At 45.2% G+C, this 366,787-nt stretch carries 297 protein-coding genes, 3 tRNA genes, 1 pseudogene and 1 riboswitch (1 of these 302 running past the window's edge); of the genes and pseudogenes, 169 read left to right on the forward strand and 132 right to left on the reverse strand.

Annotated features, from left to right (window positions below):
* A protein-coding gene (gene menE / locus Q0852_RS02720; RefSeq protein ID WP_299013528.1) for an o-succinylbenzoate--CoA ligase crosses the window boundary here: on the forward strand, positions 1 to 695 show its 3' end. It extends 715 nt beyond the left edge of the window; only the last 695 of its 1,410 coding nucleotides appear in the window; the start codon falls outside the window, past its left edge; its stop codon occupies positions 693 to 695.
* A 113-nt stretch (positions 696 to 808) separates the two neighbouring features.
* Here the strand turns inward: menE and Q0852_RS02725 are convergent, their stop codons facing one another.
* The 3 genes from Q0852_RS02725 to Q0852_RS02735 all read right to left on the reverse strand — a co-directional run bounded on the left by Q0852_RS02725 (position 809) and on the right by Q0852_RS02735 (position 3,987).
* Entirely contained in the window at positions 809 to 2,683 is a 1,875-nt protein-coding gene (locus Q0852_RS02725; protein WP_299013530.1) for an MFS transporter, read from the reverse strand.
* Positions 2,684 to 2,695: 12 nt separating this feature from the next.
* Positions 2,696 to 3,292, reverse strand: a complete 597-nt coding sequence (locus Q0852_RS02730) for a TetR/AcrR family transcriptional regulator (RefSeq protein WP_299013532.1) — start codon at positions 3,290 to 3,292, stop codon at positions 2,696 to 2,698.
* Positions 3,293 to 3,591: 299 nt separating this feature from the next.
* On the reverse strand, positions 3,592 to 3,987 hold the full coding sequence (locus tag Q0852_RS02735; RefSeq protein ID WP_299013533.1) for a TM2 domain-containing protein: 396 nt from the start codon (positions 3,985 to 3,987) through the stop codon (positions 3,592 to 3,594).
* 249 nt (positions 3,988 to 4,236) lie between these two features.
* Here Q0852_RS02735 and Q0852_RS02740 point away from each other — a divergent pair, with 249 nt between their 5' ends.
* A complete protein-coding gene (locus Q0852_RS02740) occupies positions 4,237 to 5,121 on the forward strand; it encodes a TIM44-like domain-containing protein (RefSeq protein WP_299013535.1) in 885 nt (294 codons plus the stop codon).
* A gap of 184 nt (positions 5,122 to 5,305) precedes the next feature.
* A complete protein-coding gene (locus Q0852_RS02745; RefSeq protein ID WP_299013537.1) occupies positions 5,306 to 5,551 on the forward strand; it encodes a TIGR02647 family protein in 246 nt (81 codons plus the stop codon).
* Positions 5,552 to 5,597: 46 nt separating this feature from the next.
* On the opposite strand, the gene Q0852_RS02750 is transcribed toward Q0852_RS02745, so the two are convergent.
* Positions 5,598 to 5,846, reverse strand: coding sequence for a YkgJ family cysteine cluster protein (locus tag Q0852_RS02750; protein ID WP_299013539.1), 249 nt, complete (start codon positions 5,844 to 5,846; stop codon positions 5,598 to 5,600).
* 223 nt (positions 5,847 to 6,069) lie between these two features.
* Here Q0852_RS02750 and Q0852_RS02755 point away from each other — a divergent pair, with 223 nt between their 5' ends.
* A complete protein-coding gene (locus Q0852_RS02755; RefSeq protein ID WP_299014287.1) occupies positions 6,070 to 6,504 on the forward strand; it encodes a YcgN family cysteine cluster protein in 435 nt (144 codons plus the stop codon).
* Between the two features lie 87 nt (positions 6,505 to 6,591).
* Here Q0852_RS02755 and dusC read toward each other — a convergent pair whose 3' ends face one another.
* Entirely contained in the window at positions 6,592 to 7,542 is a 951-nt protein-coding gene (dusC, locus tag Q0852_RS02760) for a tRNA dihydrouridine(16) synthase DusC (RefSeq protein WP_299013541.1), read from the reverse strand.
* Between the two features lie 71 nt (positions 7,543 to 7,613).
* A complete protein-coding gene (locus tag Q0852_RS02765; protein WP_299013543.1) occupies positions 7,614 to 8,312 on the reverse strand; it encodes an NAD(P)H-binding protein in 699 nt (232 codons plus the stop codon).
* Between the two features lie 239 nt (positions 8,313 to 8,551).
* Between Q0852_RS02765 and Q0852_RS02770 the strand changes: the two genes are divergently transcribed.
* Entirely contained in the window at positions 8,552 to 9,199 is a 648-nt protein-coding gene (locus tag Q0852_RS02770; protein ID WP_299013545.1) for an SEC-C metal-binding domain-containing protein, read from the forward strand.
* Positions 9,199 to 9,609: a (deoxy)nucleoside triphosphate pyrophosphohydrolase gene (locus Q0852_RS02775; protein ID WP_299013547.1), complete on the forward strand. Its 411-nt coding sequence runs from the start codon at positions 9,199 to 9,201 to the stop codon at positions 9,607 to 9,609. Before Q0852_RS02770 ends, Q0852_RS02775 begins: the two co-directional genes overlap by 1 nt.
* 80 nt (positions 9,610 to 9,689) lie before the next feature.
* Here the strand turns inward: Q0852_RS02775 and dsbB are convergent, their stop codons facing one another.
* Positions 9,690 to 10,211: a disulfide bond formation protein DsbB gene (gene dsbB / locus Q0852_RS02780; RefSeq protein ID WP_299013549.1), complete on the reverse strand. Its 522-nt coding sequence runs from the start codon at positions 10,209 to 10,211 to the stop codon at positions 9,690 to 9,692.
* Between the two features lie 122 nt (positions 10,212 to 10,333).
* Positions 10,334 to 11,926, reverse strand: a complete 1,593-nt coding sequence (nhaB, locus tag Q0852_RS02785) for a Na(+)/H(+) antiporter NhaB (RefSeq protein ID WP_299013551.1) — start codon at positions 11,924 to 11,926, stop codon at positions 10,334 to 10,336.
* A 466-nt stretch (positions 11,927 to 12,392) separates the two neighbouring features.
* On the opposite strand from nhaB, the gene fadR reads away from it, so the two are divergent.
* Entirely contained in the window at positions 12,393 to 13,244 is an 852-nt protein-coding gene (fadR, locus tag Q0852_RS02790; RefSeq protein ID WP_299013553.1) for a fatty acid metabolism transcriptional regulator FadR, read from the forward strand.
* 172 nt (positions 13,245 to 13,416) lie between these two features.
* On the opposite strand, the gene Q0852_RS02795 is transcribed toward fadR, so the two are convergent.
* The 3 genes from Q0852_RS02795 to Q0852_RS02805 are packed head-to-tail and all read right to left on the reverse strand — an operon-like array spanning position 13,417 to position 18,219.
* Positions 13,417 to 14,946 (reverse strand): SpoVR family protein, encoded by a 1,530-nt coding sequence (locus Q0852_RS02795; protein ID WP_299014289.1) that lies wholly within the window; start codon positions 14,944 to 14,946, stop codon positions 13,417 to 13,419.
* A gap of 30 nt (positions 14,947 to 14,976) precedes the next feature.
* Positions 14,977 to 16,245 carry a YeaH/YhbH family protein gene (locus tag Q0852_RS02800; protein WP_299013555.1) on the reverse strand — a complete coding sequence of 423 codons (1,269 nt, stop codon included), beginning with the start codon at positions 16,243 to 16,245 and terminating at the stop codon, positions 14,977 to 14,979.
* A 39-nt stretch (positions 16,246 to 16,284) separates the two neighbouring features.
* Positions 16,285 to 18,219: a PrkA family serine protein kinase gene (locus Q0852_RS02805; RefSeq protein WP_299013557.1), complete on the reverse strand. Its 1,935-nt coding sequence runs from the start codon at positions 18,217 to 18,219 to the stop codon at positions 16,285 to 16,287.
* Between the two features lie 550 nt (positions 18,220 to 18,769).
* Here Q0852_RS02805 and Q0852_RS02810 point away from each other — a divergent pair.
* Positions 18,770 to 19,150 (forward strand): VOC family protein, encoded by a 381-nt coding sequence (locus tag Q0852_RS02810; protein WP_299013558.1) that lies wholly within the window; start codon positions 18,770 to 18,772, stop codon positions 19,148 to 19,150.
* 110 nt (positions 19,151 to 19,260) lie between these two features.
* On the opposite strand, the gene Q0852_RS02815 is transcribed toward Q0852_RS02810, so the two are convergent.
* Entirely contained in the window at positions 19,261 to 20,136 is an 876-nt protein-coding gene (locus tag Q0852_RS02815; protein WP_299013560.1) for a D-hexose-6-phosphate mutarotase, read from the reverse strand.
* 330 nt (positions 20,137 to 20,466) lie between these two features.
* Positions 20,467 to 21,462, reverse strand: a complete 996-nt coding sequence (gene gap, locus Q0852_RS02820; RefSeq protein ID WP_299013562.1) for a type I glyceraldehyde-3-phosphate dehydrogenase — start codon at positions 21,460 to 21,462, stop codon at positions 20,467 to 20,469.
* Positions 21,463 to 21,811: 349 nt separating this feature from the next.
* Here gap and msrB point away from each other — a divergent pair, with 349 nt between their 5' ends.
* Positions 21,812 to 22,228: a peptide-methionine (R)-S-oxide reductase MsrB gene (msrB, locus tag Q0852_RS02825; protein ID WP_299013563.1), complete on the forward strand. Its 417-nt coding sequence runs from the start codon at positions 21,812 to 21,814 to the stop codon at positions 22,226 to 22,228.
* 66 nt (positions 22,229 to 22,294) lie between these two features.
* Here the strand turns inward: msrB and Q0852_RS02830 are convergent, their stop codons facing one another.
* Positions 22,295 to 23,116, reverse strand: a complete 822-nt coding sequence (locus Q0852_RS02830; protein WP_299013565.1) for a DUF2989 domain-containing protein — start codon at positions 23,114 to 23,116, stop codon at positions 22,295 to 22,297.
* Between the two features lie 253 nt (positions 23,117 to 23,369).
* Between Q0852_RS02830 and Q0852_RS02835 the strand changes: the two genes are divergently transcribed.
* Positions 23,370 to 23,663: a DUF1315 family protein gene (locus tag Q0852_RS02835; RefSeq protein WP_299013567.1), complete on the forward strand. Its 294-nt coding sequence runs from the start codon at positions 23,370 to 23,372 to the stop codon at positions 23,661 to 23,663.
* 65 nt (positions 23,664 to 23,728) lie between these two features.
* Here the strand turns inward: Q0852_RS02835 and Q0852_RS02840 are convergent, their stop codons facing one another.
* The 3 genes from Q0852_RS02840 to sppA form a co-directional block, all read right to left on the reverse strand.
* On the reverse strand, positions 23,729 to 24,412 hold the full coding sequence (locus tag Q0852_RS02840; protein ID WP_299013569.1) for a glutathione S-transferase family protein: 684 nt from the start codon (positions 24,410 to 24,412) through the stop codon (positions 23,729 to 23,731).
* A 151-nt stretch (positions 24,413 to 24,563) separates the two neighbouring features.
* Positions 24,564 to 25,574, reverse strand: a complete 1,011-nt coding sequence (gene ansA / locus Q0852_RS02845; protein ID WP_299013571.1) for an asparaginase — start codon at positions 25,572 to 25,574, stop codon at positions 24,564 to 24,566.
* 83 nt (positions 25,575 to 25,657) lie between these two features.
* Positions 25,658 to 27,511 carry a signal peptide peptidase SppA gene (gene sppA / locus Q0852_RS02850; protein WP_299013573.1) on the reverse strand — a complete coding sequence of 618 codons (1,854 nt, stop codon included), beginning with the start codon at positions 27,509 to 27,511 and terminating at the stop codon, positions 25,658 to 25,660.
* Between the two features lie 261 nt (positions 27,512 to 27,772).
* On the opposite strand from sppA, the gene Q0852_RS02855 reads away from it, so the two are divergent.
* From Q0852_RS02855 to Q0852_RS02875, 5 genes are all read left to right on the forward strand, one after another.
* Positions 27,773 to 29,785: an NADPH-dependent 2,4-dienoyl-CoA reductase gene (locus Q0852_RS02855; protein WP_299013575.1), complete on the forward strand. Its 2,013-nt coding sequence runs from the start codon at positions 27,773 to 27,775 to the stop codon at positions 29,783 to 29,785.
* Between the two features lie 78 nt (positions 29,786 to 29,863).
* Positions 29,864 to 30,412 carry an NAD(P)H nitroreductase gene (locus Q0852_RS02860; RefSeq protein ID WP_299013577.1) on the forward strand — a complete coding sequence of 183 codons (549 nt, stop codon included), beginning with the start codon at positions 29,864 to 29,866 and terminating at the stop codon, positions 30,410 to 30,412.
* A gap of 135 nt (positions 30,413 to 30,547) precedes the next feature.
* Positions 30,548 to 31,585, forward strand: coding sequence for a selenide, water dikinase SelD (gene selD / locus Q0852_RS02865; protein WP_299013579.1), 1,038 nt, complete (start codon positions 30,548 to 30,550; stop codon positions 31,583 to 31,585).
* The gene (gene mnmH / locus Q0852_RS02870) at positions 31,585 to 32,679 is read left to right on the forward strand and encodes a tRNA 2-selenouridine(34) synthase MnmH (protein WP_299013581.1); all 1,095 of its coding nucleotides are present in this window, start codon (positions 31,585 to 31,587) and stop codon (positions 32,677 to 32,679) included. Before selD ends, mnmH begins: the two co-directional genes overlap by 1 nt.
* A gap of 225 nt (positions 32,680 to 32,904) precedes the next feature.
* A complete protein-coding gene (locus Q0852_RS02875; RefSeq protein ID WP_299013583.1) occupies positions 32,905 to 34,890 on the forward strand; it encodes a DNA topoisomerase III in 1,986 nt (661 codons plus the stop codon).
* Here the strand turns inward: Q0852_RS02875 and Q0852_RS02880 are convergent.
* From Q0852_RS02880 to Q0852_RS02890, 3 genes are all read right to left on the reverse strand, one after another.
* Positions 34,887 to 36,503, reverse strand: a complete 1,617-nt coding sequence (locus Q0852_RS02880; RefSeq protein ID WP_299013585.1) for a sensor domain-containing diguanylate cyclase — start codon at positions 36,501 to 36,503, stop codon at positions 34,887 to 34,889. The genes Q0852_RS02875 and Q0852_RS02880 overlap by 4 nt on opposite strands.
* A gap of 614 nt (positions 36,504 to 37,117) precedes the next feature.
* A complete protein-coding gene (locus Q0852_RS02885; protein WP_299013587.1) occupies positions 37,118 to 37,885 on the reverse strand; it encodes a hypothetical protein in 768 nt (255 codons plus the stop codon).
* A 692-nt stretch (positions 37,886 to 38,577) separates the two neighbouring features.
* On the reverse strand, positions 38,578 to 39,273 hold the full coding sequence (locus tag Q0852_RS02890; RefSeq protein ID WP_299014292.1) for an SDR family oxidoreductase: 696 nt from the start codon (positions 39,271 to 39,273) through the stop codon (positions 38,578 to 38,580).
* Between the two features lie 167 nt (positions 39,274 to 39,440).
* Between Q0852_RS02890 and Q0852_RS02895 the strand changes: the two genes are divergently transcribed.
* Positions 39,441 to 39,707 (forward strand): hypothetical protein, encoded by a 267-nt coding sequence (locus tag Q0852_RS02895; RefSeq protein WP_299013589.1) that lies wholly within the window; start codon positions 39,441 to 39,443, stop codon positions 39,705 to 39,707.
* Between the two features lie 67 nt (positions 39,708 to 39,774).
* Here the strand turns inward: Q0852_RS02895 and Q0852_RS02900 are convergent, their stop codons facing one another.
* Together Q0852_RS02900 and Q0852_RS02905 are read right to left on the reverse strand one after the other, a co-directional pair.
* Positions 39,775 to 41,634 (reverse strand): DUF3413 domain-containing protein, encoded by a 1,860-nt coding sequence (locus Q0852_RS02900; RefSeq protein WP_299013591.1) that lies wholly within the window; start codon positions 41,632 to 41,634, stop codon positions 39,775 to 39,777.
* Positions 41,635 to 41,680: 46 nt separating this feature from the next.
* Positions 41,681 to 41,899: a YejL family protein gene (locus tag Q0852_RS02905; protein WP_299013593.1), complete on the reverse strand. Its 219-nt coding sequence runs from the start codon at positions 41,897 to 41,899 to the stop codon at positions 41,681 to 41,683.
* A 74-nt stretch (positions 41,900 to 41,973) separates the two neighbouring features.
* On the opposite strand from Q0852_RS02905, the gene yejK reads away from it, so the two are divergent.
* The 3 genes from yejK (at position 41,974) to Q0852_RS02920 (ending at position 44,977) form a co-directional block, all read left to right on the forward strand.
* The gene (gene yejK / locus Q0852_RS02910) at positions 41,974 to 42,987 is read left to right on the forward strand and encodes a nucleoid-associated protein YejK (protein ID WP_299013595.1); all 1,014 of its coding nucleotides are present in this window, start codon (positions 41,974 to 41,976) and stop codon (positions 42,985 to 42,987) included.
* Between the two features lie 200 nt (positions 42,988 to 43,187).
* Positions 43,188 to 44,465: an Hpt domain-containing protein gene (locus Q0852_RS02915; RefSeq protein WP_299013597.1), complete on the forward strand. Its 1,278-nt coding sequence runs from the start codon at positions 43,188 to 43,190 to the stop codon at positions 44,463 to 44,465.
* A gap of 143 nt (positions 44,466 to 44,608) precedes the next feature.
* Positions 44,609 to 44,977, forward strand: a complete 369-nt coding sequence (locus Q0852_RS02920; protein ID WP_299013600.1) for a nitrous oxide-stimulated promoter family protein — start codon at positions 44,609 to 44,611, stop codon at positions 44,975 to 44,977.
* Between the two features lie 118 nt (positions 44,978 to 45,095).
* Here Q0852_RS02920 and fldA read toward each other — a convergent pair whose 3' ends face one another.
* From fldA to Q0852_RS02960, 8 genes are all read right to left on the reverse strand, one after another.
* Positions 45,096 to 45,590: a flavodoxin FldA gene (fldA, locus tag Q0852_RS02925; RefSeq protein WP_299013602.1), complete on the reverse strand. Its 495-nt coding sequence runs from the start codon at positions 45,588 to 45,590 to the stop codon at positions 45,096 to 45,098.
* Between the two features lie 92 nt (positions 45,591 to 45,682).
* Complete coding sequence (nifJ, locus tag Q0852_RS02930) at positions 45,683 to 49,252, reverse strand: pyruvate:ferredoxin (flavodoxin) oxidoreductase (protein ID WP_299013603.1); 3,570 nt, start codon at positions 49,250 to 49,252, stop codon at positions 45,683 to 45,685.
* 159 nt (positions 49,253 to 49,411) lie between these two features.
* Positions 49,412 to 50,761, reverse strand: a complete 1,350-nt coding sequence (gene hcp / locus Q0852_RS02935) for a hydroxylamine reductase (protein WP_299013605.1) — start codon at positions 50,759 to 50,761, stop codon at positions 49,412 to 49,414.
* 585 nt (positions 50,762 to 51,346) lie between these two features.
* Positions 51,347 to 52,483: a M20 family metallopeptidase gene (locus Q0852_RS02940; protein ID WP_299013607.1), complete on the reverse strand. Its 1,137-nt coding sequence runs from the start codon at positions 52,481 to 52,483 to the stop codon at positions 51,347 to 51,349.
* A gap of 97 nt (positions 52,484 to 52,580) precedes the next feature.
* Entirely contained in the window at positions 52,581 to 53,042 is a 462-nt protein-coding gene (locus Q0852_RS02945; RefSeq protein WP_299013609.1) for a YjiG family protein, read from the reverse strand.
* Positions 53,042 to 53,773 (reverse strand): nucleoside recognition domain-containing protein, encoded by a 732-nt coding sequence (locus Q0852_RS02950; RefSeq protein ID WP_299013611.1) that lies wholly within the window; start codon positions 53,771 to 53,773, stop codon positions 53,042 to 53,044. The genes Q0852_RS02945 and Q0852_RS02950 overlap by 1 nt, the downstream gene beginning before the upstream one ends.
* Before the next feature lie 509 nt (positions 53,774 to 54,282).
* Entirely contained in the window at positions 54,283 to 55,719 is a 1,437-nt protein-coding gene (gene nhaC, locus Q0852_RS02955; protein WP_299013612.1) for a Na+/H+ antiporter NhaC, read from the reverse strand.
* 490 nt (positions 55,720 to 56,209) lie between these two features.
* On the reverse strand, positions 56,210 to 56,488 hold the full coding sequence (locus tag Q0852_RS02960) for a hypothetical protein (RefSeq protein WP_299013613.1): 279 nt from the start codon (positions 56,486 to 56,488) through the stop codon (positions 56,210 to 56,212).
* Positions 56,489 to 56,509: 21 nt separating this feature from the next.
* Here Q0852_RS02960 and asd point away from each other — a divergent pair, with 21 nt between their 5' ends.
* On the forward strand, positions 56,510 to 57,625 hold the full coding sequence (asd, locus tag Q0852_RS02965) for an aspartate-semialdehyde dehydrogenase (protein ID WP_299014293.1): 1,116 nt from the start codon (positions 56,510 to 56,512) through the stop codon (positions 57,623 to 57,625).
* 93 nt (positions 57,626 to 57,718) lie between these two features.
* Here the strand turns inward: asd and sodB are convergent, their stop codons facing one another.
* Complete coding sequence (gene sodB, locus Q0852_RS02970; RefSeq protein WP_299013614.1) at positions 57,719 to 58,303, reverse strand: superoxide dismutase [Fe]; 585 nt, start codon at positions 58,301 to 58,303, stop codon at positions 57,719 to 57,721.
* 325 nt (positions 58,304 to 58,628) lie between these two features.
* Here sodB and Q0852_RS02975 point away from each other — a divergent pair, with 325 nt between their 5' ends.
* Entirely contained in the window at positions 58,629 to 58,970 is a 342-nt protein-coding gene (locus Q0852_RS02975; RefSeq protein ID WP_299013615.1) for a Grx4 family monothiol glutaredoxin, read from the forward strand.
* A gap of 89 nt (positions 58,971 to 59,059) precedes the next feature.
* Here the strand turns inward: Q0852_RS02975 and Q0852_RS02980 are convergent, their stop codons facing one another.
* A complete protein-coding gene (locus Q0852_RS02980; protein WP_299013616.1) occupies positions 59,060 to 60,382 on the reverse strand; it encodes a Na+/H+ antiporter family protein in 1,323 nt (440 codons plus the stop codon).
* 367 nt (positions 60,383 to 60,749) lie between these two features.
* Between Q0852_RS02980 and Q0852_RS02985 the strand changes: the two genes are divergently transcribed.
* Positions 60,750 to 61,355 carry a peroxiredoxin C gene (locus Q0852_RS02985; RefSeq protein ID WP_299013617.1) on the forward strand — a complete coding sequence of 202 codons (606 nt, stop codon included), beginning with the start codon at positions 60,750 to 60,752 and terminating at the stop codon, positions 61,353 to 61,355.
* 76 nt (positions 61,356 to 61,431) lie between these two features.
* Here Q0852_RS02985 and Q0852_RS02990 read toward each other — a convergent pair whose 3' ends face one another.
* From Q0852_RS02990 to rnt, 3 genes are all read right to left on the reverse strand, one after another.
* Positions 61,432 to 63,834, reverse strand: a complete 2,403-nt coding sequence (locus Q0852_RS02990) for a lipase (RefSeq protein ID WP_299013618.1) — start codon at positions 63,832 to 63,834, stop codon at positions 61,432 to 61,434.
* A gap of 55 nt (positions 63,835 to 63,889) precedes the next feature.
* Complete coding sequence (locus Q0852_RS02995) at positions 63,890 to 65,119, reverse strand: porin (protein WP_299013619.1); 1,230 nt, start codon at positions 65,117 to 65,119, stop codon at positions 63,890 to 63,892.
* 424 nt (positions 65,120 to 65,543) lie between these two features.
* Positions 65,544 to 66,209, reverse strand: coding sequence for a ribonuclease T (rnt, locus tag Q0852_RS03000; RefSeq protein WP_299013620.1), 666 nt, complete (start codon positions 66,207 to 66,209; stop codon positions 65,544 to 65,546).
* A gap of 263 nt (positions 66,210 to 66,472) precedes the next feature.
* Between rnt and Q0852_RS03005 the strand changes: the two genes are divergently transcribed.
* Positions 66,473 to 67,318, forward strand: a complete 846-nt coding sequence (locus Q0852_RS03005; RefSeq protein ID WP_299014295.1) for an OmpA family protein — start codon at positions 66,473 to 66,475, stop codon at positions 67,316 to 67,318.
* Between the two features lie 81 nt (positions 67,319 to 67,399).
* Positions 67,400 to 67,711 carry a hypothetical protein gene (locus tag Q0852_RS03010; RefSeq protein WP_299013622.1) on the forward strand — a complete coding sequence of 104 codons (312 nt, stop codon included), beginning with the start codon at positions 67,400 to 67,402 and terminating at the stop codon, positions 67,709 to 67,711.
* A 40-nt stretch (positions 67,712 to 67,751) separates the two neighbouring features.
* Here Q0852_RS03010 and Q0852_RS03015 read toward each other — a convergent pair whose 3' ends face one another.
* Together Q0852_RS03015 and Q0852_RS03020 are read right to left on the reverse strand one after the other, a co-directional pair.
* Positions 67,752 to 68,195, reverse strand: coding sequence for a DUF2753 family protein (locus Q0852_RS03015; RefSeq protein ID WP_299013625.1), 444 nt, complete (start codon positions 68,193 to 68,195; stop codon positions 67,752 to 67,754).
* Between the two features lie 22 nt (positions 68,196 to 68,217).
* A complete protein-coding gene (locus Q0852_RS03020; RefSeq protein ID WP_299013627.1) occupies positions 68,218 to 68,829 on the reverse strand; it encodes a superoxide dismutase in 612 nt (203 codons plus the stop codon).
* 166 nt (positions 68,830 to 68,995) lie between these two features.
* Here Q0852_RS03020 and Q0852_RS03025 point away from each other — a divergent pair, with 166 nt between their 5' ends.
* Entirely contained in the window at positions 68,996 to 69,328 is a 333-nt protein-coding gene (locus Q0852_RS03025; protein WP_299013630.1) for a hypothetical protein, read from the forward strand.
* 75 nt (positions 69,329 to 69,403) lie between these two features.
* On the opposite strand, the pseudogene Q0852_RS03030 reads toward Q0852_RS03025, so the two are convergent.
* The 10 genes and pseudogenes from Q0852_RS03030 to Q0852_RS03075 form a co-directional block, all read right to left on the reverse strand.
* A pseudogene (locus Q0852_RS03030) lies at positions 69,404 to 69,517 on the reverse strand (lactoylglutathione lyase); the annotation flags it as partial.
* 480 nt (positions 69,518 to 69,997) lie between these two features.
* A complete protein-coding gene (locus Q0852_RS03035) occupies positions 69,998 to 72,442 on the reverse strand; it encodes a C25 family cysteine peptidase (protein WP_299013632.1) in 2,445 nt (814 codons plus the stop codon).
* Positions 72,443 to 73,126: 684 nt separating this feature from the next.
* Positions 73,127 to 73,768: an endonuclease III gene (gene nth / locus Q0852_RS03040; RefSeq protein ID WP_299013633.1), complete on the reverse strand. Its 642-nt coding sequence runs from the start codon at positions 73,766 to 73,768 to the stop codon at positions 73,127 to 73,129.
* 278 nt (positions 73,769 to 74,046) lie between these two features.
* A complete protein-coding gene (locus Q0852_RS03045; RefSeq protein ID WP_299013634.1) occupies positions 74,047 to 74,745 on the reverse strand; it encodes an electron transport complex subunit E in 699 nt (232 codons plus the stop codon).
* Positions 74,742 to 75,377, reverse strand: a complete 636-nt coding sequence (gene rsxG / locus Q0852_RS03050; protein WP_299013635.1) for an electron transport complex subunit RsxG — start codon at positions 75,375 to 75,377, stop codon at positions 74,742 to 74,744. The genes Q0852_RS03045 and rsxG overlap by 4 nt, the downstream gene beginning before the upstream one ends.
* Before the next feature lie 11 nt (positions 75,378 to 75,388).
* A complete protein-coding gene (gene rsxD / locus Q0852_RS03055) occupies positions 75,389 to 76,435 on the reverse strand; it encodes an electron transport complex subunit RsxD (RefSeq protein WP_299013636.1) in 1,047 nt (348 codons plus the stop codon).
* Between the two features lie 2 nt (positions 76,436 to 76,437).
* Positions 76,438 to 79,077 carry an electron transport complex subunit RsxC gene (gene rsxC, locus Q0852_RS03060; protein WP_299013637.1) on the reverse strand — a complete coding sequence of 880 codons (2,640 nt, stop codon included), beginning with the start codon at positions 79,075 to 79,077 and terminating at the stop codon, positions 76,438 to 76,440.
* Between the two features lie 2 nt (positions 79,078 to 79,079).
* The gene (gene rsxB, locus Q0852_RS03065) at positions 79,080 to 79,661 is read right to left on the reverse strand and encodes an electron transport complex subunit RsxB (protein ID WP_299013638.1); all 582 of its coding nucleotides are present in this window, start codon (positions 79,659 to 79,661) and stop codon (positions 79,080 to 79,082) included.
* Position 79,662: 1 nt separating this feature from the next.
* Positions 79,663 to 80,244: an electron transport complex subunit RsxA gene (rsxA, locus tag Q0852_RS03070; RefSeq protein ID WP_299013639.1), complete on the reverse strand. Its 582-nt coding sequence runs from the start codon at positions 80,242 to 80,244 to the stop codon at positions 79,663 to 79,665.
* 290 nt (positions 80,245 to 80,534) lie between these two features.
* Positions 80,535 to 80,610, reverse strand: a tRNA-Asn gene (locus Q0852_RS03075).
* Between the two features lie 839 nt (positions 80,611 to 81,449).
* On the opposite strand from Q0852_RS03075, the gene uvrB reads away from it, so the two are divergent.
* The 3 genes from uvrB to Q0852_RS03090 all read left to right on the forward strand — a co-directional run bounded on the left by uvrB (position 81,450) and on the right by Q0852_RS03090 (position 85,736).
* Positions 81,450 to 83,468: an excinuclease ABC subunit UvrB gene (gene uvrB, locus Q0852_RS03080; protein WP_299013640.1), complete on the forward strand. Its 2,019-nt coding sequence runs from the start codon at positions 81,450 to 81,452 to the stop codon at positions 83,466 to 83,468.
* A gap of 444 nt (positions 83,469 to 83,912) precedes the next feature.
* On the forward strand, positions 83,913 to 85,376 hold the full coding sequence (luxO, locus tag Q0852_RS03085; RefSeq protein ID WP_299013642.1) for a quorum-sensing sigma-54 dependent transcriptional regulator LuxO: 1,464 nt from the start codon (positions 83,913 to 83,915) through the stop codon (positions 85,374 to 85,376).
* On the forward strand, positions 85,377 to 85,736 hold the full coding sequence (locus tag Q0852_RS03090; protein ID WP_299013644.1) for an Hpt domain-containing protein: 360 nt from the start codon (positions 85,377 to 85,379) through the stop codon (positions 85,734 to 85,736). It abuts the gene before it with no gap.
* Here the strand turns inward: Q0852_RS03090 and yvcK are convergent.
* The 3 genes from yvcK to Q0852_RS03105 all read right to left on the reverse strand — a co-directional run bounded on the left by yvcK (position 85,698) and on the right by Q0852_RS03105 (position 87,757).
* Positions 85,698 to 86,597, reverse strand: a complete 900-nt coding sequence (gene yvcK / locus Q0852_RS03095) for a uridine diphosphate-N-acetylglucosamine-binding protein YvcK (protein ID WP_299013646.1) — start codon at positions 86,595 to 86,597, stop codon at positions 85,698 to 85,700. The genes Q0852_RS03090 and yvcK overlap by 39 nt on opposite strands.
* A gap of 184 nt (positions 86,598 to 86,781) precedes the next feature.
* Positions 86,782 to 87,357: an LON peptidase substrate-binding domain-containing protein gene (locus Q0852_RS03100; RefSeq protein ID WP_299013648.1), complete on the reverse strand. Its 576-nt coding sequence runs from the start codon at positions 87,355 to 87,357 to the stop codon at positions 86,782 to 86,784.
* 172 nt (positions 87,358 to 87,529) lie between these two features.
* Positions 87,530 to 87,757: a hypothetical protein gene (locus Q0852_RS03105; protein ID WP_299013650.1), complete on the reverse strand. Its 228-nt coding sequence runs from the start codon at positions 87,755 to 87,757 to the stop codon at positions 87,530 to 87,532.
* Between the two features lie 181 nt (positions 87,758 to 87,938).
* Positions 87,939 to 88,091, forward strand: a riboswitch (molybdenum cofactor riboswitch).
* Here Q0852_RS03105 and moaA point away from each other — a divergent pair.
* The 6 genes from moaA (at position 88,080) to Q0852_RS03135 (ending at position 92,303) form a co-directional block, all read left to right on the forward strand.
* Positions 88,080 to 89,069: a GTP 3',8-cyclase MoaA gene (gene moaA, locus Q0852_RS03110; protein WP_299013652.1), complete on the forward strand. Its 990-nt coding sequence runs from the start codon at positions 88,080 to 88,082 to the stop codon at positions 89,067 to 89,069. Its footprint overlaps the riboswitch before it by 12 nt.
* Positions 89,070 to 89,197: 128 nt before the next feature.
* Complete coding sequence (gene moaC, locus Q0852_RS03115) at positions 89,198 to 89,677, forward strand: cyclic pyranopterin monophosphate synthase MoaC (protein ID WP_299013654.1); 480 nt, start codon at positions 89,198 to 89,200, stop codon at positions 89,675 to 89,677.
* Complete coding sequence (gene moaD / locus Q0852_RS03120) at positions 89,674 to 89,919, forward strand: molybdopterin synthase sulfur carrier subunit (protein WP_299013655.1); 246 nt, start codon at positions 89,674 to 89,676, stop codon at positions 89,917 to 89,919. The genes moaC and moaD overlap by 4 nt, the downstream gene beginning before the upstream one ends.
* A gap of 3 nt (positions 89,920 to 89,922) precedes the next feature.
* Positions 89,923 to 90,372 (forward strand): molybdopterin synthase catalytic subunit MoaE, encoded by a 450-nt coding sequence (moaE, locus tag Q0852_RS03125; protein WP_299013657.1) that lies wholly within the window; start codon positions 89,923 to 89,925, stop codon positions 90,370 to 90,372.
* 549 nt (positions 90,373 to 90,921) lie between these two features.
* Complete coding sequence (locus Q0852_RS03130) at positions 90,922 to 91,458, forward strand: hypothetical protein (protein ID WP_299013659.1); 537 nt, start codon at positions 90,922 to 90,924, stop codon at positions 91,456 to 91,458.
* Positions 91,459 to 92,126: 668 nt separating this feature from the next.
* A complete protein-coding gene (locus Q0852_RS03135; protein ID WP_299013661.1) occupies positions 92,127 to 92,303 on the forward strand; it encodes a hypothetical protein in 177 nt (58 codons plus the stop codon).
* A gap of 213 nt (positions 92,304 to 92,516) precedes the next feature.
* On the opposite strand, the gene Q0852_RS03140 is transcribed toward Q0852_RS03135, so the two are convergent.
* The gene (locus Q0852_RS03140) at positions 92,517 to 92,705 is read right to left on the reverse strand and encodes a hypothetical protein (protein WP_299013663.1); all 189 of its coding nucleotides are present in this window, start codon (positions 92,703 to 92,705) and stop codon (positions 92,517 to 92,519) included.
* A 57-nt stretch (positions 92,706 to 92,762) separates the two neighbouring features.
* On the opposite strand from Q0852_RS03140, the gene Q0852_RS03145 reads away from it, so the two are divergent.
* The 5 genes from Q0852_RS03145 to oppF all read left to right on the forward strand — a co-directional run bounded on the left by Q0852_RS03145 (position 92,763) and on the right by oppF (position 98,387).
* Positions 92,763 to 94,394, forward strand: coding sequence for an ABC transporter substrate-binding protein (locus Q0852_RS03145; protein WP_299013665.1), 1,632 nt, complete (start codon positions 92,763 to 92,765; stop codon positions 94,392 to 94,394).
* A 115-nt stretch (positions 94,395 to 94,509) separates the two neighbouring features.
* Entirely contained in the window at positions 94,510 to 95,430 is a 921-nt protein-coding gene (gene oppB, locus Q0852_RS03150) for an oligopeptide ABC transporter permease OppB (protein ID WP_299013667.1), read from the forward strand.
* A 14-nt stretch (positions 95,431 to 95,444) separates the two neighbouring features.
* Complete coding sequence (gene oppC, locus Q0852_RS03155; RefSeq protein ID WP_299014297.1) at positions 95,445 to 96,356, forward strand: oligopeptide ABC transporter permease OppC; 912 nt, start codon at positions 95,445 to 95,447, stop codon at positions 96,354 to 96,356.
* Positions 96,357 to 96,432: 76 nt separating this feature from the next.
* Positions 96,433 to 97,398, forward strand: coding sequence for an ABC transporter ATP-binding protein (locus tag Q0852_RS03160; protein ID WP_299013669.1), 966 nt, complete (start codon positions 96,433 to 96,435; stop codon positions 97,396 to 97,398).
* The gene (gene oppF, locus Q0852_RS03165; protein ID WP_299013671.1) at positions 97,398 to 98,387 is read left to right on the forward strand and encodes a murein tripeptide/oligopeptide ABC transporter ATP binding protein OppF; all 990 of its coding nucleotides are present in this window, start codon (positions 97,398 to 97,400) and stop codon (positions 98,385 to 98,387) included. The genes Q0852_RS03160 and oppF overlap by 1 nt, the downstream gene beginning before the upstream one ends.
* An 83-nt stretch (positions 98,388 to 98,470) precedes the next feature.
* Here the strand turns inward: oppF and Q0852_RS03170 are convergent, their stop codons facing one another.
* From Q0852_RS03170 to rluE, 7 genes are all read right to left on the reverse strand, one after another.
* Positions 98,471 to 99,604 (reverse strand): cupin domain-containing protein, encoded by a 1,134-nt coding sequence (locus tag Q0852_RS03170; protein WP_299013673.1) that lies wholly within the window; start codon positions 99,602 to 99,604, stop codon positions 98,471 to 98,473.
* A gap of 77 nt (positions 99,605 to 99,681) precedes the next feature.
* Positions 99,682 to 100,827, reverse strand: coding sequence for an NADH:flavorubredoxin reductase NorW (gene norW / locus Q0852_RS03175; RefSeq protein WP_299013675.1), 1,146 nt, complete (start codon positions 100,825 to 100,827; stop codon positions 99,682 to 99,684).
* Between the two features lie 10 nt (positions 100,828 to 100,837).
* Positions 100,838 to 102,325 carry an anaerobic nitric oxide reductase flavorubredoxin gene (norV, locus tag Q0852_RS03180; protein ID WP_299013677.1) on the reverse strand — a complete coding sequence of 496 codons (1,488 nt, stop codon included), beginning with the start codon at positions 102,323 to 102,325 and terminating at the stop codon, positions 100,838 to 100,840.
* A gap of 219 nt (positions 102,326 to 102,544) precedes the next feature.
* Positions 102,545 to 103,915, reverse strand: coding sequence for an adenylosuccinate lyase (purB, locus tag Q0852_RS03185; protein ID WP_299013679.1), 1,371 nt, complete (start codon positions 103,913 to 103,915; stop codon positions 102,545 to 102,547).
* A gap of 146 nt (positions 103,916 to 104,061) precedes the next feature.
* Positions 104,062 to 104,679: a high frequency lysogenization protein HflD gene (gene hflD, locus Q0852_RS03190; RefSeq protein WP_299013681.1), complete on the reverse strand. Its 618-nt coding sequence runs from the start codon at positions 104,677 to 104,679 to the stop codon at positions 104,062 to 104,064.
* 14 nt (positions 104,680 to 104,693) lie between these two features.
* Positions 104,694 to 105,809, reverse strand: a complete 1,116-nt coding sequence (gene mnmA / locus Q0852_RS03195; RefSeq protein ID WP_299013683.1) for a tRNA 2-thiouridine(34) synthase MnmA — start codon at positions 105,807 to 105,809, stop codon at positions 104,694 to 104,696.
* 328 nt (positions 105,810 to 106,137) lie between these two features.
* Complete coding sequence (rluE, locus tag Q0852_RS03200; RefSeq protein WP_299013685.1) at positions 106,138 to 106,785, reverse strand: 23S rRNA pseudouridine(2457) synthase RluE; 648 nt, start codon at positions 106,783 to 106,785, stop codon at positions 106,138 to 106,140.
* Positions 106,786 to 106,926: 141 nt separating this feature from the next.
* Between rluE and icd the strand changes: the two genes are divergently transcribed.
* On the forward strand, positions 106,927 to 108,180 hold the full coding sequence (gene icd / locus Q0852_RS03205) for an NADP-dependent isocitrate dehydrogenase (RefSeq protein WP_299013687.1): 1,254 nt from the start codon (positions 106,927 to 106,929) through the stop codon (positions 108,178 to 108,180).
* A gap of 390 nt (positions 108,181 to 108,570) precedes the next feature.
* On the opposite strand, the gene cspD is transcribed toward icd, so the two are convergent.
* The gene (gene cspD / locus Q0852_RS03210; RefSeq protein ID WP_299013689.1) at positions 108,571 to 108,792 is read right to left on the reverse strand and encodes a cold shock domain-containing protein CspD; all 222 of its coding nucleotides are present in this window, start codon (positions 108,790 to 108,792) and stop codon (positions 108,571 to 108,573) included.
* A 227-nt stretch (positions 108,793 to 109,019) separates the two neighbouring features.
* On the opposite strand from cspD, the gene clpS reads away from it, so the two are divergent.
* Complete coding sequence (gene clpS, locus Q0852_RS03215; RefSeq protein ID WP_299013691.1) at positions 109,020 to 109,340, forward strand: ATP-dependent Clp protease adapter ClpS; 321 nt, start codon at positions 109,020 to 109,022, stop codon at positions 109,338 to 109,340.
* Positions 109,341 to 109,387: 47 nt separating this feature from the next.
* Positions 109,388 to 111,655: an ATP-dependent Clp protease ATP-binding subunit ClpA gene (gene clpA / locus Q0852_RS03220; protein WP_299013693.1), complete on the forward strand. Its 2,268-nt coding sequence runs from the start codon at positions 109,388 to 109,390 to the stop codon at positions 111,653 to 111,655.
* A 123-nt stretch (positions 111,656 to 111,778) separates the two neighbouring features.
* Here the strand turns inward: clpA and infA are convergent, their stop codons facing one another.
* From infA to aat, 3 genes are all read right to left on the reverse strand, one after another.
* Positions 111,779 to 111,997 carry a translation initiation factor IF-1 gene (gene infA / locus Q0852_RS03225; protein ID WP_005298441.1) on the reverse strand — a complete coding sequence of 73 codons (219 nt, stop codon included), beginning with the start codon at positions 111,995 to 111,997 and terminating at the stop codon, positions 111,779 to 111,781.
* Positions 111,998 to 112,192: 195 nt separating this feature from the next.
* A complete protein-coding gene (locus tag Q0852_RS03230) occupies positions 112,193 to 112,891 on the reverse strand; it encodes an arginyltransferase (RefSeq protein WP_299013756.1) in 699 nt (232 codons plus the stop codon).
* On the reverse strand, positions 112,888 to 113,601 hold the full coding sequence (aat, locus tag Q0852_RS03235; protein ID WP_299013760.1) for a leucyl/phenylalanyl-tRNA--protein transferase: 714 nt from the start codon (positions 113,599 to 113,601) through the stop codon (positions 112,888 to 112,890). Before aat ends, Q0852_RS03230 begins: the two co-directional genes overlap by 4 nt.
* Before the next feature lie 146 nt (positions 113,602 to 113,747).
* Between aat and Q0852_RS03240 the strand changes: the two genes are divergently transcribed.
* Positions 113,748 to 114,206, forward strand: coding sequence for a glycine zipper 2TM domain-containing protein (locus Q0852_RS03240; protein ID WP_299014300.1), 459 nt, complete (start codon positions 113,748 to 113,750; stop codon positions 114,204 to 114,206).
* Positions 114,207 to 114,270: 64 nt separating this feature from the next.
* Here the strand turns inward: Q0852_RS03240 and cydC are convergent, their stop codons facing one another.
* The 4 genes from cydC to ald all read right to left on the reverse strand — a co-directional run bounded on the left by cydC (position 114,271) and on the right by ald (position 120,139).
* Entirely contained in the window at positions 114,271 to 115,992 is a 1,722-nt protein-coding gene (cydC, locus tag Q0852_RS03245; protein ID WP_299013762.1) for a cysteine/glutathione ABC transporter ATP-binding protein/permease CydC, read from the reverse strand.
* The gene (gene cydD / locus Q0852_RS03250) at positions 115,985 to 117,757 is read right to left on the reverse strand and encodes a cysteine/glutathione ABC transporter permease/ATP-binding protein CydD (protein WP_299013765.1); all 1,773 of its coding nucleotides are present in this window, start codon (positions 117,755 to 117,757) and stop codon (positions 115,985 to 115,987) included. The genes cydC and cydD overlap by 8 nt, the downstream gene beginning before the upstream one ends.
* 86 nt (positions 117,758 to 117,843) lie before the next feature.
* Positions 117,844 to 118,806 carry a thioredoxin-disulfide reductase gene (gene trxB / locus Q0852_RS03255; RefSeq protein WP_299013768.1) on the reverse strand — a complete coding sequence of 321 codons (963 nt, stop codon included), beginning with the start codon at positions 118,804 to 118,806 and terminating at the stop codon, positions 117,844 to 117,846.
* A gap of 211 nt (positions 118,807 to 119,017) precedes the next feature.
* The gene (gene ald / locus Q0852_RS03260) at positions 119,018 to 120,139 is read right to left on the reverse strand and encodes an alanine dehydrogenase (protein WP_299013769.1); all 1,122 of its coding nucleotides are present in this window, start codon (positions 120,137 to 120,139) and stop codon (positions 119,018 to 119,020) included.
* Between the two features lie 157 nt (positions 120,140 to 120,296).
* On the opposite strand from ald, the gene lrp reads away from it, so the two are divergent.
* From lrp to serS, 5 genes are all read left to right on the forward strand, one after another.
* On the forward strand, positions 120,297 to 120,791 hold the full coding sequence (gene lrp, locus Q0852_RS03265) for a leucine-responsive transcriptional regulator Lrp (RefSeq protein WP_007467256.1): 495 nt from the start codon (positions 120,297 to 120,299) through the stop codon (positions 120,789 to 120,791).
* Positions 120,792 to 121,141: 350 nt separating this feature from the next.
* Positions 121,142 to 124,243, forward strand: a complete 3,102-nt coding sequence (locus Q0852_RS03270) for a DNA translocase FtsK (RefSeq protein ID WP_367278105.1) — start codon at positions 121,142 to 121,144, stop codon at positions 124,241 to 124,243.
* A gap of 128 nt (positions 124,244 to 124,371) precedes the next feature.
* Entirely contained in the window at positions 124,372 to 124,989 is a 618-nt protein-coding gene (gene lolA, locus Q0852_RS03275) for an outer membrane lipoprotein chaperone LolA (RefSeq protein ID WP_299013778.1), read from the forward strand.
* A 99-nt stretch (positions 124,990 to 125,088) separates the two neighbouring features.
* Positions 125,089 to 126,429 (forward strand): replication-associated recombination protein A, encoded by a 1,341-nt coding sequence (locus Q0852_RS03280; RefSeq protein WP_299013781.1) that lies wholly within the window; start codon positions 125,089 to 125,091, stop codon positions 126,427 to 126,429.
* A gap of 127 nt (positions 126,430 to 126,556) precedes the next feature.
* The gene (gene serS / locus Q0852_RS03285; protein ID WP_299013784.1) at positions 126,557 to 127,849 is read left to right on the forward strand and encodes a serine--tRNA ligase; all 1,293 of its coding nucleotides are present in this window, start codon (positions 126,557 to 126,559) and stop codon (positions 127,847 to 127,849) included.
* 121 nt (positions 127,850 to 127,970) lie between these two features.
* Here serS and Q0852_RS03290 read toward each other — a convergent pair whose 3' ends face one another.
* The 4 genes from Q0852_RS03290 to metG all read right to left on the reverse strand — a co-directional run bounded on the left by Q0852_RS03290 (position 127,971) and on the right by metG (position 134,249).
* Entirely contained in the window at positions 127,971 to 129,113 is a 1,143-nt protein-coding gene (locus Q0852_RS03290; RefSeq protein WP_299013787.1) for a DUF3103 family protein, read from the reverse strand.
* Positions 129,114 to 129,176: 63 nt separating this feature from the next.
* Complete coding sequence (locus Q0852_RS03295) at positions 129,177 to 130,037, reverse strand: hypothetical protein (protein ID WP_299013789.1); 861 nt, start codon at positions 130,035 to 130,037, stop codon at positions 129,177 to 129,179.
* 223 nt (positions 130,038 to 130,260) lie between these two features.
* Positions 130,261 to 131,583 (reverse strand): dicarboxylate/amino acid:cation symporter, encoded by a 1,323-nt coding sequence (locus tag Q0852_RS03300; RefSeq protein WP_299013792.1) that lies wholly within the window; start codon positions 131,581 to 131,583, stop codon positions 130,261 to 130,263.
* A 620-nt stretch (positions 131,584 to 132,203) separates the two neighbouring features.
* A complete protein-coding gene (gene metG, locus Q0852_RS03305; RefSeq protein WP_299013795.1) occupies positions 132,204 to 134,249 on the reverse strand; it encodes a methionine--tRNA ligase in 2,046 nt (681 codons plus the stop codon).
* A 344-nt stretch (positions 134,250 to 134,593) separates the two neighbouring features.
* Here metG and apbC point away from each other — a divergent pair, with 344 nt between their 5' ends.
* From apbC to Q0852_RS03320, 3 genes are all read left to right on the forward strand, one after another.
* Positions 134,594 to 135,685 (forward strand): iron-sulfur cluster carrier protein ApbC, encoded by a 1,092-nt coding sequence (gene apbC, locus Q0852_RS03310; RefSeq protein WP_299014303.1) that lies wholly within the window; start codon positions 134,594 to 134,596, stop codon positions 135,683 to 135,685.
* A 205-nt stretch (positions 135,686 to 135,890) separates the two neighbouring features.
* Positions 135,891 to 136,535, forward strand: coding sequence for a uridine kinase (gene udk, locus Q0852_RS03315; RefSeq protein WP_299013798.1), 645 nt, complete (start codon positions 135,891 to 135,893; stop codon positions 136,533 to 136,535).
* A gap of 217 nt (positions 136,536 to 136,752) precedes the next feature.
* Positions 136,753 to 138,891: an AsmA family protein gene (locus Q0852_RS03320; protein ID WP_299013800.1), complete on the forward strand. Its 2,139-nt coding sequence runs from the start codon at positions 136,753 to 136,755 to the stop codon at positions 138,889 to 138,891.
* Positions 138,892 to 138,983: 92 nt separating this feature from the next.
* Here the strand turns inward: Q0852_RS03320 and Q0852_RS03325 are convergent, their stop codons facing one another.
* Positions 138,984 to 139,436, reverse strand: coding sequence for a CBS domain-containing protein (locus Q0852_RS03325; protein WP_299013802.1), 453 nt, complete (start codon positions 139,434 to 139,436; stop codon positions 138,984 to 138,986).
* Between the two features lie 214 nt (positions 139,437 to 139,650).
* On the opposite strand from Q0852_RS03325, the gene Q0852_RS03330 reads away from it, so the two are divergent.
* Together Q0852_RS03330 and Q0852_RS03335 are read left to right on the forward strand one after the other, a co-directional pair.
* Positions 139,651 to 140,691: a metal-dependent hydrolase gene (locus tag Q0852_RS03330; protein WP_299013805.1), complete on the forward strand. Its 1,041-nt coding sequence runs from the start codon at positions 139,651 to 139,653 to the stop codon at positions 140,689 to 140,691.
* 262 nt (positions 140,692 to 140,953) lie between these two features.
* The gene (locus Q0852_RS03335; RefSeq protein WP_299013808.1) at positions 140,954 to 142,276 is read left to right on the forward strand and encodes an anaerobic C4-dicarboxylate transporter; all 1,323 of its coding nucleotides are present in this window, start codon (positions 140,954 to 140,956) and stop codon (positions 142,274 to 142,276) included.
* A 379-nt stretch (positions 142,277 to 142,655) separates the two neighbouring features.
* On the opposite strand, the gene Q0852_RS03340 is transcribed toward Q0852_RS03335, so the two are convergent.
* Positions 142,656 to 143,090, reverse strand: coding sequence for a phosphate-starvation-inducible PsiE family protein (locus Q0852_RS03340; RefSeq protein ID WP_299013811.1), 435 nt, complete (start codon positions 143,088 to 143,090; stop codon positions 142,656 to 142,658).
* Between the two features lie 587 nt (positions 143,091 to 143,677).
* Here Q0852_RS03340 and Q0852_RS03345 point away from each other — a divergent pair.
* The 7 genes from Q0852_RS03345 (at position 143,678) to Q0852_RS03375 (ending at position 153,607) form a co-directional block, all read left to right on the forward strand.
* The gene (locus Q0852_RS03345; RefSeq protein WP_299013815.1) at positions 143,678 to 145,699 is read left to right on the forward strand and encodes a hypothetical protein; all 2,022 of its coding nucleotides are present in this window, start codon (positions 143,678 to 143,680) and stop codon (positions 145,697 to 145,699) included.
* Positions 145,700 to 145,807: 108 nt separating this feature from the next.
* Positions 145,808 to 146,290 carry a hypothetical protein gene (locus tag Q0852_RS03350; RefSeq protein ID WP_299013818.1) on the forward strand — a complete coding sequence of 161 codons (483 nt, stop codon included), beginning with the start codon at positions 145,808 to 145,810 and terminating at the stop codon, positions 146,288 to 146,290.
* Between the two features lie 52 nt (positions 146,291 to 146,342).
* Positions 146,343 to 147,161 (forward strand): FTR1 family protein, encoded by an 819-nt coding sequence (locus tag Q0852_RS03355; RefSeq protein WP_299013821.1) that lies wholly within the window; start codon positions 146,343 to 146,345, stop codon positions 147,159 to 147,161.
* Entirely contained in the window at positions 147,158 to 148,579 is a 1,422-nt protein-coding gene (locus Q0852_RS03360; RefSeq protein WP_299013823.1) for an FAD-dependent oxidoreductase, read from the forward strand. Before Q0852_RS03355 ends, Q0852_RS03360 begins: the two co-directional genes overlap by 4 nt.
* A gap of 24 nt (positions 148,580 to 148,603) precedes the next feature.
* Positions 148,604 to 149,191 (forward strand): hypothetical protein, encoded by a 588-nt coding sequence (locus Q0852_RS03365; RefSeq protein WP_299013825.1) that lies wholly within the window; start codon positions 148,604 to 148,606, stop codon positions 149,189 to 149,191.
* A 6-nt stretch (positions 149,192 to 149,197) separates the two neighbouring features.
* Positions 149,198 to 150,658 carry a hypothetical protein gene (locus tag Q0852_RS03370; RefSeq protein ID WP_299013828.1) on the forward strand — a complete coding sequence of 487 codons (1,461 nt, stop codon included), beginning with the start codon at positions 149,198 to 149,200 and terminating at the stop codon, positions 150,656 to 150,658.
* Positions 150,659 to 150,679: 21 nt separating this feature from the next.
* A complete protein-coding gene (locus tag Q0852_RS03375; RefSeq protein ID WP_299013830.1) occupies positions 150,680 to 153,607 on the forward strand; it encodes a cytochrome D1 domain-containing protein in 2,928 nt (975 codons plus the stop codon).
* A 188-nt stretch (positions 153,608 to 153,795) separates the two neighbouring features.
* Here Q0852_RS03375 and cobO read toward each other — a convergent pair whose 3' ends face one another.
* From cobO to cobT, 3 genes are all read right to left on the reverse strand, one after another.
* Positions 153,796 to 154,401 carry a cob(I)yrinic acid a,c-diamide adenosyltransferase gene (gene cobO, locus Q0852_RS03380; RefSeq protein WP_299013832.1) on the reverse strand — a complete coding sequence of 202 codons (606 nt, stop codon included), beginning with the start codon at positions 154,399 to 154,401 and terminating at the stop codon, positions 153,796 to 153,798.
* A gap of 65 nt (positions 154,402 to 154,466) precedes the next feature.
* Entirely contained in the window at positions 154,467 to 155,279 is an 813-nt protein-coding gene (locus Q0852_RS03385) for an adenosylcobinamide-GDP ribazoletransferase (protein ID WP_299014306.1), read from the reverse strand.
* 14 nt (positions 155,280 to 155,293) lie between these two features.
* The gene (cobT, locus tag Q0852_RS03390; RefSeq protein ID WP_299013833.1) at positions 155,294 to 156,322 is read right to left on the reverse strand and encodes a nicotinate-nucleotide--dimethylbenzimidazole phosphoribosyltransferase; all 1,029 of its coding nucleotides are present in this window, start codon (positions 156,320 to 156,322) and stop codon (positions 155,294 to 155,296) included.
* Between the two features lie 235 nt (positions 156,323 to 156,557).
* Between cobT and Q0852_RS03395 the strand changes: the two genes are divergently transcribed.
* A complete protein-coding gene (locus Q0852_RS03395; protein ID WP_299013836.1) occupies positions 156,558 to 157,256 on the forward strand; it encodes a DUF3313 domain-containing protein in 699 nt (232 codons plus the stop codon).
* Positions 157,257 to 157,294: 38 nt separating this feature from the next.
* On the opposite strand, the gene Q0852_RS03400 is transcribed toward Q0852_RS03395, so the two are convergent.
* On the reverse strand, positions 157,295 to 158,206 hold the full coding sequence (locus Q0852_RS03400) for a D-alanine--D-alanine ligase (protein ID WP_299013839.1): 912 nt from the start codon (positions 158,204 to 158,206) through the stop codon (positions 157,295 to 157,297).
* Between the two features lie 121 nt (positions 158,207 to 158,327).
* Between Q0852_RS03400 and Q0852_RS03405 the strand changes: the two genes are divergently transcribed.
* Positions 158,328 to 158,795, forward strand: a complete 468-nt coding sequence (locus tag Q0852_RS03405; protein WP_299013841.1) for a low molecular weight protein-tyrosine-phosphatase — start codon at positions 158,328 to 158,330, stop codon at positions 158,793 to 158,795.
* A 57-nt stretch (positions 158,796 to 158,852) separates the two neighbouring features.
* Here Q0852_RS03405 and Q0852_RS03410 read toward each other — a convergent pair whose 3' ends face one another.
* Entirely contained in the window at positions 158,853 to 160,409 is a 1,557-nt protein-coding gene (locus Q0852_RS03410; RefSeq protein ID WP_299013843.1) for a SulP family inorganic anion transporter, read from the reverse strand.
* Between the two features lie 246 nt (positions 160,410 to 160,655).
* Positions 160,656 to 163,811, reverse strand: coding sequence for a ribonuclease E (rne, locus tag Q0852_RS03415; RefSeq protein WP_299014309.1), 3,156 nt, complete (start codon positions 163,809 to 163,811; stop codon positions 160,656 to 160,658).
* A gap of 446 nt (positions 163,812 to 164,257) precedes the next feature.
* On the opposite strand from rne, the gene rluC reads away from it, so the two are divergent.
* On the forward strand, positions 164,258 to 165,205 hold the full coding sequence (rluC, locus tag Q0852_RS03420) for a 23S rRNA pseudouridine(955/2504/2580) synthase RluC (protein ID WP_299013845.1): 948 nt from the start codon (positions 164,258 to 164,260) through the stop codon (positions 165,203 to 165,205).
* 92 nt (positions 165,206 to 165,297) lie between these two features.
* Here the strand turns inward: rluC and Q0852_RS03425 are convergent, their stop codons facing one another.
* Positions 165,298 to 165,879, reverse strand: coding sequence for a nucleoside triphosphate pyrophosphatase (locus Q0852_RS03425; protein WP_299013847.1), 582 nt, complete (start codon positions 165,877 to 165,879; stop codon positions 165,298 to 165,300).
* Between the two features lie 375 nt (positions 165,880 to 166,254).
* Between Q0852_RS03425 and yceD the strand changes: the two genes are divergently transcribed.
* From yceD to ptsG, 14 genes are all read left to right on the forward strand, one after another.
* Positions 166,255 to 166,770, forward strand: a complete 516-nt coding sequence (yceD, locus tag Q0852_RS03430; RefSeq protein WP_299013849.1) for a 23S rRNA accumulation protein YceD — start codon at positions 166,255 to 166,257, stop codon at positions 166,768 to 166,770.
* 19 nt (positions 166,771 to 166,789) lie between these two features.
* Entirely contained in the window at positions 166,790 to 166,960 is a 171-nt protein-coding gene (gene rpmF, locus Q0852_RS03435; RefSeq protein WP_006231206.1) for a 50S ribosomal protein L32, read from the forward strand.
* A gap of 9 nt (positions 166,961 to 166,969) precedes the next feature.
* Positions 166,970 to 167,995 carry a phosphate acyltransferase PlsX gene (plsX, locus tag Q0852_RS03440; protein WP_299013870.1) on the forward strand — a complete coding sequence of 342 codons (1,026 nt, stop codon included), beginning with the start codon at positions 166,970 to 166,972 and terminating at the stop codon, positions 167,993 to 167,995.
* A 5-nt stretch (positions 167,996 to 168,000) separates the two neighbouring features.
* Positions 168,001 to 168,957 (forward strand): beta-ketoacyl-ACP synthase III, encoded by a 957-nt coding sequence (locus Q0852_RS03445; RefSeq protein ID WP_299013873.1) that lies wholly within the window; start codon positions 168,001 to 168,003, stop codon positions 168,955 to 168,957.
* Between the two features lie 186 nt (positions 168,958 to 169,143).
* Complete coding sequence (fabD, locus tag Q0852_RS03450) at positions 169,144 to 170,067, forward strand: ACP S-malonyltransferase (protein WP_299013876.1); 924 nt, start codon at positions 169,144 to 169,146, stop codon at positions 170,065 to 170,067.
* An 85-nt stretch (positions 170,068 to 170,152) separates the two neighbouring features.
* Entirely contained in the window at positions 170,153 to 170,887 is a 735-nt protein-coding gene (gene fabG / locus Q0852_RS03455; protein ID WP_299013878.1) for a 3-oxoacyl-ACP reductase FabG, read from the forward strand.
* Positions 170,888 to 171,046: 159 nt separating this feature from the next.
* Positions 171,047 to 171,283, forward strand: a complete 237-nt coding sequence (acpP, locus tag Q0852_RS03460; protein ID WP_299013880.1) for an acyl carrier protein — start codon at positions 171,047 to 171,049, stop codon at positions 171,281 to 171,283.
* An 85-nt stretch (positions 171,284 to 171,368) separates the two neighbouring features.
* A complete protein-coding gene (gene fabF / locus Q0852_RS03465; protein WP_299013882.1) occupies positions 171,369 to 172,607 on the forward strand; it encodes a beta-ketoacyl-ACP synthase II in 1,239 nt (412 codons plus the stop codon).
* Positions 172,608 to 172,682: 75 nt separating this feature from the next.
* A complete protein-coding gene (gene pabC, locus Q0852_RS03470) occupies positions 172,683 to 173,492 on the forward strand; it encodes an aminodeoxychorismate lyase (protein WP_299013884.1) in 810 nt (269 codons plus the stop codon).
* The gene (gene mltG / locus Q0852_RS03475; RefSeq protein ID WP_299013886.1) at positions 173,486 to 174,499 is read left to right on the forward strand and encodes an endolytic transglycosylase MltG; all 1,014 of its coding nucleotides are present in this window, start codon (positions 173,486 to 173,488) and stop codon (positions 174,497 to 174,499) included. Before pabC ends, mltG begins: the two co-directional genes overlap by 7 nt.
* A complete protein-coding gene (gene tmk, locus Q0852_RS03480; RefSeq protein ID WP_299013889.1) occupies positions 174,499 to 175,128 on the forward strand; it encodes a dTMP kinase in 630 nt (209 codons plus the stop codon). The genes mltG and tmk overlap by 1 nt, the downstream gene beginning before the upstream one ends.
* 1 nt (position 175,129) lies before the next feature.
* Positions 175,130 to 176,095 carry a DNA polymerase III subunit delta' gene (gene holB, locus Q0852_RS03485; RefSeq protein ID WP_299013891.1) on the forward strand — a complete coding sequence of 322 codons (966 nt, stop codon included), beginning with the start codon at positions 175,130 to 175,132 and terminating at the stop codon, positions 176,093 to 176,095.
* A gap of 26 nt (positions 176,096 to 176,121) precedes the next feature.
* A complete protein-coding gene (locus tag Q0852_RS03490; protein ID WP_299013894.1) occupies positions 176,122 to 176,898 on the forward strand; it encodes a TatD family hydrolase in 777 nt (258 codons plus the stop codon).
* Between the two features lie 451 nt (positions 176,899 to 177,349).
* The gene (ptsG, locus tag Q0852_RS03495; RefSeq protein ID WP_299013897.1) at positions 177,350 to 178,780 is read left to right on the forward strand and encodes a PTS glucose transporter subunit IIBC; all 1,431 of its coding nucleotides are present in this window, start codon (positions 177,350 to 177,352) and stop codon (positions 178,778 to 178,780) included.
* A 62-nt stretch (positions 178,781 to 178,842) separates the two neighbouring features.
* Here the strand turns inward: ptsG and Q0852_RS03500 are convergent, their stop codons facing one another.
* The 3 genes from Q0852_RS03500 to Q0852_RS03510 all read right to left on the reverse strand — a co-directional run bounded on the left by Q0852_RS03500 (position 178,843) and on the right by Q0852_RS03510 (position 181,542).
* The gene (locus Q0852_RS03500) at positions 178,843 to 179,742 is read right to left on the reverse strand and encodes a lysine exporter LysO family protein (protein WP_299013900.1); all 900 of its coding nucleotides are present in this window, start codon (positions 179,740 to 179,742) and stop codon (positions 178,843 to 178,845) included.
* 179 nt (positions 179,743 to 179,921) lie between these two features.
* Entirely contained in the window at positions 179,922 to 180,842 is a 921-nt protein-coding gene (locus Q0852_RS03505; protein WP_299013903.1) for an HDOD domain-containing protein, read from the reverse strand.
* A gap of 100 nt (positions 180,843 to 180,942) precedes the next feature.
* On the reverse strand, positions 180,943 to 181,542 hold the full coding sequence (locus tag Q0852_RS03510; protein WP_299013906.1) for an LON peptidase substrate-binding domain-containing protein: 600 nt from the start codon (positions 181,540 to 181,542) through the stop codon (positions 180,943 to 180,945).
* Positions 181,543 to 181,838: 296 nt separating this feature from the next.
* On the opposite strand from Q0852_RS03510, the gene Q0852_RS03515 reads away from it, so the two are divergent.
* Both Q0852_RS03515 and dsdC read left to right on the forward strand, forming a co-directional pair.
* The gene (locus Q0852_RS03515) at positions 181,839 to 182,429 is read left to right on the forward strand and encodes a TfoX/Sxy family DNA transformation protein (RefSeq protein WP_299013909.1); all 591 of its coding nucleotides are present in this window, start codon (positions 181,839 to 181,841) and stop codon (positions 182,427 to 182,429) included.
* Between the two features lie 170 nt (positions 182,430 to 182,599).
* Complete coding sequence (gene dsdC / locus Q0852_RS03520; protein WP_299013912.1) at positions 182,600 to 183,514, forward strand: DNA-binding transcriptional regulator DsdC; 915 nt, start codon at positions 182,600 to 182,602, stop codon at positions 183,512 to 183,514.
* Positions 183,515 to 183,589: 75 nt separating this feature from the next.
* Here dsdC and Q0852_RS03525 read toward each other — a convergent pair whose 3' ends face one another.
* The 3 genes from Q0852_RS03525 to Q0852_RS03535 all read right to left on the reverse strand — a co-directional run bounded on the left by Q0852_RS03525 (position 183,590) and on the right by Q0852_RS03535 (position 186,998).
* Complete coding sequence (locus tag Q0852_RS03525) at positions 183,590 to 184,135, reverse strand: hypothetical protein (protein ID WP_299013915.1); 546 nt, start codon at positions 184,133 to 184,135, stop codon at positions 183,590 to 183,592.
* Between the two features lie 429 nt (positions 184,136 to 184,564).
* Positions 184,565 to 185,065, reverse strand: a complete 501-nt coding sequence (locus Q0852_RS03530; protein ID WP_299013918.1) for a response regulator — start codon at positions 185,063 to 185,065, stop codon at positions 184,565 to 184,567.
* A gap of 10 nt (positions 185,066 to 185,075) precedes the next feature.
* Entirely contained in the window at positions 185,076 to 186,998 is a 1,923-nt protein-coding gene (locus Q0852_RS03535) for an ATP-binding protein (protein ID WP_299013921.1), read from the reverse strand.
* Between the two features lie 168 nt (positions 186,999 to 187,166).
* On the opposite strand from Q0852_RS03535, the gene Q0852_RS03540 reads away from it, so the two are divergent.
* The 14 genes from Q0852_RS03540 to Q0852_RS03605 all read left to right on the forward strand — a co-directional run bounded on the left by Q0852_RS03540 (position 187,167) and on the right by Q0852_RS03605 (position 206,463).
* The gene (locus tag Q0852_RS03540) at positions 187,167 to 188,477 is read left to right on the forward strand and encodes a DUF945 family protein (protein WP_299013924.1); all 1,311 of its coding nucleotides are present in this window, start codon (positions 187,167 to 187,169) and stop codon (positions 188,475 to 188,477) included.
* A 221-nt stretch (positions 188,478 to 188,698) separates the two neighbouring features.
* Positions 188,699 to 189,115, forward strand: a complete 417-nt coding sequence (locus Q0852_RS03545) for a CBS domain-containing protein (RefSeq protein ID WP_299013926.1) — start codon at positions 188,699 to 188,701, stop codon at positions 189,113 to 189,115.
* Positions 189,116 to 189,535: 420 nt separating this feature from the next.
* Positions 189,536 to 190,951, forward strand: a complete 1,416-nt coding sequence (locus Q0852_RS03550; RefSeq protein ID WP_299013929.1) for an SLC13 family permease — start codon at positions 189,536 to 189,538, stop codon at positions 190,949 to 190,951.
* Between the two features lie 42 nt (positions 190,952 to 190,993).
* Positions 190,994 to 192,319: an ATP-binding protein gene (locus Q0852_RS03555; RefSeq protein ID WP_299013932.1), complete on the forward strand. Its 1,326-nt coding sequence runs from the start codon at positions 190,994 to 190,996 to the stop codon at positions 192,317 to 192,319.
* Between the two features lie 9 nt (positions 192,320 to 192,328).
* Positions 192,329 to 192,802 carry a response regulator gene (locus Q0852_RS03560; RefSeq protein WP_299013935.1) on the forward strand — a complete coding sequence of 158 codons (474 nt, stop codon included), beginning with the start codon at positions 192,329 to 192,331 and terminating at the stop codon, positions 192,800 to 192,802.
* A 232-nt stretch (positions 192,803 to 193,034) separates the two neighbouring features.
* The gene (locus Q0852_RS03565) at positions 193,035 to 193,949 is read left to right on the forward strand and encodes a pseudouridine-5'-phosphate glycosidase (RefSeq protein ID WP_299013937.1); all 915 of its coding nucleotides are present in this window, start codon (positions 193,035 to 193,037) and stop codon (positions 193,947 to 193,949) included.
* Between the two features lie 111 nt (positions 193,950 to 194,060).
* Positions 194,061 to 196,535, forward strand: a complete 2,475-nt coding sequence (locus Q0852_RS03570; RefSeq protein ID WP_299013939.1) for a zinc/cadmium/mercury/lead-transporting ATPase — start codon at positions 194,061 to 194,063, stop codon at positions 196,533 to 196,535.
* A gap of 317 nt (positions 196,536 to 196,852) precedes the next feature.
* Positions 196,853 to 197,620, forward strand: coding sequence for a uridine phosphorylase (gene udp / locus Q0852_RS03575; RefSeq protein WP_299013941.1), 768 nt, complete (start codon positions 196,853 to 196,855; stop codon positions 197,618 to 197,620).
* 955 nt (positions 197,621 to 198,575) lie between these two features.
* Positions 198,576 to 201,146: an alpha-glucosidase gene (gene ygjK / locus Q0852_RS03580; RefSeq protein ID WP_299013943.1), complete on the forward strand. Its 2,571-nt coding sequence runs from the start codon at positions 198,576 to 198,578 to the stop codon at positions 201,144 to 201,146.
* Positions 201,147 to 201,411: 265 nt separating this feature from the next.
* Positions 201,412 to 202,164 (forward strand): outer membrane lipoprotein-sorting protein, encoded by a 753-nt coding sequence (locus tag Q0852_RS03585; RefSeq protein ID WP_299013946.1) that lies wholly within the window; start codon positions 201,412 to 201,414, stop codon positions 202,162 to 202,164.
* Positions 202,165 to 202,180: 16 nt separating this feature from the next.
* Positions 202,181 to 203,410 (forward strand): FtsX-like permease family protein, encoded by a 1,230-nt coding sequence (locus tag Q0852_RS03590; RefSeq protein ID WP_299013949.1) that lies wholly within the window; start codon positions 202,181 to 202,183, stop codon positions 203,408 to 203,410.
* A complete protein-coding gene (locus Q0852_RS03595; protein ID WP_299013952.1) occupies positions 203,400 to 204,617 on the forward strand; it encodes an FtsX-like permease family protein in 1,218 nt (405 codons plus the stop codon). The genes Q0852_RS03590 and Q0852_RS03595 overlap by 11 nt, the downstream gene beginning before the upstream one ends.
* Positions 204,617 to 205,300, forward strand: a complete 684-nt coding sequence (locus Q0852_RS03600; protein WP_299013955.1) for an ABC transporter ATP-binding protein — start codon at positions 204,617 to 204,619, stop codon at positions 205,298 to 205,300. The genes Q0852_RS03595 and Q0852_RS03600 overlap by 1 nt, the downstream gene beginning before the upstream one ends.
* Positions 205,297 to 206,463, forward strand: coding sequence for a hypothetical protein (locus tag Q0852_RS03605; RefSeq protein ID WP_299013958.1), 1,167 nt, complete (start codon positions 205,297 to 205,299; stop codon positions 206,461 to 206,463). Before Q0852_RS03600 ends, Q0852_RS03605 begins: the two co-directional genes overlap by 4 nt.
* Before the next feature lie 62 nt (positions 206,464 to 206,525).
* On the opposite strand, the gene Q0852_RS03610 is transcribed toward Q0852_RS03605, so the two are convergent.
* Positions 206,526 to 207,692, reverse strand: coding sequence for a DUF1887 family CARF protein (locus Q0852_RS03610; RefSeq protein WP_299013961.1), 1,167 nt, complete (start codon positions 207,690 to 207,692; stop codon positions 206,526 to 206,528).
* 392 nt (positions 207,693 to 208,084) lie between these two features.
* Between Q0852_RS03610 and treR the strand changes: the two genes are divergently transcribed.
* The 3 genes from treR to treC all read left to right on the forward strand — a co-directional run bounded on the left by treR (position 208,085) and on the right by treC (position 212,409).
* The gene (gene treR, locus Q0852_RS03615; RefSeq protein WP_299013964.1) at positions 208,085 to 209,029 is read left to right on the forward strand and encodes a trehalose operon repressor TreR; all 945 of its coding nucleotides are present in this window, start codon (positions 208,085 to 208,087) and stop codon (positions 209,027 to 209,029) included.
* Between the two features lie 197 nt (positions 209,030 to 209,226).
* On the forward strand, positions 209,227 to 210,657 hold the full coding sequence (treB, locus tag Q0852_RS03620; protein ID WP_299013966.1) for a PTS trehalose transporter subunit IIBC: 1,431 nt from the start codon (positions 209,227 to 209,229) through the stop codon (positions 210,655 to 210,657).
* Positions 210,658 to 210,729: 72 nt separating this feature from the next.
* Complete coding sequence (treC, locus tag Q0852_RS03625; RefSeq protein WP_299014311.1) at positions 210,730 to 212,409, forward strand: alpha,alpha-phosphotrehalase; 1,680 nt, start codon at positions 210,730 to 210,732, stop codon at positions 212,407 to 212,409.
* A gap of 98 nt (positions 212,410 to 212,507) precedes the next feature.
* Here treC and Q0852_RS03630 read toward each other — a convergent pair whose 3' ends face one another.
* A complete protein-coding gene (locus Q0852_RS03630; RefSeq protein ID WP_299013967.1) occupies positions 212,508 to 213,146 on the reverse strand; it encodes a LysE family translocator in 639 nt (212 codons plus the stop codon).
* A 191-nt stretch (positions 213,147 to 213,337) separates the two neighbouring features.
* On the opposite strand from Q0852_RS03630, the gene Q0852_RS03635 reads away from it, so the two are divergent.
* The 7 genes from Q0852_RS03635 (at position 213,338) to Q0852_RS03665 (ending at position 227,914) form a co-directional block, all read left to right on the forward strand.
* Complete coding sequence (locus Q0852_RS03635; RefSeq protein ID WP_299013970.1) at positions 213,338 to 214,057, forward strand: DUF1449 domain-containing protein; 720 nt, start codon at positions 213,338 to 213,340, stop codon at positions 214,055 to 214,057.
* A 91-nt stretch (positions 214,058 to 214,148) separates the two neighbouring features.
* Entirely contained in the window at positions 214,149 to 216,242 is a 2,094-nt protein-coding gene (locus tag Q0852_RS03640; protein ID WP_299013974.1) for a peptidase, read from the forward strand.
* A gap of 62 nt (positions 216,243 to 216,304) precedes the next feature.
* Complete coding sequence (locus Q0852_RS03645) at positions 216,305 to 221,236, forward strand: DNA repair ATPase (protein ID WP_299013976.1); 4,932 nt, start codon at positions 216,305 to 216,307, stop codon at positions 221,234 to 221,236.
* The gene (locus Q0852_RS03650; protein ID WP_299013979.1) at positions 221,223 to 221,936 is read left to right on the forward strand and encodes a phospholipase D-like domain-containing protein; all 714 of its coding nucleotides are present in this window, start codon (positions 221,223 to 221,225) and stop codon (positions 221,934 to 221,936) included. Before Q0852_RS03645 ends, Q0852_RS03650 begins: the two co-directional genes overlap by 14 nt.
* Positions 221,933 to 223,009: a toxic anion resistance protein gene (locus tag Q0852_RS03655; protein ID WP_299013982.1), complete on the forward strand. Its 1,077-nt coding sequence runs from the start codon at positions 221,933 to 221,935 to the stop codon at positions 223,007 to 223,009. The genes Q0852_RS03650 and Q0852_RS03655 overlap by 4 nt, the downstream gene beginning before the upstream one ends.
* A 217-nt stretch (positions 223,010 to 223,226) precedes the next feature.
* A complete protein-coding gene (locus Q0852_RS03660) occupies positions 223,227 to 225,092 on the forward strand; it encodes an MFS transporter (protein ID WP_299013985.1) in 1,866 nt (621 codons plus the stop codon).
* A 566-nt stretch (positions 225,093 to 225,658) separates the two neighbouring features.
* Positions 225,659 to 227,914 (forward strand): M9 family metallopeptidase, encoded by a 2,256-nt coding sequence (locus tag Q0852_RS03665; RefSeq protein ID WP_299013988.1) that lies wholly within the window; start codon positions 225,659 to 225,661, stop codon positions 227,912 to 227,914.
* A 97-nt stretch (positions 227,915 to 228,011) separates the two neighbouring features.
* Here Q0852_RS03665 and Q0852_RS03670 read toward each other — a convergent pair whose 3' ends face one another.
* Both Q0852_RS03670 and yccS read right to left on the reverse strand, forming a co-directional pair.
* Positions 228,012 to 228,524 (reverse strand): GNAT family N-acetyltransferase, encoded by a 513-nt coding sequence (locus Q0852_RS03670; protein WP_299013991.1) that lies wholly within the window; start codon positions 228,522 to 228,524, stop codon positions 228,012 to 228,014.
* The gene (yccS, locus tag Q0852_RS03675) at positions 228,525 to 230,693 is read right to left on the reverse strand and encodes a YccS family putative transporter (RefSeq protein WP_299013992.1); all 2,169 of its coding nucleotides are present in this window, start codon (positions 230,691 to 230,693) and stop codon (positions 228,525 to 228,527) included.
* A gap of 237 nt (positions 230,694 to 230,930) precedes the next feature.
* On the opposite strand from yccS, the gene helD reads away from it, so the two are divergent.
* Positions 230,931 to 233,015, forward strand: coding sequence for a DNA helicase IV (gene helD / locus Q0852_RS03680; RefSeq protein WP_299013995.1), 2,085 nt, complete (start codon positions 230,931 to 230,933; stop codon positions 233,013 to 233,015).
* 32 nt (positions 233,016 to 233,047) lie between these two features.
* On the opposite strand, the gene Q0852_RS03685 is transcribed toward helD, so the two are convergent.
* The 3 genes from Q0852_RS03685 to torT all read right to left on the reverse strand — a co-directional run bounded on the left by Q0852_RS03685 (position 233,048) and on the right by torT (position 235,896).
* On the reverse strand, positions 233,048 to 234,034 hold the full coding sequence (locus tag Q0852_RS03685) for a zinc-binding dehydrogenase (protein ID WP_299013997.1): 987 nt from the start codon (positions 234,032 to 234,034) through the stop codon (positions 233,048 to 233,050).
* Between the two features lie 152 nt (positions 234,035 to 234,186).
* On the reverse strand, positions 234,187 to 234,645 hold the full coding sequence (locus Q0852_RS03690) for a methylglyoxal synthase (RefSeq protein WP_299014000.1): 459 nt from the start codon (positions 234,643 to 234,645) through the stop codon (positions 234,187 to 234,189).
* 168 nt (positions 234,646 to 234,813) lie between these two features.
* Positions 234,814 to 235,896 (reverse strand): TMAO reductase system periplasmic protein TorT, encoded by a 1,083-nt coding sequence (torT, locus tag Q0852_RS03695; RefSeq protein ID WP_299014003.1) that lies wholly within the window; start codon positions 235,894 to 235,896, stop codon positions 234,814 to 234,816.
* A gap of 93 nt (positions 235,897 to 235,989) precedes the next feature.
* Between torT and torS the strand changes: the two genes are divergently transcribed.
* Positions 235,990 to 238,935 carry a TMAO reductase system sensor histidine kinase/response regulator TorS gene (gene torS / locus Q0852_RS03700; RefSeq protein ID WP_299014005.1) on the forward strand — a complete coding sequence of 982 codons (2,946 nt, stop codon included), beginning with the start codon at positions 235,990 to 235,992 and terminating at the stop codon, positions 238,933 to 238,935.
* A 304-nt stretch (positions 238,936 to 239,239) separates the two neighbouring features.
* Here the strand turns inward: torS and Q0852_RS03705 are convergent, their stop codons facing one another.
* Positions 239,240 to 239,674, reverse strand: a complete 435-nt coding sequence (locus tag Q0852_RS03705) for a phasin family protein (protein WP_299014008.1) — start codon at positions 239,672 to 239,674, stop codon at positions 239,240 to 239,242.
* Positions 239,675 to 239,934: 260 nt separating this feature from the next.
* On the opposite strand from Q0852_RS03705, the gene Q0852_RS03710 reads away from it, so the two are divergent.
* On the forward strand, positions 239,935 to 240,690 hold the full coding sequence (locus Q0852_RS03710; RefSeq protein WP_299014011.1) for a glutathione S-transferase N-terminal domain-containing protein: 756 nt from the start codon (positions 239,935 to 239,937) through the stop codon (positions 240,688 to 240,690).
* A gap of 113 nt (positions 240,691 to 240,803) precedes the next feature.
* Here Q0852_RS03710 and Q0852_RS03715 read toward each other — a convergent pair whose 3' ends face one another.
* The 5 genes from Q0852_RS03715 to Q0852_RS03735 form a co-directional block, all read right to left on the reverse strand.
* Entirely contained in the window at positions 240,804 to 242,096 is a 1,293-nt protein-coding gene (locus tag Q0852_RS03715) for a sulfurtransferase (protein WP_299014013.1), read from the reverse strand.
* 98 nt (positions 242,097 to 242,194) lie between these two features.
* Positions 242,195 to 243,646: a DEAD/DEAH box helicase gene (locus tag Q0852_RS03720; RefSeq protein ID WP_299014014.1), complete on the reverse strand. Its 1,452-nt coding sequence runs from the start codon at positions 243,644 to 243,646 to the stop codon at positions 242,195 to 242,197.
* 292 nt (positions 243,647 to 243,938) lie between these two features.
* Positions 243,939 to 244,781 (reverse strand): tetratricopeptide repeat protein, encoded by an 843-nt coding sequence (locus Q0852_RS03725; RefSeq protein WP_299014016.1) that lies wholly within the window; start codon positions 244,779 to 244,781, stop codon positions 243,939 to 243,941.
* A 244-nt stretch (positions 244,782 to 245,025) separates the two neighbouring features.
* A complete protein-coding gene (locus Q0852_RS03730; RefSeq protein ID WP_299014018.1) occupies positions 245,026 to 245,199 on the reverse strand; it encodes a hypothetical protein in 174 nt (57 codons plus the stop codon).
* A gap of 138 nt (positions 245,200 to 245,337) precedes the next feature.
* The gene (locus Q0852_RS03735) at positions 245,338 to 245,829 is read right to left on the reverse strand and encodes an NUDIX domain-containing protein (protein ID WP_299014021.1); all 492 of its coding nucleotides are present in this window, start codon (positions 245,827 to 245,829) and stop codon (positions 245,338 to 245,340) included.
* A gap of 135 nt (positions 245,830 to 245,964) precedes the next feature.
* Between Q0852_RS03735 and Q0852_RS03740 the strand changes: the two genes are divergently transcribed.
* A complete protein-coding gene (locus Q0852_RS03740) occupies positions 245,965 to 246,375 on the forward strand; it encodes an RNA-binding S4 domain-containing protein (protein WP_299014023.1) in 411 nt (136 codons plus the stop codon).
* A gap of 100 nt (positions 246,376 to 246,475) precedes the next feature.
* Here Q0852_RS03740 and Q0852_RS03745 read toward each other — a convergent pair whose 3' ends face one another.
* The gene (locus Q0852_RS03745; protein WP_299014026.1) at positions 246,476 to 248,230 is read right to left on the reverse strand and encodes a sigma 54-interacting transcriptional regulator; all 1,755 of its coding nucleotides are present in this window, start codon (positions 248,228 to 248,230) and stop codon (positions 246,476 to 246,478) included.
* A 407-nt stretch (positions 248,231 to 248,637) separates the two neighbouring features.
* Here Q0852_RS03745 and ygeW point away from each other — a divergent pair, with 407 nt between their 5' ends.
* From ygeW to nifJ (Q0852_RS03780), 7 genes are all read left to right on the forward strand, one after another.
* The gene (gene ygeW, locus Q0852_RS03750; protein ID WP_299014029.1) at positions 248,638 to 249,825 is read left to right on the forward strand and encodes a knotted carbamoyltransferase YgeW; all 1,188 of its coding nucleotides are present in this window, start codon (positions 248,638 to 248,640) and stop codon (positions 249,823 to 249,825) included.
* Between the two features lie 128 nt (positions 249,826 to 249,953).
* The gene (dpaL, locus tag Q0852_RS03755) at positions 249,954 to 251,156 is read left to right on the forward strand and encodes a diaminopropionate ammonia-lyase (RefSeq protein ID WP_299014032.1); all 1,203 of its coding nucleotides are present in this window, start codon (positions 249,954 to 249,956) and stop codon (positions 251,154 to 251,156) included.
* 233 nt (positions 251,157 to 251,389) lie between these two features.
* Complete coding sequence (locus tag Q0852_RS03760) at positions 251,390 to 252,607, forward strand: YgeY family selenium metabolism-linked hydrolase (RefSeq protein ID WP_299014035.1); 1,218 nt, start codon at positions 251,390 to 251,392, stop codon at positions 252,605 to 252,607.
* 213 nt (positions 252,608 to 252,820) lie between these two features.
* Positions 252,821 to 254,296, forward strand: coding sequence for a dihydropyrimidinase (hydA, locus tag Q0852_RS03765; RefSeq protein WP_299014038.1), 1,476 nt, complete (start codon positions 252,821 to 252,823; stop codon positions 254,294 to 254,296).
* A 14-nt stretch (positions 254,297 to 254,310) separates the two neighbouring features.
* Entirely contained in the window at positions 254,311 to 255,213 is a 903-nt protein-coding gene (arcC, locus tag Q0852_RS03770) for a carbamate kinase (RefSeq protein ID WP_299014041.1), read from the forward strand.
* 245 nt (positions 255,214 to 255,458) lie between these two features.
* Positions 255,459 to 257,090, forward strand: a complete 1,632-nt coding sequence (locus Q0852_RS03775; protein ID WP_299014044.1) for an NAD(P)-binding protein — start codon at positions 255,459 to 255,461, stop codon at positions 257,088 to 257,090.
* A 9-nt stretch (positions 257,091 to 257,099) separates the two neighbouring features.
* A complete protein-coding gene (gene nifJ / locus Q0852_RS03780; protein WP_299014047.1) occupies positions 257,100 to 260,726 on the forward strand; it encodes a pyruvate:ferredoxin (flavodoxin) oxidoreductase in 3,627 nt (1,208 codons plus the stop codon).
* Between the two features lie 109 nt (positions 260,727 to 260,835).
* Here the strand turns inward: nifJ (Q0852_RS03780) and Q0852_RS03785 are convergent, their stop codons facing one another.
* Positions 260,836 to 262,311 (reverse strand): FG-GAP repeat protein, encoded by a 1,476-nt coding sequence (locus tag Q0852_RS03785; RefSeq protein ID WP_299014049.1) that lies wholly within the window; start codon positions 262,309 to 262,311, stop codon positions 260,836 to 260,838.
* Between the two features lie 667 nt (positions 262,312 to 262,978).
* On the opposite strand from Q0852_RS03785, the gene Q0852_RS03790 reads away from it, so the two are divergent.
* A complete protein-coding gene (locus Q0852_RS03790; protein ID WP_299014052.1) occupies positions 262,979 to 263,632 on the forward strand; it encodes a DUF3157 family protein in 654 nt (217 codons plus the stop codon).
* Between the two features lie 107 nt (positions 263,633 to 263,739).
* On the opposite strand, the gene Q0852_RS03795 is transcribed toward Q0852_RS03790, so the two are convergent.
* From Q0852_RS03795 to Q0852_RS03805, 3 genes are all read right to left on the reverse strand, one after another.
* On the reverse strand, positions 263,740 to 263,862 hold the full coding sequence (locus Q0852_RS03795; RefSeq protein WP_299014055.1) for a hypothetical protein: 123 nt from the start codon (positions 263,860 to 263,862) through the stop codon (positions 263,740 to 263,742).
* A 343-nt stretch (positions 263,863 to 264,205) separates the two neighbouring features.
* Positions 264,206 to 264,421, reverse strand: coding sequence for a helix-turn-helix transcriptional regulator (locus Q0852_RS03800; protein WP_299014058.1), 216 nt, complete (start codon positions 264,419 to 264,421; stop codon positions 264,206 to 264,208).
* Positions 264,422 to 264,430: 9 nt separating this feature from the next.
* Positions 264,431 to 264,964 carry a DUF2975 domain-containing protein gene (locus tag Q0852_RS03805; RefSeq protein WP_299014061.1) on the reverse strand — a complete coding sequence of 178 codons (534 nt, stop codon included), beginning with the start codon at positions 264,962 to 264,964 and terminating at the stop codon, positions 264,431 to 264,433.
* Between the two features lie 110 nt (positions 264,965 to 265,074).
* Here Q0852_RS03805 and Q0852_RS03810 point away from each other — a divergent pair, with 110 nt between their 5' ends.
* Positions 265,075 to 265,602: a DUF2799 domain-containing protein gene (locus tag Q0852_RS03810; RefSeq protein ID WP_299014064.1), complete on the forward strand. Its 528-nt coding sequence runs from the start codon at positions 265,075 to 265,077 to the stop codon at positions 265,600 to 265,602.
* A 180-nt stretch (positions 265,603 to 265,782) separates the two neighbouring features.
* Positions 265,783 to 266,328: an Ail/Lom family outer membrane beta-barrel protein gene (locus Q0852_RS03815; RefSeq protein WP_299014067.1), complete on the forward strand. Its 546-nt coding sequence runs from the start codon at positions 265,783 to 265,785 to the stop codon at positions 266,326 to 266,328.
* Positions 266,329 to 266,420: 92 nt separating this feature from the next.
* Here Q0852_RS03815 and Q0852_RS03820 read toward each other — a convergent pair whose 3' ends face one another.
* The 3 genes from Q0852_RS03820 to Q0852_RS03830 all read right to left on the reverse strand — a co-directional run bounded on the left by Q0852_RS03820 (position 266,421) and on the right by Q0852_RS03830 (position 271,665).
* Positions 266,421 to 267,824: a nucleobase:cation symporter-2 family protein gene (locus tag Q0852_RS03820; protein ID WP_299014070.1), complete on the reverse strand. Its 1,404-nt coding sequence runs from the start codon at positions 267,822 to 267,824 to the stop codon at positions 266,421 to 266,423.
* A gap of 119 nt (positions 267,825 to 267,943) precedes the next feature.
* Positions 267,944 to 268,444: a (2Fe-2S)-binding protein gene (locus Q0852_RS03825; protein ID WP_299014073.1), complete on the reverse strand. Its 501-nt coding sequence runs from the start codon at positions 268,442 to 268,444 to the stop codon at positions 267,944 to 267,946.
* Positions 268,441 to 271,665 (reverse strand): molybdopterin cofactor-binding domain-containing protein, encoded by a 3,225-nt coding sequence (locus Q0852_RS03830; RefSeq protein WP_299014076.1) that lies wholly within the window; start codon positions 271,663 to 271,665, stop codon positions 268,441 to 268,443. Before Q0852_RS03830 ends, Q0852_RS03825 begins: the two co-directional genes overlap by 4 nt.
* Before the next feature lie 548 nt (positions 271,666 to 272,213).
* On the opposite strand from Q0852_RS03830, the gene Q0852_RS03835 reads away from it, so the two are divergent.
* Entirely contained in the window at positions 272,214 to 273,032 is an 819-nt protein-coding gene (locus tag Q0852_RS03835; protein ID WP_299014079.1) for a DUF4037 domain-containing protein, read from the forward strand.
* 854 nt (positions 273,033 to 273,886) lie between these two features.
* The gene (locus tag Q0852_RS03840) at positions 273,887 to 274,336 is read left to right on the forward strand and encodes a hypothetical protein (protein WP_299014082.1); all 450 of its coding nucleotides are present in this window, start codon (positions 273,887 to 273,889) and stop codon (positions 274,334 to 274,336) included.
* A 143-nt stretch (positions 274,337 to 274,479) separates the two neighbouring features.
* Here the strand turns inward: Q0852_RS03840 and Q0852_RS03845 are convergent, their stop codons facing one another.
* The 4 genes from Q0852_RS03845 to yqeC form a co-directional block, all read right to left on the reverse strand.
* Complete coding sequence (locus tag Q0852_RS03845; RefSeq protein ID WP_299014085.1) at positions 274,480 to 275,040, reverse strand: rhodanese-like domain-containing protein; 561 nt, start codon at positions 275,038 to 275,040, stop codon at positions 274,480 to 274,482.
* A gap of 71 nt (positions 275,041 to 275,111) precedes the next feature.
* The gene (locus tag Q0852_RS03850; protein WP_299014088.1) at positions 275,112 to 275,558 is read right to left on the reverse strand and encodes a MauE/DoxX family redox-associated membrane protein; all 447 of its coding nucleotides are present in this window, start codon (positions 275,556 to 275,558) and stop codon (positions 275,112 to 275,114) included.
* Between the two features lie 121 nt (positions 275,559 to 275,679).
* Positions 275,680 to 277,278 (reverse strand): selenium-dependent molybdenum cofactor biosynthesis protein YqeB, encoded by a 1,599-nt coding sequence (gene yqeB / locus Q0852_RS03855; RefSeq protein WP_299014091.1) that lies wholly within the window; start codon positions 277,276 to 277,278, stop codon positions 275,680 to 275,682.
* Positions 277,279 to 277,308: 30 nt separating this feature from the next.
* The gene (gene yqeC, locus Q0852_RS03860; protein ID WP_299014094.1) at positions 277,309 to 278,136 is read right to left on the reverse strand and encodes a selenium cofactor biosynthesis protein YqeC; all 828 of its coding nucleotides are present in this window, start codon (positions 278,134 to 278,136) and stop codon (positions 277,309 to 277,311) included.
* Between the two features lie 94 nt (positions 278,137 to 278,230).
* Here yqeC and mocA point away from each other — a divergent pair, with 94 nt between their 5' ends.
* The 6 genes from mocA to Q0852_RS03890 all read left to right on the forward strand — a co-directional run bounded on the left by mocA (position 278,231) and on the right by Q0852_RS03890 (position 287,394).
* Positions 278,231 to 278,812 carry a molybdenum cofactor cytidylyltransferase gene (mocA, locus tag Q0852_RS03865; protein WP_299014098.1) on the forward strand — a complete coding sequence of 194 codons (582 nt, stop codon included), beginning with the start codon at positions 278,231 to 278,233 and terminating at the stop codon, positions 278,810 to 278,812.
* A 523-nt stretch (positions 278,813 to 279,335) separates the two neighbouring features.
* Positions 279,336 to 282,473, forward strand: coding sequence for a putative selenate reductase subunit YgfK (ygfK, locus tag Q0852_RS03870; protein WP_299014101.1), 3,138 nt, complete (start codon positions 279,336 to 279,338; stop codon positions 282,471 to 282,473).
* Positions 282,474 to 282,487: 14 nt separating this feature from the next.
* Complete coding sequence (gene ssnA, locus Q0852_RS03875) at positions 282,488 to 283,816, forward strand: putative aminohydrolase SsnA (RefSeq protein ID WP_299014104.1); 1,329 nt, start codon at positions 282,488 to 282,490, stop codon at positions 283,814 to 283,816.
* A 16-nt stretch (positions 283,817 to 283,832) separates the two neighbouring features.
* The gene (locus tag Q0852_RS03880; RefSeq protein ID WP_299014107.1) at positions 283,833 to 286,034 is read left to right on the forward strand and encodes a xanthine dehydrogenase family protein molybdopterin-binding subunit; all 2,202 of its coding nucleotides are present in this window, start codon (positions 283,833 to 283,835) and stop codon (positions 286,032 to 286,034) included.
* Positions 286,031 to 286,501 (forward strand): (2Fe-2S)-binding protein, encoded by a 471-nt coding sequence (locus Q0852_RS03885; RefSeq protein WP_299014109.1) that lies wholly within the window; start codon positions 286,031 to 286,033, stop codon positions 286,499 to 286,501. Before Q0852_RS03880 ends, Q0852_RS03885 begins: the two co-directional genes overlap by 4 nt.
* Positions 286,495 to 287,394, forward strand: a complete 900-nt coding sequence (locus tag Q0852_RS03890; protein ID WP_299014112.1) for an FAD binding domain-containing protein — start codon at positions 286,495 to 286,497, stop codon at positions 287,392 to 287,394. The genes Q0852_RS03885 and Q0852_RS03890 overlap by 7 nt, the downstream gene beginning before the upstream one ends.
* An 85-nt stretch (positions 287,395 to 287,479) precedes the next feature.
* Here the strand turns inward: Q0852_RS03890 and Q0852_RS03895 are convergent, their stop codons facing one another.
* The 6 genes from Q0852_RS03895 to Q0852_RS03920 form a co-directional block, all read right to left on the reverse strand.
* Positions 287,480 to 288,664, reverse strand: a complete 1,185-nt coding sequence (locus Q0852_RS03895; RefSeq protein ID WP_299014114.1) for a DEAD/DEAH box helicase — start codon at positions 288,662 to 288,664, stop codon at positions 287,480 to 287,482.
* A gap of 184 nt (positions 288,665 to 288,848) precedes the next feature.
* The gene (locus Q0852_RS03900; protein WP_299014116.1) at positions 288,849 to 290,933 is read right to left on the reverse strand and encodes an Ig-like domain-containing protein; all 2,085 of its coding nucleotides are present in this window, start codon (positions 290,931 to 290,933) and stop codon (positions 288,849 to 288,851) included.
* 97 nt (positions 290,934 to 291,030) lie between these two features.
* Positions 291,031 to 292,929, reverse strand: coding sequence for an Ig-like domain-containing protein (locus Q0852_RS03905; protein WP_299014118.1), 1,899 nt, complete (start codon positions 292,927 to 292,929; stop codon positions 291,031 to 291,033).
* 204 nt (positions 292,930 to 293,133) lie between these two features.
* Positions 293,134 to 295,026: an Ig-like domain-containing protein gene (locus Q0852_RS03910; protein ID WP_299014120.1), complete on the reverse strand. Its 1,893-nt coding sequence runs from the start codon at positions 295,024 to 295,026 to the stop codon at positions 293,134 to 293,136.
* Between the two features lie 142 nt (positions 295,027 to 295,168).
* Entirely contained in the window at positions 295,169 to 296,587 is a 1,419-nt protein-coding gene (locus Q0852_RS03915) for a hypothetical protein (RefSeq protein ID WP_299014123.1), read from the reverse strand.
* A gap of 742 nt (positions 296,588 to 297,329) precedes the next feature.
* Positions 297,330 to 298,517 (reverse strand): dicarboxylate/amino acid:cation symporter, encoded by a 1,188-nt coding sequence (locus Q0852_RS03920; RefSeq protein ID WP_299014125.1) that lies wholly within the window; start codon positions 298,515 to 298,517, stop codon positions 297,330 to 297,332.
* 943 nt (positions 298,518 to 299,460) lie between these two features.
* Between Q0852_RS03920 and Q0852_RS03925 the strand changes: the two genes are divergently transcribed.
* Complete coding sequence (locus Q0852_RS03925) at positions 299,461 to 300,882, forward strand: sodium:alanine symporter family protein (RefSeq protein ID WP_299014127.1); 1,422 nt, start codon at positions 299,461 to 299,463, stop codon at positions 300,880 to 300,882.
* Positions 300,883 to 301,338: 456 nt separating this feature from the next.
* On the opposite strand, the gene Q0852_RS03930 is transcribed toward Q0852_RS03925, so the two are convergent.
* Positions 301,339 to 303,588 carry a M9 family metallopeptidase gene (locus Q0852_RS03930; RefSeq protein ID WP_299014129.1) on the reverse strand — a complete coding sequence of 750 codons (2,250 nt, stop codon included), beginning with the start codon at positions 303,586 to 303,588 and terminating at the stop codon, positions 301,339 to 301,341.
* A gap of 184 nt (positions 303,589 to 303,772) precedes the next feature.
* Entirely contained in the window at positions 303,773 to 306,205 is a 2,433-nt protein-coding gene (locus Q0852_RS03935) for a C25 family cysteine peptidase (protein ID WP_299014131.1), read from the reverse strand.
* Between the two features lie 438 nt (positions 306,206 to 306,643).
* Here Q0852_RS03935 and Q0852_RS03940 point away from each other — a divergent pair, with 438 nt between their 5' ends.
* Complete coding sequence (locus Q0852_RS03940; protein ID WP_299014134.1) at positions 306,644 to 307,006, forward strand: hypothetical protein; 363 nt, start codon at positions 306,644 to 306,646, stop codon at positions 307,004 to 307,006.
* A 292-nt stretch (positions 307,007 to 307,298) separates the two neighbouring features.
* Here the strand turns inward: Q0852_RS03940 and Q0852_RS03945 are convergent, their stop codons facing one another.
* A complete protein-coding gene (locus tag Q0852_RS03945; RefSeq protein ID WP_299014137.1) occupies positions 307,299 to 308,594 on the reverse strand; it encodes a hypothetical protein in 1,296 nt (431 codons plus the stop codon).
* 419 nt (positions 308,595 to 309,013) lie between these two features.
* Here Q0852_RS03945 and ygfM point away from each other — a divergent pair, with 419 nt between their 5' ends.
* The 5 genes from ygfM to Q0852_RS03970 all read left to right on the forward strand — a co-directional run bounded on the left by ygfM (position 309,014) and on the right by Q0852_RS03970 (position 317,492).
* Positions 309,014 to 309,808, forward strand: coding sequence for a molybdopterin-dependent oxidoreductase FAD-binding subunit (ygfM, locus tag Q0852_RS03950; protein WP_299014140.1), 795 nt, complete (start codon positions 309,014 to 309,016; stop codon positions 309,806 to 309,808).
* Positions 309,809 to 309,810: 2 nt separating this feature from the next.
* Complete coding sequence (locus Q0852_RS03955) at positions 309,811 to 312,681, forward strand: molybdopterin-dependent oxidoreductase Mo/Fe-S-binding subunit (protein WP_299014143.1); 2,871 nt, start codon at positions 309,811 to 309,813, stop codon at positions 312,679 to 312,681.
* A 367-nt stretch (positions 312,682 to 313,048) separates the two neighbouring features.
* Positions 313,049 to 314,464, forward strand: a complete 1,416-nt coding sequence (locus tag Q0852_RS03960) for a solute carrier family 23 protein (RefSeq protein WP_299014148.1) — start codon at positions 313,049 to 313,051, stop codon at positions 314,462 to 314,464.
* Between the two features lie 145 nt (positions 314,465 to 314,609).
* Positions 314,610 to 315,926: a guanine deaminase gene (gene guaD / locus Q0852_RS03965; RefSeq protein WP_299014151.1), complete on the forward strand. Its 1,317-nt coding sequence runs from the start codon at positions 314,610 to 314,612 to the stop codon at positions 315,924 to 315,926.
* A 183-nt stretch (positions 315,927 to 316,109) separates the two neighbouring features.
* Entirely contained in the window at positions 316,110 to 317,492 is a 1,383-nt protein-coding gene (locus tag Q0852_RS03970) for an NCS2 family permease (protein ID WP_299014154.1), read from the forward strand.
* 104 nt (positions 317,493 to 317,596) lie between these two features.
* Here Q0852_RS03970 and mobB read toward each other — a convergent pair whose 3' ends face one another.
* Positions 317,597 to 318,112 (reverse strand): molybdopterin-guanine dinucleotide biosynthesis protein B, encoded by a 516-nt coding sequence (mobB, locus tag Q0852_RS03975; RefSeq protein WP_299014157.1) that lies wholly within the window; start codon positions 318,110 to 318,112, stop codon positions 317,597 to 317,599.
* Positions 318,113 to 318,615: 503 nt separating this feature from the next.
* On the opposite strand from mobB, the gene Q0852_RS03980 reads away from it, so the two are divergent.
* From Q0852_RS03980 to Q0852_RS04050, 15 genes are all read left to right on the forward strand, one after another.
* Positions 318,616 to 318,849: a Flp family type IVb pilin gene (locus Q0852_RS03980; protein WP_299014159.1), complete on the forward strand. Its 234-nt coding sequence runs from the start codon at positions 318,616 to 318,618 to the stop codon at positions 318,847 to 318,849.
* A 145-nt stretch (positions 318,850 to 318,994) separates the two neighbouring features.
* Positions 318,995 to 319,756, forward strand: coding sequence for a pilus assembly protein CpaB (locus tag Q0852_RS03985; RefSeq protein WP_299014161.1), 762 nt, complete (start codon positions 318,995 to 318,997; stop codon positions 319,754 to 319,756).
* 47 nt (positions 319,757 to 319,803) lie between these two features.
* On the forward strand, positions 319,804 to 321,069 hold the full coding sequence (locus Q0852_RS03990; protein ID WP_299014314.1) for a pilus assembly protein N-terminal domain-containing protein: 1,266 nt from the start codon (positions 319,804 to 319,806) through the stop codon (positions 321,067 to 321,069).
* Positions 321,069 to 321,533 carry a hypothetical protein gene (locus tag Q0852_RS03995; RefSeq protein ID WP_299014164.1) on the forward strand — a complete coding sequence of 155 codons (465 nt, stop codon included), beginning with the start codon at positions 321,069 to 321,071 and terminating at the stop codon, positions 321,531 to 321,533. The genes Q0852_RS03990 and Q0852_RS03995 overlap by 1 nt, the downstream gene beginning before the upstream one ends.
* Positions 321,534 to 321,537: 4 nt before the next feature.
* Positions 321,538 to 322,737 (forward strand): type II secretion protein, encoded by a 1,200-nt coding sequence (locus Q0852_RS04000; RefSeq protein WP_299014169.1) that lies wholly within the window; start codon positions 321,538 to 321,540, stop codon positions 322,735 to 322,737.
* The gene (locus tag Q0852_RS04005; RefSeq protein WP_299014172.1) at positions 322,734 to 323,999 is read left to right on the forward strand and encodes a CpaF family protein; all 1,266 of its coding nucleotides are present in this window, start codon (positions 322,734 to 322,736) and stop codon (positions 323,997 to 323,999) included. The genes Q0852_RS04000 and Q0852_RS04005 overlap by 4 nt, the downstream gene beginning before the upstream one ends.
* A complete protein-coding gene (locus Q0852_RS04010) occupies positions 323,996 to 324,910 on the forward strand; it encodes a type II secretion system F family protein (protein ID WP_299014175.1) in 915 nt (304 codons plus the stop codon). Before Q0852_RS04005 ends, Q0852_RS04010 begins: the two co-directional genes overlap by 4 nt.
* Positions 324,911 to 324,912: 2 nt before the next feature.
* Positions 324,913 to 325,785, forward strand: coding sequence for a type II secretion system F family protein (locus Q0852_RS04015; protein WP_299014178.1), 873 nt, complete (start codon positions 324,913 to 324,915; stop codon positions 325,783 to 325,785).
* Positions 325,778 to 326,962 (forward strand): pilus assembly protein TadD, encoded by a 1,185-nt coding sequence (locus tag Q0852_RS04020; RefSeq protein WP_299014181.1) that lies wholly within the window; start codon positions 325,778 to 325,780, stop codon positions 326,960 to 326,962. The genes Q0852_RS04015 and Q0852_RS04020 overlap by 8 nt, the downstream gene beginning before the upstream one ends.
* Complete coding sequence (locus Q0852_RS04025; protein WP_299014183.1) at positions 326,959 to 327,483, forward strand: TadE family protein; 525 nt, start codon at positions 326,959 to 326,961, stop codon at positions 327,481 to 327,483. The genes Q0852_RS04020 and Q0852_RS04025 overlap by 4 nt, the downstream gene beginning before the upstream one ends.
* Positions 327,473 to 328,021, forward strand: coding sequence for a tight adherence pilus pseudopilin TadF (gene tadF / locus Q0852_RS04030; protein ID WP_299014186.1), 549 nt, complete (start codon positions 327,473 to 327,475; stop codon positions 328,019 to 328,021). Before Q0852_RS04025 ends, tadF begins: the two co-directional genes overlap by 11 nt.
* Position 328,022: 1 nt before the next feature.
* Entirely contained in the window at positions 328,023 to 329,273 is a 1,251-nt protein-coding gene (locus tag Q0852_RS04035; protein ID WP_299014188.1) for a pilus assembly protein, read from the forward strand.
* Entirely contained in the window at positions 329,270 to 329,854 is a 585-nt protein-coding gene (locus tag Q0852_RS04040; protein WP_299014191.1) for an OmpA family protein, read from the forward strand. Before Q0852_RS04035 ends, Q0852_RS04040 begins: the two co-directional genes overlap by 4 nt.
* 258 nt (positions 329,855 to 330,112) lie before the next feature.
* Entirely contained in the window at positions 330,113 to 330,730 is a 618-nt protein-coding gene (locus tag Q0852_RS04045; protein WP_299014194.1) for a chromosome partitioning protein ParA, read from the forward strand.
* Entirely contained in the window at positions 330,730 to 332,433 is a 1,704-nt protein-coding gene (locus Q0852_RS04050) for a hypothetical protein (protein WP_299014196.1), read from the forward strand. Before Q0852_RS04045 ends, Q0852_RS04050 begins: the two co-directional genes overlap by 1 nt.
* A 578-nt stretch (positions 332,434 to 333,011) precedes the next feature.
* Here the strand turns inward: Q0852_RS04050 and Q0852_RS04055 are convergent.
* Positions 333,012 to 333,992: a LysR family transcriptional regulator gene (locus Q0852_RS04055; protein ID WP_299014198.1), complete on the reverse strand. Its 981-nt coding sequence runs from the start codon at positions 333,990 to 333,992 to the stop codon at positions 333,012 to 333,014.
* 659 nt (positions 333,993 to 334,651) lie between these two features.
* Positions 334,652 to 335,104, reverse strand: coding sequence for a prepilin peptidase (locus tag Q0852_RS04060; RefSeq protein WP_299014201.1), 453 nt, complete (start codon positions 335,102 to 335,104; stop codon positions 334,652 to 334,654).
* Between the two features lie 357 nt (positions 335,105 to 335,461).
* On the opposite strand from Q0852_RS04060, the gene Q0852_RS04065 reads away from it, so the two are divergent.
* The 6 genes from Q0852_RS04065 to Q0852_RS04090 all read left to right on the forward strand — a co-directional run bounded on the left by Q0852_RS04065 (position 335,462) and on the right by Q0852_RS04090 (position 341,070).
* Complete coding sequence (locus Q0852_RS04065; RefSeq protein WP_299014204.1) at positions 335,462 to 335,965, forward strand: O-acetyl-ADP-ribose deacetylase; 504 nt, start codon at positions 335,462 to 335,464, stop codon at positions 335,963 to 335,965.
* 226 nt (positions 335,966 to 336,191) lie between these two features.
* Positions 336,192 to 336,677, forward strand: a complete 486-nt coding sequence (locus tag Q0852_RS04070; RefSeq protein WP_299014317.1) for a hypothetical protein — start codon at positions 336,192 to 336,194, stop codon at positions 336,675 to 336,677.
* 230 nt (positions 336,678 to 336,907) lie between these two features.
* The gene (locus tag Q0852_RS04075; protein WP_299014320.1) at positions 336,908 to 337,972 is read left to right on the forward strand and encodes an endonuclease/exonuclease/phosphatase family protein; all 1,065 of its coding nucleotides are present in this window, start codon (positions 336,908 to 336,910) and stop codon (positions 337,970 to 337,972) included.
* A gap of 110 nt (positions 337,973 to 338,082) precedes the next feature.
* Positions 338,083 to 339,216, forward strand: a complete 1,134-nt coding sequence (gene prpC, locus Q0852_RS04080; RefSeq protein ID WP_299014207.1) for a 2-methylcitrate synthase — start codon at positions 338,083 to 338,085, stop codon at positions 339,214 to 339,216.
* Positions 339,217 to 339,828 (forward strand): alpha-ketoglutarate-dependent dioxygenase AlkB, encoded by a 612-nt coding sequence (locus Q0852_RS04085; protein ID WP_299014210.1) that lies wholly within the window; start codon positions 339,217 to 339,219, stop codon positions 339,826 to 339,828.
* Between the two features lie 141 nt (positions 339,829 to 339,969).
* A complete protein-coding gene (locus Q0852_RS04090) occupies positions 339,970 to 341,070 on the forward strand; it encodes a DUF3541 domain-containing protein (RefSeq protein WP_299014213.1) in 1,101 nt (366 codons plus the stop codon).
* Positions 341,071 to 341,206: 136 nt separating this feature from the next.
* Here Q0852_RS04090 and amrA read toward each other — a convergent pair whose 3' ends face one another.
* Both amrA and amrB read right to left on the reverse strand, forming a co-directional pair.
* Entirely contained in the window at positions 341,207 to 341,803 is a 597-nt protein-coding gene (gene amrA / locus Q0852_RS04095) for an AmmeMemoRadiSam system protein A (protein WP_299014323.1), read from the reverse strand.
* Positions 341,772 to 342,560: an AmmeMemoRadiSam system protein B gene (gene amrB / locus Q0852_RS04100; protein ID WP_299014218.1), complete on the reverse strand. Its 789-nt coding sequence runs from the start codon at positions 342,558 to 342,560 to the stop codon at positions 341,772 to 341,774. Before amrB ends, amrA begins: the two co-directional genes overlap by 32 nt.
* A 70-nt stretch (positions 342,561 to 342,630) precedes the next feature.
* Here amrB and amrS point away from each other — a divergent pair, with 70 nt between their 5' ends.
* From amrS to Q0852_RS04115, 3 genes are all read left to right on the forward strand, one after another.
* Positions 342,631 to 343,710, forward strand: coding sequence for an AmmeMemoRadiSam system radical SAM enzyme (gene amrS, locus Q0852_RS04105; RefSeq protein WP_299014220.1), 1,080 nt, complete (start codon positions 342,631 to 342,633; stop codon positions 343,708 to 343,710).
* A 101-nt stretch (positions 343,711 to 343,811) separates the two neighbouring features.
* On the forward strand, positions 343,812 to 344,120 hold the full coding sequence (locus Q0852_RS04110) for a glutaredoxin domain-containing protein (RefSeq protein WP_299014223.1): 309 nt from the start codon (positions 343,812 to 343,814) through the stop codon (positions 344,118 to 344,120).
* A 321-nt stretch (positions 344,121 to 344,441) separates the two neighbouring features.
* Positions 344,442 to 346,103, forward strand: a complete 1,662-nt coding sequence (locus Q0852_RS04115; RefSeq protein WP_299014225.1) for a response regulator — start codon at positions 344,442 to 344,444, stop codon at positions 346,101 to 346,103.
* A 158-nt stretch (positions 346,104 to 346,261) separates the two neighbouring features.
* Here the strand turns inward: Q0852_RS04115 and brnQ are convergent, their stop codons facing one another.
* On the reverse strand, positions 346,262 to 347,563 hold the full coding sequence (gene brnQ / locus Q0852_RS04120; RefSeq protein WP_299014227.1) for a branched-chain amino acid transport system II carrier protein: 1,302 nt from the start codon (positions 347,561 to 347,563) through the stop codon (positions 346,262 to 346,264).
* Between the two features lie 492 nt (positions 347,564 to 348,055).
* Between brnQ and Q0852_RS04125 the strand changes: the two genes are divergently transcribed.
* The 5 genes from Q0852_RS04125 to Q0852_RS04145 all read left to right on the forward strand — a co-directional run bounded on the left by Q0852_RS04125 (position 348,056) and on the right by Q0852_RS04145 (position 352,680).
* Entirely contained in the window at positions 348,056 to 350,158 is a 2,103-nt protein-coding gene (locus Q0852_RS04125; protein WP_299014229.1) for an alkyl sulfatase dimerization domain-containing protein, read from the forward strand.
* A 325-nt stretch (positions 350,159 to 350,483) separates the two neighbouring features.
* The gene (locus Q0852_RS04130) at positions 350,484 to 351,404 is read left to right on the forward strand and encodes a sugar kinase (RefSeq protein ID WP_299014231.1); all 921 of its coding nucleotides are present in this window, start codon (positions 350,484 to 350,486) and stop codon (positions 351,402 to 351,404) included.
* 18 nt (positions 351,405 to 351,422) lie between these two features.
* Positions 351,423 to 352,055, forward strand: a complete 633-nt coding sequence (locus Q0852_RS04135; RefSeq protein ID WP_299014234.1) for a bifunctional 4-hydroxy-2-oxoglutarate aldolase/2-dehydro-3-deoxy-phosphogluconate aldolase — start codon at positions 351,423 to 351,425, stop codon at positions 352,053 to 352,055.
* Between the two features lie 380 nt (positions 352,056 to 352,435).
* Positions 352,436 to 352,509 (forward strand) — tRNA-Cys (locus Q0852_RS04140).
* Positions 352,510 to 352,593: 84 nt separating this feature from the next.
* Positions 352,594 to 352,680 (forward strand) — tRNA-Leu (locus Q0852_RS04145).
* Positions 352,681 to 352,816: 136 nt separating this feature from the next.
* Here the strand turns inward: Q0852_RS04145 and Q0852_RS04150 are convergent.
* Positions 352,817 to 353,401, reverse strand: coding sequence for a porin family protein (locus Q0852_RS04150; RefSeq protein WP_299014236.1), 585 nt, complete (start codon positions 353,399 to 353,401; stop codon positions 352,817 to 352,819).
* 288 nt (positions 353,402 to 353,689) lie between these two features.
* Here Q0852_RS04150 and Q0852_RS04155 point away from each other — a divergent pair, with 288 nt between their 5' ends.
* The 5 genes from Q0852_RS04155 to Q0852_RS04175 are packed head-to-tail and all read left to right on the forward strand — an operon-like array spanning position 353,690 to position 356,901.
* Entirely contained in the window at positions 353,690 to 354,430 is a 741-nt protein-coding gene (locus Q0852_RS04155) for a 5-oxoprolinase subunit PxpA (protein WP_299014238.1), read from the forward strand.
* Positions 354,427 to 355,137 carry a 5-oxoprolinase subunit PxpB gene (pxpB, locus tag Q0852_RS04160; RefSeq protein WP_299014240.1) on the forward strand — a complete coding sequence of 237 codons (711 nt, stop codon included), beginning with the start codon at positions 354,427 to 354,429 and terminating at the stop codon, positions 355,135 to 355,137. The genes Q0852_RS04155 and pxpB overlap by 4 nt, the downstream gene beginning before the upstream one ends.
* On the forward strand, positions 355,119 to 356,063 hold the full coding sequence (locus Q0852_RS04165; RefSeq protein ID WP_299014243.1) for a biotin-dependent carboxyltransferase family protein: 945 nt from the start codon (positions 355,119 to 355,121) through the stop codon (positions 356,061 to 356,063). Before pxpB ends, Q0852_RS04165 begins: the two co-directional genes overlap by 19 nt.
* A gap of 14 nt (positions 356,064 to 356,077) precedes the next feature.
* Positions 356,078 to 356,638 (forward strand): gamma-glutamylcyclotransferase family protein, encoded by a 561-nt coding sequence (locus tag Q0852_RS04170; protein ID WP_299014326.1) that lies wholly within the window; start codon positions 356,078 to 356,080, stop codon positions 356,636 to 356,638.
* An 11-nt stretch (positions 356,639 to 356,649) separates the two neighbouring features.
* Positions 356,650 to 356,901 (forward strand): hypothetical protein, encoded by a 252-nt coding sequence (locus Q0852_RS04175; protein ID WP_299014246.1) that lies wholly within the window; start codon positions 356,650 to 356,652, stop codon positions 356,899 to 356,901.
* Positions 356,902 to 356,942: 41 nt separating this feature from the next.
* Here Q0852_RS04175 and Q0852_RS04180 read toward each other — a convergent pair whose 3' ends face one another.
* Both Q0852_RS04180 and Q0852_RS04185 read right to left on the reverse strand, forming a co-directional pair.
* Positions 356,943 to 357,689, reverse strand: coding sequence for a DUF3108 domain-containing protein (locus tag Q0852_RS04180; RefSeq protein ID WP_299014249.1), 747 nt, complete (start codon positions 357,687 to 357,689; stop codon positions 356,943 to 356,945).
* A 149-nt stretch (positions 357,690 to 357,838) separates the two neighbouring features.
* A complete protein-coding gene (locus tag Q0852_RS04185; protein ID WP_299014252.1) occupies positions 357,839 to 359,386 on the reverse strand; it encodes a long-chain fatty acid--CoA ligase in 1,548 nt (515 codons plus the stop codon).
* Between the two features lie 314 nt (positions 359,387 to 359,700).
* Here Q0852_RS04185 and Q0852_RS04190 point away from each other — a divergent pair, with 314 nt between their 5' ends.
* Positions 359,701 to 359,916, forward strand: coding sequence for a hypothetical protein (locus Q0852_RS04190; RefSeq protein ID WP_299014255.1), 216 nt, complete (start codon positions 359,701 to 359,703; stop codon positions 359,914 to 359,916).
* A gap of 242 nt (positions 359,917 to 360,158) precedes the next feature.
* Positions 360,159 to 360,635 carry a DUF2947 domain-containing protein gene (locus tag Q0852_RS04195; RefSeq protein ID WP_299014258.1) on the forward strand — a complete coding sequence of 159 codons (477 nt, stop codon included), beginning with the start codon at positions 360,159 to 360,161 and terminating at the stop codon, positions 360,633 to 360,635.
* 65 nt (positions 360,636 to 360,700) lie between these two features.
* Here Q0852_RS04195 and Q0852_RS04200 read toward each other — a convergent pair whose 3' ends face one another.
* The 4 genes from Q0852_RS04200 to Q0852_RS04215 all read right to left on the reverse strand — a co-directional run bounded on the left by Q0852_RS04200 (position 360,701) and on the right by Q0852_RS04215 (position 366,127).
* Positions 360,701 to 362,179, reverse strand: coding sequence for a diguanylate cyclase (locus Q0852_RS04200; protein ID WP_299014261.1), 1,479 nt, complete (start codon positions 362,177 to 362,179; stop codon positions 360,701 to 360,703).
* Positions 362,172 to 362,819 (reverse strand): YfiR family protein, encoded by a 648-nt coding sequence (locus Q0852_RS04205; RefSeq protein ID WP_299014264.1) that lies wholly within the window; start codon positions 362,817 to 362,819, stop codon positions 362,172 to 362,174. The genes Q0852_RS04200 and Q0852_RS04205 overlap by 8 nt, the downstream gene beginning before the upstream one ends.
* The gene (locus Q0852_RS04210) at positions 362,816 to 364,828 is read right to left on the reverse strand and encodes a TonB-dependent siderophore receptor (protein WP_299014267.1); all 2,013 of its coding nucleotides are present in this window, start codon (positions 364,826 to 364,828) and stop codon (positions 362,816 to 362,818) included. The genes Q0852_RS04205 and Q0852_RS04210 overlap by 4 nt, the downstream gene beginning before the upstream one ends.
* A gap of 468 nt (positions 364,829 to 365,296) precedes the next feature.
* On the reverse strand, positions 365,297 to 366,127 hold the full coding sequence (locus tag Q0852_RS04215; protein ID WP_299014270.1) for a pirin family protein: 831 nt from the start codon (positions 366,125 to 366,127) through the stop codon (positions 365,297 to 365,299).
* Positions 366,128 to 366,409: 282 nt separating this feature from the next.
* Between Q0852_RS04215 and Q0852_RS04220 the strand changes: the two genes are divergently transcribed.
* Positions 366,410 to 366,787: ISAs1 family transposase (locus Q0852_RS04220; protein WP_299014273.1), on the forward strand; the 378-nt coding region annotated here is incomplete at its 3' end.

Genomic DNA, 366,787 nt, shown 5'->3' on the forward strand with positions numbered 1-366,787 from the left:
TGCTGGCTAGCCAGACTGAAGAAAAGCAGTCACTGATGTTGAAAGAGGTATTGCTTGGTGGCGCGCTGATCCCAGTTAGTTTGACCCGACAGGCTGAGGAAGCTGGAATTCATTGCTGGTGTGGCTATGGGATGACAGAGATGGGATCAACCGTTACAGCTAAACGCGCTGATGCCAGTGCCGGCGTTGGTAGTATCCTACCCAATCGCGAGCTGACTTTACGGGATGGTGAAATCCTGGTGCGGGGAAAAACCTTGTGTATCGGTTATTACCGGAATAAGACGATTTTCCCGGTTGGTGAAGATGAGTGGTTTGCCACCAAAGATCTGGGTAGCTGGCAGGGTGAAGAGCTGTATATTCAAGGACGTGCCGATAACATGTTTATCTCCGGTGGTGAAAACATTCAGCCTGAGATGATTGAAAAAGCACTGTTGGGTCATTCAGCGGTTAAACAGGCGTTTGTCCTGCCTGTAGAGGATAGTGAATTTGGTCAGCGTCCAGTTGCTATTGTTGATACGAATCAAGTACTTGATATTAGACTACGAGAATCGCTTCAGGCTTATATGACAGAGCAGGTTAACGGTTTGTGCCGACCTGTTGATTACTTAGTTTTGCCTGACTCATTGGGTAATACAGGGATCAAAGTATCTCGCAGGGAATTAGCAACGTGGTTGCAATCAGGAATGAGCTCTTAGCTTTTCAGTTTGGTATTCGTTTCGTTCTTAAAAAGAAAAGCGAGAGCAACGGCTCTCGCTTTTTATGTTCATCATTTTTTATTAGATAGCGGGAAATTGCAGCTCACAATTTCTTACCTATTATCTCCGCGCAGTGCGCAGACTTCTTCCCGAAGTAAGGTGCTGCTGGTGTTTTTCGCATTTACTGGGCTGCCAACAACAATGTTGACCCTAGACCAGAAGCGTTTCGGACATTTTAGTAAGGCCCGGCCACCTTCTCGGCTAAAGTAGCTTCCCCATAACCCCTGAAGTGCGATTGGGATGACTGGCACTGGACTGCGTTTGATGATCAGGTCGATACCGCGCATGAAGGGGCCGATTTCACCATCATAGGTCAGTTGGCCTTCGGGGAAGACACAGACGATATCTCCCTGCTCAAGGTAGCCGTTGACCTTGACGAAAGCCTTTAAGATTGATTTGCGATCGGTTGCGTCAATCGGGATCACTTTGCAAGCTTTGCAGAAATTTTTGATAAAAGGAATGTTGTAGATATCCCTGTCCATCAGGAAGCGGATTGGTCGCGGACAAGCGCCCGCCAGCAGTAGGGCATCCATGTAGCTGACATGGTTACAGACGATTAACGCGCCGCCTTCTGCCGGGATATTGGAGATATCTTTGTGTTTAACCCGGTACATGGTATGGCTGACGAGCCATACCATAAAGCGCCAGAAAAAGTCTGGTACTTGGGTATAGATATAGATCACTACACACAGGTTCAGCAGTGAAAGGAACATGAATAACTGAGGAATTGTTCCACCGACAACCGACAAAAAGATTATTGCGGTAACAGCACTGAATACCATAAAGAAGGCATTCCAGATATTATTGGCAGCAATGATCTGCGCCCGTTCTTCTTCCCTAGCTCGGCTTTGCATTACGGCATAGAGGGGAATAATGAAGATCCCGCCGGAGACACCAAGCATCGTCAATGAGACGAAAACACGGAATAGTTCAGGGCGGGTAATGAACTCGATAATCGATAAGGTGGTCGGTACGATATCCGGGGTGGCAAACATCAGGTCGGCACCGAATACGGTGATCCCCAGACTGCCCAGCGGCACTATACCCGGTTCAATGCGGTGGCCGGACAGGCGGTCACATAACAGGGAACCGATAGCGATACCAATTGAGAACAGGGTTAGCAGGAAGGAAACCGATGCGGCATCGCCGCCCAAGTGCAATTTGGCAAAGTTCGGGAATTGGGTCAGGTAACAAGCTCCAAGGAACCAGAACCAGCTGATCCCCAGAACACACTGAAAAATGGTTTTATCACGGCGTGCAATTGACAGGGTATGGCGCGTTTGGCGGTAGGGGTGCCAACTGAATATTCTGTCAGGATCACTCGGTTTAGCTTCTGGGATCCAGCGTGAACTTAAGTAACCGATAATAGCAAAGCTGACAACACTGATTGCAGCAATCATAGGCGCATTCGGTTGGTTGGCTATGAAACCGGCAAGCAGGGTGCCGATCAAAATGGCCAGAAACGTGCCGGTTCCAACCAGGGCGTTACCAGAGACTAGCTCTGATTTTTTCAGGTGCTGTGGGAGCAGGGCATACTTGGCTGGGCCAAAAAATGCAGACTGGGTGCCCATCAGAAACAGTAGCACCAGTAGAGCCATATAGCTTTCCGTGACAAAGGCAACGGCAGCTAAAGACATAATGATTATCTCGGCGATTTTGACGATACGCATGATCAGTGCCTTGTCGTATTTGTCGGCAAGGACGCCGGCTGAAGCTGAAAACAGGAAAAACGGCAGGATGAACAGGCCAGCGGCCAGGTTGATGACCAGATCTGAACTGACAGGAAGGCTGCTTGGAGCGGCAAAGGCAATAAGAATGAGTAAGACATTCTTATAGACATTGTCATTAAAAGCCCCAAACGCCTGGGTAAGAAAATAAGGTAAAAAACGTCGTTTTGTTAGCAGGCGTGACTGGGGCTGTTCGCTCATTCTACTCTCCGCTTAAGCTTGCCAAGCGTTGAGGTAGGTATCAATAAGGTTGTCAATCAGTGCCTTGCCATCCACAGGAGTGGAAGTAAATAGCTTGTCATCTACGGTCAGTAGGGTGATCCCGTGAACACCAGCCCACAATACTCGGCTTGCTTCCAGGATATCGGCTTCGCTTTTTTCTGGAGTGATCTGGCTGATCAGTGATTCAAGCATTCCTGTCATATTGTTGATACGTTCAGATTGCCATTCAGGAAGTTCTTCACCTTGCATCGTATGTTGGAAAATCAGCTGCCAGCGGTATGGGTGTTTGGTTGCAAACCCTAGGTAGCAATATGCAAGTTTGCGCAGCGCATCTTCCGGTGAAGAGATATCTTTCATTTGCTCTTCAGCTTCGGCGAACAGTTCGTCAAGCGTTTGGGCGACAGCGTGAAGTAGCAGCAGGTTGTAGTTACCAAATACGTTAACAAGAGTGCTTGGTACATAGCCGATCATACCGGCAACTTTACGCAAGCTAAGCTCATGGTGAGGGTGTTCATCGAGAAAGTTTTTGACCTGCTCCAGTGTCATAGTTACCAACTCTTCACGAGTATGGTCATTTCGTCTTGCCATTGAATTTTACTCTCAATCGAAGAAAATTTTACTTTGCTAATTGTAATATGGATATATGCCGCGTGGTGGCTGCAAAGTAATTATGTAAACCGACAGTCTGTACTGAACGGAATATTATAGAACGTTGTTCGATATTTTAGTTGCTATCTGTCTACATGGTCAAGTAGAAAGAACGTCACTTGACTGTTAGCCAAGGTACTTGTGACTAAAATCAAACGCTATGAATGTATTTCTAGCAATATATCGACCTGTTCAATGCAAAGTAGTGTTATTTAGTGATGAAACAGAAGATTGTGCTCCTAGCTTTTTCCCTCCGCGTTACGTATCGAAACTTGATCATTCAACGTCCAGAAATCGACCAAAATACCGATGAGGAAAAAACCAAATGTGCAGAGGTAAAGGATCCCGGTAAGCCATTTACCCATGTACATACGGTGTACACCGAAAATGCCGAGGAACGTTAAGAGCAGCCAGGCAACAGTATAGTCGACGTCGCCGCTTTGGAAGCGAAGATCGGCTTCGCGATCCATTGAGGGGATAAGAAATAAGTCAATCAGCCATCCGATACCGCAAAGACCTAAGGTTAAAAACCAGATGGTGCCGGTAACAGGTTTACCATAGTAGAAACGGTGTGCCCCTGTGAAACCGAAAATCCAGAGAAGGTAGCCAATAAACTTGCTATGGGTGTCTTGCATTCGGAATACGTCCTGTTGTTATAAGTTGAATCCTTGATACATATATTATCAATTTGTGCAGCAATACCAATCAGATAATTATTATTTTGATAATTTCTAACAATTGAAGGGGATCAGATTAGTTCTTATTTGCCGCAGTCATGGATGACTAATAAATATTAGTAACAATTTGCTCATGTTGTTTTGTTGACATTCAGTAGTAGCCCGCTAGGATGCAAAGGCATAAATTTGGCAAAGGTATTCATATCAATGAAACGCTTCTTCACAATATTTGCTTTGATTTTGACGGTGTCATTTATGGCAACGCCACATGCAGAAGCAAAGAAATTTGGTGGTGGTAAGTCATTCGGCAAAAGTTTTAAAACTGCGCCGGTAAAACAGCAGAAACCACAACAGACAGATACACTGAAACAGCAGAATCCGACAGCTAACCAGGCCGGAAAATCGAGCAAGAAAGGGCTAATGGGCGGCTTATTGGGAGGCTTGCTGGCTGGTGGTTTGCTGGCTGCTTTCTTTGGCGGTGCTTTTGAAGGTATTCAGTTTATGGATATCTTGATCTTTGGTTTGATTGCGTTTGTCATCTTCAAGCTGTTTAAGACCATGCGAGGTGCGAAAACTACGCCGATGGGGCACCGTGAAGCCTATGCAGGTAACTCACAGCATAAGCAATCCCATCAGCAGTTCCGTCAGGCTGCAGCTCCAGAGATGAATACGGCGTCAGCATCGGAGGATTTTGCTTCAACAGATAGCGATGTACCTTTTAACCTGACTCCGGGCTTTAACATGAATGCGTTTCTTAATGGTGCCCGTGAGCATTACCGCATTTTGCAAGGAGCCTGGAATCACAATGAGCTGGAGACTATCCGTGAGTATGTCAGCCCGGCGCTACTTGAAGACCTGATGGCTGAGCGAGCGAAACTAGAAGGTGAACAGCATACCGAAGTAATGTATGTGGATGCCGAGCTGGTTCGTGCTGACTATGATGCCAATATCGCGCAGTTGAGTGTTCAGTTCACCGGTCGTTATAAAGACCGACATGAAGGTGTTGAAGAAGAGATCACCGACATCTGGCATCTGGAGCGCGACTTGCGTTCCTCGAATGCGCCTTGGTTGATTGTTGGTATTCAAGCTTAATTATTGAACAATAAGTGGAAATATAGAAAGCCGCTCGATTGAGCGGCTTTTTTATTAATGTGTATTTTTTTGAAGCACGTCGCTTTTTCCGCAAGGAGATTGCTATGAGACATGATCTCATCACCTACTTTTCTCCAGCTGAGCCGCTAGTATTAAGTCAGACCAAAGAAATAAAGAGGTGACTATGCCATATACAGCGGATCTGGTTGAAGAGATGAATTTGCTGGTGAAATTCCCAATGCACAGCAATATGGAAGGGATTAAGGTGCATAGCGATGCGGGACCACAGATGGTGGCTGCTGCAAAACGTTTGTATGCTAAAGGCCTGGTGACCAATGAAGACGGTGGTTACTTGACTTATTCGGGACATCAGGCGGTAGAACACGCCAAATCGGTATTACGCATTCTTACCGGAAAAGTCACGGAGTAATACGGAATAAAATAATACTCAAATACCAATTTAAGAAAGCATGGCCTTAGGTCATGCTTTCTAGTTCAGCAATATTGTTTATTGCCTGTTGTGAGGTTTTTCCGCAAAGATCCGGACAGGCCTTGAAGTGGTGACAAACGGCCGGGCGCTCAGGTTTGCCGAATAGCTTGCACAGGTTGTCGTCATTGAGCTGGATACAACGGACACCGGCAGGTTTGCCATCAGGCATTCCAGGGATTGCAGAGGTAATACTCGGGGCAATACAGCAGGCTCCACAACCCAATCGACATTCCATAACTCACCTATACTTATTCAGACACTCAAACGGGTGCGAAACTTACCATTCAAACGTTATCGAATCAAAATTAATTGGCTGCCAGCTGTCTAAATAATAATGACTATTATTACGGTGTGTTTCTGCTCCCAATCAGGCTTAAGTGCTTGCACTTTACCGTTTAGAGGGCTATAAACCGCTTTCTTACAGAGGGTAAGATGTGTCACAGAAAAGGCTGGGTAGTATGGTACATTTTTGGCAAGAGAAAGACTTAAAGGCAATGACAGATCAGGAGTGGGAATCACTCTGTGATGGCTGTGGTAAGTGCTGCCTGCATAAATTGATCGATGATGATACCGACGAAATTTACTACACCAATGTCGCTTGCAGTTTGCTGGATGACAAAACCTGTTCGTGCAAAGATTACCTGAATCGCTTTGAGTCTGGTGAAGAGTGTCTGAAGCTTACTCGTGATCGAATTGATGAGTTTGTCTGGCTACCTGAAACTTGTGCTTACCGTATGCTGGCAGAAGGGAAGGACTTGCCGGAATGGCACCCGCTGCTAGCTGGCTCTAAAGAAGCAATGCATGCTGCTGATGAATCGGTACGCGATAAAGTGGTTTATGAAATTGATGTTATCGATTGGGAAGACCATATATTAAACCATCCGAATCGTTGATAATGCCAGGTGCAATTCGTACCAGCTGAAAATAAACATATAGGAAACCCCAGTCAGAGGCTGGGGTTTTTTGCGTATAGGGGCGAATTAAGCTGCTTGGCTTTGTTGTGCGTTTTGCAGAACTTCAATGATTGGCGCGGCTTTATTTAGGCGACGGATATCGGTAAACAGTTCTTTGGCTTCAGGGTATTCGTGGCGCAGGTAGGCGAACCATTGCTTTACCCTATTTGGGTAATACAGGCCCTTGTCTCCTTTGATTTCGAACTGAGAATAGCGTAGCAGTAACTGAAGCACGCTACTCCAGCTCATGTGAGGATCATTGTGTTTAACGACATTACCAAGGTTTGGTAAATTCAGGGCTCCACGACATACCATCAGCGAATCTACCTGAGTTGCTTTCAGGCAATCCTGACCATTTTGGTAGTTCCACACTTCACCGTTAGCGATGATTGGAATGGCGGTTTTCTCCTTGATTTCACGGATGTAGTCCCATTTGATGGTTTCGGCTTTATAGCCGTCTACTTTTGTTCGGGCATGGATCGTAATTTCATCACCGCCAGCCTGGGCGACAGCATCGGTGATCTCAAGTCCGTGAGACGGGTCATCCCAGCCAAGGCGGATTTTGGCCGTGACTGGCTTTCTTGGATCTGAGGCTTCGCGAACGGCTTTGACAATGCGGTAAATTAGCTCAGGTTCTTGAAGTAGAACGGCACCCCCTCGGCTTTTGTTCACAGCCTTTGCCGGGCAGCCAAAGTTGATATCGATACCGGATGAGCCGAGCTGGATTGCCCGGCGGGCATTTTCTGCCAGCCAGTGCGGATCCTGTCCCAAAAGCTGGATGCGAACCGGAGTACCAGATGTGGTTTTACCGCCGTTTTTCAGCTCAGGGCACAGGCGGTAGAAGACGCTATTAGGCAATAGCTGATCAATCACGCGCACAAATTCAGTCACGCAAAGGTCATAATCGTTAATTTCGGTCAGCATTTCTCGCATCAGATGATCGAGGACACCTTCCATCGGGCCTAAAATTACTCTCATAGCCTTTCTCGAACTGTACCGTTATCTTGTTTAAGGTGCGAGATTTTAGTTCGGAATAGCGAGCTTGTCACCTAATCCTGCATTAGCTTTTCTTGATTGGCAAATAAAGCTCTTCCCGAGACTGTGGTTATTTTGTTTAAGGCATCACTTTCAGCAAGCAAAGCAAGTTCAAGCATTGAACTTGCTACATTCTCGGCCGGGATGGGGGTGAGGTGTGCTAACGGGCCAATCACTAAAGGTTGAAGTAGCCTGAAAATGTTCTGGACAATTTTCTCATCCTGACGGGGCTGGGATCGTTCTCCTTTCAGCGGCCCCGGACGGATGAATACACAGTGGTCAAACCCCATTTTTTTCAGAGCTCGTTCCATTTTTCCTTTACAGCGTAAATAGTGGGAGGGCGAGAAAGGGCTGGCGAAGAGGCTGGAAATAACCACGATATGCTTAACGCCAAGTAAATGCATGGTGTTGGCCACTTTCTCGACTAGCTGGAAGTCGACGGCTTCCAGAGCCTGGTTGCTTCCTGCCTGCTTTTTGGTGGTGCCGAGACAGATAAAGCCGATGGTCGGGATCCGGTCTGTATCTTCCCAGGATGTAACTCTCAGTTCCGGGTGGATAATTTGGACCAGCTTGCTGCTGTGAAATGGCAACTCGCGGCGAGACAGCGAGTAGACGGTTTGGATGAGTGGATGGCCAAGTAGCTGGTGGAGGAGTTCATCGCCAACGAGGCCGCTGGCTCCAGCAATGATTGCACTTACTTTTCCATGGGACATCAACATCTTCCTGAACTTTGTCGTTACGAGGGGCATTTTTGCCAGTATCTGTGGAAAAATTCAACAAAAATGATCAGGTTATGTCGGCTGGATAGTCAAATGAAGATGAATCTGGATATAACGATGTCGTGTTACACGCTTTCAAGTAGGAAGGGAAAGTCCAGAGCCTAACAACTTTGTGTTGTTTGGGTATATAATCTGCGACTTATTCAGATTTGCTCTATAAACCGGAACATACGATGACAGAATTAATGACACTACCTGCGGGTTGGGATGGTATGCCAGCTTCCTTTATTGAAGGAGCGTTACTTGCGGCGAATGCCAACCCGAAGCCTCTGGAACCTGAAGCATGGTTACCTGTATTGGTGACAGGTGGCGTCGCGGAAGATGAGCAATTGGCATTGGCAGACGATCATAAAATGGCCATTTTGAATCACTTCGAGCTGCAGTACCGCTACATCAAGGCGGGTGAGTACGTTCTGCCGGCGCAGGTAAGCTGGCAGGAAGCGACAGGTGTCACTGAGGATATGAGTCATTTTGCCGAAGGTTTTCTCGCAGTTTGGCCGTTCATTGAGTCTAACTGGGGTGAACAGCAGATTTCTGATGGCACGATGCGTATGCTGTCTGCGTTACTGACGACCTGTATGCTGCTGGTTGATGAAAGCTCGACTCTGGCACAGATGGAAGAAGCCGGAGTGGTTGGCATGCCTCAGCCGCAAGAGTTGTATGTTCAGTTGTCACTGATGCTGACAGAAGTGGTGATGGCCGCTGACGAGCTTCAGCAGGGAGCCGGTGCACAGGCGGTTAATCCGTATAAGGAAACGGGCCGCAATGATGCATGCCTGTGTGGTAGTGGCAAAAAATTCAAACAGTGCTGTGGTAAGTAATGGTTGAAGCAAGCTCCGTTTGTGCTGAAAAGTCGGTGATACTGGTTGTCGCCGGTGTGATTGAAAAAGACGGGAAGTACCTGTTGGCCCAACGTTTTGATCATGCGAGCCAGGGCGGACTGTGGGAGTTTCCTGGTGGTAAGGTGGAAACCGATGAAACACCGGAGCAGGCGCTGGAACGTGAGTTGCTTGAAGAGCTGGCTATCGTTACCGAAACGGGGAGTTGGCTGGCAGATAGTGTTTTTGACTATGGTGATAAGGTGATCCGCCTTAAGGGTTATTTGACCCAATGGCGTTCTGGGGCTTTGGAGCTTCATAGCCATCAGAATGCGGTGTGGGTCGATTATGCCGAGATTGCTAATTATCAGCTTTGTCCTGCTGATTACCCGATAGTTGAAGCTTTGATATAAATCATTATTCAAATAAAAAAGCGAGAGGTGAAAGCCTCTCGCTTTTTTATTCGGGTCATTTTTTGAACCGGAAATAACCTTCAGGCGTTTTGCTCTTTTTTACCAAAAAACTGAGCAATAACAATTACCGCCAGAGCAACAAGGTTAGCGGCAAAGATCACAACTAGCCATTGTGGCATTGATTGACCAAGGAACGACCATACCACTTTGCTGCAATCACCGCTTGCTTCAAACATCCATGGTACCCATTGGTTTAATGGAGCCCATTCAGGGAATTGTACAAACAGGTCACAGGTTGCAAATGGTGACGGGTTGAACTGGTAGCCGACATGTTCTCTGGTCAGTTCCAAACCTCGGTACGCGCCGTAACCCCAGGCTGCGAGAGCGGTCCAGCGGATAATGGTGTTTTGAGGAGCTATCAGGCCGAACAGAGCCGCAAAAGCAATGCCCATCATTGCGACGCGTTCATAGATACACATAACGCAAGGATCCAGCTTCATTACGTGCTGGAAAAATAATGCGCAGAGTTCAAAGAAAACGATGAAGCCAAACAGCAGTAGCCATGATAGCCGGCTTTTGGAAAAGGTATTCAGAAATTGCATGAATTGATCTCACTTAAAGTTATACCAAACTGAATAGCTATGGCTTGGTATTATAATAAAGCCCTGATGAATCAGGGCTTTAATTTTATAATTTCTGACACTTATCTTTACGAAAGATTCAATTAATGTCCAGTTGCAGGTGCTATATGTGATACAGCTTCCGCAACATGGTGGCTTAGCCAGCCCATATCATGGAACCATTCCGTCATTGGTACCAGCATAAACTCAATGCCTGCCAGGCCAACGAATGCTAGGACGATAGTGTAAGGCAGCGCCATGTACACCATGCGGCCATATGACAAACGGATTAGCGGAGCCAGTGCTGAAGTCAATGCGAATAGGAAGGCTGCCTGACCGTTCGGTGTTGCCACTGATGGTAGGTTGGTACCTGTGTTGATCGCAACTGCCAGCATGTCGAACTGATCGCGGGTGATTACACCGTTCATCAGTGCAGATTTTACTTCGTTGATGTATACGGTACCCACGAAGACGTTATCTGACACCATAGATAGCAGGCCGTTGGCGATGTAGAACATCGTCATCTGCGCACTACCTTCCAGGCTCAATACCATATTGATAATTGGCGCAAATAGGTGCTGGTCGATAATTACTGCCACGATTGAGAAGAAAACAGCAAGCAGGGCGGTGAATGGTAGTGCTTCTTCAAACGCTTTGCCCAGCGCGTGTTCTTCGGTTACACCGGTGAAAGAGGTGGCCAGAATGATAACTGTCAGACCGATAATACCTACGGCTGCTAGGTGAAGGGCCAAACCAAGGATTAGCCAGATAGCAATAACAACCTGTACGCAAAGTTTGGCGTAATCCAGGTTGGTACGTCTTTTACGTTCTTCGGTATCAAAATCAACCAGTATTTTGCGAACGTTTTCCGGTAGGTTAGTACCGTAACCACAGATCTGGAATTTCTCGACCAGGATACAAGTTAAGATACCGCAGATAAATACAGGTACTGTTACAGGTGCCATGCGAAGAATGAACTCGCCGAACATCCAACCTGCCTGGTCGGCAATGATCAGGTTTTGAGGTTCACCGACCATGGTCATAACTCCACCGAGTGCTGTACCAATACCAGCATGCATTAGCAGGCTGCGCAGGAATGCTCGGTAGTTTTCCAGGTCATCACGGCTGACTTCGCGGATGTGTTTGTCGGTAGTATGGTCGTGGGATGCATGGGGCTCCTGGCCTGATGCAACTTTGTGGTAGATGCTGTAAAAGCCGATGGTAACGCTGATCACAACCGCGATAACGGTCAGGGCATCAAGGAATGCAGACAAAAAAGCCGCAGAAACCACGAATGACAGCGATAGCAAAATCTTTGAGCGGATTCCAATTAGTATCTTGGTGAAAATAAACAGCAGGAGCTGTTTCATGAAGTAGATACCGGCAACCATGAAGATCAATAGTAGGAGTACTTCAATATTGGCAACCAGTTCGTGTTTTACTTGTTCCGGGCTTGTCATCCCGATTGCAACAGCTTCGATAGCCAATAGGCCACCAGGCTGAAGCGGGTAACATTTCAGGGCCATGGCTAGTGTGAAGATGAATTCAACAACTAGTAGCCAGCCGGCAACGAAAGGGTCAATAAGAAAAAATACAATTGGGTTGATTACAAGGAAAGCAATGATAGCCACCTTGTACCAATCAGGCGCCTTGCCTAAAAAATTTTTTATAAAGGCGTTCCCTAGCGAAATAGCCATGTTCTTGGATCTCTTATAATACGCGAATAATTTTTTGAGCTGTTCGCTATCTTGCCTTTGTCACGAAAAGCCGAATAACCAGGCCTGGTTATATGCTCTTTGAGACTCTTTAAGCTAAAAATCATGTCCCTAATGGTTTTTAACTTAAAGCAGGCAGCAGCATCCATTCAGCTCCCGATTTTTTATCGTGCTAACTCTACCGTGCGATCTTTAACCGTCAAGCAATGAGATGTGTATTTACTCAATTAGATTGTTTTTTGCATCAAAACGGGGGATCGAGTGCGTTAGATTACCATGCTCTGAAATATTTTCTTACAATTCTCATGAAACGTTGAGCATCGTCAAATTTAACGATACAAACTAAAACATTTCTTTTACATATTCAGCAAAGTTTCTCCGAACGCATAACTGGTGGTATGATGAGTCCAATAACATATAAGCAAGAAGCGATTGGAAAACTTATCTGATGGTTATAAAGGCTGATAGCCCAGCAACTTTTGCTGAGAAATATATTATTGAGAGCATCTGGAATAATCATTTTCCACAGGGCTCTATTCTTCCGGCGGAACGAGAGTTATCCGAATTAATTGGGGTAACCCGTACGACATTGCGCGAAGTGTTGCAGCGTTTGGCCCGTGATGGCTGGCTGACGATTCAACATGGTAAACCGACCCGTGTAAATAACTACATGGATACATCTGGTCTGAGTATTCTTGATACTTTGATTACGCTGGATGGGCAGGATGTTCAGGGTGTACTTGAAGATTTGCTATCTGCGCGCACTGATATTAGTAGCGTGTACATGCGTTATGCGATCAAGGGTAACAGAGAAGAATCCAGTGAGCTGCTACAGAGCGTTATCCGCTCTTGTGAAACTCTTCTGAAAGCAGAGAGCTTTGAAAGCTTTGTCGAGGACAGCGAAGAAAAAGCTGTGCTGATGCAGGAAGTGAAGAAAATCACTGACAAATACGGCAAAGACCAGCCTGAGCTGTGTGAAGCAATTTGCCGTGCTCGTGCATTTAATTATTACGATTACCGTATGTTCCAAGGTATGGCTGCTAAATCCGGCAATACCTTATATGTACTGACAATTAACGGTTTGCGTAAAATTTATACCCGTGTTGGTGGCTACTACTTTATGTCGAAGGAAGCGTGCGAGCTGGCACTGAACTTCTACCGTGATATGAAGATGCTTTGTGATAACAATCAGCCAGAACTGGTTGCTGATCGTATCAAGAAGTATGGCCGTGAGAGCGGAGCGATTTGGTACAGTAACCGTATTGAAATAGCACGCTACCTGTACGAAGAAGAGCAATAAAAATTATTTGGTAATTGTAGTGAGGTGAGGGTGCTTCATTAACAATTTGCCGGAATAAATAAAAGGAGATGCCATTGGCATCTCCTTCTTTTTTTTACGTTATTCCCTATCTGACTGATCTCGATTGGTTTTACTTTCTCCATTCGAACCGGATTTCGGGACCTTTGAGTGTCTAAATCTCCGAGTTATATTGGTTGCGAACCGGGCAGGTCCCAACAATCTGAGTTCTGCCATCCGGTAACTCTTCTTCTAGAGTTACATCGAATCCCCATAAGCGATAAAGGTGCTTGAGTACTTCCTGGTAGCCTTCTGCTAATGGAATACGGTTGTGTGGTACATACCTTAGCGTCAATGAACGGTCGCCTTTGAGGGCAACATTCCAGACCTGGATATTTGGTTCGTTGTTACTTAAGTTGTATTGTGAAGACAGTTTTTCGCGGATTGCACGGTAGCCTTCTTCGTTGTGGATTGCACTGACTTCGACGTAGTTATGTCGGTCGTCGTCATCGACAGCAAAGAGTTTGAAGTCACGCATCACTTTTGGTGACAGGTATTGGCTGATGAAGCTTTCATCTTTAAAGTTTTCCATTGCGAAATGGACGGTTTCCAGCCAATCTTTGCCTGCAATATCCGGGAACCAGTACTTGTCTTCTTCTGTCGGGTTTTCGCAGATCCGCCGGATGTCCTGGAACATCGCAAAGCCTAAAGCATACGGGTTGATACCGCTGTAATAAGGACTGTTGTAATCAGGCTGAGCTACGACATTGGTATGGCTATGCAAGAACTCGATAATAAACCGATCTGTAACCAGGCCTTCATCATAAAGGTGGTTGAGGATGGTGTAGTGCCAGAATGTGGCCCAGCCTTCATTCATCACCTGTGTTTGTTTTTGCGGGTAGAAATATTGGCTGACCTTACGAACTATACGCACAATCTCTCGTTGCCAAGGTTCCAACAGCGGTGCATGTTTTTCAATAAAATAGAGAATGTTTTCCTGTGGCTCCTGAGGGTAGCGGATCTCCTCGGTTTTTTGCTCCTTTTCTGCCTGATTCGGTATGGTGCGCCATAGCGAGTTAACCTGTGTTTGCAGGTAATCTTCCCGGGCTTTTTGCCGCGCTTTTTCTTCAACCATGGAAATTTTTTGCGGACGCTTATAGCGGTCTACACCATAATTCATCAGTGCATGGCAGGAGTCGAGAAGTCTTTCGACATCATCGACGCCATATTTTTCTTCGCATTCAGTGATGTATTTACGGGCAAAAAGCAGGTAATCAATGATTGAACTGGCATCGGTCCAGGTCTTAAACAGGTAGTTGTTTTTGAAAAAAGAATTATGGCCATAACAGGCGTGGGCCATTACCAGCGCCTGCATAGTAATGGTGTTCTCTTCCATGAGATAGGCAATACAGGGATCGGAGTTGATGACGATCTCATAAGCCAACCCCATTTGGCCATGCTTGTAGCCACGCTCGGTTTCGATAAAGCGTTTACCGAATGACCAATGGTGGTAATTGATGGGCATGCCGATACTTGAATAGGCATCCATCATTTGTTCTGCAGTGATGATCTCAATCTGGTTCGGGTAGGCGTTTAGCCGATAATGATCGGCTACACGCTTGATTTCTTTGTGATACTGATCCAGAAGATCAAATGTCCAGTCCGGACCATCACTGAGTGTTTTTGATTTAGTGGCTGTTACCATAACACGCTCCCCTAAAGCGATAGCAGACATCTAGTTAACTTGCTTTTTGAAAAGCTCCCTGAATACCGGGAAGATGTCTTCCACACTCCTTATGTTCTGCATCGCGAAGTTGCTGTGGTTTGCTAGTGCCTCATACTCCCGCCATAAGGTCTGGTGTGCACGACGGGTGATTTCGATATAAGAATAATAACGGCTGACAGGCAAGATATGCTTATCCAGCAGTTCTCGGCAGCCGGGTGAATCATCAGCCCAGTTATCACCATCTGAGGCCTGGGCGGCATAAATATTCCATTCAGCAGGTGAGTAACGTTTTTTGATGATGTCGTCCATCATTCGCAGTGCACTTGAGACAATGGTGCCCCCGGTTTCCTGCGAGTAGAAGAACTCGTGCTCATCTACCTCTTTTGCCTGGGTATGATGGCGAATAAAAACGACATCGACATTTTTGTATGTTCTGTTAAGGAACAAGTACAGCAGGATATAAAACCGTTTTGCCATATCCTTGGTGGCCTGGTCCATCGAACCAGAAACATCCATCAGACAGAACATTACAGCCTGGCTGGTGGGCTGAGGTCGGCGCTCATAGTTTTTGTAGCGTAAGTCAAATGTATCAATGAAAGGCACGCTGCTGATTTTCTCGCGCAGGTTTTTTATTTCCTGCTTCACGCGATCTTCTTCAAGCGGTTGTGCCGGTTCTGTACTCATTAGCTGATCGAGTGTCTGTTCCAGTTCCCGTAGCTGGCGTCGCTTAGCGGCAGTCATTGCCGTACGGCGGGCCAGGGAATTCTGCAATGATTTTACAATTGCAATATTGGCCGGAACACCGGATGACTTGTAACCGGAACGGAAAGTCTTCCACTCGACAATTTTGTTAAGCTGGTTTTTCTCCAGGTTCGGTAGTTCCAAATCTTCAAACAGGAGATCAAGATATTCATCCTTGGAAATCTGGAATACGAACTCGTCCTGTCCTTCACCATCAGGGCTGGCCTGTCCTTCGCCGGCACCACCTTGTCCCGCCCCACCTTGGGGGCGTTCAATGCGATCGCCGGGACTGAACTGGTCGTTACCCGGATGGACAACTTCACGTTGTCCACCTCGGCCTTGGTGAAAGCTTGGCTCGCGGATATCACGGGAAGGAATTGTGATATCCTCCCCGCTTTCCACATCAGTAATCGAGCGTTTGTTCACCGCATCAGCAATCGATTCTTTGATCTGTTGCTTGTGGCGGCGCAGAAAACGCTGGCGGTTTACTGTGCTTTTGTTTTTACCGTTGAGCCTGCGGTCTATAAAGTGCGCCATAAGCTCTCCCCTTATTCATCCCATTATCACATGGCCGGCTTACGAAGACTTACGTACGCGTAGATACCATTCAGATAGCAGACGTACTTGCTTGCGTGTGTAGCCTTTTTCCATCATGCGAGCGACGAAGTCATCGTGTTTCTTCTGCTCTTCGGTGGAGGTTTTGGCATTAAATGAAATAACAGGAAGCAGCTCTTCGGTGTTTGAGAACATTTTCTTCTCGATAACCGTACGTAGCTTCTCGTAGCTGGTCCAGTTCGGGTTTTTGCCGGCATTGCTGGCTCGAGCTCGAAGCACAAAGTTGACGATTTCGTTACGGAAGTCTTTAGGGTTACTGATACCTGCCGGTTTTTCGATTTTTTCCAGCTCGTTGTTCAGAGCTGAGCGGTCGAATAGCTGGCCGGTTTCCGGATCTCGGTATTCCTGATCCTGAATCCAGAAGTCTGCGTAACTCACATAACGGTCAAAAATGTTCTGGCCATATTCAGAGTAAGACTCCAGATAGGCTGTCTGAATTTCTTTACCAATGAACTCGACGTATTTCGGAGTCAGGTAACCTTTCAGGTGCTCCAGGTATTTTTCGGCAAGCTCTTGCGGGAACTGCTCACGCTCGATTTGCTGTTCCAGTACATAGAACAGGTGAACCGGGTTGGCTGCAACTTCAGAATGATCGAAGTTGAAGACGCGCGACAGGATCTTGAAGGCGAAACGGGTCGACAGACCTGCCATACCTTCGTCAACACCGGCGTAATCACGGTATTCCTGATATGACTTGGCTTTTGGATCGGTATCTTTCAGTGTCTCACCATCGTAAACACGCATTTTTGAGTACATGCTGGAATTTTCTGGCTCTTTCAGGCGTGAAAGTACCGAGAAGCGGGCTAGGATTTCCAATGTGCTTGGTGAACATGGTGCCGCAGACAGTTCACTGTTCTGTAACAGTTTTTCGTAAATTTTAATCTCTTCCGATACACGCAGACAATATGGCACTTTGACGATGAAGACACGGTCAAGGAACGCTTCGTTGTTTTTGTTGTTACGGAAGGTCTGCCATTCCGATTCGTTGGAGTGGGCCAGGATAATACCGTCAAATGGTAGGGCCGAGAGGCCTTCTGTACCGTTGTAGTTACCTTCCTGGGTGGCAGTCAATAGTGGGTGCAGCACCTTGAGTGGCGCCTTGAACATCTCAACGAATTCCATCAGACCCTGGTTAGCCTTACAAAGGGCACCAGAGTAGCTGTAGGCATCTGGGTCATCTTGTGAGAAGTGCTCTAACTGACGAATGTCAACTTTACCAACCAGAGATGAAATGTCCTGGTTATTCTCATCACCGGGCTCGGTCTTGGCGATACCGACCTGATCGAGGATTGAAGGACGTACTTTTACAACCTTGAATTTGGTAATATCACCGCCAAACTCATGCAGTCGTTTCGCCGCCCATGGTGACATAATGGTGCTCAGGTAGCGCTCCGGAATACCATATTCTTTCTGGAGGATTCCTCCGTCTTCTGTTTTATCAAACAAGCAGAATGGGTGGTCATTAACAGGGCTGCGCTCGCCGTTAGCAGTCAGTACATAGACAGGTACTTTTTGCATTAGGCTTTTTAGTTTTTCAGCCAGTGATGACTTACCGCCACCGACTGGGCCTAGCAAGTAAAGGATCTGTTTGCGTTCTTCCAGGCCTTGCGCTGCATGCTTAAGGTAAGAAACAATTTGTTCAATGGCATCTTCCATGCCATAGAAGTCTTCAAATGTTTTGTAACGGGAAATGACGCGGTTAGAGAAAAGACGGCTCAAGCGCGGATCTTGAGCGGTATCTACCATTTCTGGCTCGCCGATTGCCATTAGTAATCGCTCCGCGGCATTAACGTAAGCACTGCGGTCGTTACGACAGATCTCAAGGAATTCTTGCACTGAAAGCTCTTCATCCTTGGCTTCTTCATAGCGTTGACGATAGTGGTCAAAAATACTCATGGTATGCCCCCTGAATCGTTCTTCAATCAATTAGAAAGGACGAAAATAAAAATCTTTCACATCCCTCATATCTTAAGACTAGACCTAACTGATCAAATTGCTCCACTGAGTTGTTGGTTTATAAACTAAATTTCCTTTTTGTTACTGCCTTATGAGCTGGTTACTTCTCAAACATATTTCTACTATCCTCCTATAAATTGTTATGTGCAAGGGTATTTATTTAAAAAAAAGAGCGTGACATTGTTGCAAGAATGTGACCGTGAATAATTAAAGGATAAAAAGGAATAAATGGGGGATTTTGTTTCACCACTAGTTTTTTTGACTGATTTTCGGTGTTTTCGCTGACTAAAAAGAGAAAATTTGTTCGGAGCATATGGTTCAACATCGCATTTTGCGAAAAGTATCAAATTGAGGAGATTTGCCCCTTTTGTGATTGAGAAAGCTGCGTATAGCGGTAAGTTGGGATAGACCATTGCTTATTTTGTGAGCGAAATCAAAGTCTCTGACTTAAGCTAGATAAAGTGGATGTTTATTGAGGGGAGTTCGATTGATGGGTATTTCTCGCGTTGATACGGTTTCGATTCCAGTTTCCGATCAAAGCCAGGCTTTGCTGTTTTATCGTGATGCATTAGGATTTGAGTTGATTCGTGACCATCATGCGGATAATCAAAAACGATGGATCCAGCTGGCACCAAGAGGGGCTGAGACAACGATTAGTCTTGTGGTTCCGTTTGGTGGAATGGAAGCGGGATCTGTGCAGGGGCTGGTGGTGCAGACGGATGATATTCATTCAACTCACAGTGAGTTGTGTGAGCGGGGAGTGCCTTTATCTGAGATTGTCACAATAATCGGCGGTCGTTTTGCTACATTTGCTGACCCGGACGGCAATGGCTGGGTATTAATAGAAACGAATTCCCATATGTTGGCTTAATGCTGTGCTGTAATTCGAAACGTAATGTAATACAGAAGTGTTATATAAAAGCATGCCGTATAGCCGATGCTAGCGTGACATCAGTTAATACGGCATGTAATGGCTGGAAGTTACTGTTTTACTGCAATCTGTGTACTCAGAGTATGAGATTCCCCCGGTTCTAGCGTGATACCTTCACCATGAATGGTTGACTCAACACAGACCATAGTTTCAAAGCTGTTGTCAGCCATATCACCCATGCTGATTGACAGTTCTTGCCAAGGATTCCAGATAACTGCTGCATTGTGGCCTTGGTTAGTGACCTGAATCTGGCGAGAAAGTGTATTGTCGGTGATAGTGACTGTATCTTTTGGCTGGGTGTAGACACGGTCAACCTCTTGGTCGAACATCAGTTGTTCGCCGCCCTGACATGGCAAGCCACCTTGCGTGCTATCTAGGTAAGAACACCCCATTTCGCTAATAGTGATATTTTTGATATCTGCTACCTGGAAGTAAGAGTGCAGGGCACCAGAAAATGACCAGGCTTGTTCGTCCGTATTGGTCGATGTCAGGCTAACCTTCAGTTGAGGGCCAATTTCAAAAGTCAGCTGATTTTTGAATTTATGTGGCCAAATTTCACGTGTGACTTCGTTGTCTTCTAGTTCCAGAGCAACAATAACGCCTTGCTCGCTTTCCCTATGCTGCTTTAACGTCCATTCACTATTACGGGCAAAACCATGTGATGGAGTACCTGCTTTACCAAACCATGGCCAGCAGACAGGAATGCCGCCACGGATCGCTTTGGTAGTGTCGAATTCAGCTTTTTCGCTTAGCCATATTACATCTTCTTCACCGGCTGGTTTGTACCAGATCAGATGTCCACCATGGAGAGAAATGCCAGCCTCTGCCATGTCGTGGATCACTCGAATAATTTTGATGTCCTGAAACTCGCATACAGTTACAGCATCAGATAGAACCGCAATTGCTGGAAGGTTACGTAAGCTCATCAGATTATATTCCTCAAGAGTATTGAATTTTCATTTGGTTGGTTTCTGACCAATTTGAAAAGAAAAACCATCCTAATGAAAACTTAATTTTATATAAAAAATATCTGCAAAAATTAAAATTTATTTGTTAAATTTGTGATTTTAGTTGAGTGTTTTCCACCCCAAGAATGTCTTTGATATGGGGGATACTGCTGCTCTCTGGGTGTAAGAGAGGCATTTTGTTGCTTTGGTAATCAAGAGGGTGAAGCGAAAAGAATCGTGTTGAAAATGCTAGATATAAAAAAGGCGACACCGTAGCGCCGCCTTTTGAATTCTAGCTAAAAGCTTACATTACTTAGAGATGTGAGCGATTAGATCTAGAACTTTGTTTGAATAACCGATTTCGTTGTCGTACCAAGATACAACTTTAACGAAGTTATCAGTTAGAGCGATACCAGCTTTAGCATCGAATACAGAAGTCTGTACTTCACCGATGAAGTCCTGAGAAACTACTGCGTCTTCAGTGTAACCTAGAACACCTTTCAGCTCGCCTTCAGAAGCTTCTTTCATTGCTGCACAGATAGCTTCGTAAGATGCACCAGTCTTCAGGTTAACTGTTAGGTCAACAACAGAAACGTTAGCAGTTGGTACGCGGAAAGCCATACCAGTTAGTTTGCCGTTTAGTTCTGGAAGAACAACGCCTACAGCTTTAGCTGCACCAGTTGAAGATGGGATGATGTTCTGAGAAGCACCACGACCGCCACGCCAGTCTTTAGCAGAAGGACCGTCAACAGTCTTCTGAGTAGCTGTAGTAGCGTGAACTGTAGTCATAAGACCAGATTCGATACCGAACTTGTCGTTAAGAACTTTAGCGATTGGCGCTAGGCAGTTAGTAGTACAAGACGCGTTAGAAACGATATCCTGACCCGCGTAAGTGTCTTGGTTAACACCCATTACGATCATTGGAGTAGCGTCTTTAGAAGGACCAGTTAGAACTACTTTCTTCGCACCAGCAGTGATGTGCTGACGAGCAGTTTCGTCAGTCAGGAAGATACCTGTTGCTTCTGCAACAACGTCAACACCGATTTCGTCCCACTTAAGGTCAGCTGGGTTGCGTTCTGCAGTTACGCGAACTGTTTTACCGTTAACGATTAGGTTACCGTCTTTAACTTCTACAGTACCGTTGAAACGACCGTGAGTTGAGTCGTACTTCAGCATGTAAGCCATGTATTCAACGTCGATTAGGTCGTTGATACCAACAACTTCGATGTCGTTACGCTCTACAGAAGCACGGAAAACAAAACGTCCAATACGGCCAAAACCGTTAATACCTACTTTGATAGTCATTACAGTTGCTCCACAACTTAATTTCTAATGAAAGATAACTGGTAGTAAAATTACAGAATCTAACGTGACGCTGCAAGTCAAAAACGAACTTAAATTGCGTGAGGTCAAAAAAAAGTTCGGATTTTTTTTACATTCCTACTACAACGATGCAAATTTAAACAGAACTTGTATGAATATCCATCGTTGCTGTTGTTAACTTTTAATATCCACTCTCAGCTTAATTAAATTATGCTTAAATGAGTCGGATTGATGTAAAAACCTTTCGAGCAGAAAGTATGTGCCACAGTACGGTAAATTGGCAACATTAATTCTCGGCCTGAAAAGGAAATTTATAATAATAGGATCAGTAATGTCAGATAAATCAGATTCTTATTGGCGTGAGGCTTTAACGTCAGAGCAGTATCATATTTGCCGGGAGCGGGGAACCGAGCCACCGTTTACCGGGACGCTCCTGCATAACAGGGACACCGGGGTTTACCATTGCACTTGCTGTAAGGAGCCATTGTTCAAATCTGAGAACAAATATGACTCGGGCTGCGGGTGGCCAAGCTTTGATGCGCCGATCTATTCAGATGCAATTCGTTACCTTGATGATAACAGCCATGGTATGCAGAGGATTGAGATACGCTGTGCTCGTTGCGATAGCCATCTTGGCCATGTTTTTCCTGATGGGCCGAAGACGACAGGTGAACGTTACTGTGTTAATTCCGTTTCACTTATCTTTGAGTCTGGGAGGAGAGAGTCATCTGGAGAAAAAAGTGAATAAGAGAGAAGGGCCTTTGTGGCCCTTCTTCACTTTTGATTGGAGTGCGATCTTATATGCTTGATATGGTTACTTGGCCATCCGGGCTTTGAAGTTTCCTTTTTGGATCGCTTTGGAAATTTTCTCGGCTTTATCATTGAGCAGGGAACGTTTTTCTTCCGGCATCGGATAGTAGGTAACCAGCTTTTCCTGACTGGCTACAGGTATGCCGAACTCGCTTCCGACACGAGCCCAAAGGTAAGCGCTGTCGATAGACTTCGTTTGATGAGATAAAGTTGCTAATGATTGAATTATTTCTGGTTTGATGCCCTGCCCCTTTTCATATAGTTCCAGGGCGTGCTTAAGTAGCTGAATGGTTTTTTCTTTGTCTTTATCGGTATAGAAGGTAGCTAGCGCCAGCTGTAGCTCGGGAGTTTCCAGAGCCGGTTTGCCTTCAAGTTGTAAAAATTGTCGTAACGCGCTTTTATCGCCTTGGGTTAAGCGATAGTAGATGATTTCCGGATCTGTCGAATGCGCCAGTTCTTTATTCAGCCGATCGATTGATCTGTAGCTTGCAATCAAAGCTTTCGCTCGGTTGTTTTTGCGTTCTTTCAGGTTAGTTGGCTCAATTCGCGCTGCGTAGTCAAGGCACTTTTGGTATTCGTAAGTAAATTTGAGTTCTTTATACTTCTCTATATCGGCAGGATTTTTAAGAACATCATATCGTTGCCAAATAAGTTTGGTTCGCTGGAGGCGGCATTGCCCGTCATTGAGGTTGGTTTCGGCGCAAATTTGTGGGTAGCTTTCACATAGGCTCTCTGTTGAGCTGTGTTGTTCGTAACAGCCGTTGAGTAACGTCAGGCAGATCGCCGGAAGTAAGATTTTGAAGCGTATCAAAGTTGGTCTGGCCATGATCATAGTGTGTAGTTGGCAACTTGGGCTGGTTTCAAGATTATCTGTAATGTAGATACTTTTCGAACAAGGTTATTTTAACCTATATCTCGTTTAAAACGTCCATTTGAGATGTTTTTTAAGCATTGTGAGCGAAAGAACAAAAAAAACTTTCGATTGGGCTGTGAGATAGGAAACTGTTAGGGCTATTGGCATAGTGTTTTTATTAAAAAAGATTCAAGATGAAACAAAGGATAAGATAGGAAGCCAGAAAATGGAACTAGAACACTTATTGAATGCAATGACCCCAGAAGTGTATCAGCGGATCGCAACAGCGGTTGAAACAGGTAAGTGGCCTGATGGAACACCGTTATCTCAGGGGCAACGCGATTCGGCGATGCAGGCTGTGATGTTGTATCAGTCCCGGCATAATACGGATGCTGAGCATATGTCGGTTGCCGTGGGAGGGGAGCTGAAATTTAAGTCCAAGGCGGAGTTAAAGCGCGACTTTGGGGTAGATGAGCCATCGCACAATGATATTGCCCGTTTCGATCGTAACCAGATTTAGCCAGTTTCGGGTGCAACAGAATATAACAAGCATCTGAGGCTCGTTTTTTCAGTAGGCGAGCCGAGTTATCTGGCATGATTGCCATGATGATTATCGAAAATCATGGGCTCACAGTAAAAGCCGCTAAGTTCATGATCTTCTCGGCTGATCATGTTTGCAATCCAGGGCTCTTTTTCGATATTTGCCAAATAGTCATGCAGTTTAGGGTAGTTAGTTAGCCTGAGCCCGGCCATCCAACCACTGCGGAAAATGCTCCAGAGGCTAATTTCGGCCATTGAGAAATGTTCTGCTACGTACCCTTGTTCTGGTATTTGTTCCTCAATATATTGCAATACCTGTGGTAAATGGTGTTCCAGACATTGCTGGATTGCATCTTGATCGACTTCCTTATTTAGCATTTTACCCCGCATGATTTTTTGATAGAACAGCACGCCGCCAATAAGAGAGGTCAGTCGGGTATCGGCATATTCTTCCAACCAGCGTACTTGGGCTCGGGAAGATGCTGAGCCAGGATAGAGTGGAGGAACTGGGCAGATATCATCGAGGTAGTGTGCAATAACGGTTGAGTCGATGATGTTGCTGCCATCATGTTCCAGCACCGGTATTTTACCCATTGGGTGGCGTTTTTGGGCGAGTTCCTTTTCAAGGTAGGGGCTAAGTGGCTGTAGGTCGTAGGCAATCCCTTTATAAGAGAGCGCGAGCATAATTTTCCTGACAAATGGAGAAATAGCGGCACCGTGTAAAACCATAACGTAGTCTCGGGCTAGTCGATCTGTTGTATCTCTAAGAGCCAACAGAAGAATTTGATTAATTTGTATAAAGTGTAGCCGAGATAAATAAAGAAGAAGCGAGAACGATTGCTGGCTCTCGCTTCTTAAATTGATGGGCTTGCTATCGCTTTTAGTGTGTTAGCTCGCCGCGCAGATTCTGTTGCATCATGCTGCGGACTGCTTCGATCGGCAGATCCTGGCTTAGCAGGAAGTGTAATTTGGCCAGTGTTGCTTCTGGTGTCATATCGTAGCCGCTCAGGACTCCAGCATCAGCAAGGGCACAGCCAGTAGCATAGCCACCCATATTGACTTTACCTGACAGACATTGAGTCAGGTTCATGACAATAACCCCGCGGTCTGTTGCTTCTTTTAGCTGGGCAAGTAATTCAGGGTTCTGAGGTGCGTTACCAACACCGAAGGTCAGCAGGATCATTGCGTTTACTGGCTGGCGCAGTGTGTTGCGGATCACTTCTGGCGAAATACCCGGGTACATGGTAATTACGCCAATTGGTTGGGGCGTAATGTTGTGTACCTTGAATTCACCTTCCGGCTTTTTGTCGAGCTCAACATTGTTTAGTTGAATGTTGATACCGGCTTCGAGCAGTGCTGGCAGGTTTGGTGATATGAATGCGCCAAAGCCATCTGCGTGGGCTTTTGTACTACGGTTGCCACGGATCAGTTGGTTGTTGAAGAATACGGTCACTTCATTGATCGGGTAGTTAGCCGCAATGTGTAGTGAGTTCAACAAATTGCTCTGGCCGTCAGAACGCAGTTCTGCCAGAGGAATTTGAGAGCCTGTGACGATAATTGGCTTATCCAGGTTTTCAAACATAAACGACAATGCAGAAGCGGTATAAGCCATGGTGTCCGTACCATGTAGAATGACAAAACCGTCATACTTGTCGTAGTTTTCTTTGATATCGTCTGCGATGCGCTGCCAATCCGCTGGCGTCATATCCGATGAGTCGATAAGAGGAGCGTACTCATGGATGGTAAATTCCGGCATCTCAGGACGTTGGAATTCTGGCATGCTTTCCAGCTGCTTTTGCATAAAGCCCGAAACAGGCACGTAGCCATGGTCAGACTTCTGCATCCCAATGGTGCCGCCGGTGTAAGCAATGTAAATGTGTTTTCTTTCCATAATCTGGTACAGACATTCGATTCGGTGGCCGCATTATACGGCGAACGCGCAGTAAAAAAAGCCCGGCATGTGCCGGGCTGATCTCACTTTTCAATATTGCTGCAGTTTAAGCAGAAGGCATATTGGCCTTTTGGATCGTTAAAGTTACTGAGTGTCGTCAGGTCTGTTACAACTTGTTGCGTAACCGGCTGAATTGCTGCTGGTAACTCACCAAAGACCATTGCAACCAGCTGGCTGCGAGCTTCAGAGGCAAATTCCTGTAGCAGTATTTCTGCCGGGCTCAGCGGCTCTTCCATCCAGCGTAATTCATAGCTTTCCAGTTTGGCCAGCTCAACGGCGACAGCAATGGCATCATCAAAGTCACCAAGTTGATCAACAAGGCCCAGATCCAGGGCATCCTGGCCTGTCCAGACTCGCCCTTGGGCAATTTTATCGGCCTGTTCCAGTGACATATTGCGGTACTGGCTAACCAGGCCGATAAAGCGCTGGTATCCATGTTCAATACCAAGCTGAAATACCTCGGCTACGCCATCAGGTAGTTTGCGCGTTACGCCGACACCGGAAAATGGTGTAGTACCAACACCGTCGTTATAGATCCCCATGTTTTCCAATCCTTTCTCGAAAGTGGTCAGGATGGCAAAGATACCGATGGAGCCGGTGATGGTTGTTGGCTGGGCCAGGATCCGATCTGCACTTGATGAAATCCAGTAACCGCCGGATGCTGCCAGGCTAGACATGGATACCACGACAGGTTTACCGGCTAATTTCAGGGCGTCAACTTCGTTACGGATCACTTCTGAGGCAAAGGCACTGCCGCCGGGGCTGTCGACACGCAAGATGACGGCTTTTACTGCATCATCAAGGCGTGCTTCACGTAGAAGAGCCGCAGTTGAATCGCCGCCGATAGTGCCCTGACGTTGGGCGCCGTCAACAATTGCACCACTGGCAATTACAACGGCCACCTGATTTGGGCTCGGCAGATCGGTACTGAATACCGTTGGCTGGTAATCGTAGTAGCTGATTTGGCTGAAGCTGTTTTCACCGTCGCTGCCGAACTCTTCAATGAGTTTCTGGCGCAGGGCCGGGCGAGTGATCAGTTCGTCAACCAGTCCCATTTTCTCGCTTAGTTTGGCGAAATCACCATTAACAGATTTGAGCTGCTCGACAAAGGTCTGGAGATTTGGAGTCAGTGAATGAGTTTCGATATGGCGATTTTTGGCTACATCAGAGGTATAGGCACCCCAAAGCTGATTCAGCCATGCTGTATTGGCCTCGCGGGCTTCATCCGACATGTCGTTGCGGGTGTACGGTTCGACAAACGACTTGTAGGTACCGACACGGAAAACATGGGTGTTAATGTCCAGTTTGTCCAACAGGTTTTTGTAGTACAAGGTGTAGCTGCCATAACCAGTTAGTAAAACACCGCCGTCAGGAGACATGAAGACTTTATCTGCATAGCTCGACAGGTAGTATTGGCTTTGCTTGTAGTTATCGCCTAAAGCATAAACCGGCTTGCCAGCTTGCTTAAACTCTTCTACAGCCTTAGCAATATAACGTAATTTGGTCAGGTTGGTTTCCGCCATCCCTTTCAGGTTAAGAACCAGGCCGGTAATACGGTTATCTGTTGATGCAGCACGAATGGTATCGACAATATCGAACAGGACATTTTCCTGGACTGGAGGTTGGCCAAGAGCATTACTTGCCAGCTGATCGATTGGATTGATGTACGTGCGTTGCTCAACAATCGGACCGGAGAGATCCAGTACCAGCGCAGCTTCTTCTGGCAGGCTAGGCTCATCTCCGCTTTTGCTGAGGGCCAAGAAAATAAGGCCGATGAAGAATAAAAAAAACAGATTAATAATCAGTTGTCGAGTGAAACTGATTAGTTTCCAGATAGCTCGGAATAGTTTTCCAATTCCTTTGAGTATCACTTTCATTAACATTCCTGATGATGCGAACGGTATTACTTCTATCCTAACTTAGTAAACAAGGAATTACAGTAATAATCCGTTTGTAGGGCTTTTCCCTTGTTTTAAGTATTGCGGCAGTTCCGTGTTGCCGAAAGGAAATATCATTCTGGTTCAGTATTTTCATGAACTGACACGGAAAATCTTGTTGCAGGTATGTAAACAAGTGTTTGAAAAAAGTTTGGTTGATTTGTATACTGGTCAGACCATAACGACAAAAGATTGGAAGCCATGGACGATAAATCTTACCCTCATCTGTTAGCGCCCCTAGATCTTGGTTTCACTCAGTTACGTAACCGTGTGTTAATGGGATCTATGCACACTGGTCTTGAAGAGTCTCGCGACGGTTTCAAGAAACTTTCAGCTTTTTATGCAGCCCGAGCCCGTGGAGGTGTTGGCCTGATTGTCACTGGAGGCTTTTCGCCGAATTTTCGAGGTCGCCTACATCCGTTCAGTGCTGAGTTCAGCTCCGCCCGAGCTGCAAGGACCCACCGGGTGATCACTGATGCCGTGCATGATGAAGGCGGTAAGATTGCATTGCAGTTGCTGCATGCCGGACGTTATGCAATGCATCCTTTTGCCGTGAGTGCGTCTGCAATTCGCGCTCCGATTTCGAAATTTACCCCGAGTAAGATGAGCCCGCGCCAGATCAATAAGACAATCGAGGCTTTTGCCCGCAGTTCTGAGCTGGCTCGAGAGGCCGGATATGATGGTGTGGAGCTGATGGGATCAGAGGGCTATCTGATCAACCAGTTTATTTGTAAGCGTTCAAACCATCGTTATGACGAATGGGGAGGCAGCTATGAGAACCGTATTCGTTTTCCGATTGAACTGGTTAAAGCCGTGCGTGCACGGGTGGGGCGGGACTTTATTATTATTTTCCGTCTATCGATGCTGGATTTGGTCGAACAAGGCAGTACCCACGAGGAAGTGGTTCAGTTGGCAAAAGAGTTGGAAGCGGCCGGTGTTACCATCCTTAATACAGGGATTGGGTGGCATGAGGCACGAGTACCGACAATTGCGACCCAGGTTCCACGCGCAGCATTTACCTGGGTGACTGAAAAGCTAAAAAATGAAGTGAATATTCCGCTGGTAACCTGTAATCGGATAAATACTCCTCAGGTCGCAGAAGATATTCTGTCATCTGAGCAGGCAGATATGGTTTCGATGGCGCGACCTTTCTTGGCTGATCCTGATTTTGTCCTTAAGGCGGAGCAAAATCGAGCTGACGATATCAACACTTGTATCGGTTGTAATCAAGCTTGCCTGGACCATGTGTTTGTCGGTAAGCGAGCCAGCTGCCTGGTAAACCCTCAAGCTTGTTATGAGACTGAGCTGGTGCTGACTCCTACTGCGACTAAACGGCGTATTGCTATTGTAGGCGCCGGGCCAGCTGGAATGGCAAGTGCTGTTGCAGCCGCTGATCGTGGTTTTGACGTCGATTTGTTTGAAAAAAATGATTATGTCGGCGGTCAGTTCAATTTGGCAATGCAGATCCCGGGCAAGGAAGAGTTCAAAGAGACTATTCGCTACTTTACTCGTCGTCTGGAGCAGACCAAGGTGAATGTTAAGTTGGGGCATGCCGTGCAGGTTGATGAGCTGAAAGGTTACGATGAAGTAATTGTTGCTACTGGCGTTCAGCCTCGTAAACCGCCTATTCCGGGAGTAGATCATAAAAAGGTTATCGATTATCAAACTTTAATCCGCGATAAAGTTCAACTTGGCCAAAAGGTTGCTGTTATTGGGGCTGGGGGGATCGGAGTTGATGTTTCTACCATGCTGACAGAGCCGGAAAACCAGGACTTGGACAGCTGGCTTAAGGATTGGGGGGTCGACAAAACAATCGAGCATGCGGGCGGTTTATATCCGTTTGAGGAGTATGTCAGTCAGCGTCAGGTATGGCTGATGCAGCGTCGGCCTGGCAAGATGGGTAAAGGTCCGGGACGAACGACGGGATGGATCCATCGTAAGGTACTGGAAAAACGTGGTGTAGAGATGCTTAGCGGTGTCGGCTACGACAAGATTGATGACAAGGGGCTGCATATTACGGTTGAAGGCCAGCCGCGCTTGCTTGATGTCGATAATATTGTTCTGTGTGCAGGCCAGACATCGGTTGAAGAGCTTGCAGGCAAGCTACGTGCATTGAATGTTAAGGTGCATGTTATCGGCGGCGCTGATGTAGCCGGAGAGGTAGATGCAAAACGGGTGATCCGTCAGGGGGTTGAGCTGGTTGCAAAGATGTAACCTTATAAATCCAATGGTTTTACTAGCGGCGTTTTATGATACTGTAAGAACAATAATCATTTTCATCATGGGGTTGTTATGGAAGCACTCTCGTTATTGTTGAATCGCCGCTCGTTACCGAAACTAATGGAACCCGCACCGCAGGGGGAAGTACTCGATAATATTTTCCGTGCCGGACTTCGAGCCCCTGATCATGCGGCGTTGACGCCATGGCGTTTTATTGTCTCTCAGGGAGAAGGACTGCAGAAGCTGGCTGGTATTCTGGTTGAAGCAGCCAAGGCTGACGGTGCAGATGAATTAGCGATAGAGAAAGCGGGAAGGGCACCGTTTCGGGCTCCGATGGTGATTACTGTGGTTGCGAAAGTTACCGCGCATGAAAAGGTGCCGGTGATCGAGCAGCACTTATCTGCTGGTTGCGCTGTGCAGGCGATGCAGATGGCTGCCGTTGCTCAGGGATTTTCCGGGTACTGGCGTACTGGAAAGTGGGCGTATCACCCGGTTGTGCGCGAAGCCCTCGGCGTGCAGGGCGATGACTTAATTGCCGGTTTTTTGTATATCGGTACATCGGGCTGCCGTGAGGCAAGGGTGCAGGAGCGTGATTTAAACCAGTTTGTCGAGTATCTCTAGACTCGAATTGGTTTGAATATGCACAGGTTAGGAGCTGCTGAAGGCATTCAGTAGCTCCTTTTTGATCCAGAATGGTGACAGGGTATAGCCGCAGGAGTAGAATTCCCCGCTCTTGTCATTACTCCGGAGCGTGTCATGGAAAATGTTCGCCTAACCCAATATAGCCACGGTGCAGGATGTGGCTGTAAAATTTCTCCCCAAGTTCTTGATACTATTCTCCGAACTCAACTTGCCCCATTTGCAGATCCAAACCTGCTGGTGGGTAACGAAAGTAAAGACGATGCTGCTGTTTATGATTTAGGTAACGGTAGCTCTGTTATTAGTACGACTGACTTCTTTATGCCAATCGTCGACGACCCGTTCGATTTTGGCCGTATTGCTGCAACAAATGCGATCAGTGATGTTTATGCCATGGGTGGTAAGCCAATTATGGCGATTGCGATCTTGGGTTGGCCAGTCAATGTCCTTCCACCGGAAATCGCTCAGCAGGTTATTGAAGGCGGTCGCTCAGTATGCCGCGAAGCAGGTATTTCTTTGGCTGGTGGGCACTCAATTGATGCGCCTGAGCCTATTTTTGGTTTGGCGGTAACCGGGATTGTCGATACCGATCGTGTTAAGCGAAACAATAATGCGGAAGCAGGCTGTAAACTGTATTTGACTAAACCGCTTGGCATCGGTGTTTTGACAACAGCTGAGAAAAAATCAAAGCTGGCCGATGAACATAAAGGTTTGGCGCGTGACTGGATGTGCAAACTGAATAAGCCTGGTGCTGATTTTGCCGATATCGCTGGTGTGAAGGCGATGACAGATGTGACTGGTTTTGGTTTGATGGGTCACTTGAACGAAATTTGCGAAGGTAGTGAGCTAAAAGCAAATGTCTGGTTTGATCAGGTTCCGCATCTGCCAGGTGTGTTTGACTATATCGAACAAGGTTGTGTTCCTGGCGGTACAGGTCGTAACTTCGAAAGCTATGGTCACCGTCTTGGTGAGATGAGTGAGCTGCAGAAATCCCTGCTTTGCGATCCGCAGACATCAGGCGGTCTGTTGCTGGCAGTAACACCGGATGCGGAGCATGAAGTACAGGCTGTGGCTGAACGCCATGGCATTGAGCTGAATGCAATTGGTGAGCTGATGCCTGCGAATGGCGATAATACCCTGATTGAGATTTGCTAATGTCACGCCCAAATTGTGAAGATTTCCGACAGTTATTTGTCAATGATACGCCGCTTATGGATATGCGAGCTCCGGTTGAGTTTGCTCAAGGCGCTTTTCCGACATCGGTAAACCGTCCTTTAATGCTGGATGCGGAACGTGAAGCTGTCGGTACCTGTTTTAAGCAAGAAGGGCAGGAAGCCGCGATCGCTTTGGGTCACGAGTTAGTTAACGGCGATATCAAAGCTGAACGTGTTGCTCAGTGGAAGGCATTTTGCGAAGCTAATCCTAATGGTTATCTGTATTGTTTTCGTGGTGGTTTGCGCTCGGCTATTACTCAGCAGTGGCTGAAAGAAGCAGGCATTGATTATCCGAAGGTTGTTGGTGGTTATAAGGCATTGCGCCGCTTCCTGATCGATACTATCGAGCAGGTTGCCGAGCAGCCGATGACACTGATTGGTGGTAATACCGGTTGCGGTAAAACCATCATGGTAAACGAGCTGGAAAACGGTATTGATCTTGAGGGTGCAGCCAATCACCGAGGTTCATCTTTTGGCCGTTATGTAACAGAGCAGCGTACTCAGATTGACTTTGAGAATGTGTTGGCGATTGAAATGCTGAAAAAGCAGGATCATGGCCATCGTCATTTTGTTTATGAGGATGAGGGACGGATCATTGGTTCAGCGAGTGTGCCATTGCCGATCAATGCTGCAATGCAACTTGCGCCGATTGCGATTGTTGATGATCCGCTGGATATTCGCCTTGGTCGTCTGATGGATGATTACGTGGTGCGAATGCAACGTGATTTTGTTGCACGAGATGGGGAAGAGCAGGGTTGGCTTAACTTTGCTGAATATCTGGCGCGTGGCATGTTTGGTATTCGCAAGCGTCTGGGTTTAGAACGCTATGGAGAACTGCTTCAGGTTCAGCAGAATGCGATTAAGCTGATGCAGAGCAATGGTTCACTGGATGGCCATGTGGATTGGCTGAAGCCGTTGCTGGAGCAGTATTACGATCCAATGTATACCTATCAGTTAAGCAAAAAAGCCGATCGGGTCGTGTTCCGAGGTGAATATGATGAAGTCAAAGCCTGGCTGAAGGAAAATACTCGCTAGAATCGACTTCTGAAAAGTTAGATAGAGGAACGAGTTCAGAAGCAGTTGTCTTCTTATCTCGTTTCTCTTGCTTTGTTTTTCATATTCCTTCCGGTCTATTCCTCGTACCTCGTCTGCTATATCGCTTTGAGTACGTTTATTCACTGTATTTATATCCAGTATTTTCTTGTCCTAACCTTCCTTTTTCCTTATAGTTTTGCTCAAAAGAATGAGTGAACAACTTCCATGACCTGTCTATATATTGCTGAGAAACCAAGCTTAGGCCGAGCGATCGCCGCTGTGATGCCACGTCCCCATAAAAATCATAATGGTTATATTGAAGTGGGTAATGGCGACATCGTGACCTGGTGTATCGGGCATTTGCTCGAACAGATCGAGCCAGATGCTTATGATGATAAGTACAAAAAATGGAATATGGCGGATTTGCCAATTATTCCTCAGCAATGGCAGTTGGCACCACGGAAATCAGCCAGGCAGCAGTTGTCGGTGGTGAGAAAACTGGCGAAGCAGGCAACGGAAGTTGTTCATGCCGGTGACCCGGATCGGGAAGGGCAGTTGCTGGTCGATGAAGTGATTGACCATATAAAGCTAGCCAAAAGTAAAAAAGCCAGCATGCAACGGTTACTTATTTCTGATTTGAACCCAGCGGCAGTAAAGCGTGCCTTGGCTAAAATGCGCAGTAACCGGGAGTTTATTCCGTTATCGGTATCGGCGCTGGCTCGCTCGCGGGCCGATTGGCTCTATGGCATGAATATGACTCGTGCCTACACTTTGCTGGGACAGAAAGGGGGCTACCGGGGAGTACTCTCTGTTGGAAGGGTGCAGACGCCGGTGTTGGGACTGGTGACTCGCCGTGATGATGAAATTGCGAATTTCGTACCGAAACCATTTTACGAGCTATTTGCCCTGATACCTTACCAGGACATGGTGATCCGTGCCCGCTGGAAGCCGAGCGAGGCTTGCCATCCGTGGATGGATGAAGATGGTCGCATCCTTAACCGGAAACTGTGTGAAAACGTTGTGAGCCGGATTAAAGGGCAGCCGGCTGAAGTGACCGAATCAGAACGCAAGGAAACCCGTCAGGCCGCGCCTTTGCCTTATTCGCTTTCAGCGCTACAGATAGATGCGGCAAAACGTTACGGCATGAGTGCGGCTGATGTACTGGCAAACTGCCAGTCGTTGTATGAAAAGCACAAAGTGATCACTTACCCTCGTTCTGACAGTCGTTATTTGCCGATGGATCATTTTAAACAGGCGAATGATGTGTGTCAGGCCATTGCCAATAATGCTGGCGAGCTGGGAGCGGCGGTGAGTGGTGCTGATGTGTCACTAAAATCCAAGGCGTGGAATGATAAGAAAGTCGATGCTCACCACGCAATCATTCCGACCCCTAAGGCTGTTAACAGTAATGCGTTGAGTAGCAGTGAGAATAAAATCTATCAGTTAATCGCCCGTCAGTATTTGATGCAATTTTATCCGGCGGCTGTTTATAGCGAGGCGAAACTGGTCTTTTTGATTGCTGGTGGGGTGTTTATAGCCAAAGGACGACAGCTGATGTCGGCTGGCTGGCGGCAGCTGCTGGGGCGGGATGATTCAGCGAATGAGCAGGATTTGGCCGATAAGGTTCCACCGTTGGAAAAAGGCACTGTGATGACATGCCATGACGGGGAAATCAAAGACAAGATGACCGAACCGCCCAAGGCGTTTACTGAAGCGACTTTGCTACAGGCAATGACGGGGATAGCCCGTTTTGTATCTGATGCTTCATTGAAGAAAATCCTGCGTGAAACTGATGGGTTGGGAACAGAGGCTACCCGGGCCGGGATCCTAGATACTTTGTTCAAACGGCAGTTATTGGTGCGACAGGGAAAAAGTATTCATGCCTCTGAAGCGGGACGGGGACTAGTTTATGCGTTACCGGATGAGGCGACATACCCGGATATGACGGCACACTGGGAGCACCAGCTGCAAGATATGGCCGATAAGAAATGTGCTTATCAGCCTTTTATGGATGCTTTACAGACTCAGGTCCAGCAGATGATGGATAACGTCAGGCAGAGCGAGGTTCCACCAAGCCTGCGTGAGCTAAAGTCGCCAGAGCCGTTTAAGGGGGGGAAGAAGCGTCGTTCCCGCAAGACGACAGCTAAGTCCGGAGCAAAAGCGACCTGTGGAACCGGGGCTAAACGTGCTTCAAGGAAGAAAAGCAGTTAGTGACTGACGCAAAATTGGTTTCTGCCGTTATTTTTTGCCAGATAAAGTGCTTTGTCTGTCTCTTTGAAGAATTGATCTGGTGAGCATTGACCTAATGGAACAATGGTATTTACGCCGATACTGATAGACACGCATGTCGGCGCACTTTCAGCCCCGTTTATCCTTGGGATTTCCAGCATCTGTATGGCATGTAACGCTCGTTTGGCAGCATAACTGGCAGTATATTTATCCTGGTTTGGCAGCAACAGGACAAACTCTTCGCCGCCGTAACGGGCAAAGAGAGAGCCGGAACGTCGTTCTAGTGTTTCCAGTGTGCTGGCGAGCATTTTCAGGCACCGATCTCCAGCGGCATGACCATAAGTGTCATTGTAAGACTTGAAATGATCAACATCGATAATCAGAAGTGATAGTGGCTGCTGGTGGCGCTCTGCATGTTGCCATTCTTCCTGGAATCGTTGATCAAAGACTCTGCGGTTAGAAACCGATGTCAGGGGGTCAAGCCGGGATATTTTTTCTAACTGACCGTTTACTCGTTCCAGTTCTGCTGTCCGATCCAGCACTCTTTGTTCAAGCTCTTTGTTCAGTTTTAGCAGATTTTCTTCGGCCTGACGGCGAACCAGATGTTGGGAAACGATAAAGCCAAATTGTTTGAGCAGCTGGCGGTGATAGTTAAGAAACGGCATACCTGTCAATAGGTTGTCACAGGCTATCCAGCCGACAGGTGTGTCTTCATCCCACAGTGATACATAGGCGTTCCAGCCAAACCCCACCTGCTTGAAGTCATGATAGAGCGGGGTATTTTCATTAACAGAAAGATATTCTTTTTGCACCAGCTTATTCGCGGTGTACCAGTAATCATCAGGAATTTCTGATTCAAAATATTGTTCGCTAATTGTATTGCCATAGAGGTCGGTGCCGTAAGTCCCTTGCATCCGGTCATTCCCTTTGAGTAAAAAAATAGCCATCCGATCGATATGTAATTTTTTTTTAGCTTCATCGACAGCGATAAACAACATATCGTCAATGGAATGTGCCCGCCATAGCTTGAAGGAGATATCATGCAGCGCTTGGAGCTGCTCCTGCAGAGCCTGCTGTTCATGCTGAGATATTTGCAGTTCACGTTCGGCAGTGCGGCGACCATGGTGCTCATGCTGGATACTCTCGCTTAGCAGACCTGCATCTAGCTCGGAAGCGAGCAATGTTGCCAGAAACATGAAGTCATTATGTTTGGGCTGCTGCTTTGGAACATCGATGATAAGACAGCCGATGATGTTGGAGCGTCGTTCGAGAGGGAGCCATAAGCGGTGGCCGTTTTTAAGCGGGCTAAAATAAGATGCTTGGTTGCGAATGGTTTTAGTGATCTGGAAAAAAGGGACTCGGTTATTTCCCGGGATATCTCGTGGTGGAAACTGATAATGAATACCCGTTTCATCCATATCTAATAAAATACTCCACCGTGCCTTATAGGCAACGATTAGCTGAATCTGGCTGACTGCAAAGCTTTCGGACAAGTGCCTGCAAGCCAACTCGCAAGTTGTACGCAGTCCGTGAGTTTTTCCCCATTGGTTTAATACATGCTGGTAAAACCCGTTTAATTTTTCATATTCCGCCAACGTCAGCTGTCCAAATTAATTTAACTACTTGTTGATGCGTGTATTTTTATCGATTGCAGAGGAAAATGTCTGATTAGAAGCCACAGTATGATATGAAAATGATTGTATCCTTATGAGTTTGCGAGTGAAAACACAACTTTGTTGGCGGTTATCGGAGCGGCGTAAGTGAAGCTAATAGAATAGATGGATTATCGGCCGTTTAAACCGCTAACCCATCATGAATTGTTATTACCAGGCAATAGACTGCCCTTGATAATCAAGAAAGGCTCCTGAGTTTTCTTTCTTTAGCCCGTTGATGACCAGCATCATTCCCTCGGCCGAGGTTTGGGTATCTATCAGTGCGTTTGGCCCGCCCAATTTGATATGAACTTCAGTATAGTTACAGTTAATCAAGTGCTTGCGGCTGCAGTTAGTTTTAAAATGGAACTCCCCATGCTGGAGACTGGGCGGTGCAGAGGATATAAATAGCCTCAAGTTGTTCAGTTTGAGGTTATTTTCTTATGTCGATAAGGCTTTACTGAAGGGAGTGCAAATCACAATTTTGAAATTCGCACCCGACTGATCCACTACAAGTACTATGAGCAATAGTTATCTTTAGAACTTGGGGCGAGTGGCTAGTTGTTTTTTTTAATGACCTCAAGTGTATAGTTCACACCTGAGTCGGGAATGCCATCAGTATCGAAATCTGCACTGAAACTGAGGGTGTGAGTTCCTTTTGGCAGCGGTTTTAAGAGTATCCAGTAGCCATCGGCTACGGCCGGATGCCGATCACCAGGGGTAAACCCAAACTCTTCGAACAAAGCTCCTAACTGGAAAGTGAAGCCGCCAGGCTGACTTTGAGCTTTATATGCAAAGAGGTCGGTAACAGGCTCGCCATTGAGCAGAAACTCAAGACCGACATTAGGTGCGATGGCGGTGTCGTCGTTAACATCGCAGCGAATTTGATCTGTTTCTTCCTCTAATGAATCACATGGCACCTGATTTAAGAACTCAGGACCGAAAGAAATATTCGCAAAAATTGGGAAGAAGACCCCTTTTCCTTCAGGTACTTTGCAGAAGCGCTCTGCTATACCTCCAAATGTCCCTGCGAGAAACCAGATTTTACCTTCCTGATTTAGATAGCAATAACTACCATTGGGATCGAACGCTGGACTTGTAGCTATCGGTTCCTTTTGTAGCCAATTTGACCACTCTCCAATCAGCTCGTTGTAGGATTTCTTAAATAAAGTCTTACCCGGCTCTACGATCACAATTGAGTTCTGATTGTTACCTGTTCCGGCAGCTTGCAAGCCGCCAACAACCATCAACAGCGGAGCCGCTTTACATAACGAACCTAATAACCAAGTCGCTTTGCTGCGTGTCTGCTTCTTCAGCATTTTCATACAACTTATCCTCTATTATTTATGTCTATATGGTTAAAACAGCTATTACTTAGCTACAGTAAAGCCCCTCATGGATGAGGGGTTAAGACGTATAGGTCGGTAAACTGATGCTAGAGCTCCCCTTGATGGTGCAACACCATTGAAAACTGCCCCACTATGTCTTACTTTCCATGTAGGAGCATCGTGGACTGGGGGGGCGTTGCACACAACCTTGGTCTCTTAAGCGATAGCCTGCTTAAGAATATACGAGAACTTGGATATTGCTGGGTGGTATGTAAGGCAGTCGTAACAATAAGACAGCCGCGGCACATAAGAACAGTTTGTTCCAGTTATGCTCCTTACCGGCTAACTTGATAATGACACGCTGGTTGGGGGAAAGTACTTGGCAAACCATGTCTTTAACATGTCGAGAGCACCAGTTTGCCAGATAAACAATCGCACACGGGGAGCTACGTATATCAATAGCTCCTAGAAAATAAAGGCTATAATCGTGGAGAACGTGAAGAAGCCGCTGATGCGATTTTGAAATTCACAAGGCAGACTGAGCTGATCTTGAGTCAATCCTGACGCCGGAAAGCAGCTCGATGCTTATTGTGTGTGGTTGAGCGCAGGTGTAATGGCCGCACAACAATAAGCTACAAAAAACTGATGAATTTAAAATTTTCCGCTGATGCTGATAGGGTTAACTAAAATCACCACAGGATCACCGAACCATCATAGTTGTAAAAACCACCACTTTGCTCAGTGGTAAGGTTATCAATAACAGTCTTAACTCCTTGAGCAGACTTAGGTGCAGATATTTTGGCATTTGGCCCGCCCATTTCGGTCTGAACCCACCCAGGATGGAGCGCGACTGAGATAATGCCTTCAGCAAGCAGGTCGTTGGAAAGGCTTTTTACCACAGAATTAAGCGCAGCTTTCGAAGAGCGATAGATATAACCGCCACCGCTGGTGTTTTCTGTCATGCTGCCAACTTTTGATGAGATACAGGCAATGATGCCGGGATTCTCAGCTTTTAATTGTGGGTAGAATGCCTCTGCCAGCTTGAGTGGCGCAATGGTGTTAATTTCAAAAACTTTGCGCCATTCATCAGCATCGGTATTACCGAAGCCATAGCCTTTCGGGCCGTAATAGCCTGCATTGTTTATGAGTAAATCCAGAGTAATTCCAGCCATTTGTTTGCTTAGCGCTGCAATGGCCTGGTGATTGGTTACATCCAGCTCAAGCAGGGTCAGTGTTTCCGTTTCGTTTTGGCGTTGTTGCAGCTCTAGAGCTTTTTCAGGATGGCGGCAGCAGGTGTAGACATTCCAACCAGCATCAAGGTATGCATTGACCAGTGCCAGACCGACGCCTCGGTTTGCGCCGGTGATAAGTACATTTTTCTTCATCATGAATTCTCTGTATTCCCTTTTAATCTTATGGGTGTTAGCTCAGTTCACTGTGAGATGCTGGAGTAAAAGTAGCAGAAGTGTCGAAACTAAGACAACCCGTAAGCTCAGGGTCTTTTATTATGATATGTATTGCCTATTTATTCAGGGAGTATCGCATGTTTTTCATGTCGAGGAGAAGCTGGGTTGTCGGTATTGCATTGCTGCTTGCCAGTTGTGCCGATACCCGCCATGAGCAATTGGTAGATCTTGGCTTTACCCGTAATTATCTGGATGGCTATCAGGATGGTTGTAGTAGCAGGAAAGAAGAAGCGCTGACATTTCAGGATGGTTTCCGTCGTGATCCCGAACGGGTGGTAACGGACAGGAAATACGCCAATGGATGGAATGACGGTTATGAACAATGCTATGCCGATAATACCGATTTTTACTGAGAATATTTGATTCTTAGATAGCTATAACATGAAAAAGATAAGGCAGCCCGGAGGCTGCCTTAGAGAGTTATTGAGGTTGATAGAACCGTTTCAGTTCATGCATGACCTGCATCAGGGTAGAAAGCTTTGGTTTGCCTTCATCTTTTAGCTTATAGTTTTGGTCATAGACGCGGTAGTTACCATATTTGTCGACTACGGTAGTCGTATTTTTCTGTAATACCACAATATCCCGACTGTCACCGGCAAGTACCCAGCGGCGTTTCGGGTTTTGCTCAAAAAGACTGATACCACTGCTATAGGCTGTGATCGGTGTCGTCGTATTGAGTAGAGATTCCATTAACGTCGGCACAATATCCAGGTGGCTTGTCGCCCGCTCGGTGACGGCAGGTACGGTTCCTGGCCAGCTGATGACCAACGGAACTTTGAGCTGATATTGGCTGTAGTTGCTGTTTGCCCCCCAGCTGTTAGTACCTGTTTCATTGAATTCCGTACCATGGTTGGCTGTGACAATAACTACGGTATTTTTTAATGAGTCGGATGCAACCAGCTGTTCGAAAATATCAATCAGCAATTCATCAGTATGATAGGCGGCATTTCGATAGCTGTTTTTCAGTAGCTGGTTGGTATCAACACTATTTGTGTTGATACTGGTGTTACCCAGCGAAGGTGTAAATTGCGGGATATACTCGCCACCTTCTTCAAAGTTTTCTACCGTGGCCAGTTCAATGTAGCTGAACCAAGGGGTATCGCTAGTTTGTTCGCTTAACCAGGCTTTCCAGTCCGCAATCGCGAGCTTATCACTGGAACCTTTAGTACTATTTTCATTGCTTTTCGGTAGTTTTTTACCATGGAAAATAGCCTCTTCGTATAGCGGTGTTGCAAATGCATTACCACTGAACAGGCCGAACTCATAGCCGCGCTTGCTCAGGGTGTCGAGCATTACCGGTGTGTTGCCGGTAGAACGGATACTGTTGATGTACCCACCAGGTAGCCCGTAGAACAGGCCGAACAGGCTACCAGAATTTTCATTGCTGGCGCTGTAGTGATTGCTAAAGTTCAGGTTTTGCTGCGCAAAAGCGGTCAGGTACGGCATGGTTTCAGCGTTTACCATATCGCCGCGTAAGCCATCAACAACGATCAGCAGGACATTTTGTCCGGTTCCCTGATCATTGAATGTCAGCTTTTCCATAGGGTAGCGGATCTGCTCGCTTTCCTCGACGCCCTGGGCATCAAGGCGCTTGGTATATTCCTGACGGTCAAGCAAGCCGTGCTTTTCCATGAACGTTTTGGCTGTCATCGGGTAGGACAGCGGGAAATTTGACCGCTGCACCGTAACCGGTCGGTAAAGGTGAGCATCCGCCCAGATGTAAATCAGGTGACTACTCAGGAAGCAGAAACCGAAGACGGTCGCAATCGGCACCCCGACATGTTTTCGGGTTAGCTTCCTGAGTTTGCGCCACAACCATTCCGACAGGATTAACTGCATCAGGAAAATTACCGGTACGGTAATAAACAGGTATTGCCAGCGGGCATTAAGATCCGTTTTCTCTCCGCTTAGCAGCAAGTCCCAAACCAGAGGACTCAGGTGCAAGTCCAGTGACTCATAGGCATGGGTATCGAGCAGCAGTGCTGTTAGCCCAATAGTGCCGACCAATACCGCAAACAAGCGCATCAGGCGCTGTGACGGGATCAGGAAACTGGCAGGGAAGAGAATGAGGATATAAAAGCCAAAGACAAGAAAACCAAAATGTCCGACCCAACTTAACCCAAGGTAAAGTTGGCCCAGTATGGTTTCAGGCCATTCAGAATACACAATATATCGTGTACCCAAGAGCATGGCCGCGATGATATTGAAAAAGCTGAACCAGTGCCCCCAGCTGATAAGCTGGGAGACTTTGTCTTTGTAATTGTTACCGCTGGTGACCATAGATGTCAGAAATTCCAAGTCTTATATGCGACGCTTATAAACAAGCTTAATCTTCTTTAATAGAGTTTTGCAGAGCCTGAGAGAACTTCTCTGCGATAGCTTTCCTTTGCGATGCAGGAACATCGGCATTAATGATATTGGTCGCAATATTACCAACGATCATTAGTGCTAGTTCTGCAGAAGCATCATGCTTCTCTAGTACATCGAACACATCATCAATGATTTGTTCAACTTTTTTATTTGGGTATTTTGAAATAATTGGCATAGGAAGTCTTGTTTAATGTTAAAGAAAGCGACTTATAATAACCTACACTTTAGATTAACTGAAACTTTTCCATTATGAGCCTTACTCTTTCTAACGTTATTCTTCATCAGCTGACAAAAAATGAGCAAGATGAACTTGAAGTTCATCTTAGAAAACAGACGCTTGAAAATGATCAATCTACCGAAGACTTGGTAGCTGAGCTTCATCGAGTTTACAGCAGCAAGGGCGCGAAAGGCTTTGCCCATTTTGCGGAAGATAGCGAATTCAGTCATTGGCTGAAGCAGGTTCGTTCAGGTGAACTGGATTTCCTGACATTTTCTAACCAGTCGGCACAAAGACTGCAGGCAGAGCTGGCTAAATATCCTTTCGCTGAGGCTGGAACCTTGGTATTGGCTGAATATCAGTCTCTGGCAACGGATTACCTGTTCATTGGCTTGCTGCCGACTTGTCATAGTATGAAGGTAACAGAACAGCTGGATATTAGTGCGACCGACTACCTTGATGTCAGTAAAATGGACATCGTTGCCCGTATGGACCTCTCTTCATGGGAGACTGATTCCGAGTCAAATCGCTATCTGACATTCATCAAAGGGCGCGTAGGCCGCAAGATTGCGGATTTCTTCCTGGACTTTCTTCAGGCTGAAGTCGGGCTTGATGTCAAAGAGCAGAATCAGGTGCTGATGCAGGCAGTTGAAGACTTTTGTGCCGATTCACGCATGGATAAAGAGGAAAAGCAGCAGTACCGCAAGCAAGTTTATGATTACTGTAATGGTCAGCTACAGTCTGGCGATGAGGTAACCGTTAAAGAGCTGGCACAAGAGTTGCCGGAATCGGATGACGGAACGGATTTTTATCAGTTTACGTCAAACCAAGGTTATGAATTGGAAGATAGCTTCCCGGCAGACCGCACTACCATGCGTAAACTGACGAAGTTTGTTGGCTCTGGTGGCGGTATGACGATTAACTTTGACAGTATGTTGCTGGGTGAGCGTATTTTCTATGATGCAGAGACAGATACCCTGACGATTAAAGGGACTCCACCAAATTTAAAAGACCAGCTACAGCGCCGCTTGAATACTGATAATTAAGCAATTAGTGATTGACCACCTTGTCCATTGGAGAAGGTGGTTTTTTTATATTTGTGTGACACTGTGCTCTTGCTTGCATAATAATGGTGGAACGGACTGCTTTTGTTAACTAAGGTTGATTTTACAGGACGTCTCCTGGGATAGATTGCGATTAATTTTTGTTGATTCAACGGCTTTCCAAAGTGATTACAGGGGCTGATATGGATGATAAACGTACAAGGGAAGTTAAAAAGCACCTTCCTGAGGCCAAGTTTAGTAATAAACAATTCAGCACTTCTTCTAAACGTTTCCTTTTGTCTTTCTGGTTGCTGATAACGATGTTTTTCGTGGGATGCATTCTTCTTGTTGCCTGCTTTGCTGCGTTGACGCTTTATTTGCCTGATTCTTCACAATTAAAATTATTTTGGTTTGACACAAACGTGCTTTCGCTCCCTGTGTTATTAGGCGCAATGATGGTAATAACCGCATTGCTGGCATTTAGTTACGGCTTACTTAAGCAAAGGTTAAAGCTGGAGAATGATGTGAATGTGCATTTGTTGCCTCTGTATTATTTCAGTCATTCCGATAACACCGGAAGTGAAAGCGTAGAAGGCCTTGCTCTTGTTGAGGATACGGGCGTCAAGGAAACCAATGTGGTTCTGGATTATGAATTGCTGCTTGAAAATATGGACGGTGATTTTGATGCGGTGCGAATGTTGCTTGAGATTTTCCTTGATGAGCATAATGACGATGCCAGTTTATTATCTGAGTTTATGTTAAAAGGACAGGGAGAGGATGCTTGTCGTGTAGTTCATAGCTTAAAAGGTGTTGCGAGCAGTCTTGAAGCAAAGCAATTACGAGATGTAGCAGAAAAAATAGAACGTGAGATTAAGCAAGGAAAGCCAGCAAATACAGAAGATATTGGTGTGCTTAATGAGGCGATAACAGCCTTAAACGCTGAGATTGTACGTCTCTTGCAATCAGAGCCACTAGCTGAGCAGGATTATGCTGGAGCCATTGAAATAGAAAAGCCTGTAAGCGTGGCCTTTAATAAGAAGACGCCGGTTGAGGATGCAATCGTGGTTGGTGCTGATTTACCCGTTGCACGAAGCAGTTCTATACCGGAGATAACGTTACCCATATTGAATGTCGACTATTTGTTAGACTCAATGGACGATGATCAGGAGGCCGCCAGGATATTATTGGAGATATTTATAGCAGAGCATGCTGATGATGCCCGTAAATTGACATTATTGGTTGGCGATAATCCCCCTGAATCTCTTTGTGAAAAGGCCTTACGGTTAGTGCATAGCCTGAAGGGAGTCGCTGGAAATATCGGTGCCGAAGCTTTAAAACAGCAAGCTGTGACCATTGAAGCTAAATATAAACAGCAACAGGTGGTTGAACAACATGAATACCGGCGGTTTGAGATATTGCTGGAAAATACGGTATCAGAAGCGAATCATTATCTGGCGGAGCTGCCGACAGAGATGGTTTGATATCGGATGTATATTGTTTATCGGCCAATGAGTAGTGGTTTATTCTATAAGATTTGTTGAATTGTAGTAGAAAAATTTGATTATGAGGCAAAATTGATCTTCGTCAAAGGTTGTTCGGAGTGGCTCTGGATAATACCGCCTCTATGATAGTTCAAACTAAACATTCAGTTCGTCAGCAGCGTGAACTGGACACAGCAAAAGCGTTAATTCGCCTATATTGTAAAACGCTGCACCGTGGGGCAATTACTTGCCCTGAATGTGAAGGGCTTATCGAATATGTTGAAACGCGGGTGGCAGCTTGTCGCTTGGGTGAAGGTAAGCCTAACTGTCTAAATTGTAAGAGCCAGTGTTATCATCCTGCTAAACGGTTGCATTTTTCTCATGTATTGCGTTGGTCGATGCCAAAGTTTGCATGGCGGCGTCCATGGCAGGCTTTGAAATTTAAGTTTGATAGCTTCCGCTCTGTTCGTACTCGTGAGGACGTAAGTGCTCAAGCAGTATCTTCAAGATAGTTTTCTATAAGCCTCTTGGGCTCGCAATTCAAAACTTGTTGATAGAAAAGAGATAAAACAAAGGCTGCATCGTGCAGCCTTTGTCGTTTTTCTAGCCTGGTGCTTTACTGATGAGGCATTAAGCCTTCAGACCCAGTGTATTTAGCCAAGTTGCGATACGATCGTCTGTGAGCTCTGGTTGTCGGTCTTCATCAAGCGCCAGGCCGACAAAACTGCCATCTTTAACTGCGCGCGAGTCATTGAACTCATAGCCTTCGGTTGGCCAGTTGCCGATAAGCTCGCCACCGGCATCGGTAATCAGATCCGCTAGATCACCCATCGCATCAAGGAAGCTGTCGGGATAGTCTACCTGATCGCCAAGTCCGAATAGGGCGACCTTTTTGTCGCTCAGATCCGCATCTTCAAGTTCTGGTACAAAATAATCCCAGTCAGGCTGCATCTCGCCATAGTTAGCTGTTGGCGTGCCAAGGATCAATAGATCGCAGTCGTCAAAAATATTATTGCTGCAACCGGCAATATCCTGTGCTTCCAGGTTAAGGTGGGCAGCGATTTTTCCCGCTACTTTTTCTGTGTTACCTGTGTCACTGCCAAAAAAGATACCAATATTTGTCATGTTCATCTCCAGCTATATTGTTCAGCTTGGTTTTAATTCTGTGGTTTTTGGGCATCAGTGTGGCCGGGGATGGCCACGCTGACGCCTGTAAGTTATTTTTCAGGCTTCCATTGGCCCAGTTGCTCTAGCAATAAGTGCTTGTGGGCAACCTGCTGGCGAAGCCGTTCCAGATTTGCCTGATACTGCACCGGGTTACGACGAAGGATTTGGGTGAAGCGGGCTTCACGACTAATCAGCTCTTCGACATCTTTCTTCGGTGCCTTAGAATCCATTTGCAGGGCGGCACGGCCTTTGTTTGTCCTGCGTGGGTCGAAGCGGAACAGCGGCCACAATCCGGTTTCAACCAGAAGCTGCTGGTGCTCGACACCTTCGGCCATGTCAAAGCCATGGGTTATGCAAGGTGAGTAGGCGATTACCAGCGATGGCCCCGGGTAGGCTTCTGCTTCCTGAAGTGCCTTGATGGTTTGGTTCATGTTGGCACCCAAAGCGATTTTGGCGACATACACATTGCCGTGCATCATCATATTCAGGGCCAGATCTTTACCATTACTTGTCTTACCTTGAGTTGCAAACTTCGCGACCGCCCCTGTCGGGGTAGCTTTTGACTGTTGGCCACCGGTATTTGAATATCCCTGAGTATCCATTACCAGTACATTGACGTTGTCGCTGCCGGCAAGGATATGATCTAAGCCGCCAAAGCCGATGTCGTAAGCCCAGCCATCGCCCCCGACAATCCAGTTACTCTTGGCAACCAGGTCATCTGCGCGGTTGTTCAGTTGCTTGTGGCTGTACGGTAGCTCAGCTCGTAGTTTGGCAATGTTTTGTCTCTGACGTGTGACAGCGGCTTCGCTGCTGTCGAAAGCGTCTTGTTTGATTTGCTCTAGCAAGTCTGCCGGCAGGAAATCTGCGGCTGTTTCTAACAGGTTAAGGGCTGACTCACGTTTACTATTGAGTGCCAGGCGCATACCAAGGCCAAACTCTGCATTGTCTTCAAACAAGGAGTTTGCCCATGCCGGGCCTCGGCCATGCTTGTCGACGGCATACGGTGTTGTCGGCAGGTTGCCACCGTAAATTGACGAGCAGCCAGTCGCATTGGCAATCAGAAGCCGATCACCGAACAGTTGCGTCAGCAGTTTCACGTAGGAGGTTTCTCCACAACCAGAGCAGGCTCCGGAGTACTCGAACAGTGGTTGTAGCAACTGACTGGTGCGCGCATCAATGCGTTTAATATCGATGCGCTCAAGCTCTGGCAGATCAAGGAAGAAGCGGTAGTTTTCGCTTTGTTGTTCAATCTGTGGTTGCTTCGGTGCCATATTGATGGCTTTGCGCGACGGTTCCGCTTTGTCACTGGCAGGGCAAGCCATGGTGCAGAGGTTGCAACCGGTACAATCTTGAGGCGAAACTTGCAGGGTATATTGCTGTCCCTTGAAGTCGCGCTGCTTGTATTCAGTGTGTTTAAAGCCTTCCGGTGCGTCTTGCAGTGTTTCCTGGGCAGCTGCTTTGGCACGGATGGCTGCATGCGGGCAGACAAGGGTACAGATGTTACATTGAGTACACAGATCTTCTTCCCAAACCGGGATCTCCTGCGCAATGTTACGTTTTTCCCACTGGCTGGTAGCGGTTGGCCAGCAGCCATCAACCGGGAATGCGCTGACCGGAAGTTGATCACCTTTGTTTGCCATCATCATTGCGCTGACACGTTTGACCAGCTCTGGCGCATTTTCACTTACAACAGGCGGACGACGGAACAGGCTGGTAGCTTGTTGCGGAATCGCTACTTGTTGTAAACGGGCAACTGTCGCATCGACGGCATTGTGGTTGGCTTCGACAATCGCCGGGCCGCGTTTACCGTAGCTTTTTTCAATGGCTTGCTTTAGCTGGGAGATAGCATCTTCTAGCGGCATTAATTCGCTTAGGGCAAAGAATGCCGTCTGCATAATAGTGTTGAGACGGTTTTTCAGCCCCAGCTCGCGAGCAAGTTCAACAGCATTGATCACATAGAGGTTTAATTGCTTCTCTATGATCACTTGCTGGACTTCCCGAGGCAGGTATTCCCATATGGTTTCAGCCGGGTGCGGACTGTTAAGTAACAGGGTACCCTGTGGGGCGGCATGTTCGAACATTTCCAGCTTGTCGACAAACTGGAATTGATGGCAGGCAATAAACTCAGCCTGTTCAATTAAATACGGCGCTTCAATAGGTGCGGAGTCAAAGCGCAGGTGTGAAACGGTCGTAGCACCAGACTTTTTTGAGTCATAGACGAAATAGCCCTGAGTATGCAACTCAGTATTCTCGCCGATGATTTTGATAGTGTTTTTATTGGCACTGACTGTTCCGTCGGCACCAAGACCGTAGAAGAGGGCGCGTAAGCGGCTGTCAGGCTCGGCATCAACGTTTGTCATTGTTGGCAGCGACAGGTGGGTAATATCGTCATTGATACCCACTGTGAAGTTGTGAGTCAGCGTTTGCTCAGCCATTGCTTTGAAAATACTGACAGCATGTCCCGGATTAAATTCTTTTGAAGATAAGCCATATCGGCCACCCATAATGGCAGGCAGATGTGGGTATTGGCCATTGGCATACGCCTGCTGAATGGTTGCGATGACATCCAAATATAGTGGTTCACCAGTAGAGCCAGGCTCTTTAGTGCGATCCAGTACTGCGATTTGTTTAACGCTGGCAGGCAGAACCGACATGAAGTGCTTCAGTGAGAACGGACGGTACAGATGAACGGCTATTACGCCGACTTTACGCCCGATGCTAAGCTGGAAGTCGATAGCTTGCTGAACCGTTGATGAGGCCGATCCCATGATCACGATGACATCTGTTGCTTCCGGATGCCCGTTGTAATCAAAGAGTTTGTATTCTCTGCCGGTTTGGCGTGCAAATTGCGCCATTTTTTCGGCCACAATATCCGGGCATGCCTGATAGAAGCCATTGGCGGCTTCGCGTGCCTGGAAGAAAGTATCCGGATTTTGTGCTGTACCGCGAATGCTCGGGGCATCCGGTGTCAGTCCTCGCTGGTGGAATGCATCAACATGCTCCTGCGGGATCATTTCCCGGATGGTTTCATCGTCGATCATGGCGATCTTATTGATTTCATGCGAAGTCCGGAAGCCATCGAAGAAATGGGCAAATGGAATCCGGCTTTCCAGCGTTGCGGCCTGGCTGATTAAGGCAAAGTCATGGGCCTGCTGAACTGAATCGGCTGCCAGCATCGCAAAGCCTGTTTGGCGAACGGCCATGACATCAGAATGATCACCGAAAATAGAAAGCGCATGAGTGGCGATGGTACGTGCGGCAACATGCATGACAAATGGAGTCAGCTCGCCGGCAATTTTGTACATGTTAGGGATTTTAAGTAGCAACCCTTGCGAAGATGTGAATGTTGTCGCCAGAGAGCCAGCCATCAGTGCACCGTGGACGGCACCGGCAGCACCGCCTTCTGATTGCATTTCTATAACTCGCGGAACCTGTCCCCATAAGTTTTTTTGTTCTTGGCTTTCCCAGATTTCACATGACTCCGACATCGGGGAAGATGGCGTTATTGGGTAGATACCAATCACTTCATTGCAACGGTAGGCGATAGAAGCTGCCGCCTCGTTGCCATCCATTGTGCTATAGGTGATTGTTTTGCTTTCAACGAGCGGATTTTTAGACATAACTTACTCCAGCGAACGGGCACTGTCTATCTAGCTAAGTCTGCAACGGTAAACTTAGCTACCGCGGGACTTTAGCTTGTTGTCATTATTATGTTGAGGAGGGCTGACCTCTGAGTGGGTAGGGGGAGGTCAGCCCGCAAGGTTGATGCTGAAAGCCGATTAGGCTTCTACTACCTCAATCTGTGGTTGAGGGTTTAGCATTTTTTCCAGATCATCCTTAACGTTGCCGGTTAGCTGAAGGTTGAACTGCTGCTGCAGGAATTCGAAAATCGCTTCGTTAACAAATTCCGGCGGATTAGGACCCAAATAGATGTTCTGAATACCAAGGTTGAACAGTGCCAATAGGATAAGTACGGCTTTTTGCTCCATCCATGACAGAACAATGTTCACTGGTAGTTCATTGACTGGCACACCCATCGCATCGCTTAGCGCCAGAGCAATCATCACTGCACCGTAGCTGTCGTTACACTGGCCAAGATCCAGGTAACGAGGGATCTCTGTTCCCGGAACGGTACCGAAGTCGTGGTCGTTGAAGCGGAATTTACCACAAGACGATGTCAGGATAATGCAATCATCCGGGATCGATAGTGCTAATTCACGGAAGTAGTCGTTTGGTTTTCCTGGCTTGTCGCAGCCAGCAACAACGAAGAACTGTTTGATTTTACCTTCGTTAACGGCTTCCAGAATCTGTGGTGCCAGGCCAAGGATTGTTTTGTAGTTGTGGCCTGTCATCAGCGTATCGTCGCTGTCAAAGCCTTCAATATCCGGCAGGCTTAGCGTGTGCTCGATAATCGGAGCAAAATCGTCTTCCAGCAGGCGGCAGTTGTCGATACCGACAATGCCGTAGCTGTACAGGCGGTCGGCGTAGTTGGCACGGCCCGTAGGAGGAACGATACAGTTGGTGGTAACGATAATAGTGCCGTTCCACTTCTGGAATAGCTGTTTCTGGTCGAACCAAGCTTTACCGATGTTGCCTTTCAGGTGGCTGAACTTACGCAGCTCAGGGTAGCCATGGGCAGGTAGCATCTCGGAGTGGGTGTAGATGTTAATACCAGTGCCTTCAGTCGCAATAAGCAGACGCTCTAATAGATCAAGATCATGACCGGTAACAAGGATGCCTTTACCTTCGGCTTTGTTCTGCGGTACGCAAACGGGAGTAGGGATCCCTAAGCGACCGTGGTGGGCTTCGCCGAGACGCGACATGATTTCGCTACCCGCACCACCGATTTTCATAAGCTGCGTGATGTGTTGTTCAAAGCTGAAGTTAACATTCGTTAGTGTGAAATAGAGAGTTTCAGCAATAACGTCATCAACGGATTTAGTTTCTGCACCAAGATCATCGGCATGAGTACGGTAGGCTGAAAGGCCTTTCAGGCCAAAAATCATAATATCCTGAAGGCGAGATAGGTTTTCGTCTTTACCGCAGGTACCCTGGGTTTTTCCAGTGCTGCCACAGCCGCCAGTTTGTGCCATTGAGCACTGGTGGCAAAACATTGCTAGGTTCGACATTATTGCATCTCCTTAAAGGTGTATTTGTAGTGCATCTTTTTATGAGGGGAGGATATCGGTATCAAACCCGTCAGGTCTTTGATCAGGATCACAATCCTTAATAATAAATTGCATTTTAAATGTAACTTTATGAGCCGGTCGATAATTTCCTAAAAATGTATGGTTGTGTCAGGTTTTTGTAAAAGGAGTTGAGGTAGCTGGATCAGATATATTATGCTGTTGAGAGAAGTATCAGTAATTCATATTCACCATAATTGATGATTAGCTAGCCAAAACTACGGATGATATTTGGCTTTTTCGTGATGTAACAAATGAGTACTGGTATAACCGTGGTGAGTAGTATCGAGGTGAGTGATGAAATCATGCAAAGTGGATCAAAAGCTTCGCAGATCTGCGATTGAAGAGTCGCAAAGGCATCTTTGTGCTGTGCGAGCGAAATTTATGAAAAGATATACCGGAAACCGACACCGGAGCTCGCAGCAGGAAGCGGAACGTCCCACTCCTAATACATTTTATTGATTATTCAGTTTGATCTTATTTAGCAAAGGGCGCCTGGCGCCCTTTGTTGTTATGGAGGGGGCTTTATTAGCCAGCGAGTTTAGCCAGTACTTTTTGAAGTAGTTGAATACGCGGTTCAATAGTATCCAGCTCCAGGTATTCTTCGGCGCTATGGAATCCGGCACCGGCAGGGCCGAAGCCATCGAGTGTAGGGATCCCCATAACAGCGGTAAGGTTCGCATCAGAGCCGCCCCCCACTTCCTGCCATTTGATATCGATCCCCAGCTCTTGACCGGCTTCTTCAACAAGTGCTATCAATGCTTCAGTTTTTTCTGATGGAACCATGGATGGTTTGTGCGCTTCGCGAACAACGGTCACTGTCACTCCGTCAACAAACGGGGTTTCGGCCATTGTTCGAATTTTTGTGTCGGCATCGGCGTACTCATCGTTATCCCAGAAACGAACATCAACGACTGCCTCAGCATGCTCTGGTACGATATTTGCTCCGGCGCCCCCGTTGACAACACCAACATTCAAGGTGGTGCCAGATTTAACGTTGGTCAGCTTATTGATGCCCAGAATCCAGTTCGCCATTTCCGTGATCGCGCTGCGACCGTTTTGCGGGCCGTTACCGGCGTGAGCAGCCTTACCGGCAAATGTCAGGCGATAGCGGGCCATCCCTTTACGAGCTTTGACCAGAGAGCCATCAGCCCGAGCGGCTTCGGCAACCAAAACATTTTTCGCGTTAGTGGCGACATGTTTTAACCATTCTTCAGAGTGCAGAGAGCCGATTTCTTCATCCGGGTTCATGCAAATGCAGATAGATAGCTTGTCCAGCGTCTCTTTCTCCATGCCGCGCAAGGCATAAACAATATTCAGCAAGCCGGATTTCATGTCTGATACACCCGGGCCATAGGCACGTTTTTCATCGAACGTCATAGGGCGGGCTTGTACTGTTCCTACCGGAAATACCGTGTCCATGTGACCCATGAGCATTACATCGACGTCTTTACGATCCGGCTTGTTACGTATTTCCAGGCCCGTCCCGGCAATCCCGCAGTCAACGCGCTTCACGTACCAGCCCAGATCTAAATATTTTTTTGCCATCTGGTTGGCAATGATTTCGATGCCGTCCTTGGTAAGGGTGCCGCAGTCAACATCGATAAGCGGGCGCAGTTCTTCCAGGTATGCCTGAAGAGAAAAGTCTTGTAGTGAGTAATTCATAGTAACTCCTGAGAGAGCTCCCGAATAATCGGGGTGAATAGCTACATAAAAAAGAGGGGAGGCTCTCCTTTCTCTCCTCTTGATAAAATTGATGTGGTTATACCAGGATGTTCATAATGAACATGGCTGCGTAAGCATTAAGTACAGAAATGGCAATCATTACTGGAATGTAGCGACCTTCCGTGCCGATAGGCCCCATGACTCGACCCATGTACTGGACTTGGGAACCCATTAGATAAATGGCCGGCGCCAGGATAGCGATGTGCTGGCCGTTCAAAATCCCCTGGTCAAAAAGAGTGATGACAATACCGACAGCGCCTCCCATCGACATCCAGGCACCGATCAGTACGGCAGCAGCTTCACCAGGCAGAGCGAATACAGCCATGATTGGTGAGAACAGGCTTCCTATTGCATCCAGTGCACCTGTGATCTGCAAAGCTTTGATAATGACAAAAGCCATCAGAACATTTGGAACGGTCGATGTGGTTGCGATGGTCCAGCCTTTCTTAGCACCTTCAACGAAGATATCGGTAACCATCGGTTTCTTTGCTGTAGTCATTATGCTGTTTCCTTCTTCATTTCTGGTTGCTGTTCTTCTTTATCTTCTTTGCCTTCGGTGATGTTCAGGTACAGGCGCAAAAGATTGGCACCAACAAATTTGAAGATAAACATGATGGCGACAGCTAAACCAATGGAAGAGGTTACGGCTGGCGTACCATCCATATTGGTGAGCGTAAACAATACGGCTCCTGATGAGAAAAAGTTAACGATGGCAGCACCGGCTGAGAACTGGAACATTGTGAATACGTCAGTTTCTCGTTTGGTCAGGTGGCCTTCGTCTTTTAGCTGACGGGTCATTGCTGCACCGGCATCGGTACTTTGCAGGGATGCAATGAGAGCCAGACCAGAGTTGCCGGGAATACCCATTAGCGGGCGAAGCAGGGGAGACAGCAGTTTTCGGGCTGCGTCCAGCGCACCGTAGTGCTCAAGGACGTTGATCATGCCAAGAGCAAACATCACGGTAGGGATTAATGTCAGGGCAAACAGAAAGCCGTCACGAGCACCGCTACCGCCTTTACCACGCATTGATGTTGCTGCTGTTTGAATACCATCAGCGGTTTCGTTAACAGAATAAACCACATTACCAAACGAGCCGTTAAGTGTTGTGAAGTCAAAAACACCGTACCATTCATTTGATTGAAGTAGGCCAGAAAAAAAGACGACGGCAAAGGCGAGGGCAATGTAACTGCCAATCGTTACCTTGCGGCCTTGCTCCGCTGGATTGCTCATAGTGTAACCTCGTAGGAATCTAAAAATCGCTGCTGCGAAAATTGACAGGCTTTAATATTCAACAGTGCGATATGCGTACGTGTACTCAATGGTTGAAACGAGGCTATTTTCGTCAATTGCAATGTGAAGTAATTGATTGGGGTCAATCTGTGCTACTGAAGTGCAAGGCTTGTGGGGCGTGATTAACTATTTGTGATCTTGATCGATACTTTTGTGGTTTTGTTGTCTCTATTGACCAAGGGTGGGGTAAAGAAAAATTTTTTCCTATTTTTTTTCTTATTTATTATTAACTTAAATAATTGCTTTGTTGGTATATAAATTGTCAATATGGATATATGGAGCGCCATACAATGGTACTTTTGTTGAGTCCATGAAAATATGTTGATTATTAATAAATATTTACAAAATAATGAGAGGTGGGAGAATATTGCAGTATGTTGAGTTAACAGAATTAGTTCATAGAAACAAAAAGAGCGCCCTGAGGCGCTCTTTTTTAATCAGAGTAAGGTTTAAGCTGTTTGCTGTTGAGCGACAGCTTCACCTTCTTCAACAGGTGCTTCTGCTTTTGGTTCACAGCGGTCAACGAACCAGCCCATGTAAGAAGAAACAATGGTCACGATGATACATACAAAGCTTAGCCACATGAACGGTGCATACGAGAAAGTTGCAACACCAAGGATGCTTGCCATGTAGATACCGTTGTCACTCCAAGGCACCATCCCGGAAGTCAGTGTACCGCCGAACTCTGCGTTACGAGACAGGTTCTTACGCTGGAAGCCAAGACGGTCGTAGTTCTTCGCACAGATTTTAGGTGTCAGGATCAGTGATACGTACATTGCTGAACCGAATACGTTACCCAGGAAAGCTGTTGCGATAGTTGATACAGACAGGCTACCCGCAGAATTCACGCGTTTCTCGAATAGCTTGGCAATAGTTTGCAGAACACCAACTTTGTCCAGTAGGCCACCGAAGCCAAGACCAAATACGATAACTGCTACTGAACCCAGCATAGATGACATGCCGCCACGGTTTAGGATTGCATCGATGAAGTCTACACCAGAGCTGATAGAGAACGGTGCCCACGCAGTATTGAATGCTGCTAGTGGATCCATATCCTGAACCATTACAGCCCATGCGATACCCAGTAGAGAGCCCAGAGAGATTACAGGGAAAGAAGGCAGACGCATAGCCAGCAGTGCCAGAACGATAATTACTGGGATAAATGACAGCGGTGAAATAACAAACTGCTGCTCCATTGCGGCAATAACTGTCTCAACCTGAGACATATCTACATTACCTGCGTAGTGGAAGCCTACAGCTGTAAACAGGATACCGGTGATCACGTAGCTGATCAGTGCGATTGGCAGCATACCCTTGATGTGTTCCATGATTTCTACGTTAGACATAGAAGAAGCCAGGATCACGGAGTCTGAAAGTGGAGACATTTTGTCACCGAAGTAACAGCCAGACAGAACCGCACCGGCTGTCATTGGCGCAGGGATGCCAAGGCCTTGGCCAATACCCATCATTGCAATACCAGCTGTACCGGCTGCACCCCAAGAGGTACCTGTTGCCAGTGCTGTTAATGAACAGATAATCATTGTTGCCAGCAGGAAGATGGATGGGTGAATAGCCTTAAGACCGTAGTAGATGATAGTCGGAACGATACCACCAGCAATCCAGGTACCAACCAGCGCACCAACAGCAAGCAGGATCAATACGGCACCAAGACCATTGGCGATACCTGTTGTTGCTGCTTTTTCCAGAGATTTATATTCATGGCCGAGTTTGATACCCAGTGCCATGATAACAAACCAGCCAATATATAGAGCTAGCTGGATTGGTAGATCTAGTTTTGCGGTGAAAGAGAATGCCAGCGCAAGAAAAATACCAAGGGCAAGAATTACTTGCACAATCGATGGTAGTTTCACAGTCTGTTTGTTCATACTTCTAACCTTGTTAGTTCGAGCCTGTAAAATGGTTAAGCCCCTGAATTAAAATCAATTCTGAGACCAATAATTAATTATTTTTATGACTTAATGTCATTTATTCGGGTACTTGCGTCGTTTCAGCGCTACTTTATCTGAATGAAACAAGCACCGCGATAGATATTGTGTTTTCTGTGAACTTGTCCAACCAATGCGGCCAACATGGGAAAAAATTACATTAACTCCTTTAAAAGGATGTTAAGCATAAGTGTTTTTGTTGTGCTTTGGTTGTTTTTTAACTGTTTTTAAATGTCGCTTCCTTTTTAAATAATCCCTTGGTATTTAGGCTAAACTCCTACTGAGAGGTCTGAGATGCAGATAAAAAGCCTAAATTAGTTAAGGTTAATAGGTTATCAGAGTGTGAGATGGTTTTCAAAAAGAGTGAACTGATGCTGTTTATTATGTTAATGCTCAACTTTGTTTTTAGGGTCGCAAAATAGACATTTTTCTAGGCATAAGGAGGATGTTTGTGCGGTTTTAGTTTGTTTTCTGGCCCATATAAAGCACCGAAATGTGCAATACTGAATGGGTGAATATTGGGCAGTTTTGTGCGTTTTTGATGAAGGTTATCCCACTGTTTGCCCTTTTTTTCTTCGGTTTCTGCAAAAGTTGCTTGTTTTTCATTGCTTAAATATTTATAGATGGAAGTAGTTCCAGTCGGTAAAACTATCTGTTGCTTGTAAGCTGAATAAATAGGCCAGTTAGTATGTTGAACATGAAATTTCACATAGGGAGTATGGTAATAATGATGAAAGTTGGTCTGGTTGGTTGGCGTGGCATGGTTGGCTCAGTGCTGATGCAACGAATGGTTGAGGAAGGAGACTTCAATGTTATTGAGCCGGTGTTCTATTCAACATCACAAGTAGGTATTCCTGCGCCAAATTTTGGTAAAGACGCAGGCTTACTTCAGGATGCATTTGATATTGATAGCCTGAAAAAGCTTGATGCGATTATTACTTGTCAGGGAGGGAGCTATACTGAAAAGGTTTTCCCTGCTCTTCGTCAGGCTGGCTGGAAGGGATATTGGATTGATGCCGCATCAACGCTGCGTATGAATGAAGATTCGATTATCGTACTTGATCCGGTGAACTTGGATCAGATCAAGCAGGGCATTCATTCTGGTACTAATACATTTGCGGGCGGGAACTGTACTGTCAGCCTGATGCTGATGGCCGTGGGTGGGCTTTACCAGGCAGGGTTAGTTGAGTGGATGACCGCACAGACATATCAGGCTGCATCGGGTGCCGGTGCTAAGAATATGCGTGAACTGATCAGCCAGATGGGGGTTATCAACGACACGGTATCTAGTGAGATGGCAAACCCTGTGACTTCTATTCTGGATATAGACCGTAAGGTTGCAGATGCTATGCGCGCAGCGGACTTCCCGGCGAAAGAGTTCGGTGTACCGCTAGCAGGCTCGCTGATCCCTTGGATTGATGTGAAACGCGAGAATGGCCAGAGTAAAGAAGAGTGGAAAGGTTCGGTTGAAACGAACAAGATCCTTGGCTTTGATAACACTCCAATCCCGATTGATGGTACCTGTGTACGCATTGGCGCGATGCGCTGCCATAGTCAGGCTCTGACATTGAAGTTGAAGCAAAACGTTCCGATGGACGAAATCGAAGAGATTATTGCTTCTCATAATGACTGGGTGAAAGTGATCCCGAATGATCGTGATATAACAATGCAGGAGCTCAGCCCGACTAAAGTTACCGGCACATTGTCTATCCCTGTAGGCCGTTTGCGTAAATTAGCGATGGGTGACGACTTCCTGAATGCTTTCACTGTCGGTGATCAGCTGTTGTGGGGTGCCGCAGAACCATTACGCCGTACACTGCGAATTCTCTTGGCTGAAAAACAGTAATACCAACCAGCATAAGCGTTTGCTCATTTTGCTTGTTATTAAAAACAAAAACGCCTGCAAGATGCAGGCGTTTTTATGGGTGCTAGTTAAAGATTAAGCAGCCAGGTTCTTCGCTACGAATTCCCAGTTAACCAGTGCCCAGAATGCGTTCATGTAATCTGGACGTAGGTTGCGGTAATCAATGTAATACGCATGTTCCCATAGGTCTACAGTCAGAAGTGGTGTTACACCTTCTTCTGTTAGCGGCGTGCCTGCGTTAGATGTATTCACGATGTCCAGAGAGCCGTCAGCTTTCTTGACCAGCCAAGTCCAAGATGAACCGAAGTTGTTAATGGCTGAATCTGTGAATTTAGCTTTGAATTCTTCGAATGAACCGAATGCTTTCGCGATAGCGTCTGCTACTTCGCCTGTTGGTTCACTGCCTGCGTTAGGGCTTAGGCAGTGCCAGTAGAATGTGTGGTTCCAGATTTGAGCTGCATTGTTAAATACGCCGCCGGTTGACGTCTTGATGATCTCTTCCAGAGATTTTTCAGCAAGCTCAGTACCTTCGATTAGACCGTTTAGCTTAACAACATAAGTGTTGTGGTGCTTACCGTGATGGTACTCAAGAGTTTCCTGAGAGATATGTGGCTCAAGAGCGTTGATTGCGTACGGTAGAGCTGGTAATTCAAATGCCATTGCTCGGTTCTCCATTCTGGTATGGGGACATGCCCCGCGACATTGCTTCCAGTAGACTTCATGGTCTACTTATTATTTGAAACTGACTGATATTAGTCACATTTTGTCACTATACCTGTAGGTTATGCGACGTAATGTGATGTATGAATGTATTTTAGCAAGTTTTTACTTTATTAAAACCCCTGTATACTAAAAAATAGCACTTCAGTAAGAAATTGCTGATAAAAATACCCCTATAATTAATAGGCATTTTTTTCCGAGGCGTGACCAAGTAGAATGATGTCTGTGAAATTCAACTTATAAGTAAGCGTCGTAAGAGGAAGCTATGGAAACTATCGACAAAATTAAACAGCAGATCTCAGAAAACCCAATCCTGCTGTACATGAAAGGTTCTCCAAAACTGCCAAGTTGTGGTTTTTCATCTCAGGCTTCGCAAGCGCTGATGGCATGTGGTGAGAAGTTTGCTTATGTCGATATTCTGCAAAATCCAGATATTCGTGCAGAACTTCCTGCATATGCACAATGGCCGACATTCCCACAATTGTGGATTGAAGGTGAATTGATTGGCGGTTGTGACATCATCCTAGAGATGTTCCAGAAAGGTGAACTTCAGCCAATGGTTAAAGAAGCGGCTGAACGTCGTGACGGTGAGGCGGCAGCGGAATAATTTCCGGCCTTAATCAAATAGTGAATACGAAAAGCCCCGATTTTTAATCGGGGCTTTTTATTGTCTTGGTTTTGAAGTGGCTGTAATGATTACAGGATCATCGATGCCAGCCAGCCAAATCCAATTAACGGCAGGTTGTAGTGAAGGAAGGTTGGTACAACCGTTTCCCATACGTGCTCGTGTTGACCGTCGGCATTCAGGCCTGCTGTCGGGCCTAATGTAGAGTCAGATGCTGGTGAACCTGCATCACCCAGGGCCGCCGCTGTACCGACAAGTGCAACGGTAGCCAGTGGCGAGAAGCCGAAGGTCAGGCATAGCGGAACATAGATTGTCGCCAGAATTGGGATTGTCGAGAATGAAGAACCGATACCCATGGTAACCAGCAGGCCAACGACCAGCATGAGTAGGGCAGCAAGTGGCTTGTTATCACCAATCACGTCGGCCAGTGAGCTTACCAGCGTTTCTACACCGCCAGTGGCTTTCATTACAGAAGCAAATCCGGCCGCCGCAATCATGATGAAACCAATCATCGCCATCATGTGTACGCCTTTGGTGAACACATCGTGGGTTTCTTTCCACTTAATAACGCCACCGAAGGTGAATACCATAAAGCCAATCAGGCCACCGATAATCATTGAGCCACTATAAAGTTGCGCACCCAGGGCTGCGATAATGGCAACAGCTGCAATGTACACATGCTTCATATCGATTACGGGATGTTCCGGCTCGGTCGCCAGAATTTTTTCTTCTGAGTATTCGCGTGGTTTGCGGTAGCTAATGAAAACAGCAACAAGCAGGCCGAAAATCATTCCCATCGCAGGAAGCATCATCGCATAAGGTACTTGGTTTGCGCTCACTTCCAGGCCGTTGTCATGCAGGTTTTTCAGCAGGATGTTATTTAAGAAGATACCGCCGAAACCGACAGGCAATACCATATAAGGTGTTACCAGACCAAAAGTCAGCACACAGGCGATCAGACGGCGATCCAGCTTCAATTTTGCAAATACGTGCAGCAGTGGTGGGATCACGATAGGGATAAACGCGATATGGACCGGAATTGCGTTCTGAGAAGAAATGGCAAGAAGCACTAAAATGGAAAGAACGGAATATTTAACACCGGTCGCAGCTGCCGCATTTTCATGCCCGCTGATGCGTTTGATAACTCTTTGTGCGAGAACGTCGGTAATGCCAGAACGAGAAATTGCGACGGCAAAAGTACCTAGCATCGCGTAGCTAAGAGCAGTAGTTGCCCCGCCACCAAGGCCGCTTTCAAAAGCGGATACGGTTTCTGGTAAAGGCATCCCGCCTAATAGGCCACCTAAAATGGCACTGAAGGTAAGCGCAACAACGACATTGACTCGCATAAGTGCGAGTACAAGCATCACGCATACCGAAATGACTACTGGGTTCATAAAACTAAGATCCATCCGTTGTTTATACCAAATTGAATCATGTTCTGATCTATTCTAGCTGAATAATTATTCGTCAATTCAGTCTGGTATTTTTGCATATGTATAAAGATTATTATGATTTTTGGCTATTTTGCTCAAAACATTCAGTTTGCTGAAATTTTCCAACATGTCGAGAAAAATTTGATGTCAGAGGGGTATTTTATGGTTATGTGTTCGATGTCTTAGCCTGTCCTGAATGCAGTGCCTATACTGTTGGAGCAATTGACGCTAAGTTTAATCGCTGACAGAACAAGACGTTACTGTCATCTTTCAATAGTATTACCGTACTGATGAACCGTCAGGCGGTAACTGATAAATGGAGTTAACAATGAGTGTACTTGTAGGCCGTCCGGCCCCGGATTTTACCGCAGCGGCAGTGCTTGGCAATGGTGAGATTGTCGAGCAGTTCAACTTAAAGCAGCACATTCAGGGTAAAGCTGCGGTTGTTTTCTTTTATCCGCTCGACTTTACGTTTGTTTGCCCGTCTGAGCTGATTGCATTCGATAAGCGTTTTGCTGATTTTCAGAACAAAGGCGTGGAAGTGATTGGTGTTTCCATCGATTCCCAGTTTACCCACAATGCATGGCGTAATACCGGCATTGACGATGGTGGTATCGGTCCTGTTCAGTATCCGCTGGTGGCTGACACCAAGCATGAAATTTGTCAGGCTTATGATGTTGAGCACCCAGAAGCCGGTGTGGCATTCCGTGGCTCGTTCCTGATCGACAAAGAAGGTGTTGTTCGCCACCAGGTCGTTAATGATCTGCCTTTGGGCCGTAATATCGATGAAATGCTACGTATGGTTGATGCATTGCAGTTCCATGAGTCGCACGGCGAAGTTTGCCCGGCACAATGGGAAAAAGGCAAAGATGGAATGGACGCCTCACCAGAAGGTGTGGCTAAGTACCTGTCTGAACATACTGATGATTTGTAATTCATTTACGAATTAGCGAGATAAAAGAAAGGCTAGCCGGATGGCTAGCCTTTGGGGTTGGAGTCTAATATCTGGTTTAGTTTGAGACTAGACTTTCGATATCAGGATGTAAGAAATCCAAGCGCTCATCAGATGCAAATTTACCTTCGCTCAAGAAGGTTATTGATTTTTTCTGCATGTCAGCAATTGGATGACTATCATTTGGTGATTGTCCTAGAATAGCTGCATGGTGACTAAACTCATCCTTGTATAGCGCAGCATTACGTTGCTTCGTGTTTACGTTAGTTTCTTTGCCAATGATATAAAATGGTGTCTTCTTGCTATTTGTAATTAACGGTAAAGTACCCGCTACCATTGACTTGACAACAGAATTGGTAATTGGGCCATTAGGTATTACCGTATCACCTTCAGCCACCGACAGGTAGATTGGTGTTTTGATTTGGTTAATTAAGTTAGCAGGATCTACGGTGTCCAGTACTGTCTGAGCTGCCATAGCGAAGGAATTAAAGAACAGTACATCACATACTGGATCTGGTAATTGCTTACATTTTTTCGCTTTAAATGGTTGGTAACCATCACTTTCTTTTAATGCTGTTTTGATTGTCTTACCGTAAAGTTCTGAATTGAACAAGAAGTATGCAAGGCCGCCTCCCGGAACATCAAAGTGGGTGCGGCTTACACCAAATAATGTTGTCTCTTTTTCGATATCAACACTATCCGTATTTTTATCAAATATGACAGGTTTATTAATGGTAGCAGTATAGCCAATACCAACAATTCCCCCTAGAGAGACGCCGACATAACCAACGCCCTTACTACTGTCGTTGGTATCTAGAGATAGTTTACTGAGTTGTTCACCGTATATAGGTATAATGTTAGCAGCGCCTTTAGATTTCTCTTTGGCACCAAACAGAAGCCCCAGTGATGTTCTCAGACTAACGAGGTCAGCAATAGACTGACGAATATTGTCCCTTGCGACTGGTAAAGATTCTAGGTTCATGTAGCTTAGCATTTGAACTTTAGGATCTTTAGTGTTGCCATGCCAGCGCTCACCGTGTAATGGCAGGTCAATGGCGATTAATGCCTGACAGGTTGTTGACAAGGTTTCTTGAGCATAGTTGTCAGCGCTATTTTTATTACCGCCAAACCCATGAGTAAATATACTTACAGGGATATTACTATCATCTGAACATAGACCAGGTTTTGGCATGTACAGGTTATACGGCACATCAGCAACGGACCGTAATTGAGGTATTGGGCTGTATTGAGTAATCAGTCTTTCTTTATCCAACTGAACTGTGTGGCCGCTGTCAATATAGAGTTTCTTATTTACTAGCTTTTTGATGACCGACTTTAATGTAGACTTGTCTTTTGGGTTCTCTTTTAGTGCATTTATTTCTTTATTCGTAATGCCAATCTCTGGCCCCATCAGTTGGGTCAGTAGGAGTTGACTGGTTGCATCTTCCTTCTTCAGCACATTTAAGATCTTGAGAAGACTTGGTGTCGCACTACTCCAAGGCGTGGTTAGGTATTGCTTAGGATCTGTATTATCACCCAGGTAATATGGCAGTTTGACTGTTCCGGAATACTTGGTTACTACGTCTGTCGCTTTGGGGTTTTCTTTATATGTTTCTTCCTCTTTGGGTATTGTGAAAGAGAACAGTCTTGTTGTTCCTGCTGTCTCTGTTGCAAGAGCAATTGCTGCTTTTGTTGCGTATAGTGAGTTACCTGCAGAGGCTGTAGGGAACCAGGTTGAGAAGATAATATTATCTTTGTTGACTCCAGTTGTTGCTGCGATGGTGTTTTCTGTAAGGTGAACAAGCCCTTGAGGCTTATCTAGCAGTTCAGAGATAGGCTTATTTTTGTCTTTTAATATGGCATAACTTTGACTCATTCCTACAGAATTGTTATCTGCGTCTTTTAGGTGATTAGTTATTGCAAACATATAGTTCGCTGATGGTTCTAGTGGGCGTAACAAAGAAACAATTAATTTAGTCCCGGATGTTGTTACAAAATAATCTTTACCAGAGCTTAAGGCTTCAGGCTTTGTTGTATCTGAATCTAATAGAGGATTAAATGACTTAATTAACACAAAGCCGGCATTTGCGGTTTCGGTTTTTAGGTCGCTACCGTGAAAGTCAATGGTAATTGGCTCAAGAATACCCCAGCCATCGGTTTTACCCATGGCTGTTTTGGGATTTTTGATAAAGTTTTCAGAGTAATTAGGGTTTTTCTCTCCATCCTTAAAGATAAAGTCATCCGACGCTAGTGTTCCATCAAAAGTATCAACACCAAAGAAAGATGGGAAATCTACTTTCTTTTCTTCACTGAGTATATCAAAGATGATTTGGGTCTTGGCTTGTAAGCTTTTTTCGATCACTGGATCAATCGATGGGTTACCGCTAAGTTCGCTTTCGTTACCACAACCATATAAGCCAACGCTTGATGCAATCAATACGGCTAATACATTCTTTTTCATAGTTTATTCCTATCATTCAAATCGTTATGCAAACCAGGTGGTTTTGCTGAATTAGTTAAAATTTGTAATTGATTTGAGCGGCACCGATAATAGCCCCTCCGGAAGAAGTGAAAGTGGTGTCATCTTCTTCGAAGGTGGTTTCTTTGCCGTCTAGATAGGTAAATGCTAAATCGAATGAGGTATTCGGGCTGAAGGTATAGGTTAAGCCAGCTGAGTACCAGTAACGATCAGTATCAGGAATACTCAGGGTTGAGCGGCCGGCTTGTTCGTCGAAGGCAAAACCGGCACGAAGCATCCAGTCAGGATTGATTGTGTAAGTTCCACCAATTGAGTAGCGGAAGTTATCGTCGTAGTCTTCATCTTTCAGCATGCAGATCCCATTATTGCACTGATCGCTGGTTGCTCGCAGTTCTTCAAATTTGCTGTATTGGATCCATTGCACACTATACTGAACTGCCCACTGATTAGTTAACGCATGATAACCGGAGAATTCAGCAATCGCCGGTAATACAACATCGAGTTTACCGGTGACAACATTATTATTAGCGTCGGTAATACGGCCGGTGGAATCAGTAAAATCACCTTCAAAATCTAGATCTACTTGTGAACGGTAACTCAGGCCAAAACGGTGATCGTCATTGACTTCATAGAGCGCACCAATGTTCCAGCCCCAGCCAAAGGTATCCCCTTCCATCTCAATGCTCTTATCACTTGCTTTACCACCAAGTGCAAGAGCTAATTTTGTTCCTTTATGACGTTCAAGTTTGGCATCGCCGTAAACCAAGCTAACGCCGCCACCAATACTGAAATGGTCATTAATTCTGAAAGCAACATTCGGGTTAACATTAAAGGTTATTAAAGATGTCATACCGGCTGCGGTGCCATTGTTAAAGTCATCCGGGTAGTCGGTTGAAACACCATAGCTGGAAAACAGTGCCAGCCCGGCCGCGAGGTGCTCATTAATTGGATGAATATAGTAACCGCCAGGAACAGCAGCTAAAGGTGCGATATCCTTGGCTGTTTGACCGAATTTCTTGTCTTCAACATCAATGTCCGGATCGATGATGGTTAAGGCACCAGAAAGCTCTGCGGTTTTGAAAAGAGTCATCGCGGCTGGGTTGCGTGCCAGTACAGATGCGTTATCGGCAACTGCGGCTTCCCCTGCAAATGCTCTACCTAAGCCAGACGCGGAATGTTCGTTTACCTGATAGCCGGCAGCGTAAGCATTAACAGACATTAATGCGGCTGTGACGGCGATGGTGGCTAGTTTTAATTTGTTGGACATTATTATTTTGCCTCTTTGATTTGCTTCTTGTTCTTCGTTCCGTGAAGGAAAACGAGCTTGTTGTAATAGTTTCATAGGCTTCAAGTAACACAGGTCCTATGCACAGCGATCAGAGCAAGGCATGTTGCTCAGACATGGTGATTTATATCGGTAGGACATAAAACAAACATGCCGATGCTGGCAGTCTTCCATAGAATCAAATTGAAACGATATGAAACAGTGCTAAGCAGTATAAGGATTCAGATAAGGAATGTTAAGCTGCTGTAACACGTTGTTTTTGAATGAAATGTCTAATTGAATGGTATTTAATTAAATAGTGTTTAAAACAATCGTTTTAATTATAGCATGTGTTTAGAAAGATGATTCTAAAAGCCCAGTGTGACTGGGCTTGTAGCAGGTCTGATGAGAGGTGGGTGTTTAATTTTTAAGACTCTTCGTTTTCTTCTGTTTGAGGTTCAAAGACAGGCCATCCACCTAATTTCTTCCATTTGTTAACGATCTCACAAAAAAGTTCAGCCGTTCTTTCGGTGTCATAGAGCGCTGAGTGGGCTTCTTTATTGTCAAATGGGATACCTGCCGTGCGACAGGCTTTGGCCAGTACGGTTTGTCCGAACGCTAAACCGCTCAGGGCTGCGGTGTCGAAGGTCGCAAAAGGGTGGAAAGGATTGCGCTTTAATTTGGCTCGTTCAGAGGCTGCCATAACAAAGCTGTGGTCAAAGTTGGCATTGTGGGCGACCATGATGGCGCGGGAACAACCAGCAGCTTTTTGTTCTTTACGGATCTGTTTATAGATCGCTTTGAGTGCTGCTTCTTCGGATACTGCACCACGAAGCGGGCTGAATGGGTCGCGGATGCCATTAAACTCCAGTGCTTCCTTGTGGATCACTGCACCTTCAAATGGTGTCACATGGAAATGCAGGGTAGAAGCCGGTTTTAGCCAACCGTCATCGTCCATCTGCAAAGTCACTGCGCAGATTTCTAGCAAGGCATCAGTTTTGGCGTTGAAACCCGCCGTTTCAACATCAATGACGACAGGGAAGTAGCCGCGAAAGCGACTTTTAAGTGTGTTTAGTTCGTTATCTTGGCTCATAGCACTGCGGTTAATAAAAATAAAGGGGGGCATTATGTCAGATTCATTACGGGAGCTAAACCTATAATCCCTATCGTAATGATATTCAGGTTACTTTAGGAAGAGGGCTGGTATTTAACAGTTTTTGAGTTATTAATGGGGCTATTTGAGGTTAAAGATTTTTTTACAGGTTCCGATACAATAGTCAGCAATTATGATTGAGCTGGTAAATTCAGATTATGGGCAAAATAACAACATCATTATGCTTGTCGGCATCATTGCTGATGGCAGTAACGGCAAGTAGCCCGGTAGTGGCGAGTAAGCAATATGTGGCCACGCCAGCACAATCTAGCTGGAAGGTGGCGGTAGACACACCTTTGGAGTGCCGTATGCTCCATACCATCCCGAATTTTGGTGAAGCGCAGTTTATTTCTCGTGCCAGCAAGAAAATTAATCTCGATTTTGAATTGAAAATGCGTCGTCCGATGGGAGAGACCCGTGATGTCAGCCTGGTTTCTATGCCGCCTCGCTGGATGCCGGGGGATGCCGCGGAACCTATCACCAAGATCACCTTCTTTAAGCAGTTTGATGGCTATATCGGTGGTCAGATGGCGTGGACAATGCTGACTGAGCTTGAAAGCGGACGTTACCCAACGCTGAGCTACCAGGACTGGCAGCACCGGAATAAGCGAATTGAAATTGGTCTGTCTGCTGTGTCTTTTCAGGGGCCGTACCAGCAATTTAGTCAGTGTTTGGATAATTTGCTGCCATACAGTTTCAAAGACATTGCTTTTACTGTTCTGCATTATGATCAAAACAGTGATGAGCTGAACAAAGCTTCGCGCCACCGTTTATCGCAAATTACAGACTTTGTCCGTTACAGTGATGATATCGATTTGATGCTGGTGGCAACTTATACCGACTCAATTGGTGGTAAGAATGTAAATCAGGCACTGTCGGAGCGTAGGGCGAAGAAGCTGGAAGAATACTTTATGGCGATGGGGTTACCGAAAAACCGTATCCAGGTTGAATCTTACGGTAAGCGTCGGCCAATTGCTGATAATGATAGCCCTATTGAGCGTAATAAGAACCGCCGTGTTGTTATTTCTCTGGGCCGAACAATTATTTAAGATTTCTTATTTTTGACCACTGAACAACCGGCACAACAGCTACATTGAAATTGAGATTTCAAAAGAAAGAGTGCTTCAACAATGAAAAAGCTTCTTAGTATTGTGCTGTTTGCTATGGTGTTGGTTTTTGCATTTGGTGGTTATGCGGCATTGGACTCCCATCATGTGGTAGCTAAGAAGGTGACTCGCGCCGAGGCCAAGTCGATGGGGCTGAACAAAACTGCTTACTACATGGTTTATAACACCGAAGATATGGCGCGGCTTGATGACCAAATCAAGGAAAAGGTAGAGCAGCGATCGGTCGCTTATTATTCCGTGGTGTATTTTGTTCCTCGGCGGAACAAAGATCATTATCAGGCGATGATCACTGAATATAACGGTAAGTTTGAATGATGAAAGAGCGAGGTTTGTACCTCGCTTTTTTTATTGGGAGTTATTGAAGACGGAACCGGGCAATGAGCTCGCATTGATTACTGGTGTTGATGTTTACAAGCTGGCGGGCAATTGCCGGATTCGGGTGGCGTTTCAGAAATTCAACCAAGGCTGACTTACAGCAGCCGAGCGAATCGACAAAGGCACTACAGGCCTTATTAGGACACTGCGGGATCATCGCCATTATTTGCTCAGAGGCTAGCTGGAGGTATTTCAGTTCGTAATCTTTATCACCAAGTTTACGCCAGAATGAAGCGAGGTTATGGCAGGAGATCACTTTAATCGTCAGCAGATCTTCTAACTCATCTTTCGTATCATGAATGGTTTCCAATTGCTGGGATTCTGCCAAAGCCAGTTGGTAATGAATAACAGACATCATTGGTTTGTGACTGCTTTCAGCTTCGGCCGCGAGTAAAGTGTGTCTTTCCCAGCGTGATACATCCATGGACCCCCTCCTTTCTTATTAGTTATGACTGTAGTGAATTGAGAAAATTTAATTCAATTTGTGGCCAATCAACTACATGCCACCAGGCTTCAATGTAATCCGGCCTCTTATTCTGGTAGCTGAGGTAGTATGCATGTTCCCAGACATCCAGAGCGAGAATGGGTTCGCCGCGATGCTCTGCAATGTCCATTAAAGGATTGTCTTGGTTGCTGGTGGTCGAAATCTCAAGTCGGCCATCACAGATGCAAAGCCAGATGAAACCTGAACCAAAGTGATTCGCGGCAGCTTCGGAAAACTCTGTTTTAAAATGTTCGAAATTTCCGAAATGACAGTTGATTGCTTCAGCTAGCAGGCCTCCGGGTTGACCGCCACCGTTCGGTGACATACCGAGCCAGTAAAGGTTGTGGTTGAAGAAGCCACCACCATGGTTTCTTACTGCCGGAGAGTGATTGGATATTGAAGCAAAAATATCGTGAAATGATTGTTGTTCGAGTTCTGTATTGGCAATTGCCGTCATGAATTTATCAAAGTAGATTTTGTGGTGCCGCCCATGATGAATTTCCATGGTTTTCGCGTCTATGTATGGCTCTAGCGCATCATAGGGGTAAGGAAGCTCAGGGAATGTGAATGACATGATCGTACTCTCTTGGTTTTTTCAATATGTTAGTGATAATTATTCTCGTTATCAACCATGTTTTTTGTGTCACTATTCTTAATTCTTATTTTTGGAGCTGAATGGATGCTGGAAAGGGCTAAATTGAGAACGATATATCAACAAAACTAAGTAAAGGGCTGTGGCGATGAAGAGAATATTAGTGGTACTTATGTTCGGTGTCGGTTCGGTTATTGCGGATGATACGATCGTTGGAAGTGATGCTTACCGAGTGGAAAGTGAGTTGGCTAGTCAGATTGAGGCCAAGCAGATCAGCAGGCAAGAAGCAGAAGAGATGGATCTTAACCAAGCTGATATATACGAGGTGAGCAGTACCGTCAGCGTTGAAAACCTTGAGCTTCTAATTGCTGAAAAGCTTCAAGACAGTATTATGCCTTTTTACTCGATTGAATTTAACGATCCGACTAAAGACAACGAGTTCCGCGCAACAGTGACGGAGTATTTTGGCAAAGTTGAATAGATTTGATCAAAGGCGGCAAAGCCATGGGCTTTGCCGAATAATACCTTAATATCTTAATGCCTAGAGGTGCTGGATTAGTTCAATTATGGCACCTTCGGATTCGTCGCCGTAGCTGACGAGGGCGAGCGTATATTTGTAGGTCTCGTTGTCGTGTTTGCATAGCAGCTTCATTCCCATGACACCAGTGTATTACGCGTTAAAAACGATCGCTTACTTGATGATCAACCTCTGGCACTTCTGCCAGGGCTGAGTTTTGCGAGGTAAGTGGCGTCAGGAGAGTCTCAGGATGGAACTCTCCTGGAACACTGTGCCCTGCAGTATCAGGACAGTGAAAATCGGTGGTTTAACGCACACCAGAGCTGAAAATCCTGCTTCAAACCACTATAGAAGACTTATTCGGTAGAGACCTAATCCCTATCACTCAGGAACTCGCAAAGAGTTGTTAGTGTTGCAGCAAAGTCTAGTCACAGCCTCGTGGTACGTTATGGGGTAGGATGGTTCATTACATTTGTCCCTTTGTAAGGCATTTGTATCAGGCCAACCAATTTCAATAGGATGGCCATGATAACTCAGTTCAGAAGCAATACCATAATTGAACGTTATTTGCGCGCTTCAGCAAAATCAGGAAAAGCTGAATGCGTTTCATGGTGCTGAATTGTTACGCTGGTTTTACAATAGCGCATTTCTTCTTCGATACACTGATAGTGCGACCAAGCCGATAAGGCTGATGAAAGAGAAGGTACCGCCACTTTTACCAGATGAAGGTTTAGCATGATTAACAGGTGAAGCGACAGAAATCGTTCCTTCATAAGGAATGGCGTTGTGCTCGGTCACCGTCACACTCATTGTTTTGTCCGTTTTAAATGAAAAGCTCGCACGTCCTGCTTGATCAGTCAGAACAACATGTGTTTTGCCTGATTGTGAAACCAGAGCGACTCTTGCATCTTTTAATGGTGCACCTTCACGCTGAACCGTAATATTGAACGTGGCATTGCTGGTTGGAGGGAGGTTTGCTGGGTGCGTTACGGTCAGGTTTTTGGGTTCTAGGGTGCGCAGTTCTAATTCAGGGTCGCCAAGCCAGTTGAATAAGCGTGCAGTGATAAATCCCTTCCCATTTTCTCGGGTGCCGTATTGGTCAAATACCCGGTGTTTGGCCCGCGTCATCGCCATTGCTGGTTTCCAGGAAAGCGGATAAAGAGCGCTAGACCAGGTGTTATCATAATCGTTCCAGAATGTGTCCATTAACCCAACGTGAAAAAGATCATTGGGACCTGAGTAGCTGATCCTGGCGGCTCCAAGAAACCCCACGGCACCACCGTTTGGATTTCGTACCCAGCTTTCTGCAAATAGATCTTTACCGTCAAACCAGCCGGTGGCGCAGTTCAGGCTTAAAACGACAGGAAACAAGCCGTTAACGAGGTTATATTTTACGTTTGCATAATTAAAGTGGGGATCCGCCCAGCCTTCACCGCCGTCATAGCCGTGATCGCGGTGCACCACAATGCCGACACCGTCCCTGATTGCTGTTGTTATATCATTGCCGTCACCTGCCCCTTGATTTTTCCACACCTGGGGAACCGATGCTGGCGGGGTGATGCGGCCTGAGCCGTAACTCCAGCCGCCGTAAGTCAGATTATTGGTTGTAGCACTATCCCATTGAAGGGCGGTATGGATTTGGTAGCCTTTGTTAAAATGGTCACCGTCACTTTGAAAAAAATCATAGTCTGCCCCTAGAAAATCTGCAATGCGGTGCAGATCTTCCATAAACATGCGATCAGCTTTGTTATCTGGAGCTTTGCCGTTTTCACCACGGTCTTGGAATTGTCCAGCCAAAAGGATGTGACTGTATCTATCAGAAATAATAGGATTTTTTTCATAATCAAGGGTGCGCTTAACCATGGTTTTTACCTGGGATTCTTTATCAGCGGCAAAGCGGCCAATGACTAAATCCGGGTACTTGTCGACACCATCAACTAAGGTATAGTCAAAGTCAGTATGCCATTCATGTGTATTGCTAATGGCAGGATGACCGATGACTTTCCAGCCAGGTAGATCTTCATGATCGCCGACCAATAGTACATACGATGTCATTGGCCCGTGGTGGTAGGCATTACTGATGTAATTTTTAATTTCCTCCTGTGTTCTACCACTTTCTGAAATCGTTGCAACATAGACGTTATAGCCTTTTTTGCGCTTCCAGACAGCTAGTGGCTCTATTTCGTCCCGAAATTTGTCTGCAGTAATGATGAGGTAATCGGCCGCTTGAGCCGGAGTTAGTGTCGCGCTGCTTTTCGATTCAACGGCTGAGACATTGTCTGTCATTACACTGCTTGGCTCCGAGCGAACATCAAAGATTGAACCTGAGTCAGAATGTTCAGGTTGCAGCGCATCGGTGACTATCGTTTTTGGCGTGTTGATGTTCGGTACAACTGAATTCAGGTGAAAACGCACTTTTTTTGCGAACCGGACGGATTCCGTTACTGGGTTAAATTCAATTGGCTGATACGAGACAATGGCGTAACTCTTGCCTCTGACTCGAATAGTTTCAACAAGCTGAACTGGCTTACTGAGCATGACAGTGTCTGTATCCATTAGAGGATGATAGGCTTGTTCATCTTTAACGAAAGGAAGGTGTTCATCAAGCCTGATGCCATCGATTGTAGCGGCATCGGGGAAGGGTAGTTGAACGGGATCAATAATAATGTTGTTGAATGTGTCTGACCACTGAATGTCGTCAATAACAACGCCAACTTGAGCATCGTCAGAAATGCGGATCATCTGTTGATAACCCGTCAGATTTGGTTTACCAGGATCTGCTGGGTGGCCACCGTTTGGAAGTTGGATTCGGTTATAGGTCTTTCCGTCAGCTAATGTGACTTTCCCCATTGTCAGCCATGACAGCTTGGCTTCAAACTCGGCACTGTTTATGTTTTTGCGGTTTAGTATAAAAGGCTGCTGCGCAGCTGTTGACGAACGAGCCTCGATGGTATGAGGCAAGTCGTCAAATCGAATTGTTTTTTTGTCGAAAACTTTACTATCTACATGCTCTGCTGCCCAAATAGGCTGTGACAGCACAGCCAAAAGGCAGAGAACTCCCCTAATTGTTTTTTGCATTAAACTATCCTGATTATTTTTCTATCTGTTTTCGAGATTCTTATGGAAAGCGAACTAAGAAGGTGATTGACTTTATTGTTTTCGCAGTGTGTTTATTTTTGCTTTTTTAGCAGCTGATGGTGATCTGCATAGTTAATAAGGCGACAATGTATAGTAAAATCTATAGAGAAATTTATTTTTTTGTACTGTTCATTGTTTAAACCCCGCGGGGAGACTTTGTTGATGCGCGCAAATAACGCTCAATTATGGTATTGCTTCTGAATTCAGTTATCATTTCAATCCTATTGAAATTGGTTGGCCTGATAACAAATGCCTTACAAATACAACGTCCCAAAACGCCTGGAAAAGGATTTATCTGATGTTGATTGAATCGCTTTGTGCGTTCCGGACGTGGAATAGGCGCTGCACAGTCCTCTGCGTGGAAATGATTTAGTCTGCTAACTGATCAGGTTGCATAATTTGGACTGAGTTCCTTCCCTTTAGAGATCTACTATTAGGAACTCCTATTTAGTTGTAATTTTTTCCATTGAGGTATGAAGGCCTGGCAAAAATCATCGACATGACAAAATAAGCCCATTAACTTGTCCATAGCTGGTTCCTTTGTGATTAGTCCTTCTTGGTCGAAAGATCTGATTACGGAACCAGCTATTAGTTCCCAAGATTCTTATCCTGAGTTCAGGTTAATTATTCTTCCGGATAGACTTTGTCTTTGAATTCACAGAGGTCTTCAATGATGCAGCTGCCACAGCGTGGCTTGCGGGCTATACAGGTATAACGGCCATGCAAGATCAACCAGTGGTGGACATCTACTTTGAATTCTTTAGGAACGACCTTCAGTAGCTTCTGTTCAACCTGATCGACATTCTTCCCAATAGCAAATTTAGTACGGTTGGATACGCGGAAAATATGGGTGTCGACAGCAATGGTCGGCCATCCGAAAGCGGTATTAAGAACAACATTTGCCGTTTTACGGCCAACACCAGGTAGGGCTTCAAGAGCCTCGCGGCTTTCAGGTACTTCACCGCTGTGTTTCTCGAGCAGGATTTTGCAGGTTTTGATGACGTTTTCTGCCTTGGAGTTAAACAGGCCGATAGTCTTGATATATTCTTTTATGCCATCAACACCCAGGTTATGCATTGCTTGTGGTGTATTGGCAATTGGATACAGTTTATCAGTAGCTTTATTGACACTTACATCGGTTGCCTGTGCAGAAAGCAGCACCGCAATGAGCAGTTCGAAAGGGGTACTCCAGTTTAGCTCTGTTTCAGGGTGAGGGTTTTCAGCCCGAAGGCGTTCAAGGATCTGAACGCGTTTCTCATTGTTCATTATTGCTTCCTAATCTCATACCAATCAGCATAAGTATTTGATCGTCCTTGCTTACTTAAATCACTTTTTACCGCGTTAGATTTTTTGGGTTAGAACCACGAGTTACTGTAAATTCTTCCCTGTCTTTGGCGATTTTCCTACGCAATTATCTGAACACTTACTTATCCTGATAGGTCTATTTTGACTGACTCCGCAGCTTCTCACGTTCTGGTGTAGGGCCAGAAACAGGGTGAGCAGCCTGTTTTGATATGGTCAGCTGCGGATTTTGTTTGTTCTTTTTAGTTTGCCGAGGTCACGCGAGCGCGTTCGATAGCCGGCTTAGTTTCAGCATCTGCGACTTTTTGTTCACGCTTTTTATCAATGAAGTTTTTCAGGGCGATCATAAAGCCAACACCGATGAAGGCGCCCGGCGGCAGCATCGCCAGTAAGAAGCTGCTGTCGAAACTGAAGACTTCGATGCGTAGTGATGCAGCCCAATCTCCAAGCAGGCGATCTGCACCGTCAAACAGTGTTCCATTACCCAGGATTTCACGCATTGCACCTAGAACGACTAACGCTGATGTCATACCTAAGCCCATCCATAAGCCATCCAGCACAGCCGGTAACGGTTCATTTTTAGAGGCAAAGGACTCGGCACGACCAATGATGATACAGTTAGTTACAATCAGGGGAATGAAAATCCCTAGTGATTGGTAGAGCCCATAGGTGAAGGCATTCATCAGTAGCTGGACACAAGTAACCAGTGCGGCAATGACCATCACAAAAACCGGGATACGGACTTCCGATGGGACCCACTGGCGCACCAGGGATACAATCAGGTTCGAACTCACCAGTACCAAGGTTGTAGCGATCCCCAAGCCTAGGGCGTTAGTTACGGTCGCGGAAACCGCGAGCAGGGGACATAGCCCCAGTAGCTGAACGATGGCCGGGTTGTTATTCCACAGGCCATTTTTCATCAGTTCTTTATTCATACTCATGATTCACCCTGGCAATTCAGAGGTTGGTTAAATAGCTTTTGCTGGTGACGCTGGTAGTAAAGTGACACATTTTTTACCGCGCCGACAACAGCTCGCGGAGTGATTGTTGCGCCGGTAAACTGGTCAAAATCACCACCGTCTTTGCGAACCGCCCAGCTGGTATCTTTTTCATCATTAAGCTTTTTACCTGTAAAACTGTAAATCCAATCCGTGATTCGGGTGTCAATTTTATCGCCCAGTCCAGGAGTCTCATTGTGGTTCAAGATACGAACGCCCGTAACAACGCCGTCCGTATTCAGCCCCACAATAAGTTTAATTGCTCCATTGTAGCCGTCCGGAGCAATTGCCTCGATAGCAACACCGGAAACTTTGCCTTCCTTTTCCGCCAGATAAGCTGGCATGGCTTCTGGTGTTCCAAGGTATTGTTCGCTGGTGACAAGTGTGCAGCTTTTATAAATCTCATTATCGTGGCTGTCTGCAGGGATCACCTGGTTCAAAACTTTTAGCAGCTCTTTTTGCTGTTGTTCCTGAATTCGGTCTTCCGTCAGCAGGTGCGTAACGGATACCAGCGATGTTGCTAGTAGGGCAAAAATAGCCAGCACACCGCCGTTTTTCTTCATTGCATTTAGCATGCTTGCTCCTATCAGTAGCCGTAAGTTCGAGGGCGTGTGTAGTAGTCGATTAGCGGAACACACATATTCGCAAGCAGGACGCTGAAGGCAACACCATCAGGGAAACCGCCCCAGGTTCGGATCATATACACCAGTAGGCCAATCAGCGCGCCAAAAATCAGTCGACCCTTAACGGTTGTTGAAGCCGATACCGGATCGGTAGCAATAAAGAAAGCACCTAACATGGTCGCACCAGAGAACATGTGAATAATTGGTGAAGCTGTACCGTCCGGGCTGATCATGAAAGCGATTGTGCTGATAACAAAGAGTGTACCCAACATACCGACAGGGATGTGCCACTGGATAATGCGCATTTTAAGCATAGCCAGACCACCTAATAGGAAGCCGATGTTAATCCATTCCCAACCGACACCGGCAATAACACCAAATACCGGATTTAAAAGGATCTCGGTAGTTGTGTGGCCGGTAGTCAAAGAGGTTTTTAAGGTATCGAGCGGTGTTGCCATCGTAACACCGTCAATAGATGCCCTTAGCTGGTGGGCACTGTAACCGTCCTGGGTAAAGCCAGTGAAAATGGCGTACAGGCTATCAATCAGTGAAACTGGTGATGCCGCCAGTGATGACGGTGGTAGCCAGGTTGTCATTTGCACAGGGAAGGAGATCAGCAGAACCACATAGGCAACCATTGCCGGGTTGAACAGGTTTTGCCCTAGGCCACCGTACAAGTGTTTGGCGATCACGATTGCGAAGATTACGCCGATCACCGTGATCCACCAAGGAGCTAGAGGCGGTATGGAAATACCAAGCAATACGCCTGTAAGCAGTGCACTGTTATCCCTTAGGTAAGGGAGCGACGGACGGTTACGAAATTTCATTACCGCAGCTTCAGAAGCAACCGCGGTGACAGATGCCAGTAGGACTTGAATGACAACACCCCAGCCAAAGAAGAACCACTGTGCGGCAATGCCAAGAGCCGAACAAAGGATCACAGTTCGCATTATATCGCTGGTACTGCGACGGCTGTGAGTATGGGGTGAGCTGGCAATATTAAAAGCCACGATTAGTTTTCCTCGTTATTCTGTTGTGCATCTTTTGCTGCTTTTCGCGCCTTGGCGCGGGCAACCGCTGCTGCAACGGCGGCCTTTTTCGGATCAACTTCATCTATAGAGTCGACGATAGTGCTTGTTACGTTTTCAGTTGGAGTAACCTGATTTTGTAACGTTTTTTTTGCTGCTTTTCGCGCCTTGGCGCGAGCAACTGCAGCAGCTACGGCTGCTTTTTTAGGGTCGACTTCATCAATGGAATCGGTAATAGTGCTTGTTCCGGTTTCGGTTGTGTCCGCTTGGGTTTGCAATGCCTCTTTGGCAGCCTTACGAGCTTTAGCTCGGGCAATTGCGGCAGCAACCGCGGCCTTCTTCGGATCTACAGTTTCAGCTTCTTCTGTTTCGACTTCGGGTGTAGTTTCAGGTGCAGCATTTACAGGAATGGCGACAGATTCAGCCTCCGCTTCTTTTTCCGCTTTACGGGTTTTAGCGCGGGCAATTGCAGCAGTCACAGCAGCCTTCTTCGGATCTACATCTTTAGATTCGGTTACTTCAGTGGCTTCTGGAGCAGCAGTTTCAACTTCATCGCTCTGTGCAGCTTTTCGGGCTTTGGCGCGGGCGATAGCAGCAGCCACGGCAGCTTTCTTCGGATCTACATCTTTAGATTTGGTTACTTCAGCAGCTTCTGGAGCTGTAGTTTCAGCTTCATCACTCTGCGCCGCTTTACGGGCTTTGGCGCGGGCGATAGCAGCAGCCACGGCAGCTTTCTTCGGATCTGCATTTTTAGATTCGGTTACTTCAGCGGTTTCTGGAGCAGCAGTTTCAACTTTATCGCTCTGTGCAGCTTTACGGGCTTTGGCGCGGGCAATTGCAGCAGCTACTGCGTCTTTTTTCGCATCGCCTGTTGACTCTGGTACAACGGTAACTACTGAACTTTCGGTTTCTTTAGTCGCTTTGCGCTCACGGGCCTGACGCTTACGTTCTTCACGTAGTTTCGCCATTTCAGAGTTATCTGGCTGTAATTCACCATTAGCCCCTGTTTTCGCTTCAGCTTGTTTTGCCTTAGCTCGAGCAATTGCAGCGGCTACAGCTGGTTTCTTATCTGTATCGCTGCTGGCGGCTGCTTGTTTGGCTTTAACTCGTGCAATTGCTGCTGCAACTGCATCATCACCACCAGTGGCTGCCATTTCTTTACGGCGATCATCAGCTGCTTTTTTGAAGCGGTTTTCGCGTTCTGCTTTGTCTCGCTCCAGACGTGCATTTTTCGCTTCGAAACGCTGTTTAGCTCGTTCTGCATTTAGTTCATCTTGCTGACGGGTACGGATTTCAGCTTTGGCCTGACGATAGTATTGAACTAACGGAATTTCGCTTGGGCAGACGTATGCACAGGCTCCACATTCGATACAATCAAACAGGTTGTACTCTTCACATTTTGCATAGTCTTTATCTTTTGCATACCACTGAAGCTGTTGTGGAAGCAAAGAAACTGGGCAGGCATCGGCACAAGATGAGCAGCGGATGCATGACATTTCCTTATGTGCAGGAGAAATCTCCTTGCGAGTCGGTGCCAGAATACAGTTAGAAATTTTGGTGATAGGTACATCACAGTGGGGTAGGGTAAAGCCCATCATTGGGCCGCCCATGATCACGCGAGGCAGTTTCTTATCTGCCTTGTAACCGAAGCGTTCAAGCAGGAAGTTGACCGGTGTACCTAACAGTGCCCAGGTATTACCCGGTTGCTTGAATGTTTTTCCGGTTACGGTTACTACTCGTTGAATTAATGGTTCGCCGTCAACTACAGCGCGCTTTATCGCATAAGTGGTACCAACGTTATGCATCATAATGCCAATATCGGCTGGAATGCCTTTGGCTGGCACTTCTTGGTCAGTAAGTACCTTGATGAGCTGTTTTTCACCACCCGACGGGTATTTGGTCGGGATTGCACGAATAATAATACCGTCATCTTCAGATATGCAGCGTTGAAGTGCCTCAATTGCTTCTGGCTTGTTATCTTCAATACCGATAATGCTTAGCTTCGGCTTGAGAATATGGTTTAGTATACGAATACCTTCAACCACGTCGCGGGCGTAATCCTGCATTAGCCGATCATCGGCGGTAATATAAGGTTCACACTCTGCAGCATTGATGATCAGGATTTCGGTTTTACCAAGGCCACTTTGAAGTTTTCGACCTGCTGGGAACCCTGCGCCGCCCATACCGGAAATGCCGTGTAGACGAATGTGATCAATCAGATCTGATGGCTCAGTTTGGTGATAGTCGGCAATTGGTGTCTTTTCACCCCAGTGATCATTACCGTCTGGTTCGATAATAATACACATATCCGCCAAGCCCGAAGGGTGGGCAATGGTATGGGGGGCGATAGCCTTAACAGTACCGGATGTAGGTGCGTGTACAGGGACGCTCATTGCAACATCTGCATGAGTCAGCACCTGACCTTTATGGACTTTGTCGCCAGCGGAAACCAGTACATCGCCGACAGCGCCGATGTGCTGCTTCAACGGCAGAACCAGCTCCTTTGGCAACAGTGCTTCTGCGATCTCAGATTGGCTGGATAGGGTTTTCTGCTCTGGTGGATGAATCCCGCCCGGGAAGTCCCATAGCTGACCCTGTTTAATTTGTTCGATTATTGACAGCATGGTTACTCTACCTTGTTGGCGCTCGTATCAGTTGGAATATTCACGACAGGGATCTGGTTTAAGTTCCACTTCCAGTTTTCTGGAGTCATTTCCACCGGTACCATTTCGATACATTCGGTCGGGCAAGGCGATACACAGAGATCGCAACCAGTACATTCGTCTTTAATAACGGTATGTAGGGCTTTGGTGCCGCCGACGATTGCGTCAACAGGACATGCCTGAATACACTTGGTACAGCCGATACACATATCTTCATGAATAAAGGCAACTTTTTTGATGCCTTTCGTTTCATCGTGGGCTGAATCCTGAACTTCCACACCCATTAAATCGGCCAGTTTTTCAATGGTTGCCTGTCCGCCTGGAGGACACTTATTGATGTCATCACCGTTGGCAATGGCTTCAGCGTAAGGTCGGCAACCTGGGTAACCGCACTGACCACACTGGGTTTGTGGCAGGATGGCATCAATTTGCTCGACAATTGGATCTGCTTCGACTTTGAAACGAATAGAGGCAAAGCCTAGAAGTAGACCGAAAATCGCGGCAAGGACTGCGATAGCCGTGACTGCAATTAAGATTCCGCTCATCTTATAGTTTCACCAATCCAGTAAAGCCCATGAAGGCAAGAGACATAAGGCCAGCGGTGATCATTGCGATAGATGCTCCTTTGAAAGGCCCCGGTACATCTGCGGCTGCAATACGCTCACGCATAGAGGCAAATAGAACCAGTACCAAAGAAAAACCGATAGCTGCGCCAAAGCCGTAAATCACGGACTCGATGAAATTGTGACGTTCGTTGATGTTGAGTAGGGCAACACCCAGTACCGCACAGTTGGTCGTGATTAGTGGCAGGAAGATACCCAACAGGCGATAAAGCGTCGGGCTGGTCTTATGGACAACCATTTCGGTAAATTGAACAACGACAGCAATCACCAGGATAAAGCTGAGCGTTCGTAGATATTGAATGCCAAGAGGTATAAGAATATAGGCTTCGACAAGGTAAGCACACACCGACGCCAGAGTAAGAACAAACGTTGTTGCCAAACCCATACCAATTGCTGTTTCCAGTTTTTTAGACACCCCCATAAATGGGCAAAGGCCTAAAAATTTTACCAGTACAAAGTTGTTAACCAACACTGTACCTACGAGTAGTAGTAGGTATTCAGTCATACCGTCTTAATTATATTTTGCTAGAGATCTGCATATTATCTTCCTTTGTCCGGCCTATAACAACTCCTCATAAGCAGGGTTTTTCAAGATTGCTGTGCTTTTCGTCAGTTACAGCAAACTGTTTTCATCAGCCAATCTATTTTTTTAACGGAAAGAATACGTTTAATGATCAAATGTTAGGGGAAGGAGAGGGACTTGGACGGGGCGGCCATCTGCCTGCCAGCGACAATTAGCGCGAAATGTTAACAAACAGGTACTAAAAAGCCCCGTCGATGACGAGGCTTCGAAATTGGCTCCCCCTGCTGGACTTGAACCAGCGACATACGGATTAACAGTCCGCCGTTCTACCGACTGAACTAAGGGGGAATTGTCTGTACCAGCGATACTATCCACTCTTTTGCAGAGAGTCAACGGTCTGCAAGGGAATCGTTTTTGTTGAAGCTCTGGTGGTAAAGGCTGCTTTGATTGTTATCTTAGCGCAGTCTTGAGTTGGGTCTATAGGCAGAATAAAAAAGAAAGCGACCACAAATTTAGCAAAACATAATTTCAAAAATGGAGTGAAAAAAGTCTTGATTTCACGTAGCCCCGATGTAATAAGGCTTGAGCTTAGTTATCCACGGAAACTGTGGATAACCATGTTGATGGATGTTTGGAAAATCAGGTTTCGCTTGAACATGTGGCGATCTGGTTGTTCTTTGCGCGCTTTCGTGGCGGTACATAAATATCTGTTCTTAAGCGGAATAGAAATGTGATACCGGAAAAATATGAATCAATTAGAATAATTGCTTTAAAACAATTCAGTCTTTATTTACTTGTGAATTGAAAGGAATTAACAATTGGAAAAGCTGTGGATGATTTCTCTTGATTTTTATGGCAGAGAGGAATTATGTTCGACGGGAATGTTTCGTCTGATGAATCACTGAACAAGTGAGATTGTGTTCGTGGGCGGTGATAATACGCCCACGCAAGATATAGGTCAAACTAAGCTTGGTATTTTTGTTCTTTTATTGATCGGGTGAATAAATCTGAATGTAAAAGTCTGGATATGGAAGCATTTGAAATGCTGCATTCTCAGACAAGTCTTATCCGCAGTGCTTAGTCGACCTTAGGCCTACTTAATATCTTGGTTGCTCGTTTGTTGACAAGCCGAGCCATAATAGCAAAATGCTCTATAAAGTCCTGCTCCTTACTTACGGAATGTCTGCATGAGTAAATCCTTTAAATTATCTTCTCAGTTTGCCCCTTCAGGGGATCAGCCTACAGCGATTACTCAGCTACTGGATGGGTTGGATGCGGGGCTAGCTCACCAGACGCTGCTAGGGGTGACGGGGTCTGGTAAAACTTTTACTGTGGCCAATGTCATTGCTGAAGCAAACAGACCGACGTTGATTCTGGCTCCGAATAAAACGTTGGCTGCGCAGCTCTACGGTGAAATGAAGGAGTTCTTTCCTGATAATGCCGTGGAGTATTTTGTCTCTTACTATGACTATTATCAGCCGGAGGCATACGTCCCTACAACGGACACCTTTATTGAAAAGGATGCGTCTGTTAATGCGCATATTGAACAAATGCGTTTGTCGGCGACCAAAGCTCTGATGGAGCGACGGGATGTTATTATCATTGCTTCTGTGTCCGCTATTTATGGTCTGGGTGACCCTGATTCCTACCTTAAGATGATGCTGCATGTTCGTCGCGGTGACATGCTCGATCAACGTGATATTTTACGTCGTCTGGCTGAGTTGCAGTATACCCGCAATGATGTTGCCTTTGAGCGAGGAACATTCCGGGTGCGTGGTGAAGTGATTGATATATTTCCTGCTGAATCTGAAAAAGATGCGGTACGTATCGAGCTTTTTGATGATGAAGTCGACTGTATTAGTACTTTTGACCCGTTAACTGGAGCCATTCACCAGCGAGATATTCCCCGTTGTACGATTTACCCGAAAACCCACTATGTTACACCGAGAGAACGCATCCTCGAAGCAATTGACTTGATTAAGGAAGAGCTGGTTACTCGGAGAAAGCAGTTGATGGACAACAATAAGCTGGTCGAGGAGCAGCGGATTGCCCAGCGGACACAATTTGATATCGAGATGATGAATGAACTCGGCTTTTGCTCTGGTATCGAAAACTACTCCCGTTATCTGAGCGGCCGTACAGAGGGTGAGCCGCCTCCGACATTGTTTGATTATCTACCAGCAGATGGTCTGCTAATTATCGATGAATCTCATGTCACCGTTTCGCAAATTGGTGCGATGTACCGCGGTGATAGGTCGAGGAAGGAGAACTTGGTGGAGTACGGCTTCCGTCTTCCTTCTGCATTGGATAACCGCCCGCTGAAGTTTGAAGAGTTTGAAGCACTGGCGCCGCAGACGGTATATGTTTCGGCAACGCCCGGCACCTATGAGGTTGAGCAATCGGTGGGCGATATTGCAGAGCAAGTGGTGCGCCCGACAGGCCTTCTTGATCCACAAATTGAAGTTCGCCCGGTAACGACTCAGGTCGATGATCTGTTGTCTGAAATCCGTATTCGTGAGGCTAAAGGTGAGCGGGTACTGGTAACAACGCTGACTAAGCGAATGGCTGAGGACTTAACAGAATACCTTGATGAACACGGGGTAAGGGTTCGTTATCTTCACTCTGATATTGATACGGTCGAGCGGGTTGAAATCATTCGTGATTTGCGTCTTGGTGAGTTTGATGTTCTCGTCGGGATTAACTTGTTGCGAGAGGGCCTGGATATGCCAGAAGTCTCTCTGGTCGCAATTTTGGATGCGGATAAAGAAGGTTTTCTTCGTTCTGAGCGTTCTTTGATACAGACCATAGGTCGTGCGGCACGTAACCTTGAGGGAAGGGCGATTTTGTATGCGGATAAAATTACCGGTTCAATGGAACGTGCGATCAATGAGACGAATCGTCGTCGAGAAAAACAACATGCCTATAATGAGCAGAATGGTATTGTCCCGCAAGCCTTGAATAAGGCAGTGGCCGATATTATGGAGCTTGGCCAGTCTGGTCGTAAAGTGAATAAAGCCGCTCAGCTTCATAAGGTCGCAGAGCAAAAAGGTACTTATATAACGCTGTCACCCCAGCAACTGGAAACTGAAATTCAGAAGCTTGAATCAGAAATGTATGATTTAGCTCAGAATCTTGAGTTTGAAAGAGCGGCTGAAATTCGAGATAAGATCCATTCAATGCGCGAACAGTTTATTGTAAATAGTTAGTGCGGAAGTATGGCTTCCGGATGAAGGTGGAAGTAACCATAGGGTAGGAAGCAGGTTCGAATGCTGCAAAATGGTTTGACTCTATAAAACGCGAAGGTAGGGCTTCTCGCGGGTAAAAAAAAAGCCAACCGATAAGAGTTTCGGTTGGCGTCATTGTTTAAGTGAAAATATTCCACAAACAACGTCAGTTGGCTAGGTTGACTCTCAGGAAAGAGTCGAAACATATATTGCAGACATCGTGCCAACTTTTAAATTTATTGGAATTGTACTTTTTTGCTCCATTTGGCGACTAAATTGTCATACTTTTTTATTTCAACATGGCAGTTATTTGCATTTTGCAAATCAATATGCGATTCATAATGGGAAAATATAAATGAATTTTCTCATAACAGTTTTTCTTTAGTTGATTACAATTAGTTAAGGGACATGGGCTTAGGAGGGGCAATGGAAAGCAAAGCAAACCAACCAAACCAACGAAAAGTACTCATGGTTGAAGATACCGCTTCAGTCGCGGCATTGTACAAATCTTACCTAAACCCTCTTGGATTATCAGTCAGTATTGTTGGTACGGGGACTGAAGCGCTTGAGTTTGTAAAAACAACGACACCTGATTTGATTTTGCTGGATCTCCGCCTGCCAGACATGATAGGGATGGAAGTCTTAGAGTCGGTTCGTCATGATCATGGCAATATTCCTGTTGTAATGATGACCGCCCATGGGTCAATTGATGTCGCCGTTGAGGCCATGCGTCAGGGAGCGCAGGATTTTCTAATCAAGCCTTGTGAGGCTGATCGCCTTCGCATCACTGTTAATAATGCCTTGAAACAGGAAGCGAAGACGGTTGAGGACGGTAATAAGTCTAGCCAAGCAGGGGCGCCACAGTATCAGGGCTTTATTGGTAATAGTTTACCGATGCAGGCTGTGTACCGGGTGATTGAGTCTGCGGCAGCCAGTAAGGCGACGGTATTTATCACTGGCGAAAGCGGGACCGGTAAAGAAGTATGTGCAGAAGCAATTCATGCTGCCAGCCCACGCAATGGTCAGCCTTTTGTTGCGCTCAATTGTGCTGCTATTCCGAAGGAGTTGATTGAGAGTGAACTGTTCGGGCATGTGAAAGGGGCGTTTACCGGAGCTTCAACTGAGCGGCAAGGGGCGGTTGAGCTTGCAAACAACGGTACCCTGTTCCTTGATGAACTGTGTGAAATGGATTTGGATCTGCAAAGTAAGTTACTTCGCTTTATTCAGACGGGGACTTACCAGAAGGTTGGTTCATCAAAAACCAATAAAGTTGATGTTCGCTTTGTCTGTGCAACGAACCGTAACCCATGGTTAGAAGTACAGGAAGGTCGTTTCCGGGAAGATTTGTATTACCGATTACATGTCATTCCCATTGCACTCCCCCCACTAAGGGATCGTGGTGAGGATGTTATTGAAATCGCGCATGCCTTGTTGGCGTTGATGTCGGTTGAGGAAGGAAAGAATTTTAGTCGCTTTTCACCCGAGGTGACAAATCTGTTCCAGCGGTACAATTGGCAAGGTAATGTTCGTGAGCTGCAGAATGTAATTCGTAATATTGTGGTCCTTAATTCAGGTGAAGAAGTAACCTTGCAAATGGTGCCGCCACCCATTAATGGAGTTGGCGTCGAAATTGCATCATCGGAGAGGTTAACTGTGGAACCGCAAAAAAGTCCGAGTGTTCAAGTCGGACTTTCTCAACATCAACCTATCGATAAATCGCAGATAGAACCACTTTGGATTGTAGAAAAGCGTGCAATCCAAGCGGCAATTGATGCGTGTGACGGTAACATTCCGCGTGCCGCGGGCTTATTGGAAGTCAGCCCATCGACCATATACAGAAAATTACAAGCCTGGCAGGAAGCGGCAGGTAGTGACAGGGAGATTGAATAAATGGTTATGAGTATTAACGCAGGAACCATTAAGCGCTTGGCTGAAGAAGTTGGTGAGGAAACTGTGACTTTGTTGCTAAATGTATTCAGCGATGAGCTGGAGCAGTACTTACGCCAATTATCTGATCAACCTTCAGTCAGTCAGGTTAGAGAAATCAGCCATGCTATCAAAAGCAGCGCGGCGAGCTTTGGGGCTGATGAATTGGCGGAAATGGCACAAGAGTGCGAATCTCGTATGAAGCAGGGACAAGATCAGTGGATGAATGACCACCTGCCTGAATTTAGGCAGATGGTGCATGGGATGGCTGTTGAATATAAGCAACTAGCAAGTAATGATGAGCTTATCAATCGCATGCTTTAACTTATCCCGGTCATGGCGCCATTCATGATTACTGGAAGCCAAATTTTCGATGATCTGTTGATATCGAACCGGTAAATCAGGGTGGTGTCGGTCAGTGAGGATGCCATCCAGGTGGCGTCCTTCCATAGCTCTTTCACACCAGTGCAGCATAGTTTCGAGTGACATCATTCCCGCCGGACCATTTTCAAAGTCCAGATTAGTCACAAAGATTACTTTGGCTTTGCTGTTTTTTAACGCCATTCCCATTTCTTTCAGCAACAGCGGCGGCATAACGCTGGTTAAAAAGCTTCCAGGCCCAAGCAGAATTAAATCAGCATCTTCAATTGCTGTAATTGCTTCTTTTGTCGCCGGTACTGCTGGTTCGACGTACAGGCGTTGAGGGATATCATTGAGCTCATCGACGCTGGTTTCACCACTGATTATATTGCCTTCGGCTGTCATGGCTGCCAGATCTGCAGGATGTTCAGACATCGGGACAATATGGGTGTTGACCTTGAGCATATCGCGGATCAGATTAATGGCATCCAATGGACGGATTGAGAGGTTATCTAGGGCTTTTAGCATTAAGTTGCCAAGGTTATGGCCACCTAGTTCGCCATTTCCACGGAAACGGTATTCAAAAATCATTGAACCGATGGACGGCTCAGTGATTAGCTGATTAATACAGTTTCGCGTGTCACCCCAGGCAATACCACCTTGGCATGCACGAATACGACCGGTGGAGCCGCCATTGTCAGTTGTAGTGACAATGCCAGTAACCTGTGAACCATACGCTGACAGTGCGGAGAGAATTCGGCCAAGGCCATGTCCACCGCCGATGGCGACGATGCTAGCATTACCGAGATGAGTTGTTGAAGTCATAACCGTTTAGAGGTGCTGGTGGGTTAATTTAAACCGTAAGTGTAACCAAATCTTTTTGACGATTACAAACTATTCCATAGCAAGAATTATTACTGGTCTGATTTTATATTGTTAATAAAATAAAAACACCTTCCAGAATAAAGCGGAAGGTGAAAACGACAGTGTGTATAAATACGATAAGCTGTTAATGAGGTTTTTGCATAATGCTCATTAAATAGTCGTAGGTATCCATGCAGTTAGGCGTATTAATTAGCGCTTGTTTTTCACATGCTGGTACCGGCAATATTTCTAACCAGCGCTGGCATAGCCAACTGAGGTTGTTGAACTGTTTATGTTGGTTTAGCTCATTGAGTTCTGGATGCTTGTGAAACATCTGCTTGAGCTTTTCAGCCAGAACCTGCTGATCGTTTTTGATTTCGACTTCGGGCCATACCGGAATGGATTCGTAGTCTGCGAACAGAAATCCTTCATCATTCTGTTCAAGTGTATGGATACGGAAATTTTCATGGCCATGAACAGTCACAATCAGTGAGCCATCCTGTGCTGAGGTATCAAAATCTTCAATAGTTACACGAGTACCAATGTGAAAGAAATGTTTATCTTGTTCAGCATCATCAAACATACAGACACCAAAACCTTCACTCGATGTCAGGGCATTTTTGAATACCTCCATTTGTTCGCCAGGGGCGACACGGATCGGCATTCTTCCACCAGGCAAAACGTGGCGATGTTGAAAAAGTAGCGGTATGGACTGTTTCATAATCGGCTCCAACTGTCGTTATTTGTGTCTGGTAAAATAGACACTGCAAATGTAATGCCGAAAATTCATACCGCGTGCTATCACTTAAAAGGAGTGGTGTTGACGTAAAAATGCAATGCAAGTTTTTGCATATTGCAAAGGTTAACTGCATTTTGCATTGGTAATTTGCAAATTATTTTTGGTTGGCGATGATTTTTAAGGCATTGTCGCTTGGTAGTAACTCAAGGTGGCTTTGTTCGTCAAAGTACCAACCTTTGATGAGACCTTTAGCCATCATGTCCTGGAATCCATTTATAACTCTCTTGGCCTCTTCGTGGGCATGTTTGGCGTCCAGCCCTTCCTCGCGCTGTAAATAGAGCGCAATATCATCAATTGTTGCTGATTCGATAATATTGGACATAATTACCTCACTATTTATAGGAATTTTTTGCAATATCCTCTCTAGTAGTATTGTCGTGAATTACTGTGAAAGGTAGAATGCGCAACGTTTTTTTTCAGAGAATTGTCAATAAGGCAATTTATCTGATACTTTATAACCAGTAAGCCGTTATGTATTCAGCCCCCATATCAGGTGCTGAGCATAGCTGCCATAACTCCGAGCTTTATCCACTAAGTTGCAGCCTGGGTGTTTGGGATGACAATAGGTGAATATAGCCAGTGACATGTTGTCACCAGGGTCGATAAAGAAATGCATCGGCCTCCCGTGTTTGGAAAGGTGTTCCGTGGCGAATCAATTCGAAGATAGTTTTCATCGCAAGTTTTATTACTTGCGACTTTCAGTTACTGATGTTTGTAACTTCAAATGTACATACTGCTTGCCAGATGGCTATAAGCCAGAAGAGAAGCAGAAGCCCTCTTTTTTGACTCTTGATGAAATCGAGAGGGTAACAGCAGCCTTTGCCGAATGTGGTACGTCGAAAGTGCGTATTACTGGGGGTGAGCCAAGTTTACGTCGTGATTTTACAGACATTATCCGTACCGTAGCTTCCCAGCCGGGAGTTAGTAAGGTTGCAACGACGACCAATGGTTATCGTATGGCTAAGCATGTCAAAGAATGGCGTGAGGCTGGCCTTACCAATATCAATGTCAGTGTTGATAGCCTGGATCCTAAGATGTTTCATCAGATCACCGGTGAGAACATGTTTCATCAGGTGATGTCTGGTATCGATGCGGCATTCGATGCCGGTTTCGAACAGGTGAAAATCAATACGGTCCTTCTTAAAGATCTTAATTCTCAAGAGCTGCCTAAGTTTCTTGACTGGATAAAGACGCGTCCGATTCAGCTACGCTTTATTGAATTGATGCAGACCGGAGAAATGGATGAGCTGTTTAACCGCCATCATGTTTCCGGTGTGAGCATCCGTAATTACCTGATTGCCAATGGTTGGGGGCTGAAAGTCAGAAGTGACAATGATGGCCCGGCCCAGGTTTTCTGCCACCCTGACTATAAGGGTGAAATTGGCTTGATCATGCCTTACGAAAAGAATTTCTGCCAAAGCTGTAATCGTCTGCGGATTTCGGCCAAGGGTAAACTGCACCTTTGCCTGTTTGGTGACCATGGTGTGGATCTGCGTGATCTGCTTGAGTCTGATGACCAACGTATGGCGCTAATAAAGCGTATCCAGGGCGGCTTGCAGGAAAAGGCTGTTAGTCATTTCCTTGATGCAGGCAACACGGGTATGACTCCTCATCTTGCTTCAATCGGCGGATAGAACATTCACCGCAAGGAGCAGTTGAAAGCTGCTCTTTGCGGTTACTCACATTCAAATTCAAGTTTTGGGAGTTGAGGAAGCAGGCCGGCGTTTGTTTAATTCCATGCCTCACCTCAGGAAATAATAAAATGAATCAATTCACACATATCAATGCTTCAGGTGAAGCAAACATGGTTGATGTTTCCGGTAAGTCGGAAACAGTTCGCGAAGCACGAGCGGAAGCGTTTGTTCATATGGCTCCTGAGACCTTGGCGCTAATCGTGTCGGGGCAGCATCACAAAGGTGATGTTTTCGCAACCGCGCGTATTGCCGGTATTCAGGCGGCGAAAAAAACGTGGGATTTGATCCCGCTGTGTCATCCGTTGCTGTTGTCTAAGGTTGAGGTTCAGCTGGAAGCGATTGAGGCCGAAAATAAGGTTCGTATTGAATCTTGTTGTAAGCTCGCGGGTAAAACTGGTGTTGAGATGGAAGCGCTGACTGCGGCGTCGGTTGCTGCTCTTACGATTTATGATATGTGTAAGGCCGTCCAGAAAGATATGGTAATCGATCAGGTTCGATTGCTTGAGAAAACGGGTGGTAAGTCAGGTCATTTTAAGGTTGAAGCATGATTAACGTACTTTTCTTTGCACAGGTTAAAGAGCTGGTTGGTGTCGATCAACTTGAAGTTAGCGCCGAGTTCGATACCGCTGAAGCTCTTCGCGCTCACTTGAGCGAGCGCGGTGATAAGTGGCAGTTGGCAATGGAGCCTGGTAAGTTGCTGGTGGCGATTAACCAGACAATCTGTTCGCTGGAGAGCAGTATAAAGGATGGCGATGAAATTGCTTTCTTCCCGCCAGTGACTGGGGGCTGATTTATGATTTCAGTACAGTTTGAAGATTTCTCTGTTGCTAATGAGTATGAAAAGCTTGCAGAAGGGACTGATGCCGGCGCAGTTGTCACTTTTGTCGGTAAGGTTCGCGATTTTAACCAGGGTGATGCAGTGACTGGTCTATCTCTGGAACACTACCCGGGAATGACAGAAAAATCATTGGCTGAGATTGTTGAGCAGGCTCGGGAACGGTGGCCATTGCTAAAAATGCGGGTCATTCACCGTGTTGGCGATTTGTCGCTGGGCGATCAGATTGTATTTGTTGGCGTTACCAGTGCACACCGTGGTGCTGCGTTCCAGGCATGTGAATTCATTATGGACTATTTGAAAACTCGCGCGCCGTTCTGGAAAAAGGAGCAAACGCCTGAGGAATCCCGTTGGGTTGATGCTCGCGAGACTGACACAAGCGCAGCCGACCGCTGGAAGCAAAACTAGGCATTCATACTTTTCTTTGTAGGCGGGGGTACGATTATCTCCGCCTGTTTCTATTTAGCCCTCCTCTTTTTTCATATCTCATTGTTTATACCAATCAGCATAAGTATTTGATCATTCTTGCTGGTTAAAATCATCTATTACGGCGTCAGAATTTTTTTATTTAGCACCACTAGTTACTGCAAATTCTTCCTTGTTCTAGGTGATTTTCCCTGTGCAATTATCTGAACACTTACTTATCCCGATTGGTATTAGTCTTTTAGCCTCGTAGTTTGATGTAAATGCATATCTCATCATTTCAGTCGATTTTGATGAAATGGATTTTTATTAACCACCTCCATCGTAGAAAAAAATTTAAACGCACTTATATCGCCTTTTTTCAGCTTAAATCTTTTCCAATAACAAGGTGTTTAGAAGCTGGCGAATAATCTTTCATGGTTATTCGGGTATTTTTTCATACGGTGCTGTGTTAGGTTTAAATTGTAAGCATAAATAGCCACTGTAAGTGAATGGTTATTGGTTTGGCGTTATTTGGATTAAAGGAGTGTCGTTATGATTCGGAGTGATCGGTTACTCTACGAAATTGCACCAGACGGCTTTGGTGGTAGGAATTGTGAGCCTTGGGAACAATGGCGTGAAAAGGCAGTAGAAATGTTGCCTCACTTTCCTGAGGAAGTTTTGGAACAATGGGTTTATCGTCATTGGAAAGGGGTGCTGTGTAACTGGGGATGGTTGGATTTTCAGGCTATGTCGTTTACTAAGCAACGCTGGAGTACTGAAGATATTATCAGCAAGATAAAAACCCCGCATGACGATGTAGTTACCAAGTTTGCTCAACGGATGAAGAATCCGATTTTCCAGCGCAGCTGGTTGGTGCAAAACATGCAGGAACATGGCTCTTGGCCGGTAGCCCCAATCGTATTGCATTGTGAACGGGATCTTTACGCAACAAACGGCCGGGTACTTCAGGCACCTTATAACTTGCTGGAAGGGCACCATCGTCTGGGTTATTTAAAGAATTTGGTTGAGCAAGATGCTTATGTAAAAGATGAGCATGAGATATGGTTAGTTAAGATAGCGCTTCACTAAAAGATCAGTCCTAATACAGCAGATAACCGGAGAGGCAGCCAACTTGGCTGCCTCTTTACTTTTAATGGCATATTAATCAGGCATAAGTTGTGTTGAGTTCTCTCATAATGGTTTGAATTCAAGCTCAAAAATAGCCCCTTAATCAGGGGCTATGAGGTGTACTTTAAGCTATGAATGCACTTTATTTAGTGTTGTTTTCATTGTCTTTGGCTTTGCGTGCTGGTGGCACATAGCCATGACGTACACGGGAGGAACTTGGATGAGGGAAATAACCTGCTGGTCTCATTTTCAACTCTCAAGATAGAACGGAACGGAATATTGAACGGGTAGCCTAAATTGTTGATGCGTTTTTCTTCAACTAGGCTCCATTCAACAGTGAAAATAGTAACGTTATTGGTTTGTTATAGGTACTTGAAAATGGGCTTAAAGAGTCCATGTGAAAAGTTAGTCTATCAGTGTTTTTTTTATTCGCTTTTGTTATTAAGTTGTGTGCAACAGGCGCACTTTTAGCTTTTGTGCCATATTTAAAATCTGACTTGAAAAGACTATTTGATTTTCCAAATCAGGATATTTATTCGATTAGGGTTGCTGTAATAAAATTTGTACAAATATGGGTGCAATAAGCTCTAATGAAATGAGTGTTACGACGGTTAACATCGGAGGGTTCCATGAAACACAAGCGTGTGTCGAATAAAAGAATTAAGCAGATGATGGGTGAAATCAATCACGACGGATTGTTTGATGAAGCTCTTAATACTGATGTAGAACAGCCATTAGTAGAGAAAAAACAACAAGATACAGGTGGGTCTTCTCCGGGTTTCAAACTTGATGACGAAAATAAGTAGTCGTCATAGTTGTTCATCTTTGTTTAAAGCGTCCTTGTAGGACGCTTTTTTTATGTCATCACACAGCGTTCAAATCCAAGGTTGCTGGTTCTTTGCTGTTTTGTTACCAAAGGTGGGTTGTTTGTGCTGGTAGAATGACTATTGTCACAATTTTTTGTTCAATAAATGAGAATTCTTGGCTTTTTTGGCGGAAATTACTTTGTGCTGTAGTTTTTATAACAGATTGAACTGCAACCAAATGCTCATCCAGTAATTTCTTTTGGCTTTATGGGTGATATTAAGCATATTATCACTTTTTGTAATCAGTTTGTGGTAAATTGCTTCAATGCCTGATAATGTTTTGACCAATTCTTCGGTTTGCTTTGTGTCGTTTAGGATAAATGATGCAAAAATTGCTGCCATTTTATGCGCCAGCTGAAGAACGTCATGGACGTATCGATAATGTATTGGAGTTAATGCATGCATAAGAACAAGATTACTCAGGCGCTTTTGCTTAGTGCGGGTATGGCCGTAGTGGCGACCTCATTCACTTCTCTTGCTGCAGATGTACCGGCTGGCGTAAAGCTGGCAGCGAAACAGGAAATGGTTCGTGGTAACGGTACAGAAGTAGAATCTTTGGATCCTCAGAAAGTTTCAGGTGTTCCTGAATCAAATGTTATTCGTGATCTGTTAGAAGGTCTTGTAAACCAAGACAGTAACGGCCAATTAGTCGGTGGTGTTGCTGAATCCTGGGAAACTAAAGACAACAAAACTTGGATCTTTCATCTAAGAAAAAATGCTAAGTGGTCTAATGGCGATCCTGTTGTCGCCAGTGACTTCGTTTATACCTGGCAACGCTTAGCTGATCCTAAAACGGGCTCTCCTTACGCTTCTTACCTTGAAATGACAACCATGCAGAATGCAGGTGACATCATCACAGGTAAGAAAAGCCCTGATACCTTAGGTGTTGAGGCGGTTGATAAGCACACTTTGAAAGTTACTCTTGAAAAACCGGTTCCATACTTTGTATCAATGACTGTGCACACTTCGCTGAAGCCGGTGAACAAAAATGTTATTCAAAAGTTAGGTGATAAGTGGACCAGCCCTAAAAATTATGTGGGCAACGGTGCTTTTAAACTGGACAAGTGGGTAGTTAACGAACGTATTGTCCTTACCCGCAGTGAAACCTACTGGGATAATGATAAAACTGTTTTAAATAAGGTGACTTATTTGCCAATCGAAAACCAAGTTGCGGAAATGAACCGTTTCTTGGCCGGTGAAGTTGATGTGACCTATGAAATGCCAAATGAGCACTTTAAGCGTTTGGTCAAAGAATATCCTGCAGACGTGAAAGTTACACCGTATTTATGCTCATATTACTATGAGTTTAATACTCAGAAGGCACCATTTGATAATGAAAAAGTACGTAAAGCGCTGTCTTTTGCCATTGACCGTGATGTAATTGCTAAATTTATTGTTGGTAAAGGTGAGACTCCTGCCTATAACTTCACGCCTTTAGCGACTAATGGTTTGGAAGTAGATATGCCGGGGTACGCTAAGCTTTCGCAGAAAGAACGTGTAGCCAAAGCTAAAGAATTGCTTGCTGAAGCTGGTTATGATTCAAGTAACCCTCTGAAGTTTGATTTGCTTTACAACACCAGTGAAAACCACAAGAAAATTGCTGTAGCTATTGCGTCTATGTGGAAAAAATCACTGGGAGTTACTGCGGTGCTTGAGAACCAAGAGTGGAAGAGCTACCTAGATAGCAAGCGTCAGGGTAACTTTGACGTTTCGCGTGCGGGTTGGTGTGGAGACTATAATGAGGCGTCTACATTCCTGGCTATAATGCGTTCCGGCCACTCTCAGAACTATCCTAAGTATGACAGCAAGTCATATGATGGCCTGTTAGATAAAGCTTTAGCTGCAACTGCTGACAGCGATCGCTCTACGGCATATAAAGGTGCTGAAGCGCAATTGTCGAAAGATATGCCAATCATGCCTATTTACCACTATGTTAATGCACGTCTTGTAAATCCAAAACTTGGTGGTTATCCAGAGAAAAATCCTGAAGATAATATCTTCAGTAAAGACCTATACATCATAGCTGACTAAGAAGCAGCAAGAAAAAATCAAGCGCTGCTCCTTGGAAGGGGCAGTGCTGGTTGTTTGTATCTTTTGATACTGCAATTTCCCTAACTGTCACAGACTGAAATAAACGGTGTAGTTTATGATTAAATTCATCGCAAAACGGATTTTTGAAGCAATACCGACTTTGTTGGTATTAATCACAATTTCCTTTTTCCTGATGCGTTTCGCTCCAGGTAATCCATTTTCTAGCGAACGTCCGCTACCGCCAGAAGTAATGGCAAATATCGAAGCCAAATATGGGTTGGATAAGCCGGTTTTCGATCAATACACAACCTACCTGGGTAACATTCTTCAGGGGGATTTTGGCCCGTCATTCAAATACAAAGATTTCACGGTAAACGAACTGGTATCTAAAGCATTACCGGTTTCGGCTAAGATTGGTTTCTTTGCCTTCATATTTGCTCTGGTTATGGGGGTGACGGTCGGAACCATTGCTGCCTTGAAGCAAAATAGCTGGATAGACTATACGATAATGTCCACGGCCATGGCGGGGGTGGTGATGCCCTCTTTTGTCCTGGCGCCGGTACTGATTTATATTTTCTCGATCAACCTTGGCTGGTTGCCAGCAGGCGGCTGGAATGATGGTTCAATGAAGTACATGCTATTGCCTATGTGTGGCATGTCACTGCTGTATGTAGCGACCTTTGCCCGTATTACCCGTGGCAGCATGATTGAAACCCTTAATAGTAACTTTATCCGAACCGCGCGAGCGAAAGGGTTAAGCTATTCCTACATTATCATCAAGCATGCGCTAAAGCCGGCGTTGCTTCCTGTTGTATCTTATATGGGGCCGGCATTCGTCGGTATTATTACCGGTTCGGTAGTTATCGAAACGATTTTTGGTCTGCCAGGGATCGGTAAGCTGTTTGTAAATGCAGCTTTTAACCGTGATTACTCGTTGGTTCTTGGTATCACAATTCTTATCGGTACGTTGACGATTATGTTTAATGCGGTTGTGGATATCGTATTGGCATACATTGATCCGAAAATTCGCTACTAGGGGGCCGGAAAATGATACTTACTAAAAAAGACAATGTTCAGGCCGTAGAGACGTTTTCAGAACAACTGGAAATTGAAGGCCGTAGTCTTTGGCAAGATGCCCGTATTCGCTTTATGCGAAATAAAGCCGCAATGGTTAGTTTGGGGATTCTGTTTTTGATTTCGCTGGCTGTTATCTTCGGCCCGATGTTCAGTTCTTATGCCTTCGATGATACCGACTGGTATGCCATGCATGCTGCGCCAAGTCTTGGTGCTGAGGGACATTTCTTTGGCACCGATAGCCTGGGACGGGATTTGTTCACTCGTACTTTGATTGGGGGACGTATCTCGCTGATGGTAGGGATACTCGGTGCACTGGTAGCGGTGGTGATTGGTACGTTATACGGTGCAACCTCCGGTTTTGTCGGCGGTCGAACTGACCGACTCATGATGCGTGTGCTAGAGATCCTTTATTCGATACCGTTCATGTTTTTCGTGATTGTTCTGGTGACTTTCTTTGGGCGCAATATCATGCTGATCTTCGTAGCAATTGGAGCGATATCCTGGCTAGATATGGCGCGTATTGTACGAGGTCAGACGTTGTCGCTACGCAGCAAGGAATTTATTGAAGCAGCACATGTTTCGGGGGTAAGTCGCTGGCGGATTATTACCCGTCATATTGTGCCGAACGTTCTGGGTATTGTCGCTGTGTACTCAACCCTACTGGTACCGTCGATGATTCTGATTGAATCTTTCCTAAGTTTCCTTGGCCTGGGGGTACAGGAACCGATGACCAGCTGGGGTGCCTTGCTTCAGGAAGGTTCTCAAACAATGGAAGTTGCAATTTGGCAGTTGATGTTCCCGGCTGCATTTATGGTTGTGACCTTGTTCTGCTTTAACTATGTGGGTGACGGTTTACGTGACGCACTGGATCCAAAAGACAGATAAAAATAAGTAGTGCTTTAGCTCATGGTTTGAAGCAAACATGCTGAGAGCTAAAGGCGACACGTTATAAGGAAGTATTATGAGCTTATTAGATGTCAAAGATCTACGCGTAGAATTTACAACACAAGACGGTATTGTCACCGCGGTTAATGATCTTAATTTTTCCCTGAAGCGAGGGGAAACCCTTGGTATTGTAGGTGAGTCCGGTTCGGGTAAAAGCCAGACCGTATTTGCCATCATGGGCTTGTTGGCTAAAAACGGTAAGATTAGCGGCAGCGCTAAGTTTGAAGGCCGAGAGATTCTGAATTTGCCTGAGAAGGAACTGAATAAGATCCGTGCCGAGCAGATTGCAATGATTTTCCAGGACCCGATGACCTCCCTAAACCCTTATATGAAAGTAAGTGATCAGCTGATGGAAGTGCTGATGCTGCATAAAGGGATGGGGAAGACAGAGGCATTTGAAGAAAGTGTCCGTATGCTTGAGGCGGTTAAAATCCCTGAGGCTCGCAAACGTATTTCCATGTATCCCCATGAGTTTTCTGGTGGTATGAGGCAGCGCGTGATGATCGCTATGGCTTTGCTGTGCCGTCCGAAGCTGTTGATCGCTGATGAGCCGACAACAGCCCTCGATGTGACGGTTCAGGCTCAGATCATGGAGTTGCTGAATGAACTTAAGAGTGACTTTGATACGTCGATCATCATGATCACCCACGATCTGGGTGTAGTCGCCGGTAGCTGCGATAAAGTACTGGTGATGTACGCAGGCCGTACCATGGAATACGGTAAGATTAACGAAATTTTTTACAAGCCATCGCACCCATACACAGAAGGTTTGCTAAAGGCGATTCCGCGCCTTGATACCGAAGGGGAAGAACTGCCTACTATCCCGGGCAACCCGCCGAACTTGCTGCGCCTGCCTGTTGGTTGTCCTTATCAGGAGCGTTGTCATCGGGCATCAAGTCGCTGTACGCAGGAAGCTCCTGCGTTGAAGGACTTTGCTGAAGGTCGTTTACGTGCGTGTTTTTCTGATATGGGGACGTGGTAATGGAAGCACAAAAAAATTTACTATTGGATATCAAAGATCTTAAAGTACATTTTGATATCGCACAGAAATCCGCATGGCCATGGACTAAGCCTATTAAGCTGAAGGCCGTTGATGGTGTCGATATTCGTTTATATGAAGGTGAAACCCTTGGAGTCGTTGGTGAATCCGGGTGTGGTAAGTCGACATTTGCCCGTGCCGTGATCGGTTTGGTTGAAGCGACCGATGGTAACGTGGTTTGGCTTGGTCAGGACCTGACCAAGCTTGGTCATGCGGGGATGCGTGAAAAGCGTAAAGAAATTCAGATGATTTTCCAGGATCCTCTGGCCTCGCTGAACCCACGTATGACTGTTGGTGAAATCATTGCTGAACCTCTGAAAGCGTTTTATCCGCAGCTGCCAGCAGAAGAAGTTAAGCAGCAGGTGAAGGTAATGATGACAAAAGTTGGTTTGTTGCCTAACGTGATTAATCGTTATCCGCATGAATTTTCCGGTGGGCAGTGCCAGCGCATTGGTATTGCCCGAGCCTTAATCCTCAAGCCAAAGCTAATTATTTGTGATGAGCCGGTATCTGCTCTGGACGTATCGATTCAGGCGCAGGTTGTAAACTTGCTGAAGTCGCTGCAAAAAGAGATGGGACTTAGTTTGATTTTTATTGCTCACGACCTGTCAGTAGTGAAGCATATTTCTGATCGTGTATTGGTGATGTATTTGGGTAATGCCGTTGAACTGGGTGAAGGGGAAGCTTTGTTCGCTGAGCCAAAACATCCGTATACCAAGGCATTGATGTCGGCGGTTCCAATTCCTGATCCGGACTTGGAGCGTAAGAAAACTATCGAGTTACTTGATGGTGAGTTGCCATCACCAATGAATCCACCGTCAGGTTGTGTGTTCAGAACCCGTTGTTCGCAGGCTACGGCCTCTTGCGCTGAGAAAAAACCTCAGTTGATGGGCGGTGATGTGCATGCTGTGGCTTGCCTGAATGTGCACTAATTCAAGCCTGTGACAGGCTTAAAGCGCGGTGTTAAAGCCGCGCTTTTTTTTGGTTTGGTATTATCCTGATTGGTCTTATTGCGTTACTCTACTGGATACCAGTAGCCAAGATTTATCAGTTGGGTCAGTAAAGCCATGAAAGCTGGGTGGTCTAGTTGTTTTCCCAGTAATTCCTGGCTGATTTGCTCTTCGTCGCAGAGGTAGGTCGCGGCATGGCCACATTCCGGTGGTAACTCGAAACGCTCTCCGTGGATGAAGAGGATATGAGGTTGTTCTGGGTAATAAAATGCGCGTAGTCCACCAAGGCGTTTTATGACTTCACCTTCTTCCAGGAACTGGTAAGTTTCGCTGATCTGCCATGGCGGCTCGGCTGAGATGATGTCCAGTTCATGACGGCTATTGCTCAGGTATTCTCCCATCCATTGCTTTAGGTGTTCTGGATTATCAAGCAGGCTGCGCATCATGGCTTCAAGGTCTTGGTACTCGGCGTTCAGGATCGCACCAGAGTTATTGCGGGCTGGAAGATCCGGATTATGGTAATGCACGTCACCAATTTCATTGGCAATTACAAAATCAGCAAAGCTACTTAGTAGTTCCTGTTTTTTTGGGGAGCGAAAACCGATCGAGAAACTCATTGATGTTTCGATTGCGTAACCATCGTGCGGGAAGCCCGGTGGAATATAGAGGATGTCGCCTGGCTCTAGAGTTTCATCAATAATTGGATCGAACCCCTTGATTTGGCGAAGTGCTGGATGACGGAATTCTTCTTTGTAGTTGTTATTTTTTGGACCTACGCGCCAATGACGTTTCCCTGAACCCTGAATGATAAAAACATCATATTGGTCGATGTGAGGGCCGACACCTCCACCGGGGGTAGAATAGCTGATCATGAGATCGTCAAATAGCCAGTTGGGTAATTGACGGAAAGGTGTGACTAACTTAGCAGCGCCTTCATGCCAGTGGTTTGCAGCCTGGACAATGAAAGACCAGTTATTTTCTGGCACTTTGTCGAAGGTTAGGGGACCATGACGAACATCCCATTCATCGCCTCGCTTGGCAATATAGCGGGAGTCGATTTCCTCTTCCATGGCAAGGCCAGCCAATTCATCTGGGCTGATTGGGTCGATAAAGTCTTTGAAGCCGCCTTTTATGATAGTAGGTTTTTTCTGCCAGTAGTCGGCAAGAAATTCATCAAATGAGAAAGTTAGTTGATACATATTATCATTATGTCGTTGAGCATTAGCCGCGATTATAGCGCATTCCCCATCAAACAGTGACGGGGAATACGTCACGATTACTCGGCAGGCAGCATTCGCAACAGAGGGAACGCCGCTTTTTGCTGATCATGGCTAACAACGAAGCCCACCAGTGTTCCGGACTCTTGCTCAAACGCTTTGGCAATGTAGCCATCCGTCTTTTTTGTAACTTCCCAGCTAACATCAGTGCGGTGTGTATGGCCTGACAAGTTGAGTGGCAGCCATGGTGTTTTCACCTTAATCAGGCTTGCGGGTAACCTTACTGGGATTGGTGTTCCTAACAGGGTTTTAGCGAGCGCCATTGCCGAAAGCATTGTTGGCTGCAAATATGCCCTAACTTTTCCTTTAAGTTCAGTGCAATCACCTAAGGCATATATATTTTTATCGGATGTTGTCAGATAGTCATCAACGATAATTCCTTGCCCTACAGATAATTTGGCCTGTTTGGCCAGCTGAATATTAGGTCTCAGCCCCATAGCAGCAATGATCACATCGTTATCAGTGAACGTTTTGTCATCAAACTGAGTGATTAGTTGTTGATGGTGGCGATTGACACTTGTTACGCTTGAATTTAGTTTGATGTCAATACCGTTTTTTACCATTGTCTGGAAAAGCTCGGCACTCAGAAACGAGGGGAGTAAGCTCGACATTATACTGTCTGCTTTATCACACAGCGTTACTTGCTTTCCTGCGCTGGCAAGATCCATCGCGATTTCAGTTCCAATCAGACCGGCTCCGAGAACTAATACCGATCGGGCTTTTGCTATTTTATCCTGTTGATCAGCATATTCGCTTAGGCTATTGAGGGTTGCTATTTCTTCTACGGCGTTTCCATTGAAAGTCGGTACATATGATGAGGCTCCTGTAGTTAATACAAGTTCTGAATAGCTGATTGATGAATCTGTTAGCTGAACTTTTTTGGTATCAGTGTCAATTGAAAGAACCGTCGTGAAATTTAACAACCTAATATCGTAAGTATTGGCAAAATCCGCAGCTGATTGTTTGATCAAATCTGTAGCAGTTTGTTTTTTAGAAAAAACGTGGCTGAGATCCGGCTTTGAGTATTCATCTCCGCTATCGGCGGTAATAACGGTTACAGGTACGGCTTCATCAAGCTTACGTAGTGATTTTACCAATTGGTAAGCGGCAAAGCCGCTCCCAATTATGACAATGTGTTTATCCATGCTGACTTCCTTATGCGGTTGGTTCGAAAACTTCTTTACCGATGCCGCAGTCAGGACAAAGGAAAGTGTCAGGTACATCACTCCAGGTTGTTCCAGGTTCGATATCTTGATTCGGTTCACCTTGAGCCGGGTCATAAATCCACTGACAAACGGTGCAAATCATTTTCTGGCCAATAGCTGCTGGTTGACAGCTTGACTCGATAGGTTTAGCTCGCTGAACATCTATTGTTTTCGGTTGTGAGGCCACTTTTTGTCCACTAGTTACATCATTGACTTCACTATTAGCTGAAGAAGGCAGAGGCTGTAGTGCCCACTCGCGGGCGATTTTACGACCATGTTCACGGCATTCCTCTAGTGCTTTACCGTCCGGACGCCATTTGGTTTTCATCCCTACAGTGGTGAAGAAGCCTGCATCTGTTAACCGGGCGTGGATACGATCGACTGCGCCGCCATTCCAGCCGTAGCTGCCAAATGCGCCGGCTTTCTTACTCTTAAATCGTAGTCCGGTAATTTCTTCCAGCATTCCTGCCACTTTCGGCATCATGACGTTGTTCATCGTTGACGAGCCAACGAGAATACCTTTGGAGCAAAAGACGTTAGCCAGAATTTCATTTTTATCGTGGCGGGATACGTTAAAGATTTTTACTGCGACATTCGGATCTGTTTCTGTAATCCCCTGAGCGATCCCATCTGCCATCATACGGGTGTTATTCGACATGGAGTCGTAGAAGATGGTGATCTTGTCTTCTTGATATTCGTCTGCCCATTCAAGGTACTTTTCGATGATCTGGGTTGGATTATCACGCCAGATCACCCCGTGAGAAGTGGCAACCATATCGACAGGCAAGTTAAAGCCCAGAACTTCGTGGATTTTTGCTGTCACTAATGGACTGAATGGCGTCAGAATATTGGAGTAATAGCGAAGGCATTGTTCCATTAGCTCATTATATTCAACTTCATCGTTAAACAGGCGCTCATCACAGTAATGCTGACCAAAGGCATCGTTACTGAACAATACAGCGTCTTCTGTCATGTAGGTCATCATGCTGTCAGGCCAGTGAAGCATTGGTGTCTCAATGAATACGAGAGATTTTCCGTTGCCAATATCGATGCTGTCACCGGTTTTTACGGTGTTGAAGTTCCATTCAGGGTGATGGTGATGCCCGGTAATTGAATCGATAGCGTTTTCAGTGCAGTAGATCGGAGTGTTAGGTATTTTCGACATCAGAAGCGATAGCGCTCCGGCATGATCTTCTTCAGCATGGTTGATGACAATAATGTCGATGTCGTTGAGGTCGATCTCTTGTTCGAGTTTTTGTACGAAGTCGTAGCTGAACTTATGATCGACGGTGTCAATTAACACGTTTTTACCTTCACGGATCAGGTAGCTGTTGTAGCTGGTACCCTTGAGAGTTTTATATTCAGTGCCGTGAAAATCACGAATTTCCCAGTCGCGCTGACCAACCCAGTGAATATTGTTCTTAACGTGAATAGACATACAATTTACCTACAGAATGCTTAACATGTATTTTGAATGCATATTAGCTCTCGAGGTGGTCCTGGTCAAGCTTAAAGTTGCATTAAAAATACATCTTTACTGTATATTGTTGATATTAGAAAGAATTAAATGTCTTCAAGAAGAGAGGGGATTGGATGGAAATATCGAATATAAAAAAGGCCAGCAAAAAGCCGGCCTTTGAAAATTGATTGAAAGCGATTAAAGCTTGTCAGTCAGCTTCACTGCATCACCGATGTAGTTAGCTGGCGTCATTTCTTTCAGGCGTGCTTTCTCGTGCTCTGGCAGCTCAAGGCCGTCGATGAAGTTACGCATGCCTTCACCATCAACACGCTTACCACGAGTTAGCTCTTTTAGTTTCTCGTATGGCTTTTCGATGCCGTAGCGACGCATCACTGTTTGTACCGGCTCGGCTAGAACTTCCCAGTTTTTGTCTAGTTCAGCTTCCAGTGCAGCCTGATTTACTTCCAGCTTGCTGATGCCTTTCAGTGTTGATGTGTATGCAATGATTGCATAGCCACAACCTACACCCAGGTTACGCAGAACTGTTGAATCAGTCAGGTCACGCTGCCAGCGAGAAACAGGTAGTTTCTGTGCCAGGTGAGCGAAGATAGCGTTAGCCAGACCCAGGTTACCTTCAGAGTTTTCGAAGTCGATTGGGTTAACTTTGTGCGGCATGGTTGAAGAACCAATTTCGCCAGCAATCGTCTTCTGCTTGAAGTGACCTAGAGCAATGTAGCCCCAAACATCACGGTCGAAGTCTAGAAGAATGGTGTTGAAGCGCGCAATTGCATCGAACAATTCAGCGATGTAGTCATGTGGTTCGATTTGTGTTGTATACGGGTTCCAAGTCACGCCAAGGGATTCTGTGATGAACTCTTCGCTGAATTGGTGCCAGTCAACATCAGGATAAGCAGAAAGGTGTGCGTTGTAGTTGCCCACGGCACCGTTGATTTTCGCCAGAATTTCAACGCTTTCGATTTGCTTGAATTGACGCTCCATACGGTATGCAACGTTTGCCATTTCTTTACCCATTGTTGATGGGGAAGCTGGCTGACCGTGGGTGCGAGAAAGTAGAGGCACTTCACGGTATTCGTTTGCTAGACCTTTAATCGCATCGATAACGTTACGAATTTCAGGAAGGATTACTGTTTCACGCGCTTCGTGCAGCATTAGGGCGTGAGAAGTATTGTTGATATCTTCAGACGTACAAGCGAAGTGAATGAATTCGTTCACTGCGTGCAACTCTGGTACTTCAGCTACTTTTTCTTTCAGGAAGTATTCAACAGCTTTAACATCGTGGTTAGTTGTACGCTCAATCGTCTTAATACGTAGCGCATCTTCTTCACTAAATTCAGCAGCAATGCGATCTAGGAATGCGTTTGCTTCGTCGCTGAATGCAGGAACTTCCACGATAGCGTCAGTAGCAGCCAGTTTTTGTAGCCAACGGATTTCAACAAGAGTGCGGTACTTTAGCAGACCAAATTCACTGAAGATGCTGCGAAGTGCACTAGTTTTACTTCCGTAGCGGCCGTCTACCGGGGAAACAGCAGTCAATGCTGACAGTTCCATGTTGCTCTCTCCTGATTAATAAGGGATTAAATCAATTTGTTACGAAACGGGTATTTCATACGAGTTCGATAAGGAACTCGTAATGGGTTACCCGTTATCTATAAGGGTGCGCTTATTTATGAATCAAAGCGTACCTTTGGGTATTTTTAGCTGCGGGCGAGCAAGATTTTAGCTTGCTCGACCATTTGCTTGCGGCCAAAGATAAGATGGCGGCGTTTACCGCCGACCTGGCGCCAAAGTACTGCAGCTCGAACCGCAGCAAGCAAAAGGGCACGCACTTTATGCTGAACATTTTGCTGCTGTAGGTGAGCCGGAGTGCCCGTTACCTGGATTCGAGGCCCTAGCGGGCTGATGATATCGAGGTAAATGTTGGCGAGGTTGCTTACCATTTGATCTTCTAGCAACTCGAAATGTTCAATTTGACGCTTGGCTGTGTCAATGCGATCACCAAGCTGTGCCATGCTATCGCGGCGGCTTGATAGTTTGCGCTCCAGAGCCATTACACTGACAAGGTAACGCGTGATCTCGTTGCCTGATGGCGTATTGTCAATTTCATCCGACAGGGTTTCCAGGCCAATATGCAACTTGCTTTCGTTACCATAGATTTCAATGGTATTTGCTGGGTCAGTAACGACAATACTATTAAGGCAGGCTTCCAGTGCGTCGTGGTCGCAATGGCCGTCACGAGCTATTTTCTGCACGAGTTTTACAGCCTGGCAAATACCAGCAAATGCGATAGTACGGTCGTATAAAGTGTGTGCCACGTGCGACAACTCCTTTAGATTCGCTTCTCAATAATACCGCCACCCAGGCAGACTTCGCCGTTGTAGAAAACAGCAGACTGACCCGGAGTTACAGCAATTTGAGGCTCATCAAAGATAACTTTGATGTTTTCATCATCGATAGGAATGATGGTACAAGGAATATCTTGCTGACGGTAACGGGTTTTAACTGTGCATTTCAGTGTTTCGCGGATTGGTTGGCGGTCAACCCAGTGTAGCTGGGAAGCAACCAGGCCTTCAGACTTCAGGCGTGGGTGGTCTTTGCCCTGGGCGACAATTAGTACGTTGCGTTCAACGTCTTTGTCTACAACGTACCATGGGTTTTCACTACCGTTGCCGCCTTTCTGTCCACCGATATGCAGGCCTTTACGCTGGCCTAGGGTGTGATACATCAGTCCTTGGTGTTCGCCAATGACTTTACCTTCGTCGGCTGTTTCAATCTTACCAGGCTGAGCCGGTAGGTATTTACCTAGGAATTCGGTAAATTTACGCTCACCGATAAAGCAGATCCCGGTTGAGTCTTTCTTCTTCGCGGTTACTAAACCTTGCTCTTCGGCAATGCGACGCACTTCAGGTTTTTCCAGTTCACCTACAGGGAACAGGCTGCGCGCAATTTGCTCGTGGCTAAGAGTGTATAGGAAGTAACTCTGATCTTTGTTGTTGTCGACACCGCGTAGCATCTGTGGCTTTTCGCCTTCCTGTGTAGGGAAGCTGCGGCGGGTATAGTGGCCCATCGCAATGTAGTCGGCATCTAGCACTTCATCGGCAAATTCGAGGAATGCTTTGAATTTGATTTCTTTGTTGCAAAGAATGTCAGGGTTTGGGGTGCGACCTGCTTTGTACTCAGCAAGGAAGTACTCGAAAACATTATCCCAGTATTCCGCTGCGAAGTTGATAGTGTGCAGGTGGATGCCCAATTTGTCACATACAGCTTGTGCGTCAGCGAGATCTTCTGCGGCAGAGCAGTACTCTTCGTTATCGTCTTCTTCCCAGTTCTTCATGAACAGGCCTTCCACTTGGTAGCCCTGTTGAAGCAGTAAGTAAGCGGATACAGAGGAATCAACGCCGCCGGACATGCCGACAATGACTTTTTTCTGGCTGTTATCTGACATATTTCTCTTCAGTCGTTAATAGTGTTAAGAGCGTAATTCTAACAGAAAGCTTTTTCCTGAAACAGAGCGAGAGCAGTATCACACTTTAATAATTTTATCGTCTTTTCCGTTCACTCCTGTGATCTGGTAAAAAGTGACCGAAATGCACGACTTAAACGACAAGTAAACAGCAAAAAATAATGCTTGCACTCAAAGTAAATTGGAACCTGTTTTAAGCTCGCGCAAACGTTTGCTTTGTCGCGCAATAATAGATGATGCTGAAATGAAAGTGTAGCTTTTTCCTATTTGAGATAATGAAATCTTGCCGACAGGAAATGTCGGCAAGTACTTATTTTTCGTTTGTGGGTAATTTGACTTCACGCCATTCGCCTGGAGCAAGTTCATCGACTGTCCAGTTGGCCATTTTGTAGCGGATTAGGCGCAGGGTAGGAAAGCCGATATGTGCTGTCATACGACGAACCTGGCGGTTACGTCCCTCTTTCAAGGTGATGGCTAGCCAGGTCGTTGGAATGTTCTTGCGTTCCCGGATAGGAGGGACGCGATCCCATACAGTAGGCTGTTCCATTCGTTCGACTCCGGCTGGCAGGGTAGGGCCGTCTTTTAGTGTGACGCCTTTACGCAGTTGCTCTAGTTGTTCTTCGCTAGGGGTGCCTTCAACCTGTACCCAGTATACTTTGGGCTGTTTGGATTTAGGTTGGGTTAGTTGTGCCTGTAAAACGCCGTCATTGGTCAGTACTAGCAATCCTTCGCTGTCTTTATCTAATCTTCCTGCCGGGTAAACATCTTTGACCGGGACGAAGTCGGACAGTGTTTTATCTCCTGGCTCCCCTGTAAATTGGGTGAGAACGTTATAGGGTTTGTTAAATAAAATGATCTTCTGCGGTCCGCGAGGACGTTTGGGTTTATTTATTTTTCTTGATGCTCTACGCTCATTAGTTGAACGTCTAGGTTGACGGGATGAGGTGTTTGGCTTCATAAGTAGCGTGTTATATAGGGAGAAAAAAATTGACCGACCTATTATACGCGAAAAACATCCTGAGTGGCGTATCTATAAAATTTCAAGTATGATTTGCGCGCATCTTACAAAAAGATAACAAATGGACGCTAGGAGATTTAAATGGATAGTAAAGTAGTTGTACCAGTTGAAGGTCAGAAAATTACTCTGGACGCACAAGGTAAACTGGTTGTTCCTAACAACCCGATAATTCCATACATCGAAGGTGATGGTATCGGTGTCGATGTAAGCCCTGCAATGATCAAAGTCGTCGATGCGGCAGTTGAAAACGCCTACGGCGGCGACCGCAAAATTGAGTGGATGGAAATCTACACAGGTGAAAAGTCTACCCAGGTTTATGGCGAAGACGCATGGTTACCGCAAGAAACCCTAGATTTCATTCGTGAGTACAAAGTTGCAATTAAAGGTCCTCTGACGACACCTGTTGGCGGTGGTATTCGTTCACTGAACGTTGCTTTGCGTCAGGAGTTGGATCTATACATCTGTGCCCGTCCTGTTCGTTATTTTGATGGCGTACCTAGTCCCCTTAAGCAGCCTGAATTGACTAATATGGTTATCTACCGTGAGAATTCGGAAGATATTTATGCTGGTGTTGAGTATCAGGCTGGTACTGAAGAAGCTGATAAAGTAATTAAGTTCCTGCAGGATGAAATGGGCGCTACTAAGATCCGCTTCCCGCAGCAATGTGGTATCGGCATTAAGCCTGTTTCTGAGGAAGGCACAAAGCGCCTGATTCGTGCTGCGCTTCAGTACACTATTGATAATGATCGTGACTCGCTGACACTTGTTCATAAAGGCAACATCATGAAGTTCACCGAAGGTGCCTTCAAGGACTGGGGCTATGAAGTTGCGGCTGAGTTTGGTGCTGATTTACTGGACGGTGGTCCTTGGATGACGATGAAAAACCCGAATACCGGTAAAGAAATCATCATCAAAGACTGCATTGCAGATGCATTCTTGCAGCAAATCTTGCTGCGTCCTGCCGAGTACGATGTTATTGCGACCATGAACTTAAATGGTGACTACATTTCGGATGCCTTAGCTGCACAGGTTGGCGGTATCGGTATCGCACCAGGTGCTAACATTGGTGATGGTGTTGCCTTGTTTGAGGCTACGCACGGTACAGCGCCTAAGTATGCTGGCCAGGATAAAGTTAACCCGGGTTCATTGATTCTTTCGGCAGAAATGATGCTTCGCCATATGGGCTGGATAGAAGCGGCTGATCTGATTATCAGTTCGATGGAAGCTGCAATCAGCAATAAAACGGTTACTTATGATTTCGAGCGTCTGATGGATGGCGCGACATTACGTAAGTGTTCTGAGTTTGCTGGCGATATGATCGAGCAAATGAAATAACCCAATTGTTTTGATAGAAAAAATGCTCAGCTTTAGCTGGGCATTTTTTTTGTCAAAAGATGATGGTTGGCAAATTTCAGTGCAACGTCCTGAAATTAAGGTGACATCCCTCATTTCTGCCATTGTAGGGATGAGGTAGATGTTCGCACGGCCGATTTTAGCTTATGATAAAAGGTGAATGTGTTGATAGCTTAGCAACTGCTAATAGATGTGTTAATAACTCGTTACTGCGGCTATTCATTAAATATTCACTATTGAAACCTGTGTTGCTTTTAGGATGAATGTTAAATTGGCGGAGTATTGCGACGCTGAAGTCGCGATAGTTTGCATCAGGATAATAAAAGGTGAGCCATTGCTCACCTTCGGAAATGACGTACAAAGTTAAAGTTGTTACTTTGCAATATCAGCTTCAACCGGGACGATCTCTTTGGCATGAAAACCTTTCGGACCAGTTTCAACTGTATAGTTGACCTGCTGGCCAGCCTTGAGAGTTCGGTAGCCATCCATTTGGATAGTTGAATAGTGTGCAAAAATATCATCATCGCCACTTTCTGGGCAGATAAAACCGAAACCTTTTGCGTTGTTAAACCATTTAACTGTACCTGTTGCCATGCTTTACATCCCTCTTTGCATTCAAGTTCCATTTCGCATTAGTTGCTGTCCCTTTTTTATCATGACTTGCATACTAATGCTAATTTGATGCAGTTAATACCCAATACAGGTTACACTTTAGTAAAATGAGCTAGACAGTCAAGTGCATATTATAACATTTTCATAAAATGCCCGTTTATATGCTAGATGATGTAGCAAGCACTTGAACAAATGACTAAGATGAGATTATGAGCAAGTTATATGAATGGATTATCCCTGAGTCTGATGTGCTAGACGAGGAGGAGACTCAGGTTAAGCCGCCATCGATGTATAAAGTAATTTTAAACAATGATGATTACACTCCGATGGATTTTGTGATAGAAGTGTTACAGAAGTTCTTCTCCATGGATCTGGAGAAAGCAACACAGTTGATGCTTACTGTGCATTATGAAGGGAAAGCTGTATGTGGAACCTTTACCGCTGAGGTCGCCGAAACGAAGGTGGCGCAAGTGATGATGTATGCTAGGGAGCATGAACATCCGCTACTGTGTACGATGGAAAAAGCATGATCTTTTTCCGGCACGCCATTTTGAGTGGTATTTAGGGGAGGTGCCTTATGCTAAATAAAGAACTTGAAGCTAGCTTGAACGGTGCTTTTGCACGAGCAAGAGAGAAGCGCCATGAGTTTATGACTGTTGAGCATCTGCTCTTGGCATTGTTAGAAAACGCAGCTGCGCAAGAAGCGTTGTTAGCTTGCCGCGCGGATCTGGATACGCTGCGTAAAGAGCTTGATTCGTTTATCGAGCAGACGACACCGCTAATCCCAGCGGATGATGAAAGCCGAGAAACCCAACCAACATTGAGTTTCCAGCGTGTATTGCAGCGTGCTGTTTTCCATGTTCAGTCTTCAGGTCGCAATGAAGTTACCGGTGCGAATGTACTGGTCGCGATTTTCAGTGAACAAGAATCTCACGCCGCTTATCTGCTTAAGAAGAGCGATATTAGTCGCCTTGATGTCGTTAATTTCATTTCTCACGGTACCGTTAAAGACAGCGATAACGACGATCTTAGTGGCCCTGATGTCGGTGGTGATGAGGCTCGTGCTGAGCAGGGCTCTGAAGATAAGCTAGAAAACTTTGCGACTAACCTCAACCAGCTGGCTCGTGCCGGTGGCATCGACCCATTGATTGGTCGTGATTTTGAACTTGAGCGAACGGTACAGGTGTTGTGTCGCCGTAGAAAGAATAATCCGTTGCTGGTGGGTGAAGCCGGTGTCGGTAAGACAGCCATAGCTGAAGGCTTGGCATGGCGCATTGTCGAAGGACAGGTTCCGGATATCATCAAAGAGTGTGTGATTTATTCACTGGATATCGGTTCATTATTGGCTGGTACCAAATACCGTGGTGATTTCGAGAAGCGTTTCAAAGGTATCTTGAAGCAGCTTGAGAAAGAAGAGCATGCAATTTTGTTTATCGATGAAATCCACACAATCATCGGTGCTGGTGCTGCTTCCGGTGGCCAGGTGGATGCAGCTAACCTTATTAAGCCACTCTTAAGCAGCGGTAAGATCCGCTGTATGGGTTCTACGACCTATCAGGAATATAGCAATATTTTTGAGAAGGAACGTGCATTGTCACGCCGTTTCCAGAAGATTGATATTGTTGAACCATCATTGGATGATACAACCAAGATCTTGATGGGGCTGAAGCCGAAGTACGAAGCTCACCATGAAGTTCGTTTTACCAATAAGGCGATTCGTGCGGCGGTTGAGCTTTCAGCGAAGTATATTAATGAACGTCACCTGCCAGACAAGGCGATTGATGTTATTGATGAAGCGGGCGCACGTTGCCGGTTGGCACCAGCGAGTAAACGTAAGAAAACAGTTAATGTCAGCGACATCGAAGCGATGATTGCCAAGATGGCACGTATTCCGGAGAAGTCTGTATCATCAAGTGATCGTGATGTGTTGCAGAAGCTGGATAACAAACTGAAAATGCTGGTATTTGGTCAGGATCCTGCTATTGATGTGCTGACAGAAGCGATTAAGCTGAGTCGCGCTGGCCTTGGTGCTGAAAATAAGCCCGTTGGTTCGTTCCTGTTTGCTGGTCCGACAGGGGTAGGTAAAACCGAGGTTACTGTGCAATTGGCACGCACTCTGGGTATCGAGCTGTTGCGCTTTGATATGTCTGAGTACATGGAGCGTCATACGGTGAGCCGTCTGATCGGTGCGCCTCCGGGTTATGTTGGCTATGATCAGGGTGGTTTGTTGACTGATGCGGTTATCAAAAGCCCACATTCAGTGGTATTGCTGGATGAAATCGAGAAAGCGCACCCGGATGTATTCAATCTGTTGCTTCAGGTAATGGACAACGGTACGTTGACCGACAATAACGGTCGCAAGGCTGATTTCCGTAATGTGATTCTGGTAATGACGACCAATGCCGGGGTAACAGAGACTGTACGTAAGTCGATAGGTTTGATCCAACAAGATCACAGCCTTGATGCGATGTCAGAAATTAAACGAGTATTTACTCCAGAATTCCGTAACCGCCTTGATGGCATCATTTGGTTTAACCACCTTGAAAAAGATGTTATTACACAAGTGGTTGATAAGTTCATTGTTGAATTGCAAGCTCAACTTGATGCTCGTGGCGTATCAATGGAAGTCTCTTCTGAAGCGCGTGAGTGGCTGGCTAATAAGGGCTATGACAAAGCAATGGGGGCTCGCCCAATGGCACGTGTTATTCAGGATAACTTGAAGAAACCAATGGCAAATGAATTGCTGTTTGGTTGCCTGGTAAACGGTGGCTCTGTGCGGGTAGATATTGTGGATGATAAGCTGGATTTCCAGTTTAGCAGTGAAATGGAACCTGCCCATTCATAGTTAAATGAGCTGATAAAATAACCGCCGTACAGGCGGTTATTTTTTATAATCATTCAGTCTTACATAAATAAAACCCGGCACTAAGGCCGGGTTTTATTTGTATTCTTTAATCTTGAATCAAGATTAACGCGCGCGGAAGACGATGCGGCCTTTAGTTAGGTCGTATGGAGTCAGTTCCACAGTTACCTTGTCACCAGTAAGAATACGGATGTAGTTCTTGCGCATTTTACCGGAGATGTGAGCGGTAACTACGTGACCGTTTTCCAGCTCAACGCGGAACATTGTGTTAGGTAGTGTATCAAGTACAGTACCTTGCATTTCAATTACGTCTTCTTTTGCCATTGAATCCTCTTAGGCTACCAGCCATGCTTCTGATCGGGCCGGATAATGCCTCGAAACTGTTTGAGTGTAAAGTTTAGGACGCAATTTTACCCTTGCTATTATCCTTTGTCAGCTATTGTGGCGTATTAAAATGTATTTTCTCCATTTTTTTCAGGGATTCTGTGCTGAATTACAACAACAAGAGAGATTACGTATTTATTCCCAGTGTCCGTCGAGTAGTTTTTGATAGGGCTTAAAGCGAACCTTGTAGTTCATGGCTTTGCAATTGTCTATTTGGTATCCGGGATAGAGCCACTTGCGGCCTGTTTTCCTAGAATACCCTATTTGGTATAGCACACAAAGTGTCCCTAGAGATAAGTGGGAATCAGGATCGAAAAAACTATATACCGCGCTGAGTGCATCATGGAAGACATCCGTAACGGCAATTGCAATTAATTTGTCTTTCTCATAGACATGTAAAAATAGTGTATCCATCCACTCAGCGGTACAGAAATCAAAAAACTGTTCCCGGTTGGCCGGATACATAGTGCCATCGGTATGCCGGATACGAATATACTTTTCATAAAGTGTAAACCAGTTGCTGTCGAGTTCGCTCTTGAACTCCCAGCGAAGCTTTTTCATTTGATTGAGCTGGCGTTTCTGGCTTTTGGATGGCGCGAAGTGTTCACAGTCAATCCGTAGCGGGGTACAGGCATGGCATTGCTGGCACATTGGGCGGTAAACCGCGTTACCGCTGCGTCGGTATCCGGAAGCAATGAGTACACTGTAGCCAGGCGCAGTTAGCCAGTGATGATCCATAACCACGCCGAGTTGTTCTTGTTCGTCAGGTAAGTAGTTACATATCGAAACAGGTGTCAGACCTATCCGAAGTGAAAGTTTATTATAGCTGGTCATGAGTTTGCCTGATGAAGCTCCCGAGGTTGGAAACAGCCTTCTTCTAGTATGGCATCTCTTTGCAATTGTAAAAATTGCATAAATGGTGTGCGATCTATTTCAACGGCTCCCAGTGAGGCCAAGTGGTCATTCATCATTTGGCAATCGATCAATGTACCGCCATGGGCGGTAAAATGCTGGCAGAAAAGCCAGAGGGCGATTTTTGACGCATTGTCTGCCAATGAGAACATTGATTCACCACAAAAGACCGTGCCGATTTGAATGCCGTACAGGCCTCCGATCAGTTTGCTTTCTCGCCAGACTTCAACTGAGTGGCAATGCCCCAAGTTATGCATTAGTTGGTAGGCTTGCATCATATCGTCGGTGATCCAGGTTTCTTCCGGTCCTCGACTGTCGGCGCAAAGACGGATAACTTCATGACAGGCTTGATTCAGTGTGACTTGATATCCTGATTTTCTGAAGTACTTACGTAAGCTTTTACTTGGTTTAAATTGATCGGGGAGAAACACGGCTCGAGGCGCCGGGCTCCACCAAAGGATCGGCTCGCCTTCGGAATACCAGGGGAAAATACCCTGACGATACGCTGAAACGAGTCGCTCCGGCCGTAAGTCACCACCAAAGGCCAAAAGCCCGTTAGGATCGTCAAGGGCCATTTCGGTCGTAGGAAATTGTATGTGAACCGGATCAAGCTCCGGTAGGTAAATCGCCATAAGTACTGTATATCTAGGTTCTGAAGAGAATACCAACCTTGTTTATATAGTGTTCTGATGAATTTCTTTGAAAATTCAGCGTCTATATATCAAGAGTGCTAAAGGATAAAATAAAGATAAATGACCAATCTTGGGGAAATTATATGATGAGACGACTGTTAATGTTACTGCTATTGTTACCCGTGGTTGCAATAGCGGCGCCTTATAACCGTAATGAAGCGCGTACCGTTAATGAAGTGGTGTTCGGTGAAGTCGATTCTGTTCGTTATATCACTCATCAGGAAGTGATTAACTCTCAACGAAATGGATGGGAGACATTGCTCGGCGGTGTGATTGGTGGCCTGATTGGTAATCAATTCGGAGGAGGAACCGGACGTGAAGTGGCAACTGCTGTTGGGGCGGTGGCTGGTGCAAGCATTGCCCACAATCGTCAGCCTACTCAGAAAGTTGTAAACTATCGCTTGGTCGAGTTGTTGATCAAAGTGGACGATGGCAGGTTAATTGACGTGATTCAGGATGTTGATCAGCAGATGCTTTTCCAACGTGGAGATGGCGTACGAATTTTGTATTTTAATGATGGCGTCAGGGTCGACAAAACGTTTTAATGAAAAAGCGGAAGGTTTTCACCTTCCGCTTTTTTCTTCGTAAAAATAAGGGTTTATAACGAATCTAAATCCTATTACATAACTCTGCGTAGCGGCCATTTAACGCTAATAGCTTGTTATGTTTTCCGCGCTCGATAATTTCCCCTTCGTCCATCAGGCAAATCTGATCCATCTGCTCTAGAGCGACCAGGCGGTGAGTGATAAACAATACCGTTTTGTTTTTCGCATGTTTGAGCAGTAGTGAGATTATTTGCTGTTCGGTTCGGCGATCAAGCCCTTCAGTAGGTTCATCCATCAGCAAGATCGGCGCGTTATGAAGCAGGGCTCGGGCGATGCCTATACGGCGGCGCTCACCACCTGAAATTTGGCGGCCGCCTTCGCCTAGCCATGTATCCAGCCCTTTACCATCGAGTAAGGATTCAAGGCCGACTTTCGTGAGAATTTGTTTAAATTCATCATCGGAGCCATCCGGTTTGGCCAGCACGAGGTTTTCCCGTAGTGAGCCGTTGAAGATATCGACTCGTTGGCTGACGACGGTAATTGCCTGGCGCAGTGATGTTTCATGCCATTGAGGTAGGGCGATGCCATCAATACTGATGTTACCTTGCTGCGGATCCCAGTTGCGGGTCAGAAGTTGAAGCAGGGTGGACTTACCGCAGCCAGTACGGCCTAGAAGTGCCAGTTTCTCGCCTTGTTTCAGGTTAACTGAGATATTCTTGAGTACTGGTTTATCGCTGCCGTAATAGGTATAGCTGATGTCTTCGACCGTGATATCACCTTTGGCTTGCGCTTTATGGCCTTGTGGGTCGAATGGTGTATCCGGCGTAGCTTCGATGATCTCATTGAGGCGGCGGGCTGATGTGAGAGTTTGTCCCAGATACTGGAAGGCTCCGGCAACAGGCATCATTAACTCGAAGCTGGCCATAGTGGCAAACGCAACCATCGCGACAAACGGGTCGGGGGCCGCACCACCGATACCATCGGCAGCTATCCAGGTGATTAGCACCAGTGTCCAGCCTGTAGCTGCCATAAGAATTGCATTGGCCAGGCCTGTCAGGCTCGCCATCTTGCGCTGAGCCGCCAGTAGGGCATCTTGCTCAGATAGCACCTGTTCACGGTAACGTTCTTCGGCGTTGAACAACAGGAGTTCGGCATGCCCTTGAAGCCAGTCAAGCAGTTTGATCCGGTAGTTGGCTTTGGCATAGGTCAGTGCTTCGCCGTTGGTTTTACCCAAGCGGTAGAAAATAACCGGCAGGGTCAGCATCAGTGCCAGCAGGATGAAGCCAAGCGATAAGCCGATGGTTAAATCAAACCAAGTCAGAAAACCGGTGATTGTCAGCAGGCCCAGTACTCCGACAATTAACGGACTGACCAGGCGTAGATAGACATGGTCCATGGCATCGACATCGGCAACCAGGCGGTTCAGCAGATCGGCATCGCGCAGGTTGGTCTGGCGACCCGGGATCAAAGGCGTCAATTTTCGGAAGAAGAATAGACGAAGATCGGCCAGCAGCTTGAAAGTTGCGTTGTGGCTGACGACCCGTTCACCCCAACGGCCAGCGGTACGAGCCATTGAGAAACCGCGTACCCCTGCACCAGGCAGCATGTAGTTGAAAGTCTCTCTTGCGATAGTTAAACCGGCAACCGCAGAAGCGGCAATAAACCAACCAGATAGGGTTAACAGGCTTATTGCTGACAGTAATGTAGCAAGGCCCAGCAACATACCTAATGTCAGGCCAAACCAGTGTTTACGATAAAGTTTCAGGTAAGGGATTAAATCACGCATCGAGATCCCTCTTGTCAGTATGGGCCAGCATGTCAGCCAGTAGGCCGTGGTGGCGGATGTGATCGAAGTGACCGTTCTGTACTAGTTGGCCGTTTTCCAGCACTAGCACCCGATCCATTGCTGAAAGTTGGTCCAGGCGGTGGCTTACCATCAGGGTTGTCTGATTTTGTGTTGCTATCGCCAGGCTTTCCAGTACTAGGTGTTCACTGTTGGCATCAAGGCTGGCTGTTGGCTCATCTAATAGCCAGAAAGCACCGTTTTGCAGCATGGCTCGAGCTACAGCAATTCGTTGTGCCTGACCGACAGAGAGACCTCCCGAGCGATCACCAACCTGGTGTTGATAACCTTTTTCCAGTCGGCCGATAAATTCATCGGCATATGCCTGGCGTGCTACTTGGGTAACGTGTTCATCGGTTGCAAGAGGGTTACCTAAAGTAATATTGTCGTGAACGGTACCATGAACCAATAACGGGTTTTGGCCGACCCAGCTGATGGTCTGGCGCCATTCGTTGTGATCGAGCTGTTTGAGCTCTATGCCATTGACTTTGAGGCTGCCGCGATAAGGTAGGAAGCCAAGCAGCGCGTTGAGCAGGCTGGTCTTGCCTGCGCCACTGGGGCCGATCAGAGCTATTTGCTCATGAGGTTGGATTTCGAAACTCATAGGGCCTGCTAATACCTGACCTTGCAGGCTTAGAACTTCAAGATCTACTACGCTGATATGAACGGTTTCCGGTGATGGCAACTCTTCTGTGCCTGTGGCCATTTCATCGGCTTCTGCACTCAGGAATTCAACAATGGATTCTGCAGCGCCGATAGCCTGGGCTTTCGCGTGATAGAAGGTGCCGAGATCGCGTAGCGGTTGGTAGAACTCCGGCGCCAATACCAGCACAAATAAACCGCTAAATAGAGAGAGTGGTGCGCCGTAGTTACCAAAGTTCAGCTCACCGATAAAGGCGAAACCAAAGTAAACGGCAACGATGGCAACGGAAATCGCCGAGAAAAATTCAAGAACAGCAGAAGACAAGAAGGCCAGTCGCAATACTTCCATCGTTCTCTTACGCAAGACATGCGAAGCCGCGTGCAGGTTTTCTGCTTCGGCTTCTGCGCGGTTAAACAGACGTAGGGTAGATAATCCCTGTAAGCGATCATAAAAATGGCCTGACAGGCGTTGTAGAGCTTTAAAATTACGTCGGTTTGCATCTGCGGCACCCAGACCAACCAGAGCCATGAAGATAGGCACTAGCGGTGCGGTGATCAGGAAGACCAAGCCTGCAGCCCAGTTTAGTGGGAAAACGGTAAACAGGATGACCAGCGGTACTAAGACAGCAATGGACATTTGCGGGATATAGCGGGCGAAGAAATCTTGCATTTCCTCAACCTGCTCCAGTACCAGGCTAGCCCAGGTACCGGCAGGTTTGCCTTTGATATATGCCGGACCAAGGTTATGCAGGCGGTTAAGGATTAGCTGGCGGATATGTAGGCGGATCTGTTCGCCGCAGCGATATCCGAAAATTTCCCGTCCCCAGCTACAGGCTGCGCGCAGCCCTACGATTAGGATGAGACCGAAAAAGCTACTGACAAGCTGATGCTTGTCGGTGTGCTCAATGATTAGTTGATGGAGAATATGCGCTAGCAGGGCGGCTTGACCGACAAGTAGCAATCCCGAAAGAAATCCAAGCCCGACACTTAGCATCAGCCAGCGCTTAGCGAGCTTGCTTTGTGATTTTAACCACTTGGTTAAATCGCGTTGTAGTTGTTTATCCATAAGAATTCTTGAGCTGAAAGTTGCAGCAAGCAGAAATGAAGAAGGCTAAAAGCGGCCACTACATGGTAGGCAGCAGCCGAATTTGATTATTGTTGTTCTTCTAGTGCATCCAGGTAGCGCTCTGCATCTAGTGCAGCCATACAACCTGTACCCGCCGACGTAATAGCCTGGCGGTATGTGTGGTCCATAACGTCACCGGCAGCAAAAATCCCAGCAACGCTAGTTTGGGTCGCATTGCCTTCAGTTCCTGATTGAACCTCAATGTAACCATTTGCCATGTCTAGCTGGCCTTCGAAGATGTCAGTATTAGGTTGATGGCCGATTGCAATAAATGCACCCATGACATCAAGGGCTTCGGTTGCGTCGGACTTGGTGTCCTTGATGCGAACGGCTGTTACACCCATGTCATCACCGAGCACTTCGTCCAGAACGCGATCAGTGTGTAGGATGATATTGCCGTTTTCGACTTTGTCCATCAGGCGTTTGATCAGGATTTTCTCTGAACGGAATGTATCGCGGCGGTGGATCAGGTGAACTTCGGATGCAATATTTGAGAGGTACAGCGCTTCTTCAACAGCAGTATTACCGCCGCCGACAACGGCTACTTTCTGGTTGCGATAGAAGAAACCATCACAAGTTGCACAGGCTGATACACCACGGCCTTTGAAATTTTCTTCTGATTCCAGGCCTAAATATTTCGCCGAAGCGCCTGTCGCAATGATTAACGCATCACATGTGTACTCGCTGTTGTCACCTTTCAGGCGGAAAGGGCGTTGGCTGAAGTCTGTTTCACTGATGTGGTCGAAAATGATTTCAGTGTCGAATTTTTCAGCGTGGACTTTCATTCGTTCCATCAGCGCAGGACCTGTCAGGCCTTCTGCATCACCTGGCCAGTTTTCCACATCGGTCGTGGTCGTCAGCTGACCACCTTGCTGCATACCTGTTACCATCACAGGGTTTAGGTTCGCGCGGGCTGCATAGACAGCGGCCGTGTAGCCAGCTGGACCAGAACCAAGGATGAGCAGTTTACAATGTCTTACGTTACTCATTACTTCTCCAGGCTGAAATGAGATTATCATGTAGAAAGCTGATTGTAGGTAAATTAATGACGTAAGGAAAGAGTTCAAGGCTTATGGGGCGCTGATGATGGCATGCTTGCTACGGATTTATCATTATCAATAGATAAACCCTTGAAAATTGGGAAGCCTAGTTAAGCTTCCCGCTAGAATAAAAGTGTTTTTTTTATCAAGTGGGTATGTTTCAGTGCATGCTTATGGCGACGGCTGGATCGGTAAAGTGAAGATTGAAAGCTTCTGCAACCTCTTTGCAGGTTACTTTTCCCCGCATGACATTAAGCCCGGCAAGAAAGCCGGGATCGTCCAATAGGGCTTTTTTGTAACCGTGCTGAGCGAGTTTGACGACATAGGGGAGGGTGGCATTGTTTAGTGCAAAAGCGGAAGTACGGGCAACGGCACCCGGCATATTGGCGACGCAGTAGTGGACGACATTATCAACAATATAGGTTGGTTCTGTGTGGGTGGTTGGCCGTGAAGTTTCGAAACAGCCTCCTTGGTCAATAGCAACATCAACAACTGCGGAGCCGGATTTCATCGCTTTTATGTGGTCGGCGGTAATGAGCTTAGGGGCTGCAGCACCCGGGATTAGTACTGCACCAATAATAACATCGGCTTCAAGAACTAGTTTATCTATTGCTTCGTTGGTGGAATAGATGGTATTTGCCTTGCCTTGGAATTCCCTGTCCAGGGCGCGAAGTGTGTCTAGGTTACGATCAAGGATAGTGACATCTGCTCGCATACCTACGGCCATTCTTGCAGCATTGGAACCCACTACTCCCCCGCCGAGTATCACCACTTTAGCCGGTTCGACACCAGGTACGCCACTGAGCAACAGGCCCCGTCCACCCTGAGAATTCTCTAGGGTCTGGGCTGCAGCCTGAATAGACATTCTCCCAGCAACTTCTGACATCGGTGCTAATAACGGTAACCTTCCATAATGATCAGTGACTGTTTCATAAGCGATACAGATAGCTTTGCTGTCGATTAAGTCTTTTGTTTGTTGAAAATCTGGTGCAAGATGGAGATATGTGAATAAAATTTGTCCTTCGCGGAGCATAGTTCTTTCTACTGCCTGAGGCTCTTTTACTTTGATAATCATCTCTGATCTGGTAAAAACTTCTTTGGCAGATGAAATAATAGAAGCACCGGCAGACTGGTAATCTTTGTCAAAAAGCCCAATACCGGTTCCGGCATTGGTTTCAACGAGTACCTGATGGCCTAATGAAACGAGTTCACGAACACTGCTGGTAACTAGCCCGATGCGATTTTCGTGATTTTTTATTTCTTTGGGAACGCCAATGATCATCCTGCTTCTCCCTTGGCATCGTAGTTCTAATAGCTATTGACAAGGTTGTAAATGCGGATCTAATGGCAGTATAGTTTGACTATCAGAGTATTTGATTCTAAAAATTAAAAAGTTGTAGTATATTTTTTTGCAAGGAAGTAAGAAGGTGGAATAAAAAATGGTAGATACCAAGAAGAAACCATCCAAGGAATTGGATAGAATTGACCGTAACATATTGAATGAATTGCAGAAAGACGGTCGCATTTCAAATGTAGAGTTATCTAAACGTGTAGGTTTATCTCCAACACCATGTCTTGAACGTGTTCGCCGACTGGAGCGTCAAGGGTATATCAGTGGCTATACAGCGCTGCTAAATCCTCAGTTTCTTGATGCATCTCTTCTGGTTTTCGTGGAAATTACGCTTAATCGTGGTGCACCTGATGTATTTGAACAGTTTAATAAATCTGTTCAGGAGCTAGAGGATATTCAGGAGTGTCATCTGGTTTCCGGTGATTTCGATTACCTTCTCAAGACTCGTGTATCTGATATGTCGGCCTACCGTAAGCTGTTGGGTGAGACCCTGCTACGCTTACCGGGCGTGAACGATACTCGTACCTATGTTGTGATGGAAGAAGTGAAGCAGACTAATAACCTTGTTATTAAGACTCGCTAATTCAGCTACGCACCGTTGTTACGGTCAGAAATCAAGCGGCTTCGGCCGCTTGATTTGTATCAGTCCCTAGCAAACTGTGTCTAACGCTTAAAAAACAACCGTTTGTTGCAGTGCTTGGCACTACGATGAACTTATCCAAAGCGTTAGCGTTTACAATGGGATAAGAAAAAATGGCAAGGTATGCGGTTAATGCCTTGCTTCCACTTTTTCTTGTATTAGTCAAAAAAAAATGACAAGTAGTATAAGATAGTGCAATAGATTTGAAATGGCCTGAACGACAGCAATTTGCACCGCACAAAAAAACATTTTGTGCGAACAGCACCAAGGGCTGTTACTGGTTCAGGTTAAAGATGATAGTTACACCGGAGTGTTTTTTGAGGAAAGTTAAAGGCAAACAGCAGCCAAAATTACGCCTTTCTGGGGTCCAGCGCCTGCTAGAAAGCTTTCTAATCATCGGCATTTTAGCCGCAATATTTATCATGGTTGCCCTGGTTAGCTTTGACCCGGCAGATCCGTCTTGGTCGCAGACTGCCTGGGAAGGACCGGTGCAAAACAAGGCTGGTGCCTTGGGAGCATTCGTCGCTGATACCTTCCTGTTTACTCTGGGCTCGCTGGCTTATCTCTTACCTGCCGCGATTGTGCTGGGTGCGTGGACTATATTCCGTCGTCGTGATGAATGTGAATCCATTGACTATATGATTTACGGCACCCGACTGTTGGGCCTCTTATTATTATTTCTGACCAGCTGTGGCCTTGCTGATCTGAACTTTGATGATATCTGGTATTTTTCATCCGGCGGCGTGATTGGTGACGTGGTCTCCAATATGGCCTTGCCGATGTTGAATCTGCTGGGTACTACATTGGTACTGATGTTTCTTTGGGCTGTCGGTTTTACTCTGTTTACAGGTATATCCTGGCTGGCAATTGTTGATACCTTGGGAGAAACGACCTTAGGCGCATTGGCATGGCTGCTAAATAAACTCCGTGCTGATAAATCGGAGAGTCTGACTCCATTTGCAACAGAAATCCCTGATGAACACCAGACATCTTATGCCAGCAAACTGGCGCAAGAGCAGACTCCTGCGGCCCCAGATGCTGACGATGTCCTGCTGGCATCATTCAGCGAGCCTCAGGCCGATGTACTGGTTTCTGAGCGAAAAGAACCACAGCTTATTGAAGCTGGTTGGGATGATGCGCCGTCACCACCAAAAATAGTGATGCCGGATCGTGCTAAGTCAGCTGCCACACCTTTAGAGGTAGAGGTAGAAGCCGATGTCGTTGTTGCAGATGAACCTGCACCTGCACAGCCAGTGGTGCCTGAACAAGAACCAGAGCAGCAAGAACTTGTTGTCTCAACCTCCCAGGCTAAAGGCATGACAATTGCCGCTCTGGAGCAAGAACTCGATAAAGACGAAAATTTCACGGTTTATATGGAAGAAACCGAAGTGGCGGATTTCTCTGCCCAACAAGCAGTTGAGCCGCCGCTGAGTGTTGAACATGTTCAGACATCTCATGCGGATAATACTGATTCAGGATCCGTTACACCTGAATCGTCGTTAGTGGAAACCCCGGTTTATGCCAACGAAGAATTACCGGCAGAGAAAGCAGTGGCTGAGGTTGTTCCTGTTGTCGAACCAGAGGTTGTGACGCCAGAGCCTGATTCACACTCAGTTCAGATGGAACCTGTAGTATCTGAAGCTGAACTGGTGACTGAGGCTAAGCTGGATGACGATGAAACGGCTTCGCCTGAAATTACTCATGATATCGAGATCGGTGTTCAGGATGGAATGTCTGAACTAGAGCGTGTTTCACATGATCAAGACAGTGAAGATGCAATGAGCGATGAGGAAGCTTTCCTGAAGAAGATCAGGGATGCACAGAAAGAGCAGGCCCATGCCGCTGGTTTGGATAATCCGTTCTTGATGAAAAAAGATGTGGATTTGCCAGTATCAACAACGCCGATGCCGACACTAGAACTGTTAGCTCCGGCTCGCCAGAATGTCGAACCGGCCAGTGAGGAAGAACTCACGCAAACAGCGATGCTGGTGGAATCTAAACTGGCCGACTACAAGATTAAAGCGAAGGTTGTCGGTGTCTATCCTGGTCCGGTAATCACTCGGTATGAGCTGGATTTGGCTCCGGGAGTAAAGGTAAGCCGCATTTCCGGCCTTGCAAAAGATCTTGCGCGAGCTTTGTCTGCATCAGCAGTCCGCGTGGTGGAGGTGATTCCTGGCAAGCCTTATATCGGTCTTGAGCTGCCAAATGTGAATCGTGAAACTGTTTATATGTCGGAAGTGGTCGGTAGTGAGCGTTTCCAGAGCATGAAAGCCGCGTTGCCGATTGTGCTTGGTTATGATATTGCTGGTGAAGCGATTGTGGCGGATCTGAGTAAAATGCCTCACTTGCTAGTGGCGGGTACAACCGGTTCCGGTAAGTCGGTTGGTGTGAACGTCATGATTGTGAGCTTGCTATACAAATGTAAGCCGGAAGATTGTCGTTTTATCATGATTGACCCGAAAATGCTGGAGCTTTCTATTTATGAAGGGATCCCACACCTGCTGACAGAGGTGGTGACCGACATGAAAGATGCCAGCAATGCATTGCGTTGGTGTGTTGGCGAAATGGAACGCCGTTATAAGTTGATGGCTGCTGTGGGTGTACGTAACCTGGCCGGTTTCAATGCCAAGCTTGAAGAGGCTGCGGCGGCCGGTCACCCAATTCATGATCCGCTGTGGAAGCCGGGCGATAGTATGGATGAGTTTCCGCCAATACTGGAGAAGATGCCAAGTATCGTGGTGATTGTCGACGAATTTGCCGATTTGATGATGGTGGTCGGCAAGAAAGTTGAAGAGCTGATTGCTCGTCTAGCACAGAAGGCGCGCGCAGCCGGTATTCACCTTGTTCTGGCAACTCAGCGTCCGTCGGTTGATGTTATTACTGGTTTAATTAAGGCGAATATTCCAAGCCGAATGGCCTTTACGGTATCGACTAAGACTGACTCAAGGACCATTCTTGATCAGGGCGGAGCTGAGTCGCTGTTGGGTATGGGGGATATGTTGTATCTACCAGCAGGGCAGAACCATCCGGTACGTGTCCACGGGGCATTTGCGTCGGATGATGATGTCCATAATGTCGTAAATGACTGGAAAGCTCGCGGTAAGCCTCAGTACATTGACGGTATTTTGAATGCCGATCAGGGAACTGAAGGTTTGCTGCCGGGGGAAACACCCGTGGGTGGTGATGACGATTTGGATCAGCTATTTGATCAGGTTGCGGTTTTTGTAGCTGAAAGCCGTCGCGGTTCGGTTTCAGGTGTTCAACGTAAGTTTAAGATTGGTTATAACCGTGCGGCACGAATTGTCGAGCAGCTTGAGGCTCATGGTATTGTCAGTGCGCCGGGTCATAACGGTAATCGTGAGGTCTTGGCACCGCCACCACCGCCACGCGATTAAATTGAATTTGCCTTGTCGTTGCTAAAGCAGCGACCAAGGCTTTGAAGTGATTTTTAACCTAACGGAGTCATAAGGGAACGAATTTGGAATTGTTCTTGATCCCGTTAGGAAACCACAAGGTAAAAAGAGTGATTAAAAAAGTAGTATTGAGCCTGCTGGTTGCAGCACCTGTTCTTTTGTCATCTGCGGCATGGGCCAATCCACAACAGGAACTGAGTGCCCGCTTAAGCAAAGTGGATGCTTTCAGTGCCGACTTTAAGCAGAAAGTGATTAGCCCTGAAGGTGATTTGTTGGTTGAGGGTGAAGGGGATGTGGCTATTCAGCGTCCGAACTTGTTTCGCTGGAATACGGTTGTGCCGGATGAAAACCTATTAATCTCGGATGGTAAAACGCTTTGGTACTACAGCCCGTTTATCGAGCAGGTAACTGCTATGTGGCTTAAAGATGCCACGGAGCAGACACCGTTCGTGCTTCTGACTCGTAACAGTTTGGCTGACTGGAAAAAATATAATGTGGCGCAGACAGCAGATACATTTACGTTGACTCCGAAAGACAAGACAACGTCTATGGGTAAGTTTGTGGTGACAGTCGCAAATGATGGCGAAGTACGTAGTTTTACTGTTGTTGAGCAGGACGGCCAGCGGAGTAACTTCATTTTCAGTAAGTTCACGGCGACTACTCCAGCCGGTGCGTTGTTTAAGTTTACGCCACCGAAAGGTGTCGAACTGGATGATCAGCGTAACTAAAATATTGTAGGAAGCGAGACGTACAACCTAAACTCGCAACTAATTTTAAATTGGTGGTATTTGATACCACCTTTTTCTGTATTTGAGGGGGGAGTTATTTTGAATAACTTTAGCCTAGATTTTTCTTCTGATTTTCGTCCTTTGGCTGCTCGGATGCGGCCGCGGACCGTCGATGAGTATATTGGTCAGCGCCATATTCTGGGTGAGGGCAAGCCGTTGCGCCGAGCGCTGGAAGCGGGGCACCTTCATTCGATGATCCTCTGGGGGCCCCCTGGTACGGGGAAAACAACGCTGGCGGAAGTGGCTGCAAATTACGCTAATGCAGAAGTAGAACGGGTGTCAGCGGTGACATCCGGCGTTAAGGATATTCGGGCTGCTATTGATAAGGCTCGAGATAATAAGATGGCGGGCAGGCGCACCATTCTGTTTGTGGATGAGGTGCATCGCTTTAATAAGAGTCAGCAGGACGCTTTTTTGCCCCATATCGAAGACGGTACTGTCACTTTTATTGGCGCAACAACAGAGAACCCGTCGTTTGAGCTGAATAACGCACTTCTGTCCCGAGCTCGGGTCTATAAATTGAAGTCGCTCGAATCCTCTGAAATATTGGAGGTAATAGAGCAAGCCCTGACAGATCAGGGCCGAGGTGTCAGTGAAACAAACCTTCACTTTGTTGATGACGTAAAAGAACGCTTGGCGGATCTTGTATGTGGTGATGCCCGGATGTCGTTGAACTATCTTGAACAGCTTATCGATATGGCAGAAGAAGACAGTCAGGCTGTTAAACAGATCACCTTGCCGCTCTTGGCGGAGGTAGCTGGGGAGAAAATTGCCCGTTTCGATAATAAAGGCGATCTTTGGTATGACATGATATCTGCGGTCCATAAGTCGATACGCGGTTCAAGCCCTGACGGCGCGCTTTATTGGTTTGCCCGAATGCTTCAGGCTGGTTGCGACCCGCTGTATGTGGCCCGTCGATTGTTGGCAATTGCTTCTGAAGATATAGGTAATGCAGATCCTCGTGCGATGCAGGTAGCAATTTCGGCTTGGGATTGTTTTACACGGGTAGGCGCATATGAAGGTGAACGGGCAATTGCGCAGGCAATCATCTACCTTGCCAGTGCACCCAAAAGTAACGCTGTTTATACTGCATTCAATCAGGCGAAGGCTGATGCCATGAATCACCCTGATTATGAAGTGCCAAATCATTTGCGTAATGCACCGACCAAGCTGATGAAAGAGTTGGGGTATGGTCAGGAGTATCGTTATGCTCACGATGAGCCTGGAGCCTATGCGTCTGGTGAATGTTATTTGCCGCCGGAAATGAAAGGAACGCGTTACTATCATCCAACAAATCGTGGCTTGGAAACTAAAATTGCTGAAAAGTTAGATTATCTTGCTTCTTTAGATGCAAAAAGCGCGTTAAAGCGCTATCAATAATAGGGCTTTTTGGGTATTGTTAAATGATCAGCGTTAGGTTGCCTAACGCCTTCTGAATTAAAAATTATTTTGCCATCGAATTGGTTAAATAATCTGCACTTTAGGGCTTTATGAGCACAGGATTAGCATGCTAGATTCTAAATTACTTCGAACTGAGCTGGACGCAACAGCCGAAAAATTAGCGCGCCGTGGTTTTATTCTTGATGTAGAAAAACTACGTTCCCTAGAAGAACAACGTAAGTCTCTTCAGGTTAAGACCGAAGAACTTCAGGCACTGCGTAATTCCCGATCGAAGTCCATTGGCCAAGCGAAAGCGAAGGGCGATCACGAAGAAGCTGAGCGTATCCTTGCTGAAGTGGGTAACCTAGGTTCTGAGCTTGATGACGCTAAGAAAGCATTGGCTGATCTTCAGGCCGAGCTTGAGGCCATCACTCAGACTGTTCCAAACCTGCCGGATGACTCTGTACCAACAGGTAAGGACGAAGACGAGAATGTTGAAATTTCTCGTTGGGGTGAGCCGAAGTCATACGATTTTGACGTTAAAGACCACGTTGACTTGGGCGAAATGGGGGATGGTCTTGACTTCGCAAGTGCGGTTAAGATTTCAGGTTCGCGTTTTATCGTGATGAAAGGCCAGTTTGCCCGCCTTCACCGTGCAATTGCTCAGTTTATGCTGGATCTGCACACTGAAGAACATGGTTACACTGAAATGTATGTACCATACTTGGTGAACAAAGACAGCCTGTTCGGTACTGGTCAGCTACCTAAATTTGGTGAAGATCTTTTCCACACTCAACCGGCAACGGAAGAAGGTGTTGGTATGTCTCTGATCCCAACTGCTGAAGTTCCTGTGACTAACATGGTTCGCGATACCATCACAGATGAAGTAGAGTTGCCTATCAAGATGACGGCTCACACGCCATGTTTCCGTTCTGAAGCGGGTTCTTATGGTCGTGATACTCGTGGCCTGATCCGTATGCACCAGTTCGACAAAGTTGAGCTAGTACAGATCACTCGTCCTGAAGACTCAATGAATGCGCTAGAAGAGCTGACTGGTCACGCAGAAAAAGTACTTCAGCTACTTGAGCTGCCATACCGTAAGGTTGTTTTGTGTACTGGCGATATGGGCTTTGGTGCTGCGAAAACTTATGACCTGGAAGTTTGGGTTCCTGCTCAGGAAACTTACCGTGAAATCTCATCATGTTCTAACATGTGGGACTTCCAAGCTCGTCGTATGCAGGCTCGTTTCCGTCGTAAAGGCGAAAAGAAGCCTGAACTGGTTCATACCCTGAACGGTTCTGGTCTAGCGGTTGGCCGTACAATGGTTGCAATTCTAGAGAACAATCAGGAAGCAGATGGCCGTATCCGTATCCCTGAATTACTGCGGAAGTACATGAACGGTGTAACTCACATTGGTTAATGTATTATCGGTAGTAAGAAAAACCCAGCCTAGGCTGGGTTTTTTTATGACGCAATTTCGGGAAAGAAAGAACGGCATCATGATTACTGGTTAGCCAGCAGAGTGATACCGTCTAATATTTTTATTGAGTACGTTTGATATTTTTAGGCTCGAACGTAGCCATCGCATTGCCTGAAGCACCAGGCTGGTCGGTTAGTACCTGATTTTGCTCGATGGTGTAGTAATAATCGACCAAGTCGTCATTGTTGGTAAAGGCATCGTCAGGAATAACCTTGATGATTTCGTTTACCAGTTCACCGACAATCGCTGCACTCAGCACGCCGCCATCAACCTGACTGGCAATAATCTGAGAAGCAGCCTTTACTATCACTTTTGCCAAATCACGGTAGTTAGTGTTGCTGTCATGCTCCATCAGAACAATGTTTGCAGCGCCCCAGCGGTAACGGTCCCAGTAGATCATGATCTGATTTGGGTAATAATCTTTGCCCTGGTAATCAAGGTAAGGCATTTCAACCACATCTAGCTTAGGTTCGTCACGGCTTGGGTTCACACCACTTACCAGCGCATAGATTTCGGCTTTACCAGAAATCCACGGTTCGTGGTCATCCTGAAGAGAAACCTTCTTTAGAACAGTGGTTGAGATGAACTCTTTTTCTTCAATCGGTGTACTAGCAATCTTCAGCTGGTTGGCAAAGCCTGGCATGTCATTTTCTTCAAATGCCGTGCGCATAACAGACAGGCCTGCACGCATTGCTTCTTTTTCATCTACGCCTACGATGAATACCGGTTGTTCAGGCAGGACATCAGCGTTACCAAATACAGTATCACCGTTGCTGTCGAACATTTCGACAATGTCACCCGCTTCTACAGAATCTGGCTGGTAAGTAAACAGCGGTTTTTCGCCATTCTTCAACTTGGCAATCATCTCAGGATCCGCAAGGCTGACATTCAGTATTGAAGCGGTTTCGCCGTTGATGCCACGTTTTGTAACAGCAGCATGGTCGGCATTGAAGACCATTGCTTTCAGGTTGTTGTCATCACTGTCATCAACTAGAGCATTCAGTGGCACACTTGTATAGTCTTCAGTGATTTGCTTTTTCAGTTGTGCTTCGAAGACTTGGTAGTTTGTACTCAGTTCCTGTGCAATTTGGCGTTTGCTTTTAGCTTCAGCACTAAGGTTAGCCTCTTGGTCCTGGTTATCCTGGCAACCGGTAAGTACAGCTCCCAGGATAAACAGAGTCGCCCCTAAGGTGATTCTTTTCATTATATGTTGTCCTTATATAACTTATTGCGTCAATTTATATAAGCGACCGGTTTTATAATGTTTTTAATTCGTATTCAAGCGAATGACTGTATTTTGTACGTTTTCGGTAGGAATTGGTGGGAGGTTGACAGATATTTCTTCTGCAATACCGATCAGCACCATGTCAAAGAGTAAATAAATAGTATCAGATAGCTTCAGTGAATATTGGTATAGCAGCTCTTTGTTCTGAGATAAATTTTTGTCTTGAAGCGGGATCAGATCAAACTCAGCACGAAGTTTATCTAAAGCTAGTGTTGGTGGTGCATGATGACTGAGTTGGTTTATTTGATCTAGCCTACGGTGAATAATGCTGGCGTGTAGGACAAGCTCTCTTTGGTGGGCGGATACCCGCTCCGGGCGATAGTTTTCAATGGCATAACGGAAGCGGCTCAGGCTATCAATTACATTAAGTACGATTGGCCAAATAGTCTGATAGTGTTTAAATTGTGGATCTTTCTCAGCATAAAGCAGGCCTTGGGTAATGGTGTCATCAATGAGGTACATAACATGACGAATCGCTTTACCATGGCTCATTTGGTTGCGTTGTAATGAATAGCGTGGCCACTCGCCAAGCAGTAACGTTATCCGTTTCATTAAAATGCGGTACATCGGCTTATGAGCTAGTTCAGCCTGATTAATGAGTGTTCTCATCAGAGCCTGGATTGCCTGAGATTCGTTCAAGCTCATTTTATCCTGAGCACTGACTTGGAGATTGCTAAGTAGTTGATGAGTTTGGCGACGGTGAAATCGCAATAGGTGAATAAGTTGTCGTAATCCGATGACCTGATTGAACTGTTTTTGCAGTCGGGAGTTATTCTGCTTGCATCGATACCTGTAAAAGCAGATTCCTGCAACGAGTAAGATAGAAAGCAATAAAACTAGCATAGTTTCCTCCAGCATTTAGTAATGCTCTATAGGCTAGTTCTGCAATTAGTATGCCCTATAAATAATAAGATTCTGATGGTTATTTTCTATTTAAAATCAAAACATTAAATTTATAGAAGAATGATGGTGAAGTGGAGTGTGCTACAGTGGTGCAGATGTGCATCATTTAGGTGCAGAAAAGGCTCCTTTCGGAGCCTTTCTTCGTTATTCACTTGTTTCAGGTTTAGTCAAAATTTGCGGCTTTGGCTTCCTTGTGAAGATGAACTTCCTCTTCTTTTTCGCCCGCAGCCGGATCGTTGAAGCGGTCTAGATCAAGCGCCCCTTCAGATTTTGCCACGATACAGGTAACGGCACTGTCACCCGTGATGTTGACGGCAGTACGGATCATATCAAGCAGGCGATCGACCCCCATGATAATTGCAATACCTTCAACAGGGAGACCAACCTGGTTCAGAACCATAGCCAGCATAATCAGACCGACACCTGGTACACCAGCAGTACCAATTGACGCCAGGGTTGCGGTGACAATAACAGCCATATAGTCACCCATTGTCAGGTCAATATTGAAAGCCTGGGCAATGAATGCTGTCGCAACACCCTGCATGATAGCTGTACCGTCCATGTTGATGGTGGCACCGAGTGGAACCGTAAAGGAAGCGACGCGGTTGCTTACACCAAGGCGCTTAGTTGCCGTTTCCATCGTAACCGGGATCGTTGCATTTGAAGAAGCGGTAGAGAAGGCGAACATAATCGCGTCTTCCATCTTCTTCAGGAACGTTTTCGGGCTAAGACCGGTAAATACTTTTAGCATAGTGCTGTAGACCACAAGGCCGTGGATTAGCAGTGTACACGAAAGTACTAGGAAGTAGCCTAGCAGGTTATAGATGGCTTCAAGACCGATGCCTGTAAACAGTTTTGCCATCAGGAAGAATACGCCATACGGTGCAATGTGCATCAGTAGGGCAACCAGCTTCATGATCACTTCGTTAAGATCTGCGAAGATATCAGCAATACGTTCACCTGCTTTGCCGGCAGAGCTGATGGCAACGCCGAATAAAATAGCGAATACGATAATCTGCAGGGTATTACCTTGCGCCATCGAGTTGATCGGGTTTGTCGGGAACATACCGATGATTACATCGCCCAGTGATGGGGCTTCTTTGGCGGCAAAAGTTGTTGCCGCAGAAAGATCTGCGCCAGATCCTGGTTGGAACAGGTTACCCATGGTCAGTGCCAAAGTGATGGCGATAGCTGTTGTTGTCAGATAGAACAACAGGGTTTTCCCTCCAAGGCGGCCAAGTGTACTGATATCACTCAGAGTACTGGTACCACATACAAGGGAAACGAAAACAAGCGGTACGACTAGCATTTTCAAGCTAGCAATGAAAATTGCACCACCAACGTTAAACAGGCCATTCACTATGTATTCGTGAACAAATGAAGTCTCTGCAAAAAGGGAGCGAATAGCGAATCCTGTCAAGATGCCCAGCAGCATACCGAGAATGACTCGGCCCGTTAGGGACATTTTTTTCTTTTGTGTTGGCATGAAATGAACACTCCTTATAATTATTCACTCTGTAAATCATTCACCAGAGCGCGGAGCAGGTTAACAGTAGATTAGGTGTTAAGGCGAAGTAAAATGCTGTTCAAAATATAAAGGTATGTTTCAGATCACACTTTTCGATGCGGAATGCTGTTCTGAATACATATCTTTTAACCTGTAATTAACCTGGCGGTTGATATCTAACCGTTTTTTATAGTCATAACGTTGTGATAAGTAAAATACAGCGATCTGTATTCCGTAATATGACGATCTTTTCCATTTAGATAAAAATAGTCGTTAACATCTATATTTGCTGAGAAAATTTGCCTTAAGGCCATTATTCAGCGTAATCGTAATGATTAGGTTAACGGAGTATGCGCTCAGACAGTATGATATGCCAATATCTAAATATAATTGTTGCCACCGGTAAATCTATCCAGATGAATAAATTTTCATATTTATACCTAAACAACCTTAATCTAAATTCTGCATTTTGCGGCTATTTTCGTATATACGAATGCGGATATCTGGCTGAGTAGCAAAGAGGTGGGGGATGCGAGGTCTTTAAAAAGGCATAAAAAAAAAGGAGCCGAAGCTCCTTTTTTGTGCTGTCAATGCGTTGTTTACATTACGCGCATGCCAGGCTGAGCGCCTTCATGTGGTTCAAGGATCCACAGATCTTTGCCGCCAGGGCCTGCTGCAAGCACCATACCTTCAGACATACCAAACTTCATCTTACGGGGCTTAAGGTTAGCCACCATTACGGTATGTTTGCCGATGAGGTCTTCAGGGCTGTAAGCCGACTTGATACCAGCAAATACCTGACGGGTTTCGCCGCCTAAATCTAGCTGAAGTTTCAGTAGCTTGTTAGCTTTAGGCACTTCCTCGCAAGAAATGATTTTTGCGATACGAAGATCAACTTTGGCAAAATCGTCAAACTCGATTTCAGCTTCGATTGGTTCTTCAGCCAGTGGGCCCGCAGGTTTAGCTGCTGCTTCAGAAGCCGCTTTTTCCGCTGCGGCATCTTCTTTAGACGTTTCAACCATCGCTTCAACGTGCTTAGGATCGATACGGTTGAACAGCGCCTTGAACTTAGTGACTTCGTGACCAGTTAGCGGCTGCGCAATGCCTTCCCAAGTCAGGGTTTCATTAAGGAAGCCCTCAGTACGCTCAGCCAGCTGAGGCATAACAGGTTTCAGGTAAGTCATCAGTACGCGGAACAGGTTGATACCTACAGAGCAGATTTCCTGTAGTTCCTGATCTTTGCCTTCTTGTTTAGCAACAACCCAAGGGGCTTTCTCATCAACGTACTGGTTTGCTTTGTCAGCAAGCGCAGTAATTTCACGGATAGCACGGCTGTATTCACGGTTCTCGTAAAGTTCAGCAATGCGATCGGCTGCTGCTGTAAACTCACCGTATAGCTCTGGTTCAGCAAAGTTGTCGGCTAGTTTCCCTTCAAAACGTTTAGCGATGAAACCTGCGTTACGAGAAGCAAGGTTAACAATCTTGTTGACCACATCGCTGTTTACACGCTGGGTGAAGTCTTCAAGGTTAAGATCCAGGTCATCGATACGGTTATTCAGCTTCGCAGCGTAGTAGTAGCGTAGGCACTCCGGATCCAAGTGTTTCAGGTACGTACCGGCTTTGATGAAGGTGCCTTTCGACTTAGACATTTTCGCGCCGTTTACTGTTACGTAACCGTGTACGAATACATTGTTTGGTTTACGTAGGTCAGCGCCTTCAAGCATTGCTGGCCAGAACAGGCTGTGGAAGTAAACAATGTCTTTGCCGATGAAGTGGTAAAGTTCGGTTGAGCTGTCTTTTTTCCAGAACTCGTCGAAGTCCAGGTCATCGCGCTTGTCGCACAGGTTCTTGAATGAGCCCATGTAGCCGATTGGGGCATCTAGCCATACATAAAAGTATTTGCCAGTTTCACCTGGGATCTCGAAACCGAAGTATGGAGCATCACGAGAGATGTCCCACTGCTGAAGGCCAGACTCGAACCATTCCTGCATTTTGTTGGCAGTTTCATCCTGTAGCGCACCAGATTTAGTCCATTCTTTCAGCATGCCCTCAAACTGTGGCAGGTCGAAGAAGAAGTGCTCGGAATCTTTCATGACAGGTGTTGCGCCAGAAACTGCTGATTTTGGGTCGATCAGATCTGTCGGGCTGTAAGTTTCGCCACAGCTGTCGCAGTTATCGCCGTACTGGTCTTCTGCCTTACATTTCGGACAGGTACCTTTAACGAAACGGTCCGGCAGGAACATTTCTTTTTCAGGGTCGAATAGCTGAGAAATAGTACGGTTGGTGATATACCCTTTTTCTTTTAGCTGAGTATAGACGAATGACGCCAGTTCACGGTTCTCTTCAGAGTGTGTGCTGTGGTAGTTGTCAAAGCTAATATCGAAGCCAGCAAAGTCAGCCTGGTGCTCTTTGCTCACTTCCGCAATCATCTGCTCAGGTTCCATACCCATCTGCTGGGCCTTAAGCATGATTGGAGTACCGTGTGCGTCGTCTGCACAGATGAAATGAACTTCGTTGCCGCGAAGGCGCTGATAGCGCACCCAGATATCCGCTTGTACATGCTCAAGCATGTGGCCCAAGTGGATCGAACCGTTAGCGTACGGTAGGGCGCAGGTCACCAGAATTTTTCTTGGATTTGCAGCCATAATTACTTATTTCGCTCATGATGGGTAAAAGATACTAAGCGTCAAATAGTACCTGAAGGACGCCTTATTGCCTAGCGTCATCCGGTGATAATCGGCTTATTAGCGAGCGGAAAAACTCTCTGGGCGAGTTGGGTCGATGATTGTGATATTTTTGTAGGATAAATAGGTTAATAAATAGTCGGTTAAGGCGAGTGACTAAAGGTGGCGTTCAGGTTGTCTTATCTGGCTGAAATGGGATTTTTCTCCCGCAGCCAGAGCTTAGTTATGTGTGGTATTAGTAGCAGCAGTCGGTAGTCATTGGTGGTACGATGTTTGTGATGAACAAGAATGGAGCGCTAAAAACGATGAGTAGTGACTCAATGACCCGATTTGAAAGTGTTGCCGATATTAGCCGTTGGCTTAATCAGTTCGAGCATCCCTGGCTTCATCATGAGTGGGCCGATACACCAAATGTTGTATCGGTATCCGTTCAGGGTGTCGTGACGATTACTTTGCCTTTCGCCGCGCAGTCAGTCGCAGAACTTCTTGAACAATGGATTCTTACTCAACAGCAGTTAAGCCATGTTGCTAAAAGTATGATTTTCAATGTCAATATCCGGGTTGCGCCTCTGGCAGCCGGAGAAAAGACACCGATTAAAGGCGTTAAAAATATTATCGCCGTGAGCTCGGCCAAGGGCGGGGTGGGTAAATCCACCACTGCGGTTAATCTGGCTCTCGGATTACAAAAGCAGGGTGCCAAGGTTGGCTTGCTTGATGCTGATATTTATGGTCCGTCGGTTCCTTTGATGCTGGGTACAACCGATGAGAAGCCGCAATCACCTAATGGCACCATGATGTTGCCGATTGAGTCTTGTGGTTTATATACCAATTCTGTTGGCTATTTAGTTCCGGCAGACAGTGCGACGATTTGGCGTGGGCCAATGGCATCGAAAGCACTGCAGCAGATTATTAGTGAGACATGGTGGCCGGAACTGGACTATCTGGTGATTGATATGCCGCCGGGTACGGGTGATATCCAGCTGACATTGGCACAGCAAATTCCTGTGACCGGTGCGGTTGTGATCACTACTCCGCAGGACTTGGCGCTTGCTGATGCTATTAAAGGTATCAACATGTTCCATAAGGTTGAGGTGCCGGTTGTTGGTGTGGTCGAGAACATGAGTTACCACATCTGCAGTAACTGTGGTCATCATGAACCGATTTTTGGTACGGGGGGCGCCCAGCGCTTGGCGGCAGAACATTCGGTTCCGTTGCTGGCGCAACTGCCTTTACATATAAAGATCCGTGAAGATATTGATAATGGCAAACCGACGGTTGCGTCATCGCCTGAATCAGAACAGGCTCTGGCTTATATCGAGCTGGCTGGTCAGGTGGCTAGCAGACTGTTCTGGCAGGGTGAATCCGTTGTGGAGCAGATTACAATTCGAACAATGTAACCCTTTGCCTGAAATGTTTATGCGGACTTTATAATCAAACGTGCTAGATGCCGCTTTTTTACTGGCATCTGGCCATACAAATCTCTATACTCATGCGGTTTATTTATACCTATTCGAACAGCTATCTGCTTCCCTATTCTTTGTTAGATAGTTGTTTAAATATGTGTTTCCACCTCGCTACGTTGTCTTACAGGTGCTTTCTGATATGTCTGAAAACTCACACCAATGCGTAATTATCGGTATCGCAGGCGCTTCTGCGTCCGGTAAAAGTCTGATTGCCAGCACGGTCTACAAAGAGCTAAAAGAAAAAGTCGGCGATCATCAGATCGGTGTTATCACGGAAGATTGTTACTATAACGATCAAAGTCACCTGACCATGGATGAGCGGGTCAAGACTAATTATGACCATCCAAATGCTCTGGATCATGATCTGCTTTGTGATCACCTGCAGCTGTTGGTTGAAGGTAAACCTGTAGAAGTGCCGCAGTACAGCTACAGCGAACATACTCGTCTGGAAGAGACTACAACGATGACACCTAAAAAAGTGATCATCCTTGAAGGTATCTTGCTACTAACTGATCCTCGCCTACGTGAGATCATGCACGCAAGCGTATTTATGGATACGCCGCTTGATATCTGTCTGCTTCGTCGTTTGCAACGAGACGTGGCTGAACGTGACCGTACTATGGAATCTGTACTTGAACAGTATCAGAAAACAGTACGCCCAATGTTCATGCAGTTTATCGAACCGTCTAAGCAATATGCTGATATTATTGTTCCTCGCGGTGGTAAAAACCGAATCGCGATTGATGTTTTGAAGGCGCACATTGCAAGATTGCTGAAATCGTAATGCACATATTAAGGCTGACATTGTCAGCCTTAATTTTTCTGTGGTTTTACAGAGAATAATTTATAGGCAGCCTTAACGGCTGCCTATTTTTTTGTTTTAATCAAACATATACCTCATGGCTTGAGTCCTAAATACAAGCCATAATTAGCAAGTTAATTGGGTGAGCACATAACTGTTCCACCATCAACTCTATGTGGACGGATAACACGAGGACACGATGAAAAAGCTTTTGTACGCTTTGTTGGCGGTTTTACTTGTAGTGATTGTGGGGATTGGAGCCCTGCTGGCGTTGGTGGACCCTAATCAGTTTAAGCCATTGATTTCTGAGCAAGTCAAAAAAGCCACTGGAAGAGATTTGATGATCAGTGGTGATATCGGCTGGCGTTTTTTTCCGAGTATCGGTTTTACCTTGGGGCAAACTGAATTCAGAAACCCGGCGGGCTTTGCCGAGAAAAATATGGTGCAGCTGGCGAGTGCGGAGCTGTCTGTCTCGGTAATGCCTCTGTTTTCCCGTCAGCTGGAAATTGGCCATGTCAGCCTGCATGATGGTCGGGTATTTATCCAGACTCGTAAAGATGGCATATCAAATATGGATGATCTTGGTAAGCCTGCCGCTCAGCCTGAGGCTGCGGACAATCGAGAGATGAAAGCAACCGAACCGGCTTCACAGCCGGAACAGAAAATAGCAGAGCCATGGGCAATCACTTTGGCAGGGATTGAATTGGTGAATGCCAGTGCCGAGATACGTGATGATCAGGCTGGCACTGTAACAACAATATCCTCCCTGAACTTTAATCTGAGTCAGTTTGCACCGGGGGATTGGGCACAGGCGGATTTTGATGTTGCAGGCCTTAGTGGTGAGCTGAATTTCTCAGCCAAGGGAGCTACGGAACTATTTATTCTGCCGGAGTTCAATAATGCAGAGTTGAAAAACCTGCAACTATCGGCGACAGTTAAAGACTCGGTGAATGATATTTCGGCTTTAACTTTGGGCCTGGATAAATTCAAGATTGGTGAATGGTCTTTGATAACGTTTAGTGCCAAGGGGCAAGTACCGGATTTGGTCTTTGATGCCAAGGGGGAAACCCGTTTCAAACTCAATGAAGCGATGGATTTTGTCCAATTACAGGGGCTGGCACTGGCATCAGGATTGAAGGGGGCTGCTTTACCTCGTCCTGAAATGGCGGTGAAATTGGCAGCTGATGCTGACTATGACGTTAAGCAGGCTATGGCCACTCTGAAGCAGTTTAGAGCTGATATTGATGAGATTGGCCTAAATGGCCAGGGTTCATTCAAGAGTGCCGATGTGCCGGTGATCCGTTTTGCGATCAAGAGCGACGATATTGACCTTGATGCGTTCCTTGGTCTGGATAAAGCAAACAAAGAAGAGACGCAGACCTCTTCAACGGGTGAAGAACAAGGTTCTACCGCAACGGCTACAAAGGCCCCTTCAGACTCGGAGCCGGATCTCTCTGTACTTAAAACTCTGGATGTTGCTGGTACGGTTGAGTTGGGCAAACTGAAAGCGGCTAATGCCAAATTGCAAAATGTCCAGTTGGATATGAAAGTTGCTAAAGGTGTGCTGACGGTGAAACAGCTAGATGCCAATCTTTACGAAGGCAGCATTAAGGCAAAGGCAACAATTAATGCTAATGGTAAGCTTCCTACTTATAAGGTAAGTAAGCAGATCCGTGGAGTACAGGTACAGCCTTTATTGATTGATTTAGCAGATAAAGACGTACTGGCCGGTAAAGGTGATATTACTGTGAGCCTGGCAGGTACAGGGTTAGCTGAAAAACGCATTCGTGAAAATGTCGCTGGTACGGTTGACATTAATTTTGCCGATGGGGCTATCTATGGCGTCAATATTCCTGAGATGATCCGTGAAGCGAAGGCAAAGCTGAAAGGTAAGAAAGCTGAGTATGTGAAAGAAGAGAGAAAAACTGATTTCTCCTCTATGACAGCTACGTTGAAGCTGGGCTCCGGCAAGGCATCGACGAATAACCTTGATGTCGACTCGCCATTGCTGCGTATTGACGGAGCTGGTGAGACAAACCTTATAAATGAGGTTGTGGATTTCACGATTAGTACATCGGTTGTAGCAACCAGCAAGGGGCAGGGCGGTAAAGATATTGATGAAGTGGCAGATTTGACGGTGCCAATTGATGTCAAAGGTAACTGGAGTGAGCCGAAATTCTCGCTGAATCTGGCTAAGCTACTAAAACAAAATAACCAGCTGGAAAAGAAAGCACATAAGGAAGTTGAGCGAGGTCTTGAGAAGTTATTAGGTGATAAAGCCAAAGATGACGAAATCAAGAAAGCTGCAGATAAATTGCTAAAAGGATTGTTTAACTAAGTTTTTCGACTCTGCATTTTTCAGAATAAAAGGCTTGCTCTGGTAGCAAGCCATTTTCATTGCTGTCTGTCTTATTTCGGACATAAGTACGGTCAGGCGTTCGTTTTTTTCTTCTTAATGGATTTCTGTGACTCTAATGTAGTCTGGAAGGCTTTTAGCAAGTCGACCGATGATAGCATTCCTACCAGTTCACCGGTTTTGTTGAGCACCGGAGCTGCTCCGATATTATGGTCAAGGATCGTGCCGACAGCCTTGGTTAGCGTATCGTAGGTGCGGACGTGAATGACATCTCTGATCATGACATCGCCGATATGCAAATCATTAGTCAGATCATATTCATGACCAATGTCCGGTGACTCATCTACCCAGCCTGGCCGTCGTAACTCACGATCGCTGACAATGCCGATCAGTTCGCCCTCATCATTGGTTACGGGGAGGTGGCGAATGGCTTCGTCGCGCATGATAAAGAAAGCTTCACGGAGGCCGGACTCTGGCTGGATGGTAATGACTTTGCGTGTCATGTATTCAGAAACTTTTGTTGGCATTGCATCTTCCCTTTGTCAGAGTGAATTGATGTTGCCTGATTTAAAGTAGCGAATTGAACACAAATGAACTGCGACCGGCCCCGTACTTTTACTTTTGTTTACTTTACTTCTATGCAGAGTCTCTATTCTTGAACGGTTGGGATCTGATATGGTTTGCCAGTTTAGCAAGATATAGCCAGTCAATAATCCCAATCAGGCTAATTAGGAGGTTTTCTTGGATTCAGTTACTCAGGCGGCGTTAGGTGCAGTGGTTGCCGGTGCTGTTGCCGGTAAAAAATGTTCGCCAAAGATCCTTTTGGCCGGGGCTGCGTTGGGCACATTGCCTGATCTTGATGTTTTCCTTAGTTACGGTGATCCTGTTTCGGATATGGTGAAACACCGTGGATTCAGTCACTCATTATTAGTACTGGTTCCGTTTTCTGCGGTACTTGCTATTGGTATGCAGAAGTGGCGTCAAACTCGATTTAGCCTGTTGCAATTGTGGTTTCTGATTTCAGCTTGCCTGATCACGCATCCTTTATTGGATGCCTTTACGTCTTATGGTACGCAGGTTTTATGGCCTCTTCCTGTGAGTGTGGCGGTCTCGAGTATTTTCATTATTGATCCCTTGTACACCCTCCCTTTGCTGATGATGCTTATTGTCAGTTTGATGTGGCGTGAACGAATGGCGAGGTTGTGCCGTCTCGGTTTGATCATGTCTTGCGGTTATTTGGTCTGGTCGGTTGTTGCATTGAATATCGTTGAAGAAAGGGTTCGGGATCAGCTTGCGCATACGTCACTGGCAGACAGTCCTGTATTTATTACCCCGACACCAGTTAATACGATTCTTTGGCGGGTGGTGGTGCTCAATGGCGATACCTATTTAGAAGGGCTTACTTCGCTGCTTGATGAGCAAACGGATATTGATTTTATCGCTAAGGAGCGTGGCCACTGGACGCTGGCGGAAAAACCGGAGCACCTGAAGATGCTTGAAAGCTTTACCCAGAAATTTTTGAAATACGAACAGGTCGGAAGTCGGCTAAAGGTGACTGATTTACGATTAGGGTTGGCTGACTATTTACCTTTCCAGTTTGTTCTCGCCAGTCAAAATGGAGAGGGTATGTGGAATTCTGTGGATCCTCTTAAGCTGGAAGGTCCCAGGGTCAGACCGAAACATCTGCCGGCATTGTGGTTGAGGTTGCTGGGCAATCAGGACATTGATGTAAATTTGTGTCATATCAATGAGTGTCCAAGGCTAGAGAATACAGGTGTATGATCTTGGCACGAGAAAACCGTGTTTCAGGATGTTGCATAGTATTGAATATTCAGTGAATATATGCAGGCGAAGTTGTAGCACACATATCTTTACGGTACGGCATTTATAAGGTGGTCTTCACATATCATTGAGCCAGTGATTAATAGCTGAAGGTATTTGATTTCTGTCAATAGCAAAGCAGCTTACTGTAGGCAATCTACTCCTAAAGTATTGGTGGTCTCGTTGTGAGATCCGCATTTTTCGATATAGGGAGATAACGAGTATGCTGTATTTGGAATTCTTATTCCTCCTTCTCGTGTTGTATGCAGGTAGCCGCTTTGGTGGTATTGGTCTGGGTGTTGTGTCTGGTCTTGGCCTGTTGGTTGAAGTTTTTATTTTCCGCATGCCGCCGACATCGCCGCCGATCACGGTAATGCTGATTATCCTGGCTGTGGTAACTTGTGCATCGATCCTTGAGGCTGCGGGCGGCCTTAAGTACATGCTGCAAGTGGCAGAACGTATTCTGCGTAGTAATCCCAAGCGTGTGACATTTTTAGGTCCTCTGGTTACCTATACAATGACTTTTATGCTGGGTACTGGCCACGCAGTATATTCAATTATGCCAATCATCGGTGATGTTGCGCTTAAGAACGGTATTCGGCCTGAGCGTCCGATGGCGGCCTCTTCTGTCGCTTCTCAGCTGGCTATCACCGCGAGTCCGATTTCGGCAGCTGTTGTTTACTACCTTGCGCAGTTATCAGGTCTTCATGATAATCTTCATCTGCTAAGTATTTTGATGGTAACCGTGCCGTCAACGCTGTGCGGTACGCTGCTACTGTCACTATATAGCTTGCGCCGTGGTACTGAGCTGAAAGACGACCTTGAATATCAGCGCCGTTTGCGTGATCCGCTATGGCGAGATCAGATCCTGCACACGACATCGACTTCACTGGATGAGAAGTTGCCTGCATCTGCTAAGCATGCGGTATTGCTGTTCATTCTAGCACTGGCGTCTATTGTGGTGGTGGCAATGGTGCCAGAGATCCGTACGATAGGCGAAGCTAAGCCAATTAAAATGTCTGTAATTATTCAGATGATGATGCTGGCATTCGGTGGTTTGATTCTGCTGGTAACCCGTACCAATGTGCAGAAAGTGCCTGAAGGGGTCGTCTTTAAGTCTGGTATGGTTGCGGCTATCGCTATCTTCGGTATTGCGTGGATGAGTGATACGTACTTCCAGTATGCAATGCCTTCGTTCAAGTCTGGTATTACGGAGATGGTTCAGGATTACCCATGGACGTTTGCACTGGCACTGTTCATTGTTTCTGTCGTGGTTAACAGCCAGGCAGCGACGGCGCGTATGATGTTGCCTGTTGGTATTGCTATGGGGTTGAACCCTGCGCTACTGATAGGTTTGATGCCTGCAACCTATGGTTACTTCTTCATTCCTAACTATCCGTCTGATATTGCAACTTGTAACTTTGATGTCACGGGTACTACAAAAATTGGTAAATGGTATTTCAACCACAGTTTCATGGTTCCAGGTCTGATTGGTGTAGTATCAGCTTGTACGATTGGTTACACCATCGCCCAGGTTATTGTATAAGTAACTATTTTTAATAAATTTCAATGCCAGTCAGTTAGATTTGACTGGCATTTTTTATGCCTTAGAGTTGATTTTGTGCGCTAGGTTTCACTTGTGAGTTTCTTCGTTTTCTAAATTTATAAAAAGCTATATAACTCATGATTATAGACTAGAGTTGTTTATATGATTTGAATGCTTATGTTGCATTAGTGAGGTCGGCTATGAATAAAAAGAATGATTTTGAGAAGTTGAGAGCAAAGATGCATGAAAGAGCAGTGGAACGGGCAATGAATTTTTATAAAAAGAAACATCAGAAAGTTGTCAGACAATAATGCCATTAGCAGTATTTTAAAAATGAAAAGGGAGCCGAGGCTCCCTTTTTGTATGTTGCTGGTGTGAATTAGTCTTCTGGCTGGGTTTTATTGGGATCGGTAACGACTTCGTATGGCCAGTAATGATGACCAATTCGGATAATTAACGTTGCAGCTGCAAGAATAAAAGCCGCCAAGGACAACCAAACCACAAACAGTCCGTCGAGTTCTTTCATTCCCAAAGTGATATAGCGCGCGATAGCCATAATCGCGATGTAAATCGGGTATCGGACTGGGATTTTACCGTTGGTAATAAATTGCTGGACCATAGCCAGCACTTCCAGATAGATAAACATCAGCAAGATATCGGTTAGCTTGATTTCTTTATTCATATAGACATGAACAAATTCACTGAGCATAGCTGCAATCGTGGCAAACGTTATTGCTACCAGCAAAATAGCTTCCAGAATGTGGAACAATTTTAAAAATTTGCTGCTGAAGCCTTTAGGCAGGTTTGAAGGCATTGGAAATTCCTTAAGCGCAAGATGATTGTTTTTTACCCGGCAACCTCATTTTGAAGCACGCATCTAGAGGTTGCATAGGGATATTATTAATACCTTTATTATATAAGCGGATATTTCAGTGGGAACTAAAAGGGAAAAATGAAAAGAAATTAGTGTCAGTACCTTATGGTATTGAACGTATTATAAGCAACTCACCCTCTACATTTCTTAAGTGCAGACTGACTTCGAGTACGAGCCTTTTTAATATCTATCGTAAATGCAGTGATAAAAGCGGATTAATTGTGGCTGTTGTAGACACACTGTTATCAACGGAAACTCGTAGTAAGGAGATTCATTAGATGTAAGTGGTTGTTTGAAAAGTGAGCGGTAAGTTATGCGAATTAATTCCCTTATTATATGTATGGTCATTTTGTTGGATGTTGATCTCGATCAAGAATCGAAATAGCAATTACTATCGTTATTGATATTTTTATTTACATTTACATTTTGAAACATATAGAATGCAAATCGTTCTCGTTAAGGTCTTCGTCCAACGATGAAAAGCAATTTGCTTTCGATGTAAATGGATAAAACTAGAAGGAAAAGTAGTGAAGAAGTCAGTTCTTAGTATCGCTGTTGCTACCGCTGTTTTCGCGTCGGCAGCCAGTGCTACGGCAAAAGTGGAAGTATTAGATAAAACACATCAACCAGCCGGTAACTTTTTAGCCTACACCGAGTTTGAGCTGTCGGGTGAACCGTTAGCCGAATCGCTTGGCTTGGATCTTGACGTACTTGATCCAAATGTAGCCAATGACCCGACTCCTTTTGATTTTGCCGCTGGTATTGAAAGCTACGAATATTCTGAAGAAGCGATGTATGCGCTTAATTATCAGTCGACAATGGGTCCGCATTTAGTTAATGGACCGGTTAACAGTGCGCGTGGTGGTCAGATGGCAGATCTGGGAAAGCGTGTTATTGAGATGGCTGGTGCAGTAGGCTTCCCGGCGAGTGAAGTCCCGCAGAATATGTATCCGATTTCCATCCCATATATGTCAGGTAGTCCTGAGTTTGCACAAAAGCCTGATACCACCACGGTAAACGGTGATGAAGTGGAGATCGTGACAGCAAAAGGCACGAGCAAAACGGTTCAAACGGTTGTTCCTGCTTATTTCCGTGACTATAAGTCTCTGGCATGGGATGAGACGACCTTTGACAAGTCATTCAATCCTGCGGCAACTGGCAGCATTTTGTTGAAAGAAGTGATGTGGTCGCAAGACTTCCTGGGTGGCATGCACGTAACTGAAACTGATGAAGAAGTTGAGGCGGATTCAGCAACGATGGATCACGATGGCAAACACAGCCTGGGTGTTTCTGCTGCTGATGGCTTTAACGGCATGATGTTGACTGAAATGTCTATTGATAAGCTGCAAATCATGCAACAGCAGCTTGGCTTTGATGGTAAGAAACTGGGCGTTAAATTTGGCCCGGACTATGACCCAGCCAAAGGTCCTATCTGGTTTGCTCATAAGGTAGCCGTGACCGAAGGTACCAATAATGGTGTTAAATCTATTGCGGGTCTGAAAGTAACCGACAGTGCTTCAACACTGCGTGATACCTGGTCAGTGCTATGGCCTGTTGCTGAATTCTTTGCATTCAGTGATCAGCGTACAGCGAATAGCGGCCAGAACCCGGCATTCCTGGCTGTATTTGATGGTGCGCCGTTTGCGGCCGCGCCTAAGGAAAATATTGATGCAAATGAAAACAATGACGTAGTTGCTGGCGATGCATTCTCACTTGCAAACAATATTTCTAACCTATTGTTCAAGAACATTGCGGCTCTGCATTACAACAAAGAGCAAGGTACTTTTGTTACTGAATACAAAGGCGGCCAGCAAGGAAACAAGGTTGATACGTACGATGCTGCATATTCTATCGTAGCTCTGTCTATCTACCAGCGTGCAAAAGATGCTCTGCCGGTAGGTTACGCGTCAGCAGAATCTGGTGATGTCGATCTGAAAACAGCTGCGGGTAAAGATGCGCTGGCAATGATCAAAGGACAGGCTGACTTCATTATTAACCAGCTGGTAGGCAAAGATGGTCTGGTCTTTGACGGTCTGACGCTGAATACCGTGAACAAGCTAAATAAAGACAAGTCGCTGGATGCACAGTTTGCGGCTATTCGTGGCTTGGTTGCGGCATACCTTGCTACTGATGATGTGAAGTACAAGCAGGCAGCGCGTTCAATCTATCTGGCGGTAGAGAAAAACATGTTTGATAAAAAAATCAACACATGGTCTGCCGTACCGGGTAAAGCAACAATCCACACTCCTTATACTGCAGCAGCTATTTCCGGCGGCCTGCGTGAGGCAATTCTTCACCTGAAAAATGAAGAAGGTGAAAATGAGCCAGCGCTTGAGTTGAAAGTACTGACAGATCGTTATGTAAGTTGGTTCCGCGGTGTTATTAACGGCGGTATGCAGCTTGCTGAGTGGATGGGCGATTCTGGTGAAAACCAGATCAAAGGTAGTAACGCTACCGATACCGATGAAGACGGTGTCCACCAGATCATTGCTTCCGGCGGTAAGTTCGGTACCGCAATGACTATGGCTAACAAAGTCAGTGTTAAATAAACGGTAAGCAATCCTGAAACCGATTAGGCAGCGATATTGAATCGCTGCCTTTGTCGTATCTATTTATTACCGCTGAATAATGAAGCGTTCTGCTGTTTGAAGGTTGTTATGTCAGTATCTCTGAGTTCGGTTAAAAAGCCTCTTGGTGGTAGGTTTAGCCAATGGTGGCATCGTTTGGCTTATCGTCATAAATGGGCTGAATCATTGCTTTATCTGATGTTTTTCAGTGGCTTGTTGCTGTGGGATACGGTAAGTGTGAGTTGGAAAATCGAGCGCTGGACATTACTGGTTCATATGCTGGTCGGCGCCACTTTATTTACTGTTATTGTCGGGGCTTTCTGGGGGGCTCACCGGCGTCTGATTACTTCGAGTAAAAAGTCTTTTTTACGTCAGACAGGGACTGCAATTGAGTGGTTACTTATGGCTTGCTGCCTGAGTGGTTTTTACTTGTTCTTCTATGGCACGCCCGGAAATCCTCTGGGGGAGGCTATCCAGGACGTGCATTTTTACTCGTCGTGGTTGCTGGCCCCTCTAGTGTTTCGTCATGCCATGCGCTGGAGCGTATTGAATATAAAGAAGTTTTTTAACTGATAAGAGCCGTAACAGGCCGTAATATATTGAATTAATTATTATTGGGGAGCTCATGTTAGCCAGTTTCTTAATAACCCTGCGTGAAGGGTTAGAGGCCTTTTTACTGGTGGGTATTGCCTTGTCGTATCTCGCCAAGTTAAATGCCCGTCGTTTTAACAAATTTATTTACCTAGGCGTGTTTGTTGGTTTACTGCTTTCTCTTGTGGTAGCCGTTGTTTTCCAGGTTGTTGTCGATCAGTTCAGCAATGAACTTTATCGCAACTATTTGATGGCCGGGATCCTGATATTCGCCACAGTTGTATTGACCTATATGGCTGTCTGGATGCAAAAGCAGGCAAAAAATCAGGTTGCTCAGATGCAAAGGGAACTGACAGATATGGTCAGTACCGGCAACTTATTTGGGTTGGTGTTGTTATCGACACTGGCTGTGTTGCGTGAAGGTTTTGAGACTATCTTGTTCTTCTCTGCCTTGATGTATTCGAATTTTGGTGAGTTCAGTACTCAGGATGCCCTGATTGGCGCTATTTCTGGATTAGTCCTGTCTATTGTGCTGGTTTGGATGATGCTGAAAAGTACCCGCAATGTGCCACTCCGCGAGTTTTTCCGCTGGACAAGCCTGCTAATTATCATTATCGCGGCTGGTTTACTCTCATCAGCAATCAATATGTTGCAGGCGGCGCATGTGTTACCGATTATCCATGCCCAGCTTTTTGATATCTCACATATTCTTGATGACCGTGGTGTATTTGGCACTTTCTTGCGGGCCTTGTTTGGCTATAACTCATCCCCTGGCTTATTACAGCTGGTCGTTTGGGGCGGTTATTTACTGACATTTATCTTTTTCTGGAACCGAGGTTATAAGCAAGCATGAGTATCTCTTCTAGCAAACATATCGCAGTGCTCGGGGCTGGGCCCGCGGGCCTGATGGCGGCGTGGGAACTGGTTGAAGCCGGATATCAGGTCACTGTAATTGAACGGGATGATCATGTCGGCGGGATGTGTGCAACGCAGACGTTCAGCGGCAAGCATGGTGAGTATCGCTTTGATTTTGGCGGTCATCGCTTCATTACAAAAAATCCTAAGTTGCTGGACTTTGTTGATACGTTGATGGGTGATGAATTGCTCTATGCCCAGCGTAAAAGCGTGATTCGCTATCGTAGTCGAATTTATCAATACCCGCTGGCAATGCTGGATCTGATCAAAAACGCACCTTTACCTTTGCTGGTGGGCGGCGCAATTGATCTTGGTAAGCAGTTTTTCAAATCCAAGCCGCAGGATCAGTCGACGGTTAGTTTTGCCGAGTGGATTGAAAGCCGCTTTGGCACCACCTTGTATAAGCATTTCTTTGAAGGCTATACCGCTAAACTGTGGGGGATTGATCCTGCTTTTCTTTCTGGTGACTGGGCTTCCCAGCGTATCAGTCTGATTGACCTTAAAGATGTTGCTCGCCGTTTGCTGCCGGGGCGCCGTTCATCGGTTCGGACTTATGCCCGCCAGTATCGTTATCCTAAGTGGGGCTTTGGACAGCTTTATACTCGTCTTGCTGAGGAGCTGGAAAAGAAAGGTGTTGAGATCGTTCTTAACAGTGACGTTTGTGGTTTGAATATTGATGCTGATAACCAGATTGAATCTGTAATGTATAACCACCAGGGCAAAGAACAGATCCTTTCCTGTGATCAGGTGATTTCAACATTGCCGCTGCCACTGATGTGTAAGCTGACCGGCTTTGATAGTGGGCTGGAGTTCAGGGCGCTGCGTTTCATTAATATGCCGATGGAAACAGAAAATATTTCTGATAATACCTGGCAGTACCTTTCCGATCCGGAAATACTGGGTACCCGATTGCAGGAGCCAAAGCGCCGTTCGTCATTCATGGCGCCGGAAGGACACTCTTCGGTGATGATTGAAATTCCTTGTAACAAGGGAGATGAGGTGTGGTCGATGGATGGTGAACGCCTCCAGCAACGGGTATTGCGTGATCTTGACTCTCTTGGGGTTGAGTCGAAGCTGGTAACGGGTGAGTACTTTACTTCGTACACCGAGCATGCTTATCCGTTGATGGATATGCCGTATCAGGATAAGCGTGAGAAGGCGATCATACATTTGTCTCAGTTTGACAATCTTATCATGACTGGCCGTCAGGGCACTTTCCGCTACATCTTTACTGATACAGCAATGGAAATGGGAATGATGGCTGCGCAGTCTGTAATTGATGGAAAGGAGCGTCGGCGTGAGATTTTTGATTTCCGCAATGAGAAAACTGTGATTGAAGTTCAGAGTGTCGCCTGATACCGCTTGTACATGGAGAAATGAATGAAACCAATAACATTTATTCGCGTGTTGCGTACATTGTTAGTCCTGTCTCTGGGAATGATGTTTAGTGCATCCAGTTACGCATATTCGTATGCCGCCGCAGGGAAAGAGCCGGTGATCGATGGGCGAGAGGCAATATTGATGGCGCTGTCTAATAATGATTTTGCGGCGGCAAAAGTAGCTGCGGATGACCTACAGGAAGAGTTTGTCTATCTACTCAAGGAGCACCAGGTCGATTTGCAGACGCCAATGGCGCTGGCTTTGGAAAATAAAGATGCTGCCGGGGTAGAAGCGGTAATGGATCGTGCCGTGATTGAAGAGATCATCCGTCGCTTAGACGGAGCAGGGAAGAACCTGGGTGACTATCAGGTTGCGAAGGTACTGGTCGTCAAAAGTAAACTGTTTCTTGATTTGCTTATGCCAAAGCTAGATGAAGGCCAAAGACAGCAAGCGACAACAGCTATTCAGGGAGTTCTGAATGCGATTGGAAACCCAGGCGTTTTTGGGGTTGGGCAAGCGCCGGCTGATCCTGAGGTTTTCAAGCAACAGCGCGAACTGTTGATTGAAACAATCAGTACTTTGAAGTAGCAAGCTGTGCAGCACGCCTATCCTGAAAATACCGAATCTAAGCCAAATGCCGGTAGCCTGCCGTACGTGGTGATCATGCTGGCAGCTTATGTTGCCTGGGGATTGTGGATAAGCCGTTTTCCTCTGGCGTTGACCAGTGATGACGCGCTTAATTTTTCACGGGGTGTTGAGCGGTTTTCGGTACTGGAGTTTCGCCCGCATTTTCCGGGGTACCCGGCATTTATTGTCCTCTCCCGATTAGTAGCATTATGGGGCGAACCGGCCATAGCGCCGGTTTGGCTATCGCTGTTGTCGGCGGCAGCGATACCGCTTCTGGTAGCAAGGCTGATTATCATCCTTTCCGGATCATGGCCGGCAGCCACTTTGGGATGCTTACTGGTTCTGATGCAACCTCTTTTGGCTTCGGTCGCACTGAGTGGTTTGTCTGATTCTACTGCAATTGTGTGGTTTCTTCTGGCATTGATTGCTGCCATGCAACAGAAGGGTTGGATGGTCGGTCTCTGGATTGGTTTGATGTTAGCAACGCGACCATCATATTTTCCGTTGGCTCTTGGGATGGCAGTCGCACCCCTTTGGGAAAGTTATGCAGGCTTCAGGCTGGTAGCCTACCTTAAGGCAAGCTTGGCTATTGCCGGTATTGGGGCACTTAGCCTGTTGTTTATCTGGTTTTATGATGGCGCTGCATATTTTGAAGAGGGAGCCCGGTTTACCCAAGGGCATTTTGCTATTTGGGGAAATACCGCAGAAGGTGATAGCTCTAGTTTTTGGCAATGGGTGACGTCTTTAAAGGAAGGAATAGGTTGGTTCAGCCTGGTTATTGTCGCCGTTTCGTTATTACATGCCGGACTTTGGCGTGCCATCGCTGGGATTGTGTCACCAACACTATCTTCTACGGAATTAAAGAAGCAGCAACTTACCCTTATGGCAATCATTGCCCTGCTGTACTGGGCTTGGATCACCATCGGGCAAAACCCGGATAACTTACGCCATTGGACCCCGGTACTTATTCTGTTCCTAGTCACTTTTCCTGTGCAGCTGAGCGGCTTAACACAAACGGCAGACGTTGGAAGTCTTCGAATGAAGGTGGCATATGTACTTGGCTCCGGTTCGATAGTGTATTGCCTGGTACTCGGCTACCCAAGTGTTTATGGAACGCCGCGACAGGCACCAATTCAGCAGGCAATCGAGTGGATTAAAGCTAACTCGCAAGTCAAGGTTGTCGGTACTAACTATAGTGTGAACTTGTTGCGTGATCAGTTAGGTGGTCATGGGATCTACGACATGTATTACCCCAGCAGCCAATTAGCCTTGATTGATGCTGATAAACGAATCCCTCAGAGCGCGTGGCGGTTATCGGGAACGCCGCTTAATAATAAGTGTTTAGCTGCTAAGTTAGAGCCAAGGTTCATCGGTGAAAGGCGTCTCTTTTTATATCAAATTGGTCAGTGCCGTCGGTTACTGAACTGAATTTATCAAGTGTAAAGACGAATGAAATTAAATAGTAAATTTAAGCCGGCAAAGCAACTTATGCTCGTGTTGCTGGCCTTGCTTTGCCAGCCGGCAATGGCGATCGAGAAAAGTAGCTCGATGCTGTTTAATCAAGATAAAAGTCGGATCATCAGTGCTAACTTTGATGCCGGTAGCGTCAGTATCCTTGCCCGTGATGATGGTAAGTTAATTGCCGAGTCAACAATTGGCCGTGATATTCGCCGTATCGCGCAGACTGATGACGGTAAGTTGTTGCTGGCGACTGATTATATGAACGATCGGGTTGTACTACTGGATGCAATGACGTTGGAAACCAAACGCGTGACAGCTGTACCTTCGCGCCCGTTTGGTGTGGTATATGACCCGCAGCATCGGCAGTTTTATGTCACAAGTTTTGAGCGCGATAAGCTGCTGGTTATAAATACTGATGGCGAAGTCAGTAATACCATTGAGACAGCATCAACACCACGAGGCCTGGCGCTTACTGATGATGGGCGTTTGCTGGTGACTCACTCACTTTCAGGGCAGGTATCTATCTATGATGTGACTGGAGAACTGCCGCAGCTGATTAAGGTCGTGCAACTAGCCGATAGTGCGGCCGATTCGGTTAAGACAAATCCGCAGGGTAAACCACGCCAGTTGGATAATATTGCAATTTCCCCTGATGGCAGTCAGGCCTGGTTGCCCCATGTTTTATGGTCATTTGGCCACGACTTCCAGTTCCAGTCGACAGTTTTTCCGACCGTGTCCATTTTGGATTTGGAACCGGGTAACGAGCATGAAATTGTTGATGAGCGGAAGCAACTTTTCAAACAGATTAACATTATCGAAAGTGGAAACAGGATTCGGATTGTTTCGAATCCTCATGATGCGGTGTTCACTGATGATGGTAACAAGATCATCTTTACTCTGGCAGGTTCCGAAGACCTGATGGTGTTTGACCTGTCACGTCAGGGAAAGAAGAATAAAAATCGTCACCGCCGCAAGAAATTCCAGGGCGGGGTGAAAGCAACCCAGATTTATCGCAATGTGCCGGGTAATAACCCGCGGGGCCTGCTGGTTTCCGGGCGCGAGCTTTATGTACAAAATGCGATGTCATTGGATATAGCCAAGTTTGATACCGGGGCAGCAGGACCGTTCTCAAAAGTTAAGCTAACGCAGGCCAATTTTGCCGATTTGGTTTCTGTTGACCCTTTGCCGAAGCAGCTACGTTTGGGCAAGACATTGTTTAATAGTGCCAATATGGGGGATTATCCCGATTTCCCAATGGCCGGTGATTTCTGGATGAGCTGTAACTCTTGTCACCTTGATGGTTTCAATTTTACTAACCGTCAGTTGATGAAAGACGGCAAGAAAGATCGTTTCAGTAATGCGCTTACCGGCCATGTTGATGTACGAAAAATGATCGCTGGTGATCCGATTGGAGCCTATATCGATATAATCCAGAAGACTCAGGGCGGGATGGGTGGAGACCCTCGCGAAGAATCATTGCCACCGGTTAACGTTGAGAATCCCCCGCTGGAAGTGGTCAAGATGATGACGGCCCTGAACGAGTATGTTCGTGCACCAGAGAACCTGCCTTATTTATCAACCTGGCTGCGGTTGGATGATAACAAGCGCTATACCCACCCAAGTGAGTGGATTAACTCCGCTGAGTGTGCAGACTGTCATACCACGATTTATGATCAGTGGGCAGATTCAAACCACGGGATGAATATGGATCACCCGTATTATCGTTTCCAGGAAGATGTTGCAGCCCAAAGTGAAGGTGAGGAATTCCGTGTCTTGTGCCGCGGCTGCCATGCACCTCAGATGGTGATAAATGGTGACAAAAAGCCGATGTCTGATTTTGGTGATATGTGGGAAAAAGGAGGAAAGTCGCTGAAACAGGCCTATGCTCATGGTCAGTCGGTGAGTGAACGAGGAACGGGCTGTGTTTTCTGTCACCGGGTTACCAAAGCGGAAAATGCCGGGGGCAATACCGATATGACGGTTAATATTAAAGACCGTGAAAGTTATGTGTTCGATGATGTTAAAAACAGCATGTTCAAATGGCTGGCTGAGAAACAAATCAATGCGTCACCGGAACAGCACAAAGCATCATATTCCAACCCTGAGCTTTACCAAAGTTCGCTTTATTGTGCGACTTGCCATAATGAGTTCACTACCGGACAGGGGGCGAATATCAATGATAACTTTGGCGAGTGGCTGGCATCACCGTTTAATGCGCCAGATGATCCCAAGCAGCATAAAACCTGTATTGACTGCCATATGACTCAGGATGTGGCTGATTTCAATAACAAGGTAGGGGGACAGTCAACCAATAATGGCCCGATGAAGTCAAATTTACGTTCGCACCACTTGGTTGGCGGCAACTACTTCTTTACCGGTATGCGCAACCCTGAACACAAGAAGATGAGTGTTGATATTCTCAAAACAGCGCTGACTCTTGAGGTGGAAAAGCAGGGGAATAAGCTGACGGCCAAGATAACGAATGTTAACTCTGGTCATGATATGCCTGGTGGTGCCCGTCGTCAGGTCTGGCTGGAAGTGATTGCGACCGACGCTAACGGCCTGCGTGTATATAGCAGTGGTGTTATGGAAAACGGGGTGATCCCGAAAGATTCACGTAAGTTTATTAAGGTCGGGGTTGACAAAGATGGTAAGCCTGTAGGTTTACGTTTCTGGCGCTATGTGAAAATCGGTAAAGATACTCGGATTAAATCCGGAGAGACTCGTAATGAGGTATTTGAGTTGCCGAAGGATGTTGAATACCCGTTAACGGTATCAACCAGGGTTCTCTACCAAGTGTTTGCCAAGGGGTTGACCGATAAGGTTCGTAATGCCTACCCGGATGAAAATATTCCGGATCCGGAGGTTATCGAACTACAGAAAGTGGTGAAGACCTATTTATCACCAGTACAGTAAGGTGGTTATTCCGGCTCAGGTGCCAGTAAGTACCTGAGCCTTTTAAACTCGCCCTTCGGGAGGGCTCCAGCCGCTCGATAACTGCTCCAAATTGTTTTGATATAGAACCACTATATCTTCATCAATTTGGGTTGTTCTCAAACAGCTGTGAGCGCTCTGATTGGATCAGATAATTGTTCAGTTTGGTATTACCAGTCAACGCCTTTTCGGGCTTTGATACCGCTTTCGAATGCATGTTTAACATTACGCACTTCTGATACGGTATCTGCCAGCTCGATCAGGCTGCGATGAGCACTACGTCCGGTCACAATCACAGACTGCATAACCGGGCGGTTGGTGATGGCCTCAATTACTTCGTCTAAATCTATATAGTCATACGTGACCATATAGGTCAGTTCATCGAGTAAAACTACATCATAGCGTTCATCGGCCAACATTTTTTTGCATTCAGTCCATGTTTCCTGAGCGGCTGCTGCATCGGCTGCTTTGTTCTGGGTTTCCCAGGTAAAACCGGTCGCCATAACGGCGAAATCGACGCCATGGGATTGAAGCAGGTTTCTTTCACCACAGTCCCAGGTGCCTTTGATGAATTGAGCAACACCGCACTTTTGACCGTGTCCGACAGCTCTGGCAATGGTGCCGAAACCAGAGGTTGATTTGCCTTTACCGTTACCGGTGATAATCAGGAACAGACCTTTTTCATCCTGTGCAGCTTCAATTCTGGCATCCACTTTCTGCTTGAGCTTCTGCTGACGAGCTTTATGCCTTTCGTCCTTATCGGTTTGTTCAACCATAGGGTGACCTTAATGTTAATGGAATTGAATAATGCTATCGGTGATAACGGAGTTTGATATTGGTATTAGAGCAATGCCAGTAATGTCATGTATCCGGTAAGTTCGCAGAGCTGCTGGGCCGCACCCAGACAGTCGCCCGTGTAGCCGCCGAGCTGACGTTCAAACCATTTACCGCAAAGGGATCGGGTTACCAGCAGTACCGCAATCAATATCAATGTCGTTTTCAACGGCAGTAACAGTAATATAATCAATCCAGTGACGATTAAAACCCACAAATCATGCAGGCTTTGATGATTGGCTAATGGTTTGACCTTGCTATGCTGATCGGCTCGAACATAAGGGTAAGCGAAGATCAGGCTGGCAGCACACACCCGGCTTAGGGTATGCATTACAACAAGTGCAGTCGTAGGTAGCCATGGATTGATATCGCCAATGGCTGTTAGTGTTATCCACTTCATTCCTAAAACCATTACAAGTGCGCAGGCTCCATAGGTACCAAGCCGTGAATCTTTCATGATTTCAAGTTTTTGTTCTGGCTTCCAGCCGCCTCCGAAGCCATCAAAAGTATCAGCCAGCCCATCTTCGTGAAAAGCGCCGGTAATCAGCAGGCTACCTATCATTGCTAGAGCAACAGCGATTGACGGAGGAAATAAGGTTAGTGTTGCAAGGTAGATAATCGCGCTGATTACACCAACTATTGTGCCGACGACACCAAAGTAGCGATTAGCCTGATTGAGTCGCTGTGGTGAATAGGGGGCATCAGAAGGAATTGGTATCCGGGTGAAAAATGCCAAGGCGACTAAGAAAATCTGCCATTGTTTTTTTAGCCCGGTTGTTTTGTTTTCTCCAGCTACGATATCGCTATTACAGGTTTGTATCTGGTTGTCGGCGTTCACACGGTCACTCCTGCTTCACCGAAGCTCGCCATATTGTTGTAGAACTCACAAGCCGAACGGATGATTGGCAGAGCCAGAGCGGCTCCAGTACCTTCACCTAAACGCAAGCCTAAATTCAACAAGGGGGTGGCATCGAGGTGTTGGAGCATTCGTTGATGTCCGGACTCTTCGGAGCAGTGGCAGTAGATGAAATAATGATTAGCTTCAGGATACATAGCTGTCGCCAGCATTGCTGCCGCTGTTGAGATAAAACCATCGACCAGGACAGACATTTTTAATTCAGCTGCTTTAAGCATGCCACCGGTAATTTGGGCTATTTCAAATCCGCCGAGACAAGCCAGAATGCTGAGTGGATCTTTTAGTTGTGTGCGGTGTAAGTCCAGCGCCTGGGTAATGAGTGCTTGTTTACGCTGTAGCTGGCTGTCGTCTATGCCTGTACCTCGTCCAACGCATTCATCGGCAGGAATTTTTAATATTGCTGCCATAATCGCTGCGGCACTACTGGTATTGCCTATTCCCATCTCACCAAAACCGACCAAATTACAGCCTTGCTGATGGTGCTTAGCGATTAGGTCAGCACCATAATTGATCCCTTGGAGAGCGATTTTTTTTGACATGGCAGCTTGTTGGCTGAAATCTTCAGTGCCGTTGCCAAGCCGTTGTTTAATTAACTGCGGGTGGTCATCGGCTTCGATTTTGGTGCCAGCATCAATAACTTGCAGTGCCATGTCATTAACACGACAAAAACAGTTGATAGCCGCGCCACCGGCAAGAAAGTTGATGACCATCTGAGTGGTGACTTCGCTTGGGGCTATGCTCAATCCGTGGCGGGCAATACCATGATCACCGGCAAATACCAGCAGATGAGGCTGGTTTATAGCGATAGTCTCTGCCTGTTGGATCAGGGCTAGCTGGGTTGCGATATCTTCAAGTTGCCCCAAGGCTCCAAGCGGTTTGGTTTTGTCATTAATTTTGTGCTGGATCTGATTTAAAACAGATGTATCTGGTGAAGTGATGGTAAACATGGATGCCACTCTCCCTGTTCATGGCAAAATAAAGGCTGGTTTGTTGCGTCACTGTATTTCGGCGATAAGAAATTTTGCGCCTGCGAGAACACTAAGGCAATGGAAGCGCAGAAAAAATTATTGGATTACTTGTAAAGTTTTATGAGGTGTATAGGATTTATCGTATTATATGGTACGATGTACTAATTGCTAGTGTTCAGTAAATGTTGCTCAGTAGATATTGACGAGGAAAAATATGCCATGTAAGTCGATTGTCGTTTTGTTGTTTAGTTTGATCATTTGTGGGTGTTCAAGCCGTTTGCCGACGGAAGAAGAACAGCAGAGTAATTTGATTCAGCATCTCGATAAGATGGTCGAAGTGGAATATATCCGTGACGCGACCGGTTTGCAGTGGGTATCTCCAACTCTGAAGATTTCGCAATACGACAAGTTGAAGATCGAGCCGGTTGATTTGCATCAGAGTGCAAAGGCGGTTCGTCAGATCCCTGAACCAGTTCTTGAAAGGATCTCCCTGCGATTGACAAGCAAGCTTAAACAGGAGCTTGCTGATGGTGTCGAGCTGGTGGATGGGCCGAAAGATAAGGCCGCGACGCTAAAGATAATGATTAGTCGGGCAAGTACTGATATGGAAGACTTGCAGATCAACGAAGTGTTGCCTTACGGGGCATTAATTGGTGGCGCTAAAGCTTTACTTGGAACCCGGGATAGAAATGTCAGGATTTTGCTTGAAGCGCAACTGGTCGATAGTCAGAGTGAAGAGATATTGGCTGAGCGAGTAGGGGTCATACTTGCCAAAGGTATTTTAGAGAACGATACGGTTGAGCTGGAATACGATCAGATCAAAGATACGGTCGATCGTTTTACCCAGGACATTGTTCACTTTATTCGCCTGACGGCTTATCAGGCCACACTGAACGAAACAGAGCAGGGCTAGGCCCTGCTCATTGATTTATATGCAGGTGAATACCATTACTAGCAGCTATGAAGAATAGCTTCAACGGTATCTTCGTAATTCATACCAACCTGTTCGGTTGCTAGCGGGAATACGCTTCTTGCTGTCATACCTGGTGCTGTGTTGATTTCAATAGCGTAGAAATGGTCATTTTCGTCAGCAATTACATCAATACGTCCCCAACCTGATGCGTTAACAGCACGGAAGGCTGCCAGTGCTAAAGCCTGAATTCGTTCTTCTTGAGCTGAAGTCAGGTTGGCTGGGCAGTGGTAGCAGGTATCAGCAGACTTGAATTTGGCTTCATGACTGAAGAAAGAGTGGGAATGTTCGATTTCCACTGTCGGTAATACCTGTTGCCCAAGAATACTTACTGTAAACTCACGTCCTGAAACAAAGCTCTCAATAAGTACTTTATCTTCATATTGGAATGCTTCGCTGATAAAGTGGGAAAGCTCTTCAAGGTTGTGGGCTTTATTGATGCCGATGCTACAGCCTTGGGTAGCAGGTTTGACGACCAGAGGGAATTTGTAACCATCAATCAGGTTCGGTAGAGACTCTTCGCGATAATCTGACTGGTATAGTTCAAAGAAGCGGGGAGTGGTAATGTCGGATGCCTGCCAGACTTTTTTCGTCATCGCCTTATCAATACCAACAGCTGAAGCGCGGTGATCACTGCCAGTATAAGGAATGTTTAGTAGTTGAAGGGCTGCCTGAATTGTCCCGTCTTCACCGTCTCCACCATGTAGGGCCAGGAAGGCTTTGTCGATATTCAGTGTTGGTAATGATGTAAAATCAAAGGATTCGTCAACATCAATATCGATTACGTCGTAACCTTTGCGCTTTAAAGCTCCGGAAACTGCTGTACCGGACATTAATGAGATGCTTCGTTCACTCGAAGAACCACCATATAAAACAGCGACTTTTTTTACCACGATGAGGTTCCCTCTTGCGTAATATGGAATGTATAGTGTTTTGAATGCGAAGTTGAATGCAATTAGTGGCTAAGCAATAGCGTTTCTATTGCAGCTGCGTATATTATCACTAGGAATTGATATGTCTAATAATACCTATAAAGTACTTGTAGTTTGTATGGGGAACATCTGTCGCTCACCGACGGCAGAAGCCGTTCTTCGTGCTAAAGCGAGTGAATATGGTGTCAATATAGAGATTGATTCTGCTGGTACGATTGGATTTCACCAGGGTGAATGTCCGGATCATCGTGCCCAGGTTGCCGGAGAGGCTAGAGGGTATAGCTTTTCAGGGATCAGGGCGCGGAAAGTTGAGCTGATTGATTTTGAATACTTCGATCTTATTCTGGCTGCTGATCGAGCCAATTTAGATGATTTGCGAGAGATTTGCCCTCAACCTCATCAAGGTAAGTTGGCTTTGTTTCTGGATTACTCCGACTGCGGTGTTACAGAAATTCCGGACCCTTATTACGGGGGGGCTTATGGTTTTAATCATGTGCTTGATTTGATCGAGGATGCGACAGAGCGTTTGTTAAAAACAATTCCCAGATAGGCAATCTGAAAGAAAAAACGCCCGCAATTGCGGGCGTTTTTTGTTGGGAAGTAGTGATTATCCCAAAGTATCAGTTGCAACTTTATAGGTTGGATCTTCCATCATATTAACTTCTACAAGGTTGCCTGCTTTCTTAAGCAGAGAGCGGCATTCCGGGCTCAGGTGACGGATGTGCAGTTTTTTCCCCTGGCTTGCATAGCGTTCTGCGATGGTATCAATCGCTTCGATAGCTGAGTGATCCGCTACACGTGAACCTGCAAAGTCAATGATTACGTCGCTAGGGTCATTTTGTGCATCGAACAGCTCCAGGAAGTGTGAAGCCGAACCGAAGAATAGCGGACCGTTAACAACGTAGACTTTCGAACCCTGTGCATCGGTATGGCTTGATGCATAGATGTGTTTTGCGTGATCCCAGGCAAATACAAGTGCAGAGTAAATGACACCCACAATAACAGCCAGTGCAAGGTCAGCGGCAACGGTTACACAGGTTACCAGGATAATGGCGAAGAAGTCGTGTTTAGGCACTTTACGCGCCATTTTGAAACTTGCCCACTCGAAGGTACCGATAACAACCATGAACATAACGCCAACCAGCGCTGCCAGAGGGATCATCTCGATCAATGCAGAACCAAACAGGATAAACAGCAACAGACCAACAGCGCCTGTGATGCCTGAAAGACGACCGCGACCACCGGAGTTGATGTTAATCATCGACTGGCCGATCATGGCGCAACCACCCATAGCTCCGAACACAGAACAGGTAATGTTAGCCAGACCCTGACCAACACATTCACGGTTACCTTGGCCGCGTGTACCGGTCATTTCGTCGATAACTGTTAGTGTCAGCAGAGATTCAATCAGGCCAACGGCAGCTAGGATCAGGGAGTACGGTAGGATGATCTGCAACGTTTCCATGTTGAAACCAACTTCCGGTAATGCAAACGTTGGCAAGCTACCAGCTAGCGTTGCAGATGTGTCGCCACTCATGGTTCGGACAAAGTCAACAACAGTGCGAGAATCAAGACCCAGGCCGTGTACAAGCGCGGTTACGGTAATGATTGCAACTAGTGATGATGGTACGGCAGTAGTTAGTTTTGGCAAAAAATGGATGATAGCCATGGTCAGTGCCACAAGGCCTAGCATGATGTACAGCTGGGTGCCCTGCATCCACTGTAATGCGCCTGATGCGTCTGGTACTTTAAACTGACCAAGCTGTGCAAGGAAAATAACGATAGCCAGACCGTTAACAAAACCAATCATAACCGGGTGAGGTACCATTCGGATGAATTTACCCAGTTTGAATATCCCTGCCAGGATCTGCAATACACCGGCCAGCATGACGGCGGCGAACAGATACTGAATACCGTGCTCAGCTACCAGGCTAACCATAACAACGGCCATTGCGCCAGTGGCACCTGAAATCATGCCTGGGCGACCGCCAATCACAGCAGTAACCAGGCCAACGATGAAGGCGGCGTATAGGCCAACCATTGGATCGACACCTGCTACGAAAGCAAAAGCAACAGCTTCAGGTACCAGTGCCAGGGCAACGGTTAGCCCTGAAAGAACGTCATTTTTGACGCTTTGACGCGAAAATTGAGGGAATTCAAACATTTTATTTGGTTTTGTTCCGGTTCAGTTATCTAAAGAGCGTATGAAGCTGCGAATCCTACAGAAATCTGTGATTTAGTTCAACTTTCAAGCGCAGTTTGAGTAAAAAAGTGTTAGCAGTGCTAGAAAACTTTGATGTCAGTTGTATTAAGTTAAAAAAATGGCCGAAATTCACAAAATATACAAATTCAAATTTCAGACAAAAAAAAGCCATGCATATAGCATGGCTTTTTAGCGTTTTTAACTGACTTAACTCATAGATGGTTTTGTCATTGGCGCTACAGCAACATTCGTTGCTGTCTGGCTACCAGCCTGACGAGTTTGAGCTCGCGACTCACGTAGCGGCGCTGCAGCAAAAACCGTATTATCTTCAGCTTCAGCAGGGGCCGGTGCTTTTGCCATTGGCGCGATAGCATGGCGGCCTCGTGGTGAAGTTGCGGTTACTACAACATGAGAGTCATCTTTAACTTCAGCTTTCTCTGTTGTTTCAGTTTCAGCTACGACCGGAGTGGTTTCAGGTTGTTTCTCTGCTACCACTTCTTCAGCTTCTGCAATTACCGGCTCTTCTTTAGCTACAGGGGCTTGAGGTGCTGGTTCTTTGGCTTTCACTTCAGTGCGTAGTGGGAAAGCTTTACCCATAGCCAGTTCAGGCATGGCTACACCACCTAGTACTGGTGCTGTAACGTCTTCCTGAGTTTCGGTAGCTTCAACGTTTGTATCAGCGCTTTCTTTTTCTGCAATGGCTTCAACGGTAGGTTTGGTTGCTCGAGCCCAAACTTTACCCATAGCCATTTCAGGAGAAGCGACACCCGTAGATGGGCGAACGGCTTTAGGCTTTTCTACAACGGTTACCACATTTTCCATTGCGTCCAGCGTATCGGCAACTTCTTCTACTGCCTGGCCTACAGCATCAGACAGAGCATCAGTATCGATACTCTTCTCTGGACGGGTATCACGGATACGGCGGCGGCGTTGGCCACTTGCACGTAGGTGACGTGGTGAGCGGCGGTTGCGGCGCTGGCCGTTTTCCTGCTCGTTGTTTTGTTCTGCCGGCTCTTTATCAGCTTTAGGCTCTTGAGCTTGGGCTTCTTTGGCCATTGCCATTCCTTGCTCTTGTAGCGGAGATTGTTTCTTCTCTTCAACTACAGGTTCAGCTTGTTGGCTTTGAACTGGCGCTTGCTCTTGTTCGTCAGTAATACGAATTTTTTTACGTAGCTGACGGCGCTGGCGGCGCTGTTTGACCTTGGTTGCTTTCTCTTGCTCTTGCTCTTGTTCGCGCTTCTCTTCAGCAGCAGGTTTTTCAGCTTTGGCTGCTTGTTCCTCTTTACGGCGCTGTTTCTGTGCTTGGATTTCTTCGCGACGAGACTGGCGCTTCTGCTCTTTGGCTTCTTCGCTACGCTGTTGGCGTTGTTTATCCTGTTTTTCAGGCTGTTGACGCTCCTGCTTCGCTTTTTCTCCACGTTCACTACGGCGACGCTGTTTGGTCTGCTCACCAGCGGCAGCACGGTTATCGCGCTCACCTTCTTGCTGACGGGTACGAGTACCATCTTTACCGCGGCGTTCTTTGCGCTCGCCTCGGCGGCTGTCTTTGCGCTCACCACGACGGCCTTCCTGATGTTCACCACGGCGGCCTTGACCACGCTTGCCTTGTTTCTCTTTTGGTTGCTCTGGTTCAGGCTCAGCAGAACCAGCGAACAGGTTGGAGATGGCAGAGAACAAACGGCTGAACAGGCTTGATTTTTCCTCTTCTTGCTTCACAGCTTTTTTTGCTGCAGGGGCTTTTTTGACCTGAGGTTGCTCTTTTGGAGCCACAAAGCCTTGCAACACAGGTTCTTCACGCTTCTTGATGATGCGTTCCTGCTGGCTGGAATCGGCTGTTTCAGCTTCTTTCAAAGCTTCAATCGCACGAGGCAGGTGGTAAGACAGTGTATTCTGCTCATCTCCAGAGCGAACACGCAATACTTCGTAATGCGGTGTTTCCATGTCTGCATTCGGTACGATAATGACGCGTACATCATGAGATTTCTCAATGTGTTGTACAGAGCGGCGTTTTTCGTTCAGCAGATAGGAGGCAATGGCAACAGGTACAATTGCGAGTACCTGAGAGGTATTGTCTTTTAGAGCTTCTTCTTCGATCAGACGTAGAATAGACAGTGACAGAGATTCGCTATCACGAATCACACCTGTACCGGTACAACGCGGACAAACGTGATGGCTAGCTTCGGCTAGAGACGGGCTCAGGCGCTGGCGAGACATCTCTAGTAGACCGAAACGTGAAATACGACCGATCTGAACACGAGCACGGTCCATGCGAACAGCTTCACGCAAGCGGTTTTCAACTTCACGCTGGTGGCGAACCGGCGTCATATCGATAAAGTCGATAACAACGAGACCACCCAAGTCACGCAGGCGTAGTTGGCGGGCGATTTCGTCGGCTGCTTCTAGGTTTGTCTGAAGTGCTGTTTCTTCGATATCACCACCTTTGGTTGCTCGGGCGGAGTTGATATCGATTGATGTCAGTGCTTCTGTTGGGTCGATAACAATCGACCCACCTGATGGCAGGCGAACTTCACGCTGGAAAGCCGATTCAATCTGGTTTTCAATTTGGTAGTGGTTAAATAGCGGTGTTTCGGCGTTTTCGTACAGTTTAACACGTGACAGGAAGTCCGGACGTACCTGCTCAATATGGCTGCGGGCACGGTCGTAGATCTTCTTGCTGTCAATAACGATTTCACCGATATCACGACGTAGATAATCACGGATTGCACGGGCAATAACGTTGCTTTCCTGGTGGATTAGGAAAGGTGCCGGTGCCGAATCAGCGGCTTGTTTCACACGCTCCCAGTGGTTTAGCAGATAGTTTAGATCATATGCCAGATCTTCTGCTGACTTACCAACACCCGCTGTACGCACGATCAGACCCATACCCTGAGGTAGTTCGAGTGTGCTTAGCGCAGCCTTAAGCTGAGTACGCTCTTCTCCTTCGATTCGGCGTGAAATACCGCCAGCTCGAGGGTTGTTAGGCATCAGGACAAGGTAGCTACCCGCAAGCGAGATAAAAGTAGTTAGTGCGGCGCCTTTGTTGCCTCGCTCTTCTTTGTCAACTTGAACGATAACTTCCTGGCCTTCTTTCAGGACTTCCTTGATGTTTGGACGACCTTGGTAAGTGTAATCTGCCGGGAAATAATCGCGAGCGACTTCTTTAAGTGGAAGGAAACCGTGGCGTTCTGCACCATAATCAACGAACGCTGCTTCCAGGCTTGGTTCGATACGTGTGATGCGGCCTTTGTAGATATTTGCTTTTTTAGATTCGTGACCAGGGCTTTCGATATCAAGATCAAAGAGCTTCTGCCCATCAACTAATGCGACGCGCAACTCTTCCTTTTGAGTTGCGTTAATCAACATTCTTTTCATTATATTGTACTCGTTTTTGTCGTTGTGTTAGCGACTCGATTTGCGGGTTTATATTGGTGGCGCCGGACTCCAAGTCTGTTGTTAATGCAACCTCACGGCTGGAATTCAGGAGTGCTATCTGGCAACACGTTATAGTCCAACTGTATCAAGATGATTAGATCAGAAAATATACAGTTGGCATCACCGTTTCATGCGGCGGTATCTGTCACACCAATAAAAAATCGACAATCGAATACACTAAAAAACACTCCGGTGACTTTAACGTCTTACGCCGTATGCTGCGTTTTTCGCCGGAGCTGTATAATAAATAATCACTTAGGTGATCTTTTGCTCATGGTATTACAAGCGTAGGCACTTTTTCCTACTCTCGCACGCAATCATAGCAGGGTGACTTTTTTGCGGCAATCTGCTTTGTATGCGTGATACAATCAAAACCTATGAAAGATGATAAACCAAAAGTGCAATTCATCGAGATTACTGATGACTTTGCAGGCCAGCGGATCGATAATTTTCTTCTTGCGCGGCTTAAAAACGTTCCCAAAAGTATGATTTACCGTATTTTGCGAAAGGGTGAGGTGCGAGTAAATAAAAAACGGATAAAACCTGAATATAAGTTGTGTGACGGTGACCTTGTCAGGGTTCCACCGGTACGGGTGCCGCAAAAAGAGGAGCAGGCGCCAGTAAGCACCAAGTTGGATAAGGTCGCTGAATTGGAATCCTGCGTTATCTATGAAGATGATCAGATGCTGATTCTGAATAAGCCATCCGGTACGGCAGTGCATGGTGGTAGCGGGCTGAAGTTTGGTGCGATCGAGGCACTGCGTGCTTTACGTCCTGATGCACGCTTCCTGGAACTTGTTCACCGCATCGATCGTGATACGTCGGGTATTTTGTTGATTGCTAAGAAACGTTCCGCGCTTCGTAAGCTGCAGGAGCAGTTCCGTAACAAAACGGTGCAGAAGTATTATTTTGCACTGGTTATGGGGGAGTGGAAGGCGAGCTGCAGAAAGGTGACGGCGCCACTGCTTAAAAATGAAGTGAATAGCATCGTTCGGGTTAATCCTAACGGTAAGGCTTCGGATACCCGTTTCAAGGTGATTGAGCGCTTGGATCAGGCGACCTTGGTTCAGGCCAGTCCGGTAACGGGGCGTACCCATCAGATCCGGGTACATTGTCAGTATACCGGTCACCCGATTGCCTGGGATGATCGTTATGGTGACCCGCGTTTTGATGCTTACACTAAGAAAACGGGCCTCAATCGACTATTTCTTCATGCGGCAAACATTAAGTTCACCCATCCTAAAACGGAAGAGGTGATGGAAATTAATGCGCCGATGGAACCCAAGTTGCTGAAAGCGATTAAACAGCTACGTAAGGGCAACTAACAATTTTATTGTGTGGTTTGTCTAATATTTATTAAGGCGAGGGATGTGAGTCTCTCGCCTTTTACTATGGGCGTTGTAATTAGGAATCACTGCTAAAGGATACAGATCCCTTGTTTTGCTAGCATTTCACGTAGTGCGATTAGTGGCAATCCCACTAGTGTGTTGGGATCTCTTCCTTCCAGTCTGTCAAACAGTGCGATTCCCAGTCCCTCACTTTTGAAGCTGCCTGCACAGTTAAGCGGCTTTTCACGTTCGACATAGTTGTAAATCTCTTGTTCGGTTAATGCTCTGAAGTGAACATGGAACAGCTCGCAAATGATATCACTGTGACCGGTTTTTGCGTTATGCAGGCAAAGGCCGGTATAGAAAGTGACGGTTTGACCGCTGGCAGCCTGAAGTTGCTGACAGGCTTTCTCTACGGTATGAGGTTTACCAACGATTTCGCCATTGATAACACAAACCTGATCCGAGCCAATAATAAGGTGTTCCGGATAATCCGGTGCGCAGGTTTTGGCTTTGGCTTCGGCAAGACGCATTACCAGCTGTTCAGCCATTTCATTAGCAAGAGGACTTTCGTCGGTTTCCGGGCTGGCAGTATCGAACGGGTAATGTAATTTATCCAATAAAGCTTTTCGAAAAGGAGATGTGGATGCTAATAGCAAAGGTTGAGTCATAGTGATACACGGATGGTTTTAGGTTGTGTTAGTCTAGCGGGCAATTGGTATTGAGGCTATGGCTGGTTTTTATTGTTCCGGCGATATCTGGTTCGGTGAAATATCATCGGGTATTTATTCAGAATCCGCCATACTGAAAGTGTGCTGGGTTGGAGTAATTACTGGTTGTGTTTTAGTCAGTTTTTGTGTGTTATTTGTTCATTGTGGTGGTTAAGATCAACTTCTTGATTGTCAGGCAGATAACAGACAAAAAGGTGGAAATGTCTTCGATTGGCGCGAAGCGCTTTATCGTGAACAGGTGAATTGGCTAAATGCTGTTAATTCGCGCACATTTCCTTTGACTCAAACTGATTAGAAGGCTAATATTCGCGCCCTATGCAAAAGGTAAAATTGCCGCTAACGGTTGATCCGGTTCGCGCTGCTCAGAAAAAACTCGACTATGATGGAATCATCAAAGCCGAGCTTCTTGAGCGTCTGGCCGAGTCAACACAGAGCGTAACACGTGATGCAAACGTCACCTTATCATTTGACTTTGACCAACGTCACCTTGCGTTTATGCGCGGTTGTGCAGATGTTGAAGTGATGTTGACCTGTCAGCGATGCCAGGAAGGGTTCAAGCACGAATATCGTGTTGAATTCTGTTATAGTCCGCTCCTCAAACCAGAGGAAGCAGATGATTTTCCGGAAGCTTATGAGCCGGCTGACGTCGACGAAAATGGTGAGATCAACCTGATTCAAATCGTTGAAGACGAGTTGATTCTGGAACTACCTCAAGTCGCTATGCATGATGAAGCTGACTGTAAAGCCAGTGGAAACATGACTTTTGGTGAGATCCCCGTTGCTGATGAGCGTCCGAATCCGTTTGCAGTATTGAAAAATCTAAGTAAGTAATTTAACAGGAGTAGGGTTAATGGCCGTACAAAAGAGCAAAAAATCACGTGCAGCACGTGGTATGCGTCGTTCTCACGATGCACTAACAACTGCAGCTGTATCTGTAGATTCTGCAAGTGGTGAAACTCACCTACGTCACCACGTGACTGCTGACGGTTTCTACCGTGGCCGTAAGGTTATCAACAAATAAGGTTGAACCTTGAGTGGTCTAACCGTTGCACTTGATGCAATGGGCGGGGATTTCGGTCCCCAAGTAACAGTGCCTGCCTCCGTGCAGGCATTGTTACAATACCCGGAGCTCAAAGTTATTCTTTTTGGTGATCAAAGTGCGATCACATCTCAACTGTCTCTTCTAAACCAACTTCACCATCCCCGAATTCGCGTGGTTCATTGCGATCACGTTATTGCTGATGATACTCGCCCTTCTCATGCCTTGCGTCGAAGCAAAGGATCTTCCATGCGTACAGCATTGGATGCGGTTGCCGACAGGCAAGCGGATGCTTGTGTCAGTGCCGGTAATACGGGTGCGCTGATGGCATTGTCTCGCTATACGCTAAAGCAGCTTCCAGGTGTGGATCGCCCTGCATTGGTGTCGGCGATTCCGACTAAGACCCAGAGCATGACCTGGCTTCTGGATCTCGGGGCGAATGTCTCGTGTGATGCCGATACCTTATTCCAGTTTGCGGTGATGGGAGCGGTGCTGGCTGAGCAGAGGAGCGGAACACCACCGCGCGTTGCCTTGCTCAATATTGGTCAGGAAGAGATTAAAGGAAATGATTTAGTCAAACGTTGTGCTGAAATGTTGGCAAATTCACGCGATATTCATTACATCGGCTATCTTGAAGGTGATGAGCTTTATAGTGGTCGTGCTGATGTAATTGTGTGTGATGGTTTTGTCGGCAACGTGAGCCTGAAGACCAGCGAAGGGGTGGCTAATTTATTTATTGAAAGCATCAAAAATGCGGTTACCGACAATCCACTGAAGCGCTTGGTTGCTAAGTGGTTGTTTAGTGACCTGTTTGAGAGCCTGAAACAGTTGAACCCCGACCAGTATAATGGTGCAAGTCTGTTAGGATTGCGCGGTATTGTGGTCAAAAGCCATGGAAGTGCTGATATTGCCGCTTTCTCAAATGCAATTGGCGAAGCGGTGCACGAGGTCAAACGGCAAATACCGACAAAAATCAGTGACCGTTTGGAAGAAGTCTTACTCGAGAGGCATTATTAGTCTTCATGTATAGCAAAATTTTAGGTACCGGCAGCTACCTGCCAGAACAAGTCCGCTCTAATGCCGATTTGGAAAAGATGGTCGATACCAGCGATGAATGGATCGTTGCTCGTACCGGTATTCGTGAACGTCGAATTGCATCTGCAGATGAAACTGTAGCTGTAATGGGATATCAGGCTTCTTTAAACGCTATTGAAATGGCGGGCATTGATAAAGAAGACATAGATCTTATTATTGTAGCGACTACCAGTGCGAGTCACTCATTCCCATCTGCAGCATGTCAGGTACAAGGCATGCTGGATATTAAAGGCTGTCCGGCGTTTGACATTGCTGCGGCATGTTCAGGTTTTGTTTATGCCTTGAGCATTGCAGATCAGCACATTAAAACAGGCATGGCCAAAAATGTGTTGGTGATTGGTGCCGATGCACTATCACACAAATGTGATCCGGATGATCGTTCTACGATCATTCTGTTTGGTGATGCTGCCGGCGCAGTAGTTGTGGGCGCGAGTGAAGAACCGGGTATCATTTCTACTCACCTACATGCTGATGGTCATTTCGGTGGCTTATTAAGCCTGGCCGTACCAGATCACGGTCAAGAATTCAGCGATGATAAATGGCTGTATATGGCTGGTAATGAAGTGTTTAAGGTTGCAGTAACACAGCTGTCGAACCTGGTGAAAAATACCTTAGCAGCCAATGATATGGATAAGTCTGAGCTAGATTGGCTGGTTCCACATCAGGCAAACCTGCGTATTATCTCAGCAACGGCGAAAAAACTGTCGATGTCGATGGATCAGGTGGTTGTAACCCTTGATCGTCACGGCAACACTTCGGCAGCAACCGTGCCGACAGCATTAGATGAAGCAGTACGAGATGGCCGTATTCAACGAGGTCAGACTTTGCTGCTTGAAGCCTTTGGTGGCGGTTTTACCTGGGGCTCTGCTTTAGTTAAGTTCTAATTGTTGCTGGTGCGATGAAGTATGACTGTACCAAAGTTAGAACCGTTAAATATTATTGTTTAAATTAGGTAGCTATCCGTTTTTTGCTGCCGTACCGAATTGCTGGTTTTGCGCAGCGGTATGTTTAAAGCCGCGGATAGTTCGTTAATATGCTGAATAATCAGTAACAAGAATAAGGATTCTCGAATGTCTAAGTTCGCGATTGTTTTCCCTGGTCAAGGTTCTCAGACTGTTGGCATGCTGGCAGATCTGGCAGAGCAGTTTGACGTAGTAAAGCAAACTTTTGCTGAAGCGTCTGAAGCGCTTGGCTACGACCTATGGGCGCTTGTTCAAAATGGTCCGGTTGAAGAACTGAACCAGACTCACCGAACTCAGCCTGCATTGCTGACTTCATCTGTAGCGATCTGGCGTGTATGGCAGGAGCAAGACGGTGAGCAGCCAGCTGTATTGGCAGGTCATAGCCTGGGCGAGTACTCTGCATTGGTATGTGCCGGTGTTATTGATTTTAAAGAAGCGGTGAAGTTGGTTGAACTACGTGGTCAGCTGATGCAAGAAGCGGTACCAGCTGGTGTTGGTGCGATGTCTGCAATCATCGGCTTGGACAACGACGCAATTGCTAAAGCGTGTGAAGATGCTGCGCAAGGCCAGGTTTGTTCTCCTGTTAACTTTAACTCACCAGGCCAGGTAGTGATTGCTGGTAATAAAGAAGCTGTAGAGCGTGCAAATGCCCTATGTAAGGAAGCCGGTGCTAAGCGTGCACTTCCGCTTCCTGTTTCTGTTCCTTCTCACTGTGAGCTGATGAAGCCTGCTGCTGAGAAGTTGGCTGTAGCGCTTGAAAGCATCGAATTTAACACGCCAGTGATTCCGGTAATCAATAATGCTGATGTAGCGACTGAAATTGATCCAGCAGCTATCAAGCTGGCGCTGGTTAAGCAGCTATACGGCCCGGTTCGCTGGACTGAGTCTGTTGAGCGCATGGCTGAAGAAGGTATTGAAAAACTGCTGGAAATGGGCCCTGGTAAAGTACTGACTGGCCTGACAAAACGTATTAATCGAGCACTTGGTGGTGCGGCTGTGAACGACCCAGCAACACTGGAAGCTGCCAAGTAAGGTTGCAGTCTGTTTTTGTGGGGTTGATTACTAACCTTATCAAGTAATCAATTGGCTGCATGCTATTTTTAGAAGAGGAATGACAATGAGCCTGGAAGGTAAAATTGCTCTAGTAACCGGTGCAAGCCGTGGTATTGGCCGTGCAATCGCTGAAATTCTTGTGGAGCGTGGTGCAACTGTAGTCGGTACTGCGACATCAGAAAGCGGTGCAGAAGCAATCAGTGCGTACTTGGGTGAAAACGGTAAAGGTATGGCACTGAATGTTACTTCACCAGAGTCTATCGAGTCTGTTCTGAAGGACATTAAAGCTCAGTATGGTGATATTGATATTCTGGTAAACAACGCCGGTATCACTCGCGATAACTTGCTGATGCGAATGAAAGACGACGAGTGGCAGGACATCATGGATACCAACCTGACGTCAATCTTCCGCCTGTCTAAAGCTGTGCTGCGTGCAATGATGAAAAAGCGCCACGGCCGTATCATTAGCATTGGTTCTGTTGTCGGTAGTATGGGTAATGCAGGTCAGACCAACTATGCAGCAGCGAAGGCTGGTCTGATTGGCTTTACTAAGTCGATGGCACGTGAAGTGGCCTCTCGCGGTATTACCGTGAATGCTGTTGCTCCAGGCTTTATCGAAACCGATATGACAAAAGCCCTGAATGATGAGCAACGCGCTGCTACACTTGCAGGAGTTCCTGCTGGTCGTTTGGGTGAACCGCGTGAAATTGCAGCGGCTGTCGCATTTCTTGCGTCAAATGATGCTGGTTATGTGACCGGTGAAACACTTCATGTCAACGGCGGCATGTACATGATTTAACCAAAAAAGTTGCATAACTTGATGATGCAAGTCAAACTCAACTTGTTTTCAGGTAAAATCGTGGTTTGACCAGCATCTTATGTATTGCAACTTTTGCAGTAATGAATAAACTACAGCAAATCGCATTAGCGAATTCTTGTTTTAAGGAAATAGATTAGTATGAGCAACATCGAAGAACGCGTAAGAAAAATCATCGTTGAGCAACTAGGTGTAGACGAAGCTGAAGTTAAAAACGAAGCTTCATTCGTTGACGATCTAGGTGCTGACTCTCTAGATACAGTTGAACTAGTAATGGCTCTTGAAGAAGAATTCGACACTGAGATTCCTGACGAAGAAGCTGAAAAAATTACTACAGTTCAAGCTGCAATCGACTACGTTGTTGGCGCTTCTGAGTAATTAAGAACTCCCTCCAGGCGGTCACCATGACCGCCTGATTTAATTTCTAAACCTATTTTATCCTCAATTCCCGGAGAAATTAATCGTGTCAAAACGTCGCGTAGTTGTTACTGGCATGGGTATGCTATCACCGGTTGGCAATTCTGTTGAATCTTCATGGAAAGCTCTACTGGCCGGCACTAGCGGTATTAGCAATATTGAACACTTTGATGCTAGCGCATTTGCAACTCGTTTTGCTGGTATGGTCAAAGACTTCAATTGCGAAGAATACATGACTAAGAAAGATGCCCGCAAAATGGACTTGTTCATTCAATACGGTATTGCAGCAGGCGTACAAGCGTTAAAAGACTCTGGTATTGAAGTAACTGAAGAAAATGCCCCTCGTATTGGTGTGGCAATCGGTTCTGGCATTGGTGGTCTGGGTCTTATTGAAGCCAACCATCAGGCACTGATGGAAAAAGGTCCGCGCAAAATCAGCCCGTTCTTTGTTCCTTCAACAATCGTAAACATGATCGCCGGTCACATGTCTATCATGCATGGCCTACGTGGTCCAAACATCGCTATTTCTACGGCATGTACAACTGGCCTTCATAACATTGGCCATGCTGCACGTATGATTGCATACGGCGATGCGGATGCAATGCTTGCTGGTGGTGCTGAAAAAGCATCGACTCCGCTGGGTATGGGTGGTTTTGCTGCAGCGAAAGCACTATCTACTCGCAATGATGATCCACAAGCAGCATCTCGTCCATGGGATAAAGACCGTGATGGTTTCGTACTGGGTGACGGTGCCGGTATGATGGTACTTGAAGAGTATGAACACGCGAAAGCGCGTGGTGCGAAAATTTATGCAGAGCTTGTTGGCTTTGGTATGAGTGGTGACGCTTACCACATGACTTCACCAAGTGCTGATGGTTCTGGCGGTGCGCTAGCTATGGAAGCGGCAATCCGCGATGCAGGCATCAATGCAGAAGAAATCGGCTACGTGAACGCTCACGGTACGTCGACTCCTGCTGGTGATGTGGCTGAAACATTGGGTGTCAAGCGCGCCATGGGTGCGGCAGCAGACAAAGTACTGGTTTCTTCTACCAAGTCTATGACTGGCCACCTGTTGGGTGCTGCAGGTTCTGTTGAGTCTATCATCACTGCGATGACGCTGGTTGATCAGGCTGTTCCACCAACAATCAACCTGGAAAACCCTGATGAAGGCTGTGACCTGGATTATGTGGCTGGTGAAGCTCGCCAGGTGAAACTTGAGTATGCACTATGTAACTCATTCGGTTTCGGCGGTACTAACGGTTCGTTGCTATTTAAGAAAATCTAACGATAACCTGTTATCATAAGACGGCCCGGTGTTATGCACCGGGCCGTTTTTTTATCTGTTACGAGTGTGCTAAGGATGATACTGGTTAACGGCAGCGAACGAGCTGTAGTGTCTGTGGCAGACCGCGCCATGCTGTATGGCGATGGTTGCTTTTCAACGATTTTGGTTGAACAGGGAAAGCCGCGGCTTTGGTCGCTGCATCTGAAACGACTGCAAAAGAATGTGGAAGCGTTTAGTATGACTCCACCCGACTGGGTGTTGTTGACAGACACTGTTTACCAATTGGCTGCTGAGTATCCTAATAAAGGTGGCATTAAGGTATTGATCAGCAGAGGTGTTGGTGGACGAGGATATAGCCCGTCTGGCTGCAGTGACACCCAAGTGGTGATTTCTGATTTTGTCTGGCCTGAATACTATACCCATTGGCAGCAGGAAGGTATTGAGCTGGGGGTATGTCAGCAACGACTTTCTCTATCTCCTTTGTTGGCAGGATTTAAGCACCTGAATCGCTTGGAGCAAGTGTTACTGAAACAGGAAGCAGAGCAAAATGGTTGGTTAGATGCCGTGGCGCTGGATGTTTCCGGTCATGTAATGGAAGCAACGGCTTCAAATATTTTTTGGCGTAAAGGTGATACGATTTTTACGCCGGATCTTGATATGTCAGGGGTCCATGGGGTGATGAGAGCACATGTGATCGAGTTGATTGGCAACAGCGAGTATTGTCTGGAGTTTGTTAAAAAACCACTCGATATATTGCTTTGTGCTGATGAAGTCTTTATTACTAATGCTTTGATGGCATTGGTGCCGATAACAAATATAAACGGAATACGGTTTGCGGCGCGAGATGCGCTGGATTGGTTAAACGAGAGGTTGTATACGTGCTAAAGAAGTTGGTAATAGCATTTGTCTTGATGGGATTGATTGCTGCTGGCGTGTTGGCTTGGTCCTATCAGCAGGTACAGGCATCCCTACAGCAACCTGTCATTAATAAATCAGAAACTTTTGTTACGGTGACTCCGGGCACTTCTTTTCGTGGTTTGTTAAACCAGTTGGTTAAGCAGGAAATTTTCCCGCCTTCGCGATGGTCCCGCTGGACCGTACGTCTGGAGCCTGAACTAGCTTATATCAAAACTGGCACATATTTGGTTCCAAATAAGGGTACCTTCCGTGATGTGCTGGCGTTGATTGCCTCAGGTAAAGAGCACCAGTTTGCGATCACTTTGCTTGAGGGGGATCGCTTTGCTGATTGGTTGTCACTGCTAAGTGAGGCACCAGCGGTTGTCCATGAAACCGCTGGTATGTCTGAAGTCGAGATTGCTAAGGCGATAGGGGCTGACGTCAGTAAGCTGGAAGGATACCTGTTACCGGAAACTTATCACTACACGGCTGGTACGTCGGATTTGGAGCTGCTTAAGCGAGCTTATCAGCAGATGACTAACTTATTGTCAGAAGCCTGGGAAGGCCGTGATGAGGGAATCCCGCTTAAGAATCCGTACGAAGCGTTGATTATGGCCTCGATTATCGAGAAGGAAACGGCTGTTGATAATGAGCGCACTGTGGTGTCATCGGTTTTCATGAACCGTTTGAATAAAGGAATGCGCCTCCAGACTGATCCGACGGTAATTTATGGTATGGGAGATAAATTCGATGGCAACATTCGTAAGCGTGATTTGCGCACACCGACACCGTATAACACCTATACCATTTTCGGTTTGCCTCCGACGCCGATAGCGATGCCGAGCAAGGCATCAGTGCTTGCGGCCGTTAAGCCGGAAAATAGTAGTTATTACTATTTTGTGGCTGATGGCAAAGGCGGTCACAAATTCTCTAAAACGCTGAATGAGCACAACCGAGCTGTTCGTGCGTATCTAAGAACACTAAAGAAAAAATAATGACTGGTAAATTTATTGTAATTGAGGGCCTCGAAGGGGCTGGTAAAAGCACGGCTATTAAACAAGTTGCTAACGTTCTGGCTGAGCATGGGATTAAGTCGCCTGAACTAACAAGAGAACCTGGCGGTACGCCTTTGGCTGAGCAGATGCGAGCTTTGGTTAAGGAGGGGCACCCTGACGAGCCGTTAACGGATATGGCTGAGCTTCTGCTGCTCTACGCTGCTCGTATTCAGTTGGTTGATAATGTGATCAAGCCTGCCTTATCGTCTGGGCGCTGGGTTGTCGGTGATCGCCATGACATGTCTTCTCAGGCCTATCAGGGCGGTGGACGTGGTTTTGATAAAGCCTTAATGGCAAATTTGAGAGATACGGTACTTGGTGATTTCCGTCCGGATTTCACGATTTATATGGATATTGACCCGGTTTTGGGGCTTGAGCGTGCCCGCGGGCGTGGCGAACTTGACCGTATTGAGCAGATGAATATCGACTTTTTCCATCGTGCTCGAACTCGGTTTCTTGAGTTGTCTGAAAACGATCCGAACGTGGTTATTATTGATGCAAGCCAGTCACTTGAAGCGGTGACAGCCGATATCACAAAGGCGTTGGCTACTTGGTTGGAGCAGCGGTAGTATGCTATACCCATGGCTGCAAGCTTTGTGGCAAAACTGGCAGTTGCTTCTTGGTCAGGGACGCCTTCACCATGCGATTTTACTACTTGCCGCAAAAGGAAGCGGGCGAGAAGTGCTAGCTAAGCAACTGGCCCAGACTGTGCTATGTCAAAACTGTGATTCGGAACCTTGCGGGATGTGTCATAGCTGCCAGCTTTTTGCGGCGAAAACCCATCCTGATTTCCACTTTGTAGCGCCGTTACAAGAGGGTAAGCAGATTGGGGTAGATATCATACGCCAGTGCAATCGCTGGGCTGTTGAAACGTCCCAACTTGGTGGTCAGCGAGTCATTATGATCGATCATGCTGATGCTTTGGGTGAGGCTGCAGCAAATGCATTGTTAAAGACTTTGGAAGAGCCGCCATCGGGCTGTCAGTTTATTCTAACTGCGCAGTCGCTGGACAATATGTTGCCGACGATTAATAGTCGTTGTAATAAGTGGCGATTGTCTATGCCAAATGAGCAGGAAACAAGGCGCTGGGTTGAGAAACAAATAATGCAGACAACCAAGCTTGAGGCGGTGCGATTAAATAGCGGAGCTCCGCTGGCAACCTTGCAGTTTATTGAGCAGGGGCAAGATATTCGCCATGGTAAGCTTGTTGAAGTATTTTCCGCATTTGTTCAATCTCCGTTTTCCGGTATTTATGATGTGGCAGCCCTTTGTACCAGCGAAGGCAATATTAGCCTTAAGTGGCTGAGTTATTTTCTGGTTGATTGTATTAAGTGTCAGCAGGGAGTCAGTAGCTGTTTTGTTCATAGTGAATCTTTAGACAAGGTTCAGGCTGTTGCTGCTACGGCTAATCCGGCTGTGTTGCTTGCTCAGGTAAGGAAAGTCAACGAACTGTATCGTCAGCTGGAAACGCATTCTGGATTGAATGAAGAATTGTTAATTGTTGAGTGGTTGACTGGCTTTATCAACCATGGATGAAAATGAATTAAAGTGGGGAAATCGTAGTGTTAGTTGATTCACATTGTCACCTGGACAAATTGGATTATGAGAAAATGCATACAGGGATTGATGATGTGTTAGCCAAGGCAAAGGCTCGAGGGGTTGAATACTTTTTGTCTGTTGGTGTTACTTTGAAAAGTTTCCCAACCATGATGGAAATGATTCAGCCACATGAAAATGTATTTGCTTCTTGTGGTGTGCATCCATTGGATATTGAAGCTGGTTTTGATTTCGATAAATTAAGGGAGTTTGCGCAGCATGAGCGAGTGGTTGCTATCGGTGAAACTGGTTTGGATTATCATTATCAGCCAGAATTGGCTGGGCAACAGCAAGAAATCTTCCGCCAGCATATACGCTTAGCTGTGGAATTGAATAAGCCATTGATCATTCATACCCGTATGGCCCGCGAAGATACAATGAAGATTTTACGCGAGGAAGGGGCGGAGAAATGCGGTGGGGTTTTGCACTGCTTTACGGAAAGCCTGGAGATGGCGCAGGAAGCTATTGAACTTGGCTTTTATATTTCGATTTCTGGTATTGTAACATTTAACAAAGCAAGTGAGCTTAAGCATGTTGTAAGTAGTTTACCGCTTGAGCGTCTCTTGGTTGAGACTGATTCTCCTTATTTGGCACCAATTCCACACAGAGGTAAGCAAAATCAGCCTGCTTATGTTCGCGAAGTTGCTGAATATGTTGCCTTATTAAAAGGCGTTTCAGTTGAAGATGTAGAAAAAATTACCACAAACAATTTCTTTAAGCTTTTTTCGCGAGCAAAACGATAATTGAATAAAAAAGGAGCTAAGGCTCCTTTTTTATTGTTTGAATTTTCCCCATCCTGTTTTTGGTGTCACTTAATCGCCTTGTTTGGTTGGTATTTGTGCTAAATTACGCAAATGTAATTTCGTTACGTAAAGTAACTCATATTACATTGATGAAATAATGCTACATTGGGTGTGTTTGGTGTGATCTTTGTTTTTTTTCCAACAAAAACATAGGTTTAATCTGTGTTTGGTTGGTGGTTTTCAGTTTTTGTGACTGTGATCTATATTTAAATTTGAAATTTTATTTCATAGGTCATTGGTATTATTGATAGTCATCAAGTTATATTTATCACAGCATTTTATACTTAATGCCGAAATAAAAATAAAAGTGGTGCTAGCATTAATGACTACGGGGGTAGGTCGCTTGCACTGACTTGATATCTAATTAAAACATCTCACTCAGGAGCACAATATGTTTAAGAACCTTTTTGCTAACCTGCAGAAAGTCGGTAAGGCGCTTATGTTGCCTGTATCGGTTCTGCCGGTAGCAGGTATTCTGCTGGGGGTTGGTGCCGCTAACTTTAGCTGGTTGCCAGACGTTGTTTCTCAAATCATGGAACAAGCAGGTGGTTCTGTATTTGGCCAGATGCCTTTGCTATTTGCTGTAGGTGTTGCACTAGGCTTTACAAATAACGATGGTGTTGCCGGCCTGGCTGCAATCGTCGGTTATGGCATCATGGCGGCAACGCTTGCTGTTATGGCAAATGTAATGGGCGTCGACAAAATTGATACAGGTGTACTTGGTGGTATCCTTGTCGGTGGTGTGGCTGCTTGGGCTTTCAACCGTTTTTTCCGTATCCAGCTACCAGACTACTTGGGCTTCTTTGCTGGTAAGCGTTTCGTGCCAATTATGACTGGCTTCTGTGCCATCGCTCTGGGCGTTCTGCTTTCAGTTGTTTGGCCTCCAGTTGGTGCTGCAATCCAGGCATTCTCTGAGTGGGCTGCTCACCAGAACCCAACACTGGCATTCGGTATCTACGGTATCGTTGAACGTGCTTTGATTCCATTTGGTCTGCATCACGTTTGGAACGTTCCATTCTTCTTCGAAGCTGGTCAGTGTGTTAATGCTGCTGGCGAAGCGCGTACCGGTGTTCTAACTTGTTACTTAGAAGCTAATGAAGCGACTCGTCTTGCTGGTAACGGTTTTGGTCAGCTTGCTGGTGGTTACATGTTCAAGATGTACGGTCTGCCTGCTGCTGCGATTGCGATCTGGCACTCAGCGAAGCCTGAAAACCGCGCTAAAGTTGGTGGTATCATGCTTTCCGCCGCACTGACTTCGTTCCTGACCGGTATCACTGAACCAATCGAATTCTCATTCATGTTTGTTGCACCTGTGCTTTACGGAATCCACGCACTACTAGCGGGTTCTGCATTTGTGATGACTAACATGCTGGGCATGGTACACGGTACTTCTTTCTCTCACGGTTTCATTGACTTCGTTGTTCTTTCGGCGAACTCTCACAAGCTATGGTTGTTCCCATTCATGGGGCTGATTTACGCGATTATCTACTACGTGGTATTCCGCGCTGTGATCGCTAAGCTTGATCTGAAGACTCCTGGTCGTGAAGATGAGGAAGAAGCTGCAGCAGTTAGCGCTACCGGTTCTGAGCTTGCGAAAGAACTCGTAATGGCGTTTGGCGGCAAAGATAACATCACAGGCCTTGATGCATGTATCACTCGTCTACGTGTTGCTGTTGCAAGTGTTGATAAGGTTGATCAAGATAAACTGAAAAAACTTGGCGCAGCTGGTGTTGTTGTTGCTGGTGGTGGTGTTCAGGCTATCTTCGGTACTAAGTCTGACAACCTGAAATCTGATATGGATGAGTGGATCCGTAACAACTAATACGGTCCTACGATTCATTGAATAAAAAGGGAAGCTTCGGCTTCCCTTTTGTCGTTTAGGTATTACAACGAAAGAAAGAACAATATCAGAACAGGCACTAACAAGCTGAGGATAAAGCCGCTGACGATAGCGATTGGTACGCACCGGATCCCTCCGCTGTTTTGGATTATGGGAAGAGTGAAGTCCATCGCAGTTGCACCGGCGTAGCCTATGGCGGTACTTGGGTAGCGTCCGATTACTATGGGGATAATACTTAGGGCTACTAGTTCTCGAAGCAGTTCGTTAAGAAACGCAGCACCGCCAAACACAGGCCCAAGACTGTCACCGATTAAAATTCCCGTCAGTGAATACCAGCCAAAGCCGGAAGCCATTGCTAGGCCATGAGTTAACGGGATCCCAAGTAGCATCGCAGCAATGATCCCCCCTGGAAGCGAGGTCATTACGATCAACAGGGCAATCGTAATTCCTTTTCGGTTTAATAGAATTTGGCGTAATGTCATTCCGCTATTACGAAGTTGAATACCTATAAGAAATAGCAAGATCAGTAAAATGATTTCACTGGCTTTATCTACCCAACTGAGATCAAATCCAGATAAAAGGCCGACGATCAGTCCAGCGGTAACGACAAGGACTAATCTGACTGATTCCATTATCATTTTAAAAAACGGAAATTTGCGGTGATCCTGACTGGTATCCGTCGGCCAGATCTTATCTAAAAGTGGTAATGCTAATAGGTTACAAGCACTGATCGAGATAAAAAAAACTGATGTGTAGATCAGAATTTGACTAAGGTTTTTCCCCACATTATCGAGACCGGCCAGGCTCAATCCCATTAAGGCGAGTATAACGAGTACCAGGCGACTGGTTTGGGTATTAATAAAATCTACGACGGATTCCTTATCGACCGGGATCAGGTAACCGATCACCAGCGGCAGGAAGATATATAACATTCCTGAAAACATGTGCGTCCCTACGCTTGTATTTGGATAGTACGATGAAAAACTGTGTGGGTGTTTGTTGGTATAACCAATAAATTCAGTGAAAAAGCTGCCACTTGCTATTGCAACAGGCAGCTTATCAGCATCAATGAGAAGCGGTCAATATCTGCTCAGTTGATGCTGTGGTGATTTATTTGTGATCTTTAAAAGCCGCTGTTTTTGATAACGTTTCTAAGTTGATAATTAAATTCTGCTTCAGGCATATTGGTCAGTTCGTACATAACTTCAGCCCCGGCAAGATCCAATTCAACATGATGTTCATCAATGGCATCATCACTGTTTTTATATAACAAGAGATGGTTGGCCATGCGGGCGATATCAAGGTATGAGGTATTTAATCTTGTCCTGAAAGGCATCTCAGTGTTAGATGCGACTTCCAGGTAATCATCATCAAATCCCCAGTGCTTCAGAGTAAGCAGACTAGCTTCCTGGCAACAATGCTCAAAGACATATTGAGCGATATCAATGCTTAGGAAGTTACCGCTATCTAAGTAATTTTTGTACTCATTAACCAAGCTGAACAGGCCAATATCAGCAAACAGGCCAGCTAATAATGATTTTTCCGGCTCAATATCAATAGGCGTTTCATTGTAGTTGATTAAACCTTGGCTAATTAATGTCATGGTTGCAGCCAACTGTCGGGAACGGATTGCACTTTGATGCAGCAGCTCATTACAGTAAATACCAAAATTGCTTTCGCGTTTCAGATCTTCAATTGCACGTGCGGTAATGATATCCCGGACACGTAAGATCCCCAGCCTGCTGACCGCGGTTTGAATATCGTGGCATACCACATTGCAGCGGTTAAACATCATGGTATTAGAGATTTTCACAATGTAAGCCGTAGTTGCAGGGTCATCAAGCAAAACATTGGCGACATCGCGAATGGTAGTATCTTCTTCCTTGCAGAGTGCTTGAATCTTGGAGAGGACATCTGGAATAGGGGGAAGCGTAAGACGGTTCTGTTTTGCTGCATTTTTCACGAGCGAACAGAACTCAGATTCAAGTCCTTTTACAATTTTATCATTCTCTGGTTTGAGCCAAAAAAAAGAAACGTGTGCCATTACAATTACTAACTTGAAATCGAGAGGGACATTCTATCTTGTGCAACTGATGATAAACAGATATAGAGTGCAAAAAAATGCAAATAGTTATTACCTGCGTCTAGATAAGCTCCGTTGTAGGTATTTCGTTGTTATCCAGTAGTTTAAGTAAAAAGCGAATTGTTAGTTTGGTGTTCTCTTGGGTAATGAGCAGTTGTTTGTAATGGACTTCCAGAGGAAGTATTTCAAGCCAGCGCTGACAGACCCAAGTTATATCATTATAGGCAGGTGTGGGATATAAGGCGCCGATTTCTGGTAGCGTGGCGTAAAAGAGCTTTAATTTTTTAGACAGACAAGCGGTAGCGTTATCAATCGGCGCGGTATCCCATGTGGGATATGGTTCATATTTCGCGATCAGGAGGCCATTCTTAGCGATTTGTATCGATAGTAAGCGTATTTTTTGTTGTCCTTCAATAATGACGCTTAGCAGGCCACATTCGTCCGAATTGAAGTCGACAATGATCCCTTTCGTTGCGATAGCTGGGATCTTCTTTATTTCATCATGCTCTTCAGATTCATTTAACATGCATAGGGCGAAGTCCTGTTTTTCAGCAAGCGATTGTTTAATCATATGGATATATCGGTCTTCAGCAATGGTTACAGCTAACCTTCCTTGGGGAAGAAGATGCTTTGAAGATGGAAAGAGTGTGATCTCAGACATGATATACCCTCCACTTATAATTTATAACCATAGCCTCCACTGACAAGAATAACGATAATCAGGTGGCGAATCTCTAATCGGTTTTTGGGAGGTTTTACACAGAAAAAAATGGTCATTAATTGTCACTTTTCACTTTTTTTGCAACCCATAATATGCCTCAAATCTCAAATTCAAGTGCCAGTTGTTTCATATGTGGTAATTACGATTTTGTTGTGTCATTGTCAATTTGTTGACGCTTTTTTGTTTAGCGTTACTGGAGAGAAAACGACCACTAACGTTTTACGGAGGAATATGTTGTGCGATCGATTAAGGCTGACTTCTTTAATTTTCTTCGCGAATTTGGCAGTTATGATAAACGTTCGATGTTTGGAGGAACGGGGATCTTTATCAATAATGCCATGTACGCAATTTTAACTGATCAATCGATGTTCTTGCGCGGTGGTGAAGCCCTTGATCAACAACTGACTTCGCTTAATTGTAATAAGTTCAAGCACATAAAACGCAGTACTACAGCTGTTGTTAACTACTATGATGTAACTGAATTATTTTTGCATAACAAAGAATTGTGCAGTGAGCTCATTAAGGTATCCATTGAAGTTTCCCAGAAAGAAAAAGCTTATAAGTCATCGGTGCAGAGTAAGCGCTTACGTGATTTGCCTAATATGCGGTTGACTCTTGAACGTATGGTTAAAAAAGCCGGGGTACCTGACGTTAATAGTTTTATCACTTTGGGGGCGGCTGAAGTCTATCGTAAGGTCCGTCATTCTCATGGAAAGGATATTGACCTGAAGTTGTTATGGATGTTTGCTGGCGCAATTGATGGCTGTCATTGGTCTTTGCTGAAGGACGATCGGAAACAAGGGTTATTGCGTGCGATTGACGGGTAGGTATGCTCGTTAATTTTCGTGTTATTTTCATAGGCCACCTGTAGCGTGGTGGCTTTTTTGTGTTGTTTTCATTGAATATTTTCTGGTTACAATTTGGTATTGCTGCACTTTGCTTTCAATTGGGTATAAGATGGCGCTAATTCTTTGAGCCAACTGATTATTAACGCCACATGCGATTACCTAAACTGACTGGTTCTGTGCTTTCCGGGCTACATTGCTTTCTGATTGCCGCTGAGCAAATGAGTTTCACCCGCGCGGCAGAGATTTTATGCCTAACCCAAAGCGCTGTTAGCCATAAAATCAAAAACCTTGAAGAGAGCCTTGAAGTACAGCTGTTTATTCGCCAACCGAGAAAATTAACCCTTACCGAGGAGGGAAAGCGTCTTCAAACCGTTGTGGCTCAGAACTTCGGTGATATCGCTCATGAGATCAGGGACTTAAAAACTCTGGAATTGAGCGGCGATTTCAATGTGGCTGTTCCGCCAACATTTGCCCAGAGCTGGCTGTTGCCTCGCTTAAAGCGCTTCATTGATAAATACTCGGCTTTGCGTTTTCACCTTCGTACTCGTAATGAACTGGTTGACTTTCAGACGGAGTCATTCGATTGTGCGATATATTTTGGTCATGGTAAATACCCCGGACTCCATTCTGAAAAACTGATGGGGGAAAGTATGCTGCCTGTTTGTAGCCACGAGTATGCAGTAGTCCATGAGCTCTATAACAAGCCTGAAAAGCTGAGTGCATGTTTGTTGTTGCACGATGCTGCACCTTGGGCGAGGGCCGGTCGTAATGATGAATGGCAATATTGGGCTCAGCGTCATGATGTGGTGTTGCCTGAGGCGGGGTGTACGTTTGACCGTGCTGATTTGGCTCTCCAGGCAGCGGAGAAGGGGATTGGTGTGGCAATGGGACGTAAATCGTTTATTGCTGAAAAGCTGGAATCTGAACGGTTGGTAGCGCCTTTTGCAATGTCGGTGCAATCGCCTTTAAGTTACTACATTGTATGTCGGCGTGAAATCGCAATGTCGCCGCGAATAGAGGCGTTTATTAACTGGCTTAAGGCTGAAACGGAAGAGATGGTTTAAGCCGAAGTATTAGCTTGCCCCCCGGAAAAGAGGGGCAACAGCCCAGGATATTGGGATGTGTTAGCTTAGGTATCGTTAGAGCTTGAAGCGAGTTGTTAGCATGATTTGGTCATCGTAAACGTCATTTAGACGACCTTGAACACCAATAGAGAACAGCTCTGTAGAGTGGAAACGGCCGTAAATAGTACCAATTGTTTTTTCGTGACTATCAATGTTCAAGTGGCCGATTTGACCGCCAACTTCAAGCTGTGGACCTAACCACTGGCGTACACCGATGTTAACTTCCATACCCATCTTGCCGCCTGTACTATCAAATTCAGTTTTGTTCTTTGTATTTCGTAGCTTCAGCTCACCGGTAATATCTGCCCAGTTATTAACTGGTGCGTGGAAACCCATGCCTAGGCCAAGATCCCAGTCGCTGTTAAATTCAGTATCTGCGTGACCAAGGAAATGAGCATTCGGGTGAACTGACTTACTGAAGCCTGCACCATAGGTTAGAGGGCTAACACCAATACGCGCTTCAGCGTAATCGTAACTGAAGTTACTCATGGTTTGAGAGTTAGCATGAGCCGCTGAAATTGATGCCAGGATAAGGCCAGTGGCAAGAAGTGTTTTACGCATGAAAATTAGTCCGTGGAGCCTAAAATAATGCTTCATTTTAAAGGACAAAGAACATCAAGCATAGATTTTTCCGGTAGTATGTTGTTCTTTGGGTTGATATTAGAGTAAAAATGCAGCAAATCTCACAAAAAAACGTGATCTGAACCGCGATTACTGTGCTGCTAAGTCAATGTTTGGGGTATGGAATTCTTTCTCATAAATAGAGATGGCGGATTATTTGCCCAGGTGCCCAGGTGCTATTGATGATCACCACACCGTCTCATATATGCCCGAAACCACCGATATTAAGCATAAGCTGGTTTTCTTGGTTTTCTGGGAAGTGCAAGGTGATCACATTGTTCATAGATCACCTTTTCGGCTAACTTGCATTGTTTATGTGATGAAAATAACACTTAAAGTAACCCGAAAAGGTTTGTATGATAAATATTGTTAGATATCTGAAAGCGCCAACCGCTGTTTGTTGAGTGCTTCCATGATCCTTGCAGTGTCCAGTGCTCTTGCCCATGGCATGAGCTCTTTTTCGTTATCAATAATAAAGGTTGTGAGTTGGTCGATCACGATTTCCTTGAGTTGATCACCATCCCAAGGCTTCGATATATAGTAATCCAGACTTGCGTTATTGACGGCCTGGACAGTTTCTTCCAATCCTGCTTGCCCGGTGAGCAATACTCGCCGGCATTGGGTGGTTTCTGATTGTTGTTTCAATTCAATCAGGAAGTCGATACCGGTTTCACCGGGCATAATGTGATCGCATAGGATCAGGGCAAGCGGGATGTGGTCGGCAATAGTATCGGCGAGCACTTCCTTAGCTTCATCCACTGATTCGGCAGCTTCAATAATGAAGTACTCTTCGAGAGTGCTTAAGTCATGCAAAACACTATCGAGAACTTCCCTTTCATCATCTACACATAAGATGAGGTATTTGTTCATATAGCCTCCTTTAAAGCGGTAATGTCACTATCATCCTGGTGAAGCTGCTGGGCTCGGATTCAACCCGGAGCGTTCCGTCGTGCTGATGGATGATTTGCTGACAAACAGACAATCCTATGCCTAATCCAAAGTTGCCTTCACGTTTGGTGGTGTAGTTAAGTTCAAATATTTTCTGCTGTTGCTCTGGGGGGATCCCCTTACCGTTATCTTCAACAATCACATCCACTTTTTTCTGGTCTGAATCGGGAGTGAAGTGAGTTGAAATGTGTATTTCTCCTGGCTCTTCAATCGCATCGAGCGCATTGGAAATAAGGTTGGTCCATACTTGCTGTAATGCTATCGGTTGGCAGTTTACAGGCGGCAGGTCAGAATATTCTTTGGTGACATGGTGGCGTTTTAGCCGATTTTCGAAAATGACCAACGTATCTTCCAGTCCTTCGTGCAGGTCGACACAATGGATAGTTTCGTCGTCCTGTCGGGCATAGCTCTTCAGGCTTTTTACGAGATCGGCGATTCGCTGGGCACAGACATTGATTGAGCGAAGGAAGTTCCCCATCTGGTAATAGTTATCCCATTCCGCCATAACCGGTTTAAGCTGGTTTTTCTGCGGTAGCAACCATGTTTCGAGATGGTCGGGATCATCTATACCCATTTGTACCGCTTTTCGGGCTAGTTGCCGATCGTTGAGGACGGATTCTAGTTGTTTGGCCCGCTGGCGGGTTTCGGAGGTCGATAAAGGACGTGACTGCATTGCTTGCTGCAAAATGACGTTTCCCCGTGTTTGATTTTCATGGCCAAGCTGTGAATCGGTTAGTTTGCAGATTGTTTGTTTGAGAGTATCGCTGCCACGAAGGATCGCCGATACCGGATTGTTTAGCTCGTGGGCGACTCCGGCAACCAGTTGGCCTAATATTGCCATTTTTTCTTTTTCGATTAGCTGGTGGTATGCCTCGTCAAGGGACTTGAGGGTTTGCTGTAAACGCATTTCTGTCTGGATACTGCCTTGCAGGCGTCGGTTGAAGTTACGTAGCAGCAGGTTGGTAAAGAGTGGAAGAAGTTCGTTTCTGGAGTTCATTACTTTGTTAAACAGTTGCCGGTCGAGTTTAATGACGTTGGTTTGTCCTAGGGTTACACCTGTGGAAAACGACGGTTCTCCGGTGACAAACGACATACCGCCAACCAGATGTCCGGCTCCGACCCGGACAACCTCATGCTTGCAGCTGTGTTCATCTTTTTTGTACAGGGCTACTTCTCCATGGATGATAAACCACAGGAAGTCGTTGGATTGTCCTTCTTTGGTTAGCAGGTGGTTTTCACTGTAAGTGCGGCAGGCACGGTCTTCGTCGTTGCCATCAAAAAAATCATACAGCGCATCCGCAACCTGGCGGGCAAGGCTGGCATCATCAAGCTCATTGGTATTTTGGATAAACCCAGAGCGGAAGTTCGACATTTGTCGTTCGATATGGGCGTTGAGGATCCGACGGTGATCCAGTGCTTGACTATAACGAAGCCAGTCCTCGCCGGGATGTTTGAGGACGAAGGTTGTCAGCTCTTTCAGCAAAACTTGGTGAAGTTCTTTTTTGTTCCAGGGTTTTGTCAGGCAGTAGTGCAAACGGCCCTCGTTGACGGCTTGCATAATGGCATCAAGCTGAGGTTTGTCATTGAGTAGAATTGAGCGGGCGTGGTTGGTGACAGGGTATTGGTCGAGCTGGACCAGAAAGTCGACTCCGTTGTCGTTGCCTAGCTCGTTATCGCAAATCACCATGGCAACGGATTGGTTGCTTTCTTCGATAAATTGCAGGATGTCGAGTGCCTCTTCGATACTGTAAGCATTACAGATATCAAAAAGTGCAGCAAAGGGCGCCAGATCCTGGTTCAGGCGCTCGACAATGCCTGGATCGTCATCCAGACAGACAATGACAAAACTATTCACCCTCAGTTTCCTACTTATTGTTTGTGTTATTACTTAAAGTGTATAAGAAACCAGCAAAAGAGACTGAGATGCTGCTTACAAACCTTTGTTATAAATAGAGGTTGTACAACGACGGTTAGGACTGGTGTGTTAAACTGTCTTTTTCACTCTTGGAGATTGGGATACATAATGTTGAAACAAATTGGGGCTGTTGGTGGTGCTGTAGCTATTGCACTGTGCTGGCCATTTGCGACAGGACAGATTGGTGAGCAAATTTATCTGGATACGGTTGGCAAATACGAAAACCCTTATCTGACTATCAGCAGTGAAAGCTACGATCGCGGTTACCTGAATTCAGATGCCGTATCCCGTATCGAGATCAAGGACGAGTGGAAACCGGTTTTTGATAATGAGGGACTACCAACCGTATGGCAGGTACGACATAAGGTTAAGCACGGTTTTATGGGGGTGACCTCGTCAAGTGAACTTGTATTGGATGATGAACTCAAGCCAGTTGCAGACAGGTTATGGGGAGAAGGTGTCGCGCCTGTTAGTTTTACGTCTTCGACAGCTTTGAGCGGCAAGACGGACTTCAATATTACGATGAATCCGCTGAAGTATAAAAATGAGGAAGGAGCACAGGCTGATATAAAGGCGTTTGTGCTGGAAGGAACTGTTGATGCCAAAGGTGCTGGTGAGTTCAGCTATCATTTACCGCAGGCTTCAATAACTACAACGGCTAATGAAGCCATGAATATGACGGATCTGCGAGGCAATGGCAAAGGGATGCTTGATGGGCAGTTCTGGATCGGAAGTCAGGATGTTTCCCTGCAACATGTCAGCTTCCAGGATTTGGCCAGTGATCAAAGTGTAGAGGTCGATAATGTAGTATTGGCAATGAACAATGTGCTGTCTCAGCCTGATTCGAAGTCAGGCCAGCAGGTCGATCTGCACCTGACCAATACCAATACGATGCGCATTGATAAAATTGTGTCATTGGACGGACGAGAATATCGTGATTTTTATTTCAAGGTGGCGTTTTCTGATCTGAACTATCCGGCAATTAGCCGGTTGGGCAATATGGCCGAAGATATCGATGATCAGATGACACAAGCGCAGGCAGAAGAAGCCGCTTTGGCGCTTGATTTGCTGGTAGCTAAGGGGCTGAAATTCTCTATTGATGACCTGAGCATAGTGACACCGGAAGGCAATGTGAAAAGTAATGTCAACATGGTGGTTGCCCCAGGCATTGCCCGAGCATCAGAAAATATGGCTCAGGTTGCAGAAAAATTGACTGGTGAAATTAATTTGATTTTGCCAATTAAGCTGGTTGAAGCTGATCCTGCGTTGCATGAAAAAGCGACCATGATGGAGCAGAACGATGTGATTGAGAAGGATGAACAAAACTATTCGCTTCATATGCAGATTGAAGGTGACAAGATTATCTTGGCATCTGGTGATCAGTTACCGTTGGCAATGTTACTGATGTTGTTTATGTAAATCGGTTTAAAAAATTAACTCTCAAAGCCCGCTCATTCAGTAGCGGGTTTTTTGTATCACGAACAGAACACTCAGGGTTAATAGAACATATCTATTGATGAAATTGCTTATTCCTATTTAGTAATTTGTAATAAATGGGCGACACTTAACTTAACGGCAACAGGTATAAAAAGATGAAATAGCCTGTATTTCTAGCATAAACAATCAGTTGAGGGGGATGCATGGAGTCGTTAAAAGTAAAAGATTACATGAATGCGCGGCCGGTAACTTTTGACCCTAAGATGTCATTATCTCAGGCTCTGGATAAGTTATTGACTGCCAAGCAAATCGGCGGGCCGGTAATCGATGAAAACCGTAAGGTCGTTGGTTTCTTGTCCGAACAAGATATGATCCACAAGTTACTGAAAGTGGGTTATCACTGTCAGGATACCCATAATGTCGGCGAGTGTATGCGTCAGGATGTACTAACGGTAGCGCCGGATGATTCGATTATTGAACTGGCTGACACTATGTCAGGCCAAAAACCTAAAATTTATCCGGTGGTGGATAATGGTCAGTTAATCGGAGTGATTACACGGCGGGATGTTCTTACCGCTATCAGTAATCAAATTGGTGATTGTTTTAAGCATCCGGTCTGATTGATTTATTCACAAGCTAAGATCTATTAAATTTCATCATCACTATCTGTTATGGGGAAATTAGCTTATGTGTATTTGGTGTAGGAAAGGCGCTTGTTGCGTCTTTCTTTTTATCAGTTAAGAAAAATTATTTATAATTCACTTGTTTAGTGATCTAATTCGAAGAACCCTTTTCTACTTTCCTGCACAATATATCCTGCAAAAGAGCTGTATATCCAAACTACTTCAATCTCCGGAAATGATATGACCGTGAGAGTTTAGCTGGAAGTGGTTTGGTTATATATCTGCCCGTAGTAAACCGCCTGCCGGCAGGTGCTCATGCTTGTTGTAACTTCTTCCGATTAATTCATTTCCATATAAATAAAGGAGGAATACAGGCATGAGGGGGACAGTTTTTTGTTTTAAGGGAATATCCACAATATGCGTCACTTCATCAAGTACATCATACCTATCCTGATACCACTTCTGGTCTTAATTCTGCCTGCATCGGCTTTTCCTGTTGAAGGGCTGACTATTATTCAGCAACGCGTTATTACTATTTTTCTTCTTGCTGCCCTGTGCTGGGTGCTGGAACCTATTCCAATCTACGCCACTTCAGTTGTTATTATTGTGCTGGAATTAATGCTGTTATCGGACAAGGGCCTGTACTTGTTTCGGGGAGCAGAAGGGCAACCCCATTTGGGCAAGTTGCTGACTTACAGCGATATTATGGCCACCTTTGCCAGCCCCATTATTATGTTGTTTCTCGGCGGATTTTTCCTTGCAATGGCGGCTACCAAATATCGTTTAGACGTTAACCTTGCCCGTGTATTACTTAAGCCGTTCGGTACTCAACCAAAGAATGTGATGTTTGGCCTGATGCTGATTACTGCTATTTTTTCCATGTTTATGTCGAATACGGCGACAACGGCAATGATGTTGTCGATTCTTGCTCCGGTAATTGCCCTGTTTGGCAGTAAAGACCCTGGGAAGATTGCTTTTGCGTTATGTATTCCGGTTGCGGCGAATATCGGTGGAATAGGTACACCAATTGGAACACCACCCAATGCAATTGCATTGAAATACCTGACCGGAGAAAACATGATCACTTTTGGCGAGTGGATGTTCTTCGGTGTTCCTTTTGTAGCGGTTCTTTTGGTGTTTGCCTGGGTATTGATTAATGTGATCTATCCGGCCAAGCAGGAAAAAATCGAGCTAACCATTAAGGGTAAATTCCTGAAAACGCCGAAGGCTATCACGGTATACATCACTTTTGCCCTGACGATTATTCTGTGGTTGATGGGTTCGTCTCACGGCATGAATTCATATACCGTTGCTCTTATCCCGGTCGCGGTTTTTTCTTTAACCGGCATTATCAACAAGGAAGACTTGAAGAAGATTTCCTGGGATGTGCTGTGGTTGGTTTCTGGCGGTATTGCGTTGGGTTTAGCGTTAGATCAAACCGGACTCGCTCGCCTGGTGGTGCACAGTATTCCGTTTGATAGTTATTCCCCGTATGTGGTGCTAGCTGGTTCGGCGTTGTTGTGTTTGGTGATGGCTAATTTCATGTCTCATACCGCAACGGCTAACCTGCTGATGCCTATCATGGCTGCGCTGGGTACTTCAATGGCGACGCTGGTTCCACTCGGCGGTGAAATTACTTTGATTTTGGTTGTTACTTTTGCAGCGTCCCTTGGCATGTCACTTCCAATCAGTACTCCGCCGAATGCCTTGGCTCATGCAACAGGCCATGTCGAGAGTAATCAAATGGCCCGTCTCGGGGTGATCATCGGATTGGTAGGTGTGGCGCTGAGCTTTGTGATGATCTGGGCTTTGCACATGATTGATCATATTTAATGTCGGTATGAACCAAAACAGCGATTGGTTTACGGAGAACACATGTATCAACCGAAAACGCTAGAGCGCATCATTGATGTTTATTTTCGGAAGCTAAACCGCGTAATCTCGGTGAAGGCAGGGACGCAGGTTTTAAAGCAAGATGGCTTCAACGATAAGTTGTACTGGGTGAAAAAAGGGGAGCTTTACGGCTACCTGAAAAATGAAAGTAATAGCCTGACAACCAGAGTTTTTCGGGTTAAGCCGGGGATGTTCTTCGGTGTGCACAGTTTTTTCTCCCGTACGCTGGTGGCATCAACCACAGTGATTGCTGAGACGGACAGTGAGCTGGCATGGATTGATCTGGATACGAAGGTTGTCGAGCCGGAGAGCTATGGATCGCTTAGTGAGCAGTTTATGCCAGTGATGATGCATGAATTGGCGCAGCGTCAGGTGCTGGCCGGGATGCAGGCTTTTGAGAAAGAAAAAGCTCTGCAGAAACTTTATGTTGCCGAGCAGATGACAACATTGGGCCAGCTGGCCGCCGGTATCGCGCATGAGCTGAATAATGCCGTCGGGGTACTGAGCAGCAAAACGGAAGGGGTGCAGAGTGAAATTTGTCGTTTTTTGCAGGAAAGTAAGCCTGAAGTCAGTCATTTTCTTGAGTTAGGGATCAGTGATGGACAGTCGGTTCCGTCCTCAGAAGTGCGAAAAAGAGCGCGGGAGTTGCAGGAGTTACATGGGCTTGAACGAGAGCAGGCCAGACAGTTGGCACGGGCGCAACCTAAGGGGGAAGTCCCGACATCCTGGCTTGAAAACTTGGAAGAAGCATTGCAGTACTGGGATTTAGGACGAGATCTGCATGATATGCGTCTGGCGTCGAAGCATGCCACCAGTATTGTCCGCTCGGTAAAGCAACTGGGAGGCACAGATCATTTTCGTCAGCCTGATATTGATATTAATGACACAATCAATAAGTCGCTGTCATTGTTACAGAGCAGTCTTCGCCGGATCAATGTCGTACTGCGTCCAGCTGTACTGCCTGCAATTTCTGCCAGTTCGACGGAGTTGGTACAGGTTTGGGTGAATATTATCAAGAACGCCTGCGATGCAATGGAAGATATGTCAGATCCGCAGCTAGAGATTATCACCCGACATTCAAAGAACAGGTTGCTTGTTACCATCAGCAATAATGGGCCGATGATAGATGAAGTGACCCGGAGAAAGATTTTTCAGCCCAACTTCACTACCAAGAAAGGTGGACTGTCGTTTGGTTTAGGGCTGGGGCTGGCAATTGTCCAGCGTATTGTGCACAGCTATGGTGGCACAATTGCTCTTAAGAGCGATCCGGAGAAAACAAAATTTCGAATCAAATTGCCAATCGCGTGAGGGATGGTTATGGAAAAGCTAAATGTCATCTGTGTAGATGATCAGAGGGAAGTATTGAGCGCGGTACTTAAGGATCTGGCACCGCTGAACGATTTTTTTAACGTTGAAGATTGTGAATCGGCAGACGAGGCATTGGAGTTGATCGATGAGCTGGATGCCGAAGGGGAGTATATTGCACTGGTGATCTCGGATCATGTCATGCCGGGTAAAACAGGCGTTGAATTACTGACGGATATTTCGCAGGACCCGCGTTTTACCCAGACGAAGAAAGTATTGTTGACCGGTCAGGCTACTCACCAAGATACGATAGAGGCTATTAACCGCGCGCGTATCGAGAGTTATTTTGAAAAACCGTGGAAAGCTGAAGCCTTACTTACAACGGCACGTAGCCTGATCACTGAATATATATTCGATTCGGGATTGGACTATCAGACATGGGCGGACATTTTGGATAACAGTGTTGTTTTCCGACGTCTCCGTTAGTTTAGTTATGTAGACATCACTCATGAATGATATGCAAGGAAAGGCGTTTCCTTGCATTTGTCTCTGCGTGTTCTTTTTTTGTATTTTATTATTAGCCTCAAACTCAATGCTCTTTCCTGCTCACCTGCTCATTCAGGGACACACCCTAGTTACATTTTTTAGAGCGAATTTGCTCGGATTGCAATGGGTTACTAGTATCCAATCAATACTGAATTATTCCTAAGGTATCGGTATGTTGGAAAAATATCTGGATATTCATCCTGAAGTACAAAAAGCATTGCAGGCTGGGAAGCCGGTTGTTGCGCTTGAATCGACCATTATTACACACGGTATGCCTTATCCGCAGAATCTTGAAACAGCACTGAAAGTTGAGCAAATTGTCCGTACTAGCGGCGTAATACCGGCAACAATGGCGATTTTGCATGGGCGTTTAAAAGTTGGTCTGGCCCCTGAGGAAATTGAATACCTGGCTAAACTTGGCAGAGATGTTGTAAAGACTAGTCGGCGGGATATTCCGTTTATGATTGCGATGCAGTCTGATGGGGCGACAACCGTTGCTGCAACCATGATATTGGCAAGTATTGCCGGAATAAGGGTGTTCTCAACCGGCGGTATTGGTGGAGTTCATCGAGCTGCACCAGAAACGTTTGATATTTCAGCTGATCTGCAAGAGCTGGCAAAAACAGATGTTGCGGTGGTGTGTGCTGGCGTGAAATCGGTACTTGATATTGGTTTGACCCTTGAGTATCTGGAGACGCAAGGCGTGCCTGTTGTGGGATACCAAACCAGCCGGCTGCCGGCATTTTATACCCGAGATAGCGGCTATGGTGTTGATTACCAGCTTGATTCTCCGGAAGAAATTGCTCAGGTTATGAAAGTGAAGTGGGAGATGGGACTAAAGGGCGGCATTGTGGTCGCCAATCCGGTCCCTGAGGACTACTCAATGGATAAGAGCCTCATGGACGAGGTGATCGCAGAGGCTATTATTGAAATGGAGCAAGCAGGAGTGACAGGTAAAGAAACGACACCGTTACTGCTGGCTAAAGTTGCCGAAAAATCAGCTGGCGAGAGTCTGAATTCGAACATTGCCTTAGTCTTCAATAATGCCAGGCTAGCGGCGCAGATAGCAATCAGTTATGCAAAGTGAATGTGTGAGGGGAAAATCTATTATTGCTTAATATTACCTATTGACCTTAGAGTCGACTCCAAGGTTTATAGTTATTGCAAATGGTAAATAATCGCATATAGGAGAGTAACCATGTGTGCTCAATGCAATAACAAGAAACCGCATATTCATACCGTTCAACCAATAGCCGTTGGTGCCAGCTCGGTACGCGTCGAACAAGGTGCTACTGAAGTATGCACCTGTGCGGTGGGGGCTGCTGAAGTCTGTAGTTCTGATTCAGAAAGTGGTGGTGATCCAGGTGCTGACGACGAACCCGCTGGACGAAAACCAAGTTTTACTATAGAAGCATTAGCCGGAGAGCTGGGCAAGCCTGCGATGCATTCTTTATCCTCGGCAAAATTAGAACAATTTTCTAAATCACCTTGTTGTACATCTAGCAGCGGCTCTGCCACTGTCAATGAACTCGATGAGTTGGCAATAGAAAAAGAGCTTATTCAAACATCAAATAGTCATACCTTAAGTTGGAAAATCCAGAATATGGATTGTCCGAGTTGTGCCCGCAAACTCGAAACGGCGTTATCCGGTATTGAAGGACTGAAAACAGCCAAAGTTCTGTTCGCGACACAAAAATTGGTCGTAACTGGTAACAGTAAAAACTTCGCCACTAAAATTGAAGAAAAAGCGAAAGAGACTGGTTTCCCATTGGTATCAACCCGCATTAAAGCGACAGAAGCAGAGCCAAAGCAAACACTTAAACCGTACTTACCAGTGATCATGATTGCAGTCATGATGCTGGTTTCGTTATTGATTGATCGCAGTTCTGAAACGTACGGAATCATTGCATTTACAGCAACCACGTTGCTGGGGCTGATTCCGATCGTAAAAAGAGCCATTAGCCTTGGTAAGTCTGGTACACCGTTTTCTATTGAAACTCTGATGTCCGTTGCGGCTATTGGAGCCTTGTACCTGGGCGAAACCGCCGAGGCAGCCATGGTATTACTGTTGTTTTTGATTGGTGAACAGCTCGAAGGTTACGCTTCTGCTCGTGCTCGTAGCGGCGTTAAAGCCTTGATGGATCTTGTTCCCGAGCAAGCTTTGGTTATTCGTCCTGATGGTTCCAGGGTAAAAGTAGCGGCCGAGGAGCTGAGAAAAGAGGATGTAATAGAAGTTGCCCCGGGCGGACGTCTGCCTGCCGATGCGATTTTAGCGGATACCTCTGCCAGTTTCGATGAAAGTGCGCTGACCGGTGAGTCTGTGCCTGTTGAGCGTCTGCGAGGCGAGCAGGTAATGGCGGGATCGTTAGTGACAGATAAGCTTGTACGCCTGACGATTGTCTCCGAACAAGGTGATAATGCTATCGATCGGATCCTTCACCTGATAGAAGATGCTGAATCTCGTAAAGCGCCTCTGGAGCGGTTTATTGACCGCTTCAGCCGATGGTATACCCCGGCCATGATTGTGCTGGCCGCGTTGGTAATTGTGATTCCACCGCTGATGTTTGGTCAGGCATGGAGTGAATGGATTTATAAAGGATTGACGTTACTCCTGATTGCCTGCCCTTGTGCTCTTGTTATTTCAATACCGGCTGCGATTACTTCGGGGCTGGCAGCGGGGGCACATCGTGGTGCTTTGATTAAAGGTGGTGCTGCGCTTGAACAACTAGGGCATATAGAAACAGTGGCTTTTGATAAAACCGGGACCCTGACCCAGGGTAAGCCTGTGATGACAGATATCATCAGCTGGGATGGCGATGAAGATAAGTTGCTACATCAGGCCGCAGCTGTCGAGGACGGTTCATTGCATCCGTTGGCTCAGGCCGTGGTTAAGGCAGCTGAGGCGCGGGGATTACCTCCGCTCGTGGCTGATGAGCGTGAGGCTCTGCCCGGACGAGGGATTCAGGGGGTAATCGATGGTGATACTGTATTGTTGGCTGCCGCAGACCGCTTACCTGAAGCTATAAAGCTGACGGACGCGCAGCAGGTTGAGGTGGAACTGCTAGAAGGTGAAGGTAAGACGTTGGTGGTCGCGGTGCGTAATGGTCAGCCCGTTGGTCTGATTGCGTGGCGGGATAATCTGCGTGATGACACTCGAGATGCCATTAAGAATCTTAAAGCTATGGGGATTCATTCGGTTATGTTGACTGGTGATAATCCGCGTGCTGCTGCTGCAATCGCTAAAGAGATCGATATTGATTTCCGTGCCGGCCTGTTACCAGCCGATAAGGTAACAGAAGTTGAGCGGGCTAATCTGAACGCGAAGGTCGCTATGGTTGGTGATGGGATTAATGATGCGCCAGCGATGAAAACGGCGTCAATCGGCATTGCTATGGGGGGAGGTACGGATGTTGCGCTTGAAACTGCTGATGCAGCGTTGACTCATAATCGGATCTCAGAGCTTCCCGTGATGATTGCTTTGTCACGAGCGACCTTGACCAACATTCGCCAGAATATCTTTTTGGCGCTGGGCCTCAAAGGTGTCTTCCTTGTTACCACACTGCTTGGACTGACTGGGTTGTGGGTAGCGGTATTAGCCGATAGCGGGGCAACAGCATTAGTTACATTGAATGCATTGAGGTTATTACGATTTGGAGTCAAAACTGAATCATAATTGTCTTTAAACGCTAAAATAATCAAAAAGCATCACTATCAGTGATGCTTTTTTAATGCGCATGATTTTGTGATATAGCGCATAGGTAACCGTTTTTATGTGATCTGTGTATCTTTTTTTTGAGAAATGAAATTGCGGGTATTTCTCATGTTGTGATTCTAATCACTAAAACATGAAGATCTATCAGCTATTGTTATCTGGCGTTTTGATAATGCTTTCATTGAGAGCATTGCCAAAACAATGACTTATTTTTGACAAATAACCGCAGCCCTCAAGCGCCCCCTTATTTAGCGGTAAAGTATAAAAAGGATATGACTATGTCTGACAACGCAGTATTCCACCTAGGTGTAACAAAAGAAGATCTAAACGGTGCCGAACTGGCCATTATCCCAGGTGATCCAGCTCGTGTTGAAAAGATCGCAAACCTAATGGAAAACCCAGAATTTCTAGCCAGCGCTCGTGAATACACTGTTTACCGTGCGAAACTGGATGGTAAATCTGTTGTTGTTTGTTCAACTGGTATCGGTGGCCCGTCAACGTCTATTGCTGTTGAAGAGCTAGCGCAACTGGGTGTTCGTACTTTCCTACGTGTTGGTACAACTGGTGCGATCCAGCCACATATTAATGTTGGTGATATGATCGTAACTACGGGTTCTGTTCGTCTTGACGGTGCTAGCCTGCACTTTGCTCCAATGGAGTTCCCAGCAGTAGCGGATTTCAGTGTAGCAACAGCAATGAAAGCGGCATGTGATGCTGATGGCGCAACAGTACACACAGGTGTAACTGCATCAAGCGATACTTTCTACCCAGGTCAGGAGCGTTACGATACGTTCTCTGGTCGTGTAGTTCGTCGTTTCCAAGGTTCTATGGATGAGTGGCAGCAAATGGGCGTGCTTAACTTCGAAATGGAATCAGCAACTCTGCTAACGATGTGTGCAAGTTCTGGCCTACGTGCAGGTTGTGTAGCTGGTGTTATCATCAACCGTACTCAGAAAGAGATCCCAGATCACGCGACTCTGAAAGAAACTGAAAAGCGTTCTATCAAGGTGGTAGTTGACGCAGCTCGCCGCATGTTGGCTGAGTAACTTCAATCCCTTGTTATTTAATATGATAACTGCGTTGGAAGTGCTCATTGATAGTCATCAACTGCGTGCTTCCGCCTTGTTCTTGAATTAAATTCCTACGGGCTTGAGTGTAATAGATTACAGAGAACCGGCGTATCGCGCCGGTTTTTTTATTGCCTCAATCTCTTCATCAGAATGCTCATTTATGTTTATAAACTCCGGGTTCCACTTTCGGCCTTGAGGCAAATGCCTGCGTGCTAGCAGTTAGCGGTAATGATTACAAAGCAGATGCTCAGGCATCGATTTTTCCATTATTATTTCCTCAATAATTTAGATAATGAGTGCCTATTCACGGGATATTTTGCATGCTTTTATTCATGTGCAGGACTAAATTTAATTTTGATATTAGCTTAATTCTAAATAAGTGTCGTATTCATTTTATAAATATTCATTACAAGGCGTTTAACCATGTGAATGAAGTGATTTCATCTATGTTTCTGTTACTTAAGAGAGTTATCTGAAACTTAGTTAACCAAACTATTTAATACATGTGTGCTCCAAGTTTGTTTTTAAATAAATATATTGAAATGCAGGCGTGTGAAGTGTGATTTTCTGTCAAGTTATCTTCTCAAACTTAGTTGTATGGTCTTTGTTTTTGTAACAAAGAAAAGGAATATAAAACCTGGTTAATATCAATAGGATTTAATATCAAACATGTAAAGTTTCAACTTTAGTGTGATGTTGAGTCAAATAAAGTATCATTCTCAATGAATAACATTCGATTTTTTCATTGGTTTTATTCAATTGATGGTTGATAATTGAGTCATCAAAATAATAAATAGTGATAAAGGTCTATTTTACTTTGTTTCCATCTTTATATTATTTCCCTGTCATTAAAGCCTTACTTTCAATGCACTGAATAATAAATCACCGTGAGAATAAATAAACACGGAATATATAATAACGGGGAACAGAAATGCATTTTCATAAATCATTATTAGCCATTATGGTTGGCTCTGCTATCGCTCTGTCCGGATGTAATAGCAGTAGTAATAATACTGATGGCAAACAGGTTGATATTCCGACACCACCGTCCAGCAACTTTATTAACGTGATTGATCGCACTGGTAATCCAGAATACCTGCGTGATTATGATAAATATGACAACTTGAAGTTTAATGCTTTTGTCGATAACGGTGCCTGGCATGGTCATCTTTTGCCCGCGGATGCCAAAGGTTATGGTTCCTTTGGCGGAATCATGCAGGTAACTCAGGAGTATGCCCACTTCATGTCGGGCCAGGAGTTCGATAAGTTACATTTGCTTGATAAGAAAACGGGCAAGCAGATTGATTTATCGTCAGCTCAAGCCAATATCTACAGTACACCCGGGGCCTTGGTTCAGGTTCTCAAAACTGATTTGGTTAATGTTCAGATGGTGTTGCGTTTTGTTACAGACAGAACTTCACTGGTCGAAACTCAAATCACAAACCTGACTGATCAGAATATGGAGCTTGAATTAACCTGGGATGGTGAACTTTTACAGAAAGCAATTTCAAGTAAAGGTTATGAAAGTAAATCTGTTGATGAGATATATCCGGCATACAATCGTCAGATAAGCTCAATAGATAATGGTATTAAAATTAGTTTTGATGATATGAAAAACAACTATGCAATACGAAACGATGCTGACGCTGAATTTAGAGTTGTTCGTTCAATTGATACGGATATCATTACTAATGAAACATCATTTAAGTCGATAGGCTATAAAAATATAGCATCGAAGAAAACAGAGATAATTTATACGACGTACTCTAATCTGCATAATTCAAAAGAAGTGCAGAATGAGGCAATAAAAGTTACCGATATTTTAGCGTACCCCCATAAATATATGGAACAAGCTCAGACTCGCTGGGGTTCCTATATAGCAAAAGGTATGTCGAACAATCAGGCAACACCTGAGCAGGAGCGCGTGGGTGTAAAAGCTATGATGACCTTAAATGGTAACTGGCGATCAGCTGCCGGAGATATTAAGCAAGCGACAGTTACACCTTCTGTTACCGCTCGTTGGTTCTCAGGAAACCTGACCTGGCCTTGGGATACCTGGAAGCAAGCTTATGCAATGGCGCATTTCAATCCTGATGTAGCGATGGATAATATTCGCACAGTATTCCAGAACCAAATACAGGAAACGGATCCAATTCGACCTCAGGATAAAGGGTATTTGTTGGATGTTGTTTCTTACACAGCACCTGATTCTCGTGGTGGGGCGGGGTCTGAAAATTGGAATGAGCGCAATACCAAACCGTCCTTGGCTGCATGGTCAGTGATGGAAGTTTATAACGCATTGAAAAAAGAGTTTGATCGTCCTGAAGATGCCCAGAAGTGGATAGATGAAATGTATCCTAAATTGGTGGCCTATCATGACTGGTGGCTGAGGAACCGTGATCATAATGGTAACGGTGTTCCTGAATATGGTGCCGCAGTTGACTCTGCGCATAATACAGATGATGGTCATATGTATGTGTGGGTTAAAACCACTGATGATCTTACAGCCCGCTTTGGTGACGATGTTTTAATAAAAGAGGGTGATTGGTACAAAGTACAGGGCGTCGCTAACTACAATAAGATCCTTGATGATGTTACCTATCAGGAACTAAGTGTCGGTGCACAGGTTGCTGCTGGCTGGGAATCGGGAATGGATAATGCTGCTCGATTTGGTTTTATTTCTTCCGAACAGCTCAACGCGTATGCTGAAAAACATTATTCCGGCGATGTTGAACAAGCGAGAAAAGACTGGGAAGTACGTTTTGCAGAGAACCGCTCTGATGATGATAAGTTGTTAGGTTTTTCTATGTTACAGGAGTCGGTAGACCAGGCTTCTTATATGTACTCTGATAATAAGTATCTGGCAGAATTGGCCGGGCTGGTATCTGCTGGTACAGAAGGAAAAGAGCGTGGAGAGAAATTCCTCGATGGGGCGCAAAAGATCAAGGATTACATCAACACCTGTATGTTTGATTCGGGATCTAATTTCTATTACGACATTCATATCAATGTTGAAGCAGACGGTACCACACCAAAACCTTTAGCAAATAGCTGTGCCGGATTACCGATTATTCAGCGAGGTCGTGGGCCTGAAGGGTGGGGACCGTTGTTTAACGGAGCGGCAACTCAGGAGCTGGCGGATAAAGTTGTGGCAACCATGCTGGATCAAAATGAGTTTAATACCGCGGCGAAGTATCAGGGAGAGGGAATATCCTTACCAACGGCTTCGCAGTCAAATCCAGCTTATGATGCTGATATTTATTGGCGAGGAAGAGTATGGCTTGATCAGTTCTATTTTGGTGTGCGGGCGATGGAACAATACGGCTATGGTGCCGAAGCGGTACAAATGGCTAATGAGCTTTTCACCAATGCAGAAGGTATGACCGGAGACGGTGCTATCCGCGAGAACTACAATCCTGAAACAGGGGCTGTACAGGGGGCGACCAACTTTTCCTGGAGCTCGGCCCATATGTATATGCTTTACCGTGAGTTCTTCAAATAAGGCTTTGTACCTTTAATTATGCATAGAACCCGCAATCACGTATAGAAACCGCTGTCATCTGGCAGCGGTTCATTTTTATCTGAATAAATTGTTTACGCTTATCACACTTAGCGATTTGTTTACTGACTAAATCTCCAACCGGATTGTCGGCTTCACTTCTTCTGTCTATATATTAATTACATAGCTCCGGTCTTTATCGGGCAAATTTGAATATTCGGGTTTACCGATTGGTTTTCTTCAGGTTCATCATGACAAGGATTAGCTTATGCGTGCATTCTCTTTAATGCTGTTGTTTTTGTTGGGACTTGGAGCCGATTGTGTATACGCGCAGTCAGCGTCGGAAATTGTTCGTCAGTCCGATTTGCAGATGCGTGGCGATTCCAGTTACTCCGAAGCGACTATGAGAATTATCCGTCCGAGCTGGACGCGCTCAATGAGTATGAAAAGCTGGACTAAAGGGTTGGATTTGTCTTTGGTGCTGGTAACGGCACCGGCAAAAGATAAAGGCAGTGCTTCGCTTAAGCGCCAGCGTGAAATGTGGAACTGGGTCCCCAGTATTGAGCGGGTAATTAAAATTGCTCCGTCGATGCTGAGTCAGTCATGGATGGGATCGGATTTCACCAATGATGATTTGATTAACCAGTCTTCCATTGTGGTGGACTATCGTCACAAGATGGTCAGTGATGATGTGTTTGATAACGATTCTTCATGGGTTATTGATGCCTTTGCTAAACCGGATGCGCCAGTGGTCTGGAATAAGGTGAGGTTATGGGTTTCAAAAAACAGTTATTTGCAGCGGAAAGTTGAGTTCTATGATGAATTCGATGAGCTGGTTAATACCATGAATACTTATGATGTCCGAAACATCGGGGGCCGTCAGGTGGCGACCCGGATGGAGATGTTACCGGCGGACAAACCGGGTAATAAAACGGAAATCATCATTCATCAGGCGCAGTTTAACTTTCCGATCAAAGACGGTTTTTTCTCCCTGAGTCAGATGAAGGCATTGCGCGACTAACGCTACAGGAGCCTTTATGTTACTAAAACTGGCCTGGCGTAATTTATGGCGGCAAAAGCGGCGCACTATTTTGACCGCTTCAGCACTGGCTTTGGCTCTGGCGTTATCCCTTTTCATGCGTTGCCTGCAGGAAGGCAGTTATGCCAACAATATAGAGAACTCTGCTCGTTTTTATACCGGACTGATACAAATCCAGCATCCGGAGTTCTCTGAAAGTCAGAGCATTGATGATTTGCTTCCAGTTAGTAACGCATTTATCACTCCAGTCAAAAACCATCCCAATATAAATCAAATATTGCCGCGCATTGAGTCTTTTGCTCTTGCGGCGGCGGGAGAAAAATCAAAGGGAGTGATGGTATTGGGTGTGGTTCCAGAAAAGGAAGATGCGTATTCCGGAATTGCAAACAAGGTAAGTTCCGGTGAGTTTCTCAGTGCGGATGATAACCAGCTGTTAATCGGTGAAGGATTGGCAAAGTTTTTCGGACTTGAAGTAGGTGATGAGTTGATTCTTTATGGGATGGGCTACCGGGGACAAACAGCCGCGGGTCTATACATCATCAAAGGATTACTCGACTTTCCGATGCCACAGCTTGATAACCAGCTTGTTTATATGCCGCTGGCTTTGGCTCAAACGCTTTATAGCACGGATCAGCAGGTAACAGCTTGGGTGCTGCATACAAAGGAGTTGTCAGAATTGCCACAGACGGTGGCTGATTTAGCTCAGGCTTACGAAGCGCGGGCTCGTGTGCGTGACTGGCAGGATCTGTCACCGGAAATGTCGCAGCAAATTGTGATGGATAAAGTCAGCGGGATCATCATGATGTATTTGCTTTATGGTGTTGTGGGATTTGGTTTATTTGCCACTCTGTTGATGATGACGCTGGAGCGCCAGCGTGAATTCGGGGTCATGCTGGCTACGGGCCTTATCAGAAGGAAGCTTCTGACACTTATTTGCATTGAATCTTTGTTTATTGCCATGCTCGGCGTAGCTATCGGTTTGCTGGTGGTGATGCCGGTTCTGATCTGGTTCTACTACAACCCAATCACGCTGACCGGTGAAGTCGCAGAAATGATCCTCGAGATGGGCTGGGATCCGGTGATGCCTGTATTACTGGAGCCTTGGTTGTTCGTTAATCAGATAGTAATCGTACTGGGTTTGCTTGTACTTTGCATGATTTACCCGATGTGGCGGGTCTACCGTTTGGAGCTAGTCAGTGCGCTCAAAGGAGGGGGTTATGCTGGTTAAACTGGCCTGGCGTAACTTATGGCGCAATAAAATAAGGACCAGCATCATGCTGAGTGCCATGGTGTTTGGCTTGATTGGTGCGGTGAGCATGATGGGATTCGTGACTGGTATGTACGCCAGTATGATCCATAACGCCATTGCATGGCAGACCAGCCATATCCAGGTTCATAGCAGCCGTTATCTCAATGATCCCGATATTAATGCAACCATCGTTGATGCTCCTCAGTTGCAGCAAGCGATTGCTGAATTGCCGGGCGTGAAGGCATGGTCAGCCCGCTTTGTGGCTGATGGTATGGTTGCATCTGCTCGTAGTGCTCGCGGGATGAGGATTACCGGTGTTGAATCGGATGCTGAAGCTAAGGTGACGCCGATAGCAGAAAGCATTGAGCAAGGAGAGTGGTTGTCTAGTGAGGGACGAAATCCGGTTTTAGTTTCAAGCAAGATGGCAGTAAGGTTGCGCTTGAAACTGGGTTCTAAGGTGGTGCTGACATTAACTAACGCCACCGGTGAGGTAACTGGCGGAGCTTTTCGTGTCCGTGGGATTTTTAAGACGCCGTCATCGGCTTTTGATGATGGTAATGTTTTTGTCCGTCGCGCCGATCTTACTGCTTTGGCGGGTATTAAGGGAGTGCATGAAGTCGCCATTTTGCTGGCAAATGATAACGATGCTTTCTTTGTTAAAGATGAGTTGCAGGCACAAACATCTGATCAAAATGTTGTTCGTGACTGGCAACAAGTCCAACCTATGCTGGCTTCCATTATTAAGCAGATGGGACCGAGTAATGCCATCATGCTGGGGATTTATGTTGTCGCGTTGGCATTTGGGATCGTTAATATCATGTTGATGTCGGTATTTGAGCGTACCCGGGAGTTCGGAGTGCTGATGGCGGTTGGAATGCAAAAGCACAAAGTATTCTTGCTGATTATGCTGGAGACTACCTGTCTGGGTATTTCCGGTGCTGTGCTGGGTATATTGGGCAGCATCGGTTTAGTTGCTGTTTTTCAACAGACCGGCATCCCTTTGGGAAAAATGGCAGAAGGACTGGGCGCATTCGGGGTGGATACCACGCTCTATCCAAAGGTGTCAGCGAGTGATTACCAGATGGTTTTTATAACGGTTGTTGCAGCCAGTGTGTTGGCTGCGTTGTACCCTGCGCATCAGATCCTCAAAAAGCGCCCGGTAGATGCAATGGCGGAGAAGCATTGATGACAATTCGAACAAGCCAGCTTTGCAAAACCTATAACGAAGAATCTGATTTTCCGGTTCATGCTGTGAAAAGTCTCGATTTGACCATTGAGCAAGGGGAATTCGTTGCTGTTATGGGGCCGTCGGGTTCAGGCAAAACCACTTTGCTCAATATGCTTGGCGGAATTGATAAACCGTCATCGGGCAGGGTGCTGATTGATGACTGTGACATTTGTGAATTGCCGGAAAAGTCATTAATTGCTTTTCGACGGGACCACATTGGCTTTATTTTTCAGGATTATAGCTTGTTGCCTGTTTTGACGGCGCTGGAAAATGTCGAGTTTGTTATGCAGCTTCAGGGGCATAGCGAGAAGGAGTGTCGGGAGCGGGCCAGTGCGCTGTTGGCACAGGTTGGCCTTTCGGAACAGCAGAATAAAACCCCGGCTAAGCTCTCTGGCGGCCAGCAGCAAAGGGTAGCCGTTGCTCGTGCTTTGGCACCCAGGCCGCGTTTTGTAATGGCTGATGAACCGACGGCGAATCTTGATGCCCAGAGCACAGCAGAATTGCTCGATATTATGCAGCAGTTAAATGAAAAAGAGGGGACAACCTTTATTTTTTCCACCCATGATCCCAGGGTGATCAAGCGTGCTCGGCGGGTAATAGTTTTTGAGGACGGGCAGTTGACAGAGGATCGCCGTCAGTGAAGAAATTCATTTGGTTTTGGAGCCTTGTGTGTAGTTCGGTACTGGCGCAAATCCCCGGCCTTGAGCCGGAGAAGGACTGGGAGCTAAATGGTTATGTAAAGTATATGGCTACCGGAAACTTTCCGGATAAACAAAGTAATGGCCTCGATCACTTGTTACATCAGCGGATTAACTTTGAATATCGTTTCAGCCCTGATTTTCGCTTTAATGCGGGTATGCGAAACCGTCTTTTTGGGGGCGATACAGCTGAAACGCCTGAATTTGGACGATTGGTAGAGTTAGACCAGGGCTACATGGATTTGTCGACCAACTGGCTGGACAAGAACGGCGTCGTCGGAAACTCTCAGTTTGACCGCCTTTATATCTCCTGGAACAAATCTGATTGGCAACTTCAAGCCGGACGGTTTCGGATCAATTGGGGGATGACAACACTGTGGAATCCCAATGACATATTTAACTCCTATTCTATTTACGATTTTGATTACGAGGAACGCTCAGGCACTGACGCGATGATGGCGAGTCGAAAGCTTGGTTTTGCCAGTTCGGTGGAGGTGGTGTATAGCCCGAGTGAAGACAATGAACTGGAAAGTTATGCTGTCCGTTACCTGTTTAACTATGAGGGTTGGGATATTCAGCTACTGGCTGGCAAAGCGAATCTGGATCAGGTAATAGGCGGAGGTTTTGCCGGAGATATAAGAGGGGCTGGTTTTCGTGGTGAAATTACTTGGTTTGATCCGGTGCGCGATGAATGGAAGGGGAAGACGCTTGAATCTTCGTCAGTAGCGAGTTTGGAGTTTGATTATAGTTTTGGTGGCAAACATAACTGGATGGCCCGTGCGTCGGTGATTCATATTTCAAACCCGGAGGATCCGGAAAATGCATTGTTATTTTTGAACCTCCCGTTGACTGCCAGAACTCTGAGTTTCACTGAGTTGGCCTGGTATGCAGATGCCGGTTTTGATCTCACAGCGTTAAGTCGTTTGACCATTTCGGGGACATACTATGATGATGGCTCATTTTTTCTTGGGGCAAGCAACAGTTATTCCCTGACAGATGACTGGCAAGTGCTGACGGTGCTTCAGCGTTTTGATGGCAGCAGCGAGAGTTTATTCGGGCAAACGGCAAGTTCCCTGTTGTTTTTGCAGCTACGGTGGAGTTTTTAGGGGGGATAAGATGCGAGTAACGTGAATATACTCAACCGCTACTCGCGCTGCTGTAATCGTTATCAGGCCATGTTTTGACTTTGGCCACCAGCATCCTTGAGCCAGTTATGCAGGTGTGTTTGTAGATCACCAAGTTGTTCCGGGCCGATAATTGCCAGTCCCAGATCCTGGGCACGAACCAGATCGTGATGGCGTAATGGGCGGAAGCTGACCAACATGGCTCTAGCTTGCAGGCCTCCGAGCAGGTCGCGCAGTGATTCCAGTTTATACAGGGTGTCATCACCGTCGTCGCGCATGCCTTTGGTTTTACATTCAATAATATGGAGTTTGTTGTTCACAACTGTAGCGACATCAAGCTCGTTACGCACTTCTCGTTCACCGATTTTGCGGTAAACCTGCACTCCCAGAGAATGGTCCTGAATGGTTGGCAGTTCGTTCTGGATTGCACGTACCGTACTGTGTACCAGGTTCTCCAGCCACTCACCATTTGCAAAGCGGCGAGCTTCTTCGTGCTTAAATGTCAGGACCCCATCTTCGTAGGTAGCAAGGCCGGTCTCTTTCAGATCCGACAGTAACATGCCTAGTTCTTTATATCCTTGCTGTTTAACACTTAGCTCAACATTCAGGCGCTGTTCTTTGCGGCAGGTAGTAGCGAGGTAGTTCAGTGTTGCCAGGCCAGGACCAAGTTCCAGTGCCGAGCTCGCCCAACGCTGGCCAAGTTCCCAAAGCTGCTCGTTCAGTGATTCCGGTACGGTGTTTTCCGGCAATTCGCAGCGGGCACCAAAAATAGTCAGGTAGTCGGTGAGCTGAATACGGTCTTCAACCTGTTGTTGCTGGCGGTCTGCCGGGTATAGCCAGCACATTTCATCGCTGTATGGCTCGATAACATAGATTGGCCAGTGATAGGTACGGAATACTTCATAGGCCGAAAGTAAGCGGTGGCGGAGGCCGCAGCTGGCATTAAACCAGATTTCAGACTGTTGTTGTTTTAGTTGTTTGGCTAATTCATTAAGGCGGCCACGAATGGAAGCGATATTGATAGAGTCTGAAATGATGAAAAATTCGGACTGAATATTACGGGGAGAAAGAATAGATGCTAGGCGCTCAAATTGTTCCCGCTGAGATTCAGTTCCGATAAAAACCATTTTATCGGCAGGAATTGCGTGGTCGAGTAAAGGGGTTATCAGTCTTACGGGATCCTGATCGATAATGCCAACGTGAGTAATCATAATAATCCTTATGCTTTCACTCGTGCGGGCTTATTAAAATTGGAAAACAAAAGAACAGGCCGGCACACGACTTTTAGCAATTTATTGCTTTAACTATCATTAAAATACCAAACAAACAACGTTCAGTTGGTTTTAGATATGGGGACAGCATGGAGTAATTTCAAGTAAATGCCCTCACTGAACCTAACATATCCGATTCTGCTCCAAGTTATGTCTGTATACTGTAAGTATTTGTCATAAATCGAGTCTTTGGTATTTTTACTGTATTTAAATGAAAATAACTCTCATTTGTCGAAATTGTTGGTGTATTTTAAGTTTGCGTTAAGAAAAATGATTGAAATCCTTGTCCTGAAAGTGACAATAGAGGACATTGTCCTCGCTTGTACTGATTTATGACTCAAAAGCTTACAATCCTAGATATTGCGAAATTAGCCGGTGTCGGAAAGTCTACAGTTTCGCGTGTCTTGACCAATGATCCCAAAGTGAAACCAGAAACCCGTGAAAAGGTTGAGCTGGTTATCCGTGAATCGGGTTATGTTCCCTCCAAATCTGCCCAGGCAATGCGCGGTGGCAGTGCAAAGGTTGTGGGGGTTATTTTATCGCGTCTTGATTCTCCGTCTGAAAATAAAGCCGTGAGCGGGATTTTGGAAGTGATCTACCAGGCTGGCTACGATGCAGTGATCATGGAAAGTCAGTTTAGTGCCGAGAAAACCAATGAGCATCTTGCCGTATTGCAAAAGCGCAATGTCGATGGGGTGATTGTGTTTGGCTTTTCTGACTATGATTTGTCGGCAATAGAGAAACTTAAGCATAAGGCTGTTGTTATCGCGGTAGATACCGACCGAATTTCATCGGTAGGTTATGATAATCACGGTATTATCGAACTGGCGATGAACCATTTATTGCAGCAGGGCAAGCGGCATATCAGTTATGTTGGTGTTGACCCGAGCGATAAGACTACCGGCCTGATGCGTCTTAATGCTTATCTGGATTGCTGTCAGCGCTTTGGTATTGAATCTTGTTACCAGACTGGACAATTGAGTCATGAAAGTGCTTATCAATTGGCTGATGATGTTATTAAGTCAGAAACTCAGGCTATTGTTTGTGCCAGTGATACTCTGGCTATGGGAGTAGCCAAACGACTTCAGGAGCTGAATCGAACCGATATTCAGGTTTCTGGAGTGGGGGCAACAGATCTTCTTTCCTTTATTTTCCCCAATACGTTCAGTATCGATCCCGGTTATTATCAGGCTGGGCAGGCCTCAGCTAATTTATTGATTAAGCAGCTTAACGGGCAGCATGAGGTTACTCACCTGACTCAGCAGGCAAGTTTTTAGCAGGCGCTCTAAGCTCTCTTTATAGAGTGTGATCGAGGTTGCAAAAGAGCGTTACACTGTGAACTGATTCACGCTATGGGAATGTTCCCATTTTATTTTATCTATGGGTTTGTCATTATTCTCATTAATTGATGGGAACATTCCCATAAGAGAAGCCCAACTACGACATTCCTCTCAAAACAAACATGGACATCGGCATGAGTAAGATTAATCGACAGCAAATCGAGCGTCTGGTGGCATTAATCGGTGGCAGTGAAAACATTGCCAGCGTTAGCCATTGCTTGACGCGCCTGCGTTTTGTTCTTAGTGATACTGACAAAGCTAGCGTAAAGGAAATTGAACAGCTCCCAATGGTGAAAGGGTGTTTCACCAATGCCGGACAATTTCAGGTGGTTATCGGTACGGAAGTGGATCAGGTCTATAAAGTACTGACTGAACTAACGGGTAATTCCGGAGCGAGCAAGGAAGAAGCCAAAGTGGCGGCTCGTCAGAACATGAGCCTGCTGGAGCGCGGGATCTCTCACCTTGCCGAAATCTTTGTTCCGCTGTTGCCAGCCATTATTACCGGTGGTCTTATCCTGGGATTCCGTAATGTAATTGGTGATATTCGGATGTTCGACGGCCAGACGCTGACTCAAATCAGTCAGTTCTGGGCAACAGTTCATTCTTTTTTATGGCTGATTGGTGAAGCGATTTTCTTCTTCCTGCCGGTTGGTGTGTGTTGGTCTACGGTGAAAAAGCTTGGTGGCACGCCGATTTTAGGTATTGTTCTGGGTGTAACGTTGGTTTCACCTCAGTTGATGAATGCTTACTTGATTGGTCAGCAAGTGCCAGAAAGCTGGGATTTCGGCCTGTTTGTGATTGAAAAAGTCGGTTATCAGGCGCAAGTCATCCCGGCGATGCTGGCTGGTATTGCTCTGGCGCTGATTGAAACCAACCTGAAACGGATCATTCCTGCTTACCTTTATCTTGTTATCGTTCCGTTTGTATCGATTATTATTTCTGTGATTCTTGCTCACGCCTTTATCGGTCCGTTTGGTCGTATGCTGGGTGACGGTGTCGGTTATGCTGCGAAAGTTGCGATGACTGGTGACTTTGCAATTCTTGGTGCCATGGTATTTGGCTTCCTGTACGCCCCGCTAGTTATTACCGGTGTTCACCATACAACTAACGCCATTGATCTTCAGTTGATGCAGGACATGGGCGGTACACCAATCTGGCCTTTAATTGCATTGTCTAACATTGCTCAGGCATCTGCGGTCGTTGGCATTATCTGGATCAGCAAAAAACATAACGAACGTGAAATTTCAGTTCCGGCTGCTATCTCTGCTTACCTGGGCGTAACAGAGCCTGCTATGTACGGTATTAACCTGAAATATAAGTTCCCTATGCTAAGTGCCATGATTGGCTCGGCCATTGCTGCGGCAATCTGTGGTAGCGCAGGTGTGATGGCAAATGGTATCGGGGTTGGTGGTCTGCCTGGCATCCTGTCAATCCAGCCTCAGTACTGGATGGTATTCCTGGCTGCAATGCTGGTGGCTGTCATTGTTCCAATCACTCTGACTTTGGTGATGTATAAGCGTGCTGAAGCAAAAGGTGAGCTGGAACAGTCACCTCAAACCGCTTAACAAATACTTCTCTTGGGTCGTCGGTATTCCCGACGACCACTTCCTTGAAAGAAATAAATGATCAGGCAACACATGATGAAAGAGCAATTTGAGTGGTGGCGTACGGCCACTATTTACCAGATCTATCCTAAAAGCTTTTGCGACAGCGACAGTCAGGGTACGGGTGATATTCAAGGGATTACTTCAAAGCTCGATTATCTGAAAACTTTGGGTATTGATGCTATTTGGTTAACACCGGTCTATTGTTCACCAATGGTCGATAATGGCTACGATATTTCCGACTATTACAACATCAATCCTGACTTCGGTACCATGGCTGACTTTGACCATTTACTGGAAGAAGCCCATCAGCGCGGAATCCGAATTGTGATGGATATTGTGGTCAACCATACATCTACTGAACATGCTTGGTTTAAGTCAGCACTTGGCGATAAGAATAGTCCTTATCGTGATTACTATATCTGGAAAGATCCGGTTGACGGTGGCGAGCCGAATAACTGGCAGTCAAAGTTCGGTGGTAATGCCTGGGAGCTGGATGAAGCAACGGGTCAGTATTACTTGCACTTGTTTGCTAAAGAGCAGGCGGATCTGAATTGGGAAAACCCGAAAGTCCGTGAAGAAGTTAAAGGTGTTATTAGCTTTTGGGCTGAAAAAGGCGTTGATGGATTCCGCCTAGACGTGATTAACCTGATCTCCAAGCAGCAGGATTTCCCGAGCGACGATATTGGTGATGGTCGCCGTTTCTATACCGATGGCCCGCGTGTTCATGAATATCTTCAGGAAATCAGTGAGGCTGTATTCCAGCAGTATGGCTCGGTTACTGTTGGTGAAATGTCTTCAACAACGCTGGAACATTGTCAGCGGTACTCATCCCTTGACGGTCAAGAGCTGTCAATGGTGTTTAACTTTCATCACCTGAAGGTCGATTACCCGAATGGTGAGAAGTGGACCAAGGCTCCGTTTGATTTTCATCAGCTCAAAGAGATTTTTAACCACTGGCAGCTTGGCCTGAATGGTAAAGGGTGGGGGGCACTCTTCTGGTGTAACCATGATCAGCCAAGGGTGGTGAGCCGCTTGGGGAATGATCAGCAGTATCGTGTTGAATCAGCCAAGATGTTGGCAGCATCTGTCCATATGATGCAGGGAACGCCGTATGTCTATCAGGGGGAAGAAATTGGTATGACTAACCCGGGCTACACCTCAATTGATCAATATCGTGATGTTGAAAGTACCAATATGTACGACATCATGGTGAGCAAGCAAGGTATGAGTGAGCAGGACATGCTGGCAATTCTGGCCCAGAAATCCCGTGATAATTCTCGTACTCCGATGCAGTGGAACGGCAGTCAGTACGCAGGTTTTTCTAAGGGGCAACCGTGGCTGGAAGTTGCTGCGAACTATCCGGAAATTAATGCCGAAAAAGCAGTTGCTGATGAAAATTCGGTGTTCCATTTCTACCGTAAGCTGATTGCGATGCGTAAGGAAATCGAAGTGATCACAACCGGTGATTATACTGACATGATGCCCGAAGATGAGCGTATTTTCTGCTACAAACGTGAGTCTGATACTCAGATCCTGATTTGTATAAATAACTATTACGATGAAATCGCAGAATGCTTTTTACCAAAGGAGATTGTGGTTGAGGGCGGCGAGTATGTGCTGTCGAACTATGCTGGTGTGACTGAGCAGGTTCCAATGCATTGTTTTGCCTTGCAACCCTATGAGACTCGTATTCTGCTAATTAATAAATAATTTATACAACGTTAGTTTGGTTTAAATAAAAAGAGCGTCCTTAGTTATTACTGGCTAGGGACGCTCTTTTTTTATGGCTTTTATATATGTCTATGGCGTTATGCTGTCGGGATTTGAGATGCCAGTAGCCAGATAGCAAGAACAAAAAATATCAGTCCCATAAACTTATGTTGGTTGGTTCTGAATTTTTCATTCTTCAGTAGCGGTTGGCCAAGGCTGCCGACCATGGTGACCAAAAACAGGTTAAATAACAGGCCGAGTACGTTTAGCAGCAGACCCAGTACCAGCATTTGCTCACCAGATGTTGCCGTTACCTGGGCAGAAACAAACTGCGGCAAGAAAAGGACAAAGAAAATAAGCGCTTTAGGGTTTAACAGGTTACTGATAACGGCACGGCGGTATAAGGTCATCGCCAGGCCGGATTCCTGCTCAACATCTGGTGCATCAGCTGGCTTGGTACGCATGCAGTCCCAGCCCATTTTCAGCAGGTAAGCCCCGCCTAATACACGTAAAACTTCAAGGGCTATCGGGTTCATGGCGATTAGTGCAGAAACGCCCATAGCTGCCAGGAGTGTTAGTAGTACACCAGAGGTTGCATTGCCCAGGCTGGCAAATACTCCAACCTTTTTGCCATAGCTCAGGCTTGAGCTAGCAATCAATAACATATCCGGGCCAGGGATCAGCAGGAGTGCGATAACTGCAGTCAGGTATACCGGTAGTATGGATAAATCTATCATTGTTACAGCGCTATTCGGAAAGAAGGGCTGGATTCTATCGTTAAATCCAGCTTGATTGAACATCAAATTGGCCATTAGCGGTTAAACTTTCCCCATTTGTAAGCTCTGATGGTTTTTTGTACTGACGCTGATGCTTTAAATTAAATGGAAGGCTTTAAAGTCCCGGCTGTTTTCGAATGGGAGTGGCTGGTGTGAGCTTAACCGCAAATATACTTCTTCCAGATATTTCACCTTGTTGTGGTGGTATTGGTTGCATATTATGTCTTGATAAATGGATCTTGTTTGGTAAAGGTTGTCTATTAATGACTGCTTTTTTTGATGCGTTAATGAGTTATCCGGTGATTGTATTTTCAGCGCCGTTTTGTCTGTTTTTTGCTTTGATGCTTATTGACCTGCTTTTTGATTTGTCTGATGGAAGCCTCGGTGATATTGATGGTGTGGACATAGAATCAGGCTGGTCAGCAAAATTGCTGCTGCCGCCTATTGTTTCACAGGTACCACTTCCAGTTGCGTTAACTGTCAGTACCTTTGTTGCGACGGTATTAACGTATTATCTCCAGTGTTATCTGTTTGGATTACTATTGGGTGTTGCATTTTATGCAGTGACTATACCGGCATTATTTGTCATTTATTATCTTTCATTACATATTTCCGCATTTGCTCTTAAACCTCTGGCTCCGGTATTTAATGCAAAGAATGCCTTTGCAAAAATTCATTATGAGGGAATGATGGCTGTAGTCAGAAGCAGCCAGGTATCCTCGAATTACGGGGAGGTTGTTATTAGTCAGGGGGCTAATGAGATTCAGCTAGATGCCTATATTGAAAGCGGTGATGATATTCCATATGGTGATGAGGTTGTGATTATTTCCAAGCACCATGATTTGGAAAAATATCTTGTTGCAAAGATTTAAATTTCTATTTTAGTTACCTGCCGAATTCCTCGTTAACCTGAAGAAAAGGTTAGTGGCGAGTCGAATTTATTATTTACAAAGGAGTTGTCTGATGTTTTTGTCTCCAAGCATGATATTTATTCTTGCTGGTATTGGAATCGCGTTAGTAATTTTACTTTTCCTAACCGCACGTTACCGAAAAGTACGTAACGAGGGGGAGGCATTAATTATTAATGGTATCGATCGGACTCGCGCCTCCTTAACGGGTACGTTTGTCTGGCCGATTGTCAATCGCGCAGAATATATGGATATTACCCGCAAAAAGATTTCGGTTATTCGCAGCGGACGTAAAGATCAGGAAGGCGAGGAATATGAAGGTCTGCACTGTAAAGATAATATTCGTGCAGACTTGAAAGTAGATTTTTATATTGGTGTTAACCACGAAGAAGATGACATCATCCGTGTTGCCAAGTTATTTACTACCGAAGGTGCATCGAATCCGGATCGCCTGAAAGAACATTTCCAGCCTAAGTTCTCAGAGGCACTAAAAACGGCCGTCAAACAGTTTGATTTTGAAGAGTTGCTGACCAACCGACGTTCATTCCGTGATGCAGTTGTTAATGTAATTGGCAGCGAAATGGATGGCTTCAAAATTTATGATGTCGTTATCGACAAGGTTGATCAGACAGCCCTTGATGCTCACGACCCGAATAACATCCTCGATGTTGAAGGTATCCGTAAGATTTCTTCTATAACTTCGATTAAAAACACTGAAACCAACGCGATTCGTCAGGACGAAAAAACCTCTATCAAGAAGAAAGATGTTGAAGCCGAGGCGAACCGACTTCAGCTTGATAAGCAAGAGCAGGAAAGTATTGCCCGTACTCAGCGTGAAGTAGACATTATCAAGGCTCAGGAGCAGGCTCTGGCAGAAGAAAAACGTCAGGAATACACCAGAGTCACCCGTCTTGCAGAACTGGAAACTGAAGAAGAAGTGTCGAAGAAGAAAGAAAGTGTCGATATGGAAGTAGAGATGACCCGTATCGCCAATCAGCGCCAGGTTGCGATTCAGCAGGAAGAGCTGAACCGGGCTGTAGAAACTGAAAAAGTACGCACAGCAACTGAAGTTGTGCAGAAGGAAATGGACAAAGAAACGACGGTTGAAGAGGCGCTGAAGTCAGTCGCTGAAACTCGCTCTCAGAGAGTTGAAATCGAGCGTAAGATTGCCCGTGAGGAAGAAGAAACAGAGAACCTTCGCGCGATTGAACAAGTTAATCGTTCGAAAAAAGTCCGGATGGTGGAAGCCGAGGCTGACGCGGAAGCTAAACAGCTTGAGTTGTTGGTTGCAGCCAAAGCAGAGAAAGAAGCGGCCAAAGAGCGTGCTGATAAACTGCTGATTGAAAATGAAGCCGAAATTAAGATCCGTACTCGTGATGCTGAGAATGAACTTGCCGTTAAGACGCGCCTTGCTGAAGCAGAATATGCCGTGAAGTCTAAAGAGGCAGAAGCGGAGTACGTTAAGCAAGATCGTGATGCGGCAGCGAAAGAGCGTATGGCTCAGGCTGAGAAAGAGCATATTAGTGCAACTGGCCTTGCAGAGGTTGAAGTTGAGCGTGAACGTGCGGTAGCAATTAAAGAAACGGGTGAAGCAGAGGCATTTGCCTTGCAATCTGCTGGTGAAGCAGAAGCGCAGGCTCTGCGCGCGAAAGGTTTGGCAGAAGCAGAAGCGCAGACTGCTCGCTTTGAAGCTGCCCGTCAGTATGACGATCAGACTCGTGAGCATGATAAGTGGGTTATGCAGCTTCAGCAGGAAAAAGATTTGGAGATTGCCCGTATTAGTGCTCAGCAGGAAGTGTCTTCTGAAAGTGCTAAGGCATTGGCTCAGGCGCTGGCGGCAGCTGATATTAAGCTGTTTGGTGGTGAAGGTATGGAGCAGATCCGTCGTACAGTGATTGATTCGGCAGCACTCGATAACCGCTTTAGTGAGTCTGAAGTGCTATCACCATTAGTGAACGAGTACCGTAACGGTTCGCGTAGTCTGCCGCAAGATTTGAAAGATATTCTGGAAAACACAGATCTTAAATCCAACGATATCAGCAATATTGCCATTGCTAATTTACTCAATTCGGCCAAAAGTCCGGCAGATCTGATTTCGACGCTGAAAGAAACATTGTCAGGCAAGAAAGATAGCTCGCTCGATAGTTAACAGACAGCCATAAATACACCCTTATGTCACTGGCATAAGAGTGTTTTCAAGGATTGAGCAAAGTGACAGAAACAATTGATACTGCGATCGACAAAGCGGTGAGTGAGGGGGGGGCATATGAAGTACTTAAGTCCCGGCTTTCTCAGCAAAGTGAAGATCTAAAAGCGCTGGCACAGGCGTTTAACCAAAAAAGGCAGGAAACGTTTGGCGGCAGTGATTTTTCGCTGACAGGAAAGGCCAATGTACAGACGGATACCCGTTGTATTCCGGTCGATATGGCCCAAGTTAATGGCCAATTGTTGTTTGGCTATCAGGTCTACATGGGCCTGAAAGCGACACCAGATTTGAGTGATGTTTTTGGCCTGTATAACCTTTCGAATAACGAAGATACCTATCGAATAGAGCCTGTAGGCCTGGAAGGCTCCTTCCTCTCCGACTCCCAGTTTACCCACGAATTTACCGAGCTTTTTACCTATTACAAAGATGCTCGGCTATCGCAGATCTGCCGTCGTGAGAATATTTTGTATCTGGCATTTCAAATCGGGATGCGGGCAGAAGACAGAAAAGTTTTCCGGTTTGAAATTGGCAAAGAAGCAGTGCGCTATCTGGATGCCCAGGGGCAGCGGGAACTATCGGCGGCTCGTCAGCATGATTTTGAGTGGGTAGAAACAACTCGTGATAACCATATTAATGGTGAGTATCCCCATGTGTCGATTCAGGATCGGTTGTTCGTGCAATGTGTCGGTGGCGATTTGACGATTAAAGTCGAGAACAACACCGATGAAGGTTATGGCATTTATGCTGAACCTGTTGATGATGCTTATCAAACTATCGCTGATGCAGAAATTGCTTATGCCGAGCTTGGTGAGTTGATTCTGCTAAAAATGCTGCCGAATCGTGAAAAGCTCTCGCGTTACTTTATTTATAACTCATTAAATCAGCAGGTTGTTAGAGCCGATGCCATTGGCGTCAGTGCTAAAGTTTTGCCGGAAGATCACGGTATTCTCTATTCCCATGGTTATGTACTGGCAAATGGCGAGAGTAAGCGTTTTGATGAGCCTTGGCAGGGACTTCAGTTTTTTAAGCAGGTAACATCGCCAAACGGGGAGGACTTGCTCTACTTCTTCTTTGATGTCGAAAAAGGTTCGTATGTAATTTATACCTATAACCTGATTGAGAAGTCATTTTCTTCACCGATGCATAGCCATGGCTACAGTTTGTATCCGGACGGGCGCATGCTTATGTTCCGCGTTTCGGAAAATGCCGAGGCGGCAACAATTCATCCATTGCGCATCTGGCAAACCCCTTTTACAGATGCTGAACATTATGCCAAGAAAGACCGTCAGGGAGCTGATACGTTTTTGGCAAACCAAGGTAATGCCGAATTAGTTCGTGCGTTGTCTTCTTTATTGTCGATTTGTCAGCTGTCCCAGACGGATGAGGTGAGTCAGGCGGTTTATGAGTCGTTGCTTAAAACCTGTCAGACCACACTGGATCATTATGACTGGTTGGATAATGACGCGGCGCTCGGGCTTGGTGATGCGGTTAATCTGTTAATGGCGACTGCGGATCTGATCATCGATGAATTTGCCAAGGTTCGCCAGCTACAGTTGCATGCTGAGTCCGCTTTGGCTCAGCAGCAGGAAAAAGTTGATGGGCTGGTGGGAACGCTGAAACTGGCCCCGCGAGATGAAGCAAGCACCTTGTTGGGATTGCTGGCTCAGGTTAAGGCTGAAGTTGGTAATGTAATGGCATTGCGCCAACATCGTTATATGCCGGAAAATCCTGTTCTAGAGATGCAGGCATTGCTTGCAGAACAACGGGATACACTTAATCAGGTCTTGCTTGGCTTGTTGCAGGATGAAAAAGCTTACCGTCCTTACAAACAGGATATTGCTGCGATAGATGATCAATTGCAATCCGTCGATAAAACTACGGATCTTGCATTGTTACAGCAGCGTGCAGATAAGGTACGAACAGATCTGGCATTGGTGTCGGAAGAAGTGGCAGACATTGATACAGACGATCCGACTCTGGCTACCCGGATCCTTGATCTGACAACGGAAGTGACGGCGAAGCTAAATGCTTTGTCGGCAAGGCTCCGGCAGAAATACCAGGTTTTACGGGGAGGCGAGGCTAAAGCGGAATTCAGTTCGCAGTTCAAGCTATTGGCTCAGGCGGTTAACAGTGCGATGGAGCAGGCACAGACACCGGAGCAGTGTGATGAGCAGCTAGCTAAGCTGATTGGTCAGTTGGAAAAGCTGGAATCACGATTTGCCGACTTTGATGAGTTTTTGGCGGAGATTTACACCAAGCGCGATGAAATTCAATCGACGTTGGAAGGGCATAAGCAGCAGTTAATTTCGGTGCAGCAACGCAGGGTTCAGAACCTGAATCAGGCCGCAGATGTCACATTCAAAAGTATTGAAAAGCGAGTGGCGCGGTTTGAAGATGTTGCGGCATTAAATAGCTTTTTTGCCACAGATAATATGGTGCAGAAGTTACACCAGTTATCTAAGTCGATCCGTGAACTGGGGGATAGTGTTAAGGCTGATGCTATCGATAGTCGGATTAAGGCTGCTCAGGATCAGGCACTGCGTGCTCTGAGGGATAACCAGGATATTTTTGAGCAGGGCGGGAAAGTTCTGCGCCTGGGTAAGCATAAATTCAGTGTGAACCAACAGGCACTGGATCTGAGTTTGGTTGAACATGCTGACAATCTAAGCCTACATATTTCAGGAACAGACTATTATGAGCCAGTTACGGAACAGACATTTCTTGAGTTGCAGGCATTTGCCAGCTTGGATGTCGCATCTGAAACGGAAAAGGTATATCGGGCTGAATATCTGGCTTATAGCGTATTGAGGGCGGCGCAACAGCAGCAGGAAAACCTGTCTCTGGATGGATTGTACCGGGCACATAAAGAAAATGGCCTGCTTAAATTGATTCAGGTTTATGCTGCCCCGCGCTACCGAGAAGGGTACGTGAAAGGGGTGCATGATCATGATGCTGAGCAATTACTTGCGGTTTTGCTTCCATGTTATCAGCAGGCTGGACTGCTGCGGTTTGATCAGGCATCGCGGGCCAATGCGTTATTGTGTCTGGCTGCCTTTGGTGATGAAGCGATAGAGCGCTGGCGGAAACAAGCCAGAAATGCCTTGTTGATGAAAGAGCACCTGTCATTGAATACGGCATTTGATAGCCTGAAAGAGGCACTGGCAGAACAATTGCCGCAATACGTCCGGTGTGAGCAGGAGCGATGCGCCGACTATGTTATTCGGTTGCTTGGGAAAACGGCATTACAGGCAGAAGTAAGCCGCGATGCGATAGAGCTTTGTGATGTTTATTTGGCTTTTCGCCGTAGCTTAGGCTGGCAGCCTGAAAGCGTTGAGTCTGAGTGTCTGGCAGCTGCATTTTCCGATCATCTGCAGTGGCTGGAAGCCTACAGCAAGCACCAAAGACAGGGACTGGCTTTTGTTACTGAAGCGGCGGCATTAGCAACAATTCGTGATAATGCAAAGGTGACTCTAAACGCGGTTGATTTTTCGTTGCAGGTGACAGCCAGTGGTTTGCTTGGCGATCATCCGAAGATAAGTGGCGGGGAACTTACACTGACCCTGGATGAGTTCCTGCAACGTTGCCAATATCACGACACACATACCATTCCAAATTATGATGCCTACCTCAAGCAAAGAGCGCTTTTACTTGAGGATGTTAAACAGGGGCTTCGCCTGGGTGAGTTCAAACCTAGACCGCTGACTTCATTTGTGCGTAACAAATTAATCAGTGAGAGTTACTTACCGTTGATTGGCGATAACCTTGCGAAGCAAATGGGAGCGCTTGGTGATAATAAGCGTACAGACCTAATGGGAATGCTGTTGCTAATTTCTCCTCCGGGTTACGGTAAGACGACATTGATTGAATACGTAGCCCATAAGTTGGGTTTGGTCTTTATGAAGATTAATGGCCCGTCGATTGGCCATGAAGTGACATCGCTCGACCCACAGGATGCACCGGATCAAAATGCTGCCAGGGAAATAGAGAAAATCAACCTGGCATTTGAGATGGGTAATAACGTTTTGCTTTACCTTGATGATATTCAGCATACCAATCCGGAGTTCCTGCAGAAGTTTATCTCGCTGTGTGATGGTACCCGAAGAGTCGAAGGTAGCTGGAAAGGTAAAACCAAAACATATGATATGCGGGGTAAGAAGTTTGCTGTGGTCATGGCCGGTAACCCGTATACCGAATCGGGTGATGTGTTCAAGATCCCTGATATGCTGGCTAACCGTGCTGATATCTACAATTTGGGTGACATGCTGTCTGATCAGAGGGCGGCTTTTGAGCTGTCGTTTATTGAGAATTCGCTGACGTCCAATCCGATTCTTGCACCTTTAGCGACCCGTAATTTAGATGACCTTTATAAATTGATTGCGATGGCAAACGGCGAAGAAGTTGCATTAAGCGATTTGAGCCATCCGTATTCTGCTACCGAAGCGAACGAGATTGTTGCGACGCTGGATAAGTTGATAAAGGTCCAGCAGACAGTATTGAAGGTGAACCAGCAATACATTGCTTCAGCCGCAATGGCAGACGAATATAGGGTAGAGCCACCATTTAAGTTGCAGGGCTCCTACCGGAATATGAATAAACTGGGTGAGAAAATATCACCGGTAATGACGGATGACGAGCTCCAGACGTTGCTTCAGGATCATTATCAGGGCGAAGCACAGACCTTGACGGCTGGTACTGAAGAAAACCTACTTAAACTGGCTGAAATCCGAGGAGCTATGACTCAGTCACAGTGTCAGCGTTGGCAGTCAATTAAGGATGGATATCAGCGCAAGCAGCAGGTGGGTGACTCGGAAGATCGCGCCGGACAGATGGTTCAGCAGATGGTGGCATTGAACCAGAGTGTAACCAGAGTTGCGCAAAACTTAACACAGGGCAGTAAAGCTTTATCTGGCAAGGAGGCTGATAATGACAAAATTTGAAGTTCAGGAGTTGTTAACTCAGAGCATTGACGATTTCAGGTTAGATAACAGTGAACGTTGTGAATTGGCCAACGAGCTTTCGATAGCTGAATTCAAGGCTGAAGAATTGTCGTATTTACGTAATAAAAGTTTCGGATTGGTGCAGCAAACGTTGAGAGAAGGCGGTGACGGGCTGCTGGCGGTGAAATGGCTTGAGCAGGTGATAAAGCAGATCGATAAGGCCCGTGGCGGAAGTAGTGAGGTTGTTGCAGAGTCTTGGTTTTCTCCGGGAAATAGCTGCTTAAACGGGATCAAACATCAGCTGAAGCGTGCTATGAAATCTGTCGATATCTGCGTTTTTACTATTGCGGATGATTACCTGACTGAGGCGATCCTTAATGCCCACAAGCGGGGAGTGACGGTTAGAATCATTACAGATAACGACAAAACCAATGATGTTGGTTGTGATATTGAATATTTGGCCTGTAAAGGGATCGCCGTCAAAATTGATGATACTCGTTATCATATGCATCATAAGTTCGCAATTTTTGATGGTGCCCGCATGAGCAACGGGAGTTTCAACTGGACTCGTAGTGCCTCCCAGTTTAATTCTGAAGATTTGACTTTAACCGACGATAGCCGCCATGTTCAAGAATTTAGCCGCCATTTTAAAAAACTGTGGCAAGCTTTTCCAAATTATAGTGAAGAAGGAATGTTATGACGCAAGAATCATCAATTGCTATTGAAGTGCGGTTGAGTGAGGCTGAACGGCAGAAGGCGATAGCATTGTCAGAGCAGCTTAACCCGTTTGATACGGTTTCGACCTTGGTTTTTGGTAAAGAAGCACTACAAAGTATTACGGCTTTCTCAGATCGGGTGTTGGCTGATGTCAGGGCCAAAGATACTGGGGATGCCGGCGATATTCTACATGCCATGGTTACCAACATGAGCAGCTCGCAGTTTGATGAGCTTGGTAAGGAAAGTTTTTTGTCGCGCCTACCGTTGATTGGTGAGTTGTTTCACTCGTTTGGTAAGTTTGTCAAAGGATTCGATACGATTAAAGCCCTGCTGGATGAGCTAGCCAATAAGCTGGAAGCACAAGAGGTCAAGTTAGTTCAAGATATCCATCAGCTTGACGGGCTATATGATGAAAACCTGGCTTTGTTGCATCAGCTCGATATCTATATTCACGCTGGAAACCATCGTCTTGAAAAGCTGAAAAATGTCGAGCTTATTGAGCTTAAGGAGAAAGCGGATCAAAGTGTCGATCCGTTGGATAGCCAGGCATTTAGAGATGCGCTTCAGGTTATGTCCCGGCTTGAAAAAAGGATTCATAACCTGAGTCTTGCCCGGATGGCCGCGATCCAGACAGCCCCGCAGATCCGGTTGTCGCAGGAAGGTAATAAGATGTTGATGGAAGATATCCAGGATATTATTCATAACACGTTGCCGCTCTGGAAGCGGCAGTTCCTGATTGCTATCTCTAACTTTGAGAAAGAAAAGGCGCTGAAGGTTACCCGTGCAGTCAAGGATTACACTAACAAGCAATACATTCGTAATGCTGAGAAGCTTAAGGCACTCGAAGAGCAGATTTCAGAAAACTATCAACGTGGCATCCTGGACATCGAGTCATTGCAGACGGTGAATCAGCTGATGATCGAGACATTGAAAAACACACTTAGCCATGTCAAAGAAGGGCGTATCAAACGACAGCAGGCCGGTAAGGCATTGGAGCAGGCAGAAACGGACTTGAAGTTCGCTTTGCAAGAAACCTTTGATGAAACGCGTGTGTAAGTAATATTTATTCAAGAGCCGCGGCAGATGTTGCGGCTTTTTCGTTTTTATTCTCCCACCTTATCTTATCGAGCTAGTGGTTACTTTCGTAACATCAATTTGTTGATTTAACACTAGAAAACAAATTAACTCGAAAATGCAATTGTACAGTGTTCGATTGTGGTGTAGTGTATTTACATCAACTCAATTTGACACATACATTCGACGAGGGAAGGTTATGAATCAGTTTTCGTTGCTGGGAACAAAGCGGTTTTTGCCCTTTTTTATTACTCAGGGGCTAGGTGCATTCAATGACAATTTGTTTAAGAATGTCTTGTTACTATTCATCGCTTTTTCAGGGCTCTATACCCAGGAGTCAAGTACCACACTGATCAACCTGGCTGCCGGGTTGTTTATTCTGCCTTTTTTCCTGCTTTCCCCCATCGGTGGACAACTGGCTGACAAATACGAAAAATCTGCGCTTATCCGTAAAATAAAATTGGCTGAAATGGTTATCACATCTGTTGGAGCCGTTGCACTATGGTTTAATTTTGTGCCCTGTTTACTGGTGGTTTTATTTCTGATGGGTGCACAATCGGCGCTTTTTGGACCTGTGAAGTTTTCCCTGATGCCGCAGCATCTTGTAGAGGAAGAGCTGGTCGGCGGTAATGCGATAGTCGAAATGGGTACTTTTGTGGCTATTTTAGGCGGAACTGTGGCTGCCGGACTTCTGTTTAGTGTTGAGCATTCGATGCTATGGATTGCCATATCGGTTTTAGCTCTGTCCATGATGGGATATCTGGCTAGTCGCTCAATCCCACATGCTAAAGCTAATGACTCAACATTGTCTGTTAATTGGAACCCGTTCTCTCAGCTTGTGAAAACGATTCGTAACGCAAGGAAAAACAAAACAATCTTCCTTTCTATACTGGCTATTAGCTGGTTCTGGTTTGTTGGGGCTACTTATCTGACTCAATTACCGCATTTTGCCCGTGATTATTTGGGGGGCAACCCACAATTGGTGACTTTGCTACTGACTGTTTTCTCTATCGGTATTGCGATTGGGTCATTGATTTGTGAAAAGCTGTCTGGTGGGAAAATCGAGCTGGGCATTATTCCTATTGGTGCCTGCGGTATTAGTGTTTTTGGTATAGACCTATATTTTGCCTGTCAGCAGGTGGCAGTTGAAACGAATATTGCGGTGTTAGCATTTTTAGCTGTTAGCGAGAATATACGTTTGTTAGTTGATTTAGCTTTGGTGAGTGCCTTTGGTGGAGTATTTGTGGTGCCGCTAAACGCCTTAATTCAGCAGCGTAGTGAAGCTAAGATCCGGGCACAGACAATCGCTGCTAATAATGTCATGAATGCTCTGTTTATGGTGTTGAGTGCTGCCACTGCTGTTTTGTTACTTAATGTATTTGATTTCACGATATTGGAGCTATTTCTAACGGTATCTATTGTTAATGCTCTGGTGGCTATTTATGTATTCTCACAAGTCCATGAGTTCTTATTACGCTTTGTGATCTGGTTGTTGAGCCATACTGTATACCGTATCAACCATAAGGATTTGGATAATATACCTGAGCAGGGAGCGGCAGTACTGGTTTGCAACCATGTGAGTTATGTCGATGCATTGTTGATAGCAGGTTCATGTCGTCGCCCGGTTCGGTTTGTGATGGACAAAGAGATTGCTAATATCCCGTTGGTTAAGTTTTTCTTTAAATGGGCGAAAACCATTCCTATTTGTGCTCAAGGTAAGTCGCCGAAAATCTATAAACAGGCGTTCGATAAGATTAGTGAAGAGCTGGCTGCTGGGGAAATTGTCTGTATTTTTCCTGAAGGTAAGTTAACCAAAACGGGTGAATTGAATGAATTCAAGAAAGGGATTGAAAAGATCATCAGTCGCAACCCAGTTCCTGTTGTTCCATTGGGGCTGAAAGGTGTTTGGGGCTCATTTTTCAGTCATTGTAAAGGACGAGCATTTACTACATTGCCGACCCGTTTCTGGTCTAAAATAGAAATAGTGGCGGACAAGGCTATAGCTCCCGACGATGTTTCTGCAAACCACCTGCAGAAAAAGGTACAGGCACTTATAGCAAGTTGATCATATATTCCAGCCTTTAAATTAAAGCCAATGACTCGTTTTTTGTTGTTGGCTTCATTTTTATATCGAACACTTCTAGCATCATTGCGATTGTGCAATTAAGTAACTTCCAAAATTTACATCTAACATCACTGTTTTATCTTCGCTATTACCAATATACCCAAAAAATATGATAATCATCATGTCAATATAATGGCAGGAAAGGTTAGGGGTGTCCTAATTATGACGTTGTTGTTTTTATTAAATTACGATTCTTTTCGAAGTGGAAAATATTATTGTCTATATAAATGGATAAATAGTAGTCTTAAAATATGCCTTTGTTACTAAAACCAACACAAAAATTTGATGAATTATTCATTTGGTGGAACAAAGCTCAAAAAATCAAAACTCGACTTGAACTTATAAATGATACAAGTGATTTGTGTCTCAAATATATTGTAGAGTGAGAAATATAATTTCTTTGCTATAGAAGCTGCACAACAGAAATTAGAAATGATCGCTAATCACGAGATAAGTCGTGAGGGTGAGATCTGTTTGTAAAATAATAATCAAGAAAAGGAATCAGTATGGCTATTGCAAAAAAAGGGTTATCTATTTTGATAACTTCCTTATTAGCTAGCAGTCCAGTTTTCGTTAATGCTGCAGAGAATCAGGACCCACTACCACCTACAGGTGTTATTAACTTTGATAAGAATATGCCGGCGAAAGCTGCTCAGGCAGCTGATAAGATCATGGCACCGATAACTATTGCTGCGCCAACAGAGGCAGAATTACAGGAGCATTCTCCGGTTACAGTGAGATCCTTGATGGATTTTGCTGATGCTGACCGTTGTCCTGATTATAATCAGTTCGCTTCTTTGTCCGGTGAGGCATTGTTTAATTATATTAAAGACACATCAGGCGAATGTATTGGCGAGTTAATGCGTCGGAATGATGCCGTTGCCGTTAATACCTATCAGGCAGCTAATGTTGTAGATATTGCCCAACGAGCAAAAACAATTGTACAAACATACGACTCGGCAAATGGCGATGATTTGTACAACTTGTTTTATTATCTTCGTGGCGCATATTATGTTGAGTACAATAATGATCAGCTGACCTATCAGGACAAGAGTACTAATCAAGCTATACTTCCTTTGCTTGAAGCATATCGTCAAAATCCCCATTTTTCAGAAGTGAATCAAATGCAGGGGAATACTTTAACCGAGTATTTTACTGCATGGGATAGTAGCAAGAATTATCTCCAGAGCATCGATGTTCTTACCCGTTATCTGAATGAATTCAGCCCGGCTCACCTGGAAGACTGGGGTCACCGTAATGCACTGACCAGTGCGTTGACTGTGTTATATCGCGCTAGCTGGGATGCAACTTATACTAAAGTGGCTGAGCAACATGTTGAGCTTCGTAAGGCATTATTGAAAGTTATGAATTCAGAATATATTTATAATTCTGATTACAGCTATGAAGCCACTGATGCAATGAAAGAGTATGCGCGATTCTTGGAATACCAGCGATACTGGAAATTGTCCGACGAGTTTAGAGACGAAATCAATAATGGCATTGTTGGCTTTATGTCCCACTTTGAGCGTTATTCTAAACCTTGGGCAGCCGCTGCCGGTCAGCTGGATTATTATAATCCGGGTGAATGTGAGAAATTTAATATCTGTGGTTGGAAAGAAGGTCTGGCAAATCAGGTATTGAGTATTCACCACTCTTGCAGCGATACGATTAAAATTCGTGCTCAGAATATGACACAGTCGGAGTTGCAACAATCCTGTGATTTGCTTGCAGTTGAAGAAACGTTATTCCATAAAGTACTAAAAACAGGCAATCAACCAGTCAATGATGACTTCAATACTAATCTTGAAGTGAATATCTTCGATTCTGCCGATGATTACAGAAACTATGCCGGTACTTTGTTCGGGATCAGTACTGATAATGGCGGTATGTATCTTGAAGGTGATCCATCTGTTGAAGGCAACCAGGCTCGCTTTATTGCTCACGAAGCGACATGGCTTGATGATATTCTGGTGTGGAATTTACGACATGAGTATATCCACTATCTAGATGGGCGTTACAACATGTACGGTGCGTTCAATTATTTCCCAACTGACACTGGTAAGTCTGTTTGGTGGTCAGAAGGTCTGGCAGAATATATTTCTCACCAGAATCGTTATGACGAAGCTATCGAGTTTGCTCGCCAACGCAGCTACAGCTTTAGTGAAGTTTTGAATAACAATTATACTAGTGGTCAAGAACGAATTTATCGTTGGGGTTATCTGGCTGTTCGCTTCATGTTTGAAGAAGCGCCGGAAATGGTTGATCAGTTGATGGAATATGCTCGTGCCGGTGATGTAGATGGCTGGTTAAATTACATCAATACATCTATTGGTTATTCATTGGATAACCAATGGTACAACTGGTTGCTAACAGTTCAGAGTGACGATACCCCGCTTGCTGGTAAAACACCAAGTACTAGCATTGTTTCTGACAGCTGTAAGATCCAGGGACCTTATGGTTACGGTCAGGTTAACTACGGTGAGACTGTTTGTGTGAGCAATGGTAAGGCGTATTACTATTTCTATGTGAATGATGATGTAACACGTATTGACATCAATAGTGATCATGGTGAAGGAAATATTGACCTTTACTACAGTCCGTACGGTTGGGCAGAAAGCAACAACTACTCTGTCAAATCAACCAATGCTGGCAACAAAGAGTCGATGACCATCAATAACCCGCAACCGGGTTGGCAGTATGTTACTGCTGTGAGCGAACCATCAAGTCAGGGTGCCAGTCTGAAACTGGAAATGACTCACTAATTCATCTTTAGGTTGAATAGAAAAGCCCACCATGAGTAATCATGGTGGGCTTTATTGTGTCAGGGGTTGCTTGACCGCCACTTCAGTTAGCTAAGTCTTATGTTTCGAAGGTGATCTCATACAGTCCTAAAGCGGGCTGGTTTTTGGGTTCTTCAATATTTTGGACAAAACGCAGGCCAAGGCGCGAAAGTAATTTGATGCAGTTGGTGTTGTCGGAGGTGGTAATCGCAACTAGTTTATCCAGTTCGAGCTCATTTTTCCCGAAGGTCATTACCGCCCGTGCTGACTCATACCCGTAGCCCTGCTTAAAATAATCTGGCAGGAAGCCATAGCCAATATCAATATCATTCAGAGTGTCGCGTTTAATCAGGCCACAAATACCTATTGGGCTGTTGCATCTTTTCAGTTCTACCAGATAAAGCCCGATCCCATTTGTTTGATACATTTTGATAGGCCCATCCAGAAGGTATTTTCGGGCTTGTTCTTCGGTAGTTAGCGATTTATCGCCGACAAACCTCAGGAAAGGTGCGGTGTTATACAGCTTTAGTGCAAAAGCTGCATCCTGTTCCGTCAGGTGTCGAATACGAAGCCGTTTCGTTTCTATGATCATTTATGATGTCGTCTTAGTTCTGGCTGCCAGTTTGTTTGCCAGAGAGTGTAATTCCGGCAACATACGTTGGATCAGGTGCAGTTGCTGTAGCACCATCCGTACAGAAGTGCAGTCTTCATCGCGCCATTGGGCCAGGCGGTGCTCAAGCTCAGTATCGGAGTCAGGTGCATGACAGCATTGGTTACCGTCCAGTTGCTCCGCCAGGCAATCCAGATGGGTATGGATCTGACGATGGGCCTGTGATACCAACTGGTGGGTTCGGTCGTCGTCAAGTTGTGTTCGGTGCGCCCCTAATGCAGAGATATAGCTCAGCATCGCGTGGTTTAATGTCAGGAAACGGAAGCATTCATCAGTTGCCATCCGGTAGCGGCCGGGTTCTACCAGCATATTGCTGATTGCAGTACTGAGTTGTGCATCCGTATTGTGAGCATCGCGACGCGTGATCCGGTAGTGCAGACTGTCTTTCTTGCCGATACGGTACTGGCCGATGATCTGGCCAAGGTAATCTCGGTTGGCGTTGATGGCGGATGCCATCACCTTGTGCAGGCGTTTAGCCTGCCAGTCAGGCAGAATGAAACTAACAGCCAGTACGGCAAGTAAACAACCTATCAGGGTGTCGCCGAGGCGAGGCAATATCACGGCGTAACCTTCACCCAGTTGGTTGAAGCAGAACAGAACCAGCAGGGTGATGAATGTGGTTGCCAATCCGTAACGAACGGTACGGAAAGCAAAGAATAAAACACCGGCAAGCACCATCAATACCAGCTGTCCTTCCTGTCCGGGAAATAGATAAAGCAGGGGGATACCTGCTAATAAGCCGCCGAGGGTACCCAGTACTCGCTGAACCAGCTTTTGGCGTGTGGCACTGTAGTTAGGCTGGCAGACAAAGAGTGTGGTGAGCAGGATCCAGTACCCGCGTTCCAGTTCCAGCGCATGGATACAGCCATACCCGACAGTCAGGGCGATGGCCATTCGCAATGCATGGCGGAAAAGCATTGAATCAGGCTTAAATTGACCAGTAATACGCTGCCAGCGCTCTTTCATACTTCGGGCTTCGGTATCAGCCAGTTCAATGTCGTTGCCTGTTTGGGCAACATCGGGGTTACTGACATTCGATAGCTGGCGTTCAACCGTCGCCAGGTTACTGAAAAGATATTCAAGCTGAATCAGGAAAGTCCGCCATTGCGGGTTTTGCTGATTTTTTAGGTATAGCAAGGATTCCTGTAATTCATCCAGGGCTTTGACACTTTTTGCTCCGTGACGATAGGGTTTACCCATGGCCAGAGCATGAGATATTTCGCGGCACGCATTAGCCTGGTTCTCTAACAGTCGCTGGAAGCGGAAAAGGACATCGCTGCGCTGGAAGGTAGCGGCTAAATCTTGATAGCGATAGTGGGAAGAGCTCGCTCGTTCGTGGATATCTTGTGCCAGGAAATAAATCTTCAGGAATTTGTCGCCCGTTTCATTAGGTTGACCGCGGCGGGCACGATGCAACAAGGTTGCTTTGGCGGTATTGAGGGCCGCCACGACACGGGCATTTTGACTGGCCGCTTCTAGGCGCAAGGGCTGAGGAACCATATTGGAAACCGGTTCAAACAGCTTGCTTTTGCTGTCCAGGTAGTGGGCAAATTCGGAAAAAACTGCAGCCAGACTTTGTTGTACCGGGTGGTTTGGCCACAGGAGTTGCCAGCTGAGGGAGAGTAAGCCGTACCAGGATGCACCGGCAATCAACAGCATTGGCTGGTACCAGAGGTTGGGGCTGTTATTGGCTCCCAGCATGGTATAGACCGCCAGTAGCAGCGAGGCAAAAGCGATACTTGCGTAGCGGGCCCCCATGGCACCGAGCATGATGAAGCCAAAGGTTGAAGTAAACAGGCCAATAGCAAATAGCAGCGGATAATCAAACAGGATCTCTATCGAAAACGCTGCGATCAGAAAACAGGCGAGGGTCATGAGCAGGGCTTTAACGCGTCCGCTTAAGTTATCGTCGGTTTCGGCTAGTGCCGAGGCGATGATCCCCAGGACCAGAGGGGTAACTGCGGTGGTGGCATTTAAATACCAGCACGGAAGCGTGATCCCGACCAAGGCAATAAAAACCCGAATACTGTAGTTAATTCTGTCATTCGCCCAATAGCGGCGTAAAGCAAGTTTTAAGCGGCTGTTTTGCATGTTGGCTCAGTCAGTTAGGTTAAGTGCTAAAGATAACAAAGTTCATGTCGCAAAGGGTATAAGGTGCAATAAAAAAAGTAACTTATATATTTATTAGCAGAAATTTTACTCAAATAGGCATTCTGAAGCTATGGCCTTACAGCAGTTCTTGTTACTCTTACTACCGCTTGGAAACTCATGGTCATTCATTATGAGTTCGAGTTGGTATGTTATTGATTTGGAAGCTTTGGTGACGGTATGCGTTTAACAGCTGGTTGGCTAGCACAGTGGTTAGTTCAGGGTGATTATTGCAGTATTGAATTAGGTGAGCATTGCCTGATTTTAGATAGTCAGACTGAAACAGAAGAAATTCCCTTTGATGATTGGGATGGGGCGATTACTGTCCATCGCGGCGTTGTCTGGGGGAGCCTGGAAATCACTTCTGCTGATCAGGAACATTGCTGGGTGGTTCACGGATTGCCTTGGCTTCAGTGTAAACAGTTTGCCGGAATCTTATTGGATGCTTATCGAAACTGGGCGCAGAGCCGGGTGGAAAAGCTGGATGACGCTTTACCTGAGATGCTGAGCCGGATCGATGATTTTATCGGCCAGACAACGTATTTACGCAATTCTGATCATTTGAAGCTTAATCAGTTTCTTGAACTATCTCTTGCTTCAACCGGATTGACCCGTGAGCTTGCTGCCTCTTTCCGTCCTATGGCTTTTGAAAAGCTTGAATCTTGGCTTGATGATAACTCCGATTGGGTTGCCGAAACTAACCGTAACTGGCTGAGTCAGGAATCCGAAAAGTGGTCATCATGGTTTGATAAGTTCGAATCATCTCCGTTAAATGAGTCTCAGCGTGAAGCGGTATTGATCAATCAGGATCACAATCTGGTGCTGGCTGGTGCCGGAACTGGTAAAACAAGCGTGCTGGTGGCTCGCGCCGGTTATCTGGTTGCTAATCAGGTGCAGCCAAAAGAGATTTTGATGTTGGCTTTTGGTCGCAAGGCCGCTGAGGAGATGGCTGAACGCCTGGGGCAGAAAGTCAGTAACGACATCAAGGTAGCAACTTTTCATAGTCTGGGGACGCAAATCATTCAGGCCGTCGAATGTGATAGGCCAAATGTCTCGCCGTTGGCTCTGGATGAGAAAGCGAGGGCAGACTGGATTGCCTCTATGCTGACAGAACAATGGGAAGCATCTGCGTCGGCCAAGCGTTGGCAAAAACATTTGACCCAATGGCGAATTCCCGGCTTCAAGGCGGATAATTCGATGGAAAAGCAGGCCCGAAACGAGCAGCTGGCGGCTTGGGTTTGGCGTCATATTGAATTGTTGGGCCAGCGCAGCGCGGGGAAATCGGAACTGAGCCAGAGCATTGAGGACAGTGATAGCCACTCTAAGGCAAGAATGAAGAGTGAGCTGGCATTGCTGTGGCCTTGTTATCGTGCTTACCAGCAATACCTTAAAGCCAATAAGCAGATTGACTTTAACAGTATGATCCAGAAGGCGACCGAGTATGTAACTCTGGGTAAGTATGTACCTGAGTGGTGCTTTATTATGGTTGACGAATATCAGGATATTTCACCGCATCGACTGGCATTGATTGAAGCGCTGTGTCGCCCCAAACAGGAGAATGGGCCGCGTCCAACCTTGTTTGCTGTGGGTGATGACTGGCAGGCGATTTATCGCTTTGCTGGTGCAGATGTCAATCTGACAACGGGATTCGAATCTCGTTTTGGCTCTAGCCATATCACAGAGCTTGGTACAACTTATCGCTTTAACAGTATGATTGGTGAAGTTGCCAATACGTTTATTCAGCAGAACCCACAACAGCTGAAGAAAAACCTTACTAGCTTTAAGAAGCAAAAACGCAAAGCCGTGACTTTATTGTGTCAGGATTTACTGGAGCAGGAGTTGGTGCAACTGGCTTCGCAGAACAGTCAGTCGACCTCTGTGTTGTTGCTTGGCCGTAATAACAACCAACGTCCTGAAAAACTGAAAGCCTGGCAGAAACAGTGGCCACAGCTTGGTCTGAATTTTATGACCTGCCATGCCAGCAAAGGACGTGAAGCGGATTATGTCTTTATTCTGGATGTGAATAAGGGCATTTTCCCGGCGCCGGATCGTGAAACAGGTTTGGCTGCATGCCTGCAATCTAAAAGTGAGCATTTCGGAGATGCTGAAGAGCGTCGTCTTTTTTATGTTGCCTTAACCCGAGCTAAAAAGCATGCGTGGGTGTGTGCTGAGCCGGAAAAAACATCGCCGTTTGTTAATGAGCTGATTGACGAAAAATACCCGGTGATGAATAAAATCAAACGAGTGAAAGCGGCCAAAAATTAGGGACAGGCCAAGAGTTGGGCTTAGAGCCGGATTCAGAATTGATTAGTGCTGACCACCAGTTTGCCACTATGTTTTTGCTGCTTCAGTATTTTTAGCCCTTTGGCGAGTTTGTCGAAGGGCAGTACTTGCTCGATCATCGGGTCAAGTTTCCCTTCAGCGACCAGGTTTGTTAACGTGTTGCCAATATCGGCCAAGTGGTGAATATCCTCAGGCTCTCCATGGGCATAGGTACCGTGCAGAGCCACTTCATGCAGGCTGAGTGCTTTGGTTGTAGCGAGTAACGGCACATGGTCAAATTGGTCGGCAATCATGACTATTTCACCGTTATAGCGGATGAGGGAACTCATTATACTGCCAGATTTGGCTGATACACAGTCGATGACGGCATGAAGCAGATGAGCCTCAGTGAGGTCTAAAATCCTCATCGCGACATTATCCTGACTTGGGTCGATAACAGCTTCAGCCCCATAGTTCAGCAGGCGTGGTCGGTGGCGTTGCTCTGCAATAGCATAAACATGTGCCCCTGCTTGCCTAGCCAGTTGTACGGCAAAGCCTCCGACACCTCCACCTGCCCCGGTAATGGCAATATGTTGTCCGGGTTGAACGTCAAGTTTGTCGTGTACCGCCAACCAGGCGCTGTATCCGGCGCAGGGAAGGGCGGCTGCTTGCTCAAAGCTAATTTGGTCAGGAATTCGGGTTAGAGTATGAGCTTTGGCTGTCGCGTAATAAGCAAACCCTCCGGCAGTGCGGGGATCGGCAAAACAGACGACACGGTCACCTTCTTTTAGGTGAGTGACATCTTTACCGACGGTTGCGATAGTTCCCGCGATATCTAATCCGATAATTTGTGGATACTGCCAGGTTGCAAATCCCCACGCTGCCAGTTTGTAATCCATAGGGTTTAGCCCTACAGCTGCAACATGAATGAGCACTTCATCATTGGCAGGGTTAGGTTTTTGTGCTCGGGAAAGTTTGAGGTAGTTGAGTCCCTCTGGCCGGGTCAGTTTCCACGCTTTCATAGGCCACCACTGGATAACCGAGATCATTATTTGGTTTGTTATAAACATAAGCCTAAATTCAGGTTTTAGGCTGACAAGTAGTGAGAAATGGCGATAGCAAGTTGTAAAAAAGCCCTCTGCTTGGGAGGGCTTGGCAGGTATTGAGGGGAGAATTAATCCAGACGTTCGGCAAGGTAGCCTTCGTAATCTGGAATTTCGATATCCACTTCTTCAGTAAGTTTTGGCGAAGAAATCATAAAATTCGCACTTGCACGGTTGGTTGCTACCGGTATATTCCATACAGCTGAAATACGTAGCAGTGCCTTTACATCAGGATCATGCGGTACGGCGTTGAGTGGATCCCAGAAGAAAATCATCATATCGATTTTGCCTTCGGAAATCAGGGCGCCAAGTTGTTGGTCGCCGCCCATTGGGCCGCTTAACAGGCAGTTCATCTTTAGGCCGGTTTCACGGCTAATAATATGTCCGGTTGTACCTGTTGCGTACAGGGTATGGCCTTGCAGCTTGTCCTTGTGCTCTGCCACCCAGCGAAGAAGATCAGTTTTGCAATTGTCATGTGCTACCAGCGCAATGTGCTTGCTGGTTTGCATGGTACGGGTCGTTACGTGCATCCAGGGCTCCACTCAGATACGACTAACTAAAAAATGGCCCACATTAATATCAAAGCCAGTTTGCGATGTACAACTCAAAGCGTTGAAATCAAAGGTAGCTAACATTAATGAATCGTTAGTCATATTCTGATGGTGAATTACTTCACATTTATGTCAATAGGCACCAGTTCAACGCTGAACCTGATGATTATAGACACTGAATGCCGGTCTGAATTCTGCCGGAGACAGTGAATCGGCAATTACTGTACTAGGCAAATGCTTCGGAGTCAGCCATTCGATTTTCGGTGAAATATCACGCTTTAGTGGTTTGCTCTCGAGGTAGCGAACTGCCTGATCCAGAGATAGCATTGCCTGTTGCGCCATTTTGTCGGTCGGAGCGAACAGGATCCGTCCCCGGCGTAATCCACGGTACACACCGTGACTGAGGTAGGTCGAGACAATCTTGATCTCATTGAGCTTGTCATTGGCACGAAGTTCACTGATAGCGACTTCCGCCGCGACAGCACCGCCTACGATATAATCCAGGTGCGTCTCATCTGCAAAGAGTTGTTGGATCAGGTTGCGCTGTAGTTCTTTGCTGTTGTCTGCCCATAACGTAGTGACAATATTGATATCACTGTTTTTGATCGCATCACGAAATCCCTGGGTAACCGGTTTTGTACCGCCACGCTGAGATGGCCCGGGTAGCCAGGCAATATCAACGACGCCACTGCCTTTAGGGTGGCGTTCGGCTAAGAACTGACCGGCCGCTTTGCCCATGTCATACCAATCGACGCCGACTCTTGCATAGACACTCTGGCTGATGTCTTTATCGTGCATGTCGATATCGTTAATTGTGGCGAAAACAGGAATATTGCCTGTTAGTCGGGAAAGAATGCCGTTGTATGCAATTCTGTCGACAGTACCGAGAATAATGGCATCGGCCTCCCATTGCTGGCAGTCCTGAAGTTGAGTTTGTTGTTTGTCCAGGTTCGGGTAGCCGCCAGCCTCTAGTACTTTAAGCTGAATGCCTAGCTCTTTGGCGTGTTCTACCATGCCGTAGTTGATTGAAATCCAATAGGAATCTTTCAGGTGCGGATAGACAGCACAGATTTTCCATGCCTTGGCTGCATTCTTCAGTGGCCGGTATTTAATCACCTGTGAGTGTTGGTTATCGTTAAAAGGTGGCTCATGGGTAATAATTTCGGCACCATGGGCTGATTGGATTGCAAAAAAAAGTAAGAAAAAGGAAAAAATCCGTATTTTATTCATGATTATTAGCATCTGGACCGTCTTCACTGGCAAAATAGTAATGTTTTATTTTGTGTGGTTAAACCTAATTTTTTCTTATTGTGGTTCTTCTGTATGACATTCACTCCTAGCGGCATTGGTAAAAAATTGCTGATAGCCTTCTCTATGATGGCCGCCCTGATGATAATTGCGGCGGTTATTGGTGTTGCTGGTTTTTCTTTGGTCGCGAAGACAGAACGGACAGTAATTAATTCCGCTGTGCCGGCATTGGCAGAAGCGCGCGAACTTTCTGATTTAAGTACCCGAATTATTTTTACTGCGCAGGTTTTGGCCAAGTCGAATGATAAACAAGAGAGAGAGCGACAGGGTAAAGCACTAACAATTCATATTGAAGGGCTGAAAGCGAGCCTGCGTGAGTTGGAGCAATATTCCTTCGAACCCAAGCTGATGACAAAGCTGGAAGATGATGTAAAAAATATTGTCAATAACTTGGCAATGCTGGGGTTGTTGGTTGGTCGAAAAATCGACTTGCAGAGTCAGGTGAATATCCTGACGGATGAGATGTCTTATTCGACGTTGCAGATTGACTCACTTTCGCAGTCACAGGTATCTAATGCCAATACCATTGCGGTAGCTAATGTATCCCGGATTTATGATTTGGTGGATGCCGGTAATACGAAGGCAGTATTCAAGGCGCTGGATAGCTTGGTGGAAGTCGACATGGATTTGACTGAGCGCTTGTTCGAACTGCGTTTTTTATCGCTTCAAGTGCTGAATATGCTCGATGATTCAAATCAGATTGATAGCATCAAGGCTCTTTCTAAACTGAAAGCACGTTATACCCATGCAGTTTCCGTGATGCATCACCGCGTGAAGTCAGTAGAGGATCCGAGTCGTTCTGCGCAGTTACTGAATTTGACTAAAACCCTGAACCGCGGTGGCCTGCTGTTTGGCACTCAGGAGCAGTTACTGTATGCCAAGAAGGATGTTGAAAGAATGGAGCAGCAGAACTTGGTGTTGTTCCAGAAACTGAACCAGACGGTCAGCGATATCATTACTGCGGCAAATGAAGGTACACAACAGGCCGTCACTAAAGTAGATGAAACATTAACCGTAGCTAGAAACAGTCTGATCGGCATTTCCGCGATCGGTATGTTGGCTTTTGTATTGATCATGTGGCGTTATGTCTATGCTCGGGTGATTAGCCGGATCAATGAATATAGTCAGGCGTTGATGTCGCTGGCGCGTGGTGATCTGGAAATACGGCTGACGATTCGTGGTGAAGATGAGCTGGCGCAGATGGGTAGGGCTATTATGGTTGCGCGCGATACGGCTTATGAGCGTCATCGTCTGGCTCAGGTCGAATCTAAAATTCGTTTCGAGCTCCAGCAACATAAAACCAGCTTGGAGCGGTTGGTCGCGCAACGTACCAGTGAGCTGAAAAAGACCAATACAAAGCTCAATGAAGAAGTGAAAAATCACGCAGAGGCACGCGCAGAAGCGGAAAAAGCTAACCGTGCCAAGTCGGCTTTCCTGGCAACCATGAGCCATGAAATTCGTACACCGATGAATGGGGTTCTGGGTACGGCATCGCTGTTAGCTGATACCGGTTTGAATGAAGTTCAGGCTCGATATCTGGATATCATTAATCGAAGTGGTGAGTCTTTGCTTGATATCCTTAATGATATTCTTGATTACTCAAAAATTGAGGCAGGTCATCTCGATATTCGTCCTAGTGACTTCTCGCTTTCTGAGTTGGTGTCGGATGTCTATGACATGTTGGAAAGCCGAGCGTTGGCTAAGCGGATCAAGTTGGTTAGCCGTATTGAGCCAGGAATGAATGATATCTGGGTTGGTGATGCTACACGGATCCGTCAGGTACTGGTTAACCTGATCAGTAATGCCATTAAGTTTACCGATGAAGGAGAAGTGCGGGTTATTGTTCGTCCTGATCCGCTGGTGGCAGGGGAATTGCTGTTTGAGGTTGAAGATACCGGGGCGGGTATTGCCGAGGAAGAGCAACAAAATATGTTTGACGCCTTCCAGCAATCATTTGAAGGTCGTCAGGCTATCGGTGGAACCGGATTGGGGCTGGCAATCAGTAAGCGGATTATCGAGGCTATGAACGGGGAGATCGGAGTACGTTCGACGCCGAAGGTCGGTAGTTGTTTCTGGTTTACTTTGAGCATGGAACAGGGGGAACTGTCCCATGTCGTAGAAAGTGCGGCACAAACTATTGCGCCTGCATGTATTCTTTTGGTAGAAGACAACCCGGTTAACCGATTGGTGGCAGAAGGATTTCTGAAGCGTCTAGGGCATTGTGTGATTAGTGCCGAAGACGGAAAACAGGCTGAAAAGGTGTATCAGACTCAGACATTTGATTTAGCCTTATTGGATATTAACTTGCCGGATACTGACGGTGTTGCTTTGCTTCATCGCCTGCGACGTATTGAAGAGATGCGTCATCGTGAAGCCTGGTATGAGCCAACGCCTATGGTAGCTTTCTCTGCCCATGTATTCCGTGAAGAGGTTGAGATTTATCTGGCAGCCGGGTTTGCCGGCTTCTTGCCAAAACCTTTGGTGGAAAAGCAGTTGGTGGAAACTATCGGTAGTATTTTGTCAGGCGACAAGCGAGTGGTTATTGACGAGGCTTATGTCCTAGAGCATGCAGAAGAAACTAAAAAAGAACAGGAGCTGAGTGAAGTGGTTGATGAAATTGAGTGTCCGGTACTGGATAAGTCTGTATTGGGTAGTGATCTACTGGTTCTGGGTGAGGCTCAGGTCAATAAATTGATTGGCTTATTTGTTGATTCTTCATCTGAAACATTGGAAAAATTGCTGGTGGCTGTTGAAGCTAACAAGCTTAATGATGTATCGAATTATGCTCATACCCTGAAAGGTGCGGCGGGTACTATGGGGCTGACAAGATTACACAAAGTTTGTATGGAGTTTGAAAAATCAGCTAAAGAAGGTTCGATTGATCACCTTGATGCGGCTCACTTATCATGGGTATTTGACGAATCCAAGCAGGCATTAGCAACGGCTTTTGCTGAATCATAAAATTGAATACGCGTTCTGGCTTTGGAGTTAGAACCACGGGTTGGTTGGTGTTAGGAAATCTTAATTTTCAAGTATAAAAGAGGCCGCTTTAGTTTTAGCGGCCTTATAATTGAAGTGTCACGTTCCTGGTATTCGTTACTATGTATTAAGTATTAACGTTTTTGATTCTTGTGCTTTTTGATCAGTTTTCTTATTAACCGATGAACCTGAGGTGGTATTTTTTTATCACTCATACAAAATTCCTTTTTTGTAGTGATTTAGGTTAACTCAAATACCCTTGTGACTACTATTTGGGCTGAGCGTACTACTCCTGAGTAGTGAGTTCCTCTTTAGCTGCGGCTGCTTTTTCAGCTTTAGCTGGGGATTCCTTTTTTTCGGGCTTTATCTTATCTTGCTTCTGAATTAATAGAGCTTCAATATTTGTTGCCAGTTGATCAATTTTGTCATCGACGCGATCTAATCGCTCATTGTCAATGCCAACGAACTTCTGCACCATTTGTTGAAAACGTTCTTCAACCGCAACCGATGCGTGACTATGTTCTGTGTGCAGGCGTTCTTTCGTACTTGATTCAACAGCACGGCCACGTTCAACTAATTCATCAAATAAACTTTTGCTTTTATCTGATAACTGGTTCACTTCTTCGGAGCTCTTAGCGTATGCGCCCAGTCCAGCTAACCAGATGTTGTAAAGATTTTTTTCTTTGATTATGTCTTTAGCGTTCAGTTTGAAAATGCTCATGGTTGCCTTCTCCGTTATTCATTTAAAATCTGTCGTCAGTATTGTTTGACAGGTTATAAATAGAATAAGCGCTGTAATTAGAGTGTTCTCACTAAAATAGCAATTTAATGGTGGAAGATAAAAAAGTTGCTTGGAATTAGCTTCTTGGTGACCAGCTGTCGCACCACTTTTAAATTTTAGACTAAATGCTCAGCAAAGTAGCGCACATTCATTTACCATGAGTTTGTATTCTTCCTTCAATATGGATGATAGGTGAACAGATGAAAGATTTGCTGGATATTGCGACATCAACACTTGCCTCAAGCTGTCGGTTCTGGAACGGAACAGTAGCCAGCAAAAATGTTGCTCAACCCGAGAAGATGCTGATCTTGTTTGATCAAGAAGGTTGTTCTGAGTGCCGGCTTGTGCGCGAGGTACTGACTGAGCTGAATCTGAATGTGATTGTGGCCCCTTGTCCAATCGGCGGACAAAATCTGTCGAAGTTTAAATCGGCATTCAATGATGTTAACCCTCCAATGTTAGTCGATCTTAACAGTCAAAGTGCTATCAAAGGGGCTGAGGAGATTGTCTGTCATTTGTTCCAACAGTACAAAGGAATAGAGGCGCCAAAAGGGTTTGTCTGTAGACTCAAAAATAGCCTGACGTCCAAGCTAGCTACAGGTGTACGTTTGGGGGCCGGTCTTAAGGCGAAGCGTTCTCAGCAACCGGAACAGCCTCTGATTTTATACAGTTTTGAATCCAGCCCTTTTTCACGCCCTGTTCGTGAGTGTCTGTGTGAGCTTGAGTTGACTTATATCCTGATCAACCTTGGTAAGCAGCAATTGTCTGATATGGGAGCGGCTAATTTCCGATGGACAATTAAGACGTATACTCCTTTGCCAAATACTAAGCGGGATGATTTCTTTAAGCTGCATGGTAAGGTGCAAGTGCCATATTTACTTGACCCTAATACTGGTGCTGAATTGTTTGAATCTAAAGATATTCTGCGTTATTTACAGCAAACTTATGCGTTGTGAAGTACGTTGCGAGCTTAATACCTAGCGCTGTTTTAATGAAGCAATAGTAAATATATCAAATCCAGAATAAAAAAGAGCCACTTGAGAGAGGAGGCTCTTTTACGTGTTAGATGCTATCGCTTCTTAGGTCCAGTCTCACCTGTTGAGGTTGGATTAGCCGGATCACCACTCCACTCGAACCAGCCGCCATCGAAGACACTGATATTGTCCCAGCCCATTACATGGGCATAGAAGAATACTTCAGCTGCCCGCCAGCCGGTGCCGCAGTAAAAAGACACTTGCTGTGTTTTTTCTATACCCCAGTGTTTCCAGAATGCTTCGATAATATCAGCGCTGATCATGGTGTCATCCGGATTTCGGAAGTGTTCCAGATGGTAGGCATCTGAACCAGCGTGACCCCATTTGGAACCGGTGATACGACCCATAGGTTTAATGTATCTATAGCCACTGGTTTTGCCGGTGTATTCATCCCAGCTGCGGATACTGACAAGAGATTTATGTTCAGGATCGGCTAGGATGTTTTTAGCTTCCGGCACATCAATGATGAGATCCGAGCGTGATGGGATAGGGCGTCCAAAGTCCACTTTAGCTGTTGCTGTGTTTAGCATCGGTTCGGTGATATAGCCTGCGTTAACCCATGATTTCCAGCCGCCGTTAAGCAGTCGTACATCTTCTACACCGGCATACATAAGTATGCTTGCAGCACGTGCTGCAGCTGTGTTGTCGCGACCGTAAAGGACGACAGTCGTATCAAAGCGGATCCCCAAGTCTTTGATAACGTCTTTGAGCTTCTTATCGTCAACTCGATTCCACCATGGTTCTGACTCAATATTATTGGTATTGAGATACAGAGCTCCGGGAATATGGGCGGCAAGATATTTAGTTGGTGGTCCCCAGGCAACTTCGACTACTTTAAAGCCTTTTTCTGGTGCATATAGTGCACTTTCACCATTAATTACTTGCTGTAACCATTCGGGTGAAACGAGCTGTTTGAAGTTAGGCAATCTTTCGATGTTGCCTTCGTAGTCACCAATCTTTTGTGATAGCACAGAGATATTTTTTATGCCGATGCTGTTGAGTTGCTCGCTCAGAACGTTGGCTTTTTCTTGTTCGCAGTAAAGGTAAGTTGATTTGTTGAATTCGACGCCTTTATCTTGCAGAAGATGCTCAAGGTGTGGTGGGCGTAGCGTGCTCAACCAGTCAGAGTCAAAGTTGATCGCGCCAGGGTAATGACCGCCTTGGTTGTTTGTGCCTTCCGGCCAGCCATTGTAGTGATTGCTTGAACGGCAGTCGATCACTTGAATATCAGACGGAGGAAGTTTTGCCAGGTCATCAAAAGTTGTTGCCATTAGCGGGGTGCTGAGTAGGCTGAAAAAAGGGAGTAATAACTGTTTTTTTGAAACCATTTTCCTAATCCTAGATTCAAATAAGGCAGGCATTATATATGCCTGCCTTTAGGGGGATTTTGTTTACGATCACAGAGTTATGCTGTGATAGTCGCTTCTTAACGGTGGTTTACAGTGCCAGAAGCTTTGCCGTTGCGGGCTTTGTTACCCTGAGTTTTTTTGCTCTGAGCTTTGCCGGATGCCTTACCCGTTGGCTTGGCGTCAGTTCTGTGGTTTGGTTTACCAGAAGGTTTGCCGTTGCCAGAACGACGGGGTTTTGCTTTTTGATTGCCAGTTTGGTTGCTTTTTGACTTATTCCCTTGTGGCTTAGAACCGTTAGCGTTTTGTTGGTTATCTACTTTATCGGATTTAGGTTTTTTCGGCTTCTTGGGTTTTTTAGCTTTCAATGGACGCAGTGGCAATGACTCCGGTAGTTTGTTGGCCGGAGCAAAACCGAACACATCTTCACGTGGAAGAATTTGTTGTGTCAGGCGTTCGATATCGGTCAGCTCTTTGAACTCATCGGCACAAACCAGAGATATCGCTAGGCCTTCAGCACCAGCTCGGCCTGTACGGCCGATACGGTGGACATAATCTTCAGCGACATTTGGAAGATCGAAGTTTACAACCTGAGGTAATTGATCGATGTCGATGCCACGGGCTGCGATATCGGTTGCAACCAGAATACGTACTTCACCGCTTTTAAAGTTAGCCAGCGCTTTGGTTCGCGCTCCCTGACTTTTGTTGCCGTGGATGGCTGCAGCGGTAATATCACGCTCTCCCAGGTAGGTCGTCAGTCGGTTTGCACCGTGCTTGGTTCGGGTAAAGACCAGCGCCTGTTTCCATTTGTTTTCCTGGATCAGCTTGGTCAGGACTGCTGATTTTTTATTCTTGTCGACTGGGTGGATCCACTGTTTAACTGTTTTGGCGGTGGCATTACGCGGAGTTACTGAGATCTCGACAGGATCGTTGACAAGCCCTTTGGCCAGCTTTCGGATTTCATCAGAGAAGGTTGCTGAGAACAGCAGGTTTTGACGCTGTTTTGGCAGGAAGGCCAGGATTTTCTTTATGTCTCGGATGAAACCCATGTCCAGCATGCGGTCTGCTTCGTCCAGTACCAGCACTTCGAGCTGGTCAAACTTTACGGCGTTTTGGTTATAGAGATCCAGCAGGCGGCCTGGTGTTGCGACGAGAACGTCGGCACCTTTGCGCATACGCATCATCTGTGGGTTCACCTTCACACCGCCAAAAACAACAGCAGAGCTTAGCGGTAATCTTTTTGAATAAGTCGCGACATTTTCACCTACCTGGGCCGCCAGTTCGCGGGTTGGTGTCAGGATCAGCGCTCGCACTTGGTTGGAGCGAACCTTAGGACCTTTCGACAAGCGTTCAAGGATAGGAAGAGTGAAGCCTGCGGTTTTGCCTGTTCCTGTCTGCGCTGCAGCCATCACATCCTTGCCTTCAAGTACGGCTGGAATAGCTTGGGCCTGAATCGGCGAGGGTTTTTCATAGCCTTGATTGGCTACAGCTTCAAGGATCGGGGTACATAAGCCCAAAGAGGCAAAACTCATAAAATAGTCTCAGTCAAAATTAAAACAATACCAATCGCGATACGTTCGCGGTCAATCCGGAATGTTGCCAGCATTACCAGAGAGCCTGAATTGATGAAGTTGGAATTATATCTTTATCAGGATTCGTTATCGGGATTCTTGATATACGTGATCTGCCTCACGCAGGCAGGAGGTTTGCTAGCTTACAGCAGCTAAGGGGAAAGTGCTAATGCTGTAATACCAAACTGAACAATAATCTCGTCCATGGGGGCGAATCAGTATTCAATTTGGTATCAGTAGAATAGATAAATTTCTAATCAGTGAAAGCAATTAGGCTTTCGAAGCGATCGTGTCCACGAAGCGAATCAAAATCTTGTTCGTCTCTTGCCAGCTCTTTGAGCGATGTACTGTGAAGGATTGCTTGTTCAAGATCGGAAATAGCTTGCTCCTCTGAACCTAAGCAGGCATACGCACAGGCTCGCTGATATAACGCGTGGGCGTTACGAGGGTCAAGGTCCAGAACCCGGTTACAGATGCCGAGAGCCCAGTTGAACTCGCGGATTTCCATTGCGGCATCGGCTTTGTAGGTGAGCGCTTCCAAATCGCCTGGGCGGATCTTCAGAATATCATCATAAACTTCAATCTTTTGCTCCGGTGTTTGCATATTTTGCGATCGTAACCAGAGGTTATGGATTTCATTGATGGTTTCGATCTCTTTGTTGTTCTGCGCAATAATTCGGGTTTTACGTTTGAGGTCGCGTTCTAGCAATTGGAATTTTTGTTCATATTGCCTGGCGATATCTTCTAGCTGCTGATCGGCGGCCTGCTTGGTTTTTTCTTTGATTTCTTTCAGGGATTGCCAGCCAATTAAGGCAAATAGAGAGGCGGCACCAGCAATAAGGTAGAAGAAGTACGTGACGGTGACGTTAGCGTAGTTCATCGATTTATCGGCAACGGCCAGTTCGCGGTCAGTAATTTCAATCGTCAGCCGTCGTTCCAGATCCTGTTGCTCCTGGCGCAAGGATTTGAGTTCATCAAGGACGTAGCGTTCCATCAGAGGCTTGTCGTAAAGACTTTCCTGAGAATATTTATCCTGTCCCCACGCAGGTAGTGAAAATAGACTGACGACGAGGATGGATAGCAGCCATTGGTACATATCTGAAGCCCTTTAATTGGTAATTCTTTGGATATTATCATTAATTAGCGAGCAATTTTCAGTGAGCAGGTGTCAATCTTTAAGAAGAAGAGGAAAGTTGATGCTTTTCCCTGGCTAAAACATGATAGAGCAACGAAATTTATTAGCTGAAGTGATATACCCAAGTGAATTGAACCGGCTGTCTAACACTGAAACCTGAAACCTGAACCTTGAAGTCACTTGGGTATATAGTTTGTCTCTAACATTAATGCTGGCGGCATTCAGCAACGTCAAGACCACCCGTTTTCTGTACGGCAACGAGAAGAGCCCGGCGCTTTGTTTCTTGTTCAGGTGTTGTGTTGGTAGGTGATTGGGTGTCTTCAGTGATTTCGTTATCTGGTTGGTTAGAAAACACATAATCTTTGTTAAATGTCAACATGAATTTATACCCTCGATATCAATTTCAATAACAACATCCTGTCGCTTGGCGGTTAAAAAAACATCATCCTTGGTTGAGTTTGTTAGGGATGAGTTACAAGGCGTAGATCATCCTATCTATCGTTTTGCAGGAGGAGCATTAGCCTGCCAGGTAGAGTGAAATGGCTTTTCTGGCGGATGCAAAAGCGAATTTATCTGCTGGTAAATCGGTCATTTTTACCCACTGTATGGCAGCAACATCATCACCAGCGGTAAGTTCAGGTTTATGATCCAGCTCTATCGCGAAAAATGTGTCACAAGTTTTGTATTCGACATTCTTGTACAGGTATGTATTGGGATATGAACCGAAGTACTTCGCGTTTTCCGCCTTGAACATGAGTTCTTCTTCTAACTCGCGAACCAGTGCCTGTTCAAGCGTTTCGTCGTGGTCGACGAAACCGCCGGGAAAATCCCACATGCCTTTGCCCGGTTCTCGTCCGCGAACTGCAACCAGTACTTCATCCTGACAGCGAATGATTGCAAGTACTGCCGTGGCCGTATTGTGAAAATAAGTAAATGCACACTCACTGCATTGGTAAGATTTTTCAGAACTGGCGACAAAAGTGGGTTGGCTACAGGATGGACAATACATACTGATTATTCTTGTTGATAGGTTACTGTTTGAATATTGAGGCGGCAGCATATCTTAGTCCGTTAGGGATTGCCAGTTATCCCCAATAGGAGAATAGGGTAAGATAGGGCGAAATTATCCAATGTGGTTCGTAAAATGTCGCAAGAAGAATTTGAAGTAGAAGCTATTGGCGTTGAGGTTTCCAACCAGCCGATCGAGCTCTATAAGGTGTTGAAGATTGCCAATGCGGTCAGCGGCGGCGGTGAGGCTAAGTTCGCTATTGCCGAGGGCTATGTCGGGGTTAATGGCGAGCTAGAGCAACGTAAGCGCCGCAAAGTGTATGATGGCGATGTGATTGAATTTAACAACGAATTTTACGTAGTGCTTTGCGATCAGCCTGTTGATAAAACGCCGAAGGTTGCTGAGCCTAAGCCAGCGAAGAAAACAGATGGAACTTCAAAGCCAGCTGAAAAAAAACAGGGCAAAAAGAAAAAAGCCAAGCCAGCGGTAGAGACAAATACTGGCCCGGCAGATAAGTCTACCGGACGTAAGCCGATTAGCTTCTGATAGTAGCTAAGCTAATGCCCTAGCCAAGCTAAATAAGTTTGAATTAAAAAGCTGCCCGCAAAATGGCAGCTTTTTTCGTTTTGGGAATTGGCTATAAAGCTTAGTGGTTGTTGTCACTCAAACCGTACTTTTTGATTTTACGGTACAAGGTAGCGATGCCAATTCCCAATTCTTCAGCAACCAACTTCCTGTTACTGAGACGGTTCAGTGCCTCTTCGATACGGATTTTCTCCATCTCCTCCAGGCTCATTGAACATTCGTCTGATTTGATACTGTCTGCCTGCTTGGCCGGTTTAGTTTGCTCAAAATAAGGTGGCAGCAGGTCAACATCAATCTGATCGCCGTCTGGTACAACGTTGACTAGGTATTCGACCAGATTACTGAGCTCACGGACGTTGCCTGGCCAGTGGTAGGCCGTGAGGCGTGCCATGGCTTCGTTGCTAATTCCCGGGTAGCAGACGCCGATCTTGCGGGTATGGATTTCGAGGAAGTATCGAATCAACAGATCTACGTCACCTTCCCGTTCTTTGAGTGGTGGCAGGTGGATTGGGATTACGTTGAGTCGGTAGTATAAATCTTCACGGAACTTATTGGTAGCAATCATCTCAGCAAAATCTCGATTGGTCGCCGAGACGATCCGGATATCAACCGGAATCGCTGTGTTAGAACCTATCGGCATAACTTCACGCTCTTCCAGAACACGTAACAGTTTGGCCTGTAGGGTCATCGACATATCGCCGATTTCATCCAAAAATAGCGTACCTTTGTTGGCGGCCTGGATGAGGCCGGTTTTGCCTTTATTGGAAGCGCCGGTAAAGGCGCCTTTAACATAGCCGAACAGTTCACTTTCAAGAAGTTGATCTGGAATAGCAGCACAGTTAATAGCAATAAAAGGTTTGTCGCTGCGGGTGCTTAAATCATGGACTGCATGAGCAATTACTTCTTTACCAGTACCACTTTCGCCATTAATTAAAACACTTGATGGGCTGCTGGCAATTCGAGATATCAGTGTTTTTAATTGCTGCATTTTTTTGCATTCGCCAATTACACTGGAAAATTGAGGTTGAGGCTCATTGATTACCAGAGATTTATTTGGCTGGTGGAAAGCCATTAAAAAAAGTTGATGGCCAGGGATGTCATGGAATTGGCCTACGACGAGCTCTTGTCGCTCGCCGAGGGAAATAATGTGCTGCTGGTGCCCTTTTAATTCATTATTATGAAGTGATAGCGGCTGGATATTAACTTCAACATGGGATAACTCTTCATGGGTTATATTCAGGTTGTCCAAAGCCTGTTGGTTACCATATTTTACTCGGTTGTTTTCGTCGAGAACTAATACCCCTTGGTCCATGTTTTCTATCAGGCTGCTAAATACCTGATCAAGCCCGTCACCTTTTTCATTTCGTTCCTGAACTTTTGATACAACAATTTGAGCTATATGCTGGACATAATTAGAGAATAGTTGGACGTTATTTTTAATGCGTTCACGAGATTCTTCGCTAAAGGCAACCAGGCTGATGACCCCGATACAGCGATCTTCGATTAAAATCGGAACGCCCAAAAAGGCCGTTTCTCGACAAGCCCCTTTATTGGTACAGCCCTCGCAAAGTGGATCAGTACGTGATTTTACGACTACTTTTTCCTGGTGTGTTTCAAGGATATATCTGAAAATTCTTGAGCTTGTGTTGAGTTTTTTGCCAAAGAATTTGCTATATGGCCCGGTACCTGCGATTCGTACCAGATCGGCATCAACAACTTCAGCGTCGAGTTGAAGTACGGCTGACAACATCTGAGTGAAACGCAGTATTGTTGGCTGCAATTGCATGAGTTCGGATTGCGGGGCGTTTTTCAACATAATACAGGTCTATTTTTGGAAAGACTTAACAAAGTTAATCAACAATACCTTATATCAGCTTGATATATATCACTATTTGAATTGGTTTCGTGCCACGAAATAGGAATTGTTAGCGAGGTCACATAGCGATATCAATATGATAAATGGATTATGTTCTACTATCATTTTGGTCGCTATCACTGATAGTTGTTGATAGTGATTGATAAAGGGTAATGAAGGCAATTAAATGCTTGTTCATTTATCAACCCTTGTATATCAAGGCTTGAGCTGAAAAATTAATTATTTTTTCCAGTCTAAATCGTAATTGGCACAGTTATTGGAATAAGGGAATTAGTTGTCTGTTATGACCCTACAGACTTTTTCCAGCCGCCAACGACATAACAATTTAATTACTGGGAAGAATAAAAATGAAAAGCATTAACGAACTAATCAAGGAAATCAATGAACTAAAATCTGAACTTCATAATAAAGATTTCCTGTTGACCTGGGAACAAACTCCTGAAGAACTAGAAAGTGTACTAAAAACTGCGCAGGCACTAAAAGCAATGCGTAACGAAAACATTGCGACTAACGTATTTAAGAATGGCTTAGGTATTTCGTTGTTCCGAGATAATTCAACCCGTACCCGTTTTTCTTACGCATCTGCTATCAACATGCTAGGCCTGGCCCAGCAGGACCTGGATGAAGGCAAGTCACAAATAGCTCACGGTGAAACCGTGCGCGAGACAGCAAACATGATTTCATTCTGTGCTGATGCTATCGGTATCCGTGACGATATGTACTTAGGCGCTGGTAACGCATATATGCGTGAAGTAGGTGAAGCCTTAGATGATGGTGTGAAAGAAGGCGTATTGCCACACCGTCCGGCACTGGTCAACCTTCAGTGTGATATCGACCACCCGACTCAGTCTATGGCTGATTTGGCATGGCTTGAAGAACATTTTGGTGGCCTGGATAAACTTAAAGGTAAGAAGATTGCGATGACTTGGGCGTACTCTCCAAGTTACGGCAAGCCATTATCTGTACCTCAGGGCATCATCGGCCTGATGACCCGCTTCGGTATGGATGTAACGCTGGCTCACCCGGAAGGTTATGACCTGATCCCTGAAGTGGTTGAAGAAGCACGTAAGAACGCCGAAGCCTCTGGCGGTAGCTTTACTCAGGTAGCGTCAATGGAAGAAGCCTTCAAAGATGCGGATATAGTTTATCCAAAATCATGGGCGCCTTACCAGGTTATGGGCCGTCGTACTGAGTTGCTTCGTGCCAATGATCATGATGGCCTGAAAGCGCTTGAGCAAGAGTGTCTGGCTCAGAATGCCAACCACAAAGACTGGCACTGCACCGAAGAGATGATGAAGCAGACTAAAGATGGCGAAGCGCTATACATGCACTGTCTGCCGGCTGATATCACCGGGGTGTCTTGTGAAGCAGGCGAAGTGGAAGAGTCTGTATTCGAGAAATACCGCATCGCGACTTACAAAGAAGCGAGCTGGAAGCCATACATCATTGCCGCAATGATCTTGAACCGTAAATACCAGGAACCAGGGGAAGTCCTTCAAGAGCTATTGGACGAAGCAGAGAAGCGCGTTAAATAGCGATTTGATGATGGATATATAAAGGTCCGAAACAGCTACAACACTTGGGTTAATGCTAGCCCATTCGCGGGGATACCGCTCCCGTTATCCCCGCATCTCTCACTCTATTTATTCAATGAGGTCTGGTCGTGTCTACATTCTTTCTAAAAATGGAGATAGCCGATAACCGCCATTATAACGGTCAGCAATCTCCTCTATTCACCATTGAAGAAGCGGAAAAAGCCCGCGCTTTCCACAAAAAAGTGGAAGGATATCAGCCTACGCCTTTGCATTCTCTCGACTGCTTGGCCAAAGAAATTGGTGTTGGCAAAATCCTGGTTAAAGACGAAGCACACCGCTTTGACCTATGCGCATTCAAGATGTTGGGTGGTGCGTATGCTATTGCCCGATTGCTATGTGATGAGTTCAAACTCGATATCAACGATTTTGATTTCGATAAATTGAAAAACGATATTCCGGAAAAAATGACCTTTGCCACAGCGACGGACGGTAACCACGGCCGTGGTGTGGCGTGGGCGGCCAATAAGCTGGGCCAAAAAGCGGTAGTTTATATGCCAAAAGGTGCAGCCGATGAGCGTGTGAATAACATTCGCGCTCTGGGTGCCGAGTGCATCGTTACAGACATGAACTACGATGACACTGTTCGTTTAGCGATTAAAACTGCCGAAGAGAACAATTGGAAAGTCGTGCAGGATACCGCGTGGGAAGGCTATACCGAGATCCCAACCTGGATCATGCAGGGCTACACCACCATGGCTGCAGAAGCTGTTGACCAGATGAAAGAGCAAAGCATTGAGCGTCCGACTCACGTTTTCCTTCAGGCTGGGGTAGGCGCAATGGCTGGTGGCGTATTGGGTTACCTTTGCGACCAGTTTGGTGCTGACAAGCTGCACTCTGTCGTGGTTGAACCGGATCAGGCCGACTGTATTTACCGCTCAGGTATCAGTGATAAAGGCGAAATGGTTAACGTTGACGGCGACCTGGCAACCATCATGGTTGGCCTTGCCTGCGGTGAGCCTAACCCAATCGGCTGGCCGGTACTGCGTGATTGCTCAACTCAGTTCGTTTCCTGTCAGGACAGTGTCGCAGCCCTTGGTATGCGGGTACTGGGTAACCCTCTCGGTAATGACCCTCGTGTTGTTTCCGGTGAATCCGGCGCAGTAGGTGCGGGTATGTTGGCAGCGGTTCACTACCATCCTGAGCGTGAACAGTTGATGGAAAAGCTGGGCTTGAATCAAGACTCAGTCATTCTGCTGATCAACACCGAAGGGGATACCGATCCTGTCCATTACCGTGAAGTTGTGTGGCAGGGCAAACACTGCACCCTTTGATGCTTTCTCTTTGCTCTTTCGCCCGGATACTACATCAGAAGTGCTCATTTATAGTCATAAACTCCGCGCTTCTTCTTTGTCTCCGAGCGAAATAGCTGCAGGAAAACACCAAAGCAATTTGTACAAAATTGAGAATTAATAAGCGCCTTGTGTTTGTCATCGAAAGTGCAGGACGCCTTGAAAAGAAATCATGCCGGAAGCGATGACCACCGTCCGGCCCAAGGAGAATTACAATGACAATGAACATCCCTTTCAACAAAGTGTTGGAAAAAGCCCAAGACTACAAAGCTGACATGAGCCAATTCCTGCGCGACATGATTGCGATTCCAAGTGAAAGCTGCGACGAAGAAAAAGTGGTATTGCGCATTAAGGAAGAAATGGAAAAAGTCGGCTTTGATAAAGTTGAAATAGACCCTATGGGTAACGTCCTGGGCTGGATTGGTCATGGTCCGCACTTGATTGCGATGGATGCACACATCGATACCGTTGGTATCGGTAACATGGATAACTGGGAATTTGACCCATACCAGGGTATGGAAGATGACGAAGTGATCGGTGGTCGTGGTGCATCAGACCAGGAAGGCGGCATGGCATCAATGGTTTATGCCGGCAAGATCATCAAAGATCTTGGTCTTGAAGATGAATACACCCTGTTGGTAACAGGTACAGTACAGGAAGAAGACTGTGACGGCCTTTGCTGGCAGTACATCATCGAAGAAAGCAAGATCCGCCCAGAGTTCGTGGTTTCTACCGAGCCAACAGATTGCCAGATATACCGTGGCCAGCGTGGTCGTATGGAAATCCGTATTGATGTTGCAGGCGTGAGCTGCCACGGTTCTGCACCAGAGCGTGGTGATAACGCTATCTTCAAGATGGGTCCTATCCTTAACCAACTGGAAGATCTGTCTCACAACCTGAAAGACGACCCATTCCTGGGTAAAGGTACATTGACTGTTTCTGAAATTTTCTTCACATCACCAAGCCGTTGTGCTGTTGCTGATAGCTGTGCGGTTTCAATTGACCGTCGCTTGACCTGGGGTGAAACATGGGAAGGTGCACTGGAAGAAATCCGTGCTCTGCCTGCAGTGAAAGAAGCTGGCGCAGTAGTATCAATGTACGAATATAACCGTCCTGCCTATACCGGTTTGGTATACCCAACAGAGTGTTACTTCCCTACTTGGTTAATCGAAGAAGAACATGTTGCAACCAAGACGCTGGAAGCATCTTACGAGTTACTGTTCGACAAGAAACCAACTGTAGATAAGTGGACTTTCTCAACTAACGGTGTGTCCATCATGGGTCGTTACGGTATCCCAGTGATTGGCTTCGGTCCTGGTAAAGAGCCTGAAGCACACGCGCCAAACGAGAAAACCTGGAAAGATCATTTGGTAACTTGTGCTGCCATGTACGCTGTTATCCCACAGATGTACCTGAAAGAACTTAAAAAATAATACCGATGTTGATTAATCAGTATTAATACCGTTTTCCGTCCCGAGGGTGTCAATATGCTCTGCCTTAATGTTGACCTCATATCCCCCTCGGGATGGATTTTCTGTTTCTGAATTTTCTTCCTTGGTGGCTTAGGCAAATAACGAATAAGTGCAGCAGGGAGAAGCAAGGCAGTCACCACCTCATGTGTAACGATAGAGACCAAGGATAGCGTTATGATTGCACACCGTTCTTTCTCTTTGGATTTAGACAGGCAGTCGGCGGACGCATTGAATGCCACTTTAATCCGACAGGGGCTTGTCGTTGACCATCAACAGGCGCAAAAAGCAGATATCCTTATTTTAGACGGCAAGATTGCCGATGTTGCCCCCGTTATCTCCGATTATCCTGCCGATACACAAATTATTGATGCTTCCGGTCTGTATGTGATGCCGGGAGGAATTGATGTCCATACCCATTTTAATATCGATGTCGGTATAGCCCGAAGCCGCGACGATTTTTATACCGGAACACGAGCTGCGGCCTGTGGCGGTACCACTACCGTGGTTGATCATATGGGGTTCGGCCCGAAAGGCTGTAACCTGCACCACCAACTGGCAGTCTATAAAGATTACGCCAGAGATACAGCTGTGATTGATTATAGTTTTCACGGCGTGATCCAGCATATTAATGATGAAATCTTGTCAGAAATGGCTTCAATGGTTGAAGAAGAAGGAATTTCAAGTTTCAAGCTTTATCTGACATACGGCTATAAGCTGGATGATGAATCGGTATTAAAGGCACTTATTCAGCTTAATAAAGTCAACGCCCTGACAACCGTACATCCTGAGAATGATGCGGCGATTGCCATGCGCCGGGAAATGTTGTTGGAGCAAGGCAAAACAGCGCCGAAATACCATGCAGAAAGCCGCCCGCTGGAATGCGAGGCGGAGGCAATCGCCAGAATGATTAATCTGGCAAAGCTTGCGGGTGATGCTCCGCTTTATATCGTTCATCTTTCCAATGGTCTTGGTCTTGATTATGTCAGGCTTGCCCGACGCAATAAGCAGCCAGTGTGGGCTGAAACCTGTCCTCAGTACCTGTTACTTGATGAGCGATGTTATGAGCGCGATGATGCTCTGAAGTTTATTCTCAGCCCGCCGCTTCGCCCTGAAGAAGAACGCGAAAAGTTATGGCAGGGCCTGATGGACGGTAGTATTGATACTGTTGCTACCGATCATTGCTCATTTACCTACCACGAACAAAAACAACGCGGAAAAGATAATTTCAGTGCTTGTCCGAACGGGATGCCGGGGGTAGAGAACCGGATGCCGTTGTTATTTTCTGAAGGCGTAATGACTGGGCGCATTAGCCTGAGTCGTTTCGTTGAACTGACCAGTTATTTGCCTGCCAGGTTATTCGGACTATACCCGCAAAAAGGTAGCCTGGCCAAAGGCGCCGATGCTGATCTGGTGCTGTTTGACCCCGAGCAGCAGATCACTATTACCCACAATTTATTACATGACAACACCGATTACACCCCGTATGAAGCAATGAAATGCCATGGCTGGCCGATGATGACTATCAGCCGGGGCAAGGTTGTTGCGTGTAATGGCGAATTTACGGGGAAAGCCGGGAATGGCCGTTTTATTCGCCGCAAACCGTTCCATGCCGATCAAGAGGGCGGAACGGTGGTTAACGAAGAAGAATAATTCAAGGAGTCCACATGAAACCCACTGCAGTTGTAGCCCTTGGCGGCAATGCATTATTACGTCGCGGTGACGCCCCTAGTTTTGAAAATCAGTTGGCAAACATCAAAATTGCCGCAAAAGCGATTGCTGAGATTGCTAAGGAATACCGCGTGGCGATTGTCCACGGCAATGGCCCGCAGGTTGGCTTGCTTGCATTGCAGAATCTGGCATATGACAAAGTATCGCCATACCCACTGGATGTACTCGGTGCTGAAAGTGAAGGCATGATTGGTTATATGCTGGCCCAAGAGCTGCAAAACCTGCTGCCGGAAACGGAAGTAACCAGTTTATTGACCCGTATTGAAGTTGCTGCCGATGATCCGAGCATGCTTGACCCTACCAAGTTTGTCGGTCCGGTTTATAACGAAGAAGAAGCCGGAATTCTGGCTGAAGCCAACAACTGGATCATGAAGCGCGACGGTGAGTTTGTTCGCCGAGTGGTGCCTTCACCAAAGCCAATCAACATTATCGACAAAAAATCCATTGATACTTTGCTGGATGCCGGGCAGATCGTGATCTGTTGCGGCGGTGGCGGGATCCCTGTTTGTCGCGGTGAGTTCGGCTATCAGGGTGTTGAAGGTGTGATTGATAAAGACCTTGCTGCTACTTTGCTGGCAAAACAGCTTCAAGCAGATAAGTTATTGATCCTGACCGATGCAGATGCTGTTTATCTTGACTGGGGGACAGAGCAACAGCGTGCCCTACGCGCTACGACACCGGCACAGCTGGGTGAGTATTCTTTCCCGGCAGGTTCTATGGGGCCAAAAGTCGAAGCCGCAGCTGATTTTGCCCAGTCTGGTGGCCGGGCATATATCGGAGCACTTGAAGAAGGATTAGATGTGCTGGCCGAGCGTGCCGGCACCTGTGTTTCAGCTTAACGTGTTAACTGTTGCTGTTTTATTTAAGAGCGGCATTGAAAGCGTTTATTTGTTCAAGGCTTGGGATAAGTAAACACGCATTCTCCAGCTCAAGGATAAAACAGCGTACAGCTGGGACGTTCTGTATTTCGGGTTACAGCACTTCAAACCTGAAACTAAGTAACTCGAACAGCGAAATGTACCCGTCAAAACAACAGTACATATAAGGGTGTGTTTCATCATTTACCGAAAATAGGTAGAGCATTATGAGCAATTGTCCAAAGGATATGACACTGCCTCCTGACCTAACCCTGAAGAAAGGGTCAGGGCCAGTTCGCACCAGGTTCCCTGTATATTCAAACTCCCTACCGCCATGTAATCACGCCTGTCCGACTGGAAGCAATATTCAGGAGTGGTTAACACTGGCTCAGTCAGAGCAGTACGAAGAAGCATTCCAGGCGCTTATCAAAAATAACCCGATGCCTGCGATTCACGGACGGGTTTGTTATCACCCTTGTGAATCAGCCTGTAACCGTGCCAATGTTGACCAGTCTGTCAGCATTCACGCTGTAGAACGTTTCCTTGGTGATCGGGCTTTGGAGCTGAAGTGGCCGGTTCGTTTTCATGCCAATGTGACAGGCAAACGGGTATTGATTGTTGGTGCGGGTCCAAGTGGCCTGGCGACAGCTTATCACCTGAAACGTAAAGGTCATGACGTTGAGATCCGCGATGCGGCGCCAATGGCGGGCGGTATGATGCACTTTGGAATTCCTGCATACCGTTTGCCGCGGGATATCCTTGAAGGTGAGATCGCCCGAATCGAAGAGATGGGGATCAAAATTGTACTCAACCATAAGGTTGAGGATCTGCTGGCTGAAAAAGTCAAAGGTCGGTTTGATGCTGTCTTCCTGGCAATCGGTGCCCATGTTGGTCGCGGGGTTGATATTCCCAATGATGATCCCGGTAAGGTGATTGATGCGGTTTCTTACCTTCGTGCAATCGAGATGAAATCCGCGCCGAAACTGGGACAGCGTGTTGCCGTTTATGGTGGCGGTAATACCGCAATGGATGCGGCGCGTACGGCACGCCGGATGGGCGCTGACGTGATGGTGATTTACCGTCGCGACCGTGAACATATGCCAGCTCATGACTTTGAATGTGTTGAGGCGATGGAAGAGGGCGTGACTTTCCACTGGCAGCGCACTATTAACAAAATTGATGGCAATACTTTCACGCTTGAAAAAATGGCAATAGACGATACCGGTCGTCCACGTCCTACCGGCGAGTTCGAAACCGTTGCGGCTGATTCTCTGATCCTTGCGTTGGGCCAGAATATCGATACCAAACTCACCAATGACATTCCGGGCGTTGAGCACAAATGGGATGGTACTGTGATAGTCAATGATCAGATGATGACAGGCTATCGTGGTTTGTTTGCCGGTGGTGATATGGTGCCTTGTGATCGTACCGTCACTATCGCGGTTGGTCATGGTAAAAAGGCAGCCGCTCATATTGATGCCTTCCTGAATAACCGCACCTACAGCAAAGTCGCTAAGCAACCGCTTATTCGTTTCGACAAGCTGCATCTTTGGTATAAAACCGACGCTGAACAGAGTGAGCAGCCTGCGATCCCTGTGATCAAGCGTGCGACCTCCTTTGATGAGGTCGTCGGTGGCCTGACAGAAGAAGAAGCTCTGTATGAAGCGCAGCGTTGCTACTCATGCGGTAACTGTTTTGAGTGTAACGGTTGCTTCGGGGCCTGTCCGCATGGAGCAATAACCCGCTTGGGTGAGGGCAAAGGCTATAAAGTGGATTACGACAAGTGTACCGGGTGTGAAGCGTGTTATTCGCAATGTCCTTGTCATGCGATCGAAATGGTCGCGGCCGAAACGGAGTAGGAGCTGATCATGACAGAGAAAACGATTCTTTCGTCCGAGCGAGTCATGCATACTTGCGACGGTAACGAAGCGGCGGCACATATCGCCTATCGAGTAAGTGAAGTTTGTGCCATTTATCCGATCACCCCATCATCCACCATGGCTGAATTTGCCGACCAGTGGGCGGCGGAAGATAAGCGTAATATCTGGGGCAACATTCCCCTGATTGCTGAAATGCAAAGTGAGGGCGGCGCTGCCGGTACGGTTCACGGTGCGTTGCAAAGCGGCGCATTGACCACAACGTTCACCGCCTCTCAGGGCTTGATGCTGATGCTGCCTAACATGTACAAGATTGCCGGTGAGCTGACCTCGGCGGTTTTCCATGTTGCGGCGCGTTCGCTGGCCGCTCAGGGCTTGTCAATCTTTGGTGACCACCAGGATATTATGGCGGCTCGTGGTACCGGTTTTGCTTTATTGGCTTCATCCTCGGTGCAGGAAGCGCATGATATGGCGTTGGTCGCCCATGCCTCGACACTGGATGCTCGTATCCCGTTTATTCACTTCTTTGATGGTTTCAGAACTTCCCATGAAGTGAATAAGATTAGCCTGATCCCAGAAGTGGATATTCGCGCGATGATCTCTGATGAGCTGGTTCGTGCGCACCGTGATCGTGGGCTGAGCCCTGATACACCGTTTATTCGTGGTACAGCACAGAACCCGGATGTTTACTTCCAGGGCCGCGAAACAGTTAATCCGTTCTATGCGAAAACCCCTGAAATTGTGCAGGGCTACATGGATAAACTGGCTGAACTGACTGGCCGACATTATAAGCTGATGGACTACTTCGGTGCGGCGGATGCTGAGTATGTAGTGATTGCCATGGGCTCTGGCGTTGAGACGATCAAAGAAACGGTTGAATATCTGGTCACTCAAGGCAAGAAAGTCGGTGTGCTACAGGTTCGCCTTTATCGTCCGCTTTCTGCGGATCATCTGCTTAATGAGTTGCCGCAGACAGTGAAGAAAATCGCTGTGCTGGACAGAACCAAGGAGCCGGGCGCCAATGCTGACCCACTGTATCAGGATGTGCTGACGTCGCTGGTGGATTCTTTTAATAACGACGGGCAGGAGCACTTTGCTCAGATGCCGCGCCTGATTGCCGGCCGTTATGGCTTATCGAGCAAAGAATTTACGCCTGCAATGGTCAAGGCGATATTTGATAATCTTGAGTTGGATTCTCCGAAACATCACTTCACTGTCGGTATTATTGATGATGTCAGCCACTCCCACCTGGAAGTGGATCCAAGCTTTGATATTGAATCGACTGATGTCGTACGTGCGATGTTCTATGGTCTGGGAGCCGATGGTACGGTCGGGGCCAACAAGAACACCATAAAGATTATTGGTGAGGATCCGGATTATTACGCGCAGGGCTATTTTGTCTATGACTCGAAGAAATCCGGTTCGCAAACCGAGTCACACCTGCGTTTTGGCCATCATCCGGTTAATAGTCCATACCTGATCCAGTCTGCGAATTTTGTAGCCTGTCACCAGTCAACGTTTGTCGACAGCACCGACATGCTGGCGAAGGCGACAGAGAATGCCACCTTCCTGCTCAATACTACGGCTTCTGTTGATACAGTGTGGGATACCTTGCCTGCCCGTATGCAGCATCAGTTGATTGAGCGCAAGATGAAGCTTTATATTATTGATGCGTATAAGGTGGCCCGTGAGACAGGGATGGGTAATCGCATTAATACGATTATGCAGACCTGCTTCTTCGCCTTATCGGGCGTGCTGGAAAAAGATCTCGCCATCGCCAAGATTAAAAAGGCAATCGAGAAAACGTATTCTCGTAAAGGGCCTGAGATCGTGAAGAAAAACTTTGCTGCGGTTGATCATACTCTGGCGCATTTATATGAGGTTGAAGTACCGGCTGAAGTTACAGCCAGCGAGCAAAACAAACCTATAGTGTCGGACAAAGCGCCAGAATTTGTCCAGAAGGTCACAGCTGAGATGATGGCAGGCAAAGGGGATTTAATCCCGGTTTCCATGTTGCCTGTTGATGGTACTTATCCGTCTGCAACGACCCAGTGGGAAAAACGGAATATAGCTCAGAAGATCCCTGTTTGGGAGCAGCAGGACTGTATCCAGTGTGGTAACTGCAGTATCGTTTGTCCCCATGCGGCGATTCGTGCCAAGTTCTATGACAAGTCCATGCTGGAAGAGGCGCCGGAAGGCTTTAAGTCTGCGGGTATTACTGCGAGAGGCTTCCCGGATACTCGCTATACGTTGCAGGTTTACGCTGAAGATTGCACCGGTTGTGGCTTGTGTGTTGATGCTTGTCCAATGGTTGCTCAGGAAGCGACAGAAACCGAGCCAGAGCGCAAAGCAATTAACATGGAATTGAAAGCTCCTTATTTGGAGCAGGAGAAGGAAAATCTCAAGTTCTTCGAAACGATTCCATATAACGATCGGGCACGGGTAGATTTCTCCAATGTGCGTGGGGCTCAGTTCCTTCAACCATTGTTTGAATTCTCTGGCGCATGTTCCGGATGTGGTGAAACACCTTATCTCAAACTGGTGTCGCAGCTATTCGGTGATCGCTTGATGATTGCGAACGCAACGGGCTGTTCGTCAATCTACGGTGGTAACTTACCAACAACGCCATGGGCGAAGAATGCCGAAGGACGTGGACCTGCCTGGGCGAACTCTTTGTTTGAAGATAATGCCGAATTCGGTTTTGGTTTCCGTCTTGCTGCTGTGAAACAGCATGAGATGGCCGAGCAGTTGGTGGTGGAAAACCGCGAGCATTTGGAACCGCTACTTGTAGACCAGTTGCTTCATGCTGAACAGATGACGGAGAGTGATATTCAGGCTCAGATTAAGCGGGTAGATACCTTGAAAGCCCAGCTTAAAGGCGTTGATACTGAATCGGCACTTAACCTGATATCGGTTGCCGATCAGCTGATCCGCCGTTCAATCTGGATTGTTGGTGGTGATGGTTGGGCCTATGATATCGGCTCAAGTGGCTTGGATCATGTGTTGGCAAGTGGGGCTGATATCAACGTACTGGTAATGGATACCGAAGTGTACTCTAACACCGGTGGGCAGATGTCGAAATCGACGCCATTGGGGGCTGTTGCTAAGTTTGCAGCTGCTGGTAAGCAGGCAACCAAGAAAGACGTAGCAATGCAGGCAATTTCCTATAATAACGTCTATGTTGCCAGAGTCGCCTTGGGTGCAGATCCGCAGCAGGTCTTGCTGGCAATGCGTGAGGCGGAGGCTTATCGTGGTCCGTCTATTATCATTGCTTACAGCCACTGTATTGCCCACGGTATTAATATGGAAGATGGCTTGCGTCAACAGCAGTTGGCGGTTAAGTCTGGTCACTGGCCGTTATTCCGTTATAACCCGGCTTTGCGTGATGTCGGTGAGAATCCGTTCTCGCTAGATACCTTGCGTCCGACGATCCCGCTGGAGGAATACCGCTATAACGAAGCTCGTTATCAGATCCTGCGTCGCAGTAACCCTGAGGCCGCGGCAGAAATTACCGGGCATGCTCAGCAGGTTGCTAAGCGTAAGTGGGAGCTTTATGAGGAGCTGGCAACCCGTAGGCAGGGTTCTGTTGCCCCTCATGTTGAGCTTGATAGCCATTAAGTGACTAACTGCTTAATGTGAAAGGGATATAAAGCCCTTTGATTACTGACCAAGGCCTGACAATTTTGTCAGGCCTTTGAGTAAATAGGGGGATAGCAAAGATGGATGATTAATAGATGTACACTGCGCCAGATCTATCTGCCGAACCGGTATCGCTGGTGGTTTCCGAGCCATCGGAGATGATCCCTTTCGCCCCATTATCTTCACTTATAGCCGACGTAGCCAGGGTGCTGCCATCTGCACTTAATGCCACCCTCCAGCCAAAGCAATCACTGGCTCCGGTATTCGAGGCCTTGACATAGGCGTTTTGTATCCAGCTACCTGAAGTATTGCTGAACAGATACACCGCTCCGGAAATACTTTCCGTACTGGAACCTATGGTTTCCGAGCCATCGGTGAAGACTCCTTTCGCCCCGTTACTTTCATTTGCAGCCGCCACAGTTAGGGTGCTGCCATCAGCGCTTAATGCCACATCATAACCAAATATACCACCTCTTTCGGTATTCGAGGCTTTGATGTAGGCACTCTGCGCCCAGTTGCCAGAGGCGTTGCTGAACAGATATACAGATCCGGAGTCAGCTTTTGTACCAGAATCGGTGGTTTCTGAGCCATCAGTGATGACTCCTTTCGTCCCGTTATCTTCATATTTAGCCCCCACCGCTAGGGTGCTGCCATCTGCGGTTAATGCCAGACTATTACCAAAATTATCATTGGCTCCGGCATTCGAGGCCTTGACATAGGCGCTCTGCGCCCAGCTGCCGGAGGCCTTGCTGAATAGATACACCGCGCCGGGGTCTCTTTTTGTATCAGAATCTGTGGCTTCTGATCCATTGGTGATGACTCCTGTCGCCCCGTTATCTTCATATGGAGCAGACACCGCCATATTGGTGCCATCTGCGCTTAACGCAATGCGATAGCCAAAGTTGTCAAATTCTTCGGTATTCGAGGCCTTGACGTAGGCGCTCTGCGCCCAGCTGCCGGAGTTGTTGTTAAACAGATAAACCGCGCCAGAAGCATATTCCGAACCGGTATCCGTAGTTTCTGAGCCATCGGTGATGACTCCTTTTGCCCCGTTATCTTCACCTGAAGCCCCTATTGCCAGGATGCTGCCGTCAGCGCTTAATGCCAGACTATCACCAAATTTATCATCGGCTCCGGCATTTGAGGCCTTAAAGTAACCAATCATCCGAGTAACGGTATCAGCGGTCAGTGTCTTTTCATTTGAGGCTTTGGTGGCATTACCTGAGGTGGCCAGAATAAAGTAATCGGTAGACAGCGCCTTAACCAGGCTGTCAACAGTAATGGTCGCGGTCAGCGCATCGATGACCGAGGTTAACACCTTACAGTTATTGGTTTGTGTCGTATCTTTTTCACATACAGTGTAGGTCACTCCGCTGTTATTCGACGCAGGTGTCCAGGTTAGGGTCATCTGTTTTACGTCGGTAGTACCTGCACTGATGTCAGCGAGATTAAAAGAGGAGAGAGAAGTGTTGTTATTGGTGGCATCGACATTATTGTCATCACTACAGCCTGCCAGCAGGCCAGCTAACAACAACGCTAAAGGGGGATATGTTATCAATTTCATTTTATAATGGTTTTGTGATTTGCGTGCAAAAAAACGATGTATTATTCACGTTTTTTAGGCCTCAGTCAAAATAATTCAAATCTTCCTTTTTTTGCTTAGTAAAGGCGGGGTGAATAGCCTGCAGGCTGCCCTTGGCTGTGTGTAAAGGCTTTCCTGCCATCTCCGAGCTAGGCTACAGCCGTCATTTTCCTCTCTGCAGATCCCTCAGTTAGTAAAAGGAGCCGGATTATTGTGGATTTCATCAACATCTGAATCTGAAAAAACGATGTGTTAACTAGTTGTTATGTCAAATTAGTCAGAAACGGGGGGGATCGTTTAACGGTCAGAGACAAAAAAGCTCCTTTGGGGACTAATGTGATATTGAGTAGCACCCAGTTAGGTCGAACTGTGAAATTTGTCACGTGTCTCAGGGCCGTCAGGCCCTTTTTTCATGATAGGCTTTCCAAACTGATAATTTTATGATTTATCAGCTAAGTTTTTGATAGGTTAATAATACCAAACTGAACAATTAACTCTCCCTTCGGGAGCGCTTCAGCTGCCCGATAACAGCTTCAAATTGTTTTGATGTAGAGGCCACTATATCTTGATTAATTTGGGTTGTTCTCAAACTGCTGAGAGTACTCTGGTTGGATCAGATTATTGTTCTGTTTGGTATAAGGACAAAATAATGAGAAAACTAAACCGGATTTGTTCGGCACTGCCAAAGTTATTGATTGGCTTTACTATGACTGCAATGACAAGCAGCGCACTGGCGGTACCTAAAGTTGCAACGCTTGAAGACGGCCGTCAGGTCATCTTGCATGATGATTTTTCCTGGCAGTATGTGGTTCCTGTTGAACAAAGACAGCATCCGGTTTCTGAGCCTTCATCCATCGACGCAGAGACGACACCTGCCTCTCTTTCCAGCCCTACGGTAACAGCTGCACCTGTTGTTGTAACAGCCATACCGGTAGTGACTTCTGTTCAGGGTATCAAATTTGTTCCTGGGGCGAATAAGAACATTCAGCAACTAAGCCGTTCCGGAGTCGATGTGTTATTGCGCCCTGCGACATACAGAGATGGCGAATTGATGATCCCTACATCTCTGACTAACCAAAGTTCGGAGTCGGTAATTCTTGTCGAGCTGCAGGTAAGGATTCACGATGATAAAGGTCAGGAGCTTGCAAGCCAGCAAGAGAAAATCTGGACATCAGTGAAGCGAATGCCGGAAACCTATTTTCGTCCTAAGACACAGCAGGAAGGTAAGCCTCTGAAAATATCGTTACCAGAAGCTGATAGTTACTACATTGAGGCGGAAATCGTTGAGGTTGAGCATTGGTAGTAAGAGGAAAGGGAGTAGATTTATTTTTTTGTCCCCACCGCTTCATTACCGTTGATAGTGATGAAGCGGTGTGACTAAATGCTAACTAAAGCTGTTTAAGCCTTAGATTAGGATACTTTTTTTAGTGCTTTCTTTAGCTTCTTCAACTTACCTTGCTGCTTGGCAACTTTGGCTTTGCGGGTTTTGATTTCAGTTTTTAGTGATTTCACTTTTTTTGAAACGTTTGCCATTGTTTATCTCCTGATGTCCTATTCAATAGGTGTGGTTGCCATATTGGCGACCGAAACCCTGAGACTACGAAGTTCTAAACTACAGAAGCTTCCTCTGAGCTATCGTTCTCCAAAGCGGATGCATTTTTAGTTTGCGTTACTTTGGGCTGCTTCTTTTACCCTTCTTCCGTTGTTTGTTGCCATGGTTTAAGCGATCCCGAAGCGGATTTTTAATGTATATACATAAAACCTGGCTCGGGTAGGAAGTTAGACAGAAAGATGCCAGCTGTTTTTATTGTAGCTGGCAAATTTCTATTGGGGTAAGGCGAACAACCATGACTTCCTTGTCAATGACGAGCGTTTATTACACATCTTCTTCGTCTATGTATTCGAGAATGTCCCCTGGCTGGCATTGAAGGTGCTTACATATGGCATCCAGTGTTGTCAGGCGAAGCGCTTTAGCCCTGCCATTCTTAAGAACAGACAGGTTTTGTTCCGTGATGCCTATCTTTGCAGCAAGTTCATTTGAGCGCATTTTCCGCTTTGCCAGCATCACATCCAAGTTAATGATAATTGGCACAAAATCACCTTAGATTGTTAATTCATGCTCTTCTTTCATGTCTTTAGCAAGCGCCATGACATGTGAGATGGCACGCACCATGAGTCCAATGACAAAAATTGTCAACTCAGTGTCTGAAAAATAGAGGCCAGTGTTCAATTCTTCCTCTCCGATGGACAAAACTGTGCCAAGTGATAGGTCGGAAAATGCACTGATAAAAGGTGAAGCAATCATCAGATTAGCCATTTTTTTCAGGCAGGAAACGTTGTTAGGAGTAAAAACCTGACCGTCCCGATACAAACGGAACAGACGAATTAGTTGCCAGATAATTGCCATGTAAACCAAAGAGGGTGCCAGCGCAAAAGGATATCCCATGAATGCTTTGCTTGGTGAAAACGGTAGATCAACAGGATAGCTGAATTCTAGATTTACCAAACTGCTGGACTCAACTAATGTGCCATAAAACCAAAGGAAGGAAATGAAAACAGGTGTGGTGATAAAAATGGTCCAGAGCAAAATCAGTAGTCGTTTACTGAGTTTCTCAATGGCTTGTTGGTGGTGCATGAATAATTCTCCGAATAATTTATGGGTAATAGATTGACATGCATAATTGTGCTTGGCAATAATAATTTATCGTTTTTCGATAAGTTATTAATTTGTAGTAATGAGGTTTTATGTATAAGCGCCCCCTGTGTATGGTTGTTCTGGTTCAACTGGTTGGTTGTTCAAGTATGTCTGTTGAAGAATGCAAAGTGGCAGATTGGTATTCAGTTGGTCTTCAGGACGGGCAAAATGGCGCTCCGTCATCACGGGTGAGCGATTATGCGGAAGACTGCCTGGAAGCTAATGTTACCGTTGATCAGGCTGTCTGGTTTAACGGTTATGATTTAGGCCTGACTTATTATTGTATGCCTGATAACGGATATCGTATTGGTCGTTCCGGTGGGGGATATTATGGTGTGTGTGATAGTCCTTTGTTCCTTGAGCAATATAACCTTGGCAGGAAAGAGTACCAGGTTGAGCAGCGTATTCGTGAGATAGACAGGGAGCTGGCCTCGATAGCCAATCAATTAAGGCAGCTTGAAAAGAATGCGAAATACAACAGTGATGAAGGTAAACGCCTTCGAAGCCGAGAGTCAATGTTGCGATCGGAGAGGCGCTCATTGATGGTACCAACGATTCAGTATCACTTTACATTTTGAGTTTTATCTGACTCATTAACTCAGGCATTTATGCATGTGGTTTCTTTTGTTTTGGTTGAATCATGAACTAACTAATTTTCAGTTTTGTTTTGATATTGACAGTGAGAATGCTGAGCAGTAGTTTTCATGTTTCGTTATTGAACGATGTTCATTTTGATTTAACCATATTGGTCTATAACAATGAAAAAAGTACAACACATCATCCTTGCTGCTATTGCGGCAGTTTCTGTTTCAACATCAGCTATGGCGGGTGAACATACAATTGTCGGTGGACTGTCTAAGACAAGTATCGACTCAGCACCGAAGGATCTGTACGGCGTTAACGTTAAATACCGCTATGAAGGCGGTTCTCGTCTGGGTTTGATTGCTACGGGTACAATTAATGCGAATAGTACTGATGAGCTGGTTGCTCAGAATGGTAAACTTACAACGAAAAAGGAAACCACTTACGGTTATGGTTCCTTTTCTCTTGGTCCTGTGTATCGTCTAAACTCCGTTTTAAGTGCTTACAGTACTGTTGGTTATGCTGATTACTTTGTTGAAGTTAATGACAAAGCGAAAAACACTAAATATAAAACGCGCGACGAAGAAATGTTTTCAGCTAGCCTGGGTATGCAGGCTAACATTACTACTCACCTAGTACTTGATGCTAGCTACGAGTATGTACCGTTTAGCGGTGATAACGATGCCGGTACATTTTCTCTGGGTCTAGGTTACCGTTTTTAATTGAGCGGTTAGCTGCTATTAGTAAATAATAAAACCGGGCTTTGGGCCCGGTTTTGTATTTATAGATGTAACAGGGACAAAGCGGAACTTAGTTATTTCTCAGCTGCCAGTTGCTGAGCGCGGCGGGCTTTAGCTGCCAATAAACGAGATGCTCGTTTGTCCGGCTTAATCAGAATCCCTTTTGCCGTCATGCTTTCGTCCGAAGTCGCTTTTTTCTTCGACTTTGGCAGCAATTGGTTCAGAACTACAGTGGCGAGAGTGCCTGTGGTGATACCCGAATGGAACACCATTTGTAGATCCTCTGGGAAGTGTTGTAGTAGGCGAGGTTCCAGTGTCACAGCCAGACCGGATGCCAGACCGACACAGACCACCAGCGCATTACGGCGTGAATCGGCAGCATTGAGCAGCATTCGGATACCGGCGTAAGCAATCATACCAAACATAACAAAGCCGACCCCGCCCAGTACCGGTTTAGGTACTGTGACAGCTAAAGCCGCCAGTTTCGGGAAGAGTCCCCCTAAGACTAATAAGCCGCCAGTGACAGCAACTACGAAACGGCTGGCTACGCCACTGATCCCGACAATACCAACATTCTGGCTGAAGCTGGCAACCGGCATGGCCGACAATATGGAACCAAAGGTGCTGCCAAGGCCGTCACCCAGCAGGCCGCGTTTCAGATCTTTGCCTGAGACTTCAACATGACAGTTATTGCCCAACGCCATGAAATCACCGGTGGCTTCGGCAACAACAACCAGATAGACCAGCGTCATACTGATGATGGCTGGCATCGAGAAAGTCATTCCATACTTGAAGGGTTCCGGGCTTGCGACCCACTGAGCTTCGTAAAGCTGAGTGAGGTCGACCATACCAAGCGGAATCGCCAGAATATAGCCAGCTGCCAGACCGATCACGATTGCAGAGGCAGCGATAGCACCTTTACAAAAGACCGATACTCCGATCACTACCGCCAGAGAAGCCGCAGCAAGGAATATCTTCGGCAAGGAAGCGAATGAAGGATCGCCAGCAGGGGCATCACCAATCCAGTTCATTGCCACAGGCAGGATTGTCAGACCGATGAGGGTTACCACTACACCGCTTACAAGATTAGGGAACAGCTTGCGGATCTGTTCCATATAAAAGCTGGCAATGATCACCATAAAGGATCCGACAAAGGTGGCACCGAGAATTGTAGACATCCCGGATGTCTTTCCGATTGTGATTAGTGTGCCCAGGAAAGCAAAGCTGGAACCCATGACAACCGGTAGACGAATGCCGACTGGGCCGGCTCCAATACACTGGACAATAGTGGCGATACCGGAAATAAACAGGGATGCACTGATCAAGGTAACAACCTCACCTTCAGGCAGACCGATAGCTCCACCAACGATCAGCGGAACGGCGACGATACCGCCGATAGAGGCGAGCATGTGTTGTAGGGCGAGGAAAAATGTCACCCCCTGGGGGGGCTTTTCATTGAGGGTATAGAGTAATTGCATAGTTGTGTCCTTACGCTCATGCGCATTTTTTTAGAATTCTGGTTGTTCCCCTGCTGAACAGGGGAACGGACATTTGCTCACGTTTTTATTTGTTTGCAACTGATATATAGCCGGTTGATTTAACTGGCTATATCTGCTGCGATGTCGTCGATAACGGCATTGATCGCATTAAGGATCGGCTGATAACCGGTACAGCGGCAAAGGTTTCCTTCCAACGCATCCATGATTTGCTCTGAATTCGGGTTTGGCTGCTTCTTCATCAGAGCCCAGGTGCTCATCATCACACCCGGCGTGCAGAATCCACACTGTACGCCGCCTCTTTTAATGAAAGATTGCTGTAACTTCTGAGCAAGCGGATCGTCTTTCAGACCTTCGATAGTGACAATCTCTGCCAGCTGACATTGTGCTGCCAGTATCATGCAGGAACAGACCGCGGCACCGTCCATGACGACAGTACAGGCACCGCATTCGCCGACTGCGCAGCCTTCTTTGGTTCCTGCCAGGCCGAGATCGTTGCGTAGCAAGTCGAGAAGTCGGGTGTTGCCGTCAACCTGAAGTTGGTAAGCCCTATCGTTAACGGTTAATGCCACTGGCGACAGATTTGTTTCCAATCGACTCATAATGCTTCTCCTTGCAGTTGCTTTTGGATCTCGTTCATCAGATCTCTGAACATGTTCAGATAAACCGGCTGTTTATAAGCAGCAGACCAGCGACCGCCGATCGCACTGTCTATCATCTCTTTCAGAACCTCGCTGGCTTGGTTAATGGATTCAACCGTCAGCGTTTGATTAACAAGTACTTCTTCGGCAGGGGTTAACCGTTGCGGCTTACTGAACAGTGCACCGTCAACCAGTCGACATTCTCGAACCGAACCGTCGGCATTGAAATCCATCAGGCAGGTAAGGCTGAGGCGGGTAATGTTGAGGGCATTACGCCGTCCGAGCTGGCTGTATTTCTGGATGAAATGTTGATGGGGTAATTTTGGAATGAAGACTCGGGTGAGTAATTCACCCTGCTGCAGTTCAGTGCGGTAACCGCCGGTAATGAACTCTGACAGCGGCATGCGCCGTTTTGTGTTCACCGAGCGAAGTTCAACATCGGCGCCATAAGCAACCAAAGGTGGAACTGAGTCGGCACACGGAGCAGCATTGACGATGTTACCGCCGATAGTGGCCCGGTTACGGATCTGGTTTGAGCCGATAGTGTGGCAGGCGGTAGCAAGCAGCGGGAAAGCGTCCTGAACTGCAGGGTGTTCTGCCAGACGGTTGAAGTTGACACCGCTACCGACAATCACGTGAGAGCCTGTTTCTTCTATGCCGCACAATTCAGCCAATCCGGCGATGTTGATGAGTGTACGGGGAGAGTTTTGCAAACGTCCCTGTACCAGCACATCGGTACCGCCGGCGATGGCGGTTGCTTTACCGTCAGCCAGTTGTGTCAGTGCTTCATCCAGTGATGACGGATTAATAACACTGAAGCCGTTGATGCGATGAGTCTGCTTTTTCTCTTCCGAGGCATGAACCAGCTCACTCTGACGAGCAGGTTTTTTCAGGTTGTAGCCAAGGAAAATTTGCTCAAGGGTCAGCGGCAACTGGCGGTGACGGGAACCTGTTGCAAAAGCAACTGCATTGGTGATTGCGGCGGCAGCCAGTTCAGCAGCGGGTTCACCGATACTCTTGGCACCGAACGGGCCTCCGGCGTCATGGTTTTCTACAGCCTCAATATTAAGAGACGGAATGTCCTTAATGGTTGGCAGCAGGTAGCTGTCGAGGTTTTCGGACTTCACGTTACCGTGTTCAATATTGAAGTCTTCAAGCACCCCGAGGCCGAATCCCTGAGCGATACCGCCCGCGACCTGGCCTTCAAAACCGACCCGGTTAATGACCTGACCGACATCATGCACAGCAGTGACATCAAGCAGCTCGACCTTACCTGTGCTGGTATCTACTTTCAGGTCAACGATCTGACAGCCGTATACCCAAGTGAAATAAGGCGAGCCTGTGCCTTTTTCTTCATCCCAGTGAATGGCGGGCTGATCGAACCAGCCATACGCGGCGAGGTTAACACCGGCCCATTTGGTTTTATTGGCAGCGTCAGCAAAACTGATCTTGTTTTCTGAATCGTGTTTGCTTTGGATATAACTGTCAGCCCAGTGGGTTTCGTCGATCTGACTGACGCCGAGATCGGCTTTGATCACATCGAAAATCCGGGCTTTGATCTTCTCAGCGCCGTCTTTCACAGCATTACCGCCGGTGATGGTCGCGCGTGACGCAACAGTCGGGCCACCATCCGCAATTAAGGACGTCGGTGGTTCAACAAAGTTGATATCAGCAAGTTTTAGTCCGAGTACTTCGGCGGCAATGGTCGACATGGTCGTTTGCAGACCCTGTCCGTTTTCGCATACCCCGGTGGAGACATTGACACTGCCGTCCGCATTCACTGTCACCAGTGCGCTGGAAGTATCAACACCTTCTGCACCCATTGAACAGCCCCGGTAGCTCAGCGCCAGGCCGATACCGTATTTCACCGGATCTCTGCTGGCATTAAGGCGACGGTAATGCTCCTGTTTTGCAAGGAACTCTGACTGCAGCGCTGCTTTATCCAACACTTCAATGGCGGAAACCGTATGGTTGTCAAAGCACTGGCCGGTAATACTTTTACCGCCTTGCTTAAGGGCATTGATTTCCCTGATCTTAACCGGATCCAGGTTGCAGGCTTCGGCTATTTCATCCATCAGGGATTCATTGGCAAAAATGATCTGAGGGGAACCGAATCCCCGCATTGCCCCGGACATGCTGTTGTTGGTATAGACGCCTTTAATATCGACCCGAACATGTTCAATATCGTAAGGGCCGGCAGCCTGAACGACGGATCGCCAGGTAACGAAAGGTGTACAAGCAGCGTAGCCGCCGGCATCGGCAAGAATGTCAATCTTGATACCCTGAATGCGGCCGTCCCGGCTGAAACCTACCTTGTAGTTCATGTGGTAGGGGTGTCGCTTGGTGCTTTCGATAATGGATTGCTCGCGAGTGTAGGTGATTTTGACCGGGCGTCCGGTCAGCGATGCCATCAGTGCGGTTCGACAGGCTAGGTGGTCGATACCGTCATCTTTACCGCCGAATGAACCGCCCATAACGGCGCGGTGAACATCAACCTGTGACTGGTTTAGCCCCATGAATCCGGCTACAAATCCCCGAACCCGGTGCGGGTTCTGGATCGAGCCTGTGATAATAAGATCACGGGAAGTCGGAGCAATGTAGGCGGTAATCGATTCTGGTTCGATATAACCGTGCTCCTGGAAGCCAACCTGATAAGTTCGTTCCAGCACCATTTCAGCCTGTTTGATGGCCTTCACCGCATCCCCTTTATGGGTACGGTGCTCAGCGACAATATTGGAACCGGATTCCGGGTGGATTAGCCGGGCATCGGGCTCCAGTGCCTCATGAACAGTATTGATTGGTGCAAAGGGCTCATATTCGACCTTGATTTTGTCGGCAGCAAGGCAGGCTGCCTCATAGGTTTCTGCAGCGACGACTGCGACGACATCACCGCTATAGCGGACAAAATCGCGGCAGATAGGATGGTAGTCGCGAATGATAACACCGGCGGTAGGGTCACCGGGAATATCATCAAAAGTAGCAATCCGTACTACGCCCTCTATGGCGTTAGCATCAGATGTGTCAATGCTTAATATTTTGCCGGCTGGAACGTCTGTATAACGACACACACCATACAGCATGCCGGGCAGTTTAATGTCATCTCCATATATTGCCTGACCTGTAACCTTGGCCAAGCCGTCTGTGCGTGGCAGGCCTTTACCTACTTGATTGTAACGCGTCATGTATTGCTCCCTCTTACATTGGCTGGATGATTTCGCCAATGACAAACAACTTAATGTTTTGAATTGCTGCATCGAGGATGATTAAACACTTGCCTCTCTGGCCGTTACCCAAAAGGGTCATTACCACATTGAGTAAAAGCCTGTATCTGGACCAGTGGCAACTTCGACAGAGAGCAATAGGCATGATTCAGACCATATTGATGTCAAATAAGATATTTATATTGTTAAACGTGATCTTGGTGAGATATCGAGTGTTGAATCAACATAATCGGTAGCATGAAATACGATCTGCCTGAAAACGCATAAAGCATGACCATATGAAGATCTCATTCGAAAGAAATTGGTTTTCTGTAATGAAATCACCGCTTAGCTGATAAGTATCAAAATGATATTAATCAGTTAAATATTGATAGTAGGTAGTTTGCGCACATATTGTGCAAGCTAATAGCGATAGTCTCTGAAATTTAATCAATGATGATACTTGGTTGAACCAGTGTTATTGCTGGCTCGAGCCGAAAGCGTCATAAAACGTTACAGAGAAAATTTGGATGGAAAATTGTTATTTTGTTGAAATGATGAGTTGCTTTGCCCAGCTCGAACAGGTAGATGCAATTTTATTGGCAGGCTCTAAAGTTGCGAACTCAGATGATGCATTATCTGATTATGATGTTTACATTTATACAAATGATGAAATCCCGTTGGAGGTAAGAAAAGAGATCACAGAAAGATATTGTTCGTATATTGAGCTAAACAATCAATTTTGGGAAACAGAAGATGACGGTGTGCTGAAGGATGGAACCGAAATTGAATTGATTTATCGAAGCCTTGATTGGTTGGATAATGAAGTTGATAGGGTCGTGAATGCCTTTCAGGCAAGTACAGGTTATAGTACATGTTTTTGGTATAACTTAATTAACTCAAAAGTTATTTATGATAGAAACAACAGAGCTAAAAAACTCATTGAAAAACATTCGGTCGAATTTCCAGTTGAATTAAGGTTAAATATTATTGATAAAAACCTCCCATTATTAAATAAAGCAATGCCGGCTTTTCAAAGTCAAATTAAGAAGGCTTTGGAAAGGCAAGATATCATTAGTATTAATCATCGTATTGCTGAATTTATCTCAAGTTATTTTGATGTTCTTTTTGCCATAAATGAAATGCCTCACCCTGGTGAGAAAAAGTTAGTTAAATATGTATTGCAGAAATGCTCTAAAATACCGGAGTCATTTGAAGAAGATATTATAGATTTACTGTCTTTGAGTGGGGAAAGCGATGTTCGTATTCTCGATACCATTGATCAAATGGTTGTTCGTCTAACTCACTTGCTTGAAGTAGAAGGTCTGCTTGACACGACAGCTGTATGATTGGTTAGCAGGCTTGTTTGTGATATAGCGGGTTTGCTTCTGCTATAGCAAGCGGATTGCTCCTCGCACAGAGTCTGAAAGGATTTTGCAAGAACATCAAGGGAGCTTTCGACGTTAAGGGGCTCCCGCTAGCAATCTTGTCAGTTGGTGTAAGTTCTGGAGAGTAAGTTACATGTATAACGAGTTGCAGAAGCATGATGTTAGATTAGTTTCATTTGATTTTTGTGAAAAAGTTGAAATGTAATTTATTTGTCATCATAACCTCAAATAAATACAACCTATCACCTAGAAATTGTTAAAAAACATTTTTTATGATACTCATATAGTTATATTAATTAACCACTGTTTTTCTCATATTAAAGACTTTTTGCTACGCAATTTTTGAACTTCACATTTGACTATAAATGAAAATTGGTCATTATGTGGTCTTCCTGATATCTAATTACTATGTCGTTTATAGCTGATTTGAGAGGGAGAGAAAAGTTCAGCTTATCTTTAAAATAAAAAGTAATAAACATATTATATGATTCTTGTTGGTTAACCGGTGCCAAATGAAGCCATTCCAGATGGGATGTTGTTTGTTGTGATGTATGTATTTTCAGGCATTGTATGAATTGAAATGTCGTGAATAATAAAGAACTAAGGGAACGTATCACTTTATATTGAAAAAGAATTAAAGATTTAGATAACTTGGTAGATATCTGTGACAGTGAATAATTTATATCACTATTGTTATCTCAGTTAACTCGCTGAAATAAAAAAGGTACCAAATAACAATAAGCTAGGGGAGGTTTCCTCTGGAGTGTCTTGGTACGCAATGAATATCACGTTTTACCGAATAACAGGAAATAAAAATGAAAAGAGCATTAGCGACTCTATTCGCCTTTGCTTCGTCCATAGCTGCCGCCAGTGATATGCGTATGACAGTACCACTTGCTAGTCAACATTATTTTTGTCCCAGTAATAAGTGCATAGATCTGAATGAAGTAAATCTTGGTATAGGAGCTGAATATAACGGGTACGGCATTATTACCTTTGAAAACAGTTATAGTCGTCAGAGTGTTGCCGTTTATAAGGCCTTTGAATATGACGCCACTTCATATCTGGGATTTGGTATTCGTGTTGGCGGCACCACGGGTTATAAGGAAGAGGCTGGAATGGAAGTCGTTCCACTAGCTCAGCCTTACCTTCGTTTTTTACCTTTTGATTTTTGGAGCTTTAACCTGGGAATGGTTCCTGTAGGACTGGTTGATACCAAGCACTATAACGTAGTGGTGACACTAGACTCACAAATTTCGTTTTAGGGTATGAGAATTGAGGTTATATCCAAGACTAAAAGGAAGTGTTTATGCAATTGGAGTATCAATAAAAAGGTGAGAACGAGTCTCACCTTTTTTATATTTATTATCAACTGATCTTGTAGTGATCAGTAGTTAGGTATGCGAACTTATTTATTTGCGGTTTCGAAACCAGCACCTTTCCACGCATAGATACCGCCAGGGTAGCGGTAAACGTTGTTATAACCCAGTTTGATGGCCCATGCTGCGGCATTGTGGCTGCGACCGCACTTAACAAATCCACAGTAAAAGACCAGCGTTTTGTCTTTATTGGCACCAAGTAGCTTAGTGAAAGCTTCTTGCGATTTGCCATCGGTTACAGTTGTGTTCCATTCAGGCATGTCGGCAATCGGGAATTCGAACTGAAGGGCTGAAGGAATGTGTTCCTTTTTATAGCTGTCCTTGTAAGGCATAGCATCAACAATCAACACATCTTTACCGCTGTCCAGCAGGCTTTTGACGTTATTTGTATCGATTAGTTGGTAGCCGCCCGCCAGCGTATCAGTATGCAGTTTAATCGCAACCTGTTCCGTCTGAACTTCTGTTTTGAATTTGCCATCGAAAAGACCGGCATTAGCTGTTAGGGGTAAAATCACCAGGCCAGCAGTCAAAATGAAGGCATTAAGCAGAAAGCTACGACGCGGACGGTGAGAACGAAGTTTACTAATCAAAGTGGATTACTCCTAATATGTGAAGATTTTCCGCAAATGGCGGCAAAAAATAAGCCGCTATACTAGCAAAATCATGCTGTATGCATTGTGGTGCATCTCATAAAACGTAGATTGAATACGTACAGGCCCCCAGCAACTGCTGTGATCAGAGCCTGGATCAGAAATTGTGGTTCCAGTTGGCTGTAGACTTGAGATTGGACTGAACCCGGCAGGTAACAGCCACAGTCGAAGTGCAACCCCTGGTATAATGCAAGACCTGACAACGCCATATAAATACCGAGGCAACAGACGACTGGAGCGACAGTCGTTAGTGAGCTGACAGCAAGCAAACCGCAGACCGTCAGGGCAAGAGGAAGGGCAAAGGCTATAACGCTGCTGTAGATAGACGGTGCCAGTCCCGTGTCTTTGAGCAATAGTGCTGTTTGCTCAGGCATGAAAAAGCCTTTAAGAGCAATGGCGGCTGCTGACATTAATACCAAGCTGGTAACGAAACGATGAAAATATCCATGTGTTTTCATAACGATACTCACTTTGTTGATGGCTGTTCCCTATTTAGTGTTGTTCAACAGCCATGATTTTGATGTCCTATTCTGCCCGTGATGCTATCACTGCAAACTTTCTAATTTATTGATTTAAATGCTAATTAATGGATGTTTGTTCCAAGTGCAGCATGGCTTCGAGTATGCTGCCACCTATTGCGCGGGCTTTGTCAGATACGGTGGTAAAATCGGCTTCAATACCACGAGGGTCGATATCACCAATCTTGAATCCTTCTGTGACGGTCAGACCATCATTAAGCAGGCCGCGTACCATACCGCTTAACGGGGCGATAACCGGAGTGTCACCTACATGGGCGATGGCATCACCTTCTTCAATGATATCGCCAAGTTGAACGTGGTTATGCATCACACCGGCACAAGGTGCGCGAAGTACGCGCTGGTGGGAATAACCTGCAATATTACCCGGGATACCGGTGTTTGGCTGAGTTGCACCGTTATAAATGACCCGACCCAATTGATGACCGCGGTTTGTTTCGATAACTGCATCGCAGTCTTCACCTGCTATAAATCCGGGGCCAAGTGCGATAGTGATGGGAGCCATACCTCGTTTGGTGCCTAGGTTACGCTTGGCAAGGATCGCATCAACCAGGAAGGTTGGTTTGAGTTTGTCGATTGAGGCACACTCTTCGTCAACCAGAACTGGAATTTGTTTGTTATCCAGAATACGGAATACATCTTCTGTGGTGATGGCCTTCTGCGCCTTAATACCCTCAACTTCGATCGGTTCACCATACAGACATTGGGCGAAAGCAACAGTACAGCGGATAACGGTAGGTTGGGCGATATCGGTCATTACCACTTTGAAACCGGCATTATGCAGTCGGATCGCAACACCGGTAGCGATATCACCGGCACCGCGGATCATCACCAGTTTGTTGCGGTTAAGGCGAGTATCGTCTTTCATTTGTCCACCTGCGGATTGGTTTTTCACTTTGAGTACTTCAGCCATGATGCTTATGGCAATCTCTTCCGGTGTTTCTGCCCCGATATTGAAGCCGACAGGGGAGTGGATGGCCTGAATATGGGCTTCGCTGACATTGCAGTTTCGCAGGTGGTTGAACAGGGTCTGTACTTTGCGGCGACTGGCCATCAAGCCGATATACTTAGTGTCGCAGTCAACGACTTTGCTGATCGCATCTTGATCCTGGTGATTGGTGGCGATAACCACGTAACTCTCTTTGTTGATATCCAGCTTGTCGATAGCATCTTCCATGGTCTGACCGAGTACGCGTTTACTTCCGACCGGGAAGTTTTCTTCAGCCAGGCTGTCGGCGTAGGCATCCGCGACTGTGATATCAAATCCCAGTACATGGGCGGCATGGGCAACCGCACGGTTAACGTGGCCGGCACCGATCAGGATTAAGTTCGGGCGTAGGCCATAGACATCAATGAATACGCTCATTGCGCCACCACAATCCATGCCCATGGCTTCGGGGCCAGTGCGGGTCATGCGACCCTTAACTACGCGTGGTTTACGTTCCCGCAGGGCTTCAAGTGATTGTTCGATGACGTAGCGTTCGATCATGCCGCCGCCGACGGTCCCGATAATAGCGCCGTCATCCTTGACGATCATCTGGCCGGAGTGGCGTGGTGCCGAACCACGGGTTTCTATAATGTTCGCCAGTGCGAATGGGGTATTTTCTTCTTCTAGTTGTGCTGCCTTAGCAAAAATATTCATGAATCGTAACCTCAATGTTTCTAGATAAAGCTAAGCGCCAGTCGGCAAGTCAGGCTTTACCAGTCTTTCTTTAATCGGTGCGTGACTGTTCATCGTCGTTAGCCAGATGGCATCAAGATTATTGGCCTGCTCAAGAACTTGTTGTGCCAGTTTTATCAGCGAGGTGTAGTCATGAGTCAGGTCTATTTTGTTTATTAGCCATATTTTTCGGGCTTTATCAGGCGCGTTTTTAAACAGCCCCTGAGGGTGAATAATCAAATTTCCTAATATTCGCCGGTCAATTAGTTCACCGGCGGAACACAGGGTCAGGGCAGAAAATAAATGCCAGCGGTGTATTTTTTCGGGAATAGCCCGGGTATTAATGATTTCTGCTCCGGTGACACCGATAACCATATCCGAAGAAATAGGAATGCAAGGCTCATGCCTGTCAGGAGCTTTTATTGGCAAGCATTTTGCTCCATCGGCTTCAATAATAAAAACTGTGAAATATGAATCATTTTTTAATTGTTCAATGTCGTCACATGTGATGCCGGACACTTTATTTTCTTCACTGTTGTTGTTGCGCTTGATTAGGCGTTGATAACAAAAAGTGACGCTTTGATCCGGTAAGTCCTTTATCAGTTGTGATATGCTTTCTAGGTTTAAATTATCGATCTTAATGAAATTGTCAGCCTGGACTTTCTTCGGTAAATACATTTTTGTCGTGGTGGTAACACATACACGATGACCTCTTTTCTTGAATTCTTTAGCCAGCCAGAATGCTGTTGATGTTTTACCTCCGCCACCAACCAGAGATATAACCAATGGTGAATTATGTGAACATTCAAATATGTCTGAATATAATTGGCGAGAATTCATGTCAGGCCTCATAAACTGGTTATGACAAGAGTATTTATAAGAAAGGAAGAGTAAATCTTCCCTGAAGACTGATCGGCAATAAGAGAAAATTGCTATGGAAAGACCAACACAATTAGATTGCGTTATCCCCGCAGCCGGTTTGTCATCTCGTATGGGAAACTGGAAGATGATGTTACCTTATCAACAACATACGATCCTTGATGAAAGTATCGAAAACGCGCTTCAGTTTTGTAGCCGGGTGATTCTGGTTGTCGGTTTTCGAGGTGAAGAGTTACTTGAAAGATACCAAGCAAAACAGAGTGTTAAAGTAGTGGTGAATACTGACTACAAGCAAGGGATGTTCAGTTCTATTCAGCAGGGTGTAAGGCATGTTGAAAGCGAGCATTTTTTTATTTGCCATGGCGATATGCCCTGCGTTTATTCGGAAATCTATCAGAAGGTTTGGCAGGAAAGAGGCTTGTTTACCGTGTTTCCCGGCATGAAAGATAAACCGGGTCATCCAGTTTTACTACCTGCTTTTATAAAGGAGGATATACGTCAGGCGAATATAGAAGAAAAGATGAAACGTTTAATTTATCGCCATAATGTGGTCCACCTTGGTTTAGAAATATCTGAAATCCACCTTGATGTCGATACGCCTGAAGCTTATAAGAAATTGTGTTGTGGCTCACATTGAATCTATCAAATTGAGAGTTGATAGTTATTTATTTATCAATTTGATATTTGATGAGGGCGATAAATTGCTTTTGTGGTATTGAGGGGAAAAATAATTATTCGAAAAATGGAAGTGATTTTTTGCTGACGCTTATTTGAGAATATTTTAAACCATTTTGTCTTTTTGTTATTTTTTCTCACTATCATATTTTCTTGTATCAAAGTGATAGCAATTTATTAAATTGATAGAAAATACATCATAATTAATAATCATACTCATTTGAAAATTATTATTACTTTGATTTGATTAATTAGCAAGTCTTGTTTGTGTTCACATAATTAAGTCTAGTTTCGACATCGGTCACGAAATTAATCATGAAATCTCTTGTTATTTAACCTGTTTTTAAAGTTTGGCGCAGTAGTTGCTCAATGGGGTTTATATCTGGCTGAACTATTTTGGCCTATGACACTTAGCCCTACGCATTGCACAACGAATGTGCTGGCTGTGACAGAAGAAGAAAAAAACAGCATCAAGGAGATTTATCATGGGAGACATTATGCGTCCCGTTCCGTTTGGCGAGCTTCTGAATCGCGTTTTCAGCGAATATAAGGAGAGCCAGTCGATTTTTGGGATTCCGGCGAAGCAGTTCTATCGCAAAGCTGCAAAGACCGAAGACCTGTCTGTATGGGGAGAATATTGTGAAACACCGGTTGGCCCTGCTGCCGGTCCGCACACTCAGTTGGCTCAGAACATCATCACATCCTGGCTGACCGGTGGTCGCTTCATGGAGCTGAAAACAGTCCAGAAACTGGATCAGCTTGAACTTGCCAAACCATGTATCGACGCAGAAGATGAATGTTTCAACACCGAATGGTCAACCGAATTCACCCTGCTAAAAGCCTATGATGAATACCTGAAGGCGTGGATTGCTCTGCATCTATTGGAAGAAGTGTTTGCACCTCGCGGTGAAGGTGAGCCTAAGTCATTCATCTTTAACATGAGTGTTGGTTATGATCTGTCCGGTATTCAGACTGCGCCGATGCAGAAGTATATCGATGACATGGTTGATTCCAGTCAGCACGAAAGTTTCCATGCTTATATTAAAGAGCTTAAAGCTTTTATCACCGATCCTGAATTTATTAAAGCGTATGGTCTGGAAGATCGCATCGATCGCCTGAATGCGCTGCCAGAAACCATTTCTACCCAGCTTACCCGCGGCGTAACGCTTTCAACTATGCACGGTTGTCCTCCTCATGAAATTGAAGCAATCTGCCGTTATATGATTGAAGAGAAGGGTATCAACACCTTCGTTAAACTGAATCCGACCCTGCTTGGATTCGAACGTGTACGTGGCATTTTGGATAATGCTGGCTTTGATTATGTTGCATTGAGCGAAGAGTCATTTAGTCATGACCTTCAGATTGAAGATGCTAAAGCTATGCTTCACCGTTTGGTTGATCTGGGTAAAGAGAAAGGTATCGGCTTTGGCGTTAAGCTGACCAACACCCTGGGTACTCTGAACCGTAAAGGCCGTCTGCCAGACAAAGAAATGTACATGTCTGGTCGTGCCTTGTTCCCGCTGTCTATCAACGTGGCGCTGGAATTATCCCGTGAATTCGATGGTACGTTGCCTATTTCCTACTCCGGTGGTGCCAGTAAGTTCAACATCAAGGAAATTTTCGAAACCGGTATTTGCCCGATCACGATGGCGACAGATTTGCTCAAGCCGGGTGGCTACCTGCGTTTGGCCGACTGTGCCAAGGAGCTGGAAACCAGCACCGAGTGGGGCATGCAGAAGATTGATCTGGTTAAGCTGGAAGTGCTGGCTGCGAAATCCCTGGTGGCTGATTACACCCAGAAAGAGTGGCGTGGTCCGGAAGAAATCACTGTCAAGAAAGCGGTTCCGCTAACAGATTGTTATGTAGCACCTTGTGTGACAGCTTGTCCTATCAGCCAGGATATTCCTGAATATATCCGCCTGATGGGCGAACATCAATATACAGAAGCGCTGGAAGTGATTTATTCACGTAACGCGCTGCCTGCTATTACGGGCCACATCTGTGATCACCAATGTCAGTACAATTGTACCCGTCGTGACTACGAGGGTGCGCTGAACATTCGTGAAATGAAGAAAATCGCTTTGGCGAAAGGTTGGGAAGGTTACAAGGCTAAGTGGCATCAGCCAGATATGGACAAGGCGAAGCAGCCAGTTGCGGTAATTGGTGCCGGTCCTGCTGGTTTGTCTGCGGCTTACTTCATGGCTCGCGCCGGTCATCCGGTGACAATTTTCGAAAAAGAGAAGAATGCGGGTGGTGTGGTTAAGAACATCATTCCTCAGTTCCGTATTCCTGCTGAAGTTATCCAGCATGATATTGATTTCGTCACAGATCACGGTGTTCATATTGAATACGGCTGCAATCCGAACCTGACTGTTGATGCTCTGAAAGAAAGCGGTTTCAAGTATATCTGTCTGGGTATCGGTGCTGACAAAGGCAACCCAATCTCATTGTCTGGTGACAATACCCATGTATTTAAGTCACTGGAATTCCTTCGCAGCTTTAATGATGGTGAATTCTCTCAAGGCGACTCAACCCTGGAGTTAGGCAAGCATGTTGCCGTCATTGGTGCCGGTAACACGGCAATGGATAGCGCCCGTGCCGCTCTGAAAGTAGACGGTGTTGAGAAGGTGACCATCCTTTACCGCCGTACCATTGCTGAAATGCCTGCGTATAAAGAAGAGTATGACGAAGCCGTGGAAGATGGTGTTCAGTTCATGTTCCTGACTAATCCTGAGCAGTTCGATGCTGATGGCAAGCTGACTGCACGAGTGATGGAACTGGGCGAGCCTGATGAGAAAGGCCGTCGCCGTCCGGTAGCAACCGATAAGACGATTGAGCTTCAGGTTGATGCCCTAATCACCGCTGTGGGTGAGCAATCTAACCGCGATGTTCTGACTCGCATTGGTGTACCAATGGGTGAAGATGGCTGGCCTGCAGTTGATGCGAAGACATGTGAGACTGCTGTTGAGAATGTGTTCCTGATGGGGGATGCGCAGACCGGTCCGTCTTCGATTGTATCGGCTATCTCTGGTGGTCGTAAGGTTGCAACAACGATTCTGGCCCGCGAGGCACAGCAGGATCAGCCTCAGGAAGTGGTTTCAGATGTTCAGGCTGAAGCTGTTTATGCCCGTAAGGGTGATATTCAGGTCAAGATGATTACCGCGAACAAGCTTGAAGAAGCAGATCGTGATGGATTTATTGAACAAGAAGCTAAACGTTGTCTGGAATGTTCATACATCTGTAGCAAGTGTGTGGATGTATGTCCGAACCGCGCCAATATTTCATTGCCGATCCCTGGCTTCAAAGATCAGTACCAGACGTTGCATATTGATGCTTACTGTAACGAATGTGGTAACTGTGCGCAGTTCTGCCCATGGGACAGCAAGCCTTATAAAGACAAGTTCACTCTGTTTAACCTACGCGATGATTTCGCTAACAGTACCAATGCCGGTTTCTACATTGAAGGCGAAGAAGTGCTGGTACGTACCCAGGGTGAAACTTATACCTTCAGCATTAATGAACAGAGTGAACTGGATATGCCTGAATCGATGGCAGATGAAGCAACTATCATCAGCTATGTTCATGCAAATCATCGTTATCTTCTTGGCAAAGTAGATGTCTAGGTGAGGAGTCAGGAATGTTATTACTGAGAAATGCAACGGCAGTGCAGTTTGAACCTGCACTGATCAAAGAAGGCGTTGACATCGTTATTGATGGTGGCGAAATCAAAGAAGTAGGGACTGATTTGGTGGCGAAATATCCTGACGCTACCGTCAAGGAGATGAAAGGCAAGTTGGTAATGCCGGGCATTGTCTGCTCCCATAACCACTTCTATTCAGGTTTGGCCCGCGGCATCATGGCGGATATCAAGCCAAGTCCTGACTTTATCTCGATCCTGAAGAACCTGTGGTGGCGGATGGACCGTGCCCTGGATGAAGAGGCGCTTTATTACAGCGGTTTGATCTGCTCGCTGGAGGCGATCAAGAACGGTTGCTCAGCGGTGATTGACCACCATGCTTCACCTAACTATATTGCCGGATCGCTTAATACACTTCGCAAAGGCTTTATGAAAGCCGGCCTGCGCGGTATGACCTGCTTTGAAACCACCGACCGTAATGACGGTATGAAGGAGATGATGGCTGGCGTTGAGGAAAACATCGCCTTTGCCCGGCAGATCGACCGTGCCAAGGAAGAGGGTATCGAACCGTATTTGGTTGAAGCGCACATTGGTGCCCATGCGCCGTTTACCGTTACTGACGAAGGTTTGGCGATGATGGCCGAAGCCGTGCAGTCGACGGGACGCGGTATTCATATCCACGTGGCTGAGGACCGTTACGATGTAACGCATAGCCATCATCACTATGGTCAGGACATTGTCGAGCGGCTTGACAGCTTTGGCCTGATTAATGAGAAGACGTTGCTGGCTCATGGTTTGTACCTGTCTGATCGGGATATCGACATCCTGAACGCCAAAGATGGCTTCCTGGTTCACAATGCCCGTTCAAATATGAACAATAACGTGGGTTACAACACTAAGCTGACCCGTTTCAAGAATGTGGCTATGGGAACCGATGGCATCGGTGCTGATATGTTCGAAGAGCTTAAGTTTGCCTTCTTTAAACATCGTGATGTCGGTGGTCCGCTATGGCCTGATAGCTTCCTCCGCCACTTGTGGAACGGTAATGAAATCCTGGCCCGTAACTTTGGTGCCAAGTTCGGTCGCCTCGATGCCGGTAATAAGGCAGATCTGACGATTCTTGATTACATCAGCCCGACACCGTTAGTGGCAGACAACCTGCCGGGACACATTGCGTTTGGTATTAACGCGGGTAACGTCAACAGCGTCATCATTGAAGGACGTTTTGTGTACGAGGATCGTGCGTTCCCATTTGATGTTGCACCTATCTATGCAGAAGCTAGCAAGGTCGCCCAGCGTCTTTGGAAGACCATGGATCAATTAGACTAAAATGTGAGATCCCGTTATGGATACGGTTAATACTCGATTCAAGTGGGCAGAAGCCACTGGTGAAGCTAAGTATATTGCCGACCGCCATTACGAGGGACTGTTAGAAGGGCGGTTCTACCGCTCTTCTTGCCCCAGAGGCGTAATTAAATCGGTAGAAATCCCGGAACTGCCTGAAGGCTACCATCTGTTTGGTGCTGATGATGTTCCGGGGCAAAATGTACTGCCTATCGTCGAAATCGACTGGCCTGCTTTTGCAGATAATGAGGTGCGTTTTGTCGGTCAGGTGATCTTCCTTGTGGTAGGTCCTGATCCTGATGTTCTGGAACAACTGCTCGGTCAGATTCATGTTGACTATGAGCCACTCACTCCCGCTTACACCATTGCCGAGTCAAAAGCCTTGGTTGATGGTGCCATTCATGCTGATGACAATATTCTCGATCACCACTCACTGGAAAAAGGCGATATCGAAGCTGGTTTTGCGAAAGCCGTGACCATCATTGAAGATACTTGCTCTACGGGTTATCAGGAGCATATCTATCTTGAAACGCAAGGATGTGTGGGCTATCCCAACGATGGCAAAGTCGTGATTGAAGGCTCTATGCAGTGTCCCTTTTATGTCCATCACTGTATGGCTGTCGTACTTGGTCATGATCATGTCCGCGCTATACAATGTCCGACAGGCGGTGGCTTTGGCGGTAAGGAAGACTACCCGGATGTGCTGGCAGGGCCGTTAGCTGTTGCAGTAAACAAACTTCAGCAACCGATTCGTATCGTGCTGGAGCGAAGCGAAGACATTCAGTTCACCTCAAAGCGCCACCCGGTTGAGTTCCATTATAAAACCGGTATTGATGCTGACGGCAACATCGTAGCCATGGACGTGAAGTTCGATGTTAATTCCGGCGCTTACCTCAGCTTGTCCGGTATTGTACTGCAACGCTCGATTACCACCGCAACCAATGTCTACGATATTCCGAATGTCCGTGTTGAAGGCCATGCCTGGACGACCAATACGGTTCCTACCGGGGCATTTCGAGGTTTTGGCTCTCCGCAAAACTGTTTCTGCATGGAAACGCACATGACCCACGTTGCCAAGCAGCTTGGCGAAGAACCTGCGGCCTTTAAGCAGCGTCATTTTCAGACATCGAATTCGAAGTCTCTGACTGGCGCTGAGATCTTCGGCGATTTAGTGCTGGAGCAAATGCTGGAAAAAATCCTGGCGATGTCCGGTTACAGCACCAAGACTGCGCTTTATGCCTTCCTGCCGGATCAAGATGAACAGTGTCTTGGCAGTGGTAAGCGTAAAGGGATTGGTTTTTCCGCTTTCCAGCACGGCTGTGGCTTTGCCGGAGATCTGGAAGATACCTTAGTGCGGTCGAAGGTTCGCCTGGACAAGCTGGCAGATGGAACAGTAAGGATTCTGGCGTCTAATACCGATATTGGCCAGGGAATAACCCTGACTTTCCGCAAGATCGTGGCAGATACATTGAATAAGCCGCTAGAGACTATTCAGCTTGCTGTGCCTGATACGGGGATAGTACCGGATTCAGGCCCGACAGTGGCCTCACGATCTATTTTGATCGTTGGTTACTTGCTTGAAAAAGCGGCCCAGAAGCTACAGCTTAACTGGCAGGAAGGTGAACCGCAGGAGATCGAAGAGATCTACCGCAAGCCGGATTATCATGTCTGGGATCAGGCGACCTATCAGGGCAATGCCTATCAGGCGACCAGCTATGGCATGAACGTGGTTGAAGTTGAAGTGGATATGGCAACCGGTGAGACAGACATTATCGGCGCCTGGGGCGTATATGACATCGGCCGTGCGATTGATCCTGTGGTGTTTAAAGGCCAGATCGATGGCGGTATGGTGCAGGCGCTTGGTTATGGCAGCTGCGAAAAAATGGAGCTGAACAGTGATGGTGTCTTTGCCCAGAAAACCATGGCTGATTACGTGATACCGACAGCACTGGATGTACCGTCAATTGACAGTGATTATATCGATAACCCGTACCCATTTGGGCCGAATGGTGCAAAAGGGGGCGGTGAGCTGACTCATAACGGTGGTGCCGCTGCGTTTGCTGCCGCTGTTGAAGCGGCGATTGGTAAAACAATGTCATCCATTCCGGTAACACCGGAACGTATCTGCCAGAAGCTATACGGTGAAGAGCCGGAACAGACAGTAAGAATAGTGGAAGCGCCAAGTGGAGGTAATGCCAAATGAAGATCGAGTTCTTTCTAAATAATGAGCTGGTCGAGGTAGATGCCGACCCAATGCAGTCACTTTTGAACACATTACGTGGTGATCTTAAAAAAACAGCTACCAAAGAAGGATGTGGAGAAGGTGAATGTGGCGCATGCTCGATTTTGTTTAACGGCAAGCTGGTTAACGCCTGCATGATGCCGATAGCGCAGGCTGAAGGGGCGCAGGTCATGACCCTTGAAGGGTTACGTCAGACCGAGAAAGGTCAGTGCGTCGTTGATGCGTTATTGGAAGCGAAAGGCGTGCAGTGCGGTTTCTGTACGCCAGGTATGGTGCTTGCGCTTTATGCCTTGCTGGAAACCAATGCCAAGCCGACAGAGGAGGAAATTCGTACCGCGATTTCTGGTAATCTCTGTCGTTGTACCGGCTATGGCATGATTATCGATGCTGCCCGGATCGCTGCGCAAAAAGGAGAGGGATTATGGTAGAGGTTTATCGCCCCGATACTTTGGAGCAGGCTCTGGATAAGCTGGCTGTCGGAGAACATACCCTGTTCTCCGGCGGAACCGACCTGATGGTCAGGCACAGTGTCAGGCCTGGTATGTCACCGACTTTTACCCAAGATGTGGTGTTCGTTGATGCTATCGAGGAGCTCAAGCATATTACCGAAGCTACTGTTGAAGCGGAGAGTGAAGGTTCACCTGACTCGGCGTTATTTATCGGCGCTGGTGTGACTTTAAGTAAAATCGAGCATCACTCCCTGGTTCCGGATGTATTGCGCCAAAGCGTGGCAAAAATAGCGGCCCCGGCTCTGCGTAACCGGGCGACCATGGCCGGAAATATCTGTAATGCTTCGCCGGCGGCTGATTCGTTGCCAGCCTTGTACTTGCTGGATGCTCGTGTTGTGCTTTCGTCGCTAAAAGGGCAGCGGGAAATGGCGTTAGAAGATTTTATTCTGGCACCGGGGCTGACTCAGTTGCGTGCCGATGAAATGCTTACCCACGTGGTGATTCCGAAGCAGGATTTACCCGAGAGTTTCTACCATAAAGTCGGTACCCGCGCTGCTAACGCGCTGACCAAAGTGTCTGTGGCCGGTCTGGCGAAAGTGGTAAAAGGTCGCACTGGTAAAGGTAAGCTGGTGGACTGGCGTGTAGCTTTCGGCGCCGTCGGGCCGACGGTGGTACGCAGCCGTGAGCTGGAGTCACTGATAGTTGGCCAGCCAACCGAAAAGCTAACAAAGCCGAGGTTTATCAACGAAGTGGTCGGGATGTACAGCGAAATCATCCGTCCGATTGATGATCAGCGTTCAACGGCAGCATACCGCCATCAGGCATCAATTAATCTGCTGAGGCGCTGGTTAAGCCAGCTCAGCTCGCAATGATTTTATCGTACTCTCTTGTTTATGTGCCTTTTTAGGGGGCTGAGCCCCCTTTTTTATACTACTGGGAAGAATAATCAGTAGGAGCTTATTTGCGTTTGTTCTTTGGAACGTAATTCAAAATAGAAATCGGTACTTCTTTTCTCGGGGCAAAACCGTCAATTTCTTTACGCGTAATCAGATGTCCCAGACGACTCTCGATCATACACAGGTTTTTAAAATTATCCTTTGAAACAAACGAGATAGCTTCGCCGGAAGCACCGGCACGGCCGGTACGGCCAATACGGTGAACATAGTCCTCTGCCGGGAAAGGTAAGTCATAGTTGACCACACGAGTCAGCTCCTCAATATCAATACCACGGGCAGCAACGCCAGTGGCGACTAAAAAGTTGAGATTACCTGATTTAAAGTCTGCCAGAAGTTGTGCGCGAACGTCCTGACTTCTGCCGCTGTGGAAGGATTCAGCCTTAATTCCACGTTTTTCAAGTTGGCTAACTAGTTTCGCTGCACCATGCTTGGTTTCAATAAAGATCAGCGCCTGCTCCCACTGGTTCTCTTTAATCAAATGGCTTAGCAATGCCGATTTTTTGTCTTTATCGACGGTGATCAGCCATTGATCAATTTTAGGCGTGGTTGCGTTGTCAGGAGAAACTGATATTTCAACCGGGTTATCGATGGCTGTTTTTGCCAGAACTCGAACTTTCTTTGATAGCGTCGCAGAGAACAGTAGGTTCTGACGGTCTTCCGGCAAGCGCTCAATGATTTTGTTGATGTCCTCGATAAAGCCCATATCAAGCATTCGGTCGGCTTCATCCAGAACAAGAACTTCTATTTCCTCAAAATGCACCGAGCGCTGGCTGTACATATCGAGCAGGCGTCCCGGTGTGGCAACCAGAATATCAACACCTTCTATCAGCTTTTGTTTTTGCTGCTTCGAGTCAACACCGCCATACATTGCCAGAGAAGTCAGGTTTAGGTGTTTGCTGTATTTCGCAATATTGTCTTCAACCTGAACTGCCAGTTCGCGGGTAGGCGTAAGGATAAGGGCGCGAATACGTTTTTTGCGCTGGGTCTGGCCTTCACTAAGCATTTCTAATATTGGCAATACAAAGCTGGCGGTTTTACCTGTACCAGTTTGTGCCGCTGCAATAAGGTTCTTGCCCGTTAATACGACAGGAATTGCCTTCTCTTGAATTGGAGTCGGGGCTTTATAGCCAAGTTCATTTATAGCTTTTACGATTGGAGCGCTTAATCCAAGTTTGGAGAACGGCATGTAGAGTCTCAGGTTGGTAATGATACAAAATTGCTATAGCCGGTGGCGATAACAGAAGTAAGGTGGTGGATTCTATCATGATGGGAGCGAGAGGGGCAGGGGCTGTGGTGCGGGATATTTAGCAATAACCACCCACCTGAGTAGGCGGTTATAATATCTTTAGGCGCTATCTACACAGCGAACACTAATTGGAAACAGAGACACAAGAGACAGATATAGAAAAGTCTGGGCTTATATCTCCGATAAAGTTTCCGACTCTGTGGAAACCAGTGAGAAGATTGACATATAAGTACCCAAAGCTACCCGCTGTGGCAGACCAGTATGAACCAACCGGCCAGCCAAAACGTTCATACATACTTAGATTGTGCTCGTTATTATATTCAAACAAAGCTGAAAGTTCTTCTCGGGTTGGCCGTCTCCAATTAGAACGGTTCGCGAACGTTATTGTTGAAAGCTTCTGACACCAGCGATCAAACTGACCATTAGTGCCTGGCTCTTCATTGGTTTGCCATCTGGACGAAACTGCCATTTCACCATCTTGTCGGAATAGGGCGAAAGTACCTGCTGGCCCGTACTTCGCTCTTGTTTCAATCCAGGCTCTGGCAAAAGTATCACCACTGTTGTATTTATCATCGCTTTCCGTATAGCCAAGCTCGTTCACCACAGCTAAAGAAGGGCTGCTGGTAAACCATTTTACCTTGCCGTCATTGGTGTCGTTGATTTCCCGTATCTTCAAACAGTTGCCTGTTGCATTGGTTTTATCGCTGTCATTGATACCGCCGCCAGGAGAACTATCAAAAGGCTTACCGCTAATATTCCCACAAACAGCGACAGTAACGGGTGGTTCCGTAACGGTGATGTCAACGCTATTACTATAAATTTTATCAAGTTGGGCGGTAATGATGGTGGCTCCCGCATCCAGTCCAGTTACAATACCATTCGAGGTAACTGTCGCGAAGGAAGCATCATCTGAAGACCATGATACTTTAGATGTGACATCGGCAGTAGTTTCATCGCTGTAAGTAGCCATCGCATTAAGCTGAAGCGCTGTATCTTTTACGAGGTTTGGCGCTTCAGGCGTAACTTCAATACTGATAACTTCCGCATTGGTTACTTCTACCGCTGTGGCATTGCTGTAAACCGCATCTCGGCTCGCAGTTACTTCGGTATTGCCAATACCCATCCCTGTCAATAATCCAGTAGTTGAAATGGTCGCCATACCGGTATCCATTGATGACCAGTTAATTAAATGACTGATATCAACTATACTGTCATCGCTGTACGTAGCAAATGCGGAAAGCTGTATAGTGTTGCCTTTAGCAACTGACAACGCCTCCGGTCTAATATGAATCGCTGTGATTGTCGCATCTGTTACTCTGATATCTACAGCATTACTTGTTATGTCTGACAGGCTTGCACTGATTTTAGTATTTCCCGGCTTTAATCCGGTTACAAGCCCTGCATCTGAAACAGATGTAATTGCTGAGTCTTCTATAGACCACGACACCATACTACTTACATTAGCGGTTCTAGAGTCACTGTACGTTGCCAGAGCGTTAAGCTGGGTTGTATTGTTTTTTGCCAAAGATAACGTTAAGGGTGTTATCTGTATATTGACAATCGCTGCATCATCCACCTCGACGAGTACCTGATTGCTGATCATCCCGTTGATATTGGCATGTACCTCTGTTGTGCCAGTAGACTGGCTTGATAAAAATCCAGATGATGAAATAGTTACAACGGAACTGTCTGCCGAAACCCAAGAAACTTGGTCGCTGATATCAGCGGTTGTAGCATCACTGTAGGTAGCAGTAGCCGTAAGCTGTTGCCCGTTACCGACATTAATGGTTGTTACCGCTGGAGTAACGTGAAGACGGGTCATAACAGCATCGGTCACTTCCACATCCAAATTATTACTTACAATATCCCCCTGTCGGGCAGTAACCGTCGTCATTCCAGTGCAGGTTCCGACAACCGTATTGCTGAGCAAACTAATAACTGGCTGGTTACTGGAAAACCAAATTACGTTTTCACTAATGTTTTTATGTGAACCATCACTGAAGTGACCGATTGCAGTTAGCTTCTGACGATTACCTTTAGCCAGCGTTAAGGAACTAGCCCCTTTTGTTGTGATTATTGTGGGGGTTATTTGTATACTGACGAGTTTTATATCATTTTTTTCAGGTGAACCACCGGAATTACATCCGGCTACTACTGCCACAAAGACAAAAAAAAGCAGCCATTTGGCTCCTTTCAAAACACAATTCATTATGGTAAATCTCTAATTTTAGGTTTAGGTAATAATTTTCTTTGGTTAATTGCAGCAATAAAACCCATCCAGAGATGGGTTTTTATTGTAAGGGTAATTATTTACTGCTTAACGAAAGGATTTCCAGTTTACCTGGAACATCATTAAAGATATATCCTGTAGCAAACTCACCGTTTTCACCAAAAAAGTGAATTTTCAGGTCGCCATATCTAAGACCATCTATGTCAGTTAAAATATATGAAAAGACACCGTTTTCGTCAGTAACAAGGTTGTCACAAGTTAGTTCTTTATATCCAGTTATCAGGCAAACAGAACTTGGCGCATCAAATTGGATACTGATATTACTTTTCTCAGCTCTAGGCTGATCATCACCTGTTTTTACCGCTGGAATATAAAAGATATCGCCATGATATGTTTTATTTAGTTGTCGGTCATGAAGCGTGTTATAACCTGAGATAAATGTCGTATAGGCTTTGTCATCAAAGTGTCGAAGTTTACTGGTTACAAGGACATTGACGTATCCGGCAAAACCGATGACATTGTTTTTGTCATCTCTCGTGACCAGAATGTCTTCACTTTTCTTATCTACTTGTTTTCTGACTGGATCATCGTTTTCAACTGATGAAATAATGTCATTACCGCTGCCACTTAAACTTAGATGAACATAACCATCGTACGTTATCTCCCCGCTATTTTTAATGAATTCGTGCTCATAACTAGGTAAATAAGATTTACTCATAGCTACGTAGAAGCTAGGAGGCACATCATCGATGTCTAGGTTAAAATCAGTTTTCTTATCATCGAATTCGGCAGAAATGACGGCATGGCCAATTTCCACACCGTGAACTAAACCACTGTGGCTATCATCAACCATAGCGAAGCTGTCATCATCACTTGACCAGGATACATCATCCGATATGTTTCTTCTTGAGCCATCGCTGAAGATGCCGGTTGCCACAAGTTGTAAGTTATAGCCCTTAACTACATTATGAACGTCACCAACCGATGAAGTGATGGTAATTTCCGCTAAGGTTGCGTCAGTAATTGTGACAGTTAATGGATCACTTTCAATTGGGTTACCTTCAAAACCGTTGTATTGGGCAGAGATTGTTGTGCTTCCTTCACTAATACCCTTAACAATACCGTCGCTATCAACTGTAGCCACTGAGGGATTTGCAGTTGACCAGGTCACATCACTTGCTGATAGTTTACGCTTTATGTTGTCGCTGAAGAGTCCGGATACTGTTATTGGTTGTGTAAAGCCAGCAGGAATATTCAAATCGCCTGATTTAGAAGTGATTTGAATTTCATTTACGACAGCATCAGTTACTGTCACTTCGACAGTATTACTGGTAATACCGTTAAACTGAGCTGTGATTTTTGCACTACCTTTGTTAATTCCTTTTACAATACCTGGTTGGATTCTTCTTGCAACAGCGCCGTTGCTGCTTGACCACTGTAAAGCGTCTCTCTGTAATTCCTGATGCGTATTGTCACTGAATATACCGGTTACAACCATTTCCAGGGTAACACCTTCAGGAAGGTTATTCGCATTACCTGACTTAGGTGCGATTTGTACGTGTCTAATTTCAGCGTCAGTCACAGTCACATCAATGGCGTTACTTTCAATGCCATTAAACTGCGCCATGATAGCCGTAGTCCCTGCGTTAATCCCTTTGAACTGGCCAGCATTGGTTACTGTTCCTGTTCTTTGATCAGAGCTGATCCACTGAACTTGTTCTGAAATATCACGTTTTGAGTGATCTTCGAAATAGGCAGTAGCAGTAAATTGTAAAGTTGATTGGACTGATATTTTTGGTTCAGAAGTACCGTTGATTAGAGAATAGGTGATGTGTATTGATGAAATCTCTTTCTCTGTTGTGGTTGTCTGTTGTTGTGTATTTTCATTTAATGCAGGTGCATGCGGCGCCTCAGATGATGAACCGCCATTACAGCCGAATATAAATAATGAGCATAAAACGATAATTTTACGCAAGCAAAACTCCTTAAATGGTTAATTAGTTGAAGGTTATAATTGTAGTATTGATGGTGTGATGAAAGATAAAATGCAAAAAATCACAGAGTTTTCATGATTTATCAAAGTGTATTAAATGTAGCTTTATTATATTGATGAATTGTTGCCTTGTTTGATTCTAGGAATAAAAACCCATCCAGAGATGGGTTTTTATTTCGATGATGATTATTTACGACTTAATAAAAAGACATCAACTTTTAATGGTGACTCATTATAGATATACCCTGTAGCAAACTCTCCAGATTCACCATAAAAACTTGCTTCTAGGACACCATAGTATGAATTATCTTTGCTATACACGATTCTAGACATAAATTGACCGTTATCAAAATTAACGCCAGAAGTAATATCATATTCGCATTTAAGCTCGACTGAACCCATATTAATTAGGCATGATGGACCTTTTTCATCTAAATGGATACTCATGTTACCTATTTTAGGATTATTATCTTCCGGTACGCGTGTATATAAAATATTACCTTCATATGTACCATTACTTGCAGGCGCATTATGAATCGAATATCCGACAAAAAATGTTGTATAACGGCTGACGTTGTAGTACGTGCTGGTTTGGGCAACATTGGCGTATCCGGCAAAACCAATGACGTTATTCTTTGAGTCCTGTTGTAATAAAAATCTATGACCACCATATTCTGTTTGGACGTATTTTTGATTATTTGTAACGGAGATATCAAGATCATCTCCTTTATATATCAGCTTAACATCCTGATGTTTAGCGATAATTTGATTGTTGTGGCTGGGTATCGTCTTACTATATCCATCAATCAGAGAGTATTGAGGAGAAAGCTTAGCGACGTGGAAGCTAACAGGCTCATCCTCAATATCTACAGTGAACTCGGTTTTAATATTATTGATTTCAACAGAAATGACGGCGCGGCCAACTTCAACAGCATGAATGGAACCACTGTTATTAACTATAGCGACGTTTTCATCATCACTTAACCAGGACACATCAGCAGAGATACTTCTCTCAGAGCTGTCACTAAAAACACCGGTTGCAATCAGTTGTAAATTATTGCCTTTAACTACATTATGAACGTCACCAACCGATGAAGTGATGGTAATTTCCGCTAAGGTTGCGTCAGTAATTGTGACAGTTAATGGCTCACTTTCAATTGGGTTATCTTCAATGCCATTGTATTGGGCAGAGATTGTTGTACTTCCTTCACTAATACCCTTAACAATACCCTTGCTATCAACTGTAGCCACTGATGGATTTGCAGTCGACCAGGTCACATCACTTGCTGATAGTTCACGCTTTATGTTGTCGCTGAAGAGTCCGGATACTGTTATTGGTTGTGTAAAGCCAGCAGGAATATTCAAATCGCCTGATTTAGAAGTGATTTGAATTTCATTAACGACAGCATCAGTTACAGTCACTTCGACAGTATTACTGGTAATACCGTTAAACTGAGCTGTGATTTTTGCACTACCTTTGTTAATTGCTTTTACAATACCTGGTTGGATTCTTCTTACAACAGCCCCGTCACTACTCGACCACTGTAGAGCATCTCTTTGTAATTCTTGATGCGTATTATCACTGAATATACCGGTTACTACCATTTCTAGGGTAACACCTTCAGGAAGGTTATTCGCATTACCTGACTTAGGTGCGATTTGTAGGTGTTCAATTTTAGCTTCAGTAACTGTCACATTGACGGCGTTACTTTCAATGCCATTAAGCTGGGCTACGATGGTCGCCGTGCCTGCGTTAATCCCTTTGAACTGGCCAGCATTGGTTACTGTTCCTGTTCTTTGATCAGAGCTGATCCACTGAACTTGTTCTGAAATATCACGTTTTGAGTGATCTTCGAAATAGGCAGTAGCAGTAAATTGTAAAGTTGATTGGACTGATATTTTTGGTTCAGAAGTACCGTTGATTAGAGAATAGGTGATGTGTATTGATGAAATCTCTTTTTCTGTTACGGTCGTTTGTTGTGTGCTTGCATTTATTTCAGTTGCATGCGGCGCCTCAGATGATGAACCGCCATTACAGCCGAATATAAATAATGAGCATAAAATTAGAATTATACGCAAAAGACACTTCCTGATGATTATGGTTAGTATTGCAAAATATAAAGTAGTGCGTTCGGGGTGTCATGCAGGGGGATACTCCCCCCTGCATTCGATATCCAATATGTGAACTTGTTAATCGAGTGTTAATGATATGGTGGCTAACTTAGTCAGGATCCATACAGGTGATAAGTTCAGGCGCATAGTATGGTGAATATGCACTATGCGTGTTTTCTCCTGGAACTAGCTGCAAATACAGTGAAGAGCCGATGACATCGCTTTTCGAACTGGTCCAATAATTCCAATAATCTGGCCATTGCAGGTCTTTAAAGTCTACTTTGCTTAAGGCATTGAAAGTGGTTACGTATTTCCCAATCGCAGTGCAAAGCTCATCACCACTTGAAATTATGGTACTGCCATCCCTGTTATGTATCGTTGGAGTTCTAGACAGGTATGTCAGACGATAATACTCACGGTCGTTATATATATCTACTTTTTTATTAATTGTGATATTTTTCTGAGCTATTTCAGCAAGAGTCATTGGACGGTATATGCGTCTGTAGTGATTTCTGAAATCATTCACATCAACCGAATAAACGGGTCCAACACGCCGAGGTTCACCAGTGTACAGCAATAATCCATTCTCGATATTACTGTCATTACCTAGGTTAATACATGTCATATCCCAGTCGTTCTTATGATCTTCTATACAGAAGTATATGAATTTGTCAATATGCTCCGCTGTGAATGTAAAATAAGAAGTATTTTCAGAAAGCGGAGTGTAGCCCAAATTATCCATTGCTAACTTTTCTTGTGATCGATAGTCGGAGATTTCCCAAAAATAGGTGGCTTGTTCAGAGAAATTTTCTACCGTAGCCTCTACGGTACTACGATAATCCAGCTTTCCAGAAAAACTAATTTTTGGTAGAGCAAAAGATTGCGCTGCACAAATGGTTAATGTGCCTTCCTCAATACAGAACGTGATCTTTTTCCCTTCATCTTCAGGACGGATTGTATATTCACATACAGAAGAATCAACAATAGGGCAGGCTGTCTGCTTATTGTCGATATCCCAATAACCTGAACCAGTAAATGGATGATCTGTTACGATTTCAGTGATCAGAGTCTGACCAGCAAACGGCACCTTAGATTGGTGCTTGTCTGGTGATTTTACTCTAATAGTTATTGCATTGGCTGTCAGCGTCTGTATTGGTGGCTTTGATGCTGGATTGGTTGTCAGCGTCTGTATTGTTGGCTTTGATGCTGGATTGGCTGTCAGCGTCTGTATTGTTGGCTTTGATGCTGGATTGGCTGTCAGCGTCTGTGTTGGTGGCTTTGATGCTGGATTGGCTGTCAGCGTCTGTATTGTTGGCTTTGATGCTGGATTGGCTGTCAGCGTCTGTGTTGGTGGCTTTGATGCTGGATTGACTGTCTGAGTTGTCTCACCTGAACTAACAGGTTTTTCTGTTGAATTCGTTGTAGTTGTTTGCTGCTGAGTACCTTCATTAGGTGTCGGTGAGTCAGATGATGAACCGCCATTACAGCCAAATATAAATAATGAGCATAAAACGATAATTTTACGCACGAAAACTCTCCCATTCATTATGGTTTTTCCAATGATATGGTTTAACAAAAACCATAGTGATATTGAACGATCAGCTTATTTACCGTGTTTCTTTGAGCACAGCTTGTAAGTAAGTTTGGATAAATTTATCTACTGTAATTTTGGTGTAGCAATTACTGTGTAGAGTAAGTACCTATTGGCTCAGAGGTGAGTAAGCAATACTGTTATTGATTAACAAGAAGATTAAACACTGTTTATATAATCCAGGCAAATGATATTTAACTGTTCTTGAGTTCTTATGGGTATGCTCCTGGGATTGTAGCTTGCAGCTGCGTTATGCCTAATAAGCTTTGATGTCGAAGCAAATATCCGCTGGTAGGTATGCTTTTCTGTGTAGTATCAGTGTTGTTTCTTTATATTGGTGTGGCTTTTTTTGGATTGATCTAACATAAAGTTCTTTTTGTCGCGTTCAAAACATGAACATATGGCAAAAACGAGTTGATTTATAATTGATAAAAATGATTAGAACTCAAAGGTTTTGTTTGATTATTGTACAGCGTGGCCATTGGACATTATCGTCATCTAAACATTAAACAAAATAAAAAGGGTTGAATTTGCGAACAGTGATTACACGATTTTGCACTAATGTTTGTTTTGATTTTATTCATGTTAGATTGATTTATCTGCGAACTAAGGTTTGCCTGAGCTTAAATTAAACATGCTACTCGAAAAGAGTAGCATGTTTGCTAAAAGTCAGAATCGTTTAGGCTGATTCTTCTGCAAGTACGAGAGCTTCGCTTGATTCTTCTGAATCAGTGGAGAACTTATCAATCATCAAAGCGATAACACCGTCACCAGTTACGTTACAGGCAGTGCCGAAACTGTCCTGAGCCAGGTGGAGGACGATCTGTAGCGCGATCATTTCTTCGGTGAAGCCAAGCATAGAGCCTAGCAGACCAACGGAAGCCATTACTGCGCCGCCCGGCGCACCAGGGGCCGCTACCATGGTCACACCTAGCATGGCGATAAATGGTAGAGCTTCTAGCAGGCTTGGTACAGGGCCGGCGCCTGTCATGAGAATGACAGCTACAGCTACGCTGGTGATACTGATCACTGAGCCTGACATGTGGATGTTGGCACATAGTGGCACAACAAAATTAGCAATCGTGTTTGAAACGCCGTTGCGTTTGGTTTGTTGCAGTGTTACCGGGATAGTTGCCGCAGAAGACATTGTACCAACAGCTGTCAGGTAAGCCGGCATCATGGTACGCAGGATTTTCAGCGGAGACTGTTGCTGAACGATACCGGCGGTAACGAACTGGAACGTCAGCCATACCCAGTGCATAGCGATAACTGCCAGCAGAACCAGACTAAATGTTTGTAGCGTCGCGAATACTGTGCCTTTTACTGTCATGTCGGCAAATACACCTGCAATGTAGAAAGGCAGAGACGGAATGATCACTTTATTCAGGAACAGTTCGATGATGTCGCAGCCCTGATTGCTGAATCGTCTTAGATCTTCTGAGCCTGTGCTTGAAATACCCAGACCAAACACGAAGGCAATGGTTAGCGCCGTCATGATGCTCATCAGTGGTGGAATTTTTAACTCAAGGAAAGGAGCCAGAACCGTTTTAGCTTCAGGCAAAGTCCCAGCTCCACTTAACAAAGATGGATATAGGTTTTCAGCAACGCTAAATGCAAGAACTCCTGCACCTAATGTCGATAAATATGACAGTCCAACCGTTTTACTAAGTAATTTGCCTGAATTTTTAGGAAGGTTGGCGATTCCACTGGTCACATAAAATAGAATCAGCAAAGGAATTGTAAACTTAATTAACTGGCTAATTAGTAATTTTATTGTAATTAAGAATTGAGTGACCACATCTGGTGCAAACATTCCCATCAGTATGCCAAAAACTATCCCGCATACTAATTTTAAAATTAAGTTCATTATATTCCCTCTAACTTTTTTGTTTTATAGGTAACGGTGAAGTGACGATGTATAAATAAATTTAATAGTCACCTTGCCCCACCGATGATGCACTAGGTAGGCATTTAATATGTTGGCAAGAGTGTCACTTCACTTAATCGTTACAAAATACGCTGTGTTGTGCTTAATAATCGAAGATAAAAATTAAATCTAGGTAATCGTATTACTCTTAATATTATGGTTTGTATATCAAACCTGTTTCAATGTGGTGGCTTATCGATATGATGAGCACAAGCCTTGCTAACGAATAGCTAAATATTTGGCATTATAAAGATAGATCTAGCGATTTATGCTGATTACCCTGTCTAAGAATTGCAAAATCATGCATTTATCAAATTAATGCAACCAAAAACTCCAACATCATACAATCCAACAGTGCCCGATGAATATTTTCTAATTTAAAATGCATTTTTCTGAATAAAATCTATGGTTAGATTGCTTATTGAACAGTAATCAGCGGAGTAGCGGTTGGATTGTAAGGCTCTGTTGTTGTAGAAAAAAAGAGCTTTTCTACGTTTTTATAGTCATTAGTGCGGTGGCTTTTTTATATGGGTATGCTTCGGTTTGAAGGGCGTGCTTATTATTGTCTGTTTTATGTACGGCTGTCAGAGGCTTCAAAACAGGAAAGCTGCGTAACTTGTGTGTTGAGAATATCAGCATGGAAACGATTCGACGTCTCATAAAATGACGGCTCTGGATTTTCAGAGTGTCTATACTTCACACAATTATCTATTCAGGACTTGCTAACTAGCTGTCAGTATTAGCTCAATTTTGGGGCAATAACAGTACGGAGTTAGCTTTACAGGTTTGTTTGGTATGCAGCCTGGGACGATGGAGCGCTAACGAGCAGAGTAGAGCCTTTATTTACTCTATGGTTTACAAAATAAACTGATTAGGAGTAGAAATGGAATTGCTAGAGAGCTTTTTTGGATTAATTGGTGATCTTACCTGGGGGTGGTCACTGATACCGTTCCTTGTCGTACTCGGCCTTTTTTTCACTCTCGTTACCGGATTTGTTCAATTTACTTTCTTCGGGCGAATGTTCCGCGTTCTGTTAAACAAAAACCAAACCGCAGCTGAAGATGCGATCTCTGGTCGAGAAGCGCTTTTATTATCTGTTGGTGGTCGTGTTGGCGGCGGTAATATTGCCGGTGTGGCGGTTGCTATAACGCTTGGTGGCCCAGGGGCTGTATTCTGGATGTGGGCTATTGCATTGGTGGGTATGGCAACCAGTCTGGTGGAATGCTCACTTGCCCAGCTATATAAACGGAAGGAAGGTGAAGATTTTCGCGGGGGGCCAGCCCGTACCATTATTCATGGTCTGGGAGATGATTTTAAGTGGCTTGCCTATCTGTATACCGTGTGTTTGATTGCCTCGTTTGCTATCGGCTTTAATGCCTTCCAGGGGAATACGGTGGCTGGGGCAGCTCAAGATAGCATGGGCATAGATCGTATGTGGACAGGTGTTGCGCTGGCTGCCGGCACAGGTTTGATCATATACGGTGGTATTCGGCGGATAGCGAAAGTGGCGGATGTTATCGTACCTATTATGGCTATTGGGTATGTCGCGATGGCGCTTATTATCATCTTGATGAACATTACCTCAATCCCTGCAGTGATTGGAACAATCATAGCTAATGCCTTTGGCTGGGAAGAAGCTGTGGGGGGCGGTATGGGTGCTGCTATGGCTCAAGGTTTGCGCCGTGGTTTGTTCTCAAACGAAGCAGGTTTGGGGTCAGCACCGAATGTTGCGGCGACGGCAGACGTTACTCACCCAATCAGTCAGGGGATAACTCAGTCTTTGTCGGTATTTATTGATACTATCCTGATTTGTAGCTGTACTGCTTTCATTATTTTGCTCGGCGATGTGTATGTACCCGGCGCAGAAGGTATTGATGGTGTCGTTCTGACACAGCAATCACTGGTATCACATATGGGAAATTGGGCTCAGTATTTTCTCACGATAGCAATATTGCTCTTTTCTATCAGTTCCATCATTTATAACTACTACTTGGGTGAAAATGCCCTGACATTTATGACGCCCAACAAAATATCAGTCCATGTACTTCGTATTATCGTTATAGCCATTGTGTTTTTAGGGGCGGTGGCACCTGGTGCGACATCTGTGTTTTTCTTCTCAGATCCGATGATGGGGATCCTTGCTATCGTTAACCTGTTAGCACTGCTTATGTTGTTCCCGACACTTATTCGTCTCCTGAAGGATTATAAGAAGAAACTGAGTGAAGGTGCGGAGCATCCGGTATTTAATCCAAGTGAGTTTTCAGATCTAGATATAGATCATGAAGCATGGAAAGAGAAAAAGTAAAACCGTCTGAAATTAGATTTATGTTAAAGCGAGAGGTTAACAATAGGTGGCTCTCGCTTATATTTTTAATGTAAACCTTGTTTAGTTATTTTATGGGGTTTCAGTATCATTGGCTAGTTACAGTGGCTATTTTTGTGTTTGTTATTTTTATCACTTCATTAACTGTTATATTTATTTTAGATAGCTTTTGTCTTAAATCAGATATATAACACTCAGTATCGCATTCGCATGTGCAATAGTAGATGCACTTAGGTGAAAATTACTCACTTAATGGGCCACCCCAATAATGAAATCCATCATAATTATGTATGTAAATTACCCCTTGTTTTAATCCGGTTTTTTTGCAAACTTTATTGCTTAATCATTGCTTAATGATATGAATAATTTGAAGTGAGATATTGGCGATGATAAATCTCACCCATGATTATCTGGGTGAGATTTATTTGTTAGACGTAATTACTTACTTAGTTTGATTTTTAAGCTAGATCCCTTACTTGTTGGTTCACTAATTGAAGTTAAATAGTGCCAACCTGGTGTAGGATTATAAATGGTCATTGATTCAGTATTACCTGCCTCAGTCGATTTTTGCTGATAATTGTTGTTCTGAGCCCAATAGCGTGAATTGTAGAACAAGTCAATATTGCCTTCACCATGATCGCTATTAATGTCTATGCGAGTCACGCCATCCTCAACACGAAAGAAATAGTAGGATGTCCCATCGCTGATACAAATGCTTTCATCCTTTTGAATTTGACCATGACTATGTGGGTCTTGAGTCTGACAGCTATTTTCAACTGTCTGTTTAGTAACAGGCGTTGAGTTAGAGCCATTATTGATTACAGAACCTAGAGAAGAGTCGTTACTTGGTACAGTTTCAAGCCATTCAAACCATTTGTTATCCAGAGAGGTACCAATTGAGCTATCTATATAGTTAACCCAGGCTTTAACATCCCCTTTACGGGCAAACTGCATTAGTTGGTTGACTGATTCAGGTGAATTTTCGAATAGGAAACGTACGGCAAGGTATCCCCAACGATACACACGTTCGTCACCACTACTGTAGTTATTGTTGAATATTTCGCTCAGGGCGTATCTGCGTTGACGGCCAATTTTGATTGCTTCGTCATAGCGGTTCTGGTGTGAGATATATTCGGCCACCCCTTCGGACCACCAGACTGATTTGTCACCATCGGTCTTGAAATGGCCAAATCCACCATACATATTGAAACGACCGTCGAGATAGTGAATGTATTCGTGGCGCAGGTTCCAGACGAGGATATCATCACGCCAGGTCGCTTCATGGGCAATAAAGCGCGCTTGGTTACCTTCTTTTGATGGATTACCTTCCAGGTACATGCCGCCATTGTTGGTACTTATGCCAAAGATGGTACCGGCGTAGTTTTTATAATCATTGGTGGAGTCAAAAATATTGACTTCAAGATTAGTATTCAGGTCATCGTCTACCGGTTGATTTCCTGTATTGAGCACCTTGTGAAACAACGATTCTTCGTCTGAAAGCAGATTACAAGCTTGCTGAAGCTCTGGTTGTGTCATGTCTTGTGCACGGATTTTGATTGTATCACTGCAATAGTGATCAATTGATAGTACCTCTTCATTTAGCTTATCTTTCCAGCCACAGATATTGAATTGTGTACATTGCCCAGGGTAGTAATAATCCAGCGTACCGGCGGCTTTAAGCCAGGGCTGTGAGTAACGTTCAAAACGAGACATGAAATTGACGATGCCGTTATTGATTTCGTTTTTTAATGTTTCTGAGAGCTTCCAGTATTGCTGATATTCGAGGAAACGTGAATACTCTTTAAGGGCGTCTGTTGCCTGATAGCTGTATTCCGAATTGTAGATATATTCAGAATTTGCAATTTTCAGTAGGGCATCCCGCAGTGCTGAATGTTGCTCGGCCGCTTTCGTGTAGCCTGCATCCCAGCTGCTGCGATAAAGTGTAGTAAATGCACTGGTGAGTGCTCTTCGGTGTGACCATTCAGCGAGATGATCAGGGCTGAATTCATTCAGGTAACGGGTAATGCTCGCGATGCTCTGGGTATAATTTTCACTGCTGTCCCATAAAGTAAAGTATTCTGTCATCGTATTACCCTGCATCGGGGTGATTTCCGAAACATGAGGGTTATGATTGTATGTTTCTAATAAGGCCAACACGGCGTTGTGCGGCTGTTTATCCTGGTATGTTAACTGCTCGTTAGTGTGTTCAACATAAAAACCTCCTCGAAGAAAGGCAAACAAGTTATAGAGATCATCGCCGGAAGCCGAGTCATAGCTGGCCGCGATATCTCTAGCTCGCGTGGCGATATCGACCATGTTTTCTGCCTCGAATGCAGTCGCAGCTATTTGATCATTACGGTGGGATAGCTCGTTAATACACCGAGATGATACCCCTTTGACAAAGTTAAATAATGCATCTCCGGTAAGCTCTGAAAACTGGTTATAATGGCGGCAGTTATCCAGCTCCATTAGGGCTCCAGTTGCCTGAATTTGTTGCTTATTCGTCGGAGCCGAGATAGATATAGGAGCCTGAATTTTCTCTGGGATTTTGATGTTCACTGCTGACTGGTTTGTCGCATTGTTTGAGCTAATTGCTGAGCCGTTATCTGAAACATTACTTTCAGAATCACAGCCAACAAGAGCTGCTGATATTGTTAGGCTTAATATCAGATTTCGTTTGAGATGCATTGGAATTTCCTAGTGTGATAATAACCGCAATTTATATTGAAAATAATTACGGGTGGTCTTTGTATAAAAACAAACAACTCTTATATAAAGCGAGCAAACCTTACTAAATAATATTTTGTAAGGTTTACTCATGATTGTTGCTATATAATGATTTTAATTTTTAGTCTTAACGAGCATGATTCTATTATTTTTTATCTTCATAAAAACGCCATGTACCAATAGAAAAAGTGAACATCAAAAATACCCAGCTAAACGCTCCGGCACTTTTTTCATCGTCAGTAATTAATGTTGAAGTCGGTTTAGCTTGATTCGCTGCTATAACTGGGGTTGTTGGAATAACGGGTTTCGTCGGTTTTGCTATAACATCAACGTCAGCTTGATATGGAATACCATTATGTTCAGTAATGGTAATTTTAAATGACTCTTTAGCTTCAAAGTTGAATGTTACACGTCCTGAATTATCGGTTTCACCGACTAGTGAGCTTCCATCCTTAAACAGTAAAGCAACTCGAGCTCCTTCCGTTGCGGAAGGTCGTGTTCGAACAGCTACCTCAAAAGGTTCTGAGGTGCCAGCTTTCAATGATGCCGGATGAAATGCATATAATTGTTCAGGTGTGGATGTTCTTAATTCTAAATCAGGATCTCCAAACCAATTAAACAGTCGGGCTGTTAATTTCGCAGTCTCATCTTGAGCTGAATATTCATCAAATAACATTTGTTTTGCTCTGTTTAGAGCTACGGCTGGTTTCCAGGATGTTGGATAAATATCGGATGTCCAATTTGACGTATAGTCTTCCCAGAAGGTATCCATTATCCCTACATGAAACAAATCGTTATAGCCGGAGTAGCTTACTCGTGCTGCGCCTGTAAACCCGACAGCACCTCCAATAGGATTGAGCATCCAAGATTCAGCAAACGAATCTATACCGTCGAACCAACCAGTGGCGCAATTCAAACTAAAAACAACAGGCGTTATAGTATTGTTCGTTAAATTATCAACCTCAGTGTCAGTAAAATGGGGATCTACCCAACCAGAACCGCCGCCATAACCATGGTCGCGGTGCATAACAAAACCCACTCCTTCATTAATGATCCGAGTAATGTCGGTATGATTTCCTTCGCCTTGATTTTTCCACGCAGGAGGAACAAGTTCAGGAGGTGTTATACGTTCACGGCCATAATTCCAACCACTGTATTTTAATTCTTCTGCTGTAGCGCTATCCCATTGTAAAGCGGTATGAACTTGGAATCCTTTATTGAATAAATCTCCAGGTTGACTGAAGAAGTCGTAATCAGCCCCAAGAAAATCAGCAACGCGGTGTAAATCTTCCATGAACATTCGATCTGCTTCTAGATCATTGTCAGCATCCTGGAACTGACCAGCAAGTAATACGTGATTGTAACGATCATTTGATTCGGGAGCTTTTTGATACTTCAACGTCCGGTTTACCATAAGGGAAATCTCTTCCTTGGTATCCCCTGGCAGACGACCTATCGCCAGATCGGCATAATCATCATCACCATCAACAAGGCTATATATAAAATCAGTACGCCACTTATGGTTTTGGCCGTGATAAGGATGGCCAACGATTTCCCACCCAGGCAAATTTTCATTATCGCCAACCAGTAAGGCATAGCTTGTCATTGTGCCTTTCAGATAGGCATTCTTTATATATGCTTTAATTTCTTCCTGGGAGCTTCCCGTTTCAGTTGTCTTGGCTACATAAACGTTATAGCCCATTTCTCGCTTCCAATCGGCAAGGGGGGTTATCGCATCGGTAAAATCAGATGGTGTAATTATTAGATAATCAGCCAGCTGAGCTGCGGTAAAAGATTCGTTTTTAGGCGCTGATTTTTGTTGAGCGGCTGAATTTGATGTTTCATTGTTATAGTTAATATGGAAGCGGACATGAGTAGCAAATCGTACGCTGCGATTTATGGGATTAAAGTCGATAGGTTGGTATTTAATAACAGCATAGTTTTTCCCCCGAACTCTAAGCGTGTTACTAATTTCAACAGCGTTATGTTTTGTTTCTGACAAGCTGTTATATGCATTTGCATTTTTTACAAATGGCATGTTTTCATCAGGTCGTTCGCCATTTCTAAGTGCAACATCAGGGAATGGTAATTGAGCTGGATCAATCGTGATATCGTTGTATGGTTTTGACCATGTAATATCATCAATTACTAATTGAATCTCAGCACCGCCCGGGAACGGAAGCATTTTTGAATAGCTTTCAATATTAGGGTTTCCTGGTGTTCTTTTGCCAGCTCCACCAGGAAGAAGAATACGGTCATAAGTAATGCCATCAGCTAACGTTGTCTTAGCAAATGTTAATGAATGTAGATTCGCATCAAGAGTTACTTTATGCTTTTCCTGTTTTACTAGTGATATGTTGGTAGGATATTCATTTTCTGTGTCGGCAGATGAATTATCACTAAACATAACAACATTTCGTTCAAAAAGCGTGTTGTCAACATGCTCTGATGCTTTGATAGGTAATGACACAATTGATAAGCCGAAAAAGGCTAAGACTGCCGATTTTTTCATTATAAACCTTGGTTGAACTGGTCTTTTATTTAAGCTTTTTGAAGAAAAACACATAAATAGCATCATGAATACGCTGAAAGCACAGTGTGCTAATTGTGCAATTTAATCTAGCAATTCAAAGTCAACTTATGAAATCAAATAATGTTATTTGAGCATAATATTTGCTTATTATTAAAAGCATTAGTTGAGGTGGTTTTAAAATGAATTTATTTCCTGGTTATGGTGATTTTTTGATGTTGTCTTATAACTTGCCTGTTTCTCATTACTGAGATTATAAGTTTAATTTTTTTATCTAAAATTTTTCATATGAAAATTTTATTTATCGCTTTATGGGTTGATTATTAATGATGTTCAAAGTTAGACGGTATCAGCATGGATTAGCCGTTGTGGAGTATGCGCTTTTAGCATCGCTGTTATCACTAGCAATAGTTAGCTCATTTATGTCCTTAGGTAGTGCTGTAAGTAGCTCAATTAGAGGGATTTTTATAACAGAAGTTTCCACTGGTGGCCCAGCTTATTCCGGTGGATCAGCTTCTTCTGGTGGTTCAGGTTCTTCAGGTGGTCCAGCTTTTTCCGGTGGCTCAGGTTCTTCCGGTGGCTCAGGTTCTTCCGGTGGTTCAGGTTCTTCCGGTGGCTCAGGTTCTTCCGGTGGTTCAGGTTCTTCCGGTGGTTCAGGTTCTTCCGGTGGTTCAGGTTCTTCAGGTGGCCCAGCTTTTTCAGGTGGTTCAGGTTCTTCCGGTGGTTCAGGTTCTTCCGGTGGTTCAGGTTCTTCCGGTGGCTCAGGTTCTTCCGGAGGTTCAGCGTCTTCTGGTGGTTCAGGTTCTTCTGTGGACTCAGGTTCTTCTGATGGCTCAGATCTATTCGTAGCATCACGTAATGATTTAATAGGGGGGGAGAACCGTTAGCATTTGCTAGGATTGATGGGATTAAAAATGCTCAAAATAAAGAGGTGGCTCTTAGCTCCAATCATGTAATGAAAAAAAGTAGTGACAATAGTAGCCTGCGGGAAAGTGTTAATTATAACAATAATGGTATGAAATATTGGCAATTGCTGGTTGGGATATTGATATTACTGATATTTTTGTATTTTTTGCGAAAAAGGTGGGAAAGTATAGGTTCAAATAAGAGTTAGGCTTGAATTGCACTTGAGTGGATATATTCAAGTTTTTTGCTGACTTTTCTTTGCTTCAAATGTCGGCACCCAGCCGCCAGGAGAATGAAGGTTGAGCCGCTCTTTAGTGACAGAAGCCCGGCCGGAGATTTGATAGCGTTTTCCTTTATAGGCCCACACTCGTAAATCAGTCCAGAGTGACTGGTTATCTTCAATTGTTAGTTTAGATTTTTCGGCAATGCGTTGAGCAATATAGAGGTGGCCTTTATTAAGCAGCCTGTGCAGGCGATGCCTTCCGACTTCATGGCTGTCGAGCACACCAAGGCTGGCATGACCATGCGTGGGTTTAAAAATGAACTCGTCCTTATGCTGAGCAAGTTGGCAGATGCTTTCATCTGTAAGCTGGTAAGTTGCTGGAATATGCCTGCTTAATATTGCCCGCTCATAGTCTTTGATCCCGAGTTTGTTATCCCAATCCGGTCGTGACAGAAATTCTAACAATCGTTTATCGCTTCGGGTGGTGTAGCTGTATGGGTTAGGTGCAACGTAAACACATCCGGCGCGGTAGGCTTCAATTAATGGCTTAAGGGTTTCACTTTGCCATAGAAAGTCGGTTGAGCGGTTAATAATAAAGGCTACAGAGCCGTTGTTAATTTGTAGTTGCTTACCATTCCAGACTAGAGATTCTGGTGAATCGATTGCAGCTTTCCATCCGAGATCTTGAGCGAGCGTTGTCATCAGTAGGTGTTCATTACGGAACTTTCCTGAATGCAGGGAATCGGCATCGTCCAGGATCAACAATATTCCGTTGCGATTGAGATTGGTTTGCTGGCCGAAAAAAGCATTAGCTTCAGCGGTGATCATGGCTTTTATCTGGTTGCATAGTTCTGCATATGATGGGGGAGGTGTGATAGTAGTACCGTAGTTATGCATGGGTAAAAAGCTATGCTTAGATACAAAGCTTTGCTCAGATATAAAATGTTGCTCGGATAAAAAAAGCTCATAATAAAGATGGTTAAGCAGGCCTGCGAACAGGAAACCTGAACCGTTGTCGTTAAATTCAATTAACTGCCAATTGTCAGGATGAACAGGCGGTATATGTATATCCCATGCGCTGAAAAAGCAGGTTTCCTTGTGGGGGATTTTTGCAATATTGGACACACCTTCAAAGGCGTACTCCACCCATTCCGGGCGGGCAGTAACTTGTTCGAATATTGCGATGAATCTGTCTATTTCACTCAAGATTTCACTAGGAATACTCTGGTGCTTATTAACGACTGAGAAATCAGCGGGTATTCCCGAAGCAATAAGTTGTTGCTGAAATTGCCCGGTCAGTGTAGCCATTCTGATATGTCCATCATTGTCACGGTGCTTTTAGGATTTTAGCAGTTGGGCAATATTTGTAACTCTGCACCTATCTTTGCAGCCCCTATCTCTTCACCGCTGATAGTTATCAATTTGATAGCCAAAATATTATTTTGATAGATAAATCAGATTGACTGAGAAGCAATTCTATTTGGCGTCGAGTGATTGTGTTTACTCCTTTGATGATTCAGAAAAACATTAATGATTCAGATCTCATTTCGGTGTCGATTTCTGACCGCGCTCACGAATCTAGTTTCTTATTCAACTGGCTGACAAGTTTGGCTTAATAGTTGCCTTTTTACTTTTTAAGAATTTTTTAAAAACTTCTTCATTACCTCTGTTTTCTTAAAGAGATGCATGAATTTCAGAATAAGTAGAATTCTAAAAAGGTAATAAAAATGATTGAACACTACTTCAAACCGGACTCTACTGCCGAAGCTCTCGACTTAATGCGGCAGCATACAGGCACCGCGACCTGGTTCGCTGGTGGATCCAAGCTTAACGCTGCCCCGACTAAAACCGACAAAACGGTTGCCATCTCTCTCGATAAGTTGGCTTTCGACAAAATCGAACAGCATGGCCAAGCACTTCATATTGGCGCGATGTGCCGTATTCAAACATTGATAGACAGCGAGTTGGTGCCTGTTGCGCTAAAACAGTCTTCTGCGTTTATCTATTCCCGTCATGTCCGTAATCAGGCCACTATTGGTGGGGAGATTGCCGCTCGTCAGGAAGAGGCATTATTGATACCAAGCTTGATGGCGCTGAAAGCCAAGGTTGTACTGGCGGGTGGCCAAGAATGCGAAGTGGAAGAATACATTGCCGCAGAGCAGCGTGATTTGATTGCCAAGGTAATTATTCCTGACGTAAACATTGCTTGTATTGGCTATAACATTGCCCGCTCAGCCGCTGGATTAGCGATTGTCACCGCTGCTGTATCTATTGATAAAGACGGAAGCAAGGTGATTGCTCTTGATGGTGTTTCGCCACTGCAAGGCGGCATCGCCTGTCCCGTTCGTCTGCGCGATGTCGAGTGCCAGGATTTGAAAGGTGAATTACTGGAGCAGGCCGTTGCGGATGCAATTCATCCCGAAGCCGATATTCGCGGCAGTGTTGAATACAAACGCTATATTGCCGGTGTTGTTGTGACAGATCTATTGGCTGAGTGCCAGCACATGGCAGAGGAGGCATAACCATGACTATTCACTTTAACCTTAATGGCCGTCCTCAGGTTTTAGAATGCGCTCTTGGCGAAAATGTTCAGAAATTACTGCACGGTATGGGTTTGCACTCTGTGCGTAACAGTGATGATGGTTACGGCTTTGCCGGGTCAGATGTCATTTTGCTAAATGGTGATTTGGTTAACGCCTCTCTTTTGATCGCAGCACAGCTTGAAGGTGCGGAAGTGCAGACGGCTGAGTCGCTGGGTGCGTGGAATCAGCTTAGTCTGGTTCAGCAAGCCATGATTGATGTTGGTGTCGTGCAGTCTGGTTATAATGATCCGGCTTTGGCATTGATTCTGACTCAGCTGCTGGAAAGCAACCCTCAACCAACTCGTGAAGAGGTTGATGATGCACTGTCTGGCCTATTCAGCCGAGATGCCGGTTATCAGCAGTTTTACGAAGTGGTTGAGTTGGCTGTTAAGCGTCTTGCTGATCCGAAATACCATCAGCAGTTTGCACCGGAATTTCGTGATGATCTGACCATCGTTGGTAAAAATTGTCCGAAGATTGATTCAGCGGTAATGGTTCAGGCTAAGCCTTGTTATGTAGAGGATCGTATTCCTGTCAATGCCTGTGTAATAAAAATGCTGCGCAGCCCACATCCACATGCCTGGATCAAGCATCTGGATGTCAGCAGGGCTGAAGCATTGACTGGTGTGGTATCGGTTATTACTCATAAGAACTGTCCGGATGTGCCTTATACGCCTGGTGGACAAAGTGCGCCAGAGCCATCTCCGCTAGATCGCCGTATGTTCGGCCAGAAGTTGCGCCACGTGGGTGACCGAGTAGCCGCAGTTGTTGCTGAAAGTCCTGAAATAGCTGAGCAGGCCCTGGCGTTGATTGAAGTTGAGTACGACGTGCTTAAGCCTGTTATGACCATTGACGAAGCAATGGCCGCAGATGCACCGATTATTCACAACGAGCCAATCGAGTATGGTGTTGGTGCGCCGGATGATCTGGAAGAGCAGAACTGCAATGCTGATCCGCGTGAAGGCAAGCTGGTGGTTAACTTCCCAATCGGGTGTTTCCCACGCAAGAACATTGCAGCCAGTGTTCGTGGTCATATCGGTGATTTGGCAAAAGGCTTTGATGAAGCCGATGTCATTCTTGAGCGTACCTATGAATCCAAGCAGGTACAGCAATTGCCAGTTGAAACTCATATCTGCTACAGCTATATGGATGGTGAACGTCTGATAATGCATGACTCAACTCAGGTGCCATGGCACGTTCGCCGTCAGGTAGCGAAAATTCTGGGTGTGAAGCAGAACAAAGTTCATATCGTTAAAGAACGCGTTGGTGGTGGTTACGGTTCTAAGCAGGACATCTTGTTGGAAGATGTTTGTGCCTGGGCAACCTGGACAACCGGCCGCCCGGTTTATTTCCACCACACCCGTGAAGAAGAGTTTATCTGTAACTCTACCCGTCACGTTGCCAAGGTGACGGTGAAGCTGGGTGCGAAGAAAGACGGTACCCTGACTGCGATTGATATGGAATTCCGCGCTAATACCGGCCCTTACGGTAACCACGCACTGACAGTACCAAGTAATGGTCCGGCATTGTCGCTACCGCTATACCCTTGTGACAACGTTGATTTCCGTGTCACGACCTATTATTCAAACATCTGTCCGACCGGTGCATATCAAGGCTACGGAGCACCGAAAGGTAACTTTGCTTTGACTATGGCGATGTCAGAAATGGCTGATGAGCTGGGAATCGACCATCTTGATATGGTTGAGAAAAACCGTGTTGTTGAAGGACAGGAACTGAAAATTTTGGCTGCAATCGGTGAAGGTAAGATGCCGACTAGCGCGCCGAAAGTTCATAGCTGTGCTCTGGAAGCGATTCTGCGCGAAGGCCGTCAGCTGATTGAGTGGGATTCACCGAAAGACGCCGAAGGAGACTGGAAAGTAGGCCGTGGTGTCGCGATCATTCAGCAAAAATCAGGCATTCCAGATATTGACCAGGCCAACTGTAGTATCAAGATGGCATCGGACGGTACATTTATTGTTCACTCTGGTGGTGCTGATATCGGGACAGGTCTGGATACGGTGATCAGTAAGCTGACGGCGGAAGTGCTGTGTTGTCCGATGGATGAGATCACTATCCATTCCGGTGATACTGATCATGCGCCGTTTGATAAAGGGGCGTATGCATCATCAGGTACTTGTTTCTCCGGTAATGCGGCTAAGCGTGCTGCCGAAGTGATGCGAGATAAAATCCTTAAGTGTGGTGCTGAGATGCTCGGTGAACCGGCTGAGGATGTTGAAATTGTCGCGCCGGGACTGGTCAAGGGTAAATCTGGTGAAGTCAGCTATTTCGACATTGCCCATAAAGCCGAAAGCGGAACGGGCTGGGGACAGCTACTGGCAACGGGTTGCTTTACTACGCCTGAGTTTGCCTTCCCGTATGGCGCAAATTTCGCTGAAGTGGCTGTAAACACCCGCACCGGTGAAATCAGGCTGGACAAATTCCACGCCTTGCTGGATTGCGGAACGCCGGTTAATCCGGATTTGGCATTAGGCCAGATTTATGGTGCCAGCATGCGCGCTATCGGCCACAGTATGACCGAAGAGCTGATTTACGATGAGAACGGTATTCCGGTCACTCGTGATCTGAAGAGCTACGGCGCACCGAAGATTGGTGATATTCCTCGCGACTTCCGCGCGGTGCTGGTGCCAAGTGATGATCCGGTCGGTCCATATGGGGCCAAGTCGATTTCCGAAATCGGTGTTAATGGTGCTGCACCTGCGATTGCCTCGGCAATCCATGATGCTTGCGGAGTCTGGTTACGTGATTGGCACTTCACGCCAGAAAAAGTACTTCGTGGCCTTAATAAGCTCTAAGTAATGTGAGAAGCGGTCATTTTCAGGGGATGGGAGATGGCCGTTTTCTTAAATGAATACCAATCAGCATAAGTATTTGATCATTTTTCCTGCGCAATTATCTGAACTTTTACTTATCCCGGTTGGTATAACGAGTGAGCTGTCATAGCTTGGCCTGTTTGGACTGAAGTTCGTTTCAGTCATAGTGTGTTGGGGTAAGGCAACATCTGGCGTTTCGTCAGGTGAGAGACCCTTGGGGATTTTGGCTAGGTTATCGATTCTATACTCGTCCCATCTTTCCACGGGGATGCTGCATATCTGTGTATGCAACGCTGCATTGCAGACAGAAGCGGATCCAGGGAAGTGCAAAGAAACGGATGGTATTGAAATGAAACTATTTTATAACGTCGAAGACAAGCCACCTGTCGGGGCTTCCATTTTACTTGCCTTACAACACATGCTTGCCGCCATGGGAGCTATTATTGCCGTACCGCTTGTGGTCGGTAGTGCTATTGGTTTGCCAACTGAGCAGATGGTCACCTTGGTCAATGCTGCACTGATGGTGTCCGGTGTCGTGACTATTATTCAGTGCAAAGGGGTTGGCCCGGTGGGTATCCGTTTGCCTGTGGTGATGGGTACCAGTTTCACCTTTGTGGCTATTTCCATTTCCATCGGCCTTGATGCCGGGGTGTCCGGTATTTTTGGCGCCTCGCTGGTTGGGTCGCTGGTGATGATCATCGGTAGCCGCTTCATGCCGCAAATTCGCAAGCTGTTTCCGCCTGTCGTCTCCGGTACCGTCGTGGTGCTAATTGGCCTGACTATCCTGCCGGTTTCTGTCGACTGGTTTGCCGGTGGTTTTGTCGGTCAGGATGGCTATGGTGAACTCAGTAACCTGATGCTGGGTAGTTTGGTGCTGGTGGTGGTCATTGTGCTGTCACAGGTCGGCAAAGGGATTATCTCCGCCGCCGCCATTGTGATAGGCATGATTGTGGGTTATATCGTGGCGATATTCATGGGGATTGTCGATTTTAGCCCGGTTCATGACGCCGCTTTTTTTGCCTTGCCGCAAATTGTACCGTTTGGCCTGAGCTTTACTGTCAGCGGGATTATCGGGATGTCAATTGCCTATCTGGTAACAATCATGGAATCGACCGGCGACTTTCTCGCCCTCAGTGATGCGACCCATACCAAGTTGACAGGAAAGAAACTGTCGAAAGGGATTCTGTGCGATGGTATAGGTAGCGCGCTTGCCTCTATCTTCGGTGCGACACCTTTCTCGTCATTTAGTCAGAATGTGGGCATTGTTTCTATTACTGGTGTGGCCAGTCGTCACGTCGTAGCCGTTACGGGTGTGATTATGCTGCTGGCTGGCATGTTCCCTAAACTGGGCGGTGTTGTTGTCACCATTCCTTCACCTGTTTTGGGCGGTGCAGGCTTGGTGATGTTCGCCATGATCATTTCGGCCGGTATCGGCATTCTCTCACGTATTAATTTCACTAAACGTAACATGCTGATCATCGCTGTTGGTGTTGCTTCAGGCATGGCGGTGACTGTTCGCCCTGAAATTCTCGCTTACTTACCTGATTCTATGCAGGTTATTTTGGGCTCGGGGATCACAACCGGTTCACTGGTTGCACTTTTCCTGAATATTGGGCTTGGTATTAACCGCGCCGATGAAGCGGAAAGTGCTCAGGAAAAACGCGAAGCATTGGAAGAACAAATCAAAGAGTGTGAAGCGTGTAATCGCGCTCTTGAAGAGGAGGAAAAGCTCGCCCGTCAACAGACGGAGCTTGAGCGAAGTTAACGGGAAAGCCAATTAAGCTTAAATCAGAGAAACTTCACACAACGGATTTATAAAAAGGTCAGTACGAGGCCTGTGCATGAAGTCACCCTACAAGCTTCATGCAGAAAAGCAGGTTGGCGTACAAAGACATTAAACAGAGGTAATTATGGAATATTCCCAATCAATTAAAGCGATCCGCGCGTCAATTATGGATATTGCTCATGTGGTCGATAAGCCGGAAGAGATCGAGAAAAATATTCGCTTTATCGAAGATGGCTTGCTGTTGATAGAAAATGGTCGTATTGAGTGGGTCGGCCCCTGGAGCGAAGGCAAAGATAGAGTACCGTCATCTGTTCGGGTACGCAGCTATCCGGGCAAGATGGTAATGCCGGGCTTTATTGATACGCACATCCACTACCCGCAGGCTGAGATGGTCGGAGCCTACGGTGAGCAGTTGCTTGAATGGCTGAATAATTACACTTTCCCAACAGAAGCACGTTACAAAGACAAAGATTACTCCCGCGAAATGTCGACCTTTTTCATTAAGCAATTGCTGCGTAATGGTACAACAACGGCACTGGTATTCGGTACGGTTCACCCTGAATCAGTCGATGCGCTATTTGAAGAAGCCGAAAAAATTAACATGCGGATGATTGCCGGTAAGGTGATGATGGATCGTAACGCGCCGGATTACCTGCTGGATACGCCTGAAATCGGCTATAACCAGACCAAAGAATTGATTGAAAAATGGCACAAACGTGGTCGTTTGCTGTATGCGATCACCCCACGTTTTGCGCCAACTTCTACTCCAGAACAACTGGCGATGGCCGGAAAGCTGAAAGAAGAGTATCCGGATACCTACATTCATACTCACTTGTGTGAGAACAAGAATGAAATTGAGTGGGTGAAGGAGCTATATCCGGAGCAGGATGGTTACCTTGATGTTTATCATCATCATGGCCTGACGGGGTCTAAGAGTGTGTTTGCGCATTGCATTCATCTCGAAGACAAAGAGTGGGATTGCCTGCAGGATACGGATTCCGCAATCGCATTTTGTCCGACTTCCAACCTCTATCTTGGTAGCGGCTTGTTCAAGTTGCAGGAAGCGTGGCAGCGTAATGTAAAAGTCGGTATGGGGACGGATATCGGTGCCGGCACGACATTTAATATGCTGCAAACACTCAACGAAGCCTACAAAGTGATGCAGTTACAGCAGCATCGACTCTCAGCATTTGAGGCCTTCTATCTGGCGACGTTAGGAGCCGCTAAGTCGCTATCGCTGGATCACCTGATTGGTAACTTCGAAGTCGGGAAAGAGGCGGATTTCGTGGTGATTGATCCTTGCGCTACACCATTGCAGCAATTGCGCTTTGATAGTTCGAAAGATCTTGCTGAGAAGCTGTTCATGCTGATGACGCTGGGAGATGACCGCAGTATTTACCGGACTTATGTTGATGGTCGTCTGGTATACGAGCGTGGCTGAGGCGCAATTTAAAATTTGTAACCGTAGAAATCGCAGTAACAGAAATAAGTGAAGAAGTGTTAGGGGTAATTGAAATTTACGTTGAGAGGAAGCTCAACAACCTTACAGAGCCGTGGAGAGGGCGTCTTGTCGACCGCAGGTCATCGCGCTCTCCTGGCTCATGACAAACAAGGAACAATAATCATGTCTGAAAATAGTACAATTCAAAGCGACACCGCCGTGATAACAACAGAAGCACAACCTAAAGGCGGATTAGACGGGTATTTTCATATTTCAGCACGCGGCAGTACCGTTAAGCAGGAGATGGTTGCAGGTTTAACAACTTTCCTTGCGATGGTGTATTCGGTAATTGTAGTACCGAGTATGTTAGGTGCTGCTGGTTTTAATCAGGGGGCGGTATTTATAGCGACCTGTCTGGTAGCGGCTTTTGGTTCATTGCTGATGGGACTTTGGGCGAAGTTACCGATGGCTATCGGCTGTGCCATCTCTCTTACGGCATTTACCGCATTTAGTTTAGTACTAGGGCAGGGGATCAGTATTCCTGTTGCGCTGGGGGCGGTGTTCTTGATGGGTATTCTCTTTACCGCGATTACAGTGACAGGCGTTCGTCAGTGGATACTTACTAATCTGCCATTTGGTATCGCTCATGGTACCGGCATTGGTATCGGACTTTTCTTGTTGCTAATTGCTGCGAACGGTGTTGGCCTGGTGGTGAAAAACCCGTATCAAGGGCTTCCTGTAACTCTGGGTGAATTCACCTCGCTACCTGTTTTGATGTCATTAATTGGTTTGGCTGCAATTTTTGGTCTGGAGAAACGTCGTGTACCAGGCGGTATCTTGCTTGTGATTGTCGCCATATCTACTTTCGGCCTGATTTTTGACCCTAATGTGAAATATCAAGGGCTGTTTGCCATGCCTTCATTCGGCGCAGAAGGCGAATCACTGCTTGGCACAATGGATATTATGGGGGCGTTGAATCCGATTATTATCCCGAGTGTACTTGCGCTGGTAATGACGGCAATTTTTGATGCGACCGGGACTATTCGTGCCGTTGCCGGACAGGCGAATCTGTTGGATAAAGATGGCCAGATCATCAACGGTGGTAAAGCCCTGACCGCTGACTCAGTCAGCAGTATTTTCTCTGGTTTTGTCGGTGGTGCACCTGCTGCGGTTTATATTGAATCAGCTGCTGGTACGGCTGCCGGGGGTAAAACCGGTCTTACCGCCACTGTCGTAGGTGGTTTGTTCCTGCTTATGCTGTTTTTGTCACCGGTTAGTTATCTGGTTCCTGCTTACGCGACCGCGCCTGCATTGATGTACGTTGGTTTGCTGATGCTGAGTAATGTCAGCAAACTGGATATGGCTGATTCGGTTGATGCACTTTCCGGCCTGGTGTGTGCGGTATTTATCGTACTGACTGGTAATATCGTTACCGGTATCATGCTTGGCTTTAGTTCACTGGTGATCGGCCGGGTAATTTCCGGTGAATGGAAGCGCTTGAACATCGGCACTGTGATCATTGCAGTTGTGTTGGTTGCCTTCTACGCCGGTGGTTGGGCGATTTAAGTCGAAGGCTGTTTCTTTGATGACGAAGAAGCGCGTTTAAGCCATACGTCTAAAAACGGAAAAGCGAGAGCCACTGACTCCCGCTTTTCCGTTTTTATTATTAGCTATTGCTTTGTTAACCAATCAGCAATAAATGTTGCTATATCTACAGGTTGGTTTAGATCAAGCTGAGGAAGCTGACAGCCATTCGGGCACTCTCCATCGGTAGCAAAAGCGATGATGTGTGGATCCTGCGGGAACAGTAAAGGTTTGCCATAGCTAGGGCGATGAATTTCGATTTTTGCAAACGGCTGATCCCGAAAACCTTCAACCAAAACTAAATCCAGTTGGCTATGATCGAACTGCTTGAGGCAGGCTAGCAGTTCTGGCTCTTCCCGATCCGGTTCCGGATATTCGAAATACAGCATGTGTCTTTCTTTAGTCGCCATCAGTGTTTGTGCACAACCTGCATGGCGTAACCTGTAGCTGTCCTTTCCCGGTGTGTCCGGATCAATACTGTGGTGGCTGTGTTTGAGTAAGGCAATTCGCAATCCTCGTTGCTTGAGTAGAGGAATAGCCTGCTCAAGCAGGGTTGTTTTACCTGAGCCGCTGTAACCGGCAAAACCTATAATTGGTGTCATGGTTTTATCTGAGTCATTCTGTTTGCCTAGATCCTAATGGAAATTGGCCTCGTCGTCATTGAGTCGCTAAGTCTTTATCAAAGAAAATACGAAGATTGATTAGGCATCTATTGGGAAGGTGTCGTTGAAAGTTATTACGCCGCGTTTGCTTATGGATAGCGCTATTTTTGAGAGTTTAAGCCCAAAAAAAAGAGTGTTAATCGGTATTCTATTGACGGTTCTATCAAATAAAATATAAAACTGCGGTTGAGTTTATCGTCAATAAACTTGTGCCTCTCAGATATCTACCAAAATCTGATTGAATGAAACTTGGTTAAATGTAAGCATTACAACGTTTAAATTTAATTCCCATCTTAAACCATACCTAATCCATTGTTTTAAACCTTCTTTTTAGTGCGCATAAAGCATTCTTATAATCGTATAAATATATTTACTTGGAGCTTTTATGGGAAAGTGCGTAATTTGTGCTCGAAATTAACCAGCACTAATAAGGAAACGGAAGAATGTTTGATAAATTAAAAAAATCAATTCGTCAGTTTGGTAAAGATGAGCGCGGTGTAACAGCTGTCGAGTACGCGGTTATTGCTGTAGCTATGTCTGGTATTTTGCTAACAATTTTTAATAACGGTGTTATTAAAAATTCACTGACTAAAGCTGCGGCATCAATTGAATCTAACCTTGGCGCTGCATCTGACACTAAAACAACTGGTAAAACAACTGGTAAAAAAACCAATTAATCAATTGGTAATGATTAATAGTAGCTAACCTGACTAAGTTTTAAAATTCCTATTTTATAAAGAATAGAGTTAGCTCAGTAAGGCCGTATAGAGCATAGTTCTGTATGGCCTTGTTCGTAGCCCATCCTGAAATAAATGTTCGCTAATGAATAGAAAAGTATTGTTTATTGCAATCGCTGCAATCCTGATGATGGGGATACTTTATATACAAAGTACCTTTGTGTCAGAGCCCCAGCAAACAGCTGAAGTGATTGTACAGAAGGTTAATACCATCCAGTTAGTCAAAAAAGTGGCGAAATCATCACAAATCAAATCTAGCGATTATATTGTGGTGACCATGGATGAAAATGAAGCCATTGAAAATGGTGTTCAAACAAACCTTGAGTCAGCAATTCAACCAGGTAGTTTATATCGCCATAACCTGGAGGCCGGGACATTTCTGAAAAATAGTGATGTCGCAAACTCTGGTGATGAAGACTATATTTTTCTATCGCTTCGTGATGATGAAGTTCCATATTATTATGAGGTATCTAACCCGGGCATTATTGGTGCTGTACCAATTAATGCTGGTGATGAAGTAAGCTTTGTTGTTACAACATCATCAGAGGAAAACATTAAAGAGCAAGGATACAGTGAACTGGATAGCATTGTAAGCCGAATTATCATTAGCGGTGCAAAAGTCGTTAAAGTTAATGATTTTGAAACGAGTGAAGATGGTGACGTTAATTCAGGGTTCAATCTTATTGTTGCTCTTAAGGTAAATGAAGTTTTGAAACTGGAAATGGCACAAAAAATTTCAGAAGTCAGCCTAGTTCCGTCGAATCTTTCACAGCACTTTATTTCAATAAAAAGTAGTGACATTGTTGATGGCCTTCATGGTGTCAGAGAGTTACGTGCAGGTAGGTAAACGTAATGATTAAAAATGGATTGAAAAAAATAGCTGTCCTTGCTGCTATGCTAGTTACATTAAATAATGCTTATGCTAGTGAACTATTCAGTATTGATAAAGGTGCGGCTAAAACAATAAAGGTGAGTCGGAAAATTGATACCGTATTTGTATCTGATCCGATGGTGGCTGATTATAAAGTGATTGATGATACCAAGGTCGTGGTATATGGGATAAGTACCGGTGATGCATCAATCATTATTTATGATCGCGGCGGAAATGAAATTTATAATGCTGAACTGGTTATTAACAAAAGCCTGCGAGCAGTAAAGCAGATGCTGATTGCTAGATATCCAGAAGAAAAGGTGACTATACATAACCTTGGAGATCAGATTGTATTGGACGGTATCGTGAGCAGCGAGGAGATTAAGACTCAAATCTACCGTACAGTCGGCGAAATGTTAAAAAAAGGTAAAACGGTAAACAAGTCAAAACTGGTTCAAGGCCTTAATTATACTGTGAATTATGATTATGACGGTATCATCAATAATTTGAAGGTATTAGCTACAGAACAGATTAATGTAAAGTTAACAGTTGCCGAAGTATCTAGCTCGTTCCTTTCTAAGTTGGGTGTGAAATACAGTGATATGTTTTCGTTCCCTGATGGAGGTAGCATTGTTCAGAATGTACTGGATTTTTCAGCCAAAGATATAGTCGCAATTATTTCGGCAAAAAATGACGATAAAATCGGTCAGGTGCTTGCAGAGCCAAATCTTTCAGTCATTTCAGGTGAAACGGCCAGCTTTCTTGTTGGTGGTGAAATACCACTTTCGGTACAAACTCGTGATGGTACAACGATTATATATAAAGAGTACGGTATTAAGCTCTCTATGGTTGCCAAAGTAACGGACAGCGAAAATATACGTTTAACTATGCTTCCAGAAGTGAGTTCAATTGACCAAACCAGGATTTATTCAGACTTACCTACACTGAAAACTCGCAAGGCACAAACTACCGTTCAGTTGAAAGACGGGCAAAGTTTTGTATTGGCTGGATTATTGACAACAGAAGAGATGGAATCTCTGAGCAAAGTACCTTTCTTTGGGGATCTTCCACTTCTGGGCTCTATGTTTCGATATACCGAATCAAATAAAATCAAGACTGAATTGGTTATCGTCGCTACAGTAAATTTGGTAAATCCAGTGAAAAGCAAAAAAATAAAATTACCAAGTTACCATGCTACAAGTGATTTAGAACGACTATTCAATATTGATCTCTCAGGAATTCGTGATTCAGAACTTGAGCAAACTATTCAGGCTGGAGGGTTTAATTAATGCGACGATTAATTTGTTATGTTTTGTTCGCTCTTATTATCAGTGGCTGTACATCACAAAGTGCTCATAACACGATAACAATGGATTCAGTTCAAGAGACGTTTGAATTTAATATTGTTGATGAGTCCACAGCCTTGATAAAAACGAAAAATTTTATCAGTGATGTTATCAAATCTAATGAATCGGTTGAGTTTGATATTTACTATAAACCTGTTTTAGGTTCGTTTTTAGAGCAGATAACTTTAGCAATGAATAAATTAGGTGTTAATAAAAAGAGTATAACTCCTATTGCGATCGAAGGTGATAATGAAAAAGATATCGTTGTTATTGCTAAGTACACAGTGATCAGAGAAAAGGACTGCGGTGCAATAAATATATTCAATAAGGATGAGTATAACGTTGGGTGTTCTCTGGAATACAACCGTAACCTTAGTTTTGTTAACCCTTTAGCATCTGTTGAGTAATAATATGGATTTAGATAATTTATTTAAGTCATCGACAAATAGAGAAAGTAGTAAGGCTGAAATTGTTGATCTGATTGTCTCTGAGGACAAAGCTTTTGTTGATTCAGTAAAAGAGCTTTATGCAATTGAAGGTTTCCATGAACCTATTCATATGAAGAATATTCATAATGAAGATGAGTTGAATGAGATAAAACAGAAAATCCGTAATGTGATATTAGATTTTCGCTCAGTTAATGACATCGTTGCCGATGTTAATGATATCGCTACCCAGCTAGATGTTGATATTAATATTATTACCGTGAGTAACCTTGACTCGATTAAGGTGAAAAATCAGGTATTGGCTCTTGGTGCTAATTATGTACTGTTGGATGAAGAGCTGAATGAACTGCTCGCCGCAATTCTTTCATTAAATGGCAGTAAGGAACAGACGGCACATAAGAAAACTCGGATAGCTAAACGGGTTTTGTTTTTGGGATCTAAGGGAGGAATAGGTCTTTCAGCGATAACCTCATTATTGGCACATACATTATCTGAAGGTGCTAATTTGAAAACGCTGCTGGTAGATCATGATTCAGGCGCTCTTAATTCTGACATGTTTCTGGCCATAAAAGGGTTAAAAGTAAGGCAAACAAGCTCGGATATTACCGAGCGAGACATTGATAGTGCTATTGCCCGAACATATACCAATAAAGCACGAGAAAAGCTTGATTATTTGATGTTGGAAAAACACGGTGAAGGTTTTAGCCTGCACAGTCAAACGCTGTATAACTTGTCGCAACAGTTAGTCGATGAATACAACTTTATTATTGATGCAATGCCACTGAGTAGTTTCGATCAACTTAACGGTTCAGAGATGCAGGAAAAGTATCACCGGATTTTTGTTGTCTGTGAACAGTCAGTGTCGTCACTTCGTGCATATAACGCATTGAAGCGAAAATTGGGTAAAACACCTCATCAATTAGTTTTTAGCCAAACGCGTCCGGCAAAGGATTATGTGATCCCGCTTGATAACGCAAAAGTAAGAATTAAGCAGAAGGATACAATAGATATTGGGTATGAGCCGGGATTAGAAAAAATCTTTGTTCATGAAGGGCCTGTTGGTGTTATGAACACCAAGTTTTCCGATCCTATTCGTACTATTGTTGCCAGCCTTACCGGTAAAACCATTGTTCGTAAAAAACGTTTTAAACTGTTTAGCAAATGAACCAATTCAAACGCATTTATATTGAAATTCGCGACGAGATTTTCGACGCTCTTGATGCTTCCAGCCTAGTAGAGATCAACAATAGCGACCTTGAAGCCCAATTAAAAGATTCTGTAAATTTGCTTATTGATCGAAAGCAATTACAGGTCTCCAATGTGCAGAGGTTGGAATTGGTTAAGGCTCTGTTGGCTGAATTGAAAGGGTTAGGTCCACTTCAGGCTCTTGTCGATAATGATGATATATCCGATATCATGATTAACGGGCCGTCGGATATTTTTGTTGAGATTGGCGGTAAAGTCGAAAAATCACCAATACAGTTCGTTAATGAAAAGCAGTTGAATACTATCGCAAAGCGGATTGCTTCTAATGTAGGTCGACGGATTGATGAGTCTAAACCATTGTGTGATGCCCGCCTTGAAGATGGTAGCCGAGTTAATATTGTCATTCCGCCGTTAGCAATTGATGGTACGTCAATCTCGATACGTAAATTTAAAGAACATAAGATCAAGTTGGAAAACCTGGTTGAATTTGGTGCGATGTCAGTTGATATGGCGAAAGTCATCTCTATTGCGAGTCATTGTAAGTGCAATATTCTTATTTCAGGTGGTACTGGCTCAGGGAAAACAACGTTACTTAATGCTATGTCTGGTTTTGTTGGTCATGGTGAGCGTATTGTTACGATTGAAGATGCTGCCGAATTGCAACTCCAGCAGCCCCATATTGTTCGTTTGGAAACCCGTGAGGCCAGTATTGAAGGTACTGGCGCAATATCAGCTCGAGAGTTAGTGATCAATGCCCTTCGTATGCGACCAGATCGTATTATTGTCGGGGAATGTCGTGGCGCTGAAGCGTTCGAGATGCTTCAGGCAATGAATACCGGACATGATGGTTCAATGTCGACACTTCACGCTAACACACCTCGTGATGCAGTTGCTCGTGTTGAAAGCATGGTGATGATGGCGACCAGTAGCCTGCCGCTTGAGGCTATACGCCGGACAATTGTTAGCGCTGTTGATTTAATTGTTCAGGTTAGGCGTTTGCATGATGGAAGCCGTAAGGTGATGTTTATCTCGGAAGTCGTCGGCCTTGAAGGCGACAACGTGGTGCTTGAAGATATTTTCCGTTTTGATAATCAAGGTAATACTGAAGATGGAAAAGTAAAAGGAGTATTTAAAACTCCAGGCTTGTCATCTCGTTCGATCATTTATGAACGAGCAAAATTCTTTGGCCTTGAAGGCACAGTACGGGAGATATTTACATGATGCTATTTATGGTAGTCGTTATATCTATTCTTCTAGTGTTATTTTTTTTCTCCGAGAGAAAAACAAAAAAGACAATCGATACTTTTATCGAGTTTGAAGGTGAGTTTGAAGGTGTAAAGGGCGTTAAGTCAGTTATCGACGCCGAAAAGTTTGATATCTCTTTTAAATATAAGATAAAAGAGTTTGTTAACTCGCTGAAGGCGGACTTGTCTCCAAATATTGCGACTAAGTTAATATTGTTTTTTGTGGGAAGTGCTGTATTTATTTATGGTGTGAACTACTTTTTGTTTAGGCAAAACATTTTGCATTGTTTGGCAATCGGTCAGCCAGTATTGTTGATTGCATTTATGGTTAAGTTGAGACAAATGCGTAAAGCACGTTTTCAAAATAACTTCCCTGATGCACTTAATATCTTATCTGGGGCGCTTTCAGCTGGACAAAGTATTGTTCATGCGTTCGAATATGTTGGAACACAACTAGACAATGAAGTAGGTGCTGAATTTAGATACATGTCAGAGCGTTTATTAATAGGTGAAGATCCTGATGAGGTTTTAGCTCGAAGTAGTTCAACGTTTCCATATATAGAGTACTTCTTTTTTGCTTCTACAATACGACTAAATCTCAGTCGAGGTGGACAGTTAAAGGACATTATTGCCCGTATTAACCGTATTATGTTCGAATCTCGAGCCTTGGATAAAAAGAAGTTTGCATTGACATCTGAAGCGCGTGGATCAGCTAAAATCATTGCATTTCTACCTGTTATTTTTTTGTTAATACTTCGATTTACGAGCCCTGAAAATTATAACTTTGTTATGTTCGAAGAAGGTGGTAAAGGGATATTTTACTACGTGCTATTTAGTGAGCTGTTTGGATTCTTTTGTATATCTATGATATTACGTGGAGTAGGGTAATAATGTTAAATGACGTTAGTATACTGTTCCTGATTATTAGTTTTGCTTGTTCATTAGGAATTGCTGCACTAATTATGATGTTATCAGATGGTCTTAAGGCCAGAATGAACATTAATAAAATAGTCGGTACGCCAGAAGAAGATAAAAAGCGAATGAAAGTATTGATGAGAATCGTTGATACTTTCAGCTTTAATCATGAAGAGAATCGAAAAAAACTAATTTCTGCGGGTATCTATAGTGAATTTATAGCCAAAAGTTACTATTTGTTTAAAATTATCCCTTTTTCTATTGCTTTCATTGTGATTACTTGGCTATTTATTGCCGGCAAATTCGAACTGGATAAATACGTCCTTTATCTTTCTTTGGCTACGATGTTCTTTTTGCTTGCACTGGATATGTTTGTTGGAGCTAGAGCCAAAAAGATCACTAAGCGGGTTAGTGGCCGATTACCTTTTTTACTCGATCTGATGAATGTCTGTGTACATACCGGTATGACGATTGAATCTAGCCTTGATTACTTAGCGAAAGAAATCAGTACTGTTGATCAGAATTTAGCTTACGCTGTAAAAATGACAGTGGAACGTTCGCGTTTAGTTGGGATTGAAAAGGCAATAAATGAGTTTGTAGAGTTAGTTCCTACGAGTGAAGCACAGAGCTTTGCGATGACCTTGACTCAAAGCTTACAGTATGGCTCATCAGTAGGCCCTGTTCTTTCCTCTTTGGCTAGCGATATTCGAGAAATTAACATCATGGAATTGGAAGAAAAAATAGGGAAGTTGGGCGCTCAAATGTCAATTCCGCTTATTGTTTTTATTATGGTTCCAATCGTTGTTCTTATTGCTGCACCAGGGATTGTAAGGATGTTCAATGCATAATAATTTAAAAGTTGTCATTCCAATTGTTTTTGCTTTATCAGGTTGTGTATCAACAGGGGGAGCAAATAGTGAGCTCGAAAGTAAAGAGAGCTTGTTGATTAGTTCTAATGAAACAGCTCAATTGGTGCAGTTTTATAAAGATAACTTGAAAGAAAATGCTAGCTATAAATTAAAGTTGGTTCAGGTTTATCTTGACTTGAAGGATGTAAAATCTGCTGAACTATATTCAAGTACCTTCGATGAAGATGATTACGAAAAGCCTGAATATCTTTATACCATGGCTAAAATGAATTATTTGAAGCATGAATATAGTAAAACGACAGAATTACTAGAACAATTTCGAGATGCATCTGGCGATGAACGTCGATATTTCTTCTTGAGCGGGAAGGTATTCGCTGAACAAGGACTATATGAAAAATCAATTTCAGCATTTGAGAGAAGCCGACAGCTCGGTATGCCTGACAACAATATAAAAAACAATATTGCGGTTGTAAAGATTATGCGGCATGACTTTAGCAGTGCTGTGAAAATTCTTTATGATTTATATCTACAGACACCGAATGATTCAAAGCTTCGTTCTAATTTGATTCTTGCCTCGGTAAAGGCTGGCAGAAACGATATTGCACTAGATGCATTAAAAGATATATACAATGATGAGCAAGCAAGAGAACAGTTAGAGAAGTTACGAGGTAGCTTAATTGTTCAAGAGCAGCAAACTGAATCAAGTAATGTTGTAGAAAATAAACCTGATGATAGTCAAAGTGTTGGCCAAAAAGCTAGTAAACAAAATGTAGATTTGAAGTCGTCAGAAGTACAAAAACAGGAAAAAACGAAGGCACTAACTAAAGTCACACAATCTACTGACAAACCAAAATCAAGAAAGAGTTCACAACAAAAAACAAAAAAAATAGTACTTAATCCACATAAAAAGAACACTACTGTGGAGCATATTTATCGTATTCAAGTCTTAGCTACTTATAACGTGATTACACCAGAACACCTTAACTACCTGAAATCGAATTATGGGGCAGTTTATTCTTATACCACTGATTTATGGAACCGTTACTGTGTTGGAGAGTTCAATAATCTTGAAAGAGCTAAAGCATATATGGCTGATATGAATATCAAGGGTGTATTTGTTGTTGAGCATACGAATAAAAGGTACATCAAGTTATGAAAAAACAACAAGGCTCGGTTGCCGTTGAGGCTGCTTTAGGATTGCCTGTTTTGATTTTGGTGATTTTTTCTTGGTTTGATTTGTGCCTGATGAACTATGCGATGGGAGTTGCTGATCACGCAATCACAATGGCTGTAAGTGAAACAAAAAAAGCAGGAAAGGCGGACGGTACAGTTAGTGCAAATTATGTTAAAAAATTAGTACAAGCATTAGAAGATGGTGGTGGTGTTTTATGGCCGACAGTTATTCAAAAAGAAAGTGTCAAAGGCAATATCTATTATTTTCGTGATTATGAATCGTTAAAAAGCTGTAGTGCAGATAACCGCTCATTGGATGAATGTCGCTTTGCATCTAAGAGACCGAAGAATATGCCGATTGCTATTTATCAGCTTTCATACAATTTTAAACCGATGTTTAATATATATATTCCGCCTGTGGCAGTTAGCAGAGAATTTATTGCTATACAGGAATATGAGCGATGTAAGTTTAAAATTGGTCCGGGAGCAAGTTGTGCGTCGTAAGCAAAATGGATCGTTTACTGTTGAGTTGGCAATCATATTAGTGTTTGTTTCAATGGCATTTCACTTTCAAATAAACAATTCAATAGCCATTTCAACGAAAGGTAAATTAGATCGTCTTTCTTATTCATTAGTTAATATTTTGTCTGAACGTAGACAGTTATTTAATGATGAAGGTGATATGTGTTCTGACAGAAGAAAATGTTCAGCTGTACTTGATGATATGCTTGATATTGCTAAAGCATCTCTAGGACGAACGTCTGGTGAATTTAATCCTGATAAACTTGGAATTAGAATTGAAGAGCTTCGGAAGGAAAAATCGAATAAGTTTTATACTGTTCGTACGGCAGGAAGTTTAGATGGCTGTAACTTGCCTTCCATTCAAAATAATACAAGCTTGTTACCTAAAACATCAAGAAATCGTCACTTACCGATGTATCAGGTAACACTCTGTTATGAAACACCATTTAATGTAACAGGGATAGCTGATGGTAATTTGATGCGGGTCGTTTCATCTTCATTTACTTATGCGAGGATATAATATGTATCGTAAGCAAAGAGGGGCGGCTGGAGTTATTTTCTTTATGATTTTACCGATAGCTTTGGCTACTCTCGCATTTTCAATACAGATAACTCAGCAGTTACAGGCTCATGCAAAATTAACTGAAGCGACGGAAGTTGCTAGTTTGGCTTTGATTTCAACTTCAACCGGGAAGAACAAACCAAATAAGAAACTGGCGCAGGAAATTGTTGATGAATATATGCCATTTAATTTAAATGGTACAAAAATCCATGTAGGTTCAGAGCTTTGTGATTATGATGATGGCTGTGTGCAAAAAAGTGGTGAGCAATCACCATTTTCAGATTTCATAGTCAGTGCGACGACTAATCATCGTTCATGGATGCCTTATAAAATGATTAACTTAAGGCCAACATTTAAGGTGGCCAGTACTTCATCGACAAGAAAATATTTACCTCGACCCGTTGATATTTATTTTGTGGTTGATATGAGTCAGTCGATGGGTGATCCATTCAGATCAGATTATAGTTTGAGAAAGTTTGATGTCGTTAAAGCAACGATTAGTCGGGTGTTAGCTGAGTTAGAAGTTTTTAATCAATATAATAGAGTTAAAAGTCGAGTCGCTTTTATTGGTTATCATCATTATAACCTTCAGGAAATAAACGGCGAAAGAGTGATAATTGACCAAATAGTAAATGAAAGTGAAGATGATACGATTGCCGATATGTTTAATCCAAATAAACCAATTATACGACTAGGTCAGAACATAGTGTCCCAAGGTTTTCAAGATATTCCATTGACCGAAGATTATGATAGTTTTCAGAAAGAACTGAATAGCTTCAGAATATCAGATCCTGCTATGACTCAATCTTGGCAAGGTGTGATTCGTGCAGCACAGGTAACTGATGAGCAGAGGGAGTATAACCCAGAACAAGCGATTATTGTGTTATCAGATGGTGAAGATACTGAAAGATTTGGATTTGTACCAGGAAGTTATCAAACGTTCAGAAAAAAGAATTACCTTAAGACGTTAGTTAAAAAGGGGTTATGCAGAAAAATTGTTAGAAACCTAGAACGTAAAAAAAATCGTTATGGTGAAAAAGTCAAAGTTACCTTTGGTGTGATTGGTATTGATTTATTGCTCGATAAGTCTGAAAACGGTTTCTATGACTGTGTTGGTGAAAATATGATTTTCCATGCTAAAGATGGCGCTGATGTATATAAATATATTCTTAATCTATTAAATGAAGAAACTGGAAGATTAAAGTCATGATAAATCGTAATATTCTTGTTTTAGCTTTATTATCTGTTGTGCCGGGAGCTGTTTCTGCCACATGTATAGATATTGCTAATACTTACGTTCGTAGTGTTGAAGTGACTTCAACGACTCATGTGACAACGCAGAAAAAGGGTGAGTTACTCAATATTGTACAGCAGCAACAATCAAAGGATCCGGTGAGGACAGAGGTGATAGCCTCGGAGAAAACAGACAGCGAATCTTGTTTGTTTGATAACCAAACAAAATCGTTGGTTTTAATATATGATTTCAATAAGCAAAAATTAACTGAAAGTCATAAAGAAATATTGAAGCAATATTTGACCGTGATAGATGACGATACTTCGATTGTTATTGAAGGGCATGCTGATGCAACTGGGGCTAAGAAATATAACTTAAAACTCTCTAACCGCCGGGCTGACAATGTTGCTAGTTATCTTCGGGACACTTTAGCTCAGGGAACTCGAATTGTTACAAAAGGATTTGGTGAGTCAAAGCCTGTTTGTTCTGTTAGAGAGAACAGGGCAGATGGCTGTAACAGAAGGGTCGTTCTGACGCTATCTCCGAACCAGTTTTAACATACAAACTAGCACTAGTTTAGCTAACTTTAGTAGATTAAAAGCACTTACCTAATGTAGTTAAAAGGCCTCCTTTAGAACAATTGTTCAGGAGGCCTTTCTATTGGGCCTAGGGTGTGGCTCTTAATAGATTAAACTATAAATATCTCAAATCATCTTATAAAAACAATTAATTATGTTTTATGCACACTTAGGTACACTTGTAGAAGTAATCTTAAAAGGTGTTGTATTTCAACACCGTATTGAAAAGAGGATTTCATGTTTCGTTTGGCCATTCCAATAATTGCTATTATTTTTTTATTTAGTGTATTCAATGCATTTTCCAAAACTAACACGTCATTATATTCTGTAGATACCAATAGTGATTTTATTATTGCGCAAACTCCTGAGTTACTCAAAGAACTTGAGGGAAAACCTATAGGTAAACAGTTAACCGTTTTATACGGGAAATTTGAACCTGTGCTTGAACGATCGGATTCACTACTTGGTCCGGATCATAATAATAATGGAATACGTGATGATATTGAGGTGTTTATTGATGTACTTGTGGTCTCAGAACCAGCTAAAAAAGCAATTAGACAGGAAGCAAAACAGTTTCAACGAATACTCTCATATGACTTTTCAAAGAAAACAACAGAATCACTTTCTTATGCAATTGATATTGGTAAAGCACAACTAAGCTCAAGAGCTTCGATGGAGTTCCTAGGGATAAATAGTGATGATGAGGTCGATACTATAAGACTATTGATTGCATTCACCTACAATACCAGATTGCGAGCATATGCATATTTGGCCTGGAAGCGTAATATTCAACAAGCTTATCATGAATTAAATAATACTTCTAATAATAATCATCCATTAAAGATATCAAGCTGATGAAAAAAGAATTTAAGTTTTTTTATAATAAAATATCCTTGTTTGTTTTGTTATTAATCAGCATTGCTTTATTTATAATAGTTAACTCGTCTGACTCTGATTTTTCTCCACCGTCATCTCCTCTTGGTTTTGGATATATTCATCATCCAGAAGGTAACACTGGCAGTGATTGTTGTGAACATGGCTCCGCGACATGGTTTGTAGACGTCAATAATTTGAATTTAGTAATTCAGCAGACTCCTATATGGTATGAATCTGCATATGGTCCTGATATTGACTTTACGCTCACTTACAATATGTTGGGCGAGCTCAGTGAAAAGAGCAATCTTGGTAACCGATGGGTTCATAGTTACGGTGAATTCATCACTAAAAACAAAAATAACGATGGATTTACTTATCATAGCTCTTTTGGTCGTATTGATGAGTATGTGTTATCGGGTCGAGAGTTTATAGCTGAAACAGAACACTTAGGATCTGGTGATGCGGCATTAATGCCGAAGTTGGTCGTTACAGAAGATGTGATAAAAGCGATTTATGTTGGTGGTGCATACAAAGAGTTTAGATTGATAAATGATAACAGCTATCGATTAATTCACTCTGTTGACCGAACTGGAAACTCTCTAGATTTGTACTATAAAGAATCTCTTTTAGTAAAAATCGAAAATGCAGAAGGGCGGTTTATATCGCTTATTTATAACAATCAAGATAGGTTGATTCAGATTTCTGGATTAACTGGATATAGAGTATCATTTGAATACGATGCTCAAAATAATCTAGTCACAATTAATGATATTCAGGGTAATCTGACTGAGCTTGGTTACAATGATGATGGTCATATTAGATCTTTAAAAAACGCAAAGGACGAAACGCAATTTATGTTCGAACCTAGTGATGAATATACTACTAGATATGATACTTACCCAGCTTTTGGTGAACCTATGGGGATGAGCAGTAGGCTTACTATTACAGGTTCTTTGGGTGGAAAAGCAGAGTATTTTTATAATGCCGAGTCTGGCCTGGCATGGTATGTTGATCCTGAAAATTATGTAGATTATAGAGATTCAAGTATTAATAATTCTCAAAACGATGTGGCTAAAACAATTTATCAATACAAGCGATATGCTAAGGGTTACTCACGTCTTAGAAAGATTATTTATCCTGATAATTTCTGGGAGTCTTATCGTTATGATGATAATCGTAATTTGGCTGAGATTGCTTACTCAAATGGCGATGTGTACAAATATAAAAACAATGCTATTGGTAATGTAATACATTCTTCTGATTTGTTAGGGAATAATGCAGATTATATTTATGACAGCAATCAAAATATTATTGTTAGTTCATCTGATATTGGAACAGAAACATTTAATTATGATATCAATAATAGGTTGATATCAGAAACTGACAGCGATGGTTATACAACGCGATATAATTACAATGCTAGAGGTCAACTTAAGACTATTCTTAACCATGATCAGAGTGTACTTACATTTGATTATGACAGAGATGGGCGTTTGAATAAGCTAGTTACAGATAACAACACACTGGTACAGTATACTTACGACTCTTTAGGAAGAATTATTTCAGAAGTTGATGAGTATGGTAACACTAAGCGATATCAATACGATCCTTACAACGCAGTGATAGAGTTTGCTTGGTGTGGTAAAAACATTCAAATTCAACCCAGCGGTATAACAGACTAGCGGTTTTTCATCAAATTATAAAAAGTGACTCTAGCGAATACTTGCCTAAGTGATAAGCATAATCATAAATATTGATAATCCCAATATAATCCTTTTATTATTGAGGAGTTTGAAGTTTATTGAGAAAATTAAGTTTCAGTGTAAGAGGTAATATTGAAGGTTCGAATGTATGCCATATTTTAAAATAATAATTGTTTAGTTCATAGATGTATTGTTCTTTTGTCTTTCTTGGTTTTTATCATTAGTATATATCAGCTCCTAGTTGAGGAGGTATTGATTTTTACACTTGGTTTAATTATTTAGTTCTCACTATTGTTTATTTTTGCAAAGGCATCTGAATATAGAGCAAAATATCTCCATGATTAAGTAAGTCAATACGTCGTTATATAATTAATTGAGAAAAATGTGCTTGTCTATTTTCTGTGAAACAATTATTTTGTTTGTGAGATATAACTATAAATAAACTATTTACATATATTGATGGGTGTTTTGTTCGTAAAGAGACTGAAGAACTGTTGTCTTCAGTCTGTCAATTGCTGATAACGAAAATGATAAGTTAAATGGTCTGTTATAGCAAATCAAGCGTATCCATCAAAAGTTGTGAATATGATTTTTTCAAGGTTTGCATGAAGTTGTAGTGTAGTGCTCTTGTCAAGGTTATTGTTAATAATATCTGGTGTTTTTATCGCCTGCACGCAATTGGTGTAATCGATTAACTTATTAATAATATCAAACAAACCAATCTTTCTAACCTCGACTCTTGAGCGGTTGTTGCACCAAGCATACATATTAATATTTACGTCGGTAGTTTTAATATGATATTTGCTTTTTTCAAAGAGTTTTTTTGAACTTATTATTATAGTATCATCTTTCGCTAGTTCATTTTTTATCACTTCAGTTGAACTGGTTGATAGCCAGCCTTTTATTTTTTCCGTATTGCCACCATGAGCTTTTATTATGTCTATGACATTGTTGTGTGCAAGATTACTACAATAAATTATACGCTTTGGTATTGAATCGTCATAGATTAAATTTTTTGACTTACTTACTATTTTGTAATTACGGCTTTGTATGTGAACCTTGTGCCCAAGGTGTTCAGGTATATTGTCAACACCAAAAATAAGATCAAAGTCTAAACAGTTTAACTCTCTGGTCGAATGATAATGGACAACAGTGAAATTCAAGTTGCTCATTTTGTTCAACTCTTTGAATAAATTCTCTCTGAGAAGCGCACAGAATGAATATGATATTGCGATTTTATAGGAATCGCGATTTTTACTCCTTTCCAGTTCATCAAAAAGTTCATCAAATACACTAAAACTTTGTTTAGCATATTTCAGTAGGATCTCACCTTCTTTTGTGAGCTCGAAGCCGCCACTACGCTCAAAAAGGCTAGTGCCAATTTGAGTCTCGATTTTTTTCATATGTTGAGATACTGCAGGCTGAGTCATGTATAAGGCTTCGGCTGCCATAGTAAAACTTTTATATTTTGACACATGATAAAATGTTCTAAGATGCTTTATTTCAATTAATTGTTTTCTATTTATCAATGTTATCATCCTCTGAACGATAAGTGTTCAAATGTTTTTATTATTAATATTCAAAGTATCAAAATGCTTTGTTATGCGCAAACGTTTGTTATTATCCGTGTATAAGGTTTTCTTATATTAAAATTTGATTTTATTTTCAGTGTGTAACGAGGGGCTCCTTTGCGCTGATGGTTTAATTAGAATCGATAATTATAAACAGATCCTAATTTTACGCTGAAACAAATGGTAAGTTAGAGGTGATGGAGTTGTTCTATAGCTAAAATAGCGCACGTGCTACAAACTAATTGTTTGTAAACGTTAAAGGTGAATGAACGAGAACAACTGTATATTCATGATTTGAAGTTGAATTGCGTTTTGCTGGTTGTGGCATGTTATCGTCTCCATGAATTAGTTCCATTATACGCGATGAATGAACATTCACCATTAAAGGGTATTTATCCATGGGTTGAAGAGTATAGCGTTGAATTATGTTAATGCCACCCCTTATTTTAGAATACGATAAATTTGTCATACGATATTTTGTGTTTTTAATGTTTGAGCTGTGTATTGCTCGTTATAAAAATCTGACAAAACAATACTATACGTGCAGTGACTGTTATTGTGCTTGTTGAGTGATGCTTTTAAATGACACGGTAAGTTGCAAAATACTGACTAATTAATTATCCAATTCAAATGTTTGATGTCAGCACTGTTAAAATGATCCCTAAAATGCAGGAGATACTTATGGGGACTCCGTAAGGAAGGCCTTCTTGGTGTTTTACCGATTGTTTCCTGATGATTGTCGAAATGCCAATTGTATAGATTGCTTGTAAACCTCCAATAAATCCAATCGATATGAAAACGAGACTCAAATAATTTGGGTTAATAGCAAGGCTATAAGCTGTAAGTAGTTTTATATCCCCACCACCAATAACACCACAAATTGAAACAACAAACCCAATGACAACAATCAACGTGGCATATCCAATACTGTCACCCAATAGAGATACTTTTAATGAGATCAAAAGGCAAAGAATGAGCACTAACCCTACAGCTTTGTTGCTGATCGTTCTATGAGTAATGTCCTTATAACAGATCTGTACGCTTACTATGAATAGTAAGGATATTAGAGCGAATATCATTTTTGTTCCTAAAAATAACTTTTACTGAGTGTCGGACGATCTTAGCTTTTACATAACTACTGTTAACTGAGTTTAAAGACTATCTTACCTTTATATTCAAATGTTTCATGTGTAATTTCGTGTTTTTACTCTGTATTAAGCATGCTGATAAAGGCAGTTTAATTACTCTATATCGTTATTTAAGTTTTTTGTAGAATTAAAAATTAATTTGGATATAAAAGTTTGTTATGTTCAAGGGATAGTAATCGCAGTGCTTAGTGATGTTTTTGTTTATATGTATTTTTTGTCTGCTGGCTAAAGCGGATATTAACTTGTATGAGTATAATTTAAGCAGCTTATCGGTTAAGGAGAACGAGGATGGTTCAGTTATCAGCAATACAAGCAGACATCACCACACTAGAGGTCGATGCTATCGTTAACGCGGCGAATGTGTCTCTGCTTGGAGGTGGTGGGGTTGACGGGGCAATTCACCGGGCGGCAGGCCCTGATCTTTTGAATGAGTGCAGAACGTTGGGGGGATGTCTAACAGGAGAGGCGAAGTTGACTAAAGGTTACCTGCTACCTGCGAAATATGTGATTCATACGGTTGGTCCGGTATGGCATGGCGGTAATCAGCATGAAGAGTCACGTTTGGCAGATTGTTACCGGAATGCTTTGAGGGTGGCACGACAGGCCGGTGTTAAAACTATCGCATTTCCGTGTATCAGCACCGGTGTTTATCATTTCCCAAAACAGCGGGCAGCTGAGATTGCTGTTACAACGGTACAGGAAGTTTTGGCCGACGATAAACAAATCGAGCAAGTAGATTTCGTTTGCTTCAGTAAAAGTGATAAGGAAACATACCAGCGTTTGCTCGAATAGTCAGAGTTGGTAATGAAGTATCAATAGTGAGCTCGTGCCCGTTTTTTATTATTAATAAGCGGATCACGTCTACATTTATTGTGTAGTTCGTTGGTATCTGTTATCACCATCTTAGGTATGTATGACATTGTAATAATTAATCGCTACTTCGAGGCAAGAGATATTGACAGGAAGTCGTAGTTTTTGATTTCGGAGAACATTAATAATGAGCATCAGGGAGAGTGCAATGTGGGCGACATTGGATTTTGAAGCATCCGGGTTATCCGATCAGTCATACCCGATTGAAGTGGGATACTCTTTACCGGATGGTAGTGGCAATAGCTTGTTGATTAATCCTCAAACAGCAAGTGATGTTTGGCAATACTGGGATGATTATGCCGAACAAGAAATACATCAAATTTCCCGTCAGGAGTTACACCATAAAGGACAACAAGTTGTTGATGTTTGTCGGCATCTTAATACAGTTCTTGGTCAGTTTGAATATGTCTTCTGTGACAGCCAGTGGGATTTATTCTGGTTAGGGCGCTTGTATCACGCCGCGCGGATGAGACCCTCGTTTATGCTCACGGAAATTGGCCATTGGCTGATGCAGGAAAATGGGATTGAGCGAGCGCGGTTTCAGTTGGTACTTGAAGAACTTGGGCCTGTGAAACATCGGGCAATGCATGATGCACAACAGATTCGATTGGCAATTACCCAGCTTGTTGGTTAGATCTTTTTTAGATGCTGACGATATTGTATTGAAATTAACGTTTTAATGTAGGTTGGAGGTAATACCAGAGAGTGAAAGCAGGAAATTTAATAGTTAATTCATGCGATTGTGATTAGACTTCCTGCTTAAACTATTTATATCAGGCGGTTCTCTTGCTATCTCAACCTTCGACTATCCCTCCGAAAAGATCATTGTCTCGTACTATTCGGGTTGCTGTATTTAACATTTCTATGTCGGCGTCTGTTTCGGGAGAAATCCTTGCACAAACATCGACGCCGGATAATGTTCGATTGGCGCGTTTAGCGGCAATTATTCAGCACGTTCGACCTGATGTGCTGATGCTTTGTGAGTTTGACCATCGTGGTGATGGCGGAGATGACGGCAGTGTGGCTAACTTCTGCCGTAATTATCTGGAGAAGCCCCAACATCAGCACGATGCGATTTCCTACCCGTACCGTTACTGTCCGCCAACCAATACCGGTTTAATTAGTCCTTTTGATCTAGATGGTGATGATGTGTTGACCTTACCGGGTGATGGCCTGGGCTTTGGTGAACATCATGGGCATTTTGGGTTTGTCATCTTGTCTCGCTATCCAATTAACAATGGACAAATTAGAAGTTGGCAGAATTTGTTATGGCGAGATTTTCCTGACCATCAAATACCTGAAGATTACTACAGTGAACACGCGAAATCGGTGCTTCGTCTCTCATCGAAAAATCATGTTGTAGTGCCTGTTACTGTGGGGGAGAAGGTTGTTCATTTGCTGTGTTGTCATCCGACGCCACCGGTTTTTGATGGTGATGAGAAACGCAATGCCAGACGCAATCATGATGAACTGAGTTTGGTAACCGCGATCTTAGATAACGAGTTATATCTGATTGATGACCAGGGGGGAACGGGTGGTCTGGAGAATGACGCTCGATTTATCGTACTGGGCGATCTTAATGCGGATATGTCTGATGGAGACGGCATGAAGCCGGCAATTCGTAAGCTTTTATTGCACCCGAAAATAAATCGAAGAGTAAGTGCCGGGCCAATGGCACCTAAAAGCCTTGGAGGGCGATTTCACATTCCATGGCAGAAACGTCAGGGCCGGGCGACGGAGTGGACTCATATCTCCGGTTTAAGACTGGATTATGTTTTGCCGTCGGTGAATCTGAATGTTAAACAATCCGGCGTATTTTGGCCCGATAAAAAGGATCCGTTGCGATATTTGATCACTGATGATAAAGGCCGTTCGCGCCCGCAGGCAGGATCTGACCATCGTTTGGTATGGGTTGATATTACCTTGTAGGCTTGTGTGACTGCGGTGTCGATAATTCTGATAACTTAATCAATTGGTTCTGTTGGATATTCTGGCCTATCTTTATCCAAAAGGATATTTAAAAGAGTTGGGAGTCAGTGATGCCAGATAAACAGAAAGAATCGAGCGGAGAAGGTTTACGTGGTCAGACGGCTGGATCGACAGCCTTGTGTACAGTTGGTAAAACCGGTACCGGGCTGACCTACCGTGGTTTTGACATTTCTGATCTGGCTAAGCACGCCGAGTTTGAGGAAGTGGCTCACCTGCTGCTAAAGGGAAAGCTGCCAACTCGTGCAGAGCTGGCAGCGTATAAGGAGAAGTTGATATCTTATCGTGGCTTGCCAATGGCGCTAAAGGTTGTTCTTGAGCAGATCCCCGCTGATGCCCATCCGATGGATGTAATGCGAACGGCTTGCTCAATGCTGGGCAACCTGGAACAGGAGCACGACTTTGTTGAGGAGTATGATAAAGCCGACCGCTTGCTGGCGCTTCTGCCTGCCATTATTTGTTATTGGTACCGATATAGTCACCATGGGGTGCGCATTGAAACCTATTGCGAACAGGACAGTATCGGTGGTTATTTCCTTAAAATGCTGACGGGTGAAGCGCCATCTGAATTACACAAGCAGGTGATGCATTGCTCCCTTATCCTTTACGCGGAGCATGAGTTCAATGCTTCGACCTTTGCAGCCAGGGTTTGTGCCTCGACCCTGACAGATCTTTATTCCTGCATCACAGCGGCTATTGGAACATTGCGTGGACCACTGCATGGCGGGGCTAATGAAGCGGCGATGGAGATGATCGAAAAGTGGCAGACACCGGATGAAGCTGAAGTCGGGATCATGGCGATGTTGGCAAATAAAGAGAAGATCATGGGGTTTGGTCATGCTATTTACCGTGAATCGGATCCGCGAAATGCGCTGATCAAACAATGGTCGGAAAAACTGGCGGAAGAAGCTGATGATGGGGTGCTTTATGATATTTCTGTTCGGGTCGAACAGGTTATGAAGCGCGAGAAGAATTTGTTTTGTAATGCCGATTTTTTCCATGCATCGGCATATCACTTTATGAAAATTCCTACCAAGTTATTTACGCCGATATTTGTGATGAGCCGGGTGACCGGTTGGGCTGCACACGTGTTTGAGCAGCGGGCTCATAATCGGATTATCAGGCCGAGTGCCGATTATATAGGGCCGGAACACCAGGAGTGGGTGCCGATAGAGCAGCGTCACTAGATGAATTTAGACAGGGTGAATAAATCAGCTGTGAAGATTTCTCCAGGCTGGTGTGAGATTCCTGATGGCAAGTTATTCTGGCAGCCCGATTTTTTATTGCCGTCACAGGCTGAATTATATTTTCAGCAGTTGTTGTCCGAACTTAATTGGCGGCAGGAAACGATCCGTATGTTTGGCCGCGATGTTCTTCAGCCTCGATTACAGACCTGGTGTGGAGAGGCAGTATATACATACTCGGGGCTGACTATGACGCCAGCCCCTTGGACTCCCGCTTTGTTAGCTATCAAAGCAGCTTGTGAAGACATTAGCAGCACTCGGTTTAATTCAGTGTTGGTGAACCTTTATCGAGACGGACAGGATTATATGGGGTGGCACCGGGATAATGAACCAGAGCTGGGTGAGCAACCTGTCATTGCATCTGTCAGTTTGGGGGAAGCGCGGCGTTTTGTTCTTAAACACATTAAGAGTAAGCAGAAGCTGGAGTTTAATCTTTCTTCTGGTTCATTATTGGTTATGGCTGGAGTGACTCAGCAATACTGGCTGCATTCAGTGCCGAAAACACGTTGCCCTAAGGCTGCGAGAATTAACCTTACTTTCCGCCATATTAGTTAAAGACCTATCTTTTTATAATGCAGGCTAAAATTGACCAAAACCCTGACTGTCGATGTGATAGAGGCTGGTAGCGGTTCTGTGTGTAAGGATTTTATTATGTGTTTAAACGTTGATTTGCGCCAGCTTGAGAGGGAGTTTTAAATGAAGTCATTACAAATAGGTTTTCCGTTAATTGTTTCTTTGTTGGTAAGTCCGGTATTTGCTGAGACGGCTTCAGTCAGCGCCAACCAGGCTAGCGAGTTATCTTCTTATCAGCAGGATGCGGAATTGATTCGTCAGACCTATGAAAGCCAGCTTTTTACTTTGCCGGCTTTCAAGGTGGGCCATTATGGACTTCGGATGTATCGCCAAACTCAGGATGCCAAATATGAATCGGCGATATGGGCTGATATGGCTCGCGTGGCGAGCAGGTTGAATAAGTTCGCCACGGAAGTTTATACGCCGGAGCAAATTAAGGCTTATTCAAACATACGTATTCAAAATTACAGCAAGAAAACTGACGAGCGAAGTAAGTTGAGATATGCGGTGACCAAATCGAAGCCTGAGTATTTGTATCTTGGGGTAGATTTACTTGGCTCCATGGCACGTGCGAATGAATATGGCCTCAAGCACCGTGAAGATGTCAGGTTGCGTCAGGTGATCCGTCGTTATGATTTTACTGATTATGCAACAGATCCTGATATGATCAGGGCGTGGGCTGCGCAAGTTGCCAATCAGGTATATTGGTTACGTCAGTTAGGTGAGCAGGACGTTGTCGATGAATTTATTGAGGCTTTTCGTGCGACTTATCCGGACAAGCTGGATAAGTCGCTGAGTGACCAGCAATTTATGAATAAAATTTATGGTCTGACACATATCATATTTGCGGCTTCTGAATATTATCAGCACCCGCTTAAAGAACAGGACTTTAAATGGATTTATGACTACTACCGCGACAATATTGATACGATTCTGTCGCGTGCAAAAGAAGATGTGATTGCGGAAGTGGGGATTAACTTCTTACTGGCTGGGCTGGATACGGATCCTGTAGTGGAAAATACCCGAAAAGTAATCCAGCAGGCAATCGATCGTAAAGCAGGTATGGTGCCCTCTGTTCATGGTGAAACTGAGTTAATTGGTGGTGAGCATCGTAATGTGTTGTCGATTATGTTGCTGGATTGGCGAGGAGCTAAAGCGGTACCGACAGTGTCCAACCAGCCGCATATTTTTGATGCTGTACCCTATGGCTTAATTGCTAAGTAATACCAATCAGCATAAGGCAGTTAAGCTTAGCCTAAGCTTAGCCGCATGAAAAGTTAATATTAAGGGCAATTAGTAATATCTTACAAAGAAAGCCCTTTCTTGAAGGGCCTTACGGATGTTGTTTCTATAACTTCAATTAAAGAGATTGAAAATATTTACCGTTGATGCTGGTGACGGTGAATGTTTGGACTTCCATGCTAGGAGACCAGTAAACGGCATTCCATCCAGCCTTGATTTTCAGATGTCGGATAAAGTCTTTTGGCTTAGGAAGTTGTTCCCAAACCTGTGGTAAAAAAAGTGCCTGACTGTAATTGTCCGAAAGGATAACGCCAACTTTGTTACTTTCTAAGTAATTCAAAAGATCTTGTTCTGATCTGATTTCGAGGGTTTCAGGTTCTGATAAGACAGACACCTCAATCATAAGGTGGTCAAGTTGCTCTTCTGTTAATGGCATAAAGCGCCGGTCCTGATAGGCACTGGCCCGTGCTTTGTTGTGAACATCTAGTACTAGTGGTGAATGTGCGGTGGTTGACCCTAAGCAACCCTGCAGTTGACCATCTACGGTAAGGGTAACGAAACAGGCTCCAGGCCGGATTAGTTTTTTACCATAGAGATCGAGCTGGGGTGGGTGTGATAATTCATCTGAAAAATGGCCGCGTATAGCTTCCCTGGCAATGTCCAGTAGCTGGGTAAGCTCCCCTTTATTCAGGTTCTGAGACGAGGTAACTGACATATCCAACAACTCTCTCCTTGTCGCCGGCGGTATCGCCGGAATTTTTTAGTTCTACACGTTTTAACTGATAATCCCGTTTTTTTGCGAGTAATAGCAATGTATTGATGCCTGTTGAGCCACATGCTTGCTCGGGTTGTAGAGTGGGCTCAAAGTGTTCGATTAAAGAGCAGGTTTTTTTATCTAAAGCTTGCGCTTCGGTGTATGGGTGATAGTGGCTGAGATCGCTGCTTATCACGAGTAGTGTGTTTTCATCCTGCCATAAAGAGTCAATGATTTTCGCTACAGTAACAGGTGAAACTTCACTTGTCAGAATTGGTAACAAGGTGAAACTGTTTAAACAGCGTTGCAGAAAAGGTAGCTGAACTTCAAGGCAGTGCTCAAAGGCGTGTACCTGATCTGAGATTTCAATATCATCTATTTTGCTTAATATTTCAACACTTTGTGTGTCGATAGGGACATTTCCTAACGGAGTAGAAAAATAGTTGACTGCTGGTAGGGCACAGCCTTGGAAAAAAAAGCGGTGACTAGGCCCAATAAGGATCACTTTATTAATACGATCAGCTTGCAACTTCAAGTGCCGATAAGCTTCGGCAGCGATTTCACCTGAATAGATATAACCTGCATGGGGAACGATTAAAGCGCGGATTTGCCCCGAGGTATCCGTCACTGGGTTCAGCCAGTTATCAAGTTGAGATTGCAAGGATTCTGGGGACTTATCATAGAAGCTCCCCGCAACAGCTGGTGGACGAATGTTCATAGAAATCACACGGTTATTTCTAACAATACTATATTTAGTATAGGTACTAATAAAATTGGTGAGAGGTTTTATGCAGCAGCCTCCAAGTGTGTTTAAAACAGAATATTGGCATCGACTTGAGGACGGGAGGGTTATTTGCGATCTCTGCCCTCGCCATTGCCGATTGCGAGAAGGTAAACGCGGAGCTTGTTTTGTTCGTCAGGCACTCGACGGTGAGATTGTGCTGACAAGCTATGGGCGCTCCAGTGGCTTCTGTATTGATCCGATAGAGAAAAAGCCACTTAATCATTTTTACCCTGGCAGTTCAGTGCTTTCGTTTGGTACAGCAGGATGTAACCTTAGTTGTAAATTTTGTCAGAACTGGAGTATTAGTAAGTCCCGTGAGATTGATACTCTGGGAGAAATGGCAATGCCGGAGCAAATTGCTCGGGCGGCACAGCGTTACGGCTGCGAAAGTATAGCTTTCACCTATAATGATCCGGTGATTTTCATGGAGTATGCTGTTGATACAGCTCAAGCGTGTCATGAGCTCGGGATCTTTAGTGTGGCTGTTACTGCCGGATATATATGTGATAAGCCAAGAGTGGAATTCTTCCGTTATATGGATGCAGCAAATGTTGACCTGAAGGCGTTTACAGAACGTTTCTATCATAAAATTTGCAGTGGCCATCTGGCTCCAGTACTCGATACATTGTTGTATTTGTACCATGAAACCGATGTCTGGTTTGAAATCACTACCTTATTGATTCCTGATGAAAATGACAGTAATGCAGAATTGGATGAGCTTACTCGCTGGGTTTACGACAATTTAGGCCCTGATGTACCCATCCACTTTAGTGCTTTCCACCCGGATTTTAAAATGCTCGACAAACCGCATACGCCACCTGAAACCGTTAAGCGGGCAAGGGAAATTGCGCTTAAGAATGGGTTGAACTATGCCTATGTCGGTAATATTTTTGATGAGGCTGGAGACAGCACCTATTGCCCAGGCTGTAAGAAAAAAGTGCTGGTGAGAGATTGGTATAAACTAGGTGAACGGGCACTGAGTGAAGGCGGTGTCTGTGAGTATTGTGGGTATCAGATTGCCGGGCGATTTAATGCACATAAAACCAGTTTTGGTCGTCGGCGGATCCCGGTCAAAATTGCTTAATTCATCACAAGTTGCTTGTCATCCCTTATAGGGCTTGTAATGCGGGGCAGCTTTCTATTATCTTAGCGGGCAATTGAACCTGATTAACTTAATGGAAGTTTATGTCTGACATGACCATTGAACAGCTTGTGGGCTACAAGAACCTAGTGATCACCCAGCCTCGCTGCCCATACTGTGTTAAAGCTAAGCAGCTTTTGGATGACCGTGGTACAGAGTACAGCACTTTGGTACTGGGTACTGATCTTGAGAAAACAACAATGGTTGAGTTTATAGAGCAGGTTACAGGTCAAACTGTTCGGACCGTGCCGCAAATTATTCTTGATAGCCAGTATATCGGTGGCCATGATGATTTGGTTGCGTTTCTTGAGCGTCAGGTAGACGATGAAGAGTTCAGTGACTTTGAGCTATAAACGATTATCTTAAAGAAACGCATTTCTGCTAAAAATGTGACATATCACGAAGTGTAAAGATTCAAAAGATGAGCTAAGGCTCATCTTTTTTTGTTTTATAAAAGTTAAATTCATTATGAGCATAATTGTGTATGTCAGTGTGTTATTTTTATTGAATAAAGCATCAATGTTTTTATAGTCTTGAGTTGGCTTTTGTTCCTTGCTTTAACACATCTCATTGTAAAATAGCTACTTTTTACTACCATTAAACAATATAAAGATAAGAATAAAATCGAAAAATGAGGGACGTAATTTTTATTGATTAGCCATGGAGGAGGCAAAATGTTAGCAGGAAAGAAGTTTTTGCTGATTGACGATTGCAACACCGCTATTTCTTTAATGCGCTCAATGCTCAATATGTCAGGTATTTCGAATGACAATATTGAGAGTACCACGGACAGCCTCAAAGCCCTTCGTCTACTGGCAAGTCATAGCTATGACATCGTGATTTGTGACTACAACATGCGGCACCATATTGATGGAGGTCTAATTTTTGATGAAGTAATACAGCGTAAGCTTCTTTCCAGTGATGGGGTGTTTATTTGTGTTACTGGAGATAATACCCAGCAGGTAGTTTCCCATTTTATTGAGCTGGAACCAGATGATTACCTTATTAAGCCTTTTAGTGCGGCGATATTTATAGGGCGCATTGAGAAGGTGACACAAAGAAAATCTGCTCTGTATCCGTTGTTGTTGGCGATTGATAATAAAGACTATCAAACAGCGATTGGTTTGTGTGAACGGTATAGAGCTGAGACTCCGCAATATAAGGGCTATATAGACAGAATTTACGGTGACTGCTTGCTGCGTTCTGAACAGCATTTGGAAGCAAAGCAATTTTATGAGCAAGCTTGTAAGAGCAATGAGCATGTCTGGCCAAGAATTGGCTTTGGTCAAGCTTTGAAGGGGCTGGGGGAGTTGAAACAAGCTGAGGCTGTATTTGAAGAAATACTGGCAAAACATCCCAAGCAACCATTAGCACGAAAGCACTTGGCGGGCTGTTTGCTCGAGGGGGATAGAATTCCAGAGGCCCTTGAACATTTCCATTTGCTTCATAAGGTGAACTCAGCAAATCCTATGCGCGAACTGATTATTGCTAATCTTTATGCAGCCTTGCAGCAACACGAAAAAGCGGCGATTGGCTATCAACGTTTTATAACGAAGGTTACTGGAACTAATCGTCATAGTTTTGGTGTTTCAGGTAATGTTTCCGTTTCTTTGATGCTTGCCAGCCTTTATACCAATGATAACGATGAGCATGCCGAATTGTTGAAAGAGGCAAGGCATAATATTTATGAGCGAAGTGCACATATTGAAACAGAAAAAGAACGCTATGAAAGTGAAATTAGCTCGCTGACAAGTGTGGCAATTTTGGCTTGCTTGCATGGAGAAATCAGAGATTGTTTTAGCATTGTAGGCCGAATTAATTTGCAAGCTAAGCCTATTGATGATTATTACACGGTACTGAATATTGCCCGTTTGTATGGGTTTTGCGGCATGCCGGATAAATATGAACAGACCATGCAGATAGCTCGAAAGTTATGTGGTGTAGCTGATGATGCTGTTTTGATCCAGACTCAGGTCAAGCTGATGGAAGCCTGCCATGCAGAGATAAATCATAGGTTAAAAGAGGGAGGTAGCCTGGTCGAAAAGGCGTTTGAGATGCGTAGCGATAATAGAGCGATTGACGCGATTGAGTATGCATATCGTGCTTTTCATATGGTGCCTTACCATTACAAGCTGTGCTTTTTGATCCTTGAGTTAACAGCATTGGCGACGCCTTCTTTTATGAGTCCTAAAGAAATTAAAGAGATCATCACGTCTTGTAATTGGGTTTTTCAAAACGATACCCGGCCAAATGGTAATGAGATTGAAAGGGCAAAGGAGCTTTATCGTATGGCAATATCCCGAGTTGAGAAGATGCCGAAAGCGATGGCGACTTGATATGTCTCAGCATCTTTGTGTTACATAATTTTCTGATAATTAAAGATATTTTGATGTTCCTGGGGATCTTGCTGTTATGAAAAGAAAATCGCCGTTATCTTTGCATCAACAGAGATAGCGGCGACTTTTGTCTGATCTATAGAAGGCTTTTGCTGTGATTAATTAGCCATCTTGGCAGAGAACGTCGCTTTTACATTTTGTAAGCGGCTTAGCGCCAAGACAATCATGCAAGGAAGGAACCAACTTGCATGGGCTGTATACAGAGGAAGTGAGTGCTCCAAAGCAGCATGTAGACTTTCCGGCATCTGACCTAAGATACTTAATGCATCAATTCCGCCAAAAACAAAAGCTGTCGTTAACATACCTATGTAGGTGGAAGAAACGGACTTCTTACCTGGGAAAACAAAAGAAGCCAGAACCAGGGCGATAGCGACCGGGCAGAGAACCAAGATAGCAGGTAGGCTGACGGTCAGGATTTGTTCAAGGCCAAAGTTTGCGATAAAACCGGTTAGTACGACGACAATTGCCGCTGTCATTGAAAACGGTGCGTTGAAACTTTGTTTGTAGTATTCAGCACTGGCGTTAGTTAGTCCGACAGTTGTCGTCAGGCATGCCATTACAATGATGGCTGCAAGTAACCACTGACCGTAGGCACCGAATTCACCCGCAACATAACGTGTCAGGATTTCGCCTCCGTTAGCGGCATTGGCGGCAACCGGGGTAGAAGTAGCACCAACATAGCCAATAGCAATGTAACAGCCGGACATAAGCACTGCATAGATTAAGGCAACTTTTAACGATGTTTTTGCAACATCTTTTGGCTCAGTTACGCCTTTGCTGTTGATTGTCTGGATGATCACCCAGCCGAAACCAACTGCCGCGATTGCATCCATGGTCATGTAGCCCTGGATTAAACCCTGAGTTACAGCATTTTGTTGGTAGTCCGCGGTAGGTGCTTGTGGCAAGCCAAGGGGAAAGAATATTGCCGCAAAAGCCAGAGCCAATAGCATCAGGATCAGCATTGGTGTCATAACTTTACCAATGTAATCAACCAGTCGACCTGGTTTAAACGCCAGCAATAGGGTGGTTGCGGAGAATGCTACTGAGAACAGCATCAGGTGATCACTGGTGACAAAAGGCTTTATGCCCATTTCATACGCAACAGTTACCGCTCGAGGCATCCCGAATGCTGGGCCGATGGCGGTGAATAGCAGTACCCAAAAAGTTTTTCCAAGCCAGTTAGGAAGCGGGCGAGTCAAATTCTGGCTACTGCTGATTCGTCCAAGAACGATCAATGTAAATGCTGGTAGCCCGACGGCTGTGATTAGGAAACCAGCCATTGCCTGAAATAAGTGTGTTCCTGCTTCTAAACCTAGAGACGGCGGAAAGATCAAATTGCCGGCACCGAGAAAGAGCGCGAATGTCATTAAGCCTGTGGCAAATAAGTCTTGTGTTTTCACTGCACATGTCCTGTCTTTAATTTATTGGGACCGTCAGTAAGGCTGGAGAGAAAAGAGAAGAAGGGAAAGCGTATCCTCCGTCAGCCTGGCTGACGGAAGTAACCGCCAGCCTAGTTAATAATCACTAGAATAATGGCGATAATAATGTTTGTTGCGCGTGATACAGCACTTTTAAGTACTTTCGGGAAAGTAACAAATTGTCTGGCTGTATGAGTTTGCATAGTAATAATCTAGTCGTTTGTAATGGCAACTCAGTCAACATATAAGTAATTCAATTACTTGTAAATAGTTTTTTGGCAATAAATTTCAATATTATTGTTTCCGACACATTTTAATCCTGCGCGGTCTGAATGCTGTCGATATAATTTTCACGGTACTTTTTTGTCTTATTCGGGTTTTTGTCACTTCGTATTTTGATTTGATTCTACACTGTTAAAACTGGTTATTGCTGGTGAGTAGTGGCATTACAGACTCATATTCAAGGTGGGATAGATGAATAAAAAAAGATTGCTTCCCTATGTTGTAGGTATTTCGTTATTCGGTATCAATGGCGCAGTTAATGCCGCGGGTGGTGGTGGTGTTCTGAGTGATCCCGGGGCTGCAGAAGGAAAACATTTCGATTCGAAAGGCAAGCTGCCGTCAGAGTATACGGTCAAAATACAACAGGCATGGCGGAAATCGTTACCATTTTCGGATAAGCGTGACTTCGATGAAGCCCAAAAAGGATTTATTGCTGCGCCAGATTTTAAACAAATTAAATCTGAAGCCGGGAATGTGGCCTGGGATATGGCCAGTTATGAATGGCTGTTGCAGGATAAGAATTTCGACAGTATTCATCCCTCACTGCAACGGCAAGCAGTTTTAAATATGGCTTATGGCCTTTATGAGGTTTTACCTGACAAGGTTTATCAGGTGCGTGGTTTTGATTTAGCCAATATTAGTTTTATCAAAGGAAAAACGGGCTGGATAATTATTGACCCGTTGACGGCGAAAGAGACTGCTGCCGCAGCATTGAAATTTGTTAATGAAAAGCTGGGTGAGCGCCCGGTGGTAGCGGTTATTTATTCTCATTCTCATGCTGACCATTTCGGCGGCGTTCGCGGTGTGGTGAATGAAGACGACGTGAAAGATGGCAAGGTGAAGATCATTGCTCCTGTCGGTTTTATGGAACATGCCGTGTCTGAAAATGTCTATGCGGGTAATGCCATGAACCGACGCTTGTTTTTCCAATATGGTGTGTTGCTTCCGCGAAGTCCTTTCGGCCATGTTGATCAGTCAATTGGTAAGAATACCGCAGCCGGTACAACAGGCCTTATTCCTCCGACTGTTTATATCAAAGATGATATCGAAGAGATGACAGTCGATGGGGTGAAAATGGTATTCCAGAATACGCCGGGTACTGAGGCACCGGCCGAGATGAATACGTATTTCCCTGAATGGAAGACGTTCTGGGCCGCCGAGAATATTACCGGTACGGTCCATAATATTTATACCCTTCGAGGAGCGCTGGTGCGTGATGCGCTGGAATGGTCGAAGCAAATTAATAAAGCACTTTATATGTTCGGTCAGGAGGCTGAGGTCATGTTTGCTTCCCATAGCTGGCCACGTTGGGGTAACGAGCGTATCCAGGAAGTGATGCGTTCTCAGCGAGATATTTATGCCAACCTCAACAACGAAGTACTCCACCTGGCTAATCAGGGGGTGACGATTAATGAAATTCATAACCAGTACAAGCCACCAAAAAGTTTGCAGCAGCAGTGGTCGGCACATAGTTACCATGGTTCAGAGCAGCATAATAGTCGGGCTGTAATCAATCGTTACCTTGGCTATTGGGATGGCAATCCGGCCACCTTGATCCCGGCATCACCACGAGATTCGGCACCTCTGTTTGTTGATATGATGGGGGGCGCTAACAAGATCATTCAGAAGGGACAGGAGCTGTATAACAAAGGTGACTACCTGATGGCTTCTGAAATTCTTAATAAGCTGGTTTATGGGGAGCCGGGAAACCAAAAAGCGAAGGATTTGCTGGCTGATGTGTTTGAGCAAATTGGCTATCAGCAGGAAAGTCCGAGTGTTCGTAATAGTTTTCTGGCTGCTGCTTATGAGTTGCGACAGGGAATTCCATCGGGGGCGATACCGAAAACATCTGGGCCGGATATGATCAAGGCGATGTCGACCAGCTTGTGGTTGGATTTTCTGGCGATTCGTTTGGAGAGTGAACAGGCTGATGGCATACAGTTTGTCATTAATCTGGTTACTCCGGACAATGATGAGAAATATGTTGTTGAATTGAGCAATGCAACTCTGACGAATATTGAAGGCTTTGAGGCTGAAAACCCTGATCTGACGATTACGATAAATCGCTCAGATCTTGAAGCTGTGATGATGGGGGCTAATTCCTTAGATGAACAGATAGAGAAAGGGAAAGCAAAACTGGATGGGGATAAGAAGCCGCTTGACCAGTTAAAGTCGATGCTGGCGACGTTTACGCCAGATTTTGAACTCATGCCGGGAACGAAAAAAGGAGCGTCCGGTAAGTCAGATATGAATACCTTTGCCCAACCTGAACTTGGAAAAACTGACGGTGGCTAAAGCTGATAATGTGACGTTGATTAAAAAGAGAGCCTAAGTTGGCTCCTTTTTTGATTTATGTGGCTAACGTTATGATAAATTGATGGTTTATCTATTTGGTTAGGAACTTTATGCGGCAGCTTCCTGCTGAACTTCCATCCCGAATCTTACAATAGAGACGGGAATTTCATACGTTAAAGACATCGATCAGGCCGCAATACTTGTGCTGATTATTTACAATCGAAATAATTCTCTAAATGTCGCTAAAATGTAGACCTTTGTTGTGCTGTAAGGCTGCCATCATCCATTACGCTTTATATAAAACGTAATAGTTCAGGGTGACAGCGTGAAAATTGCTTTTTTTGGTGAGTGCATGATCGAACTTAGCGGTCAGCCTTTGCAGCGTACCTTTGGAGGCGATACCTTGAATACCGCATTGTATTTGTCTCGTTTAGGGGGTTCTCGTGAGCTAGTTGTCAGTTACGCGACAGCACTGGGTATCGACAAGATCAGCCATGACATGATGGAGTCGTGGCAAGCAGAACAGATTGATACTCAAATGGTGCGCAAGTTGGAGAACAAGTTGCCGGGGTTATATCTGGTGGAAACTGAGCCAAATGGTGAGCGGCATATCCATTATTGGCGTAATGATAGCGCAGCGAAATTCTATTTTTCGGCTGACTATTCTCCACTAGAGCAGGCTATCGATGAAAACAGGATTGATGGCTTATATATCAGCGGGATCAGTCTTGCTATTTTGGCTGAAGAGTCTAAGGCTATTTTGATCACTTTGCTCGAGAAACATAAAAAAAACGGCGGTAAACTTTTTTTTTATAATAACTTTCGGTCTCAGCTTTGGACGTCAAAGCAAGCGCAATACTGGTATTCCCAAGTGTTGCCTTTTGCCGATATTGCTCTCAGTAGCGAAGAAGATGATCGTTTAGTCTGGGGTGATATTGATGTTGTCGAACATTACCGTCAATTAGGGTGTCATGAAGTTGTTGTCAGGCAAGGGCGGGAATCTTGTAAGGTGGCTACCAGGCTTCAAACTCTGCAACCTGATTACTTCTATGTTGTGGCTAATCAACCTGAACGGGTTGTTGATCCGTGTGCCATAGGTGATGCGTTTGCCGCGGGGTATCTGGCCTCAAGGTTGGACGGTGGTACTGGGAGTGCTGCTGCGGAGTTGGGTCATCAATTGGCCTCGATCGTTATTCAGCATCCGGGGGCGATTATTCCGTCCGGTGCAATGAAAGAATTAATGTAATTAAAGGAACTAAAGTCAATGTCTCAACCGTTATTAGACAAATTGAAAGCATTCAAAGTTATTCCTGTTATACAAATAAATAATGTTGAGCGAGCGGTGCCGTTGGCGAAAACCTTAGTGGAAAATGGATTGCCGGTGGCCGAAGTGACTTTCAGAACGGAGGGGGCAGCGGAAGCTATTCGTCGGATGCGAGAAGCTTATCCTGAGATGTGTATCGGTGCGGGAACTGTACTGAATGCAGAGCAGGTTGACAGGGCCAAAGCTGCTGGTGCGGAATTTATTGTTGCTCCCGGCCTTAACCCTAATACGGTCAGGTACTGCCAGCAGCAAAATATTCCCATGGTGCCAGGAGTCAATAATCCCAGCCAGATTGAGCAGGCATTGGAGCTGGGGCTGACCTTTTTAAAGTTTTTTCCTGCTGAAGCATCTGGTGGGATTAACATGATAAAGGCGTTGCTTGCCCCCTATGTGGATGTTTCTATGATGCCCACCGGCGGCATTGGTAAGGCGAATGTGCGCGATTACCTGGCGATAGACAGAGTGGTCTGTTGTGGCGGAACGTGGATGGTTTCTCCGGCTTTGATCGAATCTGCTGACTGGGATGGAATAGGCCGTTTGGTACACGAGGCTGTAGAGTTGGTGAATCAGTAAGTTTAGGAACACACCCCTTATGATTGATGCTGGTTGACAAGGCTACTTTGTATTTACTTAGTGGCTTTTTTATCATCTTGGTAAGAAAAAGAACTTCGCTCATAATTGAGAATAAAGAGATTTTGCGAATTTCACATGATTGCTCAGCAATATTGATGGGATTTTCGAGCTACACTGGATAGTTATCATTTCTAATAAAGCAAATTTAGTGATGTATATTGGATGAGAATAGTACATGAAGTTCCTAAAAATAGCCTTGCTGTTTGTTATTTAAGCAAATGACGGTAATTGTTGTATTTTACAGTTGACTCACCGACGTCAATCCGTAGAATGCACACCATACCGCAGCGGATAATACCGTTTCGGTTGTGATTTTCAGAGGCGCGTTGGCAGAGTGGCTATGCAGCGGATTGCAAATCCGTGGACCTCGGTTCGACTCCGGGACGCGCCTCCATAAGATATTAAGATATGGCTTTTTAGCGGTATCGAAGATGGTGTCTGACTTTTCAGTTAACAGCATCGCAATCCAGAATTGCGTGCCCTGGTGGTGGAATTGGTAGACACAAGGGATTTAAAATCCCTCGACGTTCGCGTTGTGCCGGTTCAAGTCCGGCCCGGGGCACCATCTCATTTAAAAGGCTTACCGAAAGGTAAGCCTTTTTTTGTTTTGGGCAATTAAAATTACTAAGTTTGGTATTAGTGCCGACAAATAAAAAAGGCTATCAAGTGATAGCCTTCAATGCCTTAACCACAAAATATGATTAGAACTTATATGATGCGCCAAGGTAGAAGGAGCCTACCGTTACGTCGTAGGTGCGATTATTTGAAAATAATCTTTGTTCTTCAATGCCAAACAAATCACCTTCGTAGGCAACTCGAACGTTTAGTCCCGGTGCGAAGTTCGGTGAGTATTCAAGACCTAGTCCGTAATGGATCGCTGTTCCATCATCACCGTCAAGAGCTTCGTAAGACTGGTTTAGGTCAATAGCTGATAGGCCGACAATGCCAAATGGACGCAGGCCGCTGTTGAAGGTGTAACCGACATTGGCTGATACAGAAATTGATGTAGGATCAATTGTGTAGTTTGTTTTTTTAGCTTCGATTTTACCATAAGAGGTATAAGCCGCTTCGATACCAATAACTTTGTTGAACTGGTAACCGGTGTAGAACTTGAAGCTATTATCTTTTTCTTCGAAAGAGGTGAGGTGGCTAGCGCCCCATCCGTCATCTTCAAATGTGGTGCTACCAGCACCAGCACCTAGATAAAAACCGCGAACATCCTGAGTTGCTGCAACTGAGCTAGCCGACGCCAGTAGAAATGGAATTAAACAAATAACTTTTTTCATTTTTTCTTATCCTTGGATATAAACTGCTGCTTTAAAAGTAAAAAAGCGCTGTTCATTATATTTGCAGAGTTGATGAAAGTCATTGTATATGTGGTGTGAATGATTTGCCTGATTGTTTTTTATCCATATCTGTTTTGTAATGATTTTCAAGCTTGTTTATGAGTGGAAGTTTTTCAGTTAATCAAGTGCCAACATGAAGCCAGAAAGCTGCTTTCCTGCCAAATTGATAAGTATTTCATTTGTGTGTAATGTTAAATTAATGTGGCTGTTTCATGGCAAGGATTGGCAATGAAATTGAACTGTGATATGGGTGAGAGCTTTGGTGCCTGGCAAATGGGGCACGATCAGGTTGTAATGCCATGGATTGATATGGCGAATATAGCCTGTGGATTTCATGCGTCGGATCCTGATGTAATGGCACAAACCGTTGCCTGGGCGCTGTCTCATCAGGTTGAAATTGGCGCTCACCCTGGTTATGACGATAAAGCGGGGTTCGGGCGTCGGAGTATTCCTCATTCAATGGCGGCTATTACCCAGCTGGTGGCTTATCAGGCCGGGGCTTTGGATGCAATTTGTCAGCTTCAGGGGGGACAGATTAGTTATATCAAGCCTCATGGCGCGCTTTATAACGATATGATGGCCAGTGAGTCAGTTTTTGAAGCTACAGTTGAAGCTGTTTCCGGGTTAAACAGAAATCGCCATTTAGCCCTGAAGTTGATGATATTGGCAAAATCGGATAACAACGGTTATCAACAGATTGCTGAGCATTATAAGGTAGAGCTTTTGTATGAAGCGTTTGCCGATCGAGCTTATGACGATGCAGGTTTACTTGTGCCGCGTAGCCAGCCAGGAGCTGTCTATCAGGAATTTGAAAGGATCAAGCAACAGGTTACCGAGTTAGTACGAGGTCAGGTGACAACAATTTCTGGCAACAAACTCTATCTGGCTGCTGATACTGTTTGTGTCCATGGCGATAACAAGGCGTCGATTGCCACGATTGAAGCCCTTCATAAGGTGCTTAATCCATGATTCGTGTCGAACCGGTTTCGGAGACCAGTTTGATTGTTTATCTAGGGGAGCATATCGATATTCGGCTGACCCCACAGATAAGCTTGCTGGCCCAGTATTTAAAAGCGTATTTTTCCCCATTTTTGGTTGAGGTGATTCCGTCGTATACCTCGGTTTTTTTGCAGTATCATCCTTGTAAAATCAATTATCAAACGCTCAAGAGTGCTATTTTACAGTTTGCGGATAGCCTGAGTGAAAGGCAAAACCACAGTATGCCTTCTAATAACCGTCAGTTGATTGTTTTGCCTGTTTATTATCATCATGAGGTTGGCCCAGATTTGTCAGCGGTTGCCCAGCTGCATCAATTAACCCCTGAGCAGGTTATCGCAAATCATAGTCAGACTACTTATACGGTTTGTGCGATTGGTTTTGCGCCGGGCTTTGCATTCCTTGCTTCTGTTGACCCTTTAATCGCAACTCCGCGTCATGTTGAGCCTCGAGTTAGGCTCCCGGCAGGAAGTGTTGGAATTGCCAATGAGCAAACTGCTGTTTATCCCGCAGACTCTCCAGGAGGGTGGCAGATAATCGGAAACTGCCCGATGTCGCTGTTTTCTCCTGATGACACCCTAATGAGCCCATTTCAAGTCGGAGATAAAGTTAAGTTTCAGCCGATCGATAAGGAGCAGTTTGAACAGTTGGGAGGAAGTATTTGGCCACATTGGAAGTAATTCAGCCGGGAATGCTGACTTTGATTCAGGATGTTGGCCGATTAGGTGTTGGCGGGCAGGGGCTGAGTCAAGGTGGAGCTATGGATCTGCATGCCTACTGCTGGTCAAATTATCTTGTTGGCAATGAAATGGATTGCCCGCAGCTTGAAATTACCTTAGGTCAGGCCCAGTTTGAAGCGCATGGCGATATGGTTTGTGCTATAGCTGGCGCCGATATGGCTGCTACTCTGGATGGTATGCCGATAGCACCGTGGCAAAGCTTTTTAGTCAAAGATGGTCAAGTGATTAAGTTTCATCACTCTCGTGAAGGGTTGCGTGCTTATTTAGCAGTAAAAGGCGGTTTTAATGTGCCTAAGGTGTTGGGTAGCTCCTCAACGGTGGTTCGAAATGGTGTTGGGGGCGTCAAGCCGGGTATGCCATTGCAAAAAGGAGACTGTTTAGTAGTGAGGAACGGTGTGGATTTGTTGCCGGAGAAATGTTTTAAATCATTAATTACACCGGCTCGATTCATCCCTGATTACCGCCAGCAGCTTCAACTTAGGGTGATTGAATCTTACCAATGTGATCATTTTTTGAAGGCGTCGAAACAGCATTTCTACCAAGGTGTTTATAAAGTCACGCAGCAAACCGATCGGATGGGTTGCAGGTTTGAAGGGCCAAAGGTTCTAGGTGGTAGTAATGGTATTATCTCTGAGGGGATTGCTTATGGAGCGATTCAGATCCCGCCTAATGGCCAGCCTATTGTGTTGCTCAATGACCGCCAGACACTGGGAGGCTACCCTAAGCTTGGCTGTATCGCCCGAATTGATATGTCGAGGCTTGCACAGGCTCGGCCTGGACAGGAAGTTCAGTTTATTAAAGGAAATATGGATGACTTGCTTCAGCAATGGCTTATTTTTTCACGTTTTTTTGCATTGCCGTTTTAGCTGGGGGGTAGATGATGTATATCTTTGGCTACGGAAGTTTGATTAATAGCCATTCACGACAGTTAACCGGACAAACGGGAAAGGCCTTACCTGTGATTGTAAATGGCCTGCAGCGCCATTGGGGGAAAGTTGATGGTCGCTACAGAATTTCTCCCCTTGTCGCAGTAGAGGGTGAAGGATGTTGTAATGGTGTACTTGTCAATATTCACGAAGATGTACTGTCTCGGTTTGATTGTCGTGAAAAGGGCTATCGGAGAATAGAGCTGGATCCTGATAATCTTGTTGCATATGTTGAGGTATCAAGGACTGAACCTATCTGGGCTTATGTCAGAACGAATCCTGCACCTCCCTGTAACGAAAAACCGATAATGCAGACTTATGTTGATACTGTTTTAGCTGGTTGCTTGTCGATTTCGGAGCAATTTGCCGAAACATTTGTTGAAACCACCAAGGGCTGGCATCATCCACTGGAAAATGATCGTCATCAGCCAAAGTACGGGAATAGGGCGGGAATTTCGCAGGCTCATTTGGAGCTGATCGATAGGTTGATTACGAAGACCCGTAGTTCAGAGTGATTTAAGAGATAATGGCAAAACCCAATAAAAAAGGACCGACTAAAACGGTTGATATCTTTTGTAGTGGCTGTAAAACCCAATTGTTTAAATATCGTAAAGGAGGCAAGGGGGCGCTGGTTAAGTGTTTTAAGGAAAGGATCAGCCGGGATTATACGCAGGAATCATGTGTTTGCCCTGGATGCAATGCTGTGTTTGCCCGCGACACTTTGGTTCGTGGTACGCCTGCTTATAAGATTATTGGCGGTAAGGCCATCATGAAGTAGTGCTGTATACTTAGCTAACCTCAGGACGCAGGGAAAAAGCGTCAATTGAGCTGGGCGAATTGCGTAGGGCATTGGATATCGCTGTTTTTCAATACTGCTTTTAGATCGAGGATCTTGCGTTTATATGTCGCTTTTACCAGTTGGTAGTCGATCTCAGGAGCAAACCACATTACCAATTTTCGATCATTTTTTCTTACTTGTTCGACTCTGAAAGTCTGAAGTTTACCAAATCGGGTGTTAATTTTTTCTTTCCTTTTCACTTCAAAATAGTAATGGTCTACATCATTGCTATCTTGCAGTTTAAAATTGAATGCTGTTTTCCCTTCAATGAGGTTATGCCTGATTTGGCTGCCAACAGCGTCTCCATCCATGATCGGCAGATCATGACTACTGAAGGTGGCGGTTGAACCGTTGTTATTTATTGATGAGCGGCGGCCATCCGAACTGAATGTTGCCGAGATTGTACCAGCCATCAAGCCGGTAATTTTTCGACTAAAAGACTGGGTTAAAAAAGAGTTTTGTTGTTCAGACCAGTAGACTCGACTCTGCTGTCTGAGCTTGCTTTTAGCGACCAGCATTTTGATTTTACTGTATGAGTAAACTTCCAGATTATTGTCTTGCCATTTTAACGTACGTGTTAAATGGCCAATTTTATGCTGGCTGAGATAGATATCATATGTGAATGCCTTCGTACATTGATGAAAGGCCGGTGATGACGTGGCCAAAAGAACGGTTGAATACGATAAGGCACCGATAGACAAAATTATAACTGTGGAGAGTTTTTTCACCGAGCCTCCGCAAAAAAATCTTAGCTCACACTAATACGTTAGCAGTGTGTACGGGATCACGCAAAAATGTCCTTAATAGGGATTGTTGTTCGGAGTGGGTCTAGGGTTGAGGAAGTTTGCAGGCTGTTTAATGCAGCCTGCTGATGAGATTATTTCAGTAAGCGTTTTAATATTTTACCCGTTGCGGTCATTGGCAGGGTATCGACAATTTCGACCTGGCGCGGGTATTTATAGTCAGCCAGTCGCTCACGTCCCCATGCAACAAACGCTTTGCTTGCTGTGTTTACCCCATCTTTGGTTATGATGAAGGCTTTGACTTCTTCTCCATAGGTTTTATGCGGTACTCCAACCACCGCCACCATGTGTACATCTGGGTGGGTCATGAAGGTTTCCTCGATATCGCGAGGGTAGATGTTGTAGCCTCCTCGGATAATGACTTCTTTTAGTCGGTCGACTACGTAAACATAACCATCTTCATCCATACGCACGATATCACCGGTATGAAGCCAACCGTCGACAACCGTTTTGGCTGTTTCTTCCGTTTTTTTGTAGTAGCCCTTCATAACGTTATGGCCGCGGATTAGTAGTTCGCCTTCTTTACCTTGAGGGAGGGTGTTACCTTTGTCGTCAACAACCTTCATGGTAACGCCGGGCAGAGGCTGGCCAATACTGCCAGGCTTACGTTCATATTCAAGGTGGTTAAATGCGGCAACCGGAGATGATTCAGACAGACCATAGCCTTCGATAACCGGCACGTTAAGTTTGGCTTCAAATTGCTTCAGGATTTCTACCGGCATTGAAGCACCGCCTGAAATTGCGACCTTCAAGTTAGCAGCAATATCTTTGATAAACTCGCCACCGTGTTTTTCGGCAAACGCAAGCAGGCCGATAAACATGGTCGGCACGCCTGCAAGATGAGTCACTTTATGTTGGTGCATTTGTTGTAACACTGTTTTAGGTACAAAACGCGGGATCAAAACCAATGCACTTCCGGCAAGAATAGAGGTATTCATGATCAGTGACTGACCAAAAGTATGGAAGAGAGGTAGAATGGCAATACTGACGTCAGTGCCTTTTTGGTTAGTCAGAGCCTGACAAGCCTGTGCGTTACATAGCATGTTACTCTGGCTGAGTTCGGCACCTTTTGCCCGGCCGGTTGTTCCTGAAGTATACAGGATGACGCAGGTATCTTCGGCTTTGCGGTAAACTGCATCGAAATGGTTATCAGAAGATTCCAGCCATTGGTTAAAATTGTGGGCATCCTCCGGAGCAGGACTGTCGTTCCCTTCTGACTCTATTAAGATGAAATGCTGACAGCTTTCAGTTTCGCAGAAGCCTTGGTAGCCGTATTGACCAGAAGGCAATGCGCTGTTGCCCTGGAAGCAAATGAGAGCAACGGCATCGGAGTCATCAAGGTGGTAGGCAACCTCAGGGCCTTTCAGCATAACATTTAAGGGAACAGTTACGGCTCCGATTTTTTGAATCGCGTAGTAGCCAATGACAAAGGCAGGAGTATTGGGGCAGGAAATTGCTACTTTCTCGTCAGGTTTGATGCCTAGTTTTACCAGTTGATTTGCAACTCGGTTGACCATCTCATTGAGCTCTCGATAACTGATGGTCTGATCGTGAAAAATGATGGCAGTGTCATTGCGACGGAAAGTGGCATTGCGCTCTAGGTTTGTAGCAAGGTTATACATAGTAATTTGTTCTTATATTTGTGCTGCAATGGCTGGTTGAATTGCAGAAGGCTCTGGCTTTTAAGTGTGGTAATGAAGATAAAAATATTAAAGTTTTTTTTCAATATAAATAATTATTTTTTAAAGGATATTTGTATCTGGTCATGTATCCGTTTAAAGGTAATAAAATTGTCAAAAATTAACGCACTGATTTTAAGGTTATTTTGCCAAAGCTCAGATAATTGTAATTGTGACTGTTTGATGGCGGAAATTTGACGATTTGCTTACTCACTCCTATTTTTTGTTACTGGGTTAACTGAGAGAGGTTAGGTGTGATGAAAAAAATGAATTCGGCATATCGTCTGCAGATCATTAAAGAAGTAGCGACTAGACGGCGTTTGGCGGAACGCGGAGATCCGATGGCGTGTCATATATCTCAGTTACTCGATGAACAAAACCATAAGTTACCGATCCCAGATAAACAATTTAATGGCTGTCACTATGATGAGAATGTTGGTGGATGGGTGAGTAATTTCTGGGACACTAAGTAAATGAAAACCAATTACGGTTTTTAAATCAGGCCATTCTTAGAATGAGTCTTTAAAGAGGGAGCTGACCTTGGTCGAGAGTGCTGAGCTAAGTTGGCTCCTGACAATTTTAATGCGTAGGGAATAATCTAAGTGTCGGAAATATAATGTGACTTATGATTATTTGTTTTCAATAGGGCGTGAATACTGGAACAAAGTGATCGACTAAGGTACATTGCCCCGTCAATGTAATATTAGGTCGACGAATGAACTACGTAGAGTTGGATAGTTATTCCCGCAAGTGGATTTTCACTCATGCATCTATGCCTGTCGAGGCAGACGATTTAGCGCAAATCAAACCATTTACCCAAGCTCGTTCTGCTCAGATTTGGCGAGAGCATATCAGTAGTCAGAGCCCGGATGCAGATCATTTTGAAAAGGGTGATTGGGCATTCGACAAGAATATCTGGTCGGAGTCGATTGATTGGCAGCAGGCCTGGGATAGCGATGATGATGAGAATTTACCTTCAGAAATTCTCGAACTCATTGACTGGGAAGACAACACGACGATTTTCTTCTGTTACGAGAAATACAATGTCATCGAGACCAAGTGGGGCGTATTTAAGCGAAACTGGAAGAACTTTCTGTTTTTTGATGATGGACCTATGCTAATTGGCCGCAAGAAGAAACAGGTGCTGTGGTTTAATTCAAATGGTACATATAAGTACGCAAACCGTAGCTAAGCTCCTTGCTGATAATGGGGTAACGGCTTCCACTGTGGAATGACGTTACCCATTTGGTATGACTATTATCTGAATTGATTAAATTCCCGCATTTGCCCTTTTCCTGACAGCTTTGCTTCGTACATTGCTTCATCTGCCCGCTGCAGAACCTCATCTGCATTTTGACTGTCTCCCGCCATAGCGTAATAGCAGCCAATACTAGCGTTAAGATGGATTTTTTCTTTTCCCAGATTGATGGGATCCATTATCCGCGACAAAATCCTTTGACAAGTATGTTCTGTGTCTGCCTGGCTCTTGACCGGATTGATAATGGCAATGAATTCATCGCCAGCAAGCCGGGCAATTAGATCGTTTTCCCTTATGGTGCGTTTAAGTCGTTCAGCAGTAATTTGTAGGGCTTTGTCTCCGGTTTCATGCCCGTACTTGTCATTGATGGATTTAAAGTCATCAAGATCTACAAAGAGTACGGCAAAAGTGTTGGGATTATTCTTCTGCTCGGCTAGATGATGTTTGAGTTCTATATGTAGCTTGCTTCTATTAGGTAAGTTGGTCAGTGTATCGTGTGTTGCAAGGTGTTCAAGTTGCTGCATTTTTTTGATTGAACGTAGATCAGAGGCCACGATAACGGTTTGGACTTTCTTGTTGCTGTTGTCCTGAATTGTGTTAATTCTGATAAGCATTGGAATACTTGAGCCGTCTTTGTGCTTTTGCTGCATTTCTCCCTGCCAGTGGTTATTTTTTTTCAGGGTTTGTTGAATCGATTCTTCAAGCTGACTGTATTCATCGGTATCAGCCAGTTTATGGAAATGCTGGCCGATAATTTCTTCTTTTGAGTAACCGGTGATTTGGCTGAAGGCAGGGTTGACCATAGTTATGACACCAGAATCATCCATCACCAGAATGGCATCTTGACTGTAGTCAAAAATGTTATCGGCTGCTTTTTGCTGTTTTTCCTTGTACTGAGAGAGCGGTTTAATCAGCCAGGAAAGTAATTGATGGATGAAAAGGGTACTGAGAATAAACAGGCCAAGCATCAGAAGCAGGCTGAGTTTGAAGTGATTGTGCTGCATCTGCTTCAATGCTGTTAAAGAAACTGCGATGTACATATAACCGATTGTTTGCTCTTTCAGTTCAACCGGTACTTTCATATAGAGCATCTCCGCACCAAAGGCGTAGCCTTGTTGCGCAAGTTGTTCAGTATCTTTTAGTTCAGGTGGAATAAACGCAATTTCCTTGTTTATATATTGGCTGAAAACTTGGTGATCGGTGAATTCAAGTTTTACCCGCGCAATAAGGGGATCTGCTTTGAACGCGGATAAAATTTCTTTGGCTAAAATACTATCATCAAAAAGCATTGCTGCGTCCAGATTCCGACTAACGCCGTTGGCAAGTACTTGTGTTCGGGTCAGTAGGTGTTCTTGCTCAATGCTCAGATAGACTTGGTGGGTAATGAGCTTAATTGTGATAAACGCAATCATGATGAAGCTCATTACTGAAATAGTCAGCCGTTGGTTCAGTGTTAGGCGGTTTAGCCATCTAATCATTGTTGTCTCCTGTATGAACGGTATGGCGTAGGGCTATTCTTAGTAATTGTGAGCTAACTGTCAGCTGCCCTCTTTCTACGTTGTTTATTTCGATGGCTGGTTTTACTTGATTGTTTATAGAGCGAAGCTCAATCATGCCACCTTGGTCGAGAAAGTTTGCGCTACTGCTGACAGTCAATACTTTTGCGTATTGGGGGATTCGCTGCAGTTTTCGCATTTTACGTTCCGTTAGGTAGAGGATTTCGCATTGGCTGCTTGCTTCGCTCAAATTATTTAGAGATGTAAAGCTGGCCTGATAACCGGGTAGTTGCTTTTCTTTTATGAGGTGTGACAGTGTGATGCTGACGTTGTCTCTTCCCAAGCTACAAAATTGGATTTTTGAAAGCTTTTCAGGCCAATGGACAAAGTTAGCAAAGTGATGGACGTAAACGGCTCTGATTTTGTAGTCTGCATAGTTAGCGAGGTTTGGTTGGGCCGCTACTGCTTTTGGCAATGTTATTAAGCTCAGACAGCAGGCAATAGCCAAGCAGCCAATTTCAGGTAACTGGCTATAGCAAAGCTTCCTTAGCAGAGCCCAAAAGTTTTCTGCTCTGGGATCTTGGTGGCTGAAAACTGTCGGGAACTGAAACATCGCTTTCATAGGAAGTCCCAGGATGCACGTAAGTAGGCCGTTTCTTCTATTTTGGCTTTCCCCGGTTGATCTTCATAACTGTCTTCACCGATTGCATCTATCACTAATTCAATTTTTGGCCAGTTTGGTTTTTCATGCCAGGCAAGCCGCATATCTAATGTACTGACTGACGGGGCATCGAATGGTTGGTTACCGTCTGAAAATGTGACGCCTGAATTCACAGCACTTTTGTATTTGAACCAAAGATCCAGTTGCCAGGCCGGCGAAATATCCCATTGGGAATGAATGGATACTAAATGGTTGGGTTGATGCTTATACTTGGCTGGATAGCCGCCAAAGATATCCGTTTCACAGGTTGCGGATCCCTGGCATTTGGTTTCGGTATTGATAAAGCTGTAGCTTGTATTTAATCGAAGGTTTTTCCATGGGCTCCAGTCGACAGCTAGTTCTAATCCATAGCTATCAGCATTGAGTTGGTCAGTGTAATGAGATGATTGGATAAATAATGAACCAGGTACTTGGCTATCATCTAGACATTGACCATATCTGCAGTAGAAAAAAGAGTCTGTCATCATTCGCAAATGTTTATAACGGCTGTAGAACACTGTGCTGCCGATATATAGTGAAGCTGCAGGTGAATAGCGATGACCCATATCCAGCGTGACGACAGATTCATTTTTTAAGTTTTCATCACCAAAAGTAAACTTTAACAATGGGTAATAACCTAAAGTATCCTCATTTACAGGTTGCAGTGTGGGCTTGAATAAATAGTGGTCTGTTGTTGAATCAACAATGGATGGTGTCACTACGGCTCGACCGATACCAGCCCAGAATTTATGTCGTTTCGAGTGTGCATAAACGATACGGGCCTGCGGCTGAAGCTCAGTGCTGTTGTTTAGGGTAAAGTGCTCTACCTTGGTACCCAGTGTGGTGGTGATGCTGTCAGATATTCTAGATTCAAGCTGTAAGTAATGGTTGTAAATGTAATCGCTGTTATTAGTATCCCAGCTTATGCGTCCCCACAGAGGAAGCTGTGTATGACTTGAGTTTGGGTAAGAGGCTGTATGGCGGTGGATCATACGGACCCCTCCGCCAGCAGTTAACTCGTGGGCCGAATTTAACTCTGTTCGCACAAGGCTTTCAATATCAAGGGTGTAAAATTCGCTAGCGGATGAGGGTTCTACACTCGAATTGGCATCCCCCCACAGGCTGATTTCATATTCTGTCTGACTTAGCTGCTTTGCCCAGTCAAGGCTGATATAGCCGCCACGGGAATAGTCATCCAATTCATATGGTGATAGATGAAATGAATCAAGAGTTTTGTTATAGCTAATCACCAACCAGTTATGTTCTGATTTGTTATGATAGCCTCCGGCCTCGAAGGTCATTTGCGTATTGGAGTTTAGGTAATCAGCCCTTAAACCGGCATTATAGCTTTTCCATTTGTCATCATTAAATGTGTAGTAGTTTGATTTAACCCCTTTGGCATAGATTCTTGCTGTGGTGGTTTCAGATAGTGTCAGACCGTAGCGGTAGTTGAATTCGCGGTATTCGTGCTCACCAGCACTTACTTCCAGGTAGCTTCCCTGAGTGTCCCGGCTATGTTTAGTGATTATGTTTACTACGCCGTTTGCGGCATTGCCACCCCACATTGTTCCTGCTGTCCCGCGGATGATTTCGATACGCTCTATGTCTGCCATTAGCGTATCGACCGTATCCCAGAATGTTCCTGACATTAATGGACTAAAAACGGTTCTGCCATCAACCATGACAAGCAGTTTATTAAATAATATTTCGTTGAGTCCACGTAATGATACTTGCCAGTTATATTCGCTAATTTTGGTTACTTGTATTCCCGGAGCAAGTGCAAGTGCTTCGGCAACAGAGCGTGCTCCGCTACGCCGGATTTGTTTGTTGGAGATAACATAGACAGCGCCGGGAACGGTAGAAAGTGCCTGTTCTTTTCTGGCAGCAGATGTCACTGTCATATTCGTGACTGAGAGATCTTCAATGCTCATTGCCAGCAAAGTATCCAGTTCGTCTGCTGTTACTGATAATGAGAATAGTGTTACAACAGAAACGAAATATATTTTGCAGTAATGATGCAAGAAAGACTTAATATTTATTTGGCTATTCAAAACGTTCAAAAAGGTGGGCTAAAATTAGTTCAACTATACGCCAATAGTAGCACCAATCTCAAAAAAGTGAATAATTTCATTGGTTTGTACCGCGTGATTGGTTTTGTGTGTTTATTTTTCAGTGGGATGAATATATTTGTTTATTGTTGTTTTGGAATACCTTGTTTTAAATGTTTTTCATATTATTGATAGTAGATATACAATGCGAGATGTGTGCCGTTCTTTTGTGAATGAATGATGGGGATAAGAGTCAAAAATAACTTGGTTAAAATTGCCTTTAATTTTATTAAATATCATTTAGGAATAATGTTATTTTGTTTTGAAGTGTTTTTCCCTCATTTTTTCACACTAATTTCGTAGTGATGCCATGAGTTGCATTATTTTTTTTGTTCCCATCTCCATATTATGACTGGATGAGTGGACAGAGCTCCCTGATGAAATGAAAGGTTGGTGAAGTGGTTCGCCTAAGGTGACGAAGATGCGGGCTCCAAGGTTGCCTGTCTTGATCTCCAGTGGTAAGGGGGAGGGTTGTAATATGCCCATTTGGCGGGAGTGTAGCTGATTTCCGTTAACATACACATTGCCTGAACGAATATAGACAAATCCAGATGTTTGTCTTTTGTCGGGTTCAAAGAACCAAGCACCATATGGGGCAATCATAATATCTAAGTACGTAATTGGAATACTGTAATTAACTGGGCTGGTCACATTGTTGTAACTACCGATAAGTATTTTGGTAGTTGTATCGGCTTCTTCGACCAGCGGAATGTTAGCTGCGGCAATATTGATACTGGATGCATTGGCCATTTCCGGATCACCAGCAGGTAGTGCTGTCCACAAACTGAATGATTCAACTAATCCGTTATTAGGTCGCATTGTATCTTTGTGAATGACCCCGTTGCCTGAGGTCATAACATGGATATCACCGCTTGCCAGAGTGACATGGCTGCCTGCTGAATCTAGATGTCTGAGTCGCCCTGCGACAGGGTAACTTATTGCGTCGATGCCAGAATGACCGTGATAGTCCAAGCCAGCAGAGAGTAATACTTCTTTGGCTTTAAAGTGATCCCAAAGTACAAACGGGTCAAGTTCAGAGATGTTTTCTTCGGTAATGAAGGCCGTAATGGCTCCCGTTTTCTGTCCGTAGCGGATTTTATTTATCTTTTTTGTATTTCTCATGACCCAATACCAGCTTTTTGATGTTCCGATGTGCCCCGACAATTCAATTATAGGCAGCGGTTCACATAAAAATTGCGAGCCTTCAAGGCTGTTATATTGATTAAATCTTAGACCTTGGAAGTTAAATTACTCAAGGAAGAATCATCATAAAAAAGACAAATTTATGGGGTGAAATACTGTGTTGCGGTCAGGGTGAGATCGCGAACGTTTATTGAGCAATTCAAACCGATTTGACCCGTAAATCTGTTTATGATCTTATACTCCCTTTTGCGGAGTCATACAGTGAGCATCGACGTTTTCACCCAGCATTTTTCTACCATCGAAGACCCTCGTCAATCAGCCAAGATTAGCTATCCATTATTTGATGTATTGTTCCTCACCATTTGTGCTGTTATTGCGGGTTGCGAGGGCTGGGAAGAAATTGAAGATTTTGGTGTTAGTCGCTCTGATTGGTTGAAAGAAAAAGGCTTATTTAACGACGGCTTGCCTGTTCATGACACTATCGCTCGTATTGTGTCATGCATCGAGCCATGTCAGTTACAGCGTTGCTTTGTCAGCTGGATGCGTTCTGTTTCCAAGACCTTTGATGGTGAAGTTATTGCGATCGATGGTAAGACTCTTCGTGGCTCCTACAACCGAGATGATCGCAGATCAACAATT

This window comes from uncultured Photobacterium sp., from assembly GCF_947502415.1.
Taxonomy (GTDB): Bacteria; Pseudomonadota; Gammaproteobacteria; order Enterobacterales; family Vibrionaceae; genus Photobacterium.

Excerpts from the sequence above, each read along its gene's own strand:
- Q0852_RS03885 (WP_299014109.1), top strand. The coding sequence starts at position 286,031 with ATGAAGATCGAGTTCTTTCTAAATAATGAGCTGGTCGAGGTAGATGCC.
- Q0852_RS03320 (WP_299013800.1), top strand. The coding sequence starts at position 136,753 with ATGAAAAAGCTTTTGTACGCTTTGTTGGCGGTTTTACTTGTAGTGATT.
- Q0852_RS03340 (WP_299013811.1), bottom strand. The coding sequence starts at position 143,090 with ATGCCTTCAAACCTGCCTAAAGGCTTCAGCAGCAAATTTTTAAAATTG.
- Q0852_RS04090 (WP_299014213.1), top strand. The coding sequence starts at position 339,970 with ATGAAGTCATTACAAATAGGTTTTCCGTTAATTGTTTCTTTGTTGGTA.
- Q0852_RS03035 (WP_299013632.1), bottom strand. The coding sequence starts at position 72,442 with ATGCAAAAAACAATTAGGGGAGTTCTCTGCCTTTTGGCTGTGCTGTCA.
- mocA (WP_299014098.1), top strand. The coding sequence starts at position 278,231 with ATGGAAAGACCAACACAATTAGATTGCGTTATCCCCGCAGCCGGTTTG.
- ptsG (WP_299013897.1), top strand. The coding sequence starts at position 177,350 with ATGTTTAAGAACCTTTTTGCTAACCTGCAGAAAGTCGGTAAGGCGCTT.
- purB (WP_299013679.1), bottom strand. The coding sequence starts at position 103,915 with ATGGAACTGTCAGCATTGACTGCTGTTTCCCCGGTAGACGGCCGCTAC.
- Q0852_RS03505 (WP_299013903.1), bottom strand. The coding sequence starts at position 180,842 with ATGGCACACGTTTCTTTTTTTTGGCTCAAACCAGAGAATGATAAAATT.
- Q0852_RS03735 (WP_299014021.1), bottom strand. The coding sequence starts at position 245,829 with ATGTATTGTCCATCCTGTAGCCAACCCACTTTTGTCGCCAGTTCTGAA.
- Q0852_RS04070 (WP_299014317.1), top strand. The coding sequence starts at position 336,192 with ATGTGGGCGACATTGGATTTTGAAGCATCCGGGTTATCCGATCAGTCA.
- Q0852_RS03410 (WP_299013843.1), bottom strand. The coding sequence starts at position 160,409 with ATGTTTGAATTCCCTCAATTTTCGCGTCAAAGCGTCAAAAATGACGTT.
- Q0852_RS04020 (WP_299014181.1), top strand. The coding sequence starts at position 325,778 with ATGCATAATAATTTAAAAGTTGTCATTCCAATTGTTTTTGCTTTATCA.
- Q0852_RS03960 (WP_299014148.1), top strand. The coding sequence starts at position 313,049 with ATGAAACTATTTTATAACGTCGAAGACAAGCCACCTGTCGGGGCTTCC.
- Q0852_RS03170 (WP_299013673.1), bottom strand. The coding sequence starts at position 99,604 with ATGTATCAACTAACTTTCTCATTTGATGAATTTCTTGCCGACTACTGG.
- Q0852_RS04085 (WP_299014210.1), top strand. The coding sequence starts at position 339,217 with ATGAATTTAGACAGGGTGAATAAATCAGCTGTGAAGATTTCTCCAGGC.
- Q0852_RS03290 (WP_299013787.1), bottom strand. The coding sequence starts at position 129,113 with ATGAAAAGAATCACCTTAGGGGCGACTCTGTTTATCCTGGGAGCTGTA.
- Q0852_RS03230 (WP_299013756.1), bottom strand. The coding sequence starts at position 112,891 with ATGACCAGCTATAATAAACTTTCACTTCGGATAGGTCTGACACCTGTT.
- Q0852_RS02805 (WP_299013557.1), bottom strand. The coding sequence starts at position 18,219 with ATGAGTATTTTTGACCACTATCGTCAACGCTATGAAGAAGCCAAGGAT.
- Q0852_RS03350 (WP_299013818.1), top strand. The coding sequence starts at position 145,808 with ATGTCAGTATCTCTGAGTTCGGTTAAAAAGCCTCTTGGTGGTAGGTTT.
- fabD (WP_299013876.1), top strand. The coding sequence starts at position 169,144 with ATGTCTAAGTTCGCGATTGTTTTCCCTGGTCAAGGTTCTCAGACTGTT.
- Q0852_RS02855 (WP_299013575.1), top strand. The coding sequence starts at position 27,773 with ATGGACGATAAATCTTACCCTCATCTGTTAGCGCCCCTAGATCTTGGT.
- Q0852_RS04115 (WP_299014225.1), top strand. The coding sequence starts at position 344,442 with ATGTTAGCAGGAAAGAAGTTTTTGCTGATTGACGATTGCAACACCGCT.
- cobT (WP_299013833.1), bottom strand. The coding sequence starts at position 156,322 with ATGTTTACCATCACTTCACCAGATACATCTGTTTTAAATCAGATCCAG.
- Q0852_RS04045 (WP_299014194.1), top strand. The coding sequence starts at position 330,113 with ATGTTTCGTTTGGCCATTCCAATAATTGCTATTATTTTTTTATTTAGT.
- cydC (WP_299013762.1), bottom strand. The coding sequence starts at position 115,992 with ATGCGTGATTTAATCCCTTACCTGAAACTTTATCGTAAACACTGGTTT.
- clpS (WP_299013691.1), top strand. The coding sequence starts at position 109,020 with ATGAGCAAGTTATATGAATGGATTATCCCTGAGTCTGATGTGCTAGAC.
- torT (WP_299014003.1), bottom strand. The coding sequence starts at position 235,896 with ATGAATAAAATACGGATTTTTTCCTTTTTCTTACTTTTTTTTGCAATC.
- Q0852_RS03090 (WP_299013644.1), top strand. The coding sequence starts at position 85,377 with ATGGTTATGAGTATTAACGCAGGAACCATTAAGCGCTTGGCTGAAGAA.
- rsxB (WP_299013638.1), bottom strand. The coding sequence starts at position 79,661 with ATGAGCGGAATCTTAATTGCAGTCACGGCTATCGCAGTCCTTGCCGCG.
- sppA (WP_299013573.1), bottom strand. The coding sequence starts at position 27,511 with ATGAAAGTGATACTCAAAGGAATTGGAAAACTATTCCGAGCTATCTGG.
- Q0852_RS03585 (WP_299013946.1), top strand. The coding sequence starts at position 201,412 with ATGCGTGCATTCTCTTTAATGCTGTTGTTTTTGTTGGGACTTGGAGCC.
- Q0852_RS03590 (WP_299013949.1), top strand. The coding sequence starts at position 202,181 with ATGTTACTAAAACTGGCCTGGCGTAATTTATGGCGGCAAAAGCGGCGC.
- Q0852_RS04205 (WP_299014264.1), bottom strand. The coding sequence starts at position 362,819 with ATGAAAGCGATGTTTCAGTTCCCGACAGTTTTCAGCCACCAAGATCCC.
- Q0852_RS03395 (WP_299013836.1), top strand. The coding sequence starts at position 156,558 with ATGCCATGTAAGTCGATTGTCGTTTTGTTGTTTAGTTTGATCATTTGT.
- udp (WP_299013941.1), top strand. The coding sequence starts at position 196,853 with ATGTCTGACAACGCAGTATTCCACCTAGGTGTAACAAAAGAAGATCTA.
- Q0852_RS04155 (WP_299014238.1), top strand. The coding sequence starts at position 353,690 with ATGAAATTGAACTGTGATATGGGTGAGAGCTTTGGTGCCTGGCAAATG.
- Q0852_RS02900 (WP_299013591.1), bottom strand. The coding sequence starts at position 41,634 with ATGGTCACCAGCGGTAACAATTACAAAGACAAAGTCTCCCAGCTTATC.
- luxO (WP_299013642.1), top strand. The coding sequence starts at position 83,913 with ATGGAAAGCAAAGCAAACCAACCAAACCAACGAAAAGTACTCATGGTT.
- Q0852_RS03595 (WP_299013952.1), top strand. The coding sequence starts at position 203,400 with ATGCTGGTTAAACTGGCCTGGCGTAACTTATGGCGCAATAAAATAAGG.
- Q0852_RS02750 (WP_299013539.1), bottom strand. The coding sequence starts at position 5,846 with ATGGAATGTCGATTGGGTTGTGGAGCCTGCTGTATTGCCCCGAGTATT.
- Q0852_RS03295 (WP_299013789.1), bottom strand. The coding sequence starts at position 130,037 with ATGCTAGTTTTATTGCTTTCTATCTTACTCGTTGCAGGAATCTGCTTT.
- ygfM (WP_299014140.1), top strand. The coding sequence starts at position 309,014 with ATGATTGAACACTACTTCAAACCGGACTCTACTGCCGAAGCTCTCGAC.
- Q0852_RS02975 (WP_299013615.1), top strand. The coding sequence starts at position 58,629 with ATGGAAACTATCGACAAAATTAAACAGCAGATCTCAGAAAACCCAATC.
- Q0852_RS02990 (WP_299013618.1), bottom strand. The coding sequence starts at position 63,834 with ATGAAAAAGAATGTATTAGCCGTATTGATTGCATCAAGCGTTGGCTTA.
- Q0852_RS04050 (WP_299014196.1), top strand. The coding sequence starts at position 330,730 with ATGAAAAAAGAATTTAAGTTTTTTTATAATAAAATATCCTTGTTTGTT.
- Q0852_RS03630 (WP_299013967.1), bottom strand. The coding sequence starts at position 213,146 with ATGATAGATTTATCCATACTACCGGTATACCTGACTGCAGTTATCGCA.
- amrA (WP_299014323.1), bottom strand. The coding sequence starts at position 341,803 with ATGTCAGTTACCTCGTCTCAGAACCTGAATAAAGGGGAGCTTACCCAG.
- Q0852_RS03815 (WP_299014067.1), top strand. The coding sequence starts at position 265,783 with ATGAAAAAAGTACAACACATCATCCTTGCTGCTATTGCGGCAGTTTCT.
- Q0852_RS03990 (WP_299014314.1), top strand. The coding sequence starts at position 319,804 with ATGCTAGTTACATTAAATAATGCTTATGCTAGTGAACTATTCAGTATT.
- ansA (WP_299013571.1), bottom strand. The coding sequence starts at position 25,574 with ATGGAAAGAAAACACATTTACATTGCTTACACCGGCGGCACCATTGGG.
- Q0852_RS02775 (WP_299013547.1), top strand. The coding sequence starts at position 9,199 with ATGGTTGAAGCAAGCTCCGTTTGTGCTGAAAAGTCGGTGATACTGGTT.
- rne (WP_299014309.1), bottom strand. The coding sequence starts at position 163,811 with ATGTTGATTAACGCAACTCAAAAGGAAGAGTTGCGCGTCGCATTAGTT.
- Q0852_RS03820 (WP_299014070.1), bottom strand. The coding sequence starts at position 267,824 with ATGCAATTACTCTATACCCTCAATGAAAAGCCCCCCCAGGGGGTGACA.
- ygeW (WP_299014029.1), top strand. The coding sequence starts at position 248,638 with ATGAAAAGCATTAACGAACTAATCAAGGAAATCAATGAACTAAAATCT.
- Q0852_RS02765 (WP_299013543.1), bottom strand. The coding sequence starts at position 8,312 with ATGTCCCATGGAAAAGTAAGTGCAATCATTGCTGGAGCCAGCGGCCTC.
- dsdC (WP_299013912.1), top strand. The coding sequence starts at position 182,600 with ATGCGATTACCTAAACTGACTGGTTCTGTGCTTTCCGGGCTACATTGC.
- Q0852_RS02740 (WP_299013535.1), top strand. The coding sequence starts at position 4,237 with ATGAAACGCTTCTTCACAATATTTGCTTTGATTTTGACGGTGTCATTT.
- Q0852_RS04010 (WP_299014175.1), top strand. The coding sequence starts at position 323,996 with ATGATGCTATTTATGGTAGTCGTTATATCTATTCTTCTAGTGTTATTT.
- rsxC (WP_299013637.1), bottom strand. The coding sequence starts at position 79,077 with ATGCTGTCAATAATCGAACAAATTAAACAGGGTCAGCTATGGGACTTC.
- Q0852_RS03655 (WP_299013982.1), top strand. The coding sequence starts at position 221,933 with ATGACGCAAGAATCATCAATTGCTATTGAAGTGCGGTTGAGTGAGGCT.
- msrB (WP_299013563.1), top strand. The coding sequence starts at position 21,812 with ATGTCAGATAAATCAGATTCTTATTGGCGTGAGGCTTTAACGTCAGAG.
- Q0852_RS03935 (WP_299014131.1), bottom strand. The coding sequence starts at position 306,205 with ATGATGCTATTTATGTGTTTTTCTTCAAAAAGCTTAAATAAAAGACCA.
- Q0852_RS03130 (WP_299013659.1), top strand. The coding sequence starts at position 90,922 with ATGATTCGGAGTGATCGGTTACTCTACGAAATTGCACCAGACGGCTTT.
- Q0852_RS02730 (WP_299013532.1), bottom strand. The coding sequence starts at position 3,292 with ATGGCAAGACGAAATGACCATACTCGTGAAGAGTTGGTAACTATGACA.
- yejK (WP_299013595.1), top strand. The coding sequence starts at position 41,974 with ATGAGCCTTACTCTTTCTAACGTTATTCTTCATCAGCTGACAAAAAAT.
- mnmH (WP_299013581.1), top strand. The coding sequence starts at position 31,585 with ATGTCACGCCCAAATTGTGAAGATTTCCGACAGTTATTTGTCAATGAT.
- Q0852_RS03025 (WP_299013630.1), top strand. The coding sequence starts at position 68,996 with ATGAAGAGAATATTAGTGGTACTTATGTTCGGTGTCGGTTCGGTTATT.
- Q0852_RS03100 (WP_299013648.1), bottom strand. The coding sequence starts at position 87,357 with ATGAAACAGTCCATACCGCTACTTTTTCAACATCGCCACGTTTTGCCT.
- hydA (WP_299014038.1), top strand. The coding sequence starts at position 252,821 with ATGATTGCACACCGTTCTTTCTCTTTGGATTTAGACAGGCAGTCGGCG.
- cobO (WP_299013832.1), bottom strand. The coding sequence starts at position 154,401 with ATGGTTGAACAAACCGATAAGGACGAAAGGCATAAAGCTCGTCAGCAG.
- Q0852_RS04025 (WP_299014183.1), top strand. The coding sequence starts at position 326,959 with ATGAAAAAACAACAAGGCTCGGTTGCCGTTGAGGCTGCTTTAGGATTG.
- nth (WP_299013633.1), bottom strand. The coding sequence starts at position 73,768 with ATGAACAATGAGAAACGCGTTCAGATCCTTGAACGCCTTCGGGCTGAA.
- Q0852_RS02890 (WP_299014292.1), bottom strand. The coding sequence starts at position 39,273 with ATGAAGAAAAATGTACTTATCACCGGCGCAAACCGAGGCGTCGGTCTG.
- Q0852_RS02875 (WP_299013583.1), top strand. The coding sequence starts at position 32,905 with ATGACCTGTCTATATATTGCTGAGAAACCAAGCTTAGGCCGAGCGATC.
- Q0852_RS03810 (WP_299014064.1), top strand. The coding sequence starts at position 265,075 with ATGTATAAGCGCCCCCTGTGTATGGTTGTTCTGGTTCAACTGGTTGGT.
- Q0852_RS03830 (WP_299014076.1), bottom strand. The coding sequence starts at position 271,665 with ATGACGCGTTACAATCAAGTAGGTAAAGGCCTGCCACGCACAGACGGC.
- Q0852_RS02940 (WP_299013607.1), bottom strand. The coding sequence starts at position 52,483 with ATGAATTACTCACTACAAGACTTTTCTCTTCAGGCATACCTGGAAGAA.
- Q0852_RS04000 (WP_299014169.1), top strand. The coding sequence starts at position 321,538 with ATGGATTTAGATAATTTATTTAAGTCATCGACAAATAGAGAAAGTAGT.
- Q0852_RS03140 (WP_299013663.1), bottom strand. The coding sequence starts at position 92,705 with ATGGCAGCAATTTTTGCATCATTTATCCTAAACGACACAAAGCAAACC.
- tmk (WP_299013889.1), top strand. The coding sequence starts at position 174,499 with ATGACTGGTAAATTTATTGTAATTGAGGGCCTCGAAGGGGCTGGTAAA.
- Q0852_RS02895 (WP_299013589.1), top strand. The coding sequence starts at position 39,441 with ATGTCGAGGAGAAGCTGGGTTGTCGGTATTGCATTGCTGCTTGCCAGT.
- Q0852_RS04170 (WP_299014326.1), top strand. The coding sequence starts at position 356,078 with ATGTATATCTTTGGCTACGGAAGTTTGATTAATAGCCATTCACGACAG.
- helD (WP_299013995.1), top strand. The coding sequence starts at position 230,931 with ATGCGTTTAACAGCTGGTTGGCTAGCACAGTGGTTAGTTCAGGGTGAT.
- Q0852_RS03720 (WP_299014014.1), bottom strand. The coding sequence starts at position 243,646 with ATGAGTTTTGCCTCTTTGGGCTTATGTACCCCGATCCTTGAAGCTGTA.
- fadR (WP_299013553.1), top strand. The coding sequence starts at position 12,393 with ATGGTTATAAAGGCTGATAGCCCAGCAACTTTTGCTGAGAAATATATT.
- Q0852_RS02835 (WP_299013567.1), top strand. The coding sequence starts at position 23,370 with ATGGAACTAGAACACTTATTGAATGCAATGACCCCAGAAGTGTATCAG.
- nhaB (WP_299013551.1), bottom strand. The coding sequence starts at position 11,926 with ATGGCTATTTCGCTAGGGAACGCCTTTATAAAAAATTTTTTAGGCAAG.
- Q0852_RS04015 (WP_299014178.1), top strand. The coding sequence starts at position 324,913 with ATGTTAAATGACGTTAGTATACTGTTCCTGATTATTAGTTTTGCTTGT.
- Q0852_RS04200 (WP_299014261.1), bottom strand. The coding sequence starts at position 362,179 with ATGATTAGATGGCTAAACCGCCTAACACTGAACCAACGGCTGACTATT.
- Q0852_RS04055 (WP_299014198.1), bottom strand. The coding sequence starts at position 333,992 with ATGATAACATTGATAAATAGAAAACAATTAATTGAAATAAAGCATCTT.
- Q0852_RS04175 (WP_299014246.1), top strand. The coding sequence starts at position 356,650 with ATGGCAAAACCCAATAAAAAAGGACCGACTAAAACGGTTGATATCTTT.
- rluE (WP_299013685.1), bottom strand. The coding sequence starts at position 106,785 with ATGAAGCCAAACACCTCATCCCGTCAACCTAGACGTTCAACTAATGAG.
- Q0852_RS02885 (WP_299013587.1), bottom strand. The coding sequence starts at position 37,885 with ATGAAAATGCTGAAGAAGCAGACACGCAGCAAAGCGACTTGGTTATTA.
- Q0852_RS03145 (WP_299013665.1), top strand. The coding sequence starts at position 92,763 with ATGCATAAGAACAAGATTACTCAGGCGCTTTTGCTTAGTGCGGGTATG.
- clpA (WP_299013693.1), top strand. The coding sequence starts at position 109,388 with ATGCTAAATAAAGAACTTGAAGCTAGCTTGAACGGTGCTTTTGCACGA.
- Q0852_RS03045 (WP_299013634.1), bottom strand. The coding sequence starts at position 74,745 with ATGAGTATGAATAAAGAACTGATGAAAAATGGCCTGTGGAATAACAAC.
- Q0852_RS03560 (WP_299013935.1), top strand. The coding sequence starts at position 192,329 with ATGGAAAAGCTAAATGTCATCTGTGTAGATGATCAGAGGGAAGTATTG.
- Q0852_RS03995 (WP_299014164.1), top strand. The coding sequence starts at position 321,069 with ATGCGACGATTAATTTGTTATGTTTTGTTCGCTCTTATTATCAGTGGC.
- Q0852_RS03985 (WP_299014161.1), top strand. The coding sequence starts at position 318,995 with ATGAATAGAAAAGTATTGTTTATTGCAATCGCTGCAATCCTGATGATG.
- Q0852_RS03365 (WP_299013825.1), top strand. The coding sequence starts at position 148,604 with ATGAAACCAATAACATTTATTCGCGTGTTGCGTACATTGTTAGTCCTG.
- Q0852_RS03785 (WP_299014049.1), bottom strand. The coding sequence starts at position 262,311 with ATGAAATTGATAACATATCCCCCTTTAGCGTTGTTGTTAGCTGGCCTG.
- lrp (WP_007467256.1), top strand. The coding sequence starts at position 120,297 with ATGGTAGATACCAAGAAGAAACCATCCAAGGAATTGGATAGAATTGAC.
- mobB (WP_299014157.1), bottom strand. The coding sequence starts at position 318,112 with ATGACACCAATTATAGGTTTTGCCGGTTACAGCGGCTCAGGTAAAACA.
- sodB (WP_299013614.1), bottom strand. The coding sequence starts at position 58,303 with ATGGCATTTGAATTACCAGCTCTACCGTACGCAATCAACGCTCTTGAG.
- Q0852_RS03565 (WP_299013937.1), top strand. The coding sequence starts at position 193,035 with ATGTTGGAAAAATATCTGGATATTCATCCTGAAGTACAAAAAGCATTG.
- Q0852_RS03005 (WP_299014295.1), top strand. The coding sequence starts at position 66,473 with ATGGCAGTAACGGCAAGTAGCCCGGTAGTGGCGAGTAAGCAATATGTG.
- Q0852_RS03880 (WP_299014107.1), top strand. The coding sequence starts at position 283,833 with ATGGATACGGTTAATACTCGATTCAAGTGGGCAGAAGCCACTGGTGAA.
- Q0852_RS03685 (WP_299013997.1), bottom strand. The coding sequence starts at position 234,034 with ATGAAAGCGTGGAAACTGACCCGGCCAGAGGGACTCAACTACCTCAAA.
- Q0852_RS02830 (WP_299013565.1), bottom strand. The coding sequence starts at position 23,116 with ATGGCCAGACCAACTTTGATACGCTTCAAAATCTTACTTCCGGCGATC.
- dusC (WP_299013541.1), bottom strand. The coding sequence starts at position 7,542 with ATGAGAGTAATTTTAGGCCCGATGGAAGGTGTCCTCGATCATCTGATG.
- Q0852_RS03925 (WP_299014127.1), top strand. The coding sequence starts at position 299,461 with ATGGAATTGCTAGAGAGCTTTTTTGGATTAATTGGTGATCTTACCTGG.
- Q0852_RS03020 (WP_299013627.1), bottom strand. The coding sequence starts at position 68,829 with ATGTCATTCACATTCCCTGAGCTTCCTTACCCCTATGATGCGCTAGAG.
- udk (WP_299013798.1), top strand. The coding sequence starts at position 135,891 with ATGTCTGAAAACTCACACCAATGCGTAATTATCGGTATCGCAGGCGCT.
- Q0852_RS03105 (WP_299013650.1), bottom strand. The coding sequence starts at position 87,757 with ATGTCCAATATTATCGAATCAGCAACAATTGATGATATTGCGCTCTAT.
- yqeB (WP_299014091.1), bottom strand. The coding sequence starts at position 277,278 with ATGAATATTTTTGCTAAGGCAGCACAACTAGAAGAAGAAAATACCCCA.
- Q0852_RS03335 (WP_299013808.1), top strand. The coding sequence starts at position 140,954 with ATGCTGTATTTGGAATTCTTATTCCTCCTTCTCGTGTTGTATGCAGGT.
- Q0852_RS03325 (WP_299013802.1), bottom strand. The coding sequence starts at position 139,436 with ATGCCAACAAAAGTTTCTGAATACATGACACGCAAAGTCATTACCATC.
- metG (WP_299013795.1), bottom strand. The coding sequence starts at position 134,249 with ATGGCTGCAAATCCAAGAAAAATTCTGGTGACCTGCGCCCTACCGTAC.
- holB (WP_299013891.1), top strand. The coding sequence starts at position 175,130 with ATGCTATACCCATGGCTGCAAGCTTTGTGGCAAAACTGGCAGTTGCTT.
- Q0852_RS03730 (WP_299014018.1), bottom strand. The coding sequence starts at position 245,199 with ATGTTGACATTTAACAAAGATTATGTGTTTTCTAACCAACCAGATAAC.
- Q0852_RS03600 (WP_299013955.1), top strand. The coding sequence starts at position 204,617 with ATGACAATTCGAACAAGCCAGCTTTGCAAAACCTATAACGAAGAATCT.
- Q0852_RS03540 (WP_299013924.1), top strand. The coding sequence starts at position 187,167 with ATGTTGAAACAAATTGGGGCTGTTGGTGGTGCTGTAGCTATTGCACTG.
- Q0852_RS03760 (WP_299014035.1), top strand. The coding sequence starts at position 251,390 with ATGACAATGAACATCCCTTTCAACAAAGTGTTGGAAAAAGCCCAAGAC.
- icd (WP_299013687.1), top strand. The coding sequence starts at position 106,927 with ATGGATAGTAAAGTAGTTGTACCAGTTGAAGGTCAGAAAATTACTCTG.
- Q0852_RS02985 (WP_299013617.1), top strand. The coding sequence starts at position 60,750 with ATGAGTGTACTTGTAGGCCGTCCGGCCCCGGATTTTACCGCAGCGGCA.
- Q0852_RS04065 (WP_299014204.1), top strand. The coding sequence starts at position 335,462 with ATGGTTCAGTTATCAGCAATACAAGCAGACATCACCACACTAGAGGTC.
- Q0852_RS03825 (WP_299014073.1), bottom strand. The coding sequence starts at position 268,444 with ATGAGTCGATTGGAAACAAATCTGTCGCCAGTGGCATTAACCGTTAAC.
- yvcK (WP_299013646.1), bottom strand. The coding sequence starts at position 86,597 with ATGACTTCAACAACTCATCTCGGTAATGCTAGCATCGTCGCCATCGGC.
- acpP (WP_299013880.1), top strand. The coding sequence starts at position 171,047 with ATGAGCAACATCGAAGAACGCGTAAGAAAAATCATCGTTGAGCAACTA.
- pabC (WP_299013884.1), top strand. The coding sequence starts at position 172,683 with ATGATACTGGTTAACGGCAGCGAACGAGCTGTAGTGTCTGTGGCAGAC.
- Q0852_RS04190 (WP_299014255.1), top strand. The coding sequence starts at position 359,701 with ATGAAAAAAATGAATTCGGCATATCGTCTGCAGATCATTAAAGAAGTA.
- Q0852_RS02915 (WP_299013597.1), top strand. The coding sequence starts at position 43,188 with ATGGATGATAAACGTACAAGGGAAGTTAAAAAGCACCTTCCTGAGGCC.
- Q0852_RS04060 (WP_299014201.1), bottom strand. The coding sequence starts at position 335,104 with ATGATATTCGCTCTAATATCCTTACTATTCATAGTAAGCGTACAGATC.
- Q0852_RS03240 (WP_299014300.1), top strand. The coding sequence starts at position 113,748 with ATGAGACGACTGTTAATGTTACTGCTATTGTTACCCGTGGTTGCAATA.
- guaD (WP_299014151.1), top strand. The coding sequence starts at position 314,610 with ATGGAATATTCCCAATCAATTAAAGCGATCCGCGCGTCAATTATGGAT.
- Q0852_RS03660 (WP_299013985.1), top strand. The coding sequence starts at position 223,227 with ATGAATCAGTTTTCGTTGCTGGGAACAAAGCGGTTTTTGCCCTTTTTT.
- dsbB (WP_299013549.1), bottom strand. The coding sequence starts at position 10,211 with ATGCAATTTCTGAATACCTTTTCCAAAAGCCGGCTATCATGGCTACTG.
- Q0852_RS02980 (WP_299013616.1), bottom strand. The coding sequence starts at position 60,382 with ATGAACCCAGTAGTCATTTCGGTATGCGTGATGCTTGTACTCGCACTT.
- rsxG (WP_299013635.1), bottom strand. The coding sequence starts at position 75,377 with ATGCTAAATGCAATGAAGAAAAACGGCGGTGTGCTGGCTATTTTTGCC.
- Q0852_RS03355 (WP_299013821.1), top strand. The coding sequence starts at position 146,343 with ATGTTAGCCAGTTTCTTAATAACCCTGCGTGAAGGGTTAGAGGCCTTT.
- asd (WP_299014293.1), top strand. The coding sequence starts at position 56,510 with ATGAAAGTTGGTCTGGTTGGTTGGCGTGGCATGGTTGGCTCAGTGCTG.
- Q0852_RS03525 (WP_299013915.1), bottom strand. The coding sequence starts at position 184,135 with ATGCGTAAAACACTTCTTGCCACTGGCCTTATCCTGGCATCAATTTCA.
- Q0852_RS03945 (WP_299014137.1), bottom strand. The coding sequence starts at position 308,594 with ATGGCTACACTGACCGGGCAATTTCAGCAACAACTTATTGCTTCGGGA.
- Q0852_RS03375 (WP_299013830.1), top strand. The coding sequence starts at position 150,680 with ATGAAATTAAATAGTAAATTTAAGCCGGCAAAGCAACTTATGCTCGTG.
- Q0852_RS02840 (WP_299013569.1), bottom strand. The coding sequence starts at position 24,412 with ATGGTTTTACACGGTGCCGCTATTTCTCCATTTGTCAGGAAAATTATG.
- Q0852_RS03670 (WP_299013991.1), bottom strand. The coding sequence starts at position 228,524 with ATGATCATAGAAACGAAACGGCTTCGTATTCGACACCTGACGGAACAG.
- Q0852_RS03405 (WP_299013841.1), top strand. The coding sequence starts at position 158,328 with ATGTCTAATAATACCTATAAAGTACTTGTAGTTTGTATGGGGAACATC.
- fldA (WP_299013602.1), bottom strand. The coding sequence starts at position 45,590 with ATGACAAATATTGGTATCTTTTTTGGCAGTGACACAGGTAACACAGAA.
- ygfK (WP_299014101.1), top strand. The coding sequence starts at position 279,336 with ATGGGAGACATTATGCGTCCCGTTCCGTTTGGCGAGCTTCTGAATCGC.
- Q0852_RS02770 (WP_299013545.1), top strand. The coding sequence starts at position 8,552 with ATGACAGAATTAATGACACTACCTGCGGGTTGGGATGGTATGCCAGCT.
- Q0852_RS03010 (WP_299013622.1), top strand. The coding sequence starts at position 67,400 with ATGAAAAAGCTTCTTAGTATTGTGCTGTTTGCTATGGTGTTGGTTTTT.
- cspD (WP_299013689.1), bottom strand. The coding sequence starts at position 108,792 with ATGGCAACAGGTACAGTTAAATGGTTTAACAACGCAAAAGGTTTCGGT.
- yceD (WP_299013849.1), top strand. The coding sequence starts at position 166,255 with ATGCAAAAGGTAAAATTGCCGCTAACGGTTGATCCGGTTCGCGCTGCT.
- Q0852_RS03850 (WP_299014088.1), bottom strand. The coding sequence starts at position 275,558 with ATGAAAACACATGGATATTTTCATCGTTTCGTTACCAGCTTGGTATTA.
- Q0852_RS03890 (WP_299014112.1), top strand. The coding sequence starts at position 286,495 with ATGGTAGAGGTTTATCGCCCCGATACTTTGGAGCAGGCTCTGGATAAG.
- Q0852_RS04075 (WP_299014320.1), top strand. The coding sequence starts at position 336,908 with ATGTCGGCGTCTGTTTCGGGAGAAATCCTTGCACAAACATCGACGCCG.
- ald (WP_299013769.1), bottom strand. The coding sequence starts at position 120,139 with ATGATCATTGGCGTTCCCAAAGAAATAAAAAATCACGAAAATCGCATC.
- treC (WP_299014311.1), top strand. The coding sequence starts at position 210,730 with ATGATGAAAGAGCAATTTGAGTGGTGGCGTACGGCCACTATTTACCAG.
- Q0852_RS03740 (WP_299014023.1), top strand. The coding sequence starts at position 245,965 with ATGTCGCAAGAAGAATTTGAAGTAGAAGCTATTGGCGTTGAGGTTTCC.
- rnt (WP_299013620.1), bottom strand. The coding sequence starts at position 66,209 with ATGAGCCAAGATAACGAACTAAACACACTTAAAAGTCGCTTTCGCGGC.
- norW (WP_299013675.1), bottom strand. The coding sequence starts at position 100,827 with ATGGATAAACACATTGTCATAATTGGGAGCGGCTTTGCCGCTTACCAA.
- prpC (WP_299014207.1), top strand. The coding sequence starts at position 338,083 with ATGCCAGATAAACAGAAAGAATCGAGCGGAGAAGGTTTACGTGGTCAG.
- Q0852_RS03790 (WP_299014052.1), top strand. The coding sequence starts at position 262,979 with ATGAGAAAACTAAACCGGATTTGTTCGGCACTGCCAAAGTTATTGATT.
- Q0852_RS02950 (WP_299013611.1), bottom strand. The coding sequence starts at position 53,773 with ATGAGCAATCCAGCGGAGCAAGGCCGCAAGGTAACGATTGGCAGTTAC.
- Q0852_RS03445 (WP_299013873.1), top strand. The coding sequence starts at position 168,001 with ATGTATAGCAAAATTTTAGGTACCGGCAGCTACCTGCCAGAACAAGTC.
- Q0852_RS04005 (WP_299014172.1), top strand. The coding sequence starts at position 322,734 with ATGAACCAATTCAAACGCATTTATATTGAAATTCGCGACGAGATTTTC.
- Q0852_RS04195 (WP_299014258.1), top strand. The coding sequence starts at position 360,159 with ATGAACTACGTAGAGTTGGATAGTTATTCCCGCAAGTGGATTTTCACT.
- Q0852_RS03545 (WP_299013926.1), top strand. The coding sequence starts at position 188,699 with ATGGAGTCGTTAAAAGTAAAAGATTACATGAATGCGCGGCCGGTAACT.
- Q0852_RS03160 (WP_299013669.1), top strand. The coding sequence starts at position 96,433 with ATGAGCTTATTAGATGTCAAAGATCTACGCGTAGAATTTACAACACAA.
- Q0852_RS02995 (WP_299013619.1), bottom strand. The coding sequence starts at position 65,119 with ATGTCCAACAAATTAAAACTAGCCACCATCGCCGTCACAGCCGCATTA.
- Q0852_RS03530 (WP_299013918.1), bottom strand. The coding sequence starts at position 185,065 with ATGAACAAATACCTCATCTTATGTGTAGATGATGAAAGGGAAGTTCTC.
- Q0852_RS04125 (WP_299014229.1), top strand. The coding sequence starts at position 348,056 with ATGAATAAAAAAAGATTGCTTCCCTATGTTGTAGGTATTTCGTTATTC.
- Q0852_RS03015 (WP_299013625.1), bottom strand. The coding sequence starts at position 68,195 with ATGGATGTATCACGCTGGGAAAGACACACTTTACTCGCGGCCGAAGCT.
- Q0852_RS03270 (WP_367278105.1), top strand. The coding sequence starts at position 121,142 with ATGATAGTTACACCGGAGTGTTTTTTGAGGAAAGTTAAAGGCAAACAG.
- uvrB (WP_299013640.1), top strand. The coding sequence starts at position 81,450 with ATGAGTAAATCCTTTAAATTATCTTCTCAGTTTGCCCCTTCAGGGGAT.
- rsxA (WP_299013639.1), bottom strand. The coding sequence starts at position 80,244 with ATGACTGAATACCTACTACTACTCGTAGGTACAGTGTTGGTTAACAAC.
- Q0852_RS03570 (WP_299013939.1), top strand. The coding sequence starts at position 194,061 with ATGTGTGCTCAATGCAATAACAAGAAACCGCATATTCATACCGTTCAA.
- amrS (WP_299014220.1), top strand. The coding sequence starts at position 342,631 with ATGCAGCAGCCTCCAAGTGTGTTTAAAACAGAATATTGGCATCGACTT.
- nhaC (WP_299013612.1), bottom strand. The coding sequence starts at position 55,719 with ATGAACAAACAGACTGTGAAACTACCATCGATTGTGCAAGTAATTCTT.
- Q0852_RS04185 (WP_299014252.1), bottom strand. The coding sequence starts at position 359,386 with ATGTATAACCTTGCTACAAACCTAGAGCGCAATGCCACTTTCCGTCGC.
- Q0852_RS04110 (WP_299014223.1), top strand. The coding sequence starts at position 343,812 with ATGTCTGACATGACCATTGAACAGCTTGTGGGCTACAAGAACCTAGTG.
- Q0852_RS03650 (WP_299013979.1), top strand. The coding sequence starts at position 221,223 with ATGACAAAATTTGAAGTTCAGGAGTTGTTAACTCAGAGCATTGACGAT.
- Q0852_RS03690 (WP_299014000.1), bottom strand. The coding sequence starts at position 234,645 with ATGCACGTAACGACCCGTACCATGCAAACCAGCAAGCACATTGCGCTG.
- mnmA (WP_299013683.1), bottom strand. The coding sequence starts at position 105,809 with ATGTCAGATAACAGCCAGAAAAAAGTCATTGTCGGCATGTCCGGCGGC.
- Q0852_RS02800 (WP_299013555.1), bottom strand. The coding sequence starts at position 16,245 with ATGGCGCACTTTATAGACCGCAGGCTCAACGGTAAAAACAAAAGCACA.
- Q0852_RS02810 (WP_299013558.1), top strand. The coding sequence starts at position 18,770 with ATGGGTATTTCTCGCGTTGATACGGTTTCGATTCCAGTTTCCGATCAA.
- fabG (WP_299013878.1), top strand. The coding sequence starts at position 170,153 with ATGAGCCTGGAAGGTAAAATTGCTCTAGTAACCGGTGCAAGCCGTGGT.
- Q0852_RS03425 (WP_299013847.1), bottom strand. The coding sequence starts at position 165,879 with ATGACTCAACCTTTGCTATTAGCATCCACATCTCCTTTTCGAAAAGCT.
- selD (WP_299013579.1), top strand. The coding sequence starts at position 30,548 with ATGGAAAATGTTCGCCTAACCCAATATAGCCACGGTGCAGGATGTGGC.
- Q0852_RS02815 (WP_299013560.1), bottom strand. The coding sequence starts at position 20,136 with ATGAGCTTACGTAACCTTCCAGCAATTGCGGTTCTATCTGATGCTGTA.
- Q0852_RS03360 (WP_299013823.1), top strand. The coding sequence starts at position 147,158 with ATGAGTATCTCTTCTAGCAAACATATCGCAGTGCTCGGGGCTGGGCCC.
- Q0852_RS03500 (WP_299013900.1), bottom strand. The coding sequence starts at position 179,742 with ATGTTTTCAGGAATGTTATATATCTTCCTGCCGCTGGTGATCGGTTAC.
- aat (WP_299013760.1), bottom strand. The coding sequence starts at position 113,601 with ATGGCGATTTACCTACCGGAGCTTGATCCGGTTCACATACAATTTCCT.
- Q0852_RS02860 (WP_299013577.1), top strand. The coding sequence starts at position 29,864 with ATGGAAGCACTCTCGTTATTGTTGAATCGCCGCTCGTTACCGAAACTA.
- moaC (WP_299013654.1), top strand. The coding sequence starts at position 89,198 with ATGAATCAATTCACACATATCAATGCTTCAGGTGAAGCAAACATGGTT.
- oppF (WP_299013671.1), top strand. The coding sequence starts at position 97,398 with ATGGAAGCACAAAAAAATTTACTATTGGATATCAAAGATCTTAAAGTA.
- nifJ (WP_299014047.1), top strand. The coding sequence starts at position 257,100 with ATGACAGAGAAAACGATTCTTTCGTCCGAGCGAGTCATGCATACTTGC.
- torS (WP_299014005.1), top strand. The coding sequence starts at position 235,990 with ATGACATTCACTCCTAGCGGCATTGGTAAAAAATTGCTGATAGCCTTC.
- Q0852_RS03840 (WP_299014082.1), top strand. The coding sequence starts at position 273,887 with ATGAAAAGAGCATTAGCGACTCTATTCGCCTTTGCTTCGTCCATAGCT.
- gap (WP_299013562.1), bottom strand. The coding sequence starts at position 21,462 with ATGACTATCAAAGTAGGTATTAACGGTTTTGGCCGTATTGGACGTTTT.
- Q0852_RS03805 (WP_299014061.1), bottom strand. The coding sequence starts at position 264,964 with ATGCACCACCAACAAGCCATTGAGAAACTCAGTAAACGACTACTGATT.
- Q0852_RS02745 (WP_299013537.1), top strand. The coding sequence starts at position 5,306 with ATGCCATATACAGCGGATCTGGTTGAAGAGATGAATTTGCTGGTGAAA.
- Q0852_RS03715 (WP_299014013.1), bottom strand. The coding sequence starts at position 242,096 with ATGGTTTCAAAAAAACAGTTATTACTCCCTTTTTTCAGCCTACTCAGC.
- Q0852_RS04215 (WP_299014270.1), bottom strand. The coding sequence starts at position 366,127 with ATGAGAAATACAAAAAAGATAAATAAAATCCGCTACGGACAGAAAACG.
- treR (WP_299013964.1), top strand. The coding sequence starts at position 208,085 with ATGACTCAAAAGCTTACAATCCTAGATATTGCGAAATTAGCCGGTGTC.
- ygjK (WP_299013943.1), top strand. The coding sequence starts at position 198,576 with ATGCATTTTCATAAATCATTATTAGCCATTATGGTTGGCTCTGCTATC.
- norV (WP_299013677.1), bottom strand. The coding sequence starts at position 102,325 with ATGTCTATTCACGTTAAGAACAATATTCACTGGGTTGGTCAGCGCGAC.
- oppB (WP_299013667.1), top strand. The coding sequence starts at position 94,510 with ATGATTAAATTCATCGCAAAACGGATTTTTGAAGCAATACCGACTTTG.
- Q0852_RS02795 (WP_299014289.1), bottom strand. The coding sequence starts at position 14,946 with ATGGTAACAGCCACTAAATCAAAAACACTCAGTGATGGTCCGGACTGG.
- Q0852_RS03510 (WP_299013906.1), bottom strand. The coding sequence starts at position 181,542 with ATGTCTGAGATCACACTCTTTCCATCTTCAAAGCATCTTCTTCCCCAA.
- yqeC (WP_299014094.1), bottom strand. The coding sequence starts at position 278,136 with ATGAATTCTCGCCAATTATATTCAGACATATTTGAATGTTCACATAAT.
- yccS (WP_299013992.1), bottom strand. The coding sequence starts at position 230,693 with ATGCAAAACAGCCGCTTAAAACTTGCTTTACGCCGCTATTGGGCGAAT.
- Q0852_RS03705 (WP_299014008.1), bottom strand. The coding sequence starts at position 239,674 with ATGAGCATTTTCAAACTGAACGCTAAAGACATAATCAAAGAAAAAAAT.
- Q0852_RS03955 (WP_299014143.1), top strand. The coding sequence starts at position 309,811 with ATGACTATTCACTTTAACCTTAATGGCCGTCCTCAGGTTTTAGAATGC.
- serS (WP_299013784.1), top strand. The coding sequence starts at position 126,557 with ATGCTAGATTCTAAATTACTTCGAACTGAGCTGGACGCAACAGCCGAA.
- amrB (WP_299014218.1), bottom strand. The coding sequence starts at position 342,560 with ATGAACATTCGTCCACCAGCTGTTGCGGGGAGCTTCTATGATAAGTCC.
- Q0852_RS04040 (WP_299014191.1), top strand. The coding sequence starts at position 329,270 with ATGATAAATCGTAATATTCTTGTTTTAGCTTTATTATCTGTTGTGCCG.
- Q0852_RS03555 (WP_299013932.1), top strand. The coding sequence starts at position 190,994 with ATGTATCAACCGAAAACGCTAGAGCGCATCATTGATGTTTATTTTCGG.
- treB (WP_299013966.1), top strand. The coding sequence starts at position 209,227 with ATGAGTAAGATTAATCGACAGCAAATCGAGCGTCTGGTGGCATTAATC.
- Q0852_RS03665 (WP_299013988.1), top strand. The coding sequence starts at position 225,659 with ATGGCTATTGCAAAAAAAGGGTTATCTATTTTGATAACTTCCTTATTA.
- moaD (WP_299013655.1), top strand. The coding sequence starts at position 89,674 with ATGATTAACGTACTTTTCTTTGCACAGGTTAAAGAGCTGGTTGGTGTC.
- rpmF (WP_006231206.1), top strand. The coding sequence starts at position 166,790 with ATGGCCGTACAAAAGAGCAAAAAATCACGTGCAGCACGTGGTATGCGT.
- Q0852_RS03835 (WP_299014079.1), top strand. The coding sequence starts at position 272,214 with ATGGAAAATTGTTATTTTGTTGAAATGATGAGTTGCTTTGCCCAGCTC.
- Q0852_RS02725 (WP_299013530.1), bottom strand. The coding sequence starts at position 2,683 with ATGAGCGAACAGCCCCAGTCACGCCTGCTAACAAAACGACGTTTTTTA.
- hcp (WP_299013605.1), bottom strand. The coding sequence starts at position 50,761 with ATGTCGAACCTAGCAATGTTTTGCCACCAGTGCTCAATGGCACAAACT.
- Q0852_RS04210 (WP_299014267.1), bottom strand. The coding sequence starts at position 364,828 with ATGAGCATTGAAGATCTCTCAGTCACGAATATGACAGTGACATCTGCT.
- Q0852_RS03900 (WP_299014116.1), bottom strand. The coding sequence starts at position 290,933 with ATGAATTGTGTTTTGAAAGGAGCCAAATGGCTGCTTTTTTTTGTCTTT.
- Q0852_RS03725 (WP_299014016.1), bottom strand. The coding sequence starts at position 244,781 with ATGTACCAATGGCTGCTATCCATCCTCGTCGTCAGTCTATTTTCACTA.
- Q0852_RS03920 (WP_299014125.1), bottom strand. The coding sequence starts at position 298,517 with ATGAACTTAATTTTAAAATTAGTATGCGGGATAGTTTTTGGCATACTG.
- Q0852_RS03550 (WP_299013929.1), top strand. The coding sequence starts at position 189,536 with ATGCGTCACTTCATCAAGTACATCATACCTATCCTGATACCACTTCTG.
- arcC (WP_299014041.1), top strand. The coding sequence starts at position 254,311 with ATGAAACCCACTGCAGTTGTAGCCCTTGGCGGCAATGCATTATTACGT.
- Q0852_RS03610 (WP_299013961.1), bottom strand. The coding sequence starts at position 207,692 with ATGATTACTCACGTTGGCATTATCGATCAGGATCCCGTAAGACTGATA.
- Q0852_RS03775 (WP_299014044.1), top strand. The coding sequence starts at position 255,459 with ATGAGCAATTGTCCAAAGGATATGACACTGCCTCCTGACCTAACCCTG.
- moaE (WP_299013657.1), top strand. The coding sequence starts at position 89,923 with ATGATTTCAGTACAGTTTGAAGATTTCTCTGTTGCTAATGAGTATGAA.
- Q0852_RS04150 (WP_299014236.1), bottom strand. The coding sequence starts at position 353,401 with ATGAAAAAAGTTATTTGTTTAATTCCATTTCTACTGGCGTCGGCTAGC.
- rluC (WP_299013845.1), top strand. The coding sequence starts at position 164,258 with ATGAAAGATGATAAACCAAAAGTGCAATTCATCGAGATTACTGATGAC.
- nifJ (WP_299013603.1), bottom strand. The coding sequence starts at position 49,252 with ATGTCTAAAAATCCGCTCGTTGAAAGCAAAACAATCACCTATAGCACA.
- Q0852_RS02735 (WP_299013533.1), bottom strand. The coding sequence starts at position 3,987 with ATGCAAGACACCCATAGCAAGTTTATTGGCTACCTTCTCTGGATTTTC.
- Q0852_RS03300 (WP_299013792.1), bottom strand. The coding sequence starts at position 131,583 with ATGCCAACACAAAAGAAAAAAATGTCCCTAACGGGCCGAGTCATTCTC.
- ssnA (WP_299014104.1), top strand. The coding sequence starts at position 282,488 with ATGTTATTACTGAGAAATGCAACGGCAGTGCAGTTTGAACCTGCACTG.
- pxpB (WP_299014240.1), top strand. The coding sequence starts at position 354,427 with ATGATTCGTGTCGAACCGGTTTCGGAGACCAGTTTGATTGTTTATCTA.
- Q0852_RS02920 (WP_299013600.1), top strand. The coding sequence starts at position 44,609 with ATGATAGTTCAAACTAAACATTCAGTTCGTCAGCAGCGTGAACTGGAC.
- Q0852_RS03640 (WP_299013974.1), top strand. The coding sequence starts at position 214,149 with ATGTTTTTGTCTCCAAGCATGATATTTATTCTTGCTGGTATTGGAATC.
- Q0852_RS04035 (WP_299014188.1), top strand. The coding sequence starts at position 328,023 with ATGTATCGTAAGCAAAGAGGGGCGGCTGGAGTTATTTTCTTTATGATT.
- Q0852_RS03745 (WP_299014026.1), bottom strand. The coding sequence starts at position 248,230 with ATGTTGAAAAACGCCCCGCAATCCGAACTCATGCAATTGCAGCCAACA.
- apbC (WP_299014303.1), top strand. The coding sequence starts at position 134,594 with ATGAGTAGTGACTCAATGACCCGATTTGAAAGTGTTGCCGATATTAGC.
- Q0852_RS03930 (WP_299014129.1), bottom strand. The coding sequence starts at position 303,588 with ATGCATCTCAAACGAAATCTGATATTAAGCCTAACAATATCAGCAGCT.
- Q0852_RS03135 (WP_299013661.1), top strand. The coding sequence starts at position 92,127 with ATGAAACACAAGCGTGTGTCGAATAAAAGAATTAAGCAGATGATGGGT.
- Q0852_RS03970 (WP_299014154.1), top strand. The coding sequence starts at position 316,110 with ATGTCTGAAAATAGTACAATTCAAAGCGACACCGCCGTGATAACAACA.
- Q0852_RS03980 (WP_299014159.1), top strand. The coding sequence starts at position 318,616 with ATGTTTGATAAATTAAAAAAATCAATTCGTCAGTTTGGTAAAGATGAG.
- Q0852_RS04135 (WP_299014234.1), top strand. The coding sequence starts at position 351,423 with ATGTCTCAACCGTTATTAGACAAATTGAAAGCATTCAAAGTTATTCCT.
- Q0852_RS03710 (WP_299014011.1), top strand. The coding sequence starts at position 239,935 with ATGAAAGATTTGCTGGATATTGCGACATCAACACTTGCCTCAAGCTGT.
- Q0852_RS02755 (WP_299014287.1), top strand. The coding sequence starts at position 6,070 with ATGGTACATTTTTGGCAAGAGAAAGACTTAAAGGCAATGACAGATCAG.
- Q0852_RS03795 (WP_299014055.1), bottom strand. The coding sequence starts at position 263,862 with ATGGCAAACGTTTCAAAAAAAGTGAAATCACTAAAAACTGAAATCAAA.
- Q0852_RS02905 (WP_299013593.1), bottom strand. The coding sequence starts at position 41,899 with ATGCCAATTATTTCAAAATACCCAAATAAAAAAGTTGAACAAATCATT.
- trxB (WP_299013768.1), bottom strand. The coding sequence starts at position 118,806 with ATGAGTAACGTAAGACATTGTAAACTGCTCATCCTTGGTTCTGGTCCA.
- cydD (WP_299013765.1), bottom strand. The coding sequence starts at position 117,757 with ATGGATAAACAACTACAACGCGATTTAACCAAGTGGTTAAAATCACAA.
- infA (WP_005298441.1), bottom strand. The coding sequence starts at position 111,997 with ATGGCAAAAGAAGACGTAATTGAAATGCAAGGTACTGTACTTGATACA.
- Q0852_RS03895 (WP_299014114.1), bottom strand. The coding sequence starts at position 288,664 with ATGCCGTTCTCCAAACTTGGATTAAGCGCTCCAATCGTAAAAGCTATA.
- Q0852_RS02945 (WP_299013609.1), bottom strand. The coding sequence starts at position 53,042 with ATGACTACAGCAAAGAAACCGATGGTTACCGATATCTTCGTTGAAGGT.